This window comes from Firmicutes bacterium HGW-Firmicutes-1 (assembly GCA_002841625.1).
In the GTDB taxonomy this organism is placed as follows: domain Bacteria; phylum Bacillota; class Clostridia; order Lachnospirales; family Vallitaleaceae; genus HGW-1.
Map to the genome: position 1 here is coordinate 1 of PHAG01000001.1, position 456,293 is coordinate 456,293.

Annotated in this window: 378 protein-coding genes, 1 other RNA gene, 2 pseudogenes and 4 riboswitches; of the genes and pseudogenes, 53 read left to right on the forward strand and 328 right to left on the reverse strand. The window is 33.8% G+C overall.

Annotated features, from left to right (window positions below):
* Positions 1–302 precede the first annotated feature (302 nt).
* From CVU84_00005 to crcB, 5 genes are all read right to left on the reverse strand, one after another.
* Entirely contained in the window at positions 303–1,802 is a 1,500-nt protein-coding gene (locus CVU84_00005; protein PKM96138.1) for a DNA mismatch repair protein MutS, read from the reverse strand.
* Positions 1,802–3,334, reverse strand: a complete 1,533-nt coding sequence (locus CVU84_00010; GenBank protein ID PKM96139.1) for a DNA mismatch repair protein MutS — start codon at positions 3,332–3,334, stop codon at positions 1,802–1,804. The genes CVU84_00005 and CVU84_00010 overlap by 1 nt, the downstream gene beginning before the upstream one ends.
* A gap of 304 nt (positions 3,335–3,638) precedes the next feature.
* Complete coding sequence (locus CVU84_00015) at positions 3,639–3,989, reverse strand: hypothetical protein (GenBank protein ID PKM96140.1); 351 nt, start codon at positions 3,987–3,989, stop codon at positions 3,639–3,641.
* Positions 3,990–4,097: 108 nt separating this feature from the next.
* Positions 4,098–4,448: a fluoride efflux transporter CrcB gene (locus CVU84_00020; GenBank protein ID PKM96141.1), complete on the reverse strand. Its 351-nt coding sequence runs from the start codon at positions 4,446–4,448 to the stop codon at positions 4,098–4,100.
* 13 nt (positions 4,449–4,461) lie between these two features.
* A complete protein-coding gene (crcB, locus tag CVU84_00025) occupies positions 4,462–4,869 on the reverse strand; it encodes a fluoride efflux transporter CrcB (GenBank protein PKM96490.1) in 408 nt (135 codons plus the stop codon).
* Positions 4,870–5,270: 401 nt separating this feature from the next.
* Between crcB and CVU84_00030 the strand changes: the two genes are divergently transcribed.
* A complete protein-coding gene (locus CVU84_00030; GenBank protein ID PKM96142.1) occupies positions 5,271–5,696 on the forward strand; it encodes a hypothetical protein in 426 nt (141 codons plus the stop codon).
* Positions 5,697–5,704: 8 nt separating this feature from the next.
* On the opposite strand, the gene CVU84_00035 is transcribed toward CVU84_00030, so the two are convergent.
* The 15 genes from CVU84_00035 to pta form a co-directional block, all read right to left on the reverse strand.
* Entirely contained in the window at positions 5,705–6,163 is a 459-nt protein-coding gene (locus CVU84_00035; protein ID PKM96491.1) for a cysteine methyltransferase, read from the reverse strand.
* Positions 6,164–6,233: 70 nt separating this feature from the next.
* Positions 6,234–7,190 carry a signal recognition particle-docking protein FtsY gene (locus CVU84_00040; protein PKM96143.1) on the reverse strand — a complete coding sequence of 319 codons (957 nt, stop codon included), beginning with the start codon at positions 7,188–7,190 and terminating at the stop codon, positions 6,234–6,236.
* A gap of 13 nt (positions 7,191–7,203) precedes the next feature.
* Entirely contained in the window at positions 7,204–10,779 is a 3,576-nt protein-coding gene (gene smc, locus CVU84_00045; GenBank protein PKM96144.1) for a chromosome segregation protein SMC, read from the reverse strand.
* Between the two features lie 135 nt (positions 10,780–10,914).
* Positions 10,915–11,601, reverse strand: coding sequence for a ribonuclease III (locus CVU84_00050; GenBank protein ID PKM96145.1), 687 nt, complete (start codon positions 11,599–11,601; stop codon positions 10,915–10,917).
* 566 nt (positions 11,602–12,167) lie between these two features.
* Positions 12,168–12,413, reverse strand: coding sequence for an acyl carrier protein (locus tag CVU84_00055; protein PKM96146.1), 246 nt, complete (start codon positions 12,411–12,413; stop codon positions 12,168–12,170).
* 85 nt (positions 12,414–12,498) lie between these two features.
* The gene (locus tag CVU84_00060; protein PKM96147.1) at positions 12,499–13,500 is read right to left on the reverse strand and encodes a phosphate acyltransferase; all 1,002 of its coding nucleotides are present in this window, start codon (positions 13,498–13,500) and stop codon (positions 12,499–12,501) included.
* Positions 13,501–13,651: 151 nt separating this feature from the next.
* The gene (locus tag CVU84_00065; GenBank protein PKM96148.1) at positions 13,652–13,828 is read right to left on the reverse strand and encodes a 50S ribosomal protein L32; all 177 of its coding nucleotides are present in this window, start codon (positions 13,826–13,828) and stop codon (positions 13,652–13,654) included.
* A 6-nt stretch (positions 13,829–13,834) separates the two neighbouring features.
* Positions 13,835–14,371 carry a hypothetical protein gene (locus tag CVU84_00070; protein ID PKM96149.1) on the reverse strand — a complete coding sequence of 179 codons (537 nt, stop codon included), beginning with the start codon at positions 14,369–14,371 and terminating at the stop codon, positions 13,835–13,837.
* A 199-nt stretch (positions 14,372–14,570) separates the two neighbouring features.
* The gene (locus tag CVU84_00075) at positions 14,571–15,494 is read right to left on the reverse strand and encodes a peptide ABC transporter ATP-binding protein (GenBank protein ID PKM96150.1); all 924 of its coding nucleotides are present in this window, start codon (positions 15,492–15,494) and stop codon (positions 14,571–14,573) included.
* On the reverse strand, positions 15,484–16,530 hold the full coding sequence (locus tag CVU84_00080; protein ID PKM96151.1) for a peptide ABC transporter ATP-binding protein: 1,047 nt from the start codon (positions 16,528–16,530) through the stop codon (positions 15,484–15,486). Before CVU84_00080 ends, CVU84_00075 begins: the two co-directional genes overlap by 11 nt.
* A gap of 12 nt (positions 16,531–16,542) precedes the next feature.
* Positions 16,543–17,556 (reverse strand): peptide ABC transporter permease, encoded by a 1,014-nt coding sequence (locus CVU84_00085; protein PKM96152.1) that lies wholly within the window; start codon positions 17,554–17,556, stop codon positions 16,543–16,545.
* On the reverse strand, positions 17,556–18,506 hold the full coding sequence (locus CVU84_00090; protein ID PKM96153.1) for a peptide ABC transporter permease: 951 nt from the start codon (positions 18,504–18,506) through the stop codon (positions 17,556–17,558). Before CVU84_00090 ends, CVU84_00085 begins: the two co-directional genes overlap by 1 nt.
* Positions 18,507–18,687: 181 nt before the next feature.
* On the reverse strand, positions 18,688–20,310 hold the full coding sequence (locus tag CVU84_00095) for a peptide ABC transporter substrate-binding protein (protein ID PKM96154.1): 1,623 nt from the start codon (positions 20,308–20,310) through the stop codon (positions 18,688–18,690).
* Between the two features lie 336 nt (positions 20,311–20,646).
* Positions 20,647–21,843, reverse strand: coding sequence for an acetate kinase (locus CVU84_00100; GenBank protein ID PKM96155.1), 1,197 nt, complete (start codon positions 21,841–21,843; stop codon positions 20,647–20,649).
* A 34-nt stretch (positions 21,844–21,877) separates the two neighbouring features.
* Positions 21,878–22,873 (reverse strand): phosphate acetyltransferase, encoded by a 996-nt coding sequence (gene pta, locus CVU84_00105; protein ID PKM96156.1) that lies wholly within the window; start codon positions 22,871–22,873, stop codon positions 21,878–21,880.
* Between the two features lie 299 nt (positions 22,874–23,172).
* Between pta and CVU84_00110 the strand changes: the two genes are divergently transcribed.
* On the forward strand, positions 23,173–24,408 hold the full coding sequence (locus tag CVU84_00110; GenBank protein ID PKM96157.1) for a nucleotidyltransferase: 1,236 nt from the start codon (positions 23,173–23,175) through the stop codon (positions 24,406–24,408).
* 55 nt (positions 24,409–24,463) lie between these two features.
* Positions 24,464–25,399, forward strand: a complete 936-nt coding sequence (locus CVU84_00115; protein PKM96158.1) for a hypothetical protein — start codon at positions 24,464–24,466, stop codon at positions 25,397–25,399.
* A gap of 425 nt (positions 25,400–25,824) precedes the next feature.
* On the opposite strand, the gene CVU84_00120 is transcribed toward CVU84_00115, so the two are convergent.
* The 31 genes from CVU84_00120 to CVU84_00270 form a co-directional block, all read right to left on the reverse strand.
* Positions 25,825–26,343 (reverse strand): ATPase, encoded by a 519-nt coding sequence (locus CVU84_00120; GenBank protein PKM96159.1) that lies wholly within the window; start codon positions 26,341–26,343, stop codon positions 25,825–25,827.
* Complete coding sequence (locus tag CVU84_00125; GenBank protein PKM96160.1) at positions 26,336–26,869, reverse strand: pantetheine-phosphate adenylyltransferase; 534 nt, start codon at positions 26,867–26,869, stop codon at positions 26,336–26,338. The genes CVU84_00120 and CVU84_00125 overlap by 8 nt, the downstream gene beginning before the upstream one ends.
* 111 nt (positions 26,870–26,980) lie before the next feature.
* Positions 26,981–27,553, reverse strand: coding sequence for a 16S rRNA (guanine(966)-N(2))-methyltransferase RsmD (rsmD, locus tag CVU84_00130; GenBank protein ID PKM96161.1), 573 nt, complete (start codon positions 27,551–27,553; stop codon positions 26,981–26,983).
* Positions 27,554–27,806: 253 nt separating this feature from the next.
* Positions 27,807–28,364 (reverse strand): elongation factor P, encoded by a 558-nt coding sequence (efp, locus tag CVU84_00135; GenBank protein PKM96162.1) that lies wholly within the window; start codon positions 28,362–28,364, stop codon positions 27,807–27,809.
* Positions 28,365–28,522: 158 nt separating this feature from the next.
* Positions 28,523–29,593: a hypothetical protein gene (locus CVU84_00140; protein PKM96163.1), complete on the reverse strand. Its 1,071-nt coding sequence runs from the start codon at positions 29,591–29,593 to the stop codon at positions 28,523–28,525.
* A gap of 9 nt (positions 29,594–29,602) precedes the next feature.
* On the reverse strand, positions 29,603–30,043 hold the full coding sequence (aroQ, locus tag CVU84_00145; GenBank protein ID PKM96164.1) for a type II 3-dehydroquinate dehydratase: 441 nt from the start codon (positions 30,041–30,043) through the stop codon (positions 29,603–29,605).
* A 49-nt stretch (positions 30,044–30,092) separates the two neighbouring features.
* Positions 30,093–30,593, reverse strand: a complete 501-nt coding sequence (locus CVU84_00150; protein ID PKM96165.1) for a shikimate kinase — start codon at positions 30,591–30,593, stop codon at positions 30,093–30,095.
* Positions 30,594–30,615: 22 nt separating this feature from the next.
* The gene (aroE, locus tag CVU84_00155; protein ID PKM96166.1) at positions 30,616–31,482 is read right to left on the reverse strand and encodes a shikimate dehydrogenase; all 867 of its coding nucleotides are present in this window, start codon (positions 31,480–31,482) and stop codon (positions 30,616–30,618) included.
* Entirely contained in the window at positions 31,475–31,984 is a 510-nt protein-coding gene (locus CVU84_00160) for a YqeG family HAD IIIA-type phosphatase (GenBank protein PKM96167.1), read from the reverse strand. Before CVU84_00160 ends, aroE begins: the two co-directional genes overlap by 8 nt.
* Positions 31,985–32,190: 206 nt before the next feature.
* Positions 32,191–32,781 carry a hypothetical protein gene (locus CVU84_00165; protein PKM96168.1) on the reverse strand — a complete coding sequence of 197 codons (591 nt, stop codon included), beginning with the start codon at positions 32,779–32,781 and terminating at the stop codon, positions 32,191–32,193.
* A 1-nt stretch (position 32,782) separates the two neighbouring features.
* The gene (locus CVU84_00170) at positions 32,783–33,292 is read right to left on the reverse strand and encodes a hypothetical protein (protein ID PKM96169.1); all 510 of its coding nucleotides are present in this window, start codon (positions 33,290–33,292) and stop codon (positions 32,783–32,785) included.
* Between the two features lie 18 nt (positions 33,293–33,310).
* Positions 33,311–35,782, reverse strand: a complete 2,472-nt coding sequence (locus CVU84_00175; GenBank protein PKM96170.1) for a hypothetical protein — start codon at positions 35,780–35,782, stop codon at positions 33,311–33,313.
* Positions 35,783–35,796: 14 nt separating this feature from the next.
* On the reverse strand, positions 35,797–36,747 hold the full coding sequence (locus CVU84_00180) for a hypothetical protein (GenBank protein ID PKM96171.1): 951 nt from the start codon (positions 36,745–36,747) through the stop codon (positions 35,797–35,799).
* Between the two features lie 15 nt (positions 36,748–36,762).
* Positions 36,763–37,923: a hypothetical protein gene (locus CVU84_00185; protein PKM96172.1), complete on the reverse strand. Its 1,161-nt coding sequence runs from the start codon at positions 37,921–37,923 to the stop codon at positions 36,763–36,765.
* 12 nt (positions 37,924–37,935) lie between these two features.
* Positions 37,936–39,480 (reverse strand): hypothetical protein, encoded by a 1,545-nt coding sequence (locus CVU84_00190; protein ID PKM96173.1) that lies wholly within the window; start codon positions 39,478–39,480, stop codon positions 37,936–37,938.
* Between the two features lie 25 nt (positions 39,481–39,505).
* Positions 39,506–40,249: a prepilin peptidase gene (locus tag CVU84_00195; GenBank protein ID PKM96174.1), complete on the reverse strand. Its 744-nt coding sequence runs from the start codon at positions 40,247–40,249 to the stop codon at positions 39,506–39,508.
* Entirely contained in the window at positions 40,249–40,773 is a 525-nt protein-coding gene (locus CVU84_00200; GenBank protein ID PKM96175.1) for a hypothetical protein, read from the reverse strand. Before CVU84_00200 ends, CVU84_00195 begins: the two co-directional genes overlap by 1 nt.
* Positions 40,774–40,833: 60 nt before the next feature.
* On the reverse strand, positions 40,834–42,042 hold the full coding sequence (locus CVU84_00205) for a type II secretion system protein F (protein PKM96176.1): 1,209 nt from the start codon (positions 42,040–42,042) through the stop codon (positions 40,834–40,836).
* Between the two features lie 228 nt (positions 42,043–42,270).
* Positions 42,271–42,349: riboswitch (cyclic di-GMP riboswitch) on the reverse strand.
* A 152-nt stretch (positions 42,350–42,501) separates the two neighbouring features.
* The gene (locus tag CVU84_00210) at positions 42,502–43,557 is read right to left on the reverse strand and encodes a type IV pili twitching motility protein PilT (protein PKM96177.1); all 1,056 of its coding nucleotides are present in this window, start codon (positions 43,555–43,557) and stop codon (positions 42,502–42,504) included.
* A gap of 17 nt (positions 43,558–43,574) precedes the next feature.
* Positions 43,575–45,278 carry a type II secretion system protein GspE gene (locus CVU84_00215; GenBank protein PKM96178.1) on the reverse strand — a complete coding sequence of 568 codons (1,704 nt, stop codon included), beginning with the start codon at positions 45,276–45,278 and terminating at the stop codon, positions 43,575–43,577.
* A 317-nt stretch (positions 45,279–45,595) separates the two neighbouring features.
* On the reverse strand, positions 45,596–46,270 hold the full coding sequence (gene sigK, locus CVU84_00220; GenBank protein PKM96179.1) for an RNA polymerase sporulation sigma factor SigK: 675 nt from the start codon (positions 46,268–46,270) through the stop codon (positions 45,596–45,598).
* An 87-nt stretch (positions 46,271–46,357) separates the two neighbouring features.
* A complete protein-coding gene (locus tag CVU84_00225) occupies positions 46,358–47,584 on the reverse strand; it encodes a peptidase U32 (GenBank protein ID PKM96180.1) in 1,227 nt (408 codons plus the stop codon).
* Positions 47,584–48,246 (reverse strand): O-methyltransferase, encoded by a 663-nt coding sequence (locus tag CVU84_00230; protein ID PKM96181.1) that lies wholly within the window; start codon positions 48,244–48,246, stop codon positions 47,584–47,586. Before CVU84_00230 ends, CVU84_00225 begins: the two co-directional genes overlap by 1 nt.
* 85 nt (positions 48,247–48,331) lie before the next feature.
* Positions 48,332–49,411, reverse strand: coding sequence for an endolytic transglycosylase MltG (locus CVU84_00235; protein ID PKM96182.1), 1,080 nt, complete (start codon positions 49,409–49,411; stop codon positions 48,332–48,334).
* Positions 49,412–49,424: 13 nt separating this feature from the next.
* Positions 49,425–49,772: a hypothetical protein gene (locus CVU84_00240; protein PKM96183.1), complete on the reverse strand. Its 348-nt coding sequence runs from the start codon at positions 49,770–49,772 to the stop codon at positions 49,425–49,427.
* Positions 49,773–49,941: 169 nt separating this feature from the next.
* Positions 49,942–51,546 (reverse strand): ribonuclease J, encoded by a 1,605-nt coding sequence (locus CVU84_00245; protein PKM96492.1) that lies wholly within the window; start codon positions 51,544–51,546, stop codon positions 49,942–49,944.
* Positions 51,547–51,645: 99 nt separating this feature from the next.
* The gene (locus CVU84_00250; protein PKM96184.1) at positions 51,646–52,107 is read right to left on the reverse strand and encodes a transcriptional repressor; all 462 of its coding nucleotides are present in this window, start codon (positions 52,105–52,107) and stop codon (positions 51,646–51,648) included.
* A gap of 28 nt (positions 52,108–52,135) precedes the next feature.
* Complete coding sequence (locus CVU84_00255; protein ID PKM96185.1) at positions 52,136–52,408, reverse strand: DUF1292 domain-containing protein; 273 nt, start codon at positions 52,406–52,408, stop codon at positions 52,136–52,138.
* Between the two features lie 48 nt (positions 52,409–52,456).
* The gene (locus tag CVU84_00260; protein ID PKM96186.1) at positions 52,457–52,876 is read right to left on the reverse strand and encodes a Holliday junction resolvase RuvX; all 420 of its coding nucleotides are present in this window, start codon (positions 52,874–52,876) and stop codon (positions 52,457–52,459) included.
* Between the two features lie 177 nt (positions 52,877–53,053).
* A complete protein-coding gene (locus CVU84_00265; protein PKM96187.1) occupies positions 53,054–53,323 on the reverse strand; it encodes a hypothetical protein in 270 nt (89 codons plus the stop codon).
* Positions 53,324–53,424: 101 nt separating this feature from the next.
* Positions 53,425–54,732 carry a tRNA (N(6)-L-threonylcarbamoyladenosine(37)-C(2))-methylthiotransferase MtaB gene (locus CVU84_00270; GenBank protein ID PKM96188.1) on the reverse strand — a complete coding sequence of 436 codons (1,308 nt, stop codon included), beginning with the start codon at positions 54,730–54,732 and terminating at the stop codon, positions 53,425–53,427.
* A 131-nt stretch (positions 54,733–54,863) separates the two neighbouring features.
* Between CVU84_00270 and CVU84_00275 the strand changes: the two genes are divergently transcribed.
* The gene (locus tag CVU84_00275; GenBank protein ID PKM96189.1) at positions 54,864–55,097 is read left to right on the forward strand and encodes a PTS sugar transporter; all 234 of its coding nucleotides are present in this window, start codon (positions 54,864–54,866) and stop codon (positions 55,095–55,097) included.
* Positions 55,098–55,251: 154 nt separating this feature from the next.
* On the opposite strand, the gene CVU84_00280 is transcribed toward CVU84_00275, so the two are convergent.
* The 12 genes from CVU84_00280 to CVU84_00335 all read right to left on the reverse strand — a co-directional run bounded on the left by CVU84_00280 (position 55,252) and on the right by CVU84_00335 (position 69,688).
* Positions 55,252–56,427, reverse strand: coding sequence for a tRNA 4-thiouridine(8) synthase ThiI (locus CVU84_00280; GenBank protein PKM96190.1), 1,176 nt, complete (start codon positions 56,425–56,427; stop codon positions 55,252–55,254).
* A 28-nt stretch (positions 56,428–56,455) separates the two neighbouring features.
* Positions 56,456–57,622, reverse strand: coding sequence for a cysteine desulfurase NifS (locus CVU84_00285; protein PKM96191.1), 1,167 nt, complete (start codon positions 57,620–57,622; stop codon positions 56,456–56,458).
* Positions 57,623–57,788: 166 nt separating this feature from the next.
* Positions 57,789–58,157: a two-component system response regulator gene (locus CVU84_00290; protein PKM96192.1), complete on the reverse strand. Its 369-nt coding sequence runs from the start codon at positions 58,155–58,157 to the stop codon at positions 57,789–57,791.
* Between the two features lie 2 nt (positions 58,158–58,159).
* Entirely contained in the window at positions 58,160–58,900 is a 741-nt protein-coding gene (locus CVU84_00295) for a 16S rRNA (uracil(1498)-N(3))-methyltransferase (protein ID PKM96193.1), read from the reverse strand.
* 4 nt (positions 58,901–58,904) lie between these two features.
* Positions 58,905–59,837 carry a 50S ribosomal protein L11 methyltransferase gene (locus tag CVU84_00300; protein ID PKM96194.1) on the reverse strand — a complete coding sequence of 311 codons (933 nt, stop codon included), beginning with the start codon at positions 59,835–59,837 and terminating at the stop codon, positions 58,905–58,907.
* Positions 59,838–59,853: 16 nt separating this feature from the next.
* Positions 59,854–60,999 (reverse strand): molecular chaperone DnaJ, encoded by a 1,146-nt coding sequence (gene dnaJ / locus CVU84_00305; GenBank protein ID PKM96195.1) that lies wholly within the window; start codon positions 60,997–60,999, stop codon positions 59,854–59,856.
* A gap of 234 nt (positions 61,000–61,233) precedes the next feature.
* On the reverse strand, positions 61,234–63,093 hold the full coding sequence (locus CVU84_00310; protein ID PKM96196.1) for a molecular chaperone DnaK: 1,860 nt from the start codon (positions 63,091–63,093) through the stop codon (positions 61,234–61,236).
* Between the two features lie 48 nt (positions 63,094–63,141).
* Entirely contained in the window at positions 63,142–63,651 is a 510-nt protein-coding gene (gene grpE / locus CVU84_00315) for a nucleotide exchange factor GrpE (GenBank protein ID PKM96493.1), read from the reverse strand.
* A gap of 93 nt (positions 63,652–63,744) precedes the next feature.
* Positions 63,745–64,788, reverse strand: a complete 1,044-nt coding sequence (hrcA, locus tag CVU84_00320) for a heat-inducible transcription repressor HrcA (GenBank protein ID PKM96197.1) — start codon at positions 64,786–64,788, stop codon at positions 63,745–63,747.
* A 137-nt stretch (positions 64,789–64,925) separates the two neighbouring features.
* Positions 64,926–66,125, reverse strand: a complete 1,200-nt coding sequence (locus CVU84_00325; protein ID PKM96198.1) for a coproporphyrinogen III oxidase — start codon at positions 66,123–66,125, stop codon at positions 64,926–64,928.
* 277 nt (positions 66,126–66,402) lie between these two features.
* A complete protein-coding gene (locus CVU84_00330) occupies positions 66,403–68,214 on the reverse strand; it encodes an elongation factor 4 (GenBank protein ID PKM96199.1) in 1,812 nt (603 codons plus the stop codon).
* Between the two features lie 58 nt (positions 68,215–68,272).
* Complete coding sequence (locus tag CVU84_00335; protein PKM96200.1) at positions 68,273–69,688, reverse strand: GntR family transcriptional regulator; 1,416 nt, start codon at positions 69,686–69,688, stop codon at positions 68,273–68,275.
* Between the two features lie 104 nt (positions 69,689–69,792).
* On the opposite strand from CVU84_00335, the gene CVU84_00340 reads away from it, so the two are divergent.
* Complete coding sequence (locus CVU84_00340) at positions 69,793–70,734, forward strand: hypothetical protein (GenBank protein PKM96201.1); 942 nt, start codon at positions 69,793–69,795, stop codon at positions 70,732–70,734.
* 30 nt (positions 70,735–70,764) lie between these two features.
* Here CVU84_00340 and CVU84_00345 read toward each other — a convergent pair whose 3' ends face one another.
* From CVU84_00345 to CVU84_00365, 5 genes are all read right to left on the reverse strand, one after another.
* On the reverse strand, positions 70,765–71,586 hold the full coding sequence (locus CVU84_00345; GenBank protein PKM96202.1) for a hypothetical protein: 822 nt from the start codon (positions 71,584–71,586) through the stop codon (positions 70,765–70,767).
* A gap of 151 nt (positions 71,587–71,737) precedes the next feature.
* On the reverse strand, positions 71,738–72,868 hold the full coding sequence (locus CVU84_00350) for an aminotransferase DegT (protein ID PKM96203.1): 1,131 nt from the start codon (positions 72,866–72,868) through the stop codon (positions 71,738–71,740).
* The gene (locus tag CVU84_00355) at positions 72,852–73,445 is read right to left on the reverse strand and encodes an N-acetyltransferase (protein PKM96494.1); all 594 of its coding nucleotides are present in this window, start codon (positions 73,443–73,445) and stop codon (positions 72,852–72,854) included. Before CVU84_00355 ends, CVU84_00350 begins: the two co-directional genes overlap by 17 nt.
* A gap of 72 nt (positions 73,446–73,517) precedes the next feature.
* On the reverse strand, positions 73,518–74,510 hold the full coding sequence (locus CVU84_00360) for an oxidoreductase (GenBank protein ID PKM96495.1): 993 nt from the start codon (positions 74,508–74,510) through the stop codon (positions 73,518–73,520).
* 43 nt (positions 74,511–74,553) lie between these two features.
* Entirely contained in the window at positions 74,554–78,759 is a 4,206-nt protein-coding gene (locus CVU84_00365; protein PKM96204.1) for a hypothetical protein, read from the reverse strand.
* 272 nt (positions 78,760–79,031) lie between these two features.
* Here CVU84_00365 and CVU84_00370 point away from each other — a divergent pair, with 272 nt between their 5' ends.
* The 3 genes from CVU84_00370 to CVU84_00380 all read left to right on the forward strand — a co-directional run bounded on the left by CVU84_00370 (position 79,032) and on the right by CVU84_00380 (position 80,236).
* Entirely contained in the window at positions 79,032–79,394 is a 363-nt protein-coding gene (locus tag CVU84_00370; protein PKM96205.1) for a hypothetical protein, read from the forward strand.
* Positions 79,395–79,479: 85 nt separating this feature from the next.
* A complete protein-coding gene (locus CVU84_00375; GenBank protein PKM96206.1) occupies positions 79,480–79,866 on the forward strand; it encodes a hypothetical protein in 387 nt (128 codons plus the stop codon).
* Positions 79,820–80,236, forward strand: a complete 417-nt coding sequence (locus CVU84_00380; protein PKM96207.1) for a hypothetical protein — start codon at positions 79,820–79,822, stop codon at positions 80,234–80,236. The genes CVU84_00375 and CVU84_00380 overlap by 47 nt, the downstream gene beginning before the upstream one ends.
* Here CVU84_00380 and CVU84_00385 read toward each other — a convergent pair.
* From CVU84_00385 to CVU84_00430, 10 genes are all read right to left on the reverse strand, one after another.
* Positions 80,233–80,778, reverse strand: a complete 546-nt coding sequence (locus CVU84_00385) for an acetyltransferase (protein ID PKM96208.1) — start codon at positions 80,776–80,778, stop codon at positions 80,233–80,235. The genes CVU84_00380 and CVU84_00385 overlap by 4 nt on opposite strands.
* A gap of 4 nt (positions 80,779–80,782) precedes the next feature.
* Entirely contained in the window at positions 80,783–81,886 is a 1,104-nt protein-coding gene (locus CVU84_00390) for a glutamine--scyllo-inositol aminotransferase (protein PKM96209.1), read from the reverse strand.
* Entirely contained in the window at positions 81,883–82,848 is a 966-nt protein-coding gene (locus CVU84_00395) for an epimerase (protein PKM96210.1), read from the reverse strand. The genes CVU84_00390 and CVU84_00395 overlap by 4 nt, the downstream gene beginning before the upstream one ends.
* A gap of 14 nt (positions 82,849–82,862) precedes the next feature.
* Positions 82,863–83,849, reverse strand: coding sequence for a transferase (locus CVU84_00400; GenBank protein ID PKM96496.1), 987 nt, complete (start codon positions 83,847–83,849; stop codon positions 82,863–82,865).
* 415 nt (positions 83,850–84,264) lie between these two features.
* A complete protein-coding gene (locus CVU84_00405) occupies positions 84,265–85,110 on the reverse strand; it encodes a hypothetical protein (protein PKM96211.1) in 846 nt (281 codons plus the stop codon).
* Positions 85,111–85,567: 457 nt separating this feature from the next.
* Positions 85,568–86,275, reverse strand: coding sequence for a hypothetical protein (locus tag CVU84_00410; protein PKM96212.1), 708 nt, complete (start codon positions 86,273–86,275; stop codon positions 85,568–85,570).
* A gap of 8 nt (positions 86,276–86,283) precedes the next feature.
* Positions 86,284–86,976, reverse strand: coding sequence for an ABC transporter (locus CVU84_00415; GenBank protein ID PKM96213.1), 693 nt, complete (start codon positions 86,974–86,976; stop codon positions 86,284–86,286).
* Entirely contained in the window at positions 86,973–87,827 is an 855-nt protein-coding gene (locus CVU84_00420) for an ATP-binding protein (GenBank protein ID PKM96214.1), read from the reverse strand. The genes CVU84_00415 and CVU84_00420 overlap by 4 nt, the downstream gene beginning before the upstream one ends.
* Positions 87,828–88,189: 362 nt before the next feature.
* Entirely contained in the window at positions 88,190–89,152 is a 963-nt protein-coding gene (locus CVU84_00425) for a stage II sporulation protein P (GenBank protein ID PKM96497.1), read from the reverse strand.
* A gap of 309 nt (positions 89,153–89,461) precedes the next feature.
* On the reverse strand, positions 89,462–90,445 hold the full coding sequence (locus tag CVU84_00430; protein PKM96215.1) for a GPR endopeptidase: 984 nt from the start codon (positions 90,443–90,445) through the stop codon (positions 89,462–89,464).
* Positions 90,446–90,633: 188 nt separating this feature from the next.
* Here CVU84_00430 and CVU84_00435 point away from each other — a divergent pair, with 188 nt between their 5' ends.
* Positions 90,634–90,897 (forward strand): 30S ribosomal protein S20, encoded by a 264-nt coding sequence (locus CVU84_00435; protein ID PKM96216.1) that lies wholly within the window; start codon positions 90,634–90,636, stop codon positions 90,895–90,897.
* A gap of 147 nt (positions 90,898–91,044) precedes the next feature.
* Here the strand turns inward: CVU84_00435 and CVU84_00440 are convergent, their stop codons facing one another.
* The 7 genes from CVU84_00440 to CVU84_00470 all read right to left on the reverse strand — a co-directional run bounded on the left by CVU84_00440 (position 91,045) and on the right by CVU84_00470 (position 98,607).
* Positions 91,045–92,037 carry a DNA polymerase III subunit delta gene (locus tag CVU84_00440; protein ID PKM96217.1) on the reverse strand — a complete coding sequence of 331 codons (993 nt, stop codon included), beginning with the start codon at positions 92,035–92,037 and terminating at the stop codon, positions 91,045–91,047.
* Positions 92,025–94,343 carry a DNA internalization-related competence protein ComEC/Rec2 gene (locus CVU84_00445; protein PKM96218.1) on the reverse strand — a complete coding sequence of 773 codons (2,319 nt, stop codon included), beginning with the start codon at positions 94,341–94,343 and terminating at the stop codon, positions 92,025–92,027. The genes CVU84_00440 and CVU84_00445 overlap by 13 nt, the downstream gene beginning before the upstream one ends.
* Positions 94,344–94,377: 34 nt before the next feature.
* Positions 94,378–95,298: a hypothetical protein gene (locus CVU84_00450; GenBank protein ID PKM96219.1), complete on the reverse strand. Its 921-nt coding sequence runs from the start codon at positions 95,296–95,298 to the stop codon at positions 94,378–94,380.
* Between the two features lie 71 nt (positions 95,299–95,369).
* On the reverse strand, positions 95,370–96,776 hold the full coding sequence (locus CVU84_00455) for a hypothetical protein (protein PKM96220.1): 1,407 nt from the start codon (positions 96,774–96,776) through the stop codon (positions 95,370–95,372).
* Complete coding sequence (locus CVU84_00460; protein PKM96221.1) at positions 96,769–97,464, reverse strand: DNA-binding response regulator; 696 nt, start codon at positions 97,462–97,464, stop codon at positions 96,769–96,771. Before CVU84_00460 ends, CVU84_00455 begins: the two co-directional genes overlap by 8 nt.
* 13 nt (positions 97,465–97,477) lie before the next feature.
* Complete coding sequence (locus CVU84_00465; protein PKM96222.1) at positions 97,478–98,128, reverse strand: hypothetical protein; 651 nt, start codon at positions 98,126–98,128, stop codon at positions 97,478–97,480.
* A 23-nt stretch (positions 98,129–98,151) separates the two neighbouring features.
* Positions 98,152–98,607, reverse strand: coding sequence for a methylglyoxal synthase (locus CVU84_00470; GenBank protein ID PKM96223.1), 456 nt, complete (start codon positions 98,605–98,607; stop codon positions 98,152–98,154).
* Positions 98,608–98,844: 237 nt separating this feature from the next.
* Here CVU84_00470 and CVU84_00475 point away from each other — a divergent pair, with 237 nt between their 5' ends.
* On the forward strand, positions 98,845–100,785 hold the full coding sequence (locus tag CVU84_00475; GenBank protein ID PKM96224.1) for an NAD(+) synthase: 1,941 nt from the start codon (positions 98,845–98,847) through the stop codon (positions 100,783–100,785).
* A gap of 71 nt (positions 100,786–100,856) precedes the next feature.
* Here the strand turns inward: CVU84_00475 and CVU84_00480 are convergent, their stop codons facing one another.
* The 13 genes from CVU84_00480 to CVU84_00540 form a co-directional block, all read right to left on the reverse strand.
* Positions 100,857–102,614, reverse strand: a complete 1,758-nt coding sequence (locus CVU84_00480) for a diguanylate cyclase (protein ID PKM96225.1) — start codon at positions 102,612–102,614, stop codon at positions 100,857–100,859.
* 143 nt (positions 102,615–102,757) lie between these two features.
* Positions 102,758–103,597, reverse strand: coding sequence for a DegV family protein (locus CVU84_00485; protein ID PKM96226.1), 840 nt, complete (start codon positions 103,595–103,597; stop codon positions 102,758–102,760).
* Positions 103,598–103,638: 41 nt separating this feature from the next.
* Positions 103,639–104,061 (reverse strand): acetolactate synthase, encoded by a 423-nt coding sequence (locus CVU84_00490; GenBank protein PKM96227.1) that lies wholly within the window; start codon positions 104,059–104,061, stop codon positions 103,639–103,641.
* Positions 104,062–104,072: 11 nt separating this feature from the next.
* A complete protein-coding gene (locus CVU84_00495) occupies positions 104,073–105,371 on the reverse strand; it encodes a phenylacetate--CoA ligase (protein ID PKM96228.1) in 1,299 nt (432 codons plus the stop codon).
* A 38-nt stretch (positions 105,372–105,409) separates the two neighbouring features.
* Positions 105,410–105,835 carry an amino acid-binding protein gene (locus tag CVU84_00500; protein PKM96498.1) on the reverse strand — a complete coding sequence of 142 codons (426 nt, stop codon included), beginning with the start codon at positions 105,833–105,835 and terminating at the stop codon, positions 105,410–105,412.
* Positions 105,836–105,851: 16 nt separating this feature from the next.
* Positions 105,852–106,427 carry an indolepyruvate oxidoreductase subunit beta gene (locus tag CVU84_00505; protein ID PKM96229.1) on the reverse strand — a complete coding sequence of 192 codons (576 nt, stop codon included), beginning with the start codon at positions 106,425–106,427 and terminating at the stop codon, positions 105,852–105,854.
* The gene (gene iorA, locus CVU84_00510; GenBank protein ID PKM96230.1) at positions 106,417–108,165 is read right to left on the reverse strand and encodes an indolepyruvate ferredoxin oxidoreductase subunit alpha; all 1,749 of its coding nucleotides are present in this window, start codon (positions 108,163–108,165) and stop codon (positions 106,417–106,419) included. The genes CVU84_00505 and iorA overlap by 11 nt, the downstream gene beginning before the upstream one ends.
* Before the next feature lie 30 nt (positions 108,166–108,195).
* Positions 108,196–109,488 (reverse strand): phenylacetate--CoA ligase, encoded by a 1,293-nt coding sequence (locus CVU84_00515; protein ID PKM96231.1) that lies wholly within the window; start codon positions 109,486–109,488, stop codon positions 108,196–108,198.
* Positions 109,489–109,533: 45 nt separating this feature from the next.
* Positions 109,534–110,754, reverse strand: a complete 1,221-nt coding sequence (locus CVU84_00520) for a hypothetical protein (protein PKM96232.1) — start codon at positions 110,752–110,754, stop codon at positions 109,534–109,536.
* Between the two features lie 25 nt (positions 110,755–110,779).
* Positions 110,780–112,006 (reverse strand): hypothetical protein, encoded by a 1,227-nt coding sequence (locus CVU84_00525; GenBank protein ID PKM96233.1) that lies wholly within the window; start codon positions 112,004–112,006, stop codon positions 110,780–110,782.
* The gene (locus tag CVU84_00530) at positions 112,003–113,157 is read right to left on the reverse strand and encodes a hypothetical protein (protein PKM96234.1); all 1,155 of its coding nucleotides are present in this window, start codon (positions 113,155–113,157) and stop codon (positions 112,003–112,005) included. Before CVU84_00530 ends, CVU84_00525 begins: the two co-directional genes overlap by 4 nt.
* Before the next feature lie 9 nt (positions 113,158–113,166).
* A complete protein-coding gene (locus CVU84_00535) occupies positions 113,167–114,030 on the reverse strand; it encodes a patatin family protein (protein ID PKM96235.1) in 864 nt (287 codons plus the stop codon).
* Positions 114,031–114,051: 21 nt separating this feature from the next.
* Positions 114,052–115,326 (reverse strand): 30S ribosomal protein S1, encoded by a 1,275-nt coding sequence (locus CVU84_00540; GenBank protein ID PKM96236.1) that lies wholly within the window; start codon positions 115,324–115,326, stop codon positions 114,052–114,054.
* A 194-nt stretch (positions 115,327–115,520) separates the two neighbouring features.
* Between CVU84_00540 and CVU84_00545 the strand changes: the two genes are divergently transcribed.
* Positions 115,521–115,865, forward strand: a complete 345-nt coding sequence (locus tag CVU84_00545) for a hypothetical protein (protein PKM96237.1) — start codon at positions 115,521–115,523, stop codon at positions 115,863–115,865.
* A 164-nt stretch (positions 115,866–116,029) separates the two neighbouring features.
* On the forward strand, positions 116,030–116,308 hold the full coding sequence (locus tag CVU84_00550) for a hypothetical protein (GenBank protein ID PKM96238.1): 279 nt from the start codon (positions 116,030–116,032) through the stop codon (positions 116,306–116,308).
* Here CVU84_00550 and CVU84_00555 read toward each other — a convergent pair.
* The gene (locus CVU84_00555) at positions 116,305–116,619 is read right to left on the reverse strand and encodes a rhodanese-like domain-containing protein (GenBank protein ID PKM96239.1); all 315 of its coding nucleotides are present in this window, start codon (positions 116,617–116,619) and stop codon (positions 116,305–116,307) included. The two genes, CVU84_00550 and CVU84_00555, sit on opposite strands and share 4 nt — an antisense overlap.
* A 316-nt stretch (positions 116,620–116,935) precedes the next feature.
* On the opposite strand from CVU84_00555, the gene CVU84_00560 reads away from it, so the two are divergent.
* Positions 116,936–117,361, forward strand: coding sequence for a transcriptional regulator (locus tag CVU84_00560; GenBank protein PKM96240.1), 426 nt, complete (start codon positions 116,936–116,938; stop codon positions 117,359–117,361).
* A gap of 30 nt (positions 117,362–117,391) precedes the next feature.
* Here CVU84_00560 and CVU84_00565 read toward each other — a convergent pair whose 3' ends face one another.
* The 8 genes from CVU84_00565 to CVU84_00600 form a co-directional block, all read right to left on the reverse strand.
* A complete protein-coding gene (locus tag CVU84_00565) occupies positions 117,392–118,180 on the reverse strand; it encodes a hypothetical protein (protein PKM96241.1) in 789 nt (262 codons plus the stop codon).
* Positions 118,181–118,185: 5 nt separating this feature from the next.
* Complete coding sequence (locus CVU84_00570) at positions 118,186–120,279, reverse strand: hypothetical protein (GenBank protein PKM96242.1); 2,094 nt, start codon at positions 120,277–120,279, stop codon at positions 118,186–118,188.
* A 112-nt stretch (positions 120,280–120,391) separates the two neighbouring features.
* Entirely contained in the window at positions 120,392–121,504 is a 1,113-nt protein-coding gene (locus tag CVU84_00575) for a sugar ABC transporter ATP-binding protein (protein PKM96243.1), read from the reverse strand.
* A gap of 20 nt (positions 121,505–121,524) precedes the next feature.
* Positions 121,525–122,181, reverse strand: a complete 657-nt coding sequence (gene pgmB, locus CVU84_00580) for a beta-phosphoglucomutase (GenBank protein PKM96244.1) — start codon at positions 122,179–122,181, stop codon at positions 121,525–121,527.
* A 1-nt stretch (position 122,182) separates the two neighbouring features.
* Positions 122,183–124,489: a family 65 glycosyl hydrolase gene (locus CVU84_00585; protein ID PKM96245.1), complete on the reverse strand. Its 2,307-nt coding sequence runs from the start codon at positions 124,487–124,489 to the stop codon at positions 122,183–122,185.
* Between the two features lie 11 nt (positions 124,490–124,500).
* On the reverse strand, positions 124,501–125,325 hold the full coding sequence (locus tag CVU84_00590) for a sugar ABC transporter permease (GenBank protein ID PKM96499.1): 825 nt from the start codon (positions 125,323–125,325) through the stop codon (positions 124,501–124,503).
* A 24-nt stretch (positions 125,326–125,349) separates the two neighbouring features.
* Positions 125,350–126,579, reverse strand: a complete 1,230-nt coding sequence (locus tag CVU84_00595; protein ID PKM96246.1) for an ABC transporter permease — start codon at positions 126,577–126,579, stop codon at positions 125,350–125,352.
* A gap of 69 nt (positions 126,580–126,648) precedes the next feature.
* The gene (locus CVU84_00600; GenBank protein PKM96247.1) at positions 126,649–127,893 is read right to left on the reverse strand and encodes an ABC transporter substrate-binding protein; all 1,245 of its coding nucleotides are present in this window, start codon (positions 127,891–127,893) and stop codon (positions 126,649–126,651) included.
* A 140-nt stretch (positions 127,894–128,033) separates the two neighbouring features.
* Between CVU84_00600 and CVU84_00605 the strand changes: the two genes are divergently transcribed.
* The 5 genes from CVU84_00605 (at position 128,034) to CVU84_00625 (ending at position 133,550) form a co-directional block, all read left to right on the forward strand.
* Positions 128,034–129,248 (forward strand): hypothetical protein, encoded by a 1,215-nt coding sequence (locus CVU84_00605; GenBank protein ID PKM96248.1) that lies wholly within the window; start codon positions 128,034–128,036, stop codon positions 129,246–129,248.
* 80 nt (positions 129,249–129,328) lie between these two features.
* Complete coding sequence (locus tag CVU84_00610) at positions 129,329–130,615, forward strand: hypothetical protein (GenBank protein ID PKM96249.1); 1,287 nt, start codon at positions 129,329–129,331, stop codon at positions 130,613–130,615.
* A gap of 176 nt (positions 130,616–130,791) precedes the next feature.
* Positions 130,792–131,277: a hypothetical protein gene (locus tag CVU84_00615; GenBank protein ID PKM96250.1), complete on the forward strand. Its 486-nt coding sequence runs from the start codon at positions 130,792–130,794 to the stop codon at positions 131,275–131,277.
* Positions 131,278–131,655: 378 nt separating this feature from the next.
* Positions 131,656–132,819, forward strand: coding sequence for a hypothetical protein (locus tag CVU84_00620; protein ID PKM96251.1), 1,164 nt, complete (start codon positions 131,656–131,658; stop codon positions 132,817–132,819).
* 17 nt (positions 132,820–132,836) lie between these two features.
* Entirely contained in the window at positions 132,837–133,550 is a 714-nt protein-coding gene (locus CVU84_00625) for a hypothetical protein (GenBank protein PKM96252.1), read from the forward strand.
* 221 nt (positions 133,551–133,771) lie between these two features.
* Here the strand turns inward: CVU84_00625 and CVU84_00630 are convergent, their stop codons facing one another.
* From CVU84_00630 to sdaAB, 34 genes are all read right to left on the reverse strand, one after another.
* Positions 133,772–133,993, reverse strand: a complete 222-nt coding sequence (locus CVU84_00630) for a hypothetical protein (GenBank protein PKM96253.1) — start codon at positions 133,991–133,993, stop codon at positions 133,772–133,774.
* A gap of 84 nt (positions 133,994–134,077) precedes the next feature.
* Positions 134,078–134,563, reverse strand: a complete 486-nt coding sequence (locus CVU84_00635; protein PKM96254.1) for an acetolactate synthase small subunit — start codon at positions 134,561–134,563, stop codon at positions 134,078–134,080.
* 31 nt (positions 134,564–134,594) lie between these two features.
* The gene (locus CVU84_00640; protein ID PKM96255.1) at positions 134,595–135,491 is read right to left on the reverse strand and encodes a phosphate butyryltransferase; all 897 of its coding nucleotides are present in this window, start codon (positions 135,489–135,491) and stop codon (positions 134,595–134,597) included.
* A 38-nt stretch (positions 135,492–135,529) separates the two neighbouring features.
* The gene (gene buk / locus CVU84_00645; GenBank protein ID PKM96256.1) at positions 135,530–136,600 is read right to left on the reverse strand and encodes a butyrate kinase; all 1,071 of its coding nucleotides are present in this window, start codon (positions 136,598–136,600) and stop codon (positions 135,530–135,532) included.
* Positions 136,601–137,285: 685 nt separating this feature from the next.
* Entirely contained in the window at positions 137,286–137,591 is a 306-nt protein-coding gene (locus CVU84_00650) for a spore coat protein (GenBank protein ID PKM96257.1), read from the reverse strand.
* A complete protein-coding gene (locus tag CVU84_00655) occupies positions 137,584–137,817 on the reverse strand; it encodes a hypothetical protein (protein PKM96258.1) in 234 nt (77 codons plus the stop codon). The genes CVU84_00650 and CVU84_00655 overlap by 8 nt, the downstream gene beginning before the upstream one ends.
* Before the next feature lie 234 nt (positions 137,818–138,051).
* The gene (asd, locus tag CVU84_00660; protein PKM96259.1) at positions 138,052–139,137 is read right to left on the reverse strand and encodes an aspartate-semialdehyde dehydrogenase; all 1,086 of its coding nucleotides are present in this window, start codon (positions 139,135–139,137) and stop codon (positions 138,052–138,054) included.
* A gap of 220 nt (positions 139,138–139,357) precedes the next feature.
* On the reverse strand, positions 139,358–141,157 hold the full coding sequence (gene recQ / locus CVU84_00665; protein PKM96260.1) for a DNA helicase RecQ: 1,800 nt from the start codon (positions 141,155–141,157) through the stop codon (positions 139,358–139,360).
* 24 nt (positions 141,158–141,181) lie between these two features.
* Entirely contained in the window at positions 141,182–142,225 is a 1,044-nt protein-coding gene (locus CVU84_00670; GenBank protein ID PKM96261.1) for a hypothetical protein, read from the reverse strand.
* A gap of 100 nt (positions 142,226–142,325) precedes the next feature.
* Positions 142,326–142,982 carry a histidine phosphatase family protein gene (locus tag CVU84_00675; GenBank protein ID PKM96262.1) on the reverse strand — a complete coding sequence of 219 codons (657 nt, stop codon included), beginning with the start codon at positions 142,980–142,982 and terminating at the stop codon, positions 142,326–142,328.
* Positions 142,983–143,125: 143 nt separating this feature from the next.
* The gene (locus CVU84_00680; protein PKM96263.1) at positions 143,126–143,602 is read right to left on the reverse strand and encodes a hypothetical protein; all 477 of its coding nucleotides are present in this window, start codon (positions 143,600–143,602) and stop codon (positions 143,126–143,128) included.
* A gap of 82 nt (positions 143,603–143,684) precedes the next feature.
* Positions 143,685–144,398, reverse strand: a complete 714-nt coding sequence (locus tag CVU84_00685) for a hypothetical protein (protein PKM96264.1) — start codon at positions 144,396–144,398, stop codon at positions 143,685–143,687.
* A gap of 27 nt (positions 144,399–144,425) precedes the next feature.
* Positions 144,426–145,115, reverse strand: coding sequence for a capsular biosynthesis protein (locus tag CVU84_00690; GenBank protein ID PKM96265.1), 690 nt, complete (start codon positions 145,113–145,115; stop codon positions 144,426–144,428).
* 16 nt (positions 145,116–145,131) lie between these two features.
* Positions 145,132–145,812: a hypothetical protein gene (locus tag CVU84_00695; GenBank protein ID PKM96266.1), complete on the reverse strand. Its 681-nt coding sequence runs from the start codon at positions 145,810–145,812 to the stop codon at positions 145,132–145,134.
* 13 nt (positions 145,813–145,825) lie between these two features.
* Positions 145,826–146,749 (reverse strand): hypothetical protein, encoded by a 924-nt coding sequence (locus tag CVU84_00700; protein PKM96267.1) that lies wholly within the window; start codon positions 146,747–146,749, stop codon positions 145,826–145,828.
* A gap of 137 nt (positions 146,750–146,886) precedes the next feature.
* Complete coding sequence (gene rfbB / locus CVU84_00705) at positions 146,887–147,894, reverse strand: dTDP-glucose 4,6-dehydratase (GenBank protein ID PKM96268.1); 1,008 nt, start codon at positions 147,892–147,894, stop codon at positions 146,887–146,889.
* 40 nt (positions 147,895–147,934) lie between these two features.
* Positions 147,935–148,474 (reverse strand): dTDP-4-dehydrorhamnose 3,5-epimerase, encoded by a 540-nt coding sequence (gene rfbC / locus CVU84_00710; protein ID PKM96500.1) that lies wholly within the window; start codon positions 148,472–148,474, stop codon positions 147,935–147,937.
* Between the two features lie 30 nt (positions 148,475–148,504).
* Entirely contained in the window at positions 148,505–149,404 is a 900-nt protein-coding gene (gene rfbA, locus CVU84_00715) for a glucose-1-phosphate thymidylyltransferase (GenBank protein PKM96269.1), read from the reverse strand.
* A 130-nt stretch (positions 149,405–149,534) separates the two neighbouring features.
* Complete coding sequence (locus tag CVU84_00720; protein PKM96270.1) at positions 149,535–150,821, reverse strand: hypothetical protein; 1,287 nt, start codon at positions 150,819–150,821, stop codon at positions 149,535–149,537.
* Positions 150,822–151,201: 380 nt separating this feature from the next.
* Positions 151,202–152,977, reverse strand: a complete 1,776-nt coding sequence (locus CVU84_00725) for a hypothetical protein (protein PKM96271.1) — start codon at positions 152,975–152,977, stop codon at positions 151,202–151,204.
* Between the two features lie 249 nt (positions 152,978–153,226).
* A complete protein-coding gene (locus CVU84_00730; protein ID PKM96272.1) occupies positions 153,227–155,254 on the reverse strand; it encodes a hypothetical protein in 2,028 nt (675 codons plus the stop codon).
* A 15-nt stretch (positions 155,255–155,269) separates the two neighbouring features.
* A riboswitch (cyclic di-GMP riboswitch) is annotated at positions 155,270–155,345 on the reverse strand.
* A gap of 88 nt (positions 155,346–155,433) precedes the next feature.
* Positions 155,434–155,515: riboswitch (cyclic di-GMP riboswitch) on the reverse strand.
* A 196-nt stretch (positions 155,516–155,711) separates the two neighbouring features.
* Positions 155,712–156,791: a hypothetical protein gene (locus tag CVU84_00735; protein PKM96273.1), complete on the reverse strand. Its 1,080-nt coding sequence runs from the start codon at positions 156,789–156,791 to the stop codon at positions 155,712–155,714.
* A gap of 115 nt (positions 156,792–156,906) precedes the next feature.
* On the reverse strand, positions 156,907–157,953 hold the full coding sequence (locus CVU84_00740) for a hypothetical protein (protein PKM96274.1): 1,047 nt from the start codon (positions 157,951–157,953) through the stop codon (positions 156,907–156,909).
* Positions 157,954–158,116: 163 nt separating this feature from the next.
* Complete coding sequence (gene mviN / locus CVU84_00745; protein ID PKM96275.1) at positions 158,117–159,640, reverse strand: murein biosynthesis integral membrane protein MurJ; 1,524 nt, start codon at positions 159,638–159,640, stop codon at positions 158,117–158,119.
* Positions 159,641–159,785: 145 nt separating this feature from the next.
* Complete coding sequence (locus CVU84_00750) at positions 159,786–160,832, reverse strand: hypothetical protein (protein PKM96276.1); 1,047 nt, start codon at positions 160,830–160,832, stop codon at positions 159,786–159,788.
* 86 nt (positions 160,833–160,918) lie between these two features.
* Positions 160,919–161,965, reverse strand: coding sequence for a hypothetical protein (locus CVU84_00755; GenBank protein ID PKM96277.1), 1,047 nt, complete (start codon positions 161,963–161,965; stop codon positions 160,919–160,921).
* Between the two features lie 75 nt (positions 161,966–162,040).
* A complete protein-coding gene (locus CVU84_00760; protein PKM96278.1) occupies positions 162,041–163,189 on the reverse strand; it encodes a glycosyl transferase in 1,149 nt (382 codons plus the stop codon).
* Positions 163,190–163,263: 74 nt separating this feature from the next.
* Complete coding sequence (locus CVU84_00765; GenBank protein PKM96279.1) at positions 163,264–164,376, reverse strand: glycosyltransferase family 1 protein; 1,113 nt, start codon at positions 164,374–164,376, stop codon at positions 163,264–163,266.
* A gap of 218 nt (positions 164,377–164,594) precedes the next feature.
* The gene (locus CVU84_00770; GenBank protein ID PKM96280.1) at positions 164,595–165,572 is read right to left on the reverse strand and encodes a carbamoyl phosphate synthase; all 978 of its coding nucleotides are present in this window, start codon (positions 165,570–165,572) and stop codon (positions 164,595–164,597) included.
* Between the two features lie 58 nt (positions 165,573–165,630).
* On the reverse strand, positions 165,631–166,305 hold the full coding sequence (locus tag CVU84_00775) for a sugar transferase (protein ID PKM96281.1): 675 nt from the start codon (positions 166,303–166,305) through the stop codon (positions 165,631–165,633).
* Positions 166,302–167,411 carry an aminotransferase DegT gene (locus CVU84_00780; protein ID PKM96282.1) on the reverse strand — a complete coding sequence of 370 codons (1,110 nt, stop codon included), beginning with the start codon at positions 167,409–167,411 and terminating at the stop codon, positions 166,302–166,304. The genes CVU84_00775 and CVU84_00780 overlap by 4 nt, the downstream gene beginning before the upstream one ends.
* 72 nt (positions 167,412–167,483) lie before the next feature.
* A complete protein-coding gene (locus CVU84_00785; protein ID PKM96283.1) occupies positions 167,484–169,394 on the reverse strand; it encodes a nucleoside-diphosphate sugar epimerase in 1,911 nt (636 codons plus the stop codon).
* A gap of 475 nt (positions 169,395–169,869) precedes the next feature.
* A complete protein-coding gene (sdaAA, locus tag CVU84_00790; GenBank protein PKM96284.1) occupies positions 169,870–170,754 on the reverse strand; it encodes an L-serine ammonia-lyase, iron-sulfur-dependent, subunit alpha in 885 nt (294 codons plus the stop codon).
* 16 nt (positions 170,755–170,770) lie between these two features.
* Positions 170,771–171,430 (reverse strand): L-serine ammonia-lyase, iron-sulfur-dependent, subunit beta, encoded by a 660-nt coding sequence (gene sdaAB / locus CVU84_00795; GenBank protein ID PKM96285.1) that lies wholly within the window; start codon positions 171,428–171,430, stop codon positions 170,771–170,773.
* 326 nt (positions 171,431–171,756) lie between these two features.
* Here sdaAB and putP point away from each other — a divergent pair, with 326 nt between their 5' ends.
* Positions 171,757–173,256 carry a sodium/proline symporter PutP gene (gene putP, locus CVU84_00800; GenBank protein PKM96286.1) on the forward strand — a complete coding sequence of 500 codons (1,500 nt, stop codon included), beginning with the start codon at positions 171,757–171,759 and terminating at the stop codon, positions 173,254–173,256.
* Positions 173,257–173,398: 142 nt separating this feature from the next.
* Here putP and CVU84_00805 read toward each other — a convergent pair whose 3' ends face one another.
* The 3 genes from CVU84_00805 to CVU84_00815 all read right to left on the reverse strand — a co-directional run bounded on the left by CVU84_00805 (position 173,399) and on the right by CVU84_00815 (position 175,564).
* Complete coding sequence (locus CVU84_00805; protein ID PKM96287.1) at positions 173,399–173,590, reverse strand: hypothetical protein; 192 nt, start codon at positions 173,588–173,590, stop codon at positions 173,399–173,401.
* Between the two features lie 70 nt (positions 173,591–173,660).
* Positions 173,661–175,070 carry an amidase gene (locus tag CVU84_00810; protein PKM96288.1) on the reverse strand — a complete coding sequence of 470 codons (1,410 nt, stop codon included), beginning with the start codon at positions 175,068–175,070 and terminating at the stop codon, positions 173,661–173,663.
* Between the two features lie 212 nt (positions 175,071–175,282).
* A complete protein-coding gene (locus CVU84_00815) occupies positions 175,283–175,564 on the reverse strand; it encodes a DUF503 domain-containing protein (GenBank protein PKM96289.1) in 282 nt (93 codons plus the stop codon).
* Positions 175,565–175,727: 163 nt separating this feature from the next.
* Here CVU84_00815 and CVU84_00820 point away from each other — a divergent pair, with 163 nt between their 5' ends.
* Both CVU84_00820 and CVU84_00825 read left to right on the forward strand, forming a co-directional pair.
* Complete coding sequence (locus tag CVU84_00820; GenBank protein PKM96290.1) at positions 175,728–175,973, forward strand: hypothetical protein; 246 nt, start codon at positions 175,728–175,730, stop codon at positions 175,971–175,973.
* Between the two features lie 144 nt (positions 175,974–176,117).
* The gene (locus CVU84_00825) at positions 176,118–176,426 is read left to right on the forward strand and encodes a carbohydrate-binding protein (GenBank protein ID PKM96291.1); all 309 of its coding nucleotides are present in this window, start codon (positions 176,118–176,120) and stop codon (positions 176,424–176,426) included.
* Positions 176,427–176,500: 74 nt separating this feature from the next.
* Here the strand turns inward: CVU84_00825 and CVU84_00830 are convergent, their stop codons facing one another.
* Positions 176,501–177,208, reverse strand: coding sequence for a M48 family peptidase (locus tag CVU84_00830; protein PKM96292.1), 708 nt, complete (start codon positions 177,206–177,208; stop codon positions 176,501–176,503).
* A gap of 30 nt (positions 177,209–177,238) precedes the next feature.
* Positions 177,239–178,162, reverse strand: a complete 924-nt coding sequence (locus CVU84_00835; GenBank protein PKM96293.1) for a DegV family protein — start codon at positions 178,160–178,162, stop codon at positions 177,239–177,241.
* A gap of 291 nt (positions 178,163–178,453) precedes the next feature.
* Between CVU84_00835 and CVU84_00840 the strand changes: the two genes are divergently transcribed.
* Positions 178,454–181,120: an ATPase gene (locus tag CVU84_00840; GenBank protein PKM96294.1), complete on the forward strand. Its 2,667-nt coding sequence runs from the start codon at positions 178,454–178,456 to the stop codon at positions 181,118–181,120.
* 60 nt (positions 181,121–181,180) lie between these two features.
* Here CVU84_00840 and CVU84_00845 read toward each other — a convergent pair whose 3' ends face one another.
* The 6 genes from CVU84_00845 to CVU84_00870 form a co-directional block, all read right to left on the reverse strand.
* Entirely contained in the window at positions 181,181–182,980 is a 1,800-nt protein-coding gene (locus tag CVU84_00845) for a hypothetical protein (GenBank protein ID PKM96295.1), read from the reverse strand.
* 59 nt (positions 182,981–183,039) lie between these two features.
* Positions 183,040–184,032, reverse strand: coding sequence for a ribose ABC transporter permease (locus CVU84_00850; GenBank protein PKM96296.1), 993 nt, complete (start codon positions 184,030–184,032; stop codon positions 183,040–183,042).
* A 10-nt stretch (positions 184,033–184,042) separates the two neighbouring features.
* On the reverse strand, positions 184,043–185,017 hold the full coding sequence (locus CVU84_00855; protein ID PKM96297.1) for a hypothetical protein: 975 nt from the start codon (positions 185,015–185,017) through the stop codon (positions 184,043–184,045).
* On the reverse strand, positions 185,014–186,543 hold the full coding sequence (locus tag CVU84_00860; GenBank protein PKM96298.1) for a D-xylose ABC transporter ATP-binding protein: 1,530 nt from the start codon (positions 186,541–186,543) through the stop codon (positions 185,014–185,016). Before CVU84_00860 ends, CVU84_00855 begins: the two co-directional genes overlap by 4 nt.
* Positions 186,544–186,640: 97 nt before the next feature.
* A complete protein-coding gene (locus tag CVU84_00865; GenBank protein ID PKM96299.1) occupies positions 186,641–187,726 on the reverse strand; it encodes a hypothetical protein in 1,086 nt (361 codons plus the stop codon).
* Positions 187,727–187,816: 90 nt separating this feature from the next.
* A complete protein-coding gene (locus CVU84_00870) occupies positions 187,817–188,614 on the reverse strand; it encodes a hypothetical protein (protein ID PKM96300.1) in 798 nt (265 codons plus the stop codon).
* Between the two features lie 319 nt (positions 188,615–188,933).
* Between CVU84_00870 and CVU84_00875 the strand changes: the two genes are divergently transcribed.
* Complete coding sequence (locus tag CVU84_00875; protein ID PKM96301.1) at positions 188,934–189,275, forward strand: transcriptional regulator; 342 nt, start codon at positions 188,934–188,936, stop codon at positions 189,273–189,275.
* A gap of 68 nt (positions 189,276–189,343) precedes the next feature.
* On the opposite strand, the gene CVU84_00880 is transcribed toward CVU84_00875, so the two are convergent.
* The 20 genes from CVU84_00880 to CVU84_00975 form a co-directional block, all read right to left on the reverse strand.
* On the reverse strand, positions 189,344–190,297 hold the full coding sequence (locus CVU84_00880) for a shikimate dehydrogenase (protein ID PKM96302.1): 954 nt from the start codon (positions 190,295–190,297) through the stop codon (positions 189,344–189,346).
* 2 nt (positions 190,298–190,299) lie between these two features.
* The gene (locus CVU84_00885) at positions 190,300–191,262 is read right to left on the reverse strand and encodes a hypothetical protein (GenBank protein ID PKM96303.1); all 963 of its coding nucleotides are present in this window, start codon (positions 191,260–191,262) and stop codon (positions 190,300–190,302) included.
* Positions 191,259–191,915: a bifunctional 2-keto-4-hydroxyglutarate aldolase/2-keto-3-deoxy-6-phosphogluconate aldolase gene (locus tag CVU84_00890; protein ID PKM96304.1), complete on the reverse strand. Its 657-nt coding sequence runs from the start codon at positions 191,913–191,915 to the stop codon at positions 191,259–191,261. Before CVU84_00890 ends, CVU84_00885 begins: the two co-directional genes overlap by 4 nt.
* A gap of 9 nt (positions 191,916–191,924) precedes the next feature.
* On the reverse strand, positions 191,925–192,851 hold the full coding sequence (locus CVU84_00895) for a hydroxyacid dehydrogenase (protein PKM96305.1): 927 nt from the start codon (positions 192,849–192,851) through the stop codon (positions 191,925–191,927).
* 15 nt (positions 192,852–192,866) lie between these two features.
* Positions 192,867–193,433: a glucose-6-phosphate isomerase gene (locus CVU84_00900; protein ID PKM96306.1), complete on the reverse strand. Its 567-nt coding sequence runs from the start codon at positions 193,431–193,433 to the stop codon at positions 192,867–192,869.
* Between the two features lie 25 nt (positions 193,434–193,458).
* A complete protein-coding gene (locus CVU84_00905) occupies positions 193,459–194,514 on the reverse strand; it encodes a galactitol-1-phosphate 5-dehydrogenase (GenBank protein PKM96307.1) in 1,056 nt (351 codons plus the stop codon).
* A 26-nt stretch (positions 194,515–194,540) separates the two neighbouring features.
* Entirely contained in the window at positions 194,541–195,590 is a 1,050-nt protein-coding gene (locus CVU84_00910) for an alcohol dehydrogenase (protein PKM96308.1), read from the reverse strand.
* Positions 195,591–196,082: 492 nt separating this feature from the next.
* The gene (locus CVU84_00915) at positions 196,083–196,862 is read right to left on the reverse strand and encodes a DeoR/GlpR transcriptional regulator (protein PKM96309.1); all 780 of its coding nucleotides are present in this window, start codon (positions 196,860–196,862) and stop codon (positions 196,083–196,085) included.
* Positions 196,863–196,894: 32 nt separating this feature from the next.
* Entirely contained in the window at positions 196,895–197,809 is a 915-nt protein-coding gene (locus CVU84_00920; GenBank protein PKM96310.1) for a MurR/RpiR family transcriptional regulator, read from the reverse strand.
* A gap of 250 nt (positions 197,810–198,059) precedes the next feature.
* Positions 198,060–199,541 carry a glycerol kinase gene (gene glpK / locus CVU84_00925; GenBank protein PKM96501.1) on the reverse strand — a complete coding sequence of 494 codons (1,482 nt, stop codon included), beginning with the start codon at positions 199,539–199,541 and terminating at the stop codon, positions 198,060–198,062.
* 62 nt (positions 199,542–199,603) lie between these two features.
* Positions 199,604–200,416 (reverse strand): short-chain dehydrogenase, encoded by an 813-nt coding sequence (locus tag CVU84_00930; protein PKM96311.1) that lies wholly within the window; start codon positions 200,414–200,416, stop codon positions 199,604–199,606.
* Positions 200,417–200,636: 220 nt separating this feature from the next.
* Positions 200,637–201,272, reverse strand: coding sequence for a flavodoxin family protein (locus CVU84_00935; GenBank protein ID PKM96312.1), 636 nt, complete (start codon positions 201,270–201,272; stop codon positions 200,637–200,639).
* Between the two features lie 166 nt (positions 201,273–201,438).
* Positions 201,439–202,809, reverse strand: coding sequence for an alpha-amylase (locus CVU84_00940; protein ID PKM96313.1), 1,371 nt, complete (start codon positions 202,807–202,809; stop codon positions 201,439–201,441).
* Positions 202,810–202,860: 51 nt separating this feature from the next.
* A complete protein-coding gene (locus tag CVU84_00945; GenBank protein PKM96314.1) occupies positions 202,861–203,427 on the reverse strand; it encodes a TetR/AcrR family transcriptional regulator in 567 nt (188 codons plus the stop codon).
* 125 nt (positions 203,428–203,552) lie between these two features.
* Positions 203,553–203,948 (reverse strand): hypothetical protein, encoded by a 396-nt coding sequence (locus CVU84_00950; protein PKM96315.1) that lies wholly within the window; start codon positions 203,946–203,948, stop codon positions 203,553–203,555.
* Between the two features lie 217 nt (positions 203,949–204,165).
* The gene (locus CVU84_00955) at positions 204,166–204,540 is read right to left on the reverse strand and encodes a hypothetical protein (protein ID PKM96316.1); all 375 of its coding nucleotides are present in this window, start codon (positions 204,538–204,540) and stop codon (positions 204,166–204,168) included.
* A 228-nt stretch (positions 204,541–204,768) separates the two neighbouring features.
* Positions 204,769–205,371 (reverse strand): hypothetical protein, encoded by a 603-nt coding sequence (locus CVU84_00960; protein ID PKM96317.1) that lies wholly within the window; start codon positions 205,369–205,371, stop codon positions 204,769–204,771.
* Between the two features lie 346 nt (positions 205,372–205,717).
* Positions 205,718–205,855 carry a FeoB-associated Cys-rich membrane protein gene (locus CVU84_00965; protein ID PKM96318.1) on the reverse strand — a complete coding sequence of 46 codons (138 nt, stop codon included), beginning with the start codon at positions 205,853–205,855 and terminating at the stop codon, positions 205,718–205,720.
* Complete coding sequence (gene feoB, locus CVU84_00970; protein PKM96319.1) at positions 205,855–207,828, reverse strand: ferrous iron transport protein B; 1,974 nt, start codon at positions 207,826–207,828, stop codon at positions 205,855–205,857. Before feoB ends, CVU84_00965 begins: the two co-directional genes overlap by 1 nt.
* Positions 207,829–208,001: 173 nt before the next feature.
* Complete coding sequence (locus tag CVU84_00975) at positions 208,002–208,217, reverse strand: ferrous iron transport protein A (protein ID PKM96320.1); 216 nt, start codon at positions 208,215–208,217, stop codon at positions 208,002–208,004.
* A 336-nt stretch (positions 208,218–208,553) separates the two neighbouring features.
* Between CVU84_00975 and CVU84_00980 the strand changes: the two genes are divergently transcribed.
* The gene (locus tag CVU84_00980) at positions 208,554–209,228 is read left to right on the forward strand and encodes a hypothetical protein (GenBank protein PKM96321.1); all 675 of its coding nucleotides are present in this window, start codon (positions 208,554–208,556) and stop codon (positions 209,226–209,228) included.
* Between the two features lie 44 nt (positions 209,229–209,272).
* On the opposite strand, the gene CVU84_00985 is transcribed toward CVU84_00980, so the two are convergent.
* Complete coding sequence (locus tag CVU84_00985) at positions 209,273–209,566, reverse strand: DUF2325 domain-containing protein (protein PKM96322.1); 294 nt, start codon at positions 209,564–209,566, stop codon at positions 209,273–209,275.
* 227 nt (positions 209,567–209,793) lie between these two features.
* On the opposite strand from CVU84_00985, the gene sspH reads away from it, so the two are divergent.
* Positions 209,794–209,976, forward strand: coding sequence for an H-type small acid-soluble spore protein (sspH, locus tag CVU84_00990; GenBank protein ID PKM96323.1), 183 nt, complete (start codon positions 209,794–209,796; stop codon positions 209,974–209,976).
* A gap of 62 nt (positions 209,977–210,038) precedes the next feature.
* On the opposite strand, the gene CVU84_00995 is transcribed toward sspH, so the two are convergent.
* The 5 genes from CVU84_00995 to CVU84_01015 all read right to left on the reverse strand — a co-directional run bounded on the left by CVU84_00995 (position 210,039) and on the right by CVU84_01015 (position 215,038).
* Positions 210,039–210,476 carry a hypothetical protein gene (locus tag CVU84_00995; protein ID PKM96324.1) on the reverse strand — a complete coding sequence of 146 codons (438 nt, stop codon included), beginning with the start codon at positions 210,474–210,476 and terminating at the stop codon, positions 210,039–210,041.
* 56 nt (positions 210,477–210,532) lie between these two features.
* A complete protein-coding gene (locus CVU84_01000; GenBank protein ID PKM96325.1) occupies positions 210,533–211,288 on the reverse strand; it encodes a hypothetical protein in 756 nt (251 codons plus the stop codon).
* A gap of 593 nt (positions 211,289–211,881) precedes the next feature.
* The gene (locus CVU84_01005) at positions 211,882–212,910 is read right to left on the reverse strand and encodes a hypothetical protein (GenBank protein PKM96326.1); all 1,029 of its coding nucleotides are present in this window, start codon (positions 212,908–212,910) and stop codon (positions 211,882–211,884) included.
* 381 nt (positions 212,911–213,291) lie between these two features.
* Positions 213,292–214,053 carry a DeoR/GlpR transcriptional regulator gene (locus CVU84_01010; GenBank protein PKM96327.1) on the reverse strand — a complete coding sequence of 254 codons (762 nt, stop codon included), beginning with the start codon at positions 214,051–214,053 and terminating at the stop codon, positions 213,292–213,294.
* 127 nt (positions 214,054–214,180) lie between these two features.
* A complete protein-coding gene (locus tag CVU84_01015; GenBank protein PKM96502.1) occupies positions 214,181–215,038 on the reverse strand; it encodes a hypothetical protein in 858 nt (285 codons plus the stop codon).
* 336 nt (positions 215,039–215,374) lie between these two features.
* Here CVU84_01015 and CVU84_01020 point away from each other — a divergent pair, with 336 nt between their 5' ends.
* From CVU84_01020 to CVU84_01035, 4 genes are read left to right on the forward strand one after another with little or no spacing between them, the layout of a single operon-like run.
* Entirely contained in the window at positions 215,375–217,675 is a 2,301-nt protein-coding gene (locus tag CVU84_01020) for a formate C-acetyltransferase (protein ID PKM96328.1), read from the forward strand.
* Between the two features lie 13 nt (positions 217,676–217,688).
* Positions 217,689–218,510: a [formate-C-acetyltransferase]-activating enzyme gene (locus CVU84_01025; protein ID PKM96329.1), complete on the forward strand. Its 822-nt coding sequence runs from the start codon at positions 217,689–217,691 to the stop codon at positions 218,508–218,510.
* A gap of 32 nt (positions 218,511–218,542) precedes the next feature.
* Positions 218,543–219,409: an NAD(P)-dependent oxidoreductase gene (locus tag CVU84_01030; GenBank protein PKM96330.1), complete on the forward strand. Its 867-nt coding sequence runs from the start codon at positions 218,543–218,545 to the stop codon at positions 219,407–219,409.
* 35 nt (positions 219,410–219,444) lie between these two features.
* Complete coding sequence (locus CVU84_01035; protein ID PKM96331.1) at positions 219,445–220,125, forward strand: fructose-6-phosphate aldolase; 681 nt, start codon at positions 219,445–219,447, stop codon at positions 220,123–220,125.
* A 163-nt stretch (positions 220,126–220,288) separates the two neighbouring features.
* Here the strand turns inward: CVU84_01035 and CVU84_01040 are convergent, their stop codons facing one another.
* From CVU84_01040 to CVU84_01070, 7 genes are all read right to left on the reverse strand, one after another.
* Positions 220,289–220,957, reverse strand: a complete 669-nt coding sequence (locus CVU84_01040; GenBank protein ID PKM96332.1) for a hypothetical protein — start codon at positions 220,955–220,957, stop codon at positions 220,289–220,291.
* Positions 220,958–221,275: 318 nt separating this feature from the next.
* Complete coding sequence (tkt, locus tag CVU84_01045) at positions 221,276–223,270, reverse strand: transketolase (protein ID PKM96333.1); 1,995 nt, start codon at positions 223,268–223,270, stop codon at positions 221,276–221,278.
* Between the two features lie 39 nt (positions 223,271–223,309).
* Positions 223,310–225,778 carry a dehydrogenase gene (locus CVU84_01050; protein ID PKM96334.1) on the reverse strand — a complete coding sequence of 823 codons (2,469 nt, stop codon included), beginning with the start codon at positions 225,776–225,778 and terminating at the stop codon, positions 223,310–223,312.
* Between the two features lie 107 nt (positions 225,779–225,885).
* Positions 225,886–227,247 carry a dihydrolipoyl dehydrogenase gene (lpdA, locus tag CVU84_01055; GenBank protein ID PKM96335.1) on the reverse strand — a complete coding sequence of 454 codons (1,362 nt, stop codon included), beginning with the start codon at positions 227,245–227,247 and terminating at the stop codon, positions 225,886–225,888.
* A 16-nt stretch (positions 227,248–227,263) separates the two neighbouring features.
* Positions 227,264–228,598 (reverse strand): 2-oxo acid dehydrogenase subunit E2, encoded by a 1,335-nt coding sequence (locus tag CVU84_01060; GenBank protein PKM96336.1) that lies wholly within the window; start codon positions 228,596–228,598, stop codon positions 227,264–227,266.
* Positions 228,599–228,633: 35 nt separating this feature from the next.
* Positions 228,634–229,521, reverse strand: coding sequence for a lipoyl synthase (lipA, locus tag CVU84_01065; GenBank protein PKM96337.1), 888 nt, complete (start codon positions 229,519–229,521; stop codon positions 228,634–228,636).
* A complete protein-coding gene (locus tag CVU84_01070) occupies positions 229,518–230,213 on the reverse strand; it encodes an octanoyltransferase (GenBank protein ID PKM96338.1) in 696 nt (231 codons plus the stop codon). Before CVU84_01070 ends, lipA begins: the two co-directional genes overlap by 4 nt.
* 473 nt (positions 230,214–230,686) lie before the next feature.
* Here CVU84_01070 and CVU84_01075 point away from each other — a divergent pair, with 473 nt between their 5' ends.
* Together CVU84_01075 and CVU84_01080 are read left to right on the forward strand one after the other, a co-directional pair.
* Positions 230,687–231,451 (forward strand): DeoR/GlpR transcriptional regulator, encoded by a 765-nt coding sequence (locus tag CVU84_01075; protein PKM96339.1) that lies wholly within the window; start codon positions 230,687–230,689, stop codon positions 231,449–231,451.
* A gap of 21 nt (positions 231,452–231,472) precedes the next feature.
* Positions 231,473–232,723 carry a 6-phosphofructokinase gene (locus CVU84_01080; protein ID PKM96340.1) on the forward strand — a complete coding sequence of 417 codons (1,251 nt, stop codon included), beginning with the start codon at positions 231,473–231,475 and terminating at the stop codon, positions 232,721–232,723.
* Between the two features lie 131 nt (positions 232,724–232,854).
* Here the strand turns inward: CVU84_01080 and CVU84_01085 are convergent, their stop codons facing one another.
* From CVU84_01085 to CVU84_01115, 7 genes are all read right to left on the reverse strand, one after another.
* Positions 232,855–233,193, reverse strand: a complete 339-nt coding sequence (locus CVU84_01085; protein ID PKM96341.1) for an NIPSNAP family protein — start codon at positions 233,191–233,193, stop codon at positions 232,855–232,857.
* Between the two features lie 23 nt (positions 233,194–233,216).
* Positions 233,217–234,944: a methyl-accepting chemotaxis protein gene (locus CVU84_01090; protein PKM96342.1), complete on the reverse strand. Its 1,728-nt coding sequence runs from the start codon at positions 234,942–234,944 to the stop codon at positions 233,217–233,219.
* On the reverse strand, positions 234,941–235,255 hold the full coding sequence (locus CVU84_01095) for a hypothetical protein (protein ID PKM96343.1): 315 nt from the start codon (positions 235,253–235,255) through the stop codon (positions 234,941–234,943). Before CVU84_01095 ends, CVU84_01090 begins: the two co-directional genes overlap by 4 nt.
* Before the next feature lie 54 nt (positions 235,256–235,309).
* Positions 235,310–236,278 (reverse strand): hypothetical protein, encoded by a 969-nt coding sequence (locus CVU84_01100; GenBank protein PKM96344.1) that lies wholly within the window; start codon positions 236,276–236,278, stop codon positions 235,310–235,312.
* A 12-nt stretch (positions 236,279–236,290) separates the two neighbouring features.
* Positions 236,291–237,265: a hypothetical protein gene (locus CVU84_01105; protein ID PKM96345.1), complete on the reverse strand. Its 975-nt coding sequence runs from the start codon at positions 237,263–237,265 to the stop codon at positions 236,291–236,293.
* Positions 237,258–238,766, reverse strand: a complete 1,509-nt coding sequence (locus CVU84_01110; protein PKM96346.1) for a D-xylose ABC transporter ATP-binding protein — start codon at positions 238,764–238,766, stop codon at positions 237,258–237,260. The genes CVU84_01105 and CVU84_01110 overlap by 8 nt, the downstream gene beginning before the upstream one ends.
* Positions 238,767–238,861: 95 nt before the next feature.
* Entirely contained in the window at positions 238,862–239,854 is a 993-nt protein-coding gene (locus CVU84_01115) for a hypothetical protein (protein PKM96347.1), read from the reverse strand.
* Between the two features lie 539 nt (positions 239,855–240,393).
* On the opposite strand from CVU84_01115, the gene CVU84_01120 reads away from it, so the two are divergent.
* The 4 genes from CVU84_01120 to CVU84_01135 all read left to right on the forward strand — a co-directional run bounded on the left by CVU84_01120 (position 240,394) and on the right by CVU84_01135 (position 245,640).
* Positions 240,394–241,155 carry a DeoR family transcriptional regulator gene (locus tag CVU84_01120; GenBank protein ID PKM96348.1) on the forward strand — a complete coding sequence of 254 codons (762 nt, stop codon included), beginning with the start codon at positions 240,394–240,396 and terminating at the stop codon, positions 241,153–241,155.
* Between the two features lie 132 nt (positions 241,156–241,287).
* Complete coding sequence (locus CVU84_01125) at positions 241,288–242,241, forward strand: glycyl-radical enzyme activating protein (protein ID PKM96349.1); 954 nt, start codon at positions 241,288–241,290, stop codon at positions 242,239–242,241.
* A 2-nt stretch (positions 242,242–242,243) separates the two neighbouring features.
* The gene (locus CVU84_01130; protein PKM96350.1) at positions 242,244–244,658 is read left to right on the forward strand and encodes a formate C-acetyltransferase/glycerol dehydratase family glycyl radical enzyme; all 2,415 of its coding nucleotides are present in this window, start codon (positions 242,244–242,246) and stop codon (positions 244,656–244,658) included.
* A gap of 13 nt (positions 244,659–244,671) precedes the next feature.
* Positions 244,672–245,640, forward strand: coding sequence for a hypothetical protein (locus tag CVU84_01135; protein ID PKM96351.1), 969 nt, complete (start codon positions 244,672–244,674; stop codon positions 245,638–245,640).
* Positions 245,641–245,834: 194 nt separating this feature from the next.
* Here the strand turns inward: CVU84_01135 and CVU84_01140 are convergent, their stop codons facing one another.
* The 10 genes from CVU84_01140 to CVU84_01185 all read right to left on the reverse strand — a co-directional run bounded on the left by CVU84_01140 (position 245,835) and on the right by CVU84_01185 (position 255,638).
* Positions 245,835–246,761, reverse strand: coding sequence for a glycine/betaine ABC transporter substrate-binding protein (locus CVU84_01140; GenBank protein ID PKM96352.1), 927 nt, complete (start codon positions 246,759–246,761; stop codon positions 245,835–245,837).
* A 25-nt stretch (positions 246,762–246,786) separates the two neighbouring features.
* Complete coding sequence (locus CVU84_01145) at positions 246,787–247,374, reverse strand: ABC transporter permease (GenBank protein PKM96353.1); 588 nt, start codon at positions 247,372–247,374, stop codon at positions 246,787–246,789.
* A gap of 1 nt (position 247,375) precedes the next feature.
* The gene (locus CVU84_01150) at positions 247,376–248,011 is read right to left on the reverse strand and encodes a choline ABC transporter permease (protein PKM96503.1); all 636 of its coding nucleotides are present in this window, start codon (positions 248,009–248,011) and stop codon (positions 247,376–247,378) included.
* 2 nt (positions 248,012–248,013) lie between these two features.
* Complete coding sequence (locus CVU84_01155; GenBank protein ID PKM96354.1) at positions 248,014–249,135, reverse strand: osmoprotectant; 1,122 nt, start codon at positions 249,133–249,135, stop codon at positions 248,014–248,016.
* Positions 249,136–249,475: 340 nt separating this feature from the next.
* On the reverse strand, positions 249,476–250,099 hold the full coding sequence (locus tag CVU84_01160; protein PKM96355.1) for a GntR family transcriptional regulator: 624 nt from the start codon (positions 250,097–250,099) through the stop codon (positions 249,476–249,478).
* Between the two features lie 39 nt (positions 250,100–250,138).
* Complete coding sequence (locus CVU84_01165) at positions 250,139–251,329, reverse strand: RlmI/RlmK family 23S rRNA methyltransferase (protein ID PKM96356.1); 1,191 nt, start codon at positions 251,327–251,329, stop codon at positions 250,139–250,141.
* Between the two features lie 62 nt (positions 251,330–251,391).
* Positions 251,392–251,958, reverse strand: coding sequence for a hypothetical protein (locus tag CVU84_01170; GenBank protein PKM96357.1), 567 nt, complete (start codon positions 251,956–251,958; stop codon positions 251,392–251,394).
* Between the two features lie 180 nt (positions 251,959–252,138).
* On the reverse strand, positions 252,139–253,698 hold the full coding sequence (locus CVU84_01175) for a peptidoglycan-binding protein (GenBank protein PKM96504.1): 1,560 nt from the start codon (positions 253,696–253,698) through the stop codon (positions 252,139–252,141).
* A 579-nt stretch (positions 253,699–254,277) separates the two neighbouring features.
* Positions 254,278–254,505: a small acid-soluble spore protein Tlp gene (locus CVU84_01180; GenBank protein ID PKM96358.1), complete on the reverse strand. Its 228-nt coding sequence runs from the start codon at positions 254,503–254,505 to the stop codon at positions 254,278–254,280.
* A 251-nt stretch (positions 254,506–254,756) separates the two neighbouring features.
* Entirely contained in the window at positions 254,757–255,638 is an 882-nt protein-coding gene (locus CVU84_01185; GenBank protein ID PKM96359.1) for a diacylglycerol kinase, read from the reverse strand.
* A gap of 342 nt (positions 255,639–255,980) precedes the next feature.
* On the opposite strand from CVU84_01185, the gene katE reads away from it, so the two are divergent.
* Entirely contained in the window at positions 255,981–258,116 is a 2,136-nt protein-coding gene (katE, locus tag CVU84_01190) for a catalase HPII (protein ID PKM96360.1), read from the forward strand.
* Between the two features lie 261 nt (positions 258,117–258,377).
* Here the strand turns inward: katE and CVU84_01195 are convergent, their stop codons facing one another.
* The 27 genes and pseudogenes from CVU84_01195 to CVU84_01325 form a co-directional block, all read right to left on the reverse strand.
* The gene (locus tag CVU84_01195; GenBank protein PKM96361.1) at positions 258,378–259,265 is read right to left on the reverse strand and encodes an alpha/beta hydrolase; all 888 of its coding nucleotides are present in this window, start codon (positions 259,263–259,265) and stop codon (positions 258,378–258,380) included.
* A gap of 265 nt (positions 259,266–259,530) precedes the next feature.
* Positions 259,531–260,811, reverse strand: a complete 1,281-nt coding sequence (locus CVU84_01200) for a hypothetical protein (protein PKM96362.1) — start codon at positions 260,809–260,811, stop codon at positions 259,531–259,533.
* A 620-nt stretch (positions 260,812–261,431) separates the two neighbouring features.
* Complete coding sequence (locus CVU84_01205; GenBank protein ID PKM96363.1) at positions 261,432–262,541, reverse strand: sugar ABC transporter substrate-binding protein; 1,110 nt, start codon at positions 262,539–262,541, stop codon at positions 261,432–261,434.
* Positions 262,542–262,601: 60 nt separating this feature from the next.
* Positions 262,602–263,850 (reverse strand): annotated as a pseudogene (locus tag CVU84_01210) (sugar ABC transporter permease).
* Positions 263,847–265,415, reverse strand: coding sequence for an ABC transporter ATP-binding protein (locus CVU84_01215; protein ID PKM96364.1), 1,569 nt, complete (start codon positions 265,413–265,415; stop codon positions 263,847–263,849). The pseudogene CVU84_01210 and the gene CVU84_01215 overlap by 4 nt, the downstream one beginning before the upstream one ends.
* 2 nt (positions 265,416–265,417) lie before the next feature.
* Positions 265,418–265,600 (reverse strand): annotated as a pseudogene (locus CVU84_01220) (hypothetical protein).
* A gap of 209 nt (positions 265,601–265,809) precedes the next feature.
* A complete protein-coding gene (locus CVU84_01225) occupies positions 265,810–267,528 on the reverse strand; it encodes a recombinase family protein (protein ID PKM96365.1) in 1,719 nt (572 codons plus the stop codon).
* A 440-nt stretch (positions 267,529–267,968) separates the two neighbouring features.
* Positions 267,969–269,201: a hypothetical protein gene (locus CVU84_01230; GenBank protein ID PKM96366.1), complete on the reverse strand. Its 1,233-nt coding sequence runs from the start codon at positions 269,199–269,201 to the stop codon at positions 267,969–267,971.
* 73 nt (positions 269,202–269,274) lie between these two features.
* Positions 269,275–270,315, reverse strand: coding sequence for a 6-aminohexanoate hydrolase (locus CVU84_01235; GenBank protein ID PKM96367.1), 1,041 nt, complete (start codon positions 270,313–270,315; stop codon positions 269,275–269,277).
* On the reverse strand, positions 270,315–272,684 hold the full coding sequence (locus CVU84_01240) for an excinuclease ABC subunit A (GenBank protein ID PKM96368.1): 2,370 nt from the start codon (positions 272,682–272,684) through the stop codon (positions 270,315–270,317). The genes CVU84_01235 and CVU84_01240 overlap by 1 nt, the downstream gene beginning before the upstream one ends.
* Positions 272,685–272,742: 58 nt before the next feature.
* Complete coding sequence (locus tag CVU84_01245; protein ID PKM96369.1) at positions 272,743–273,705, reverse strand: AraC family transcriptional regulator; 963 nt, start codon at positions 273,703–273,705, stop codon at positions 272,743–272,745.
* A 50-nt stretch (positions 273,706–273,755) separates the two neighbouring features.
* The gene (locus CVU84_01250) at positions 273,756–274,781 is read right to left on the reverse strand and encodes a hypothetical protein (protein ID PKM96370.1); all 1,026 of its coding nucleotides are present in this window, start codon (positions 274,779–274,781) and stop codon (positions 273,756–273,758) included.
* Positions 274,782–275,017: 236 nt separating this feature from the next.
* Complete coding sequence (locus tag CVU84_01255; protein PKM96371.1) at positions 275,018–275,479, reverse strand: transcriptional regulator; 462 nt, start codon at positions 275,477–275,479, stop codon at positions 275,018–275,020.
* Positions 275,480–275,495: 16 nt separating this feature from the next.
* A complete protein-coding gene (locus tag CVU84_01260) occupies positions 275,496–276,779 on the reverse strand; it encodes a DNA-binding protein (GenBank protein PKM96505.1) in 1,284 nt (427 codons plus the stop codon).
* 185 nt (positions 276,780–276,964) lie between these two features.
* The gene (locus tag CVU84_01265; protein PKM96372.1) at positions 276,965–278,089 is read right to left on the reverse strand and encodes a hypothetical protein; all 1,125 of its coding nucleotides are present in this window, start codon (positions 278,087–278,089) and stop codon (positions 276,965–276,967) included.
* Between the two features lie 702 nt (positions 278,090–278,791).
* Positions 278,792–279,922 (reverse strand): site-specific integrase, encoded by a 1,131-nt coding sequence (locus tag CVU84_01270; protein ID PKM96373.1) that lies wholly within the window; start codon positions 279,920–279,922, stop codon positions 278,792–278,794.
* A 128-nt stretch (positions 279,923–280,050) separates the two neighbouring features.
* Positions 280,051–280,402: a transfer-messenger RNA gene (ssrA, locus tag CVU84_01275) on the reverse strand.
* A 67-nt stretch (positions 280,403–280,469) separates the two neighbouring features.
* Positions 280,470–280,934, reverse strand: coding sequence for an SsrA-binding protein (locus tag CVU84_01280; protein ID PKM96374.1), 465 nt, complete (start codon positions 280,932–280,934; stop codon positions 280,470–280,472).
* 148 nt (positions 280,935–281,082) lie between these two features.
* A complete protein-coding gene (gene rnr, locus CVU84_01285) occupies positions 281,083–283,233 on the reverse strand; it encodes a ribonuclease R (protein PKM96375.1) in 2,151 nt (716 codons plus the stop codon).
* A 273-nt stretch (positions 283,234–283,506) separates the two neighbouring features.
* Positions 283,507–285,909, reverse strand: coding sequence for a hypothetical protein (locus tag CVU84_01290; protein PKM96376.1), 2,403 nt, complete (start codon positions 285,907–285,909; stop codon positions 283,507–283,509).
* A 14-nt stretch (positions 285,910–285,923) separates the two neighbouring features.
* Complete coding sequence (locus tag CVU84_01295; GenBank protein ID PKM96377.1) at positions 285,924–287,072, reverse strand: hypothetical protein; 1,149 nt, start codon at positions 287,070–287,072, stop codon at positions 285,924–285,926.
* Between the two features lie 527 nt (positions 287,073–287,599).
* Entirely contained in the window at positions 287,600–287,836 is a 237-nt protein-coding gene (secG, locus tag CVU84_01300) for a preprotein translocase subunit SecG (protein PKM96378.1), read from the reverse strand.
* A gap of 80 nt (positions 287,837–287,916) precedes the next feature.
* Complete coding sequence (locus CVU84_01305) at positions 287,917–289,236, reverse strand: phosphopyruvate hydratase (GenBank protein PKM96379.1); 1,320 nt, start codon at positions 289,234–289,236, stop codon at positions 287,917–287,919.
* A gap of 225 nt (positions 289,237–289,461) precedes the next feature.
* Entirely contained in the window at positions 289,462–291,003 is a 1,542-nt protein-coding gene (locus CVU84_01310) for a 2,3-bisphosphoglycerate-independent phosphoglycerate mutase (GenBank protein PKM96380.1), read from the reverse strand.
* A gap of 185 nt (positions 291,004–291,188) precedes the next feature.
* Complete coding sequence (locus CVU84_01315; protein PKM96381.1) at positions 291,189–291,935, reverse strand: triose-phosphate isomerase; 747 nt, start codon at positions 291,933–291,935, stop codon at positions 291,189–291,191.
* Positions 291,936–291,959: 24 nt separating this feature from the next.
* Complete coding sequence (pgk, locus tag CVU84_01320; protein PKM96382.1) at positions 291,960–293,153, reverse strand: phosphoglycerate kinase; 1,194 nt, start codon at positions 293,151–293,153, stop codon at positions 291,960–291,962.
* A 388-nt stretch (positions 293,154–293,541) separates the two neighbouring features.
* Complete coding sequence (locus CVU84_01325) at positions 293,542–295,212, reverse strand: Na/Pi cotransporter (protein PKM96383.1); 1,671 nt, start codon at positions 295,210–295,212, stop codon at positions 293,542–293,544.
* Between the two features lie 194 nt (positions 295,213–295,406).
* Between CVU84_01325 and CVU84_01330 the strand changes: the two genes are divergently transcribed.
* A complete protein-coding gene (locus CVU84_01330) occupies positions 295,407–296,204 on the forward strand; it encodes a histidinol phosphate phosphatase (protein PKM96506.1) in 798 nt (265 codons plus the stop codon).
* A gap of 101 nt (positions 296,205–296,305) precedes the next feature.
* Here the strand turns inward: CVU84_01330 and CVU84_01335 are convergent, their stop codons facing one another.
* Genes CVU84_01335 through CVU84_01350 form a run of 4 tightly spaced genes read right to left on the reverse strand, consistent with a single transcriptional unit; the run spans position 296,306 to position 299,539 of the window.
* Positions 296,306–297,394 (reverse strand): tRNA 2-thiouridine(34) synthase MnmA, encoded by a 1,089-nt coding sequence (locus CVU84_01335; protein ID PKM96384.1) that lies wholly within the window; start codon positions 297,392–297,394, stop codon positions 296,306–296,308.
* Between the two features lie 9 nt (positions 297,395–297,403).
* Positions 297,404–297,838 carry a Fe-S cluster assembly scaffold protein NifU gene (gene nifU / locus CVU84_01340; protein PKM96385.1) on the reverse strand — a complete coding sequence of 145 codons (435 nt, stop codon included), beginning with the start codon at positions 297,836–297,838 and terminating at the stop codon, positions 297,404–297,406.
* A gap of 33 nt (positions 297,839–297,871) precedes the next feature.
* On the reverse strand, positions 297,872–299,056 hold the full coding sequence (gene nifS, locus CVU84_01345) for a cysteine desulfurase NifS (protein ID PKM96386.1): 1,185 nt from the start codon (positions 299,054–299,056) through the stop codon (positions 297,872–297,874).
* A 27-nt stretch (positions 299,057–299,083) separates the two neighbouring features.
* A complete protein-coding gene (locus tag CVU84_01350) occupies positions 299,084–299,539 on the reverse strand; it encodes an Rrf2 family transcriptional regulator (protein PKM96387.1) in 456 nt (151 codons plus the stop codon).
* A 231-nt stretch (positions 299,540–299,770) separates the two neighbouring features.
* On the opposite strand from CVU84_01350, the gene CVU84_01355 reads away from it, so the two are divergent.
* Entirely contained in the window at positions 299,771–300,946 is a 1,176-nt protein-coding gene (locus CVU84_01355; protein PKM96388.1) for a hypothetical protein, read from the forward strand.
* A 300-nt stretch (positions 300,947–301,246) separates the two neighbouring features.
* Here the strand turns inward: CVU84_01355 and CVU84_01360 are convergent, their stop codons facing one another.
* From CVU84_01360 to CVU84_01380, 5 genes are all read right to left on the reverse strand, one after another.
* Entirely contained in the window at positions 301,247–302,356 is a 1,110-nt protein-coding gene (locus CVU84_01360; GenBank protein ID PKM96389.1) for a glucose sorbosone dehydrogenase, read from the reverse strand.
* A 376-nt stretch (positions 302,357–302,732) separates the two neighbouring features.
* On the reverse strand, positions 302,733–303,500 hold the full coding sequence (locus CVU84_01365) for a DUF3307 domain-containing protein (GenBank protein PKM96390.1): 768 nt from the start codon (positions 303,498–303,500) through the stop codon (positions 302,733–302,735).
* A gap of 3 nt (positions 303,501–303,503) precedes the next feature.
* Positions 303,504–304,358 (reverse strand): hypothetical protein, encoded by an 855-nt coding sequence (locus CVU84_01370; protein ID PKM96391.1) that lies wholly within the window; start codon positions 304,356–304,358, stop codon positions 303,504–303,506.
* A gap of 216 nt (positions 304,359–304,574) precedes the next feature.
* Positions 304,575–305,846, reverse strand: a complete 1,272-nt coding sequence (locus CVU84_01375) for an MFS transporter (GenBank protein ID PKM96392.1) — start codon at positions 305,844–305,846, stop codon at positions 304,575–304,577.
* 232 nt (positions 305,847–306,078) lie between these two features.
* Positions 306,079–308,397 carry a chaperone ClpB gene (locus tag CVU84_01380; GenBank protein ID PKM96393.1) on the reverse strand — a complete coding sequence of 773 codons (2,319 nt, stop codon included), beginning with the start codon at positions 308,395–308,397 and terminating at the stop codon, positions 306,079–306,081.
* A 218-nt stretch (positions 308,398–308,615) separates the two neighbouring features.
* Between CVU84_01380 and CVU84_01385 the strand changes: the two genes are divergently transcribed.
* Entirely contained in the window at positions 308,616–309,224 is a 609-nt protein-coding gene (locus CVU84_01385; protein ID PKM96394.1) for a hypothetical protein, read from the forward strand.
* 95 nt (positions 309,225–309,319) lie between these two features.
* On the opposite strand, the gene CVU84_01390 is transcribed toward CVU84_01385, so the two are convergent.
* From CVU84_01390 to CVU84_01410, 5 genes are all read right to left on the reverse strand, one after another.
* On the reverse strand, positions 309,320–310,213 hold the full coding sequence (locus tag CVU84_01390; GenBank protein PKM96395.1) for a hypothetical protein: 894 nt from the start codon (positions 310,211–310,213) through the stop codon (positions 309,320–309,322).
* Positions 310,214–310,294: 81 nt separating this feature from the next.
* Entirely contained in the window at positions 310,295–310,834 is a 540-nt protein-coding gene (locus CVU84_01395) for a hypothetical protein (protein PKM96396.1), read from the reverse strand.
* Between the two features lie 25 nt (positions 310,835–310,859).
* Complete coding sequence (locus CVU84_01400; protein ID PKM96397.1) at positions 310,860–316,487, reverse strand: hypothetical protein; 5,628 nt, start codon at positions 316,485–316,487, stop codon at positions 310,860–310,862.
* A 1-nt stretch (position 316,488) separates the two neighbouring features.
* Complete coding sequence (locus CVU84_01405; protein ID PKM96398.1) at positions 316,489–330,825, reverse strand: hypothetical protein; 14,337 nt, start codon at positions 330,823–330,825, stop codon at positions 316,489–316,491.
* Positions 330,826–330,827: 2 nt separating this feature from the next.
* On the reverse strand, positions 330,828–340,748 hold the full coding sequence (locus CVU84_01410; protein PKM96399.1) for a hypothetical protein: 9,921 nt from the start codon (positions 340,746–340,748) through the stop codon (positions 330,828–330,830).
* Between the two features lie 435 nt (positions 340,749–341,183).
* Here CVU84_01410 and CVU84_01415 point away from each other — a divergent pair, with 435 nt between their 5' ends.
* From CVU84_01415 to CVU84_01430, 4 genes are all read left to right on the forward strand, one after another.
* Positions 341,184–342,224 (forward strand): spermidine/putrescine ABC transporter ATP-binding protein, encoded by a 1,041-nt coding sequence (locus CVU84_01415; protein PKM96400.1) that lies wholly within the window; start codon positions 341,184–341,186, stop codon positions 342,222–342,224.
* 72 nt (positions 342,225–342,296) lie between these two features.
* On the forward strand, positions 342,297–343,055 hold the full coding sequence (locus CVU84_01420; GenBank protein ID PKM96507.1) for an ABC transporter permease: 759 nt from the start codon (positions 342,297–342,299) through the stop codon (positions 343,053–343,055).
* Positions 343,049–343,879 carry a spermidine/putrescine ABC transporter permease gene (locus CVU84_01425; GenBank protein ID PKM96401.1) on the forward strand — a complete coding sequence of 277 codons (831 nt, stop codon included), beginning with the start codon at positions 343,049–343,051 and terminating at the stop codon, positions 343,877–343,879. The genes CVU84_01420 and CVU84_01425 overlap by 7 nt, the downstream gene beginning before the upstream one ends.
* A gap of 19 nt (positions 343,880–343,898) precedes the next feature.
* The gene (locus CVU84_01430; GenBank protein ID PKM96402.1) at positions 343,899–344,957 is read left to right on the forward strand and encodes a spermidine/putrescine ABC transporter substrate-binding protein; all 1,059 of its coding nucleotides are present in this window, start codon (positions 343,899–343,901) and stop codon (positions 344,955–344,957) included.
* A 381-nt stretch (positions 344,958–345,338) separates the two neighbouring features.
* Here CVU84_01430 and lepB read toward each other — a convergent pair whose 3' ends face one another.
* Together lepB and CVU84_01440 are read right to left on the reverse strand one after the other, a co-directional pair.
* A complete protein-coding gene (gene lepB / locus CVU84_01435; GenBank protein PKM96403.1) occupies positions 345,339–345,941 on the reverse strand; it encodes a signal peptidase I in 603 nt (200 codons plus the stop codon).
* Positions 345,942–345,953: 12 nt separating this feature from the next.
* Positions 345,954–346,979: a tRNA preQ1(34) S-adenosylmethionine ribosyltransferase-isomerase QueA gene (locus CVU84_01440; protein ID PKM96404.1), complete on the reverse strand. Its 1,026-nt coding sequence runs from the start codon at positions 346,977–346,979 to the stop codon at positions 345,954–345,956.
* Positions 346,980–347,225: 246 nt separating this feature from the next.
* Here CVU84_01440 and CVU84_01445 point away from each other — a divergent pair, with 246 nt between their 5' ends.
* The gene (locus CVU84_01445) at positions 347,226–348,476 is read left to right on the forward strand and encodes a hypothetical protein (GenBank protein PKM96405.1); all 1,251 of its coding nucleotides are present in this window, start codon (positions 347,226–347,228) and stop codon (positions 348,474–348,476) included.
* 90 nt (positions 348,477–348,566) lie between these two features.
* Here CVU84_01445 and CVU84_01450 read toward each other — a convergent pair whose 3' ends face one another.
* The 6 genes from CVU84_01450 to CVU84_01475 form a co-directional block, all read right to left on the reverse strand.
* Complete coding sequence (locus tag CVU84_01450) at positions 348,567–350,213, reverse strand: hypothetical protein (GenBank protein ID PKM96406.1); 1,647 nt, start codon at positions 350,211–350,213, stop codon at positions 348,567–348,569.
* Between the two features lie 74 nt (positions 350,214–350,287).
* A complete protein-coding gene (locus tag CVU84_01455; protein PKM96407.1) occupies positions 350,288–352,681 on the reverse strand; it encodes a phenylalanine--tRNA ligase subunit beta in 2,394 nt (797 codons plus the stop codon).
* Between the two features lie 12 nt (positions 352,682–352,693).
* Entirely contained in the window at positions 352,694–353,713 is a 1,020-nt protein-coding gene (locus tag CVU84_01460; GenBank protein PKM96408.1) for a phenylalanine--tRNA ligase subunit alpha, read from the reverse strand.
* Between the two features lie 486 nt (positions 353,714–354,199).
* Entirely contained in the window at positions 354,200–356,206 is a 2,007-nt protein-coding gene (locus CVU84_01465; GenBank protein PKM96409.1) for a hypothetical protein, read from the reverse strand.
* A gap of 189 nt (positions 356,207–356,395) precedes the next feature.
* Entirely contained in the window at positions 356,396–357,073 is a 678-nt protein-coding gene (locus CVU84_01470; protein ID PKM96410.1) for a hypothetical protein, read from the reverse strand.
* Complete coding sequence (locus tag CVU84_01475) at positions 357,066–360,080, reverse strand: hypothetical protein (protein PKM96411.1); 3,015 nt, start codon at positions 360,078–360,080, stop codon at positions 357,066–357,068. Before CVU84_01475 ends, CVU84_01470 begins: the two co-directional genes overlap by 8 nt.
* Positions 360,081–360,396: 316 nt before the next feature.
* On the opposite strand from CVU84_01475, the gene CVU84_01480 reads away from it, so the two are divergent.
* Complete coding sequence (locus CVU84_01480; GenBank protein ID PKM96412.1) at positions 360,397–362,517, forward strand: PTS lactose transporter subunit IIC; 2,121 nt, start codon at positions 360,397–360,399, stop codon at positions 362,515–362,517.
* 259 nt (positions 362,518–362,776) lie between these two features.
* On the forward strand, positions 362,777–363,910 hold the full coding sequence (locus CVU84_01485) for an alcohol dehydrogenase (protein ID PKM96413.1): 1,134 nt from the start codon (positions 362,777–362,779) through the stop codon (positions 363,908–363,910).
* An 86-nt stretch (positions 363,911–363,996) separates the two neighbouring features.
* On the opposite strand, the gene CVU84_01490 is transcribed toward CVU84_01485, so the two are convergent.
* Positions 363,997–365,784 carry a bifunctional homocysteine S-methyltransferase/methylenetetrahydrofolate reductase gene (locus CVU84_01490; protein PKM96414.1) on the reverse strand — a complete coding sequence of 596 codons (1,788 nt, stop codon included), beginning with the start codon at positions 365,782–365,784 and terminating at the stop codon, positions 363,997–363,999.
* Positions 365,785–365,805: 21 nt separating this feature from the next.
* On the reverse strand, positions 365,806–367,635 hold the full coding sequence (locus CVU84_01495) for a DNA topoisomerase III (GenBank protein PKM96415.1): 1,830 nt from the start codon (positions 367,633–367,635) through the stop codon (positions 365,806–365,808).
* Positions 367,636–367,772: 137 nt separating this feature from the next.
* On the opposite strand from CVU84_01495, the gene CVU84_01500 reads away from it, so the two are divergent.
* Positions 367,773–368,408 carry a lactate utilization protein gene (locus tag CVU84_01500; GenBank protein PKM96416.1) on the forward strand — a complete coding sequence of 212 codons (636 nt, stop codon included), beginning with the start codon at positions 367,773–367,775 and terminating at the stop codon, positions 368,406–368,408.
* Positions 368,409–368,503: 95 nt separating this feature from the next.
* Here the strand turns inward: CVU84_01500 and CVU84_01505 are convergent, their stop codons facing one another.
* The 14 genes from CVU84_01505 to CVU84_01570 form a co-directional block, all read right to left on the reverse strand.
* Entirely contained in the window at positions 368,504–368,764 is a 261-nt protein-coding gene (locus CVU84_01505; protein ID PKM96417.1) for a hypothetical protein, read from the reverse strand.
* Positions 368,765–368,786: 22 nt separating this feature from the next.
* Complete coding sequence (locus tag CVU84_01510) at positions 368,787–369,464, reverse strand: molybdopterin biosynthesis protein MoeB (protein PKM96508.1); 678 nt, start codon at positions 369,462–369,464, stop codon at positions 368,787–368,789.
* Complete coding sequence (locus tag CVU84_01515) at positions 369,464–369,688, reverse strand: molybdopterin synthase sulfur carrier subunit (GenBank protein PKM96509.1); 225 nt, start codon at positions 369,686–369,688, stop codon at positions 369,464–369,466. The genes CVU84_01510 and CVU84_01515 overlap by 1 nt, the downstream gene beginning before the upstream one ends.
* A gap of 80 nt (positions 369,689–369,768) precedes the next feature.
* Positions 369,769–370,809, reverse strand: coding sequence for a tungsten cofactor oxidoreductase radical SAM maturase (locus tag CVU84_01520; GenBank protein ID PKM96418.1), 1,041 nt, complete (start codon positions 370,807–370,809; stop codon positions 369,769–369,771).
* A 91-nt stretch (positions 370,810–370,900) separates the two neighbouring features.
* Positions 370,901–372,691, reverse strand: coding sequence for an aldehyde ferredoxin oxidoreductase (locus tag CVU84_01525; protein PKM96419.1), 1,791 nt, complete (start codon positions 372,689–372,691; stop codon positions 370,901–370,903).
* Positions 372,692–372,767: 76 nt separating this feature from the next.
* A riboswitch (molybdenum cofactor riboswitch) is annotated at positions 372,768–372,886 on the reverse strand.
* Between the two features lie 102 nt (positions 372,887–372,988).
* The gene (locus CVU84_01530; GenBank protein PKM96420.1) at positions 372,989–373,432 is read right to left on the reverse strand and encodes an MOSC domain-containing protein; all 444 of its coding nucleotides are present in this window, start codon (positions 373,430–373,432) and stop codon (positions 372,989–372,991) included.
* Positions 373,429–373,905 carry a cyclic pyranopterin monophosphate synthase MoaC gene (moaC, locus tag CVU84_01535; protein ID PKM96421.1) on the reverse strand — a complete coding sequence of 159 codons (477 nt, stop codon included), beginning with the start codon at positions 373,903–373,905 and terminating at the stop codon, positions 373,429–373,431. Before moaC ends, CVU84_01530 begins: the two co-directional genes overlap by 4 nt.
* A gap of 16 nt (positions 373,906–373,921) precedes the next feature.
* Entirely contained in the window at positions 373,922–374,878 is a 957-nt protein-coding gene (gene moaA / locus CVU84_01540; protein ID PKM96422.1) for a GTP 3',8-cyclase MoaA, read from the reverse strand.
* 1 nt (position 374,879) lies between these two features.
* The gene (locus CVU84_01545) at positions 374,880–376,820 is read right to left on the reverse strand and encodes a molybdopterin biosynthesis protein (protein ID PKM96423.1); all 1,941 of its coding nucleotides are present in this window, start codon (positions 376,818–376,820) and stop codon (positions 374,880–374,882) included.
* The gene (locus CVU84_01550) at positions 376,821–378,062 is read right to left on the reverse strand and encodes a molybdopterin molybdenumtransferase MoeA (GenBank protein PKM96424.1); all 1,242 of its coding nucleotides are present in this window, start codon (positions 378,060–378,062) and stop codon (positions 376,821–376,823) included. It abuts the gene before it with no gap.
* 54 nt (positions 378,063–378,116) lie between these two features.
* Positions 378,117–378,620, reverse strand: coding sequence for a molybdenum cofactor biosynthesis protein (locus CVU84_01555; GenBank protein PKM96425.1), 504 nt, complete (start codon positions 378,618–378,620; stop codon positions 378,117–378,119).
* Between the two features lie 23 nt (positions 378,621–378,643).
* Positions 378,644–379,297 carry an ABC transporter gene (locus tag CVU84_01560; protein PKM96510.1) on the reverse strand — a complete coding sequence of 218 codons (654 nt, stop codon included), beginning with the start codon at positions 379,295–379,297 and terminating at the stop codon, positions 378,644–378,646.
* A 7-nt stretch (positions 379,298–379,304) separates the two neighbouring features.
* The gene (locus CVU84_01565) at positions 379,305–379,994 is read right to left on the reverse strand and encodes a tungstate transporter permease (protein PKM96426.1); all 690 of its coding nucleotides are present in this window, start codon (positions 379,992–379,994) and stop codon (positions 379,305–379,307) included.
* A gap of 28 nt (positions 379,995–380,022) precedes the next feature.
* Positions 380,023–380,853 (reverse strand): tungsten ABC transporter substrate-binding protein, encoded by an 831-nt coding sequence (locus CVU84_01570; protein PKM96511.1) that lies wholly within the window; start codon positions 380,851–380,853, stop codon positions 380,023–380,025.
* 318 nt (positions 380,854–381,171) lie between these two features.
* Here CVU84_01570 and CVU84_01575 point away from each other — a divergent pair, with 318 nt between their 5' ends.
* Positions 381,172–382,017, forward strand: coding sequence for an AraC family transcriptional regulator (locus CVU84_01575; GenBank protein PKM96427.1), 846 nt, complete (start codon positions 381,172–381,174; stop codon positions 382,015–382,017).
* Positions 382,018–382,110: 93 nt separating this feature from the next.
* Here CVU84_01575 and CVU84_01580 read toward each other — a convergent pair whose 3' ends face one another.
* The 6 genes from CVU84_01580 to CVU84_01605 all read right to left on the reverse strand — a co-directional run bounded on the left by CVU84_01580 (position 382,111) and on the right by CVU84_01605 (position 388,108).
* Positions 382,111–382,554: a GNAT family N-acetyltransferase gene (locus CVU84_01580; GenBank protein ID PKM96428.1), complete on the reverse strand. Its 444-nt coding sequence runs from the start codon at positions 382,552–382,554 to the stop codon at positions 382,111–382,113.
* A 93-nt stretch (positions 382,555–382,647) separates the two neighbouring features.
* A complete protein-coding gene (locus tag CVU84_01585; protein PKM96429.1) occupies positions 382,648–383,880 on the reverse strand; it encodes a serine hydroxymethyltransferase in 1,233 nt (410 codons plus the stop codon).
* 268 nt (positions 383,881–384,148) lie between these two features.
* Positions 384,149–385,906 carry a hypothetical protein gene (locus CVU84_01590; GenBank protein PKM96430.1) on the reverse strand — a complete coding sequence of 586 codons (1,758 nt, stop codon included), beginning with the start codon at positions 385,904–385,906 and terminating at the stop codon, positions 384,149–384,151.
* 559 nt (positions 385,907–386,465) lie between these two features.
* Complete coding sequence (locus tag CVU84_01595; protein ID PKM96431.1) at positions 386,466–387,074, reverse strand: ferredoxin; 609 nt, start codon at positions 387,072–387,074, stop codon at positions 386,466–386,468.
* 18 nt (positions 387,075–387,092) lie between these two features.
* Entirely contained in the window at positions 387,093–387,626 is a 534-nt protein-coding gene (locus tag CVU84_01600) for a permease (GenBank protein ID PKM96432.1), read from the reverse strand.
* Positions 387,623–388,108, reverse strand: coding sequence for a permease (locus CVU84_01605; protein PKM96433.1), 486 nt, complete (start codon positions 388,106–388,108; stop codon positions 387,623–387,625). The genes CVU84_01600 and CVU84_01605 overlap by 4 nt, the downstream gene beginning before the upstream one ends.
* A 307-nt stretch (positions 388,109–388,415) precedes the next feature.
* Here CVU84_01605 and CVU84_01610 point away from each other — a divergent pair, with 307 nt between their 5' ends.
* Entirely contained in the window at positions 388,416–389,564 is a 1,149-nt protein-coding gene (locus CVU84_01610; protein PKM96434.1) for a hypothetical protein, read from the forward strand.
* A gap of 75 nt (positions 389,565–389,639) precedes the next feature.
* Here CVU84_01610 and CVU84_01615 read toward each other — a convergent pair whose 3' ends face one another.
* The 10 genes from CVU84_01615 to CVU84_01660 form a co-directional block, all read right to left on the reverse strand.
* A complete protein-coding gene (locus CVU84_01615) occupies positions 389,640–389,909 on the reverse strand; it encodes a hypothetical protein (GenBank protein ID PKM96435.1) in 270 nt (89 codons plus the stop codon).
* 227 nt (positions 389,910–390,136) lie between these two features.
* Positions 390,137–391,138 carry a hydrogenase expression/formation protein HypE gene (gene hypE, locus CVU84_01620; GenBank protein PKM96436.1) on the reverse strand — a complete coding sequence of 334 codons (1,002 nt, stop codon included), beginning with the start codon at positions 391,136–391,138 and terminating at the stop codon, positions 390,137–390,139.
* The gene (locus CVU84_01625) at positions 391,139–392,209 is read right to left on the reverse strand and encodes a hydrogenase formation protein HypD (GenBank protein ID PKM96437.1); all 1,071 of its coding nucleotides are present in this window, start codon (positions 392,207–392,209) and stop codon (positions 391,139–391,141) included.
* The gene (gene hypC, locus CVU84_01630) at positions 392,166–392,405 is read right to left on the reverse strand and encodes a HypC/HybG/HupF family hydrogenase formation chaperone (protein ID PKM96438.1); all 240 of its coding nucleotides are present in this window, start codon (positions 392,403–392,405) and stop codon (positions 392,166–392,168) included. Before hypC ends, CVU84_01625 begins: the two co-directional genes overlap by 44 nt.
* Entirely contained in the window at positions 392,383–394,674 is a 2,292-nt protein-coding gene (gene hypF, locus CVU84_01635; GenBank protein ID PKM96439.1) for a carbamoyltransferase HypF, read from the reverse strand. Before hypF ends, hypC begins: the two co-directional genes overlap by 23 nt.
* Positions 394,658–394,924: a hypothetical protein gene (locus CVU84_01640; GenBank protein PKM96440.1), complete on the reverse strand. Its 267-nt coding sequence runs from the start codon at positions 394,922–394,924 to the stop codon at positions 394,658–394,660. The genes hypF and CVU84_01640 overlap by 17 nt, the downstream gene beginning before the upstream one ends.
* A 1-nt stretch (position 394,925) precedes the next feature.
* Complete coding sequence (locus tag CVU84_01645) at positions 394,926–395,369, reverse strand: hypothetical protein (protein ID PKM96441.1); 444 nt, start codon at positions 395,367–395,369, stop codon at positions 394,926–394,928.
* Positions 395,370–395,374: 5 nt separating this feature from the next.
* Positions 395,375–396,784: a Ni/Fe hydrogenase gene (locus tag CVU84_01650; protein ID PKM96442.1), complete on the reverse strand. Its 1,410-nt coding sequence runs from the start codon at positions 396,782–396,784 to the stop codon at positions 395,375–395,377.
* A 15-nt stretch (positions 396,785–396,799) separates the two neighbouring features.
* Positions 396,800–397,618 carry a Ni/Fe hydrogenase gene (locus CVU84_01655; protein ID PKM96512.1) on the reverse strand — a complete coding sequence of 273 codons (819 nt, stop codon included), beginning with the start codon at positions 397,616–397,618 and terminating at the stop codon, positions 396,800–396,802.
* 40 nt (positions 397,619–397,658) lie between these two features.
* Positions 397,659–398,111: a hypothetical protein gene (locus CVU84_01660; GenBank protein ID PKM96443.1), complete on the reverse strand. Its 453-nt coding sequence runs from the start codon at positions 398,109–398,111 to the stop codon at positions 397,659–397,661.
* A 182-nt stretch (positions 398,112–398,293) separates the two neighbouring features.
* Here CVU84_01660 and CVU84_01665 point away from each other — a divergent pair, with 182 nt between their 5' ends.
* Both CVU84_01665 and CVU84_01670 read left to right on the forward strand, forming a co-directional pair.
* A complete protein-coding gene (locus tag CVU84_01665) occupies positions 398,294–399,739 on the forward strand; it encodes a hypothetical protein (GenBank protein ID PKM96444.1) in 1,446 nt (481 codons plus the stop codon).
* Positions 399,740–399,818: 79 nt separating this feature from the next.
* The gene (locus tag CVU84_01670; protein PKM96445.1) at positions 399,819–400,541 is read left to right on the forward strand and encodes a hypothetical protein; all 723 of its coding nucleotides are present in this window, start codon (positions 399,819–399,821) and stop codon (positions 400,539–400,541) included.
* 112 nt (positions 400,542–400,653) lie between these two features.
* Here CVU84_01670 and CVU84_01675 read toward each other — a convergent pair whose 3' ends face one another.
* The 12 genes from CVU84_01675 to CVU84_01730 form a co-directional block, all read right to left on the reverse strand.
* Positions 400,654–401,001: a four-helix bundle copper-binding protein gene (locus CVU84_01675; GenBank protein ID PKM96446.1), complete on the reverse strand. Its 348-nt coding sequence runs from the start codon at positions 400,999–401,001 to the stop codon at positions 400,654–400,656.
* 168 nt (positions 401,002–401,169) lie between these two features.
* The gene (gene rbsK, locus CVU84_01680) at positions 401,170–402,096 is read right to left on the reverse strand and encodes a ribokinase (GenBank protein PKM96447.1); all 927 of its coding nucleotides are present in this window, start codon (positions 402,094–402,096) and stop codon (positions 401,170–401,172) included.
* 13 nt (positions 402,097–402,109) lie between these two features.
* Complete coding sequence (locus CVU84_01685; protein ID PKM96448.1) at positions 402,110–403,102, reverse strand: ribose ABC transporter permease; 993 nt, start codon at positions 403,100–403,102, stop codon at positions 402,110–402,112.
* Between the two features lies 1 nt (position 403,103).
* Complete coding sequence (locus tag CVU84_01690) at positions 403,104–404,603, reverse strand: sugar ABC transporter ATP-binding protein (GenBank protein ID PKM96449.1); 1,500 nt, start codon at positions 404,601–404,603, stop codon at positions 403,104–403,106.
* 98 nt (positions 404,604–404,701) lie between these two features.
* Entirely contained in the window at positions 404,702–405,868 is a 1,167-nt protein-coding gene (locus tag CVU84_01695; protein ID PKM96450.1) for an RbsB protein, read from the reverse strand.
* A 321-nt stretch (positions 405,869–406,189) separates the two neighbouring features.
* Positions 406,190–407,311: a hypothetical protein gene (locus CVU84_01700; protein ID PKM96451.1), complete on the reverse strand. Its 1,122-nt coding sequence runs from the start codon at positions 407,309–407,311 to the stop codon at positions 406,190–406,192.
* Positions 407,280–408,188 (reverse strand): ribokinase, encoded by a 909-nt coding sequence (locus CVU84_01705; GenBank protein ID PKM96452.1) that lies wholly within the window; start codon positions 408,186–408,188, stop codon positions 407,280–407,282. Before CVU84_01705 ends, CVU84_01700 begins: the two co-directional genes overlap by 32 nt.
* 197 nt (positions 408,189–408,385) lie before the next feature.
* On the reverse strand, positions 408,386–409,096 hold the full coding sequence (locus CVU84_01710; protein PKM96453.1) for a hypothetical protein: 711 nt from the start codon (positions 409,094–409,096) through the stop codon (positions 408,386–408,388).
* A complete protein-coding gene (locus tag CVU84_01715; GenBank protein PKM96454.1) occupies positions 409,065–409,766 on the reverse strand; it encodes a hypothetical protein in 702 nt (233 codons plus the stop codon). The genes CVU84_01710 and CVU84_01715 overlap by 32 nt, the downstream gene beginning before the upstream one ends.
* A 408-nt stretch (positions 409,767–410,174) precedes the next feature.
* The gene (locus CVU84_01720) at positions 410,175–410,696 is read right to left on the reverse strand and encodes a hypothetical protein (GenBank protein PKM96455.1); all 522 of its coding nucleotides are present in this window, start codon (positions 410,694–410,696) and stop codon (positions 410,175–410,177) included.
* Positions 410,697–410,795: 99 nt separating this feature from the next.
* Complete coding sequence (locus CVU84_01725) at positions 410,796–411,455, reverse strand: hypothetical protein (GenBank protein PKM96456.1); 660 nt, start codon at positions 411,453–411,455, stop codon at positions 410,796–410,798.
* A 330-nt stretch (positions 411,456–411,785) separates the two neighbouring features.
* A complete protein-coding gene (locus tag CVU84_01730) occupies positions 411,786–413,270 on the reverse strand; it encodes a hypothetical protein (GenBank protein PKM96457.1) in 1,485 nt (494 codons plus the stop codon).
* Between the two features lie 547 nt (positions 413,271–413,817).
* Between CVU84_01730 and CVU84_01735 the strand changes: the two genes are divergently transcribed.
* Complete coding sequence (locus tag CVU84_01735) at positions 413,818–415,254, forward strand: hypothetical protein (protein ID PKM96458.1); 1,437 nt, start codon at positions 413,818–413,820, stop codon at positions 415,252–415,254.
* Between the two features lie 86 nt (positions 415,255–415,340).
* Here CVU84_01735 and CVU84_01740 read toward each other — a convergent pair whose 3' ends face one another.
* The 13 genes from CVU84_01740 to CVU84_01800 all read right to left on the reverse strand — a co-directional run bounded on the left by CVU84_01740 (position 415,341) and on the right by CVU84_01800 (position 431,669).
* Positions 415,341–415,757: a hypothetical protein gene (locus CVU84_01740; protein PKM96459.1), complete on the reverse strand. Its 417-nt coding sequence runs from the start codon at positions 415,755–415,757 to the stop codon at positions 415,341–415,343.
* A gap of 29 nt (positions 415,758–415,786) precedes the next feature.
* Positions 415,787–417,580: an aspartate--tRNA ligase gene (locus tag CVU84_01745; GenBank protein ID PKM96460.1), complete on the reverse strand. Its 1,794-nt coding sequence runs from the start codon at positions 417,578–417,580 to the stop codon at positions 415,787–415,789.
* 36 nt (positions 417,581–417,616) lie between these two features.
* The gene (locus tag CVU84_01750; GenBank protein PKM96461.1) at positions 417,617–418,879 is read right to left on the reverse strand and encodes a histidine--tRNA ligase; all 1,263 of its coding nucleotides are present in this window, start codon (positions 418,877–418,879) and stop codon (positions 417,617–417,619) included.
* Between the two features lie 401 nt (positions 418,880–419,280).
* Entirely contained in the window at positions 419,281–420,813 is a 1,533-nt protein-coding gene (gene hemZ / locus CVU84_01755) for a coproporphyrinogen dehydrogenase HemZ (GenBank protein ID PKM96462.1), read from the reverse strand.
* Positions 420,761–421,417 (reverse strand): hypothetical protein, encoded by a 657-nt coding sequence (locus tag CVU84_01760; protein ID PKM96463.1) that lies wholly within the window; start codon positions 421,415–421,417, stop codon positions 420,761–420,763. The genes hemZ and CVU84_01760 overlap by 53 nt, the downstream gene beginning before the upstream one ends.
* A gap of 13 nt (positions 421,418–421,430) precedes the next feature.
* The gene (locus tag CVU84_01765) at positions 421,431–421,880 is read right to left on the reverse strand and encodes a D-tyrosyl-tRNA(Tyr) deacylase (protein PKM96464.1); all 450 of its coding nucleotides are present in this window, start codon (positions 421,878–421,880) and stop codon (positions 421,431–421,433) included.
* A 12-nt stretch (positions 421,881–421,892) separates the two neighbouring features.
* The gene (locus CVU84_01770; protein ID PKM96465.1) at positions 421,893–424,109 is read right to left on the reverse strand and encodes a GTP pyrophosphokinase; all 2,217 of its coding nucleotides are present in this window, start codon (positions 424,107–424,109) and stop codon (positions 421,893–421,895) included.
* Between the two features lie 556 nt (positions 424,110–424,665).
* Positions 424,666–425,178: an adenine phosphoribosyltransferase gene (locus CVU84_01775; GenBank protein ID PKM96466.1), complete on the reverse strand. Its 513-nt coding sequence runs from the start codon at positions 425,176–425,178 to the stop codon at positions 424,666–424,668.
* 38 nt (positions 425,179–425,216) lie between these two features.
* Positions 425,217–427,277 (reverse strand): single-stranded-DNA-specific exonuclease RecJ, encoded by a 2,061-nt coding sequence (gene recJ / locus CVU84_01780; protein ID PKM96467.1) that lies wholly within the window; start codon positions 427,275–427,277, stop codon positions 425,217–425,219.
* A gap of 92 nt (positions 427,278–427,369) precedes the next feature.
* Positions 427,370–429,517, reverse strand: coding sequence for a protein translocase subunit SecDF (locus tag CVU84_01785; protein PKM96468.1), 2,148 nt, complete (start codon positions 429,515–429,517; stop codon positions 427,370–427,372).
* Positions 429,518–429,602: 85 nt separating this feature from the next.
* Entirely contained in the window at positions 429,603–430,970 is a 1,368-nt protein-coding gene (scfB, locus tag CVU84_01790) for a thioether cross-link-forming SCIFF peptide maturase (GenBank protein PKM96469.1), read from the reverse strand.
* A gap of 59 nt (positions 430,971–431,029) precedes the next feature.
* Positions 431,030–431,173: a six-cysteine peptide SCIFF gene (gene scfA / locus CVU84_01795; GenBank protein PKM96513.1), complete on the reverse strand. Its 144-nt coding sequence runs from the start codon at positions 431,171–431,173 to the stop codon at positions 431,030–431,032.
* Positions 431,174–431,282: 109 nt separating this feature from the next.
* Positions 431,283–431,669 (reverse strand): TIGR04086 family membrane protein, encoded by a 387-nt coding sequence (locus tag CVU84_01800; protein PKM96470.1) that lies wholly within the window; start codon positions 431,667–431,669, stop codon positions 431,283–431,285.
* Between CVU84_01800 and CVU84_01805 the strand changes: the two genes are divergently transcribed.
* Positions 431,668–432,606, forward strand: coding sequence for a PHP domain-containing protein (locus CVU84_01805; GenBank protein PKM96471.1), 939 nt, complete (start codon positions 431,668–431,670; stop codon positions 432,604–432,606). The genes CVU84_01800 and CVU84_01805 overlap by 2 nt on opposite strands.
* A 144-nt stretch (positions 432,607–432,750) precedes the next feature.
* Here the strand turns inward: CVU84_01805 and yajC are convergent, their stop codons facing one another.
* The 20 genes from yajC to gatC form a co-directional block, all read right to left on the reverse strand.
* Positions 432,751–433,035 (reverse strand): preprotein translocase subunit YajC, encoded by a 285-nt coding sequence (yajC, locus tag CVU84_01810; protein PKM96514.1) that lies wholly within the window; start codon positions 433,033–433,035, stop codon positions 432,751–432,753.
* Between the two features lie 157 nt (positions 433,036–433,192).
* Entirely contained in the window at positions 433,193–434,455 is a 1,263-nt protein-coding gene (locus CVU84_01815) for a phosphoribosylamine--glycine ligase (GenBank protein ID PKM96472.1), read from the reverse strand.
* 15 nt (positions 434,456–434,470) lie between these two features.
* Positions 434,471–435,100, reverse strand: coding sequence for a phosphoribosylglycinamide formyltransferase (locus tag CVU84_01820; GenBank protein ID PKM96473.1), 630 nt, complete (start codon positions 435,098–435,100; stop codon positions 434,471–434,473).
* A complete protein-coding gene (locus CVU84_01825; GenBank protein ID PKM96474.1) occupies positions 435,094–436,119 on the reverse strand; it encodes a phosphoribosylformylglycinamidine cyclo-ligase in 1,026 nt (341 codons plus the stop codon). The genes CVU84_01820 and CVU84_01825 overlap by 7 nt, the downstream gene beginning before the upstream one ends.
* Positions 436,110–437,513, reverse strand: a complete 1,404-nt coding sequence (locus CVU84_01830; protein PKM96475.1) for an amidophosphoribosyltransferase — start codon at positions 437,511–437,513, stop codon at positions 436,110–436,112. The genes CVU84_01825 and CVU84_01830 overlap by 10 nt, the downstream gene beginning before the upstream one ends.
* Positions 437,514–437,572: 59 nt before the next feature.
* Positions 437,573–438,283 (reverse strand): phosphoribosylaminoimidazolesuccinocarboxamide synthase, encoded by a 711-nt coding sequence (locus tag CVU84_01835; GenBank protein ID PKM96476.1) that lies wholly within the window; start codon positions 438,281–438,283, stop codon positions 437,573–437,575.
* 90 nt (positions 438,284–438,373) lie between these two features.
* Positions 438,374–438,892, reverse strand: a complete 519-nt coding sequence (purE, locus tag CVU84_01840; GenBank protein ID PKM96477.1) for a 5-(carboxyamino)imidazole ribonucleotide mutase — start codon at positions 438,890–438,892, stop codon at positions 438,374–438,376.
* A gap of 12 nt (positions 438,893–438,904) precedes the next feature.
* The gene (gene purK / locus CVU84_01845; GenBank protein PKM96478.1) at positions 438,905–440,080 is read right to left on the reverse strand and encodes a 5-(carboxyamino)imidazole ribonucleotide synthase; all 1,176 of its coding nucleotides are present in this window, start codon (positions 440,078–440,080) and stop codon (positions 438,905–438,907) included.
* A gap of 341 nt (positions 440,081–440,421) precedes the next feature.
* Positions 440,422–441,633: a radical SAM protein gene (locus CVU84_01850; protein ID PKM96515.1), complete on the reverse strand. Its 1,212-nt coding sequence runs from the start codon at positions 441,631–441,633 to the stop codon at positions 440,422–440,424.
* A gap of 95 nt (positions 441,634–441,728) precedes the next feature.
* The gene (locus CVU84_01855) at positions 441,729–442,787 is read right to left on the reverse strand and encodes a hypothetical protein (GenBank protein ID PKM96479.1); all 1,059 of its coding nucleotides are present in this window, start codon (positions 442,785–442,787) and stop codon (positions 441,729–441,731) included.
* The gene (locus CVU84_01860) at positions 442,771–444,102 is read right to left on the reverse strand and encodes a radical SAM protein (GenBank protein PKM96480.1); all 1,332 of its coding nucleotides are present in this window, start codon (positions 444,100–444,102) and stop codon (positions 442,771–442,773) included. The genes CVU84_01855 and CVU84_01860 overlap by 17 nt, the downstream gene beginning before the upstream one ends.
* The gene (locus CVU84_01865) at positions 444,099–445,439 is read right to left on the reverse strand and encodes a B12-binding domain-containing radical SAM protein (GenBank protein PKM96481.1); all 1,341 of its coding nucleotides are present in this window, start codon (positions 445,437–445,439) and stop codon (positions 444,099–444,101) included. Before CVU84_01865 ends, CVU84_01860 begins: the two co-directional genes overlap by 4 nt.
* A complete protein-coding gene (locus tag CVU84_01870; protein ID PKM96482.1) occupies positions 445,436–446,971 on the reverse strand; it encodes a hypothetical protein in 1,536 nt (511 codons plus the stop codon). The genes CVU84_01865 and CVU84_01870 overlap by 4 nt, the downstream gene beginning before the upstream one ends.
* A gap of 3 nt (positions 446,972–446,974) precedes the next feature.
* Positions 446,975–447,679 carry a hypothetical protein gene (locus CVU84_01875; GenBank protein PKM96483.1) on the reverse strand — a complete coding sequence of 235 codons (705 nt, stop codon included), beginning with the start codon at positions 447,677–447,679 and terminating at the stop codon, positions 446,975–446,977.
* Positions 447,676–449,031: a methylase gene (locus CVU84_01880; GenBank protein ID PKM96484.1), complete on the reverse strand. Its 1,356-nt coding sequence runs from the start codon at positions 449,029–449,031 to the stop codon at positions 447,676–447,678. Before CVU84_01880 ends, CVU84_01875 begins: the two co-directional genes overlap by 4 nt.
* A 12-nt stretch (positions 449,032–449,043) precedes the next feature.
* Entirely contained in the window at positions 449,044–450,333 is a 1,290-nt protein-coding gene (locus CVU84_01885; GenBank protein PKM96485.1) for a B12-binding domain-containing radical SAM protein, read from the reverse strand.
* A 418-nt stretch (positions 450,334–450,751) separates the two neighbouring features.
* Entirely contained in the window at positions 450,752–452,809 is a 2,058-nt protein-coding gene (locus CVU84_01890; GenBank protein ID PKM96486.1) for a leucyl aminopeptidase, read from the reverse strand.
* 34 nt (positions 452,810–452,843) lie between these two features.
* Positions 452,844–454,286, reverse strand: coding sequence for an Asp-tRNA(Asn)/Glu-tRNA(Gln) amidotransferase GatCAB subunit B (locus CVU84_01895; protein PKM96487.1), 1,443 nt, complete (start codon positions 454,284–454,286; stop codon positions 452,844–452,846).
* Between the two features lie 16 nt (positions 454,287–454,302).
* Positions 454,303–455,763, reverse strand: a complete 1,461-nt coding sequence (gatA, locus tag CVU84_01900; protein ID PKM96488.1) for an Asp-tRNA(Asn)/Glu-tRNA(Gln) amidotransferase GatCAB subunit A — start codon at positions 455,761–455,763, stop codon at positions 454,303–454,305.
* Positions 455,764–455,787: 24 nt separating this feature from the next.
* Positions 455,788–456,075, reverse strand: a complete 288-nt coding sequence (gatC, locus tag CVU84_01905; protein PKM96489.1) for an Asp-tRNA(Asn)/Glu-tRNA(Gln) amidotransferase GatCAB subunit C — start codon at positions 456,073–456,075, stop codon at positions 455,788–455,790.
* Between the last annotated feature and the right edge of the window lie 218 nt (positions 456,076–456,293).

The window sequence follows — 456,293 nt, forward strand, 5'->3', positions numbered from 1 at the left end:
ACTTATCAGAAAAAATGCTTTTATCGACAGTCAGCGCACCAACTATAACTGGTGCTTATGTTTTGGATTTATTGGGACATTTTCACAAATAATTGACAGAAAAAAATAAAAGGAATTCATATCTATCTAAACAAATACAATTCCATCAATTATAAATTTATTAGTTCCGTTGCCATTTCAATGACTTGTTTTTATTTTCAATCATGACTTCCTTTAATAGTTCTTTATCTTTAGGATATAATTTTAATGGTTTACTATGTATAATTTTCGATCTTACTCCCCTGAATATAAAATGAATCAATTTAATTTTCTGTTCTAAATACCCTGTCATACAAATCTTCTCCATAACTAGTTTTCAAGGGTTCACCTTCGATTGTTTTAAAAGTTCGTCCGCCGTCGGTTTGTCTTTCAGCTCGCAGAAAAATAGCGTTATCCATTTTTCTATCATAAAAACTATGTGCAAAATCATATAAATGAGTAACGAAAAAAACTTTGATATTTTTTTCTAATAATGCAGAAGTTATCTGCCGAGCTATCTCTGAACCTTCTCTTTCGTTTGTAGCAGCAAATGATTCATTAAACAGCAATATCGAATTTGACGTTATCGTATCCACTATATCACTCATTCTACCGAGTTCTTCATCAAGTTTCCCACTTTTCATAGTAACATCTTCTTCACGTCTATAGTGAGTAAAAATGCCCTTACAGATATTAGAACAGTACAACTCTGCTGGTACAAACATACCACATTGCATCATTAGTTGTGATAACCCAATACTTCGCAAAAAAGTCGATTTCCCACCTTGATTGGCACCAGTTATCATAATTAGTTCCTTATCATCTGCATTTAAATCATTACCCACAATTTTTTGTTTCATTGTTAAAGCCAGGCAAACATCGTATAATCCATTAAAGGAATGTACACGTTCATTGGGAGCTACTGGCAATGGAAACGTAATTGGCTCTCCGATTTGAGCAAGTTGTTCATTCAAATTCAAACAACCTACATAAAATGCCAATTCATTTCGTAGCATGTTAAAGAAACTCAGAATATGATCTGTGGATTGGGCGAGTGCATTGGCTACAAGATTAACCCCTCTGTCCCTTAATTCTGACAAAGCCTTGATACCACTTTCATCACGATTACCAATAGAAAAAGAGTACATAGGCGGTTTTGGTGAAAAGACCCGCTTCATCCAACTATGGGATTTGTCTTGTGGCTTGCGTAGTATATAACCGGTACCCTCATTTCCTTTTCCCAATTTAGCACTGATTAAAACTCCTTCGCGAAATTTTAGTTCCCTTAGATGACTTTGTAAACTATTAAGGTATTCATCATCAATTTCCTTTTTTATCATATCAAAGAATGCTGTAAAACCTTCGGACTCAAATTGATTGACAGTTTTGTCAGCAATGCTTTTAAGCTTTTTCAGCATTTCCATGAGCATTTGTAACATTCCAATTGAACTATGGAGTATTGAATTAGGGTAATAGCTAAAAATTCCATAGTAATGCCTTTTCCTAGTATCCGTTGATTCTATCGCTATGTCGTATATGTCTCTTACAACATAAGAATTTTCCAAACAATCCTTAAGAATATTTTGTCTATAAAGTATTGCCTCAAGGTCATTTAAACTTAACAAAGCAACTTTTTTTGCTACTTCGAATAAAAAATCATCACCGAGTGCCATGGCATTAAACAACGTATTTAGTTCTAGGTCTTGTGTCAGTGCTTGTTCATTAGATGGTAATTGCTGCTCCAAATCAAAGTCCTGTTCTTTATACATAAGAAAAGCTTTCATTATTTTATGCGCTCCTTTAAACATTCATATGTAACATGGTGTTTTTTAGCAATTGATATTGCGTAGGAAAGTCCGTCAGCACGACTTCTTACAATTTTATAGGTTCTCACTTCCGGTCTTTCTGGAACTATTGTACTGACCAAACTTACAGTTTTATCACTAAAAGAAGCCAATTCATCTATAAAAGTTACGCAAACACACAGCAAGTCCAATTGCACTATTTTTTCCATTATTCTTTTGCCCAAAAGAATAGCGTCTTTTAATGTTGTAGAAGTAAAAATTTCATTCATTATAATGATACTATTGGGTGTGGCTTGCTTTAAAATATCATAAATTCTGATTAAATCATCTTGTAGTTTTCCATTTAGATTTGTAATGTTTTCCTCTTTTTCGAAATGTGTAAACAGTTTGTCGAACAAGAAGAGTTGCGCTTCTCTACCAGGTACGGCGCAACCTATACTGGCTAGATAATGTAACTGACCAAATGTACGAGCAAAGGTTGTCTTCCCTCCCTGATTAGGTCCAGAAACTACAAATATTCGCTCCTGGTCTTTCAGATAAAAATCATTGTATACAATTGGCAAACTTTGAGTAATGAGTTTATTAGCAAGAGCTAAATCAAATCCTGCATAATTATAAACTTCTTTATTTTCATCAAACATCTGAGGATAACAGAATTTCAATCCCTCCCTTTTGAATTTCGAAATATACTCTAAATAGGCAACATAAAATTGTATTTCCCTATCAAAAATACTCGTGGTTTCATCAAGATAATTGCTATTTTTCTCGCAATAATTATCAAGCCTTAAAAATATATCCGGATACAATTTAGCTACTAGATCAAGTATTCCTGCTTCAACATGGTTCATGCCCGAACGAGGAGAAAACTTAACCTTGTAATCTTTTACCGCACCTAGTTTAAATTTTTCAAAGGTTTGCACCACATCTATACTATAATCAATCTCTTCTTCATATTTTCGAACCTTGATACAAGTTCCTTTTATAAGAATGCAATACTTTACAGTCGATAAATCTGTTCTTAGCTTATTTGTTTCCATCTGAAGTGTAGTAAAATTAATGGATTCAGCATAGTTCCTCATATAGTCACGAAAGGCCAGTAGACCTCGAGATTTTAATTCTGTTAAGCTTAAATCATTTACGAGACAATTTATAGCCTCACAATAAATTTCCACCGCCTCCAAAAACCATCCTTCCTTATGATATTTGTAATTGAGCTTATCTACAATATCAGCATATCGTCGCATTTCTTTTATTTTTTGCGCAAATGATTTAATACTATTAAATAAAGATTCATTTTCAAGATCTCGCATAATTTCTTGGCGATATTTGATTGTTTCAACACTATTCAAGGCAGTGTAAAAAAAAGGTTTCAGATTATATTCTTGTTTCCTATCTGTAATAGCGTTAATAATCTGATCAAGATTTAAATTAACAAAAAAATCAGGTTCTTGAAGAGTTTCGGATATTATTCTGTTTTCATTTTTTTCAAATAGTACGCTGTGGAAAGTCATAGGTATAACAACACCTCTCATTCATATAATATGCTAATAAAATTCAGTCCTAACACTACGCTTACACTGGTCAATGTTACAAAGCTTCCGCATTCGATTAAACCAGCAAACAACTACTACAATAACCTTACACGTCGAAAAAGTCTCCTCTGGAATAGACGCACAAAAAAGCTGACAACATCTACGGTTTTCACGTAGAAGCCATCAGCTGTCATCAGCATTTCGGATTTTCCAAAGGGGAGCTTCATCCCTTTGAAGTAGTATACCATTATTTTTTAATGTCTGCAATAATAAATTGGTCAGTTTAATTCTTAGATTCCATCTGTTCTTTCCCATATTTGATAACATGAACATCTGTCACCATCATCAAACCTTCATTAACCATCTCTTTTGCAACTGAAACTGCTTTTTCAATTCTTTCTGGTATGTCAATTACTTCAACGATAATAGGTAAGCTCAAACTCAAATCCAATATTCTAGTTGAATGCAACCTTCCATTTTGTCCATACCCCTCAATTCCCCTTGTTACTGTGACACCGGCTATACCCATTTCTTTAAATTTTAGTACTAATGCATGGTAAAGATTGTGTCCTTTGTGCCTAGAATCTTCACTAATGTAAATCTTTAAAATTTTGCAATCATCACTTAAATTCATGTTTATCCACCCCTTTATAATAATTAATCAACCTGAAGAAATATCCTCTAGATGTATAGCATAACTAACATCTAATCATAAAAATTTAACGAATGTGGCGATTCAGTATCATTGACTAAATTTTACCCCAAAAACATATCCAATGATACCCAATATTAAACTTCCACCTATATATGTAAAGGCATTTAATTTTTCGTTTTCTTGAAACAAATTAAATCCTTCATACATAAATGTAGAAAAGGTTGTAAAACCTCCTAAAAATCCGTCTGTTAACATTAAAGTTACATTCTGGGTGAGTCTTTGATTGCTTACTATTCCTAGCAAGAACGCTCCCATAATATTTATAATAAAAGTTCCTATTGGAAATGTTGTGTTAGTTTTTTCTGAAATCATCTTACCTAAAGCATATCTAGATACGCTTCCTAACGCACCGCCAATACATATGAATACATATTGCATTTATATCTCCTTCTTATTCTAAATTACCTTTTCTAAGCATTTTGGCAACCGCTTCTCGTGCAAGGATAACACCCAAATATGCAAATGCTAGTCCTAAAAAAGTGGAAATCGTAATATAGGAAATAGCCGAAAAATAATATCCTTCATTGATCAAGCCCACCGTTTCTTTACATAATGATGAAAAGGTTGTATACGCTCCTAAAAACCCTGTTGTGATGCCCATTCTCAAATCGGCATCAAATTCCCAAATCTCAAACGCAATTGTTAGGAATAAAGCTAGTAATAGGCTTCCACTTATATTAATTATTAAAGTATTTAATGGAATGTTTTCTCTGTAACTTATTATATCGTAACCTTTAATTAAAAATCTAAGCAGCGCACCTAAGGCTCCACCTATACCAATATAAAAATACTTACTTATATTAATCATCTCCTAATTCAAAAAAATAATAACCCCAACAAAAACATATAGCCCTTGTAGGAGTCATTAGCAATCAGCACTTAAAGGCGAACTCCATCGCCTAATAACATACATCAAGTATTCTAACATAGCTTTTCAATTATTGCCATATTTATTTTAACCTTTAAAAAATCGTTTTATCAACTAACTAGTTTAAAAAACATTGACAAAGCAAATAATATCGATTAATTTAAATATATAAGTTAATACTCCAAGGTGATGATGTCCACCTTAATTATCTCATTAGAGATTGATGACTTCTGCATAATAGGCAGAGGTTTTTTTATTTATATGAACGAATTGTTGAAAATTTACGAGCTTCTACTTCTAAAGCGGAACTATTAAATCTCAAAGAAGAAGACATGTTCAACGATGACTGTTTTAATCATCTAAATTATAAATTTAAAAATTATGCAAAACAAAGTAAACTTGGCAATAACACAATACTAGCTACGGTATTTCAACCACCAATGGCAAATAAATTTTTCATATTATTCAATAGAATTATTACAACATCCCATGTACATATTTTAACCAATACTGAGCTAGTTATCATTGAAGAAGATAATAAAAAAAATAATAGAAAGGTCAATTATGGAGGAATATGGACATTTATACCCTTAAATAAAATTTCTAAAATAATGTTTCATGAGAATTCTACTGACGGCAAACTGATTCTATCTGTTTTCCAAGCAGATAAATTCCACATTGACTCGATATATTCAATTGAATACAAAGAAAATCTAATGTCTTTTGTAAAAACATTCAATGAAATGCAAAATGAGTAATCATTCCTTTAAAACTTATTTTGAGACTCAATTTGTAAGAGACCTTCTTTTCTCCAAAGGCCACCAGCGTAACCAACCATTTTGTTGTTTGCCCCAATAACTCTATGACAAGGCACTATAATAGCTAGCTTATTTTTATTATTTGCACCACCAACTGCCCTAGAAGCTTTTGGGTTACCGACCTTTTGAGCGATATATCCGTAGGATACTGTTTTACCATAAGGAATTTCTGTGAGAGCTTTCCAGACTGCTATTTGAAAGTCGGTACCTGATAATTTATATTTTACATCAAAAATGTTTCTTTTGCCTTCAAAAAACTCTGAGAACTCGGTCTTAGCTTGTTGAATGATTGGTATATCGCTTTCTTCATAAGTAGAATCATCAACAAAGGAGACGCTAATAAGTGCATCTTCACAAGCTTCAATTTCTATATTCCCCATTGGTGATGATAAATAGCCATAAAACATATTACTTTCATTTAATTTATTAGTTTCATTCAATTGACCTTTCATTCGAGTTCCTCCAATTCAAGATTAATTATACTTCCTCTGTTTCCATTGATTCTGGATCACTAAATAAAGCATTAGCGAAATCTTTTGCATTAAACTTCTGTAGATCATCAATGCCTTCACCTACGCCAATATATTTGACAGGGATGCCTAGCTCTGATTGTATGGCGATCGTTATGCCACCTTTAGCTGTTCCGTCGAGTTTAGTAAGGACAATGCCTGTAATTTCTGTGACTTCTTTAAACAACTTTGCTTGTTGGAGTGCATTTTGACCAGTAGTACTATCAAGTACAAGAAGTACTTCTTTATGTGCTTCTGCATAATCTCTATTAATAATCTTAAAGATTTTTTTAAGTTCATCCATTAGGTTTTTCTTGTTGTGAAGTCGACCTGCTGTATCGCAAATAAGTAGATCTACGTTTCTAGCTTTTGCTGCTTGAACTGCATCATAAACGACTGCACCTGGATCAGAATTTTCTTGTTGTGATATGATTTCTACATTTGCACGATTAGCCCATTCAGCTAATTGATCTATTGCAGCAGCTCTAAAGGTATCGGCTGCAGCAACTATAACTTTTTTCTTGTCTTGTTTGTATTGGTGAGCAAGCTTTCCAATGGTTGTTGTTTTGCCTACACCATTCACCCCAATGACTAAAATAACGGATTTTTTTTGAGTAAAAGCATATGCATCTTCACTAATCGTCATTATTTCTTCTATTTCTTCTTTTAATAAACCTCGAACTTCTGAAGGATCTTTGATTTTTTGTTCTTTCACTTTCACTTTTAAGTCTTCTATAATTTTAACTGAAGTACTGACACCTAAATCTGCAATGATTAGCGCTTCTTCAAGTTCTTCATAGAATTCATCATCAATTTTAGTAAACCCACTAAATACTTGTTCAACAGAATTTATCATATTGGCTTTTGTTTTTGATAGGCCACTTACTAGCTTGCTAAAAAACCCTGATTTTTTCTCTTCTGACATAATATTTCCTTTCTTAATCTTCTATAGAATCTTCCAATAGTTTAACCGATACTTGGGTAGAAATACCCTTCTCTTGCATTGTAATACCATATAGGGAATCAGCTGCTTCCATAGTTCCTCTACGATGTGTAATAATAATAAATTGTGTGTTTTTAGCTAGCTTTTTAAGATAATTAGCAAATCTAGTTACATTTGAATCATCTAAGGCAGCTTCAATTTCATCTAATACGCAAAATGGCGATGGTTTCAAGCTTTGAATAGCAAATAGCAATGCAATTGCTGTAAAAGCCTTTTCTCCACCTGAAAGCAAGTTCATGCTTTGCAATTTCTTTCCTGGTGGTTGAGCAATAAGTTCGATACCTGATTCTAAAATATCTTCACCTACAGCTATTTCAAGCATTGCCTTTCCGCCACCAAATAATTCACGAAATACTTCATTAAATTTAATAGAAATCTCTTTAAATTTCAGTTTAAATTGTTCAATCATTTGTTGATGTAGCTCTTCAATAACCTTTTTAAGCATCTCTTCTGCTCTAAGTAGGTCTTCCTTTTGATCCATAAGGAAGCTGTATCTTTCTGATACTGACTTAAATTCTTCTATTGCATTGACATTAACATCTCCAAGTTCTTTAATGTTTCCTTTGATTTCCATTATCATTTTCTTTAAGTTAGCTACTGAACCTAATTCTTCATCCTTTAAGTACAATGCATTGTTATAGGTTAGCTCATATTCATTCCACATATAATCGATTTGATTTTCTCGTTGGAGTTCATATTTTTCTTTCGTGTTTTGTAGTCTAAGAATATCTTTTTCTAGGAGATTCACTTTTTCATTTTGTTCTTCACGAAGTTTATATAAGTTTTGTTGCTCTTCTAATACTTTTTGCTTGTTTGCTTGACGCACTTCTATTTCTTTTTGTGCCTCTGTGAGCTTGATTTCCAATTCCTTCATTTCCAGCTCAAAGCTAAGGATTGCTTTTTCCTTTTCACTGATATCTTGATTACTTTTTTGAATTTCTTCTTTATTTCGAGAAATTTGATTGTTTATTTCAGACAAATCTCTGCTCATTCTAGTCGTATTTTCTACCGTATTTTCAAGCTGTTGCTTTAGTGCTGAAACTTCAACTCTCATGACTGTAAGCTCTTCAGCAAGTTGATCCTTAAGGTTCTTCTTGTCTTGGATTTCATCAGTTAATTGCTTTACCGAACTTTCATCAGTCGTATTTTCGGCCTGAGTACCATCCAATAAGAGGTCTAATTCTGAAGTGGCTTTTACAATTTGTGCTTCTTGACCATATAATTGATCTAGTTCCATTTTAATTTCTTTTTTCTCTTCATTAAATTGCTCTTGTTCTTTTTCTAACTGTTTAAGTTTTAAAGAAATTTCATTTATTTTCAAATTCACTTCATATTCTTGTTTCGTAATCGCTTCAATATCGTTTTTATCACTTGTATAATCGTCACTTAATAAGATGTATTGCTTTTTTAAATCTTCAAGTTCTTTGCTAAAAATATTGATTTGTTTTTCATAGTTCTCAATATCATTCTTTCTTGATAGAAATTGATTGCTTCCATTTTTATGCGCTCCCCCAGTTAAAGAACCTCCTGGATGAATTAAGTCTCCTGAAAGCGTAACTATTTTCAATGAATAATTATACTTTTTAGCGATTCCAATAGCATGATCAATGTTATCAACTACTAGAACTCGTCCTAATAAATATTCAATAACATTAGAAAAACGTTTTTCACAGTTTACCAATTCTGAAGCATAACCAATAAAGCCAACCTCTTTTTTTGAGAAGGGCCTGTGAAAGACTTCCTTGCTTTTAACACTTACAATCGGTAAGAAAGTTGCTCTACCAAACTTGTTGTTTTTTAAATATTGAATTAAATTTTTTGCTGTTGTTTCATCATCAGTTACTATGTTTTGAACACTGCCGCCTAGTGCAATCTCAATTGCAGTTTCATAAGTTTTATTCACTTCAATTAGATCTGCAACAACCCCCATAACCCCTTTGGCTTCTACAGCACCACTCTTTTTAATCTCCATTATCTTTTTAATACTGTAGCTATAGCCTTCATAGTGATCTGACATCTCACTTAATGCTTTGAATTTTGACTGTGTTGTATGTAATTGTTCGCTTTTCCCTCTAACTAGCTGTTCATATTTTGAGATTTCAATTTCTTTTTTAGCTAAAGTACCTTTTAAATCGTCTTTTTTTAGTGCTAATTTCTGTTGATTAATGAGTGTTATATCTAGTTCATTCTGATAATCATTTACGCCAATTAGCCTTGAATTATGTGTTTCAACAAGATTTTTATCACGTAAATCTAAGGTTGCTTTTCTAGCTTCAACGTTTTCAAGCATCGTATGATATCTTTGAATTTTTGTTTTAACATTGGAAATTTCGTTTAAGCGTTCTATTCTATTCGTACGAATTTGTTCAATCTTAAACTCATCCTCTAATATAATTGCTCCAAACTTTTCAAATTCACCTTGCTTTTCAACTAAGACTGATTCTTTTTCTTTACAACTTGTTTTTATATCATCTAAGCTTTCTAAGTAAGTTGTTTTTTCAACCTGACCACGTTCTTTTTTTGATTCCAGTTCTTCGTTAAGGTTTTGAATACGTTCACAGTTCTTACTTAAGTTAGAAATTTGTTCTTTGACCAGTTCAATGCTACTTTCTTTTTTCTCTTTATCTATTGCAAAATGAGTAGCAATTTCTTTCTTTGCATCTATTTCATTTTCAAGCTTTTCTATGTGATTGGCTAACTTAGAATATTGTTCCTTAATCTTTTCATTACCAGCTCTAAGGTCCTCTATTTGTCCGTTAGAAATATTTTCTTTTTCAGTTATTTCATCAATGCTTTGATTTAGTTTTTCCGATTCATTAATAAAAATATTAACTTCATATTTCTTCAAATGTTCTTTATGCTCTAAATATTGTTTAGCTACAAGTGCTTGATCCTTAAGTGCATCTTGTTGACCATGTAACTCTCTCACAATATCATTTATTCTAACAAGATTTTGTTTTTCTTCTTCAAGGTTTTTTTCAGCAACCATCTTTCTTTTTTTGAACTTAACAATACCAGTTGCTTCATCAAAAAGCTCTCTTCTATCATCCGGTTTTGAAGACAATATTTTGTCTATTTGTCCTTGTCCAATAATTGAATAACCTTCTTTTCCAACTCCTGTATCCATAAATAGCTCATGAACATCCTTCAAACGACATTCTACACCATTAATAGAATATTCACTTTCACCTGAACGATAGACACGTCTAGAAATCGTTACCTCCGAATAATCAATTAACATTTTCATATCATGATTATCAATCGTAAGATCAACTTGACAATAACCTAGTGGTTTTCTTGTTTCCGTTCCGGCAAAAATAACATCTTGCATTTTAGCACCACGAAGAAGCTTAGCGCTCTGTTCACCTAAAACCCATCTAACAGCATCGGCAATATTGCTTTTTCCACTACCGTTAGGGCCAACAATTGCTGTTATGCCTTCATCAAACTTAAAAACCATCTTTTGAGCAAAAGACTTAAAACCATACATATCAATGCTTTTTAAATACATCTATTTATCCTCGCATTTTTCCGCTCTATAAAATGGGCTGACACATGTCAGCTCATTTTACTAAACTTTCGTATTATGACAATATATATTGAACGATCTGTAATTGTATAATTATAAATTGTTCACTATCCATTGCTATGTCAATTTTTTTATTGCATCTGAGGCTGCCTCTTGCTCTGCAGCCTTTTTACTTCTGCCTGAACCTTGACCTATTACCTTATTCTTATGTCTTACAACGACCTCAAATATTTTATTATGATCTGGTCCACTTTCAGTTACAACAACATACTCTAATGGTTTTTCACTTACCTTTTGGATCAATTCTTGTAAATGAGTTTTGCTATCTACAAAAAGCTTTTTCTTTTCAACATCCTTTAAAAGAGTGTTATACACAAATTCTGTAGTTGCTTCAAGACCCCCATCTAAATAGATTGCACCAATCAAAGCTTCAATCGTATCCGACAATACTGATGATCTATTTCTTCCTCCAGAATTTTCTTCACCTTTTCCTAGCATGATGAAATCCCCTAAGTGAATCTCTTTTGAAAATTTCGCTAGCGTTGGTTCGCATACAATGCTCGCCCTAAGTTTAGTTAATTCACCTTCTAACATATCTGGATATTTTATAAAAAGATAATAGCTTGTTACTATTTCTAGAACTGCATCTCCTAAAAATTCTAATCGTTCATTATTCTCTTCTTTTGACATTTTATTCTCATTTGCATAAGAACTATGTACTAGCGCTTGTTCAAGTAATTTAATATTTTCAAATTGATAGCCGATATTGTTTTGAAATTGCTCTAAGTTACACTCAACTAACATATTACTCCCACCTTTATTATATTCTAATAGTCCTACCGTCTTCCATAACATGGAATTTATTATAACATATTTATTTAAAAGCTACAAGGTAACTACAAGAAAATCGGCTATGTTAAATCATAACTTTCATTACTATCTGCCACTTTTCTAAATTCATATGTATACGTTTCATAGTATCAAGAAAATCGGCTGTGATAAATAGAACATTCGTTACCTTTCTGCCGCTTTTCTAATTTCTGATGTATACATTTCATAGAATCAAGAAAATTGGGTGCGTTAAATCATAACTCTCGTTACCTATCTGCGATCTTATGTAAACAAACAACCTGGGCGTTCTTTCGAACGCTCAGGTTGTTGACAATTTAATTAATTATCAATTAACGAAACAGAGATAAAAGCATTTTTTCTTCGAAATTAATACGAAAGGCAGTAAGTGTTCATTTTTCGCCTGACCGGCCGAAGGGTAAGGCCAGAAAAATGAACACTTACTGCCAATAATGTATACACCTATCTGAAAAAATGCTTTTGTCGACAGCCCGAGCGTTCTTTTGAACTCTCTTGTTATATTAATCTTCTATTTCTTCTATTTTACTTTTTAACAATTCAACCGCATTTCCAACAGTTTCAATACCTTTAGCCAAATCCTCATCAGTAATTTCAATTTTAAACTCGTCTTCTAATGCTGAAATAATATCAACTAAATCCAATGAATCAACTCCTAAATCATCGGCAAAACTCATATCCTCACTAATTTTTCCTGAATCATAATTGGCATATTTCGCAATAATTTCTAACAACTTGCTGTTATCCATATTTTTATACCCCTTTCAAATTATTCGCTTTTTTTTGTGTTCAACCTATTATTAACCTTTTTTAACCCATTATATACTCTAAGCATTATAAACTTAATTTTTGCTTGATCTTTTCATTCACTTTCTCTTTATAAAATGTATTACATTGAAGGATTGTGTTCTTCATGGCTTTTGAATCTGAACTACCGTGGGTTTTTACAACAAGTCCATTAAGACCTAATAAAGGTGCTCCTCCATACTCAGCATAATCTAAAGTTTTCATCATTTTCTTCAATGAGCTCTTAATTAAAATCGCGCCAATTTTAGAAACAAATGATGATAATATCGCTTTTTTAATCATACCTAGTAAGGACATTGCAAAACCTTCAGTATATTTTAATATAATGTTGCCAACAAAACCATCACATACTATAACATCAACATTTCCTTTTGAAATATCTCTTGCTTCTATATTACCCACAAAATGAATAGATGGTTCTTCTTTTAATAAGGCAAAGGTTTCTTTTGCAAGATTATTTCCTTTTTCTTCTTCCTCACCTATATTAACAAGAGCAATACTTGGAATTTTTTTATTCATAAAACTTTCATAATAAATAGAACCCATTTGTGCGAATTGAACTAACTGTGAAGGTTTACAATCAACATTTGCACCACAATCAAGTAGCAAGGTAAAACCTTTTTCATTTGGAATAAAGGAAGCCAATGCCGGTCTTTCAATACCTTTAATTCTACCAACAATAATTGTTCCTCCAGCAAGTACTGCACCAGTACTACCAGCTGAAACAAAGGCTTCTGCTTGTTGTTCCTTCACTAATCTTAGTCCTACTACAATGGATGAGTCTTTCTTACGTCTAATTGCCATAACGGGTGACTCGCAATTCTCAATAATCTCATCTGCATTAACAACAACTACTTGTTCCTTGTTATAGTTATGCTTTTTGAGTTCCTCTTTTATTAGCGCTTCTTTTCCAACTAATAAAACCTGTATGTTTTTTTCATGATTAATTGCTTCTATACAACCTGTCACCACAGAATTAGGAGCGTGGTCTCCTCCCATTGCATCAACTGCTACTCGTAGGTAGTTCATGTTTCGCCCCCTTAATGTCTTATACTGATAATATACTAAATTTCTTCTTGTTTTTCAATATATATTTTTTTATTTATTAACTTATTGTTCATATTCCTTCTCATTAAAAATGCGTCACCTTTTGGGGAACGCATTCTTTTCATGTTTATACTTATTCTGTTACGATTACTACTTTATTTTTGTATGTGCCACAAGCTTTACAAACTCTATGGGACATAACAAGTGCTCCACATTTACTACATTTTCCTAAGTTAGGAGCAGTTAGTTTCCAGTTTGCTCTACGGCTGTTTCTTCTTGCTTTGGATACCTTGCGTTTTGGTACTGCCATTTATCTTTACACCTCCTTAAAATTCTCATCATATAAGGCTTTTAATCCCGCAAATCTAAGGTCAATATTGTCATTTTCACAATTACAACTAGCTAAATTTAAGTTTGTCCCACAAGTTTTGCAAATGCCCATACAGTCTTCCTTGCATAGCATCTTCATAGGAAAGTTAACAAATATTTCGTTTAAAGCTAACTTCTCTAAATCTAAATTATAGCCTTCCATAAAAGCTTCTTCATCTTCGACAACCTTATCAATCCTAACTTCTTTAGAAAAATCAGCTTCTAAATGATATTTTGTTGGTTCATTACATCTATCACAATTTAAAATAAGTATTGTTTTGACCAAACCATTTACTAAAATTTCATTATTTGCAACTTTTTCTAATTCAAGATTGATAGAAACATCATCTTGAACTTGGGCTGTTTCGTTACCGAATTGAATATCTTTAATGATAATTGTTTTTTCTATCTTTGCAAATTGCAAATCATTTGTAAAGATATTTGTTAAATTTATTTGCACAACAATCACTCCTTCTGCAAATATATTTTACTGTAAAAACAATAGGTTAAGAAAATCGGTTATATCTTTAACCACAAGTAATTATACAGATATAAAAACTTTTTGTCAACACAAAATCGTCATATTTTATAGATTAACGATGTCACAATTTATACAAAGTACAGATATTAATTCATATTTGTTGATACTCCCATTATAGGAATCTCATTATACCATGTATAAATTACTTATTCCACAATTCTATTTCACTTTTTGTTCCTAATACAAAGTGATTGTTTTGTACTTCAATAAACTCAGCAGCATCATAGTCAATACCTGTCTTATCATAATGTTTTCTTTTTCTATATCTTTCATACATTGGATTGGGATGCGGTATTGCTGATAACAAGGACTTTGTATATGGATGAATAGGATTGTTATATATATCTTCTGCATCACCTAACTCTACTATTCTACCTAAATGCATAACCCCAATTCTATCACTAATGTATTTAACCATAGATAAATCATGGGCAATAAAAATAAAGGTGAGTCCTCTGTCCTTTTGAATCTGTTTCAACAAATTAACAACCTGTGCTTGAATAGATACATCAAGTGCACTAATTGCTTCGTCTGCGATTACAAAGGTTGGTTCAACGATCAAAGCCCTTGCAATTCCAATTCTCTGTCTTTGTCCACCACTGAATTCATGAGGATATCTGTGGGCATGTTCTCTAGACAAACCTACTATTTCAAGCATTTGATACACTTTTTCTTCTCTTTCTTCATCTGATTGATAAAGTTTGTGTATATCTAATCCTTGCGCAATAATATCCATAACTTTTTTCCTAGGATTTAAGGATGCCATAGGATCTTGAAAAATCATTTGCATTTTCGTCCTAAGCATCTTTTCAGTTTCCCTGTCAATGTGTCCTGATATTTTCTTGTTTTCAAAAACCACTTCACCGTTAGTCGGATTATAAAGCCTTATAATACTTCTACCAGTCGTAGATTTTCCAGAACCACTTTCACCAACCAATCCGAAAGTTTCTCCACGATAAATATTAAAGGATATATCATCAACAGCTTTTACAATTCCCTTTTTTCCTAAATTAAAATGTTGTTTTAAATTTTTTACTTCTAATATAATATCTTTATTATTTTCCATCTTTTAATACTCCCTTCTTCATTTCTTCAATTCGTTTAAATAAAGATTGGGGCATTTCGATTTTAGGAGCATCCTCATGTAATAGCCAAGTTGCTGCATAATGAGTATCTGTTATTTTGAAAAACGGTGGCTGCTCTTCTAAATCGATATTAAGAGCAAATTCACTTCTAGCTGCAAATGCATCTCCTTTAGGAGGATATAGCAAATTCGGCGGTGCACCATGAATAGAATACAATTCATTTTCTTTGTCATCCATATCTGGAACAGAAGCCAGTAACCCCCAGGTATAAGGATGTTTTGGCTCATAAAACACTTCGGCTGAATCGCCATATTCAACTATTTTTCCTGCATACATAACTGCAATTCTATCAGCAACATTTGCCACTACCCCTAAGTCATGAGTAATAAATATGATGGATAATCCGATTTTGGATTGTAATTCTTTAATTAGTTCTAATATTTGAGCTTGTATTGTAACATCTAAGGCTGTTGTTGGTTCATCTGCAATCAATACCTTAGGATTACATGCCAATGCAATTGCAATAACGATACGTTGTCTCATACCACCACTTAATTGATGGGGATATTGTTTATATCTCTTTTCTGGGTCAATGATTCCAACAAGCTCAATGAGTTCAACTGCTTTCACTTTTGCGGTTTTTTTATCTAAACCTTGATGCTCAATTAAACTTTCAGAAATTTGATATCCGACCGTCATAGTCGGATTAAGTGAGGTCATTGGATCTTGAAAAATCATAGCAATTTCCTTGCCTCTAATTGCAACCATTTCTTTTTTTGATAGTTTGGTTAAATCCTTGCCTTGATAAATAACCTCGCCATCATCAATCATACCATTTTTAGCTAAAATTCCCATAAGTACCTTCGTTGTTACTGATTTGCCTGATCCACTCTCTCCTACAATAGCTAGGGTTTCACCTTTATACAAATCAAAATCAACACCTCTGATGGCTTTAACAGTACCATTGTGGGTTTTAAAAGAAACATGTAAATTTTTTACTTCTATTATTTTTTCCATAATACACCACCTCTACTGTTGTTTCATTTTAGGATCTAAAGCATCACGCATACCATCAGCTACTAAGTTAAAGCTAACCATTAATATTGCTAACACAACTATTGGTGAAACAATAATGTGTGGATACACCAATATAGACTTATATCCGTCATTAATGAGAACCCCTAAGGATGCCAATGGTGGTTGAAGACCTAAACCTATGAACGCCAAAAAGGATTCATAAAATATCGCACTTGGAATTGAAAACATACTCATTATGATTACTTGTCCAAAAATATTTGGAAGTAAATCTACAACTAATAATGTTGATGTTTTAGCACCTAATGTCTTTGAAGCTAATATAAAATCGAGCTCTTTGAGCTTTAATACTTGTGAACGTACAACACGACTCATTCCAATCCAGCCTGTGATAACCAATGCCAAGGAAATGGAAATGATACCGGGGTTTAACACAATAACAAATAAGGTTACAATAACCAAGTTCGGAATACCGCTTAGCACTTCAATAATACGTTGCATAAAGGTGTCTAGCCTACCGCCAACATATCCCGAAACTAAACCATAGCCCATTCCAATAAACATATCAATAATTACAGCAAGGAAAGCAATGTAAAGCGATACTCTTGTGCCAACCCAAACTCTTGTCCATAAATCTCTGCCTAAAGTATCGGTTCCAAACCAATAATAAACATCCTCTAAGCCTCGTTCTTCATATACATTTATGCCATTTTGCTTACCATCAAATATACCGAGCTTTTCTATACCTTGAATTCTTGCAGGTAGATTAATATGCTCATCGACTTTACTTCTATACGTATGTGCTGTCATTGACGGACCAAAAAATGCAAAAAAAGCAATCATAATGATTAAGAAAATGCCTACTACTGCACCTCTGTTCTGACGAAACCTTAATCTTACATCTTTCCAGAAGCTAATACCTTTATAAACTACATCAGTTTGAAAATCTTCATTATTTAGAATTCTTTCAAAGGATTTTTTGTCGTACTTTTGATCAAGCTGGTTCATTATTCTCCTCCTTTAGCAACACGAATTCTAGGGTCAATTACACCATATATAACATCAATAAATAAAGCCATTATAATATAAAACAAACTATAAAAGAAAGAAATAGCAATAACAACATTAAAATCATTTACACTTATTGCTGTTACCAATAAGTCTCCAATACCTGGTATTCCAAAGATTCTTTCAATAACTAATGAACCTGTCATTAACCCTACAGTTAATGGACCAAGTACGGTTACAACAGGAATTAATGCATTTCTAATAGAATGTCTAAATATAACCTTCTTTGGCGTTAAGCCTTTTGCTTCTGCAAGCATAATATAATCAGAACCTAAAACCTCTACCAGTTCAGTTCTCATAAATCTTGCAACTGTTGCAATTACAAACATAGATAAGGAAATCGTTGGTAATATACTTGATTGTATAGGTTTGTAAATATTATAAGTCATCGGAAATATTGGAAAACCTGCTAGCGTTAGCTTATATCCCAAAAAATAACTCAAACCGAGTGCAAATACATAGGAAGGAATTGATATTCCAATAACAGCAAAAACTGTTGTCATGGTATCCCACTTTGAATTTTTATACACAGCTGCGATAGAAGCTAAAACAACACCAATGAGCGAACCAAAAATTAATGCTTGTAAACCTAACCTCATAGAGATAGGCATTCTACTTTTTAGCATTCTTGAAACAGGAGCATTTTTTTCAATGGTATAGGATACTCCAAAGTCTCCTTTGAAAATGTTTTTTGTATAGATTACAAATCTTTCTGCCATTGGCTTATTCAATCCATACTTTTCATATAATAATTCTTTTTGTTGCTCATTCAATTTTTCATCATTGAAAGGTGATCCTGGCATGAATTCCAATAACAAAAATAACAACGATAAAATTACGAGCATTGTAACTATTGAAATAAGCAATCGTTTACCAATATATTTTAACATTGTTCCAACTCCATGTAGATTTATTTTTTACTAAAAAAGTTCTGCATAAGAAATTTGAAAAGTGTCTAAAAGACATACTTAAACGCCTCAAATGAGGCGTTTTGTATATCTTCCAGTAGCTTATAATTACACTTACAAATCAGTGAGAGATTGACTCCCACTGATTTGATGAATTGTACTATTAATCAGCTATTTTTACATTTTTATAAATGAATGGTACACCAACTGCATGGCTCTCAATACCTGTTACTTTAGGATTAATCAAGAAAGCATAACCACTTTGAAATAATGGAGTAATTGCTCCATCTTCTTCTAAGAAAATACGTTCTGCTTCAATCATTGCATCCCAACGACCTTGAGGATCGCCAGCTAGTTTACCTTTTGATGAATCTTGAACCAATAAATCATAAGCAGCATTTTCATACTTAGGATAGTTCAGTGTTGCACCCGTTAAATAAAGTTCTAAGTAAGTAAGTGGGTCAGCATAATCTGGTCCCCAACGAGTAATCCCTACTTCGAAATCGCCAGCTGTCATAAGTGCCAATCTATTTTTCTTTGGTTGCGCTTTTAAGCTCACTTTAATTCCAGGCAAATTCGTTTCAAGTTCTGCTTGAATAAATTCAGCAGTTTTCTTAACTGTACCATCATCATCAAACAATAATTCTATTTCAATAGTATCACCAAGTTCTGCTTTAGCTTTTGTCCAATATTCTTGCGCTAATGCAACATCATATACGCTATAAGTTCCAGCAGATTCTCTGAAATCTTTACCGTCTGGTCCAGTAGCTAATCCAATTGGAATAATGAAATCTGCTACATTTGAACCATCGTTTAATATTTTATCAACGATTTGTTGTTTGTTGATTGCATGTTGGAATGCTTTTCTAACATTTACATTAGAAAACACTTCTGTTTGATTGTTAGGGCAAACATACCATAAGTAACCAGATTCAATTTGAGTATAAGCTTCAGTCGTTTTGTATTTGTCAACTAGCTCTGCAGCTAATTTAACAACATCTTGATTTCCACTATCATATTCTAAAGTAGCTGTTTGATTATCTTTCATTACTCTATAATCTAAACCTGCAATTGTTACGTTAGCAGCATCATAATAAGCTGCATTTTTGTCAAGTTTAAATCCATAACCTTTTTCCCATGTAGTCATTGTAAAAGGACCATTTGCTAAAAGGTTTTCAGGAGAAGAAGCATAATCAGCACCTTTTTCTGTAACAAACTTTTCATTTAAAGGAAAGAATGTAGAAAATGCTGTTAATGATAAGAAGTAAGGAACTGGTCTGTCTAAGGTAACAACTAAAGTCTTGTCATCTTGAGCAACAACACCTAATTCTTCACCAGGTACTTCGCCAGCAACTACTTTATCAGCATTTAAAATTCCTGCAACTCCACCAATGAAGTTATATTCACTAGCTTGCTCAGGACTAAGTAGACGTCTCCAACTAAATACAAAATCAGCTGCAGTAACAGGATCACCATTACTCCATTTTGCATCATCTCTTAACGTAAATGTATACGTTAATTGATCTTCACTAACTTCATAGCCTTTTGCTATAGCTGGAATAAAATTACCATCTTTATCCACAGTATATAATCCTTCAATTGTCGCAGCAATTACTTCAAAGGATAAACCATCTGTAGCAACATGTTGATCCATAGATGGAAGATCAACCTCTTGTGCTAGTCTTAGATATTTTCCTGCAGTAGTAGGTTCTTCTTTCTTTCCACACCCCGAAAAAGTGCCAACAATCATAACCATTAGCATTAAAAAAACGATTATTTTTTTCATAATATCCTCCTTGTTTTTTTCTTGAACTATCTTAATTCATGAATTCGATTATACGCTATGACACAAATAATGTCAACAAATTTCCAGCTCAAGTTGACGTAATTGATTGGTTTTCCGTCATTTTTCACGAAAATATACTCTTGTAATTTGCACTTCCTAACGTTAAAGCAGTGTTTTGGTGCAACGATGCAGGATTACCTTCAAAGCGCAGGAAAATCTGCTGCACCGCGTTAAATCCCAAATTGCCTTTCTGCGCTTTCCATATATATGCCAAATCTTTCCTACCAAATAAAAAAAGGACGTCTATAAACTATAAGACGCCCTCAGTAAATCGAATTATTCTTGAACTAATTTCAATGTTTCTCTTGCAATCATTAGTTCTTCATTTGTTGGAATTACTAATGATCTTACTTTTGCATTAGGTGATGAAAAATCTCTTTCAGTACTTCTACATTTATTAAGCTCAACATCAACTTCTACACCTAAATATGTTAAATACTTACATACATTTTCTCTCATATCACCATTGTTTTCACCAAGACCAGCAGTAAAGACAACTGCATCTATTCCATTCATGGAAGCTGCATATGATCCAATGTATTTTGCTACTCTGTATTCAAAAACATCCATAGCTAATTTAGCTTGTGCATGTCCATCAGCGATCGCATCTTCAATATCTCTAAAGTCACTTGAATATAAGGATAATCCTAAAATACCTGATTTTTTATTTAATAGGTCAATAACTTGGTCTAAACTAATACCTTCTTTATTCGCAAGGAATTGAATAATTGCTGGATCGATATCACCACTTCTTGTTCCCATTAGTAAGCCTTCAAGAGGAGTGAATCCCATACTTGTATCAATAGATTTACCACCATCAACTGCACAAATACTTGCACCATTTCCAAGGTGACACACAACTATTTTAAGGTCTTCGATATTTTTACCTAAAAACTCAGCAGTTCTGTTTGCAACATACTTGTGAGATGTTCCATGAAAACCGTATCTTCTAAGCTTGTATTTTTTGTAATAGTCATAAGATATACCGTATAAATATGCTTTATCAGGCATTGTTTGATGGAAAGCAGTATCAAATACGCCAACCATTGGTACATTTGGCATTAATTGTTTGAAAATATCAATTCCAATAAGATTTGCTGGATTATGCAATGGTGCAAGCTCACAACACGCTTCTACAGCTTCAATAACCTCATCCGTAATAATATTTGATCCTGAGAAGAATTCACCACCATGAACAATACGATGTCCAATAGCTTTTATTTCATCCATGCTTTTAATTACACCATATTCTGTAGAAACGAGTGCATCTAATACATAGGAAACAGCGTCTTTATGATTGGCCATTGGGCCTTCAATTGTAATTGCTTTCTTTCCCTGTGGTTTATGTTTAATTTTTGAACCTTCAATACCTATTCTGTCACAAATACCCACTGCTAAGACAGTTTCGTTACTCATATCAAGTAATTGATACTTAAGTGATGAACTTCCACAATTAATAACTAAAATATTCAAAATGATGTTCTCCTTTTTTGGTAGCTTATTGTTATTATTTATCTTGTGCTTGAACAGCTGTTATTGCAACAACACCTACAATATCTTCTGCAGTACAACCTCTAGATAAATCGTTTACTGGTTTTGCTATACCTTGTGTAATTGGTCCGTATGCTTCTGCCTTTGCTAATCTTTCCACTATTTTATAACTAATATTACCTGAATCTAAATCAGGGAATACCAATACATTTGCATTTCCTGCAACGGGATTACCTGGTGCTTTTGATGCCCCAACACTTGGAACAATAGCAGCATCTAACTGGAATTCACCATCTAGTTTCACATTAGGGTATGCTTCCTTTGCCAGTTTTGTCGCTGATGTTACTTTATCTACGTCAGCATGCGCTGCACTACCCATTGTAGAATGCGATAACATCGCAACGATTGCTTCTTGACCTACCAATTGTTCGAATGATTTAGCTGAACTTCCAGCAATTGAAGCCAATTCTTCTGCTGTAGGATTTTGAACCAAGCCACAATCTGAAAATACAAAAGTTCCATTTGCTCCAAATTCACAATTAGGAACAACCATAACAAAAAATGAAGATACCAATTTTGTTCCAGGTGCTGTTTTAAGAATTTGTAAGGATGGTCTAAGTACATTTGCAGTTGAATTAACTGCACCTGCAACCATACCATCAGCCATTTCTTCTTTAACCATCATAACACCTAAAAATAATGGATCTTCTGTTAATAGCTTTTCTGCTTGCTCTGCTGTCATACCTTTGCTTTTTCTAAGTTCAACTAAAGCATCAACATATTCGTTCATTTTTTCAAAGGACTTTGGATCAATAAATGTTGCAGCATTTAAATCTAAGCCTTCGCTTACCTTAAGGATTTCGACTTTATTACCAATTAGAATAATATTGGCAATGCCTTCTTCAAGGATTTGATGGGCCGCTTCAACAGTTCTTCTTTCTAGAGATTCTGGAAGAACGATTGTTTGCTTATTTGTTCTTGCTCTGTCTTTTATCGTATTAATAAAGCTCACGATGATACCCCTTTCATTTCTTGTAATAGTTTATATTTAAACAAAATTTCACTTCACGTTTATACAACCACTTCTATTATAATAAACTTGTTCTTTGTATACAATGATTATTTTGCATTTTCTTGTTCTTTTTTTAATACAACTAACTTATGCTGGTCAGAAATTGCTTCGTTTTTATGAAAAACCAGAAACTCCTATGAGTAATTTGTTGCAATTGACATGATATTATTCTATAGTGGATATGAATGGTAGATTTTGTTAAGCAAATCTTACAGATATAACTTTAAAGGGGTATTAAGATGAATGTTGTTGGATTAATTACGGAGTATAATCCTTTTCATAAGGGACATCTTTATCATGTTGAGGAAGCAAAAAAGATCACAGGTTCCGATTATTGTATTGCAGTAATGAGTGGAAACTTTGTTCAAAGAGGAGACCCTGCAGTAGTAAACAAATGGGTGCGGGCTAAAAGCGCTTTGGACAGTGGTATTGATATGGTAATTGAGATTCCCGTACATTACGCAACAGCGAGTGCAGAATTTTTTTCTACTGCTTCTGTTGCTCTTCTTCATAATACTGGAATTGTAAATAGTATTTGTTTTGGAAGTGAAGAAGGAAACCTAGATACACTGGACTCAATTGCTGATTTATTAGCGAACGAACCTGAATCCTATAAGGTATGGTTGGCCCATTATTTGGATAAAGGATTTAATTATCCTACTGCTCGATCGAAAGCTTTGAAAAAGTATTTTCCTCACAACTTTGAAGATGTAATAAACTCACCAAATAACATATTGGGCATTGAATATTTGAAGGCTTTGAAGCGATTAAATTCCAAGATGAGTCCTTTTACAATAAAGCGAGTTGGGGCTGGATATCATGATGAAAGCTCAAGTGCACCTGTAGTATCTGCTACAGCAATAAGAAAACAATTAAAAGCGAATACAGAAGGGTCTGTAGTATTAGAGAGTATGTTGCCTACTAGTTCACTTGTTCATCTAAGAGAAGCTATAGACGGCAATATTGCTCCAATATTTCCCAATGATTTCTTTCCTTTGTTAAAATATAAGCTACTTACTACACATCCTAGCGAGTTGTGTAAGGTTCTTGATATTACTGAGGGTCTTGAAAATAGAATTCTATCAGCAATTTCTCAAGCTAACTCCATCGAAGTGCTTTTAGATATGGTAACTACAAAGAGATATACAAGAACAAAGATTAATAGAGCTTTGATTCACATTCTATTGGATATCGATAAGAAACCCTTTCAAACCTTCAATCACAATGGTTATTCCCAGTATATTAAGGTACTAGGATTCAACAAAAAGGCTCAGCATTTAATGAAACAAATGAAGGACTATGCAACCTTACCTATTATAACAAATGTAAAGGCTTCTTCAATGAGTTTAACATCCTTACAGAAGAAAATGCTAGATGATGAAATAAGAGCTACTAACATTTATAACACAATAGTGCTTAGTAAATTCAATCAAATTGTTAAAAATGATTATACCCAACCTGTTATTTTAACATAGTCAGAATAAATGATATAGACTAAGACTATAATGAAATAAAAAGTGTGTTTATAAAATGACGAAAAAAAATGTAATGATGTATATACTTATTATATTTGCATTAATAGTCCTACTTCGGTTTCCTAATGAAAGCATCGCTGCTGGAAAAGAAGGCTTGTTGCTTTGGTTTAATGTCATCATTCCTACCCTGTTCCCGTTTATGATTCTTTCCTATATAATTCTGCATTCACCAATTATTGATGTGATTAATAAAGTGTTTACTCCATTTTTCAAAGTACTATTTGGAGTGTCTGGAGTTGCGTCTTATGTTCTCATAATGGGTATCTTATCTGGGTATCCTATGGGGGCAATTTTAATCAATGATTTGGTTACCTCTAAAAAACTCTCAGCAAATGAAGGTAGTTATTTATTAACCTTTTGCAACAATCCAAGTCCCATGTTTGTTATTGGATTTGTTGCCTCCGCTCAGCTTTGTAACCCTAAACTTGGATTGCCTTTACTCCTTAGTATCTATTCAGGAAACTTTATAACATCGATGCTTTTCAAAAAATCTTATCCATTGACTTACAGGCCTACCCATGTGGCTCATAAACCAAACATAAATTTATCTTTTACATATATTGATGATTGTATGGCTCAAACAGCTAAAGTACTGCTGAAAGTTGGCGGCTACATCATACTTTTTTCAATTCCGACGTTGCTACTCTCAACTTTACCTATACAACATATTAGCTTTAAATTTCTAATTAGTACCCTTGATCTTACTAATGGTATTCATTTGCTAGTACATTCTTCCTGCAATCAACTATTGAAATATGCACTACTATCTTCTTTATGTGCTTTTGGTTCTTTATCCGTTGTTGGTCAAACTGCAAGCGTATTAAAAAGCTCTGGATTACCAATTAATAGATATTTTTTTTCAAAGATAATAAATGGGTCGATAACTTTTGTTTGTGCAATCATAATATTTGAATTGTATTTGCAAAATTAAACAGTTTAAGATAATACAAATAAGTAGATTTTGTATTTAGAAAGGTTGTTTAATAATATTACTGTTAACTTCTGAAATGAATATTGGCAACGACTATATATGGTCATATGGTCAATACACCAGACTGTCGACAAAAGCATTTTTTCTGATAAGTATATTCATTATTAGGAAGTAAGTGTTCATTTTTCTGGCCTTACCCTTCGGCCGGTCTAGCGAAAAATGAACACTTACTTCCTTTGGTATTAATCTTGAGGAAAAATGCTTTTATCTCTGTTTCGTTAATTGATAATTAATTTCATGGTAAACAACCTAAGGCATTGACTATGTATGGTCAATGCCTTAGGTTGTTTACTATGAAATTTTCACATGCACAGCAGAAAAGTTAGTTCTTATAAGTACAATCCTCAAAGTATATTATGTTGGTATTATCTTTTTTTACCGGTTCTTCGTACTTGTAGTTCTTGACGATTATTTTCTAGGGCTACGAGCTGTCTCTGCATATATTCTTCAAATTTTTCAAAATGTTGATTAGATTGTTGTAGTGTATCCTTAACAGCAACCTCAAGCTGAGCAATTAATTCATCCACATATTCATATGCTCCAAGCTTCATTTCCTTAGCTGTATTTTTCGCCTCGTCCATTACAACTTCTGCCTCAACATAAGCCTTTTGAACAATTTCATGATCATTCACTAATTTTGTTACTCTAAGCTCGGCATCCTTTTCAGCACTATTTGCAGCTTGCGACGCTTCTGACAGAATCTTTTCTCTTTCATCTAGAACTCTTTCTGCTTTTTTTATTTCTTCAGGTAATTTAAGCCTTAAATCAGTCATAAATTCATATATAACCTCAATATCTACCATTAACTTATTTGAAATTGGTACTTTTTTACAAGTATCAAAATAACCTTCCATCTCATCAATTAAATTGAAAATGTTATTCACTTAACTCGCCTCCAATTGCATTTATTTTTCTATCGACTATTTGTTTAAGCTCTTCATTTTTTTTATTTAAGTAATGAACAACTAATGGGGGAACCATCTTACTAGTATCTCCATTATATCTTGCAACCTCTTTAACAATGCTTGAACTTAAAAAGGAATATTCATTTCTAGTAACTAGAAATATTGTTTCAATATTACTATCAAGACTATAATTCGTTTGAGCTAGTTGAATTTCATATTCAAAATCCGAAATCGCTCTAAATCCCCTAATAATAACTGATGCATTCTGCTCTTTAACAAAATCTACTAGCAATCCCGAAAATGATTTAACCTCGATGTTATTTAAATCGAATGTTAATTCTTGGAGAATTTTAACTCGTTCCTCTGTAGAAAATAAGGGACTCTTCTGACTATTGTTTAATACTCCAACTATTAGGTGATCAACTAATTTTGCACCTCTTATTATAATGTCAAGATGCCCATAAGTAGCAGGATCAAAACTACCCGGATAAACGCCTATTCTCATGCCAACACTCCTTCTCATGTAATGATGCGTTTAAATGGCGGAAGCCACTTTTTTGTTGATAAGTAAAGTCTTACTATTGAAATTGGAAAAGCGGCAGAAGTGTAACAAGAATTATAACTCAGCACAGCCGATTTTCTTGATAAACACAAACTTACTAGTCTTAAAAATCTTTTCTTTATATATTACATAATCCTCATACTCTTCCAGGAAATCAAAGGAAGTGTGAGATGAACATTCACAAATAATCAGACCATCTTCTTGAAGTAAACTATAGGAACATAATTCTCTAAGAAGCTTTTCTTCAAAGCCTTTGTTGAAAGGTGGATCAAAAAAAATAATATCTAAGCTTATACCTCGTTCTCTTAACACCTTCAATGCTTGCATAAAATCTAATTTTATGATATCAGCATGATCAAACAATTTCGTATGCTTCAAATTTTGTTCAATACACTTCAAGGCACTTTGAGAATTTTCTACAAAATAAGCTTTTTTTGCTCCTCTACTTAGTGCTTCAATACCAATTGCACCACTACCACTAAATATATCCATAAAAAGGCAGCCTGGTAATCTATGTTGAAGCATATTAAATAGTGTTTCTTTCGTTCTATCAAGCGTTGGCCTTACATCTTGGCCTTCTGGTGCAACAAGACTTAAGCTTCTTGCTGTTCCTGCTATTACTCTCATTACATCATTCCTTCAATTATGCTATTTTTATGCATATATTATATATATTAACCTAAACCGTTGAATTGTCAATGTTTTTTTAGCTTAATAGGCCATTTGCCCTAAAAACAAAATTTCAAATAAAATCAGCTGATAGATATCAAATCCTTAATATCTGCTCTATTCCTCTGTTCCTAGTCAATAACAAAAAGGCAGTTCTTGACATGATTGTTTTCATATTAAGAACTGCCTTATGTATAAATAATACTATTAATTATACTCTAGACAAATATTCACCTGTTCTAGTATCGACCTTAATTTTGTCGTCAATTTCTACAAATAATGGCACATAAACTGTTGCACCTGTTTCAACTATTGCTGGCTTAGTTGCACCTGAGGAAGTATCTCCTTTAAATCCAGGCTCAGTATGTGTAATTACTAGCTCTGCGAAAAGTGGTGGTTCAACTCCAAAAACAGAACCGTTATGTGAAAGGATTTTAACTACATTGTTTTCCTTCACAAACTTAAGTGCGTCACCTAGTTGATCTTCTGTTAAACCAATTTGCTCATATGTTTCAATGTCCATAAAATGGAAAATTTCTCCATCTTTATACAAATACTCCATATCTTTTCTGTCGATGCGAGCTTTTGGCATCTTTTCATTAGGTCTAAAAGTTTTCTCAATAACTGCACCATTTTTTAAATTTCTAATTTTTGTACGAACAAAAGCAGCACCTTTACCTGGTTTTACATGTTGAAATTCTATTACTGTATATATATTTCCTTCATATTCCATGGTAACGCCATTTCTAAATTCACCAGCAGTAATCATAGTAAAATTTCCTCCTTACCCAAAGGGGTATTATAAAATAATTTCACGAATTCGTGAATATCATGCGAAGATCATTATTTGAAAGTTCTCACATATTTTGTCTTATATAGTTTAAATCAAAACGACAATTTTTTCAAGGTTTTTTTATTTCCGATTGTTTAAAGTTCGATTAATGTTTTTTCTGAATGAGTAAAGCTTTCATATCCATTCTCTTTGACACACACAAGATCTTCTATTCTTACTCCACCAAAATCGGGAATATAAATACCCGGTTCAACTGTGACCATCATATTTTGTTGAAGCTTTGTAAAGCCCTTTGGAGCTAATCTTGGATTTTCATGTACATTTAGCCCAAGGCTATGACCTAAACCATGCCCAAAATTCTCTGTATATCCCGCTTCATAAATTATAGTTCTAGCAACACTATCCACTTCTTGGCCAGTAAGCCCAGCTCTTAAAATCTCCAACGCCATTTTTTGAGCCTTTAATACAGTATTGTAAATCTTTTTTTGTTTGTCACTTGCTAACCCCATTACTACTGTTCTTGTCATGTCTGAACAATATCCATCATAAATACAACCAAAATCCATTGTAATAAAATCGCCCTTTTCTATCTTCTTACTTGTTGGCTGTGCATGGCAAAGAGATGAATTCTTCCCTGATGCCACGATTGTATCAAAGGACAATTTTCGCCCACCATTTTTCTTCATAAAATACTCTAATTCTAGAGCAATCTCTATTTCAGAAACACCTACTTTCATGAGAGGCAAAATATGTTCAAAAGCTCCATCTGCAATAAAGGCAGCTTCTTTTATACAAGCCAATTCACCTTCATCTTTAATCATCCTTATTTCTTCAACGATATCAATTGTTTCTATTAACTCCATATTGGGAAGTGCATCCTTCAGAGCTTTATATTGGCTATAAGATACTACTCCTGCCTCAAATCCAATATTTTTTGATCCTTCCTCTAAAATTATATTTTCAAAATTCTTAAGAATCCCCAATGCACTATGATCTAACACATTAAAACCGTGACATTGATTTGCTGCTTGTTCCATGTATCTAAAATCTGTTAATAGAATTTTTTTAGTGCTACTTATATATAAATAACCTGATGAACCAGTAAAGCCTGACAGATATCTTCTGTTCGTATCGTCATGAATAATCATAGCATCTATATTCAGTTGTTTTATCTTTGTTTGCAGTGACTTAATTCTAGTATCCATAATCCTCCATTATTGTGTCAATACTTGCTTGAAGTATTCAAGTGCTTCTATGTAGCCTTTAATGCCTTTTCCATATATTTGTTTCACGCAAACATCTTTTATGACAGAAATTTTTCTAAAATCTTCTCTTACATAAATATTGGAAATGTGCATTTCTATTGTAGGAATCATAATTGATGCAATTGCATCTCTAATTGCATAACTATAATGTGTATAAGCGCCAGGATTTATGATTACACCGTCTACTCCATCGTGATAACATTGCTGGAGTCGGTCTATAATACCACCTTCGCTGTTAGATTGAAATACCTCTACCAAAAGGTCTTCCTTTTTAGCGTAATCTAAAATATAACTCACAACCTCATTATAATTTAATTTACCATAAACACTTTTTTCTCTAATTCCTAAAAAATTTAAATTAGGTCCATTGACAACGACAATTTTTTTCACTTAACTACTCCTTTACCCATTGCTAATTTTCAGTCATCAAACTACATTTTTATAGTAAGGAAATAATTTCATCAACTACATTATCAATACTCTTACCCGTTGTTTGAATAATAATGTTTGCCGCATTTAAATAGCTTGATTCTCTTTCATCAAGTAACTTCACTATCTTTTCCTCAACATTATCTCCCTTTAATAATGGTCTTTTTGTATCGTCTTTTAAGTTTTGAATTATTTGCGTACTGTCAGTATGCAAGAAAACTACAGTTCCAATTTCTTTTAGTAAGATTCTATTTTCTTCCCTTAATACAATCCCACCACCTGTGGAGATGATACTACTTTCCTTGTTCAGTAAATTTTTAAGATACTCCGTCTCTAATTGCCTAAAGTACTCTTCTCCCTTTAGCTCAAAAATCTCTTGTATCGAGGTTCCTTCACCTTTCTCAATTTCTATGTCCATATCCATCCAATTAACCTCAAGTCGTTGAGCTAATATTTTACCAATAGTAGATTTTCCACTGCCCATAAAGCCAATTAAAATAACATTTCGCATTCTATCACCATCACTTTATATTTTATCGGGAATAAATATAATCATTAAAAAGTTTAAAGCATTTTTCAATTATTGGTTGCGGAATAATTACATCATTCCATATTTGAAAGGCTTTAACTGCTTGAAAATACAGCATACTTAAACCATTTAATGACTTAACTCCGTTTTCTCTAGCTAGACTTAAAAACATTGTCTCACTAGGGTTATAAATAGCATCTATGGCCCATTCTAGCTTATTAAAAAATGTTTTATCTACAATCGGGCTTTCGTGTATATTAGGATACATACCTATAGAAGTAGTTTGAATACAAATATGAACTACATCCAATTTTAGCAGGTCTGTATAATCTTGAACGTCTATCTCGATGTCAAAATATTTTTGTATAGATTTTTTCAAAGCATATGCCTTTTCAATGGTACGATTAACCAAGATAAGCTTCTTAGCCTTCTGCTGGGCACAGACTACTGCAACAGCCTTAGAGGCACCTCCTGCACCTAAAATGCACACTTCTTTATCCTCAAAAGATATGCCTTCTCTTTGACAAGACATTAAAAAGCCTTCAGCATCTGTATTATACCCAAATACTTGATCACCTGAATACTTGATTGTATTTACAGCTTCGATAATCTCAGCTTTTTGATCCAAAACATCTATATGTGGTAATACTTCAACTTTATATGGAACAGTAATATTATTTCCTGTTAAGTTCAGTGCCTTCGCACCTTTTATCGCATCTTCTAGTCGTCCATTTTCTACATGAAAGGGTACATATACCATATTAATCCCCATTTGTTCAGCAAACAAATTCTGAATAAAGGGCGACATGGTATGTTCCACAGGGTTACCAATCAAACCTAAAGTTTTCGTCTTACCATCGATATTAATCATTCTTCTTTCCTGCCTTCAAATACATATTGAAAATTATCTTTTCAGTTGAACGCTTGACTTTCGTAATCCACTCTTCCTTCACAGCGATAGGCTTGACTAGGATAGTCTTAACACCTAAACGATTGCCTCCCCATACGTCAGTAAACAATTGGTCACCGATAAAAACACTATTCTTAACTTCCGTGCCCATAAGACTCATTGCTTTTCTGAGGTTTCTTCGCATTGGTTTTAAAGCCTTGGGTACTGCAAAGACCTTCAAACGTTCGTTAAAGCGAAATACTCTTGTTTGGTTATTATTAGAAACCAAACATATTTTAAAGCCTTCGTTTTTTAATTGGGTAAATAAATCTATTATTTCTTGTGTGGGATGAGCAACGTCAAAAGGTACTAAAGTATTGTCAATATCAAACATTAGACCTTTGTAACCTTCATCCTTTAGTTTTTTATATTCTACTTCAAATATCGAATCATAAAATGCTGACGGAAAAAATCTTTCAAACATATTATCACCTTTCTTTCGATGCATTTTGTTTTTATCATAGATGGATTGTTAAGTAAATTACCTGCTTAGTTTTCCATTTGAGTAAAAAACAAATCAAAGTCATTATAACAATTTTGTAATATATATACAATTGTTTTTTTAGTAATTACTAAGTGACCTCAAAGATAATTCAAGTGTAAAAAAAGAAACTGACTTCAATAAGTCAGTTATTTATTTCTGAATTTTGCTTGCGTTTTTACATTAAGGTCGGATCCATCATTAATAAAGCTAAATTCTATTTCTATTGATCTAGCAGTTTCAAAAGATTCGTTACTTGTAGCATTGTTTTTTCCAGGTGTGAACCTCATAGAAATAATATTTATAGCAAATATACCCCGATCTATTGCTGACGATAAATCTGAATTTACAGATGTACTATACCTTATTTGATCATTTGATTTCATGGTAAATATGTGATAAATATAAGTTGGTTGCTCAGTAATATCATATCCTGTTATTTGTTTAAACGCAATAAACTCGTCAACACCATCAACGGCCTGTTCCGTTGTAATAAGTGACAAATCAGTTACACCATTCATATTATGTACACCTGCAGATTCCATTGCTGTTTTAGCCATTTGGTTCAAAGCTGTTTGCCCCTCATACTGTAGATCAATAATATTTTTAGTTTCCTCATAGGTCTTAATATGTATCATAATAAAAGTTGAAATAGCTGATGTAATGATTCCAGCAATAAGTACTGCTAGAAACATTTCAGCTACGGTGAATCCTTGATTAGAACGAATCATTTTATACATACTAATCAATCCTCCCTGTCAACCTAGTTAAAGTAACAGATTCTGTTTCACCTGTTGCAGTACTTGTAAAGGTATAAGTACCTGCTCCATTGTAACCATTTAAGCCGGTAGATACTTCACCAGAACTTGAATCAAACCGAATTGTAATCGTTCCATCAGAGGGTGGAGTTGTACCATCCTCTAATACTACAGACATTGTTATTTTATTGTTCAGCTGTATAGTATTCCATTGAACTATGGTACTATCTGCCGCTATATGATACGTCCTATACGAAGTGATTTCATTTGAAGTAAAATTAATATCTATTCTATAATTACCATCTTTTATTGACATATTTTGATCTCGAATATACCTCAGGTCAGACTTAAATTGACTTGAATAAGAATCCATTCTTGATCCAAATACGATATTAATACCATAAGATGCCATACCTATACCAATAGAAATAATGACGATTACGATCATAATCTCTACAAGGGTAAAACCCTTTTCGTTTTCCATTCTTTCCATTCGTATCGCTCCTAAAGGTTAATTCAATCTCCAAAATTCAAAACCCACTAATTGCTTATAAGTATTATTCATGTTGCTATCCTCTGCATCTGAATCATCCACTTCATCCTCAACAAATTGTATTGGATTACCTATTGCATGGCTATCAAATAATCCTCTAAGACTTGGATTATCTCTGATGAGTTTAGCCATAAACTTAACAGATGCTCTATCGCTATTGTAAAAAGTAGAATTTCCTTTTCTCACAGTAATTGAACCCCCTGCAATAATAGTCCCTGTAAAATGAACATCTCCATCGATTAATACATTGCCCTGTGTTATGATTATGCCTTGGAAGTAACCATTGTTTGTACCGCTAAGAGATACTATATTTTCATATCCATTATTTGTACCCGGGTTATTGCCTACAAGTCGAATATTTCTTTTCACTGTCGAGTTTGGATTAGAAACAAAAATAATTTCCGTCGCTTGTTCTAAAAGTGCAGGATCTTTATGTACATAGCTTGCAGGATATACAATCGGTTTACTATCCGAACCCTCTATTTCCCCATACTCCACTAATTCTTTGATCACATTAAAGCTTCCATCGATCTGTTCAGGCAAGATAATATTTTCAAATTCATCATATAAATATAATGGCTCACTCGTTGGAGAAGATAAATTTGTATAATTCGTTGTATTCCTTAAATAATATAGGAAATCATATTGTACCTTTCCTTGTATCTTTCTAAACCTTTCCAAAATAGGTTGTTCAAATGCTGTGTAATCTGCTTTATTTATCGTACCATCTTTAAGAATTTTTGCACCTAGCACATATTTATAATTGCTAATATCCAGTGTCGTTGGAGTACCAAATTCAAGGTATTCTTTAAACTCCTCTACTTTATTCACTTCCATAAAAAAATTAATCTTGTCAAGAGTGGTATAATATTCCTCAGTGATCGATGGGGGTACCTGAGCGCCCACTGCAAAATAAATACCATTATCTGCTAGTTTTTTGATCGTATTATGATCATCATATTTACTAGCTTCTGAAATGGTCAAAGGTAAGGCATACGCTAAATAGTTTTCTTTTACAGAAACACTCTCACCCGTTTGATATGGCCAATAATTGCCTCCACCTGTTATATCTCCTACTATATCCACATATGCGGTGCCAGGTATCCATACACCACTCTCACTAAATACATTTTTACTGTTCCAAATTTTATCATTACTTAAGGTAGGTGCTGTGCCTGAAATAGAAAGGGTAGCTCCTGTTAATGGTGCATTCACAACAATTGCACTGCTCGTATTATGAGAAGCTCCGCCATCTGAAATGCCATAATAACTCCCATTCAAAATAGAAATACTACTTTGTAAAGCATTTAACTCAAGATCGTCATTTGTATACACATTACCATTGTTGATAGTGATTTGTGAATGATCCGCCCCAGCTTTGGTGATTAAGCTATCGCTATATAACAAACCATGATTAACCGTTAATTGATCTCCAGTACCTGTCGTTTGAATGTTTTTCTGAGTGACCAAATCACCCATAATAGTCACCTTTGCTTCATTAAGCAAGATGCCTTGTAGAACCCCACCAGCATCTTCTGTACCTAAGGCATAAATGTCTCCTTGAATGGATACATCCGTATCTTCATTAAAAATGATATCTTGATTCGATACGAAAGCGTTTTGCCAAATTGGATTGTTTTCCACTTGTATCGTATCTCTAATCGTCGTTACTGGATAGAGCCTTTCAGGGGCTTTCACGATAATATTAGTCGTTATTTCTCTTTCTGTTTTTCCATAAGTAAAAACAGAATGAACGTCAGAGATTGTAAAGGTATCGTTACTTGAAGAGGAAAAATCTATTACAGAACCCGCAGAAATTACGGGAAAACTCCCACTATGTGAAAGACCTAATGTACCTGAACTAATGTCCGTAACAATTGAACTACTGCATAGAGTATCAAAGCTAGTCATGAATTTTTCTTTATAGTTTTTATCTAGCTCTTTCATTAATGCAGTGGTATTTAACACTTTATCTTCATAGATTATCCCTGCAGCGCTATCTTCAATATAGAATTTTACAAATCCAACGCCTTCGCTAATTCCTGAATTCTTGATATATTCAGTTCCTGTCATTGGGTCTTTGAGAACTGCACCATTCCGTACTTCTCCAGGATATATGATTTCAGGATGATCAGGATCTTCTGGAATCAAGGTTTTTTCTAAATGGGCAAGTAGTGCTCTCCTATAAATGTCCGTATCCATTTTAGCAGTTTCCAAAGAATATTCGACCTTCGTACCAACTAAGGCATATACTTCATCAATACCTGATTCAGAATAATAGACCGCTTTCTTACCTCTTTCGTCATTATACTTCATATTAAGATTCATAAATGTCATCGATAACATTGCAGTACCCAACACTGTGAGTACCGCTGACATAATAATTACCATCAATAATGTGGAACCTTTTTGATTAAATATATTCTTCATAGAAAGTCTCCCTTCTAATCATCTATTTTTGTTGATACTACTTCTGTTAATACTTCTTCAATATCATCTTCCTGTGGTGTTTTTTTTATAATTTGGACTTTGATGCTGTAAATTTTACGATTTGCACTAATGGCATCTTGCATATTATAATAAGTTTTAGTAACGCCCAAATGTGACCCTTCGTTATCATTGATAAAGAGATTCACCGTATTTTCAGGTGCTTGATATATAAATAATTCAATATCTGTTGCTGTTTCATTTTGCACATAGATTTTTGTATTATATGCTGGATTTGCAGCTGTAGGAATAGTAGTATCTTTACATTCAATTCTAATCGCATGATAGGTATTATCAAATCCAATTGGCGTACCATCTAATGTATTAAAATTCATAATCGTACTCGAGGAACCATCCTGAATAAATAAATTATCTTCTGTATATGTAATATAAATGATACGAGAAGTCCCTATGGAAGGTCTAAATTCCTCTTCTAAAATTCCGTTATTTGCCATAAACGACCTATTATTGTCTGGGTCCCCATGAAAAGATAAAATCGCATCATATTGATCAAAAATAACGGAGTTGTTTTTATAATCCTCATTGGCAAGATCTGGGTTATCTTTTGAATAAGATATATTCACTCTGTACTTTTCAGGAATGTTTGGGAAACCTGATGGGATTCCTTCATGTGTCTCGATTGTCCTTACTTCTAACCCATCCGTTATAATAGGATCCGTGGCAAAGAAATCCATAAAGTCAACTTCTGATTTTCCTTTTATATTTTCAATACATTGTTGAGCCAATTGGGTTGTTTTCAATTTCTCTCTAGCATCAATTGCATGATTTAGTGATCCAATAAATACCATTGAAATAGGTGCTACAATCATACCTACTATAGCAGTAGCTATGATTGCTTCTATTAAAGAAAACCCATTTATTTGCTTCAATATTTTAAACATTTTCATTTTAATTTTCACCTCTTAGTAAATCACGCTTCCAGAAGTTTTTACTATTTTAAATCTAGGTGACGATGCATCTTCCCCAGAATAGCGAATATTAAATTGCAAATCAGTATTATTCATAATGGTTACATTTGCACCACTTTTATCCTCGGCACCATATCTGGTACTACTCATTACCAGTAAATCAAGGTTTTTTCCTGGATCAAAGGCAATAGCTTCATCTCCTGATTTCGGATACATACTGTTTCCTGCTTGAAGTTTGTAATAATACTTTCCATTTTCTTTATTGACCTCTATTTTAACATCCACAAAATCATTCTTATCTACATATAAAAATGAAGAAGAATTCATGCCAGTTGTTTGACCTAAAGTAATCGTGGTTTGATCAGCTGTAATCGGACTTAACATAATAAAAAAGTCTGAAGTTTCTTCTTGTTGTGTTTTTTCCGTTTGATCAATTGCAAAATTTATACCATATTCACTGAATGGTACAAATACACTTTCTTTACCTATATCAAAAATACCCAATTCAAATTTAGAAGGCAATCGTGTATCATTTTCGCTAAAAATATACTCTAATCCATAAAATGCCAAAGAAAATGAAGATGTAATGGTTCCAGTTGCAGGATCACTCGTTAACTGTAAATTGTTTAGCACAATTCTATTTTTGTTTTCACTACCTAATTCATTGTCATATAAATAAGCCATTAAATCTTTTAGTTGAGAATAAGATAAGGTAGTATTTGTTTGTGTTTCAACTTTTAAGGCGATTTCTTGCTCCGGATTATACGTTTCTTCCTCAGTGGTCTGCCCTTCTACAATAGGATATAAAAGAAATAAGGTTTCCTGTGCACCTAAAGATGCAGAGGGCAATTTTATTCCAATTGTTTTTTCAATATGATCCAGTGTATAAATAACCAACTCTTGGGTCAATTCCGGCAAAATGTTTTCTATAACCTTTACCTTTATTTTGCCTTCTTCTATTCCATTTAGAAATTCTTGTTTTTTAGGTATGTCAATTGATAATTGATTATACGTTGACTCTAAAGTCATTATTTCATTTTCAAGTACTGTTTGTTTCGCATCCATTTTCTTATATGGAATAAAATAAAACAATGCGCACAAAATAATAATCAATACAAATGAGGCTACTTTCACGTTTTTTTCAGATAGATTCATATAAGTACCCTCCTAATATTTACAAGATACAGAGAAGGAAACAAAATTTTTGCTTTCATCCTCCGTATTTGTTTGCGTAATGTTAGGCACATAAACATCTTTAAATCCCATGCCTTTAAGGGTTTCTATAAATTTAGCTACGGTAAGTTTATCTTTTGCAATACAGTTAATTTCAATACTTGTACCTGTATCAGACATTGCTAAGTAAAATACATCTGAAGGCATCTCTTGCTCCATGGTTTCTAATACAGCAACAAAATATTCTGATGTACTCTTAGATACTTCTAATATCTTTTCTCTAAATTCTACTCGTTTCGTAATCTTCTCAAAATCAGTTTTAATTAACTGAACTTCTTGAGCTTCTGCTATATCTTTCTCCAATTGCGCTTTTCTTCGTTCTAATCCAATATTCTTCCCTTGTAACAAAGCAAAAGCCGCTACCAAAGAAACCGCAACCAAAACAACAAGCAATAATGATGTTCTTTTTCTTGATTGAGATTGTACGCCTTGAGCAATTGTTTTTGGTACTAAGTTAATTTCCGAAAAAGCAGAACCTATAACATTTGAAAAGAATAATTCGACATTGTTAAAATTATGATTGCCTTTAGCACTTTTAAAATCGCTAATTCTTTTTGTAGGAATACCAAAGAATTTTTCAATATACTCTTCTATACCATAAATGTTGGCTCCACCGCCAACAATATAAATCGTTTGAATTTTATCTTGATTTCTTGATGTATAATAATCAACAAGTCTTGCTACACCATTTAGAATTTGATTCATTGAAGATGAGACGTCATTACTTAAATATGGATTCTCATCCTGTTCAATATTTAATAATGGTCTTTCTTTACTAATCCTAATCGCCTCTGATTGGTTCACTTCAAAATGGTTCATGATACAGTCTAACAAAAGGCCTGTCCCAAAGGATAGGTTACGATTAAATTTTAACACATCGTCAACCGTAACTGATACCATAGTGCTTTCACTACCCATATCAAGAATCATAGAACTACCTTTAAGCTTTTCTTTCTTAATAAAGTTCGTTAAACTGTTGCCTGCGTAATCAATACCTACTAGTTTTAAATCCATTAAATCCGCTAGATCAACATACTCTTGAACTAAACCTGTTAAAGCTGCGATGATACTTACCTTTAAGGACTTTTCTCCGTCTACTTCAACAGTGTCTGTGACAACATAATCAAGAATATATTCACTTAAATTAACAGGAAAATATTCAGCCGCGTTATTTTCAACTATTGGTCGAAGTTTTTTAGGTTTTAAGTTGGGAAAATCAACTTCTCTGGTTATAATTTTACTACTTGTAATGGTAAAAACAACTCTCTTATTTTTAAACCTTTCTTCTTTTAATACAGCTTTAATAGTGTTGTTTAAAGTAACTTTATCTAGAATAATACCATCATTAATACAGTTAACTGGCGTTGCAATAATTGCAAACTGATTAACCTTGACATTGTCCTTGTTTCTTTTTAAATCCGCAATTTTTATTTGATCATTGCCTATATCAATGATAAGACAATTTTTCGGATAAACCATGAGAGTGCCCCCCTCTTTGCTTAGTTTATAATATGAACGAAAGATACCATGAAATTATTTCTTGTCCAAATAAAGCAGAAACCATAATACCAAAAGTCAAAAAAGGTCCAAATGGTATCATTTGCTCTCTTTTTATAATTTTTAATGCGATCAATGTAAGTCCAATGACTGCCCCAACAACAGATCCTAACATAAGGGCTAGAAGTATTTTTTGCCAGCCTAATAAAAGTCCTGCTACAGCCATTAGCTTAATATCACCACCGCCCATCTTCCCTTGAGTTACTACGGCAATGATGAGAAGTATAATACTTGCTATGAGAAAACCAATCAGATAATTTAACCAATTCTGTATATTAAACACTGTGTTGACGATTGCTAGAACCGCTAACGTGATTACCATACCATTGGGTATAATATAATGCTTATAATCTATCATTGCTATTACCAATAGAATAGAAAATAATGCGCTATAAATTATGGTTTCTTTGCTTAGCCCATAAATAGCGAAAATACCCATATAGGCTGCCCCATTGGACAGCTCTATAATGGGATATTGAATTGAAATCTTTGCTTGACAATAACGACACTTCCCACGAAGAACTAAGTATGTAAATACTGGTACAAGATCATACCACGCAAGCTTATGCGAACAGTTAAAGCAATGAGAAGGAGTGTAAATAATATCTTGTTTTTTGGGTATTCGATAGATGCAAACATTAAGAAAACTTCCTATAAGAATACCTATAAATAAGAAATTAATTATTATCATTATTTGTTTTCATAATCTGTATGAGGGGTTGGATATAATCTTCTTCCTGTTGTTGCAGAACCATCTGCATTATAGCCAGTATCCATGTCTGCAGCACTTCCTACCCAAACTTCAATAGTTCCATCTGCTAAAATTACTAAATAATAATTTGTTTCTGTTATAGAGGTTCCTTGAAAACCGGGAGCTGGCATACCATTTCTAAATTCAGTAAATAAATTTGTAGAAAAAGCTAGCTGAGCATCTGCACCTGCACCTGCAACTGTTAACCCCGTAACATTAAGTGCTGCTCCTCTTAAATAAGTTACACCATTGGATGCTTCATTTTTTGCAAGAATCTGATTTGCAGCATCTGCAATCATCTTAGCTTCTGTAACATCAGTCGTTCTTCTTGAGTTATCTACTGCTTTTAAAATATTTGGTATGGCAACAGCTGCAATAATTGCTAAAATTGCAATAACAATAATTAACTCAATTAATGTAAAACCTTTTTCATTTCTCCATGTTCTTTGTATTAATTTTTTCATATCACATTCTCCTTTAATTATTAATATTTTTGTAATGTTCAAATTTATTTCAACCGTTCTTTAGTATGAGCCTAATTCTCCATACATTCCGAACATTGGTTGCACGATAGATATAACTACAAATCCAACAACTACTGCTAGAAAAACTATAATCATTGGTTCCAACATAGTGGTAAGCTGAGATACAGCTGTGTCTACTTCCCCATCATAAAAATCAGCTACCTTATTTAATATAGGTTCTAACTGCCCAGTATTCTCACCTATCTTAACCATATGGGTAATCATTGGTGGGAAAATATCCATTTCTTCAATGGGCTTCGACAAAGGCACGCCCTTACTCACTTGATCTCTAGCATTTAGAAAGCCTTTCTCTACCTTATAGTTATCGACAACTTTCGAAACAATCTCCAGTGCATCTAATATTGGTAATCCGGATGCAAGTAAGGTACTCATTGTTCTTGAAAAACGTGATGCAACAATTTTAACATTTACCTTTCCAATTAAGGGCATTTTCAACCTCACCCCACTCAAAGCCATTTTTCCATAATCGGTTTTGGAAAAATAAGCGAAGCCTCCTCCTCCAAAAACCACGATTCCAACTAATATGTACCACTTATGTACAACAAAATCACTAATACCAATAAGTGCCTTAGTGGTTGGTGGTAATTCTGCTCCTAAATCTGTAAACATCTGAACAAACGTAGGAATTACGAAGGCTAATAATATAATAACAACTCCAAGTGCAATAATAGAAACTATCATTGGATACATCGTTGCTTTCTTAATGTTCTGCTTCAACTTGTATTCCTTCTCGAAATGCTCGGCCATTCTCTTTAGAGCTATTTCAAGATTACCACTTGCTTCACCTGCCTCTACCATATTGACAAGAATGGAGGGAAAATACTTCGAGTGTTTTCTCATGGAACCAGATAAAGAATCTCCTGCTTCAACATTTGTATAAACATCTGCTATTATTTTCCTAAAAAACTTATTCTCTGTTTGAGATTTAAGTAGATCTAAAGCTTCTAATACGCTAATCCCTGCTGTCAATATAGCTTCGAATTGTTGACAAAAAATTGTAATATCTTTTATCTTAACTGGGTTTCCTATAACAATATCCTTTGTTAGTGCTGTTTCTTCAGTTACACTAATAGGATAATACCCACTGTCTTTCAATATAGCGATTGCGCCATTTTTATCGCCGGCTTCTATTTTACCTTTTTTCGACTTTCCTTCCTTTGTCATTGCAGAATATGTAAAATTTGCCACAATCTTCCCCCCTGTAGCGTTATATGCATCCGTTATGTATGCAAATATGCAAAATCTTCAATAATTTACATTTAATTGACAGCATTTGCACTGCTCACCAAGCAATTATACCACACTTTTTCTTCTAAGCGCAAGCATTAGTAGACTTGTAATATAAGCTAATTTTGCATATTTCGTAACTTTTTACATTATTCTACTTTTAGTGATTTAAAATACAAAAAACTCCCTTTCGGTGGCTAGGCTGCCATTTTAATAAGGCCCTTTAGCTTTGCGTCCCAACCTTTCGATTGGTTTGCCATTATCGTTGAAAGTAATAAAAAAGATACAAGTAATTAATTTATTTGTACCTTTGATTATACACTCTATTATTTTTTGATGCAATACAATTATTGCAATATTTTAAATGAAACTGCCAAAATAGTACTAATTAACTATATTATTACAACAACTGAGTCGATTTTACACCAATCTTCTCTCAATTCCACCAGGATCTGCTGCAAATATAAGGGCTTGCTCTTTTGTTATGTTATCCATTCTCATTAAATCTAATAAGGCATCATCCATAGTTTGCATACCCATTCGTTTATTTGTTTGCATAATCGACAAAATCTGATGTGTTTTTTGCTCACGAATAAGGTTTCTAACCGCTTGATTAATATGTAGAATTTCAAATGCTGCAACCCTACCCTTATTATCCTTAGTTGGAACAAGCTGTTGAGAAACCACTGCTTGAAGCACTGCCGCTAATTGAATTCTTATTTGTTGTTGTTGATGAGGCGGGAAAACGTCTATAACACGGTCTATCGTACTAACAGCTCCAGTAGTATGTAATGTTGACAATACTAGATGGCCTGTTTCAGCTGCAGTTACTGCAATTGAAATCGTTTCAAGGTCTCTCATTTCACCAACTAAAATAACATCTGGGTCTTGTCTTAGGGCAGCTCTAAGTGCATTGGAATAGCTCATCGAGTCAAGGCCCATTTCTCTTTGATTAACAATACTTTTATTATGTGCATGTAAATATTCTATAGGATCTTCTAGTGTAATAACGTGACATTTTCTTGTCTTATTAATTTGTCCAATAAGGGAAGCAAGTGTGGTCGATTTACCACTTCCTGTTGGACCTGTTACTAGAATAAGTCCTCTTTTTTTAGTATACAAATCAATGATAGATGGTGGCAAACCTAATTTTACAGGATCTGGAATTTCAGAATCTACTAGACGTAATGCCGCAGCCACTGAACCTCTTTGTCGAAAAGCATTTACACGAAATCGACCAATAGATGCTATTGAAAAAGAAAAGTCGACTTCACCATATTCATCAAAGTGCTCTTTTTGTTTAGAGCTCATAATAGATTCAACTATAACGCTTGTCATATCTGGCATTAAACGTTCTTGATCTAGATATTGAAGGTCACCATTAATTCTTAGAATGGGCGGCACCCCAACTGTAATATGCAAATCCGATGCTTTTCTATCTTTTGCTTCTCTAAGTAGCTCTTCCATTGATATCATTCTATTTCACTCCCCCTTTATTCATTGCCGTATGCAATTCTTACCATTTCCTCTACAGTGGTTGTCCCATTTAATACAAGTCTAGTTGCATTGCTCTTTAATGTATTTAGACCTTCAGCAAGCGCAATTCTTTTAATATCATCTGCTGTTCCTTCATTATTTATGGATTCTCTAATTTTTTCGGTAATTGGCATAATCTCATATACACCAATACGACCTGAATATCCAGCTTCGTTACAAATATGACAACCTATCTTGCCAAATATCTCAATTGGTTCATCGCTTGAAATCCCTAATATTTTTTTGTCGCTTTCAGATGCAATCATTCGCTTTTTGCATCTTGGACATAGCTTTCTCACAAGTCTTTGAGCAATAACGCCTACAACAGAAGCACCTATTAAGAAAGGTTCAACACCCATGTCAATTAATCTAGTTATAGAGCTAGGTGCATCATTCGTATGCAGAGTACTTACAACAAGATGTCCTGTAATAGAAGCCTTTACAGCTATTTCTGCAGTTTCAGTATCTCTAATCTCACCAATCATAATTACATCAGGATCTTGTCGTAAAATTGATCGAAGTGCCGATGCAAAGGTAAGTCCTGCCTTAGGATTAACGTGAACCTGATTGATACCTTTTATTTGTGACTCTACTGGATCTTCTACCGTTACAATATTTATATCCTCTTTATTAATCTCATTAAGGGATGTATATAGTGTTGTCGATTTACCACTACCAGTTGGACCTGTAACCAAAATAATTCCATATGGATTTGACAATATGCCTTCAAATTTTTCTAAATCATCAGGAAAAAAACCTAATTGAGCTTTCCCTTTATTAAAGCCTTCCTTACTATTTACACGCATAACAACCTTTTCACCATAAACAGTAGGTAAAGAAGAAACACGAACATCATATTCCTTTTTATCTACTACGATTGAGATTCTACCATCTTGTGGTTTTCTCTTTTCAGCTATGTCCATGCCACCGATTATTTTGATTCTCGCAACAATTGCACTGAGTAAAGAGGTATCATATTCATACATCTGCTGCAGTCTACCATCTACTCTAAACCTTACTCTAATGATCTTCTCATAAGGCTCTATGTGAATATCCGAAGCTCTATGTCTTACTGATTGCTCCATCATTGTATTTACTAATTTAACGATTGGGGCGCTTTTAAGCATGTCCCCTTCTATTTCATCTTCATTAATCTCTTTATCTAAGTCTAGTGCGCGCTCTTGCTTAAACTGTTCAGCTGCGAGCATAGCCTTTTGTGACCCATAGTACATTTCTATTGCTCGTAATATATTCACTTCTTCTGCTAGTAGAGGAACAACCTCTTTGCCAGAATAAATTTTTACATCATCAATTGCAAAAATATTAAGAGGGTCTGCCATTGCAACATAAACCTCTGTATCTGTTTGCTTCACAGGAATCAATATGTTTTTTCTTGCCATATCTTCTGTAATTGTTTTTGTAGCATTCGCATCAATCTCATATTCTTCAATGTGAATATAAGGAATCCCCAATTGGTATTCTAATACTTCATTGATACTTTGTTTCGTTACAAAACCCAATTGAATGAGGGCTTCACCAATTCTTGACCCTGTATCTTTTTGTATTTTTAATGCCTCATTTAACTGATCATCCGAGATTATTCCATATTGTACAAGCAAATCACCTAGTCTAAGCTTTTTGTTAAGACCATGCTGTCTCAAACTTTTCACCCTCTTATTATCTTATTGTATTTCATAAAGCAGTGCTTGTCATTATTTTAGGTTTTCATTACGGTTTCGTAACCCATAAACTGACAAAATCAGTCCATGGGTTACAATAAATCACGATGTACCACTCTGTAATTCATATTAAATGGTTCAGCTGCTATTTGTCAAGAGAATTATTTGTTCGCTATCACTCACTGTGTAGCTCTTTCTACTTATTAATGAATTAGAAATATTTAATCGTATGAGCTATCACTCACTGTGTAGCTCTTTCTACTTATTAATGAATTAGAAATATTTAATCGTATGAGCTATCACTCTTGATGAAGCTCATTTTTCAACTTTGCCAATGCTTTTTTTTCAATTCTTGATACATAAGATCTTGAAATTCCTAGCATATGAGCGATTTCTCGTTGCGTTTTTTCTGGCCTATCATTCAAACCATATCTGAGCTCAAGTACTAGCTTTTCGCGTTTTTTCAGGGTACACTTGATTTTATCATATAGATCTTTGATTTTCATCGTTAAATCAACTTGATCGATAATACTTTCATCATGCCCTTCAAAAACATCCATTAAACTAATTTCATTACCTTCCTTATCAACACCGATTGGTTCTTGTAATGAAACTTCTTTAATGAATTTTCTTTCATTCCTAAGCATCATCAATATTTCATTTTCAATGCATCTTGATGCATAAGTTGCTAGTCTTGTTCCTTTATCTACATCATAGGAGTTGATGGCTTTAATGAGGCCAATTGTACCAATTGAAATCAAATCATCCATATCTCTGTTGGGCGTGTTGAACTTTTTAACTACATGTGCTACTAGTCTTAAATTTCTTTCTATTAGCATGTTTTTTGCTTCATTATCACCTTGCTTACATTTAATTAAGCAGTCGGTTTCTTCTTGTGCTTTTAATGGTTTTGGGAAGGTTTGATTCGTAACGTAATAACAACTTGGTCGAATCAAAGAAATAAAATCAAGCAATTAATTTCTCCAAAGATGCACTTATTATATACTATGAATGCAACTTCAAGAATGTGCAAAAACTAATATTAATTTTGCATAACAACTTTATTCTTTTTTTCTTATTATTTCGTCCTTCTCAACTTCAATATTAACTGGGATTTTTAGGATTTGCTTTGGATGAGGTGCTTCTTGTTGAGAATTTCCATCCATATCACTGATAGCTTGAACAGTAATAATGCTATTTCGCCCATCACTCTTCATGATTTCAAGTTCATCACCTACAACAAATTTATTCCTTTGTTCGATAATAGCAATTCCCTCTTCTTTAATATAGTCTAATACCTTGCCAACGTAGGTATAATTTCTAATATACGTGTTTGTATTATATATTTGTTCAGCACCAGCTGGTTTGTCCAAATAAAATCCAGTAGTGAAATTTCTATGGCTACATTTTTTAACTTCTTCTAAATAGTGAGGTAAGTTTCTTTTATACAGTTCTGGGTCTTTTAAATAATCATCTATTGCTTGTCGGTACGCCCTTGTTACCGTAGCTACATAAAGTTGCGTTTTCATTCTACCTTCTATTTTGAAGCTATGAATACCAGACTTCATTAATTCACCAATGTATTCAATCATACATAAATCCTTAGAATTATAAATATAGGTACCCCTTTCATTTTCATATACTGGCATATATTCCCCTGGCCTTGTTTCTTCAACAAGGTTATAGGTCCATCTACAAGGATGTGTACATTCTCCTTTATTGGCATCTCTCTCTGTCATATAGTTGCTCAACAAACATCTTCCAGAATAGGAAATGCACATTGCACCATGTACAAAGGCTTCTAGATCTAAATCCTTAGGAGTTCTTAATCTAATCGTAGTGATTTCCTTAAAAGACAATTCTCTTGCCACAACTACTCTTTTTACACCTTGTTTATGCCAAAAATTCAATGCTGCATAATTTGTATTATTGGCTTGGGTACTTAAGTGAATTTCAATCTCTGGAATTTCAGCTCTTGCTATATCTAAAATACCAGGATCAGCAACAATTAAGCCATCTGGTTTTATTTCTTTTAATTGTCTAAAATATTCCAGAACCCCTTCAAGATCATCATTATGAGCAATAATATTTGCAGTAACATATACCTTTACTCCATTCTCATGGGCATATCTTATGCCCTCTTTCATATCTTCCATTGTAAAGTTTTTAGCTTTTGCACGAAGTCCGAACTCTTCTCCACCGATATATACTGCATCTGCACCATACTTAACCGCAATAATTAAGTTTTCCAAGCTTCCTGCTGGAATTAATAGTTCAGGTTTTTTCATTAGACATCACCTTCTTTAATTTTACAACTGATGGTTGCGCCATCTGCTATTGGTAAAATAACTGTTTTGAGTAATTTATTATGGTTGAGCTCCCATAGGTATTCTCTCATTCTTCCATGAATAGTCCTCTGCCTTCTTGGTATACTCCACCTTGATTTTGCCACATATCCGTCCTGCAGTACATTGTCAGAAACCAATATTCCATCGACCTTTAATAGCTTTAAGCAATAAGGTAAAAACGAAATATATTGTCCTTTAGCTGCATCCATAAATATGAAATCAAATTGTTGATTTAGCGTTGGAAGTATGCTCATCGCATCTCCCTCTAGAATATTGATTATAGATTCTTTACCCGCCGTTTTAATGTATTTATTTGCAACATCAATCATGTCCTTTGACCGTTCAATTGTTGTTATGGTTCCACCGTCATCAAGATATTTACTCATAATCAGAGATGAATAGCCGACTGCGGTACCAACCTCTAATATATGTTTGGGTTTTTTTATTGTGAGTAACACCTCTATTAATTGCTTAACTTCATTTTTAATGATTGGTACACCATTTGTTAATGCCTCTTGTCTTATATGATCAATGAATTGATCCTCATCTTTTTGTATAGCCTGCAAATATTCTCGAATAAATTCATAGGTTATTTCACTCATGATTCACCTTTCAAATGTAAGTAAACTTGATTAAAGCTTGTTAAGGCTAAAGTTTCCTTTAGCCTTAGTTTGTTAATCTATTGTTTTAATATTCTTGTTTATATTGGTTTTTTGCGGCATTATGTCCATCTAAGCTAGTATTAAACTGATGTTCTCCAGTTTCTTCATTGACCAAAACAAAGAACAAATACTCATGCTCCTCCGGATAAAGAGCAGCTATAATGGATGCTTCTCCTGGATTTGCAATTGGCCCAACTGGTAACCCCGTATACATGTAAGTGTTATATGGCGAATCTGTTTCTAAATCCGCATATAACAGCTTATTTTTATTGAAGTCCTTTGGTTTATCCAAAGCAAAAATTACTGTTGAACACATTTCTAATTTCATATCAATATCTAATCGATTATATATTACACCTGCAACAGTTTTTCGTTCAGTGTCTACCTTAACTTCTTTTTCTATAATAGAAGCTATTGTAATGACTTGATCAACTGTTAATCCAAGCTCAGTTGCTCTAGTATAGTATTCTTCTTTAAAAACACGATCAAATTCTTTAAGCATAATACTAATGATATCTGCTGCTGTTGCATCCTTATATACTTCATAAGTATTTGGAAACAAATACCCTTGTAATCTTATGTTTCGATCAGGAATATCCTTAATGAACTTGTAACCAAAGTCTTCTTCACCTATTGCATCCATAAATTCACCTGAATCCACAATACCTTCTGAATCTAATTTATTAGCAATTTGTTCTATTGTGTATCCTTCAGGAATTGTAAACTTTACTACTTCCCTTTTCTCACCATTCGTAAGAAGTGCATTCATAATTTCTTCTTCATCCATGCCTGTATTTAATGAATAAGTTCCAACTTGAAATTTACCATCATTTCCAGCCATTCTTGACATTGCTCTAAAATACAGAACACTACCAATCAATTCTTTTTCTTTTAATATCTTAGCAATATCTTCTGTAGAAGCACCTTTTGGCACAGTAACATCAACATTAACAATTGCACCATTTGAGTCTGGCGAATTGCCCATTATTTCATAGCCTATTTTATATGCATATCTACCACCAAAAAATATAGCAACTATAGCAACTACTAAAACAATAAACTTAACGCCAAGTTTCTTCATGTTTGAAACATACTTTTTTGTCATATTTTCACCCTTTTCATTCTAAGAAGTCAACGTCAAATTCTATTTCTTCTACTAATTGATTGAATATTTTCCATATTAGTTTTGTCATATTTAGTTCATCTTCCATAAATACTTTTACAAGTGAATGGCTTAATAGTTCATCATTCGCATTCTTTAAATTCACTAATTGTTCATAGCTATTGTAATAACCATAATTATGGCCTAATTGAATCTCAAAACAGCTTTTTCTAAACTCATCAAATTGTGCGCTTAAACTAGGCTTCATTTCTAGATTCTTCTTCGATTGTAAAAAACTTACATATATATCTGATTTTTTAATTTGCTCAACAAATTCTGACGTTTGGCTTTGCAAATAATCCATATTATCACCTCGAATAAATACTACCTTATTCTATTATATTTTACAGGATACAAGATGGGAATGCAAGTATCATTTTGCGATCCCATCTTGTTAGTCAATGTTACAAAACCTCCGCTTTGCCACAGTTTCGTAACCGAATGCAAGCTTCGCTTGCACATTGGTTAAACTACTATACTTCCATAATAATTGGTAATATCATTGGGCTTCTTTTTATTTGTTGCCATAAATATTCATTTAACTCTTCTTTGACAACATTTTTCATTTTAGACCAATCGTTTATATTTCTCTTTGTACAATTATTAAGTGATCCTTTTACTATTTCTTTGGCTTCTACCATCAAATCACCAGATTCTCGTACATACACAAAACCTCTTGATACTATATCTGGACCTGCTAATACTTCGCCGGTAATCTTCTTAAGTGTAATAACAACTATAATCAACCCATCTTGTGACAATTTCTGACGATCGCGTAGTACAATATTACCTACGTCTCCAACGCCCAAACCATCTACTAGTATTTGACTAACTGGTACTCGTCCAGTAATTGCTGCGCGATCATTATCTACTTCAAGCACATCGCCTGATGATAAGATGAAAATATTTTCTGGTTTCATTCCCATTTGCTCAGCTAATTCTGCATGCTTTTTGAGATGTCTATATTCACCATGTACTGGAATAAAAAACTTTGGACGCACTAAATTATGAAGGATCTTGAGCTCTTCTTGGCATGCATGTCCTGAAACATGGGCGTAATCAAATATTACGTCAGCACCTTTTCTAAACAATTCATTAATTACTCTAGAAACTGTTTTTTCATTTCCAGGAATAGCTTTCGAGCTTAAGATTACCTTGTCACCCTTTTGTATCTGTATCTTTCTGTGAGTAGATGCTGCAATTCTTGACAATGCAGCCATTGGCTCACCTTGACTTCCTGTAGTAATAATAACAATTTGGCTAGGATCATGATTTATCATTTCTTCTGCAGAAATCATCATACCCTCTGGAACCTTTAAGTACCCAAGCTCCATAGCTGTACTGCAAACATTTACCATGCTTCTGCCTTCAACAACAACTTTTCTATTAAATTTTTCAGCAGAGTTCACTATTTGTTGAACTCTATCAACATTGGAAGCAAAGGTTGTTACTATGATTCTATTTTCTAAGGTTTCCGAGAAAATTTCGTCAAAGGCTTTTCCTACTGAGCTTTCAGACTGCGTATAGCCTTTTCTTTCTGCATTGGTACTGTCTGCCATTAACAACAAAACGCCTTTTTTCCCAAGCTCTGCAAATTTTTGAAGATCAATTGGGGATCCATGAATCGGTGTATAATCAATTTTAAAATCACCACTATGAACTACTACGCCTGCAGGTGTATGAATTGCAAGTGCAAGAGCATCTGATATACTATGGTTTGTCCCTATGCATTCTATTTTTATATTACTACTAAATTCTACTGTATCTCCTGGGGAAACACACTTTCTTGTTGTTGTTTTAAGAATATTATGTTCTTTTAACTTGTTCTCAACAAGTCCAATTGTTAGGCGTGTACCATAAATAGGCACATTTAAATCCTTCAACACATAAGGCAGTGCACCTATGTGATCTTCATGCCCATGAGTTAACATAATACCTCTAACTTTTGCTGCGTTTCGCTTTAAATACGTAATATCTGGTATCACAAGATCAATCCCAAGCATTTCGTCTTCTGGGAAAGCAATACCACAATCTACGACTACGATATCGTCCTCGTACTCAAAAGCTGTTATATTCATACCTATCTGCTCTAAGCCACCTAAAGGTATAATCTTTAATTTTGATTTTTTACCTGACAAAAAAACACCTCCGTTTTTATTCTGTCTGTGTCATTTTCATTACAACACTTCATTTATTGATGAGCTACATTCGCTACATATTCCATAAAACTTTACAACGTGATTGGTCACTTTAAATTGATATTTATCACTACAGGTCTCTTCAATGAGATCCAACAAATCATCTTCAGCTTCAATTACTTTACCACATACTTCACATATCAAATGGTGATGATGATGCTTATGTGCATCCCATTTTCCAATTTCATAGCGAATAAATCCATCGTTTAGATCTAGTTTGTCAATTAGCTTAAGATCATGCAATAGCTGTATCGTTCTATAAACAGTAGCCAGTCCAATTTCTGGGCTTTGTTCTTTTACTTTTAGATATATTTCTTCTGCAGTCATATGCTGACTAGCATTATTTTTCAAGACCTCTAATACACTTTCTCGCTGAGAAGTTATTTTAAAGCCTTTATCTTTCAACATTTGTTTAAATGATTCACTCTTAATAGTTGACATATTCTTCCCCCAGAAAAGTTGTTAGAGATTAATCTTCTTGATCGATTTCAAAATTATCAAGAACGTCCTCAAACAATTCAGTAACAGCATCAAGCTCTTCTTCATCATCTACAATCTCATAAATCACTTCTTCCTCGTCAACTTCAGTTGCTTTAAGAATATATGCTGTCATATCGTCATTTTCTAACTCTTCTTCTTCCACTACCATTAAATAAACTTCTTCGTTATATTCTACACTTCCGATGACAGCAAAAATAACTTCTTCATTCGTTTCATCAAACACAAATTTTATCGTATCCATATTTTCACCTTTCTTAAAGTGCCCTATGCACTTTACCTATAAATTTTATTATTGATTCGCATCAAGATAGCCTTGTAAGATAAATACCGCTGCCATTTTATCAATAACCTTTTTATGTTTTTTCTTGTGAACATCTGCTTCAATTAACAGTCTTTGAGCACCCATAGTACTCAATCTTTCGTCCCAAGTAAGTACATTAATTCCGAATTCTCGCTCTAATCTTCGTTTAAAAACTAAAGTCTTTTCTACACGTTCGCCTTCTGTGTTGTTCATGTTCTTTGGTAATCCTAACACGATTGTATCTATACTATATCCCGTTATGATCTCTTTTAATCTATTGATCGTACTAACCAAATCTTTTTCATTTTTTCGTGTTATCGTTTCAAGTCCCTGCGCTGTCCAACCAAAAGGATCACTTATAGCCACTCCGCATGTTTTACTACCATAATCTAATCCTAGTGTTCTCATTTATACTCCTAACATTGAATAAACCTTTAAAACATAGAAATTTTCCTCGAAATATTTGCTAATGGCTACAAACTTTCATATCCGTTTATTTCACTTTTATCAAAACATATGATGAAAGTTTCTTGTTCTTAGAAAAACTGTAGAACATGATAAATAAATTCTACAGTTAAATGTATTTTATTTCAATCTTGTATTGATATAACACTCTAATATTTCTTGAAGTAATTCATCTCTTTCAATTTTACCAATTAGGGTTCTTGCATTATTATAGCTAGTGATATATGTGGGGTCACCAGATAAAATATAACCTACTATTTGATAAGAGGGGTTATAGCCTTTTTCAGATAGAGCTTCATATACTTTAGCTATGACTTCTCTAACTTCCTTTTCATGTTCGTTTTCTGAATCATTCTTTTTGAAAAACTGTGTATAGTTTATTTTTCCCATCCTCTTCACTTCCTTATTAACTTTGCTTTCATGATACTATCTTAATACATATTACCAAAAATTTCAATGTAATTTTCAATAAAAGTGTTTTAATTCTTACCTTATTCTATTTCACCTTTCAGAAAATCATTAATAACTTCCACAATTTGTACCTCTAACAATCTATTTTCAAGTTTGTCATTCGTCTTATCAACTATAATTTTTGAATAATTTGAAGCATGCCCTATATAGAATTCTTTTCCATTAATCTCTAAAGTATCTTCAAAAATAACTTCAACTATACTTCCAATAAATTGTTTTAAATACTGATCATGCAACTCGTCTCGAACGGTCATCAGCTTTTTACTTCTATCATTCTTCATTTCTTCCTTAATCTGTTGCTTCATAATGGCTGCCTTCGTTCCTTCTCTTGGAGAATACTTGAAAACATGAATATCGGCAAATCCAACTTTCAGTACAAATTCAACTGTTTGTTGAAACTCCTCATCTGTTTCTCCTGGAAATCCAACAATGATATCTGTAGTAATCGCTGGCTTATTATATACCTTCCTTAAATTTAATACAGATTCGTAATATACCTTAGTGTCATAATGCCTATTCATCCTACTTAATATGTCATCGCAACCACTTTGTAAGGATAAATGAAAATGTGGACATATCTTCTTTAGTATGGCCATTTTAGCAATAAAGTCTTCTGTCATTAAAGTTGGCTCTAAGGAACCTAATCTGATTCTATCTAAGCCCTTGATATCATTTAACTCTATTAACAAATCAATTAATTTATAATCTGGTAGTTCTAATCCATAGGAAGCTAAATGAATACCTGTAAGAACGATTTCTTTATAGCCTTTACCAACAAGTTGAGTCACTTCTTTAACCACATTTTCTGGTTTTCGACTTCTTACCCTACCTCTTGTAAATGGAATAATACAATAAGAACAAAATTGATTACATCCATCTTGAATCTTAATATGAGCTCTCTTTTTATCCTCTATTTTACTAATCCACATTTCCTCATAAGGAACATCATGCCTCATATCTTCTATTAGGCTAATCTTTTTATGTTCCCGAATATAGTCTTCTACAACATCAACTACTTGATTCTTTTTCGTATTTCCAATAATCAAATCAATTTCTTCTTTATCTCGCAATTTATTTTCAGCCATTTGAGCATAACACCCCATAGCAACTACAATTGCACTTGGATTTAACGATTTACCCTTAGATAACATCTTTCTTGACTTCTTATCCGCAATATTAGTCACTGTACATGTATTGATGATACAAATATCTGCTGACTCATGAAAATCAACAACTTCGTATCCTCTTTGTTGAAACAATTCCATGATCGCATCTGTCTCATATTGATTCACCTTACAGCCCAATGTGTGAAAACTCACCTTTAGCATAATCTATCCTTTCTATATCCAATATTAACCGCCTTAGAGAATCTCTCTTAACCTACTATTCACTTGACATATGAAATAATAAAGGTTAGTATAAATATAATAATGACAAAACACTAAGGGGGTATGGGTTAATGAAAACAATCAAAGTTTCACTAAATTCCATCGATAAGGTAAAAATATTCGTAAACATCATTGCAAAATACGATTCTGATTTTGATTTAATATCAGGTCGCTATGTAATTGATGCTAAATCTATAATGGGCATTTTCAGCTTAGACTTAAGCAAACCTATCGAATTAACCATTCACGACGATTCAGTCGTTGAAGAAGTTACAGAAGGTTTAAAAAAATACATAGTAGAATAATAACATTTCAAAAAGTCCACTAAAATACTAGTGGATTTTTTATTTACTTTTAAAGTTCTGCATAAGCAATTAGAAAAGCGGCAGATAAATATCTAGACTTTTAAGTCTGCGTATAAATAACAATGTTATTTAACGCTGCGTAGCCGATTTTCTTTTATGCTCTAATACTCATAACCTCTGTATCCTTTATTGCTTTCTCTATCATAACTTCCATCTGCCCTAACCTCTCCTCTGATCTTTCAATAGACTTCAAAGAAGGCTTTGTAACTGGATGCTTTGCTACAAAAACCGTACAACAATCCTCATACGGTAATATTGAGGTTTCATATGTTCCAATTGTCTCGGAAATATTTACGATATCTTGCTTATCGAAAGCTATCAGCGGTCTAAAGACAGGCATAGTACACACATCATCCGTTGTAACTAGACTTTGAAGTGTCTGACTTGCAACTTGTCCTATGCTTTCACCAGTTATAAGTGCAAGCGCATCATTTTTATATGCAATAATTTCAGCTATTTTCATCATTTCACGACGCATAATAATCGTAAGCTGTTCATGAGGGCAATTTTCATAAATGTATAGCTGTATTTCAGTAAAGGGTACAATATGAAGATTGATTTTTCCAGTATAAACAGATACTAGCCTCGCTAATTCAATAACCTTTTCCTTAGCTCTATCAGTTGTATATGGGTGAGAATGGAAATAAACTGCATCAAGCTTTACTCCTCGCTTAGCAATCATCCAACCTGCAACAGGGCTATCAATTCCACCAGAAAGGAGGAGCATCGCTTTTCCGTTGCTGCCTACTGGCATACCACCTAATCCTTTGATGATTTTTGAATAGATATATGTTTTATTCCTTATTTCAATCCATAGCTTAACTTGTGGTTTATGGACATCTACCTTTAAAGTCGGAAAATGATCTAGTACAAATGATCCAACTTCTCTTGCAATCTCCATTGAATTTAAAGGATACGTTTTCATAGCCCTCTTTGCTTCAACCTTAAAAGTGAAGTCAAATTGCTTGTACTCTTCTTCCAAATAAGTAATAGCCATTTCCTTGATATGCTCAAAATCAGATGAGTCTAGGACTATGACTGGGCAAATACCAATTAGTCCAAAAACCTTTTTTAACACATCAACGATATCATCTTCGTCTACATCTTCTAGTGGTTCAACATATATTCTTCCTTGTTCCTTTAACACTTTAAACGATCCAATTTTAGATAATCTACCTTTTATTTGATCAACTAGCGCATTTTCAAATAGATATCTATTTTTACCCTTAATGGCTATTTCTCCATATTTCACTAAGAAGGCTTTTTTCATGTTTTTCTCCTTTGCAATATCTTACAGCTTATTTTCTCACAAATTTTCTTAATACAGGAACTATTTCCATTAGTTGCTTAATACAATAATTAATTTCTTCAACTGTATTGTACATAGAGAAACTAAATCTTACTGAATTATTGACCTCTGCTTCTGTATACCCTAATGATAAAAGTGTCGCACTTGGTTCTGGCTTATTAGAGGAACAAGCTGATCCTGTTGAAATAAATATTCCTTTGCTTTCTAAAGCATGAAGCAGGACTTCACCTTTTACACCTTCAAATCGCATATTGAGGATATGGTGTGCACTATCGTTTCCTTCAATGCCATTTACAAAGGTTCTTTCAATGTTGTTCATAATTCCATCTCTAAGTTGCGCTTTTAACTCTAATAGCTTTTGTGAATTGGTGGTTAAATTGCTGTACATATAATCTGCTGCAACACCTAATCCAGCAATTCCTGCTGTGTTTTCTGTACCTGAACGAATTCCCATTTGATGAGCTCCACCGTACATAAGTGGCTTAATTTTTACTTTTTGACTAATATATAGTACACCTACACCCTTAGAAGCATGTATCTTATGTCCACTAATGCTTAAGCAATCGACTTGCCACTTTTTGGGTTGAAGCCATATTTTCCCAAAGGACTGAACAGCATCAACATGAAAAATTGTATTTGGATTTTTTGCTTTAATAATTTGTCCTATTTTATCTAACGGGGATATCACACCAATTTCGTTATTCACATGCATAATCGAGACAAGTATTGTGTCAGGTCTTATTGCACCTTCTAATACTTCTAAGTTAACTGTTCCGTCTGAATGCACTGGAATGGTTGTCACTTCAAAGCCTTCCTCTTCTAGTTGTTTTGCGGTACGCCCAACGGAAGGGTGTTCATAGCATGAAATAATGATATGCTTTCCACTTCTAATATAAGCTCTAGCTACACCTAAAATTGCTAAGTTGTTTGATTCAGTACCTCCAGAAGTGAAAAATATTTCTTTTTTTTCAACTTTCAACAATCTAGCAAGAATGCTTCTAGCTTCAGTAACTTCCTTTTCTGCCTCTATTCCCATATAATGTAACGAAGATGGATTGCCATAGTGCTCATCCAACACAATACACATTTTTGTAATTACTTCGGTCATAGCTTTTGTTGTTGCTGCATTATCTAAGTATACATTCAATTCCTTCACCTCAAATTTTTGTAGAATTCAAGTGGTATCTTCAATACTGTACCCAATATATCATATGCCTTTTTCTACAAAATGATACTCTATTCATGGTATAGAGAAAGTGTTGCGCATAGAAAAAGGTAGGGATGCCCTACCTTAAGGTCCTATTATATGATCTAAAGTCGATCTACTTTGACATTATATTATCGATAGCTTGTAGTACTCTAGCTTTTTGAAAAGGTTTTACAATAAAATCCTTTGCACCTTTTTTAATTGCATCAACAACCATTGGTTGTTGACCCATTGCAGAACACATAATAACCTTTGAATTTGGACTTTCCTTTAAAATATCAGGAAGTGCTGTAACACCATCCATTTCTGGCATTGTAATATCCAATGTAATAACATCTGGTTTTAATTCCTTCGCTTTCTTAATGGCTTCTATACCATTACTAGCTTCACCAACTACTTCATAACTTTCTTCTTCTAACATTTTTTTTAATACCGTTCTCATAAATACTGCGTCATCAACAATTAACACTCTAATTGCAGCCATAATTACTCCACCTCCAAGTTATACATTAAAATAGACAATACTACCATGCCTGCTGTTTCAGTTCTTAAAATCCTTTTACCCAGAGAAACAATAGAAGCCTCCATGGCCATAAGTCTTTCAATCTCAATTTCATCAAAACCACCTTCTGGTCCAATAAAAATTCCAATGGATCCATGGTTAGCGGCTTGAGAAAAAATTTCTTTCGAACTCTTCATGTCACTAGCCTTCTCATAAGGTACGATTACATTTTCTAACTTTCCCGCGTATTGTAATGCCTCATCGAAACTCATTGCATCAGTTACTGTTGGAATAATAGCACGATGAGATTGTTTTGCTGCAGCAGAAGCGATTCGCTGCCATCTATCATTCTTTTTTTCTTTATTCTGCTGGTTTATTTTTACTATGGACCTTGCCATCACAACCGGAACAATTTCATAAACACCGAGTTCAATACTCTTTTGAATGATAAGTTCCATTTTATCCTGTTTAGGTATTCCCTGAAACAAATATATTTTTGTAGGCAATTCTTGATTTGATTGTTGAACAGATTGTATTTTGCATTTAACGAACTCTTTTTCTAATAAATCTATTATACAACAATATTCTTGCCCTTGTCTATTACTAATTATTATTTCTTCATTCGTAGAAAGTCGCAAAACATTAACAATATGGTTAACATCGGCTCCTTCAATCGTAATATAATTTTCTTCAATTTGGTTGTCTTCTACAAAAAATCGATGCATAAAATCACGCTTTCATCTTGGAGGTTATTGCTACCCATTCTCCATGATTTGTTATTTCAATTATTTCAAAATTCGAACTAATTAGCTTTGATTTCACTTCATCCAATCGGTCTAATATAATTCCAGAAGAAATGAATAAGCCATCATTTTTCAGAACTCTTTTTATATCATCTACCAAAACCAATATAATATCAGCCATAATATTTGCAACTACTAAATCTGCTTTTTCATTTACTTGACTAATTAAATCGCCATGAAAAACGGATATTTGTGCCTCCAAATGATTAAGCTCTACATTTTCCTTACTCACTTTAACCGCTGCTTTATCTAAATCAATAGCAGAAATTTTTCCTGCTCCTAGCCTTGCAGCTACAATGGATAAAATTCCACTTCCACAACCAACATCAATGACACTTACACCTTTTTGTACATATTTCTCTAGCTGTGTAATGCACATTGATGTGGTTTCATGGGTACCACATCCAAAAGCCATACCGGGATCTATTTCTATGACAATGTCGTCTTCCTTTAAATCTAAAAAAGGCTCCCAGGTTGGCTTAATGACTATATGTTCTCCAACTCTAAATGGCTTATAATATTGTTTCCAATTGTTTGCCCAATCTTCTTCTTTCGTTATTGATCTATTGATCGTACCTTCACCAATGTCAACATAGCCTTTTATTTCTTCTAAGTATTCCTCAATAAGCAAGACTTTTTCTTCAATGTTCTCTTCTTCTGAAAAGTAACAGATTACTTTAATTGAGTCAGAGACTACAAGCTTACTGTCAATATAATCTACAATCAGATTTTCTTTTTCGTATTGGCTTAATTTATTATCAACTATTTCAATACCTTTTACACCAATAGAATACAACATATCGGCTATTAGCTCGATTGCATCTTCTTTTGTGTTTATTAGAATGCTATGCCATTCCATTTATGAATCACCTCGTTTATTCAAAAACGTCTTTTACTTTATCGTACCACTTTTTCTTTTTATCGCCTTGTTCATTTGATATAGTCTTAGATATGGCTGCGAATTCCTTCAATAATTCAATCTGTCTATCATTCAGATTTTTAGGCACTTCAATAATAACAGTAACATATTGATCTCCTCTAATCTTAGGATTGCTTAATTTAGGGACACCCTTACCTTTTAATCTAAAACGTGTATTGGTTTGTGTTCCCGCATTCATTTCATACTTAACATTTCCATCAATGGTTGGCACTTCAAGTTCATCACCAAGCGCTGCTTGCGCAAAGGTAATTGGCATTGTATATAGTATGTCAATATCTTGTCTTTCGAAATGTGGATGAGGTTCAATATAAATAGTCAATAAAATATCGCCTCTTGGTCCACCATTTTTACCTGGTTCGCCTTTTCCTTTTAAACGAATACTCTGACCATTGTCAATTCCTTCAGGAATAGATACTGATATCTTTTTAATTCTTCTTACAAAGCCTGAACCTTGACAATCGGTACATTTTTCTTTGATAACCTTGCCAGAGCCTTGGCATTGACCACATGTCTTAACGCTTGATACTGTACCAAATAAAGTTTGTTGATTATATCTTACTTGACCAGCTCCATGACAAGTTGGGCATTGTTCTGGTGAAGTTCCAGACTTTGCTCCTGATCCATGACATGTATCACATGGATCTGATGTTGTTACTTGAATTTCCTTTTCAATTCCAAAAACAGCTTCTTCAAAGGCCAATTTAATATTAGCTCTTAAATTAGCACCTTTTGTTGGCGCATTTGAACTTTGTCTTCTCGAGCCTCCAAAAAAATCGCCAAAGATATCTCCAAAAACATCGCCCATATCTCCAAAATCAAAACCACCTCTAAACCCACCAGCACCAGCTCCGTTGTCAAAGGCTGCATGACCAAATTGATCATACTTAGCTCTTTTTTCCGCATCACTTAATACTTCATAGGCTTCTGTAGCTTCTTTAAATTTATGTTCTGATACATCATCATCTGGATTCGTATCTGGATGATGTTGCTTCGCAAGTTTACGATATGCTTTTTTAATATCTACCTCAGTTGCACCTTTTGAAACTCCCAAGGTTTCGTAATAATCTTTCTTTTCTGCCATAAAATCACCTACCTGTTTTTTTAGAGCAAGAAAGCTCTACTATTTAAAATTCAGCTTTCCCGTGGCCAAAGCCAATATTCATTAATAATATCATTACTACTATACGATATATCCATCTATAATGCAATACTTGCTCTATACTAGAATAGCTTACTAATAGTAGTAACCATGGCAATACGACTGCCAAAGCAGTCGTATTGTTTAAGTTATGTTGTAATATGTTATAGTCTAAACTTACTTTTCTTCTTTAAAATCTACATCAACAAAATCATCTGGACCTTCTGAAGGGCCTTCTGATTGACCATCTGCAGGACCTGCTCCTGCTGATGCATTTGCTGCTTCGTATAGTTTCGCTGAGAAATCTTGTACAATTGTCATTAATGAATCCTTTGCAGCTTTAATTTCTGCAGCTTCTGCGTCAGAAATTGTTTCAGTTTTCACTTTTTCTAGAATATCTTTTAATTTCTTTACTTCAGCTTCAATCTTGCTCTTTTCTTCTTCACTTACTTTATCTCCAAGTTCCGTAATTGTCTTTTCAGTTTGGAATATAAGAGATTCTGCTTCATTTTTAAGGTCAATGGCTTCTTTACGCTTTTTGTCTTCTGCTTCAAAACGCTTTGCTTCGTCTACTGCCTTATTTATTTCTTCATCTGAAAGATTAGTGCTTGCTGTGATTGTAATGTGTTGTTCTTTTCCTGTTCCTAGGTCTTTAGCATGTACATTTACGATACCATTGGCATCAATATCAAAGGATACTTCAATTTGAGGAATTCCTCTTCTTGCTGTAGCAATGCCATCTAATCTAAAGCGTCCTAAGGTTTTATTGTCTCTTGCAAATTCTCTTTCACCTTGAACGATATGAATATCTACTGCTGTTTGATTATCTTCTGCAGTTGAGAACACTTGGCTCTTCTTAGTTGGAATCGTAGTATTTCTTTCAATTAGCTTAGTTGCTACACCACCTAATGTTTCAATTCCAAGTGATAAAGGCGTTACGTCTAATAATAAGATGTCTCCAGATCCCGCATCTCCCGCAAGCTTACCACCTTGAATAGCAGCACCTACAGCTACACATTCATCAGGATTGATACCCTTAAAAGCATCTTTTCCTGTAAGGCTTTTAACTGCATCTTGAACCGCTGGGATTCTAGTTGAACCACCAACCAATAATACTTTATCAAGTTGGGAAGCTGATAAACCAGCATCCTTTAACGCACTTGAAACTGGACCAAGTGTGCTATCAACTAAATCATGTGTCAATTCATCAAATTTCGAACGTGTAAGAGTGATATCTAAATGCTTAGCACCGTCTTGACTAGCAGTGATAAATGGTAGGTTTATATTTGTTGTAGTTGTATTTGATAATTCTTTTTTAGCGTTTTCTGCTGCTTCTTTTAAACGTTGCATTGCCATTTTGTCAGATGTCAAATCAATGCCTTCTTTGTTTTTGAATTCCTTTACTAAGTAATCCATAACACGTTTGTCAAAGTCATCTCCACCAAGTCTATTGTTTCCGCTTGTTGCTAGAACTTCTAATACACCATCACCAATTTCAATAATGGATACATCAAAAGTACCTCCACCTAAATCATATACCATGATCTTTTGTTCATGTTCGTTGTCTAAACCATATGCAAGTGCTGCAGCAGTTGGTTCATTAATGATTCTTTTAACATCTAATCCAGCAATCTTTCCTGCGTCTTTGGTTGCTTGACGTTGGCTATCACTGAAGTAAGCAGGTACAGTAATTACTGCTTCTGTTACGGTTTCTCCAAGGTAACTTTCTGCATCTGCTTTTAGCTTTTGTAGAATCATAGCAGATACTTCTTGTGGTGAATAGTCTTTATCATCAATTTTAACCTTATGATTCGTTCCCATTTCTCTTTTTATAGAGCTAATTGTTTTGTCTGGATTCGTGATAGATTGTCTTTTTGCTGGGTCTCCTACAAGACGGTCTCCATTTTTTGCAAAAGCTACAACTGATGGTGTAGTTCTTGCTCCTTCTGTATTAGCAATAACGATAGGTTTGCCACCTTCCATTACAGATACACATGAGTTTGTTGTTCCTAAGTCAATTCCAATTATTTTAGCCATTTATAATTCCTCCTATAATATGTTAAAACTATCAATTTTTTTGTGATATTAATTTACTACCTTAACCATACTAAATCTAAGTACACGATCCTTGAACATATATCCTTTTTGAAGCACTTCTATAACTTCGTTTTCACCATAATTTTCATCTTCTTCATGTGAAACTGCATGATGCAAATTAGGATCAAATTCCTGATAGAGGGCGTCCATTTCTTCTACACCTAGATCTTTCATTGCCCCTAATAGTTGTTTGTAAATCATTTCAATGCCTTGCACAAAGGAATTTTCTTTTTCTTCTTCTGATGCGATTCCTAATGCTCTCTCGAAATTGTCTATAATTGGCAAGAATTTTTCAAATACTTCCTTGGATCCATTTTCATACATTTGAGATTTTTCTTTTATTGTTCTTTTTCTAAAATTATCATATTCAGCCATAGTACGTTGGAGCTTATCAAGATAGCTCTTAGCAATGTTTCTCTCTGCTTGAAGCTTTGATTCAAAATCCATTTCTGTCTCATCTAATTCTACATCAAGAGCAGTGTCTATCACTTCTTCCATGATTTCATCCTTTACTTCTGTGTCTTCTGTAGTCGTATCATTTGCTGTTTCTTGTTTTAATTCGTCTTCTATCACTGTTTTTCCACCTTTCCTTTAGCTTCCTTTGTCGCCTTTTATAAGTTTTTTCTCCATACTATTGATTAAATATTTTAAAGAAGAAATAGTATTCATATAATCCATCCTTTTAGGTCCGATGATTCCAATTGCACCAACCATCTCTCCACCTATACTATAAGATGTCGTAATAATACTACATTCTTTCATTTCAGCAACTTCAATTTCTTCACCAATCTTAATCTTAATCTTGCCATCTTCATTGCCTGTCATGCTATATAACAGCGTTTTTAAAGCGCCCTTTTCTTCAAAGGTATCAATTAACTCCATTGCTTTCGTAACATCACTAAATTCAGGGAATTTAAGAATATTGGTCGTGCCTGATGTATAAATATCTGTATCGTCTATAGACGCAATTGTTTGACCTACTACATCAAGAACCTTGGTAATAATTTCAAAATTAGTATCTGCATATTTTTGAATACTTTGGATCAAAGGTAGATTAATTTGTTCAAGAGTTAACCCGTATAAATGTTCATTAAGGATAAAGGTTAGCCTGTTGAGAACATTTTGTTCAATGCCTTCTTTAATATCGATCATATAGTTTTTGATGGTATTTCCATCTGTTACTACAACTGCAAGAAGTTTCGTTGGTTCAAGACAAATGAGTTGAATGTTTTTGATTTTACTCTTCTTGTATTGTGGTGTGGAGATCATTGTTGCATAACGGGTTTCCTTCGCAAGCATTTTAACAATATCTTGCAAAAGATTTTCTATACGATCTGCTTTTTGTACTAAATCCTCAAGTAGCGCAATTTTTTTCATCTGTGATTTTTGATTATCCAACAAAATATCTACATATAGTCTATATCCTTTGTCAGAAGGGATTCTTCCAGATGATGTATGAGGTTGCACAATAAAACCAAGCTCTTCTAGGTCAGACATCTCGTTTCGAATCGTCGCTGGGCTAATGCCTAAATCATAATTCTTTGATATCGTCCTAGAACCTACTGGCTCTGCTGTATCAAAATAGCTTGATATAATAGCTTGAAGAATTTTCATTTTTCTATCATTTAATTCCATTTGATCACCACCTTAATCTCAGGAAATCTTTTGTTGTTGTTAGCACTCTCATCGAACGAGTGCTAACGCTTGACAATAAAATATCACTTTGAGGCGACTTTGTCAATAGAATTTCTAAAAATATTTTATTTTTTTGTCTATAAAATGAACTTAGCAAGTACATAATTACTTATGTCTATCCCTTTATTGGTTAGGCTTAGGCGATCCCCCTCCTCAATCAACAAGTCTTGCTTTATTAAGTCAAATACTACTTCACCATATTGTTCTTCAATTTTTTGATTGAATTTATTTAAATAATCTTTTTTACTGATTCCCTCCATTAACCTAAGTCCAAGGAACATAAATTCTTCTTTTTGAGCAATTATTGTTGATGGGGCTTTATTTGATATGATTTCATTCAAGTCCCCTTGAGCATTCATATATTGATCTATATTCCTTGTGTTATCCATTCGTATTTGGTCATAATAGGAAGCTGCACCTAGTCCAATACCAATATACTTCCCTAAAGTCCAATATACTTTATTGTGCTTGCAAGAAAAGCCCTTTTTACTATAGTTTGATATTTCATAATGCTCGTAGCCTTTTTGAGCTAAGCATTCATTCGCATACCAATACATAGTTCTTTCTATTTCTTCATCTGGCAGTTCCCATTTCTTTTGCTGATATTGACTGTAATATGGCGTATCTTCTTCAACTAGCAAACCATACACGGAAATATGTTCAGGATTTAGGATCAGGACTTGCTTCAAAGTTTCTTTCCATTCTCCCAACGTCTGATTTGGCAACCCAAACATTAAGTCAACATTGATATTATCATACCCTATTTCACGAAGCATATTAAAATTCTGGGCAAATTCTTCAAAGGTATGAATCCGCCCTAAGTGTTTGAGTCGTTCATTATCAACTGCTTGTAGACCTAGACTAATTCTATTAATACCAAGTATTTTATAGATTGTACCCTTTTCCCTTGAAATTGTTCCTGGATTACATTCAATCGTTATTTCTGCTGTTGGTTCTAAGTTGAAATTTTCTTTTATTTCCTTCATTATTGATTCAATATATTTTGCTTCAATTACTGATGGTGTACCTCCACCAATGAATATACTCTTGACAATATTGTTTCGTAATAATGAATGATAGCTTCTGATTTCTGCTACCAATGCAGTGATATATTCATCTATTTTATCGTCTTCATGGGCAAATGAAAGAAAGTCACAATAATTACATTTGCTTTTACAGAAAGGGATGTGAATATACAAGCTTACTGGTTCTGTTGTTGGTTCTATTGTTTGTTCTATTGTTTGTTCTATTGTTGGTTCTATTGTTGGTTCTATCAATTGTTTTCACCCCTTCAAAATTCTCAATTAACGATACAGAGATAAAAGCATTTTTTCTTCATGATTAATACGAAAGGCAGTAAGTGTTCATTTTTCGCCCGACCGGCCCAAGGGAAAGGCCAGAAAAATGAACACTTACTGCCAATAAAACGATACACCTATCAGAAAAAATGCTTTTGTCGACAGTCCGAGCTATCTAATCACATGTATTAAATGGCTTAATTAAATTGTCAACAATCTAAGCTATCTGGCACATGTAATTAGATAGCTTAGTCAATTATTCATCCAATTTCAAAACACTCATAAAAGCACTTTGTGGCACATCTACATTACCAACCTGTCTCATTCGCTTCTTTCCTTCTTTTTGTTTCTCAAGAAGTTTTCTCTTTCTCGAAATATCACCACCGTAACATTTTGCAAGTACATCTTTTCTCATCGCTTTCACCGTTTCCCTAGCAATAATCTTATTACCAATTGCTGCTTGAATCGGTATTTCAAATTGATGCCTTGATATTTCTTTTTTGAGCTTTTCAACAATCTTCTTTCCTCTTTCAAAGGACGTATCTCTATGAACAATAAAAGATAAAGCATCCACCAACTCTTTATTAATTAATATATCTAATTTGACAAGGTCAGATTCTTTATAACCAATTAATTCATAATCAAAAGAAGCATATCCTCTTGTTCTTGATTTTAATGCATCAAAAAAATCATAAATGATTTCATTTAAAGGCAGCTCATAACTCAGCTGCGCTCTAGTGGATTCAATATAGTGCATACCTAAGTATTCACCACGTCTTTCCTGACACAAATCCATAATTTGTCCAATGTATTCAGAAGGAACCATAATTTCAGCTTTAACAATTGGTTCTTCCATAGATCTAACTTCTGATAAATCTGGTAAATCTAATGGATTTGATAAATTAATGACTTGTCCATCTGTTTTATTTATTTTATAGATAACACTAGGTGCAGTTGTTACCATATCTAAGTTGTATTCTCTCTCAAGTCTTTCTTGAATTATTTCTAAATGTAATAACCCTAAGAATCCACATCTAAAACCAAACCCTAAGGCAACAGAGGTTTCCGCCTCAAATATAAGTGCTGCATCGTTAAGCTGAAGCTTTTCTAAGCCATCTCTTAAGTCTTGATATTTTGCACCGTCAGCAGGATACATTCCGCAGTATACCATTGGATTCACTTTTTTATAGCCTGGTAATGCTTCACTTGCAGGGTTCTCTAAGTCTGTTATCGTATCTCCAACTTGCGTATCGCGTAGATTTTTAATGCTTGCAGTAATGTAGCCTACCGTTCCTGCAACAAGTTCTTCAGTAGGGATAAACTGTCCAGGACCGAAGTATCCAACCTCCACAACTTCAAAAACCTTTTTTGTTTCCATCATCTTTATCTTTGTACCTTTTCTTACAGTACCTTCTTTTATCCTACAAAAAACGATTACACCTTTATAGGAGTCATATTTAGAATCAAATATAAGCGCTTTCAGAGGGGCGTTACGGTCTTCAACTGGTGCTGGAATATCTGTAACGATTCTTTCTAATACTTCCTCAATATTCAAGCCTTCCTTCGCTGAAATCTGAGGTGCATTCGCGGCTTCAATTCCGATAATATCCTCAATTTCCGCTATAACTCTAACAGGATCTGCACTTGGCAAATCAATTTTATTGATAACTGTCAAAATTTCGAGGTCATGTTCTAGCGCTAAATAAACATTTGCAAGTGTTTGCGCTTCTATTCCTTGTGCCGCATCGACAACTAAAATAGCACCTTCACATGCTGCTAAGGATCTTGAAACCTCATAGTTAAAATCCACATGTCCAGGCGTATCTATTAAATTAAATATATATTCTTCTGAGTTTTTTGCAGTATAAATCAATCGGACTGCTTGCGCTTTGATTGTAATACCTCTTTCTCTTTCGAGATCCATATTATCAAGCACTTGCGCTTGCATTTCTCTTTCAGTTAATAGACCAGTCATTTGAATGATTCGATCTGCTAATGTAGATTTACCGTGATCAATATGGGCAATAATACAGAAATTTCTTATGTGATTTTGGTTGATTTCTGGCACTTAGACTGCCTCCTGTTCTCTTCAATTTCTGTTGCATATTATAGCATAGCCTTGTTATTTAGGCAAGTGAAAAGAATTCTGTTAGAACTTGATATATCCTAGTAATTCCTTCTACAATCTCCTCATCAGATAAATTTCCATAACCAATCATTATCTGCTGACGATATAAGCCTTTTATAATAGCATGTTCTTCTACTGAAGGAACCGCTATACCCTTATTTTTTAATTGCTTAAATAAATTATTATCAAATATTACATCTTTAAAATGAATTACTAGATGAATTCCTGATGTATGTCCAATGATCTTAATTTGATCACCAAAAACCTCCTGTAAGGTTTTTATTACCAACTGGCTCTTATGTTGATACAGTTTGATAGATTTTCTAACATGTTTATCTAAATATCCTTCTCGAATAAATCTTGCCAAAGTCAATTGTTCTAGCACCGGTGAATGAAGGTCTTCTGCATATTTAATAGCTTTTGCACCCTCAATTAAATGCTCAGGCAAAATCATATATCCAATTCTAAGTGCTGGACATAGAATTTTACTAAAGGTACCCACATAGATAACTCTATTCGGGTCAAGACTTTGCATAGATTCAATTGGGTCACCCTCATATCTAAACTCACTATCGTAATCATCCTCAACAATATAAGATGATTTATCACGAGCATAACGAATTAAATCAATCCTTCTTTTGATGGGTAAGACGCTACCCATAGGATACTGATGAGAAGGTGTAGTAAAGATTAAACTTGGTTGCAAATCTGAAGGTAATAAATCTGTTATCATCCCTTTTTCATCTGTTGGTATAGAATGAATCCTCATATTCGTTTTTTCCAAACTTGCGATAATACCATGGCTTAGTGGATCCTCAACAAAAACAAGATTGTTTATCGGATGAAACAATCGCCCTAGCATAGTAAACACTTGAGCTGCTCCAGTAGTAATTAGAACTTGTTCGGGTTGGCATTTCACCCCTCTAACTCTTCTAAGATAATGGGTTAGTTCAAAGCGCAAATCATAACAACCTCTAGGTTCGTGATAGTCTAATTGAATGGAGGGCAAATCTTGACAGATTTTTTTATAAATATCTGCCCATATCTCTTTTGGAAACAAATCAAGATTAGGGACACCTGTTCTAAAATCTATTAGACCTTCCATCGGTTCATGCCTTAAGCCAAGAATGTTTTCTCTTTTAATTTCTGTGGATGCTTTGTAATGTTCAAGAATGATTCCATCAGCCACAAATGTACCTGCACTTTCTCTCGCTTCTACATAACCTTCGGCAATCAATTGATCATAAGCTTCTATAATAACATTTCTAGACAGACCCAGCTCTTTTGATAATTGCCTTGTGGAGGGCAATTTCTCATAAGGCTTAAGAAGCCCTGTAAGGATTTGATTTTTGATTGCTTGGTAAATTTGTCTTATAAGTGTGATTTGACTATTTCTATCTATGGTAAGATACATGATAACCTCCAAAATGTGGTTCTAAATAATTCGCCTAAATGTGGTTCTACACTATACCACTTTCATTTGTTATCATTATACCATAAAAAAAAGGAGCCCACTGTATGAAAAAAACACATTCTGCTTATATCCAACTCTCGTTGGCCATGTTTTTTGCTGGAAGCACTGTTGTCGCTGGTAAATATATGGTAGACATACCCATTTTCATCTCACAAACCATTAGCCTAATGTTTGCCCTAGTGTTCATATTTCCATTAGCAATTATAAAAGAAGGCAAAATAAGTCAATTTAAAATCAAGAAAAAAGATTGGTTCTTATTGTTTTTACAAGGTTTAACGGGAATTTTTATGTTTCGAATTTTTATTTTACTAGGTCTTAGATTAACCAGCGCTATTGAGGGTGGTATTATTATGAGTACAACACCTGCAATTTTAGCACTATGCTCATTCCTATTTTTAAAGGAGAAAATCACAAGAAGAATCCTGCTTGGAATTATGATTAGTGTTTCCGGTATACTACTCCTTAATACGAATGGGATTGTTTCTGGAGTTACCGGCTCATGGTCCGGTATACTTGGCAATTTTTTTGTTTTATTAGCTGTTGTTGGAGAAGTATTGTTTACTATTTTCAGAAAAAAACAATCCTTTGAATCACACCCTTTGACTACAACTGCCTTTGTTATTTTATTTGCTTTTCTATTATTTTTGCCTGTTGGAGCCTATCATAGCCTTGGATTTAACTGGGATTTAATAACACCATCTCAACTAATACCAATGTTTTATTATGGCGCCATCTGTTCTGCACTTGGCTATACGTGTTGGTTCAGTGGTATATCTAAAGTTAAAGTTAATGTTGCTGCAGGCTTTTCAGGAGTAATGCCAATTAGCTCTGTCATTTTATCCGTTATAATCCTTGGCGAAAAAATAACTTGGCAGCATATCATTGGTATGTTGTTAGCACTCCTAGGTATTTATACGATATCCAGTATAAGAAAATCAAAATTGCCTCAGTCGTCGTATTTAAGCAGTCAGCCCACGAGCTCATAATTTAATGTCAAATTTGCTTATATAGAACAATTATCTTAAAAACGGTAATTCTAATTGATCTAATAAGATAGAAGGATTTCTAAGTTTTCGATTTAACAATAAATCACCATGACAATCTGAACCCCCAGAAATGTAAAGTGAGTTAGCTTTACAAAAATCCACATAATAGCCACTGTCTATTGGATTTATATAATAGGGTGAATAACATTCAAAGCCCTGTATTCCAAAGGATACCCATTCTCTTAATTGTTCTAAAGGCATAAAGTCTTGTTTAACATATGCAGGTGGATGAGCTAATATAGCAACAGCACCTGCTTGTCTAATATCTTCTATCACCTGCTCTGGTGAGTCGAATACAAGCTGTAGTTTATAGTTTATCATCAATTGAAAGAAGCTTTGCATATTATTCACTACTTTCTTATCAAGTAAGAAATTCAGAGATGGCCAGCCTCCTCTCGTTAAATCATAACTATATTGTTCAAATTCCTCAAGTGATAATTGAGGATAGTCTTTTTTGACTGTTTCTATTACTGTGTTGTGATAATCTAGTCTTTGCTTATGATTTTTATTAACCCTTGCAACAAGAATTGGATTATTAAGATTAAAATCATAAGTGAGAATATGATATTCCATATTTTGAAAGGATGTAGAAATTTCAACTCCCGAAACACATGTGAGTCCATTGTTTTCAGCTATTATTTGAGCTTCAGCCACATTATCTATTGAATCATGATCTGTAATAGCAAAAGTACTTATGTTAGCTGTTTTAATATGCTCTATCGCCTTTTCTGGGGTCCAAGTGCCATCTGATGCTTGTGTATGAATGTGTAAATCAACGTATTTCTTCATCATGAATTACTACTTCCTCTCTAGTTTATAAATGCTTTTTTTATACCAATCATATCATATCGATAATCTAATTTAGTAAATTATACGTATCATGAATCCTTATATCTTAAAACTATAACCTTCGTTAAAAACAAAGTCAATATATTGTAATCATTTACCCTTTAATATTATCCACAAATAAATTAATAATTTCAGCTATTGTTTCGTTCTCAAGATATGGATGCATTGGCAAACTTAAAATTCTGTTGCTGATATCTTCGGATATTGGAAAATCACCTTTTTTATAGCCTAATTTCCTATTTGCAGCTTGTAAATGAAGTGGCTTACGATAATATATTGCAGTCTGGATACCTTTATCATTTATTTCTCTCATTAATGATTCTCTTACTTCATAGTCCTTTGTAAGCACTGAGTACTGAGCCCAAGCGGAACTATACTCTTCTGGTACTTGAGGCGTCTTAATAAGCTCCTTTAAGCCAGCAGTGTACTTATTTGCCACTTCATTTCTTAGATCGATTTCCGAGTCAAATATAGACAGTTTTGCAAGTAGAATTGCTGCTTGAATCGTATCAAGTCTACCATTTATTCCAATCCTAATATTGTCGTACTTATCTATTCCTTGACCATGAACCCGAATAGACTTTATGGCTTCGTAAAGTAAAGAATCTCTTGTAAATATTGCACCTCCATCTCCGTAACAGCCCAAAGGCTTAGCAGGAAAAAATGATGTTGACGCTGCATCGCCAAAGCTTCCAGCTTTTCTGCCTTTATACCTGCCTCCAAAACCTTGCGCCGCATCTTCAAGAACCCTTATATTATATTTTGCAGCAATAGCCTCAATTTTCTCATAGTCAGCAGGTAATCCGAATAAATCAACTGGAATGACCACTCTTGGTTTCAAGCCGTCTTCTTCAATTATCCTTATGATGGCTTGTTCAAGTAATTCAGGGTCAATATTGTAAGTTTCAGGATTTATATCAACGAAAACTGGTGTAGCCCCTAATAGACTAACAACCTCTGAGGTTGCTATAAATGTAAAAGGTGTTGTGAAAACTGCATCTCCTTTTCCTATTTCCCAAGCTAATAAAGGTAGTAGCAAAGCATCCGTACCACTTGAGCAGGTCACCGCGTAATCTACTCCAACATATTCTGCCAGTTTTCTTTCAAGCTCTAATACCTCGGGTCCCATTATATATTTGCCATGTTCTAAAACCCTGTCAATACTATTGTTAATCTCTGATTTTAGCTTTCGATATTGTATAGACAAATCATTCATCGGTATCATAATTTTCAACCTCACTTAAGCAACCATTCTTTTCGATATAATTTCTACTGCAAATCTTACAGCTCAGTCCATCCTTAAGCTGTTCTCCACACTCACACACCCAACCCTTTCTTTTTGCAGGCACCCCAACCATGAGTGTATAATCAGGCACATCGGAAGCAACGACTGCTCCAGCAGCAATAAGTGCGTGGCGACCTATCGTGTGCCCACATACAATTGTTGCATTTGCTCCAATTGATGCACCTTCCTTTACCAGCGTCTTAAGATATTCCTCTCTGCCCTTTTTAGGATATTTACTCCTAGGAGTTAAATCATTTGTAAACACCATAGATGGACCACAAAATACATAATCTTCTAATTCCACTCCCTCATATACTGAAACATTGTTTTGGATTTTTACATTATTTCCAAGGTGTACATTATTTGAAATATTAACGTTTTGTCCGATCACACAATTTTGTCCGATTTTTACACCTTTTTGAATATGAGAAAAATGCCATATTTTTGTGCCACTTCCAATTTTTACTTCCTCATCTATATAAGCGCTTTCATGAACATAATAATCTTTATTTTGCATCATTTATATGATCTCCTTGATATTTACGGTAGTGATAGGAACTCGCCAGCCACTTCGATATGAGCCCCTAACCTAACACTTTAGGTTAAGTTGTTTTGATACCTCTTCAAGTATTTTTACAACCTCATAACCACTCTGCCCATCCGCAACTGTTATATCTGCGTCAAGGTTTTTAACAAAATACTCTAGCTCATTTTTAAGTGGAGCGGATTTTTCATAATCAATGTGCTCTGTATCAGCTACTCTTACGATAGGAGAAGCGTTTTCCCAATCAATACTTTTATTATAAAAAACAATATTTTGTTCTGCGTTCGAATCCTCAAATACAAGTGTACCTTTATCGCCTACTACAATTAATCTACGCTCCAAAAAAGGATATAGCCAAGAAACAAATATATGTGCTTTCACATTATTAGGGTATGTGAGACTTGCCATAACAACATCATGTATATTCTGTTGTAGAAAACAGCCACCCTCAGCACTCATGCTAATAGGTGTCGTTCCTATTAAATAATTAATAACAGATATATCATGAGGTGCAAATGAATAAAATACATTTTCTTCTGTCCGAACTGTACCCATATTCAAACGTGTTGAGTAAAGATATAAAAGCTTACCAATTTTCCCCTGATCAATTAACTCCTTGATTTTTTTAATTGCTGGATGAAACAAAAGCAAATGCCCTACCATTAGCTTACATTCAAAAACTTGAGATAACCAAATTAATCTATTTGCATCAATCGTTGAAAGAGCAATTGGCTTTTCAATTAAGACATTCTTTTTTTGTTTTAATAATTGACTTCCTATTTCATAATGTGTCTGAGCTGGTGTTGCAATTACATAACCATCATAATTATCCCTTAAAGAGTCTTTTACATTTTGATAACCTTTGACAACGTTATATTGTAATAAACTCTCTGATAAGCGGTTGGGATCATTTTCTACAATTCCAGCTAAATTTCCCATTTCATGTAGTGTTCTTATATGGTTTTGACCCCATCGACCTGCTCCGATAACACAGATTTTTTTATTTTTTAATACATTACACACTATGAATCTCCCCATCACATATTTTATAGTTTTTATAGGTTTTACATTTTTATAGCTTTTATAGCTTTTTATATATTTCAATAAGTTTTAAAATTTCTTTGTCCCTGTCATGATATTTTTCTGCATAACTTCTACCTTGAATACCTAAATTTTTTAGCATATCCCTATTTTCCAGAACGAAGGTTATTTTTTCTTTTATATTATCCGGATTGGCTATAATAATGGGAAGCTCCTTTGGATATTTTTCTCTCATAAAGTCACTTATCCAGCAAATAACTGGTTTTTCTAAAGCCATTGCCTCAACAGATGTTGGTCCATATCTACCTATCAGAAGTTGGTCAATAACCAAGTCCGCTTCTGTGATAACATTTTCCGGTGATATTTCCTGTATAAGCTTAAAGTTTATATCATAAAATATTTTTAATTCATTGATTGCTTCCAGAACGTACTTCGTTCCATATAATTCCGGAGTACTGGAAACATGTACAATGGTAAATAGCTTATTATGATCAACTTCATCTTTAGGTTTGTATTTCTTTAAATCAATGATTAAATTCAGTTGTCTTACATCTTCAAAGTAATCTTTTACGTATTCACGAAGTTCGTAATCGCTAACCAAACAGCACTCAACATATTTAGAGAAGTATTTCATTCTATTTATAATATCAAGTTCCTCTTGAATTGAGGTCATTTTTACATAAGGATTTAATTGTGAAGCCTTTGAATATAACCTTACATCTTGCCCCCAAAAGTGCATCAGTACCTTTTTATTCAATTCCTTTAGAACACTTAAATCCGAATGATCAAGGGTAAGCGATGTAAAGGAATGAAAATGGAAAACATCAAATAATGGAATGAGCTTTAACGCTGCATCTATTGTATGATTTAATTTGTTTTTATCTTTTTCAAAAAAAGTAATATCTATTTCAAAGTCAGATGCTCGATTCGTATAATTAGGTAAGTAATTGAATACCTTTGTGTAAATACCCTTTGCATTTAGGGCTTCTGATAATTTTATTGATCTGCTGGTTAGATCCATAGTGCCATGTAGCACTTTGATTCCCTTATCAACTTTTGTCTCTGGTATTGTTTTATTGATTTCATCTATTAATGATTTCTGTTCATTTTTTCTAGACTCTAAATTCTTTTTCGTACCTGTAGAAAACTCTTTTTTATTAATATCACTATATGAAAAAGCGTTAGCAATTTGACTTACTATTCCACCCATTTCACAATAACTCATTACCGCTTCACTTAAATATTGAATTGCATACTTATGTGCTATTTTCCCTGACATAACAGGCATGATTTTAATGATAAACAATCTTTCTTTCATTTCAAGAAATTGTATTTCATGTAAGTTGATTAGCTTTAAGGAAATGTTAAGATATTTCATAAAAATATGAATTAGCTCTTCGTTGGTTAATAAAGAAGCACCAATAAAGCTATCTGTACGATGCAAAATATGCTGTAAGACTATTTTCATTCTTTTTAATTCAAAAGTATTAGACAGAGTTACAACCTTTATATTTTTTAATTTAGGTATTATTCTTAAGTATATTTTATAAGCACTTTTAAATTCCATTCCATCCATATAATACTTGCTTATCAAATCCAAGCTATCCTCTTCATCCTGCTGCTCTTTATTGTTCATTTTTACTTTCAAAGCTTCAATTAACTCTTGCTTGACTTTTTCTGACACAAGTACTTCCAAGCATTTATCAACTTCTACAATTGAACAATCAAGAAGTTGATCTAATAAAAAATATTTAAATATAAACTCCATTTTCTCATTACCAGTTATTTTAGCATTATAAAACTGTGCAAGTTCTGTATATCTACCTGTATAGAAATATGCGTTAATAATTTCAAAAAGGCAGTTTGTTAAAACTATAATGTCCTCTATCTCATATACCTTTTTCAAACACTCTTCATATCTGCCTAAATAATAATGTGAAATAATCATCATTCTTAAAATGTTATCCTGATTCCCAACTGTATAAAAAGTATACATAACATTGTTAGAAACTTCTAAATTCAAGAAATTTTTATTCATTTCAAGGAATTTATTCATATGTAATAATGCGGTTTCGTACTCCTTCTTAACAAAAGAAATAAACGCTTTATAGTAAATAAAATCAATATAGTCCGGTTGAATTGAAAGTGCCATATGAATGATTGTTTCTGCATCATCATATCGTAAACTTCTTAGGTAAATGATTGCAGCGTTATTATAATACATCAGCATGACGCCTTTGATTAACTTATTTTCTTTAATGAGCCGTATATAGATATCTACTTGCTTTAATGCCTCAGCTAAATTCCCATACATAAAATAACTAGAACTCAATTGACATCTGTAGTAGATGTTTCTTGGAACTTTCTCGAGCATCTTAATGAGCATTGATGCTGTTCTGTTAAATTTTTTCTCTCTAACCTCCTCTGTCATAATATAGCCATAATGAAGTATTACAATATCCATGTTTTTAGTCGGAGAATTGCAAATAGGTTGATTGTGTATAGAACTTGCATAATGAAATTGGCCACTATTTCTGAATATACGTTGTTGTGTGATAACCCCATATTGTGTGCACTCTACATTGGTAAAGCTTTTTACTCTTAACGTAAAGGTATTGTGTTTTTTATGATTCTCTTGTGAAAATTCAGCAATTAGCTTATCGATTTCAGCTTTTTCAAATTCTTCATCTGCATCTACTACAAATAAGTATTCTCCTTCCGCAAAAAGAGTGCTACGATTCCTAGCCTCAGAAAAATTATTGTTCCACGAAAATAAATAGATATTGTTAGTATACTTTCTGGCAATTTCCAAGGTATTGTCATCAGAACCTGTATCAACAATTACGATTTCCGCTAAACCCGAATCCATAAGTGGTTTTAGACTTGATAAGCATCTATCTAAATTCTTTTCTTCATTTTTTGTAATCATGCAAATACTTAAAGTATAGGGATATCTACTATTTTCACATCTTAACTTCTGAATATAAAAATATATGACATTCATTCTTTCTGGATAATAGGTACTGATACTCTTTAAAAGATCAATCGCCATTTCAATCTGTTGATTATTTAACAACTCATTTACTTCATTCATTTTATTTATAAATAAGCTGTCACTTGTATAGTATTCCAAATATTTTTCTGTGTCACAATTGCAATAAAAATTATTGTAACAATCTATATATATATTTAATACCTTTAAAATCTTTTCTTTTTTCAAAGGTTCATCGGATTTATCACTCATATAATCTAGGTATGTCTTTAGAATATAGAGGTATTCTACAAATACTTCTTGGCTAGTAAAGTCATTCATTTTTTCATAATAGCTAATAATGAACTGATAAATATATTCCGCTGCATTCAAGTCATTGTCTAAAAGATGATTCATCAGGGCTTTTTGGATGTTTATATTAAGATAAATCATAAAATCAGGTATAACTTTTTCCATTACAAAGTCTTTTAATAACCAGCAATAGTACACTTCCTTTTCACTCAAGCCTATCTTTGTAATGTGTTTTAATAATGTTTTATGACATATATTTTTATCTTCTCTAAAAATCTTCCCAAATTTCAAATATGTTAAATAATGATTTTTTATGTTTAAATGTAAAAATTGATTATTAAGTTTAACTTGATTTACTGTTTCAATCATGAGCATATTCTTTTCTAATAAAATACAGAATTCAAGTTGAAGGCTGGGTGGAAGCGTTAGAATATAAGCTTCGTACCACAGGGAAATTTCATTATAATAGTTACCTTGCAGAAGCTTTATTAAATTTGTTTCTATATTGAAGTGATTATTAATTAAACTAAAATCCTCCATCGTAATGCCCATGTTTTTATTGAAGCCTCTTATACATCTATTGTAAATTATCACTTCTTCTCTAATAAAAAACAGCGACTCATCTTTACACAGATAGCTTTTTATATTTAAGGTCATATTGTAGAGATCTTCCTTCTCAAGTAATTCAATTATTTCTTGAATCAGTTCTTCATTGAGTTGTAGCCCTTCTTCAATAATCATTATTTTCTGTCCAAGTGATGATGCAAAACAAAAATCTTTAAAATTGCAATCATTTTCAGAATACTTATATATACAATGTCTATATGGAATATCAAGGGAATCTATTTCATTGCTTATGATAATGAGTTCTGGATTTTCATTAAGAAGGAGTTGTTCTAACACTTCAATATAATTCTTAAGCTCCTCCTCATTAGTTCGTATTATGATACTTAGTTCATTCATTACTACCCTCCCAGCATAAAACAACTTATATAGTACTAGTTTATTATCTGACTAATTGCTTTGTTACACACTTCTAATTCAACCATAACCGTACTCCAATAATAACCAATTAATATAAGTCACAAGCTTAACCCAAAAACCATATTATGTATTGAGATATCTTAACTCAATAAGAGATATTTTTGTACAACCCTCATGTCGGTAAAGCGATTTTTATAAAGAATTAGGATATTTTAGCTCAAACATTATTATTTTAAAAAGGAGGTGACATTATGGGACAAATTCAAACTGGTATTGGTATTGCTGATGCAACATTAAATCGTACTGGTAGGGAAACAGGATTTCAAAGTGTACCTTTCCAATTCTCTACAACCACTAATACTACAATATGGGAAACAATAGATTTGACTAACGAGTTAATGGGAACTGTCGTCATTATAGGAACTGATATAGGTACTGGTGCAACAATGGGCGTTTTAATTAATGGTCTTAATACCATTGCAGTAACTGATAATGCAACATTCACAAGATCTGTTGATCAACTCAACAGCATAACTGTTACATATGACTCTGGTGCAGCTGGTGTAGCGTCAACGTTAACGCTTTCTCTTGCAGCAAACAAACTTGAACTTTAGTTGATTAAGTTCTACCAATGATGAATAATCGCTTTACCCTCACAATGGGATTTACCTAATAAAAGTTAAGGGAGGATAGATAATCATGTTTACGACTGACTGTATTATTACTGAAAATCTTGCTGGCAATATCGAGTTAAAGGATAGTCATTATCATATTATTTGGCAAGCAATTAATATAAGTGCTGCGGTTACAATTAAAATACAAAATATATCAGATAACTTTATGAAAATAAGAATGGAAATAGAAAAAGAAAAGTGCACCTTAATAGAAATAGCCCCTCATGAAGAAAGAACTATAACAGTATCAAATGTTCTCCTTATTGAGATACAATTGAGTAATAGATCTGATAATACTATCTGCCCTTATGCTAGTTATCAAATCATTATTCATTACCAGTTAGAACCAACACCCCATAAGAAACATGCCACAAAATTTTCTTGTGGAGATTCTTGTTGGTATTCACTTTAAAAGGAGGTTAATTTATGGGATAAATAAATGTTGTGGTGGAACTGCTAATGCGTCAGCATGTTTTATCGTAAATAGTAAAACATATGGCTTTACAAGCATACCCTTTCAACTAAATAAAACCAGTACCAATACAATATGGGAGGCCATTGGCTTACCAGGCTTGTCAGGAACAGTTGTCATAATTGGTAACATCATAGCAGGAACAACGAGAGTGGCTATTAACGGTCTTCATACAACTCAAATAACAGATAATGAAACCTTTGCAATAAGTTCGAATCCACTATGCTCGGTCGTACTCACTTATACCTCAGCAGAAGGAGAATGCAGTTCATTTACCGCTTCAATAAGTGCCGCAAGATTTGAATATTAATATTCAAATCTTACTTTTTCTTCATCGACGATTACCTTTCCTACAATTCTTATTGGTGTTCCATGTGCAATTGTAAAATCCGGTATATTCATATTTACAAGGCTATTTGCCCCAATTACACAATGATTACCAATAGATACACCTTTTGTTATAATACTCATACCTCCAATATAGCTGTTATTAGCGATGTGTATATCACCTTTTTTAAATTCAGCTTTACCTCCTGTTAATACATATTCAACAGAATCATGTGTAACAATTTGAACACCGCTTGATATATGGCAAAAGTCTCCTATCGTTACAATTCCATTTATACCTTCAATTACAGTAAAAGGTCCAATCCATACGTTAGCACCTACTTTTATATTTCCCATAATGACACTACTATCATAAATTGTTGTATTTTCACCACATTTTAATAATTTAGCCTTTTCCCATCGATCAAATAGTAGTTCATTAGAAGGTAATACACGACTGAATTCCTTAAGCATTTTATTTCTTTTTTCACACAAATATTCTTCTATAGATTGATCAAATTCCATATGATTATTCCCTCATAACTTCAATTAAATTCGAAACAACATATTCGATATCTTCTACCGAAAGGTATGTATGCATTGGTAACGCAAGCCCTTGTTTATATGCATTTATTGAATTTCCAAATGCGCTATAGTTGTAACTATACTTTTCCAAATAATATTGTTGTAAATGAACCGCGTATGCTCCGATATTTGTTTCGATTCCTTTCATTTTTAATGCTTTCATAACTTTATCTCTATTGATACCATTACTAAGAAGAATATGATAAGTTTGATAAACATGCTTGCAATACTCCTTGCAAATCGGTATTTTAACTTCTTCTAAATCACTTAACATTTGAAAATACTTTTCTGCAAGCAATCTTCTTTTAGAAATAATATTCTGTAGTTTTGGAATCTGAGCCTTCCCAATAGCTCCTTGTATATTTGTCATACGATAATTGTAGCCTGGCATAACAAGTACTTTACCCGCTTCAGTATTTAACATTCCGTGATCTCTGAGAAGCCTAAGCTTAATTGCAAGCTTAGTATTATTGGTTACAACCACGCCACCCTCTCCTGTTGTTATGACTTTTCGAGGATGAAAGCTAAAACAACCAACATCCCCTAAAGTACCCGCTTTAACGCCCTTATACTCAGCCCCAAGCGCACATGCAGCATCTTCTATAATCGATAAATGGTATTTTTTTGATAACTCAATAATCTGATCCATATCCGCTACATGACCGAATTCATGAACTGGCATGATTGCTCTCGTTTTTCCAGTAATTAGCTTTTCAATTTTAGAAGTATCAATACAAAATGTATCCTCACATATATCACATAAAACCGTTTTTGCGCCAACTAACTCAACTACGTTTGCAGATGCAGGAAAAGTAAAATCAGGAACAATAACCTCATCCTTAGGACCTATATCTAAGGCATGTAATGCAAGATGTAAAGCTGCTGTTCCGCTACTTAACGCAATTACATGACTTACTTCTAAATATTTTGAAATCAAACTTTCAAATGCCTCTACCCATTCTCCATGGGCAAGCCATTTTGAAGCTAATACAGCCTTTATTTCTTCAAGCTCCTCTTGACCAATTTCTGGATCAGCTAATTTTATCACGACGAAATACTCCTATACCAAGCAATTGTTTTTTCTAATCCTTTTGTTAAGTCAATCTTTGGTTCAAAATCTAATACCTTTCTAGCCCTCTCAATACTTGGTATTCTGAGTTCAACATCCACATAACTTTTAGGTACATATTTTATATTAGATTTAGAATATGCAATACTTTTCACTAGCTGTGCAAGCATCGAAATCGTAATTGTTCCTCGTGGATTTCCTATATTAAAAGAACTCCCAATGGCTTCTTTTTTTTCTAAACAAAGCATTAGTCCACATATAAAATCATCTATATAACACCAAGAGCGTATTTGATCACCATCTCCATGTATTAAGATTTCTTCGTTTTTTATAGCTCTTAAAATGAATTGATGAATTGCTCCTTCTCCTACCTGTCCTGGTCCATAAACATTAAAAGGCCTAATGGATACAACGGGAAAACCGTACTCCTTGTAATAACTATGAGCTAAATGCTCACCTGCTAATTTACTAACTGAATACGTCCATCTAGCTTCTCCAACTGGTTGTAAATTCGTCGTATCTTCTTCGTCTACTCTGAATGCATAGGAACCAAATACTTCAGAGGTTGAAATTTCAATTATCCTGTCTATGTTCTTTGCATTTTCTTTTAGTGCTTCTAGTAAATTATAAGTTCCAATCATATTTACCTTCATCGTTTCTACTGGATTCTTTATAACAGTATCTATTCCTGCGATCGCAGCTAAGTGAACTATAATATTAGGTTTAAACTTGCATAGCACTTCACTTACATGCTCGTAATCGAGTATATCACCTTGAATGAGATTTATATTTGCTTTACTTAGTAAATCTGTATCTTTTATAGAGTTTCTTCTCAAATTATCATATATCACAATATCATTATTTTCACACAACACTGCACATAGTTTAGTTCCGATAAAACCGGCTCCGCCTGTTAAGAAAATTCTTTTACCTCTTATCATACTTACCCCCAAAATTAATCTACTTGATATAACTCTATGAATCTTCTACTTAGTTTATTAATGTCATGATGCTTTTTTGCGTATTTTCTTGACTTCATTCCTATATCACTTAAGCAATCTCTATTATTCAATAAAAATTCTATTTTCTCCTTAATGTTAGTTGGATTAGCCGAAATAATTGGCAATTCTCTTGGGTATTTTTCTTGCATAAAATCACTAATATAGCATACAACAGGTTTGCCAAACGACATATTTTCGATGGAACATAATCCATAAGAGCCTATTAGTATTTGATCAATAATAATATCAGCATTTACATATGTTTTTTTGGCTTCTTCATATGATATTCCTTGAATAAGTTTGAAATCGAAATCATATTTGCTTTGTAACATTTCAATTGCTTGAAGTATATGGATTGTACCTTTTATTTCTGGACTTGTCGGAGCATGAACAATTGTTATTTTTTTATTTTTACTAGGTTCTTCTATTTGGTTAAACTCATTTAGATCTATTGCTTGAGGTATAATGACTAAATTCGAATAATAGTCCTTAACATATTCATATAGTTCATAATCACTCACAATACAAGTATCAATATATTTAGCAAGTTGTTCTAATCGACGCTTAATTGCATCTTCCTTTAAGCATTTTACATTTACAAATGGACTTAACTTAACAGCCTGAGAATATATCCTAACGTCAGATCCCCAATGATGCATGACTACTTTCTTATTAAGTTCTTTAAGCAAGGGTAAGTCCGAACCATCTAATGTTAAACTAGTGCCAAAATGATAATGAAACACGTCAACATCTGCAATTATTCTAGAAGCAAGTAATTTTGTTGCTTCATTTGCTTCAAGAATACTACTGAATGATTTAATATTCATGACCATATCGGATTTATATCCTAAATAATTAGGATAATAATTAATTGCTTTCGCATCCTCACCAACTTTCTTGAGACCTTCAACTATAATATGCATTTGATTGGCAATTTCCATAGTTCCATGAAGAATTCTCAAATAATCCCTTCTTTCCTATTCAGCTATATTCACGTTTTGTTTTAATAATGGCTTTATGTACATCCAGTTATTTAATTGTTGTATGTATCATAAGAACCTGACCTTACTAATATATGCCACCAAATGTAGAACGTGTTTATCACTCATACTACCTATCTACACAACAAAAAAACACCTGAAATTGAATCAGATATTTTAACCGATAATATAAGAAATCCCCCACTTCTTATATTATCGGTGGGGGTTCAAGCCCCACCGATGTCCATGCAAAGCTTACATTCAGTTACGAAACCGTAGCGAATGCGGAGGTATTGTAACTTTGCTAATTTTATTTTACTTATAGTATATGTAACCTCATAAAAACCATCGAACTCTATAATGATTACTCCTGTATTTATAGTTTATTTCTAAATCCTTTTTCTACGGTCAATAACTTTTCGTAATCTACCATTTTACTAATTGTGTTCCTCATTTTCTTTTCTAAAAAATTTGCCATATGATGTTTAAAAGAAGATACTTGAGCTGGAACATACCATTTTGTATCTTTATTAAAAGCATCTTTTTCTTCGTAATATCTTAAATCTGCCTGTAAAATTTGGGGTGCTATTTTACATATCACTCTAAAGACATGAAAAACAAATATTTCTCCAAACTTAGGTTTTAATGTACTAGGTCTAATCATTGCTTTATAAAAGCTATGCGCCGCTTTTTCAAGCTTGGTTCTTCTTTTATCTAGTTCTACTTTGCTCATAGGGAAAGGTAAAATATCCACGTAAACTTTATCTACTACATTGAAACCAGCTGCACTTGCCCAAGTTTCCATTGGAATAAAGACACCCTTTGTTTGCCACTTGGTACAACTAGAAATGAGGAAAGCTCTTTTTCCGAAATACTTAGGTCTATGACAATTATAGGCGACATGATCAAGGAAATTTTTCATAATACCCGTTACACTGAACATGTACCCTGGCGATGCTAAAACTATGGCATCTGCTAGCAATATTTTTTCTTCTATTTCCTTCACTTTTAGGGCATGAGGACATTTGTCTTCACCATAAAAAATACATTGGTGACAACCAATGCAAAAATCTATATGATGATCACTAAGATAAAGATGCTCAAAATCAAATGTTAATTTACCATCCTTCTCAGACTCTTTTTTAAACATCTGTTCGAAATACCTAACTACTTCTACTGTATTTCCAGCCTTTCTTGCCCCGTTAATAACTAATATCTTCATCTATAAATCCTCCCTCGAAATCACGTAAATTATTTACCACCCGCAACTATTTCACTAGTAATCTAATCCTTACTGTGAATCATTCAATACTTAATATAATCTTATCTGAATTGTCATAATCTTTCAATGTTTTTCTGGTTTAATCCGAATTGAACAATACAGAAATTCTCTATACCACCTTTAGAGGACTAGCTTTCAACTTTTGTCTTTACCAAGAAAATCGGCTGTCAGGTTGTTGACTTAATTAATTATCACTTGCGAAACAGAGATAAAAGCATTTTTTCTTCCAGATTAATACAAAGGCAGTAAGTGTTCATTTTTCGCCTGACCGGCCGAAGGGTAAGGCCAGAAAAATGAACACTTACTGCCTTTAATAAGTACACCTATCTGAAAAAATGCTTTTATCGACAGTCCGAATCATACCCATCCTGTTTTTCGTACAATAATCATTGTTTCATTATATTGTTGACTTACGATAATCTCTCCTCAGAATACTCCCTATCCAAAGTAAATGTACAAATAATGCTATTCCAAATACTTGAAGGGATTTTGGATTTTGTATAATCTCAGTTATCCAATAAGTTGGAAAAAGCATAGAAAAATTAGTCAACCATCTTTCATTTAATAGATCTGTCAGGCAAAAAAACAACATAATGTTAAGACCTTTTGCATAAGTTAGTCCCTTTACCTTATCTGTAGCTATTGTAAATATAATCATACCTAATATCATTGAAAATATCCCTAGTAAAACTGACAGCAGAAAAACAACTAATAAGGGAAGCTTGTAAATATCTACAATAAAATAGCCCATAAATGTATAAATTACCGTTGCTACAAAGGCAAAGGATAACCTATTATAAAGATATCCACTTCTTCCAAGTGGCGTTACTGACATCAGCTCTGCTATTTTACCATCTCGCTCATCTAGCATCATAAACCCTGTAACAATACCCAGCATACCTGGTGTCAGTATTAACACCAACGACAATATATACAAATAATAATCCGATAAATCAAAGTCAATATATTCATATAAAAAAGGAATCAAAAAAACGATCATTGCTTTGAAAACCGCAAATATAACTAACGGTAAGCAAAATAATAGTAACATCATAGGTTCTCTTACAAGCTGCTTGAAATCATTTTTTATGTGCTCTATATTCATAATTAGCTTCACCCCCCAAATACAACATACTTATCAAAAACTTTTTCCGTGTACAGCAAAACACAATAATTAATGAAAATCAAATAACTGATTAGAAAAAGCAGTTCCAATCCACCCATTCCTAGGTATGCACCTAACATAAGTCTTAGTGCTGCGACGCTTGGAATAAATGTCAAAAAATAAGTATATTTGAAACCAATAATCGAAAAACAAGGTATAATCAATACCAGCATTATAGGTACCGTCTTCATCAAGTACTGATTAACTGTTTTGCATTTTGCTCCAATCACTATACCACACAACGTAAATAAGGAAGACGTTAGCAGTAAAGCAATTATTAAAATTACCCATTGCACAGAATCAATATAAGTAAGTCGTGTAATCACAACACCAGCAAGAACAGATATGATTGAAAGTGAAATTACTTTTGATAGAACAAATTCACGGGTAGTAAGTGGAGTTACAACTATGGATTGAATGACACCTTGAAGCTTTTCAAGCATAATGATACCACCAACAAAAAACAAACCCAATACTGAAGGATCAGAAAAAACAACAATTGGAACAACAAACTTTAGCCCTGATGGTGGTATCCAAGATAGTGCCACCATATATAAGATGCTTATAACAACATAAATAATATAGAAGCCCTGCTTAAACTGAAAGAGTATATCACTTTTTAATGCATTCAATAGTCTCATAGCAGCTCCCTCCCCGTAAGTTTAATAAATACATCCTCTAAGGTAGCTTCTTGGCTATGAATGGTTTTAATTTCTTTATTCTTCATAATTTCAAAAAAGTCATTATTTTGCCCAATGTTTTGAAGTTCAAAGTGAGACTCTATCAGTTTCCCCGCATCTGCATATTCTAGCTTAAGATTATGTTTTCCATGCTTGAGCATTAACTTTTTGGGCTCATCAATAACAGAGATTTTACCATCCACTATAAAGGCAACTCTATCACATAATTGTTCTGCAACTGTCATATTGTGGGTTGTTAAAAATATCGTCTTTCCACTGGCTTTAAGGCTAACAATCATGTCTTTTATAATCTTCGCATTGACAGGATCAAGTCCTGAGGTTGGCTCATCAAAAAACATCAACTCAGGTTCATGCATGATGGCACGAATAAAATTCAACCGCATCTTCATACCCTTCGAATAGCCTTCAACCTTTTTATCTTTATCAGATAATAGACCCACTTTATCTAAAAGTTGTTGGACATTATCTGTTTTGTTTTTATAATAAGAACGAATTAGTTTCAAATTTTCTTCTGCAGTTAATTTGATGTAGAGATTTGGAAAATCAAATGCAACTCCAATATTTTCATAGAAATCTTTTCCCCAACATCTTCTTTCTTTACCTAACACCTCAACATTACCTTCATACCCTCTTAAAAGTCCAATGATTAATCTCTGAGTCGTTGTTTTACCTGCCCCACTTGGACCTAAAAATCCAAATATTTCGCCTTTTTTTATATCAAAATCAATTTTTTTAATGGCTTCCTTATTTGATTTTGGATAAGTAAAATCAAGCCCTTGAACTGTTATCATGATTTTCCTCCTTAAGAAACGCACCTATTGGTTCTTATTAATTTCATAAAATTACACTTGTTCTTTATTAACAATACCATGGTTACATATTTATATCAATGGTGGTTTAATTCAATTCATAATCTTTTCTAAATTTAATCTATGTAATTTAATGTAATTTAATTTAATTAATTATCAATTAACGAAACAGAGATAAAAGCATTTTTTCTTCTAGATTAATAACAAAGGCAGTAAGTGTTCATTTTTCGCCAGACCGACCGAAGGGTAAGGCCAGAAAAATGAACACTTACTGCCAATAATGAGTACACACCTATCAGAAAAAATGCTTTTGTCGACAGTATGAGCACCAACTTCAACTATAACTATTGCACTACCTGATACAATATCTCTGCTAACGGCTCCATGGCATTTTTAGCTTCCGCAACCGTATTTGTCTGTGCTCCGATCTCTACAAGTAGACTCTTAGGCATAAGATGAAGATTGTATCTATAACCTTTCAAATATATCTTGCGCGTTAATCCAGGATAAATAGCGTTTGCTTGCAAATGCATTTGGAAGCTAAAAGCCATGTTTTCCTTTACATATTTATTTGGCATTGAAGCTAAGCCAGTCATTTTTCCGTCCTTCATAATTCTACTTAGCCCATTAAAAAACATTATTTTAGCAGTTGGCTTACCATTTACTTCAGTTACTAGCTTAACATTATCAGGTATACCATCTCTATGAACATCGATTAAAACTTCAATAGAAGGGTTTTTTTTGATGGCATCTTTTAGTGCTGGTTCTATTTTTTCATATGCTTGACTTCTGTCTAGTTTCCCATCAATAACATCATATTCGCCGTTTAAATGTATAACTTTAATTCCATATTCTTCCTCAAGTATTCTAGTCAACTCATCGCCTACACCAACAATCGTGTCGCTCTTAACTCCAGGCTTACTATCTATAAACGCCTCTTGAGAGTGAGTATGGTATATTAACACTTTAGGGCCGTCCTCTTTCAAATTAATGGATTGATCCGACTGCATAAAATATTTTACATCAAAAAGATTTTTCTCAGCGCTTATATTTGCATCAACGGTATACATTTTGTTCAACATAAAATTAAAATCAGCTAACTGTTCTAATGTATAAGACATTGCTTGTACAGATTCCGTATCATGTAAATCATCTAATGTAAATTTTTCATCTTCAGCATATTCACCTTTGTGTTCGTCCAGATAGGGGTATATTTCGACCATGGAATCACTCGAAATTATTTGAGTGTTGACCATATACGATAGTATGGGAAGATAATGATTCGTAAAAAGTGTAAATTTATTCATTTCTTTTGTAGTCTCATCAATATAGGTCCCACATAAATATTCTAAATTTGGACTAATTGAAAAGGTGGACTTTACAAATAACTCAATGGGTATCTTTTTGAAGGTATCTTCAAAAACATAAGCTATATTCTTGCCCTCGAAACTAATTACTAACTGCCTAGCCAGCAATACTGTGACAACAATTACAATGGTTAAATAAAAATTCAAGACCTTTTTTCCATTTCTGTAAATATGCGATTTTTCCATATAAATTCCTTGCCTTTGTCTAGAGTATTATTACTCTTATTAATATATTAGGCAAACAATTTTTTATGATAACCAACTTCTTATTTCTTCATATTCCATATCAGGATGTAAGGTTCTATTGAGCGCCATAGCAACAATATCACTTATTCTTTCTATAACTTCATCTATTTCTTTTGGTGTTACAAACAGATTACCCACGTAGGGATACAAAATCTCCTTAATTAACTTGTACTTTTCAACATCCGTCATTTGAAACATCGCATCTATGATCTGACCTGAGCCATTTGAACTCTTAACTTGATTGATAAGTTCCTCCATCGTATCATTTACAATGGTAGCTGCATCAACTACAGTGGGAACACCTATCGCAATAACTGGTACCCCTAAGGTCTTCTGTGTTAAACCTTTTCTTCTATTTCCGACACCTGAACCTGGGTGGACTCCTGTATCTGCAATCTGTATAGTTGTATTCACACGATTTGTCCGCCTAGATGCAAGGGCATCAACAGCAATAACAATGTCAGGTTTAATTGTATCTACTACGCCCTTTACGATTTCAACAGTTTCCATACCCGTTTGTCCCATAACTCCTGGTGCAATTGCACTTACTGACTGAATCACATCGTCATTCATACCTTCAAATTCTTGAAATAGATGTCTAGTTACAATTAAGTTAGCAACAACCTTAGGTCCTAACGAGTCAGGAGTGACTCTTTGGTTCCCTAAACCAATTACTAGAATTGTCTTATTTCTCAAATCAACTATCTTCTTCAACTCATTTGCAACTGCTTCAACAATATCTTTCTTTTCATCTGTTGAATTTCTTTTAATACCTTCACATTCTATTGTAATATAATTACCAATAGGCTTATGGATTTGTTTCTCGCCATCCTCATCTAACACTTGAACCTTGGTAATATGCATATTCAATTCATCAAGCTTTTCAGTAATGACCTTAATACCTTTCAACTCTGTTTTAATATCTCCAGCAATCTCTCTTGCCTCAAGCGCCAAGTCGGTTCTGATACTCATTTTCTCTTCTTCCATATAAGTTCACCTCACTTTATAATCTATAAAATAGTATTCTCATTTACGGTTGAAATATTATATTTAAAAAACTTATTGACTTATTAATACATTTCATTTAAAATAAGAGGGTGCGTTTGATAGTTCGAAATAATTAACAGGAATATATTTTCGTTCTACGAAAATAGTAAAGTACGGAGGTGAATCGATTGGCTAATATTAAGTCAGCAAAGAAAAGAATACTAGTAACAGAGACTAAAACTCTTAGAAACAAAGTAATTAAATCAAAAGTTAAGACTGAAACTAAGAAAGTTATTGGTGCTGTTAACACAAGTGATAAAGTTGCAGCTGCAGCTCAATTACTCGTTGCAATTTCTGAAATAGATAAAGCAAAAGCTAAAGGCATTTTTCACAAGAACACAGCTTCTAGAAAAGTAGCTCGTTTAACAAAATTAGTAAATAGCATGGAATAATCAATAAGCCATACCTTAGGGTGTGGCTATTTAATTACAAAAGCCACGATTGCAGATAACCTACAATAGTGGCTTTTGTAATTATGATCTTATTCTATTGTCTTCAAATAGGCTATCAAATTTACATTAGTACCAATTCCACTCGTTTTATGCACTATATTTTATAATCAGCAACTCAATACCAAGAGTAATGTCCATTTTTCCTGTCTTCATCTGAACTTCTGCATCCAAACATTGTTTTAGCGCCTCTTTTAGTTGAACAATCGAAAAGTTTTTTGCTTGCTTCATATTTTTATCAAGTACAAAGGGTGGTAATTTTAGTTTAGAAGCCATTTCTTGACGTTGTGCTCCCTTCTCTAACATGAGCTTTGTCTGCAAAATCAATCTAAATTGTCTAGTTAACATAAATAAAACTCTAGTTGGAGGTTCTCTTAGTACGACTAAATCGTTATAGAGCTTGAGAGCGTGTTGTCTTCTACTTCCTCCCATACAATCTACAAGATCAAATATTCTATTTTCAACGCTCTTTGTACATATTTCATCAATTGTTTGTTTTGAGACAATATCGGACTCTTTATTGTAGGCAACTAATTTATCTAATTCGTTATGAATTGTGGCTAGATCAAATCCAACCGTATGGATAAAATGTTTAGCAACAACTTTTTCTATTTTTTTATTGTGTTTGTTTAGTTGGTCAGCAATATACTGAACCAAATCATCTTCAGATAATCTGTTGAATTCTATCGTTCGACCTAGACTATTTATTTTTTTAAATAATTTCGTTCTTTTGTCTACTTCATTTTCAACAATAAAGAGTACTGTTGTACTTGGCAATGTGCTAAGTGCTTCAATTAACTTTTCTGTTTTTGAAGCATTTTTGGCTTGAAAGAGTTCAAGACTTTTCATAACAACTACTCTTTTTTCACCTAAAAATGGTAACGTATCCATTGCATCAATCATTTTATCAATTTGATTGCCTTGCGCTTCAAAAACATCCAAATTCATAACCCTGTCTGAATCTATCATAACTGAATCAACAGCCTTATCTAAATAAGCATTCAAAATATAATGTTCTTCACCATAAAATAAATAGATACCTTGAATTTGTTTTTCCTTAATTTGTTTTTTCAATTGTTGCATATATACTTAACCTTCCTTTTAGTAAAATATGTTTCCACTAAGTAGGTTTCTCCCTTTGTTGTAATAATGACTGCACCTTCATTTGAGATATGATACTCATCAATACCTAGTAGTTTATAGCGCTTAACGACCTCAACTGCAGGGTGTCCATAGATATTATGCTTTCCATAGCTAAATATTGCAACAGTAGGGTCTACACGCTCAAGAAAGCCATGCGTTGAGGAGGTTTCCGATCCATGATGTGGTACCTTTATGATATCTGCTTCAACTCCCTCATGAGATTGTATTATGTCTTCTTGAGGTTCTTCAATATCACCCGTAAATAAGACGTTAAAATCCTTATATCTAACGTTCAATACAAGTGATTTTTCATTGTTATTCTTGTAATTTGCTTCCGAAATCTTTGGATAAATACATTCAATATGAAAACCTTTATGTTTATATTTATAACCTTCACTAAAGTAATAAACCTCTATTCCCTTGTCATTAGCACAAGTAAGCAATGTCTTAGTTAAATCATCTTGTTCTTGTTCATAGGGCTTTGGTAAAACGATAAAATCTGTTTTAATCTCTTTAATAACCTCAATTATACCATAAATATGATCAAAATCGCTATGGCTAATAAAAATTCCATCAATATGGTTTATCCCTTCTGATTCCAAATATGGTATAAGGACATAAATACCCGTATTATTAGTAGTAGAATTTTTTGATATGCTTAATTTCCCTCCTCCATCAACAATAAATACCTTACTACTATACTGAATAACAGCTGAATCTCCTTGTCCAACATCTAAAAAAGTTGCTTTTAGTCGACCAATTTGGTTTAAGCTCGTCGTTCCAATAAAAATAGTGCATAGGAGAACAATAACTACCATGACTTTTTTCTGCCTTACACAAACAAATACATAGTAGTAAAAAATCATTAAAATACTTGGTTTTCCAATTGTTAATGTATTTAGTGGTAGTTTCATAACCCCTTCACAGCACATTTCAATATATTTAAGGGCAAAATAAACAATCCCTCCAACGATTTCTCCAGCAGGCAACCATATAAACGATACTAATATTGCCAAAATTCCAAAGGCAATTAGAATCGTAGAAACAGGAACTATGAATAGATTCACAATAATTGAATAAATAGATAGTTTATAAAAAAACCATGCTAATATTGGATAAGTAAATAAACTTGCCCCTAGTGTAACAAAGAGCATATTTATAAGCATATTATTGTTTGAATTATATCGGGTATTTAATATCGGAGTTAAAGACAAGATTCCATAAACAGCAGCGAAAGATAGCAAAAAACCAACATCCAACAATTGGTACGGATTAACAACTACAATCATTGTACCTGCAATAAATAATGCCGAAACAGCTTCATAACTTTCGTTAAAAAAAATAGTTAATAACATTAACGTAAGCATAATAGTAGCTCTTAAAGTAGAAGTACTTCCTCCAGTTAAGACGCAATATAACCAAAGTATGACAATACAAATAATCCCACATGTTCTTTGACTCTTTATAAAATTTTTTAATAATTGGAATAATCCCATGCCAATGATTGATACATGGAGCCCTGAAATGGCTAAAAGATGTGAAATGCCTGCTACCTGGTATAGCTCTTTAGTTGAATCATTTAGTATACCCTTTGAACCTAGAAGCATCGTATTCATAATACTCGCTTCGTTACTAGGAAACAATTTATTTACTTGGCTTTCAAGTCTAACTCTAAAGTTATTCAATATCCTGTCTGCATCATACTTACCACGATTTAATAACTTAATGTTTGAAGCGTAAACAGTAAAATATATCTTATCTGCATAATAATACTGCCTTGCATCAAACGCTCCTGGATTGGTTTTCTGTAAAAAGGATTGCATATTACCCATTACTTGAATCCTGTCTCCAACTTTATAAGGTTCAATATTTTTACCGTATATTATTACTTTAATCCCCGTGTTAACTTTGTAGTTGCCTTGAGATATTTTGCTAAGCTTACAAATCATTTTATTACTTTCAAACTCAATTTCTTTAATTTCCGCTGTAGCTTCAATAGGTTTGTTGTAGTCAATGCTCTTATCTATTTTTTGTATCAGGCAATTTACTCTTCCACTGTTAAAATATCCTACTAAACATATCATTGAAAATATAGCTAGGAATTTCCACTGCTGTACCTTTGTCATAAGGCATACACAAACAATGATAGCAAATAATAACATCACAACGTAAAACCAATCAAAATAAATTCGCATTAAGCTACCAGCAGCAAAACATATAAATATTACGATTGCTGGTCTTTTCATCAAGTCCTCTCTCCCCCAGTTCAGACTATGAATTTTATTTTTTTATTAAATCTAGGTTGGTTTGAAACAATACGTTAAAGTCAATATGACCTTTGTATTCCTCTCTGACAGTACCTTCTATCAAAAATTGTACCTTTGTTATTTTATTAAGCTCTGTCAAAGTATTTACAACAGAATAGATCGTCATGGTTTCACCAGTTGAACCACCCGTATGCTTACTTACAAATTCTTCACTAAAATCGACATAACAAACGCCTTCATTTGTGTATACATTTTTAACTTTCGTACCTTCCGGAATGGTTCTTCTTAGATTGTTATCCGCTGGACCTTTGATTAGCAAGTCAAGAACAACCTTTTCAATTTGTTCTTCTGCATTCAGTTTGATTTCATATTCAACAGGAACCAAATACATTCCCTCATCATCTGAAAAGTATAATGTAACGGTCTTTACATTTTGTTCTGAAGCATCCTCTTCAAAGAAGTCAAGCACTACATCACTTTCCTTCATTGCTCCAAGAACCATACCCGAGGAATTTTGATATGGTACACTACCAATATAAAATTCGACCGTTTCGATTTCTTCAAGCATTGCTAGAGATTTAACCAATGAAGATCTGCATATAATTTCTTCAATCGAACTCATTGCTGTGTAGCTTTCATTAAAGCTTAATACCACCTTGTTTTTTTCCATCTTAAAGTTCAGAATTTCTACACTTTTAGGAATTGTGGCGTTCGTACCACTCGTACCCTCTCTGAGTATTTCGATTACATTTGTTATTTTAGTGTTAACTGTTTTATCCTCAAGTGAAACCTTAACAGGAACAAGACCATTCATATTAGAATTTGCTAAATAAACAGTATACGAGCTTTCATTATTTTCTTTATTATTTGATTGACTTGCAACAATTCCTATACCAATCAAACATACAAAAATTATAAAAATAATTTTCTTCATGCAAGCACCTCCTTACTATACTTAATATTATATAGAAATAATATTTCAATTTTATGAACATTCATTTAACTTTAAATTATGTGCTTTAATGGTATCTTCACTATAAACTTAGTTCCCTTTTCTACTTCACTTTCACATCTAATTGTTCCATAATGCATTAATACTGTTTTGCTAACGATTGATAATCCAAGTCCAGTACCACCAGTATCTCTTGCCCTATTTTTATCAATCCGATAAAATCTTTCAAAAATTTTCTCAATGCTATCTTCAGGAATTCCTATTCCCGTGTCTTTAACAACAAGTTCAAATTCTTTATGGTCAGCATTAAGTGAAGTTGTAATTAAACCAAAGTCTTTATTATATTTAATCGCATTTTCTACTAAATTGGTAATTGCTAAAGCCATTTTTGTTTCGTCAATTTCTGCTACTATAGAACGATAGCTTTCAAATATCATTTGAATATTCCGCTTACCTGCAATAGGCTTTAATCGCTTTAAGGTAGCTTCGACTAATTCATTTACATTAACCTTTGAAACGTTAAGCTGGTTATCCTTCTTATCAAGTGTAACTAAAGTTAACAAATCATTGATTATTTTGCTTTCTCTGTCCACTTCAGAATTGATATCCTCTAAGAATTCACGATAAATTTCCTTAGAAACATCCTCTCTTGAAAGGATTGATTCAGCAAGAACCTTCATAGAACTAAGGGGTGTCTTAAGTTCATGTGATACATTTGCAACAAACTGCTGTCTATTTTCTTCAACTTCTAAAAATCTATGGATCATATGATTAAAGGATATAGATATCTCTTCAATCTCATTGTTGCCCCTTACTGTTAGCTTTTCATCAATATGTCCTTCGGTAACACCTTTTATGTATTTTATAAATAATTTAAAGGGTTTGGTTAATAAACCTGAGGTTACATAGCTTAAGATAATAATTAGAATAACAAACCCCAACACAATCAATAATGCAATATTTTTCAAGCTAGAAATTGACGTTGTCAAATTTTCATAAGAACTGGTCACGACAACAACACCTAGTACGGTTTTTGTTTGAGTATCCATAATAGGTGTAACAACCTTACCTAAGTTTTCTTTTTTTAAATAAGAATATTTACCTTCACCATTTAAACCCGTTAAAATACCTTTTGTAACATAAAGTTTACCTGTCTCAATATCATTAGAGTCAAATATAACCATACCGGTCGCATCAATGATTAAAGTTCTACCATCTACTAAAGCATTGATAGTACTTAAATATTCCTTATTGCGATTTTCGTTAAAGTAACCAGTTACAACAAGATTCGTTGCTATCGTATTTGCTTTTCGAAACATACTTGTCTTCATTTCATTTTCATAATCGCTACGAAAAGATGAAATTAGCATATTGCTTAGTACGATTAATGGTACAATGCTTACTACAACGAAAATGATAAATGATTTAAAACGTATACTACCAAAAAGCTTTTTATACATGTTGATAATAATATCCAACGCCCCATTTCGTATGAATATAGGTTGGCTCACTTGGATTTGGTTCAACTTTTTCCCTTAATCTTCTTACATGAACATCAACCGTTCTAACATCACCTGGATAATCGTAACCCCATACAATGTTTAAAAGGTTTTCTCTACTGTAAACTTTATTGGAATGGTTCACAAATAACTCAAGTAAATCAAATTCCTTTGCTGTTAATGATACTTCCAGCTCCTTAACATAAACTCGTCTGCTTTCGCTATTAATCTTAAGATCCCCAGACATTATGATTGGGTTACCCTCTGCACCTTCAGCTGCACCGTATTTTGATCTTCTAAAAATTGCTTTTATTCTTGCCTTAAGCTCGAGTATATTAAAAGGCTTCGTCATATAATCATCTGCGCCGTACTCTAATCCTAATATTTTATCCATATCATCACCCTTTGCAGTGAGCATGATAATGGGAACTACTGAAAACTCTCTTATTTGTTGGCAAACGCTTAATCCATCAATCTTTGGTAGCATGACATCTAGCACGATTAAATCATACTCTTTACCTCTTGCAAGGTTCAATGCTTCTTCGCCATCAAAGGCGCTGTCTACTTCAAAGCCATCTTGCTCAAGACTAAATGTAATGCCCTTAATAATTAATTTTTCGTCGTCAACTACAAGTATTTTCTTGCCCATTCCTTCACCCCTTCTAAATCGTAATTAAGTCTTTTATATTTTCAAACATTGCTTCCTTAATGCCACTTACCTTCTTAATATCTTCAATACTTGAAAATCCACTTCCAGATTCTCTATACTGAATGATACTCAATGCTTTTGATTCACCAATACCTGGCAATGTCATAAGCTGCTCTTTTGATGCGTTGTTAATGTTGATTAATTTAGTAGAACCTTCTATAGCAAAATCACCTTTGATAACTTCATCTTGCGTAGGAAAATAAATCTGTTCTCCATCTCTTGCTACACGGGCTTGATTTACTGCTTCAATTGCAACATCTGGAGTAAGTCCTCCAGCCATTTCAATAATTTCAAAAATCCTAGTTCCTAGTGGAACCTTATAAACGCCTTGATTTTTAACTGCACCACACATCTGAATATAAATATCCTTACTTATCTGGGTTTCTTCAATCTCTGGCTCACCTTGCGGCACTTCTTCAGCTGTAATATTTACATCTTCCTTGTCATTAAAACCAAACAAAGAATAACAAATCCCACATATGATCATTACAGCTATAAAAATAGCATAAACAATTTTTTTGTTACCTCGCATCTCTCTCCTTATCCTTTCCTCTCTCATTAGTATAGTAACGCAGTTTATCTCTATTTTTTTAATTCCCTGCATTTATGAAATGATTCATTTAACTTCTATATGTTGATACTTCTTTTGATTCGTTGTGAATAATCAATTATGTATCTATCATATTCTTGATCTAATAATGGTGATGTAAACATAAAATCTGCACTAGCTTGGTTTGTTGCAATTGGAATATCATATAATACAGCAATTCTAAGAAGTGCCTTTACATCTGGATCATGAGGTTGTGCTTCAAGTGGATCCCAAAAAAATATCAAAAAGTTGATATCATTTTCTATAATTCTAGAACTTATTTGTTGATCACCACCTAGTGGCCCACTTAAAAATGTTCTAACCGGCAATCCTGTTTCTTTTGCAATTAATGCACCTGTAGTACCTGTTCCATATAAAAAATGTGAAGAAAGCACGTCCTTATTCTTTTTAACCCATGCGATTAAATCTTTTTTACAATTATCATGTGCAACCAACGCTATTTGTTTTTGCACTCCCATTTTTCTATCTAACATAATTATGCTCCTTCTGTTTATACATCACATCAATTTTCAACATATTTTTAAAATGATATCCGATGTACATTGAACTTAAATATTTGTCTTCATTACCCTTCTTATTCTACATAATAATTTTTAGAATTACAACATAAATAGATAGATTTGTGTAAATAGTTCGTGAAATCATTGCTGTGCATGATGGTAATGTGATAAAATAAATGTAAAATGAATGCTTGTCTAGGGAGTGATCAAATGACAAATTATGGCTTTATACGTGTAGCTGCTGCTTCACCTGAAATAAAAGTTGGATATTGTTCCTACAATACGAATGAAATTATCCACTTAACAAAACTCGCATTAACTGATAAGGCCTCTCTAATAGTCTTTCCAGAGTTATGTATAACCGGCTACACCTGTGGCGATTTATTCTTTCAACAACAATTAATTTCTGAAGCTCTCAAATCTTTAATTGAGCTTAAAAGTTTTTCGATTGATAAAAAAATATGTATGATTGTTGGCTTACCTGTTAAAGTATTAAATAGCCTTTATAATTGTGCAGCTTTCATTTGCAATGGTAAGATTATAGGATTAGTGCCAAAAAGCTTCATGCCTAATTACAATGAATTCTACGAACATAGATGGTTTGCTTCTGCCAATGATTTATCTGTTCAAGAAATTATAATTGATCGAGAAGTTGTACCAATAGGAGCAGATTTGATTTTTGCTCATAATGAACTTGTAGATTTCAAGTTAGGTATTGAAATATGCGAAGATTTATGGACACCAATACCGCCTAGTACATTCCTAACATTAAATGGTGCTACTCTTATTGCCAATCCTTCAGCAAGCAATGAATTGGTCAGCAAAATCGATTATAGAAAGCAACTTCTCTCAAGTCAATCTGCCAGAACTGTAAGTGGTTATATCTATGCGTCTGCTGGCTTTGGAGAATCTACAACTGATGTTGTCTATGGTGGTCATTGTCTTATATACGAAAACGGAGCTAAACTATTAGAAAACAAGCGTTTTCAACTTAAATCTAATTATATAACCTCTGATATTGATCTTGATAAACTAGCTATGGATCGAATAAGAATGACCACATATAGGGAAAGTTCAACTTGGATGAATAGTGGATACCGACAACTATCCTTTGATATTCCTATTGATGATTTTGAATTAAGTCGAAAAATTGATCCTCATCCCTTTGTTCCAAAAAATAAAAACAAAAGAGATGAACGATGCGAAGAAATATTTTCTATTCAAACCTCTGCCTTAGCCAAGCGCATACGCCATATTGGCTGTAATAAAGTTGTGATTGGAGTTTCTGGTGGTTTAGACTCTACTTTGGCACTTTTGGTATGTGCTAAGACCTTTGATATGCTGAAGTTAGATAAAAAAAATATGATTGGTGTTACAATGCCTGGTTTTGGAACTACAGACAGAACGTATACCAATGCTCTTTTGCTTATTGAAAAACTGGGGGCAACTAAAAAAGAAATACCTATTCAGGAAGCATGTATGCAACATTTTGAAGCAATTGGGCATGATCCTTTGGTCCATGACATTACATATGAAAATGTACAAGCAAGAGAACGCACACAAATTCTTATGGATTTATCCAACAAAGAAGGCGCTATCGTAATCGGTACAGGTGACTTATCTGAATTAGCTCTTGGCTGGGCTACCTATAATGGAGATCATATGTCTATGTACGGCGTAAACGCATCAATTCCTAAAACATTGGTTCGTTATTTGGTTGAATGGGTAGCATCTAAATCCAATGATGACGGTTTACAAAACACATTAAGCGATATATTATTAACCCCAGTTAGCCCTGAACTACTACCTCCTGATCATGATGGTAATATTCAACAAAAAACCGAAGAAGTCATTGGACCCTATGAATTACATGATTTCTTTCTATACAATATGGTGCGTTATGGATATACTCCGATAAAAATATTATTTCTTGCCGAAAAAGCATTTGAAGATATATATACAAAGAAAGTTATTTTGTCTTGGTTAAAAACCTTTTATAAACGATTTTTCTCACAGCAGTTTAAACGTTCCTGCTTGCCGGATGGTCCTAAGGTTGGATCAATTTGCTTATCTCCTAGAGGTGATTGGCGAATGCCAAGTGATGCTGCTGTAGCTTGTTGGCTGAAAGATTTAGATGAAATAAATGCATAATGAAAACAAAAGGTATCTCCTTGGCGCTACAGCTTGCTGTCTCAAGGATATACCTTTTTCATTACATTACATTATTTTATAGTATGAATACTTTCCTTTTCTCTTTTTATAATACACTTTGTATGCCCATCATACCCAGTGTCAAAGGAAGAAATAAAACCATCAATTTTCTGCTGATCTAACGGTTTAGAATATATATATCCTTGAATAGTATCACATTTATTATTGTATAAATAACTCAATTGCTCTTGTGTTTCTACTCCTTCAGCAATAACCTCCAAGCCAAATTGATGTCCTAAGGTAATAATAGCATTTAAAATATGCTCATTCTTAGATTTTTCAACTAAAATATCATCTATGAAAGTTTTATCGATTTTCAAGGTGGAAATTGGCAATTCCTTTAAATAATTTAAGGAAGAATATCCTGTCCCAAAGTCATCAAGTGCAACCTTTATTCCCTTTTCTCTCAATTTATGCAGTTTACTTATTGTTTGATCAAAAGAATGTATTAAAATTGACTCTGTTATTTCTAATTCGAGATACTCTTCGGAAAACTGATAATCCTTTAAGGCATTTTCAACTACTTCAACGAAATTATCCTGCATCCATTGTACCACTGAAATATTAACTGAAATAATATATTTTTTATCACCCATATTTAGTTTCGAACCAAATTCAATGGCTGTTTTCAAAACCCATTCGCCAATTTCAATTATGATTTTAGTTTCTTCTGCAATAGGTATAAATCTATTAGGAGGAACAAATCCCAAGTCTTCATTTACCCACCTAATAAGTGCTTCGAATCCTCTAATTTCGCCTGTATTAAAGTCTACCTGTGGCTGGAAATGCAAAATAAATTCATCGTTAGCCAATGCTAGTTTTAATTTTTCCTCAAACAGAATTTTTTCATCCATATATCGTTTTAAGGATGCTTCAAAAATTGAGTAGGTACCTTTTCCCGCATCCTTTGCTTTATATAAAGCAACATCCGCAAACTTGACCAAATCATTTAAATCCTTTGTGGTTTCTGGGAACATCGAAATCCCAATGCTCATTGAGACTGTTGTCTTAGTTGATATGTGTAGATTTTTCTTAAAATCATCAATGATACTACTAGCAAATTGATGTATAAAAGTCAAATCAGCTTTACCTTCAATGTAGATTGCAAATTCATCTCCACCAATTCGATATAATTTCATATGATCGTTGATTAAACATTGAATCCGTTGTGATATGTTCAGTAGTGTTTTATCTCCATAATCATGACCGTAAATATCATTTACATACTTGAAATTATCAACATCAATGAGTAACAAGACAAAACATTCATCTTCCTTAGCCTCATTAATTTTTTTTGATAAGTCATGATAGAATAATCTCCGATTTGGTAACAACGTTAAGTGATCTTGATATGCCAATTTATAAAGCTTTTCCTTGTATTCTACTAGCACCTTATACTGCACTTGGAGGTCTTGTTTAGATACTTCTAGCTCTTTATATGTTTCGGATAATTCTTCATAGCTATCTATTAGCTTATTTTCTTGCTTATGAATTCTTATAATTAACCTTGAAATAAGGCTATATACTAAAACAGCTGTTACGGCAACATAAAACCAGCCCTTTATAATATTGATTTTGCTCAATAATGCTTGATTACTGACTATTTTACTTAACACAACATCAGAAGATAAAACCCAGACTGCACCAAAAAACAGATAAATAAGCGTAATTCTCAAAGGAGAATATTTATAATTATTCAATTCTTCGTGAATTTTATCTTTTTTATACGTGAGATTAATAGATGTATTTTCATTTTTATAATTATCCATACTTGTCTCCTACAATCATCCATAAGTACCCATAGTCAATAGTATAATCTATATAAAACAACTATATACTATGTCTATAAAGATGATATGTTTAATCTGTGTCTTTATTATGTCTTCACTAAGAACAAGTTAGATGATTTATTTTATTTTTTCACATAGAAGACAGCTAGCACTCCTGGTCCAGCATGAGTTCCTATAATAGCTCCAATTTCTCCGATAATGATTTCTCCATTATAACCAACATCTCTTTTAAGGGCTTCAACCATCTTATCCGCAAAGGGTCTATCTTGGGAGTGACCAACAATAACCAAATCACTTTTTTCATAATCAATCGTATTTTTAATATGATCAACGTAATAAGAGATCACTTTGTTTCGTCCTCTTACTTTTCCAAAAGGGACTGTAAGTGCATCTTCAACCACTAAAACCGGCTTAATATTAAGCACTTCCGCAATCACCGCCTTTGAGGCTTTGATTCTCCCACCCTTTTTTAGATACTTTAGGGTATCTACACAAAAAAGATGTTCAATTCTATTATTTGTATGGAAATTGACCATACCTAAAATTGCTTCTAAGACCTCACCCTTTTCTAACATTTTTCCAATCTTAATTACAATCATTCCTGTTCCTAAACAGAGGGAATTAGAGTCAATCAGAGTAATATCTTCTGTCTCTAAGGCTTCTTTCGCGATACCTGCTGATTGAAAAGTTCCACTTGCATTGGATCCAATGGTAACACAAATTATTTTATTCCCTTGGTCTAGCTCTTTTTTAAATGCATTCATGAAACTTTCAGGTGTTACTTGTGATGTGATCGGTAATGTTTCTGATAATTCAAGCTTATCGTAAAACTCTTTTGGAGTTAGGTCAAAATATTCTTCTTCACTAAATCTTACCGATAAGGGTACGACAGTTATTTTATATTTTTCAATTACTTCTAATGGTAAATCTGCTGAAGAATCGGTGAAAAGTTTGTAGGTCATTTTTTTCCCCTCGGCCCTATCATTTGGGCTTTCCTTGTTTTTTATTTGTATACATCATCTGCTTTTAATAATTCAATATCCTTCTGCGTCAGTACATAGATGGCTTCTTTTGGATCAGAAACCTTCATAATGACCGCTGCTTTACTTTCTAATGCATAGGCATACATGTACTCAATCCCAATATTCGCCTTGGATAAAATTTCTATTGCATCGTGGAGAGCCCCAGGCTTATGTGCAACAGATAAACAAATGACATCTGTTAAGTTAACTGAAAACTCCGCTTCTTTTAGCAGTTTCACGGCTTTCTCACCGTCATTTACGATTAATCTGAGCAAACCATATTCTGATGTATCCGCAACACTTAGGGCTGATATATTAATGTTGTTTTCTCCGAGTACTTTTGTTACTTCTTCTAATCGTCCAGATTTGTTTTCAATAAATATTGTTAATTGCTTAATAATCATATGAATTCTCCTTATATTTTTCGTTTATCAATTACTCTTTTTGCCTTGCCTTCACTTCTTTCAATCGTTTTTGGTTCAACCAAACGAACCTTCACTCCTATACCTAAAGTACTTTGAAGTGCATTCGTTATTTTACTTGTCAATGCTTCAAGCTGTTTGATTTCATCAGAAAAGAACACATCATCTACTTCAACCCAAACCTCTAAGGTATCTAGATTGTTGATTCTATCAACTATTAATAAGTAGTGAGGTTTTGTTTCACTTAAATCAAGCAATACACTTTCTATTTGTGAAGGGAAGATGTTTACGCCACGTATGATTAACATATCATCAGAACGACCTGTACATTTCTTCATTCTTACTGTTGTTCTTCCACATCCGCAAGCATCGTATTCAAGGGTTGTTAAATCTCTGGTTCTATACCTTAAAATTGGAAGAGCTTCTTTAGTAACTGTAGTGAAAACAAGTTCACCCTCTTCTCCTTGCGCAGTATTTAAAAGAGTATCACTGTAAATGGTTTCTGGAATAAAATGATCTTCAAAAATATGCAAGCCGTTTTGCTCCATACACTCAATTGAAACACCTGGTCCAATGATTTCTGAAAGCCCATAAATATCAATCGCCTTAATACCCAGCTTTGCTTCAATTTCTTTTCTCATATTTTCTGTCCAGGGCTCAGCGCCAAAGATACCAACCTTGAGTTTCAAAGATTCTGGTTTAACACCCATTTCTTCCATAGCTTCAGCTAAATAAAGTGCATAGGAAGGTGTTAAAGCAATTGCTGTACTTTCAAAGTCTTGCAATAACTGAATTTGTTTAGCTGTATTTCCTCCTGAAATAGGAATAACTGTTGCTCCGATTCTTTCAGCTCCGTAGTGAACACCTAATCCCCCAGTAAACAAGCCATATCCATATGCAATTTGAATACGATCCTTCTTGCCAACACCAGCAGCACTTAATGATCTAGCCACAACTTCAGACCACATAGAAATATCTCTTCTTGTATACCCAACAACTGTTGGTTTTCCCGTAGTACCAGAAGAAGCATGTATTCTAACAACATCCTCCATTGGTGTAGCAAAAAGACCAAAGGGGTAATTATCTCTTAAATCTTGCTTCGTAGTAAAGGGCAGCTTTGGCAAATCTTCAAGTCCTCGAATATCACCAGGTTCCATCCCTAACTCTTGCATTTTTTTTCGGTAAAATGGTACGTTATAATATATCCTCTCTACCATTTGGCAAAGTCTTTCACTCTGTAACATGGTCATTTGCTCTCTACTCATACATTCAAAATGCTCATTCCAAATCATTGTTTTCCTCCCATCAATAACTTTTACGTATTTTTATTTTACTTGTGTATATCATTTCTATTTGCTACTTTAATTTTGTTATCCCCTAAAATAGAAATTGCTTGATCTAAGTCATTAACCTTCAATATCATGAGTGGGCTCGCATGATTTCTAATCACAAAGGAATAGATGTATTCTATTTGAAGATCTTCTTCTTCAAGTACTGTTAGAATTCCATTTAATGCACCTTTTTCATCCTCTAGCTCCACAGCAATTACATCCGTAAGAACGACTCCATATCCACATTCTTCAAGGGCATCCTTTGCTCTTTCTGGTACGTCTACGATTAACCTCAGTATACCATAATCAGGTGTATCAAACGCAGCTATAGCTCTAATATTAATGTCTTTATCCTTTAACATGCTTGTTACTTCTGCTAAGCTACCTTTTTTATTTTCTATTAAAACAGATAATTGCTTTAAAATCATTTTGGCTCCCCCTTTATACGATTGCATAACCATTTTCAAAAGCTGCAATATTAATATCAATCGTTTTTTGTGGTACTGTACTCTTTATTATTTCTATCCATTTATCCTTAGGAATAGACATATTCTTAGCTAATAAACCTAGTAAAATAGTGTTTGCAACCTTAATATTACCAAGTTCTTTTGCTCTGCTTAAGGCATCAATAGCAATTACATTTTCACATTCTTGTTCCAGCTGTTCTATGATATCTTCTGGATATGTACTTGTTCCAATAATAACTGGCATTGGATCAATCTCTTGTGTGTTCACCAGCATAATTCCATCCTCTTTTAAGAAGTGCTTCCATCTAAGGGCTTCCAGCTTTTCAAAGGAAACAATAATATCTGCTTGACCCACTTCAACTAAAGGAGAATGTACCTTTTCACCATATCTAATATGAGTAACGACACTACCACCTCTTTGAGCCATACCATGTACTTCAGATAATTTAACATCATACCCTAATGACATTGCTAAGTTGCCTAAAATTCTACTTGTTATCAACGTACCTTGACCTCCAACACCTACTACAAGAATATTATTAGTTGTCATGATTTTCACCTACCCTTGAGATTGATCCAAAATTACATACGGATGAACATAAAGTACATCCACAGCAAATGGCATCGTTTATTTGATATACTCCGTTTTTCTTCTGAATTGCTGGACATCCTAACTTCATACACATACCGCATTTTTTACATACCGCTTCATCAATATGGAATGGGATTCTAATTTTTTTCTTATCTAAAAGTTCACAGGCTGAGCTTGCAATAATAACAGAAGGCTCTTCGGCAGCAGTTTCTTCTTTAACAGCCGCTTCAACTTCTTTTAAATTAAATGGATTTACTACTCTGATACGTTTAATTCCCACACTTTTTGTAAGCTCAACCAGATTGAGTACACTTGTTTCTTCACCCTTAAGCGTTAATCCTGTAGAAGGATTATCTTGATGACCCGTCATTCCAGTTGTAGAATTATCTAATATCATAACCGTAGAAATACCTTTATTATATACGATATCTATAAGACCCGTAACACCTGAATGAACAAAGGTTGAATCTCCGATTACTGCAACCCAGTCCTTAACAAATTCTTTTCCTCTTGCCTTTTCCATTCCATGAAGCATACTTATGCTTGCACCCATACACACACATGTATCCATACCTTGTAAAGGTGGCAATGCCCCTAATGTATAACATCCGATATCACCCGATGCATGTTTTTTAAGTTTATTAAGGATGTAATAGATTCCTCTATGAGGACATCCTGGACACATAACGGGTGGTCGTTGAGGTAAACTCTTTGGAGCTGCTAAATGAAGTACTTGATCACCAATTTTTTCACTTATTAAGTTAGCACTATATTCACCTTGAATCGTAAGAATATCCTTACCAATACAAGGAATGCCCCATGATTTCACTTCATCTTCAATGATTGGCTCTAACTCTTCAATAATATATAAAACTTCTACTTTTTTTGCAAAATCTTGAATTAACTTCATAGGCAAAGGATGAACAATTCCAAGTTTTAATACTGATGCCTCCGGTAAGCTTTCTTTTACATATTGATAAGGCACACCACTTGTGATCACACCAATCTTAGTGGACTTCATTTCAATTGTATTTATATCCATTGTATTTGCTGACTCTGCTATATCCTTCATGCGTTTTTCAACAACAATATGCTTTAGTCTTGCCATTCCTGGCATCATAACATTCTTCATAAAGTCCTTTTGATATTCCTTTAATGCAATGTCTTCTCGCTCTTCAAGCGAAACTATACTTTGTGAATGTGAGACTCTCGTTGTCAATCTTACCATTACTGGTGTATCGTATTTTTCACTTAGCTCGAAGGCCTTTTTAACATAATCTTTTGTTTCCTGAGAATCAGCTGGCTCTAACATAGGTATATGCGCCGCCTTAGCATAGTAACGACTATCTTGTTCATTTTGTGAACTATGCATGCCAGGATCATCTGCCACCATAATAACAAGACCGCCGTTAATGCCTGTATATGAAACTGTAAACAATGGATCTGCTGCTACGTTTAGCCCAACATGCTTCATAGAAACAAGCGTTCTTGCTCCTGCAATTGCTGAACCAATAGCAACCTCCATTGCTACTTTTTCGTTTGGACCCCACTGTGCATAAATTTCTTCATAGCCTGCAATGATTTCTGTTATTTCTGTACTTGGTGTACCAGGATAAGCTACTGCAACAGTGACTCCAGCTTCATAAGCGCCTCTAGCTACTGCTTCATTTCCTAGCATGAGTTTTTTATTTATCATTGTATTCATCCCTTCTATATTTTTTTAGTGTTATCTTAAGTCAGTGACCCTTTTTGCTTTTCCTTCATAACGTTTTAGTGTTCTTGGACTTACTAGATTGATTTTTGCATCAAGTCCTAATACTGTTCGTAGCTCATGTCTTATTCTACCGTCTAATTCCTGTAGTTTTTGATAGGAGTCAAGAAGCGAACTATTCATTAGTTCAACATCTATTTCTAAGTAATCTAGGTGACCACTTTTCTTAATCAAAATTTCATAGTGCGGACCAATTTCTGTAAAGTTTAATAGTACCTCTTCGATTTGTGATGGGAAGACATTTACCCCTCTGATAATCAACATATCATCGGTTCTTCCTTCAATCTTCGCCATTCTAACTGTGGTTCTTCCACAGCTGCACGGCTCATACATTAACCTTGTGATATCTTTCGTTCTATATCTAATCAATGGAAGAGCTTCTTTTGTAACAGTAGTTATCACTAGTTCTCCAAGTTCACCTTCAGGTAATACCTTCCCAGTGATTGAGTCGATTATTTCTGGTATAAAGTGATCTTCATTAATATGCATACCCGTTAAGTGTATACATTCACCTGAAACGCCTGGACCAATCAGTTCACTCATACCGTAATTCTCTGTTGCTAACATCCCCCAGGCTTTTTGAATTTCTGATCTCATGGCTTCTGATGAGCCTTCCCCACCAAAGAGACCTAATCTAATATGTAAATCCTTTTTTGGATCAAGACCAATTCTTTCAGCAGTCTCAGCCATATGTAGTGCATAGGAGGGTGTACAAACTAGTATTGTTGTTTCAAAATCCTTCATTAACATTAATTGTTTTTCTGTGTTTCCACTAGACGTTGGCACCACAAGTACTCCTGCTCGTTCTAAACCATAATGCAGACCAAAGGCTCCTGTAAATAAACCATATCCAAAAGCTACTTGAGCTACATCCTCTGAGGTTGCTCCTGCCATTGTTACTAATCTTGCAATAAGCTCACTCCAAGTATCGATATCATTTTGAGTATACCCTACTACGGTTGGTTTACCAGTAGTACCTGATGAAGCATGAATTCTCACCATATCCTTCTTTGGTACAGTGAATAATCCAAAAGGATAGTTTTGTCGCAAATCTTCCTTTACAGTAAAGGGAAGCTTGCTTAAATCTGATAAGGATTTTATTTTTTCAGGATTCATATCTACTTGATTCATTTTATCCCGATAATAAGGTACCTTTTTATAGATTCTTGTTACTGTTTTTTGTAAACGTTCAAGCTGTAACGCTTCCATTTCAGCTCTGCTTAGCGTTTCTTCCTTAGACCAAATCATGCTGATAATCCCCCTATAAATAATTTGTTATCAAGCTAATGTAACTTAGGTAAAATAATTTCTTTTATTTGACCATATGAAAGCTGATAATAATAAAAATATTACAATAGAAATATTAATGTATATTATATATCCACCAATATTAATCAAGCTTTCATTTACGATTACACCCATTAATCGATTCAGTGCTTGATAAGAGGGTGTAAAGAAGGCAATACTTTTGATTATTGGTAGAGATAAATCAATATTGAAGAAGCAGCCACTAATAATACCAATGATTAATATTAAGGCGGCTCCCATAACTACAAAACTAGAAACGTTTCTGAACAGTTTTGTTAACATAATAATTAACGCAGAGAATGATCCAATGAAAAGAATCAATATAATACTATTAAAATAAAGTGTTCTAACAAAACTCTTACTAAAATAGGCGCTAATGGCTGAAAATAACAGCGCAATCGAGGTTGATGAAATAACGATACTTAAATAATCCCCCATAATTATAACACCCTTAGGAGTTTTAGAAATGACTATTTTTTGGATTAAAGTATTCTCCTCATCCTTAACAATACTTGTAGCTGCAAATAAAACAAAAAAACATAAAAAAGATAAAATAATTCCTAGAATCATTTGATGATAAATCAATTGGTTGTTTATGTTTTCATTTGCTAGCTTCATGTCTTCTGAAAAAGAAAAAAATTCAATGTTTACATAGTAGTCTTTTTTTCTGTCTTTTGCGAGTTCTTGTCCATAATCATATGCTGATTTTAGTATTGCTTCTTTATTCGTTTTATCGCCTATCACTTCTTCTAAATAATTAATTGCTGTAATAATACTTATTTCTTCAAGCATTTCTCCAACAAATACATCTCCAATAATTGGAGATAAGTAATTATTTGATAGATAATATAACTCAATTAATTCATCAAAATCACCTTCATATACCATTTCTTCTGCTTCAGCTTTGATCACAAAAAGCGCTTCAATCTCACCCTTTTTTATCTTTTTCGTTCCTTTTTCAAAAGTAGTTTCAATTGGGTTTAATAGTTCATTTTTATGAAGATTACGAATCACTTCTTTTGAAAACTCAGTATTGCTATAATCAACATAACCAATTTTTATCTTTGTACTGTTTTCTGCATCGGAATAAAGGCTGCCAATTAATGCTGCAAAAAGTATCGCAATTACGATTGTAAGCATCCTAATAGCTGTATTTCTATAAATTAGTTTCAGTCTAAGTACAATAATGTTCATTAATCCATTCATATGTCACCTTCTAGGGGATTTTTGGCTAACTACAAACCTTAAAATATCTTTTGCTTGTTATGAATAACATGAACAATGATAAAACGAATAATAGTATTCCAATATAAAATCCTTCTCTTAAATTATAGCCAGATTGAAAATATAATAAGCCTCTAATCATCCAGTAATTAGGTGAAATAATTGCAATTTTCTGTAAAGCCTCCGGCATCATTTGAATAGGAATGATACTACCTCCAATAATTGCATTGATAAAAATAAATATATTGCTCAGTAAAATGACACCCTCTTCTCTTTCTATAAACGCGGTCATAAACATTGCAATAGAAACATCAAACAAAATTGCAACAATTAGAAATACACACATGACAAAAAATGCTTTGCTCATAACCCCACCGGTAAAAGCAGTAAACAGCAATAACCAACCTAGAACTATTGTACTAATAAATAAAGTTGTACCAAGCGCTTTACTGATCATATAGTGAAATAATGATATCTTTGATATTTTCAACCTAACAAAGCACATATCTTCTCTTTCTCTAATGAGATTAATTGCAGCATACACTGCTATATACATTAAAAACATTACGATAATTGCCATGAAATAATAGATAGTTGATACTACAGAAGGAACGTTCACAATTTCTTCATAGCTAAACATACTTGTTCTAGATAATGCGGTAAATATCAAATCATAAGAAATCTGTTCGTTGTAAACAACTAATGTATCCCAATCATAGCCCAAGTCTTCCATCTGATCAAATAATGTAACGATGCCGATCTCTACAGTAGAGATATATTTCTCATAACTCATAATGACATTTTTTATCAATAATGTTTTTAAAGGTTCTTTATGGTTTACTTTAACAAGGATTGGATTATAAGAAAAATTCATTACACTTTTTACAAATCCTTTGGGCATAAGAATTACAGCATCTAATTTTCCTTCCTCAAAGGCTTCATATACTTCCTCAGCCGTACCCTCAGTAACATTTGCAAACTGGGTAAAAGCTTCCGAGCTAGTAAAACCATCCGCAACCATACCTGCGTAGATACTTTCATCTTCAAGAATCAATCCAACCTCTAATGGCTCAATAAAGGATTCTTCAACATTGTTTAATGTAAAAAATAAATAAACAAATAAAAATATACATATTGGTACAACAAAAAGCATGATATTTCTCTTAAATTGACGTATCTGGCCTATATAATTTTTATAAATCATTCTAGCAAATAGACTAGCCGAACTCATCATGGATTCATCTCCTTATCCATTTGCAGCAAATCATATAGTCGATTTTTGTCAATATTAGTCTGTAATGTGTGTTCAATATCCTTAAAAAGAGTACTTAATTCCTCTTTAGTAAGTAACGAAACATTAATTGCATCTGCCATGTCGAACCCTTTTAATTCTACAGCTTCATTAGCCTTTATAACCGTAGTGTTTACATTTAGCTCATACTTAATTGGCATGTCAGTAAAACCCTTTAAGCTACCTCTAAGGATATGTTCCCCTTTCCTAATAACAGATCTTTTATCAATAAACAAAGATGAATCTAATGTTACATCTAAGTAATCGTTAAGGTTCAATTTTTCCAAACTATTTTCATCAAACAAAAAGACCGAATTCATTGTATTCATTGCATATCCAAGCTTTTTATCCAGAAGCATGGTATTTAAAATATCATTTAGGAAGTCTACTAACTCCTGCGCATCAGCATTCATCGTATATTTCTTACAGGCAACTTGGTTTTCATTTATAGTAATTTTTTCTTTGTCTGGTTTCTGACTCAAAGTATTCAAAATAAATGCTTTAGATAAATCTACATATTTTTGTGCTTCAAATGCATAAACATTTTCATAGGCTTTTGTATTGATATTTTCTTTAAGGCTTGATAATAAAATTTTTGCCTGTTCATTGTTTGTACCATACTTATCCAAAAAAACTTCCCAGGTCATGTAAAGAGGTTGAGGATATAAAAGTGGTATATCTAATGCAATTAGCTGATCGTTTGCAAAAACTTGACCTTCAATGGTTGAAATATCTTTAATTCTAATATCAAAAACGAGTTCTATTTCCCTTGTCTGCGCGTTATATCTATGTATTGTATTTACATTGATATCCTTAATAACGTTTAGCATTAATTTTGTTTCTGGATCATTTACTGCCTCTTGATCAAGCTTTGAGAACTCTATCTTATTGGTTGTCTCATATGTGTCTAGGAAAACGGTCTTAACGGTACTGTCAAAAACAATTTCTTCGTTAGATTTACTATCATTCTTCCCAATAGCAACCATAACAGCACATATAACAGCTATAGTTACAATAACAGCAACAACCTTACTTTTTGACTTATGATTAAGTTGGTTTGTTCCATCATTCATAACCTCTTTTTTCGCTGTCATATAGCCTCCTTAGTTATCTAAATAATTTATCAAATCATCATAATGTCGGTTCGCATCATCATAACCTAGCTGATAAAGTTGTTCTAATTTTTTGATATCCTTTTCAGCTCTTTTAATATTTAAATCTTCGCTTGGTGCAATAACATAAGCTAAGCCTTCTTTGCAATACATATCCAAAGCATCTAGTGCATTATTATAATCCTTATATCTATTTTGAAGAGCATTTACTGCTCCCTTACAATCTTTACCCAGTAATAATTTATATAAAGCAACTGCATTTGATTGCTTTTTCCTATATCCATTACATCTAGTTAAAACAACAATGTTTTTTTTATTTCCATCCGAAATGGCTTTTTCAATCGGTATTGAATCAGATAAACCTCCATCTAATAAATCCATACCCCTTAATTTAACAACAGGTGCATAAAGAGGCAAACTGCTTGAGGCTCTGACCATCATATTTAACTCATCATTACTAATTGAATCATGACAATCCAGATACACAGGTTTGCCTGTCTTGCAGTCTGTTGCGACAGCTAATAGCTTTTGTTTTGACTTTCTAAAAGTATCATAATCGTATTTTACAAGTTCATTTGGTATTTGATCAAATATGAAGTCCATATTGAATAATCCTGTACCATCAAATATGCCTTTGTATCTTATATATCTAGGATCTAGTACCATTTCAATCGTTACTTTTTTGTTTCGTCCGTGTTGCTTTGAAACATAAGACATAGCTTGGCATGCTCCTGCAGAAACACCAATTACATAAGACAATTCTAATTCTTTTTCTAAAAAATACTGCATTACTCCGGCGGTATATGCTCCTCTCATACCACCGCCTTCCAGTATTAAACTGCTCTCTTTTCTCATTTGAATTAATCCTTTTCTTTATTAATGAATGTCTTTTAAAAACACCTTGAAAATATCCTCTAAGCTTGTAGTTGCTTCTTCCTTTTGTTGATATTTCTCTAAATCTTCTTGATATTGTTCACCTTCTACTGATTTCATGCTAAGTTGTATTCTCTTTGCTTCTTTATCAATATTGATTATTTTAACTTGCACCTTATCTCCTACAGCGACGACTTCTTGAGGTTTACTTATTCGTTTATCACTCATTTCAGAAATATGAACAAGTCCGTCTATACCATCACCAATTTTTACAAATGCACCGTAGGTAGCTATTCTTTCTACTTCTCCGGTTACTATTTTTCCTACTGTATATTCGATCATTGAATGCTCCCACGGATCTTCTTTAACATCCTTTAAGCCTAATCCAACTTTCCCTGTTTTGGTATCGATGTCGATGATATAAACCTCAACTACATCCCCTTCCTTAACTATCTCTGATGGATGCTTCACTTTCTTCCATGATAAATCTTGAATATGAACCAAACCTTGGACACCACCAATATCAACAAAGGCACCAAAATTAACTACCTTAACTACGGTACCCATAAATTTATCGCCCTTTTTAATCGTATCCATCATAAGACTCTTTTGTATTTCATTCTCTTTAAGCTCTACCTCTTTTCTAGATAGTACAACCTTCTTTTTGTCTTTATCAAAATCTATTACTTTGACTATTAGCTCCTCACCAATGAAACTATTTAAATCCTCTACGTACTTAATTGATAACTGAGAAGCTGGAATAAATGCTCTTGCACCCTTCACATTACAAACCACTCCTCCTTTAACAACTTCCTTAACCTTAACATTCATTTTATCACCACTAATAAATGCCTTTTCTAATTCACCCCAAATTAATATCTCTTCTGCTTTTTTTATAGATAGGAGAATATTTCCTTCTCCGTCGTCTGTTTTAATAATTTCAGCTTTGACTGGATCTCCTTCTTGATACATCTCAGTAATGACTTGTTCTTCAGTTGCCATAGTTTCAGCGACTGGAATGATTCCATCAGAAATATATCCAATATTAACTAAAAGTTCACTATCTGTAACGGTAATGATCGTCCCTTCGACTATATCACCTAAATATAGTTTTTTAAAACCTTTATAAAGTTCATTCTCAAATTCATCCATAGAAGGTATGACCTCTATATCTTCAATTTCCTTTTCACTGTTTTCAATAAGTTCAATTTCATTCTTTTCAATTTGCTCGTTTGGATTTTCATTCATTGTGTTTTCATTGCTTTCATTTTCATTCATAATAACCGCTCCTTAAATTGCATTTTCATGATTTATTTTTTCATCTTCTATCTTAATTATAAATTGTTATCTTATTCTGTTTACTCACGCTTCATTATATCATAACTCTTTTTTCTTTAAAAGTATAGTTGTAACACTTTTGCATGTCTGAACATAAATTATACTAGGACAAGAATAAAAAAGGAGGTATATATATGGCTGACGGATTTATAGGTGATTTTGATACAGTATCATTATGCAGGTATATTGGTCAAACAGTAACAATTTTCACTGCTAGTGGAGGCCTTTCCGGTCATGGTTTTACTGGGATTTTAATCGCTGCAAACGATTGTTTTGTAAAGTTAATATCTAGAATTGGAGCTGCACCTGATTGCCCAGTAGGTAGTACTTGTGGTGTTCCACCAAGAGCAGGTTATGGATATGGTGGATGTGGTCTTGGTTATGATGCAGTTGGTGCTGGATTAGCTTATGGTGGTCTTGGTTCAGTAGTAGTTATTCCTACAGATAAGATTGTTTCATTCGTTCATAATGCAATCTAGTTACGAATATTCCTTTGGGACAAAAGTTTAAAATTTTGTCCCCTTTTTTTGTTGTTCAATTCACACTATTTTCTTGTTTAATACGACTCACCGACTGTCTTTAGAAATCATAAATGACTTGATTACACCATATACTTTATAAAATTCAAGTTTAAGGTACATAAATGGATCAATTATTATCCCTTCTTGAAAAATTATTATATCGCAATATAACAGTATATGTTACAAGCTATCAAAGTATAAAGTTTTCTGGTGTTCTAGTTTTTGTTAACAAATCTAGCATTCGTATTGTATTAAAAAAAAACAACGATCAAGCATCACCCAAAAGACCAATGATTAATTTTAACAAAAAACTCTATCATTCTGAAGGGGCCTTATACTTAGGAGCAATTGTAGAAATTCCTATTGATAAAATTGATGCCGTAGTTCATTATTCTATTTAATTCTTTTCTTCTTCATATTCATCTACAGCCTCCATACCCTTATATAAATTTAAAGTATGAAAACCATATTTCATTAAGGTATTCGCTACGTCTTTACTATTTTTCCCTCTTTGACAAATAAAAATATACGTTTTATTTATATTTAACCTATTAAAAGAATTTATAAGTTCATACTCTGGTACTGATAATGCACCTTGAATATGATTTTTTTCATATTCATATTTAGGTCTGATATCAATGAGTATGTAATTTTTATTACCTTGTAGTTTAAGTAATTCTTTATAGGTTATTTCATAATATGAACCTTTCACCTTACACTCCTCCTTAAAAAATTGGTCCCTTCAATACTTTATACTATTCATGAATGAACTAATAATTTCATTCCTAGTAACAATACTTCTTTTTTTTATTTTTTTTTACTAGGAAAGTTCTGCATATGCAATTGGAAAAGCGGCAGATATGAAACGTGGATATTTAACACTACGTATAAATAACTTTGTTATTTAACGCTGCGTATAAATAACTTTGTTATTTAACGCTGCGCAGCCGATTTTCTTGTAGCAAATATTATGTTATATTGATATAATATTCATAATATGTTGCTTGAAAAGGAGGTGTATTTCATTCATGAAGAATGAAAGAACAGAAGAATTGATCAATGAGATAAAAGATATTTCAAATGTTTATTCCTATATTAGTAAATATAATACTGATTTCCCAAACCTTACCTTTTCTAATTTTGTAGATTTGGTCATTCAGAAAAAACGACTTAAAAAAAGCCAGGTAGTAAAAAATGCTGGCCTACATAGAACCTATGGCTATCAAATCATATCAGGAAAAAAGAAACCCTCTAGAGATAAGGCGCTTACCATTGCTTATGGCTTAGAATTGAGCTTAGAGGAAACACAAAAGCTATTAAATATTGCAGAATTTAATCCACTCTACCCTAAAAACAAACGAGATTCTATCATCATTTTTACATTATGTAATCACTATAACTTAGAAAAAACGAATCTTTTACTTTACGATAACAAAGAAGAGCCTATTTCATAACCATGATCTAGACTCTTTATTTATATTCACCTATTTAATATGTTCATGTCCAAATAAATGCTCAAAGCAATACTCGTGTTGCCCTTCACATTTTGAGCAAACTCTAAACTCTAAATCTGTATCGTCCTCATCTGTACGTCCACAAACCTCGCATTTATGAAGATGATCCTTTTTAATCGTAGAATTTGTTCGATAAGTTTTTTTCCTGACATGTGATTTAGTAGCATTTTTTCTTCCTGATATAATATCCTTTCCAAAGAACACAAAATAATTCAATACTGATATACCAATTGCAATTTTTACAGTTAAACTACCCGTTAAAAAGCTAAAAATAAAGAATGCCCAACTTAGCCAACCTAAATATTTTACCTTAACAGGTAAGACAAAAAACAACGTAAACTGTTGTTCTGGATATAACTTTGCAAAAGCTAAAAATAAGGATAAGCTTAAGTAGTAATTATCCATAGACAACCCTGAGGCAAATGCGCCAATAATGATACCAAGAACCCCTAAAAAATAATAACAATTAAACTTGAAAGTTCCCCATTCATGCTCAAGGGAAGTTCCAATTAAATAATCAATATAAAGTGCAAAAAAAAGAAAAAACGTACTAACTTTAGGTGGAATAAACAAAAAGGTAACAACACGCCATACTTGTCCATGCAATACCAAATTAGGATCAAATACAAGATTATTGATAAACCCTGGGCTAAAATAGCCTAAAATAAGTACTACTACATTTGCAAACACGATATATCCTATCAAATTTCGAATTGCAAATTTACCAAACTTTCTTTCTAGTTTATATAAAAGCTTCATAGCTATCACTCCTCATGAATTATATGATTTACATTATTTCTGCCGCTATTCTTAGCAATATATAAGGCATTATCAGCAATGGCAAAAATTTTTATGTAATCATCCATTTTCTTAACCAAAGTTACTACTCCGATTGTCAAAGTTACTACATCTGCGCATTTAGAAAAATGGTGTTCAATATCCATTTCCACAATACCCTTACGCATTCTTTCCGCAATTTCTTTAGCCTCTGAAGGCTCTTTGTTCATTATAATTACTAAAAACTCATCTCCACCATACCTATAGATAAAGCTTTTTTCTTTGGCACATATTTTATTTAGTACATTACTAACAGCTATTAAACATTGATCTCCTGCTAAATGTCCATAGTTATCATTGTATTCTTTAAAGAAGTCCACGTCAATCATAACAACTGAATAGGGCTTCTTATACTTTTTTGCTCGTTGAATAATCTTACTCGCATTGGTATTTAATGAATATCTATTATAAACCTTTGTTAACCCGTCTTTTTCAGTGAGTTCTTTTAGCTTTCTGTTGGTATCAATTAACGTTTGAGATTTATTACAATTGTTAAATGCAATTGTAATATAAGCTGATAATATTTTTAATATTTCTAAGTCATTTTCTGCATATGTATTTTCATAATAGCTATGAACATCAATTAAGCCTATCGCTTCATTCTCAAATATAAGTGGAGATGACATGACAGAGTTTATTTTTCCCATTCCAATCACAGAATAATCGAGCACCTGCGTACTTGGACTAATCGTTAAAATATCATTATCTATACTTCCTTCAGTTTTTTGTAAAAGGTTTGCAAGATGGTTGTCTTTATTGTCAAAATTATAAGTAAGCTTCTTGCTTTCGTTGTTGTTATTGTAAATAGTATAGTCTAGAACATTCCCTTTATTGATAAAACCTACCCCAAAAGAGTCACATTTAATTAGTTGAAAGATACTTTTATTGATTTTTTCAATGATTTCGTTTTGTTTTAGTGTGGATGTTATTTCTCTTCCAAGCTTTGATAAAACAACAAGATTCTCATTTATATTTGTCAATTCCTTTACTTTAATATCTGTTCTTAAGTACTCATACTTATTTATAATATTTTTCACCTTAATGTTTTTCCAAGTTTCATCATTAACAGTTTTTATATCGTTAAATCTTTTAAAATAACTTAAAGCCCTATCATATTGTTTATTTCTCTCATGAATCTTTGCAAGATATAAGTAAACCTTAAGCTCTGCTTTTAAACTTCTTTCTTTCAGAAGCAAATTACTCGCTTCAGTCAATATTTGTTCTGCTGCCTCATACTGATCACTTTCATAAAGCATAATTCCATATTCTGTCATAGTTTCAAGTAGATTTGGTAGCATTTTCAAGCTAGTGAACTTATATATAGATTTTTCGAAAAAGGCTATTGACTCCTTCAATTCACCTGTTAGGAAGTGATATTTTGCATACACCATGTATGCATAACCAAAATCAAAATCATCACTATTCTCAATAGCTGTATTGATTGCTTTTTTAATAAACATCCCAGCTTCCTTTACCCCACCTTCATTTATATAGCACTCTGCTAAATAACTATAGGCTTTGCTTAAGCTATAAGATACCTCTTTGGAAATACTCAAATCAACAACCTCTTCGAAATACTCAATCGCTATATTGTATTGTTCAAGCTCTTTGTATATGAATCCAATTCTTAGAAGAATGATTTCCTTTTCTTGATTACTAATTTTCAAGCAATTTAAATAGTATTCTAATGCACTTTCAAAATCGTTGACTTCTAATCTTAAATCTCCAAGCTGTTGCAATACTTTTGTATGTATATCTAAATAATGATTTTTATTACAAATGGTTAAACAGCTTTCAAAATATTCATTTGCATCAGAGAAATCCTTCGTTTTATACTTTAACATGCCAAAAAGAAGAGAGCATTTTGCAATGCCTTCTTCATAATTAGTATTCATAGATTTTTCATAAGCTTCTTCAGCTAAAATAGTTGCGTTCATTAAATCAGTTTCAAGTTTTGATTCAAGATATGCTTCTGCCTTTATGCACAAATCACTTATTTCTAACTTTATTTCATTAGGCATGTAACGATCCCCCGTACATGTAAAATTGACGACAATGATTCGGTATCGAGTTAATGTTCATCAATTATTATATCATTTTTCTACATATTATGAAAGCAATATTTTACCACTATCAATTCGTGATTACGAGTTCTGTATCCTTATCGAAAATATGAATTTTATTTAAATCTAGAGCTAAATGAATCGTGTCACCCGGTTTTGCTAAGGAACGCGGATCAACTTTTGCAGTAATCTCGCTGTCTTCCACTGACAAGTATAGAAACACCTCTGCACCTAATAATTCCGTTACATTCACTTTTGTTTCAATTACACTTCCTTTAGAAGCTTCAATAAATATTTCTGTATCGTGAATGTCTTCTGGACGAATGCCCATCACGACTTCTTTATTTATATATTCTCCATTAATCAACGTTTGTGCTTTACCTTCTGGTAATATAATTGATTGAGCTCCAAAAACAAGAGCGATACCTTCAGAAGTTTTTTCCACCTTAGTATTGATAAAATTCATTTGTGGTGATCCAATAAAACCTGCCACGAATTTATTGATTGGTTTTGAATATAAGTTAAGGGGTGTATCGACCTGTTGAATTACTCCATCCTTCATAACAACAATTCTCGTACCTAAAGTCATAGCTTCTGTTTGATCATGTGTTACATAAATGAAAGTGGTTTGAAGTCTGTGGTGTAATTTAGCAAGCTCAATTCTCATTTGAACCCTAAGCTTCGCATCTAGGTTAGAAAGTGGCTCGTCAAATAAAAACACCTTAGGATTTCGAACAATTGCTCGACCAATCGCAACACGTTGTCTTTGACCACCTGATAATTCTTTAGGCTTGCGATCTAATAAACTTTCTATACTTAAAATTTTTGCTACATCATCTACTTGCTTTTTAATTTCTGCCTTTGGTACCTTTCTTAACTTTAAACTAAAGGCCATGTTATCAAACACAGACATATGAGGATACAATGCATAATTTTGGAAAACCATTGCGATGTCTCTATCCTTTGGTTCAATATCGTTTACCATTCTTTCATCAATATATAATTCGCCCTCGGAAATATCTTCAAGTCCAGCTATCATACGTAAGGTAGTTGATTTTCCACAGCCTGATGGTCCAACGAAAATAATAAATTCCTTATCTAATATTTCAAGGTTAAAACCTTCTACTGCTGAAAATCCATTTGGATATCTTTTACAAATGTTTTGCAATGATAAATTTGCCATAATAAAGCCCCCTTTGTAGCTTAAAGAATAATGAGTTTTTCAAAAACACGAAGTAATAAATCAGTAGATTCAACTACTTGGTCTGCTAAGTAAAGTACATCTTTATCTCCGACACCAACAGCATACATGTACCCATCTTTTGCAGCTTGGATGCCGGACGTTGCATCTTCAACTACGATACATCGTTCTGGTTCAATATCAAAATGCATTGCTGCCTTTAGGAAAAGATCAGGTGCAGGCTTACCTAACTTAACTGAATCCGGATTCACAATGTAGTCAAACCACTGAGTAACACCAAGTTTATCAACGATTGTTGGTGCATTTCTTGAAGCACTGCCTAGAGCTATATGAACCCCATTTTCCTTAAGCCATGTTAGTAGATCAATAATACCAGGTAATATATCTTCTGGTGTCATTTGATTAATTAAGCCTAAATAATATTCATTTTTTTCATCTGCTAAGGCATTTTTCGCCTCATTGTTATATACGTTATTTAAATTTTGTGTTGCAAGAATTCTTTCTAAGGAATCAATTCTTCCAACACCTTTCAGTTGTTCATTAAACTCTCTATCAATATCTATACCAATCTTATTGGCTAACTGCTTCCATGCTAGGTAGTGATACTCTGCAGTATCTGTAACCACACCGTCTAAATCAAATATTACAAGCTTATACACTTTAATTATCTCCTCTTACTGTATGAGTCAGTTGCTTAAGCTGAAGGGTTAATTCCTTTTCAATGAAATAACCTTGTTCGTAAATTTTCACTTCTAAAGGTTTGCCTTCAATGCAAATATGAATATGCTCCATGTTTACCTCAATATGAATTACGCGGCCTAGATATTTGATGTTAAACTGATAACCTTCCCATTCATCTGAAAGTATTGGATTGAAGCTAATACCTTCTTCTTTTATTCTTAACCCCGCAAAACCATATACAATGCCCATAAAGCTACCACCCATATTTGCCATATGCAAACCGTCTTTTGTATTATTATGGGTGTTATCAAGGTCAAGTCTCGCTGTTTCCATAAAATATTGATAAGCTTCTTTTTCATATCCTAATTTACACGCCACCATACTACTTACACAATAAGACAATGATGAATCATGGGTAGTAATCTTCTCATAATAATCATAACTATTTTTAATAGTACTTTCTTTAGTATAATCCTCTAGCATTAGATGGGCAAGTATTGTATCTGCTTGTTTTAATACTTGATGACGATAAATTGTTAGTGGATGAAAATTCATAAGCAATGGATATTGTTCTTTTTTTGTTCCACTGAAGTCCCAAACCTTCTTATTTAAAAAAGAGTCGTCTTGGGGATTGATGTCTAATTGTTCATCGTATGGTAAATACATGATATCAGAAATTTCCTTAAATCTTTGAATTTCTAAGACCGCTACATCTAACTTCGTTAACAAATCTGTTGTTGCTACCTCACCAAAGCAATCCATTAATTCTATGTAGATTTTATTTGCCCAATATAAGTTATACTTAGCAATCGTATTTGTGTAATAATTGTTGTTTACAATTGCAGTATACTCATCCGGTCCAGTTACACTATCAATGTAAAAATGTTCACCTTTTTGATGACCCATATCCACCCACAGTCTAGCAGTCTCAAATAAAACCTCGGCACCAAAGTCACGCATAAATTGTATATCGTTTGTAGCTAGATAATAGCTAATAAATGCATAAGCTATGTCACCACTAATATGGTATTGAGCAGTTCCTGCTGGAAAATACCCAGAGCATTCAGTACCACTAATTGTACGCCAAGGAAACAAAGCGCCTCTCTTATGCCCCATAATCATTGCTCTTTCTTTTGCTTGCTCTAAGATGTTATAACGATACATTAATAGATTTTTTGCTATTTCTGGATTTGTTAGAAGAAATACTGGGAAAATCAAAATTTCTGTATCCCAAAAGTAATGTCCTTCATAGCCTTCTCCAGTTAATCCCTTTGCAGAAATATTGCTGTATTTATCTTTGCCTACTGATTGAAGAAGTTGAAAAATATTAAACTGCAAACCTTCTTGAATGCTTTTTTCACCTTTTACATCAATATAGGTTGACTTCCAAAAATCCGCTAAATATTTCGTCTGTTCTTCTATCCAATACTCAAAACTAAATTCTTTAACCTTTGTTAATAGTTCGTTACTTTCTTCTAGTGGGTTTTGATGTCTTAAAGAGTCTGTATAAATTGTATACTTTGTAAAACTTGTTTTTTCATTTAATTTGAACTTATGAACTTCTTCAACTTGCTTTGAGTTTGTAAATTTTACAATTTGACAATCTTCCTTACCTCTAGATCCAATTAAAGTACTTACACAACTGCAGGATAACCCCGAGTGGCTTGTTTTAACTTGGATTGATAAATGATCCTCGATTGATGTACTAACAATGTTTAAAAGCTTCGAATGTCCACTAGCCACTCTTGGATCATCTTTATCCGTGTAATTATACACATCTCCATTTAGATTTGATTTAATCATTACTTCTCCAAGATAGGAAATAGGTTCAATTTCTAAATGGATAACGAATAATTCTAATTGTTTAAATGATACCATCCTTTTGTAGCTAATCTTAAGTGCTTCATTTTTTTGATTGAAATAAGTAAAACTTCTAGTAACATATCCCTTTTTCATATCTAGTGTACGCGTATAATTTGTTATCTTACCTGTTAATGGTGAAACAATTTCTCCATCTTCAAGCTCAATAATCAAACCTTGACTATCAATAATATTTAGTAGCTTTTGCATCGTATCTGGAAATCCATATGCCTTTTCGGCATAAGTGATGTCCACAACATCATGAAAAGCATTTATATATGTTCCACGTATTGTCGGTAATTCATCTAGGTAGCCTTCTTCAAAATTACCTCTAACGCCAAGGTAACCATTTCCAATTGCAAAAATGCTTTCATTGATGATTAATTCATCCTTCAATATTTCGTTTTCTTTAATGTCGTGTTTCATTTAATCACCTACTATTCTTTTAATGCTCCAGAAGTTAAGCCTGAAATAATTTGTCTTTGGAATAGCAATACAATAATTAAGGTTGGAATCGTAACAACTACAGAAGCTGCTGTAACCTGACCCCAGAAAATTTCAAATTGTCCTCTTAAAAATGATATTGCAACGGGTGCTGTATGATAAGATAGGTCTGTATTTAAGGTTAAGGACAGAACATACTCATTCCATACACCAATAAAGGTAATAATTGCTGATGTGAATATACCAGGTAATGCCAACGGTGCAACAATTTTTAATAAAGTCTGAACTGGTGTGGCACCATCAATTTTGGCAGATTCCTCTAAGGTATAAGGGATCTTTTTAAAATGTGTTACTAAAATATAGATGGCAACCGGTAACGAAATCATCGAATATGGAAAGATAATATTATAAGAATTCGTCCATCCTAATGCATTAAACATGTTATAAATTGGTCCCACTACAATCATCTGTGGAAACATCGATACCGCGAGCACTAGAGTTAAAATAAAATTCTTACCCCTAAATTGAAGTCTTGCAAGTGCATAAGCAGCAAAGATTGAGATAACAGTTACATAAATCGTTGTAAGAGATGCTACAATAAAACTATTTCTTATCCCTCTGAGCACATTATTATTAACCAAGGCTCTGTAATGATCTAGTGTAGGATTCTCTGCGATTAGTTTAAGCGCACTTTTTCCCCATATTTCATTTTCTGGTTTAAAGGAAGTAATCAACACCCAGATAAATGGAAATACAATGATGATGAGATAAAAAATAATGAAGATGCTAAATGCTCTTGTTAAGTTTTTATTTGTCATTAATTTTTTCATATAGTCATCCCCCTATTCTCTTGATGAAATATCTACATTTAGCACTTTAATGTAGAAATAACAAATAACAGCTACACATAGGGCAATGATAATGGTTAATGCTGAACCATACCCAAATTTTGTCTGAGCAAACATTGCTTTATAGGCATATATGGAAATGGTTTCTGTTTTACCACCTGGTCCACCGCCTGTAAGTACATAAATTAAGTCAAAGACTCTAAAGGCATCCAAGGTTCTAAAAAGCAATGCAACTAGAATTGACGGTTTTAACATCGGAAGTGTAATTCTAAAAAATTGTTGTAGTTTGTGAGCTCCATCTACTGAAGAAGCTTCGTATACCGAGTTTGGTATTGTTTGTAATCCAGCAAGAAGTAATAACGCCATATACGGTGTTGTTTTCCATACATCTGCAATAATAACTGCTCCCATTGCTGCCGTACTAGTAAGTAATAAGTCTGTTGGCTGTGATATAAGACCAATTTTAGAGAAAATCATAGCAACGACACCACTTGTTCCATTGTATAAGTACAACCATATTAGAGCAGAAACAACTGTTGGAATCGCCCATGGAATTAAGGAAAGACTTCTTATCAGCCCTCTTCCAAACATTGCCTTATTCATTATTAAGGCTAATAAAATACCGCAAACCAGTTCAATACTGATTGAAAAAAACGTAAAAATCAGAGTGTTCAATAACGCAGTTCCAACTCTTGCATCGGTAAATGCTTGCTTATAATTATCAAGTCCAATGAAGTTAGGCTTGATCACTGAGGATGCGTATCCTTCTGTTACAGCTAAAACATCATCTTTTATTGTAAAGCCCTCATCATTAAGTGTGTAAATTTCGTTGATTGCTTTTATTACAGTTTGAGCGAATGCCTCAAATTCAATATTTTCAGCATCAGATAGCTTAACAACTTTTTCTTCACCGTATTTATTTAGAACTTTTTCTTCATATGAGTTAATATCTTGAAGTAGTACGTCTATCTTTTCTTTAGATTCCGTTAAGGTCGCTGTTGATTTCTCGCTATCCAAATAAAAGTTTAAGTACTGGTTTGTTTCTTTAAAGAGCTCAAGATTATATTGATTGCTCATTGATAGCCTAGATTTTGTTTGATCATTCAATTGATAATCAAATAAAGAATATGTGACCGATTGAATTACTGGCCATAGCGAAAAAATGATAACAAAAAACATTGCAGGAAGTATTAAAAAATAAGCGATTTTATTATTTTGCTTCATAGTAATCTCTCCTAAAGATTAAGGTCGCATGCTTACATTGTAAGCATGCAAACCTTAAACATCCATTTACTATTGTAGTGCAGTTTCGATTTCTTTTACTGCATCTTCTAATGTTTTAGATCCTGATAAATAAGCATGTGCTGCTACTTGAATTTTATCTGATACTTCTTGGTAATTTGCTACAACTGGTCTAGCAATTGTTTTAGTTAAAGCTAATTTAAAGCCTTCATTTGATAATAACGTATTTGCAGCAATGATACCTTCATCGGCTAGTAGTGAATTCATACCTGGTAAGCTAGCATTTGTTGATGAATATATTCTTTGTCCGCCGTCACCTGCTAAGAATACAGCAAAATCCTTTGCTCCTTGAAGATTATCAGAGTTTTTATTTAGACCGATTAACCATCCACCAACTGTTCCTCCATTTGGAAGTGGAGCAAGGCCAACTTCTTCAACTACGATTGGAGTATCATCAGCTACTGCCATACCGTACATATAAGGCCAGTTTCTAGCAAATACAGCTTCTTTATTTGTAAATGATGCATGAGTTTCACCTTCTGTATATACTAAAATATCTTCTGGCATTGCACTTGACTCAGTAAAGGCTTTCATTGTTTCTAAGCCACCTTTTACATCAGTCCAGTTCTTTGAGAATTCATTTAAATTACAAATTAAACCTTCATATTGCTTAGATTGGTATACAAAACCGTATTTAGTTCCACCTTGACCAACATATTTTTCTGACATTGCCAATAAATCTTCCCAAGTATATGTACCTGCTTCTAGTTTAGCTGCATCTTCAGGTGATACAACATCTTTTCTATAATATAAGAAACCTAAATCTGGGAAAAATGGTAATGCATAATTTTTACCTTGATATTTTCCTGATGCCATGGAACCCGCATTAAAATCACTAGCCTTCCAGCCTTGATCCATAAGTAGTGTATCTACTGGTTCAAGATAGCCCGCAGCTGCAAATTCGCCAGCCCATACAACATCCATTGCTAGAACATCATATTCCCCTGAACTAGCTGATAAAGAATTCAACAATTGATCATGCATTTGAGCTGAGTCATTTGTCATGTTAGCAAATTCTACGTCATATTGAGGATATTCAACTTCAAAAGCTTCAATAACCTTTTGAATACCACCAACAGGGTCAGCTTGGAAGCCGATTGTAATTGTTGTTTTTGCTACATCTGTAGTTTGAGTGTCTGCAGGTACGTCTTTAACTGCATCATCTTTTTTTGCTCCACATCCCACTACGCTAAACACTAGGATTGAAAGCATTAAAATAGATATTATTTTTTTCATTTTCTTCCCTCCAAAATTGATAAAATATTTAATTGCTACATCTTGCATTATAGACTCATTATCCTTTATAATATATCATATATATTATATTTGTATCAAATATATTATATAATTATTTGTGTTAAGGAAAAGGTGATCAGATGAATGAACTTACTCTTTCAATAAGTGAAAAAATGAATCTATTCTATCAATTTACTCAAGTACCCATCCACTTATTTTCAGATGATGAACATATTTTTTCATATACTCAACCCAGTGTGGATTTCCAAAAACACTTTAATTGGTTTTATGAAATAGTACACGATTCCTTAAAAAATCAAGTTCTTGAAAATCTTTTATATTTATCAAATGACTTGGAAGAAGCTTTTCTGATTACAATTTTACAAATACATGATAAAAACCATTATATCTTATGTGGTCCCTATGTATTGGCACAATCTCATGAAGAATTTATAAACAAGCTTATACTTAAAAGAAAGGTATCTTTGGAAGATAAAGACGAACTCATTCATTATTTTTCTTTTACTAGTTTAGTTGACGAAAAAAGAAATATTTATTACAGACAACTCTTTTGCGAATTATTTGTGAACTTAAGTTCAAATTCATCTGGAAAAGAAAATTCTCTTTCTGAAAAGTTTTATTTACATAGAATTGAAAACAAAGAAAAATGGTATTCACATCCTCCCTACTTCATTGAGCAAAGCCTATTGGTTAAAATAAAAGAAGGTAATGTTGAAGAATCCGAAAAAATTGTACAAAGTCTAAATACTTACCATGATGCAACCTTATCTACCAATTCAATTCGCTCCTTCAAAAATTCTTTAATATGCCGCTGTACCTTATACACTCGAGCAGTAATTGAAGGAGGCGTAGATTCTGAATCTGCCTTTACTTTGTCTGATACCTATATTAATGAAATTGAACATCGTAGCGATATACAAGACTTGTACCATTTGGACATAAAAATGATAAGAGAATTTGTGAAGCTGATTAACACAAAAATCAATAGAATGTATTCGCCTTTGGTACAATCCACAATAAAAATTATATCGACTTCTTTAAATGATAAAATTAGTGTAAAGGAAATTGCGGAACAAATACCTGCCAATGCAAACTATCTTTCTCAAGTATTTAAGAAGGAAGTAGGTACGGCTCTTAGTGTCTATATTAATCAAATTAAGATAGAAGAAGCGAAATACTTTCTTTCTTTCACAAATAGTTCCCTAGCAGATATTTCCAGCTTTTTTCATTTTGCTTCTCAAAGTCACTTTGCTAGTGTCTTTAAAAAGCACGCAAAAATGACTCCTCTAGAATATAGAAAGAACTATAAGAATTCAAGAAATACTTTACAATAAAAATGTTCATAATGTAGGGTCTTTACTTTTACTCCCCAGCTATGGTAAACTACTGTTTAGCATTATAAGGAGTCAATATTATGAAAACAAAAAAGCACTTATTTGGTTTAAACATTTTATTGTTTATTCTAATCATAGCCTTGAACAACCACATGCAAGTTAACGCACAACAAACCAAAAAGATAGACCAATCACCGCCAGATATAACAGCTGAATCTGCAATTTTAATTGATGCAACTACTGGTCAAATTCTATATAGTAAAAATGAAAACTCTCAACAATATCCCGCTAGCATTACTAAACTTATGACTGCTCTACTTGCTATAGAAGCGCTAGACCCAAAGGATACAATAACCTTTTCCAAAAATGCTGTATTTAGCATTGAGTATGGAAGTAGCCATATAGGAATGCAAGAAGATGAAGTTATCACTGTAGATCAGGCTATGCATGGTCTTTTATTAATGTCTGCAAATGAAATCGCAAATGGTTTAGCTGAAAAAACAAGTGGTTCTATTGAAGAATTTTCGAAGGATATGAATAAACGTTTAGAAGAAATTGGCGCATTAAATACTCATTTTGTGAATCCACATGGTCTACATAATGAAGATCACTATACAACTGCTTATGATATGGCTCTAATTACTCGGGAAACGATAAAAAACGAATACTTTTTAAATATAATGAAGGATATAACCTATCAAATTCCTTTAACGAATAAATCGACAGAAATTAGATACCTTGCTCAACAGCATAAAATGATGAATGAAAAAAGAGATGCCTCAATCTATCGAGAGGACGTTATCGCTGGCAAAACCGGGTTTACTAACGAAGCACAACATACGCTTGTAACTGTTGCACAACAAGATGATAGAACCCTTATTGTAGTTTTATTAAAGTCAGAAGCTAAGGACATTTACACGAATACTTCTAAGCTTTTAGATTATGGTTTTGAAAACTATAAAACAGTAAATTTAACTTCAAAAGATTACAAAGAAACGTTTATAATCATTAAAGATAATTTGCAAATTGGAGAGGCTATTGTTACATTAAAAAAACCTTTAAAAGTTTACATCGAAAATTTTCAAGATGAAAGTTCTATCGAATTCAAATCAGAAACTACTCCTCTATCCTACGATATTGAAAAGGGAGATAAGGTTGGTACTGTATCAATTTACAAGGATGGCGAGTTCATTGCTCAAGTTGATGCTGTGGTCCATGATGTAAATATTTCCATACCACTAAAAGCAGTGAAATCTATTGTTACAATTTCTATACCTATACTAATTATTGTGTTTTTGATTACCCTTTTCTTCTTTTACAGCCTTCGTCCAAAAAAACATTATAGTAAATATAAGAATAAGAGATAAAGGGGGATAAAGGGGACAGGCACTTTTATCTCATTTTTATTTCTTAATTGACTCCTGTACATTCATTTCAATACCTATTCACTTTGCCACAAATGGTTTAAACGGAACTTTTTCATATTATCCTTCGTCAAATTAACATGTAACCAAAAACATACCGACTTAAAGGAGCAAACACAATGAAAAAGATAATTATAGCTATTTTGGCATTGGGCCTTATATTATTTTCAGTAAGCTGTACAAATGAAAAACAGATTCCTGAACCTCTGATAGACGAACCTGTAATAGAGGAAAAAAATACTGATACAGTAGATCCAGCTGCTGGTATTATATTAGCAGGCGCCGATGAAGCTAAACAAATTGATATTTCTTCAATTAAATCTATCGAGCTTTTTGATCTTGACAATACTCTAGTAGAAAAAACATTTACAGAGACTGAGGTGGCTACCCTAGGTAATGCTTATAATGAAAGCATGATTGACGATATTTCTTACATCGAAATGCTAGCTGGCTACAGTATGATCATTACCCTCGATACTGATCAAACAATTCATATAACGAGCTACGGAAATGAGAATAATATTGTGGCGACTACTAATGGCACAACTTATCACTTGATATGCCCAGAGATTGGCAAATTATTATTAAGCGGAAGCCCTCAATAAAACACCTCTTATCGTTGCATTACTAGAATCCCTGTATATTTCTCTTCAGGGGTTCTTTATTAATTCAAAGTTTTTTTACTCTAGATGATGCTTTAACATTTTAATCGGTCAGGTTTTCACAGTAGTCTTCGTAAGAGAAAAGTGCCTGTCCCCTTTCTCTTCCCCTTTCTCTTCTCGATAACTTTTACTCGTTAAATATCAGTTGTCAAATAGTTGCAAATACTGTAGAATTAAATATTATAGTGTATTTATATTGGAGTGAAATGAATGCTAAATTGCCTTTTTGCTACTCTATAAATACTAATATTGTGAATCGGGTTTTTTTAGGGTTTTGATTAATTTGTGAGGTAGTTTGATCACAACATAGGAGGTATTTTTATGAAATCGGACCTTTTTATTGCTATAGCTCACAGTATAGAATTAAACTCATTTGACGCAGTTACGGAACTCATTGAAAATTGCGAACTTCAACTTGATTATCGCCACCCTACGGCAGGAATTCTCTATGCAAGTATTGACACTGATCATCAGTTGGTACTTGATAAGATTTATGAAAAGTGGTCAGATTTACAGCTGATTGGTTGCACAACAGACGGAGAATTTTCTTCAGAATGTGAATATGTCGAGGATTCACTCGTTTTGACATTATTTGCCTCAAATGAAATAAAATTTGTTTCAGGTTATATCAATAATACTTCATTAGATATGAAGAATGAATGTAGCGAAGTATTATCTGAGGCCTTGAACAAATTAAAACAACCACCTAAACTATGTATATTGTTTTCTGATGTGCTTAAAACCAATGGTGAAACAGTTATGGAACAGCTCAATATAGTTACTAATGGTAGTCTTCCAATTGTTGGTGGCATATCTGCAGACAGTTGGCGATTTGTTGATGCAAAACAATTTTACAACAACATATCATCATCAAACATATCTCCATTTCTGCTTTTAGCTGGAGAATTCGATTTTTCTTTGGGAATGGATTGTGGCTGGGAACCCATAGGTGAGACGGGAACTATTACAAAATCAGAAGGTAATATTCTTTATGAAATCAATCACAAGCCTGCACTTGAATTTTACAGAAGCATTCTTGGTGAATATACCAAACCTACACTAGAACTACCAATAGCCGTATATGATGATCATGGTGATTTTTGTTTTATGCGCACGACCTTCGAAAATTATGATATTAATAATGGATCTGTTACCTATTTAGGTAATGTTCCCCTTAATTATAAAGTTCGTATTACTATGGTAAATCGCGAGTCGATTTTAGCAGGTACTAAAAGTTCAATCAACCTATCCATTAATACATTTCCATCAAATGCTTTGCCAGTTATAGTATTATGTTTCTCTTGTTCAGCTCGAAGGGTTTTACTTGGTACGCGTACCATTGAGGAGTATCAGCTTGTTCGTAATAATCTTGATGAAAAAGTAAAATTTGTTGGCTTTTATACCTATGGCGAATTTTGTCCAAATTTAAATGAATTAACAAATAAATTCCACAACGAAACCTTTGTGGTTGTATCAATAGGATAATCTAACGGAGGTTCAGCATGGAAAATCATAATATAGATGCTTTGAACAAACAAATATCAATCTTAAAAAAAAGATTAGAACGCTCTGAACAAAGTCGAAAACTTACAGAACAGGCTATGGATCATTATGACTTGGTTTATCGTTCATCTATCCAAAAACTAGATGCACAGAAGAACTTACTAGATATTAAAAATAGCGAATTAGACTTAGTGAGATTAGAGTTGATTGTCAAAAATAAAGAATTAATAGAAGCATCAACTATCGATGGATTAACACGAATATATAACAGGAAAAAAATTTGTGAGCTCTTGGATGAAGCATACCTTATGGCACAGCGTGATGGGATAATACTATCAGTGATAATAATTGATATTGACCATTTCAAATTGGTAAATGATACATTTGGACATCAAGTTGGGGACCAAGTATTATTCGAACTTGCTCAACTGATAAAAGATAGCCTCCATGTTAAAGAGCATATAGGACGATGGGGAGGCGAAGAATTTTTAATGGTTTTACCAAATGCATGTGTAGAAATGGGATATGTACTTGCTGAGAGGATAAGGTTAAGAATATCTCGATATAACTTTCCAATCGCAAAGCATCTCACTTGTAGCTTTGGGATTACTGAATATAAAAAAGATGACAGAATTGAACAACTCATTAAACGAGCGGATATAGCTCTTTATCAGGCTAAAGAATACCGAAATCACTGTTGTGTATTTAAATAGAATGACCAGATTAATGTCTCTGAACTAACCGTAATGCCCTATATGTTATACGCTATCATATAGGGACATTTTTTTATTTTCAAAAGCATGAGAAATAAGTGACTGTCCCGTTTCTCTTTGTTTATTCATCACCTAATATTTGAGCATTATAAAAGAGCCCGTATTAGTGACTCCGGTATCATTTATTTCTTATTCTACAACATATTTATATTTCTAGAGTACTATAACTCCAAACCATTCAATAATTCCTTCAACTTTTTCATTTCCTCAACACTCAAAGTTACTCCCTTACCCATCTTGTCACCTTCTGGTGACCATTCACGAATATCATACTTTGACTCACGTTCATTCCAACTTATTAACCGTAATTCTTTGGTCCATCCTTTTGATGATTCAGATAAGATGCCGAGTTTTTCTTTAATTTCAAACTTAATTTCAGCCATTCATATACCTCCTTGACCATATCATGTGTGTTTATTAGATCAAATTTGAGAGAAAGGTGCCTGTCCCTTTCTCTCCCTTTCTCTCTATTGACGATTAGTACGATCTATGGCAATTGTTCCTGTACGTACAATCTCACGAATTCCAAATGGTCTTAAAAGATCCTCCATGGCTTGAATTTTATCTTCACCTCCACTGATCTCAATTGTCATTGTTCGAATCCCTACATCAACGATCTCAGCTCTGAATATTTCAGCTAGGGTAAGGATGTCCTGCCTCTTAGCCTCAGGAGCTTCAACCATGATCAAAGCCAATTCTCTAAGTACCGATAAGCCTTCTGTAATTTTCTTAACTTTGATTAAGTTTGTGATTTCATTCATTTTAGAAATGACATGATCTAGCGAATCTTCTTCGCCCTCTGTAACGATCGTAATTCTGCTTACTTGACTGTTTTCCGTAGTCCCAACCGCAAGACTATCAATGTTTAATCCAGTTTCGCCAAAAATTGCTGCAACCCTAGATAGTACACCTGCTTGATTTTCAACCCAAATAGAAAAAATTTGTTTTTTCATTCTATGTTCACCTCGTAATTTTTTTAAGGTTCTATCTTAAGGCAAGAGCCAAAATGATAGAATAGTATTTGGTTATGCTGTCATCCGCCCTTGAAGTAACCACAATGGGGACTTTAGCACCTGCCAGTATCGAGCAGGATTTTGATTTATAAAGGAATGCCAATGATTTGATTAAAATATTTCCCGCCTCGATATTAGGGACAATTAAAATATCTGCATCTCCGGCTACCTCACTTTCAATATGCTTATGCAGTGCTGCATCCAAATTGATTGCATTATCCATCGCCAAAGGACCATCTACCCTACAATTTACAATCTGCCCTCTTTGGGCCATCTTGGAAAGAGCAGCGGCATGAATGGTACTTTCGATAGAAGGGTTAACCACTTCAACCGCCGACAAGACTGCTACCTTGGGTCTATCTATATCTAGTTTAAGTCCAATATTTACAGCGTTTTGTATAATTTCAGCCTTTTGCTTGAGATCTGGGTAGATGTTTATGCCAGCATCAGTCACCATCAAAAGTTTTCCATAGGTCTCCACCTCGAATACAGATACGTGGCTGATTACGCCACCCGTTCTTAAGCCATTTTCCTTTGAGAGAACAGCTTTAAGAAGTTCAGAAGTATGTAAATACCCCTTCATCAAAATATCAGCTTCATTGTTATTGATCATATCAACAGCCAATCTTGCGCTTTTCGCATCATCTATTTCTTTCACAATATTCATTTTCGAAATATCCAATCCTATTTCTTCGGCAATTCTGAAAATTTTCTCTTTATCTCCAATCAATATGGGTTCAACATAACCCTTATCGTAGACTTCTTTGATGGAAGAAAGGACGTTATCATCGTGGGCAGCGGCAATTACCACTCTTCCCTTGGGTTTACCGACGATCAGGGTTTCAAGCATATCAAGTTTTCGTATCATTTTATCAATCCCTCCAATCACATTCGTCATGTGATATATTATTCGTACAACTTAACAGCTTCTTCGCCATTTAAAACTCTTAGCCCGCCTTGAGTCAACGCGAGTAATTCATCCTCTCCTGGATATACGAACACAGGAGCAATAAAAGAAACCCTTTCTTTAATCGCGTTGATAATGGATTCATTATATGCAATACCACCTGTTAATAAGATGGCTTCGACTTTGCCTGAAAATACTGTTGCACATTTTCCAATCTCCTGTGCAATTCCATATGCCATAGCATTTTGGATTAATTGTGCTTTTTGATCTCCTTCTGCTGCTGCTTTGCATATTTCCCCTGTGTTGTTAGTTTGAAAGTATGCGACATATCCTCCTTGTCCAGTTAATAACTTGTTCATTTTATCCAGCGTGTAGGTACCACTAAAACACATTTGCATTATATCTCGTACTGGAAGTTTTCCTGAACGTTCAGGTGAGAAGGGTCCCTCACCATCAAGACCATTATTGACTTCTACAACTTTACCTTGTTTATGTGCGCCAACCGTTATGCCCCCACCCATGTGAGCCACAATTAAATTTAGATTGCAGTATTCTTTATTTGAATCCTTAGCATATTTTCTACCGATTGCCTTTTGGTTTAACGCATGAAAAATGCTCCTTCTTCTGATTACAGGAATCCCTGTTATTTTAGCTACCTCATCTAATTCGTCTACACTTACAGGGTCCACGATATAAGCTGGGATGTTTAATGGTTTGGCTATCTCATGTGCAATAATCCCGCCAAGATTTGAAGCATGCTGTCCCTGAACTCCGACTTTAAGATCTTGTAACATTGTATCGTTGACTTGATAGGTTCCGCTCTCAACAGGTTTTAATAATCCACCTCTACCTACTACTGCATCCAATGAATGGATGTCGTAATTCTTCTGTCGTAGAGCATCTAAGACAACCTCTCGTCTAAATTCAAGTTGATCATAGATGCACGCATAAACTCCAATTTCTGTAGAGGAATGTCTCAATGTTTCTTCCAAAATCAGTTCTTCATCTCTATAAACCCCGATTTTGGTGGATGTGGAGCCAGGATTGATCGTCAATATATGATGAGACATGTCATCACCTCCTAGGGTTTGTGTTTTTCAATAAGCTACTTTGTCAAAGCTTTTTCAATCATTTTACTCACTTCATCCATTGTACTATTTTATTTTCATTTTCTCAATACAATAAATGGAAAAACCATAGAATGTATTTGATATTAGTTTAATTTTAAATGATCCCTTTAGACTCATAAATCAACTTTATATGAGGTAAAATTAAAGACAAAGGCTTTTAACAAGCAAACATATAAAAATAAGAAAGGGGGTAAAAGCTCATCCCTTCTACGCTTCATTGGCTATTCATTTACTATTACCGATACTGCCTTTTTTCTGTTGTTACCAACAAATGAACAAAATAATATCCACGCACCTTTCAGCCGTGAATATTATTTTGAATCATCTAATTATAATCTATCTGTTCATCACTTTTATCTATTCTTTTCAATACTTTATATTCAACCTCATACACCCATGCTTCTATAAAAAGAGTTCATAGCTTTTATTGCAATTTTTGTTGGGAATCCAATGGAAACCTTCACTAAAGCATTCTATATAATAATTGATGTTAACATTGTTTATAAATTAAAGAGCTATAAAACCATAAGTTTGTTAAAAAATTATAAGGTGGTAACTCATCAATATTAACTGAATTGTTACCACTTTATATTTGTACTCCCTTACTATACCGCATAAAAATGTATTACTGTAGATCCTCAATTGCCTGTTGTGATTGCTTATAGGATATTTGCAGTTGTTGTTCTGGTGTGGCATAAGGTGAAATCCAATCTTTCTTAACGGATAAATTGATGAGTGCCTCATGTGCCATGACATTTTGTGTGGTATATTCGCTAAAAAGCCTTCTAACTTCGGGTGTTGTAGATGTTAAAGTTGCGTTCAAGTATGCATTTGCAGATGCAGCAGCAGCAGCTAAGCCATTGACAGCAATGGTCTCATCAGCAGATTGATCTGTTACGTTTCCAAATAATGAACCTAAAACATTACTCATAAGTTGAACCTCCTTCATCTTCTTGATGAATAACATTATTTTCAATAATAAACTGCTGAAGTCCTTTAATCCTCATTTCTCCAGCTGTAATACCCGATTTTGCTTGAGCTTTCAGCTGTTCATCAGTAATAACATTGACACCAGCTTTAGCCATTGCTAACCCTGTCGTCTCCATTAGTATTAAATTGCTGATTGATAAAATTTCACTTGACGGTAATTTTTTCATGAATATTCCTCCTTTTATTTCAAAACTTAGTTTTTCCGTGTATAGGCATTAATATTCAATTTATCTTATTAATCAATTAATTATGGATTTTTGTGTAGTGTTACTTATCAGAATAACATTTAACTAATTACTGTGCTTTACATTACAAACCAAGTCAACAAAAATACGACCCCTTCTTCACTTTATAATGAGTCCATAAAGTTCCAAATGAGTCGCTTTCTATTAATCATACACCTATTTACTTGTAATATACCCTTCAGCTACCAACAGCTCTGCAATCAAAACGGCACCACCAGCAGCACCTCTTAACGTATTATGAGACAAACCAACAAACTTATAATCATAAATATGATCTTTTCTCAAGCGTCCAACTGAAATACCCATTCCATTCTCATAATCACGATCTAACTTCGTCTGAGGACGGTTATCTTCTGCCATGTATTTGATAAATTGTTTTGGCGCAGTTGGTAAATTGAGTTCTTGAGGTCGACCAACAAATCCATTCATTAAATCAATCAACTCTTCAATATTCGTTTCCTTTTCAAACTTAATCGAAACCGCTGCCATATGTCCATCCGCTGAAGGTACTCTAATACATTGAGCAGAAATGACTGGTGCAACTGCATCAACAATGATATCGCCATCAACATGCCCCCATACTTTAAGTGGTTCTTGCTCGCTCTTTTGTTCTTCTCCACCGATATAAGGAATTACATTATCAACCATTTCTGGCCAAGTATCAAAGGTTTTACCTGCTCCAGATATCGCTTGATATGTGCAAATAACAGCTTCCTTTAATCCAAGCTTCTTCCAAGCATTCAGAACTGGAACATAGCTTTGTATTGAACAATTAGGTTTAACAGCAATAAAGCCTCTGTTTGTTCCTAATCTTTTTCTCTGAGCTTCAATTATTTTAATATGTTCGTTATTTACCTCTGGAATAACCATTGGTACATCTTTCGTTCCTCTATGAGCTGAATTGTTTGATACAACTGGAATCTCAGCTTTAGCATAAGCTTCTTCAAGTTCTTTGGTTGCTTGTTTATCCATATCAATTGCACAAAATACAAAGTCAACTTCAGCTGCAATATCATTGATAGCTATAGCGTCTTGTACCATCATATTTCCAATAAATTTTGGAATCTCAATATTTTGAGCCCATCTATCCCCTACTGCTTCATAATAAGTTTTTCCAGCTGATCTTGGGCTAGCTGCTAAGCAAACAACATCAAACCATGGATGATTATAGAGTAATGTAATGAATTTCTGACCTACCATACCTGTTGCTCCAATAATACCAACCCTTAATTTTTTGTCCATTTCTTTTTCCTCAATTCTTATAATTTTATTATTTATTGTTCAAATGTTTTCTCTAGAAAGACATTTGTTTTCTATTGGCGTATTTTATCATGTTTGAAAACAAAAATCAAGCACTTTATTTATTTTTTTATTCTTATTCAGATTATATCATATCATGATTGATTAATTAATCCTCTTATTTTACCATATCATTGCTCACACTTCTAGCTTAAATAACCAACTACAGGCTCAAAGGCATTATATTTTCATACCCTTCTTCAATCATATACCCTTGTATAATGTCAATAAACAATGCACCGTATTTTTCGTATTTAACCTCTCCTACTCCATTAATTTTCAGCATTGCTGCTTTATAAGTAGGCAAAAATTGGCACATCTCTCGTAAGGATTTATCGGGGAAAACAGTATATGGTGGCAGTCCTGCTTCACTAGCCAATCTTCTTCTCAATTCTCTTAAGCGTTCAAACAATTTATCGGCAGGAGCAATTTCTCTAACCTTTAATTGATTATGAATTACCTGAACGTCTTTTTTAATGACTGCTCGTCCAAGATGAGTGACACATAAAATTGGATATTCGTCTGTGGATTGTATCAAATAACCATCAGCAATTAAACGACTAATAAAGTCTTTAATATCAGATAGGCTCCAAGTTTTCAGTAACCCATAAGTAGATAGTTGTTCAAAACGATTTTGTTTTACCTTTTTATTATTAGAACCCTTTAGTACCTCTGCTACTGTCGCAACGCCGAAGCGTTCCTTCATACGAAGCACACAGGAAATCACTTTCATTGCATCAATCGTTACATCTTCCTTAATGATCTCATCTGAACAGTTACTGCATTTTCCACAGTGATCAGGATACTCTTCTCCAAAATAATGAAGTATATGCTTTCTAAGGCAAGTAGTGATATGGCAGTAATGCGTCATCTGTTGTAGCTTTTCGTAACGATGGGACAAGTATGTAGAGTCTTTTTCCTCCAATTGATCAATAAGATACCGTCTCACTTGTACATCCTGAGGACTAAAAAGCAAAATACACTCTGACATTTCGCCATCACGACCTGCACGGCCTGCTTCTTGGTAATAAGCCTCAATATTTTCCGGCATATTGTAATGAATAATGTATCTAACATTAGATTTATCTATTCCCATGCCAAAAGCATTGGTAGCAACAATTATACTTGCTCTATCATATAGAAATTGTTCCTGTTGAGTTTTACGTTGATTCATTGTGAGACCTGCATGATATACGGCTGCTTTCACACCTTTTTTAATTAGAAGCTCATAGACATTTTCTGTCTCTTTGCGAGTTGAACAATAAATAATTCCAGACTCAGTTATATTCTTAGTAACATACTCTAAAACAAACTGCTTCTTGTTGACTCCCTTTAAGACATAATATTGAAGATTGTTACGGTCATAACCGTATAAAAAAAGCTTGGGATCTTTAAGCTTGATTTGAAGGATGATATCCTCTTTAACATGAGGTGTTGCTGTTGCTGTAAAAGCAGAGACGATGGGTTTGATTGGTATTTTACAAATGAATTCATGAATTGTTAAATATGCACTTCTAAAATCATGCCCCCATTGCGATACGCAATGTGCTTCATCAATTGCAATATGAGATATCTTACACCGATGTACAATGTCCATCATCAAAGGTGAATCCAACCGTTCAGGCGCTACATAAACCAGCTTATATTTCCCCTTAATGATATCTGTAACTCTCTTGTTTAATTCCGTAGCACTTACTGTGCTATTAATCAAGGTAGCTGGTATTCCCATATCAACCAAACTATCAACTTGATCCTTCATTAACGAAATAAGTGGTGATATTACCAAGGTGATTCCTTCAAAAATCAACCCAGGTATTTGATAGCAGATCGACTTACCACCACCTGTTGGCATAATCACCAAACAGTCCTTACCCTCTAGTATTGCACTAATTACATCTTCTTGACCTTCTCTAAAGCTTTCATAGCCATAGATTTTCTTTAATAATTCTCTAGCTTGTTTCATTTTCTCCCCTTCTTTAATTTTTCTTTATTTATGATCTTTTATTTCTTGGCTCTCAACTCTATTTCTTCCGTTCTTTTTAGCTTGATACATTGCTTCATCCGCTCGTTTAATAATAGAATCAGATGTATCTTCTTTTATATAAGTTGCAACACCAACGCTTACCGTAATTTGATGAACACCTTTAAATACGTTGTTTTGTACTGCAACTCTAATTCTTTCAGCAGTTTCATTCGCGTCATATAGATTTGTCTCTGGAAGAATTACGATAAACTCTTCGCCTCCAAATCTTACTAATATATCATATGTTCTAATACAGTTATGGACAACTAATGCTAATTCTTTGAGAATATGATCCCCCTTTTCGTGGCCATACTTATCATTTATACGTTTGAAGTTATCTATATCCAGCATAAGGATAGAAAAGCTACCTTTATCTCTATATGCTTTGTTAATTTCATTATTTATATATTCATTAAAATAATGTCTATTATAAGTTTTTGTTAATTGATCATGAACTGCAAAAACCTCTAGCTTATCTTTTATGTATATTTTTACATAGTAAATAATTAAAAAGACAATTAATAGATTTATAATAGAACCTAAAATGAAACTCTTATAATACTTAAGCTTAAGCTCTGATTCAAACTGGGCTTGCGTAACAACATTATTAGAAACATCCCATATTTTTTCACTCTTTAAATACAGGTCTTGTCTATATTCTTCATTTGGCTCAATTCTATATAATCGAATAATATCCTTAATATTTTCCCATTCACTGTGCATTGCGACAAATAATTTTTTAGAATTATTAGTTTGTATTATATCATCATTAAAGGCATATTCAGCAAAAATATTATCAACATTGGTAATCAAATCATCCTTTTCAATACCTATTATTTCATTTTTTATGATCCTTTGCATTGAACCTCTAATAATTCCTAGATGATTAATATCAGATGCATCATTTTTAAAGCTGTTTGCTATGTAAAACCTCGAAATCATGTCAATAATAGCTACTGTAGATATGAGTATCAATAACAAAAACAAATAATTTGATCTCTTATTCATGTCAAGAATGCCTCCGAAAAATCGTGTAATGTAATGAGTGTCTCAATAATCATTTTAGCATAATTTACACGCTTCAACAATAAAAATCGTTTACAACTTATTACTTCTCAAGCTCTTCTTCTGCAAACCATCCCCGCTTTAGTTGCTCCTTATAATGACTAATATCACCTATTGAATTGATTCGAATGTCATCATTCTCGTAGCTTAAAGTAGATAAGCTGGTTGGGAAAATATGAGAACCCTCCCATAGTCTTGAGATTTCTCCATTTGTTTCAATTGCATTCAATAAAGCTTTTATTACAACCGCATGAGCTACGATCAATATATTTTTATTCTTATAATGTACAAGCACATTATTTAAAAAGAATGTTACTCTCTCATTTAATTGAAGGAAACTTTCACCATCAATAGGTACATATTTCTCTGGTTCATTCCAAAAAGAATGATATTCGACTGGAAAATCTTTTTCTACTACTTCTGATATACAGCCTTCCCAGCAACCTAGGTTAATTTCCTTCAACTCATCAACTGTTATGACTTCAAGCTTCCTGTTTGCTATTAAAACTTCCGACGTTTGTATCGCTCTTCCGAGTGGACTTGAAAGTACAACATCAATCTGTTCATCTTTCAATTTATCAAATAACCATTCGGCTTGCTTCATTCCAAGCTCGGACAAGGGGGAGTTATTATGCCCTTGCATTCTTCTTTCTGTATTCCATATTGTTTCACCGTGTCTGGTTAAAAATATCTTGCCCATATTGCCTCCTTGAAGTTGACTTGCTATTTGTACTAAACCAATATATTTATATGTCTATATATTTTTATAATTTTCAGGATTTAATGATGCACAAAAAAACGACCAAAGTGCCGTTTATTTGACTTAGGGATTATATTAATGTTCTATTTTTTGAAATCATCAACCTTATTTTCGTTCAATAAAATCTGTTTAAAATACACCATAAAAACCCCACCTATAATGATTCCTATCAGGACTCCAAAACTATCTATCATTATATCAAAAAGCGAACTGGTTCTTCCACCAGAACTTCTTTGAAAATATTCATCAATAAAAGCTAATGATACACCTACTATACTACTTATTAAAAGGGTTAGTAAAACTCTTCTTAAGAAATAACTACAACATACTATTAACAAAATAGTTAAAATTAAATATTCTGTAAAATGCGCAAGTTTTCTAATAACAAAATTTATATCTTCTGCATTGTAACTATTATTACCTTGAGCATCCAGGAATATCTCTATCTTATTAGCTATTCTATTTGATATTCCATTGGATTGGTTCCCACTTTGAGAAGAAAACACGAGAATTGTTGCTAATGTAATTATTAACATAATAAAGGGTAAATATTTTTTCAATTTTGCACTCCTAAGTTATAAACCTTCTTAATTTCCTTCGAGAGAATTAAAGGCAATAATATTTTGGTAAGATATTCTTTACTTATATAATAGTTCCGCCAAGTACTATTTTTTCTGGGTTGCTCAGAAATACGTTATCAGCTATCTCTCTCCCAATCTTTTTGCTAACCATATTATATGCATCCATTAGGATTGGCCTTCTATTACTTATATTATGCGCATCAGATGATACAAAGCTTATTGTATGATCCTTTAATCTTTTAAGCAACCACCGTTTTAACCATATTTTTGACTTATTAAGGATACTAACATTAATCTGCATATAGCAGCCCATTTCTTTAAGTTCAATGATTTTATTTAAATCATCTTTAGTACCAATGAGCCTTTCACAATGAGCTATAATTGGTATATAACCACTTATTATAATATCAAACAACATCTTTTTTACCATTTGAAGCGGTGAATTGTAGCTCAATTCAATTAGAACATATTGACTTCCTCCTAAAGTTTTGCATTTTCCACCCACTAAAGCTTCCAGTAGATATTCATCTAAATATGCCTCATTACCAAGATAAAATTTCAGATCACTTTTATCTTCTTTAAATTTATCTACTATTTCTTGAAATCGCTTTTCCATTGACTCAATATCATAAATATAATATTTATTATAATGTGGTGTAGCTATCATCGAACGAATACCATCGTTATAAGCCATATTAATCATCAATTCTGAATCTTCTATGGTTTTTGCGCCATCATCTAGTCCATATATTATATGGCTATGTATATCCATCATAATTTTACTCCGATAAACTTTAGTTTATTATTTTGTTTTTATAATATTTTTTCCTTTTTCGCCATAATATTTCCCTTTTTGCTTTATGGTCATTTTTGTTATTGTTACACCAACAATATTTGCACCCACTTTATCTAACGCTTTTTTTGCATTAACCACAACACTCTTTTTTGTTTTATTTGCTGCAACAACCAATATTACTCCATCTACTAATTGAGAAATTATAGATGCATCAGTAACATATAGAACTGGTGGCGCATCAAGCAAAATAATGTCGTATATATTACTTGCTGTATTAATCAAATTCTTAAATTTTTCAGAACCTAATAATTCTGCTGGGGCAGGTGGCTTTAATCCGGCACACAATATGTCTAATCCCTTTATTTCCATAGGTTGCTGTACAACCTCAGATAAAAGCATATTTGTAGATAACAGCCCTGTTAGCCCTGGTGTTTGCTTTAGTCCAAAAATGTTATGTATATTTGCGCATCTTAGGTCACAGTCTATAAGTAATACTTTTTTTCCAACCTGTGCGAGTGAAATGGCCAGGTTACAAGTAGATGTTGATTTTCCTTCCCCCACAGTAGCACTAGTAGTCATAAATATTTTATACTTCCCGTCAATATTTATATAGTTAAGATTTGTTCGAAACATTTTATAACACTCAGATATATAGGAATTAGGTTTTTTGATTGTAACTAATCCATCGTTGTTCATAATATACTCCTCTCATTTAAAATTTGGGAATGGTACCAATTACTGGTAATCCAATCAATTTTTCAATGTCTTCCTCTTTTTTTATAGTATTATTTAATAGAAGTTGAATAAAAAGAAATAATAATCCCATCATAAAACCAACTATACCTGCAATCAAAGTATACATTATTTTGTTTGGACTAATAGGTTCCATTGGAATAATTGCCATATCAATAATTCTAATGCTTTCAACATCAACTATCTCAGCTGCAACTATAGTTAATTGTTTAGCTAATTCATTTGAAATATTTGCTGCAAGTACTGGGTCCGTATTCTTGAACCCGACAGTGAAAAACCTCGAATCTTCAATTGTATTAACAAATAAACTCTCTCTAAACTCTTCCAAAGTCATCTGAAGTTTAAAATTTTGTATGACTTCTTCTACCACTAAACGAGTTCCTACAATTTGCTTATAATCAACTACTAGTTTATTCTTAACTTCAAACTCTGACAATGATATACCTAATTCTCCAATATTGTTTTTCTCTTTACCAATAAATAGAGTGGTTTCAGCCTCATATACTGGTTGTATGTATTCTACATTAATAAAAAGTGTTAAACTAGCACTTATAGCACTAAACAACATTAATATCCACCATTTGTTTAATATAAAATTTATAATTTCAACTAAATCCATTTCTTTATATTGATCGTCCATTAATATCCCACCTTTATTGATTTAATAATTCTTGTATTTCAGTTAAATCCTGTTCATCATATTCCCCATAATAAATCCCATTAATCATTCTTGAACTTGTCTTCAAAGTTCTTTCATAAATCTCCAATTCATCTTTACTTTCCAATAACGTTAAGTAATTAATCATCTCTAATAGTTCCATATTTGTAACCATATTTCCATACGCTTTATCTAGAACGGGGATTACGTTTTCTATATCCTCATTTTTGATGGTATGAGCCAAGGATTTCACTACTTCTTGCTGTCTATTTATTCTTCCAAAATCTCCATCTGAGTCACTTCTATATCTTACATAGAACAATGCATCTTCTCCATTTAGTATATGTTCTCCTTTAGGTACTTGTACTTGACCGTTGTAACCAAAATCTTTTACTGCATTAACAGTTACACCCTCAAAATCATCCACTATCATTATAAAATCTTCAAAACTAAATTTCAGATAATAGTCAATTGATATATCAAATAAATTCTCAAGAGTTTTTTGCGATAATTCCGGTCCCCCAAAAGCAAAAGCATGATTTATTTTATCTAATTTCATGCCTGGTATTTCAACTCTAGTATCTCGGGGAATAGAAATTAGTATAGCTTTATTGGTTACAGGATAATATTTAATAACCATTATTATATCGCTACGAGAAGTCTCCGTGTCTCTTTCATCAGTTCCTAATATTGAAACTGTAATATTTTTCTTATTCAATCTGTCAATAAGCTCTTTATTATTGTACTCTAATTTTTCGACAATTGACTCGTCTGATTTTACAACATTTGGTACCTCTTGGCTTTTTTTTATCTCTGTTTTAGAAGATGAAGAAAACAATAAATTCCAAATTAAATATAAAAGGCTTATTGCCATAATAATTCCCAATATTGCTTTAAGCTTTTTATTTTGATTTTTCATAGAGTATACCTTTCACTTTCTATTTTATGATTTAAATATCTTATACCCACATTAAATAGGTTCCATTTTTTCAATATACTATACTCCCTAAAAGTATACCATAAAACATTTTTTTTGCAAAGTTAGCTTGAAATATTTTATTTATGGACTTCTTTCAAAAAAATCGGTTTATACCAATCAATGGTCTCCACCATTCCATTTTCAAAGGAATAAATGGGTTCCCATTTTATCTCATTTCTAATTTTTGTATTGTCAATGGCATATCTGCGATCATGCCCTAGTCGATCTTGAATATATTCAATCAAAGTGTCGTTCTTTCCCAATATTTCCAAAATCAGCTTAATAATTTCTATGTTTTGTTTCTCTTGAATGCCCCCAATATTATAAACCTCACCTATGCACCCCATTTGCATAACTTGGTCTATGGCTCTACAATGATCCACTACATGAATCCAATCTCTAATCTGTAAGCCATCCCCATAAACAGGTAGTTTTTCCATCTGCAAGGCTTTTTTTATCATCAAAGGTATCAGTTTTTCTGGGTATTGTCTCGGACCATAATTATTTGAACACCGCGTTATGATTGCTGGAAAATGATAAGTATTATGATACGCCTGTACCAATAAGTCTCCACTCGCTTTACTTGCTGAGTAAGGACTGTTAGGTGACAATGGGGTTAATTCAGTAAATAAACCCTCTTTACCTAAAGCACCATAAACCTCATCTGTCGATATTTGAATATATTTTACTCCTTCTTTATAAACAGGATATCCTTGTTCATCTGTCCCTTCTTCCCAGCTTCTTTTGCTAACATCTAACAATACTCCAGTACCTAAAACATTTGTTCTGATAAAAACATCAGGATCATCAATGCTCCTGTCCACATGTGTTTCAGCAGCAAAATTTACAACATAATGGATTTCATTGCTATTAAAAATTTCCCACAAATGCTCTCTATCAATAATATCTCCTTGAATAAATTTATAGTTATCAAAAGATTTGGCTTCATTCAAATTTTCAAGATTACCTGCATATGTAAGCTTATCAAAATTTATTATAAAATACTCAGGATATTTATTTAATATGTAAGTTATAAAAGTACTTCCAATAAAACCTGCTCCACCAGTAACTAATATTGTTTTCATCTCTTCTCTCCTAAACCGTATATAGATTAATATCTCTTTATCACTTTAAATTGTTAAGTTTATTATCTTTTTCAGATAATAAAACTTCTGAAATACTGTTTATCGGCCAATTTATACCTATTTTAGGATCATCCCACATGACACCACTTTCGTCTTCTGGATAATAATCATTATCAACCATATATAAAAATTCTGCTTCTTCAGATAAAACCAAAAATCCATGTGCAAATCCTCTAGGAATATATAGTTGTTTTTTATTTTGTTCCGAAAGCACTAGTCCAAACCATTTGCCATACGTTGTTGATCCCTCACGCACATCAACAGCCACGTCAAATATTTCTCCTCTCATTACCTTAACCAATTTTGCTTGAGGATAGTTTTTCTGATAGTGTAATCCTCTTAACACACCTTGTTTTGATCGCGAAACGTTAATCTGACGGATTTGCATATCGATACCCGCCTTTTTAAATGTGTCATAGTGAAACCCTTCCATAAAAGAACCTCTTGAGTCCTCAAATACTTGAGGTTCAATCATAATAACACCCTCTAAATCTGTCTCTGTAAATACGAAGTTGCCAATTTTATTCACTTGATATCTCCTTATCATTTTCTAGATAACTGTGTTACCTGCGAAAGTATTATTGAAATCCTCAGATATCATCTTTAAATAATCACCATATTGGGTATTTGAAAATCCATCTGCAAGTATTGTTAATTGCTCTCTGGAAATAAAACCTTTTCTATAGGCAATCTCTTCGATGCATGCCACATAAAAACCCTGTCTTTTTTGTATAGTTGCTACATAATTTGAAGCATCTAATAAACTTTCATGAGTACCCGTATCAAGCCACGCCAAACCTCTACCAAGTAATTTAACACTTAGTTCTCCGCTTTTCAAATATGCTAGATTTACGTCTGTAATCTCCAATTCACCTCTCTGAGAGGGATGAAGCTCTTTTGCAATTTCTACAACTCTATTATCATAAAAATAGAGCCCAGGTACGGCAAAATGCGACTTTGGTACTGTCGGTTTTTCACATATTGAAATAGCTTTTCCATTTTCATCAAATTCGATAACTCCATACGCAGTAGGGTCTTGGAAATAATATCCGAATATAATACTGCCATTTTTTAACTGTGCACACTCTTCAAGTAATTTAGAAAATCCCTGACCATAAAAGATATTGTCACCTAAAATTAGTGCAACGGCTTCATTTCCGATAAAGGTTTCCCCTAGAATAAAGGCTTCTGCTATACCACTCGGCTTTTGCTGCTCAATGTATGAAAGATTAATGCCTAGATGTTCACCCGAGCCTAGTAAATTTTTGTATAGTCCTAAATCCCTTGGTGTTGAAATAATTAGTATTTCACTTATGCCTGCAAGCATTAAAGTTGAAAGTGGGTAATAAATCATTGGTTTGTCAAAAACAGGTAATAATTGTTTAGAAATCGCTTTCGTAATCGGATATAATCGTGATCCGGATCCTCCCGCAAGTATAATACCTTTCATGTCACTTTCCTCCAATATATATGATTAATCTAGTATAAAACCTCTTGTTTCATATACAAATCCAGTGCCTCAGTATAGCTACCTCAAACAATGAATTTTATATGTTGCGAATTAAGACAAATCGTCCACCTTATCTTTTGTATTGTGTACTTAACAATGTCCATAAAATTGATTGCTCATTAAACTCAACATCCTTTAATGTAATCAACTCATCTTTTTGAATGTCTTTTTTTAGTATACAACCTGTAGCCAATGAAACCGGCAAGTAATTTCTCACAGATACCTCTTTGATATCTTCTAATAAACCATAGTAAGTATAACCTCCTATTTCATCCAGTGTATCTCCAGCCTTTAAATCCTTCTTTGCATAAACTAATACATCACATTTTTTCTCTTTTAATGGTTTAATGACGGAGGATTTAAATACAACATTTTTTGCTATTCCCATAAGCATTTCAAAGGCACATAGATGATACGGCTTGTAAAACAAATAATATGGACCATTACCCATTTTATAGTATTTCAAATCACTTACTAGTGCTTTGTTCGTAGTATACCCTATAACAAAAACACCTCCGGTAGGTTCAACATTTCTAACAATCTCTATAACGCCCTTTTTTGATAAAATACCACCATCTTCTTTAAGGCGAATAAGCTCTGTTACGGTATCTAATGAACCCTCAGGGCTATTCATGCCAGGAACATCTGGCACTAAACCTAGGGCATTTGCGGTAATACCCATTTCAATATTCATTTTCGTACCATCTGCAAAGGATGATAGCTTTATTGGATTTTGTTGATACAGATCTGCCCATTTTTGAACGGAAGTAGGATTAGCATAGCGATTGATATAATTTTTAAACTTCCCGACAGCAATAATATCCAAGGCAGTCATTTTAACATAGCTATATAGATTTCGAATTTCTCCTGGCTCATCACCTGAAAATCCTGAATACACCACATTATGTTGATCTGCTAGATTTGAGAAGAAGTGCCCTAAACAAATATCTATTTCTGGACTTGCCACTATATTACAATGATGCTTAATGGTTTCATAGGCAATTTCTGCACCATAAGCCGCATCACCTGTTAAATCTGCAACAATGTCAATATTTGCTTCAAACGCAAGTTGATAATTTTTGATTGCTGCAATCTCACCATTCTTTCTTGCCTGATTAACATCTTCTGGAGAATTGCATATTCTGATTTTATATATGCGTTCACAGTTGTCTAAACACCGATATAACTTGTCAATATCCCTATATACGACAACCGCTGGGAAAAAAAATTCTCTTTCCATTCTCGACATTTCAATAATTAATCCTTGAGCAATAAAACCGATTCCTACCACACACACCCTAATTGGTCCAGTAGCTTCAGTATACGATTCCAAAGATTCCTGTAAATAAGTGTACATTTTTATTCCCCCATTTTTTTATCAATTGTATAATTCCTCTATTATTTTAAACCCATCTTACCTGGTTGTCAACTATATATCAATATTCTATTTTATATTTTACTTTTATACCTTGAGTGCATGCTTTATATTTATTTATTATTCGATTAAATAATATGATTTGTAAATGTGTCAAGTTCAGAAAATCGTTTGCTACTTTTAAGTATATTTAAACAATTGAACAACAATAATAGCATTATGAATCATTACACATCACCTTTTTGTACAGTATAACAAGCAAAAACACTTGGCTTTCCTTAGATACAAAAAAATCCAATTTAGTTATACTCGCCTTAACTAAATTGGATTTTTTATATTTTTTGGACATAAATTAAGTAAAACTAATATTTTTTTACTATCTTCGATGTTATAAATGATCCTGTTTTATTATCATTGTATTTATTTGCAACTGAATTGAATTTGTGATTAGGTGCCACATAAATAAAGTGCGTAGTTATGTTGCTCGGAGAAGTAACGGAATTTTTTTCAATAATCATATTATCACTACCTCCACCATAAAAAATGATTGCAAAGCCTTCTTTTGATTTCTTAGAAACTACACCACAATCTTCAAAAGTGTTTTTTGTAATCGTTACACTGCTGGCATTGTTAATTAGTAATCCAGCACCATCTTCAGTATGACCTAGTTTTACAAAGGAATTACCTACCACATTCACATCAAGCACCTTTTTACCACCAAGACCTAAGCCTAAACCACTATTGCAATTTTGCAACAAATTCTCTTGGATATTTAATCCTCTAATGCCTTGCGCTTGTATAGGAGCAAAGCAATTTTTAATTGTATTCTTCAAGATATTAATGTTTAGCTTCGGAATAGAATCATTCATAACTTCATATGCCTGTGTTAAATGAATACCAATATATGCACCATCAATAACATTTCCTTCTATTACTATGCCTTCTGTAGGTCCCAATAACATTGTACTTAGATAATTAGGGTTATAATATACAATACCTATTGTTCCTATATCATTAAAATAATTGTTTTTAATAGTAATGTCTTTAATAATTGTCCACTCAATACTATTTTTATGGTTAGGTTCAATACAAATTGCTCCTGGCATATCGCTTCTACTAATACGCTTAAATTTATTATTTTCTATAAGTATGTCTGAGCCATCAAGTATACTTATGCCATTTCTATTGTCCTTATTAATCCCATCAAACTGCGAATTTCTAATTGTTACATTTGAAACATGTCTTTCTTTCTTAGACTCTACTCCAATAAAAATACCATCACCTCGAAAACCTTCAAACATAACCGTGTCTACTAATATATTAGAACATGAGTTTAATGAGAGTAAGTGCACCCATTCACTGAATCCTTCAGAATCAACAGTACCTTGTAGTTTAAGATTTTTTATTTCAACATTTTGAATGCTTCCTACTAATTTTTTATTACCATTTGGTTGATTTGTATCAATTCCACCTTGATTTATACCTAAAAGTGATTGAAACTTATGTTCTTCTACTTTTTGTTGAAGTACAGAGTTCCACCCATCTCCTATGATCGAAATATTAGACTTTAATTTAATATTATTGCAAAGATAATTACCTTTAGGGATATAAACTATGCCTCCCTCATCTCCTAAAAAATCGATAGCATCTTGAATAGATTTTGTATCATCAGTAATGCCATCACCCTTAGCACCAAACGCTACTATATTTACTTTATTTCGTTCGGATAAATCTGATGCCCCCAGGGCTACAGCACGATATTTTTTATCAATACTAATAAATGGTGATTCAATTTTAGCAACATTAGCAACATTAGCAACATTAGCAACATTAGCAACATCAGCAACAATAACAGGTGAAATGTTGTTTGTTATAGAATCAATTTCACTATCTGCACCAGAATTTTCTATGATTCCTTCATAGGTTCCCGAATCATCTATACTGTTATTGATTTCTTTATCATCTATTTTATAAAGAATAGTTGATTCCGATACTTCCATAACTGGAATTTCTTCGCTTGTATTAATTTCTGTAGAAGATGAGGAAAACATTATAATGAGATACAAAAAGCTAAATGAAATAATAATTCCCAATATTACTTTTTTATTTTTATTTTGGTTTTTCATAATTAATTCCATCACCGTCTCTTTCTTTTATATTCTAGTAAAAGAGTATCACAATACATTTTTTTTTTCAACATATAAAACAAAATGTTTGTAGAATGAAATACAAATGAAATATAAATGAAATATAAGTTAAGTTTATTCAAATGAATAATCGACATTTTCTAATAATAATTACTCTTTTTTAACAAATAAAAACAACCCCGAATATGTTTCATTTGCATAACACGGGATTGTTTTTATTATTCTACAATTCTTGAGTTTTTATAATTTTACGATTTTAGATGAACTAAAACCACCTGTAATATTACCGCTGTATGTATTCGTAGTTGCATTAAAAGTATGATTAGAAGCTACGTAGATAAAGCTTGTGGTTATATTATTTGGGGATGTTACTGTATTTTTCGTAAAAATTATGTTATCGGTAGTTCCACCATAAAATATGATAGCAAACCCTTCTTTGTACTTAGTAGATACCACTCCACAATCTTCAAACTTGTTGTTTTCAATTGTTATCCTGCTTGCAGTTCCAATAAATAATCCAGCAGCATCCTCTGTAGAACCGAGTCTTACAAAAGAATTGCCATTTACATTTACATCAAGTACTTTTTTACCACCTAGGCCTAAGCCTAAACCGCTATTACAATTTTCAAATAAGTTTCCTCGAATACTTAATCCTCTAATACCTTGAGCTTGAACAGGTGCTAAACAATTTTTAATTGAATTGTTTACTATATTAATGTTTAGTTTAGGAACTGAATCATTCATTGTTTCATAAATCTGCGATAAATAAATCCCAACATATGCTCCATCAATAACATTGCCTTCGATAGTTATTCCATCCGTAGATCCTTTAAGCATTTCACTTTGGTTATTAGGATTGAAATATACAATAGCTATTGCTCCAATATCTTTAAATGAATTATTTTTTATAGTAATATTTTTAAGAATTGTCCATTTGATACTTTCATTATGATTAGGTTCAATATCAATTGCTCCTGGCATATCCTTTCTAGTAGTATGCTCAAACGAATTGTTTTCTATAAGTATGTTTGAACCATCGAGTATACTAATACCATTTCTGTTATCTTTATTAATCCCATTAAATTGCGAATTTCTAACGTTCACATCTGAAACATGTCTTTCTACCCTTGACTCCACACCTATAAATATACCATCACCACGATAACCTTCGAATTTTACTGTATCGACTAATATATTAGAACATGAATTAAGTGTAAGTAAGTGTACCCATTCACTGAATCCGTCAGAATCAACTGTACCTTTTAACTTAATATTTTTAATTATAACATTATTAATACTTCCTAACAAATCGTTGTTACCTTCTGGTTTAAGCGTTCCAGCTCCACCTGAATTTATACCTAAAAGCGATTGGTATCCAGTTAATCCTGATTTTTGTTGAATTATAGATTCCCAACCATCTCCCATTATTGTAACATTAGACTTTAATTTAATATTATTAGCGATAAAGATACCTTTTGGAAAAAATATTACGCCTCCATTTTCACCTAAAGAATCAATCGCATTCTGTATAGATTTTGTATCATCGGTGAATCCATCTCCTTTAGCTCCGAAACTTACTACATTTATGTATTCAGATGGTAATTGTACATCAATACTAATTTCAGGTTGAGGCTCGTCAATAACTACTGGTTCGTTAATGACTACTGGTTCGTTATTGACTACTGGTTCGTTATTGACTACTGGTTCGTTATTGACTACATTTTCTTCTTGATCTATTATCGTATTTACTGGTTCACTCTCACTAACTATTACTGGTTCATTAGATACTTCTTTAGTTAATAATTGTGCATTATATGCCAACTGATTGGCTTTTAATTGTTCATTATATGCTAATTTATTAACTATTAATTGTTCGTTGTATATTGTTTTATTTAACTCAAGTTGTTTTTGATAATTTAGCTTGTTACTTGCTAACTGATTTGTATAAACTATCTTATTACTATTTATCTGTGAGGCATTAGCTCCAATATTAGCTAATTTTAGTTCTTCACTTGCTAATACATTCGCTTGTCTATAATCATTATTTGCTAACGCATTTGCTAATCTTAGTACTTCGTTTGTTGCTGCATTCGCTTTTTTATATTCTTCAAGAGCTGTCAAGTTTGCTACTTTTAGTTGTTCTGTTGTCAACACCCCATATTCTACAACTGTTGTTTCAGCCGCAATACTTGTATTTACAAATATTGAAGACTGAATGATACCTGCTAATAATAATACTGATAGTGCAAACGCTACTATTTTTTTCATAATTATTCCTCCATTTTAGGAAACTGGCTGCCATTTTACAGGCCCTGTAGTTTTGCGTCTTAGCTTTTCAGCTAATTTGCCTTTTGCATTTGAAGTACAATTAATTAAAATCTAATTTTTTGCACTTTTAGTTTCTTATTAAGTTTGTACCCACATTTTTAGCAACATAAAAACTCCCCTTTGGGAACCGGCTGCCACCTATAATATAGAAGGCCCTTGGCTTTGCGTCCTATTCTTTCGAATAGTTTGCCTTTATCAGTAGAAGTTCAATAAATAATCTAAAAAGTATATTCTGTAATGCTATTATGTTTAAATTAAATTCACTAATTTTAACCCCATTAAAAATATATAAAGATATACCTATTAATGTTTGTACACTAATATTATCACCTTTAACCAATAATTGCAACCCTATTTTATAGGAATATAGTCCTGTTTTATGTGTCCACTTACATAATTAAATAGAAAATATCCATTGATATGGTACTGTTTGATTATTATTAAAATGAAATAAAAAGATTAACCAAATAACAATCAGAATAATTAAAATCAAATAACTAATTACAACTAATTTCATTGAATTCAATATCCTTATGTAATAGGGTATTACAAATGTAAAAGCTGAAAAAAATACAATACTTGCTCGTAATGAAATTGTTGCAAATACTCCTCTACTGGCAAATTGTATAATAAACCCAATTACTAAGAGCATATAATAAAATACAAATCTATGGTCATGCTTTTTAATGAAGCTATACAAAAAAATTCCTGGTAATATATAGGGTAAGTTTGATATATCCATCATAAGATGCCCCTGTGATTCAGCTACTGCGTTGTCCAAATAAACTCCATACATATATAAAACAGGAAAAATATTAATGAGTTTCAATAAGATTAAATCAGCATAAAGTACCAGGAGCATAATAATCCCCCAAAGTAGAAACTGTAAGGATAACCTTGTTTTTTTCTCAACTATAAAATACATAAAATATACGGGTATAAAGAACAAAGCTGTAGTATGAATACTAGCAGAAAATAAAACACAAATCATAAATTTTATAATCTTTTTCTTAAAGACATATTTAGTGCTAAATAGTAGTATTGCAACGGCTAATAATTGTCTTACATTATTAAATGAAGCTTGATAATTAACCAACATATAAACAAACATACCTATTCCTACGCTTAGTTTGTCTTTATGTTCATATAGTGCTAAATAAACAAATAATATAGTTAGTAACGAAACTACAAAAAAACCAACCTGTGCATTTCCACCTAACAAAGATATTGCTTTATTAAGCAAATTATATCCTATTTCGATTCTATTTTCAATATTATTCTTGCTTTGCTCAAAGGTTATTACATAATTATAATAATCAGTACCAATACCATATCTTACACCAGAAAAAAAAGCTGGAACAATTAACATTAATAACGCAAAATAAGCTTTTATAAATTTATTTTTTATTTTCACTGTACATTCTGCAAGTATACTAGTTGTTAAAATAATTCCACCGTATAATATAATTGATCCCACTTAAGTCTCCTTATTAACAATATATTTTACAAATATGTTGTTTCATAATATTTATGTATTTAAATGACACTTTTGATACCCATAAAATTTTTCTAACCTATTCTCAAGTTAATTGCTAGTTTTTCTTTGATGTCACAAGCATAAATCTCATCCATTCTATTATCGAAGTAATCAAGTATAATCTTTTTGATAAGAGAAAAAAAACAATATCTGTATGTAATTTGTTAGATTTATTCTTAATTAATTGTGTTGATCTCGATGTTATACCCTGTCTTATCCAATGATAATAAATTTCCTCATTCAACATTTCTTTAATTTTCGACCGCAAGAATGCAATTCGATTGTTGTAACTATAACAATTAAATACTGTAGTTGAAAATCCCCTAAATACAATCAATGGTAATACTTTTTTCATATCCTCAAGGATTCCATTGGTTGTTGCCAAATCTATAACTTCTTTCATCGCAATCGCATATGTACTGATTTGGCTCTCTGAATATTTATGTGTAATGGATGATTCATTTGCGAAGTAGTAATACAAGCTCTCATTTATAAAGGATATTTTCGGCATAAACGTTAATAATTTTAAATTCAGAATCATATCTTCACCTAAAGGTAGTCGAACTGAGTTGCAATCGTAATTGAGAATCATTTCCGACTTAAAAAGTTTATTACATAGGGAAGCTCCTTCATATTCAAAGAAGTATTTATAGCTTTCTTCACTTATATTATCTGAAGTTATTTTAACTATAAATTCTGACCCAGATACATTACTTACTATTTTATCTAAACTGTATGCTTTCATAATGCTACACATTACGATATCTGAACCTTCGCTCGCAGCATGATTATATAATGTTTCTAGCATGTCCGGTGCAATCCAATCATCTGAATCTACAAAGGAAATGTATTTACCCCTAGCTAGCTTTATTCCGGCGTTTCTAGCCGCTGCTTGTCCTTGATTTTTTTGATTTAAGCCTATGATTCTTTTGTCTTTAATTTTATATTCATCAATGATCTTCAAAGAGTTATCCGTAGAACCATCATTTATTAAAATGATTTCTAAATCGGATAAACTTTGATTACAAACTGAATCAAGACATCGACTCAAATACTTTTCAACATTATAGATCGGTATGATAACAGTAATTTTAGGTTTCATTCTTTCTTTCTCCTTTCCGCAAGGTGCACCTATTGAATTTTTATGATCCTAGGTTTTCCTTACTTAATACGCAGTACTATATGCCCATATATAAAATTGCATCCAATTCATAAGGATACTATTGGTGACTTCAGTTTTTTTATGTTAAACCTATTTTTTTATGTTAAACATGTTTTTTTCTTGTCTTACCCCTTATCTGTATAATAATCTCTTCAATTTCAGGCACTTTCATTGCAAGAATTATGGCTCCGTACAAAAGCACCCCAATAGCAATTGCAATAAACAATCCTAAAGTATGACCAACACCACTAATAAGTCTATGGTAACTGAAATAAGATCCTGCTCCCATTATAACCGAGGCTATTAATATTTTTATTGACGACATTAATATTTTTTTTATACCAAGCTGTCCTGTTTTTTTCCTTAGGCTCCTAATTAAAAGTACCGAACATATCACTGCAGATATACTTGTTGCTAACGCAAGCCCTGAAATTCCCATAACTTGAGATAAAACAATATTTAGTATGATATTAATGACTACCGTCAACACCCCGTTATACATGGGAGTTTTGGTGTCCTGTAATGCATAAAAAGTCCTTGATAAAACCTCCTGCACCCCGAATGCCACCATGCCGATTGAATAAAAAAACAACGCTCCTGTCGTCAACACCACCGCCCTTTCGTCAAAAGCACCTTGACCGAACATCATCTGCACTATTGGTCTAGCAAACACCATCGTACCAACTGTTGCAGGTAAAATCAATAACATAATCGCATTAATTGATTTTGCAACCACGATCTTTAATTCGTCGTCTCTTCCTTCAGACGCCATCTGCGAAATTTTAGGATAAATCACCACTACGATTGAGTAAACAAACATACCCTGCACAAAACCATTCAGTTTTGCTGCATAACTCAACGCCGATATTCCACCAACCACAACTGATGAGGCCAATGTACGATCCACCAATGTATTTATTTGATTAACAGACGTTCCAATAATCACAGGCATTGCCAGTACAAGCATTGTCTTAATGTGTTCATCCTTGATTGATATCACCGCTCTATGACGATAACCCAATTTATATACCGATGGAAGTACAAATAACAATTGAAGAAAACTCGACAACATCGTTCCCCATATTAGAACACTTGAATTAGTTTTATGACTAATCACAATTGCAGCAATCACTGCAAAATTTAATGGAAAGCCAACGAGTGCAGGAATAACAAACCGATCTTTTACTTGAAGAAACGCCATCAAAATAGCCAGCGCACCTGAAGCTAACACACCGATGACGTTCAATCTTGTAAATACTATTGCAAGTTCAAGTGTCTCTCCTTCAAATCCAACTGCAAAGATCTTAACCAACGGAGTTGTGAATAAAAATACGATTAAAATAAGCACCCCAGATAACAAAATGCTCATATTGATTAGGTTACTCGTAAAATAATTGGCTGCTTTTTCACCGTCATCATTCTTTATTCTACCGTACATTGGTATAAATGTATTTGTAATTGCTGTAAATAAAAAGGAAAAGAGCGTTGCCGAAATTGTAATTGCTATCAAATACACGTCTGTTAGCTCTGATGCGCCGTAATAGTAAGATAGCGCCACTTCTCTCATAAAACCAAACACTTTCGAGATGATGGTAATAATCATGATGACCAATGCTGCTTTTCTCATCAGTAAACTCCCTTATTAATTTGTTTCTTATCGTTATTAAATATATAACACAAGATTATTAACGAATCACTTTTGCATAATATTCAAATTAGCAAATATGTATACCGTAGTCAATGAAATACCTTTTTGATTAGTTTAGCGCTGGTTAACGACATTGCTTTCTCGATATTCTTACAACAATACTATAGTATCCCATCAGGTAAATACCTAACCCATATTTCATTGCAAATAAAACAAGTTTTTTCCTTATCTTATATCCACTTGTGTTTATGCCATTTAAAATTTCATGCAACTTATCATTTCTACATAGTTCATTGATTACTCTTGTTTTTTCCCAAACGCTCTTATGATTGTCCTTATGCACTTCATTCGTTATAGAAGTAATAAACATATTAACATATCTAATATTTAATTTGTTTTGAACTATACCTACTATATTCTCATTTATTAATATTTTCATTGTAGCATCAAATACTTGTAGGTGCATCTTTAGTATATCTTTTTTATACAATGAAGAAAGTGAATTCAAGTTATTGACATAGTGATAATAAAACCCTCTATTGACACTAACTATATCACTTTTCGAGAATGCTTCAATACAAAATACGAAATCTTCCATTAAATGAATATCTTCTCTAAACATTAAATTGTATTTATCGAATAATTCTTTTTTAACAATTAATCTCCATACACTCGCCATTATATTTTCTGATTTGCTGTTCAAATCTGAAGTTGATATCATATTAATAATAATATTGTAAATAATCTCCTCACCTTGTAGCAAGTTCTGCTCAATACCCAGCGCAATAGGTATCGATTTATTATTAGTATCGACTTTATAGTTACACATACATATATCTGCTTGAATTTCACTCATTTGTTGATACATATTTTCATACATTTCAAGCTCTATCCAATCATCAGAATCTACAAAGCCTATATATTCTCCTGTTGCAACCTCAAGTCCAGCATTTCTAGCAGAAGATGACCCACCATTTGGTTTATCAATTACTATTATACGGTGATCTTGTTTTGCATACTTTCGGCAGACAGATAGACTATGATCAGTAGAACCATCATTAACTAATATTATTTGTATTTCCTGTAATGTTTGATTTATAATGCTATTAATACATTTTTCCAAGTATTTAGATGTATTATAAACTGGTACTACGATGCTCACTTTTGCCATAATTTAAGTCTCCTTAAATGAATAGCTTGTGGATTGTGGGTGTGGAGATTATAACAAATATTGTTTTTAATTGATTTAGCTAAAAACTAACGGCATTGCTTTCTCGAAACCCTAACAATAAAACTATAGTATGCGAACAAGTAAATACTTATAACATATTTCACAGCAAAAATCACTAGCTTTTTCCTTAAAGTATAACCCCTTGTATCTATACACTTTAAGATTTCTTGCAATTTCTCATCACGACATAGTTTATCAATCACTCTGATTTTTTCACTTATGCTCTTATGATTATCCTTATGTACTTCATTTGTTATTGCAGAAATAAACATATTCGCATATCTTATACCTAATTTGTTTTCTATTAAATCAATTTTGTTTTCTTGAGTAAATATTTTCACTAAAGCATCAAACGTCTTTTTTTGTATGCCTAGCATATCTTCTTTATATGTTGCAGAGAATGAATTTACATAATTCACATAGTGGTAGTAGCATCCTTTATCAATACTAACTCGATTTGTTTTCAAAAATGCTTCCATACAAAATACAAGATCATCCATTATAAGAATATCCCCATGAAACCTGATATTATTTTTTTCAATAAATTCTTTTTTCACAATTAATCTCCATACACAAGCCATGATATTCTTTGAATTACTGTCTAGATTTTCAGTTGATACCATATTCAATATAATACTATGAAAAATTGCATCATCTTGCAGTAAATCCTCATCTATGTCCAAATATATAGGTATAGATTTATCCATAACATCAGATTTATAGTTACACATACATATATCTGTTTGGGCTTGTTTAACTTGCTGGTACATATTTTCATACATATCAGTTTCAATCCAATCATCCTGGTCAACAAAACCGATATATTCTCCTGCAGCATTCTCTATCCCAGTATTTCTACCAGAAGCTAATCCTCCATTAGATTTATCTATTACTATAATACGCTTATCTTGTTTTGCATACTCTTGACAAATAGACAAACTATCATCTGTGGAACCATCATTAACTAAAATAATTTGTATGTCTTGTAATGTTTGATTTAAAATACTTTCAATGCTTTTTTTCAAATAATTACTTCCATTATAAACAGACATAATAATACTTACTTTTTCCACATCAATTATCTCCCCTAATTGTTTTTTTCCCGTAGATTGCTACTTCTAAACTTGTACAAATTTCAATTTCTTTCATTAATGATTTGCATTTTCAAATATTTCTTTATAAAAAAGGTCTCTCCTTTGATCTAAAATAGCCTTATCAAAGTCCTTTGCACGTTTAAAGCTGGCAATTGCTCTGTCTATTAGATTGCCATTTATCATATTAATCATAACTCTTCCTAAATCATCCGTATTTTTTCTTTTAAAAATAAAATTCTTTTCAATTAATTCAGGAATTCCCCCTACATTTGTTCCTATAACCGGACAAGCCCTACTAAGAGCCTCTACAATTGAACGTGGCAAACCTTCAGTATCACTTGGTTGTATATATATATCAATCAAATCCAACCATTCAAAGATATCCTGATGTTTCAAACTCCCTTTAAATATAACATGATCTATGATACCTAATTTTTGAGCTAGTCTCCTTAATTTTTCATCACTTCCACCACCAACTAGTTGGTACTCTAAATTATATCCTTTCTTAATTAACTTGGCCATAGCCTCTAAAACATACCTTTGCCCTTTATATTTAACATATACCGCGCCTATTGTACCAAGTATAATCTTATGATCTTTTTCCATATTTTTAATTTTATGTATTCTTTTTTCTAATATCATATTATCAATTTGGCCTAAATCAACATCTGAACATCCAATGAATTTTCCTCGGGTAGGGTATCTTTTTTGCAAAAAGCTTTCCGTTACATAAATAGTATTTGATGCTCTTAATAGTAGCAATCGTAATTTCAAAAAATAATACGGAGCAATTATCTTGCCTTTCCAACTATGATTCCATAGTGAGCCTAATACACAGCCTACCATCTCAACTATAATAATTTTATTAGATTTTCTTGCATACTTTTCAACAAACCTACCCATTGTACTTGGCAAACGTATAATAACAACATCTGAAGAATCTATTAACTGTTGTATTCTTTTTTTAGTTTCGGAATAAAATAATTCATTGTAATTATTAATACCCTCAAACACAATTCTATCATCAAGAATCGGTGTCAGTGTATTTTTTACATCGTCCTTAGTAGTACTTCTTGATAAAAAAGTAATTCTATCAAAATATTTAAAATATCTTTCAAAAACTCCAATAGAATATGAAGCATCAAAATAATATATACCTTCACTATTTATTACTCTAATGTCATGTGCAAATAATAATTTCATTAAATATTACCTCCAACATGCTTAATATTTAAATATTAATTTTTTATACAAAATACAAGGATTGACATCGCAATTTATAAATACTCATTATAGATTACAGCCATTTCTTTTATCGTGTTTTCAATTGAATATTTTTTAATAATTTCTATATTGTTATTTGCAAATCTCATTCTATCTATAGGTGAATCATATAATTTCAGTATAGCGTCACAAAAGTCTTGTGTGTTCTCTATGCCAATAATATATCCATTTTCATTATTTTTAACTAAATCTCTATTTCCTCTGCAATCTGTTACAATCATAGGTAGTCCTGTTGCAATTCCTTCCATTACATTAACTGGCAAACCTTCTTGCCGCGAAGAAGATACTGCTACATCTGATAGCATCATAAGATCTACTATATCATTTCTCTTACCCAATAAGAATACATATTCTTCTAATCCTAATTTAATAATCTGATCCTTATATTGGTCGTAAAAACATCCTTCTCCTGCAAGCAATAATTTTATACCAGCTATGTTTTCCTTTACGCAACTAATTGCATTAATTAGTAGATCTTGGTGTTTTCTATAACTAAGCTCTCCCGCAAATGTTAAAATGAAATCGCTTTTTTTATATCCGTAATGTTTTCTTAATTGATCTTTTTTTTCTGTTGTTTGTGGTTTGTAGACAGTCAAATCAACCCCTATACCATTCACAAATCGTGTATTGTTTTTCGCTAAATGATTGCGGGATATATTATAATCCTCATCATTCATTGTAATAATACAGTCTGTATATCGTGCCATAAGCTTTTCAATTGGATAGTACAATAACCAATTAATAATTGGCGCACCTTTAAAAAAGTGAAATCCATGCGCTGTATACATTACTTTTGCACCTTTTTTTCTTACTCTTCTTGCAGCTAATCGAGTAATAAAACTAGCCATTGGTGTATGACAATGAATTAATTTATAATCATTCTCTTCAATAATCTTCTTCAACTGTTTATAGGCCAATATATTGGTAAATTTAAATGGTGATCGTTCAAATTGAATATTATGTTTCATATGAACATAAGGAATCTTACCGTTACCATTACTTGCTGTATGCACTTCATATCCTTGATCATTAAACCATTTTATATAAGGAATATGAAATCCTATTAGATGTCCATCTATTGATGCTGTAAAAAGAATTTTTTCCATTTATCATTCCTGCCTTTGTATATAGCTCATTAAGGGAAATTATCATTTAAAAATTTCCCAAATTATTATTTTATCTTTTATATATCTTACGTTTTATGCATTTCATCTATTGCAACCACAACCAACAAAGTCAGACTTATGTAATTGGCATTTGCTTTAGACATAAAAATATATAATATGTCTCTACAAGCTCTTCTACAAAAGCCAGTATCCGTTTTTTACTTAGCCAAATCTTTCTTTCTTTTAATAACAATACTATCATACATCATCATCAGTATATCTTCTTCATAATCTCCAAATTTGGGCTCATTTTCTATACCTTTTAAATTATTAATTATCAGCTTAATAAAATCTACACCACAACCATAAGCATGTAAGTACGCGCCACCAAACCTCGGATTAATTTCTGAGATAAAGTATTCACCGTCTCTGTAAAAGAAGTCAATATCTATCGGTCCATTAAATTTAAATTTTGATATGATTTCTTCCACTAGACGAAATAACTTCTCATCCTTAAATGAAATTGTCTTATTGGCTCCACCAATCTTTGTTTCTAATTTTTTCTTAGCAAATATGCTAACAGGCTTTTTACTTATAGTATCAATGTATACATCAACATCTAAGTCGATACCATCCATGAATTCTTGAATAATAAGATTTTGTTCCTTATCGCAAATCGTTCTTAGTTGTTCATACGATTCAATTTTTCTTGCTCCCTCACTGCCGCTACCCGTACGAGGTTTTATAAATACTGGCAATTGACATTTACCATTTTCAAAGTCTTCTTTAAAACAATTGAAAGTGTTATAGGTTTTAATAGTATTGATATTGTTTTTATATAAAAACTCATACATCTCGTATTTGTCAAAACACAATTTTGCAGTGTCAACAAATGGCGCTAAGACCTCTACTCCAATTTCTTTAAAAATCTCTCTATTTTTTGCTAACAACTCTATTTCTAGATCAATGAATGTTGTTATTGCGTCTATATTCTCATTTTTACAAATATCTATTATTATCGAAATATAGTTTTCATCTGTTATTCTAGGAACTACATATTGTTTATCCGCAAAATATAATGCAGGTGCGTTATTGCTACAATCAGTTGCAATAATGCTAGAATTAGCATCTAATGAATTCTTAAAATATTTAATCAACTCTCCTCTTCTTCCTACACTACAAAATAAAAAATTCATTTAAAACCCTCCATGTTTATTTATTACTTAACCTTTACTACGAGAATTAACTAACTTTTCAGTTAATTATATCACTCTCTTCCTTATTATTAGTGCCTTCAAATCTCTCCATCATTTCCTCTCCTGACTTGTTAATTCCATCTTTCACAAGAACCTGCTTTAGTGTCAGTAGTATTATCTTCAAATCACCTATAAAACTGATTGTATCCAAATATTGAATATCAAGGCTAAATTTTTCTTCCCAACTAATTTTATTTCTACCATTTACTTGCGCCAATCCTGATAAACCAGGTCTTACCTCATGACGACGTCTTTGCTGACTATTGTAAAGTGATAAGTATTCAATTAATAATGGCCTTGGTCCCACAAAAGCCATATCACCCTTTAAAATATTGAACAGTTCTGGTAATTCATCAAGAGATGTGCTTCTTAATAGATTCCCAAAGCTTGTTAAACGTTCCTCAGCTGATACTAGTTCTCCATTTTCATCACGTTTATCAGTCATTGTCCTAAATTTATAAAGTGTAAAATGTTTTTCATCAATCCCAGGCCGTTTCTGTTTAAATATCACCGGAGTTCCCATTTTCACTCTTACCAACACAGCCACAACTAGAAAAAGAGGAAAAAAGATGATAATTGCTAATAATGACAAAATAAAGTCCATTGGCCTCTTGATATATCTTCTATAAATGCCTCCATTGGAAGTCCTATTATTTTCAATTTTCATTTTCATCTCCACAAGCTCTTTATTATCGTTACTATCCTATTTAAATCACTATCTGTCATTTTCGTATCACTTGGCAAACAAATACTATTTTCAAATATTTTCTCTGACACACCATTACCTATGAAGTCATATTCTTCAAAGAAAGGCTGCATGTGAATGGGTTTCCATATTGGCCTAGACTCAATATTTTCTATTTCCAAAGCCTCTATAATATCTAAAGGTCTAACTTTTCCACTTAAAGTCATACAGCTTAGCCAATAGTTCGGTTGATTCCATTCATTTTCTGGCATCATCTCAACACCTTCTAGAATACCTAACTCCTGCTTATAAAACATAAATATTTCTCTTTTTCTCTTTACCCGCTGATCTAAAACCTTAAGCTGTCCTCTTCCAATGCCAGCAATAACATTGCTCATTCTATAGTTATACCCAAGCTCTGAATGCTGATAGTGCCTAGCTTGATCTCTGCTCTGAGTTGCCCAAAACCTCACTTTTTCAATTCTTTCCTCATTATTAGATACAAGCATCCCGCCACCAGAAGTTGTGATGATTTTGTTACCGTTAAACGAAAAAATACCATAATCACCAAATGTTCCCATATGTTTACCCTTATATAAAGAGCCTAATGATTCAGCTGCATCCTCGATCAGTTGCACATTATGCTCCTTACAAATTTTCACAATTCTATCCATATCTGCTGATAAACCATATAGATGTACGACCATTACTGCTTTCGGCGTATATTTCTTAAACGCCTCTTCAAGCGCAACTGGACTCATATTCCATGTTTCATAATCGCTATCGATAAAAACGGGTACTGCATTTTGATATATGATTGGATTAATTGTTGCGGCGAAAGTAAGAGACGGACAAAACACTATATCTCCAGCTCCCACTCCAGCAGCTTTTAATGCAAGATGGATTGCAGCAGTACCTGTAGTTAATGCGGCACCGTATCCAATTCCTACATATTTTGCTAACTCTTTTTCAAATTCATTTACATTTTTTCCAAGTGGTGCAATCCAGTTGGTATCAAATGCCTCCTGAATATATTGCATTTCATAACCTTCATCACTCATATGCGGTGATGAGAGATATATTTTATTTTCCATCTAATTTTTTCCTATCCTATTTTTTTCTTGAAAATATACCACTACTAAATTTATCTACTTTCATTTTATAAATTAATGGTTTTTAACCTTGTAAGGTTTTAGATTCTCATCTGAAATATTCAACACCTTTTCAATTTCTATTTCAGATTCAGATACATATGTATAAGTTGGTACGAGTCGCTTAATATACTCCTTTAATTCCTCGATATCTAACTTCGCCAGTTCTTCTTTCAATTGTATAAAAGATTTTTTCAATAATGCATAAGCAAAATCGCCTGAACTCCCAATAAATATTTTCGGATATTTAGTATTTTCTAAGCCTTCTTCTTCCATTAACAATTCTTCAAATAACTTTTCACCAGGTCTAAGTCCTGTAACCTCAATTTGAATGTCCTTATGTGGCTCTAATCCAGATAACTTAATCAAATCAATGGCAAGATCAAAAATTTTGACAGGTTCTCCCATATCAAGAACAAATATTTCTCCTCCATTGGCTATAGCACCTGCTTGAATTACAAGCTGAGAAGCTTCTGGTATGGTCATAAAATAACGAATTATCTCCATATGGGTAATGGTTACCGGTCCACCTTCACTAATTTGTTTCTTAAATAAAGGAATAACTGATCCATTACTACCTAGTACATTCCCGAATCTAACAGCTACGAATTTAGTCTTACTTGACTTCGCTAACCCTTGAATAACCATTTCACACATTCTTTTACTGGCACCCATCACATTAGTTGGATTCACAGCTTTATCAGTAGAAATAAGAACAAAACGTTCAACATTATATTCATGGGCTGCTTCTGCTACGTTCATCGTACCAAAAACATTATTCTTAATTGCTTCTTTTGGAGAATCTTCCATAAGTGGTACATGCTTATGTGCTGCCGCATGAAAAATAACATTTGGTCTATTACTTTTTATTATATCAAATATTGTATCACGTTCCCGTACAGATGCTATAAGAACATCTAGGTTAAGTTGATTTCCATATTGAGTTGAAAGCTCTTTTTGTATTTCATATGCATTGTTTTCGTATATATCTAAGATTATAAGCTTTTTAGGATTAAACTTAGCTATTTGTCGGCATAATTCTGACCCAATAGATCCTCCTCCTCCTGTAACCATGATAACTTTTCCTTCTAAATAAGAAGCTATCTCATGGACATTAAGATCAACTGGATCTCTTCCTAATAAGTCTTCAATTTCAACATCTCTAATTTTACTCATTGAAACTTTTCCGTCAATAATTTCTGTAATACCCGGTACAATTCTAACTTTTGCATCGCATCGTTTAGATTCTTCTAGAATCTCTTTCAAGTCTGACTTTGACGCTGTTGGAACAGCAACAATAATTTCATTAACACCATATCTCTTTGATACACTATAGATATCATGTCTATTTCCAACCACCTTAATTCCAGCAATAGTTTTTCCTAATTTTTGCTTATCATCATCTATATAACCAACAACTTGTCCATAAGTGTGCGGGTGATTTTTGATTTCATTTGCTACAAGACTAGCTGTCGATCCACATCCAATAATAAGTACATTTTTATCGTACTTATGTCGCCATATTGTTTGATTATGCTTAATCCTTCTAACAAACCTATAACTAAATCGCAAACCTCCAACTAGCATTATTTCTACCATTACAGATATAATATATATTCCAGGGTAAACGTTGAAGCCCATAAATATCATGTAAATTATCGAAAAAAAGTTGGCTGAAATAACTGCTCCAAGCACTTTCATTAATTCTTCAATTGAAGCATACTCCCATAAACTATCATATAGAGAAAATTGATAATAGAAAAAGATTTTTAACAACAAAATAATTATAATAATATGCTCATATTCCCGCATTAAATTACTAGGTATTTGACCTTCAAAATGCATATACATTGAGAATAGAAAAGCAAAGTTTATAATAAATATATCAATTAAAACCAAGTACATCATTTTCATTTTTATTTTCATTTTAATTACCTCCCAGTAAATCATCTGATTCAACTTTGAACAATGTTATTTATGCTTGTCTTATTTTCAAACATGTTCATTTTTATATAAATCCTATAATAAAATTCCATCTCATTGGGGATTTTAGCATAAAAAATAAACATATTTTCTTATGCCTCAAAGTCAATTCATTTATGTAGTTCATAATTATTTATATTTACCTCAAAAATATAAATCTTATGAATGGAGATTCCATTACTCAAAAGCTTGAGTCTACTATAAATATTTACTATCTTTTCTTTATATAATTTAAATCTGTATACTTATATTATATCTAGAAAGCTAATTTGTCAACATTTTTTGCGTAAATTTCCCCATTATTCTAATATTATTTTGTAAAAATAAGTCAATTCAAATCCCCTTTATTCTATCAATATCCGATTAAGGAATATAAATTTAGTATTTATACTCTTTTTCATATTTGCTTTGCAACATTCTAGCTCTCTTTTCCATAAATTCGTTTACATATCCTCTTTGCAGTAGGCGTAGCGGCTAGTCCACCTTCTGCCGTTTCTTTTAGGGAATATGACATTAAATCCCCTACTTTTTTCATAGCAAGAATTACTTCATCACATGGTATGGTGCTTTCTATGCCTGCTAACACCATTTCTGCTGCTACAAATGCATTGGCAACACCTGCTGCATTTCTTTTATTACACGGCACTTCAACCAATCCAGCTACTGGATCACACACCAATCCCAAAATATTTTTTAGTGCAATGGCACATGCATGAGCGACCATTTCTGGGGTTCCTCCTGCTAATTCAACAAGTGCTCCGGCAGCCATAGCTGATGCACTGCCACATTCTGCCTGACAGCCACCTTCTGCACCAGAAATGCTAGCATTATGCGCAATTACGATTCCAATTGCAGAAGCTGTAAAAAGAGCCATTACTATTTTTTCTTCCTCAATATTCTTTTCCTCAGCCATAGTGAATAATGCAGCTGGGAGGATACCACAGGCTCCAGCGGTAGGAGCCGCAACAATTCTACCCATGCAAGAATTAAGCTCTGCTACTGCCAATGCTCGTGCCAATGACATGCCAAAAGCATTCCCTAATAGACTTTTACCACTGTCGACATATTGTTTCATCTTGAAGGCCGAACCACCACTCATACCACTTGCAGATTTTAGATCTGGATTTAACCCCTCAGCTACTGATTGCTTCATAACCTCCAAACTATTTAACATGATCTTATATAAATCATCAGTAGATTTTTCTAATTCTTCTGCTTGTTGGTTTATTACTAACTCAGATATATTTTTATTAGAAGCCATTGCTTTATCTACAAGTTCTTGTATAGAATCGTATTTAATCATTCGTAAACCCTCTCCCTTATAATCGTTTTAACATTGTTGAACTTATGACATTGGGAAGCTTGGATATTTGTTCATTAAGACTTTCATTTTCTGCACCATCAATTTCTATTGCCATTACCGCTAAGCCACCACGTTCTTCACGACTTAACCGAAAATTTCCAATATTTACACCATTTTCCGCTACAAAACTTGTTACGGCTGCAATCGTACCTGGCGTATCTTTGTGCACTACAATCAATGTAGTGTTTTGACAGGATAGTTCAACTTCTAACCCATTAATGTTATTGATAGTGATATTTCCACCCCCAACAGATGCCCCTCTTACCGTAACAAGCTTGCCGCTTTTACCCGTCAAACGAATGAGTGCTGTATTTGGATGTGCTTTATCAAAAACAGTTTCTTCAAAGCTGATTTTAATACCTTCTTCTGCTGCTAATTCTAAGCTATGTCTAATTCTTATGTCATCCGGTAGCATGTCCATAATTCCACCTACCAATGCTTTATCAGTACCATGACCACGATAAGTTTTCGCAAAAGAACCGTGTAACAGAATATGAGCTTCAGCTACCTCTTCGTTTAAAAGCGTTCTTGCAACTTTACCAATCCTTACTGCACCAGCAGTATGTGAGCTAGATGGGCCAATCATGATGGGTCCAACAATATCAAACACGTTCATAAGATCTGCTCCTTTGTTTGAAGTTGTGTGTTAAGGTGACTTCAAATTACTTTTGAATTCATTTTACTACTAAAAGATTTACTTTACAAACTATAAATTAAAGTTATTTCTTTCGTTTAAAATAGCTTAAAAATAATAGACCTAGTACTAGGCAAACAGTTTTTATGGATAAAATGACCATTTCCTGTTCGTTTTTTATTTCTATTAGCATGTATTAATGAAATTTCATGATGATTGGCTAAACTTTTCATATAAATACAATTAGTCATTGTTACCTTGACTTTATTCATGTATAATAAAAAAAAATTAAAGAGAGAGGTTACACGATGGATTCAGTAAATATTACGAAGCTGATAGTCTTAAGTATCTATTTACTATGCATGATTGGTGTTGGTGTTATTACTTATAGAAAGACAAGCAATTTTTCAGACTATGTTTTAGGTGGTAGGAAATTGGGAAGTTGGACAACTGCCTTATCAGCACAGGCTTCTGATATGAGCGGCTGGTTATTATTAGGTCTTCCAGGAGCTGCTTATATTGGTGGTATTGAAGCAATGTGGATAGCAATTGGTTTGGCTCTTGGTACATACGTGAATTGGAAAGTTGTAGCGACGAGATTACGTAAATATACTGAGGTGGCTAAAAACTCACTCACCCTTTCGGATTTCTTTGAAAATCGTTTCAGAGATGATACTAGAATTTTACGTGTTGTTTCTGCGATTGTTGTTATTGTATTTTTTTCTATTTATACATCCGCTCAATTTGCTGCTGGTGCAAAATTATTCGAATTGCTCATGGGTATCCCTTATGTGGTTGCCTTAATCCTTGGAGCCTTCGTAATCGTACTTTATACTTTTCTCGGTGGATTTATGGCGGTTTCCACAACAGATGTTATTCAAGGTACTTTAATGTTTATTGCACTTATTATAGTTCCCTTTGTTGCTGTTGCAGAGCTTGGTGGTTTTGGTGCAACCTTTACGGCTCTTCAAGAGGTTGATACAAATTACTTAAATATTTTTAAGGCTACTGGAACCACCAGCAATATATCCCTTATTGCCATCATCTCAAGCTTAGCATGGGGACTTGGATATTTTGGTCAACCTCATATTTTAGTGAGATTTATGGCAGCAAAATCTTCAGATCACATCAAAAAAGCCCGACTTATTGCAATGATATGGGTACTGATTACACTTATAGCTGCTGTTTTTGTTGGAATGGTTGGTAGAATTTATTTTGCTGGTACAACAATGCCAGATCCTGAAAAAGTTTTCATGCACATGGTAGATGGAATGTTTATACCTATTATATCTGGACTTTTTTTATCAGCAATTCTTGCAGCAAGCATGAGTACTGCTGACTCACAATTACTGGTAACAGCTTCCTCTCTATCAGAAGATTTCTACAAACAGTTCTTTAGAAAAAATGCTAAAGATAAAGAATTAATCTGGGTTGGTAGAATAGCTGTAGCTCTCGTTTCTGTAATTGCGGTTATTATAGCAATTAATCCTAACAGCTCTGTTTTCGGCTTGGTTGCGAATGCATGGGCAGGCTTTGGCGCTGCATTTGGACCAGTTATTCTCCTTTGTCTTTTCTGGAAGAGAATGAATAAGTGGGGGGCAATGGCAGGTATGATTTCTGGTACGGTAACAGTTATCTTATGGATTACAATAGCTAAAAATATGACTGGTAGTATTTGGCAAATTTATGAAATTGTTCCAGCTTTTATAGTTGCAGTTATTTCGATTATCGTAGTTTCATTGATTACCAAAGCACCATCGAAAGAAATTATAGATGAATTTGAAAGCATTGAATTAACACAAATATAATAGTTCCGAATAAAATAAAGGCTCTTTAATTATGGCAAAAGCACTTATTGATGTTAACACTTTACACCTGCACTGCAGATTAGTTATCTGTTTGTGCACAATGTAAATGTTAATATGATAAGTGCTTTTATTTTGATGTAAATCAGAAAACCTCTTTCACCCTACCAACAATACCACCCTCTAGCATTACCTTAATGCCACGTGGGTGATTGGGAGAATTGGTCAGTATTCGTTGAACAATACCTTCTGTCAATTTTCCTGAGTTTTGATCTTGTTTTTGTACAACTTTTACTTTAACACCTTGTTTTACATTTACTCGCTTAGTTCCATCCATGATTTTTACGCTCCTAACTATTTTATATCAGCCCTAGTATATAACATTTTCTGTTAAAGTACAAACAGTTTTATGAACTTGATCTTGGATAGCGATATTGTTGATGCTTTTCGAAGGTATTGGCATATCCTAATAATTTATCTTCCGTAAAACTCTTTCCCGTCAATGTAATTCCCACTGGCTCATTTTCTTTTGCATACCCCCCTGGCAATGTTACTGATGGATAACCTGCTTTCGCCGCAATCCCAACTCCTTCTGAACCCACAAAAAGAAGGGCATCCAAATTGCTTTGATCAATTACAGCTTCAAGTTCTTTACCATATTTTATACTATCACTAAGCGCTTGCTGATACTTTTCCTCATAATCCTTTTGAAGAGCTAAACACCTTTCAAATATTGTCTGCCCATAGGGTGCTCTTACTTGTGTATTTTCATTGTTAAATTGTACAATTTCTTCTAGTGTTTTTACAGGCGCTATTTCACCTAAGCTCTCAAAATACTTCTTTAATGCTATAGGAAATTCATAAAACAAAACATCCTTGTTTATATTGTGAGGACTGTTGTTAATTTTAACTTCTATAACTGTTGCACCTAATTCTTCAAATTTAGCAACTGCTTTATAAAACATTTCAAGCTTTTCAGTTTTTACATTTTTTATAAACTCACCTTGAGGCAGCCCTAATTTAACACCAATTAAAGAAGCACCTTCTAAGGAATGCAAATAATTTGGCAATGAATGCTTCAATTGGGTTGAAGCGTCCCAATGATCTTCACCTTTCATAATATCAAGAACGATTGCCGCGTCTATTATATTTCTACTCATAGGGCCAGGTACATCTTGCGTCCAGGATATTGGAATAATGCCATATCTACTAGCAACACCAACGGTTGGTTTTACTCCAATAATTCCATTGCAGCTCGCCGGATCTATAATGGATCCAGATGTTTCAGTTCCAATAGCTACAGTACAAAAATCCATGGCTATTGCAACACCCGAACCCGAACTCGAACCTCCAACATCAAAATTACCATACGGATTTTTCACTTGCCCACCTAAAGTACTAAAGCCAGCAGGCATATGATCTGTGATAATATTAGCAAACTCCGTTAAATTCGTTTTTCCAATAATAATAGCACCCGCTTCTTTAAGCTTTTTAACAATGGTAGCATCATAATTTGCATAAAGATTTTCAAGGATTAGAGCACCAGCTGTTGTCCTTAGCTTCCCATCAAAATCAGCATTAATATTATCTTTTAATAAAATTGGAATCCCATGAAGCAAGCTTCTTCTCCCTCTTTCTCTTCTTTCTTCATCTAATTCAAGTGCTATACTCAAAGCATCTGAATTAATTTCAAAAACGCTGTTATATAAATGATCATATTGATGAATACGATCAATATAATATTGTGTTAGCTTTGTTGCTGACAACGTTCCTATTTGCATCTGCTCTTGTAGTTCTAATATATTAAAGTCTTTCATATTTACAAACTAAGCTCCTATTCATATTGGTTAGGTTCATTTATAGTTTGTTTCATCCTTTATATTTTAATTCCTTGATTTTTAATATATTCAATGTTACAAAACCTCCGCATTCGCTACGGTTTCGTAACCGAATGAAAGCTTTGCTTGCACATCTGTGGGGGCTTGAATCCCCTCCGATGTTGGAATTAGTTTTTCATATATTAATTTATTTATCCTTGTATCTCTTCAACCCCATGTATTTCAATCTCATACTGCTCTTCAATATCCTTCATTACAAGGTCCAATATTTGTCGACACAATAACCTATTATTTCCAACTACACCTATTCCAATAACTCCTTGATTTATCATATCATTTTTTTCAATTTCAGAAATACTGATATTATGCTTCCCTCTCATTCTGTTAATCATACTTTTTATAACACTTCTTTTATCCTTTAAAGATTGTGCATCAAATATTTTAAAAGAAACCTTAATCCCAAGTAACACCATTTATATCATCTCCTTGCCCTAATAATCTTCAATTAATGAACAACTATATCCATTTTACTCCAGTACAGCAATATTGGAAAGGCATATGGTATGATTTGCTTGTATGGAGTAATGAAAAAGCTGGCCATACTAATAATATCCATCATAACGAAAGGAGCTAAACATGAAAAATTTTGTAGATGAATCCAAACTAACACGCGCTATGAAAAATTATATAGATGAAAACAAACTGAAAAGAGTACCGACTGGGACTATTTTTGGCTATAGAGACGTCGTATCTGATGTTTTAGATACCGCCAGACATTCTAAATATGGTGAAATATTCAAGAACCAAGTAGAAGAGGGTTTGATTAAAGATGTAGCGATCGAAAAAGAAACTGACGCTAGAATGCTATACAGAAAGTTATGATTAACGTACTCATTCGCTAGATAAAAATTTTTTGAGAATAAATATTTCGCTCTCGGAGATAATAAAAACATAGCAATACTCGCAAATACAATATTGTTAAAAAACAACCTAAACGTCTAAAAAAACCAAAAGGAGAAACTCAATATGTACAATTTATATGTTGATAATGGTGTTATAATAAAACCAAACGTAATAGCTAAGGGCGACAGTACTACAGTTATATACAATGGTCTTCTTTACAACTCTGGAGCAGATGATGTTTATCTTCATGCTGGTTATGGAAACACATGGGATAATTCGAAAGATATAAAAATGACAAAAACCTATGATGGTTTCGAGGCAAGTGTTCCTGTTATAGGCAATCAACCCTTAAATATTGCTTTTAAAGATAGTGCTAATAACTGGGATAATAACTGCACAAGAAATTATACCTTTGAAGTTCAAGATAAATAATTTAAAATGAATAACCCTCCTAATAAATTTTAATAGGAGGGTTTTATTATATGTTACAAAACCTACGCATTCAGTTAAACAGTCATTTTCCAACTTGATTTCGCTAACCAGTCTTGTCGTTGTTCATAATCAGGAAGTATTTTACCGACCAGTCTCCAAAAAGATCGATCATGATTCAGATGTATCATATGACACATTTCATGAACAACTACGTAATCAATTACTTCCAGTGGTGCCATCGCCAACTTCCAATTAAAAGTCAACTGTAGTTTAGAATCGCAAGTTCCCCAGGTACGAATGCTATTATAAATTTGAATAGAACGTGGCTTTGTTTTGAAGCTGCTTTGATAAGCTCGAATACGGCCTTCTACTAAGGCCTTACACTGCTGATAATAAAACCGTTTTAGTGCCTGCTTGATTTTTTCATCTTCATGTTGTTTCACATATATAAATAACTTCTCTGTTTCTAATACGACATAATCTTGCTTGATTTCATGATCTTCTACGATCTGTATGGGATAGGTTTTTCCTAAAAAAAGAAAGGTTTCACCATGGTCATAAATTTTGTCCTTTTTTCCATCTGTTCGGTCTTTCATTTCTTGCGTCTTTTGCAGAATCCAATCCCACTTACTCTCCAATAATTTAAGCACACTTTCTTCAGAAGTCTCTTTTGGAACCCGAACTTCTATGTGTCCATAAATATCTATATAGATACCTGTTGTTTTACGTTTCTTATAAGTTAAATTAAAATCTATGGTCTCACCTAAAAACATATGTGTCATTATAATCTCCTCACTCGTCCCCTGCTTCTCTCATTTATGAATTCGATGCATAATGATTTCCTTCACATGATGAATGAAGTCCTCATGGGCTTTTTCAACGAAAAACATTGAGAGTCCACCCAATCCAACATGAGTACCAACTGCTACTCCCATCTGCATAATGAATATATCCCCTTTGAATCCTGTTTCAGTTATAAATTTCGCTTTGAGATTCTCTGCTTTATGCATATCCGATGTATAACCAATGATCACAAAATTTGTTTGATCATAATCAACCCGCTTTATAAATTCTTCAATATAATAATTTAATACCTGCTTATATCCTCGTTTTTTTGCAATGATAGCACCTTTTGTATTTTTCATTGACATAATAGGTTTAATGCTTAACATTTTACCAATCATTGCGCTTGTATTAGAAAGCCTTCCACTGCGAATTAAATTGTCTAAATCATCTACTGATAAATAATGCTTGATTCGATATTTTATTGCCTGACAGTACTCAATGAGTTGTTCAAAGGTATAACCTTTATCACGAAGCATGGCACATTTCATAATAAGCCATCCACTTCCGTGACTCATAGCCACTGAATCAATGACTTCGTACCGTATTTTTGATTCAGGATATTTTTCATAATAGAGATCTTTGGCTAATACTGCACCCTGATAAGATCCACTCGTTCCACTTGACATACAAATACATAACACCACTTCATATCCTTGCTCATCTGCTTCTCGAATACAAGTAATAAATGATTCTGGGCTGGGCATAGATGTAGTAGGAGGATTTTTGTAGGTTGCTAACTTGTTGTAAAATTCATCTGTTTCAATATCCATTCGATCTCTAAATTCTTGCCCATCAATCGTAACGATCAATGGTGCGATACTAATCTCATATTGTTCTAATATTTCTATGGATAAATCACAGGTAGAATCAGCCATTAATTTGATTTTCATTTGCACTCCCATCGTTGATAGTGAATTTAACATATTTTTATAATAATTATTATACATATTGATTGCCTAGTATATTGCTTGTATATTTTACCATCTGTACTGACACCTTTCAACCTTTTTCGCGTCTATGCTACATATATTAAAGGTTGACAAATAATAGCAACTTCGATAAAATGATTAATTAGCATATTAATCTAATATAATAAAAAGTTCTCACTTATTTTGTATAAATATAGCATATAAGATAAACAATGAAAAATAATGAATAAAAAAAATAAATGAGGTGTTTATATGTGGTTTTCAAAAACCCAAGAGGAAGTATTGAAAGAATTTGATATAAACCGTTTAACTGGACTTACTGGTGAGGAAGCCCAATTAAGGCTCGAAAAGTATGGCGAAAATAAGCTAAAAAGCAAACCTAAAAAAAGTTTGTTTTCCTTATTCTTTTCACAACTGAAAGATATGCTAATTTATGTTCTATTAGGAGCTTCTGTAATCACCATATTCATTGGCGAATATGTAGATGCAGTCATTATTTTATTGGTTGTTGTTTTAAATGCAGTAATTGGAGTTTTCCAAGAATATAAGGCCGGAAAGGCAATTGAGGCACTTCAGCAGATGACTTCTCCGAAAGCTCTTGTACGACGAGATGGAGAAGTGAAAGAAATTAATTCTGAAGAAATCGTTCCAGGTGATATCATTATATTAGATTCAGGTAGATTTATACCGGCAGATTTACGATTAATAGAAAGTGCGAATCTACAAATTGAAGAATCTGCTCTTACAGGTGAATCTGTTCCTTCTGATAAGAATGCAAAAGACCTTTTTAAAGATCTTAAAATATCAATCGGTGATAAGACAAACATGGCTTTCATGTCTACCCTCGTTACTTACGGTAGAGGGGAAGGTGTTGTTGTTGCAACTGCTATGGACACAGAAATTGGTAAGATTGCATCGATTCTCGATGAAGATAATGAAGAAATGACCCCACTTCAAAAAAGGCTCGATGAACTTGGTAGAATACTTGGATTTATAGCAATTGGTATTTGTGTTGTTATATTCATTATTGCCTTAATCCAAAAAAGAGATTTATTTGATATGTTCCTAACCGCGATTAGCTTGGCTGTTGCAGCTATTCCTGAAGGTCTCGCTGCTATAGTTGCAATTGTATTGGCACTCGGTGTTACTAGAATGTCTAAAATTAATGCCATAATAAAGAAGCTTCCAGCAGTAGAGACCCTTGGATCAGTTAATATTATTTGTTCAGACAAAACTGGTACTCTTACGCAAAATAAGATGACTGTTGTAAAGCACTATACACTAAACAACTTAAAAGAAGTACCGGGGGGAGATACAAAGCTTCAACCCAATAACGATGAAGCAAGATTAATCGAGTCCTTTGTTTTATGCTCAGATGCTACCTATGAAAATGGCCAAGGCACTGGTGACCCAACTGAAATTGCATTGGTAGTATTAGGTGTTAAATATAACCTTACAGGAACAGACCTAAATGCTAAGAACAATAGAGTTTCTGAAAAACCATTTGATTCTGATAGGAAGTTAATGTCAACCTTAAATGTAGAAGGAACTGGTTATCGTGTTCATACCAAAGGCGCAATTGACAATTTGTTGAATATTTCTACTAATGTTTTGTTAGATGGTAAGCTAGTTCCATTAACTGATGATATCAAAGCAAATTATTTGAAAATAACTGAAGACATGTCAAATAATGCTTTAAGGGTTCTTGGTGTAGCATTTAAGGATACTAATAGCGTGATAGAACCAGATGAAATGGAAAAAGATCTAACAATAATTGGAATCGTCGGTATGATTGACCCCCCAAGGCTTGAAGTAAAATCCTCTATTATCGAAGCAAAGGCTGCTGGTATTACAGCTATCATGATTACCGGTGATCACAAGAATACCGCAGTTGCAATTGCAAAAGAACTAGGAATCGCAGATTCCATTGAGCAGAGTTTAACAGGTGCTGAAATTGATGAAATACCCGACGAAGAATTTTCAAATAAAATCAATCATTATAGAGTGTTTGCGAGAGTATCTCCTGAGCATAAGGTTAAGATCGTAAAAGCCTTTAAAGCACAAGGAAATATAGTTTCTATGACTGGAGATGGTGTAAATGATGCCCCTTCCTTGAAATTTGCTGATATCGGTGTTGCAATGGGTATAACTGGTACCGACGTTTCAAAAGGTGCAAGTGACATGATACTAACAGATGACAACTTCACAACCATCGTGCGTGCTATCGAAGAAGGTAGAAATATTTATAATAATATTAAGAAAGCGGTTATATTCCTGTTATCCTGTAACCTTGGAGAAGTAGTTGCGATTTTTACGTCAATTCTCTTCTTCTGGCCAATACCCTTATTACCAACACAGATTCTTTGGATAAATCTAATTACTGATACCTTACCAGCAATAGCACTTGGTGTAGATCCTGGTGATAAGGATGTTATGAAGAAGAAACCAAGAGACCCTAAAGAAAGCTTCTTTGCAAGAGGCGCAGGCGCTAGAGCAATTATTGGTGGTACGTTAATAGGTACATTAACCTTACTAGCCTTTTACTTTGGACTAAATGAATTTGGATACAGCCTTGGATCAAAAAACATTCCTGAAGATGTATTAACCTATGCTAGAACAATGGCCTTCGTTGTACTTGCTGCTTCTCAATTATTCTATTCATTGACAATGCGAAACTCAACTAAGTCGATCTTTCAAGTTGGATTATTTACGAATAAATATTTAATTGGTGCGATTATTGTAGGTTTTATTCTTCAGTTTGGAGTTATATCAATTCCTTTCTTAGCAAATGCATTTAAAGTGCATAATTTAGGCTTACGAGATTGGGGCTTAACGATACTTTTTGCTCTGATTCCCTTGATTGTGAATGAAATCATTAAAGTATTTATGAGAGCTAGAAAGACAACTAATCTTGATTAATTTTCAACTTTGAAACACAAAGGCCTCCTAATGCAATCTTGCTTAAGGGGGCCTTTGTAATTATAACTTAAATGCTTTTACAATAATATCCATTTCAGCTGCTAAGTTATTCAATAGACTAGCTTCTGAAGTTAATTCTTCTAAGCTGGCTAATTGTTGCTGTACTGAGGCTGAAATACTTTCACTCGAAGCTTCATTTTCTTGTACTATTTTTTCATTTTTCCCAATATTTTCATCAACAGCTTCCATTTTGATGATTAAGTCTTTTAAATCTTTTGCATTATTTCTAACATCATTATCCACAATTATATTGGCTTCTTTGATAATTCCAAAATACTTTTGGGTCTTTTCTGCAATAACATTACCTTCGTTTATTTTTTGGACATTTTCTAACATTTGCAAGCCCATTTCTCTTAGTGATTGTTCAAATGTTTTTATTATATTTCCAATACTCTTTGCAAATACATCTGAGTCTGTTGCTAATTTCCTGATCTCTTCTGCTACTACAGCAAATCCTCTGCCTGCCTCACCTGCTCTAGCAGCTTCAATTGTGGCATTTAAAGATAATAGATTTGTCTGAGCTGAGATATTAGAGATAGAAGCTAATATTGAATGCATCTTTTCAGAACTTTTATTCAATTCTTCAACCGTGATGACTGTTTTACCAATCGTATTGGTAATCACATGCATTTGACCTACAAACTCATTGATATATGTAGTTCCATCATTCGCTAATTCTACTGATTTGTTAGCACTATCTAATATTTTTTGGTCATTTGAATCTATTTGAGATGTAATTTTATAGATATCTCTAATATTATCCATAATGTCCTTGATAGCATTGCTTTGAAGCTTGATTCCATTCACCATATTAATAATTTCGACCGATATCTCTTCTCCAGCTTTACTATTTTCTTCTGAAATGCTTGCTAGCTGTGAAGAAGAACTATGTACACTATTGCTCACTTCATTAATCATTGTCATGCTTCGTCTTATATTTCCAATCATCGTGTTAAACGCCTTTGCTAAATCGTTTATTTCATCATTCGATTTAACATATAATTCATTCACATTCAGATTCCCTTCAGCAATTAAAATGGCATTATTACGAACTTCTCTTAATGGTTTAGATATACCATTTACTATTTTCAACAAAACAATAATTGATACAAGAGAAACAAAAATAAGTATGCTACTATTTACCAAAACCATTGTATGAAAACCTTTATTGATCTCTTGCTTAAGTATGCTTACCTCTTCAAGCTGCAATAGTATGAACTTTTGCATATCAATCGTCGCATACTCACCTATTCTTTTCGAACCATCTTTCATTTCAATAGCTTTACTCATGTTCTTATCATTGAAATATGTCTCTGTCTCAACAACATTTTCTATTAAGGTATCCATTAATCTTTTTACAGCATCTAACGAAGATAATTTTTTAATATTATTCGTATAGGATTCTAATTCGTTCAAAGTACTTTCAACCTCATTTATATATTCATTATATAGAAAGCCCTCTTCCTTATAACTGTAAATGAGATAATTCGTTAATTCTTCATCAATCTTAACTAGATTTGTTATGATCGAATAGGACATATCAATTTCAGTTAGTACTTGATTGTATTTTACATTGATACTCATACTGTTCATGATCGATATGCCGTTTACAATACCTAAAGTTAGAATAATTACAATTACCATGGTGATTATTTTAACCTTTACCCCTATTTTCACCTTAACACGGGTATCATTCTTTGTGTTATGTTTTGCTTTATTCTTTGTGCTATTTTTTGCTTTATTCTTTGTGCTATGTTTTATGATATTTTTTGTGTTATTCTTTGCATTATTTTTACTCATGTTGAAACCTCCAATGGCTGTAATTGCAAAGTTAATTTTCAATTACCAAATAGGTATACTTATATCTTACCTAACTCTCTTTGTTTTCGCAAAAATAAATAACCATCGGAAGCTACAACAATAACCAAAATTGCACCAATGACTACACTTTGCCATTGTGGTTTTACCTCAAATAAATTAAAGCAATTGGTAAGTAGTGTCGTGAACAATACACCGAAGAAAGCACCAACTACAGAACCTTTTCCCCCTGCAAGGCTACCACCACCAATGATACAACTGATGATAATACTCATATGCATGCCTTGTCCCATATATCTATTAGCCATCTCATATCTAGCAGTTGCGAGAATTCCAGCAAGAGCAGACAAGGTACCACTTAAGATATAGGTCGCAATTTTAATTCTATCAACATTGAAGCCCATCTGTTTAGCAGCTTCCCTGTCACCACCAATATAATACAAGCGTCTGCCAGCTGGAGTGTATTTTAGAAACAACTGGAATGCTACTAGTAGAAATAACATAATCCAAAACATATGGTAGATCCCTAAAAACTTTCCGGTACCTAAGTTAATAAAGCTTTGAGAAAAATTCCTAAAACCTTCTCGGCCTTTTCCAACTAAAAGAATTTCTGAAACGCCTCTAACCATATACATCGTACCGATTGTAGCAATTAATGGATTGATTCCGATTTTTGCAACCAATAATCCATTTAATAGTCCGATTGCTGAACCTACAAATATCCCTGCTAAAATTGAAAGAAAAACAGATTGGCCATTTGTCAATAATGCTGCTGTAACCACTCCAGATATGCTCATGATCGAACCAACTGATAAATCAAAGTTTCCAGTAATAAGCAAGGCCATCATTCCAATAGCGATAATTACATTTGGAGCAATAGCAGTTTGCAAGGAATCTAAGTTATTGACATCCAAAAAAATCGGGCTCAATACACCCAACACGATAATAAGAATAAAACATAAAACAAATGCTACAAATTCACTTCTTTTATATACGTTCAACAAATTTTTCCACTTCATCTTAATAACCTCCATTCGTCCAATCTTATACTCTTTTATTCAATCGTGTATCCACAAATACCGCTACTATCAAAATAAACCCAACAATGACTTGTTGTATAAATGGATCAATTTTAAAAATAATCATACCATTAAATACAACAGCTAAAAAGATAAGCCCAAATACCGATTTCATGATACTACCTTTACCACCAAAAAGACTTGCACCACCTAGTACGGCTGCTGTAATCATAAGAAATTCTAAATTTTCGCCGGTTGTAACATCTGAATGCATGATTCTTGATGTTGCAAGAATTCCTCCTATAGCTGCTGTAAAGCTGGAAATTCCAAAAGTAATAATTTTTATCCTGTTAGATTTAATCCCATAAATTCTTGCTGTTTCAAGATTAGCTCCGACATAATACATTTTTTTAAAGATTGTAGATCTGCTTAGCAATATTTCTAAAGTAATCACACTTATAATCATAAAAAGAATGGTCCAGTGAACTTTTCCTACCTGAAATTTAATCAATGCTCGATAGCTTGCTGGGAAAAAATAACCTTGTAACTCGCGTATGTAAAGCCAATTGATCCCTTTGATTAAAGATAACATCCCAATAGTAACCATCATTGAGTTCACTCTAAATTTGGTTACTATGAAACCAGAGATGACGCCAAACAATGAACAGACTAATAAAGTAATGATCAAACTTAATGCAAAAGGCAAACCATTCATCATCAACATACCTAGTACTGTACCACTTAATCCATAAACAGCTCCCACTGACATATCAAGCTCACCCATGATCATTAAGTATGTAAATCCAATGATTGCAAAAAACTGTATGGATACTCCAAACAATATAGAATAAATATTGCTAAATTGTAGAAATGTGCTTGTTGTAATACTTAAGAAAATAACCAATACTAAAGTTAATAAAGCTATCGTGATTGTACCTAAGTCCATTTTAGTAAATAAATTAACTCTTTTATGATTCAATATTCCAATATTTTTCATCATACCACTCGCTCCTTTATTACTTCACCTACTGCTGCAAGAGCCATAATATTTTGTTCTTGTATTTCATTTCTCATCAATTCACCAACAATCTTCTTATTGCGCATAATAATAATTCTATCAACTAAACTAATTAATTCTGGAAGTTCTGAACTAAATACAATTACACCAACTCCACTATTCGCAATTTCTTGAAGGTGCATATGAATTTCCGTTTTGGCACCAACATCTATACCTCTTGTTGGCTCATTCACGATAAGACACTCGGGTTCTGTACCTAAGCATATAGATAGCATCAGTTTTTGCTGATTTCCCCCACTCAAAGAAGAAGGTACTGCAAGTACAGACGAAATGACGATTGAGAATTTTTCAATATATTTATTGGTGTATTCTTTAATCGCTTGTTGATTTAAAAATGACAGTTTGGATAATTTCTTAAGTACTGGAAGCGACATATTTTCAGTTGCTGGCATTTTTAATAATAGCCCAGCATTTTTACGATTTCCATTCAAATACAAAATTTTTCTATCAATTAAATCTATAGGGGTATACTTACTGATAGTCTCACCTTTAAAATGCAAGGTTCCTTTATCTTTGCTTTCTAAGCCAAATATCATACGTGATACATCCTCTGTACCCGATCCCTCTAAACCAAAAAATCCAATAATTTCACCTTTATGTAACGTAAAGCTAATATCTGTAGCTGAGTGTTTCTTACATAAATTTTCTACCTTCAATAGAATTTCATTATGATTTTCCTCAATATAATTCTTCTTCATATAAATACTATCTTGTAAATTTCGACCAACCATTTTACTTACTAACACATTCTCATCAAGATTCTTATCATTTTCTAAGGTGCAAATATATTCACCATCTCGAAGTACTGTTACTCTATCACTTATATCTAGTATTTCATTGATTCTATGAGAGATATAAATAATGGTTAGTCCATCGTCTCTTAACTTCTTTAAGGTTTGCATCAATCTTTCTGCCTCTTTATTGTTTAAACTCGAGGTTGGTTCATCTAATACAATAATTTTATTCTCAAGACTAATTGCTCTCAATATCTCTACCATTTGTTGTTCAGCTACTGTTAATGAATCCATTTTACTACTTGGATTCAAGTTTAATTTCAAGATATCCTGACACCTATTCGTCTCCATGTACAATCTCTTTTTATCTATTCCTCCAAATCTATTTCTAAAGTTACAATCAGGAAAGATATTTTCAGCTACAGACATATTTTCAAAAATTGCCAGTTCTTGATGAACCATAGATATACCAAGTTTATGTGCATGTTTGGGAGAGAAAAACGCAATTTTTTCGCCCTCAAGGTATATATTCCCACTATCAGGTGCTTGTTCACCTGCAATAATCCTCATCAAAGTACTTTTTCCAGCACCATTTTCTCCGAGTACGGTATGGATTTCACCTTTTCTAATATCAAAAGAAACACCTCTTAAAGCTTGAACAACCTCATAATTTTTACAAACATTTTCAATCACTAAAAAATTATTATTTGTCATTATTTATCCACCTATTATCCTTTTCATTGAATTAAAGATAAAAAGAAAATGAAAAGAAGGCTGAACACTCCTACAGCCTTCTTGATTTTATTACTCTCTAATTGTAAAGCTCTTTTCCTTTAGGAAATTCTGGAAGATTCTCATATAAAAACTCTTCTACATTCTGTTGATTTATAACTACCGTATGTTCATATATCGTTTCTGGCACAATGTTAATTCCAGCCGCTTTATTGTCTCTTGAAACCGGTACATTTGATAATCCAATTGTTTGATCGTTATATGCTTCTAATAGTAAAATTGCCATATAAGAGTCAGTAGCTGTCTTGTTGATAATTGTTGATCTAATCAATCCTTTTTGGATATATTCAATTGTTCCAACTTCTCTATCATGAACGACTACTGCTACATTTTTCGGATCTATCTTAAGTTCTTCCATTGCAATACCGATACCTGTTCCTGAACTTGAATCAAGTCCTACAATTGCTGTTAAATCTTCATAATTGTTAAATGCTGACTTTGCAGCTTCTATAGCAGTTTCTGTATTTGCTTTGTCATCTACCTTACTTAATAATTCCCATTTAGTCCCTTTTAAGCCATCCATCAAACCTCTAAATTTATCATCCGTGTTTGACGCACCCCAATTTCCTAAAGCCACTAACTTACCTGTATCACCTGCTTGATTAATGAGTTCCTTTGCAGTATCAATCCCACATTGATAATTATCTAATCCTATGTATGTCATTACACCTGAATCTGGTACATTTGACGTAGTTGCAATAACTGGAATTCCATCAGCCATAGCTCTTTGAATAGCTGGTACTTGAGCAGAATCCCACAGCATTGTTATAATTCCATCAGGTTTTTTAGCAATTGCTTGTTCCATTGCTTCAGAAGTAGCTTTGCTATCGAACCCATCAGGTCCCATTCTTACTATTTCCACATCAAACATTTCTGCAGCATATTCAAATCCCTTATGTGCATCAATTAAATAAGGATGACCTTGAAAACCAGCTACAAAGTAATAAACTCTTTTTTCTTTCACTGCTGTAGAATCCCCCGCCTTTGAATCCGATGAAGTCACTGCAGTTTCTTTGTCGTTTTTACACCCTGTAAAGGTTAGTGAAAAGAATACAACTAATAACGTAAATGCGATCATTTTTTGAAATAAATTTGATTTTTTCATTTCTTCCTCCTTAAATTTTTTAATCTATCAAAACATATAGTTTTATATGATTTGACTGGTTTCATTTTCCTTACCTTATTCAATGATGCACTAAATATGTTTAATAATACCTGCATCCATTAAGATATTACTTCCGTTGATTCCATCATTAGCAGCTGTAAAAATAACAGTCATTGCAACTTCTTCCGGAGTTAAAAATCTTTGAAGTAATGATGGTGAATCAGTCCCATTCGCAAAATATTCTACTTTTGCTTCTTCTAAAGTCAAACCATCTCTTTTCGCAATTGTTTCAAGATAATCTTTTACCCCAGGCGTCATCGTTGCTGATGGTAAAATACTGTTTACAGTAACCTTGGTTCCCTTAGTCATTTCCGCTAATGACTTAGTTAATGATAAACCTGCCGCTTTAGAAGCTGAATAATGGGCCATATCCTTATTCGCTCTAATACCAGCTTCACTACCAATATTAATTATTTTCCCAGAATTTCGTTTCAACATATTTGGTAGTAATAACCTTGCTAATCTTACGATACTAAGTACATTGACACTATATATATTCATCCAAATTTCATCTGTTAGCTCTGCGAAAGGAACAACCCCGTAGATTCCAACATTATTAACAAGAATATCAATATCACCGTCTTTGATAGATTCCATGTAAAGTAGCTCTGCTCCATCTAATGTTCCTACATCTGCTGCAATTCCTTTGACTACTGTTTGAGGATATTTTTTTTGCATTTCACTTACAGCTTTTTCTACCTTTTCTTTTGAACGACTATTGATAATTACGTTTGATCCTTCTTTTAGAAAAGCCTCTACTATTGCAAGCCCAATACCATCTGTTGAACCAGTCACTACCACCTTTTTACCTTTTAGATCCGTTTCCATATTACAACCTCCATTTGAATTCCAACTTATTTTTTTACTGAGTTGCTTTCTTGAAATTCTATTTTATATATGATACATAAAATAGTATTTTATTCTATACCCTTATTATATATTATACCTAACTTTAGTCAAGTACTTACTTATTTGTTAGGTAACTAACCTTTAGGTTAGAATTCTATTCAACAATGTTTTTCAAAAACACCAAGTATTCTTTTATGTGAATCTTTAACATATTTATTTTCATCCTATTAATATTACGGTATACTGTGCTATAATTGCTATAACTGTAAACCATTGTCTCGTTAGGAAGGTGTAATATATGATTGAATATAATTCACATAAATATGTATGTCACTTAGATTTAGGTATTGATTTCATACGTGGCAAATGGAAAGCCGTCATTTTATGCCATTTAAATGATGGTCCAAAAAGATTTTTGGAACTTCAAAGAATAACTGTTGGTGTAAGTCAAAAGGTACTAAATGAGACATTAAAACAATTAGAGCAAGATGGGCTGATTAAAAAAATTATTTTCCCTGAAGTACCACCAAGAGTAGAATTTCAATTAACCAAAATGGGCAATGACCTCTTCCCTATATTAGATTCACTTCAAAAATGGTCAGAAGCATATTTTTCACATATTAGCCATATTGCTAAATAATTTTTAATCAATATAAAAGAGCCATTTCAAATAATGATTTGGCTCTTTTACAATAATTGATTCTTAATCTATCCTCTCATTTCATATGCAATCTTCTCACAATGTTTGAGAATATCTCCAGTAATATTAACATCAAACACTTCAGCAATTACTTGTGTCCATCCATGAATAAAGTAAATCCATCCATCTTCAACATACAATTGCTTTTGCGCATTCTGTTTCTGAGCTTGATACATAAAAATTAAATCACCACGATAATTTAACTCCCAAACTAAACTATGATGAGGAAAAACAACTTGATCACTTAGAGGTGATCCCGGTCTATCTTTGCCCAATCCTGTGGCATTAATAACCAATGAATAAGGTTTGATTCGACTTAGTAATCTATCATTGTCTTCCGGAGTAACCCCTTGTACAAATTCAAAAACCACTTTATCATGAATACCTTTAAGCTTTTCTTCTGCCTCTTTTAGTCTTGGAAGGCTTCTGTTTGCAATAACTATTTTCGTTGGAACATCATCCCCAAATTTTGCTTGAGTTAAATGTGAACTTATAGCCAAAGCACTACCACCAGCACCCATTATGAAAACCTCTCCATTATTTTTAGACCAAAATCCTTTGGGTATAAATGCTTCCAATGCTAATCCACTGGAAATTGGATCTTTTGCATGTCCACGTAGTTGGTCACCTCTTTTAGAAATACAAGACAACTCTCTAAACCTTATTGCATGAGAATCGAGATAATCAAACATATCTTCACATGCTTCAAATAAATCCAGTTTATGCGTTGTTACCAAAGCTCCTAATGATAACTCATCATTTTTAATGAAACTTACTACATGACGGTAGTCTTCTTTCTCTGCATGAATATCAATATCTATGCCTTTAATGATTGCATTATTTAATCCTAAGGCTTCTTTTGCCCATCTTGGAAAAACTGTCATAATCGAAGACTTCAATGTTGTTACACCAATAAAATAAAACGTTGGTTGTGTTGCTTTTGCTGGTAAAATTACACTCATCATTATTCTCCTTCTGATTTAATACTTAGTGCATTTTGTGGATTGTATCTTACAAATTGTTTTATTGTTTCTTCATTTATCCCATTCTCTTTTAAAATATCACTGAATTCTAACAGTATAAAGCTTAGTCCAACCTTGCCACCATACGACTTCATTCTAGCTCTGGTAGTATCAAGCCCTAGCAATATCTGTTTGTCATAGCCTAATTCACATAAATCTCCCAACCATTTAGCTTCTGCTTCATTGCTGTGATACTTATAGCGTGCAATTGTATCACATTGTAGATAAACACCTTGCTTTAAGGCATTGATTGCATATTGCTTATGATCAATACAGCGATCCATATGTGCTAATATGATATGATTTGCTTTTACACCACAGTCTTTTAAATAGGAAATCAATTCATCTGCTGTTTCTGCGTTTTCAATATGACATTGGATTGGGGTACCTGTTTTAATGGAAACTTCTGCTGCCGCAGATAATAGTTTCTCATACCTGCTATCTATTCCCTTTTCATCAATAGCCGTCTTAATCATTCCTGCTCTACTTGTAGTTTGAAGTGATGAAAACTCAACTTCAGAATTTTCATACATACCCGTATTGATTTCACTTAACATTAACTCAGCAAAACCGCTTTTTGATATATTATGTATCCAATGATTCTTTCCATAGAAAATCAATTTATGAAAGCCTGTTGATGCAATGATATGAACACCTGTCGCTTGAGAAAGCCTTTCCAGTTTCTTACTATCTCTACCACATCCTACCGGTTGTGCATCAACAATCCAGTTTCCTCCATTATTATGATAATCTCTTACTTCTTCATAGGTTTTATCATAACTATCAATACATAATAGAGGGTTAATCAACTTAGATTGTCTACTAAGGATAAATAAATGTTCATGGCATTGGCAATAATCAAGGCAATTAGCTTCCAGATCACCTAATACAGTTCGTATAATCATTTCAACTTTAAAGCTCCTCTTGCTTCTTTTATCCTTTCAATAAATAGCTTAGCCGTCTTAGTAATCTCTTCATAATTTCCTGTTTTTGCTCCAGCTGTTAAACTACTTCCTGCACCACATGCTACTACGCCTGCTTCTATCCAATCTTTAATATTATCTACTTCAACACCACCCGTTGGCATCATTTTAACCTGCGGCATTGGTCCTTTTACGGATTTTATAAATTGCACACCAAGAATATCCCCAGGAAATGCTTTAATAATATCTGCTCCATATTCCATCGCTTCAACAATTTCTTTCATCGTCATACATCCTGGCATATATGGAACTCTATATCTATTACATAATTTGGCAGTCTCTTTATTAAAACTTGAGCTAACGATATATTGGGCACCACTTAAAATAGCAATTCTTGCAGTTTCAGGATCCAATACTGTGCCAGCACCTAAAATAATTTCATCTTCCGTATAGGTTTTAGAAAGTTCAGCAATAATTTCACTAGCTCCTGGAACTGTGTAAGTGATTTCTATTGCAGCCACACCACCATCTATACAAGCTTTTGTAATTTTTTTAGCTTGATCTGCGGAGTCCGCTCTTACTACCGCTACCAATCCTACTTCTGAAATTCTTTGAATAACTCTTTCCTTATCCATTTTCTCTCCTTAAGCTAATGCTTTAATCAAGTTTTGCGCAGCCATCAAGCTCATATTATCAATAGCTTCATTTGAAGAAGCTGCACAATGTGCTCCAACTATCAAATTATCAAGTTCCATTAACATTAGATTCTTTGGTGGTTCCGTTTCAAATACATCCACACCTGCTGCCATGATTTTATGATTTTTCAAAGCATCGTAAAGCGCATCTTCATTTACAATACCTCCACGTGCAGTATTAACAAGGATAGTTGTTTTTTTCATCATTTCAAATTCTTTATAATCAATCATATGATGTGTATCCTCATTAAGCGGTAAATGTATGGATATAAAATCTGCAGTTTTATATATAGTCTCTAAATCTGTATACTTCACATGATTCGCTTTCGCATAATCATCATCTTTAAATAAATCAAAAGCCAAGACATTCATATCAAAACCCAACGCTCTTTTTGCAACACCTTTACCAATTGCACCAAGTCCTATGATTCCAATGATTTTATTGTTCATCTCAGAGGTCTTTATTTTTTTCCAATTACCCTTTCTGCACTCTTTATCAATAAAGGTAATCTTTCTTGTCAAATCTAGCATTAAACCAAATGCATAATCTGCAACTGCATCAGAGTTTGCTCCAACAGTCCTTAAAACTGGTATATCCAGCTGCTTGGCATAATCAATATCAATGTTATCTAATCCCACACCATATCTTGATATGACTTTCAGCTTTTCTGCAGCTTGAATAATCTCTTTGTCAAATGGGTCAACACCAAGAATAACACCATCTACATCTTTGATTAATTCTTTCATTTCTTCTTTTGACATAATTCTATCATAAGGATTATTTAACAATTCATAGCCCTTATCAAGAAGCATTTGCCTTGCTACTTCACTGCTCTGGCTAAAAGAGCGAGGTGTTATCAGTATTTTATACGCCATAATAACGCTCCTTTACTATGCTTTCCACTTAGGATTATCTATGATTTCAGGTTTACCATCTTTTTCAACAATGAGCTTTCTAAAGCCTTTTGACTCAATTGTTCCATAATCATGACCCGCATCAGCTCTAAAACAAAAAAATGTAACCAATGGTGTTTTTCCTGAATTAATGCTTCTATGTGCCCATCTTGCTGGAACATACACTGCTTTACCAGCTTCTAATTTGTCTGCCTGCCATTCACCCTCAGGTGTTTCCATAAGCATATATCCTTCACCACTAATACAGTAATATACCTCTGCAGTTTCTAGAATTGTGTGAAAGTGACCTTTGGTCATAAAGTATTCATTGCCTACTTTACCCGGATATGTAATACTTGTTCCATATAATAGATCTTCTTTTACTTCCTCAAAGCCCATTTCGGTAAAGTCATAAATCTTCGGATCTTTATCTTTCAAAATATTCTCAAAGGCCTTTTCATCCGCAAACATACCCTTCATGTTTGATAAGTACCTTTCTGTTACCTTTTCATTCGTACCTCCTGTCTTTAAATCAAAACTTGAAACAAATGGTTTTTTAATCATTGCTTTCATCCTCCTATAAAATAATTTAATTGTTCACGAAAATAATCTTATTAAATTCTATTGCCCTCTCGCCGAGTTTTTCAAATACCTTTGGGGCCTCTGATAAGTTGAATTTATGAGTTATTAGTTGACTAACCTTTAGTTTTCCTGCAGAAATATAATCTAATGTAGCTCTCCATTCAACTCCTGGAAAAGGCGCTGAATAGCTATTCCAGGATCCGAACACTTGAACTTCACCTCTTACAATTCTTTCAAAGGTTTTAGGAGGTAGTACAATATCTTTATGTGCTGTTCCAAGAAATAAAATACGACCTAAATCCCTAGTAGTTCTAAAAGCCTGCTCTTGCGTAATATTCGACCCTGCTGTTTCAATCGTTACATTTGCACCTTTTCCAGTAGTAATTTCTTTAATAGCTTCTACTGGATCACCTAAGAGTGAATTGATACAAATGTCTGCACCAATCGCAATCGCTTCCTCGAGCTTTTTATCTAAGATATCCACGGCAATAACCTTTGTCGCTCCCATTATTTTAGAGAATTGAATCGCAAGTTGACCTATTGGCCCGCAACCTAATACAACAACCGTATCACCTGGGTTTATTTTTACATTAATCATGCCGTGAAGCGTTACTGCTGCGGGCTCTACCAATGCGCCTTCTTCCGTTGATACATTGTAAGGCAATTTAAGAATATTCTTCTCTGGAGCAACAACATATTCTGCAAACGCTCCATCTCTCCTAGAGCCGATAAAATCATAGCTTTCGCATTGACCATAATGCCCTTTCACACAAGCTTCACAAACCATACAAGGTAGCATTGGAGCTACAACTACTTTATCACCAAGTTTAATCTCTTTTACACCTTCTCCTACTGATTCAACCGTTCCACTGAACTCATGACCCGGTATGGTTGGAAAAGTATATGTACCTGTATGAAGTACTCTGCTAATATCTGATCCACATATACCTACTTCGTGGACTTTAATAAGCACATCATCACTGTTTTTCACTTCTGGTTTTTCTACTTCTTCATATCTCAAGTCACCTGGTGCATAGAGCACTGCTGCTTTCATTTTGGACATATTTTTCACCTCAAATATCTTTATGATTATTCATTCACTATCAACGCTTTTAACCCTTCACCACTGGCCGCATATTCAAATGCAGCATTGCATTCATCTATTGTAAATTTCTTGGTCACTATTGGTTTTAAATCCATTCTGTCAGATGCAGCAATATAAATGGAATGAACTACATCTTGCAAACTTGATCCAGTTGTACCTAAAACAATTAGCTCCTTATAGTGAATCAAATTGGTATTTAAAGTCACTTCTTCTTTTCCTTTAGGCATACCACCAAAGAAGCTAATTCTTCCATGGACTGCTGCAATTTCTAATGCTAATTGTTGTATCGCTGGTACGCTATTGGCTGTAATAACAACATCTGCGCCTAAGCCCTTCGTTTCTTTGTTCATTACTTCTTTTAAGTCTGTTTTCATTGAATTAACTAAGAGATCTGCTACACCCATCGCTTCAACCTCTGCAAGTCTGCTATCAATAATATCAACCATTATAATCTTTGTTGCTCCAGCAATTTTATTGATCATAGCGTGAAGAACACCAATTGGTCCTGCACCAATAATAACTACTGTATCCCCTGGTTTTGTGTTCAGTGCTTTATAACTGTTATAGCAACATGATAAAGGTTCACATAAAGCTGCTTCATCATATGATAAATTTTCCGGGATAAGCATCACATTTCCAACCTTTATAGCATGTCCAGGCACTTTCATATACTCTGCGAATCCACCATCCCAACTAATTCCAAAAGCCTCATAGTTTGCACAAAGCTGATTAAATCCTTGTTTACACATTTCACATTTACCACATCCAACATTTGGTGGAATAACAACCCTTTGTCCAATTGTGTAGTCTTTGACATCAGATCCTACTTCAACTATTTCACCTGAAATTTCATGACCAAGAATCCTTTTTACTCCCTTTGGAATTTTAAAATGCCCAAATTTATAAATTCGAATATCTGTACCGCATATCGCACAGGCTTTCACTTTAATCAAAATTTCATCTTTGCTAATTTTAGGTTTTTCAATTTCCTCAGGACGTATATCACCTATTCCATAATAAACAGCTGCTTTCATAATAATTCTCCTCTGTAAATCAATTTACATGTTGCTTAACTTTCAACAGCAGTATCAAGTTGTTGATTGTTAAGCGTTTACTGTCATTTGTTTTCATTATATATCGTTGACTGTTATTTGTCAAGCGTTTGTAATCGTTTAACATCGTATTGTTGTTGTTTTCTGTCACTTCGCTTCTTATAAACAAAAAAGGACATCTCTCGATGTCTCAGGTTGTTGATAATTTATTTATCAATGAACGAAACAGAGATAAAAGCATTTTTTCTTCTAGATAAATACGAAAGGCAGTAAGTGTTCATTTTTCGCCTGACCGGCCGAAGGGTAAGGCCAGAAAAATGAACACTTACTGCCAATAATGAAAACACCTATCAGAAAAAATGCTTTTATCGACAGTCTCAAACAGCTATCAATATCTCTAAACTTTCACATAGTAAAAAAAATCGCAACCTTACAGGCTACGACTTATTCTATATTTCAATTTGATGACTCATTCTATTTGCTTACTTCTAAATCAACACCAGCATCGGCAAATTTCGAAATACTTTCATTACCAAGCATTTCGTCAGTAATAATCAAATCACATTCTAAAACCTCAGAAAACTTAGCAAAGGATGATTTACCGAACTTCGTGCTATCACACAATACAATAACCTCATCACTAATACGAATTATTTCTTTTTTTATCGTAGCTAACTCCAAGTTAGGTGTCGACAATCCCTTTGATACACTAATTCCATTTGCGCCAAGGAAAGCTCTATCTGCATTCAGATCTTTTATTGAGCTAATCGCTAATGGGCCGATAACACAGTGAAAATGTCTTCTCAACTGCCCGCCTAAAAAAATTACTATAGCATCCGAATTTTCATCTAGATAATTTGCAATCTTAAAATCATACGTTATGACAGTTAAGTTTTTTTTGGTTGGTAAGAGTTTAGCTAGCTCATAGGTTGTACTACCCGTATCTAAAATAATAACATCATCATCTTGAACATAATCGATTGCTTTCGAAGCAATTTGCTTCTTCATGTCAATATTTTCAATCTCTTTTTCATATGAGTTTGGTTCATAGATCATTTTTTTATTACTAATTGCTCCTCCATGCGTTCTTTTCAAAAGCCCGATTGTCTCTAATTCCCGAAGATCACTACGCATCGTTGCTGGAGAGACTGAAAAATGATCACAGAGGTCTGCAACGGTTTTTTTCATTTCTTTATTCAATAGCTCAACTATAAGTTGCTTTCGTTCATCCACGAATATTTTTTCATTTGCCATATCATTTAATCCTTTCGCATTTTATAGCAATTCTATCTTGTATCCTTTAAGGCCTTATAGGTTTTATCTAAATACTCTAATGTACTTTCAAATTTTTCACTGGCATAACAAGCATACAATAAATCAACTATTAAGATTTGTGCTGTTTTGGATGTAGTTGCTTCCCAATATAGTGCTGAGCCTTCATCTGATGTCTTCGTAGATGTAAATAAAGAAACATCTGCATAATTAGTAATAGGTGACTCTTCGAAAGATGTGATTGCAATAGTTGGCGTATTGTTGAATTTAGCAACTTTAAGCGAATTAACAACGGATTTGGTTCTACCAGAATTACTAATTCCTATAACAACATCCCTTTCAGTACTAATCGCTGAACACATCAATTGTATACTCTCATCACTAATTAAAATGCACTTTTTACCTGCTCTAGTAAATCTCATAACACCCTCCATTGCAGCAATGGATGATGAACCCATACAAGTAAAAATAATCGTATCCGCATTTTTTATTAAAGAAACCGCCTTGTCAATTTCTGATAAATTCACTCTTTCTTTTGTTTCTTTAAGGGTTTGAATATTTCGTTGAATAACCTTCTCAAATATAATTTCACTTGTATCAGTTTTCATAATATCTTCATAAATATAGCTTTGCTCTGAACTATCATTTTTATTGTTTTTATCACTTGATGTAAGTATTTCAACAAGCGCAAATTTGAAATCTCGATAACTTTTGTAATTTAACTCCTTAACAAAACGTGTTATTGTCGATTCAGCGACTTGACATTCAGTTGAAAGCTCCTTAGTAGTTAATAGTTTGCTCTCATTGGGATGTTTAAGAACATATTCTCCGATTCTTTTTAGCGCTGGATTAAAATATGGCATTTGCCTATATATTCGTACTAATACGCTATCTTCCTCTACGTTTTTAACGTTATTAACCTTCTTCATGCCCACACCTCAATTTATTTGTAGTATATATATTGTATTATTGCATAATTATATTGTTATTTCAATACTTCATATGGAATAAACGCATCGTTATTGTCGTATTTATTAGAATCTTTAAACAAAAAACCAACTGCTATAAAATACGGGGAATAAATATGTAATCATAAGAAAGATAACGCTTCCTTAGATTAAACTAAAGTAAGCGTTATCTTAAGTTACCTATCACAATAAACTACATACAATTCATAAACTAATGTTCAATCCAATTAGTCGTTCTATCAACTGCTCTTTTCCAACCAGCATATAACACTTCTCTGCCTTCTTCATCAAGATTTGGTTCGAACTTTTTGTCAAGCTCGAAAGAACATATCAAATCATTTTTATCTTTCCAAAAACCAGTTGCTAGTCCAGCTAAGAAAGCAGCACCTCTTGCAGTCGATTCAATAATTTTAGGCCTTATCACTGTTACGTTCAATATATCTGCTTGAAACTCCATCAAAAAGTCGTTAACACATGCTCCTCCATCAACTTTTAATTCAACTGTTGGGATTCCTGAATCCTTTTCCATCGAATCGATAACGTCACGAATCTGATATGCAATTGATTCAAGTGTAGCTCTAATAATGTGGTTTTTGTTCGCTCCTCTTGTCAATCCTAAGATTGCTCCTCTTGCATATTGATCCCAATAAGGTGCTGAGAGACCTGTAAAAGCTGGAACTACATAAACACCATTCGTGTCTTTCACTTTTCTAGCACAAATTTCCGAATCTTTTGCATTATCAATTAGTTGCATTTCATCTCGTAGCCATTGAACTGATGATCCTACCGTATACAACAAACCTTCTAAAGCATAATCTATTTTTTTGTCAATTCCCCATGCTATCGTAGTTAATAAACCTGATTTTGACTCGATTGGCTCACTTCCAGTATTCATTACCAATGAGCCCCCAGTGCCATATGTTGCTTTTGTCATACCTGCTTCGAAACAGGTTTGACCAAATAATGCACTTTGCTGATCACCAATTAAAGCAGCAACAGGTATAGAAGCATTAAAAAACGACTCTTTATTGGTCATGCTATAGACTTCACTCGATGACTTCACCTGTGGTAACATGGATTTCGGGATATCTAATGCACTAAGCATTTTTTCATCCCATTCAAGTGTGTTTATGTTAAAGAGTAATGTTCGTGAAGCATTAGAATAATCCGTAACATGTGTACTTCCACCTGTTAACTTCCAAGTAATCCAAGTATCGATTGTACCAAAAATCACATCACCTAATTCTGCTTTTTCTCTGACACCTTCAACATGATCAAGTATCCACTTGATCTTTGTACCAGAGAAATAAGCATCAATGAGTAGACCCGTGTTTTTCTTAACATACTCATCCAATTTCATTTCTTTTAGTTCTTCACAAATTCCTGTCGTTCTTCTATCTTGCCAAACGATAGCATTCATCACTGGCTTGCCAGTTTTTTTATTCCAAACTACTGTAGTTTCTCTTTGATTGGTTATCCCTATTGCTTCAACATCATTTATAGATGCTCCTATATTCTTAAGCGCATTTTCAACAGTAGATAATTGTGCATTCCATATTTCTATTGGATCATGCTCAACCCAACCTGGTTTAGGGTATATTTGCTCGAAATCTTCATATGCCATTGATGAAATATTCCCACTTTTATCAAAGAGTATGGTTCTCACTCCAGTTGTACCACAATCAAAAGCCATAATATATTTTCCCAAAACCTTACCTCCAATACAAATTAGTGATTAAATTATACAGAATTTATTTATACTTCCATACCGTATCTATGTATTTTGTGAGTAGGATATAATGAAACTGTTGGAATTGTAACATCCGGTGTTCTTGTTGCTACATAAAGTGTAATTTCTGCAACGTTCTCAACGTCTATACAACTTGAATGAATACCTTCTTTAAGCTCTTTTTCATCTAACCAACCTTCAACATAGGCGGGAAGATCTCCATCATATATTCCTGAATCAATTACTTGTGTCATTGGCGTTTTTACATGAGAAGGATTAATAACAGTAACTCCTATGTTTTTATCTTTTCCTTCAAGTAATATATTCTTACTTAATCCTAACATCCCATGCTTAGAAGCTCGATATGGACTATGTCCTGGGCAAGATGCTACTTTTGTTGAAGATGAACCCATATTTATTAATCTTCCACCTGTTTTTTGCTTTTCCATAATTCTGAATGCTTCTCTACAACATAAGAATACACCTGTTAAATTTGGACCAAGCGTCTTGTTCCACTCTTCTAAAGTTGTTAAACTGATAGGTGGTGATAACGAATCTCTTCCAGCACTATTTACTAACAAGTCAAGTTTACCCCATTTATCCATTGCCAACTTGAAAAAATTAATAACTTGTTGCTCATCTGATACATCTGCATTTGCATAAAAGCAGGTTCCGTTATCTGCTATAATTTCTGCTGCAACTCTTTCTAGATTCACTTGATCAATATCGACTAATAGCACTTTAGCTCCATTCTTTGCAAATATTTTTGCTACTGCTTCACCAATACCTGAAGCCCCTCCAGTTACAATTGCTACTTTATCATTTAATCTTTTTTCCATTATACATATTCCTTCCTTTTAAGTTATTGATGTAAGGTTATCACATACATAAAGTATAACATTTCATTTTATTTTGTCAATATAAAATCGTATTTAATTTTATTATGTTTGAATCTATACCTATTGGATTATTTAATCAAGAACAAGGGAAAGTGAAAAGGAAGGGAAAAGGGGACAGGCACTTTCCTCTTATGAAAACAACAAAATGAAATAAACTACCTTAACGTATAAAGTTTGTAAACGACTTTTTCTCTCTTCCTGGCTCTTTCACAGAGCTCTTTCCATGCTCGATTAGTTGCATAGCCCATACCATATTTTTACCAAGCACGCGAAGGGTTTGAATCCCCTCTTCATCTTGTAATATATCTTCAGATTTTGTTCCGAAGAAAATATTCCAATAGTTTGATGTAGGTATCAACATCTCAGAATAGCTAATATAATTGTTAAGCTGATGAAACGTTGGAACTCCACCCGCTCGTCGTGCAACAACAACCGCAACTCCTACTTTATGTCTTAACATTCCATTATTAACACTAGTAACGTAAAACGCTCTATCCAAAAAGGCTTTCATAGTTGCACCAATTGAGGAATAATGTACTGGTGAACCTAAAATTACTCCATCTGATTTTTTCATTTTTTGAATCCATTCATTCACATCATCATCAGATTGAATACATCTTTCATTGTTGTTTTTCGCACATTGACCACATGCAACACATCCTCTGATTACTTTATTCCCTACATGGATGATTTCCATTTCAATGCCTTCTTTCTCTAACTCTTGACCTAATATACGAATAGCTTGATAAGTATTACCTTCTTTATTCGGACTTCCATTAAATGCGATAACTTTCATTTCTTTTCCTCCACATGATATTAATTGAATTCAAACTTAACCTTTATATTTACAAGCAAAGTTGATTCAATAAACAGCATAAAGCAAAGATGACCAACAAACAAGTATGCACTTTTTTGTTAGTCATCTTACTTTTTAGTATTGATACCTTTAATCTAAAAGGTTATCACTTCACAACCTTCAAAATTCTTGCCCAACTTGGATAAACTGCATCAATATGGCACTTCCCATTTTGAATAGGAAACACTTCTCCATCGTTTAAAATATCAACTACCTTTGTCCCACTAACAGGTATATCCAAACATAGTTCAACTGCTGCCTTATTGGCATTTACAATTACTATAATACATTCCTCATCTGTCATTCTAGCAAAACCAAACTGCTCATGTTCAACTAAAATTTGTTTATACCTGCCATATTTCAAGGCATTTGACTCTTTTCTAATTGTTGCAAATTTTCTAATAGCTTTTACCAAATCTTTATTTGAACTATGATTCGAAACGTCCAACAAATCAAGTTTGGGTCGTAAACACTCATCAGAATCATTTGACTTGACTCCAGAAATCCCCCACTCACTTCCGTAGTAAATGGAAGGTATCCCCGGCATAGTAAATAACAACGCATAGAGAGTGTATAAATGTGATGCACAATTTAGTGTACTAGCTATCCTATTTACATCATGATTGTCTGCAAAGGAATATAGAGCCTTTCCCTTATACAACCCATTTGTCTCATTAAATTGTCTGTTTAATGAGTATGCAATTTCGAAAAAATTCAAATCATTATGGCTGGAATATAAGCCTTTATAACATTCATAGTTTGTAACTGAATCCAGTACATCTTCCGTTATCCACTTTCTGTAATCACCATCCCCGTTCACTACTTCTCCCATAAGCCAAAAATCAGGTTTAAGACGATTACAAAATGTATTTAATTCTTTTAGAAATTCAAGATCTAAGCAATCAGCACAGTCAAGCCTTATTCCATCAATATCAAATTCTTCTACCCAAGTTTTTACTACATCGAATAAATAGCCTTTTACTTCATTGCTTTCTAGATTAAGTCTTACTAAGTTATGGCATCCATTCCACGAATCATAACAAAAATGATCACCATAAGGGCTTATTCCACTAAAATTAAGATTCTTAAACCAGTTGCAATACTTAGAACTCGAACCATTCTCAATTACATCCTTAAAAGCCCAGAATTCTCTTCCAACGTGATTGAATACACCGTCGAGTACCACTCTTATGTCATTATTATGAAGTAGCTTACATAAGTCTGAAAAATCTTTATTTGTCCCTATTCTTCTATCAATTAACTTATAATCAACAGTATCATATCCATGAGATAAGGATTCAAAAACAGGACCAAAATAAATTGCATTTACACTAAGAGATTTCATATGCTCAACCCAAGCCTTTGTCATCTCCAGTAATGAAGTCGTTTCCGACATATTATTATTCATGCTAGGTGCTCCACAAAATCCTAAGGGATAAATATGATAAAATATTGCCTCTTCTGCCCATGTAAACATAAATTGCCTCCTTGTACATACCGTTAGGTATAGTAGCGATCAAAAAAAATATTAGGAATAAATTCCATGCATAAATTGATGAACCAATTTAAATACAACTTCATTATTCAGTTCCGTATCTCCAGAAAAACACATTTGAATATAAGTATTAATCAACCCGAGTAGACTTAATGCATACGGCTTATGTCTACCTCTCATATTGCCGTGATCATTAACAGCTAATATGAAAAGTTGTTCTATAATATCAAGTTGCGTTTGAACAAATGGATATACCGCCTTAAATGCTTCATTTTCTACTGGAGAGTACATCATTGTTATATTCATACAATAAAACTTCTTATTCATATTGGAAAATGAAATATAGGAAGTTACAAGCTTGTGTAATGTAAGTGGTAAATCCCCTTCATACTTTGCGGCCTCTTTTATTGATAGTTCAAGCTTATTATAGTTTTCTTTGAGTATTGTTTGCAAAAGACCTCCTTTACTTCCAAAATAATGGTAAAGGGTAGGCTTAGTAATGCCTGCTTTAGTAGCAATTTCCTGTACTCCTATTGCATCAAACCCATGTCTAGCAAACAAATCAAGAGCGACTTCCATTATATGCATTCTATTATCCATAAAAACCTCCTTACTAGTAAGTGTCTTCATTATACCGTACGGTATAGATGTTTGTCAAGACGAAAAAATATTTTGATCAATTAGATTTTCTAATCATCAAAATACTTTATAACTTCTATATATTTTTATCTATCTGCTATGAGTATTTCATTCCATTTGTCACGCTCTAATTTATCCTGACTAACGTTTTTTATGAGAACGCTATCTCCTAATTTCTTTATTTTTGATCTAGAAATACCCGCCATCTTTATTACTTCACGATTCTTTGTAGTTGATGTTCCTCTTATTTGCTCATTAAGTGCTTCATCATTAATTACAATCGTAATCTCCTGATCTTTATATTTTTCCAGCTCCTTCAAAACTTTAATCAAAGCTATTTGGCTAACAACCAAAGGCTTTCTATATTTTTCAAATACACACGCTTTGTTTATCAACTTGTCATCTTCAAAAATTGCATAGCGAATTTCGATATCTTCATCTTCATGAAACATAGTAATACCTACTAAATATGCTGTAATCATTATTGACCTCCTGAATTATATTTATGATTAGAATTCATCCGAACTCTATATTATTATTAGAATTTACCCTTTGGTCTATTATATCCTAATATGTATTAGAAAGAAAGCATATATGACTCACTGACCTTACCCTTAAGTTTATTCAAGAAAAACCCACCAACTTCGACTTTAATCGAAATTGATGGGTTTGAACATTTTATTAAGCTTCGTTTACTTATTAATTACCCATATCCACTTCAATTTTATAAGAATGATCTGCTTGCTTACGCCAAATGGTCATGTACCTGCCCGTTTCTTTTACCTTGGCACCAGCTTCGTCACGAAAGTGTCGAATATATTGCCCATAGGTATAGCCTAAATCTCCAGCATCAGAAATACCACCACTCTCTGGTGACCAGAGGAGCGTAGACCCTTTCTGCATGAAAAAGGCTTTCATGGTCGCATAAACGCTTGGTTCACCCACAATATTTTCACCTAGCTTCACTAACATGGCACCATTCATAGCAAAATGTTTGCCCCATGCTGCTGCACCTAGTTTACTTACTTCTTCACAAAAGGCACGATCAAGTTCTATCAATTCATCTACAGTCATCATCATAACCTCCTTTATAAAGAGTATATCATTTTTAGGCATTTGTCAATGTTACAAAACCTTCGCATTCGCTACGGTTTCGTAACCGAATGCAAGCTTCGCTTGCACATCGGTGGGGGCTTGAATCCCCTCCGATGTTGGAATTAGTTCACCCACTTCTGAAGTGGGGGAACTAATTCCATTCGGTTAAACAAGCCTTCTTCATTTTAGTAGTGCATAGGAATTGATCTATTTATTGAAAATATTAAATGGTTTTCCTACTGGTAAGAACTTTTTATTGAAATGTGCATTCAGTACTGCCGCTGCAGAGCCATAAAATGCGATCAAAGAAATGATAAGTTCTGAATATGCTGCTAATTTATGTCCAAAAGCTGGTGCAATATCTAAAGTACTAAGTGATAATCCTACAAATAGTAGATCAATGAATACGAAGATAAAGAATAGAACTTTATGAACCTCCATAGCTCCTATTGTCATAAAAATACTAAAGATCAAATAACCTACAAAAGCAAATCCCAATTGTTTGATATCAGCTTGTTTGGCTAGTTTTTCTCCTAGCACTCCTGCTTGAATAAGCCAAGTAAGTGCCACTGCAAACCAAAAAAATGCATATGCACCAAATGCAGTTGCTCCAAATACATTGTTTTTCTTAGCATCTTGAATTGATGCATAGAGCTGAGCAAAAGCTCCTAAAAATATTGCCCAAGGAATAATGAGTGCTGTTCCATCAGTTAACCCAAGTTTTTGTGAAGAAGCTACCAAAGTAACCATAGCTAGTCCAAACAATCCTAAAGCTGTTGGATCAGCAACAACAATTTTACGTTCATTCATTCATAATGCCTCCGTGTTGTGTATTGTGCACTACTATTCTAAGTCAACGCTTTGCTATAAATCAACTTCATTGAATAAAGAATTTAAAAATGCAACCTGAGTATCTTAACACATGTAATATATTCTTAGCAACTATTTTCAGCAAATCAGTATAAATAAATTGATATAGTATAAGGTGAAACCCATTACTAAAAAGGGGTCCACCTTATAATTTTTTATATCTACTTATCTACATACTCATGTTCTTCTTTTATTGTATCATATCAATTACATATATTCCCAGTTGGCAATCAACACTGCCACCTTCTTTGACTCTCGTTACAATTGTAAGTTTAATTCATTTGACTTATTTGTGGCAGCTGTCTTTAACACCACAACCACTACATCCTCCACATTTACCTTCTTTTAAATCTTTCTTTGTATTTTTAAATGCCCACAATAAAATAATTCCAAATACTAACCCAACTATAATTGTAGCTTCCATTAAAATTCAACTCCTAATTCTATTATTTCATTTGTTAGATTTCTTTTTTTATCTGCACGATTGATCGTAAATACAACCAATCCAATTAATCCCGCTAAAACAAATATTGCTGGCACAAATCCTGGTGCAGTAGTACCATATACGATCAACGTTCCAACTTGAGTAATAATAAGTGCCAGTGAATACCCTACCCCTAGCTGGAATGCTAAGCATCTAAACAACCATTTTTTTGATCCTAATTCCGAATTCATCGCACCAATCGCCGCAAAGCAAGGAGGTGTAAATAAATTAAACGCTAAGAATGCATAAGCAGTAACCGGATTAAACAATGATGTTAATGCACCACCTGGCATATGTAAAGCTTCTTCTGAGGTAACCGCAAGTATAACTGCAAAGGTAGCTACAACATTTTCTTTTGCAATAAATCCGGTTATTGTTGCTGCAGCAAGTTGCCATCCTAAAAATCCTAGGGGAATTAACAACGGAGCAATTAGTGAACCAACAGAGGCTAAAATACTTGAATTTTGATTTTCAACTGGTTTTAAATTCCACCCGTAGGCTTGCATAAACCATACTAATGTATTCATAACTAAGATAATCGTTGTTGCTTTGTAAATAAATCTTTTTGCCTTATCCAGCATTTGAATGAATGCATGTTTAAGACTAGGTATTTTATATTCAGGAAGTTCCATAATAAATTGGGAGGCACTTTCCCAAACATATAAGCGTTTCAGCAATAACCCTCCAATAATAATCATCAAAATTGCAATTGCATACATACTAGGCCCAACCCAGCTCGTATTTGGGAAAAATACTACAGAAAATAGTGCAATTATTGGAAGTTTAGCTCCACATGGTACGAAAGGAGCAAGCATAGTAGTCGTTCTTCTTTCATTCATATCTTCAATTGTTCTTGTTGCCATAACTCCTGGAATTGAACACCCTGATCCAATAATCATAGGAATGATTGATTTCCCTGACAAACCGATTTTCTTAAAATATCTATCCATTATAACTGCTACTCTTGACATATATCCACTATCTTCAAGTAAGGCTAAGCAAAAGAATAAAACCATGATCAGTGGCAAAAACCCAATAACTGCGCCAACTCCTCCTAATGCTCCATCTACAATTAAAGCTTGTAACAGCGGATTAACACCAATGCTTTCGAAAAAGCCATTTGCAGCACTCGGAATTACCTCACCAAATAGTGTATCATTAAAGTATCCTGATAAAAATCCTCCAAGTCCTTCAATCGAGAACGAATATACTGCCCACATAATGAGCAAGAAAATTGGCAATCCTAAAAATTTATGAGCTACTATCCTATCCAGCTTATCCGAAAAATTAACCTTACTTCCATCTCTTGTCTTAATGATACACTCGTTAAATATTTTATTTACAAATAGTTGTCTTGCTTTGTCATTATCTTCAACTTCCTGCCCTTGAAATTTAGGAGCAATTTGTTTTTGCTTTTCACTTCCTAACTTCACAGCCTTGTTGATCAGTTCTTCAAAGCCTTTGTTCGTAGTTGCAATGGTTGTAACTACCGGACATCCAAGAAGACGACTTAGGGCAACTTCATCAACACGATCGCCTCTTTTAGTTGAAATATCACCCTTGTTTAGTGCTATTACAACTGGTATTCCAAGCTCCAATAATTGTGTTGTAAAAAATAGACTTCGACTAATATTTGCACCATCTACAATGTTAATAATAACATCTGGTTTTTCCTCAACAACAAAATCTCTTGTAATTACTTCTTCTCCCGTGAAAGGAGAAATAGAATATGCTCCTGGAAGATCTACTACTCTTATATCCAATCCCTTTACAATATACTTACTCTTAAGACTTGCTTCCTTTTTTTCTACTGTAACTCCTGGCCAGTTTCCTACATACTCAGTTTTTCCTGTAATCCCATTAAAAAGAGTTGTCTTACCAGAATTAGGATTACCTGCTAATGCTATTTTCATGAATTCCTCCTTGTATATCAATAATATTGACATTCATTCTCAATTATAGTTTATAAGAAAAGCGCTTATTCAACGCGTTTCGAGTAGAAATGGAATGCTTAATCTATAAAAGATTAGTTTCCTAATATATAAATTTCTGGTTTTCACTAGCTTAATAACATAATTTATCGTCGTTAATCTTCTAATACGATGGACTTAGCCATTCCTTCATCAATTGCGTAACGGCTATCTTTAATATTCACGATATAATTACCTGCAAGAATAGAAATCAATGTGATTTCTTCTCCTTCACAACATCCTAAGCTAAAAAGAAATTTTATCATCTTCTCTTTTCCTTCTACTCTTTTAATGTAAAAGGTTTTACCAATCTTAGCTTTTGTTAACAACATATATTCACCTGTCTTTTATATGGATTAAGCTCGTCTTAATGATATCGATTATCATTACCATATATAAAGTACCATATAAGTCTATCTCTGTCAATATTATTGTTCTAATTTGTCAAATTGTTAACAATTCATTTCCATTTAGACACATTAAATATCTCATCAACTTAAAAACAACATAACTCTTATATCCATCCCTCCTCAATACTTTAGACCTAATCATTACTTTTTGCGATATTGATATTCATTTTCATTTACATTTGTTGTTTATTATACTATAATACAAGTATAAAGTCGTTAACATAGGTTAATTTTCGAATCATTAGGAGGCTTTTTTTTATGGATATTTTTAGACAACTGCAAAAATCTCCTCTGCTATTGGGGAAATCTTATGAGGAAATGAAAACTCTTTTTTCTTCTTTTACTTATTCAATTAATACTTATAAACAAACTGAAATAATTTTTAATCCGTCGATGCCTTTAGATAAACTTGGAATTATTCTTCAAGGCTCTATCTCACTTCATAAAATTCTAAGTTCTGGTGAATCTATCTTTATCTCCAAAAAAACTGTTGGAGAGGCCTTAGGCATAGAATGTATATATGCTACTACTGAATTTTATCCTTATACTTTTATCTCAAACGAAAAAACCATTATTATTTTGATGCATCGAAATGATTTTTCAAACTTATTAGCAAAAGATACTCAGCTTATGATAAATTTCATGAAGTCGATGTACTGTGAAAATTGTTCTTTGAACAAAAAAATCGACATCTTATGTCAACCAACAATTAAAAGTAAAATTGTTCATTACCTGCTTACTGAATATGCGGATTCTGGTAAAGAAGAAATATTACTACCCTTTTCTAAAAAAACATGGGCTGAATGTTTAAATGTTCAACCACCTTCCTTATCAAGAACTTTAACGGAACTACAAACAGAAGGGCTCATTTCAACAAACAAAAGAATCGTATACCTAAAAGATATAGATTCTTTATACCAGCTTTTATATTAGTGATTTTTTGATATTTTATTGAACGTCACAAGCTTTAATGATTGCTAACAAGTTGCTAAGTTTCCTAGCTCCATTACTGATTCGCTAACAGCAGCAATGCTACTGTTGTGATTTTTAACCACTGGTATGTTTCTCTTCTTCGCTTCCTTCAGAGCAGTCAATACCATTTTATGGGCGACTGTATTAGTCAAAAGCAATATTCCATCAGCACTTCCAAGTCGTTTAGAAAACTCGCTAGGCATATGCGTATAAACCTTTGCTTTAAAACCATTGTTATTACATATATCTATGTATTCTCTATGCATTCTGTCATGTCCACCAACAATAACCATCGTCATTAGTAAAACCTCCTATATATTAAAAATAATGTTTATTTTGAGAATCATTCTCATATTTATTGTATTATATACATTCCTCAACTAGAATGCATTAACATTTGTTAATTAATCGAATTTATTTAAACAAAAATCTGTTATATAATAAGTAAAGTCACTATCTTATTGAATATTTATCTAATCCAAAGTAAATACTAGGATTGGTTAAATTAGATAAGGAGATTACAACTATGGATAAAAAAAGAGCAAAGGAAATTGCTTCTTCATTAGATATGGCTAATGTAACTTATAATGATACACAGATCTATATTGAAACTGTAAACGAAAACAAAGGAACTGCCAGTATCCATTTTCTTACTCAACCCGAGAAATCACAAGAAGTATCACTATCCAGCTTAGAAGAGCATCGTTAGTATGAATTAAGTAAAATTTACTGCAATAAAATACCTCAGTTCATATGAACTGAGGTATTTTATCAATTTTTACTACCGCCTTCACCAATAACAATCTTTTTAGTAAAATAAGTCTTTCTAATGTCTTTAACACTTTCTTCCCAAGCATCGATACCGATACGTTTCATCATACAAAGGTTATAGAGTTTTATGTTCTGTGGAAAACGATCTGCACCATCGGCTAATGGCATTAAGTATTCGCAGGGAAAAGTATCACATTGGAAACAATAGTCTACCCCTTTGGCTTTAACACAGTCCAATGTTTTGCAGTTTTTTCCTTCAATTTTAAGAAGTAAACAGATGTTATCATCTTTACAACCTAAACATTTGATTTCTTCTTTTGGTGTTTTTGTAACTGCTGACAATCGAGTTTGTATTGCGTCTGTAACATTTTCTTCGTAAATCTCGCAATTATGGCAATCAATACCACATGGTGCTATAATTTTTTTGTTTGACATCATTAAATTCCTCCTCTTTTATGATCTACATATCTTAGACCCACAGATCAATAAAAAGGTTACAAAACTTCTGTTAATTTTTTTAAATTTTTGATAAAGTCATCTCTATCACATTTTGCTTCTACCGTATATAGATAATCAATTTTTTTTAATAATGATAAGTTCTTGAAGTACTCTTGCTTAAGTAACTCCGTTTTGGGTTGCATATAGCCGGATGGTATAGGCAGATGATTGTCTTTCATAAATTTAATCCAAAGATGACATTTACACGGTTTTTCTGGATCTATTAAACTACAACGCATCTCAAATAATGATTTAAGATGTTTACGAGCTCTAAATAATGTGACTTTAACATTGTCTGCAGAAATGTCCATTATTTCTCCAATTTCTTGATTCTTCAAATCTAGACAGGTTTTTAACAGAAAACAAATACGTTGATTTTTAGGCATGCATTTTAGAAAGGCTTGTAAACACTTCTCTCTCATTTCATCCATGATTAAGGCATCATCAAATTCTGGTATATAATGAATGTCCTCAAAAAATGTGCGCTCACTCATACCTAGGTCTTCAGTTATTCGAATTAATGGTAGTTTATCTATTTTTTCAAAGAAACGATAGCATTCATTTGTAATGATGCGATATAACCAAGTCAATAATTTTGAGTTTTCTTGAAATTGATCAATTTTTGTACATGCACGTAAAATTGCATTTTGCAATACATCTTCAGTATCGTGATGATTGCCAATCATGCGAAATGCGTATGCATATAGTTTATTATAAGATTGATTAACTATGTCCTCTAATTGATTAATCATATTTAAATCACCACCTATTAATTAATAAACATCTTTCTGGAGGCACAATATTTCTACGCCTCATTGAACACCTCTGCTCAACATTTTATTTTATCTAGATTTATTATACACCTCTAACAATTGGATTTCTAGAGATAATTCATATTGCTTTTCAAATATATTCGAATATAAACATAATGCATTTAAATAATTATGTTTACATTCGAATATGTTTGTTATCATCTCATAACACAAAAACCCACACACGGCCATTTCTAGTTGTAGTGGATTTTCTTACTTCTCGAATTATAACAAGTCCATCAGATTGATCAGGTCTAACGTCTTAACAATTTTCTTATCATATATTGATACAACGAATATGCCCAAAAAACAAATATGATGAAACAATTTGCGATAGCAAATTTAGTATCCATAACCAGTTTATCTGAGTATTAGAATACTGGAATTAGAAAGAGTAGTATTGAAGCTGTAATAAACTTACTAAGATCTTTACTAAACTTGTTGCGAAACAAAGTAATTTTAACAAGTAAACCTATTACTATAACCTACAAAAATATATCACTCATTTGATTTCACTCTTTCGAATTTTATTCTTATTTGAGTTTACTGATTACTTCTTGACATTTTAATCCATCCGTAAAATCAGCGCCAATCGTATCCTTCATTCCATTCAATTTATTTGCAAAGTCTATAATTGCAGCAGTATGACAATTTTGAAAGAAGCCTAGTGAATTTCTTTCCTTAGGATAAAAACGCATTGATGGATGCTTCTCTGGCACTGCTTTATAAAGTGTTGAACCCGTATTAAAGTCGTGGATTTGGATAATATATGGATTTGTCAAATCCAACTTCATGCTTCCCGTAGTTCCAAATAGGATCATTTGGTCTGTTTGTATTTCCTCTGCAAATACTCTAGATGCTTCAACACTTCCCAGTGTACCATTATCAAGCAGGATTTCTCCTCGAGTTATTTCATCTACCTCACTTCTATCTTTGAAATGAATTCTAGATTGATACTGTATTTCTTTGATGTTTCCTAATGTATAATGAATGAGATCTATTAAATGAGAACCTAAATCTAATAAAGCGCCTCCTCCAGAGGTCTTTAACGTTCTCCAAGTTCCTTGTTTTTCTTTGTTTAAATAACTATTGTGATATGTCTTTATTTTAAAATCAATGATTGATCCAATCGTCTTTTTTTCTAATTCTTCTTTTAACAATGCTATTGCAGGTAAAAATCGATATATAAAAGCTACTCCATTTATTACATTGTTTTCATGAACCAATTTGTTCATTTTTTCAGCATCTAATAAGGTTGATGCCAAAGGTTTTTCACAATAGATTGGCTTCCCATAAGCTATCGCTTGCTCAACAATATCTACGTGAGATTCATTCGGTGTACAAATACTGATAAAATCAAGGTTTGGATCTTCTAATACTGTTTGAAGATTCGTTACATTTGTAATACCAGGCACACTTATTTCTATTGGCTTTCTTGTTACAATATAGGAAAGATTTAACGAATAGGGGAGATTATGCCTAAGGTTTGCGTCATATGCAGCAAGCGCATGATTTCGCGCTATACCTCCAAAACCAATGATTGCATAATTAATTGAATTCATAATAGCTCCTCTCAAAATAAGTCATAGTATATTATATCGCATTTTAATTATTTTTTAAAGAATCATCAACCCCAAATGGGATTGATGATTCTGTATATAGATCAAAGTTTAGTTTTATTGCCACATCAATGTGGAAATTTTAATTTTAAAACATGAAAAGGATGCTTCCATATGGAATCACCCCCTTAATTCATTCGCTACGGTTTCGTAACCAGCTGCAAGCTTTGCTTGCACATCAGTAGTGGCTTAGCCACCACTGATTTACGGATACTCAACCTCCGCATTCGCTACGGTTTCGTAACCAGCTGCAAGCTTTGCTTGCACATCAGTAGTGGCTTAGCCACCACTGATGCTGAAATAAGCTTCGCTTATTTCAGCTGGTTATACCAACTTTACATCAAATTGTTCTAATAAATATACTACCTTTGGATCTGGCATTTCATCTACGACAATGGTATCAAAATCATAGATCTCAGCAAATTTATACACACCATCCGAATAAAATTTCTTTGATCCTATGACTAAGTAAGTCTTCTTACTAGCATTCATAATGGCACGCTTGGTGTTTCCATCCTCCACCAAAAAAGTTGTAATACTATGGTCTGCAACATCAACACCACAGCTTCCAATAAACGCTCTGTCAACTTTATATTTTGAGATATACTCGATTGTAGATGACCCAATAAATCCACTCAACTCTTTATGTAGAACACCCCCTATACCAATCACATCAACATGAGGGCATTGGGATAAAATTTGAATTACATCGATCATATTAGATATAACCGTCATTCTCTTTCTACCTTGAGCAATATATTCTGCTACAATTATATTTGTAGTAGCTATGTCTAAAAATATAGTCTCTCTTTCCTCTATAATATCATACACCTTTTCAGCTATTCGCTGTTTTGATTCAACATCCAAATTTTTCCTACTAACTATAGTCCTATTCAAACTAGCTTCTCTTGATAAAACAGCCCCACCATAAGTTCGTTTTATTAACCCATTTTTCTCTAGTGTTTTCAAATCCTTACGAATACAATCTTCCGTTACATCAAATTTTATACTAAGGTCTTTTACGATAATTTTTCCGTTTATATTTAATAGACTTATAATTTCTTGCAATCTTTCTTCAACAAACAAGATTAACCCTCCATTTATACTTATTATTTCTTATTTTTTCTTATTTTTTCTCATTATATCTCATTTAGCATCTTTTTTCAAGCAACCATCAATTGAAAACAATAAAGTTGGTGCAATCTATTATATCTTAAAGATATTTATTTATAGCATAAGCTACACCGTCTTCTAAATTGCTCAAAGTGATATCGTCCGCAATTTCCTTTACCTTCTCATATGCATTACCCATAGCGATACCGAGACCTGCATACTCGATCATATGTAAGTCATTTCCTGAATCTCCTATGCAGATAATTTCTTCTCTCGGGATATTATATAGCTTTGCAACTTCTTTTACACCGACCGCTTTATTACACTTTTTATTTAGAATTTCTAAGCAAAACGATAATGGTCTCACAACCGTATGATTATTCATTATTTCCTCTGGAAAACGCCATAATTCACCCAATAAGTCTTTATTAAAATTATCTTTTGACCTAATATGCATTTCCTCAAGATGAATAGTAGGAAAGTATTCCCGCATCTGATCCATAATCTCTACAGATTCATTGATTAGATTCACTTTATACACCTCCCTATCCGGGTTCAGTTGATGAAAATCAACCTTTTCTAAAGGAACAAAATTAGCAACAGCATCATACCTACTAAATAAATTGTCTCTATGAATTAGAATGCTTTCTTTTGTATATGCACTCATATCAAGATTGAAATCTTCACACATTGTATGTATTTTAATTAAGTCTTCATGTTTAATTCGTATTCCATGAAGAACTTGACGTGTCAGGTTATCTAGTGCAAGGGCTCCACTACAAGCGATTGAATAATTCTTCTCTTTAATCAAATCAAGTTCTGAAAGATAAGGAAGGATTCCTTCAAAAGAACGACCAGTAGCAAGTACCACTTTTATTCCTTTCTTAATCGCTTTTTTAACAGCTTTTAGATTCTCTTTGGAAATCTCTTGCCTCTCATTTAACAATGTTCCATCCATATCCAATACTAGCATTCGGTACATTCTTATTCTCCTTTAATGTTGATCTATTCATGTTTAGTCATCAACTATAGTCTGCTTTTTCTAAACCCAGCTCAAAACCATACTGTTACTTTACAATTAAAATCATGAAACCGCAACTATTATTCCTAATATTTGTTGATTTTTCCATTATAAAAGCATTCCTATCTAAAATTAAAAATTGTTGTTGCAATCTTGTCAATATCATCATATAATAATACCAAGTAATAATCAACAATAATAATCAATACGAATCAATAATTTTCAATCTTGTTATCGTATTGAAATAAAATATCTAAAAAGGAGGAAGATTGCGTGAGTATTTCAAGAATTGAAGCTTTGAAAAAACAACTTTTTGAAAGCCCTAGAGAAGTATCTTTAGAAAGAGCACTACTTTATACGCAGAGCCATAAACAAACAGAGAATGAGCCAATTATCATAAGACGTGCTAAGGCTACAGCTCATATATTGGATCATGTTAATATCTCAATACGTGAAGGTGAACTTATCGCAGGTAACAGAACTATCAAACCAAGAAGCGGCATCATTTCTCCAGAAATGTCCCCTTACTGGATCTATAAGGAAATAGACTCCATTGCCACTAGACCCCAAGATAATTTCATTTTTAGGGATGAAGATAAGAAAACATTTTCCGAATTATTGTATCCATATTGGAAAGGACGCTCCTTAAAAGATTATATTAGTGATAAGCTAACCTATGAAGTAAAAGCATCTACCAGTTTAAAGATTGTTACACTGAATCAAACCGACAAAGGACAAGGCCACATTATTCCTGATTTCGAAAATATATTAAAAAAAGGATTAGGAACAATTGTTGAAGAGATAAAAGGATGCCTAGAAAAAGAACAAAGTAATCATTTTTATCAAGCTGCTATCATAGTTCACGAGGCTACACAGCGTCACATTTCAAGATATGCTACCTTAGCTAGGTTAGAAGCATCTAATGCTATTGATGAGGAAAGAAAAGCCGAATTACTTACCCTCGCTGAAATATCAGAAAAAATCACTACCAAGTCTCCTGATACTTTTTATGAAGCCTGTCAATTAGTTTGGTATGTCTGCATAGCTCTACAATATGAATCCAATGCCAGCTCTATTTCCTTAGGACAATTTGACAAATATATGTATCCTTATTTTAAAAACGATCTACTCCGCAATGTTCCATTGGATGAACTAAAAGAGATTCTTAAGTGCCTTTGGATTAAGACAAATGATGTAGTTCTTATTCGAAGTGAAAATAGCGCAAAATATTTTGCAGGTTTTCCAACTGGTTATACCATAACTCTCGGTGGGCTAACTGTAAATGGACGCTGCGCAGTGAATGACTTATCCTACCTTGCATTGGAAACATACCAAGATATCCGTCTACCTCAACCCAATCTCGGTGTTAGACTAAACGAATTGATCCCAAGAGACTTTTTGCTTAAGACAGCAGAAACGATTCGATTAGGTACTGGTATTCCTCAAATATTCAATGACGAGGTTGTTGTACCTGCCTTTTTAAACAGAGGTGTAAGTCTTGAAGATGCAAGAGATTATTCCGTTGTGGGTTGTGTTGAATTAACGATTCCCGGAAAAACTTATGGATTACACGATATCGCTCTATTCAATCTCTTAAAAGTTATGGAAGTGAGCTTAAAAGAATTAGAAGATGTTCCAAACATAGATTTTGATCAAATTATTGAATTCATGAAGAAAAAAATCGAGTATCACGTGCAATTGATGGTGAAAGGAAGTAACCTAGTTGATGTCGGACAAAGAGAATATGCCCCTGTACCTCTACTATCTAGTATCATTGACAACTGCTTAGAAAAAGGCTTAGACATTACAGAAGGCGGCGCCAAATACAACTTCTCTGGTGTTCAAGGTATTGGCATTGCAAATCTAAGCGATTCTCTCCATGCACTAAAAAAGATTGTTTTCGAAGAAAAAAGACTTACCTTCAAGGAATTAATTGTAGCCTTAGATAGTAATTTTGAGGGAGAAGAAAATCGTTTATTACAAGCAAGGCTCATTAACAAATACGACAAATATGGAAATGATATTGATGAAGTTGATTATATCAGCTCAGATTTATTACGCCATTATTCAAAGGTTGTAGAAAAATATAGTACCCCGAGAGGAGGCCACTTCACTCCTGGCTCTTATACTGTTTCTGCACATATCCCTCTTGGCGAAGCTGTAGGCGCTACACCGGATGGTCGAAATGCAGCTGAACAATTAGCAGATGGTGGACTTTCACCAATGGTAGGAAGAGATTCTCATGGCCCTACTGCTGCCCTAAAAAGTGTAAGTAAATTAGATGGTTATTTATTAAGCAACGGAAGCTTGCTTAACGTGAAGTTCAGCCCTAGTACCCTAGCAAAGGATGACGGTTTACATAAACTAGCTGATTTCTTACTTGCTTTTATGAAGCTTAAAATACTCCATGTTCAGTTTAATGTGGTTAACGCAAAAACCTTAAAGGAAGCTCAGGAAAACCCAATAAAATATAGTGGTCTAGTCGTTAGAGTTGCTGGGTATAGTGCTTTTTTCAGTGATTTAAGCATACAGATTCAAAATGATATCATCGAAAGAACCGAACATGAGTTATAGGGAGGTGCATACTATGAAAGGACTAATCTTCAATATTCAAAGATATTCTCTACATGATGGAAGTGGCGTGAGAACAATCATTTTCTTTAAAGGTTGTCCCTTATGTTGTCCCTGGTGTTCAAATCCAGAATCACAAAGCTTTGAAATAGAAGAAGTTCGTATGCCTGCAAAGTGTTTACATTGCAAGACTTGTTCCTTCAACGTGGAAGAGTGCCCTTCCGGAGCTATGGTACGTTTCGGTACTTTTATGACAATAAAGGAAGTTATTGATGTCGTACTTAAAGACATGGTTTTTTATCGAACAACTGGTGGTGGTGTCACTCTATCTGGTGGTGAAGTTCTTTCTCAATCTGAATTTGCGATTGAATTATTAAAAGAACTAAAAAAACTTGGAATCCATACGGCACTTGAAACCTCTGGTCAAGGCAGCACCAATGCATTGCTATCAATGGCAAACTATTTGGACGTTGTCCTATATGATTTGAAAATTATGGATAATAAGTTCGCTAAAGATATCCTAAATTCCGATACTTCTCTTATAGAAGCTAACCTAAGGGCATTGATAAAAGCAGGTAAAAAAGTCATTCCAAGAATACCTTTGGTTCCAGGTTTTACTATGACGAAAGCTAATATTAATTCTATAACAGACCTTGTTCTACTCTTAGATCTTAAAGAAGTACACTTACTACCCCTCCACCATTATGGTTCCAATAAATATGAAGCTTTAAATATACCTTATCAAGCAAAAGATATTGAAGTTCCTACAGAACAAAACATCCTTAATATTAAAGCTTATCTTGAGCTCAAGAAATTAAAGGTTACTATCGGTGGTTAATCATCTAAATTAAAGTAAAAGGAGTTTAAAAAATGAAAAAAATATTATTAACAGGTGGATTAGGTTTCTTTTGTACTCGTTTTACAGAAAAATATCATCATACCTTTCAAATTTTATCAACCGATAAGGATGATTTAGATATTATTAACGAACAAAGTGTATTAGAAGCTTTTAAAGTGTTTAAACCAGACTACGTTATACATGCTGCCGCAATTGCAGATACTGATTTTTGTAACAAACACTCCGAACTTGCTTACAAAATCAATGTAACTGGTGCAATCAATGTAGCAAAAGCTTGTAAAGCAACCGGCGCTAAAATGGTTTTCATCAGTTCCGAGCAAATCTTCAATGGTAATGAAGAATCTGGGCCATATAGTGAAGATGACACCCCAGTACCAAATACCGTTTACGGAGAAAACAAATTGGAAGCAGAGGGTCTATTAAAAAATATATTAGATGATTTATGGATACTACGCTTCACTTGGTTATTTGGATTTCCAGAAAGAAACTGTGGTATTAACCCTAATATTTTATGGAATACTTTAACATTGGCTTTGCAAGGAGAAAAAACAAAGATTACTACAAACGAATATCGTGGTTTAACCTATGTACATGAGTTAATCGATCAATTTGAAAAAGTTTTCGAATTACCTTTTGATACATACCACGTTGGCAGTCATAACAATTTAAGTCGCTATGATATAACTGCTCATATCTTGAAGGAACTTGGATTAGAGAACCGTATAGATGCACTTATTGAAAAAGATACGGATAAGTACAGTGATCATCCTAGAGATGCAAGACTTTGTACTGATAAAATTAGACAATTTGGTTTCCATTTTTCAGATACTACTGACTCAATAACACAATGTTTGAAGGAATTTCGTTTTAATATATAAACCAAATTCTGGATGTGATAAAAAGGAGAATACCTATGTTATATTTATTAGATACTGCTAATCTATCTGAAATAAGAAAGGCTTATGATTTATACCCTATGGATGGTGTTACTACCAATCCTACAATCATTGCAAAAGAACAAGTAAAATTTATTGATCATTTAAAAGAAATTCGTTCTATTATTGGGACAGAATCTATGCTACATGTTCAAGTCTTAGGTAGTACAGCTGAAACAATGATTGAAGAAGCTCTATACCTTCAAGAACAATTGGGAGGAAATTTATATATAAAAATTCCTGCTACTACACAAGGTATTAAAGCTATGAAAACTCTAAATAAAAAAGGTTTTAAACTAACAGCTACTGCTATTTTCACGGCTCAACAAGCATTGATGGCAGCTAAAGCTGGTGCTGATTTCGTTGCTCCATATGTAAATCGAATTGATAACATAAGCGGAAGTGGTGTTTCTGTTGTAGAAGATATCGTTCATCTATTCAATACCTTTGGCATTGATACAAAAGTATTGGCTGCTTCCTTTAAAAATGTCCAACTAGTGCATAATTCTTTATTGGTTGGTGCACATTCCATTACAGTAAATATGGAAACCTTTGATATGTTAATCGAACACCCTTTAACTGATTGGAGCGTTGATCAATTCGTTAAAGATTGGGAGCAAGTATACGGCCGCGGAAAAACTGTTTTAGATATTATTTAGCACAATACAGGAGGATAAATGATGAAAGGTATTGGTGCATCACTTGGAATAGTCATAGGTAAAATTCTTCTGATCGAAAATGAAAAAATGGTGATTGAAAAACAAATCGTTTAACTACGCAAAAAAGTCCACATTAACAATATGTAGACTTTTTTGGTGATATTTAGTTGTTTTTAATTTTTGATATTTTAGCATGTCCTGTACAATCATCCGTATTCCATGATTGTGATTGGAACGCAAAGAAAATACTTACCCAATGATCTTTAGATGGAAAGTGAAGTAAAATGCAACCATCCTGCCATACACCATCATCATCTTTCCAATTCCTAGTATTTCCTTGGTTCATATGAACATCATGCATACCTATTGATGGCTGAAAACCAAAGATGCGATCTGGTTTGCAATAGTCATTTGACTTCCATTTCGAGCCAAATACGTACATATCAGAATCCTCACTTATAATTGCTTGATTCATATAGTACGATAACTTTTCATTTAAATCATTATCAGGTCCTGGTCGATCACTAACAATCTTTTTCATATTCTCTCTAGAAAATCCAAGCTCTCCTCTTATGTAATCTATTGAAATTCCTTGACTAGCGAAAAACCCATAGGGTAAGTCACTCATTTTTGATATTATACGGTGTTGAAAGTCTTCATTGGTATAAAATAGCAATTCTGATGGCGGAATTTCTGATTTAATATTTATGGATATTCTATATTGCTCATTTCCTGATTTAACATGAATATTGTAATGTGGTCGATCAGGACCCCTCTCTTCTTTTATATTGATTACCTTGCATTTTAAAAGTCCGTACGATTGTAAACTCATGTCATCTTACCTCCTAGTAAGGTTTTCTTACCAATGCATTTACGTCTATATCTACAGTTTAAATTATTTTACGACAAATTTCAATCTAATATATAAGGTAATCATTAAAAGAGGTATTGAAACGGCTTAATCATTACATTAGTAACTTCAATTTAAACTCTGAATGCTGTGTAAAATTTGTTGTTGAATAGGTGAACTTTCTTATTCAACAACAAAAGTAGGAAGTGAGCAAATTAATTACTCACTTCCTACTATATATAAAAGGTGGTCTTCTTAATTAATAAAACCAAAAGTCTCTTTAACTGGTTATTCATATTTCTACAAATTCATCAATTCTTCTGCTTCTTTGATAATATTTTCTACCGTTAAACCCACGTACTCATAAACCTTTTCAGCCGGACCTGATGCTCCAAAGGTATCAATTCCAACAGCTTTGTCAACATATCTATGCCAGCCATGAGTCGAACCTGCTTCTACAGACATTTTCTTAATTGAAGAAGGCAATATTTCTTTTTTATAAGCCAAATCTTGGTCTTCAAATAACTTCCAGGAAGGCATACTAACAACCCTAGTTGGAATACCTTTTTCTTCAAGACTTGTCGCAGCTTTATATATTAGTTCAACTTCTGAACCTGTCCCAACTAATATAAGCTTTGGTGCACTACTTGCTTCCTTCACAATATAAGCACCTTTATACAAGCCTTCACCACTGTTGTCATATTGCATCAAATTTTGTCTTGATAAAATAAGCGCTGTAGGAGTCGTTTTGCTCGTCTGTGCGATATGCCATGCAGCAGCTGTTTCTTTATAATCAGCTGGTCTTATTACATTGAAATTAGGTATTGAGCGAAGTGTGATTAAATGCTCAATTGGTTGATGGGTTGGGCCATCTTCACCAACCCCTATGCTATCATGTGTCATAATATAAGTTACTGGCAGGTTCATGATTGCCGCCATTCGCATTGCTGGTTTCATATAGTCACAAAACACAAAGAATCCAGCCACATACGGCTTCAATGCACCATGTAAGGCAATACCGTTCGCGATAGCCGTCATAGCATGCTCTCTAACACCAAAATGTAGATTGGAACCAGAGTGATCTTCTGCTGTAAAATGTCCTCTTCCATCCATAATTGTTTTTGTAGATGGTGATAAGTCTGCGGATCCACCTATTAAATTAGGCATTACTCCTGCGATTTTATTTAATACTTCTTGTGATGAAATCCTAGTAGCTTTTGCTCCTTCATAGTTCCAATAATCTTCAATATTTAAGATGTCTTTCGCATAGTCATTATCAATCCATTTCATTAATTCAAAGGATAACTCAGGAAACTGTTTAGAATATTCTTTGAAAGTCTTATTCCATAAGTGTTCTTCATACGACAACTTAGCTACAATTGACCTCATGTTATCTTGTACTTCTTCTGGCACGCAAAATTCTTCTTCTATATAGTTTAAAAATTTCTTAGTCTCTTCAAGGTTCGCTTTTCCTAAAGGTTCACCATGGGCACCCGACGTCCCTTGCTTCGCTATGCAACCATACCCAATCGTAGTTGTCACCTTAATAAGTGTCGGTTTGTTTTTTTCTTCTTTAGCCTTTATAATTGCTTCTTCAATTGCTAGTATGTCATTTCCATCAGTAATTTCAATCACTTGCCAGCCATAGGCTTCATATCTCTTTGAAACATTCTCTCTAAAAGCAATATCTGTACTTCCTTCTATTGAAATAGAATTTGAATCATACAAAACAATAAGTTTACCTAGTCTAAGCGTTCCAGCTAAGGATGCTGCTTCTGCAGAGATACCTTCCATTAAGCATCCATCACCGCATAAAGAAAACGTATAGTGATCAATTACCTTAAACTCTGTTTTATTAAACTTCTCTGCCAAATAAGCCTCTGAAAGTGCCATCCCTACCGCTGATGAAATACCCTGACCAAGAGGACCTGTTGTCATTTCAACCCCTACAGTATGACCAAACTCTGGATGTCCTGGCGTTTTGCTTCCTAATTGTCTAAACTCTTTTATATCCTCCATTGTTAAACCATAGTCAAATAAATGCAATAGCGAATATAGTAGCATTGATCCATGTCCGGCTGATAAAATAAAGCGATCTCTATCAAACCAATTTGGATTCTTTGGATTGTGTTTCATTTGTTTAGACCATAAGGTATAGGCCATTGGAGCCGCTCCCATGGGCAATCCAGGATGCCCTGAATTTGCCTTTTGAATAGCCTCCGCTGAAATGATTCTAATCGTATTAATTGTATTGGTTTCAACATCGAACTTATTGATTATTTCTTCGGTTTTCATAAAATCCTCCATAAGCTTATGTAAGCTAATCCTTCAAATTTAGATTCCCAGTTTATTTCTTCTAATCATTTCTTGATCGGTAAAATTATTTTGCCCTACATAGCCCTTAAGTGGAAGAATCTTTTCATGAATAGCATCCATAATCCAATCAACTTGAGGGAAGAAGCTTCTTTCTAATTCATAAGCTGGTGTAATCCAGTTCTTAGCACCAACTACCACAGGAGGTGCATCTAAATAGTCAAAGGTAAGTTCGTTGATGGTTTGAGCCATTTCTTTTAGAATAGAACCTCTATCACATGCATCACTTACCAATACTACTCTACCTGTTTTCTTAACTGATTCCACCACTTTTTCATAATTAAATGGAACAATACTTCTAGCATCAATAATTTCTACTGATAAACCAAATTCTTTTTCTAATTTTTCTGCCGCTTCAATGGCAGTATATAAAGTAGCACCAATTGTAAGAATTGTAATATCTTTGCCTGTTCTCTTAATATCTGGTTCACCTAATGGTATTTCATAATAACCTGTTGGAACTCCATCTTCGTTAAAAATCTCACCAATATCATATAGTCTTTGGCTTTCAAGGAAAATCACTGGGTCTGTTCCAGCTAAAGCCGCATTCATCAAACCTTTTGCATCATAAGGGGTTACTGGAAATACAACCTTCAAGCCTGGGATATGACTAACCAATGCTGACCAATCTTGTGAATGCTGCGCACCGTACTTTGATCCAACGGATACTCTTACAACAACGGGCATCTTAACTAGACCAGCACTCATTGCTTGCCATTTTGCAATCTGATTAAAGATTTCATCCCCTGCTCTACCAAGGAAATCACAGTACATCAATTCAATAAGAACACGTCCCCCACACATACCATACCCTGCGGCTGAACCTGCAATCGCACCTTCTGAAATAGAAGAGTTGAATAAACGATGGTAAGGCAATGCTTCTGTAAGCCCTCTATAAACTGCGAAAGCGCCTCCCCAATCACGATTTTCTTCACCATAGGCTATAAAGGTAGGATCTTCATAGAATTTATGAATCACTGCTTCGAAAATAGCATCTCTATAGGCAAATATCTTATTTTTTGGAACTGGCTTTCCATTTTGAAAAGCAGTTCTAATTTTTTTACTATTACGGATAATTTGTTCATTTTCTTCTATTGGCGTCAAAACATCACAAGCTCTATCTTCCATTTTTGGCATGTTCGTGTTTGAGAACATATATTTTGAGATAGAATCAGGTTCTTTCTTCATATCCATGATTGGAGATACCTTATCATCAATAGCAAGCTTAAAAGCACTCGTAACCAGTTCTTTTACATTTGCAAGGATTTCATCAAATTGAACGTCCTTACATATATTTGCTTTGACCAGGTTCAATCTGTATTCAATTAAGGAATCGTTTCTCATCCACTCTTCAACTTCTTCTTTTGAACGATAACTTGATGCATCTGATGGGGAATGCCCAGTGAATCGATATGTCACGATATCAAGTAATACTGGACCGTTCTTTTCTTCAAGTATTTGTTTCTTTCTTTTAATCGCATCAATGACTGCCAATGGATTGTACCCATCGATTCTTTCAGAATGCATTTGTTCAGGATTAACGCCTGCTCCAAGACGAGCCAAGAATTCATAACCCATCGTTTCACCATTCGTTTGACCACCCATACCATACTGGTTGTTAAAGATGTTAACAATGAGCTTAAGTCCACCCTGCATTTCACCTTCCCATAATTTCTTATATTGATCCATAGTAGCAAGGCAAATACCTTCCCAAACTGGACCACAGCCTATCGACGCATCACCGATATTGGCAATAACAATTCCTTTTTTCCTATTCACTTTCTTAAATAAAGCCGCTCCAACTGATATATCAACTGAACCACCCACGATAGCATTATTCGGATAAATACCAAATGGCAAGAAAAAGGCATGCATAGAACCACCAAGGCCTTTTTGAAAGCCTGTTCTTCTTGCGAAAATTTCTGCAAGTGTTCCATAAATAAGAAAATCTATAGCCATTTCCTTTACGGTATCATACTTTTTATTTTGCGTGATAATTTTTACAATTTCACCTTCAAAGAAGTTTTCCATAACTTCTAATAACTCTTGGTCCTCAAGTTTTTGAATCGCAGATAACCCTTTTGCTAAGATCTCACCATGACTTCTGTGAGAACCAAAAATGAAATCATCTCTGTCTAATAAATATGCTTGACCTACACTTGATGCTTCTTGTCCAATGGATAAATGAGCAGGTCCAGGATGATTATACGCAATTTCATTGTATTCCCCCGTTGTCTTAACCAAATTTAGCATGTTTTCAAATTCACGAATAATAGCCATATCTCTAAAAATTCTTACAAAATCGTCATTTGAAAAATTCTCTTTTTCTTGATCAATTGTTTTGTCATATTGATTCACTGGAATATCCTTAAATTGAATAAATGATTTAGCCCTTATAACCGCAGGGTCAACGTATTGTGATTTTGGCATGATTCTTTATTATCCTTTCAAAATTAAATTTAATATAGTTTCAAATTGGGTTATATAAGTTGTTCTTTCTTATAGAAAATATAGCGTCTGCATGCTTTCACTATCCACTAAATTTCAAATAGTGCTTCTCTTATAACTTCGCATACCGTTGGATGAGGAAAAACCAGTTCCTTAATGTCCTCAACTCTAAGTTCTGTTTCAACCATTAAGCCTGCTCCGTAAATCATTTCAGAAACATAGCTGCCAATCATATGTACACCTACAATACGATTGTATTTTTGATCAACAATGACCTTAATCAACCCATCGCCTTTTTCATTCTCAGCAACATACCTACCACTATAAATCATTGGAAGCTTAATTGTTTTCACCTCAATGCCTTTTTCCTTAGCAGTTTCTTCAGTTTCTCCAACGGAAGCCACTTCTGGATAGGTGTATATCACTGCTGGAATAGCTGTATATCGCATTCTATCTTTTTTACCTAAAATATGATTGATACAAACTTCTGCTTCTCTATAGGCTGTATGTGCTAACATCGACTTTCCATTCACATCTCCCACTGCATAGACACCAGATATATTTGTTCTTCCTACTTCATCCGTTGGTATTGCACTTCTAATGGTTTCAACTCCAATTTTTTCAAGTCCAATTCCATCCGTGAAAGCTCTTCTACCAATACTTAATAACACTTTATCTGCAACCAATTGATTTACTTTTCCTTGTTTTTCATAAGAGACTGTTGCATGATCTATAGCCGTTACTTTAGCTTCTAATTCAAATAGAATGCCTTTTTTCTCTAAAGATTTTTTCAGTACCCCAGAAATTTCTTGATCTGTTGGTCCTGCTATATGATCAAGCATTTCAATGACTGTTACCTTACTACCTGCACAACTATAGTAATAAGCCATTTCTAGACCAATAACACCACCACCAACGATGGCTAATTTTTCAGGAACTTCTGTTAAATCGAGAATTTCTCTATTTGTTAGTGTATACCCATTTTCTATCGATTGTTTTAAGCCAGGAATGCCTGGAACAACAGGAATGGATCCAGTTGCAATCAGTAGTTGTTTCCCAACATATTTTTGTGAAGCGGCCTCTATAACAATTCCTTCGCTATTTCGCTCTAAAATGGTTGCTTCTGCCTGAATGACTGTCACTTTATTCTTTTTCATCTTTGCTTTTATACCACTAACGAGATTTTCTACAACTTTTGCTTTTCTTTCAATTACTTTTTTGTGGTCAAGTCGAACTCCCTCTATAAAAACTCCGTAATCACTCCCATGCATAGCATAGTCATATATTTTGGCAGAATTAAGCAATGCTTTAGATGGAATACATCCTTCATTTAAACAAACACCACCAAGATTTCTTTTTTCAATTAGTAAGGTTTTCAAACCTGCATGACCTGCTCTTTCAGCAGCTATATACCCTGCTGGTCCACCGCCAATAACAATTAAATCAAACATTGAATTTTCACCTCTCTTATTTCATTAATAACATCGTAAAACTCTCAAGTGCATTTGTTAGGGCTTTTAAGAATCTTGCAGCTGGTGCTCCATCGATTGCTCTATGATCAAAAGTTAAGGATAAGCCCATGGCTGGATAAGTTGATATCACACCATTTTCTTCTCTAACTCTCGTAATGATTGTATTAACACCTAAGATACCTGTTTGTGGCGGATTAATGACTGGTGTGAAAGACTCAACACCTAATGTACCAAGATTAGTGATTGTAAAGCTTGCTCCGGTCAAATAATCAGGACTAATAGACCCTTGCTTACTCTTTTCTGCCAAATCTTTCACTTCTACAGACATTTGAACAAGTGATTTTTGATCTGCATTGAATAATGTAGGCACTAATAATCCTCTATCTGTATCCACTGCGATACCAAGATGTACATTTTCAAAATATTTCATTGTATCATCAACAAAATGTGCATTTAACAGCTCATAGTCTTTTAATACTCTTGATACAGCAAATAAAATCATGTCATTGAGTGTTATATTATACTCAAATTTATCTTTCTTAAGTTTCTTTCTAATTTCCATAAGCTCAGTTGCATCAAAAGATGTATTTAGTGTCAACTGTGCTGTTGTCGCTAAGGATGCATGCATTGCTTTCGCGATGAATTTGCGTACATTAGAGATTTTTTCTTCTCTATACCCAGTGGTCTTTGGTACTGGTGCATTGGACCTAGAGGTATTGATTGTTTCATTGATTACTTGACTTCCAAGGTCTCCAACTGTTGTTCTTCCACCTATACCACTTCCCGTAGCAGGTAGTACTTGTCCACTCGCTAATGCTGCAGAAGTAGCAAATACACCTTGTTCCTTCAACTTGAGAATATCTCTTTCAATCACTCTATCATTTGGCCCAGTAGCTTGCGCTCTTTGGTAATCGATGCTAAGCTTACTCGCTAGATTCTTAGCTCTAGGTGAAATTTTATTTGTATAAGAAGTCTTTATTTCCTCTTGATCTAGGAAAACTTCTTTGGTTTCACTCGCTACAACTTCAGGGTGTACAATCTCTTCTTTCGTATCTTCTATATTTGTTGATACAAATGCTGAAATATCTTCTCCTTGGTTTCCAATCAAACAAACATTTTTTAAACAAGGTACATCATCGTCTTCTTGAAACAAAAGTACTAAAACAGTGCCCCCTACAGATGACTCTTCTTCAAAAGAAGCCTTATCTGTTTCATAAGTGAATAGAACATCTCCTTCTTTCACTTGATCACCTACTGCTTTGTGCCACTTTGTTATAATACAGCTTTCAACGGATTGACCTTGTCTTGGCATAATAATTGCTGTTGCCATAGTATCCTCCTTTAAATAATTGATAATTTTCTATTTCAAACAATTTCATCAGTTAAATTTGAAATCGTCTTACTTATATTGGTACTTTTCATCGCATCATCCGCATGATATGAACTTCTTACTAATGGACCTGAGGCTACGTGTAAAAACCCCATTTTAAGTGCATGTTTTTTGATTTCTTCAAATTCATTCGGATGTACGTAGCGTTCAATTGGATAATGCTGTTTCGTCGGTGCAAGATACTGACCCACTGTCAACAAATCACATTCCACACTTCTCAAATCCCTTAAGACTTGTATAATTTGATCAAAACTCTCGCCAAGACCTAACATCATTCCTGATTTTGTATAAATGTTATCTCCTCTTTTTTTGACAAAAGACAGGACTTCTAAGGATCTTTTATAATTGGCTTGTGGTCTAACTCTACTGTAAAGACTTTCCACTGTTTCTATATTATGAGCTATTATAGCAGGCATGGCATTCATCACAGTTTCCAGTGCAGAAGGTTTCCCCTTTAAATCAGGAATCAAAACTTCGATACTAGTTTCCTGATTTAATTCCTTGATTGCTTTAATTGTATTTGCAAAATGACCTGCTCCACCATCCTCCAAATCGTCTCTTGTTACTGAAGTAACCACTACATGACTTAGATTCAATTTCTTCACTGCAACAGCAACGGATAAGACTTCATTTTCATCAATACTGCTAGGTATGCCCTCTGCTACATTACAAAAAGTACATCCCCTTGTACAGGTAGCACCAAGAATCATAAAAGTCGCTGTTCTTCTGCCAAAACATTCAACCATATTTGGACAAGCAGCTTCTTGACACACTGTATTCAGTTTTAAATCAGCAAGCATTTGCATGACTTCGTCTCTTTCCTTAAGTGAACTTCCCCTAATCTTAAGCCATTCCGGTTTCATACGCTTTCCTTTCCTAATGAGATTAACAAGGTTTTTAAATCTTCCTCATAAGACGTAACATGAAATACAGTTTCAAATTGTTGAACGATTAAATTCATTAAATATTCTATATCATTGGGCTTGCCCGTTAATTTTTCAATTGAAGTAACACCTTTGTCTTGAAGTCCGCAGGGTACAATCCACTTAAAGTGGTCCAAGCAGGTATTCACATTAAAAGCGAATCCATGCATAGTCACCCATTTATTCACCGCTATCCCAATGGCTGTGATCTTGTCTTGTTCAACAAATACACCCGTGTACTTTCCATCCTCAGTATGCGCAATCATATTAAAATTCAGGTCTATGATATGAAGGAAAATGCTTTGAATTTTTTGGATGAAGCTTCTAATATCTTTATCATAGTTTTTCAAATTCATAATTAGATAGCCTACTATCTGACCTGGTCCATGATATGTTACATCTCCACCTCTATTACATTCAACGATTTTCACTCCCTGTTCCATTAACAATTGTTGATCTAGTAAAATGTTAGAAACATCTCCTCGAGTGCCAAGCGTAATAACAGGTTTGTGCTCTAACAATAAAAGTGTATCCTCACATTTGCCTTCAATTCTTTGTTGTTGGAGTTCGTATTGAATTTCTAAAGCTTCCTCATAGTCAATCAATCCCATTTTCACAATTCTTAGCTTCATAATTTCATTTCCTCCTCAATCAAGGGCCTTGGATAGCTTTTCAATTCAGATGGAACACCCTTTGGTTATATAATATCACATTAATGTTAATTTGTCACACTTAATGTTATATATTTTCAAAACTTTTTATGATAACAATGAATCAATTTTTTTCAAGGAATTCCAGATGATTTTTTCAATGTTTATAGTTACTTATACTAAAGATAAAAAGCTTGATTAACCTATAATTCATTTCAACAAATCGGATCTTTATAACACAAATAACTACTCTACCCAACAATTATGTTCGGAATAAATGTTATATGTTATCATTGAAGTGTTATTTTTAGGTCATAGCTAACAGAAAGCATTTGCAATTAGCAACTAAATCATGCTATACTATAGCCATCTGATCGCTTACACGATTAAAATGTCTGAAAATGTGAAAATAGAATGTTTAGCACTAAAAGTATTTCTTTCAAGGAGGTTTTCCTATGTCAGGTAATAGAATAAAAATCATTACTGATCTTTTAGATGAAACAGGTTCTGTTTCGCTCAACGAATTAAGTAAAGTTTTCCCCGATGTATCCGTTATGACTCTCCGACGTGATTTAATCCAACTCGAAAACGATGGCTTTGTTATAAGGACTCATGGCGGAGCTGTTAAAACCAATAAATCACCTGAGTTTCTCGGAGAAGAAAGCGCTTATCAAGCTAGAGAAAACGAACACAAAGAAGCAAAAAGAGCAATCGCCAAGAAAGCTCTACCTTATGTAGAAACTGGAAGATCGATATTTTTCGATTCAGGTTCGACCATTATGAACTTAACGAATCTTTTGCCCGATGAAACCTTTTCCATTATTACAAGCGGTGTTAACATTGCAGAAGCCCTATTAAAAAAGCAAAACCCATCCGTTATTGTATTAGGTGGTTTTGCTAATAAACATACATTTTCCATGTCCGGACCATTGTCAGCAACAATACTTGATACGCTCAATATTGATATTGCTTTTATGTCAGCATCTGGTTTTTCATTCGATAATAATTTTACAGTATCAAATATATATGAAGCTGATCTAAAGAAAAAAGTAATAACAAAAGCAAAAAAAGTCGTTATCCTTATGGATACAAGTAAAATCAATAAGGTTTTACCCTATACCTTTGCAGCTCTTAATGAAGTAGATATTTTAATTACTGAAGGTAATATTCCTTTAGAAATAAAAAATTCCATTCAAGCAGCCGGGGTAACATTAATATAATCATTATTTATTTTAAAGGAGATTTCTATGTCTAACTGTATTATTGCTCAATCTGGAGGACCTACTTCTGTAATCAACGCATCTTTAGCTGGTGTTATCGAAGCAGCCATCAAGTCCTCAAAAATAGAAAAAGTTTTTGGTTCAATTAATGGTATTGAAGGCATTTTCAAAAATCAAATCATTGATTTAGGGAGCTTGTTTTCTGATTGTCCCAACGACTTAGATACTCTCAGAAAAACACCTGCTATGTATCTTGGTTCATGTCGTTTCAAATTACCCGAATATGATAAAGCTCCCGAAATATATGACAATCTATTTCAAGCTTTCAATAAGCTTAACATTACTTATTTTTTCTATATCGGTGGAAACGATTCTATGGATACTGTACTAAAGCTATCTCAACACGCTACGAGAATCGAATCACCCATACGTTTTATTGGGATTCCAAAAACAATTGATAACGATTTACCTGGTACTGATCACACGCCTGGCTATGGGTCAGCAGCAAAATTCATTGCAACAACGATTTTAGAAATTGCTCATGATACCTATATTTATGATTTGCAAAGTGTTACAATCGTTGAAATAATGGGTAGAAATGCCGGATGGTTAACCGCTGCTTCCGCGCTAGCTCGCACCGCTTATAGCAATGCTCCTGACTTAATCTATTTACCTGAAGTTTCATTTTCAAAGGATTTGTTCATACAAGATATTAAGCAACTTCAAAAAACAAAAAATCATATTATTATTGCTGTATCAGAAGGTATTAAGGATAGCAAAGGTCAATATATCGCTGCTTCTGAGGCTAGTAGTAAAACAGATCAATTTGGTCACGCTCAATTAAGTGGCGTTGCCAAAACACTAGAAGCCATTGTTTCAAATGAAATTGGATGCAAGGTTCGCTCTATAGAAATCAGCACACTTCAGAGAAGTGCTATGCATCTTGCATCGTCAACTGATTTGGATGAGGCTGTATTAGTTGGTAGAACTGCCGTTAAAAAAGCAGAAGAAAATCAGACAGGTATTATGATGACAATTGTACGAACTAGCGATTCACCTTATACAGTTGAAATCAACTCTGACTTAATTGAAAATGTTGCCAATAAAGAAAAATGTGTTCCCCTTGAATGGATTACAGAATCAAAAAATGATGTGAGTTCTGAATTAATTGATTATGTCTTTCCCCTAATTTTAGGTGAACCTTCACTCTCTTACAAAAATGGTATACCGAATTTCTTAAGCATTAAAAATTCACCTAAGTATATGATTTAACCCCGAATAAATACATCTTAATAACCATTATAAATTAAACAATAAGACACGGAAAATCCACTCAAGACAATTGAGTGGATTTTTGATAATTATATTTACTTATACATATTCCTACATCGTTTTTTTCAAAATTATATTCTCTTATTTTTTGGTATAAATGGAGAGTATGGTACTCGGTTCATAAAAGAAGACTCGATTTTTTCAACAATAGGTCCATCTAACTCCGAAAGATCTCTAACTTCAATCCACTCAGGATCGTTTACAAATGTGTCAAAATTCTTATTCCTAGATTCCATATCCTTATGTTCTATTACATAATAAATTTTATCCTTACCTTCAGCATCCTCCCAGAAATCAATAATTTTTAGTTCATGCTTTAAAAATAAGTCTACTGTATGATTACTAAATCTCTTATGGATTGCATCTAATCTATTAGGGTACATATAGTATATCCTTAATTCGTATATCATTTATTTTCCATCCTTTCTCTGATTTAAATGTTAATCTTAAATTGTCCAACCATCATTTGTAAGTCGACTGCCATTTCCGAAAGTATACTTACAGAGGCTGAAATCTCCTCAAGTCCCGCTGACTGCTCTTGAACTGATGCAGCAACATGCTCGCTTTCTTCTGAGGATTCCCTTGCTACTTCAGTGATTAAATAACTCATTTCTTCCACTTCTTTTATTCTTTCAACCATTTTTTCAATTTCCATAGAAATTTCTTTTACATGTATATCAACTTCTTTGCTTGTATTCACAATCTCACTGAAAGTATCTCTGGCGTCATTGGCCATTTGCGTACCCTCTTTCACTTCTTTCACTCCTACTAGCATGCTGCCTGCGAGTTCTTCGGAACTATTTTGAATATCTCTTAACATTTCGGTGATTTCCTTTGTGGCATTCGAAGATCCTTCCGCCAATTTTCTAATCTCATCTGCAACTACTGCAAAGCCTTTTCCATGCGTTCCTGCTCTAGCGGCTTCAATTGCAGCGTTCAAAGCAAGTAAATTTGTCTGAGATGCCATATTAGAAATCGTATCAAGCACCTTCTTAATTTCAGAAGATTTTTCTTTAAGATCCTCGGATACCGATTGTGTAGCCACTATTTTTTCTTCAATCACTTCTATTTGATTCAGTAACGCTACCATTTTATCATTTCCAACATTGGCAGCATTTGTTGCCTTCTCCGAGGATAACAACACCTTATTCGTATCTTCATAAACCTTTTTGTTTCCTTCATATAAATTAGTAGCTATTTTAAAGGTTTTTTCTGACTGTTCCCTCTGGTTTACCGCTCCTTCACTAATATGTATGATTGATACGGCAATTTGTTCGACAGCTTTGGAGTTTTCCTCTGCATTAGACTTTAAAAATTCAGCGGAATTGGCTACATTATTACTATTTTCACTAATTTTCCCAATAATAGTTCGTAAATTTTGTCCCATCTTATTAAAAGCATTCGCTAGGATGGATAAGTCATCCTTTGAATGAACTTGTATTTCTTCAACTTGCAAATTTCCATCGGCTATTTCCTGTGCATATCGAGCAAGTTTTGTAATCATTCCTGTTATTCTATTCGTTAGTAGAACAGCTCCAAAAATACTTAGTCCTCCAACTAATAGAATTAACCCGAAAATTATTTTTCCTGTCATCTCAGCAGCCTTATTCAGCCTCATTTTTTCTATAGAATTGTAGTCCAATTCATTTCGAATCAATTCTTGAAGATTACTTTGCATATATCCAAAAATTTGTGTAGCATTTTTCTTACTTATCAAAAGCTCAGTTGAATTCTTATTATCGATATGTTCAAGGGACTTCTCAACATTTTCACGATATGAAATGAATAGTTTTTCAGTTGCCTCGAAGAAAGATATACCATTCTTATTATTGATATACTTTTTGAGTTCAAGCATTTTATCTTCGTTCATTTTCAATAAGTCCATGACAGCTTTTTTATCCTCAGGCGTTTTGCTTATTGTATAAGTAGCAATTCCTTTTCCTCCTTGAAGGACTTGATCGCCATCCTTAATTATGCTATTTGCAATTATAGCAGATTCTACCATACCATCCATTTGTTGTAAGCTAGATTGTTGTTTAGAATAAGTTATAAGACTAATCGAGCCCATAACAATGACGATCACAGTAAATCCCATAATTAATTTAGCCTTTAGCGAAATACTAATCCTCATTAAATTATTAAAAGAATTTTCCTTTTTCATGATCTAGAACCTCCTAATAATAGATTTTCTTGTTCCTTATCTTCGGATTTACTAGGTTGTACACCCCTGAGGTAGTATTCATTTATAATGTATTGCAGTTGTTTATCTGCGCCTCGATAATCTAAAACAAGATTTTTTAGAATGGAAATGCAAATTACTATTAACTTATATTTATTGTAAGGGAGGCGAGTAATCCTTTCACTCACTTCCCTTACAATTTTCCACATCTTTATCTTGCTTTGCTTTTTGCTTTTTGCTTTTTGCTTTTTGCTTTTTGCTATGGTTATACCTTCCAAGAAATCGTTTGTCATCTATTTCAGTTTCATTTTAGCCTTTATTAGATACGTTTCATTCAAAGTATACTGTTATACAGCCTCACGTCTACGTTTTCTGCCAAAACAATCAAGACAGATGATGCCAGCAATCACGATTCCTTGACATATGATTTGAATATAGGAATCGATGCCCAACATGTTCATGCCGTTTTGCAGTACACCGAATACAAGTAAACCAATCGCGGACTGCGGTACACTACCAATGCCGCCTGCGAACGAGGTTCCACCTACCACAACACCACAGTTAACCACAAGTGCAGTGGTATCACCGTATGTTGATGATCCAGAGTTTAGCATAGATGAAAGCATAACGCCACCCAGTGCTGCAACAACACTACAAAGCACAAAAGTAGCCATTTTAATACGAAGTACATTGATACCGGAATACTTCGCTACCTCATAATCCCCACCGATTGCATAGCAATTCCTACCAAATGAAGTATAACGCAAAATCCAGTGAATAATTAAGAACACAATAATCATCACGATAACAAGATGAGGGATTGTATTAAATAATTTGCCGTTTGCGATCTTCAAAAAATCAGGGTTTGTACAAGGGATTGGATGCGCATCAGTTATCATCTGTGCAGTTCCCGTGAGTAGCATGCCCATACCCAAGGTAATGATAAAGGGCTCAGTCTTCTGATATACAGTTAAATATCCGTTTATAGTTCCTACAACAGCACCGACAAGCAATGCACACAATATGGCAATCCAAATAGGCGCATTATTATTCATCAGCTTAATTGCCACTATCCCCGAAACTACCATAACTCCACCGATGGACAAATCTACCCCTCCGGCGACAAGAACTACAGTAACGCCGAACGCAAGGATCATAAGTATAGACGACGAATTCATTAGATCGAATAAATTGTAGGATGTATAAAAGTTTGTTTTATTAAAAAGCATAATCACTAGCATCGCAATAAGAGCAAAAAAAGCTTTCTGCTTTGTTGCGATTTTAAGAAGCTTTTTGCCAGTATTAAAATTATTCATTCAGGTTTCCTCCTAAAGTTGCTTGCGGTTATCAAGCCAGATGGCAAGAATTAAAATCGCGCCTTTCGCTATGTATTGCATATAAACTGAAACACCCAGCAGATTCAAGCAGTTGGACATGAGTATTACCAACAAAGTACCCAACACAGTACGCAATACGCTTCCTTTTCCACCTACCAGAGTTGTACCGCCGACAACTACCGCAAGTATAGCGTTTGTCTCATAACCTTTACCGATGACCGGCGATGCCGTAGTCACGCGTGAAAAAAGTACAATTGCACCAAGAGCAGTCATGAAACCGGAAATCGTATAAATAAATGAGATGCTACGATTGATAGGTATACCAGCCAGTCTCGCAGCAGTTTTATTTCCACCAGTCAAACAAATGGCACGCCCCATATATGTCTTGTTTTGAAATATGTAGAGCACTAAAAGAATACCAAGAAATATAATGAAGGAGACGGATACGAATCCAACATTTCCTGAGCCAATTGCTTTAAAAATAGATGTATCTGCCTCGAGCCAGCTCATATGCATCGTTGATCCTCCACTTAAAATCAGTGCCAAACCACCGTATACAACACTCATTCCGAAGGTAATAAAAAGCGCCTCAGCCTGGGTCATTGCACCACTAATCAGTACCAATAAACTGTTAAAATATCCACAAAAGGCACCAAAACACAAGCCTATAATAAGTGCAGGTATCTGTCCAAGTGGTTCGATCAAGGAAATGGTCACCACAGCTATAAGAGAAAGCATGCCCGCCACCGACAAGTCGATAAAACCTCCAATGATTACGAACGTCATACCGAGAGCAACCATAATCAACGGTCCAAACTGGCGCATGACATTGGTCATATTTTGAATTGAAAGAAATTTTGGCTCTAAGATTGCAGTAATCAATATCAGTATCCCAATCGCAACCAATACCAGATAATCTTTGAATATAGTCTGAATAATTGTTTTTAAGTTCATTTGCTCACTCATGATTAAGTACCTCCCCACTTAGTCCAAGAGCCTTCTCCATGATCTGGTCTGGTGTATAATTTTGGGGTTCAAATTCACCCGTTATATGCCCGTCGTAGATGGTCAGTACTCGGTTACTCATATTCAGTACCTCTGGAAGCTCAGAAGATATCAATATAACGGATCCTCCGCTTTCTGCAATCTGCTTCATCAAAAGATAAATCTCATATTTGGCGCCAACATCTATACCCCTTGTAGGCTCATCCATAATAAGGATACGCGGATTAATTTCTAGCCATCGTCCCACGATGCATTTCTGCTGGTTTCCACCCGAAAGACTTCTGACCTTAGTCTTGATAGATGGAGTCTTAATTCCAAGGGATTTCACATGCCGTTCGGCTATGCCCTTTTCGATCGATTTTTTCAAAAAGCCAAACTTAGTCATCTTGTCAAAACTTGCCATGGAGATGTTGGCTTCAACTGAGAAAGGAAGCACAAGACCTTGCAGCTTTCGATCCTCTGGAACCAGCGCTATACCGGCCTTCTTTGCGTCTTTGGGCTTTTTGATTTTAACAAGCTTTCCGTCAATTAGGATTTCGTGGCCCTTTACCTTGTCCGCACCGAATATTGCCCTAACAATCTCGGTTCTTCCAGCGCCTACGAGTCCAACAAATCCTAAAATCTCACCTTTTTTTAGTTCAAAGGATATATCGTGCAATTTATGAGTATTGAGTGATCGAACCTCCAATAGTGTTTCGCCTACGCAATTCGGACGCTCGGGATATTCGTTTTCAATTGTACGGCCAACCATCTTCGCAATCATTTCGCTTCGTGTGAACTGCGCAGTAGCCTTAGTATCTATCACATTCCCGTCACGCATAATAGTCACTACGTCACAGAAATCAAATATTTCGTCAAGTTTATGACTGATATAGATAATGGTAATACCTTGAGCCTTAAGATGGTGTATGATCTCAACCAATTCCTTCATTTCGTCAGCAGTCAAACTACTACTTGGCTCATCCATGATAATGAGCTTGGATTCAAATGACAATGCTTTGGTGATCTCTACCATTTGCTTTTCCGAAACACTCAGTTCATTTACCAACTTGTGAGTGTCGATGTTGCATCCGATACTTGTGAGCAGTTCCTTCGCCTTTGCATGAGTGCCCTTCATACCATGCATCTCACGAAATCGACCAAGAAAAATGTTTTCGCCGACGCTCATCGTATTTACAAGATTTAATTCTTGATATATAATACTCAGTCCACTTTTCATTGACTGAATGGGAGTTGCATTTTTAATGGTCTCACCGTCGAAAGTGATAGTGCCCGATTCCTTTTGATGTACTCCGGACAATATTTTCATAAGCGTCGATTTACCAGCGCCGTTTTCTCCAACGATACCATGTACAATCCCACGCCCGAAGTCAATGGAGACCTGATCCAGTGCCTTGACTCCCGGAAAGGATTTACTCACATCTTTGATGCTAAGAATAACTTCCTGTTTCATATTTTCCATTTGAGTTAACCTCTTTCAAATATAATTTTATTAGCAAAGCTCGTTTCGGCTCAGCACCGAAACGAGCTTTATTACAAAATTTTATATTACCACTTTTACCACTCAGGAGCTGTAAATGTATCGATATTGCTTAAGTCAACGATATCTAGTGGAATGAAGTTTTGTGGCTCAACTGTTTCGCCATCAATAACTTTTCTAGCCAACTCGAGTGATTTTTGGCTCATAGTTGTGAAGTTTTGCATGATAGTAACACTTTGATCGCCTGCTTTTACTTGATCAAAACCAGCTCTACATCCGTCAACTCCTACTATGAATACATTTTCCATACCTGCAGCTTTTATAGCCTCGATGATACCAGTAGCACCGTTATCCCAATGACAGAATACGCCTTGAATATCATCACCGTTCTTAACGATCATATCTTCCATAATAGCCATTGCTTCGGAAGTGGACCATGTATTCGTTGCTTTGTAGTCAATAACTTCAATATTGGAGCCTTTAATCGCATTGTTAAAACCGTCATGACGTTTGATTTGAGCGTCATGGCCTGATTGTCCACCGATCTCAACAATTTTTGCGCCGTCTGGGAACTTATTTAAGAATGCTTGTGCTGATGCTTCACCTGCCATGTTGTCATTTACGCCTACGAAGAAATCACGCGCGTCTGTTTTACCTTCTGGTAAGTCAGAAGAAAACATTCCTACGACTATGCCCGCTTCCTTTGCTTCTGTTAAAGCTGGAATGATAGCATTGATATCGTTAGGGTTAACAAAGATCGCTTTTACACCTTGTGCTATGGCGTTTTTAACTGCTTGGGTCTCAGCCTGAGCATCGCCCTTGGCGTCAAGAATAACCACATCGAAGTTGTAATCTTTTGCATATTGTTGAAACTGTTTTGACGCAAAAGCTTGTGACTCGTTAGCCATGTCGGCAACGATAAAGGCAATTTTTTGTAATTCTGAGGTTGACTCTACATTGTCTGTAGCATCAGTTTCAGTAGCAGATTCTTTTGGTGCGGTTTTACCACATCCTACCAAACCTACAACTAGGAAAGCTGTCAAAAACATAGCGATAATTTTTTTGTTCATTTCTAAATCCTCCACTTTTTTTAAGATTTTGAATTCACAGATTTATCTTCAGGCTAAAGTTTGATGTAGTTTAGCCATAGATACAAATTATTAACTGATCAAAGAACAAAAGCCTTGAAAATATGTTGTTAGAAACTATTCTTGTTATGTATATTGATTGTTTCTTTTATATGAAGCTATTTATCGTTTCGTATTCCAGCTCATTTACTTCTGAATTACTTGTCTGGACTAATTATATATCACATATTTGCAAATTGCAATACTAAAATGCGTTATTTGTAAATATTTATCTTTCATATGAAAGTTATAAACATTGCTTTGTAACTAGGTAAAAAAATTTAAATAGCACTTAAACCTTTTAGAAATAGCATTATTCAGCCTTTTATCTAGGATCACCAAGCAAAAATACATGTTTTTCTACGTAAGTGTATTGCGTTTTATTTGAAACTATAATATAATTATGTGAATATCTTTCAATAATTCGAATGTATTTTTAATTAGCCTTGGTCTATTTATCAGACATTTTGATTAAATCTTATATGGTTGGGGATGATTTTTTGAACGAAAGACAACTCGCAATATTAAATATGGTTTCTAATGCTCCCAAAATCAACGTATCTAGCTTATCCAAAGAACTCGGTGTATCTCAGGTAACCATCAGACAAGACCTCAGAACCCTTGAGAACAACGGGATGTTAAAGCGGTTTCACGGAGGGGCAATGCCTGTTTCTGATGATGACATGATGAAAAGGCTATCATTTAATTTCGAAGTAAAAACCGCAATCGCACAGGAAGCTGCTTCACTTGTAAGTAACGGTGAAACTGTTTTAATTGAATCAGGCTCAACAAATGTACTTTTGGCGGTTGAACTAGCAAAGAAGAATAACATTACAATAATAACCAACTCGGCCTTTATTAGTAGGTATATCAGCGGCATAAACAACATCAAGATCATATTGCTTGGTGGCGACTACCAACACGAGTCAGAAGTATTGGTCGGCCCCCTTACTAGGAAATGCTTAAAGGAATTTCATGTCGATAAGGTTTTTATTGGAGTTGACGGTTTCAGCCCAAGTACAGGTTTCACTTGCGTTAACCTTATGAGAGCAGAAGTTGCCCATGCGATGGCCGAACAAGCCGACAAGGTAATCGTAGTTACTGATTCATCCAAGTTTAACATGCTTGGTGTCGCTAGCCAGCTTCAAGCCGAAGATGTGGACATAGTAATAACTGATACCAATATTTCTGCGAAGGATTTAGAAATATTAAAGAGTTTCGATATCGAAGTTAGATCTGTTTAATTTTAAAAGAAACAAAAGAGAAAACGGAAGCCCCATAGGCATCCGTTTTTCTTTTGTTTCTTTTTACTTGCAAACACGAGTTCGAAGACCTTCTATTTTCACTTGAAGTTTGGTTGACTTTCATTTGAATCTATGATAAATTATTATTATATCAAATATATTTTCTATCATAAATCGAACACGGGGAATAAAAAAATGATTTTTAACATCCAAAGGTTTTCAACACACGATGGTAAAGGAATAAGAACAAACATTTTTTTCAAGGGTTGTCCACTAAGATGCAAATGGTGTAATAATCCAGAAAGCCAGAATTTACAAACAGAGATTTTTTTCACTCCAAGCAAGTGCATCCTTTGTCTTGAGTGTGTCAAACTTTCGAAGAACAATGAATTTTCCTTGGAAAACGAGAAAATCACAATCAACAGGGATTCAATAAATTCCCCGGTGATTTTCAAGGATATTTGTCCATCAAAGGCAATTGAAATTATTGGAAACGAAACTGCCCTCGAAAAAATATTAGAAGAAGTTTTAAAAGACCTTCCTTTTTACAATAACAGTGACGGCGGTGTAACAGTAACAGGAGGAGAAGCTTTCCTTCAGCCCGATCTTCTTGAAGATATCACAAAAGCACTAAAGAAACTCAATATAAATATTTCCGCTGAAACCTGTCTTGATGTACCTTGGAATAACATCAAAAGATCTGCCGGAAATATAGATGTTTTTTTGGCTGACTTAAAGCACATCGATCCTTTAAAGTTTAAGGAATTTACAGACGGAGATTTGGACCAAGTATTGTCAAACTTCAGAGAACTGGAACGATTAGGATCAGTTGTAATCGTTAGAATTCCAGTAATTAATGGATTTAATGCTACCGAAGACGAAATGCATTCCATCCTAGATTTTGCAGCAGGATTAACAAATGTATCTGAAGTTCATCTTCTTCCCTATCACAGTCTTGGCACCGGTAAGTACACTTTATTAGGAAGGAATTATGATCTACATAATGCTTCAGTTGATGAAGGTTTCATGAACAATTTTATTGATTATGCAAAAAAATTAGGACTTAACGCAAATATAGGAGGTTAATCATGATAAATACAGAAAACAATCCAGTTTATTCTGACAGAATAAAAAAATTGAGGGACCGGGTCCTCGATACCAAACCTTCAGTTTGCACAGAAAGAGCCCACTTTTATACTAAAATGTATAAAAAATATGAGGCAATGCCAGTTCCCGTAAAACGTGCTCTTGCACTTGAAGAAACGTTAAAAAATATGAGCATTTATATTGATGAAGGAGAACTCATAGTAGGAAATCACTCCTCGATGCTAAACGGGGCACCCTTCTTTCCTGAATATGCTGTCGAATGGATGCTCAAAGAGCTTGATGAGTTTAATAAAAGACCAGGTGATGCCTTCTATCTTACAGAAAAAACAAAAGAAGAAATAAGAAACATTTGTCCTTTTTGGGAAGGTAGAACAACTTTAGATAAGGGATATGCATTGATGCCTGAGGAATATAAAGAAGTCCACAGCACAGGAATTATCCGCGCTGAAGGTAATTTAACTTCAGGAGATGCACATATAGCCGTTAATAACGAAAAAATACTAGCCCTTGGATTAAATGGATATCTTGACAAAGTATCTCTTTACAGAAATAACCTTGAATTAACTGACTACACTGATCTAAAGAAGGAACAGTTTTATAAATCTTTAACAATAGCTTTACAAGCGCTTCAAGCGTTCATTAAACGATTCGAAAACCTTTCATTTGAGCTCAGTAAAACAGAATCGGATTCAAAAAGAAAACTGGAGTTACTTAAAATCAGCGAAAACTGCAGTTACATATCCGAAAAGCCACCAAAAGACTTTTATCAGGCTCTTCAACTCGTTTATTTTGTACAACTAGTACTTCAGATTGAAAGCAACGGCCATTCTGTTTCATTCGGCAGAATGGATCAATACTTATATAAATTCTACAAAAAAGATATAGATGCTAGTTCAATCACGAAAGCATTTGCAACGGAACTTTTAGAAAGTACCTGGGTTAAACTAATGTCTATTAAAAAAATTCGCTCCTGGTCTCATACAAAATTTTCCGCAGGAGGACCGTTATATCAAAATGTAACAATCGGCGGTCAAACTACAAGTGGAGAGGATGCAGTAAATGAATTGAGTATTATTATTTTAAGATCTGTTGGAAATACAAAGTTAACTCAGCCTAACCTCTCAGTCAGATTTCACAAAAATTTAAGCCAAGACTTCATGCTTGAATGTATGAAGATCATCGAAAAAGGTTTTGGAATGCCAGCATTCAATAATGACGAAATAGTAATACCCCAATTAATAAAGCTTGGTGTTGAAAAAGATGATGCTTATAATTATTCAGCTATTGGCTGCATAGAGGTAGCCGTTCCTGGAAAATGGGGTTACCGATGTACCGGAATGAGCTTCCTCAACTTTATGAGAGTTTTCATGGCTTCAATTAATGACGGTGTTGATAATATGTCCGGAAAAGTTTTTCGCAAAGGCAAAGGAAAACTGAATGATTTTAAATCCTTTGAAGAATTAATGGATGCCTGGAAGTATCAAATAGAATATTATGCCAAAGCAACCGTTGCCATCGATACTGCTGTTGATACTGTTCTCGAGGAAAATGTACCAGATATACTCTGCTCCACCTTCGTAGACGACTGCATTAGCACAGGTAAATTCATTAAAGAAGGCGGCAGTAAATATGATTTCATTTCAGGATTACAGGTTGGAATAGCCAACCTTGGCAATTCACTTGCCGCAATCAAAAAACTTGTTTTTGAAGAAAAAAGAATATCAAGCTCCGAGTTAACAGATGCCCTTGAAAATAACTTCGAAGGCATACAAGGCGAAAAAATAAGGCAAATACTGCTTAATTACGCACCTAAATTTGGTAATGACGATAACTACGTGGATTTGCTAATAAAAGATGCGTACATGGACTTCATCAACGAATTAGAAAAATACCATACGACAAGATATAGAAGAGGACCGATTGGATGTAAGTATTATGCCGGAACCTCAAGCATTTCCTCAAATGTTCCTTCGGGTGCAGTGGTCAAAGCAACTCCTGATGGTAGAAAGGCATTTACACCTCTAGCTGAGGGTAGCTCTCCTTCATCTGGAACAGATGTTTTAGGTCCAACAGCAGTGTTTAATTCTATCTCAAAATTACCAGTAGAAAAGATTCTTGGTGGTATTTTGTTAAATCAAAAACTGAATCCACAGTCATTAAAAAGCGAAAGTGATAAAAATAAGCTGATTTCAATGTTGAGAACATTTTTTACAGATTTAAAAGGTTGGCATGTCCAGTACAATATCGTTTCAAGAGAGACCCTTTTAGATGCTCAAAAAAATCCCGAACAATACAGGGATCTCATTATCAGGGTAGCTGGTTATTCTGCCTTTTTCAATACACTGTCTCCCGATACTCAGGATGACATAATAGCAAGAACCGAACATTCATTATAAAAGGAGATTATTTATGGAAAAGCTTCTCTGTGGAGTAGATTTAGGTGGTACCAAGCTTTCAGCAGGATTAGTTACTTTAGACGGAACAATTGTCGACGAGATATGCACCTATGACCATACTCAAAAAGATAGTGATGGTATTGTAATGGATATTGTGGCATTGGTAAATTCTCTTTTGGAAAAGAACTCACTTACAGAAGACAACCTACTTGGATTGGGCGTTGGCTTCGCTGGACACGTCAGATATAAGGATGGAACTACCATTACCACAAGCAATCTGACTGCTGGCTTCAAAAACTATCCTTTCAAAGCAAATATTCAAAAACACTTTAATACTATAAAAGTTTTTGTTGATAATGATGCCAACGCACAAACCTTCGCGGAATACAAGTATGGAGCTGGCAAAGGATATGAAGATATGATCTTTATGACCATAAGCACAGGGATTGGCGCTGGAATCATAAGTAACGGAAAACTCCTTCGCGGAATCACAGGTACTGCAGGAGAGGTTGGGCATACAATTATAAGACCAGAATCTGATCGAAAATGCGGCTGTGGCAATTATGGTTGCCTAATGACTCAAGCTTGTGGACTTTTTCTAGCTGACATCGCAATTGATAAAATCAATGTAGGAATAAAAAGCAGCCTTGGAATAACCATAGAAAATGCCCACGAAAAAATAAATGGCGTTACCGTAAAAACGGGCCTCGATGAAGGAGATGAACTCTCCAAAGCGATCGTATTTGAAAGTGCTGATTCCATTGCCATAGCGTTGTATAACCTTTTTCAATTATACAATCCACCGATCATAGTATTAGGCGGAGGACTTGTTAACTGGGGCTCCCTCTATATTGACCGGATTCGCGAAAAATTTCACTTACTCGCAAAAGATATGCTTATTGATGAGATTAAAATTGAGTATACAGCAATTGGAAAAAACGCTGGTATCATTGGCGCAGCTTCCCTTCCATTGGAGGCTTAAGGACTTTAAAACGATTTTTGCTCACCTATAGCTTAATACCACCATTTTCTTCTATCTAACCCTCCCTGTTGGATATATTTATATACGCTACAACTTAAAAGACTGAATTCAGCTTTTCACCGAACTCAGTCTTTTTTGTTTATTTATCATCCGTTACCAATAACTATGCATTCTTTTCAAAATAACCTTTACGCTTACTTAGATAGACCTTGTTCAACTAAGAATGCTTTCGCAACATCATAAGGCTTTAAACCTTCTGCATCTACGGCATAGTTCATTTCAATCATAGTTTCATTATCAACTACCCCTTCTAAACTCACTAATAATTCTTTAAGGTTTGGAGCTGTATCTGCAAATTCATCAAACAATGTAGTTCTGGTTAAAAACGAACCATAGTATTGAGGAAAGAAGGAAAGATCATCTTTCAAGATAAGTAAATTGGATTTTTTGTTTAAGCCATCTGTTGAGTAAACCATAGTTACATCGATATTACCACTGTCCATTGCTGCATATTTTAGCCCAATATCAATAGAACTACTGTCTTTCCATTCAATTCCATAGTGCTTATTAAATGGATTGAATCTCATTGTACCCTCTTCATCAAAAAATTCATGCTCTGCACCAAATATCAAATTTTCAGTAAATGGTTTTAGTTCACTTATTGTGCTTATATTCTTTTCTTTAGCAAATCCTTTGTCAAGGGCTAAAGCATATGTATTTTCGAAGCCAAATTTACTAATTAATATAAGTCCCTTTTCTTCAATACCTTTTACATTTGTCCACTCAAATAAATCTTCACCTTCTGGTACATCACTTGGATCATGTCCTAAAATAGTGGTTAAAAGCGTTCCGTCATAACTTACATAAAGATCAACCTCTTCAGATGTTAGCGCATTTGCTGCTGCTACAGTATTCATGGAGTCATGAAATGTTACGGTTAAATCAGTATTTTCTTCGATCAAGATTCCTGCCATCTGCATTAAAATATCAATCTCAGAAAATTGTCCTTCTAATAAAACAATTTCTGTGTTTTTCTTTCCACCTCCACTACAACCCGAAAGTGCTCCAATCAATATTGCTGAAATGAATAGTAAAGAAAGTTTGTTTTTAAATTTAAACATTTTATTCTCCTTTTTTATTTAAATTTTATCTTGCTTTTAAACCTTTTTCTATGTGCCCCAAACCAAAATCAAAGACTACCGCCATTACCATAAGTGTTAATGTAGCCTGAATTAATGTCGTCATATCTTGTATTAATATAGCTCTGCTAATTGTTGATCCTAGTCCTCCTCCTCCCACTACTGCTCCAAATACTGCTGTACCTATGGAAGTTACTACTGCAATCCGAACCCCCGTAAAGACGATAGGAAAGGATAAGGGAAACTCAACTTTAAAAAGTCGCTGTAACTTAGTCATACCCATACCTTTTGCTGCTTCTTTAATACCTTCGTCGATATTATTCAATCCACTATAGGTATTCCTCACAATTGGAAGCAAAGAATACAACACAATTCCAATAATAACTGTGGTACTTGTGGCCCCAAAGAAAAGCATTATTAAGCCGAGTAAGGCAAGAACTGGTATTGTCTGCATGATGTCAACGCTCCATAAAATAACTGATCGGGTAGGTTTGAACATATAAGCGATCGCCCCAAGTATGAGACCTAATATAGTCGTAAATATGCACGCTACGCCTACTAAATATAAGTGTTGCAATACAAATCTCATTTCCATGTTATGTCCTCCCTTTCAGACCTCTTGGCGTAATTTTACTTTGAATGAAGTCAATAAGCAAACCTAAAATAATAGCAATCACAGCTGCTGGAAGCGCCCCACCAATGATTAAAACATTGTTATTTGTATCAATTCCTCTATAGATGAATTCTCCCAAACCACCAAGACCTATCATCGCAGCCAATACTGCCCAGCTTACTGTATATATCGTAGACATCCTAAGGCCACTGATGATGGCACTCATAGCAAGTGGAATTTCAACTTTGAATAGAATTTGCATATTGCTCATACCACATCCACGTGCAGCCTCCTTTAAGCTTTCATCCACGCTAAGTATGCCCGTGTAGGTATTTTTTAAAATCGGAAAAATCGCATAAATGGATAGTGCAATGATAACAGTTATTGGCTTCATCCCTATAAATATAAAAAGCACACCAATAAAAACCAAACCCGGAATCGTCTGAAAAACTCCAATTATAGGAATGACTATCTTTGATATCTTAGGAAATCTGGATAGTACTATTCCAAGTATTAATGCTATTATAAATCCAATGGCCACTGAAACAAAAACATATTGAAGATGTACTATGATAGCATGAACTAATTTATCTCCATATTTTTCTAAAAAGCTTATAATGCTCAAATTATCCCCCCCCAAACTACACTTGCTAAGGCTTTCGTTATGCTACTTCCAGTTATTATACCCGCAACTGAGTCATTTTCATCTAATACGACGAGATAATCGGACTTGGTTTCAATCAATCTATCAAAAGCATGTTTCGCATTGGTGGTAATCATAACAGTTTCAATATTGCTATCCACAATCGTAGATACCATCTCACCAGGCTTACCATGTGCCCTTATATTTTCAATAGTCACTACACCTTTGAATCTATCGTTGGAATCCACAACAACTGCTGAATTCAACTCTCTCTGCTTCATGAGGGAAATACATTCAAGCGTTTTTTTGGTCTCTAGTACAATTAATACTTTTTTCTTCATAACATCAGCACAAGTCAAATCATTATCATTTGAAGAAGAAGTGATTTTCCCTAAAAAGTTACTAATGATTGGATCTGCTGGATTGTTAAGCATCTCTTCTGGTGCAGCTACTTGCAATATTTTACCTTTGGACATAAATACAATCTTATCAGCCATATTAACCGCTTCATCCATATCATGTGTCACAAATATAATGGTTTTATGTAATTTCTTTTGTAGTAACTTCAGTTCATCTTGTAGGTTTTCTCTTGTAATGGGATCAAGCGCACCAAAAGGTTCATCCATTAATATAATAGGTGGTTCCCCTGCAAGTGCTCTTAGAACACCAACACGCTGTTGTTGCCCCCCACTTAATTCATTTGGATATTTATGCGCATTTTCTTCATATGGCATATTCACAAGTTCTAACAGTTCACGTACCCTTTGATTACATCTCTCTTTGCTCCACTTTAACAATTTAGGCACAACAGATATGTTCTCTTCAATGGTCATGTTAGGGAAAAGACCTATTTGTTGAATAACATAACCAATTTCTCTACGAAGCTCAACTGCATCGATATTCATAATGTTTTTATCATCAATGAAAATAGTACCTTCATCCATTTTGATTAATTTATTTATTAATTTTAGCGTTGTAGTTTTACCACAACCAGAAGGTCCAATGAGTACAACAAACTCTCCATCGTTAATTGTTAAGTTTAGGTTATCAATAACTTTTACATTATTGTACTTTTTACTAACATTCTCGTAAACAATCATGTATTTCTCCTCTCTATGTATGAAATCATTTGGTAATCTTGAATCAGAAAATTTATTTGTCAAGGTTCCCAAAAATCAATTTTTATGTTTTTCAAAAATAACTGACAACTTAATTTTAACATCAAGTTGTCACATTGTAAACCACAACATTAAAATTACCAACTAAAAAACCAATTAATTGTACTTCATTTTTTTCCATTCTTCGTATCATAATCAAGCATGCTTGCTTATGATAACTTTTCTTGCAAACAAAAAAAGCACCTGCAATTGAGATGCTTTACAAATAAGCCATAAATTTTGTTATTTTCCGTCTTGTTATTATACCTGCCATTTTGCATTATTAATTATTGAGGTACCCAATAATACGTTCGTATGCATTCTCATCTCCAATAAATATAAAAATATCTCCTTCTGTAAATAGCGCATATGGACCGGGAGAAAGTATAATCTGCCCCTCTCTTCTAATGGCTATAATCGTAGCTCCCGTATTCTGCCAAAAATTTACTTCTGCAATAGTCTTTTCTAAGAGCTTACACGAATTACCAATGCCAATTTCAATTGGTGAAAAGGGATTCGTATTCTTAAATCTTTCAGAAAAATCTATTAGTTTGTTGATTTTTAATTCTAAATCTTCATTCATTTTTCTTTTATTTTGAATTATGGTTAAAATATCCTTCTTGATATAATTCAAGGAATCTATGTTTTTAAATTTTTCTATAAATTTATATGCATCGTTTCTTGATTTCACAACTATTCCGCTTCCTTGATATACCTCAACGATAAATACATCCTCTAACAATATAATTGCTCTGCGTATAGTTTCTGGCGAAACATTATATTGACTTGCTAACGTTGATCTCCCATGAATCTTTGATCCGACTGCAAATTCCCCATTCGCTATTCTATTTGCTATATCAATTGCTATTTGTTGATATAAAGGTTTTATGATTTGTTCCTCTGGCATCTTAATCCTCCGTCTATAAATTTTACATTTTTTCCTAGCTTATTTCTTAATAAAAACAACCTTTAGATAATTACCTTCTTTAAATTCTTTTATCCCTCTAAAATCTTCTGGCAAGGAAAATTCTTCCACTATCTCATACTTCTCATTTATTTCTTTAAAAGCTTTATCAATAAACACCTTAAACATATCTATATCGAAATTACTACAATTTGTGGAAGCAATCATAATACCATTGTCCTCTGTTATTTCTATAGCTTCCTTCAACAAACCAACATAATCCTTTGTCACACTGAAAGTATGCTTTTTAGATCTGGCAAAACTTGGAGGATCAAGAATAACGATATCAAACTTTAGATTTTTCTTAATAGCATATTTAAAATAATGAAATACATCTTCAACAATGATATCCTGAGCTTCACAATCAATTCCGTTTATAATAAAATTCTCTCTCGTCTTACTTAAACTTCTATTCGCAAGATCGACACTCGTCGTCTTATACGCGCCCCCTAGTGCTGCAAATACCGAAAAAGCTCCAGTATACGAAAATGTATTTAAAACACTTTTTCCTTTTGCATATTTATCTCTAAGTTTCTTCCTTACCTCTCTTTGATCTAAAAACACGCCAACCATTGGCCCATCATTTAAATAGATTGAAAATTTTACACCATTTTCTTTCACTATAATTGGAAATTCCGCTCTTTTTCCACTAACAAAATCATCTTCCTCAATATATTTTCCCTCATCATCAAATCTTTTTTTCTGGTAAACCGCTTTATATTCAACCAATTTATAAAGTGAATTTAAAATGTCATCTTTAAACTCATAGATTCCCTTACTATACCAATTAATCAAGTAATAGCCATCGAAATAATCGATTGTTAAGCCGCCTATTCCATCACCTTCCCCATTAAATACCCTAAAAGCAGTAGTATCAGTATCATTATAATATCTTTTTCGTCTATCTATTGCCGACTTAATCCTATTCTCAAAAAAAATTTGATCTATCTTTTCGTTTTCTTCTCTACTTAAAATCCATCCTGCTCCCTTATTCTGTTTTCCATAATACCCTTTTCCAATAAATTTCTTGTTTTCAGCGAAGAGATTAACAAGTGTTCCTTCTTCCCCAACTTTCTCAAAGTCAATGATTGCTTCTTTTGATATTAAGGGGTATCCCATTTTATACTTTTTTATATGCTTAGATTTTATATTTAAATCGACTTCATTTTTCATTCGTATCATCCTGCCTTTTTAATTATCTGATATGATAAATTTGATGATTATCTGCTATACTCTTACTCCTTATAATGATAGAGAATTTTACTTTTTTGTAATCGCTGATAGTGTTTTATCTTATGGCCAAGCGCATTCACTTGAAAAAACCAAATAGAAAATATTTCCCATATAGCAACCCACGCACCAATAAATAAGCCCTCTGAAATAATACGATCAAATAGTGGGTCTAGAATTATTTTATTTGAAAATACCGTTGAAATCAATAATAATGTACCGATAATAAAAAACAATACGGTACTTCTCATCAATCGATAACGTTCTGACTGGGTTTGACGAATCTTATATCCAAAATAATTATGAATCCCCTCAATGCTCCTTGTCTCCCGTTTCACATCATATAAATGCATCAACAGGAAAAAATCAACTATAAACTCTCGCTTCTTCGGAATCTCATATGAACAAGACATCAGGTACTCAAGCAAATCCTCATCTAAATCCCGATTCACAAAAGGTGAGTAATCCCAATCACTATATACATCCCGATAGTCATTGAGTTGAATATCAATATGATATATCTTTTTATTCTCATCATAACGATAGATAGTTTTTAGTATCTTTTCCTTCATTTCCTCACCTTTGCTTTTACTTATTGTCATTATTGAGATTATTATAGTCTATATTGGCCAATTGTCAATAGATTTCTATTTATCTCTAATCATTATAAGGCATTTTCAAATGTAATAATTAGGTAATAGGGATGATTTTTGTAGTTTAATTAACATTCATCTTTACTCTTCAAAAAATAATTAATAACAAATAACAGGAGTCCCAGTATCAATATTATCGTAAATTACATTTACTACATCGTAGGAACAATTTATACAACCATGAGACCCATCTGTCTCATAAATATTTCCTCCAAACTTACTTCTCCAATTTGCATCATGCATTCCTATACCTCCGTTAAAAGGCATCCAAAAGGTAACCGGAGCTGCGTAATCTGGACCTCTTAATACAACATTCTTTGCTTTTCTTTTTAATGTGTATACGCCTACCGGTGTTGCATGACCGCTACTTACATTGCCCGTAACAATATTCCCTTCTACAAGAAGCGCGTCACTTTTATAAAACCATATATGCTGCTTGGTCAAACTTATTTCTACATAGGTATTGCCGATATCACAGTATGAGGGTTCCAGTATAGTAGTTGATCCTTTTTTAATAGTTGAAATCAAATTTTGCATTTCTATATCTTTATGAATAGAGTTTGCAAAATCACCTCCATCGATTTGTATTGCTTCACCTGAAGATGTTTTAATGTTTCTTGTCCTTCCGATCGTATTGTATTTTTCTGATAATACATCTATATACTCTTCCACTTTCCTCTCATTGATTGCAACATCAAAATTTTCATCAACTATTAGCCATTTATTTATTATGGAACCGTCTAAAACTTCTTTACTGTTTCCGAAAGTATAGATAATTGTTGAAGATGCGTACTGATTAAGGATATTTTTAACCTCTATTGTCTTTTGTGACTTATAATTATACTTCGGCTCTATGTAGCACCTGATTAATTCCAAATCAAGCTCTACTTCCGCCTTAGATAATGTATCCGACAAATGAGCATATAATTTCGATTGATCTACCTTGTTTCCAGAGATTTCATCTACAATTACATAATAGCCATCTACGTATTGAAAACTGGGATTTCTAGGTTCGATAATATTTCTGCTATCAAGGCAAGAGAGCTTATCTATTCGTTCCTTTAATAGTAGCTCATCATATGTAACTCTTACGGTCATTTCGTAATCATTTTTATTGAAATATGCTAAAATCCAGTTAAAAGGATTTTGATTTTGCCAATCTTTAAGTTCATTAAACTCAAGCAAATTATACTTCAAACCTACCTCAGTGGCTTTTATTTGTTCGCTTTTTCCTCCTCGCTCTTTAAGGTTTAAACTATAATTCTCAAGCTCTGATATCATTAGAATTTTTACATTCTTTACCGATTTCCCTGAAACATTTATTCCATTAATTTCAGAGCCAAAATAAAAATGATTCATGAAAAATACTGTCATAACAAAATAGATGCCGAGTAAAATGCAAAGAGTAATTATGATGTGTAGAACAAATTTCTTGTAGTTTTTTAATGGTTTATCTTCTGGTTTTTGTTCTTGTTCTTCCTGCTCTTGTTCTTCTCGTTCTTCTTGTTCTTCTTGTTTTTCTTGTTTTTCTTGTTTTTCTTGTTTTTCTTGTTCTTCTTGTTTTTCTTGTTCTTCTTGCTGTTCTTGCTGTTCTTGCTGTTCTTGCTGTTCTTCTTGTTCTGCTGATTTCTCCACTTCATTTTCTAATAGACTTTCCATTTGCTCTTCTGTCAGATTTTTCACTTCATTCTCTATTGGATTGTTCACGCCCTTTTCCATTTGATTACCTGTTGTGGTTCCCACTTCCTTTTCCATAATACCATCCTTTAATACTAGCAAATTTATAATTAGTGCCACTTTTAGAGATAAGTTTATCAACATTAATAAAGACAATAAAGTCTACTGTCAATTTTATGTGGTAGCATTCATATTTAAAACGATTATCTCAGATTATGATTTAGAATTAGTTATCACAATTTAGACTAATAAAAAAAGAGCAGCAATTTTATTTTTAAACTGCTAGTCTTTTTATCGAGATTAGTTTGGGATAAATATAACAATTATGTAAACCTGTTTCAAAACATGATATTACTTCTAATTTAGGTTGGCTTTTTCTGTTTATATGAATCTAACTAAACATAGGTGTTCTATATGTTTCCGAACAAAAACTACTTTAGATATCTAACTAACTTGCAATTTAACAATAAAAACCACAAACTCAGAAATTATTTAACTGTTTTTGTGGTTTTATATTTTCTAAAAACGAATCCCTAAATGATAGCTTGTAGGGTACATAATTTACTTATAACCATCCTTTTTGTCCATAGCTTCATCTTTAATTTCTTCTCTCATACCATTGAGAGCACCTTCTCTACGTTCATTTCTCGCTTTTAATGTTTCTATCGTTTTCTCATCATCTGTTTCATCAATCATATCTTCTGCTCTATGAATATTCTCTAAAGTCATATCTATATTGTATTGAATTCTTTCTACATTATCACTTCTATCGTCTTTATTGTGTTTCATCGTTCTTGTCTCCTTTATATGAATAGTTTTTGGTGAGCTTATGTTAAACGCCTACGTCTTATCTTTTGTATATCTATTGCTTTTATTCATCTATCATTAAAATCTCCTAACTATATTTATATTTATCTTCCTCACTAATTTCTTAATAAAAATAAGCTTAACATATTATCTTTCTATATAGAAAAGCACCCCATTTGGGATGCTAATAAATTTTACAATATAGGATATGTATTAAGTCAAACTAACTAATGTTATGGAACCAATATTTGCAATGCCTTTTCCTCAATTTGTACAGAAATGTTATCACTCCAAATAATTTCACCATCAATATTAATTGGCATGGCTTGTTCACTTTTAACCATTAACTTTTTTCCCCTACAAACTGATACTTCGTCAAGAGATTCATGCTTTCCATTAATAAATCTAGGAAGTAAAATCAAAGCTTTCATCCTTGATACTTTAGCAATTATACCAAAATCCAATTCACCATCATCTAATAAAGCTTTAGGTGCCGGTTGCATACCACCACCATAATAACGTCCATTTGCCATAGTGATAAATAGAATACGTTTCTTCATAATGCTTTGATTATCAACACTAATGAAAACCGAATAATCTTTTAGTCGAATGAGATTCCTAAAAATACTGATAAGATAAGAAAATTCACCACTTACCATAGGAATTCGTTTATATTTTTCTGCTTGATGTACAACTAATGCATCAAATCCGATTGATGCGATATTAGTATAATATCTATCGTTGATCTTTCCCAAATCAATCACTTTCAATTTTTGTTTTTGATATCGCTTAAGTATTTCAACAGGATCCTTTATATTCGTTATTCCCTTTATAAAATCATTGCCGGATCCACAGGGAACAGCAGCTACTATTGTTTCGCTATAGTACTTTGACTGAAGCACTCCATTAATGATTTCATTTAATGTCCCGTCACCACCAAGAGAATAAATAATCGTATGCTGTCTCGCATAAGTTTTAGCAAGCTCCGTTGCATGTCCTTTATAACTGGTCACTAAAATCAAAGGATTATTATAAGTTTCTTGAATATAATCTTTTAGATTAATCCCCTTTTTCTTACCTGCTTCAGGATTAATAATAAATACATGTCTTTTCATTTTTATCTCTTTTCTATTTTTTTATGATATTTATTTGAGTAAAGTTCATTCTTGTGGTTAACAATATATTCTTAACAACAATTAAATATAAAATTTCATATTTATTTCTATATAGCAGTTTTAATTATTATCAACAATTTTACCATTAACAAGCAAAAAAATCCACCTCATTCAAATTTATTAATGTGTATTATTGATGAAATAATAGTATACAATTTTCCGACTGAGGAATACTTAAATATAATTACATTATTAAAAGATTAGAATGGTCTAATGATTATTAACATTATTTATTAATCTAATAGACTGCGCATTCGATATTCTAAATCTGAAGGAGGTATCATGGATTCAATTCAAAAAAGCAACGCTCCTATAACAGAGCAAAGTAAAGAGGATCAATTAGCTATTTTTCGAGTAAACCATGCCGAAAACAAACTTACTACGAATCAAGCTATCTGTGTATCTAATACAACCGATTCACTAAAGGCTGGTAACCGAGGCCCAACTCTTATGGAGGACTTCCACTTTAGAGAAAAGCTTACTCACTTTGACCACGAAAGAATTCCAGAACGAGTAGTTCATGCCCGTGGCTTTGGTGCTCACGGTTATTTTCAAGTTTATGAACCTATGAAGGAGTTTACAAAAGCAATATTTCTCCAAGATCCATCCGTAAAAACACCAGTCTTTGTACGTTTTTCTACTGTAGTTGGATCACGAGGTTCAGCAGATACTGTAAGAGACGCACGAGGATTTGCTACTAAGTTTTATACTGAGGATGGAAACTACGATCTCGTAGCTAATAATATTCCCGTATTTTTCATTCAAGACGCAATTAAGTTTCCAGATGTTGTACACGCTCTTAAACCTGAGCCACACAATGAAATACCACAGGCCTCTGCTGCTCACGATACTTTTTGGGACTTTGTAGTGAATAACACAGAAACTGCACATATGATTATGTGGCTGCTTTCAGATAGGGCTATTCCAAGAAGCTTTAGAATGATGGAAGGCTTTGGAGTGAACACCTTTAGATTCGTTAACGATCAGGGCAAAGCTAGTTTTATTAAATTTCATTGGAAGCCTGCTCTTGGGGTTCATTCTCTCGTTTGGGATGAGGCGCAAAAATTAGCAGGTAAGGATCCAGATTATCATCGAAGAGATATATGGGAAGCTATAAATATGGGCGAGTTCCCTGAATATGAATTTGGTGTTCAGCTGATAGATGAAGCGGAAGAGTTCAAATTTGATTTCGATATTCTAGATCCTACTAAAATATGGCCTGAAGAACTTATTCCAGTAAAGATAATTGGTAAAATGACGCTAAATAGAAACGTAGATAATTTCTTTGCAGAGACTGAGCAGGTTGCCTTTCATCCAGGTCATGTAGTGCCAGGAATAGACTTTAGCAATGATCCTTTGTTACAAGGTCGTCTATTTTCCTACTTAGATACACAACTTATCCGGCTGGGTGGACCCAACTTTCATGAAATACCGATAAATCGTTCTGTGGTACCTGTCCATAACAATCAGCGTGACGGTTACCACAGAATGACTATAGACCAAGGGACTGTTAGTTATTTTCCTAATTCTATGCAAAATAACACTCCTACCCCTGTTCCAAGTTCTCAAGGTGGCTATGAACATTATGCTGAAAAAGTTGAAGGATCTAAGGTTCGTGAGCGCAATCAAAGCTTTGCTAACCATTTTAGTCAAGCAACGCTTTTCTGGAATAGTATGTCCGAGATAGAGAAACAACATATTATTGAAGCATTCCACTTTGAGGTTGGAAGTGTTATGGATAAGGAGATTAAGCAGAAAGTTGTAGATATGTTTAATAATGTAGATGGACAACTAGCAACTCAAATAGCTTTAGGGATAGGTGCCGTATCGCCACAAACTCCAAAACCTACTGAGAGCACTACTATTTCATCAGCATTAAGCCAAGCTAACACAAAAAAAGATGCCCGAACAAGAAAGATAGCTATTTTAGCAGACAATGGATTTAACTACGAAGAGCTTACTCAAGTAATGGATACTCTTAAAAATGCTAGCGTACACACAGAAATAATAAGTAAGAATTTAGGCATGATAGTAAGTTCTGACGGAAAGCAATTAGAAGTTGGTAAAAACTTTGTTACCACCGGTTCTATAAAATATGACGGAGTCTATATAGCCGGAGGAAAGCAAAGTGTAGATAGCCTGGTCCAGCAAGGTGATGCTATACACTTTGTAAATGAAGCCTTTAAACATGCTAAGACAATAGGGGCTTCCTGTGAAGGAGTAGATCTATTAATGTCCACAGCTGTAAAGAATGTAACAATGGCCAGTCTAGAACAGTCAGAGATAGTTAATGAATTAGGCATAATTACTATACGAAATGCTGTTAATATGAGCGATTTCAGTAACCAATATATATCAACCCTTGCTCAGCATAGACACTGGGATCGTCAGAATCAAAAAGAAATGGTACCAGCTTGATGAGTACACTATACGCAAAGCATTGTTACAATGATAATATTTTCATTCATTCTACTATTAACTTTCAAAAAATTACACCACATTAGGTTTTCTTAATGTGGTGTTTTTAACTACTGTTTAATAAAATTTTGTTTATTATATATCTATAATTCACATTTTAATCTTATTTTATATTCAATACCAATCATTGCCGTTTTAGGTACAAAGGGGACGATTCTATTTGTTTTACCTGTATTTTTAACAACCTGATAATCCCTTTATTTAGGCTTTCAAATACTGTTTTATATATTCTGTAATTTCCTTGAGGGACTTTTTCCCTTCTGGGGTAAGCTTAGGAAATATAGTAAAAACATGGAACATACCCTTCCATAACTTTAAGTTTACTTGTACTCCATCTTTTCTAGCCTTTTCTGCTAAATTTAATGAGTCGTCAAGCAATACCTCATCGTCACTTGTATGTATAAGTATAGGAGGAAATCCATTGAAATTTCCATACCTTGGAGAAATCAAAGGATTTTTTGTATCCTGGCCTCTTGTATAGGCCTCCACCAATGATATTTGATCTTCCAAAATCACCATTGGGTCTTTTTTCGCGTTGGTTTTATAGCTCTTGGCAGTTAGGGTAAGATCCGTTAACGGAGAAAAAAGAGCAAGCGCCGCTGGTAAAGCATCTCCTTTGTCTCTTAATGCTAATGTCAAAGCTAAGCATAATCCTCCTCCCGCAGAATCTCCCACAAGAATAATATTTTTAGAAGCTATTCCTTCAGATAAAAGGCTTTGGTATACTGAAATTGCATCCTCCAATGCTGCAGGAAATGGGTTTTCAGGAGCTAACCTATATTCCACATATAGTGTTCTAATACCCGTCTCCTTAGCTAAAATACTAGTAAACTGCCTGTAAGTAGTTATGGATCCTACACAATAACCCCCACCATGTAAAAACACAATGACTTTGCCTTTAGGTGCGTTCTCTAAAAAAAACCACTCTCCTGTTACACCACCTAACTGCACCTGTTGTAATTTAACATTCTTTGCTAATGAATATTTTCTGCTTAATTCATCAGTTTTTTTTCTTCTTAAGTTAAAATCTTTATCCCTTGGTATTACTTTCTTCATGATTTTTTTTACTATCCAAGCTTGTATACTCATTTAATCCCTCCATCTTCCTAATGATATTTATATAACTTATTATACCATATCATACAAATACCCTTTATCAAATAATATATTCGTCAAAGGATACTCGCCTTCTGTATTCGCATTCGAAAGTACAACCTAAACGATAATGTTTATATTGTATCCAAAAGATTCATTATGGGCTTCATCAATAATCTTAGTTAAATACTCTTCAATAGTAATTTTCATAACTCTCTATTCATTATTGCGTCATAAAGAAAGCCACCCTAACTCTACATTAAATAGTTACCCCATTTACATTTGCATGCTCATTTTCATCCATTGGTATGATAATGCATCTCCTTCCGTCAATGATTTGTGATTTAATCTGTGATATTTTCTCGGGTTTTACCCGAAGAAACACATCATAATTTGATTTAGTGCCTGCTGAATTAGGCTCAATATCAATCGGAGTATCTTCAATATCATTTGCTTCGAATGTGTTAATGCTCATTGTCTTTTCTAGCTTCTCTTCCAATCGTTCTACCTGTTCGGCTAAGGTCTTTTCCACTTTCCTTTTTTTGTTTTCAGCCAATACTTTTTTATCAATGAGATGATCGATTACTGGCAGGTCATCTCCAAAATTTTCAGCAAAGTCAAGATCAATTTTCTTAGTAATTTCTTCAGGCAAACCACTTTCCATCAAAATCTCCCGAACCGTTTCTTTAGTCAATTTCGCTGATCCTTCGAACGAATCCGTACAGGCAGTCTGCTCCTCTGCAAATTGAATTAAGCTTTCCTGGATATCACCAAAGACCATACTGCTTTTTTCAGTATCATTTACAGCCTTATTAATAATTGTTTGGAAGATGTTCTTTTGTTTAGAAGCAGTAGGTTTTACTTGGCATCCTAATACCAGCTCCATCAATTCGTTATGAGGTTCTGTTGTATTCTTCGTATAAAACATAACCGAATGGATATCCGTGCTGCGATCAGTAAATGCCGGAAATATAAAGGCTGTTTCAGGTGCGCCTACAACCCAGTCTCTGGTACGTGCACCTATTCTGTTTTCATCCTCCAAATATCCAAGCCCCGGTTTTGTAAGGTCCACAGGACATATGGCAACTATTAAATACTCATAGACCTCTTCTGATTCATCCAACTTTTGGTTATCGCTTGTTTTTGTCATGACATCATAAGCATCATGAAATGCTACAATTAGATAGTTCCCCACATATTCATAGCTATCAATGATGAGTTGATAAAATGCATCTAGAAGCCCTGCATCTTTCAATTTGCTTTCTTTAATTCCCAATAAAAAACGCTGTTTGCCGCCTTCTTTTTCTTCCTCAGGGAGAAATGGCAGTTCAAGCAAATTGTTACCAATGGTTCCTGATAATGTTTTTTTAGCAATATCTAAATACTTGAAAAATTCTACATCTTCCAAACTTAGAAATGTTTTATTAAAATTGACTAGAATTTCTTTATGCCCATTGACATAGCATCCACTCATTTTAGTGAATGTACCTTCATTCTTATTTAATCGTCTTCTTAACTCAAGTACATCTTTTTTGTTCATACCCACCTTACCTCCGATTATGCATGATTATCTAGTTTTCTATTATATAGCAAATCAGAGATAAAGCAAAGAAGTAATCATCCATTGCATATAAATTACATTTCGTCAGCATCGTAACGGGCTCCACACCATATATAAAATTACTTTTAGAGTTAACACAACTATATATATTTGCATTAAGTCAAAAGAATTTAAACCCTATGGCTTTGGTTTTTATTGTTTTAGCGTATTTTACCACCATATGAATCCCTTTGTCTTCACTATCTAACGCATCCTTTATAATGAAATACATATCCTCACCGGAACCCTTCATAATGAAATACCTAAAGGTATCAAAGACGTCTGAATTGTATGACACCAATAGAATTAGGATTATACCTTGTCAAATGTTACAAAACCTCCACATTCGCTACGGTTTTGTAACCGAATGCAAGCTAACGCTTGCACATAGGTGGGGGCTTGAACCCCCACTTATAGAAGCGGGGGACTTCTTCCCTTCGGTTAAATATTGCTGAATAACAAAAGTGCCAATGATGGTATTGACACTTTTGAAAGAATTTTTAATTATTTCCACTCTCTTTGACAGGGAGCAGTTCATGAATATAGGTTCTTAGGGTTTCCTACTTTAGTAGCTCTAAGCGGCCTGGGTCATTAGCAAATGCATCTTTTGCATTTTCCTTAGTGACAACAAGTGGAGGAAGTGCGTAGATGCCTACTTCCTTCTTGCCATTGTTCACGTCTGTGTCAAATGCAGGCATACCGTTTCCTGCTTGCAGCGATTTGATGATCTCAATCGTTTTGCTTACTAACGTGTCTGTTGGCTTAGCTATAGTTGAATACTGTCTGCCTTCCCAAATCCACTTAACTGTTTCGTTCTCGGCGTCGAGGCCCGAAGTCACAGGAAGCTCTTGACCAGCCTGCTCAGATGCGGTAATGCACGCACGAGCGATGCCGTCGTTAGGGCAGAGAACACCATCGATTTCCTTATCTGAGTAGAAGCCGGAAAGAAGGGAGTCCATACGAGCTTGAGCTTTAGAATTGTCCCAGTCCAAAGTAGCACACTGAGTAAACTCGTTTTGGCCTGATACTACAACTATAGTACCGTCGTCAATCTTAGGCTGGAGCACTGACATGGCACCCTTGAAGAAGTTGGGAGCGTTGGGGTCTGCAGGGCCGCCGCCGAACAACTCGATGTTGTAAGGACCCGCTCCCTTTTTAGCAGCCAATCCATCTAGCAAAGCCTGCCCTTGAAGTTCGCCGGTCTTGATGCTGTCGAACTGCACTACGCCGTCAATAGCGGTAGTGTTCTCAATGAGGCGATCATAGCCGATGATGAAGATGCCAGCCGCAGCTGCTTCTTCTAGAACCGCACCAAGCTGGGAACCGTCCACAGGACCTACAACGATTACCTTGGCACCATTTTGAATCATCGACTCAATCTGCTGTTGTTGCGTGGTAACCTTGTTGTCTGCGTGCTGGACGATTGCTTCAAAGCCTGCAACCTTCAATTTGCTTTTGAACATCTCATCCGCTTCTGCCCAGTTCTGAGTTCCGAGCCAAGGCAGTGCAACGCCGATGACTGCGTCTTCGGCAAACCCATCGCCGTCTGTAGCAGGTGTCTCAGCTGTTTCGCTGGTTTGTGGTACGTTGGTTTGAGGTGCGCGACCGCAACCCTGTACCATTACCATGATAAGCATTATTACGAGGAATAACGATATTGATTTCTTCATTTTACTATTCCCTCCTGTTTTAAGTCCATCGACTAATATGTAAACCCAGCCATGAGTTTATTAGGAACTACAGTTGGCAGGGTTACCTTCATTAGGTTTACTTTCTTTTTCCCGGAAATATCCTTCCTATGATGGATAGGCGACCCTGCTGCTTGTTGAAAACATCGAAACCAACTGCCGCAAGCAACACAAAGCCCTTAATAACCTGTGTGCGGTCAGCACCAACACCCATGAGCATCAGCCCAGAGTTGAGAACAGTCATCACCAGTCCTCCAACCATCGTAGCAATAACGGTTCCGACACCACCTGAAACAGCCGCCCCACCGATAAATACCGACGCGATGGCGTCCAATTCCCATCCGATGCCATCCGACGGGCCAGCCGCAGTTGAGCGGCCCACAAACATGATTCCGGCTAAAGCCGCAAGCATGGACATATTGAGCATGGTCAAAAAATATGTTCTCTGGACATTTACACCAGACAATGCGGCCGCACTTTTATTGCCTCCGACAGCGTAGATGTAGCGTCCAAATCTAGTCCGCTGTGTGATGATGTGGTAGATAATGACCAAAACCACAAGAATCAGACCCGGTACGGGGAAGGATGTGCCAGGGCGCCCTGTGCCGAAAATCCATGTTATGTACCCAATGACGATGCCGATCAAGCCAATCCGAACCACCACCGGCCAAAGCTCCTCTGTTTTTTCGGACCGTTTTGCCAAACGATTGTACTTGCGCAGTTGCGTAAAGGCGAACGCGGCGACTGCGATTATTCCCAGCAGTAGCGTCGAGTTGTTCATCCCTGTAAAAGCTGGCCCCCACTCGGGCAAATATCCCGCACCGAACACTTTGAGTTCCACCGGCGCCGGCACCGAGATCGACTTTGAAATCCAGATAACGCCGCCACGGAAAATCATCATGCCGCCCAAAGTTGTAATAAATCCTGGAATATTGAGCTTGGCCAGCCAGAACCCCTGCCACGCTCCGATCGTAGCGCCGACTGCAAGGCTGAGGAGTACTCCGAGCCACCACGGCAATCCCAAATCCCGCACCCCAATAGCCATTACCATTCCTGAGAAACCAGCCACCGAACCGACGGATAAATCGATTTGTCCGATTACGATGACCATCAACATTCCAATCGCCAGTACCATTACATACGCATTACCGGATATCAGGTTTTGGAAGTTAGAGGAAGTAATCATTTTCCCCTTCGAAGTAATATTAAAGATAATGGTAAGTGCCACTAAGGCAATTACCATGGTGTAATCCCGTAGTCCGCCACCTAGTATTTTGTTAAAATATTTCATAACGACTTTTCATCCTTTCTTGCTTTAGATTCTGACCCAGAGGTGTTTGTCATCATTTTCATGAGTATTTCCTGCTTGGCCTCATGGCGGTCTATCACGCCCGTTATGTTTCCCTCAAAAATGGTATAAATTTTGTCTGATATACCAAGTAGCTCGGGCAACTCGGAGGAAATGATTATGACTGCTTTCCCCTGATCTGCAAGTTCATGAATTAGGCGATAAATTTCGTACTTGGCGCCAACATCAATCCCACGGGTGGGCTCGTCAAGAATCAGAACATCCGGCTCTGTAAACATCCACTTGCCCAAAACAACCTTTTGCTGGTTCCCTCCGGACAAGGTGGCCACTCCGTGGTCAACGCTTTGCGTCTTGACATTTAAGGAACGGCGGTACTCTTCGGCAACCTGAAATTCCTGTTCCATATCAAGGAGCCCCCCGCGTAAAATTGCCCTTAGATTTGCCGACACAGTGGTTTTGCGGATGCTGTCTAACAAATTGAGCCCCAAGTTCTTGCGATCCTCGGGCACATAAGCGATGCCCTGACGGATTGCGGAGGCAACCGATGTGACGCGTATCTCTTTGCCCTTGACTTTGATAGAGCCTCCAAGGTGGACGCCGTAGTTTCGCCCAAAGATAGACCGCATCAGCTCAGTTCTTCCCGCACCCATAAGACCGGCGAAGCCGACGATCTCTCCGGCTCTGACAAAGAAACTGGAGTTCTTACATACCAGCCGCCCCGGATTATTGGGGTCTTCTACACGCCAATCGGTCACCTCGAAGATGACCTCGCCGAGTTTAGATTCATGAGCGGGATAGCGGTTTTCAATGGAGCGTCCTACCATAGCGCGGATGATGCGGTCCTCATCGACGTGTCCCGCTTCAACGGAGTAGGTTTCGACAGTGCGTCCGTCGCGGATGACTGTGACAGCATCTGCTATTGCCGCTATCTCGTTGAGCTTGTGCGAAATCATGATACAGGTGATGTCCCTGTCTTTTAAGCCGTGCATGAGCTCGAGCAAGTTCGCGGAGTCGGCCTCATTGAGTGCGGAGGTCGGCTCATCGAGAATTAGTAACTTAACGTTTTTGGAAAGTGCCTTCGCGATTTCCACCAGTTGCTGCTGGCCTACGCCCATGTGCTTAATCAAGGTGTTGGGATCAATACTCAACCCTACCCTCTCAAGCAGCTCTACCGTCCGTTTCCGTTCGGCGTCCCAGTCAATCAACCCATACTTCATGATCTCGTTTCCCAAAAAGATGTTTTCAGTAATGGATAGCTCTGGAATCATTGCCAGCTCTTGGTGAATAATAACTATGCCAGCACTTTCCGATTCTTTGATGTCCTTGAATACCATTTCACGGCCCATATAGATAATCTTTCCTTCATAGGAGCCGTGAGGATAAACACCAGAAAGAACCTTCATCAAAGTTGATTTCCCCGCACCATTCTCGCCGCAAATTGCGAGAATGGTGCCTCGATGTACCTCCAGCGACACATCGTCGAGCGCACGCACGCCCGGAAAAAGTTTGGTGATACCTTGCATCTGTAGTATTAAAGGATGTTCCATAATCACACTCCCCATACGCTTGCACTTTGCAAGCAAATATTATTGCGATTCTCCGCAAAATTCAACTGTTTAAGTCCTGCAATCACGCCCTCGTGATCATTTTCCAACGTAACATTTCGTGCCTGTCTTTTTATCTCTGCCGACGCATTGCCCATTGCAATGCAGGTGCCAGTAGCGAGCAACATATACTTTTTGCCTTCTATGGTATAAAAGATTCCTTCTTAGATTTTGCTTTACTTGGTTTAGATTGTATAGCATTGCAGCATAGCATTCTAGTGCTTAATGTCATTCTTCCATGGTGACAATTGTCATAAATGAAACGAAGAGGCTCCTAATTAGGAGCCCCTTCGTTTCTATACATTTCTTCTTTATGCACTGTTTATCTAAGCGCTAATTATGGGGTACAAAAAAGCTGCAAAACACAGTTATTTACCTGTATTTGCAGCTTTTTACGGCTGGAGGTGAAGCTGTACCGCTTCGAGCCGCGTAAAACGACTTCGCTTGGTTCACCAACACAATCGTTAGGACTTGTTGTATCTGCTAAGGTACCTGAACTCCTGTTAAGTAAGATTTCGTAACAGGAATGGACCATATCTGGATGAAGCCTGTATAATACAATAGCCTCATCTCTGTATATCACTACTTTTTCAACATAGAGCTCAATCAATTTTTTACAACTTCTTAAGTCAGAGGCCTCAAATAGCTGTTTTACTATCTTAAATGAATCCTTTATCATATCTTCTGTAACTTCTTTCAAGTTATTGTTATTGCATAGCCTTTGATACTCTGCTTCTGATTGAATTTTTAGATGTTCAAGTTCTGTGAGTTTATTTGCTAACGCCTCAGATGAAACCTTTGATGCTAGGATTAATAAATTATCGATTTCTTTCGAGAATTGAATAATATTTTCTTTAAGATCTTCTCTCCTCTTGACTAGTTCAGCATTTTTACCCAGTTGATAATTTCCATAGACCTTAACAAGTTGAGAAATAAATGCCTCATCATAAACGATTTCTGCTAGTTTTCTAAGCGCTATTTTTTCAATATATTCTCTTCTCACTTCTTTATTCACGCACATGTGCTTGTTTTTTCTTACACTACACCTATACGCTACTTGAAGGGATTTACTTCTTCCAGCATACCTAGAATGTCCAATAAAAGCGCCATGACATTCTCCACAAATTATTTTTCCACTTAAGACATAAATGTGTTTAGGAATCTTACGAGAATCGCCACGTACACGCTTCTTGATTATTTCTTGAGCAAGTTGGAAAGTTTCTTTTGATATTATAGGTGGAACTACACCTTCAACTTTGATGATTTCACTTTCGTCTTTAGAACCACCATGTCGGATTCCATCAACATCTTTCGCTGCAGACTTATTGAAAATATATAAACCAATATATTTTTCATTTCTAATAATGCCACTTAATGAACCATGGGCGAAGTGTTTTCCATTTTTTGTCCTGTAATTTCGCAAATTTAATTCATCTATTACCGCACCGTAGCCTTTACCTTGTGTGTATAAATTAAATATCAGTTTTACCACTTCTGCTTCTTTTGGATTAATCACTAACATCTTTGTTTGAGGGTTTACATCATACCCCAGCGGCGGGTGTCCGCCTGTATGTTGGCCCTTCAAGGCATTTTCTTTCATACCCTTGTGAACTTCCCTTGCAAGGTTTTTAGAGTAGTATTCTGCCATAGCTTCCAAAATCGATTCTAAAATCAAACTTTCTGGGCTTTCATCATCTAAGTACTCTAAGACACTGATGAGCGAAACGCCATGACGTTTGAGTTCCATACGATAACCAATACTGTCTTGCCGATTCCTAGCAAAACGATCAAGTTTATGAACCAATACCAAATCAAAGATTTCTTCTTTAGAATCTGCAATCATTTGTAAGAATTGTGGCCGATTATCTGTAGTTGCAGATTTTGCTTTATCAATATATTCATTCACAACAATCAAATTGTTTTTATTGGCATAATCTTTGATTGCCCTTAGTTGGGCTTCAATAGATTCCTCTCTCTGATTATCTGAACTAAATCGCGCATAAATCACTGCACGAACTACTTGTTTTTTTAATCGAATTTTTTCTATAATATTCATTGTGCCATCTCCTTTAAATTTATGAGATAGCCTCCAAAAATCTCTATTCACTTATCAAGGTGCAGTAAATATCATTTTAATGTTACTTCCCTTTTTACTCGGAAGTATTGTATCTATCAAAAGTCATGGCAAATTATCTATACCATAACATTTTTATGCTTAAAATCATCATCTAATATGGATAACCTTTCTATAGTTATTTTCAAAAACTTTATTCTCCAAATTATTAATAACCATATTTAAGAAACCGTCATGGCGTTTTTCATTTTTATATATAATTCATGTTCTAATTCATCTTTACATTTCCATAATAATAATGTTATTAGAGTACAGCTTATTTCTCGTACCAATGGTGCGAGAATTTGATTTTTTAAATAGTATACAAAGAAATTACACATTATGCAAATAGAGCTTTAGCTTGAAGTATGATATTTTCTAAATCAATTTTCTTTATTTGGCATACCTCTGTTCTCAATAATTCCAATTAATTCATTTCCTAACTCTTCATTTATAATCCTAATTATCGATTCTTCATTACGATTTTCACCTAATATATCAACCCCACCATACCATATTAGCTCATGATCGATTATCATAAATTTATGACTATGCCGCTCTTGCTGTATCACATTAATGCCAATTTCTTCATATTCTTTAATAAATTGATTAATGAAATCTCTTTGCTTTTCTGGGTACTCTTCGAGTCTTTTAGTCAACACTACGATACGAAGACCGCTGTGGTACTTAGCTGTTAACAATTCCTTAACTAATTCTACTTTGTTTTTTTGAATATGAGGACTAGATATTATAATCATCTTTTTTGATTCCCCAATATCTTTTATTATTTGACTAAAGTAATCAGTTGAACTATATATGACTTCTCCTGTACTATTGTCTTTGTTATTACTTTTAATGTTATAACCTACAGCTCGGTATTCATTAAGTCTTTTTTGATACATTCTCTCTAATACGCCTATATGAACATCAATATAATCATAAATTTGTACTTCTTCTTTGCCAATGTAGTTTCTATGAAGCCTTCCAGCATATTGAGCTATTGTGCCCTTCCATGATATTGGCATTGCCATGAATAAAGTATCTTGTCTTGCTTCATCAAATCCTTCACCAATTAATTTGCCTGTGGCAACAATTACAAACGTATCTGTGTTTTTATGATTCTTAATTTTTTCCATAGACGCTTTTCGTTCTTTTGAACTCATCCTACCTGAAAGTTCAATAACTTCAAAGTCTTTGTCTTTCATCATTTCTAAAAGCAAATCAATATGTGTTGTTCTTTCTGTAAGGACTATCGGATTTCTTCCAGCAAGTACAGCTCCCTCTATATCTTTTACTATTAAATTATTTCTAGATTTATTTTCACAAAGGTGTTTATAAACATCACTAATATGCCATTCACTTTCATTTTGATATAAAGGTATTCTGAACGAAGTAAATCGTGGAATTATGTAATGATCAAACGTTCTTTTTAGTGCCTCTTTTTTTGCATCTACTTTAAATCTAATTGGCCCACACTGCATAAAAATTATCGGATGTTGTCCATCTTTACGAATAGGTGTGGCTGATAATCCATAAACAAATTTAGAATGTGCTGAGCTAAGAATTCTATTAAAGTTGCTAGCAGAGACATGATGACATTCATCAGCCGGTGTCAAGTAAAAACTAAAAAAAGATCAATAAACGAATACCGCGTTTATCAATCTTTTTTGAATTAACATTTTATCCAACTCAATCACTAACAGCCCCTAGAATATGTTTCTCAATCAAAGGCCATCTATCTTTTGGGTTATTTATTATCTCTGATGCAATTGCAATCACAATATCCTTCTCCGGAATACAACAAATAACATTTCCGCCAGCTCCGAGTGCCGAGAATGAAAACAAATTATTATCATCCTTTAACCACCATAAATAGCCATAATGATTACTATTCATACTAATCGACTCCAAAATCCATTCTCTCGAAATAACTTGTTTTTGCTCCCACATTCCTTGGTTTAAATAGAGAAATCCAAAGCGTGCCATGTCTCTAGGTGAGAGTGTCAGTCCGAATCCTCCTGCTGTTATTCCTTGTGGATCTTTAGTCCAACCTTTAATATCCTTCCCAAACACAGCCTCAAGGCTAAACGATTTCATCTCATAATCAGGGATTTCCTTCATCCCCAATATTCTAAACAACTCTTTATTGGCATACTCGAGCATACTTTTTCCAGTTGCTTTTGTAATGATGGCTGAAAGCAAATGCGTACCTGCAGTATAATACTGAAATTGACCCAGTTGACCCTTTTGACCCAATAGATTTAGGGAATACGTAACCCAGTCCTTTTGTCTTCTGAGTCGATCTAATGGCTCATGACTTCGAGAATCCCCTTCTTTCCATGAAAATGGAAAGGGTGCTGTCATAGTAAGTAGGTGTTTTATGGTCACTGCCTTCTTCAAAAAATCCTCATCTGATACTTGATATTCTGGAAAATACTCCAGTACCTTTTGATCGACACTTTTTATATACCCTTGATCAATAGCAATCCCCGCAAGAGCAGATACAACACTCTTGGTTACCGAAGCCACATGATGAACATCAGACTCTTTATAACCATTGTAATAATTCTCATAAGTAATACTGCCATTTTTCACAATGACGATGCCATTGATATTCTTATATTGAGACTTGATGTAACTGTCAAGTTCGCTTAATTTTTCAATGTTCATACTAACGTCTTGTGGTGATACAAAGTTCCATTCACAGGTCGGCCAATAACTTCTAATCACTATAAATACCTCCCTGTCATAGAATTCGGATTATCCTTAAGCGTTAAAGGTGCCCCCGATGCGATTAAATAACCGCCATCTTCCCCTCCACTTGGTCCAAGTTCAATAATCCAATCACAGACTTTAAGTAGATCCGGATCGTGTTCCACAACAACCACAGAGTTCCCTTTTTTAACAAGTTCATCGAGTAACGCTATAAGCTTTGCAGTGTCATACAAACTAAGCCCTGTAGTAGGTTCATCTAATACATACAACACATTCCCTCTTCGTTTTTTACCGATTTCCTTAGCAAGCTTGATTCTTTGAGCTTCTCCGCCGCTTAGTGTGGGTGTTGGTTGACCTAATTTAATATAGCCCATTCCGATGCGCTTCATTACATTCAGAACCGAAAGAATGCCTTGTTGGTCTTTAAAAAACTTAACAGCTTCAGAAACCGTCATTTCAAGAATGTCATAAATACTTTTATCTCTAACCCTAACTTTTAATACCTCTTCGTTATACCGTTTTCCATGGCACTCTCTGCAGGTCTTGTTGATTTTAAGATTACCCCCAAGCCAAATTGTTTCTTGTCCACTGCCACCACAAACAGAACAAGCACCTTTAGAATTGAATGAGAAATGTCCTGTTGCAAAATTCCTTTCTTTCGCTATGGGTTGTTCTGCAAAAAGCTTACGAATCTTATCCCATATTCCGATGTAGGTTGCAGGATTTGAATTCATTTTTCTTCCTATAGGTGCTTGTGAGATTTCAGCATAACCTGAAATAGTTTCGATGCCTTCAAGCTTTTCTGCAATCGTTTCAACACTATCAATTTCTTCACTTTCATCTATCTGATCTTCATCATTTTCTAGGTCGGCACCACCTGATTTACCTAAAAAAGAGGCTTTCAATAACGGAATCAATGTATCAGAAATAAGTGAACTTTTACCACTTCCAGATAACCCAGCAACACCCACTAAACACCCCATTGGAATAGAAACAGTAAGATCTTTTAGGTTATTTGTCCTAGCGTTTTTAATTGTAAGCCCAGGTTGATTGATTACATCAATTAGTATCTGCTCTCTTACTGGCATTCCTTCATCAGAAAGATATCTTCCTGTTATAGAGTTCTGACACGCTAGTAAACCTTTTAAATCTCCCTGGTAGACTACTTCTCCACCTAAGTCCCCAGCTTTAGGACCAATATCTATGACATAATCAGCGAGTTCAATGGTGTTTCTATCATGCTCTACAACAATAACTGTATTCACTAAATCCCTTAACGCCTTCATGGATGCAAGTATGCCTTCTTTTTCAGCTTCGTGAAGCCCTGCTGTTGGTTCGTCAAGAACATAAATAAGTGAGTCCAGTTTTGAATCTAAATGCAAGGTTAAAAAAAGTCTTTGAATCTCCCCGCCACTTAGACTTGGCATTTCTCTGTAAAGTGTTAAATAACCCAGTCTCACCTTAATCAAGCTACTCTCTTTTTCTAGTAGTTCCTTAATGATATTATCCCCAAATTTCGAAAAGGTTTCTCTATTCTTCAAATCTTCAAGAAATCTTTCCAGTTCTGTAATGGTCATTTTACCCAGCTCGCCGATATGCTTGCCACCAATAAAGACACTTCGTGCCTCTTCACCAATTCTAAAACCATGGCACTCTGAACATATTGTCTTGCCGTAAAAATGACTAACATCTTCAACTTTCCTATAAAGATGACCCTCAAAGATTCTTGTCAGACAATAACTAAGCTTATCTGAATTACCACCAACATTGTGACCATAAATAACTTCAGACTTTAATTCATCGGATAGTAACATAAATGGTGAATCCATGTATGACCCGTAATTCCTATCTAAAAGTCTTTCATAACCTGGAGTTAAACCAGCTTTCACGAACACCTCTCTAAGGGTTACACAATCATCTGGTACCAATTTTTCTAAATGAATCTTATTGTAGAATCCACGCCCAGAACACTTAATACACATGCCATTCGGTGAGTTGTGTGAGAAGTAACTCGGTGGAAGACGCTCCTCTGAGTTACTATCTTTTCCCTCTCCAGAATAAAGCAAGCATAAAAGGTTCAAAATACCTGTCTTTGACCCTACTGTTGAACGCGGATTACTCTGTCTGATAATGCTCTGCTGAACTGCAATAGTTGGACCTAATCCGGATATGCTATCATATTTGTCTTCATCATCAATTCCTGATAATATTCCCAAGGATTTTAAGTATTGGCTACGACCTTCTTCAAAGATGATGTCGAACATAAGGCTGGATTTACCTGATCCGCTAACACCTGTTGCCACTATTAATTTGTTTTTGGGAATTGATATATCAATATTCTTGAGGTTGTGAATCCTCGCACCCTTAACTGTAATATTTTGCATATGATTACCTTCCATTCATATAAACAAATTTGTATTTCTTTTGTGGATTACAGCGACCTTACAATGGCTTAACAGGCACATAAATATCAACAATGCTTTTATGCTCAGGATGTTCGTTAGGATTATTCATGTACACTTCAAAACATGGGCGTTCATCCGGTTGGTATCCACTTTCTGGCAGCCATTCACCCCATATAAAATCCCATGCCGATTTAAACTCATTTGCACCGATCATAAAATGTGCAACAGCATATTTTCCTCCTGGGATTACCATTTTACCAATTTCTCCGTCTACTTTAGTATGCTCCGGTACAGTGACGCAAAGACTGGTTCTAAGCTTTATATCGTCTGTTATATCGGGATTATCATGATAAAGAGAAAGAATTTTTGTTTCTGGAAACTGTATTAAGTCTCGAATTTCTGCCCACCTAACAAGCCGTAAGAGAGTGTTTTGAAATACTTCTAATTCACCATTAAATGTGCCAATAATGCGAATATAAGCAACTGCCATTTCATTACTGTTTTTCACTTCAATACTAAGTGGCCGTACTTTAGGCACATATGTTTTTCTTCCCATATTCTCCACAATACTATTATAGGCTAATGGATCTAAAGAATCTTTGCGCCGCTTGCTATCTGTTTTACATTTCTTGCTTTCTAAAAGACTCTTATCTTTCCGGAGTTCACTTGCACTAAAACCGAAGTGCATTTGAAAAGCTCTTGAGAAAGAAGATTGATTTTCAAACCCACATATAGAAGCAATTTGACCAATTGGGTATTTTGAATTTGATACTAGGATGAGTGCGGCCTTTTCAAGACGAATTCTCTGAATATACTTGGACAAAGGTTCTCCAATAATTGTGCTAAATATCCTGTGGAAATGATAGCTGGAAAAATTCGCCACATTCGAAAGTACATCCAGTGATAAGTCGTCACCCATATTTGAATCAATATAGTCCAATACTTTATTAATCCTATATATATATTCATTATTCAAATTATTATTTTTGATACTTCCCATTCATTCTTCCTCTTTCATTTGTTTGTAAGCAAACACTGGAATCATTATTACTACAATAATTCAATATCAATCTGGCGTTCAAATATGTTTATTTTTTTAATGATGCAATCAAGATCTTCAGCATCATGATCAGTATTATTTTGATTTTTCAAGTCTTCAACAACTTGCTTCAGCTTATTTATTTTATCACGAACCTGTTTTAATAACTTCTCATGATAAAACAGTTCATTTAATTCACTTTCTGTATCTTTGATTTTTGCGTCAATTAAATCTAAATCTTTTCGTATGCTTTCACCGTCATAATCATTGCTTTCCATATAGACATCATAAACAAGTTCTCGATTGAGTATCAAGCTCTCGATTTCATTTTGTAAAAAAACAATCTGAACCTTGAAATTATAACCCTTGTCATACTTTGCTGGCTCATTCTCCAAGACTAAAATCTGATTTTCTACTTCTCGCACTAACGCATTAGTGATCCTATCTACTCGCCAGCTTTTCAAGCTGCAGGCACCCTTTGTTTCACTATATTTAGGGCAAACATAATAAATACTTGATCCCCAAACCTGCTTTTTCATTTTCCGCCCACAGTCTCCACAATATAATAACCTGTCAAATTTACTTGCCTGACTTATGTTTACTATGTCATTGTTCCTTATTAAATTAGTGTCTGTTTTTAACCGTTTATCTTTTTTTGCTTCAATAACTCTCTGTACCTTTTCAAAAGTTTCTATATCAACAATCGCTTCATGATGATTATCTATGGTAATCCAATCTTGTTGATTTCTTTTGATAAATGGCTTCATACCACCAAGTGTATTTTCAGTTTTCCCCATTTCAAGAGCACCTGTGTAAAAACGATTATTGATAATCCGGCTAACTGCTTTAACTGTCCAGTCATTGCCCCCAGGTGATTTGATATCAGCGTGATTAAGTTCCCCTGCGATTTTATAATAACTGTCTCCTGCAAGAACCAGCTCAAATACTTTTTTGACTACTTCGGCCTTTTCAGGATCAGTAACATAAATTGTTCGACCTTCAACAACTAGCTTTTCGTATCCATAAGGTGACCTCACTGCAACGTATTCTCCTAAAATCTGTTTTTGCTTAACAACACTCTTTACCTTTTTAGAAATGTCTAGAGAATTTTTTCAACATATAAAAAACTACTTTGATTATACCATACAGGTAAAATAGAAAGTAGTTTTTTGGGAATTATCTTACTGTCATGTGACTCGCTTGTGTCAAGAGAACTTATAAAATAAATTACTTGCAGCAAAAAGTGCAATGGATTATATATACATGTTAACACCTATTTTATTGGCACAACAATCTGTGTAAGAAGTTCATCTGCTGGGCGGTTTTCATCATTTAGGTAATAATTAAATATCCCCCCTTGCTGTTCATGACCATGCTCTGATATCCATTGTATAATTTCCATCATCAATGGGTCAGTATCATTATATGACCCTAAGAAGATACCTGACACCGCTTTCTGGACAGGAATTGTATATCCCACAATATCACCTTCTCCTTTCACTGGTTTAGCTACAGGAAAGCCCATTTCTACATCAAGATTTTCAAGATCAGCATTATGATAACATACAAATGGACCACCAGAGAGTAAAAACTCATTTTTATTTGCATACTCCATAATTTTCCTATATGCTAATTCAGCATTTCTTGGATAATCATCAAAATGAATGATAGTTCGGATAGACAAGACATGTTGTTTTGGTAGCTCATATAAATCAATCTTGGAAATTATCGACATATTCATTACCTCCCTATTATTTCTTTTTTATCCCTCTTCGAATAGCAATGCATTGCTTTACATCTTCGAGTACCGCTTCATCTATTACATTGATCATGAGCCATTTCTGACCCATACCCGTTTTTGTATTATGATACAACTGCTGTAGATACTCCGTGAAAATAGGAAGTAACAATTCGGTCTCCATTCGTTCACGTTCCCCAATAACAACGAGGGCAATATAGTATCCTTCCATTGGATATAGGGTACACAAGGTACGTCCTGCCTTTTTATACTTCACATTCCATCCAAACTGCATGGAACACTTGCTAAACTCCAACACTGGTTTGCTCTGATATTCCATCTCTACATATTTGCAAAGTTTATCCCACAAAGGACTGTTTACATAATTACCGATTGAATCCAGGGATGGTGTCTTTGATCCATTTGTTATATCACAGGTTTCCCGGATTCTCATGTCTCTTTGAGATGAATTTAGTGGTAGCCATATTTCCATATAGCATGCGTCTGGATCAGTATTATAGTACAATTCTGCTGTAAAATCTCCACAAACCAGACTGTGTTTCCTCATCCATTTATTCATAAATGAGGACGCTTTGAAAATCGCAGAACCAGTCAATTCATTAAAATTTTCCGCTTCAAAGCAGCAAATAATATATTCACCACACGGAAGTGTATATGACACATATTCCTCTATACTTACATTTCCTATAACTTCAGCTCCTGCAAAGTAGGTACAGCAACCTTCTCTGGCGTCACCCATATATATAGCACCAAACTCATTGCCGTTTGGTAGCAAATGTGGAATAGTCGTTTTTAGATGGTGAAAATTATCCCATATTACACCAGTCGTAGCGATGCCTGTGGCTTTACCTTCTGTCAGTTCTGTAATTGGCACTTCACCTGCAATTCCAATAAATTTGCGTGTCACATTCAATTTTCTGCGAGTTACTTCTATCACAATACCATCAGAAATCAACGGCACATTTTCGTCAACTATGACATGATTCAATAGCAAGTCCGGCTTGATAAATTGACTTAATATAACAGGACGACTACGATATTCCTCAGGTGTAATGCCGTAAACCTCTTTAAAAGAGCGGGTAAAGCTAGAATGATCAGAAAATCCAAAATCAAGTGCCACATCAATGATACGCTTATCTTTGTTCTTAAGAACTTCCGATGCATTAGCTAGTCTTCGTAATTTTACATATTCATTTACTGGTTTCTTCACCAAACGTTTAAATAAGCGCTGAAAATAGTACGGCGATAATGATGCAACACGTGAAAGGGTTTCCATTTTAATCTCTTCAGACAATCTATCTTCAATATAATTGATGGCGTTTTGTATCGCTTCCCATGCGTACACTGTAACACCTCCTTTAATATAATGTAACTCAAAATAAGTCTATCTGCTTGTCTTCTGATGCTCTTTTTACATTAATTATTTCGCAACATAGAAAATTGCCATAAAATTATATCCACTTAAGCTTTTTCAATATAAAAACTACTTTGATTATACCATGGCGGCAAAATCGAAAGTAGTTTTTTGGTAAATATCTTACTGTCATGTGACTCAACAATGATCATCCCATAACTATTGATAAGTTCTTTAATATTTTTATTTTTATCAAACATTGATTGCATAATTGCAATATCAACTATACCATTTATTCTCTTTATTCCTCCACCTAATTGTCCAATAACTTGATTATTCTTTTTTCTTCCATGTTTTTTTTGCTCTACTGCAACTGATGTTTCATCAATGATTAAAAACTCTTCTAATCTTTCTACCCATTGCTCAGCTAATTGTTTAGTATGAACTAATACTAGGGTAGTTATCTTCTTCTCCGCTATTAACCTCGCACCTAAAACAGTCTTCCCAAATCCCGTTGTAGCCGATAACACCCCATTTGAATGTGCATTCATAGCGAGGAATGCCTGATCTTGTCCTTCTCTTAATTCACCTTTAAATGAAACTTCAATTTTTCCACCTTCATATCGACAATCTATCAAATTACAGTTTACTGACAGTCCACTGAGAAGCTCAATAAGTTGACTTTCTAGTCCTCTGGGAAGTGTTATATTTTCATCATCCTCTTCATATGCAATTACAATTCTAGGTGTACCATAGGTCGACATTCTCATGGCTTGCATAGAAAAAAACTCTGGATTGGAGTAAGACGCCAATCTTCTTATTATATTAATCCCTTTAGCTGATAATCCTGCTTTATTAATAATTAGTCCTCTGGATAGCACTATATTCATACTGTCTGGAAAATCTTCTTTAGTTGCTAAAATACTATGACTTTCATATATTTCATTTCGAGTACTTTTCTTATCTAAACTAACGTTATCTTTTTCAACTCTATTATTTTTTATGAACTGAAAAACAAATTGATCTGCAATTTTTTCTACACTTCCAAGGTAAGCCCATTGATCCGCTATCTCGTTAAATTCTTTATCTATAAAAATGGTATTATGCTCTTTTCTTGCATTTTTTTGTAACGGTAAAGCGATCAAGTTACCAAAACCATCTTTTTGCAAAAAATCCTGTGATGGAAATAAACGATCATATGAATCGAATTGTATTCGTGCACTCTTACTCATTGCTATATCTAAAATAGCAAAACCAAATTTCCTTGCAATTTGCGCTTTAATATCTGTATTAAAGAAAAACCATAAATGGCATCCATTACCTGATCTAGTATGAAGAAGTCCTTGAAATTGCAGATATTATTGGATACAAAATTGAATGGGTGGAAAAAGATAAAACTTAATTTGTTTTAATTAATGTTTATAATACACATATATATTTGTTTTGTCAATGGTATTATTCTTTTTTATTTATTTTTTTTATATTATATTACTTTTTGGCAAGGTGTTATTATAAGACATATTAAAAACAATAAGGCGTCGATATAAACTATATTATATACTTTAGTCCACCCAAATAAGAGCCATCTAAAATAGGCTCTTTTGCTTTACCCCTATCCACAATACGTCTACAGGCTCTCAGGACACATATGTAAGTACTTGAATACTATATGTGGCAATTTATATGTTTATAAAATAAGCCTATGTATAAACGTCTTTAAATGGGCTGAATTTGGAAATATTGTCGATATGGGATAATTGTAGGGTAAATGTTGTTTGAAGGTAAATAGATGGATTATAGGTGATTTCGCTAAGTAAATAGATGTAAAAAATACACATACCCTATTACGTCCGATAATACAAAAAGACAAATACCTTTTTGATAAAGATACTTGTCTTATAGTGTTATCATATTGTTTTTTATATGTGTTATTTTTACTTCATAGCGTCTGAAACTTTATTTATTGCATTTGTATGAGTCTGATCAAACATATGCATGTAAATTCCACTTGTTGTTGCCGTAGTACTATGCCCGAGAGCCTTAGAAATATCAAATAACGAAATACCTTGTAAATTTGCGATACTTGTAAAAGTGTGTCTAAGATCATGTAATCTTATTGGTGGTAATTGATTGGTATCTATTATTCGTTTAAATAAATGACTAATGTAATTTGGTCTAGTTGGTTTACCATCTTCATCACAAACTACAAAATTTTGATCCAAATAATTTCCTTCTAAAAAAACTTTTTCACTTTCTTGTGTTTGTTTAATTAATTTAAGCAAATCCAATATATCATCTGGCGCATGCAATGTCCTATATGACGATGTATTTTTAGTTTCCTTCTCGATATTCTTAGATCCAGCCTGAGTACGTGCTTTATTAATAACTATAATTTTATCATCAAATTTAACAGCTTCCCATTTCAAACCACATATTTCTTCTCGCCTAAGTCCAAGTATACCAGCTAATCTTATAACTATTTCCAGCTTATCACCTTCTACAATTGAGATAAGTTTCTTAAGTTGCTCGACAGTATAAAAGTTCATCTCGTTTTTTTTCGTTTTAATTGGTTCAATTTTATCAAGTGGATTTTTAAGAAGCTTGTCCTCATTTACTGCTTGCATTAAGATGCTTTTCAATAAATCCTGATGTTTTCTAACCGTATTTTTGGATAAACCTTCTTCAGTGATTTTAACATTAAAATATTGGTTAACGATTGTTGTATCTATCTCCTGTAGTTTATATTCTTTAAAGTAAGGCTTAAAGTGTTTGTTAATTATGTTGGTATATCCATAAAGCGTTGTCTCTTCCACTTTATACTTTTTAACACCTAACCAATAATCAAACCAACCGTTACACATTTGCGAAGATGGTTTAACCATGTTCCCTTTATTCTTATCTGCTTCATGTTGCGATAACGCTGCTCTAGCTTCTTTTTTAGTGTAGAACGTTTTTGTGTTTTTTACTCTTTTACCAGATGCATCTTTACCAAAATTAAATGTAACATAGAAGAGATCCTTCACATCATCATAAGCAATATTATTTTCAATTTTTGTTCTTGCCATATTATCAATCCTCCTATCAAAATGTCTACCTGTTACTGATAGGATAACATATGGCAATAAAAATGTCTACCAAAATGTCTACCTTGGTCATTTTTAGTACAAAAAAACCGCTATTTCAGCGGTAATTTTAGTGGAGGTGAGGGGAATTGAACCCCTGTCCGAAGACCCTTCCGATAGATTTTCTCCCATTAGAGTCGGTGTTTTGTCATTCCCTCGAAAAGACGCCCATCGACAGGCTTAGTTTCTTGGTAGCTTCATTTAATCTTTTTTTATCTCAAAGCTTTGATAAAAAAGTGCCTCGCATTAGTTGATGCCTAATTGCCTAGCCGCGAGTGGCGAGGGTTAGACAGCTGCCATTAGGCAGCGAATTGTAAATTATTTTCTGCGTTTAAGTTTAATTTTCCAGTTTTTAACGCAGGCCCGGAGTCTGCGAATGGCTTATCTAAATTCAGTCGTCCCCGTCGAAACCAGTACACCCCCGTAATATAACGGCTACGCAAAGTCGTTATTATTTTACTAACGGGCTAGTTATTGAATACTGAGGATACTACAAGTTTTTAATCTTAAAATCTCTCTCTGTATCTCTACGTTGATCTTTTTTTGCTATGTCGTCACGTTTATCGTAGTTCTTCTTGCCTTTTGCAATTCCAATTTCAATCTTCATCAAGCTTCCTTTTAAGTAAACCTTTAAAGGCACCAAGGTATAGCCGTCTCTTTCAGTTGCTCCTCTTAATTTGTTAATTTCCATTCGATGAAGTAGCAACTTTCTAGTTCTAACTGGATCTTTGTTGAAAATATTACCTTTTTCATATGGTGTAATGTTCATGTTTAAGATCATGACCTCATTGTTTAAGACTCTTACAAAGCTTTCTTTAATGCTACATTTCCCCATTCTAAGGGATTTGACCTCTGTTCCTGCTAGAACAACGCCAGCTTCATAAATTTCTTCTACAAAATAATCGTGATATGCTTTTTTGTTTTGAGCGATAAGCTTATATCCTTCTGTTTTCATGATCTACCCCACATAGTTTGAACTGCAAAGACAATTATAACATAACGACAATGTTTTTCAAGTACTATTTATTTCATAGCTTTACATTTATTCTCTATTTCATAGTATTTTTACTTTTCGCATTTAAATCAAGAAGATAAAGATAGTATTATGCTTTTACCTCATCATCCTCATCACTTAACTCGAAATCAATCGTCCTTTGGGCTTTATCAGCTCCTACAACTACTATCTTCACTACATCTCCAATTCTATAGATCTTGCTGGTTCTTTCACCAATATAGCAATGATGATCTTTATCATGATTATAATAATCATCGGTCATTGAACTTACATGAATCAAGCCTTCTACTGTGTTTTCTAATTCAATAAATAGTCCAAATGAAGTTACGCTAGAAATAACCCCATCAAAGGTTTGTCCAATTTTATCTTGCATATATTCAACTTTTTTAAGCTTTTCTGTTTCTCTTTCTGCTTCCTCTGCTCTTCTTTCATTTTCCGAACACTGCTTTGCAATTTTTTCTAGTATACTTTCATAATGTTCTGCCCTACCATCACTCATTCTTCCGTTGATTACATCCTTAATAATTCTGTGAATTTGCAAATCAGGATATCTTCTTATTGGAGAGGTAAAATGGCAATAATACTTTGCAGCTAAACCATAATGACCATCATTCGTAACTGTATACATCGCTTTTTTCATTGATCTTAGTGTCAATCTACTAATGATCGTTTCTTCCTTGCTTCCTTCAACATCGATCAATAGTTTTTGCAATTCTTTTGGATGCACTTGTTCTTTACCTTTGATATGGTAACCAAAATTATAAATAAATGCAGCTAGGTTACTGATTTTAGCAGGGTCTGGTTCTTCATGCGTACGATATACAAAAGGCATTTGTTGCCAGAAGAAGCTTTCTGCTATTGTTTCATTTGCAAGCAACATAAACTCTTCAATAATTTTAGTCGCAACATTTCTATCATAAGGTTTAATATCTATTGGTACACCTTTTTCATCCATAATGATTTTTGCTTCTGGAAAGTCAAAATCTATAGAACCACGCTCTTTTCTCTTCGCACGTAATATTCTAGCCAACTCTTCCATATTGTTAAACATATCAAGCAATTCTGAATATTCAGCTATAACCTCTTCATCATGATCTTCCAGAATCTTCTTCACATTTGTATAGGTCATTCTTCTATCTACATGAATAACTGTTTCAGCTGCCTTGTAGCTCAATACATTGCCTTTTAAACCAATTTCCATGATACAGCTAAGGGCAAGCCTATCTTCACCTTGATTTAAGGAGCAGATGCCATTAGAAAGCTTTCTTGGTAACATTGGAATAACTCTATCAACAAGATATACACTAGTCCCTCTTTTGATCGCTTCTTGATCTAGCGGTGAGCCTTCTGTTACATAATGAGTAACATCTGCAATATGAACACCAAGAGTATAACCAGTATCAGTTTTCTCTATTGTAATTGCATCATCTAAATCCTTTGCATCCTCACCATCAATCGTTACTGTTTGCAAATCTCTAATATCTAATCTGTTTTTTAATTCTTCTTCTTTAATCTCTTGCAATACCCCTTCTGCTTGTTGTTTTACAGCTTCAGGAAACACAGAAGGAATTTCCAAATCTCTAACAATTGCCAGAATATCTGTCTCTGGATCAGTAATATTTCCAATGATTTCTGTTATTTCACCCTCTGGTTTTTTGTCGTCATCACCCCATGAGGTTATTTTAACAACTACTTTGTCTCCATTTACTGCGTTAAATTCACTTGATTTCGGAATAAAAATATCTTTGTTAATTTTTTTGTTATCTGCAATAACAAAGCCAAAGTTCCTGCTTTTTTGATAAGTCCCGATAACCTCGCTCTTGCCTCTGCTAAGAATTTCGACAACTTCCCCTTCTTTCCGTCTCCCTTGTTCTGCGGCTTTTACAAGCTTAATTGCAACTTGGTCTCCGTGAAAGGCACCATTGGTATATTTACCAGGGATGAAGATGTCTTCAGTTTCTCCTTCAATTTCAACAAAACCAAAACCTTTCGGATTGGCAATAAACTTCCCAACAATCATCATTACGCTTTGAGGGCGTACATATTTACCTTTTTTAGTTTTGATTACCTTACCTTCTTTGATAAGATCGTTTAATACATCCTCAAGTGTCTCTCTATCCTCAGCCTTAATTTGTAACATTGTAGCAATTTCTTTAATCTTCATAGGCTTATATTCTTCATCTTTGATTAAATCAAATACAAGTTTTTTTCTTTCATCTAATTTTTCTACTGTTTTCATACGATCACCTTCTTACTAATTATTGTGTTATTGGTCTTATATACTTGAGGATCGCCTTTGCAATCAACTTGTTCTGGTCAAAAGCAATTCACCTCTATACTTATATTGTCTCAATTATATCATAAATCATTCTTAAAACACAGTTATTCATTCCCGATAGGTTCAAAAGACTGTGGCTTTCTAATTATTTGCGCAGAACTTATTCAAAAAATACCCTGCTTACTCAATAATAAGCAGGGTAGCTAACTTCAATTATTATTTAATTAATATCTCTTATAGTAATTCCGGCAGGCTTTCAATGATATTGTTAATAATGATGACTTTAACACTCTTATTACCTGCTTCATCTTTTGCATAAACCGCGTAATACCCATTATGATCTACTATAAATTTTTCATGCTTATATTCTGTATTTCCTAAATTAGTTGCAAAAGCTGGTATTGCCACAATCTCTGATTGGGACATATCATTAAGTAGTTCAATAGGATTTCCAGCTTCGCTTGAAAAATCGGCTATAGTTGCGGTAGTCACCCCAGGATCAAGCTCATAATAAAGAGTTTCAACAATTTTTGAGCCAGTACCATTGGATTCCACAAATATTGTCAAGGTATCATTACCCTCACTTTTTACAATAAAGCCTCTATAAAAGCTAGGTGTAATAATTGGTGCTATGTCGTCCAATGATAAATTTTTAGTAAAATATAGTGTTCCACTATTCCCAGAATTAGTTGCAGTAGCTTTGAGGATATTTGAGCCCTCTTTTAATGTAACATTTGTTTTATATAGTCCGCCTTCAGTAAACCTTTTTTCTTCTACACGTACTCCATTTACAAATAATTCTTTAATTTCTGAATTTAATTGTGTTTTAATCACCAACTCTGCTTGTAGCTTACTTTGTAAAGAGTCTAATTTTACAATAGGAACTGTCTCGATGTTGATTTTATTGAATACATTGGTTGCTCGAACCTTAAGATAATCACCTGTTAATTGTGCAGAAGTAAGATTAAAGGTATTGATACCTTCCTTTCCATCCACCAATGTAGAAATAACAACATCATTCATATTCAATACTTCAATCTTTGAATCTTCATTAATGTCAACTTTAAGTGTATAGTTTAATAAGTTGCTTTCGCTGTTTGATAAATCAGCGATTATTTCTGGTGGCAAATTATCATATACCTTTATGTTTACTGGCGTAAATGGTTTGACTTTAATGCTATTATTGATATCCATGTATCGAATGAACGATGAATTATTAGCACCTAAAACATAGTCTCCTACCTTTTTCGCTTTTAATGTAACCGCAAATTCCTGTGGACTCGCTTGAAAAAAAGTACCAGCTGCATTCAAATTATAATTTACACTACCAAATTCGCCTTTAATCACATTATTTGTAACCGTCATATTAGTTGGTTTTAAAACTATTTCAAAATCACTTGGAATAGTCTCTTCAAAGTATATATTCTTAATTGATATGTCACTACTAATTTGCTCACCTAACTGAGCATAAATGTCAGAAAGTGCATTTCCAGACATAGCATTTTTGTAATTACCACCCGCAGCAATTGCGATATCATTTAATTTATTACCAGCATCGCTATCCGCAAAGGCTACAAAATAGCTATCCAACTCCATAGTTGTTGCTTTCATTAAGTCCCCAACTGCTTTACCATAGTTTAATGAAGTATCATTAGGGTCGCTGCTTCCTGTACCACCTAGTCTTATTGAATTACCATTATCAAATAGATAATAGGATTCATTACTACTTTTAGTTCCACTACCATCTGTATCGTAATAGGAGTAGTAAGTTGGCACGCCATCTGTCAAGAAAATAAAATACTTATCAGCAGCTGTATTTCCAGATTCTAATAGCTTAAATCCTTTATACATTCCTTTACCAATGTTTGTACCTCCATTTGCATCTAAATCATTAATTGTATCAACTAAAAAAGTATAATTTGAAGAATTATTAACTGGTAAAAGCGACTTACTATTGTAAGATTTTATTGAAGTATCGCTGTTATACTCGACAATTCCTACGCTAATATTAGGCTTGCCTTGTAATTGAGCTAATAAATCTATTGCAGATGCTTTTGCTAATGTAAGCCTCGAAGGTGCTGGTGTATTAATCCATAATCTTTGATAATATGTATATGTATAATAGTGATATTTATAGTATTTGGTACCCCACCAGTAATGTGTATAATAATCGTATGGTTGTCCTGATGAAACTTGTATACTAACTCTTTCATCATAAGCATCATTTACAGTAACTTCCGCTTTCAACTCTTTTTTATATGCAGAATTATTTGCGATATATTGAGCTTTACTAATTTCAAAATACTCACCCCAATAACCAGAACTGGAAATGGCATTGCCATTTACATCATATTTCATACTACCTGATGTATCAATAACTAGAACAATTTCTTTCTGCTTTTGATAACTTTCAGGCGGTATATTAGCGGCTGGTATATCTTGTGGTTGGAATTTATAGTTTACAGTGAAAGTATCATTTATTAGAACTTGAGTCTTATTATCTAGAATAGATTTATTCATAAATATAGGAGCTTCATAGTTAATCGTTTGAGCGACAGCATTCGAATTTATATTAAAACTTAAAATGCAAATAAATACAAGTGCATAGCTAATGATTCGATTTCTAACTTTATGCATTATATATTCCTCCTTTAATTCAATTTTTCATAATATTTAACAATATATGAATTATCTACTTCAATATCATCTGTTCTCATTAATATATTATATCTATCAGCTATATCTTCATCTTTGTTCGTTTTATTCAAATTAAGAGCTGTAATACCTTCTTGCACACTATCAAGAACAACGTCATTTTGATTGATCGTCATTAACAATTCAGTATAAATCTGTGTTGCACGAGCACTTACCGCTCCGATTGAATAGAGATCTAAACCAATTCCATCGTCATATTTTACAAGATAGATCACTGTCCCATCATCAACGACTATTACCGAAGATTTATTAGTGATGTCTATAATGGATGCATCATTCACTGCATCAAGTCCAAGGATTTCTGTTGCTGTCTTATCCGTAAATTGTCTGGCAAAATACGTCAAGTCAAAAACATCACCTGCTTCATTAATCGTACTAATTTTTGTAGTGTTTTGATCAATTGTTATGGTGCCAAATACTACATCACTTATTACCTTTTCAACTTTTGCTAGTCTATATACTAATAAAATGGATTCTTCTCGAGTTGCAGTTCCTAAAGGTTTTAGTATATCAAGACCTTTTTTGTCTTTTCCAACACCCTTAATAATATTGTTTGCGTAACAATATTTAACTGAATCCATTGCCCATGAACTAATTGATAAGGAATCTGAACATTTGATATTGCCATTAATCGTTGTGTTTTTATCAAAATCTATTTTCTTGAGAAGCTTTACAATAAGCGTCGCAACCTCTTCTCTTGAAATGTTTGCATTTGGTTTAAATAATCCGTTGCCATATCCATCTATAACACCTGCATGATAAGCTTTTAGTATTTCTTTTTCATAAGAATGTCCAATAATATCATCAAATACATATTCTTGTTTTATTGTCACGTCAATTCCACTCTTGTCTAATATGTCTAATGCCAAAAGCACATACTCGTATCGCTTAATTGGTGTTTGATAATCGCTTCTAAGAACCTCGTGAACCAAATCGTTAGTTATTGCTTCTTTAACTTCAATCTCTGCCCAAGAGTTTGGTTTGGATTGAGCCCCCAAGATGTTAACAGATGCAATTATTGTTAAAATGACTGCTATCGCGAAAAAAGAACGTAATTTTTTACTCATTTTGACCTCCTTATACATTTTGGATAATGACGATTTTTTATCTATATGTCAGTAGTACCACTCATCGAAATTTACAACCTCCTTATTTTTTTATGAAGTTGCCCCATGTAATCATTTATTGCTTTTAAAAAATGGTCGGAATTATTCTATAATAATACTATTATACCACTTCTTGTTGTTATAAGTCAATTTATGTACTTGAAACTTGTTACCTATATTCAATGGGTACATTGAATGAATTTAACATATTTATAACTGAATTGCAGGTAAATATGATCAAGTTTTGAAACATTATTAGAACAAAGCTCTTGTCAGCGCGTTGCATAATAATTTATGCTATCTACCGCTTTGTTCTATGCTTCGTGGAAAGTAGAACTTTCCTACTGGATAACAAAAATGGGCTGCCCGCTTGGCAACCCATTTTTAATAGGCTAGGATTGACCTAGCCTATTAAATATAACACACTCTTAGCTTTCACTACGAGTTCATAACTACTGAACGAAAGCTTGTTACCCAATTAAAATAGGGTTAACGAACTTCATAGGTTAAATTAAATTTAATGCTACAGATAAGATCATAAACAAAACAGCTATTGCAACCGTTGCTTTGTGAAGTCCACCTTCCATAGAACGTGCTTTGTTTTTACCCCAATAGGATTCTCCTGCACCACCAATAACCCCTGATAATCCAGTAACTTTACCTTGTTGTAACAGTACGATACCTACTAGAGCTACACAATCTAAAAAATAAACTATTTTCAAAATAAATTCTAATGTTTCCACGACTACACCTCCTAATCAACTTTTTTATTTTAGCACAAAATGTAATTAGAATCAAGCCAAAGTTTTGATTGATCAGTTTTTTACACTTTTTTAATATTAAACCATGAATGAATACCTAAATAACTAGCGGCATCTTCCAGTTCTTCTTCAATTCTAAGCAGTTGATTATATTTAGCTACACGATCCGAACGACAAGGCGCGCCTGTTTTAATCTGACCTGCATTGGCAGCAACTGCAATGTCTGCAATTGTAGCATCTTCTGTTTCTCCTGATCTATGAGAGATAACAGCTGCATACCCTGCTCTATTTGCCATCTGAATTGCATCAAAAGTTTCAGAAATCGTTCCTATTTGATTTACTTTTATCAAAATAGAGTTCGCAATACCTTTATCTATACCTTTTTTCAATCTTGTTGTATTTGTAACGAATAAATCATCGCCTACTATTTGAATTCTACTACCAAGTCTCTCTGTCAACAATTTCCAACCTTCCCAATCTTCTTCATCCAGTCCGTCTTCAATAGATATGATTGGGAATTTATCGCATAGTGAAGCATAATAATCAATCATCTCTTCACTTGTTCTAGTTACTTCTTTTCCTAGCATTTTACTTTCTCCAGGAAAATGATATTTCTTTGTTTCAGCATTATATAATTCGCTGGCTGCAGGATCAAGTGCAATACGAATATCATCTTTTGGCTTATATCCTGCCTGTACAACCGCGTCAAGAATCATTTGAATTGCTTCTTCTGATGATGATAAATTAGGTGCAAAACCACCCTCATCTCCAATGCTCGTTGACAAACCTTTATCGTGCAATACTTTTTTTAAACTATGATAAATTTCCGCACACATTCTAAGTGCATCCTTAAAGCTTTTAGCACCTACTGGCATAATCATAAATTCTTGCAAATCTATTGTATTATCAGCATGCTCCCCACCATTTAATATATTCATCATTGGAGTAGGCATAACATGCGCATTAAATCCACCTAAATACTTATATAATGGCAACCCTAACGTAGTTGCTGCTGCTTTAGCCACAGCCATCGAAACACCTAATATTGCATTTGCACCCAACTTAGACTTATTAGCTGTTCCATCTAAATCTATCATTTCCATATCAATCGCTCTCTGATCTAATACATTAACTCCGATTAAATGCTGAGCTAAAATGTTATTAACATTCTCAACAACCTTTTCTACTCCCTTACCCATATATCGTTTTCCACCATCACGTAACTCTATAGCTTCAAACGCACCAGTAGAAGCTCCTGATGGTACCGCTGCTCTGCCAATATATTTATCATCGACTGTAACCTCCACCTCAACAGTTGGGTTACCCCTCGAATCCAATATTTCTCTCGCAAAAATATCCGTAATCTCATAGTATCTTTTCATATTAATTCTCCTTTCAACATATATCTTGTATAGTATGTCTGTCAACCTATATTCATATTCCAATTGACATATTTTCATCTTATCCCTTACTTAAGAAAATTGCAAGGTCCTTTTTACCATTCTTCCTCAAAAATTTTCAATCAAAAAAAAAAGAGCTGTCCCCACTCGAATATAATATCCGCTCAGAAACAGCCCCCCAAGGTAAACTACCCTACTATTCATTTTTTATTTTTGAAGCAACGACTTTCCTGTCATTTCTTCTGGTTTCTCAATTCCCATCATATCTAAAAGTGTAGGTGCAATATCCGCAAGCTTTCCACCTTCTCTTAACGTAACACCTTTCTTATGATTGAATAAAATAAATGGAACTGGATTTATCGTATGAGCTGTAAATGGATCACGTGTTTCATAATCAATTAGTTGCTCCGCATTTCCATGATCTGCGCACAAGAACATTTGTCCATCCACATCCAGCAATGCCTTCATCGCATCACCAACGCATTCATCTACAACTTCTATAGCTTCGACAGCGGCTTTTTCTATTCCTGTATGACCAACCATATCTGGATTAGCAAAATTCACTATAATTAAATCATAAGACTTTGATTCAATAGCTTGAACCAATTCATCTCTTACTTTAAATGCACTCATTTCTGGCTGCAAATCATAAGTAGCAACTTTTGGAGAAGAAACCAAAATTCTTGTTTCACCCTCATTTGGAACTTCTACACCACCATTGAAGAAGAAAGTAACATGCGCATACTTTTCCGTTTCTGCTAATCGGAGCTGTTTAATTCCTTTTGAACCCAAATATTCGCCTAATGTATTTGATAGTGCGTCTTTTGTAAATGCTATAATTGTATTTGAAATTGTCATATCGTATTCTGTGAAACATACAAAACTTAAAGGCATATATCCTTTTTCTCTTTCAAACCCCTTAAATTCCTCATCACAAAATACTCTTGTCAATTCTCTTGCTCTGTCTGGTCTAAAATTATAGAAAATGACTGAATCGCCTGAAGTAATCGTTGCAGTAATTTTTCCCTCAGTTAATACAACCGTAGGAAGAACAAATTCATCATTTGAATCAGTATCATATGATTGTTGAACAGCTGCAATAGCACTAATTGCTTGATTACCTTGTCCTAGCACCATAGCATCATAAGCTAACTTCACACGATCCCAACGATTATCTCTATCCATCGCATAGTAACGTCCCATAACTGTAGCAATTTTACCTACGCCAATTTCTCTAATTTTTTCTTCCAATTCTTCTACAAATTGCTTTCCTGATGTTGGAGCTGTATCACGTCCATCTAAAAAGCAATGTACAAATACATCTTCTACCTCATATTTTTTTGCTAATTTAAGAAGTGCATATAGATGCGTATTATGGCTATGTACACCACCATCGGATAATAATCCAAACAAATGTAATGCACTGTTGTTTTCTTTGCAAGCTTTAATAGCTTTCAAAAAACCTTCATTGTCAAAAAAAGTTCCATCATCAATTTCTTTTGTTACTCTAGTGAGCTCTTGGTAAACAACTCTACCTGCTCCAATATTTAAATGGCCTACTTCTGAGTTACCCATTTGTCCATGTGGTAAGCCCACATCTAGTCCACTTGCATGGCCTTGAACAAAAGGATGATTCGCCATGAGATCATCTATGTTTGGTTTTTTAGCATGCGCAATCGCATTTCCTTCACTTTTTTCATTTAAACCAAATCCATCTAATATCATCAAAACTGTTGGTTTTTTATTCATTTAAAATAACTCCTTTCTATACCTCAATAAATGTCATTATATCATAAAGTTTTTATGATTACATTATGTTTTTTGTCCTGCAATACTTAATTACAGGCGTACCGATTGGTACGCCTGTAATTTCAATTCTATAATTAGTAAACAATGCTCTTCTTTCGATTAACTACGAATACTATTTACGCAAATTATTTAAAGCAAACTACTTTTCCAAAATCCTCTGTTATGCTAGCTCCACCAACAAGTCCACCATCGATGTTTGGCATTGCAAAAAGCTCTGCTGCATTTTTAGGACCAACGCTACCGCCATATTGAACTCTTACAGCCTCAGCAACTTCTTTCCCATATAACTCTTCAACAACTGTTCTAATTGCTGCACATACTTCTTCAGCTTGCTCAGAAGTCGCAGTTCTACCTGTTCCAATAGCCCAGATTGGTTCGTAAGCAATAACAACCTTCTTCGCATCTTCAGTTGTTACATCTTTCATACCAATTTTGATTTGAAGTCTTACAAGATCAATTGTAATTCCTTGATCTCTTTGCTCTAATGTTTCACCACAGCAAAGAATTGGTACTAAGTTATGCTCTAAAGCTTTCAGTACTTTTTTGTTCGCTGTTTCGTTCGTTTCAGCAAAGTATTCTCTTCTTTCTGAGTGACCAATTACTACATATTCTATTCCGATTTCGGTAAGCATATTAGCTGCAATTTCACCAGTATATGCTCCCTTTTCTTCAAAATGCATGTTTTGAGCGCCAATTTTAATATTACTTCCTTTTGCAGCCTCAAGAGCTGGAATTAAAGAAATAGCTGGTACACAAAAAACCACTTCTGCATCATCATTTTTGACCAAAGGTTTTAAAGTATTGATTAATTCAATTGCTTCCTTCGTCGTTTTATTCATCTTCCAATTACCTGCAATTACCATTTTACGCATCTTTGTATCCTCCAATTATTCCTATTATTTATCGTTAGCAGCTACTACACCTGGTAGTTCTTTACCTTCTAAAAATTCAAGTGAAGCGCCTCCACCAGTTGAAATATGAGTCATTTTATCACCAAAGCCTAGTTGGTTAACTGCTGCAGCTGAATCTCCACCACCAATGATCGTTGTTGCATCTGCTTCAGCTAAAGCTTTCGCAACTGCAATTGTACCATTCGCAAAGTTTGGAAACTCAAATACGCCCATAGGTCCGTTCCACACAACAGTTTTTGCATCTTTGATTGCATCAGCATAAATGACTCTAGTTTTTTCTCCAATGTCAAAGCCTGACCAATCTGCTTCCATACCATCAACAGCAACTTCTTTGAATGGTGTATCATTTTTGAATTCTTGAGCAACTATGTGATCTACTGGCAATAAGAAATTAACGCCTTTTTCTTTTGCTTTTTCAACCATTTCTAACGCATAGTCTAATTTATCTTCTTCAAGTAAAGATTTACCAATTTCATACCCTTGCGCTTTTAAGAAAGTGTAAGCCATTCCGCCACCAATGATTAATGTATCAACCTTATCTAAGAGGTTGTTAATTACATTGATTTTATCAGATACTTTAGCTCCACCAAGAATAGCTACAAAAGGTCTAACTGGTTTATTTACTGCATTTCCTAGGAAGTCAATTTCTTTTTGCATTAAATATCCAACAGCACTTTCTTCAACATATTTGGTTACACCAACGTTAGAACAATGTGCACGATGAGCTGTTCCAAATGCATCATTTACGAAAACATCACAAAGGCTAGCCAATTCTTGACTAAATGCTTCACCATTCTTAGTTTCTTCAACACGATAACGAGTATTTTCTAATAATACAACATCGCCATCCTTCATTTCTGCAACAGCTTTTTTTGCATGATCTCCAACAACATTATCGTCAGGTGCAAAAACAACCTCTTTTTTCAATAACTCTGTTAATTTTTTAGCAACCGGTGCTAAAGAAAGAGCAGGTTTTGGTTCACCTTTTGGTTTTCCAAGGTGTGAACATAAAATAACTTTTGCGCCTTCTGAAATCAACTTGTTGATTGTTGGTAAAGCCGCTGTTAATCTGTTAACATCTGTAATAGCACCATCGATAAGTGGCACATTAAAATCACATCTAACCAATACTCTTTTTCCTGCTACCTTTAGATCTTCTACTGATTTTTTATTTAACATATTTATAGCTCCCTTCTTTTACTTGACTTTATTATGATAAAAAGCTTAATCCTTACAAGACCAAACCTCTTATTGAACATGATTAAAATCATATTTTAGAAATTACCTTCATCACTGATTATACCAATTATTTCTAAAAGTTCAAGCCTTTTTTTGAAATTGATGGTCTATCATTTTGTAATTACCAACCAATAAAATCGGCTTCGCAGCGTTAAATAACATTGTTATTTATACGCCGAGTTAAAACTCTCGTTACCTATATGCCGCTTTTCCAATTGTTTATGCAGAACTTTCCCTAGTAACTTAAAAAGCCCCCTAATAATTTAGAGGACTTTTATTTAGTTCCTGTTATAAAACCTCCGCATTCGCTATGGTTTCAAACAAATTTTTATAGAGCTTCATCTTTTACATAATAAGCTATATTCAGAGCATGGTCAGATATTCTTTCAAGGTTACTAATTGTATCCAAGAATACAACACCTGTTGTCGAATCGCATAAATTACCAGCAAGTCTTCGTATATGCTTTTCTCTTAATTCTTCTTCTAACGTATCCACTAACTCTTCATTCTGCTCAACTTTTTTGACTAAATCCGCATTATCAGATTTTCTAGCTTCAATTGCTAACTCAACTGTCTCAAGCGTTCTTTGGTAAATTTCTTTAATTTCTAGCTCTGCAGACTCCGACATTGTTAAATTGTTGACCAAGTAATATTTTGCTAACTCGCCAATATTCTCCGCATGATCCCCTATTCTCTCGATGTCATTTACTGTATAAAATAGATTCGTAATGACCAAATGTTGGTGTTCATTAAGAGATACATTGCTTATTTTCACCAAGTAATCTGTTATCAACTTGTCTAATTTATTTATATCTTTTTCTATTTTTAGCACTCTCTCAAATTTTTCTTCGTCTTTTTCTAATAAGGACTCCATGGCAAGCTTCGTATTTACAATTGCCAATTCACCCATATGCACTACTTCTTTAATTGCATTTTCCACTGCAAAGCTTGGTGTTTCTAAAATACGTTCATCTAAATGACGTAATGCAATCGCATCTTCACCTTCTTCAAAAACATCCACACCCTTTACAATCTTACCAGATAATGTAACCAATCTATCTGCAAATCCAAAAAGTAGAACTGTATTTGAAATATTAAATATAGAATGAAATATACTAATTTGGGTTGCAGTTATTAATCGTTTTCCAATCTCTACATTAATAAATTTGAAAAAGATAATACATATCACTGCAAATACGACTGTACCGATTACATTAAAGAGTAAATGAATAACCGCTGCTCTTTTTGCGTTTTTATTTGCTCCAATACTAGATAATATTGCAGTTACACATGTACCGATATTTTGGCCTAAAATAATATATACCGCAGCATTCCAAGGCACAAGTCTTTGTATTGCAATCATTTGTAAAATACCAACCGAAGCTGAACTACTTTGAATAATTGCTGTTACAGCTGCACCAGCTAATACTCCAAATAATGGATTCTTACCCAATATTCTAAAAGCATCTTGAAAGGCTTTTAACTCTCTAAATGGAGCAATAGAGTCACTCATCATCTCAAGTCCTATAAATAACAATCCAAATCCAACAATGATTTCTGCAACTTGTTTCTTACTTTTGCTTTTTGCAAGAAAAAGAATCATTGAACCAACACCAATCGCCAGTGGGGCAACTTGCGCTGGTTTAAACACTGCAAACCAATCTGAACTTGAAACAATCCAGGACGTTACTGTTGTCCCAATGTTAGCTCCCATAATTACGCCAACTGCTTGAGATAAGTTCAACAATCCAGCATTAACAAAACCTACAACCATAACTGTACAGGCCGAACTACTTTGTATAATCGCTGTAACTCCAGTACCAACCAAAACACCTAATACTCTGTTATTTGTAAGTACGCCTAATAGATTTTTCATTTTATTGCCAGCTGCTTTTTGCAGGCCTTCTGCCATAATATTCATACCATATATGAACATTCCAAAACCACCAATAAACATGAACCCAACAAAGATTAAATCGAGTGTCGAGTAACCTTCCATATTGTAATCCTCCTAAAATGTCAAATCAATGTCAAATCAATGTTAAGCTATGTAAACACCAATCCTATATTAACATAAAATCATATTTTGTCCAAGCACAAATTGTTTGATTATAGATTTTTTTGTTTTACTCCGACTTGAAATATGATAAAATGGCTTTAACATCAATTAAAATAGAGGTATCCACTATGATAATAAGCGATTTTCATGTACATAGTTCTTTTTCTGGCGATAGCAAAACTGAGATGGAAGTGATCATAAAGCATGCTATAGATAAAAAAATCCAAAATCTGTGCTTTACTGAACACCATGACTTAGATTTACAAAATAATGACACTTCATTTCAACTAGATTTCCAAACTTACTATGATACTTTTTTAAAATTAAAAGATCAATACTCAAATGCGATTGGTTTGTTACTTGGAATTGAACTTGGAATTCAACCACATTTATATTCCGAATTATCTAAAATAGCAAAAAATCACCCTTACGACTTTATACTCTGTTCTAGTCATGTTGCTAAAGGTATTGATCCATATTTCCCGGAATATTTTGTTGGTAAGACTAAGGAAGTAGCATATTCAGAATACTTCGAAACGATACTAACCTGCGTCAAAAATTTTTCTGATTATGATGTTTATGCACATTTGGATTATGTAATTCGATATGGCCCTTACGAAGACAAACATTATAAAATCAAAGATTACCAAGACCTCATAGATGAAATACTCAAAACAATCATTCACAAGAATAAGGGCATTGAAATAAATACTGCTGGTTTTAAATATAACTTAGGTGATTCACATCCATCCTCCGAGGTGATTAAACGCTACAGGGAACTTGGCGGAGAAATTATTACCGTCGGCTCAGATGCACACCACCCCAACCAACTATGTAATTATTTTGATCTTGCTCATAATATATTATTAGATGCAGGCTTTAAATATTATACGATTTTTGAAGGAAGGAAACCAGAATTCATTAAATTATAAGATAACGATGTCATAAAAGGATGCACTCCTAGTAAATACCATTATTAGGAGTGCATCTAAGAAATTTCATCATTGTATGATTTTGTTTATTTACATTCTACTTAAGTACAATCTCTAATGATCGTACCTCCGCCAACAACCAAGTCTCCATCGTAAAATACGATCGCTTGTCCTGGCGTTACAGCTCTTTGTGGCTGTTCAAAGATACATTCTATTTTATCTTCTGCTACCATTTTGATTAAACATTTGGCTGGTTGATGACTATATCTTATTTTCGCTTCTAACTCTACTTCACCTTCAATACTTTCAATTGACATAAAGTTCAAGTTATTCGCTAGAAGCCTCTTTGAAAAGACATCCTCATTTTCTCCAATAACAACTTCATTTGTTTCGGGTCTAATTTCTACTACAAATCCTGGTTTACCCAAGTTTAAGCCTAAACCCTTCCTTTGACCTACAGTGTAATGGATGATTCCATTGTGCTGACCAATTACTTTTCCATCAGTTGTTATAAAATTACCTGGTTCAAATTTTTTTCCAGTATACTCTTCTAGAAATCTTCCATAATTATTATCTGGAATAAAACAGATTTCTTGACTATCAGGCTTATTCGCAATACGTAAGTTTATTTTTTCTGCAAGGATCCTTACTTCTTCTTTCGTATAAGCACCAACAGGCATTAACGTTCTTTTTAGTTGTTCTTGTGTTAAATTATACAAAGCATAGGTCTGATCCTTCGCAAGCGTTGCTGATTTCTTCAAGGCATATCTGCCATTCTCAAGCTTAACAATTTGAGCATAATGTCCAGTAGCAATATAATCCGCACCAATGCTTAGGCTTCTTTGAAGGAGCGACTCCCACTTCACATAACGATTACATGCTATACATGGATTTGGAGTTCTACCTTCGATGTATTCATTTACAAAATATTCTATTACGTGCTCTGAAAATTCTTTTTTAAAGTTCATAACATAATATGGGATACTAAGGGCATTTGCAACACGTCTAGCATCATCAACAGCAGAGAGTCCACAACAACCACCATTTTCTTCTACTGCTTCTTGATCCTCATCTTGCCATATTTGCATTGTGACTCCAACAACATCATAACCTTGTTCTTTCAGTAAATAAGCTGCAACAGATGAGTCTACCCCACCTGACATACCGACTACAACCTTATTTTTGTTCATTTCATCACCTTATTCTTCTTCTTCAAGCTCATGGTCATGATCTTCTTCTTTAGGTTCTTTAAGTCCTTCAATTACAATATCGTTCTTCTTTGCATAATCCCATAATGCTGCTTGTAACGCTTCTTCCGCTAACAAAGAACAATGAACCTTAACCTTTGGCAATCCATCTAATGCTTCCATAACAGCTTTATTCGTTACATGTAAAGCTTCTTGAACAGTCTTGCCTTTAACCAACTCTGTAGCCATACTGCTTGTTGCGATTGCTGCTCCACAGCCAAAAGTTTTAAATTTTACATCTTCAACAATACCGTTTTCAATTTTCAAATAAATGCGCATAATATCACCACATTTTGCATTTCCAACAGTACCTACACCATCTGCATTTTCTATTTCGCCCATATTTCTTGGATTTGAAAAGTGATCCATTACCTTTTCAGTATACATAATAACACCTCTTATTTTCTTTTGTAGTAGTATTTATTGGTTACTCATCATAAAATCATCGTATAAAGGAGACATTTCTCTGAGTCTAGTAACAATTCCTTGTAAAACTTCAATCAAGTAATCAACTTCTTCAAGCGTGCTTTTTTCACCAAAAGTTATTCTTAGAGAACCATGCGCAATCTCATGAGGTAATCCAATACCTAGTAACACGTGAGATGGATCTAATGCTCCCGAAGTACAAGCTGAACCACTTGAGGCACTAATTCCTTTCATATCTAACATAATCAATAACGCTTCGCCCTCAATAAATTGAAAGCTGAAATTAACATTATTAGGTAATCTATTTACTTTATGACCATTTAATCTCGTATAAGGTACTTTTTCCAATACCTCCTTGATCAAATAATCCCTGAGTTTTGCTTGCCTTATACTTTCTTCTTCCATATGAGCTGTTGCCAACTCAATAGCTTTACCAAGTCCCACTATGCCAGGAACGTTTTCTGTACCTGCTCTTCGTCCTTTTTCCTGTGCTCCACCATGAATGAAAGCTTTTAACTTAATGCCTTTTTTAACATATAGTGCACCAGTCCCTTTTGGACCGTATAATTTATGTCCACTCATAGATAGAAGATCAATATTCATTGCATGAACATCAATTGGAAGATGTCCTACTGCTTGTACTGCATCTGTATGAAAAATAACACCTTTTTCTTTTGCAATCTTTCCAATCTCTTCAATTGGTTGTACTGTACCGATTTCATTATTTGCAAACATAATCGTGATTAGAATCGTATTATCCTTAATTGCATTTCTAAGATCTTCTAAGTTAATTTGGCCATACTGATCAACTGGTAAATAAGTGATCTCATAGCCATACTTCGCTAAATATTCACATGTATGAAGTACTGCATGATGTTCTATAGTCGTTGTTATAATGTGATTGCCTTTTGCTTTATAACTTTCTGCAATACCCTTAATAGCCCAATTATCAGCTTCTGTTCCGCCACTTGTAAAAAATATTTCTTTTTCATCTGCCCCAATGGCAATTGCAACCTGGTCTCTTGCAACATCTATAGCATTCTTATTTCCAACAGCAAAATTATAAATGCTAGAAGGGTTTCCGAAGCTTTCCGTAAAATATGGCAGCATGGTATCAAGTACTTCTTTTTTTGTTGATGTTGTTGCTGCATGATCAAAATATATCGTTTTTTTATCCATTGGAACGTCAACCTCCTTGATGATTCGTTAAGATTTAATTATTTGTTTAGAGGGATTACAAGCATCAATACGTTCCTGTTCATGTACCAAATCCTCTAAAGAGATGTTATCTACTACCTCATTAATACTATCGCTAATTCTTTTCCATACATACTTTGTAACGCAAAGTTCTGCTTCGCTACATTGCACATCTTCGTTAACCGTAATACAATCAACGGGGTTTAAATCTCCTTCTAATGCCCTTAGAATATCTCCTACTGAAATATCTGCTGGCTCTTTGGTTAGGGAATACCCACCCTGTGCACCTCTACAGCTCTTTACAAAACCATTTTTCTTAAGAATTGCTATAATCTGTTCTAAATAATTCTCAGAAATGTTCTGTCTTTCTGAAATAATCTTAATCGATAGCTGGTTTTCTTTAGAATTTATTGCTAAATCTATCATTGCTCTTAGTCCATATCTACCTTTTGTTGAAAGTTTCATATACCAATTCTCACCTCTTCAATTCCTACTAAAAGAGTAGGATTTATTTTAGATTATCATTTTTTTAAAAAATTGTCAATACATTAATAAATAATTTTATTCCCTATTATATTCCTATTCAAGTCAATTATTTTGGACAGATGATAAATAACTGGTAACATGGTTACCATAATGGTAAAATAAACAAAACATGAAGTAGCATAGTAATGCAAATGAAAGGCAGGAAAATATATGACAAAAAAAATTATAATTATAGGAAACGGCGCCTCAGGAAATGCAGCTGCCGAGGAAATTCTAGCACAAAACGATAAACATAATATCACCATGATTACAAATGAAGCAACGCCCCTCTATTATCGTCCTATGCTCTCTGAATATATTAGTGAAGAAGATATACCAAAGCGTTTTTATATGCACACTTTTGATTGGTATAAAGACAATAATATCAATTTAATGATAGATACAAAGGTAAATAGTATTACTCCTGACCAGCAAATAGTCACTCTGTCAAATGGTGAGCTACTACATTATGATGCTTTGATTATTTGCACCGGTAGCTTTAACTTTATACCTCCAATGCCTGGGGCAGATAAAAAAAATGTTGTAAGCTTGAAAACTCTAGATGATGCAAACCAAATCAAAGAAATGGCTCAAAAAGCAAAAAAAGCCGTTATATTCGGCGGCGGACTACTTGGACTAGAATTGGGTTGGCAACTTAGAAAGTTAGATATTGAAGTAACTGTTTTGGAAATGATGGATCGATTACTTCCTAGACAATTGGATACGGAAGCTTCTGAGTTATTTGAAGAAAAAGTTGCTAAGACCGGGATAAAAGTCTTGAAGAATGTAGAGACAAAAGGCATTTTGGGCGATACATACGTCAGTGGCATCGAACTCGTTAGCGGTGAAGTCTTGGATGCAGATTTGGTTCTATTTTCTATAGGGGTTCGCGCAGATGTTTCATTGGCACAAGAAGCCGGTATCAACATAGATCGCGGAATTATCGTAGATGATTTTATGAGAACTAATTTTGATAACATTTATGCAGCCGGAGACTGTGCACAGCATAACAAAGTAAATTACTCCATTTGGCCAGAGGCTGTTGCTCAGGGGAAAATAGCTGGGCTAAATGCCTCTGATATTCAATCAGTTTACGAACCTGTTGTTCCTTTCAATGTTTATCACGGTATGAATATAAAATTATTCTCTCTTGGAGACGTTGGTGGCAACCCTACGCTTCATTATGATATGCATCGTGTCAAAATTGACGAAGATTTCGAAAAGTATTTTTTTGTGGACAATGTCATCACAGGAGGAATACTATTCGGAAATATCTCCAAGTCGACTAAGTTAAAAAAAGCTATTGCAAGTAAAATGTCTAAAGAAGATTTTCTTAAATTAATTTAATTTGTTGATGATAAGGCTGTCGACAAAAGCATTTTTTCTGATAGGTGTATTCATTATTGGCAGTAAGTGTTCATTTTTCTGGCCTTACCCTTCGGCCGGTCAGGCGAAAAATGAACACTTACTGCCTTTATATTAATCTTGAAGAAAAAATGCTTTTATCTCTGTTTCGTTAATTGATAATTAAGTCAATGTTACAAAACCTCCGCTTTCGCTACGGTTTCGTAACCGAATGCAAGCTGAGAATGGTACTAGGTGCTTTGATTTTCGTTTTTATTCCACGGTTTTATTTAGAAACTTGTTTTAGCTGTCGACTTTTGGAATGAGCTTGATAATTTTATCATCTGATCTATCTGGAACTCCTCTGCCATCCATATTACTTGTTGTTATATAAATTGATCCATCTTTTGCTTGAATAACCTCACGCAAACGTCCATATTCATTCCTCAACCATGACTCTACATTTTGTACTTCTGTTCCTTTTTCATTCAATGAGATAGTAAGTAGTTGTTCACCACGCAAAGCAGCAACAAGTAATTTTTCTTTCCATGGTCCTTGATTTGAGAAGGTAATACCAGACGGTGCCCAGGTATCTTCTCCGCTATGGATCAAAGGCTTTTGTATCTCAATTTGACTAGAGTCTTCATCCCCTTGAACGAGAGGCCAACCATAATTGGCTCCTGGTTGTATAATGTTGATCTCATCATGTGCTGTCTGTCCATGCTCTGATGCGTATAAGATATTTTCTTGATTCCACGTTAATCCTTGGGGGTTTCGATGACCTAAGCTATAAACCGGTGAATTAGGGAATGGATTATCTTCAGGGATTCCTCCGTCTAATTCAATTCGCAGTATTTTTCCAGCTGTACTTGTTGGATCTTGTGCCAATGCAGAATTTCCTGCATCGCCAGTTGTTATGTACAATCTCTGGTCTGGTCCTATCTTTAGCCTTCCTCCATTGTGAATTCGTCCACCAGGTATTTTATCCAGAAGTACTCGGTCAATGTAAGCTTTATTATTTTGTTCAACCAATCGGACTATACGGTTATAGATTTGAAACCCTTCTCTATATGAATGCATAACATACATATAATGATTTTGCGAATAGTTCGGGTCAAGCGCAATACCCATCAAACCACCTTCGCCTTGACTCACAAAAGGTGTGACAAATGTGATAAGTGGTTGTGGATTTAGTTTACCCTCCTCAATCAATCTAATTGCCCCAGACCGCTCAGTAAAATACACTTTACCTTCATCGCTTATTGCTATCGCCCACGGTATATTTAGATTTTCTACCATAACTTTAATTTCATAAGGAAATTCACTTGATGTGACTATATTGACTTTGACATTCACTGCATTACGCCCACGCAATATCAGATTAGACAATACAGTGTAAATGATTATGTTCATACCATTGTCCCCCAAACTCAAATAAATACATCATTGAATACACACTTTAATCATATTATGAGATATCTATTTTAATGATATGAAATAAGTTTAATCACAATCAAATATCATTACTGATACAGTTCTGAAGAGGGAATACAAGCTCAATGAATACTTAATAATAGAATGCATCTCTATTTGTCCAAGGATGCATTTTCCATTTATATTTCCACATTCTTTAATAAAGTACTGCGTACCTAGTAAATCCTAGTGTTTACAATCGTTTCAACAGTTACCAAGTCTCCACGTAGGTGGTGTAGTATTTTGAACAGATTCATCGGCACCGTTATACAACTTAGACGAATTGCATTTCAATAACGCAATCAAAACTAATTGCTTATTTGATTAATAAAAAATTACCTATTGTGATGCAGAATAATGAAATAGCAACGCTCATAAGTGTTCCTAATAGGTATTTCTCTGCAAAATTTTTATCTTCTAATTGTTTAAACCTTGCCAAACTTTTCGCAGCTAAAACAAATCCAATTGCTCCCAATTGTGCATTTAATCCAAGCGTTAGAATTATTATTCTTTCAAGAATTCCTATGAGATATCCACTGCTAATTAATTCTTCTTTCTTATCGGTATCTGTATCATTCTGAATTGAGAAAAACACAAAAACCTTCTTGATAAAAACAGCTGTTGGCGACAAGCAAATTATGTATAAGAGTATGTAAATAAGAATATTATAAACCTGCTTCCATTCGAGGTGCTTACTCAAAATATTCTTAATTGCATCTCCAATGATACTAAGGTCATTAATAAAGTGACTACACACCATAATTACCAAGATATGCAATATTTGATCAGTGATAAAAATTACAAAATCTTTCGATTTATGATCTGCTTTCTTTTTTCTCATTTTTTTTAGAATTTTGATCCGACCATAGTCTATAACTGCATGAATCACTACAATAGCACTAAAAATCAAGGCAATACTTCCAGTGGGACCAAAGCATAATAAAGGTAATAAAATTACTCCTGAATAAATAGCGCAATGTAAAAAGAAATACTTAATATCATTCATCTTTTTATGAGCAATTCTAGAACTTTGAAACACAAAATCTCCAAGCAAATGAGCTATTAATAATAATAAAATCTCCATAAATCACCTCTGATAATTTCTATAAATGAAAATAATTGTTGTTAAATCAATATTCCTAATTGACAAAATATTTGCACTCTTTATTATGTTATCAATGTTCTGCCTAGTTGTATTAGTAATATTTGAGATTTTTGTCGATATCCCCTTCTTAATAGTTGATTCAAGAAACATTTTCTCCTCATAAATGTTTTCTGAAAATATTTGAATAGGGTCATTTCCAATTGAAGCATTGTAAACATTCTTAAATACATCATTTTTACCCTTAGTAGACAAATAATAATTTATATGCCCCTTATCTTGAAGTAAATTTAAAATCTCTTGCAATCCATCCAATTCCATTACGTTTGCATCAAAAAACGGATTAGTTAATTCTACCAATAGGGAGACCTCATTTTGATATACACTTTGCTTTCGAGATAACAAAAAAGAGGAATTCAATAATGTATTAATATAAAAGTCATTATCACTATTTGAGTTCAATAAAACATTCCATCCAACTGTGTTATGTGCTTGCGAAATTGCTTCTCTTGCATTATGATATGCCGATCCATCCTGTTCCGAAGATGTTCCATTAATGATTTTTACATCCCATTCCCCAACTCCTATACCGCAACGTATTTGAAGTGGAGCTAGAATCATTTTAAGCAAACGATAATACATAACAGCAGAACTAGGATTTTTGAATAGACCCTGAACTTCGTCACCAGCGCTGAAAATAATGTCAAAAGTCAGAGATGGTCTAAAAATTTTGTTCAAAACATCTAGGCTCTGCTTTATGAAAAATTGTACTTCTTCTCTATTTTCTTTAGAAAGTTTTTTCGAATTTACTATATCTACCATAAAAGCGGTGTATCTCATTAAAATCACCTCCAAACTATATTATAGCACCCAAAAATAAAAACGCAACCTATTTTGATTGCTTTTTAAAAATGCAATAAAAACAGATTGCGTTACTAATATGATCATATATAGATTCTGCAAGCTTTACAATCCAAATGGTAGAAGAAGCCAAATACCCCTATTCTCCTGTTGCTTTAAATTGAAATTAACCATATATATAAATTAGTCCTCTATTTATATTCCCATAGTTTCAACTGAATCTGTCATCCTAGTTGAAATCAGGAATAAAATCAAGCCAATCACCAATAGTGGAATGATTGCAACCATGCCAAATCTGGGATTACCCGTAGTTTGAGTAGCAACCCCTACTAAGATAGGGCCAAGAATTGCTGCAAACTTACCAAATATATTATAAAATCCAAAAAATTCATTTGAACTGTTTTTAGGAATGATCTTGCCAAAATAAGATCTACTAATGGACTGTATACCACCAAGTGTCATACCTACAAGAATAGCCAAGATCCACATGTCAACAGCAGTTTGAATTGTAGCACCGATAAAGCAAACAATGATATAAACCACAATACCTACGGATATCATGATAGTCGTTCCAAGTTTTTTCGTTAGCCATCCATACAAAATTGCAAATGGAAAAGCTAAAAATTGTATGAGGAGCACTATTTCGATTAATAAGACTTCGTCAACAATATTAAGTGCCATACCAATCGGAATAGACGCTGTAATAATTGTATCAACTGCATCAATATAGAAAAAATAAGCTATTAAGAACACAAATACCTTTTTATAGCTTTTTATATTCTTAAAGGTTTTATGTAAGCGTGAAAAAGTATGCGCAATCGGTTTTTCAACGTTTTCAATATAGTAGTTTTGTTTCACGTTCTTAATCAATGGTATGGAAAACAAGGACCACCATATTATGGTAATGAAAAATGCTATAGAAATTGCAATGTTTTCTTTTAATTCTATGATATTAAAATGTGCTAAAACATAAAACGCAAATCCTGCAATGAAAGGTACTGTACTCCCAATGTACCCCAACGCATATCCCCAGGATGATACTTGATCCATTTTTTCCTCGGTAGTTACGTCTATCAAAAAGGCATCATAAAATACATTGGCGCCTGCATAACCAACTGTTGCAAAAATATAAGTTACAAAAACAACTTTCCAGCTTAGATTAGGAATACACAGCAAGAAACCTCCTACAATACCTATTGTTAGAAAGAATATAAACATTTTCTTCTTCTTTCCTTTATAATCTCCATAAGTTCCAAGTATGGGTGCCAATAATGCTACTATAATTGAGTAAATGGATTTTGCATATTGAGTATATGCTGTTGCTACAGAATTTGATAATCCATCCTCAATAGCTAAATTCATAAATAGTATTGGAAACAAAACGGTTAATACCGTTAGGGTGTATGCAGAATTGGCAACATCATAAAGTATCCAACTGCGTTCCTCTTTTGTAAAGTGTTTTAACATATAGCCTCCTCCTAATCGTCATATTTCAATTGTACATAAAAAACTTTCAAAAAGATAGTGTGTTTATTTTAGACTAAGACACATTAAGAACACAACTAAAACATATGCATAACACATTACGATAATATAATTATATTAACAAGTTAATAGAAAATACAATTTAATCCCCTCTCATTATAGCCAAAAAAGGAGAAACATCATGTTTCTCCTTTTTTCTGTCTATATATTAGTTTTAACTCACTTGAAAAATCATTTTACCATCTTCTAAATCTACCTTTATTTCATTTCCAGCTTTCACTTCACCTTTAATGAACTTTTCAGCAATTTCATCTTCAATGTATCTTTGAATCGTTCGACGAAGTGGTCTTGCACCAAACTTAATATCATAGCCCATTTCTAGAATATAATCCTTGGCTTTTTCAGAAACGATTAAAGTGATTGCTTTTTCCTTTGCATCTATGGAAAGCTCCTTAATCATTAGCTCAACAATTTGTCTTAATTCAATCTTATCTAATTCTGTAAATACAATTGTCTCATCAACTCTATTGAGAAATTCTGGCCTAAATACTTGTTTTAATGCTTCTTTTGTTTTTTCAGCCATAGAATCATATCCTGTCTTTCCAAAACCAATCCCATTTCCTTTGGTATTGGTTCCTGCATTTGACGTCATAATAATAACTGTATTTTCAAAATTAACAGTTCTTCCTTGACTATCAGTCAATCTACCGTCTTCAAGAATTTGAAGAAGCAAATTAAAAATATCTGGATGCGCCTTTTCAATCTCATCTAGCAAAATAACTGAGTAAGGTTTTCTTCTCACCTTTTCTGTTAATTGACCTGCTTGTTCATACCCAATATACCCAGGCGGAGCTCCAATAAGCTTAGAAACTGTATGCTTTTCCATAAACTCTGACATATCAAATCTAATGATTGCTTCCTCACTATTGAAAATTTCTGCTGCGAGTGCTTTGGTAAGCTCTGTTTTTCCAACACCTGTAGGTCCAACAAATATAAAGGATGCTGGTTTTTTCTTTTTCTTGAATCCAGAACGATTTCTTCTAATTGTTTTAGACAATCTGATTACAGCTTCATCTTGACCAATTACCCTTTTATGAAGTCGGTCCTCAAGATGCATAAGCTTATAAGCTTCATCCTCTGAAATACTTTGTACTGGAATTTTAGTCCAAGCTTCTATCACATAAGCAATATCATCAATTGTAATCTCAACATTTTTGCATTGATTTTCAATAGATAGAATTTTATCTGTAAGTCTTAGTTCCTTTACTCTACAATCTGCCGCTTTTTCATAATCATCGTTCGCTGCAGCTTCTTCTTTTTCCAAAACCACTTCCTTGAGCTCTTCTTTCAATGCTTCTAGCTCAACTAGCCCTTTGTTTTTCAAATTGGCTCTTGAACCAGCTTCATCAATGACGTCAATCGCTTTATCCGGCAAAAATCTATCACTAATAAATCTCTCAGACATTTTCACTGCGCACTCAATAACCTCATCAGATATAGTTACCTTATGATAATCTTCATAGTAATCCTTGATACCCTTTAATATTTCTATAGAATCTTCAATTGAAGGTTCGTCTACAATAATCGGTTGGAATCTTCGCTCTAATGCTGCATCTTTCTCAATATGCTTTCTATATTCCTCTAGGGTTGTAGCACCTATAATCTGAACTTCACCTCTAGCTAATGATGGCTTCAATATATTAGCTGCATTCATTGATCCACCTTCAGCATCACCAGCCCCAACAATATTGTGAACTTCATCAATAACCAGAATGATATTACCTTCTTCTGTTGCTTCTTTAATAATCGCCTTCATACGAGCTTCAAATTGTCCTCTAAACTGTGTTCCTGCTACGATTGCAGCTAAATCCAATAAATAAATTTCTGTATTTAATAGCTTTGCTGGAACTTGTTTTTCAACAATTCGCACTGCAAGACCTTCAGCTATTGCAGTCTTACCAACACCAGGTTCTCCAATAAGAACAGGGTTGTTTTTAGATCTTCTGTTTAAAATTTGAATTGCTCTGTCAATTTCTCTATGTCTACCAATAATTCTATCCACCGCATTGTTTTTTGCTTTTTCCGTCAAATTGATACCATATGTATCTAGGTTTTTTCTTTTTTTCTTCTTATTGATTGTTTTTGTTTTTGTTTTGGTTTTAGATTTTAGTGTACTTAAATCGTCATCATCCTCTTCAACCTCTTCTTGCTCACTATTTGAAGCAGGTGAATGGGACCCAAACATACCACTTAACAAACTTGAAAATGGATTCTTATTCTCACTATTGTTTTCTTCATAGATTGCATCTGATAACTCTTCCATATCTATATCTTCAAATAATGTACTCATTTGTTCATTTATATTATTAAAATCTTCAGGTGTCATTCCACTTTGTTCTATAATTTGTTCAAGTGGCGCAATTCCTTGCTTTTGTGCACATGGTAAGCATAAGCCTATTCTATTTTGTTTTCCATCAACGATTTTTGTTACATAAATCATTGCTGTATTGATATTACATGCTGAACATTTCATTTTATCACTCCTAATTACTAATCTATATGTCATGTTCTAACTAATTTATCACATTTATGTTTATAAGTCTATAAGCTAAGAAAATTATAATGATATGTTAATGGTTTGTTCATCTTTCTTAATTTATTAATGTATTATCCAAATATTGCCGATATACATATAAACAATCGTATAACCACACACAACGGATTAAAATGATTTTCAAGGAGGAAAAAATTATGTCTAATATTAATCAAGTATCTAATTTACAATCGACTATAGCGACTTCAATATCTGTCAAAACATCTGAAACGGTTAGAGAAGAAGTCCAATTAAACACGAATACTTCAACAGAGGATGTTATTTATAATGTTAAAAGTGATGAAAGCGCAAATCCAAAAAACTTCAAAGTAGACATGGAAAAAGTAAAGAACATGAAAGAAGAAACAGATAAAAGAATGGTTGACCTATTAACAAAATCAATTACCAAAGGTCATCTCAAACAATTAGGCGGCTTACGTGGTGTATTAGAGAAAATCCTTAGCGGTGAAAAAATTGAAGGACTAGACATTGAAATAACTGATGAGACAATCCAAAAGGCTAAAGAGGATATTGCTCCCGGTGGTTATTGGAGTCCCGAAAAAACTTCTGACAGATTCTTAGAATTTGCCAAAGCTTTATCCGGTGATGATCCATCAAAAGCAAATATGCTTCTTGATGCATTTAAAAAAGGTTATAAAGAAGCGGAAAAAATATGGGGTGGCGAACTTCCCGAGATTTCCAAAAAGACGTATGAATTGACGCTAGAAAAATTTGAAGCCTGGTCAAATACAGGGGACTCTGAATAGCATTCGACATAAAAGGAAAAAGAGAAACTTTGATGTTTCTCTTTTTTGGTTGCAAGCTTATTTCAATTTTCCATTCAAATATTAAGACGATTCATTCAATTCGAATCCATAGCTACCGCTGTTTCATTCCTAACCAAAACTTTTGGTATATCTAGTTCATCAACATAGTCATTCATAATCGATACATCTCCATATCCATGATTACTATTGATAAATTTTGCTGTTTTATAGTTAATAGATTCGAAGTCATAGGTTATTTTTATTCTACCCTTTGTTCTAACAAATTTCTCTTTAAAAGAAAGATTAAGTATGTTCTTTTTAACGATTACTTTAGGATACAAGATCTTTAACATTTTATAACAATGATAATAATTCATTTGCATGGAAAACCTATGATCTGTCCCAAAGGAAAAATCATCTATCAGCTTCTCCTTTTTTTTAATTTTCAAGGTTTCTAAATCAAATATAATTTTTTCAACCTTTCCTTCCGCTTTACCGATATCATTGTCTGTTATAAATGGTGAGCAGGTTCCATAGCTCATATATTCAGGTAAAACTTGTGCTTTTTTCAAGAAACCTGAGCCCTTCAAATTCAAAATTTCTTTAAGCCTAATTGTATTAATAAAACATCCTGTTTCAGGTACAACAACCGCATAAAGAGTATGATCTACAGAATATTCAAAGTATAGTGCTTTGATTACATTTAAGGGATCCCAGGATTCTAATAAGTCAGCTTTCTCAAAACAAGTATCTGTTTCGTAAGGATGCGAGATAATGCGATAATTAAGTCCTTTAGAACTGAAATATTCATCTATATAAGCAATACCATATTTCTTAAGGAATAATTTATTAAAATCCTCTTCTGAAAGCTTGAACTCATTCGCTAGACTATTTGCTTTATTTCCGTTTATAGATGGATCTTTATTTAAAATATCTATTTTATCATCCGAAAACTCTTTTGCATTCTTATCAATTATGTAAACACTCATCCCTTTACCTCCAAAAAAAGAATTTCGTTCATTTCCCTCATTTAAGAGGAATGAATTCCATTGTTCATTATATACCTGTATTCATTCTGGATTTTCTACTAGTTTTTCTACCGGCTTTTCTACTGACTGGTCAATTGGACCACCATTTAAGAATATTCGGAAGAATAGTATTAATCCACCCGTAAAAAAAATACCACCTAACAGCGACACTTGCATCCATTCAAATGTTTCTTGTTTCTGACTTGCAAAGGCTATCGTATAATAACAAAATGCATAATTATTAAATATCATTGGAAGTACTTCGCCTAAAGAAATAAGCAAAAAAACGATTACAAATACAGGAACCATGTACATATAGTATATCCCTGTACCTCCAACGAGGTAGTTAATTGATTTTAGGGCTATAGCTCCTAAAAGTATCCCTGAAATACTTCCAGTAAAAATATTCTTCAGTTGATTTGTTTTCCATCCACCTACTGTAAAGAGTACAAAAGGTATAAAAGCTGGCCATGTACTAGAATATTGAAGCAATCCAAGTAAATATAAAGTTACACAAACCCATACACTTGCAATGAATGCAGCTATAACAGTACCTTTTTCAATTTTCAACTTCTTTTTCATAATCAAAGCTCCTTTTTTGATTAAATCATTTTTTTATATTTAGGTTTAAATCAATGTCTTTTGCCAAGCGTTCAACAACTCCTTCTGGCGGATTAAATTCTAAGTCTGCTAGTGCCTGTGTTCTTGTTATCTCCCCTTTTCTAACAAGACTAGCATATTCCTCGTGGTACATTGTATGTTGCATTCTTTGTAAATCCATATAAGTATTGAGCCATACCATATCACAATTCGTAGTACGACCTGGATACGAAGTCTTCATTTGACGCCAATCAAACATTTCCTCACATTTCTTTCTCAAAATCACTTTATCCGTTTTGTTAAATTTAAATATATAAAAAGGTATTACAAGGATTTTATTTTTATCGACTGGAGTGTCAAGATCTTCTCTTGCTAAATATACTTTCTGTTTACTCATTGGTTTTTGACGCTCCATAAATTCATCAAAAAAAGCTTCATCTTCTTGGAATTCTTCAATCATTTCCTCCCAAAATTCCAATGCTGTTTCTTTATTTGCCATCATCGTAGCTTGTCCTTTTGAGTAACCATTGATAATTAAAGGAATGTCATATCTGTCAGCAATTTCTACTGCATTGGCATATAATATGCCCCCACAAACAAAGCAACTACTTAATCCTTTTACCTTTGATTGATTTGTATGTTTCCATAATTTCTTCATAAAAGGAGTATCGTGTTGTTTAATAATTAAGTCAACTTCTAATGCCTTACATAGCTTTTTAACATTATTTGTCGCTGTTTCATCTTCATATCCATGATCATTATGAAATCCTAAGGCCTTGAGTTTATACTTTTTAACAATTTCTATTAAAGCTACACTGCTATCAACACCACCACTCAAAGGAACCAATACGTCATATTTATTTCCTAATTTTTTATATTTCTCTAAACTTCTTAGGAGCTCCTCCTCATCTGCAAAATCTTTTGAATCATCGATGATTACAGAATGATAGTCTTTGCAATAATTGCACGTACCCTCTTCACTTATTTCAATTTTAGGAAAGGTATTTGGTAAAATACACTTTTTACAGGTTGTTATATCCTTTGTAGCTTTATCCCATAGAGCATTTATTTTACAAGTAAACTCTTCTTGTATGATTTCAATAAATGCTTGAATCGTCTCTTGCTTAAACAAATTTTTACTATAGGTTAGCATGATGTGTAGCTGACCTTCTACGATTACAATATTAAAATGAAGAATATAAGGTAGTTGATTTAATTTCCCGGAGGATAAATGGAGATTATCTACTTCAAATGTTCTATCTCCTGTTTGATGATCTAGATCACCTAGATAGTTATACCCGATTTGCGGAATAGGCAACTTATCAAAACCTTCATGTTTTTTTATATATTTTAAAATACCATAATGAAAGCCATTATTAGGAACCTTCTTTATTTGATTTTTTACTTCATTTATTCTCCTTAAGGGCCCTTCACTCTTTTCATCTAACGTAATTTGTAATGGATACATTGAAGTAAACCAACCTACTGTTCTTGTCAAATCAATGGAAGGATCTATTTCTTCCCGACCATGTCCTTCAAAATCAATGAGTAATCTATTATGACCCGTCCATTTGTACAAAGCTTCTGATATACATGTTAAAATAAACTCATGCCCATTAACAGCATATTCTAATGGAATGCTCTTTAATATCTTCTCAGATTCGTTCCTATTTAATGATAAAATAGAATCTACTCTTGATTCTTCTGTATTTGATAAGATTGAATCTGAATAGTCGAAGGGTATCAAAGGTATATCCTTCATTGCTTCTAAATTCCAATACTGAATATCCGCTTCAAAGTCATTGGCTCTCGCGTAAGTTTCTAAAGCATTGCTCCAGGCTCTAAAGGATGTTGTTTTACTTGGCAAATATAAATCCTTTCCTGTCTCTAATAATTCATAATATAAATTTAAATCTTCAATGATAATACCAAAAGAAACAAAATCGGTAATAAGGTGATGCATATAGATTGCAAGCGTTCCTTTATAATCATCCTGTATAAAATAACTTCCTTTTATCAACGGCGTTTGTGATATATAAAGTTCCATTTGTTTTTCAGAAATGATTTCCGCAACCTTTTCATCCTGTAAGCTTGTCTCTACTCCGGATAAATCATGAATCGTTAACATTCGATATTCTTTTTTTTCTTCAATTGTTTGAATCCATTTTGAATCTTTTTTCGTATAATAAGCTCTCAATTGATCATGATGATTTATAACGGCATTAAGTGCCTTTTCTAAATGGTTGATATGAATCAACCTATTCGTTTTGAGTAAAACATATTGATTAAAATGGGAAAAATCTTTAAAATGATCAAAAAACCAAGTTTGCGCTGGTGTTAACCCTATATCTCCTGTGTAATCCTTTTCTTCTTTGGCATCCTTTTCTTCTTTGGTATCCTTTTCTTCTTTGGATTCCTTTTCCGCTTTAGAATCAGTTCCTGCTGTGGAATTCTGAATAGCATTGGATTTTTGAATATGCTTTGCTAACTCTTCAATTGTGGGATGTTGTAATAAATCACTCGTTTTACATCCCAATCCCATTTTTCTTAATCTTTGGATGGCTTGAATGGCCAGCAAAGAGTTTCCACCCAAATTGAAGAAGTTATCATGAATACCGATTTCCTCTTTGGTTTTTAAAACCCCTGCCCATATTTCGCTCAAATCTTTTTCAAGTTGATTTCTTGGAGCTTTATATAGCTCACTAGTTTCTACTTCAATAGATTTATTTTGCAGAGATTTTCTATCAATTTTCCCATTTTGATTAAGCGGCATTTGGTCTAATTGAATGAATTTTGTTGGAATCATATAGCAAGGCATTTTTTCCGATAACTCTTTTCTTATTTCCTCTGCCAGAAGCTCCCTACTAGATACATAGTAACAGCAAAGATATTTTTCACTGTTTTGATCTTCTTTAATAACAACTACAGCCTCTTTTATTGTGTTTGTTTTCATTACATATTCTTCGATTTCACCACATTCTATTCGATAACCATTTATCTTAACTTGTTGATCCACTCTACCAATAAATTCAATAATACCATCTCTTCTTTTTCTAACAAGATCACCTGTTTTATATATTCTTTCCCCATTCACGTAGGGATTTTCTATGAATTTTTCTGTTGTTAAGCTCTCTCTATTTAGATACCCCCTACAAACGCCCTCTCCACCTATGTACAATTCACCAATCACACAATCAGGAACCAATCGCTTGTTTTGGTCAAATATATAGAGTTTCACGTTATCTGATGGAACACCAATTGGTACTGCTTTGTCTTTATCCTTTTCTTTATCATAAGCATATATCATACAACCTACAACTGTTTCCGTAGGACCATATTCATTGTATTGAATAACCTTATGGCTGAATTTCTTGTCAATTTCTTCTGCTACTTTTCTTTCAAACTCTTCTCCTCCAACAATAAAGGCTTTTAGTCTTTTTGCAGAAATACCTTCATTTATTAAAGCTTTCAGATGAGAAGGAGTTAGCTTTATGATGTCTACCTTATCTTCCAAAAGTATTTTGTCCAAACAAAAGTCATCATCCCCATACACTTCAATCGTATTACCAGATAATAAAGGAGTGAATATAGAGGTTACTGTTAGATCAAAGGAAATTGAAGAATAGAACGGAAATGTTAATCCTGTTTTATTCTCATCTCCATAATGGTTTATCGCCCAAGATATATAATTAACAACCCCTTTATGCTCTATCATAGCTCCCTTTGGTTTTCCTGTAGAACCAGATGTATAAATAATATAAGCCAAATCATTTGGATGATTTATTAAATTAAGGTTATCTTCGTTATGTTCATAATCAATGCTATCCTCTAGATATATTTTTACACCTTTGAAATAATCAACTGATTTTATTTCTCTTTGAGTAAGTAAGATATCCGTTCCACTATCTTCAAGTATGAGTTTTAATCTTTCATCCGGATACTTAGGATCTATAGGTAAATATGCTCCACCCGCTTTTAATACAGCAAGCATTCCTATAATACATTCAATAGAACGATTGGCCATAATCCCAACAATGTAATCCTTTCCAACACCATCAATTCTTAACCGCCTAGCCAGTTGATTCGCTTTCTTATTTAGCTCATCATACGATATGCTTTTACCTTCACAAGAGATTGCTATTTCACTTGGAATTTGTTTAACCTTTTCCTCAAACAATTCATGAATGCATTTGTTATAAGGATGATCTACTTGTGTTTGGTTATATAATGTAAGCTGTTCATATTTTTCTTCATCTGATAATAATGGAAGATCCGAAATAGGCATATTGATATCCGCAACAATTCCTTCTAGCAAAACATTAAAATGTTTTGACATTTTCTGAATTGTTTCTTCATGAAAAAGATCAGTATTATAGTTAAACTTTCCATGTAAATAATCACCCGTATCCTCTAAGGTAAGGATCATGTCAAATTGCCCTTCTTGCTGTGGAAGTGGATATGCCTCAAAGGAAACACCCTTTGACGCATGCCTTTGATTTCCGTTAAAATTTAAGTATTCAAATGTAACCTGAAATACAGGTGAGCGGCTTGGATCACGTTTTAATCTTAACTTATCAACCAACAAAACAAATGGATAATCCTGATGCTTTAAAGCGTCTGTTATTGTTGTTCTAACTTCTTGTAGTAATTCTTTAAAAGATTTATCATCATGAAACTGAACTCTTATTGCTACCATATTAACCAGATAACCAACAATCTGATCAAAGTTTGGCTGCGATCTTCCGCTAACTGGTATTCCCACAATAATATCATCTTGCCCAGAATAACGATGAAGAAATAATTGTAGTACCGCCTGCAACATTACAAATAGCGTTACCCCTTCCTCTACTGCACATTTTTTTAATGCTTTTGTCATCTCTTTATTTATTGTAAAAGGTATAGATGATCCGTTATATGTTTGAACAGGTGGTCTTGGTTTATCAATCGGCAAACTTAATGTGGATAATTCACCTTGCAGTTTGTCTTTCCAAAACGCCCAGTGTTCCTCATTCATCGTACTTTCTACGGTCTTCTTTTGCTTGTTAACGAAATCTATATACTGTATCTCTCCTAGTGATGATAATGTGTTGTCACCACTCACTTCACCTTTATATAATTCCCAAAGCTCTTCGTTCATCAATAATAGCGTATGAAAGTCAGATATAATATGATGTGCACATATTAAAAGGATATCATGATCTTCTTTACAAAAAAGATGTACTCTAAATAGAGGTCCTTTTTCTAAATCAAAGGGCTGTCTATGGGTTTTTAATGCAGTATCGTATAATTGCTCTTCACTAAGATCTGCAACATCTAATTCTTTAAAATATACTTGTTGATAACCATGTACAGTCTGCACTGGTTCTCCATCCCTATCAGAAAAAGTAGTTCTTAGTGAGTGATGTCTATTCACTAGTTTTTGAAAGGATCTCCTCAATGCCTTTATGTCTAACTTAGACTTAATCTTAAGTGGAAATGCAAGGTTGTATGCTATGCTATCAGGAGCTTCTTTAAATAAATACCATAATGCCTGCTGACCATAAGCTAGTGAGTACTCAAAAGTTGACTCAGATGCTTTTTGCAATAATAATTGTCTTAAAATTTCACGGTTATCAATTGATATTTCTGGTTTCATATTATATACCTTCCTTTATTTGATCTAATAAATTGGTTACCTCTTCATCTGTTAAGTGTTCAACATCTAGTAAAAGCTTAACTGCTACTTCAGCCTCTAGCTTTTCACTCTCTTCCTTCATACTACTATCCTCAGTAACGATCCTACTTGTCTTAAATAATGCTAAATCAGCATCCTTTAATAATCTTTCTACATCCTCCTCTGAAATCATGTCAACATTCGTTAATAGTTGCGCCGCATCTTCTGGCTTTATTTTCATAAAGTCGTTTGATAGGTAGTAATCTTCTTTATGATTGATTGGTTCTTTTATATGATTGATTGGTTCTTTTAAATTATTGACTGGTTCTTTATTAATCTTGTTTGATTCTTTATTAATCTTGATTGGTTCTTTATTAACCTTGATTGGTTCTTTATCAATCTTTATTAGTTCTTTACCAATAGATTCTTTATTACCAATAATCTCTTTTTCAATATTTGTAGACTCTTCAATATTATTTTCAATAGAATATATGAATTCATCTATACCAAACAATTCTGAGAGTTGGTCTCGATATAATTCAAGAAAATATTGAGTTAACTCAGTAATCGTTCTGTATTCAAATAAAAGTGTTTTTGGTAATTGTCCAAAGCTTTTTTCTAATTCATTGGTAAATTGCATAATCATAACTGAATCGACACCGTATTTCTCTATTGGAACATCTACTTCAATTCGCTCTATTGGGAGTTTAATTTCCTTTGACATCAACTCCATTAAATAGAATCTCGTTCTTTCTTCAATAACTTCTTCAATTGATGAATGGTTATGACTTTCCGTACTCTCAATTAAGATGTTCCCTGTCTTATCTATACTACCGAATTGAGTTGTAACCTCACCCTTAAATGTTTCGCTCTTAAATGACTCACTTTCTACTATTCTGGAAACTTCTAATAATTTATCAATCTCTTTGTCAACATTTAATTGTGATGTTTGCCTCGTGATACTTGGATAACTTTTTTCAATTGTACCCGGTACCCAATATCTTTCCTTGGCAAATGGATACGTAGGTAAAGAAATTTTCTGTGGCAATTTATCTCGATACATATGTTTCCAATTTAAGTCAACACCACTGACCCAAAGTTCTGCAAGCATCTCAAGTTCATTATTTTGCATTAAGTCTTTTATGAATTCCTTTCCTTTTTGAACATTTAACAATTTCTCAATTGTTTGTTGAATATGTTTTTTGTTTCCAATATAGATGTTTTCTTGATTGCTTTTGCCTCTAAGATACTCTGTAACTTGTTTTATAGCCTCTGGAATAGTATAAGCAATCACTGCCAAGCGTTCATCTAATGCTTCTCTACCAACTTGTAATGTATAGGAAATGCTTTCTAAACTTGGTGTTATGGTTTTATGCTCAAGCAAATTGCTTAAGGATTTTATAAGACGAAAGGCATACTCCCTCAATCTATTCGTATTGCTTGCTGATAATATTAAAATATATGGTTTTTGTTCCTCTTTTCGATCTGGGTATGCATTTTGAACATATTCTTCAATAATCATATGGGCATTTGCTCCCCCTGCACCAAATGCACTGATACCAGCCCTTCTTGGAATTTTTCTTCCCTCAATATCAGGTTGTTTCCATTCTTCAAATTTACTTTGAACAAAGAAAGGTGATGTACTAAAGTTAATATTTGGATTTAATACTTGCGAATGAATTGATGGAACAAGTTCTTTATATTTCATTTGCAACAATACTTTTGTTAATCCTGCTATACCTGCTGCTGATTCAAGATGTCCGACATTGGATTTTACCGATCCAATAGAACAATATTGTTTATCCTTAGAATTTCCAAAGGCTTTCATTAATCCCGATATTTCCACTGGATCTCCTAAGGATGTTCCTGTGCCATGGGCCTCAATATAGCTTATAGACCTCGGTTCAATACCCGCTCTTTTTATTGCCTTATCAATTAAGGTACCTTGTGCATTCGGATTTGGAATTGTATACCCGTTCGTTTTTCCTCCGTGATTTATACTACTACCTTTTATCACACCATAAATTAAATCTTTGTCTTCTATCGCTTTATGTAATGGTTTTAAGATCACTGCACCTACACCTTCACCAGGAACATAACCGTCCCCACCTTCTCCAAAGCTTCTACATTTACCATCCGTAGATACAAACCTACCTTGGCTTAAACCAATATATTTATTTGGATGTATTGATAAATTCACACCACCTGCAATTACGATGTCGCTATCACCACTACGTATACTTTCACATGCAAGATGAATTGCTGTAATAGAGGAAGAGCACATCGTGTCAATAGCTATACTTGGCCCGCTTAGGTTTAAACAATAGGATACTCGATTTGCTATAGATGCAAACGATGAGTTTAGTGCCATTATATTTCCTTTTATAGATTCTTCTACTCCATACATCTGGTAATGTCCATTCATAACACCTACAAATACGCCTACACAACTTTGGCTCAATACTTCTTTTGTATACCCGGCATCTTCAACTGCATTCCAGGCGGTTTCTAAAAACAACCTTTCCTGAGGATCCATAAGCTCTGCTTCTTTTGGTGAAATGTTGAAAAATAGTGGATCAAACATATCTACATCCTCTAGGAATCCACCCCATTTGGTATAACATTTTCCCTTTTTATTTTTATCTGGATCGAAGTATTGGGAATGATCCCATCTATCAAAAGGTATTTCTGTTATACAGTCTTTTCCATTTTTCATATTATCCCAAAATTCTTCAAGATTTTTTGCCATAGGATATCTGCCACTTAAGCCTATAATTGCTATATCTTTATTTACCCCTTCTTTTTGGGCGATTTCCGTATGCTGAAATCTAGGCTTCTGAATCGTAAGTTCCTTTCTTTCCATAAACGATTCTTTTTTTTGTATTTGATTCTTTTCTATTGCAATACCTATTTTTTCAATTAATCTTTCCTTGTGATGATTCATAAAATAATTTGTCAATTCCTCGATGCTTTTATATTCAAATAGCAATGTTTTAGGTAGTTCACCAAAGTTGTTTTCAAATTCTTTATTTAAGCTCATGATCATTACAGAATCTATTCCATAAATTTCAAATGGTTGAGCTGAAATGATCTTAGCAACTGGCAATTTTATTTCGTTTGATAATAATTCTTTAAAGAATATTTCTGACTTTTTAAATAATAGTTCGTCTTGTCTACTAGATAAATTAGTATTACTAAGGTTTTCTATGGTGTGACTATTTTTTTCTGCTTCAAGCATACTTTTAATCCTAGTTTTATCGCCAGAGAGGACAAGCATATTTACGACTCCAAGCTTCAATCCATCTTGAAGTGCTTTCATGCCACTTTCAAGGTCCATTGGTGTTAGGCCCATTTGATCTTCCATGCTCTTTTCTATAGCTTTATCAACCTTCATTCCACCATCTTTCCACAATGGCCAATTAATTGATAACGTGATGCCCGATCGTTTACCAAAAGCTTTGAGCTTGTCTCTTTTTTTACAATAATAATCTGTAAAACTATTTCCAAAAGCGTAATCACACTGTCCCACATTACCTAGCTTTCCTGCTGCAGATGAATATACAACAAAGAAATCTAGATTTTCATTTTTAGTTGCTTGATCTAAGAATAGCGTTCCGTAAACTTTAGGGGCCAATACAGCTTCCATTTCCTCTTTAGTCTTCTTAAACAAAAAGGCATCTCTTAATATTCCCGCACTATGTATTACCCCATTAATTTCTAAATAGTGTTTTTTCGCTTCTGATATAAGCTTTTCAACTTCATTCTTTTTAGAAACGTCCGCTTTCACATAAACTACTTCTGCACCAAGTTCCCTAAGCCTTTGAAGTTCTTGTTCTTTTATATCATTCAATTCTGATCTTCCACTTAGGACTAACTTTGCATGAAACTCTTTTGCTAGAAACTGTGCTGTAATGATTCCAAGTCCTCCTGTGCCTCCTGTTATAATGTATACTCCTTTATTCTTAAAATTCATCAATTTCTTATTCTCACTAGGAGGATCTAACTCTTCAAATTCTTTTACATATCTTTCATTATTTTTATACAGCACTTCTACACCATCGTCTATTTGCGCTTCTTCTAATGCAATATGAAAAAGATCGGATTCTGATGGGGAAACAACTTCTACGCACTTGCATTTCATGTTTGGATTTTCAATAGATATTGTCTTAAACAGTCCACTTAACCCTGCATTTTGGGGTTGGCTTTCTTGCTCATTGGATTCATAGCAATAGATTAGTTTTATTATCTTTGTTAGTTTTTGTTCCATCAATGCTTGCAAAAGATATAAAACAGAATAAGCGCCTTTATCCAACTGTTCTTCTATGTTTCCTCCATCGTTAAATTCTTCTTTATTCCACATATGTATGATGTTATCTGGTATACATCCTTGTTCTTTTAATTTTACTGCCAGCTCTCTATAATGATCTTTATTTTGTGGATCGATTTCATATGTAGAATTGTCTAATTCATGAAAATCTTCACCTGGTAGGACTTTTATTAATTTTCCTTCCAATTCCTTCATACTATTATTTGCTATTTCATTAGATAGAACTAATATTGTACTACCCTTTTTATTCTTGTTAGGGTCATCTTTTGAAGCCATTTTCCAGTGATCTGTAAAATAAATGGTTTTATTTCTATTACTAGTGATAGGTAGTAAGGATCTAAGCATTAGATTGTTTATCTTTACAAGCTTCGCACCTGACATGTCCGTTATGCTAATATCATATTTTTTAATGCCACTTTTTGCATAGCCCTCTACTAAAACAACATGTACATAACACTCATCTTTCATAGTGTTTATTAGCTCTATTTCTTCTATAGAAAAAGGTACGTATAACGCTTCTTCATCATCAGTGGTTTTTTTTGTTATTCCAATCACCGCTTGTAATGCTCCATCTATGATTGAAGGATGAAGTGTAAATTGATTAAAGTCATTTATTAATTTATTTGGCAGCTTCAGGTGCACTAAGGCTTCCGTTTCTCCTGAAAATACATCTATAATTGTTCTAAATCCATCTCCATAAGCAAATCCTTTTTCTTCAAAAAACTTGTAGCAATCATCACCTGAAACATATCCACAACCATTTTTTACTTCTTCAATATTGACCATATCACTATTTTCTCTACGATAATCCCAAGCTTCAAATTCCAAATCACCTCTAGCATGAAGCCTTCTACTATTGTCTTCTGCGATACTCGTAACTTCATATTCTACTAAATCTCCCTGAGGATACAGATAAATGTTTACTAATTCAGGCTGGTCTTTTACAACGATTGGTTGAGTCCACATGATATTTTTGATCTTACATACTTTTGAATTTCCTGCAATTTCTCCAGCTGCATGGGCCATTTCCAAATAAGCCGCTCCTGGTAATATTTTTTGATTTGAAATCACATGATCTTTTAAATAGAACTCCTCACCTGTAAAAGTAGTAGTAAATTTCTGTTCTCTTAGATTTGAAGTGTTAGCTTCTAACAAAGGGTGTAATCTATGGAGAATTGTAGTTTCTTTTTTCCTTGTTTTCCTGCTCTCAGGGACCCAGTAATGTTCTTTTGCAAATGGATAGGTAGGTAATGATATTCTATTTAAAAAATGACCTTTATATAAACTTCTCCAATCAATTTCAACACCCGAAACCCATAGTTGGGCTAATTTATTAAACTCTTTGTCCTTTATGATTATCTTTATAAATTCTTCAGCTGCCCTGCCTTCAGTTAGAATAGAATTAGCCACACCAAATACACTACCTGTGTATAGTCCATCAATGTCTTTTTTTCCTTCTAGATATTGCATTAGCTTTTGTCTTAACGCTTCTTTATCAGGGACTATAAGGGCTAATCTCTCATCCATTGCTTCACGACCAACCTGCAATGTATACGCCATTTCCATTATATTTATTACGTCTGATTCTTCAACAGGATTATCTGCTTTCAGTATATCTATTAGATCTTTCACATAAACTTTGAGGCTATCCATATTTTTAGCTGATAAGAGAATTAATTGCGGTTCATTTCCTAGACCTTCTGTATTATATTCTATAGTATCAACTTCCTCTAATATGATATGTGCATTTGATCCACCCGCACCAAAGGAGCTTATACCAGCTCTTCTAGGTTGTTTTTTAGTATCAATTTCAGGACATTTCCATTCTTCAAGTTTATGTTGCACCCAAAATGGTGTCTCGTTAAAATTGATATTTGAATTCAATGTATCTGAATGAATAGAAGGTACCAATTGTTTGTATTTCATCTGTAATAATATTTTTGTAATACCTGCAATACCCGCCGCTGATTCGAGATGTCCGATATTAGATTTTGCTGATCCTATTGAACAGAACTGTTTATCCTTCGTATATTCACCAAAAGCCTTTACCAAACCAGTAATCTCGATTGGATCCCCCAATGATGTACCTGTCCCATGTGCTTCAATATAACTTATAGACCTAGGATCTACACCAGATTTATTGATTGCTTCAGATATGACAGCTTTTTGTGCCTTTGGGTTAGGTACCGTATAGCCGTTGGTTTTTCCTCCATGATTTACACTACTACCTTTTATGATTGCGTAAATATGATCTCCATCTTCTTTTGCTTGTTTAAGTGGTTTTAACAGTATTGCACCTACGCCTTCTCCTGGAACATATCCATCTCCACCTTCTCCAAAGCTTCTACATTTCCCATCACTGGATACAAACCTTCCCTGACTCAAGGCAATATACTTATTCGGATGTATTGATACATTTACGCCCCCTGCTATAGCCAGTTGATTTTCTCCTCTATGTATACTTTCGCAAGCTAAATGCACAGATGTAAGGGATGAGGAACACATTGTATCTACTGCTAAACTGGTTCCAGTTAAATTAAGGCAATAAGATACCCGATTGGCTATGGAAGCATAGGAAGAGGATTCTTCAGCACCATATAACTGATAGTGTCCATACATGACACCAACATATACACCTACTTTATACTCGCTTAAGTCTGTCTTTGTATACCCTGCATCTTCCACTGTCTGCCATGCCGTTTCAAGAAATAGCCGCTCCTGTGGATCCATAAGCTCTGCTTCCTTTGGAGATATTTTGAAAAACAAAGGATCAAATTTATCAACATCATTGATAAAGCCACCCCACTTACTGTAGCTCTTACCTTTTAAGTCTTTGTTAGAGTCAAAGTCTTCTTTATAATCCCATCGATCTAAAGGTATTTCTGTGATACAATCTCTTCCTTCTGTGAGATTGTTCCAGAACTCCTTAACATTATTAGCCATAGGATATCTTCCACTTAAGCCTATAATTGCGATATCATCCTGTACCTGTACAGATGAGGTTAATGGATCAATTTTATGAAAGCGGGACTTACTCATCAACAATCCTTGGTTTTTTATCCCTGGTTCTGATTTAAATTGAGTGCTTACATCTGATTTAGGTTGCGTGTTTAAATTTAGTTTCTCGATTAATTTAGTTTTATGGTTTTCTATAAAATAAGATGTAAGCTCCGATATATTTTGATATTCAAATAATAGGGTCTTTGTAAGCTCACCAAAATATTCCTCAAGCTCTCTGTTTAAGCTAACGATCATAACTGAATCTATTCCATATTCTTCAAAGACTTTCTTTGAGTCAATTTTATTTGATGGTATTTTCGTTTCTTTAGACAGAATATCTTTTAAATATTCTTCTGTTTTCTTTATTAATAATTCATTCTTATTTTCATCTATTTGGTTTGCCGTACCTTCTTGTTGTATTGTCATACTTTCTTGTTGTATTGTCTTCACTTCTTGTCTTATCATCTTAAGTTCTTGATTCGTTTTTTCATCACTTGTTAGACCTAGCATTCTTTCAATTTTTTCTTCATCTCCAGCCAATACCGTTAATCTCACTTGCGAAGAATTTAACCCTTGTTCAAAAACCCTTATTCCATCGTCAGTATTTAATGGCAATAACCCAAGCTTCTCTTCCATCCATTTCATGGAGGATTCCTCCATTGTCATACCGCCTTCTTTCCACAACGGCCAGTTAATAGATAAGGTTTTACCTGTTCTTACACCTTGTTGTTTTAAACTTTCTCTCCTATCACAATAGTGGTCCATAAAGCTATTCGCATAAGCATAATCACACTGCCCAACATTTCCTAGAATTGAAGAAGTAGAAGAAAAAACCGCAAAGAAATCTAGAGGTTCATCCTTTGTCTCTTCATCTAGCCATATGATGCCGTAAACTTTTGGATCTAGTACCTCATTCATTTCGTCCTTCGTTTTTCTAAGTAATAAAGAATCATGATTGATACCTGCACTGTGAATAATTCCATTAATATTTCCAAATTTTTCTTTTGTATGCTGGATAATATTATGGACATCAGCTCGTACTGAAACATCACCAATTATATATTCTATTTCTGCACCTAATTTTTTAAGAGCTTTAATTTTTTCTTTCTTGTATTCATTTAATTCAGATCTACCCGTTAATATAATTTTTGCTTTTGTTTGTTGAGCAAGATGATGAGCAAATATGAAACCTAGTCCACCTGTTCCTCCTGTTATAATATAAACACCATTCTCGATCGGCGAACTATACTGTCCCAATTCTTGGTCAGTTATCTTACTGATTGATCTGATATACCGCTCTTTTTTGTCATACCAAATATCGATGCTTTTATGATGAAGTTCCTCTCTTAATTCATCTAAGAGAATTTCTTCTACTAGTTCAGTACTAGTTCTGATACCCATTGTCTTAATTTCTATTTGAGGATTTTCTAACTTCACGGTTTTTGCAAATCCACTTATCGCAGCATATGAAGGCTCCTCTCCATGATCCTGTAAATACATATAAAGAACTTTTATTTTGCCCTTAACTTTTTGTTTCATAATGACAGCGGTTAAGTTAAACAAAGAATAAATACCTTTATTAAGCTGATTACTGATAGATTTTTCCTTGCTATCATATTTTTCTTTACTCCAATTGTGAATGATCATATTAGGTTTCACATTCTTATTTATGAGTACGCTTAATAATTGAGTGTAGTCTTCTTGATTATTTGTTCTAATTTCATAAATATCATTATCTAATTCTGCATATTTTTTACCTGGTTTTATTAGTATTACTTGTTTTATTGTTTTTCTTAAATGATTGCAAATAGTATCATCAGTATCAAACATGATTAGATTTTCAATATCGTTTTCTTGCATGTTTCCATTTAAATTGGATCTTTCCCATTGACTGCTATATTTTAGTATTGAGGAGTTCTTTCGTACTTTCACTCCACCATTAGCCGTCACTGCCCTTAATACCAAGCCATTCATCTTGACTAATATTTTACCTGCTTCATCAGTTAAAACCATGTCAAATTTTTTAATCGTACTATTTTCATTTGCGTTATTATTTTTAACATATATGATACATTTTCTTGTTAACGGGCATAGTATTTCTACTTCTTCTAAAGAAAAAGGTAGATATGGTTTGCCTAATTTCATTTCCTTTTCTAATATTCCAATAATCGACTGTAGTGCTCCATCCATGATTGATGGGTGTAATACATAGTCTTGAAAGCTTCCCGCTACTATTTGAGGGAGCTCCAACTTACCTAGTGCTTCTTCCTCATTACAATTTATTTCCATTACAGATTGAAGCCCTTCGCCATAGTTTAATCCATTTGTACGAAACAATTGATAAATTTCTTCATAGTCAAACTTTTTAGAACATCGTTTTTCAATGAAATCTATGTCTATATATTCTTCTGTTTCTTCATCGTCATTCTCATATTCAAGGAGACCATAGCCATAAGTTAAAGGTTCGCCATTTTCTTGGCCTACTACTTCATAGGCCACATTATTTTCTTTGGGATATAGGCTTATTTGTATTTCTTTATGTATTTCCTCTATGGAAATAGGTCTTGCCCATACGATGTTTCTCAGCTTTTTGACTTTGCTTTTTCCAGCCATTTTTCCTGCAGCCCTTGCCATCTCAATATAGGCAACCCCTGGCAATATCTTTTGTCCTGATACGATATGGTCTTTCAAATAAAATTCTTCCCCAGTAAATAGAGTCGTATATTTCTGCTCTTCAAGGTCCGACGTATTTTTATCTATGAATGGATGGAGTTTTGTTTCCTTGTTATACTCTTTATTCAAACTAGAGGATTCATTTTCTGGTTCTGGTATCCAATACCTCTCTTTAACAAACGGATATTCTGGTAGGGAAATAGGTTTTAGTTTTCGTCCTTCATATAAATTCCTCCATTCTATTTCCAATCCATTTGCCCATAGCTGAGCAAGCTTCAACATATCTTTATCTTCAATTGTTTTATTGATAAATTCCTTACCTATTTCTCCTTCAAAAATGAGAGTATCCTTTCTTTCTCTAGTGTTATTCCTAATAAGATTTTCAATGCCCTTTTTACCTTTAACAAAACGATCTAACTTGTTCTTTAATTCATCCACATTTGAAACTACAAGAGCAAGACGTTGTTCCATTCCTTCTCTACCGATTTGCAACGTGTAGGCTAGTTCTTCCATGTTTATTTTTACATATGAAATCATTTTTTCATCCTTAGTTATATCTTTGTTATAATAACTAGAAATGACTTCTTCATACGTTGTACATAGGTGTTTCGCTAATAAGTCTATGGATGAATATTCGTTCATTAAAGTTAAATAAATATTCAAATTATATCTTTCGTTTATTTTATAGACCAAATTAGATATATTTGTAGGGTCTAAGCCATAATCTGTAATGCTTTCACTAATATCTATCTCATCCCTATTTATATTTATGATTGACGATACCATTTCGATTAAATCGTCTACTAATTTACCTTGTGCTGATATCATTCTATCTGTCTCAGATACAACCTGGCTTTTTGATAGGACTTTTTTATTTAAATATTCCAACATTGTTTTTGCATATTTTATAAGCTGCTCATCATTTTTTGCTGACAATATAAAAACATGTGGTTGTGATATTGATTCAATGATTGATTCGTTTGATGTTTCATCTTGATATTCTTCAATTATGATATGTGCGTTTGAACCGCCTGCGCCAAAGGAGCTTATTCCCGCTCTTCTAGGATAGCTTCTTCCATTTACGATTGGGCATAACCATTCTTCCAATTCATGCTGTACATAAAATGGAGTATCTTTAAAATGAATATTCGGATTGAGCACCTCCGAGTGAATAGACGGTACAAGTTGCTTATGCTTCATTTGAAGGAGTACCTTTGTTACTGCTGCTACTCCTGCTGCAGATTCAAGATGCCCAATCACAGATTTTGCGGACCCTATGGAGCAAAATTGTTTATCTTTTGTGTGTTCACCAAACGCTTTTACTAGCCCACTGATTTCTATCGGATCTCCTAAGGAGGTACCTGTACCATGTGCCTCAACATAGCTTATTGTTCGAGGATCTATACCTGATTTTTTGATTGATTCCGCTATTAAGTCACCTTGCGCCTTTGGATTAGGTACTGAATATCCATTGGTTCTTCCTCCATGGTTTAAACTACTTCCTTTAATGATTCCATAGATTCTATCTCCATCTTCTTTTGCTTGCTCCAGTGATTTTAATAGAACTGCCCCTATCCCTTCCCCTGGAACATACCCATCTCCACCTTCACCAAAACTCCTGCACTTACCATCGCTTGCAGCAAATTTCCCTTGGCTGAGCAATATGTACTTACTAGGATGTATGGTTAAGTTTACGCCACCAGCTAATGCCATTTCGCTTTGTCCAAGCCTAATACTGTCACAGGCCAAATGTATTGAAGTCAACGATGAGGAACACATCGTATCCACCGCCATGCTTGGTCCATTTAAGTTTAGTAGGTAGGATACTCTATTGGCTATCGTTGCATAGGAAGAGTTTAGTGCGATTACATTCCCTTTTAAAGATTCTTCGGCACCATAAAATTGGTAATATCCGTACATTACTCCTACAAAAACGCCTACTTTTTTATCGCTTAAGCTTCTTCGAGTGTACCCGCCGTCCTCAAGCGTATGCCAAGCAGTTTCTAAAAACAAACGCTCCTGAGGATCCATAAGCTCTGCTTCTTTAGGTGATATATTGAAAAACAATGGATCAAATTTATCTACATCCTTTATAAATCCTCCCCACTTACTGTAGCTTGTTCCTTTCTTGTTTTTATCCGGATCAAAATACTGTTTGTAGTCCCATCTGTCTGAAGGTATTTCTGTAATACAGTCTTTACCTACTTTCAAATTAGACCAAAATTCATCCAGGTTTTCAGCCATGGGATATCTTCCACTAACACCGATGATCGCTATATCCTGTGTATTGGTTTTCTGATACTCTGAATACATTGTTTGAGGTGGAGTTTCAATAAATCGTGTTTTTCTAGCCTCAGTAACTGGCACCTCAAGCTTAATGGGTAGAGGTCTATTGTTAATATTTAGTTTCTCTAGCAATCTACTGAAATGATTTTGTATAAAATAGTTTGCTAACTCTCTTACGTTTCGATATTCGAATAATAGCGTTTTTGGTAAATCATCAAAAGCTTTTTCTAATTCTTTGTTAAGGTTCATAATGATAACTGAGTCGATTCCATAGTTTTCAAAGGTTTCTTCTGCCTGAATTTTAGTTTCAGACATCTCAATTTCTTTAGCAAGCATTTGTTTGAAATATTGTTCCGCTTTCTTTTGAATCTCTTTTTTATCCTTTTCGTCTAATTTTTTCATTGCTTCACTTTGAACTGTTTCTCTTTGAACTGTTTCTCTTTGAACAGTTTCTCTTTTAGCTGCTTCTGTTTTCTGATTGTTTTTTCTTGATTTTAATGTGTTCTGTACATCAAGTATTTTTTCTTTATTACCTTCAAACACCATTATTTGAGTCATTTCTTTGGGAAGTTGAAGTGCTATTTCAAAAGCTTTTATACCTCTATCACTACTCATAGGTATTAAGCCAAAGTCTTTTAAGAGCCTCTCTTTGGTATCAAAATCTACTTCCATACCTCCATCCTTCCACAACGGCCAGGCAATTGAAATTACTTTACGATAATCTTCTTTCATTACTTGAACATAGTGATCCATAAAACTATTCGCATAGGCATAATCACCTTGTCCTAAATTACCGGTTACGCCTGATAAAGAAGAAAATACAGTGAAAAAATCCAGATCTTCATTTTTTAAAATCTCTGATAAATTCATAAGCCCAAAAACTTTTGGAGCTAAAACCTCCTCCAGCTCTTTTATATTTTTTTTCAAGACAAAGGAATCTCTTATTACTCCAGCACTATGAATAACTCCATTGATTTCTTCATAATGAGATTTGATATTTTTCAGTAGATCTTCAACCTGATTTTTATTGGATACATCTGATTTGATATACCTTACGTCAGCACCCAAATCTTTTAGCCTTTGAATAGACCTTTTTCCCTTCGAATTGAGTTCTGATCTTCCCGTTAGGATCAACTTAACACCCTTATGTTTTGCTAGATATTCAGCAAAAATAAGACCTATGCCACCACAACCTCCAGTTATTAAATAAACACCATTCTCTTTTATTTTTACTTTTGACTTAATCAATTTATTTGAATCTAATAGTGCTAGCTCTTTTACAAATCTATCGCTGTTTTCATATTTTATTTCAGTGTTTTTCTCTTGATTTATTTCCAATTCTTGTAGTACCACATCTGACTTTTTAGTATGCTCATCAATTTGTACTGTTCTACAAATGAAATTTGAATTTTCTATAGTAACAGTCTTCAAAAATCCGCTTATTGCCTGATTATGTGGTTGAGCTTCTCCCTTTATAGCTGGGTAATAGTAATATAGCTTAAGGCTCTTTTCCAGCTTTTGTTTCATAAGAGATTGTACTAAATTGAAAACAGAATATAGGCCAACATCGAGTTGTCTTCTAATCTCTTCATGATTAGGAACAGACCTCTCTGACCACATATGTATAACAGTATCAGGCATAGAATTTTTTTCCTTAAGTTCCTTTATTAGCCTAATATAATCCTCTACAAGGTTTTTTCTAATTGTATAGATCTGATCGCCCATATTGTCATATTGTTCACCTGGTTTTACTAGAATGATATTTCCATCTTTTTTACTATTTATTTTTTTTAAAATATTGTAAATATTTTCATTTGTATCAAAAACCAGAATACATTCTGCAAGTTTTTCATTTCCAATGTTCATTTCTGATTTTGATTTTTCCCACTTATACTCGAAGTAAACGCTTTCACTTTCAAGATTGGCTGGTTTGTTATCATCAAGTTGTTTATAACGCAAAAGCCCTTCTTCGGGTGTGATCTTACCTAAATGAATCATTTCAAAAAGATCTTTTTGATTGATTTGTTTGTTCATAATTACCTCCTTATAATACTCTCCACTTTTTTTATATCTATGTTTCCTTGAGCTAGTTTCTTAAATATCTCTAAAATTCTACCATCACCATTCATATGAATACTCTCTTCTTTTCTCGCTTTTGTTGTGAAGGATTTTATTTTAATGAGTACCTCTCCTAGCTCATTTAGAATTTTAATATTAAATTTTTTCAAGCTTGAGTCATGTATTGTATCATCTTCTAATTCCACGTAGGAATAACATTTTTCAACAATGGGTTTTATCATTTCTATCTCGCCTAGCATAAACGGTAAATATAAGCTTGAGGTATCATCCTTCATGATGTCCATTAATGAAATTACAGGGTGCAAAGCACCATCTACGATAGTCGGATGAAGTAAATAGTCATTGAATTCTGATTTAAGGCCTTCGGGTAGTTCCAAATAAGCAAGCGCTTCCCTACTGTTCTTATAAATTTCCTTCACAGGTTGGAATGCTGCTCCATAATGAAATCCAATGGAACCAAGCTTTGTATAATACTCATCTTTTTTTATCTCTACCGGACATCGATTCTTGATTGCATCGAGATTGATTGATTCCTCGGAAGAATCTATTTCCTCCGTCTCATAATGTACAATCCCTTGTGCATGTACGATTCTTTTATTGTCCTGATCTTGTGAAGTGATTTCATACTCTGCACAATGTTCACTAGGGTATAAACTAATATGAATATCTTCAGGATTTTCTTTTACTGAGATTGGCTTTAACCAAACAGTATCTTTTATAGATTTGACCTTCCTTTCTCCTGATATTTCCCCTGCTTTTCTTGCCATTTCTAGACAAGCAACACCTGGAAATAATTTTTCTCCTCCAATAATATGGTCTGATAAATAGAATTCACTACCTAGAAGCTGTGTTGTGAATTTTTGTTCCTTAAAATTAGATATATTGCAATCTAATAACGGATGAATTTTGCTGGTTTGATTTTGTACTGTATGCTCATCTTGTGAGATCCAATATCTTTCAAGTGCAAAAGGATACGTTGGTAAAGGTAATCGATTGGGCTTGAAACCTTTATATAATAAATTCCAATCTATCTCTATACCTATAACCCACAAAGCAGCTAATCGCTCTAGCTCGTTCTCATATAGTAAAGTATTGATAAACGCCTGACCTGCTTTTCCATCTACAAGTAATTTAGCTTTATTCTTATCTTTTTTTATGTTATTTTGATGAATAAAAGAAGTATCTTCTTGATTATAAAAAGCTGTTAACTTTCTCTTTAATTCGTCTTTAGTTGCAATAACCAAGGCCAATCGTTCTTCCATAGCATCTCTTCCAACTTGTAAGGTATAGGCCATGTCCCTCATAGATATCTGATCCGCTTTTTCTAGAAAATCACAAAACTCCTTCGCATATACTTTTAATCGTTCAGAATTTTTAGCTGAAAGAATAATCATGTATTCTATTTCTGGATATCGTTGGTGATCTTCTATATTTTTATATTCCTCCAAGATCACGTGAGAATTTGAACCTCCTGCACCAAAAGAACTTACCGCTGCTCTTCTAGGGTATTCAACTTCTACTCCATGTTCCAAAATTGTCGGTTTCATCCACTCTGAAAGTTCTCGTTGAACATAAAATGGTGATGCATTAAAATCAATATTTGGGTTCAATTGTTCTGTATGAATTGATGGTACTAACATTTTATATTTCATTTGGAGCAATATCTTCGTTAACCCTGCAATACCAGCTGCAGATTCTAGATGACCAATATTCGATTTAGAAGATCCAATTGCACAAAATTGGTTATCCCCAGTAAACTCTCCAAAGGCTTTCGCTAATCCATTCATCTCAATTGGATCGCCTAATGCTGTTCCCGTTCCATGGGCTTCCATATAACTGATGGTTCTAGGATTTATGTTAGCCTTCTGTAAAGCTTTTACTACTAGATCAGCCTGAGCATTGGGATTTGGAACTGTATATCCATTCGTTTTACCGCCATGATTTATTGAAGTTCCCTTTATGACTGCATAAATATGATCTCCATCTTCTTGTGCTTGCTTAAGGGATTTCACGAGTACTGCCCCTACACCTTCTCCTGGGACATATCCGTCTCCCCCTACCCCAAAGGCTTTGCAACGTCCATTGCTTGAAGCAAATCTTCCTTGGCTTAAGTAAAGGTACTTATTTGGATGTAATGAAACATTAACACCTCCTGCCAACGCCATACTACATTCTCCTGTACGAATACTCTCACATGCCATATGTAACGCGGTAAGTGAGGAGGCACACATGGTATCTATAGCAATGCTAGGTCCGTGTAAATTATAAATATAGGATACTCTGTTTGCTACAGATGCATAAACGGAACTTGAAGAAATTGGCCTACCTTTTACCGTTTCCTCAACGCCATATAGTTGGTACTCTCCCCATGTAACTCCTGCAAAAACACCCACTGGAGTACCTTCTATTTTTTCTCTACTATAGCCCGCATCCTCAAAGGTATGCCAAGCACATTGTAAAAATAGTCGTTCTTGAGGATCCATTATTTTAGCTTCTTTAGGGGATATATTAAAGAACAATGGATCAAACTTATCAACATGGTCTAAGAATGCTCCCCATTTGCTATAGATCTTTCCTTCCTTGCCTTTTTCTGGGTCAAAATAAATACGGTAATCCCACCTTTCTAGAGGGATTTCGGTAACGCTATCTCTACCAGCTTTTAGATTTTCCCAAAATGCTTCTAAATTATTAGCTTCAGGATATTGTCCACTCACTCCAATAATGGCAAAATCCGTATGTTCATTACTACTCTTTTCTATTTGAATTTTAGGTTCACATATTGGTCCATTTATTGATACACTGATAGCTTTATTTATTGGTCCACTTATAGCTACGCTTCTAGTTTGTTGCAGAGTAGTCAAACTGTTTTCTATGAACGAATTATTCTGCATAGCTTGTTTAGGGGCTAATCCCAATAGATCTATAAGCAAATCTCTGTAATGATCTACAAGGAATTCTGCCAACCTATCTATGGTTTGATATTCGAAAAACAGAGTTTTTGATAATGAACCAAAGAATTTTTCAAGTTGACTCGTTAAGCTCATAATCATGATGGAATCTATTCCATATATTTCTAAGCCTTCACTAGAATCAATATTTTCTACAGGTACCTTGGTTTCTTCTGAAAGCAGTTTTTTAAGAAAAACCTCTGAAGCATGAAGTAATTGCTCTTCCCCTACTGTAGCATTCGTAGCTTCATCATTTCTTAATAAAGCTTCCGTTGTTACATGACATTTCAAGCTATTATATTCAAAAGCAGCTAATCCTTTTTCTTCTTGTCCTTGAATAACTACTAAATTAGGATATCCCAAGGCTAGTCCGTCTAAAAGTGCCTGAATACCATATTCGGTTTCTAATGGAATCATACCGATTGTAGTTTTTAAATTGGCAATTGACCAATCACTTAACCTCATTCCACCTTCTTCCCAAAATGGCCAAGCAATCGCTAACGAGAGGCCTTTTCTCATTCCATTGCTCGTTAATTTCTGTCTGTTTGAGGCATAATGATCCATAAATGAATTGGCAGTTGCATAGTCACAATACCCAACACTTCCCATCGCTGCAGAAAGTGAAGAGAAAAATACGAAGAAATCCAAATTTTCATCTTTCGTAGCTTCATCTAATTGTATTGATCCTTTCACTTTTGACGCAAAAACTTCTTTTATATCTTCCTTTTTTTTATTTAGGATGAACTCGCTTTTAAGTACACCCGCACTGTGAAAGACGCCATTGATTTCATGAAACCTTGCTTTTGCCTGAACAATTAGGTTATTGACATCCTCGGCATTTGAAATATCTGCTTTTATATACATGACTTTCGAACCTAGTGCTTCCAATTTCCGAATCAATTCACTCCTCTTCGTATCTAATTCTGATCGTCCTGTAAGGACTAAACTTGCCTTTAGATTTCTTGCTAAGTATTCTGAGAAAATGAATCCTAACCCACCTAAACCGCCAGTAATTAAATAAACACCCTGCTCTCTAAGTATTTTCTTTTCATTTAAATCTTCAACAATTTCAACCTTATTATATACCTTGATAAATCTCTTTCCATCTCTATAATTAATTTCCACATTCTTATCCTGATTGTTAAGCTCTTTTATCAATTGAACTATTAGCCAATCTGACTTCATTCCTAAATGATCCGTATCATGAACATCAATTGTCTTGTATTTAAACTTAGGGTTTTCCTGGGTAATTGTTTTGGCAAAAGAACTCATCGCACCATGCTCGGGCTTTGAAAGCTGGTCTGTACTGGAATAAACATATAATAATGTTATATCTTGTTTAGACATTTTCTTCATAAATGCCTGACTCAAATAAAGCATTGCATTAAAATTCGCTTCAAGTTGTTTATCCATAGGTTGTCCTACTAAATCGACATGCTGATCCCATTTACAGATAATTTTATTGGGCAATTCTGTATACTGCTCTATAAGTAATAGGTAATCCTCTTTTTTCAAAAAATCTATCTCGTAGGTTCCATCCTCATTCCTTCTATAGTCTTTACCTTGCTTAACTAGGATTACTGGAAAATCCTTTCCATATTTTTCTTTAAAAGTATGATAGAGTTCCTCATTCGTATCAAATAACAGAAGATTTCCAGCTAACTTCACATCCTCTTGAAGTATTTCAGCTTCGATAAAACTGTAATTATAATACGTAATCTTCTTATCATCTTGTTCCTCTAAATTGTTGATATTCTGATGACTTTCTGTTTGCTGCAAACCATTCCCTACTTGAATAGCTGAAACATCTTTTGCTGCGCATGCATTGCAATCTGCGAGCAGCTGAAGGCTATCATGATGAGTTAATTTTGAATTCATATCCATATCTGGTATCCAATACTTTTCTCCATCAAAAGTATAGCCAGGCAAAGAGACTCGCCCAGGATTTTCGTCATGAAGAATATTCCATTTAATCTCAACACCTAAAATCCAAAGTTGGGCTAATTTATGTAGCTTACCCTCATTCATCATCATTTGAATAAATTCATCTGAATCGTCCTGATAAAGGTTCTTAACAATTGTACTAGTTGCTTTGATATTACCTCTATATATATTTTTTTCATTTTTCTGTCCATCCATAAATAGTTTCAACTGATCCACTAATTCTTTGAAATTAGAAACAAAAAATGCCACTCTTTCTTCCATTGCCATGCGACCTACTTGGAGTGTATAAGCAATCTGAGCAAGTGTGATGGTTTTATTGCCATCCATCACTTCAAATTCAGAAACCATATTTTTTTCAAGAAATTCTACGAAATGAGTTGCCAGCATTCTAAGCTTTTTCTCATTCTTTGAAGATAAAATAATAAGTTGTGGAGAATCAATTTTTTTATTTCTTATCTCATCCATATATTCTTCAACAATAATATGTGAATTAGAACCTCCTGCTCCAAAGGAACTAATACCTGCTCTTCTCGGATAAGTCGTCTCTACTCCATCCTCATGTAAAATTGGTCTTAACCATTTATCTGCCTTCTGTTGCACAATAAATGGCGAATGATCAAAAGGTATTTTCGAATTTATCTCAGCAGAATATAAGGATGGAACAAAGGTTTCATATTTCATCTGTAATAAAATTTTTATCATCCCTGATAGTGCTGCTGCCGATTCTGAATGTCCAAAATTAGCTTTCAAAGAACCTAATGAACAATATTGAACTTCCAATTGATCAGTATACTTCTTACCGCTCTCTTTAAAAGCCATCGTTAGACCTCTAATCTCAATTGGATCTCCAAGTGAAGTTCCTGTTCCATGGGCCTCAATATAACTAATTGTCCTAGGATTTACTTTTGCTTGTAACAAAGTCTTCGAAATGAGTTCTGCTTGAGCTTTCGGGTTAGGCACAGTAAAACCATTCGTCTTACCTCCTGAATTAATCGCACTCCCTCTAATGACCCCGTATATGTTGTCCTTATCTTTTCTGGCATCACTAAGGCGTTTTAATAAAACCGCTCCAACGCCTTCACCAAAAACCGTGCCATTAGCCCCTTCTCCAAAAGGCCTACAAATTCCGTCTGGGGAATGAAAATGTATTTGAGCATATTGAATCCATCTACTAGGATGAATAAACAAATTAATACCACCTACAACAGCAGTATTGCATTCTCCGCGTCTTAGACTTTCATAAGCCAAATGAACCGCTGTACCAGAACCAGAACAAGCCGTATTTATCGATAAGCTTGGTCCATTAAAATCAAAGCAATAAGAAACCCTATTTGGAATCTGATAAAAATCAGTATCTCTGTAGGAGCTGATTCCTTTTAAGGAAGCTTCGTCAACAAGTGTTCCATAGTCACTAGCTACTACAGCCGCAAATACGCCTGTATTTCTGTCAATGGTATCTGCCGTATATCCTGCATCTTCAAATAGTCCCCATACAACTTGGAGGAATAATCTTTGTTGCGGGTCCATTAACTCCGCCTCTTTTGGCGAAATATTAAAGAAACTCGGTTCAAATTTATCAATATGATCGATGAATGCTCCCCATTTACTATAGGTTTTATCTGGTTTATCACCAGTAGGATCAAATATGAAATCTAGATTCCAACGTTCTTTAGGAATTTCCCTAATACAAGATTGACCATTTACTAAAACATTCCAAAACTCTGTTACTGTATTTGAGTTAGGAAATAATCCATTCATACCAATAATCGCAACATCCTCATCCTTATCTGAACGAATTGAATCATCATAGTTCTCTTCCAATTTAGCAGTATTATTTTCCACATGAATAGGAGTTATATTAGGATCCACTCTTAAGGACGGATATTTAATTTCTAGCATTTCTCTATAATTCTCAATTAAATAATGAGCGATACTTTTTAAATTTCGATGTTCAAATAATAATGTTGATGGTATGTCTACATATTCATTTCCTAAGCTTACCATGATGTCCATGATCTTAAAGGAATCAATACTGTATTGTTCAAGCTCATCATCCCCGTTTAATGCATCATATGGTACGCTTAGATGCTTGGAAAACAGCAGCATCATCTCATCTAACACTTGTTGAAACAGTGTATTGGATGCCATTATTTTGATAGGATCATTTGCTAGATTTTTATCGCATTTAGTAATAATAGGCTGATCTTCTAATTGCCTTATCTCCTTTGCTATTGAGTATATATCAGAAAAGACATTATAAATTCTTTCTAATTGGTTTTCTTTTTCTCTTGTAGAAATAGACAAAGTATGTACACTTGGCTTAGCTGTAGCATTTATATTGCAAGTGGTATATTTTTCCGAACTAAAACTTATTATAGATAAATCTTCTGCAGATACTAAATAGGTTGTTACTGAATCCTCATCAACTATTTTATATGTGCTTATTACTTCCTCTAAGAATAGTTTAGCTGGTTGATTTTTAGCCGTTTTATTTAATCTAAGCTCTACTTTTTCCAAATTTCTTTCCTTTGCGAATTTACCTAGCCTAGCAACCATTTCATATTCAATACCACGGCCTAAAACTCTACAACTAAGTAAAAATGAATCAACTATGAGACGTTCCTTCTCTTCTTTCATAATCATTACGCCAACCAATCCATATGAACCAAATTTATCTTCAACTTCTACAGTGAAACATTCATATCCTTCATGATTGATTATTTGGTTGATTTCATTTGGCTTGCGCCTAATAGATGTAAAGTTAAATTGATTTGTTCTTTCTGTTAGTTGCGCTACTCTTGATACATTTTCATTTATCATAGAATTTATTTGAACTTTAATGTTTAGGCTCTTTATAAAGTCATTATAATCATTACTACTTTCTTCTAGTTGAGTCCTTTCAACATTTGCTTTATATAACTGTGTCCTAATTTTATCTTCATCTGTAACTGCATATTGATCTAATATCCAAAAATGATTGAGTAATTTAACTTGGTCTTTCGTTTCTTCTGGCCATCTAATCGTTAGCACTTCTGAACAATTAGCTCTAACTTCAGCACATTCCACTGGATTATCATCAATAAAGACAAAACTATCTAAGCCTAAATTGAGAGTTTGGGCTAAGTGTTTTATATTTTCCGATTTTGATTTCCAGTTGATTTTGCTATCTGTGATATACTTTCGCTTTAAAGGCATGGATTTTTTTTCATCAAAAACTTTCCAGACATCCTCTTCTACATTTTTGCTGCATAAGCATAACAGTTTTCCTTGCTGCGTCTGTTTCACTAAATATTTTTGCAATTCACGATAAGCGCCTTTGACGGTTACACCCTTCGATCCAACTTCTCCACAAACACCTTCCCATAAGGTATTGTCACAATCTAATACAATTACTTTATAAGGCTTGTTTTTTAATTGATAAAATCGCCTATTAATAAGTGTTCCAAGCATATGATAATATTCTATAGTAAAAGGAACATGTCCCATTTTATCTCTCGCTGGATCAAATATTTCTTTGATACTGTATTGTTTTGTATATTGGTTTGCGTTTAACACACCGATTGAATTCATATCTTTCAATGCCATTACCAATCGATTTTCCAATTCATCAAATATGGAATTCATTTCCGTAGAATTTTTATCAGATGTTGCAAAGGGACATAAAAGTAAGAGTGTAAAAGCATTGGATCTTTTACAATAGGACTGTAACGCAGAAATCAAATTCTCTAAAGTTGCATTTAAAAAGTACCTATCTTCTTTCGTAATGTTTAATTCTTCATATTCCGTATTCTCATGACTGTCCTTAACTTCTCGAAAACGAAGCCAATCTCCAAATCTTAATAAGATTACATTCATTCCTGCTGTGTTATTAGAAAATATACTATTTGGATTTAAAAGCTCTTGGAATACTTGATTGTATTGTGCAAATTCTATATGAAGAGAAAAATTCAATTCCTTTTCCCAGAAGTTCATGCACGCTAATAAGGGCTCACTTGTAAAAGTAGAGGCAATTACAATTGTATCTCTACTTTTATCAGCAAACCCTGATTGATCTAATATATTTTCTTTTCTAACACAAACATTTAATTCGCCCTGAGATAGTAATTGTCCAGAGCTATAAATTTTAATATTTATTCTAAGTATTCCAAAGCTTTTATCATAAGAAATAGATGAAGCACTATATTCTAATTTATTAGAATCATAATTTTCCATTTCATGAAAGTTCATGTTTAGTTTTATACAAAGTGATCTTCTGCCTGGAAGAATCATACCCGCGATATAGCTACACATCATGAACGAGTCAATGTGTATAGGTTTTACAACACTATCTGATGTAATAAATCGCTTTTTTAATTTTTCAACATAAATTTGATTTGTAGAATAGTAGCCAGTTTTTATAACTCCCTTTTGAAGCTCTTCTTCGCAATAATCTAAAGATACTTCTTGCAAAGAATCTAAATAGCTTGAATGAAGGCTCAAATCATATTTATCTGCGTTCTTATTATGTTTAATGACAGTTTCCATATCCGTATAATGGGTTGTCAAACTCATAAAAGCTTTTTCTTCGTCAAAGACTTCTATTAATTCATCCCTATCATCCAACTTTTTGTTAAGAAAATACTCTTTGTCAGTATACATTGGATTTACGAATTTTATTTCAGCCCGATCTAATTTCATATTGGGTTTCTCTTTAACCTTACCTAGGCAAGCTAAGGCACCTAAAAAACCAAATAACAAACGTTGGCTATAAGTAGTTTTATTTGCATATGTTTCATCCATATGTAAAGGACTACTATCATGACTAGCTAATGAAAAATTTTCAAGATCCTCATTTGAAAAATACAGATTACCTCTTTGTGTTTTTACTCCTTTGTTATTCCCCATCACTTTAACTCCTTTATTTATATTGAGATATAGTAGTGTAATAACTATCCCTATAAATATTGGCGTTTTTCTATATGCATTATATAATATCTTATTACCCATAATGTGTCAATAAATTTTTCCGTAAATCGATTTATTTTACATAATATTTATATAATAACTTTAAATTACAATTTTAGACAATGTTTTTTAAGTTAATTATAAATATGATGTGTATTTTATCTTAAATTGTCATCCTGAAACGCAAGATAATTATGGTATTTTATAATTATAGTCTATATTTATTATAATTATTTAGGGTAATATAACTACTGAATACCCAAAAAAACTTAATATGTAAGTGTAACTCCAATTAGATGCGGTTATTATTCAAGATTCCCCTACTGGTTTTACTTGACATTTTGTGAAAACGTTATATAATTTATTTCAGAGAATTGCATATTTATTCGTTATTTTTTTTTGCAATTAATCCTTATAAAATTCGGATTTCCTTACATATAATTATGAATGGATCGGGAAAACATGGAGGCAGATTACATGATAGAATATTTGATTCAGTTAAACAATATCAGCAAATCATATGAAAATCATGTGGTTCTTGATCACCTAAATCTTTCTATACGAAAAAATGAATTCTTAACGCTTCTTGGTCCAAGTGGATGCGGAAAAACGACTACCCTTAGAATGATTGGCGGATTTGAAATGCCTGATTCTGGAAATATTATTTTTGACAATATAGATATCACAAAAATCCCACCTTATAAACGAAATATAAATACGGTTTTTCAAAAATATGCCCTTTTTCAACATTTGAATATTTATGAAAATGTTGCTTTTGGTTTAAGAATACAGAAAATGAGCGAAGCAAAAATCAGAGAAAAAGTATCCTCTACCTTAAAGTTAGTTAATTTAGATGGCTTTGAAAAACGTGATATCAGCTCTTTAAGTGGTGGTCAGCAACAACGTGTTGCCATTGCACGTGCAGTCGTAAATGAGCCCGAAGTTCTATTATTAGATGAACCCCTTGGAGCTCTTGACTTAAAGTTAAGAAAAGAAATGCAAATCGAATTAAAAAAATGGCAACAAGAATTAGGCATTACCTTTGTTTATGTTACTCACGACCAAGAAGAAGCATTGGCTATGTCAGATACTGTCGTAGTACTCAACAATGGGATCATACAGCAAATGGGCATTCCAGAGCATATTTATAATGAACCTTCCAATGCCTTTGTTGCTGATTTTATAGGAGAAAGTAATATTATAGATGGTATTATGAAAAAAGACTATGTTGTACAATTCTTAAATACTGATTTCCAGTGTACTGACTTAGGCTTCAAGGCAGACGAAATCGTTGATGTTGTCATTCGTCCAGAAGATGTTGAGATTGTAAATCCAGAAAATGCTATGATTATTGGTAAAGTTACCTCCGTCATCTTTAAAGGTGTCCATTTTGAAATGACAATCACAACTGGTGATTTTACTTGGCTAGTACAAAGTACATTGCAACACCCTGTCGGCTCGGAGGTTGGCATAAGAGTGATTCCTTTTAACATCCATGTCATGAAAAAGGTGGTGTAAACTTTGAAAAGAAAATATTTTGCATCGCCCTATGTATTTTGGATTATTATTTTTACGATTATCCCTTTAGCAATGATCCTTTATTATGGAATAACAATTAAAAATATTGATGGAAGTATCGCTCTATCCTTTAGCAATCTTAAAAAGGTTTTTGAACCCGTGTATCTAAAGGCCATGACACGTTCAATGATATATGCTGGATCTAGTACAATCATATGTCTTATACTAGCTTATCCACTTGCACTTATTTTATCTAAAAACAACTCAAGTAAGTCCTCCATACTTTTTCTATTTATTCTTCCAATGTGGATGAACTTTTTACTTAGAACTTATGCTTGGATGTCCTTACTTGAAACAAATAATGGCTTTTTAAATACCTTATTAAAATATATCCACTTACCAACTATTCAAATTATGAATACTAAATACGCAATCATATTAGGTATGGTATACAACTTCTTACCTTTTATGGTTTTACCGATCTATAATGTATTGGTTAAGATTGATAAATCTGTTTTAGAAGCAGCAAGTGACTTAGGTGCCAATAGCTTACTTCGTTTTAGAAAAGTAATATTGCCCTTAAGCATTCCTGGCATCGTAAGCGGAATATCTATGGTATTTATGCCTGCAGTTACATCCTTTGTTATTCCCAACCTTTTAGGCGGTGGAAAAATCAACCTAATCGGTAATCTTATTGAACAACAATTTATGCAATCCTATAATTGGTACTTTGGTTCTTCCCTCTCATTAATACTAATGATCATTATTCTAATTAGCATGTCTATTGTATCAAAATTTGAAAGTGAGGATAAGGGGGTTGCATTATGGTAATAAAGCTACTTAAACTCGGTCATTATATCTTTGAAAAGTTATATGTCATACTGATCTTCATTTTTCTATATGCTCCAATCATTACTCTGATTGTATTTTCATTTAATGATTCTAAATCAAGAGCAAAATGGACTGGATTTACTTTTAAATGGTATGAAACAATGTTTAATGATCCAATTATTATGTCTTCTTTGTATTATACTTTGATCATTGCCTTGCTATCGGCAATCATAGCAACCGTAATTGGTACCTTTGCAGCCATTGGTATTTTTTCAATGAAAACTACATATAAAAAGACAATAATGAACTTTACATACCTACCAGTATTAAACCCAGATATCGTAACAGGTATAGCACTTATGTTATTTTTCATAGCCATTGGGCTAAAAACTGGTTTAAGGCTTGGCTTTACTACTATGCTCCTAGCCCATATAACCTTCTGCATTCCATATGTAATATTGTGTGTAATGCCAAAATTAAAGCAGTTAAATAATAGCGTATATGAAGCAGCCATTGATCTTGGAGCAACTCCGTTGCAGGCTTTATACAAAGTTATTTTACCTGAAATTTCACCTGGCGTTATTACTGGAATGCTACTAGCCTTTACTTTGTCACTAGATGATTTTGTAATTAGCTATTTTACAACAGGAAATGGAGTTTCAAATTTATCTATTACCATCTATTCTATGACTAGACGTGGTGTGAAACCGGAAATAAATGCTCTATCAACTATTATGTTTTTAGCAGTGTTGATCTTATTACTCATTGTAAATGGTCGAATGAGCAAGAATAATAAATCAACAAAGCAAATACAATCCTACTAAAGTTTCAGGAGGCTATAAAATGAAAAAAATCATTGTAATACTTCTAATTATTTGTCAATCTTTCTTAATGTTAACAGGATGTAATCAAAACGCATCATCAAACGATGCTTCAAATGTTACAATAAATGTCTACAACTGGGGAGACTATATTGCTCCCAATGTGATAGAAAAATTCACACAACAAACAGGTATTGAAGTAATCTACGAAACATTTGATACCAATGAATCAATGTATACAAAGCTAAAATCAGGTGCAGTTAACTATGATGTACTATTCCCTTCTGACTATATGATTCAAAAGCTAATAAGCGAGGACTTGTTGTATCCTCTAAACAAAAATAATCTTCCAAATTATTCATATATTGAAGATAATTTTAGAAACTTAGCCTTTGATGTAGGCAACGTATATTCCATACCATATACATGGGGTACTGTTGGGATCTTATATAATACAACGATGGTCGATGAGCCAGTTGACAGCTGGGATATTTTATGGAATGAAAAATATGCAAATTCAATCATAATGCAAAATAGTGTTAGAGATACGTTTGGAATTGCTTTGAAAAAGCTAGGATATTCTATAAATACAATCAACAAAGAAGAAGTAGAACAAGCTAAAGAGCTTCTTATTCAACAAAAGCCATTGGTATCTGCTTATGTAATCGATGAAGTTAAGGATAAAATGATTGGAAATGAAGCCGCACTTGCTGTAATTTATTCAGGCGAAGCCCAATATACATATTCACAAAACTCTGACCTAGCATATGTAGTTCCTAAGGAAGGTAGCAATGTATGGGTAGATGCAATGTGTATCCCTAATTCCTCCAAACACAAAGAGGCTGCAGAAAAATTTATCAATTATTTGTGTGAATCAGATATCGCTTATTTAAATGCTAGTTACATATACTATGGTTCACCCCATTCTGGAGCAAAAGAAATGTTGGCCCCTGAAATACTTGAAAATCAAGCACTTTATCCATCACAAGAAATCATTGATAGATGTGAAGTATATATTGATCTAGGAACTGAAATGAATCAATTTTATGATGAGAAATGGACTGAACTAAAAGGTGAGTAAGTACTACCAAGTAAAAGCCTAACTAATCAAGATCTGCATCTATGCTAGAACAAAGCGCTTGTCAGCACGTTACATAATAATTTATGCTATCTAACACTTTGTTCTATGCTTCGTGGAAAGTAGAACTTTCCTACTGGAGAACAAAGCGCTTGTCACACGTTACATAATAATTTATGATATCTAACGCTTTGTTCTATGCTTCGTGGAAAGTAGAACTTTCCTACTGGAGAACAAAGCGCTTGTCAGCACGTTACCATAATAATTTATGATATCTAACGCTTTATTCTATGCTTCGTGGAAAGTAGAACTTTCCTACTGGAGAAAAATAAAAGGATGGTATATTGCCTTAGCAATAACCATCCTTTTAATATGAGATTCTTATTATTCTAAAACTCCAATCTTATTCAGTGGATAAATTCTAAAAACTGCAATTCCTTCGATCTGCTTTAAATCTACACAACCAAATTCTCTGCTATCCATGCTTACCGCACGATTATCCCCTAATACAAAAACCTGTCCAGGTTGAACTGTAAATGGCACTTCCATACCCTTCGCATCTGTTTCACTCGTAACATAGGGTTCAACTAGCGCTACATCATTCACAAATACTTTGCCTTCTTTTATATCAATCATATCACCTGGAAGACCAATAACACGTTTCACGAGTCTGTTTTCAAATTCTACCTTTCGAAACTTGTTATACAAATCAACATACAATCTTTCTATTTTACCAAAAAATGAATTATTGACTTCTACACCTTCAAGCAACACTACTATTTCCCCAATCTTAGGTTCATGAAAAAGCAATGATATCTTTTCTATTAGGATTGCATCATTTTCAATTAGAGTCTGTTCCATAGATTTCTGTTGAACCTGTGAGAAGGTAAACACTTGCGTGCTTATAAGTGTAGCTATTACAATTGCTATTACAATGACCTTTACATAGTCAAGTATTTCTTTAAATATTTTATTTTTATTGTTCATTCATACTTCTCCTTATTTTATAAACATGGCATCACCAAAACTAAAAAAACGATACTGCTCATGAATAGCTTCGTTATAAGCTTTTAGAATAAATTCTCTATCTGCAAAAGCGCTAACAAGCATCATTAGGGTCGATTCAGGCAAGTGAAAATTGGTAATAAGTGCATCTACTACTTTAAATCTATAGCCAGGATAAATAAAAATATCAGTATTACCCTTTTTTTCTTCAACAAAACCTTCTTCATTACTGACTGATTCTAATACCCTTGAACTAGTAGTACCAACTGCAATTATCTTTCCACCTTTTCTTTTCGTGTCATTGATAATTTGCGCTTGATCAAAATCAATCCAAAAATACTCAGAATGCATAGTATGTTCTAAAATATTATTCACCTTAACTGGACGAAAAGTTCCAAGACCTACGTGTAATGTAACATAAGCTATCTTTATGCCTTTAGCCAATATTTTACCCATTAATTCGGCAGTGAAATGCAAACCTGCTGTGGGGGCAGCTGATGATCCCTTATGCTTTGAATAAACGGTCTGATAGCGTTCTTTATCTTGCAGTTGCTTCGTAATATATGGTGGTAAAGGCATTTCACCTAAAGCATCTAATACCTCCTCAAAAATACCATCATATTCAAACTGAACGATACGATTTCCGCCTTCAATAATCTCTAGTACTGTAGCTCTTAATAAGCCATTGCCAAAAATAAATTGATCATGTACCTTGGCTTTTTTACCAGGCCTAACCATTACCTCCCATTGATCATTTTGTAATCTCTTAAGAAGTAGGAATTCCATTTTAGCTTGTGTATTTAACTTCTCACCCATTAGTCTTGCTGGAATAACTCTTGTATTATTAAGAACAAGACAATCACCCTCATTTAAATATTCAACAATATCTTTAAAAATCTTATGTTCTATGGTTTTGTTGTTTCTATCTAAAACAAGTAGCCTTGAATCTGATCTTTCTTGCAAAGGCTCTTGTGCAATGAGCTCTTCTGGTAATTCAAAAGTAAAATCGCTTAAATTCATTTGATACTCCTTGTAAGTATGTACATATTAAAGGTATTAAATCGCTTTAAATTATAAATAATAAAGAGGATGAAGTCAACAACTATTTATCATATCCTCATACATATATTTTAAATAATGAAAAATGACACCTTTTCATAACATAAATTGTATTTTTAACAAAAATATATGTACAAATCCCTAAATTGTGTTAAAATAAGAATGGGAGCTGTATTGCAAAATAATTATAATACGGAGATGAACTAAATGTACAATATTTCAAACTTACTTCATGGCGACAAACTTAACAACGAATATTTAGAAGACATCAGTAAAACCCTCTATTATTCAACTGGCATTTCTGTTAATGTGCTAAACGAATCTAATCATTCAATTTACAGTTTTGGTGGCAACACCTCTATTTTAGATTCATTTGATGATGTACTTTATGGTTTAACAAACCATATATACAAAATTCAAGCACGCGCAATTAATGGAATCAGCACCTTCACTACCATTTACGGCTTCTCATTTATTACTGCAATTATAGCTAATGAGAATAACTATTATGGAGCAATCTTACTTGGTCCAGTGCTTACCGAGCAACCAAGTGAACGTATCATCAATGAGATTTTAAAAAGAAACAATTTACCTCTTTCAAAAAGATCCATCGTCGAAAATGCTATAAAGAAAATCTCAGTCATTAACAATGCAAGAAATTATTATGTATGCAAATTGTTAAATAGCATTTTATCTGCTACTCCATTATTGGACCAAGATAGCTTTGGAGTTAATCTTAAGGCTGAAGAGATAAATGATGATTATATTTTTGAAAATACCACTGAGGTAGCAAATTATAACTATGGTCTTGAAAGACTATTTATGAGCAAAGTATCCTCTGGTGATATCGAAACAGTTAAAAACTTATTCAAAGATCAAATCAAAACACTTTATTTTACGAATCTAGGAACCGAAAGTCTAAGACCCGTAAAAAATAATGGGATTGTATTTAGCACTTTACTTGCAAGAGCTGCAATTACCGGTGGTGTTGAACCTGATATTGCATTGTCTCATGCAGATCTATATACGAAAAAAATTGAAGATATATATAGATATAATGAGCTTATCAGTGTAATCGAACAAATGGTACTTCAATTTACAGACTTTGTATTACAAACTTCAGAAGTAAACCATGTAAGCGTTGTTAAAAAGGTATCTAAATATATTCATAGTCACTTGTCTGAACAAATTAGACTTAATGATGTTGCAGAATATGTCGATTTATCTCCAAATTATTTCTCTTCATTATTTAAGAGAGAAATGGGAATTGCATTTGCAGATTATGTAAATGAAATCAGAATCAAAGAAAGCCAATTCTTACTTGAAACTACTGATTACTCAATCGTAGATATTGCAGTTGCTGTAGGTTTTAACAATCAAAACTACTTTACTACAATTTTCAGAAAGCATACTGGCACTACACCAAAACAATTTAGAATGAAATCTTCAATTAAATAATAGTACCTTTTATAAAAATCAAAACTAGCTAAAATAGCTAGTTTTTTTATTTAGTATAGGTAATATTATAGTTTCTGTATTGTAATTATATTACTTCACCATTGCACCTGTAAAATAATACTCTATGATCTGTTTATAGGTAAAACCCTCTTGTGCCATACCTTTCGCACCTGATTGGCTCATTCCTACACCATGCCCATTGCCTTGTCCTACAAAAATAAATGTATCACTTTGACCTGAAACGGTTGGCAAACTATTAATATTATCTTCAGAAAAAATAATGAGTTGATTGTTACTCATATTAAGTTGGTTCGTTTCCATTTCACCATTAATCGTATATGCTTGTTGATAGCTTCCCGCTTTGGTACTTCCAGAACCAATCGCATTGAAGGTTTCAGGGGGCATATCTGTGCTTTTTATTAATGTGAATTTTCTACTCTTTAGGCCTAACCAGGTACGCATCGTTTCTTTAGGTATATCATGACTACCTGTTGTGCCAATAATTTTCAAGCTCATTGCTCTTCCTGCACTTGAATAGGAAATTACTTGAACATCCACTATCTTACCGATGTTAACCTTGTTTTTAGTTAACGCGGCTTCTATTTCAGTTGCTGAGATAGCTTGTAACCAAGGTTGTTTCTCTGGTTCCGTTTCGTATAAGTCGGGTTTACCTTTAAGATATGCAACTGTTCCACTCCAAACATTTTGACTATCTTCAGTATGTCCTCCGCTTGTTGAAAAGAAATATGCCGGAATTACTTTATTATCATAATATACTGCTTGATTATTGGTCTCATTTACAGCTACATTACAAGCAACTGTTTCTCCTGTTAATCCTTTATAAACCTGTGAAGTTACCGTATCACAAATCATATATGCTTCTTTTGGATATTTATTCGTATAATATGTATTATAAATAGCAAAGCTTCTTGCAGCTACTGCTTGCGCCTTAAGAGATTCCTTAGGCCATGAGCTCACTATTTCTGATGGTACAACACCATACAAATATTCTTCTAATCCAATTATATTTATCGCTGTAACGCCCTTTTTATTGTAACGACCAACTTCCATAGTCCCTCTATAACTTCTCTTCCCTAAGTTGATTGCTGCAATTCCCTTCGTTAAATCATTTGTAGTAAAAGAAGACTGTATATAGGAATTTTCAATTACAACTTCGTTTTCTGCGCCTATTTTTAACAAGGTTCGAAGTCCATTATCTGCAACTACTTCATAAGTTTGGCCTAAATTTGACTGTAGTATATTTTTTACAGCTGTTGCTTCAACTTCAGTAGCCGCATCACCTATGTAAACTTTCCATATTCCTATTGAAGCATTTCCGGAATAAGCCTTATGCCCTTGATCTTTAAGCGCCTTTACTATAGCATCACATTCATCGTAGGTTTTATAAAACTGTTCAGAAATCAAGAAGAACCCCGTTGCTGGCACAACACTAAAGCCTGTCGTTGAAGTAAAGGTTTGTTCAGTTTGAGGGTTTCCATCTATTTCATATCCTAATATTAAACTAGAATTCGTTATATTAATCGTATCTACTGTTTCATACAGTTCCTTTAAACCAACTCTTATTTTTTTGTTATAGTTTAAAGTGGAATCAGATGATGCTGTTGCTCCACTCATAAAACTCAAACACAAAATGATTGCTAAAGCAATATAACTATAGTTCCGGAAAATAGGCTTTGTTAAGTTTAATTTTTGCTTATTGATAACTTTCTTACTCATTAAAAAACCCCCTTCATATATCTATCTACATTATAAGGGGGTTGGTGTCAAAAATCCAGTTAAATTGTTAATATTTATTGTCTTAACTTAGCACCTAAGTCAAATTCCAGTCCATTGACAACCTTACTCATTACTTTATTGATTTCTTTTTCACTTAATGTATGATCATTTGCCCTAAAGACTAAGGAATACGCAATGGATTTATAGCCTTCTTCTATTTGTGAACCCTTGTAAACATCAAACAGTTTATAATTTTCAAGTATTTTCCCACAGCGTTGCTTAAGGATGTTTTCGATATCTTGAACAATCACTTCATCCTTTACCAAAAATGCAATGTCTCTATTCACTGCAGGATATTTTGCAATTTGTTGATAGGAATGATCTAGATTTGCATTCTTTACAATCAAAGCCATATCAACTACTGCAATATAGGCTCTTTCACCTATTTCATATTGATCTGCAACAGAAGGATGAACCTCTCCGATATATCCTAATTCCTTGCTGCCATTTATTAATATCCCCGCTCTACGTCCTGGATGTAAAAATGGAACTTCAATTTTAGGATCATAGGAAATCTTATCAATAAATCCTAGCTTTTCAATCAGCGTTTCAATAACCCCTTTTGCATCATAAAAATCACAACAACCATACATACCAATCGTAAGCTTTAATTGCTCTTTTGGTAACTCTACAAGTGGTAAGCTTTTAGGCAAATAAATTGTACCTAGCTCATACAATTTTGCTGCTTCATTTCTTCTATTAAAATTTGTAGCAAGTGCATTTAGGATCCCGTTCACTGTAGTCGTTCTCATATTACTAAAATCTTCCCCTAACGGATTAGAAATAGCGACAGTATTTCTGAGTTCATGACCTTCTGGGATGTTTAATTTATTGAATACCTTAGGACTTTCGAAAGAATAAGTCATTGCTTCACTTAGTCCACAATCCTCCATAACGATATGCGTTATATCTTCTATTTTTTGCTTGAAGCTCTTCTTACCAACAGTTGGAGTTCCAGTTGCAAGTGTAACTGGTATTTTGTCATATCCATATAACCTTGCAACCTCTTCAGCTAAATCAGCTTCATGGCTTAAATCTGGTCTAAAGGTAGGTACTGTTACAGTTTTAGCTTCTTGATTAACGATAAACTCTAATCTCTTAAAGCTATCCACTATATCAGCTTCTGAAATATCAGTCCCAAGGAGTCTGTTAATATTATCAGCGTTATAAGTGATCGTCATAGGTAATCTTTTTAATGGATAAACATCAATGATGCCTTCAACTACTTTTCCTGCTCCAAGCATTGCGACTAATTGGCAAGCTCTGTTCGTTGCTGCTTCCACATTATTAGGATCCAAATATTTTTCATACTTCGTCGAGGCATCTGTCCTTATACCTAATTTTTTCGAAGTTAATCTTATACTTGTTCCTTCAAAGTTTGCAGCTTCAAATAAAATAGTAGTTGTCTTTTCTGTTATTTTTGTGTTGTTTCCACCAATCACCCCAGCAACAGCTATGGGTTTTTTTGCATCTGCAATAACGAGCATGGAAGTATCAAGTGTTCGTTCTTCATTGTCTAGAGTTATTATTTTTTCCCCATCTTTAGCTGTTCTGACAATAATTTTTTTGTCTTCTAAAGTCTCTACATCAAAAGCATGCATCGGTTGACCCATTTCAATCATTATGAAGTTCGTAATATCTACGATATTGTTAATTGGTCTAACACCTGCTGCTCTTAGTTTCTGTTGTAACCATCTTGGAGATGGCTGAATTTTAACATCTTGAACGATCTTACCAATATATCGAGGACATAGCTTTTCATTTTCAATCGTTACAGTAGCATAATCCCCTGGATTTCCTTTCACTTCTTCATAAATCATCTCAGGATATTTAAATTCTTTATGAAAGGTTGCTGCCGCTTCTCTTGCAAGTCCTAAAACGCTAAAACAATCTGGTCTATTGGAAGTCACTTCATATTCTACAACAATATCATCTAATCCAAATATTTTCTTTACATCCATACCAAGCTCATAGGGTTGATCAAAAATAAATATTCCATGCTCTGGTGCATCTGGATACTCTTCTTTTGTAAAGCCTAACTCTTCGATGGAACAAAGCATTCCATTAGACTCCACTCCTCTAAGCTTACCATTTTTTATTTTCATACCTCCTGGAAGGGAAGCTCCATTAATAGCAACTGGGATATAATCGTTCACATTAATATTATTGGCACCTGTTACAATTTGAATAACCTCGCTACCTACGTCTACTTGTGTAATCACTAATTTATCTGCATCAGGATGTTGTTTGATTTCAAGAATTTTACCAACCACAACCAAATCAATATCCTCACCAAGCTTTTCATAGCCTTCAACCTTAGAGCCTGACATCGTCATTGCATCTGTAAAGGTTACAATATCACAATCTATATCAACATAATCTGTTAACCACTTCATTGGAACATTCATCAGTATACCTCCTTAAAATTGTTTTAAAAACCTAATGTCATTTTCATAAAAGAGTCTCAAGTCCTCTATACCGTATCTAAGCATAGTAATACGTTCAAGTCCCATTCCAAAGGCAAAGCCACTATATATCGTTGAATCAATACCTGACATTTCTAACACCTTAGGATGTACCATCCCGCAGCCTAGTACTTCAATCCAACCTGATCCTTTACATACGCGACAACCTTCTCCACCACACATAACACAAGAAACATCCATTTCTGCACTTGGTTCTGTAAAAGGGAAATAATGGGGTCTAAATTTAACCTTCACCTTTTCACCATATAATTCTCTTGCAAATTCCGCTAAAGCACCTTTTAGGTCCGCCATTGTTACTCCCTTATCAATTACAAGTCCTTCAACTTGATGAAATACAGGAGAATGGGTTGCATCTACTTCATCAGAACGATAAACCCTACCTGGTGCAATAATTCTGATTGGCGGCTTATTGTTTTCCATAACTCTTACTTGAACAGGAGATGTTGCTGTACGAAGCATGATGTCTTTATTGATATAAAAAGTATCTTGTTCGTCTCTAGCTGCATGGTTTTCTGGAATATTAAGTGCCTCAAAATTATAATAATCATTTTCAATTTCAGGTCCTTCTGCAATAGAATAGCCCATACCTATAAAAATATTTTTCAAGTCATCTAAAACAACATTCATCGGATGTCTATGTCCAATACTAGCTCTTTTTGCTGGCATAGTTACATCAATAAACTCAGTTTTTAGTTGATGCTCTCTGGCAGATCCACTTAAAGCCGTCTTAGCTTTTTCAAGTTCTTCCTCAATAAGTTCTCTAACCTCATTTGCTAATTTACCAATATGAGGTCTCTCTTCATCAGTTAAATCCTTCATACCTCTTAAAACACTTGTAAGCTCACCTTTCTTACCTAAAAAAGCAACACGGATTTCGTCAAGCTTTTTAAGATCTGTAACTTCTGAAATATTCTTTATTGCACCATCTTTTATTTCTTGCAATTTAGCTATCATTATAGTACTCCTTCCTTTTTTCAATCTATCTTATAATTGGAATTGTCCGTTTGAAGCTATCTTTCTAAACAATAAAAAAGCTCCATCCCACAAAGGGACCGAACTGTTCGGTGGTACCACCCTAATTTCTATGATTTATCACAGACACTTAGTTTGCTTAACGTGCAGCTTCCGTCATAACTTACTAAAGGTTCAGTCATGCAGCTCTCGTGGGAAATTCAATAAACGAATGAACTTAAAAGTGCTTTCAGCCAAGGGCACCTTCTCTCTATAAGAATACGAATATCTACTGTACACGGTCATAGCTTTTATATTATCTTTTATATTTTATCATATAATCCGTTGATGTCAAGGGTTAAAAACAAATTCGGATGTGTAATTACAACATTACTCTATTCTATATTATAGTTATGGTTGACAAAGCAAAACCACCTTTATAAGGTGGTTTTGGCTATTATAAATATGAAATGATTATCTAGTATATTATCAAATCTTAAATTGATTAATCGTTTTAGTAAGTTCATTAGCAAGTGCATGTAAATCTTCAACCGCTTCAGAAATTTTAGTAATTGCATAGGATTGTTCTTGAACTGTAGCATTCACTTCCTCAGATGCCGCCGCTGTCTCCTGTGAAACAGCTGAAATATTTGTGATAACATCTACCATTTCAACTCTATGATGATCTAATTGTACAATAGAGTTATTTAAGGTTGCAATCTTCTCGGTGATACCTTCAATTGAGCTTGAAATATCTGATAGGGATTGATCAACCTCAAGAACAACTTCCGCTTGATCGTTCCCGATTTTCGTAACGCTATCCATCATGGAAACCGTATCATCGGTATTCTTTACAATGTTAGAGACGATTGTATTAATTTCTGTAGCAGCATGATTAGATGCCTCCGCTAGCTTTCTTATTTCATCTGCTACAACCGCAAACCCCTTACCATGTTCTCCTGCTCTAGCAGCTTCTATGGATGCATTTAATGCAAGTAGATTCGTTTGAGCTGCAATGGTTGTAATGGTTTCAAGGAAGTAGATAATCTCTTTAATCTTTTCAGCTAATGAAAATATCGAATCTGCAATTTTCGTATTAGATTGTTGGTTTGTTTTATTTTTGTTTTTAAGATTACCTACGGTATGAACACCCTTTTCTTTTGATTGAGTGACTATTCCAATATACTCCGTAATTTCATCTTGGTTCGCATTCAGCACTGTTAACTGATCAGATATTTCAGTGATGAAAAGAGAACCTCTTTCAGCCTGTTCAGCTTCTTCACCAGCACTTCTAGCAATCTCATCTGATGCAAGTGCAATTTCCTTAATAGCCTCTCCTGCAATTTTAGATGATACATTTAAATTTTCTGATGCCACCAACACTTTTTTGGAAGCAGAATTGATATTGTTAATTAAAATCCCTAATTGCTCTACCATTAAATTAAAGGATTTTGCTAAGTCTCCAATCTCATCGCTTCTACTAACATTTGTTCTAATAGAGAAATCTCCTGTTTTTACCTTTGTCATATCTTCTAGTAATGATTTTATTGGTCTAGAGATAGAATTAGCTAAAATTACAGATATAAATACTCCAAGTGCTAGGGATATTACACCTAAAATCAATATATTTTTTAAGATGGCAAGAGCATAATCATTTACCTCAGAGTAATATATCGATCCGCCTAGTTTCCAGCCATTTTTATCTACTGTATTAAATACTAGGATTTTCTTTTCTTCCTTAGTATTGTCTTTTTTACCTGTTTTTTCTTTATATGTATATGTCATTGAACCCGTATCTTCACTTGTTATTTTTTTGAGCACTGATTCCACTGGAATAGGTTTATCTAATAGTGTTTCATCCGGATGTGCTATAACATTGCCAATACTAGTCGTTAAGAATAAATATCCATTTTCACCAATTTGAGTCTTAGCAAGCTCTTCAGATAATGTAGTTAGTGTAAAATCTATCCCAACTACCCCTAGGAGTTTTCCATCTGTATCGTACACAGGTGTTGCAACTGTTACAACAATAAGTCCTGTTGATGCATCTGGATATGGATCGGTCCAAATTGTTGCTTTTTTTTCCTTAGCTTGTTTGTACCAATCTCTTGAAGTTGGATCATACCCTTCTGGCAAATCATCCTCTGGATACATGATCATCTGTTTATCTTCAATCCCAATATAAATATATAACAAATCTGCATGTGCATTTTTAAAAGCTTCTAAATCTTTTAAAACCATTGAATGATCAGTACTTCCGCTTTTAATATGGTTCATAATTGATTGAGAACCAGCATAATATTGGGTACTGCTTTCATACTCATTTAAGAAATATGTAATTGCCTGCTCTGATTTGTCAATTATTTGACTCCCTTGATTAATATATAAATCCTTAACACTTCTATTTGCTGTTAAGTAGGACCCAAATCCGATCACAAAAAGAGATACCGCAATTGAAAAGAAAAACATTAACAGTAATTTCATCTTAAGTGTCAATATTCTCAACTCCTTTAATTGAATTATGAAATAATTCCGTGCTAAAATATAATAATATTATACATTATTCTCAATAATAATACAATAGTTTTAATATTTGATGCTATTGTCAGAATTAAACAAATTCAATCCCATTGCCTCCCTTGTTGTATTGTAGTATATGAACAAATCAGTTCCTTAAAATGGATGTCATTCCTGTTCATTATTATGAAGATTGCCTCCCCAGTCTCCTCCTACTTGCTTTACTCTTTCGGAAAGCTGTTCAATATACTTAAGCACCTGATTTCCTAGATGCTCTATATTCCCAATATCGATAACCATACGAAGTGGTTTTACTTGCATAAGTCCTTGCATTACAAGGTCAAGTGAGGTAATATCACGCTCTTTCATTACTCTACTAAAATGTATAATAAAAGTTCCGTTATTATTTTCAACATGAAATGCTGGTTGCTTATCATTTGAAGTTGAAGTTTTAACAGTATTGGGTTTTGGAGATGTACGTCCTTTCTCACTCAAAACCTGATTAACTATTTTAAGTAGACTTTTTGTTTCAACTGGCTTAAGAACATAATGTTTAGCTCCTCGATTGATAGCTTCAAACAACATTTGCTTCTGATTAAGTGCACTAATCATAATGATCCTAGCCTCTGGATCAATTTCAATGATTTGAGTAACTGCGTCCACACCATTCATAATTGGCATTGAAATATCCATAGTTACTATATCTGGTTGCAACTCTTTATATAAGACTGTTGCTTGTTTTCCATCACTTGCCTTCCCTACAATTTCATGACCGGCCTCAAGAAAAATATACTCAATATTATTTCTCATAACCATTGAATCATCGACTATCAATACCTTAGCCATTGATTACCCCTCCTATTGATTCATAGATCTCATCTTCATCAAAATCAAGTAAAATTCCCACACTAAGCTTATGATTGTTGCATGTCAATGAATATATCTTATTTTGTAACTGCGTATGCTTTAAATAACCACCTTTATTCCTAAGAACCAATGGTATCCCAATCGTAAAAAGACAATTTGTCTCTTGATACTTTACAAGTGCATTCCCAATGATTGTATTAACCACTTCGCCACTAGCATCATCTATATAGCTTTCCTTTTTTTCTAAAATGATATCTCCCAATATCAAGTACTTTAACAAGCTAATAACACTATTTTCATTCGTACTAAATAAAATGATACCATTTATAGTACCTTTAATACTAATAAATACAGTAATCTCATTTAGCTGAATGATGCTCTCCGATATCATTTGTTCAGACTCAAAGCTTAAACCTACATTCTCAGAAAGATGTTCTTTCGTTGTCATCACAACTGCTTCAATAAAAGCTTCTGCCGATATTTCGTCAACTTCTTCACTTGTTATTTTTTTAGGTAGCGTAAGTGTAAACACAGTTCCTTCCTCTATGCCGTTTTTGATTTCAATCAAACCACCAATCTCCTCTACACTTGCCTTGACCGCTTTTAGCCCAATACCTCTACCAGATAAATTAGTAGCACTATCTCTAGTTGTCATATGAGGAATAAAAACAAGAATCTTTTTCTGTTCTTCACTCATAGAATCAAGCTCATCTTTAGTAATAAGCCCTTTTTCAAGTGCCTTCATTTCCATGAATTTTACGTCTATACCTCTTCCATCATCTGAAATAATGATATTAAAGTTTTCACCACAGTCTTGAATCACACAAGATATTTTTCCGAAAATATCTTTTCCTTTTTCTAAACGTATATCTTCTGCTTCGATTCCATGGTCAACACAATTCCTGAAAATATGTACAAGTGATTTTACAACTTCATGATAATCCATTCTATCTACAAAAACCTCGTCTCCAGTTATTTCAAATGACTTTATGTTTTTACCCCAACGTTCACTCAATTTTATGGTGTACTCTGGGTAATTGCTCAATAACTCATGGAGGGATTGATATCTCAAATCTTTAATCATTGCTAATATCGTTTTAGCTTCTTTATAATTTACGGTAGTTCTTATTTTTTCTTCAATTTTTATAAGCTTTTCATTCTCAATATGAAAGAGTTCTCCTTCTTTAAAAAAGTCTTTTCCAGTGAAGGATTCAATAATATCCAAGTCTTCCTGTAACCATAAATATAATTTGTCCCCATTAATAACCTCTAGGATATTTGCTTCTTCCATTTTATACAATTGATCCTCTAATTGATTAAGTTTATCAACTAGATTAAGCATATAATATTGGCTAAAACTACCTTTAAATGTATGAATCTGCCTTAATAAACCTTCAACCTGTGTATTTGGAATTTGACGAAAACTTTGTTTGAAAAACTTTTTATATCCTTTTATTAATGAAATAAAATCGTCTCTGCCCAAAATTGCTTTTACAACCATTTTTAATGTTTTTCTCTCTTCGTCCATTCGCTTTTCTAAAAGCTTTTTATCAGTTATATCTGTTATAATCACCATAATGAAGTTCTCTATTTTTTCATCTTTAGCCATTTTATAACTTATGCTAACACTTTTATCTCCAATATTCATTTCCTCAGGTAATAAAGGCATATACAACTCTCTCATATCCTCTTCACAATAAAAAATTTTCAATAACAACTCATTCGTAAAATTTTGCATTTCAATATCATCTGGATAAAGCAATTCAGAGAAACTTTTATTATAAACCTTTCCTCCAAAAATTCTTTCACATTCCAAGCTATATTCACCTTGAATCATCAAGTCATTTTTCAATGTTAAGATGCCTTCACCAACATGATCAAATACATTTCTTAACTTCAATACCTTCAAGTTTAGTTGTTTATGAGCATGTTGAATCAACTCTTCATTTTTTTTGCGGCTTGTTATATCATGAAAAACCAGTATTGCCCCTATTCGCTCACCATAGTCATTTTCTACAGCTACTCCCGAACAAAGACATGGGGTTTTTTCATTGTTACTATTTATCAACTCTAATTCATATCCATTCATGTAACCTTTTTCTAGTAGTTCAATGACAAATTCATTGTTCTTTTGAAAATGATTGATTACTTTACTTGCAGACTCCCCAATTATTTGGTGATCAAATAAACCAGTTATATCCATTGTAGCCTTATTCACTTCACCTATTATAAAATCATTATTCATAATGATGACAGGATCCTTCATTGTATTCAACACATATTCTGCTGCTATTTCTTGCGTTAAATTCATAAGCTTATACTTGCTAATTGCATACCAAATACCGGCCATTACAATTGTACAAAGCAATACTCCTAATGGTAATATTTCAAAGCCAAGTAATGGTAATAACGTATCTGTAATCCCTCCAAGAATTAATGTCGTCAAGGTAGTAATGATGATGATTTCTGCTTGTCTTTTTTCTCTTACAGATTCTGTGCGTCTTCTCCATAAAGTTAATAGCATTAGCCCTAAAAGAACATAACTCACATAATGAATATCAAAGGCCACTGACCACTTTGTACGATTGGTATTCAAAAACACCCAGCCCATTGTTGTCTTTACCAATTCACCTTCTGTATTTTTCAAAAACTGCACGAAGAAAAGTGTTGAAGGGATATATAGCAATGGGAAGTAGCGATAATACTTTTTGATCCAGTGATTATTTGTAATAGAGGTTATAAACAAGAGCATTGAACCATAAAAAAAACACCATCCTAAACTGGAGATAGTTCGCCATAACAAGGCTGGCCGATAATCGTTAGCAGATACCATAAAGGTATATCCTAGACTCCAAAAACTTAGATTGATACACATAATAAGAAACATAATATTAATAATTGATTTTTTATTAAGTAGAAAAACATAAATACCACTAAACATGTAGAAAATAAATCCAGTAAAATAGCATAAAGACCATAGGTTCATAAATACGCCCTCAACTCTACATTGTTTTTTTGGAATAACACTACCCCAACAAAAAATTGGGGCTACATATTTCTTAATTATACAAAATTTGACTCCATTTTACAAGACACTTAATACTACGTTTGGTATTGTTCAAGTAAAAACAACCTTTATCTTAAAACTTAAAATAATTTGACAATATATTACATCACCTATACCTTTCAGTAACTTTAATATGTTATAATAATAATCACCTATATCATTTTAGTATCGTTAAATGGGATTCATTTGAATAAGAATCCTAGCACAGTAATCATAACAGACTGGAGATTACCACATGTATTTGGCAAATAAAATTATACATATATCAGACAAAATAAATAAAAACATTTTAATTAAGTCTATTAGAAGCGGCCTAATTTTAATAATCCCGCTGATTATTGCAGGATCTATCTCGTTAATTTTCAACAACCTTCCGATTGCTCCCTATCAAAATTTTATGAATGATCTCTTTGGTTCTACATGGAAAATGGTCGGTGATTTAATCTGGAACTTAACATTTGGTATCATGGGCCTTGCCCTATCTATTACCGTAAGCTTCTCCTTTGTATCACATTATTCTTCTGAAAAGAACGTTCAATTGAATCCAATTATTGTCGCACTTGCCTCAATGATATCTTTTCTGATCATTACGAATACAACCATGACAGGTTTAAACACAAATCAAGTTGGTGTTACCGGAGTGTTTATGGCATTACTGATCTCCCTTACTTCAAGTACTATCTTTGTAAAAGTACATAAATTATCTAAAATTAGACTAAAATCCTTTTATATAGATAATGATTCAAATTTACAACTAGCACTCACTTCCATCCTTCCATTTTCGTTCACTTTATTTGTTTTTGTACTGTTGAGGTATAGCCTAACTTATTTTGGCATCCAAGATATTAATAGTTTACTTACTCATTTGGCAGTTGGAGGCTTTGAGAATATTGATAATCCATTTTTTTCTGGCCTATTGTTCGTTATACTTCATCAAGTATTCTGGTTTTTTGGTATTCATGGAGGAAATGTTCTTTATTCCATATCAGACAATATATATATGGCCGCCGTACATCAAAACATCAATACTCTTGTGCTAAATCAAGAACCCATTCACATCCTAACAAAGCCCTTCTTAGATGTTTTTGTATTTATTGGAGGTGCCGGCTCTACATTATGTTTATTATTTGCCATTTTCATAGTTGCTAAAAAGTCTACTACTGCTAAAATGGCAAAACTATCCTTATTACCTGCCTTATTTAATATTAATGAAATTATCTTTTTTGGTTTACCTATTGTGTTAAACCCAGTGTTTTTAATCCCTTATATATTTGTACCAATATTACTTTATAAAATAGCTTATTTAGCTACAGCTATTGGCTTAGTTCCTCTAACAATTGCTGAGGTCAACTGGACCACACCAATCTTATTAGGAGGGTTAACAGCTACAGGATCATGGCGAGGTATACTCTTACAACTCGTAAACTTATCGGTTGGCGTAGCTATCTATATTCCTTTTGTCAAAATGTTTGAAATTCAAAAAGATAGAACAATCAAAGCATCCTACGAAAAACTATTAGCGGTTATTTTAAACAACTACAATTCATCTCATAAAGTTTTATCACGATTTGATGATATCGGGAATATTGCAAATGTATTAATTTATGAAATAAAAGATGCTCTTAAAAACAATACTTTATATCTTGAATATCAACCACAAGTGAATGATCAAGGTATTGTTACAGGTGTAGAGGTGCTTCTGAGGTGGAATCATTATCGATATGGAAAGGTACCCCCTCAACTGATTATTGTACTTTCAGAAGAATCAGGCCTCATCCATGAGTTAGGTCGATGGATTATTGCAAAATCTTGTTCTCAATTGGCAGAATGGAAAAACCAATCAAACGTTAATATAGAGATGTGTATCAATATTTCACCTGAACAATTAAACGATGAAAAGATGTTAATGATTTTAAAGGATTCTATTAAAAAGTATAATATCAATCCGCAACAAATCGAGCTTGAAATCACAGAATCTGCTCCATTAAAAACTGATCATACAACTCATCAATTCATGGCAAACTTAAAGGATTTAGGAGTAAAAATTGCTATGGATGATTTCGGTATGGGTTATACCTCTATGTTGTTTATGCGTAACTTTAAGGTCGACACCATCAAATTAGATGGTTCCCTTACGAAGGATGTTGTTAAAGATAAAAATTGTCAGGAAATTATATCTTCTATGGTTCATTTAGCCAATTCTTTGAATGTAAAGGTCATTGCTGAATATGTTGAAACAAAAGAACAGCAAGCTATCTTGAAGAAGCTTGGCTGTCTCAATTATCAAGGCTATTTATTTAGTAAGCCCGTTTTACCTAATCAAATAATTGAATACTTGAATTCTCAACACGACTAAGAGGTGCATTATAAAAAATATACCAAAAACAAACAGTCTCATTTCCTATATCTTGTATCGTATGACAAGATATAGGAAATGAGACTGTTCAAATTCAAAAAGATCGTCTCGTCAGCTTATATACCTATCTCATCTTCGAAATTTCAATAGTTTATCCCCCGAAGGACAAATTTTTACAACGATAAGTAGATATATATGCTAACACTATAATACTATATAGTCTATATTATAGAATAACGATTACTAAAGGGGTGAACCAATGGATTTTACGATATATACTAAAGTGTTTTTTGGTGAAAATGCATTAGATGCATTAAGGGTGTTAAAGATTAAGAAGGTATTCGTAGTCACGGATCCATTTATGGTACAATCTGGTGCTATAAATAATTTAACTATTATTTTAGATGATATGAAAGTGCCTTACACAATATTCGATGATATTGTCCCCGACCCCCCTATTGAAAAAGTTGCAAAAGGTGTAAATGCATTTTTACAGGCTGATCCTGATACTGTTATCGGATTAGGCGGCGGCTCAGCTATTGATGCAGCAAAGGCAATTTCTGAATTTGCTTTAAAGATTAGTGGTAAAAGTAAAAACCTTTGTATTGCTATTCCAACGACAAGTGGTACAGGCTCTGAGGTTACTTCATTTGCAGTCATTTCTGATAAACAAAATAATATTAAATATCCTCTTGTTAGTGATAGTCTACTTCCTGATATAGCTATATTAGACCCAAAGCTGGTTATTACTGTTCCAAAAATTGTTACAGCTGACACAGGTATGGACGTCTTGACACATGCAATGGAAGCTTATGTGTCTACCAAGTGCAATGACTTTAGTGATGCCTTAGCAGAAAAAGCAGTAAGATTAGTTTGCGAAAATCTTCTAGATGCATATACTGAAGGAGACAATTTAAAAGCTCGAGAAAAAATACATAATGCCTCCTGTATAGCAGGGATGGCCTTCAATAATACTTCATTAGGGCTCAACCACGGTTTAGCTCATGCCTTAGGTGCACAATTCAAAATTGCACATGGAAGAATAAACTCTATTCTCCTGCCACATATTATAAAATATAATGCAAATATAAAAGGTAATTATAATGAAACCTACAACGAGGCTGCAATTAAATATGCAAACGTTGCTAAGATGCTAAACTTTCCTTCTTCAAATATTGGTGAAGCAATTAATAGTTTAACAAAAGCAATCATAAAACTGCAAAAAGATATGAAAATGCCAATTTCTCTCAGAGAACAAGGAATCCTTAAATCTGATTTGGATAAATTCAAAGAAGAAATTGCCAAGAATGCGCTGCAAGATGCAACCACTAAAACCAATCCAAGAGTTCCAACTCTTGAGGAGATCATCCAAATCCTTGAGGATATATATTAAAAGTAACTACTATAAAAATTGCTAATTCCATTTTTCACTTATAAACGAAAAGGGAGGTGCTGCACAATTTGTGTAGCACCTCCCTTTTAATGAAGTCGTTTTAAAATTTTTCCTATCATCGTTGCTCTATTGAAGGGTGTCATAAGGTATAATCCATCAACCACTGGCGTCATGGCCTTACCAAGCTCTACCGAAATATGAATACCGACTTCTTCTGCTTCTTCCCTTGACATCTTTGTGTTAAACATATTTATTACAACATCTGGAATATTCATCCCAGCAAATTCATTATTTATAAATTGTGCATTTTTATAACTTACTAAGGGTAGTATTCCACCCAATATTTTAATTCCTGTTTTTTCTTTTATTAACCTTAACTTTTGAATATCTTGCTCAGTATAAATAGGTTGTGTGAGTAAGTATTTAGCTCCTGCCTCTTTCTTTTGAAGCACCTTTTCAATTATTTTATCTAAATTAGCACCCTTTGGATTGAGCGCACCACCATATATAAATACATCCTCATTCGTGAGCTCTTCATTCATTTCCTTTACAAGTGACATCAACTTGACAGAGTTCATATTGAATACACTTTTAATCTCATTTCTCAATATATCTGGTAAGGGATCCCCCGTAACCAGTAAATAATTTCTTATGCCTTCAACATAAGCGGCCGATATTACAGATTTCAATGCAATGACATTTTTATCTCTGCAGCACACATGAGGCATTACATCAATTCCAACTTCTCGATATATTTTTGTTGCCATCATTAAGGAATCCAACCTCATCTTCCCAAGTGGGGAATCAGCAATTGTTAATATATCCACTCCTTCTGCTTTTAAAATATGAGCCGCTTCCATCAATTTCGAAATATCGTATCCAAATGGTGGGTCAATTTCTACGGCTACCACAAATTCACCTCTATCTAACTTTTCCCAAAAAGGATTTTCTTTTTTCTGAGAAACGATACGCAAAGATTCTATACTGTTTTTCTTCCTATGAGCTTCTATCTCAAATGTCTCTAAATAATTAGATATTTGCTGTATATGAGCAGGTGTTGTACCGCAACAACCCCCAACTATTTTAACTCCAAGCTTACATATATCAATTATTTTTTCTGCAAAATAATCCGAATTATCCATATATAAGGTTCTATCATAGATTTTTTCTGGATAGCCTGCATTTGGTACTGCAGCATAGATGTTCTTCTCTAAATCAATATTTTTATAAAGATTATAAAGATGTCCTGCACCAACCCCACAATTAAATCCAAAAGCAGTTAAGCCATTCAGATTCGTTAATTCTTCAATCATTCGTTTATAACCAATGCCTTTTTTTGAATATCCATGTAAATTTATTGTAAATAAGGCAATAATCTCAGCATCTTTATTTTTGTCTAAGATATATGGAACAAACTTTTTAATATAATCTGTCTGTGAGAACGTTTCAAAAACAAAGGCTTTCGCACCTAAGTTCAAAAAAACATCAATTATTCTATAATACTCACCCATGATTTCTGTTTCAGAGCTTTCACTGGTCTCGGTAATGGGTCCTATTGAACAAGCGACAAACACGTCTTGATTCAAGGCACAAGCAGTTGCAATATCATAGCCTTTTTGAAGCACTTTGTTTACTTCTTGAACCGAACAAGCCATATCATAGCGATTTGCTGAAAAAGTATTCGTACGGATAAGCTTTGCTCCTGCACCAATATAGGCATTGTGAATGTTCGTTATAGCTTCAGGTTTTTCAAGATTTGCCTTTTCACTCAGATGATTGTAATCATTCTCTTGACTCGCATAATAGGTACCCATTGCACCATCAATTAATAATATATTTTTTTCAATATATGCTTTAATAGAGTTGTTTTTCATGTGATTCTTCCTTTTTGGGATTTAAGCTTTTTTACCTTTATAATTCTTTTTATGATCTTCAAATACAACAGTTCCTTTGTTTACTTCAGAACTCTTAACTAAATAAACAACAAACCTTTTAATACTGTTCATGAATTTTTCTGATTCCATCTCACCTTGACTGATTTTATGAAGTGCTTTCTCCCATTTTCCTGTTGTCTCAGCAGATTTAAGCTCTTCCGGAATAATGGCAATTAAGTTTATACCTTTTTGAGTCGGAAATAATGCTTTTCCCTTTCTTCCTATGTATTCTACTTGAATGAGCCTTTCAATAATGCCTGCTCTAGTCGCCGGCGTTCCAAAGCCAGATTCCTTCAAATGCTCTTTTAAGGATTCGTCTTCAATATATCTACCCGCATTTTCCATAGCACTAAGAAGCGTTCCTTCTGTATAAGGCTTTGGTGGGGATGTTTGCTTCTTCAATACTTCAGTATCTTCAACGGTTCGTTTATCACCTTTCTGTAATGGAGGTAAAATCTGTTCCTTATCATCCTTGTTTGCAATGTAAAGGCTTTTCCATCCTTTTTGTGTTATAATTTTACCCTTTGTGACAAAGGTGTCTTTACCTACACCAACAATCGCTTCTGTTGTTTCAAACAAAAAATCATCATAAAATACAGCAATAAATCTTTTAACAACCAATTGATAAATATTCAATTCTTCTTTCGTTAAGCTATTTATTTTAGGTGTAACATCCGTTGGAATGATCGCATGATGATCTGTTACCTTGCTGTTATCTATAATACGTTTTGAAAACTTAAGTTCGCCTTTTGCTAGGACTGGCTCTATCGCCTTATTATATGGAGGGATGTTTAATTGATCCATTGTTTGTTTTACTTTTGGCTTCATATCATCGCTTAAATACCTACTATCAGTTCTTGGGTATGTAATAAGCTTTCTTTTTTCATATAACCCTTGCGCAATTGACAATACCTCTTGGGCTGTATACCCATAATTCTTATTTCCATCTCTTTGTAATTCTGTTAAATCATAAAGCAATGGTGGCATTTCCTTTTTCTTACTCTTAGTGACCTTTTTAACAGTTCCTTCTTGGCCTTTTACTCTATCTGATATCTCAATTGCCTTTTCTTCCTGAAAAATCTTTGTTTCTGAAGGCTTTTCATCGAACCAAATACCATTGAAATCACTAAAGTTAGCAGATACTTCAAAATAGTCCTTAGGAACAAATGCATCCAATTCCTTTTGCCTTTGTACAATGAGTGCTAAGGTTGGCGTTTGTACACGTCCAATGCTAAGCAAAATATTGTTTTTTGTAGTATATGCCCTTGTTGCATTAATCCCTACTAACCAATCTGCTTCTGAACGACATTTCGCTGATTGATAAAGAGCGTTATAAGCTGCTCCATCCTTAAGCTTTTCAAAGCCTTCTAGGATGGCTTTATCTGTCATACTTGAAATCCATAACCTCGTAAAGGCTTTGTTACATTTTGTATAACTATATATATATCTAAAGATCAATTCACCTTCTCTTCCACTATCTGTTGCACAAATAAGGGAATCCACATCTTTTCTGTGAACCAAAGTGTTAATAATCTTTAATTGTTTAACAGTTTTTTCGTAGGGTTTTATTTTTATTTCATTCGGAAGTATGGGGAGAGATTGATACTGCCATTTCTTAAGCTTTTCATCATAGTCTTCTGGCTCATACAACGTTACTAGGTGCCCTATAGCCCAAGTAATGATATAATCTATGCCTTCAATAAAACCATCACCCTTTTGGACGCATTTCAATACCTTGGCGATGTCTCTTGCTACTGAAGGTTTTTCAGCAATAATTAATTGTTTACCCATAGTTTTTCTCCTTTTTATAAGAAGCTTTGTTAGATTATAGCACAAAGAAGCCAATTGAACAAATAGTATTAATATATTTACTTACTATGCTTTTGCTTATATAATAGGAGTTAGAATCGTTTTGAAAGGGGATTATTATGACACCAAAAGATCATTTTTATCAAATACAAGCAGAAAGCATTATTAAAAAGCTTGAGCAAAGAAATATGGCCGGTTATTATTGTAAAACATCTGAAGAAGCAAAGAACTTAGCACTCGACCTAATGAAAAGCCCTTCCGTAATTTCTTGGGGAGGTTCTCAAACTATAACAGAAATTGGCTTGTTAGATGAACTAAAAAATCATAATTACACACTTATAGACAGAAGGCAAGCCAACTCACCAGAAGAAGTTAGAGAAGCTTATCTGAAAGCCTTTGAAGCTGATTATTATTTAATGAGTTCAAATGCAATCACCTTAGACGGCGAACTCATCAATATAGATGGGAATGGCAATCGAGTAGCCGCCTTAATCTACGGTCCAAGAAACGTCATCATAATCGCTGGTATGAATAAAATCGTTTCTAACGAAGAGACGGCTGTTGCACGTGTAAGAAATTTCGCAACTCCACCAAATGCACTACGTTTAAACCAAGACACACCATGTTCAAAAACAGGTAAATGTCATGATTGTACACATGAACAATGTTTATGTTGTCAAATTGTTACTACTAGATTCTCTAGAGTCTCTAAACGAATCAAGGTTATCCTTGTGGGGGAAACACTAGGATTTTAAAAAATCATAAAGGGATATCTCAAAATAGATTTTCATCTACCGAGAGATATCCCTTTTTAGATTTATAATATGCCCAGTTAAAGACCTACTCAAGCTCATCCGCCTGCAGTCAAGAACCGTAAACGAAAGCTATAAATAACACTTTCAAGGCTCTTTTCCCCCTTAAAGATAACAATAGTAGAAGGTATAAGAAGCGACCCAATTGAGACAAACGATTCCTCTCTTACTTCCGCACTCCAATGTTCTCCAACAAAAGTTGATAAATTACATTCTATATGCTCCAAGCCCATAAAGTAATCAATAATTTCTTGCCTTCTCATGCCTCTCATTTCCAGTAGCCTCTCTTCAGTCTCCATCCATTTGCTCCTTATAAATCAGCTATAAATCAATAACTTCATATTCTTGTTCCAACAAATTTATAAATAGCAATTTATTCCTCAACAATTCCCCCCGATGTAATAGAACTTTAATCACTTCACTCACTTGTATTGAACTAGCTAAAGCTGGTGTAAAGGAAGGATTGCCAAGTAACTTTTCTTTTCCTTTTGGTGTATTGTTTTTATAAATCTTATTTAATGTTCTATCACCTGGAAATATTGTTGATACTTGTCCATACCAACCTGCAATTGCACCGTATACAAAAGGAGTTTTTAACTTTTCCGCGATGTCTTGCACCAAAAACCTTGTATGGATTTGATCTAAGGCATCTACAATAACATGATGCTCTCTTAATAATTCTTCTGCATTATCCACCGTTAAAAATTCATTAATAGGTTTCACTAAAATTTCCGGATTGACTAGTGCCATACGTTTTTTTGCAATGACTGCTTTGCTATATCCTATAGTATCTGTATCAGATAGAATTTGTCTGTTTAAGTTGGTTTCATCAAACACATCACCATCTATGGCAGTAATTGTACCCACTCCAATTCTTCCTAACATTTCAATTACATAACCACCAAGACCTCCACAGCCGATTACACATACCTTTGAAGCTTTCAGTACTTCATTCTCTTCTTCACTTATAGTTGACCTATTTCTTGTATAACGCATAATCAACCTCCTCCTACCGGTGGGAATATTGATACAACATCTGAACCTATTAGCTTCGTATTGATCTGTCCATCTCTACCATTGATTAATAAGATTGCAACATCTTCTACTGGAATTTGAAGCCTTTCAATGATATCAAGGGGGCTCACACCTTCTTCTAATTCTATGAACATTTCTTTGCCACGGCCTTCCCGTAGTGTAGCAAATAATCTAACTTTTATTTGCATATAATCACCTCTCAATGAATTCACTTTATAGATTCCATTTCCTTTACAAAGAGTCAATACTACAAAACCTCCGTATTCGGTTAAACACAATATATAATCTTCCTCGACCATAGGCAATCAGCACAGGAGGGTGTGACACCATAACAATCTGCAGTTGTAGAACGCACCATATCACATCCATCTACTAATTCACAATCTATACAAGAAGGATAATGATTGTTATATACAGTGGATCTAAAGGATTCATAAGCTGAATTTTCCCAAATTTCTCGCAAGGATTCTTCTTTAATATTCCCAAACGTATGCGCTAATATTTCTTTTTTTCTGCCAAATACTACCTCCGAACCGTCATGTGCCAAGCGATAACAAGGAGTTACATCACCGGTTGCAGTAATCACGAGTGTATGATCTTCAATAAACCTACATCTTCTATCCGTTTTTAGTTGATAAGCTGGAAATTTTACTTCCAATCCACTTCTAAAAGCATAGTTTCTTACACCTTGGAAAAGTTCCTGTATTTCAGTATTTTCGTACAGTTTGTAAAGAACCAACTGGCTATCTTCCATGCTTGTCGGAAGAATATTTGAGAATATCACCTGTGATGCTTGGATAGATTCAGCGATATCAATAATTTCATATACTTGGTCTTTATTGCTTGTTGAAAGCACCATCTGTACTGAAATAGCAGGTGTTTTACGGCCTCTTGTTTTCTTATATTCATTTAATGCCTTCATATTGTTAATAATCTCATCTAATGGAAACTGACGAATTGAGAAGAAAGTATCATGGTTCCCGTCTATTGATATCACTAGATGGTCAACTGTGTCAACAATAGTCTCCAACATTTTAGGGTGCATAATTGTTCCATTCGTTGTTAAGGTTAAATACTTATCCTTTAATGCATACATAACCCTCTCTACTTCTTCAGCGTAGGTTGGTTCACCTATTCCACCAAGGACTACTTCTTTTATAGAAGACGTTTCATTTATTTCTTTAAGGCATTTTTCCAATACTTCTCCAGGCATATCACTCGTCTCGTAATCCCATGCATTTCTATAACACATGGTACAATTTAAATTACATTTATTGGTAAGCTCTAAGTAAACTTTTTCAATGGACATTTCAATCCTCCGCTTTTCAAATTACTTATGCAGAACATTCATTGTAAATGAAAGGGCTTCTTACGAAGCCCCTATTTGATAGATACCTAACTTATACTCCTAATAAGGTCTTTCTTTCTTGTGTAGGGATACCATCGCTACCCCAACCACGAAGTGAATAATATTCTGGCAATAATTCTGATAATCTTGCAACATTTCCCTCTGAAGGACCTGCTACGATAGGATCTTTTAATAACCTACTAGGTAATGTGTCTTGTGACGAATCAATACCTGCAGATAAATTATAAAGTCTTTCAATGTTCCAAATTCTTTCTCCTGCCATTAATACATCTTCAACGGTCCAATCTGTTCCAATAACCGCATTGATCATTGCTGCATAATCTCCTCCACCCATTGCAAAGGAAGTAAATAAACACAAACCAGATGCATCAATAAATGCAGTAAGATCTTGGAATATTTTTACCCATGTTGCTTTTCCTTCAAGCGTAAAACGGTCTAATTTTTCTGGTAAACCAAGGATTTCCGGAGAAATCATGTAGCCTCTAACGTGACAACCACCACGATTAGATGTTGCATATTGTAAACCTTGACCCTGAATACCTCTTGGATCATATGCAGGAAGCTCTTGTTTTTTTACTGACATGGATAACTCTGGAACACCATAGCTGTCTGTTAATCTATAGGAACCATCCGCCATTTTATCACCGAAGCCTTCTCTCAAGCCCATACGTTTCGTCCATTCTACGACTGCATCGGCATTGCCAAATTCTAAAGAAAGTCCGTCTAAATCTTCATCCTTAATATAACCCTTTTGATACAATTCCATTGCTGCTGCAATCGTTGCACCTGTTGAAATTGTGTCTAGACCCATTTCATTACACCAGTAGTTGGCTTTGATAACAGCGCCCATATCTGATACTCCACAATCTCCACCAAATGCCCAAATAGTTTCATATTCTGGGCCACCGCCTTCAATATCATCTACTTTACAATAACGTCCACATGCAATTGGACATCTATAACATGGATCTTTTTTCACTAAGTATTTTTCTGCTAAGGTTTCTCCACTAATTTCTTCCGCCTGTGCAAATTGAGAGGTTTGGAAATTATTCGTAGGGAAAACACCATTTTCGTTAATAATATTTACAAGTACTGCCGTTCCGTATGTAGGTAATCCTTGGCCTGTTACACCATTTTCTTTGATTTTTAGCGTACATTCTTTAACAACTTGTTTCAATGTTTCTTCTTGTGCAACAGTAACCTTTCCTGTACCTCTCACTACAATCGCTTTGAGGTTTTTTGAACCCATTACTGCACCAACACCAGAACGTCCTGCTGCTCTAGAATAATCATTCATAATGGAAGCCATTTTTGATAATTTCTCGCCTGCAGGTCCAATTGTTAAAATTCTAGATTTTTCAGGAGTTTCACCTTTTAAAATGTCCGTAGTTTCTGAAACCACCTTACCCCACAAATGACCAGCATTTCTTATTTCAATTTTATCGTCTTCAATCATTACATAAACTGGTTTATCTGACTTGCCTTCAACAATAATGAGATCATAACCTGCAAACTTTAGCTCTGGTCCCCAATATCCACCTGAGTTAGAGGATGCAATCGTTCCTGTTAGAGGGCCTTTGGTTACTACCATATATCTGCCTCCTGTTGGAGTTGGCGTACCCGTTAGTGGACCTGTTACAAATAATATTTTGTTTTCTGCGCTTAAAGCATCAATGTCTGGCGATACTTCGTCTGCGTAAATTTTTGTACCAAGTCCTCTACCCCCAATGTACTTCTTAGCTAGTGCTTCATCTAAAGCCTCAACCTTAGAAATACCTGTAGATAAGTCAATTCTTAAAATCTTTCCTTGATAACCGAACATAAAAATAGCCTCCTTTCAATTTGGGCGCAATAATCCTTATAGGTTATTGCAGTTAAGTAGTTTTAAAAATAAATGATTCATATTTATTTCCAATCCTTTCCAAATTCGGGAGGCAGTACAGTTTCCTGTAAAACCCATAGGTTAATGTTCATGGTCATTGACTTTAGAACGATTAACTCGGATATGGTATTCAGTTGTTTATAGTCTATATTTTATCATATTTTCAAGGTTCCTTCAATGATTTCAATACTAGAAAGTATTTTGTGTTCTAATTTTGACGCTTTCATTATCACTGATTTATAAGGAATAAATCGAATCCCCAACCTTAATTTCACCACTTTGGATTACTCTAGTAAAAACGCCTTCCTTAGGCATAATGCATTGACCTACCTGTACTTTTATTGCACAACCACTATGACATTCTTTTCCAATTTGAGAAATTTCTTGGATCGTATTTCCAATTTGCAACCTTGTTCCTACCTCGAGTTCATGAAGTATCAAGCCTTCAGTTGTTATATTCTCAGCAAATTTACCGCTACATAGTCCTTCAATACCAATTCTAGTCATTTTATCTATACTTTCCTGTGCCAATAAGCTTACTTGTCTGTGCCATTTTCCAGCATGTGCATCTCCAACTAGACCATGATCCTCTTGAAAATATCCTTCTGGAATTGACTCCTTAATAACACCCTTTTCTTTACTAATGTTGACTGCAATTACTTTTCCTACAACTTTACTCATTTAAAACCCTCCTTGAGATAGTCTCCTGATTTTCCACCTGTTTTTTTCATAAGCTTAATATCACCAATGATCATTTCTTTGTCAATTGCTTTACACATATCGTATATCGTTAATGCGGCAACGGAAACTGCGGTTAAGGCTTCCATTTCAACCCCTGTTTTGCCGGTGGTTTTGACTTCTGCCTCTATGAGAATATGATTGTGTCCAATTGTAAAATGTAGATCAACTCCTGTAAGCATTAAAGGATGACACATAGGAATTACTTCACTTGTTTTTTTCGCTCCCATAATACCTGCAACTTGAGAAACACAAAGAACATCTCCCTTTTTGATACGTTCATTTTTAATTGCTGCAATCGTATCTGGATGCATATGTATTGTGCCGTAAGCTACTGCAATTCTTGTCGTATCCTCTTTATCTGTTACTTCAACCATATAAGCTCTTCCATCATTATTAAAATGAGTAAATGACATATTCACTACCTCCAATTTATCCACCAACTTGAACCATATTTCTTGAAATGAAATTGCCTTGTTCAATAGAATGCTCTAGTGGTTTTTGTGAAATCGAATACTTTATGAGTTCTTTTAAGGAGCCGTTTTCCCTTAAAATAGTACGTAGATCAAATTCTTCATTTGAATGAAGACAATACTTCAATTGACCTTCTGAGGTTAACCTGATTCGATTACAGGTGTCGCAAAACTTGCAGGATATTGGACTGATTAAACCAACTCTACCTTTTCCACCTGGCAAGGAGTAATATACTGCTGGTGAACCATAATCTGAAGATGTAATCTTCATCAAGCTAGGTACTTTTTCTAATACGTACTCATTTGACAAGAAATTTTCTAAGGACCAGGTTGCTACTTCACCAATAGGCATGAGTTCAATGAATCGAACATCAATAGCTTCATCTTTCGTTAATGCTACGAAGCGCTCAACTTCATTCTCATTAAAGCCACCAATTAATACTACATTCAACTTTATTGGAGTTAATCCAACTTGTTTAGCCATTTCAATACCCTCGAGGACATCTTGTAATTTACCACCTCGAGTCATCATTGCATATTTTTTTGCATCTAAGGAATCTAAGCTAATGTTTACACGTGTTAGCCCAGCTTCCTTTAACCTTTTAGCCATTTCTTTTAAATGTATGCCATTCGTTGTTAATGCCAAATCAGTAATTTTAGAATGACGACTTATTTTCTCAATGAGTGAAATAATTCCTTTTCTAACAAGAGGTTCTCCTCCTGTTATACGCACTTTGTTTACGCCCAAGTCTACAAAGGTGGATACGATTTCGTCAATTTCTTCCAAGGTCAAAATAGAGTCATGATTCAGCTTATCAATTCCAGCTTCCGGCATACAGTATTTACATCTCAAATTGCATCTATCTGTAATGGATAATCTCAAATAATTAACTTCTCTTCCAAAAGAATCTTTCATATTAATTACCCACCTCCAATACTACGCCAGGATTATATAAATCATAACCTCCAATTAAGGCTAAATTGTCTTTAAAGCTGTTTGACTGCAATAGATCTATAAAGCTTATAACCCGATTGTCATTAAGATATTCTATTGGCACCAAAAAGTCATATTCTTCATATCCAACTGGAATAAAATCTAACTCCATAGCTTGTGCACTCGATAATACTCCCAATCCAGTATCAGCCCCGCCAGATTTAACCGTTACTGCTACAGTCATATGAGTAGTCATTTCTCTGTTATAGCCGTTTATTTTAGCAGAATCTAATTGTAGGTTTTTAAGCTTATAATCAAGAAGCTGTCTTGTTCCAGACCCTCGTTGTCGATTCACATAGGTTACGTCTTCCCGTATTAAGTCTTCAAAGCTTTGAATATTTTTAGGATTCCCTTTTACAACCATAAGTCCTTGAAGTCTTTTTACTCCTTTGATCATAGCCATTGATTTAGGAGGAAAATATTTCTTGATATAAGAAGTGTTATACTCCCCTGTCTCTTCATCAATTAAATGTATCGGTGATATGTGGCATTCTCCTCGTTTCATAGACATAATGCCCCCCATACTACCTACATGTCCAGAAGTAATTGGCATTTTGTCAGCAATTAAATCTAGAATCAAATCATGACTACCAATCAACACCAATCTATTCATTATTTTATCTAAAGATTTTAACAATGAAATTTGAACTTTTTGTCCTCCTTCAATCCCTTCTGACCTACGTGGAATGGATAGCACTCCATCTGCTCGAACCAAACTCATCGTCGCACCAGCACCTCTATTTAAAGGAGTTGCGATCAGTCTCCCTTTGACTTCTCCAAGCGTCACTCTTACAAGTTCTTGGTGTTTAAAAGAAGATACGACTCTTTGAGATAAAATTGCTTCAATATTTTTTGTTTCGCTTTTTTTACTTGAATACATCTCAAGAATAGGTTTTACAAAGGTGTCAAAGGCAAAATATGCCGACACCGGATAGCCTGGAATTCCGATTACGCCTTTACCATCTATCATTCCTAAAATAGTTGGTTTCCCTGGCTTAAGCGCAACTCCGTGTACAACTACAGTACCTAGTTCACGAATAATATCTACTGTAAAGTCTTTAGATCCAGCAGATGAACCTGCATTTATAATTAATAAATCATTTTCATTTATACCCTGCTTTATAGCTTCTTTTAAAATCTGTCTATTATCTATTGCTGGCGTATATATTTTTGGCAAGCCTCCTAATTCAGTGACCAAACCTTCAAATACCTTGGAATTTGAATCAATAATTTTACCATACTGAAGCTCACTCATATTTTGTACAACTTCTGTCCCAGTTGGTAAAATACCAACCTTTGTTCTTGAATAAACCGTTAATTCATCAATACCACCGCACAAAAGTGCCCCAAGGTCTACTGGTCTGATTGTATGATTCGAAGGGATCAACATCTCACCTTGAACGATGTCCTCACCAACTGGTCTAACATGTTGCCAAGGATATGCAGGAGCAATAATTTGAATAACTCCTGTGTCAATTTCCGCAATATCTTCAATCATGATTACACTATCCCTATTTTCTGGCATTGGGTTTCCTGTATTAATATAGTTAAAATGAATTCCCTCTTGAAGCGATTTAGGTGTCTTTTCAGAAGCACCATAAGTATCGGCTGCAATTACTGCTATACCATCCATAGCTGAACAATGGAAATTTGGTGATGATATTTTAGCAAATACTGCTTCAGAGGTTGTTCTAAATAACACATCATGAATAGATAACTTTTCTGTATTAAACGTAGCTGGTAGCGCCTCTGTATATAAATGAATTGCCTCTTCTACTGGCAAATTAGATATATATATATTTCTTGATTGTTGGTCTAACTTTATAATATCTTTATCTTTATCATTTTCATTTTCACAACACATTTATAACTCCACCTCCTGTAGCAAGTAAACATCAACTTGCTCGCCTTTCATCAAGCCTTCCTGATTGTCAGAAATTCGTATATATCCAGAAGCTCTAGTAAGCAATGACATCATTCCTGATTTACCGTATAGAGGAATCGCATTCCATTCGTGATCATTCCTAATTAATTGAACCATTTGATAGGTTTCTTTTCCTGGAGAAGAATGCACATTACTATCTAGGGTTGCCCTGACATGAAATGTGTTGGTTACTCTTTTTAAGATTTTTTGCATATACCTTTTTACGAAAATATGAAATACCATTAAAGCTGCTGCTGGGTGACCTGGTAGTCCAAATACAAGTTTAGCGTCAATTTGGCCAATAATAGTCGGTTTTCCAGGTTTGATTGAAATTCCGTGAACGAGTACCCGTCCACCATCAAAGGACTCAATTACTTGTTTTGTATAATCTCTTGTACCTACCGAGCTTCCTCCTGAAATTAAAACGATATCAGCTTGCTCCATTGCTTGACTAAGTTCATCTTGTAATTTCCTAAAATCATCTCTGACGATAACTTTTTTTATTACTTCTCCACCTAATTGTAGAATGAGTGCATTCAAAGCATAACCATTGACTTCTCTAATTTGTCCTAGCTTTTGGGTTTCATTGTAATCAATAATCTCATCACCTGTTGAAAGAATGGCAAATTTGGGTTTGTTATAAACTTGTACTTTGTAGGTACCAGTTGCAGCAAATAATCCAATGTCATAGGCTGATAGTTTTTTGCCTTTTGGGGCAATCATATCACCTTCTTGTAAATCATCTCCGATTAGTGTAATATTTTCTCCTGGTGCAATCGGCTTTTGAATTAATATTGTTTGTTCATCTAGTTTCTGTACGTATTCAATCATTACCATACCGTCTGCACCACGGGGTACCATACCACCAGTAGGGACATAGACTGCTTGACCCTTTTGAAGACACAAATCAGTACTTTCTCCCATATTCACTTCTGATACACATAGCAAAAAGCTAGGCATTGCATCTGATGCTCCCATAACATCTTGGCAAATAACAGCATAACCATCCACTGTTGATCGATTGAACTCTGGCAAATTAACTCTTGCATAGTAATCCGTAACAGTAATTCTATCTACGGCATTGATTAAATCAACCTCTTCTGTACCAATGATATAGGTTTCAGATAATCTATCTATTATTAAATTGACTTCTTTTACAGTTAGTACATTGAAAAACTCCATAATATCGTCTCTTTTCTTGCTTAAATTTTTGGTCTAAATACTAGTTCAAGTGACTTATTTATTCCCAATTGGTTCCCCACATTCCGAGGTATCTCCAACAAGTATTTGCAAACCATGATAGAGCGGTTCAAGTATAAAAGATAAGGATTCATTAACAGCTTTAGGGCTACCTGGCAAATTTACAATAAGCGTATTTCCTCTAATACCCGAAACACCTCTTGAAAGCATACCTTTTGGTGTAATTTGTAAGCTATTATATCTGATAGCTTCTGAAATCCCAGGTACTTGCTTAATGATTGCTTTTAATGTTGCCTCTGGTGTAACATCTCTTTTACTAAAACCCGTTCCTCCAGTTGTTAAAATCAAATTAATGTTTAATTCATCAGCCATATAGATCATTTCGTTACATAATGCCTCTTCTTCATCTGGTAGCATAACATATCTTTTTATCAAATATCCATTTTCACTCATCATAGTTTCTATCAGTTTTCCACTGATATCTTCTCTTTCTCCACGAGACCCTTTATCACTTGCTGTTATAATTCCAACCGAATACATAAGGCCCCTCCTTTTTGTTTTTATTATACAAGTATATGTTTTTCACCTTTTTTTACTTCAATTTCGCCTTTATTCATAAAAATGACTTCATCACATAGCCTTCTAGCTTGGCTCATATTATGTGTAATCATGATTGTAGTCCCTTTTTTTTCGTTGTTTCTTTTTAAGATCACTTTTTCTATTAATTTCATGGAATTAGGATCAATATTTGCAGTTGGTTCATCCAATAGAAGAAGCTGAGGTTCAAAAATTAATGCTCTGGCTAACGCAACCTTTTGGGCTTCTCCACCTGATAGGCTTGTAGCAAGTTGATCTCTTAAATCAAATAGCTGCAATTCCATCATGATTTCGTTCACTTTGCTTTCAATTGTTTTTTTAGATTGCTTTCTTATTTTTAATGGGTATGCAATATTATTGAATACAGATGTTTTTAACAGATAATGCCGTTGACTCATAAAAGTGATCAGTTTAGATATTTGCTCATTCAAAATACATCTATTGTAGTAAATTTCGCCAGAGGTATTTTGTTCGATCCCTGAAATAATTCGGAGTAAAGTGCTCTTTCCGGCGCCATTGGGTCCAATGATTCCATAAAGTTTATTGCTTTCAAATAAAAGAGACTCAATATTCAAGACTGTTCGTTCTTCGTAAACTTTGCTCAAGCCTTTTATGTTTATTTCCATATTAATCTCCTACCACATATTTGTATAATATAGAATTCACTATAAATGAAATAATAAGTAATACAATTCCCATAGCAATAGACATTGAGTAGTTTCCCATACTGTTATTCATGGCGATAAACGTAGTCATAACTCGTGTATGACCAAGTATATTACCACCTACAAGCATGACTGCACCAACTTCTGAAATTGCTCTTCCAAACCCAGTAACAACAGCTATCAGTATCGTAATTCTCATTTCCTTTATCAAAAGGATTAAGGTATCCCATCTGTTACCACCAAGAGTCTTACATATTTGTCTTATTTCTGGACCTTGCTCTTTGGCATGATTAAAAATGATTCCTGTAATGATTGGTGTTACCAATAAAGTTTGTGCAATTATCATTGCGGTTGGTGTAAACAACAAACCAAATTGTCCTAATGGGCCTCTTCTTGAAATAAGAACTGCTACAACAAGTCCTACCACAACAGGCGGCAAACTCATAAAGGTATACAGAAATCTTGTGAATACTTTTTTAAACCTAAATTTCTTTATTGCTAAAAAAAGTCCTACTGGAGTTCCTATAATGGAAGCAATCATTGTTGAAGTAAAGGATACAAAGATGGATAGGGATATAATTAAATATATCTCTCGATCAAAGGATAAAAGAAGTTTAAATGCTTCTTTTAAGCCATCCATTATATATCCCATATCCTTCACCTCCATTGACCATATTTATTTATTGCGCATTCGGTATGAACAAAGATTGTCCAAATTCTTCTTTGCCAAACTCACCAATTAGTGTTTGTGTCTTGTCTGATAATATCCAATCAACAAATGCCTTTGCGCCTTCACTGTTAATTTCTGCATTCTTACTGGGATCAACTGCCATTACTCCGTACTGATTCAGGAGCTTTTTGTCACTCTCTACGACTATTTTCAAATCTAATGTGTCCTTCATCGTAAGGTAAGTCGCTCTGTCAGTTAAAGTATATCCCAGTTTTTCATTTGTCATTTGGATAACATCACCCATGCCTTTTCCGGCTGAAAGATACCAATCCCCTTGAGGCTCTATTCCTGCTTCTTTCCAAATACCTTTTTCTTTTTTATCGGTTCCAGAATCATCACCTCTAGAAACAAAAGTATAATTTCCATCTCTCAATAAAGTAAACGCTGCTACAACATCTCCCTTGGCTTTATCTATGATGCCTGCTGGGTCATTGTTGGGTCCTATAATAATAAAATCATTGTACATAACATCGAATCTTTCAGCTGCATGTCCAGCTTTTACGAACTCTTCCTCACTACTTTTTGCATGCACCAATAAGACATCCGCTTCTCCATCTACGCCCATCTGAATTGCTTTTCCTGTACCAACAGCAATAACCTTAGCTTCTATTCCTGTTTCTTCTTTAAATTTAGGCAGAATATAATCTAGCAATCCACTATCTTGTGTACTTGTAGTTGTTGCTAATAGTATACTTTCATTTTCTTCAACTACTTTTGTTGTGTTATTATTTGTGCATCCAGCAAATATCGGTAAAATCAAACTACCAATGATTAGAGCCATAATCACATTTTTCTTCGATGTCACAAAAAACGCCTCCCTAGGTTCTCACTTGTAACCTAACTCAAGCAATGCGCTTAGACGCCCCAACCTATGAGGTAGGGACTTCTTTAGTTAGGTTGAAAATAATTATTATTAGTACTTGTACTCTATTCACTAATTATACAGAGTTCATACCAATAAAAACTAGCTTATAATTTAAAAAAATACGCTAAAATCAACAAATACTTCTGTCAAATTCTTCAACTATATTGATAAACCTTCCAACGTATGTTAGTATTAAATTAATCATTTAATCAACTTAAATATATTTATGAAAGGATGCTTAAGATGATTCACAATTTTGATCGTAGTTTAGAAAAACATAACAATTATGAAACAGAGTATCTTAAAATACTCTATTATGATTTGTCCAAAGACTATAAGGAAATCTATAAATCCTATCAATATAATAGACTCTGTACAATTGCAAATGGTACAAAACACGTCAAAATTAATAATGGTGTTGAATTTGATTACAACAGTTCCGAATTCATACTTCTTCCTCCTAACTCTAGTGTACAAATGGAGATTAAAGAAGACACGATTGCAGTGGTGTATGAAATCAGCGATAAGCTTATTGAGGATACTAGAAACCATATTCAAATCAAGTTTGAAGCTGATGCCATCGATGCTAAAAATAGTATTGTCAAAGAAAAATTCAATGAATGTATTAAGGCACCGCTTAAAAGAATAAATGAGTATTGTTCAAGCAATGACGCAAACAAAACCTTTTTAATAGACTTATGCTCTCAAGAGCTTACCTATAATTTAATTAAGAATTTTTTGATTACCCCTAATCCAAACAATAAGTATTTTGATCCCGTAGATTATACTGTTAAATTTTTAAATGAAAATATATATGAACCAGTTACTATTAACGAAATTGCTGCTTACCTTAATATGTCTGCTTCAAATTTAACCTCTTGCTTCAAAAAGAGGACAAACATGACACCAAAAGAATATCAGAATCTACTTAAATTGAAAACTTCAAAGGAAGCCCTCAAACATAAGAATGTTACTGAAGTGTGTTATGATTTAGGCTTTGAAAATGTTTCTTATTTTATTAAATTATTTAAAAATTACTATGGAGAAACTCCAAAACAATTTGCTATGAAAATAAATTAAACTATTTAACAATAAAAAATCATATTATCTTCTAATATTTGTATTGGCAGATAATATATTTTTTATTGCCACATCAATTGTGGCATAACTAACTCATCTTAATCGCTTTTCCATTTTATAATGTGGTATTGTTTTTTCGATAAACATTTCTCCAATTTTAACATATCCCAGTTTTACATAAAAACCAACCGCTTCCGCTCTTGCATGTAAAACAATTTTTTTATAGCCTAATTCCTTAGAAAAATCCTCGGAATATAAAACTAATTTTCTACCAACGTTTTGTCCTCTATAGCTTTGGTCAACTGCCACTTGCCTCATTTTAATCTGTTCCTCGTTGATTTCAGTTAAAACAAGCGTTCCTATCATTTCGTCTTCATGATATGCACATAGATGTATACTTCTACTATCTGCAGTTAAATTATCCTCGTAAATACTCAGTCCTAACGGCTTCCTTAATACTTCATTTCTAATCTCCAAGGCTTTTTCATATTCCTTAGAAGAACAATCAATTTCTTTAATTCGTATATTATCTAACATAATGCATACACTCCTTTATTGAAATTTATAAAGGCATCCTATAAAAGATGCCTTTCTGATTAATATTAAAGAATTATGATGTCAATGTTGGAATTAGTATAGTGGGTATTTATCTACCAATTCTTTCACCATCGCCGCAGCTTTTTCTTTGTTATTTTCAAAGTCGGAAATTGCTAGATAAATAATCTCTGCAATAACCTCCATATCATTTTCTTTCATACCTCTTGTAGTGACAGCAGGAGTCCCTAATCTAATCCCACTAGTAACAAATGGGCTTTGTGGATCATAAGGTATCGTATTTTTATTACAGGTAACACCTATTTCATCTAAATGCTTTTCAGCCACTTTACCAGTAATATTCATGTTTTGCAAATCAACCAGCATTAAATGATTGTCCGTTCCACCAGAAACCAAATTGAAGCCTCTAGCTGTTAATGCTTTTGCAAGTGCAGCTGCATTTACAACAATTTGCTTTTGATAAACCTTAAATTCATCTGTCATTACTTCAGCAAAGTTTACTGCCTTTGCTCCAATAACATGCATAAGTGGTCCACCTTGAATACCTGGGAAAATACCTTTGTCAATTGCTTGCGCATATTCTGCTTTACAAAGAATCATTCCACCTCTTGGTCCACGTAAAGTTTTATGAGTAGTTGTAGTAATAAAATCCGCATAAGGTACTGGACTTGGATGCATGCCAGTAGCTACTAACCCAGCGATATGAGCCATATCAACCATAAGTAATGCTCCGACCTCGTCCGCAATTTCTCTAAATTTCTTAAAATCTAATGTTCTTGGATATGCACTTGCTCCAGCAATTATTAATTTAGGTTTGCTTTCCTTTGCAAGCTTCATTACCTCATCATAGTCTATAAATCCACTCTTATCTACTCCATAAGGTACAATGTTAAAATATTTACCTGACATATTTACTGGACTACCATGCGTTAGGTGACCCCCATGAGAAAGGTTCATACCCAAAATAGTATCACCCGGTTGTAATACAGCAAAATACACTGCAAAATTTGCTTGAGACCCTGAGTGTGGCTGAACATTTGCATGATCTGCTCCAAAAATTGCTTTGGCACGTTCTCTAGCAAGATTTTCTACAACATCTACATATTCACAACCACCATAATATCTCTTCCCTGGATATCCTTCTGCATATTTATTCGTAAGCGGACTTCCCATTGCTGCCATAACCGCTTCCGATACAAAGTTTTCTGATGCAATTAATTCAATATTGCTTTTTTGTCTACTTAATTCTTTTTCCATAGCATTTGCTAGTTCTAAGTCTACTTTTTTGACTTCATCAAATGAGTACATTATACATCCTCCGTTTTTGTTATTAACCATTCATGAATACATAGCATCTATTCATACATAGGAAAATCGGTTTTAATATAATATATTCACAACGCCATTTCTATGTATTTATACAGAACTTTTTAGTTAATAAATAATTTCAATTTTATGCTAGGTGTATTATAACATAAGATATTCAAATTGTCTCCGTATTTACGCCATATTTTTTATATTTCATCCTTATCTGCAAAAAAACAAGTCGATTCTTAGAAAGTAATCAGCATTACCATCAAAATATATGTAACTCCTCACTTTCTTCCTCCATCTTAACGGGAATACATATTGAGAAAGAAGTATATTTATTTGGAACACTATCACAATCTATACTACCCATAAGTTTTTGAGTAATCATATTATACACAATATTCAACCCCAAACCTGTACCACCATTTGCTTTATTTGTAGTATAGAATGGTTCGAAAATATTACCTAAATCTTCTGGCAAAATACCTTTGCCATGATCAGTATAAATCAAATTCACTTTATCAGCTTCGGTTGAAAACGCAATATCAATTACAACCTCGTCCTTTAGTTCATACCCATGTATGACAGTATTCATTAAAAGATTCGTTAGTATTTGTGAAATAGCACCAGGATATGAAGTAATGATTAGATCACTTGGTCCATTGATATTAACTTTATGCTTATATTTTTTCAATTCATGCTTTAGACTTAATAAAATCGTCTTAATATAATCCTTCAGGTTAAACGTATCGAGTCTAGATTTCGTTTGATTTACTGCGACCAGCTTAAAGCTTGAAATCAAATCCGTAGCTCTAAATAAATTATGTTCAATAATTTCGCTTGTTTCAATTACAGTATCGACAAACGCCATCAATTCTTGTTTAGAAATATTACCTTCATCTAATCTTTCAAATAGTTTATCACATTCTAACTTCATATAAGAAATGGAAGTGATACTTACACCTACTGGAGTATTGATTTCATGGGCAACTCCTGCAACGAGATTTGCCAAAGATGCAAGTTTTTCTGCTTCAACTAATTTTTCTTGAGTTTTTGTTAAATTTTTAATTGTATTTTCAAGTTCCTTATTTATTATTTTTAATTTCCTGTTCCAGCTTAAAATGATTGCTACAAACATCAGACTAATTGATACTACAATAATAGTAATTCCAATCATCTTCTCGGAGATAATTGGTTGGATTTCACTTTTTAACCATTGTTTTTCTATTTCTTCTCTTTCTGACTTTGGCATACTCATAATTGCTTTGTTAATAATATCTTTCAAAGGTTCGTAGTCCTTCCTAACTGCAAATCTTATTTCATTTTCAGAAGAAACCTTAGTCTCTTGCAGCACTTTAATATTTGTATAACCAAATTTGTCAATATAATAGGAAGCTTGAGCAAATTCTGTAACAAAGGCATCAATTTTACCAAAGGAAAGCAATTGTAGCCCTTCATTTATATCTTTAACTTCAATCAATTCTATACCTGGATACTTTACCTCCAAAAATTCTTGAATTGCAAAGTCCTTAATAACACCGGTTCGAATATTTTGAAGTTCGCTTTCATTAATATTGGGAAACTTTGAATTCACTAATATAATGTTATGAATACTAATATAAGGATCTGTAAAAGCAAGATACTCTATCCTATCTTCAGTAATTAGAATACCACATAGCATATCAATTTCTTTATGTCTAATGGCTGTTAACATTTCATCCCACTTCGAATAATATATCTCTTGAAACTCGATTCCTGAATATTTTTCGACCCATTCTATATAATCGGGAGAAACTCCTTTAAATACCCTATCTTCATAAAATTCAATAGGTGCATAATTAGGGTCATGGGCAATCTTAACAATAGGATGATTTTCAATCCATGTTCTTTCTGATTCATTTAATTTCAATGATTTATGGGATTGGTAGTTAAGAGAATAAAGTATACCTAAGGCTGAAAGTAAAATGAATAATAAAAATATGACTAAATTCTTATTAAATAATTTCTTCAAGTTTTTATTCACCTACTCTTTGAATTGAATTTAAAATCACTAGTTTATTGATAATTTTCAAATAGATACTTGTTAATAGTCTATTATTCAAAATATTATGCGTAGAAAGTGTCGTTATATGACAATGGTAACACCAGTTTTACAAAAAATCAAGTAATATTCTTTTTCTCTATAAATTTTCTCTTATATAGTCAAATCAACATCATTGTAATGCTTCAAACTGTCGACAAAAACATTTTTTCTGGTAGGTGTATTCATTATTGGTTAAATTGTCAACCTGCAGCATTAGTATAATGCCTATATTTGACAAATATGAGGATGGTCAAATGTTATAGGTAAATAAAAGTTTACAACGCCAAATATATCTATTTCCACGAAATCAAGCACAAACGATATTGCCATTAAAAATTCATTTAAATTAAAACGCATCTTAGTACCTCTTTTTTATAAAAGTTATAATTTTAAAGTCATAAAATTATAGTTTAAATGAGAACGAAAATCAGTTTTTGCTAGCTGAATAAATAAAATTAGACACCTCAATAATTGAAATGTCTAATTTTTCATCAAAATATTATTTCTTTTTTTTATACTTCTTGTCCATAGCTAAATAAAATAGTTGTAAATTTCTAGGTAAGACATACTCTTGTACCTCCTGATTATCTTTGATATTTCCATAGACCATTTTTAAAATGGACTCAATAATCATCGCTTTTGGTGGTACATCATATTCATCACCATCATAGGACCATGTACGGCAATCTACATCATTACCACATAAATCACCACAAGAAGTGCAATTATTTTCTTTAACCTCCATTTGAATATCCCGCCCATTAACCCGTATCGTTGGAGAGCTTAGGAACTTATATTGTTTTGCTAGATCTGCTGTGTTCACATTAACTTTGTTCGTGATTACTTCCACACCAGTTAACTTAAGAACATTTTCCACTTCCTTAAGTGCTTCATCTAAACTAGTATCGGTTCCCTGACAGCGTTCACATGTACTTAAATCAAGATATAAAAAATCAATCGTAATCCTTCTTTTGTTACCATTGTTTATTGGAGTATCCGTACAGCAATTACTATCACCCACACATTCATCTTGACTACTTAAATCAGTTGCACCGCAGTCACTACAACAAGAACATCCTTCTACTTCTTTTAATTCATCATTTTCCATTATTCTAACTCCTTTTATTTACATATTTTCAGCCTTTTCATACAACTTTTTCATTTCATCTTTAGAAATCAATGCTGACATAATATATGCGATAATAATAATTCCTGGAATATCTATCAATAGCCTTGTGATTGCAAACTTACTTCCCAACGCAGATACTTCAAATAAAAACATAGGTATTTTCGTGGTTGACCAAGCTCCAATAAATATTAATATATTGCTAAACTTAACACCTTTTTTCATAAAAACCGTTGCTACTGGAAAGGCTCCATACAGTGGACCTGCCGCTGCTGATCCAATTGCTATTGAGAGAATGATTCCCTTCACGCCTGAATTTTCACCCATATATTTTATCATAGTATCCTTGGGAACCCAAATGTCCAACAAACCCAGCAAAACAAAAACAGGTGGAATCACTAAGATCATTTCTTTCAAACTATATGCTGTAATTTGCAATGATTTTAGTCCCAGCTCATAATTAAAAATTGTAAGGATTCCTATTCCAATGAGCGTACCAATAAAAAACCGATATCTTTTAAATTTATTTTTCATAATCCACCAACCACCTTCCCTATAATTAGTGCAACTATAAATGAAAAAACAAAAGCAAAAGCATTTCGCATGATGGTTGTTTTCTTATTAAACACCTTCATTTCAACTGGCATTGTTACAACACCTACCATCATTAGGGAAGATACAAAAGCACCAATTTGCATATATCCTGCCCCATTGTCAAGGAGCAACGCAGCCGTTGGAAAGGCCACAAAGCCTGGTATTAATGTAATTGCTCCAATTACTGAAGAAATGAGCACACCAAGCCAACCGGAATTATCTCCAATAAGCTTCGATATAACCGCTGGATTCAATACTGCTAGCAAAAATCCTACTAGCATGATAATACCTAACAATTCCGGCAAAATATTTTCAAAAGCCTTCCAAGCCTTTTTTAAAGCCATTTTTGTTTTACTTTTATCTTTATAAAACGAAAATAATAGAAGTACAATCGTTATTGAGTAAAAGAGATAATTACTCATAATAACCTCCTTATAAATGGGTTAATATTCCCCAATTGGTATATGTGGATATTATACTTATACATTTGTTATTTGTCAACTTATTTCCAAAATCTCTCAACGGAGAATTGTATTACAACTATTTTAATTAACTGTTTTTTGTTAATTATAACCCGTTTAGATTAGAGTAGTGTGTTCTATGTGCAAAACTGTTCCCTTTTTACATAAATGTTACTTCTTTTTATTTACATTGTCGAACAATATGATATAATGGTAAATAAATACTGAATGTGTCAAAACTTACTAAATCATACTTGGGAGGTAAAAAATGAGCGTTGAATGGGGACCAATAGCAATAATTGCAATTTGTTTTACAGTAATCGTAATTGTACTTACTTTTAAGAATGAAATAAGAAGATCAATTCGTAATAATTCAGCTAAAAAAAATGCCGAACCTATTATCGAAACCGCGAAAGAAGTCTATGCCGCTGATGAAAACTACATAAATCAAGATCTTCAAGATGAGGTAGCTTTATGTTTAGATGAAATGGACAACAAAATATGGTTAAATTCTTTTAACAAAAAGGAATATGCTACTTCTTTATTAGAATTAGAAACGCACATTGCAACTTTGGAAGACGCTTATGAGATTATGAAGTATAAGGTACTATCAGCATATGTTACCTCAATGATAGATTTTGATCATTCAATTGAAATGTTTATGGAACTGATTGATTTATATCCAGTTGAATGTGAAGTTTATGTTTGGTTTTCACAAATATATTCTTCAAGAAAGTTATTTATTCAGGCAATCACTATTATAGATGCTGGACTAGATAATATTTCTAAGAATCCAACACTTGTTTTATTAAAAGCAGAATTTCTAGGGGAAATGGGCAATCATCAAGAAGGAATTGATTGTATTCAAAGCTCAATAGATAAAAAAACCTACAACTCAATTATTTATTTTACACTAGCAAAACTATACAAAGCACAAGATGATAACGAACAACAACTATATACCTATATCAAAGGCTTCCAATTGAATAAACTGAATGATGATCACTTACTAGATTTTGCCACTGAGTTAGCAGCAGCTGGAAAATCTAAAGAAAGTCTTTATATTCTAAAAATTCTAGAGAAAAAAAATCCAAAAGATTTCAATGTTATCTGTCTTATCGGAAATGCATATTTCAAATTAGGACTTTATGACTCAGCTTTAATTGCATATACTGAAGCAGATAAATTATGTGATGGCAAGCAAGAATGGATAAAAGCAAATATTGGGAACATCTACCATAATATTGGATTTTATAGTTCAGCTACCGATCATCTTAAGAAAGCCGTTAAGCTTTCACCTGAATATGAGTTTGCACTAGAGAGATTAACGAATGCTGTAGAAGCAAAAAACAAGGAAGTAAACGTTCAAAAAGAACTATTAAAGAAAGCACAAGAATTTTTCCTTCAAAGGGTATAAAAAATAACAAAGGGGCCTCGGTTTCATGTAAACCGGGGCCCTTTTTGTTATTGCAAAAGCAATCGTTATATCAAATTATGAGAATCTAAAAGGGTTTTTTCTTTTATGATCATGATCATTGTCTCTTTCTTCTTCCGCAGCTTCTGTTGGGGTTGGATCTTCAACTGGATCAAAGTCACATGGATCGATCGTTTTTGGTCTAGCACAGACTTCTAAAGGTTGAATACTTTGTTCTAACAAGTCACCTTCTACGAATTCTTTACATAGATCAGCAGCTTCTTCAATTGCAATACATTTAGGTGGTACGCATAGTCCAGTATGTATTTCGAAAAGACAAAGCAACAATCTATTCAGCTTTTTTATACCCCAAACAATTGATTACTATTTCATTAAATAACTGTGCGTATTTTTCTTTATTCTCTTCTGTTAGTTCATCAAAATTATAACATTCATCTGTATCTCTGATGGTTACAAAGGATTTTACTGTCCATGAATCTTTTCCTATTGTAATATTCAACTGCATCACCTCGGCTTATTTTATTGAATGATTCTTTCTTTTATAATTTATTTTTTCAACATATCCTTGGTAACATAGGTGCTTCTAACATATAAATCATTCTTTTACCACCAATTCTTGTTTTCATAAATACCAAACCTTCATCATTTTTCGTTATCTTTCCAATGAGTTTTGCTTCTCTTCCCGTATCTGCCGCTCTGATCTTCCTGACAATATTCTCTCCTCTTCCTTCTTGAACAACCAAAAGAATTCTACCTTCACAAGCCAGATATAATGGATCAAACCCCAGTAACTTAGCAATCCCATTTACTTCATTAGATATAGGGATATTTTCTTCAATCAGTTCAATGCCCACTTTATTTTTTTGTGCAATTTCATTTAATACGGATGCAATTCCACCTCGAGTGGGGTCCTTCATTAATTTAATAACCTCAAAAGAATCTTCAATTCTCTTGATCATGGGAAATACAGGAGCACAGTCGCTTTTAATATTTCCATCAATATTCAGATCATAGCGGTCTAAAGCAATGGCTGCACCATGTTCTCCAATGCCCCCAGTAATGATAACCTCGTCTCCTGGCTGAATTAACTTTTCACTATAGTCATTAATTATTGATCCAATACCCGATGTATTAATAAAAATTTCATCTGCACTCCCCCTCTCAACTACCTTTGTATCTCCTGTTACAATTTTAACCCCCTGTGAAACACAAGTTTCCTCTATCGATTTTACAATCTTTTTCAACATTTCTATATCAAAACCTTCTTCAATTATCATTGCCAGGCTCATATAAAGAGGTTTTGCTCCTGATACTGCAAGATCATTTAATGTCCCGCAAACAGCCAGCTTGCCAATGTTTCCCCCCTTAAAAAAAATTGGTTTCACTACAAAACTATCTGTTGTATATGCAATCTTTTGAAAAGGTAGTTCAAGAACTGCTGAATCCTTTCCTTGTTCCTCCAGTGGGGTCTTTAAAACATCGTAAAACATGTCTTTTATTAATTGATTCGTATACTTTCCACCATCTCCATGTTTTACATGAACTTTATCTGACAATTAAACTCCTCCTCCATAAGAATAATAGTTGAAACAAGCACCTTCTCTTGAAACCATACAAGGTCCCCTTGGTGTTAGAGGTGTACATTCATTTTTAAAATATGGGCACTCATTAGGCCACTTTCTTCCTAATAGGATATCACTACACTGACATAATGTTTTTTCTACTTTATTTTTTATAGCCATTGAAAAAGCTCTTACTGCATCGAACTCTTCATATTCGTTCTTTAATTTGAACCCCGAATTTGGAACTATACCAATACCTCTCCATTCTGAATCTTCATAAGTAAATACTTCCAATAACAAATCATTTGCATATTTATTTCCCTCGCTTCTTACACATCTCCTATATAAATTCTCTAATTTTAGAGGGTATTCTTTTTTTATCTGCTTTACCAAGCAATAAATACCCATAACAATATCCTCCGCTCCAAATCCACAAACAACAGCTGGCACCTCATACTCTTCTACAATAAAGTTAAAGTATTGGGCTCCTTTTATTGCTGCAACATGTCCTGGGCAAATAATACCATGTGGTTTATTCTTCGGATCTTTTAAAATATACCGTAGTATAGGTTCCATTCGTTTTAAGGCAATATAAAAAAATAAATTTTGAACGTTCTTTTGCTTTGCTGTTTTAATAGTAGCTGCAATTAATGGTGCTGTAGTCTCAAAGCCGATTCCCAAAAAAACAATTTTCTCCTCTTTATAACTCTCGGCTAGAGCGATGGCCTCCATAGGTGAATATACAATTTTTACCTTCTTACCTTTTTCCTTTACATGACTAAAGGTTTCTTCCTTTCCAGGTACTCGCATCATATCTCCAAAAGTTACCAATAAGACATCCTCTTTATAAATAAGATCAATTATACCGTCAATATCCTGTTCATCAGTTACACAAACAGGACAACCCGGACCTGATAATAATCTTAACTTCGGATTAAATACCGTTGAGATTCCGTGCTGCATAATTGCCTGTGTATGGGTGCCGCAAACTTCCATAATACGTATGTCAATTGTGATATCTCTATTGATCTCTTGAATGATTTTCTGCAAAATTGAGATATTCATTATACTGTTCCTCCAAAAATGTATAATATGCTTTCTGAATCTTTTCAATAGCAAATCCAGCATGGATTAAAACGTAGTCTCCTATGATTAGCTCCTCTATTAATTGAATATTAATAATATGACTTATTCCCATGGTTTCTGCTGTAGCATTAACCTCATCTATTGTTACAATTTTACCTGGAATTGCTAAACACATTGAATGCCTCCCCCAATAATTGAGCCTGTGCCACTGCCACCTGACCAACTGAAATACCACTGTCATTGATAGGTATTTGCTCATTATGAAATACGCGAAACCCCTCTTCTTGTAATTTCGAAGTTATTTTCTCAAGTAAATATGCGTTTTCAAATACACCACCACTGATTACCACATCCTGAATATTATATTTTTCAGCAGTACTACAAACGCCTGCAATTGTAAATTCAATAAGCGTATTATGAAATTTAGTAGCTATCACCGAAATTGAAATGTCATTTTTTAAATCTTCAATGATTCCTAATAAAATAAATTCATATTTAATTTGAAAGCAAGGCTCTTTAACATCAATTTCAAAGTAATATGCTTCATCTATGTTTTTAACTATCGTAGCTTCTAATTCAATAGCTCCTTGAGCATCATAAGTAATCTCCAATCGCATTCCAATTAATGCTGCTACACAATCAAATAATCTTCCAATGCTAGAGGTTTTATAACAATTTAGATTTGCATCTAATGCCTTTTGAATTTGTTGGATCACATATTCATCTATACCCTTGATTACCCTAGAGGCATCAATTCCTATACTCCACAAAAAACCTACAGCACTTCGCCAAATTTCTTTAATTACCAATGCGCCTCCTTGAAGTGTTGCATATTGAAGATGTCCTACCCGTTTTAATTTACCTCTTGTACCTATGAAAAATTCCCCTCCCCATATAGTATCATCAAGACCATACCCTGTTCCATCATAAATCACACCTATTACAGCTTCATTTAATTTGTGTTCAACCATACAACTAACCATATGGGCATGGTGATGCTGTACTGAAATTTGCTGGACAGTATGCGCTATAGCATATTTCGTGGTCGTATAATCCGGATGATAATCATGTGCGATTACAGTAGGCGAAAATTGAAGAATCTTTTCAAAATGTTGTATCTGATCCTTATATAAAAGATAGGTATCCATCTCCTCTAAGTCTCCAATATATGGACTTGTATGAATATAACCATTTTGAAAAATAGAGAAGGTATTTTTCTGTTCTGCTCCCACTCCCAATATGTTATGTTGAATTCCATCATCTACTCCCTTAAAAAATCGGGGCGCATATCCTCTTGCTAATCTACTTACTTTCTCTTTATGATTGACTATTTTCACAACAGAATCGTCAATGGGTACATAGATATCTCGGTTATGCATCAGAAAATAATCTGCAATGTTATTCAAGTTATGTATTGCATCTTGATTGGTATAACAAATAGGGTTTTGATTACTATTCCCACTGGTCATAACGATGTAAGAAATGTCTTCTTCAAACAATAAAAAATGCAAAGGAGTATATGGAAGCATCACACCAATTTCATTTAATCGAGGTGCTACTTCGGCGCATAAAATATTAGCTTTCATTTTATTTAGTAACACGATTGGCTTTCGACTACCTTTGATTATGTTTTCTTCTTCAATCGTAACATCACATATTTGTTTTATGGCATTTATATCTTTTGCCATGATTGCAAATGGTTTATGAGGTCTATGTTTACGTTCCCTTAACTTCTCAATTGCCATTTGATTCAAAGCATCACAGCATAAATGAAATCCCCCTAGTCCCTTGATCGCAATAATATGACCCTTCCGAATTAATTCCACCGTTTTTTTAATCGTATGATTGCTAGGAAATTCTATTCCATCACCATCACATAAGAAAAGTTCTGGTCCACAATGAATACAACAGTTTGGTTGGGCGTGAAATCGTCTACTTGTAGGATCTTCATACTCCTTTGTACAACTTAAACACATTGTAAATTGTTGCATCGTAGTAAACTTTCGATCATAAGGTAACTCTTCTAGAATAGAATATCTTGGTCCACAGGATGTACAATTGGTAAAAGCATAATGATAACGATTTGATGTATTGTCTTTTATTTCTTCAATACATTTATCACATATGGCTGCATCTACTGGAAGAAATTTTTTAGCTGTACGGTTATGACTGCTGATTTTGATTGTAAAGTTAGTATGATTTTTCACAACTCCTTTTTGAATCTTAACTTCTTGGATTTGTGCAAGTGGAGGGGGATTTCTAAACAAAATAAGTATAAAAGATTTTATTAGATCTTTTATTCCCTCTATATGTATATGTACGGATCCCCCTTCATTTTTCACCCAACCATATAGCCCATATCTTTCTGCTTGTTGATATATAAAAGGCCGAAAACCCACACCTTGTACAACGCCATAAACCTGTAGTTCATATGCTCGTTTCAAACGATTCTCCCTCTACCTGATTAATGATCGCGGTTAACCTTTCTGGGTTGTTATATTCTACTTCAACCTTTGTCCATTGTCCTATCAAAGGGTTATTTGTTTCCTTTAAGCAATGATACAGAGTTTCTTCATTCACGTGACTATCTTCATATACGCTGACATTCATCTTCGTTAACTTTTTAATTTCAATTTTTTCACAAATAGCAAAAACTTCTTTTTTGATATTCTCAAACAAAAAAGTATCATGCATCTTATCCTTCCTCCAAAATATCTTTAATTAGATTTTTAACTTCTTCTAAGATACTGCAAAATTTTGATTGTAACTCTATGCTTAAATCAATTCCAAAACCAATTTCACCCGCTTCAATACCAATAAAATACCCCTTATTCTTTTTCCCATATCTATATAAAAGATCTATCAAACTAATGTCATGTTGTGAATACGATTTATAATTTGATTTAATCGAGCTTAATTCTCGATTTGTTATAGTACCCGGTGCAAGGTCAAATAAGGTTGCATCTATAATAACTAAAAAATCCTCATCTCTAATTTGATTTAAACAGGTTTCAACATCGGTTTCTCCTATCATAATCTCTATATCATATTCTTCCATGTAATCCTTTAATCCCTCAGCAACCAATACACCAATTCCGTCATCTGTCATAATTCTATTTCCAATCCCTATCACTTTCATTTGTTCTATACAACCCTCACTTTGTTAGACTTAATTCCTGAATGAATTACATGTGTAGCACAGGAAACACAAGGGTCAAAGGAACGCACAATCCTTCCAATTTCTACTGGTGAATTCACATCTTCAAGCTCGGTTCCAATTAATGCTTGTTCAACCACTCCTTTTTCACCTTTTGAGTCCATTGGAGATAAATTCCAAGAACTAGGTGTAATAATTTCGTAATGAAATATCCTTTGATCTTCGATTGCTATCCAATGTGCTAATGCCCCTCGGGTTGTATCAATGAAACCTACTCGATCTGTATACTTAGGAATTTCATATACTCTTTGATTGCTGGGTATCAGTTGTATTCGTTCTAATAATCCTTCTAAAATTCGAATAATCTTTCCAGCTTCGAGAACTCTTGCTATGGTCCTATTCATTGTTGATAAACCTTCTCTATACAACCCACTAAGCCACATTCTTGCAAGTGGACCTACTTCCATGGGACTTCCAGTATATCTTGGTGCCTTAATCCATGAATAAGCTCCCTCTTTCATTCGGTCATCTTTGGTGATTTCATCCCTTGGCACCATTGTTTCATCATTCCCTTGATACCAGGCATAACGGATGCTTTCAGTAATATTTTCACTGCCAAACATATTTATCTGATTATTTATTTGCAGTTTAGGTTGTAAGTAAGTGATTTCAGGTTCTTTATAGGTATCATAACATCCATAACTCATTAAATTGCCATAACCTCTACCATTATGAAAATAATCTGGATAATATTTAGAAATTTGATATACAGATTCTACCATAATTGTTTCGACAAAACTTTTTAGTTTCGCTAATAAAGACCTTACTTCAATCCATTTAGATGTATCCATATTTACCGTGACGCCACCTACGAAGATCCCATGATTATGAGGTGCTTTTCCGCCCAATACAGCAAGCATTTTGTGAGCCAGTCTTCCATACTCAAGAGCATCTATGTAGTTTTTTGCTAATCTCTGATTAACCTTCGGTGGTAGTCGAAAATCTTGATGCGATTCCTCTAGTAATGGTGGAATATCCGGACCTTGAACAAAATCAGGTAGTGTGTATTGAAAAAAGTGCCGTATATGATTTTGCAAAAATTCACAACCATGAATAAAATCTCGAATCATTCTATCGTTTTCAGAAGGTGTTATTTTCAAAGCATTTTCTAACGCTAAGGTTGAACACATGCTGTGAGCTGTGGAACAAATACCACAAATCCTTTGGGTAAAATAAATAGCATCTAAGGGTGGTCTTCCTTTTAACATTTGTTCAAAACCCCTAAACATCATTCCACTACTTTTGGCATCCACCACTTTATGATTTTCCACTTCTACTTCAATCTCCAAAAATCCACTTATTCTTGTAACTGGGTTGATGATAATCTTCTTCCCCATTCTTCCTCTCCTTCTTTAATATCGTATAAATGGTTCCATACCATCTGGGAAACCTTTGTGTGCACAACCAATACACGGGGTATTGTCTCCTATCGGCCAATTGTCAGTATCATTCCATCTTCGTATCGGACAATCTGCTTTTGTAATAGGTCCCCTACATCCTAGCTTAAACATGCATTCCAATTCCCCTAACTTTGTAGCAAAAATGTGCTGATCGAAATAGGACCTTCTTGGGCAGTGATCATGTATGGTAACATTGTAAAAAATAATTGGTCTACCTTCTTCATCAAGCTCTGGAATACCAAACGAGATTAGATGCGCAATCGTTCCCATAATCCACTCCGGATGACCTGGACATCCTGGTAACTGAATCACTTCTTTATTTAGAAAATTAACAACACTCATGCATTGAGAGGGATTTGGGCTTGCAGCCGAAATTCCCCCATAGCTTGCACAGGTGCCTACTGCTAAAATGTATTTTGCTTTTTCTCCTGCTCTTTTTACTGCTTCCATTCCCGTTATATAATTACCTTTATAACTTCCAATTACATTATACAGTCCTTCATTTTTAGTAGAAATAGCACCTTCCACAATAAGTATAAAATCTGTTTCTAAAGTTTTTAGAAACTGTTCATATGCCCTTTCACCTTCAGCAGCCATCAAACTGTTGCTATATTGAAACCGAACCATATGTGTGATTAAATATAGAAAATCAGGATTATTGCCATTTAGTAAGGATATGATGTTTCCTGAACAACCATTCGTCTCCAACCAAATCAGATTCATTTTTTTATAGGGATGTTTATTCATATCTTCAACTGCTACTACCATCATTTGCTTAGCTATACTTTGCTTCGAATCATTAATTGGACATTTATTCACCTTTCTTTAACACCCCAACAATCGGTAATTTTTCTAATATTTGTTGTGTATCATGACAACTATTAAAACTACTGGTCAAGTCTTTTCCTCCTAACAAACTAAAATGAGATCCTCCACCCCATGTAGCCTCTAAACTGACATCATAAATAACATCACTCACAGCAACATACGTAGGTTTTCCATTACTGCCATCATATTGTGCCAGTTCATCCAATGTAAATTCTTGCTGTTGTTGCTTAACCTTCACTTCTCTCAAATCATTTCTATTTGTATTTTGTGAAATATGATAAAGAAATTGATCTAATCGATATAACTCATCATAAATCAAATCTTCCAAATACATTTTATGTAATATATCTAATGCCATCATCTGTTGGTGCCTGTAATATTTAATCCTATTTTTAATATCTTGAATTTCTAAATGATCATTATTATTAATGCTCATCTTTCATTCTCCTTCTCTAAAGCTTATATATTTATATGATTGAACCATTTATTCTATGAAAACACAGTATAAAATCTCTGCATGGGTTTAAACCTGAATACAAATTTTAATGCTAACATGGCATGTGCATTATTTATAAATCATAATAGTAGGTATACCACAAACACAAAGGTTGTCATTATATGCAAACAGCCGCACTGTATATTAGAGTTTCAACAGATGACCAAGTTGAATATAGTCCTGATGCACAGAAAAAATCATTGTTAAAATATGCCGATGATAATCATTTATTTGTAGATGAACAATATATCTTTGTAGATGAAGGTCTTTCTGGAAGACAAGCCGAAAAACGTCCAGCATTTATGCATATGATTGCTACAGCTAAGAAAAGGCCAAGACCTTTTGATGTAATTCTTGTTCACAAATTTGATCGGTTTGCTCGTAACCGTGAAGATAGTGTTGTGTATAAATCCCTACTTCGTAAAGATTGTAATGTTAAGGTTATTAGTATTACAGAGACCCTAGAAGATGACAAATTCTCAATTATTTTAGAGTCTATGCTAGAAGCAATGGCTGAATATTATAGCTTGAATTTATCTGATGAAGTTAAAAAAGGGATGTTTGAGAAAGCCAGCCGTGGTGAGCATATTGGTAATCTTCCTTTTGGATATATATTAAAAGATAAAAATCTACTACCCCATCCAACCGAGTTTCCTGCTGTTCAGAAAATATTCGAAATGTTTGTTTCGGGTTCGTCATTATTAGAAATTGCTAGATATTTGAATACTCATGATATTAAGACAAAAAACGGAAAACTCTGGACTAAACAGCCATTACGTTACTTGCTACGAAATCATGTATATATGGGATATACTAGATATAACTACAGAGCTCCTAAAACAAATATCATTAACCCTAAATCCGCATGGATCCTAATTAAATCAGCTCATAAACCAGCTATAACTGATGATATTTTTGAAAAGGCACAAACAATCCTCAAAAACAATTATGTAATGAATCGAACTGACACTCATTCCGATCAAGTAAAATCTTGGATGCAAAAGCTTGTTACCTGCAAACATTGTGGTTCTACTCTTCGAATTCTGCATGTAAATCGTAAGGGAGTTAGATATAATTATTTCAGATGTGATAAAGCGTATCAAGGTGGCTGCAACATGAACAATACCTATTCCGCAATTAAGTTAAATGCCATTATTCTTGAGAAACTTAATGTAGATTTGCGCATTGATCACATCAATATCACGATGATCAAATCTTCTAATGATATAAACGAACTCAATATACTTAACAAAAAATTGGCTAAATTAAAACGACAAAACGAATTAATCTATAAGTCGTATATTGGAGAAATAGATTCATTAGAAGAATACAAAAAAAACAAAGATAATATTTTACAAGAAGAAGCTGAAATATTTGCACTTATTGAAAAAGCGTCTAAAAACAAGAATGCAGAAATTCTTAAAACAATTCAAATTGAAAATTTCAAAGCACTCCTTACACATGAGAACGTTACTGAAAACGATAAGCACAAAGCCGCACGGAAATTTATCGAAAAAATCGAAGTTGATTTGTTTAAAAAAAATATCAATCTCTATTATTATATATAGTTTTGAACGACATAATTTACTACAATAACTACTATCTACTTTGGATAAACTGTATTAGATAAACTAAGGAGGCGCTCTTATGTATCAGATTATTATTAATTCTATTTTTAGAGCTACCATTGCTTACCTTCTACTGTTAGGTGTTACTAGATTGATGGGGAGAAAAGGTCTCTCTCAGATGACTTTTTTTGATTTTTCAGTAATTATAACGTTAGGGTCAGTAACTGCTAACCTTTCAATGGGACCCAATAGTACAACCGCATCTGCTGTAACTTCTCTTTTAACACTTGGCGCCCTTGCTATCCTAACAGGATACTTGCATATAAAAAATATTTGGATCAGTAAGTTAACCAATAGCGAGCCTGTGACTGCTATAGAAAATGGAAGAATAATTGATAAGAACTTAAAAAAAGTACGCTTTACTATGAGTGAACTAACTAGTCTTTTGAGACAAAAGAATGTATTTAATTATGCTGACGTAGAGTTTGCTATTATCGAAAATGATGGGCACCTGTCTGTTTTACCAAAATCTCAAAAAGCACCATTAACACCTTCAGACTTAAATTTATCTACGACTTATAAAGGCTTGACAAAGGACTTGGTTATGGATGGAAAAGTTCTTTGTGAAAATTTAAAATCTGTCAAATTGGATGAAACATGGCTAAATGCTCAATTATCGAATCAAGGAATTGATAGCATAGAGCAAATTTTTTATGCTGGACTTGATTCCTCTGGAAACCTATACGTATCTACCAAACAGCCGCAAGCCCAAGAATATCATGGGAAATATGGAATTGAATAAATCTGAATATTATGTTCTTTTTACAATGCTAGAGTAAGCATTTAGCGGCATGCACATGCTTACTCTATTTGTTTATATTTAAAGACGTCCTATTGACCTCTTTAAAATATAATTACATAGCAATCATTTTTTTGCATTCCTCTGCACACATACGGCAAATTTCTGCACATTTTTGACAATGAGCATCCTTAAACATAGTACATTCTTGTGCACACTTTTCACATATCTTAGCACATAATCCGCAATGATCTTTGGAAAATTGACCACTCATTGACATCATTGCTACTGACATTTGGCACATCATGGCACATTCAACTAACACACTTACGCAATTTTTTCTTGCATTTAAATCTGGTTCGTTTAAACAAGCAGTAAAACACTCATAGCATGCCTGCGTACACTTCGCACAAGCATCTATACATGCTTGCATCTTATCTGTTGCATTTGTTACAATACCCATATTGGCCTCCTTTATTAAACAACTTTTCAACAAACATATTATTTGTTAATAGCTCTTTTTTTATTCTTGTTGTTGTACTTGCTTAGATTGCATATATGTAAATATACTGTAACATATAAAAAACACGACTAAATAGTATATTTAATCGCGTTTTTTATTGACTCTTTATTATATTGCATCTACTTCTTTTCTTTTAGGAATTGAATCTTGAGCGCCTGGTTTCATAACCGTTAGAGACGCTACTTTGGCAGCAAACTCTAATGCATCAGGTACCTCAGCTCCTTCTAACAGTCTTACAATAAATGCACCCGTAAAACTATCACCGGCACATGTAGTATCTACTGCTTTAACTTTAAATGCAGTCTGAAAGTATACCTTTTTACCATCGCTATAATAAGCTCCATTAGCTCCTACTGTGCATATAACTTGAGCAACACCTTTATCATGTAAAATATTAGCTGCTTTGATAAAACTCTCTTTATCTAATACTTCTATCCCCGTTAAATGCTTCATTTCACTTTCATTTGGATTTAATATGTCTACAAGCGCTAATAATTCATCTGAAATACCTTCTGGGGGTATTGGTGCAGGATTTAGTACATTTAATATATTATACTTTTTCCCCAACAACATAAATTCCTTTACAGTTTCTAATGAAATTTCTAATTGTGTTAAAAGCACACAGGCTCCTGAGATTAATTCCTCACTCTCTTTCACTAGCTCAGGTGAAACCACCATATTAGCAGAAGGTATCACAACTATATTATTTTCACCGCTATCTTCGATCATGATATGAGCGGTACCAGTTGTTTGGTCAACTCTTTTTACTGTTTCAGCGTTAACACCCTTCTCTTTTAATGCTTCATAAATTTCGTCACCATACATATCTTTACCAAGACAACCAATCATATAGGTAGTTACTCCAAGATTTGTAAGGGCTACTGCCTGATTTCCACCTTTTCCACCTATACTTGTTGAAAAGTCATAACCTAGAATTGTTTCACCATGAGCAGGTATGCGTGGTCCCCTACATACAAAATCCATGTTTAGACTGCCACAAACAACAACATATTCCACTTTATCATCTCCTGACATTTGTAATTATATATTATAGGCCGGCTACTCCTTGCGTATCAGAAAGCCCCTTTTTCTTAAATATTTTAGTAAAATTATCTTGTATAACTTCAATATATGCTGCAATAATAATTACAACACCAGTTGCAACATACTGCCAAAAGGTTGCTACGTTTGATACAATAAGACCATTTCTAAGGCCTGCAAATAGTATAGCACCAAGTAATGTACCAATGATTGTACCTCTCCCCCCAGCCATACTCGTACCTCCAATTGCAATAGCTGCAATTGCATTCAATTCATAGCCCTGTCCTGTTGTTGGATCTCCAGTACCAAGTCGAGCAACTTGTATCATTGCTGCTATTCCTGTTCCGATCATCGCAATCGCATAAATTTTAACTTTCACAGAACTAATTTTAATACCTGAAAGTCTAGCTGCTTCTTCGTTACCTCCGATTGCATATATATATGTCCCTAGTTTGAGTTTGGACATTATGACATACATAAAAAAAGCAAACGCTATAAATAATATTGTCGATGTATCTATTATGTTTAAAAAATCTCCATTTATTAAGCCCCGATATCCAATAGGAACATTGAGAACTGGATATCCATCAGATAACAAGTATGCTAAACCTCGATAAACGGACATTGTCCCCAAGGTAGCAATAAATGGTTGTAGTTTTAAATTTGAGACCAACAAGCCATTGAATAAACCTAAAGTAATGCTTATGATTAATGCGAGGAAAATTGCAATGATTGGCGACATTCCACCTACTGCAGCTTTAGAGATCAGAACACATATAAGAGCAAGTGCAGATCCAACTGAAAGATCTATTCCTCCTGATATAATAACAGCAGTCATTCCAAGTGCCATTAAACCATATATAATGGATTGCTCAAAAATATCTTTCATATTATCAGCTGATAAATATATAGGCTCTTTTATTCCAAAAACAACTCCCATAATAGCAATCGCAATCACAATGCTAAGCTCTCGCGAATTTCGTTTAATAAACTTCTTCATTCTAATTCCCTCCTATTGCATCTGATAATATGCCTTTTTCTGAGAAATCACTTTTATCAAGTTCTCCAACCATTCTACCTTCATTCATTACTATAATTTTATCACTCATCCCCATAACTTCAGTTAACTCAGAGGAAACTAATATAATTGACTTTCCTTTTTCAATCATATCTTCCATTAATTTATATATTTCAGTTTTTGCACCTACATCAATTCCTTTAGTTGGTTCATCTAAGATGATAATTTCCGCATCAGTTGAAAGCCACTTTGCCAATATAACCTTTTGTGCATTACCGCCTGAGAGATTGTTTGTATAAAAATCCGGATCATTCGGATAAAGACCCACATAACTTCCTTGATGAACTGAATTTTCATTTTTGAGCTTCTTGCTTACTATCCCTCGTTCCATATATTTAGATAAAGATGCCAGAGCTATATTATTTGAATTACTAAATTCTTTAATAAACCCTTCCTCTTTACGATTTTCTGAAACAAACGCAAAACCATTTCCAATAGCTTCATTCGGGGTTTTGTTGTTTATCAGTTCATTACCACGATAAATCTTTCCTTCGAACCTTTTGTCTGCTCCAAATATTGTTCGCATAACTTCAGTTCTCTGAGCTCCAACTAACCCAAAAAAGCCTAGTATTTCAGATTGCTTTAAATCAAAGCTAATATTCTGAAAAGTTTCACCTGATAAATTTTCGACCTTAAGCACTGTTTTATCTTGCTTTACACAACTTGGTTTCGTACGTTTCGCAAACATAGATACGTCTCGACCCACCATGCTTTTGATTAACTCTTCTTTACTTGTTTCTTTCATTTCATATGTATTGATATATTTTCCATCTCTTAATATTGTTGCTCTATCACAAATTTTTAACACTTCATCTAATTTATGACTTATATACAAAATTGTGATACCTTGATTATTTAAATCTCGCATGATATCAAACAAAATATCTACTTCATTGTTACTTAAAGATGCTGTTGGTTCATCAAAAGAAATGATTTTAGCATTTGTCCTAAGTGCCCTAGCAATTTGCAACATTTGCTTATGACCCGCACTTAAAGGTCCGATCTTATCCATTGCTGAAAAATTACATTTTAGTCGTTTCAATATTTCATTTGTTTCCTTTATCATTTCTTTCTTTTTTGCAAACCCAAAACTGCTTAATTCCGATCCTAACATAAGGTTTTGCATGACCGTTAATTCAGATACAACATTTATTTCCTGATGTACTTTGCAAATTCCAGCTACTATTCCATCATGAATGCTATGAAATTTTGTAATTTTACCGTCTATATAAATATTACCATTGGAAGGCTGATGAACACCGTGCAATAAATTTAACAAAGTTGATTTTCCTGCACCATTCTCACCCATGATTGCGTGAATTTCACCTTTTTTGATTCCAAAGGAAACATCATTCACAGCTCTTTGTCCAGCAAAAGTCTTGGTTATATTTTCAAACCTAATATAGTTATCATTATGATTCATTTTGGCTACCACCCCTGCTTAATCATTCATTCATAAATGCAATTTATATTTGAGATTACGACTGGCTTAGCCGTAATCTCAAATATTAGTTATTTAATTTACTCTTCGAACTTAGGTCCATCCCATCCAACTGAATTCATAATTTCTAAAGCATCTGTTGATACATTCTTACTGTCAACAACAACTTGAGGTGAATAGATAACTTTTGGCACATCTTGACCCATAAGTTTTCTAATTAACATTTCTGTAGAAATTTGAGCCATATAATATGGGAAAGAGTCAACAGTAGCAGTAAGTTCACCATTTGCAATAGAATCTTTTGCTTCTGATGTTCCATCAGTTCCAACAATAACTATTGATCCAATCTTATCAACTGCTCGAACGGCTTCTAACGCACCCATTGCCATCGTATCATTGTTTGCATATACACCTTTTAAGTTTGGATATTGTTTTAACCAAATATCCATAGTGTCTTTTGCTTTCATACGATCCCAGTCTGCATTTTGAACTGCAACTACCTTAACATCAGGATTGTTGTCTTCAAACCACTTCTTAAATCCTTCAGTTCTTGTGATTGCTGGTGATGCCTTAGGTAAACCTTGTATAATTGCAACTTCCCCTTTACCTCCAATAGCTTCATTGATATATTCTGCTGCAAGTTGTCCTGCTTGATAATGCCAAGCTCCAACTGTGCTTTCAACTTGTGGCATAAATGCGTCCATAGAAACAACCATTTCAATACCTTTTTCATTTGCTTCTTCAGCTCCTGGAACTAAGTTACCTGCTGAAATTGCTGAAACCAATATTCCATCATAAGATTTGTTGATCATGTCACTAAATACTGCAAGTTGTCCTTGCTCGTCAGTTTCACCTTGTGCAGCTCTAACATCAATTTTGATATCATAACCCATATCTTGAAGTTGAGAAACAACGTGTTCTGCACCTTCTTTTTGCATTCTCCAAAATTCATTTTCAAATGCTTTACATACATAACCAAGTTGTAATGCTTTATCAGGCTTAGGTATTGGTCCTAATTTTGCAATCGCGTCTCCATAAGTCATAGCTCCATCATAAAAATCATATCCTTGTTCAGCAACATCTGCCGCTGGTAAGGCATCTACTGACTTTTCTGTTTCTCCTTGTTCAACATTTGCTTCTTCTACTTTATCCCCTGTAGTTGTTTCACTTTTTGTACACCCCGCAAAAACTGTTACAAGTAACATCATTGCCATAAAAATAGATAGTATTTTTTTCATAAGATCCATATCCTCCTCTTAGTTTGGGTTTTGTGAAAAACTATTTTCGTTTTCAAACAACCCCTTGATTGAATTGATTTATGTCAAACTCTTGTTTACACAGCAGAAACAAGATGAACGACCCAGTTTGATTGCTCAAAGTAATTTTAACAAGTCTAACACTTCAAAACAATGTTACCAATGACATAATATAATCAAGAAATAATTGTTTTTTTTGTTATATCAGTTCCTACATACAAGATTGCCTTTTAATGAAAAAGAGATTCAAACAAAAAAAGTAGAACTCCATCGAATTCCACTTTAATCATTATATGAGGTTCAAATATTCACTTAATCTCTTAGATAGTAGAAAGTTAAAGCTGTATATAATTTAAATAATTGTTTCAAATCTCTTGGGTTATAACCTGTTTTATCTCTAATTTTGTTCAGTCTATATTGCAAAGTATTTTTGTGAATGAATAATAACTTACTCGTTTGATTTATTGAACCATTGTTATTCATATATACTTCCAAAAGCTCACTAATTTCATCCATTTCTTTACGAGATAAATTGCCAAATATATTCTTAATAAAGCTATTGCTTATTTGAGGCGTAATGCCAAAAAAAACCAGTTCCAAAGCATAATCTTCAAAATCAAAAATCCCATCTGAGGACTTAATTGCAGGTATTTGTAATAACTTTAAGGATTGATAATATGCCATTTTCACATCACCCACATATACAATTCTATTCGATATTCCAATTGTTATGGGTGTAAATAATTTTTTATCAAGGTAGTCTTTAATTGTTTTCAGTCTTTTTTTAATACTTAATGTTTCATCATCAGATAAAAGAATAATGATATTCGTTTCATATATGCCTACTAAATCATTTGACTTCAAGCAACTTTCTATACAATCTACAATATCCTCATATGTCATAAGTCTTTTATCCGAATATGGAATCTCAACAATAGATAAGACCTTAAAGGACTCGATGTCATATCCTAATAATTTGGCTTTAGAAGCTACAGAATGATGATCTATTGTATCTGAAAACAATTCATTCATTAAAAATCGATTATTTTCTCTGCTTTTGATTTTACGCTCATAATGAATAGATTCTCTTAATAGAATTTCTGTAACTTTAACTATAATTTCTCCATATTGACTTACATTTTCGAAATCACCTGACAATCCAATTATGGCAACTAACTCGTCATCAAGGTTAACAGGTATAACGATACACTTATGATTCAAATTTTCTTCATTCACGACTAGGATTTTGTTGTCTCTTACAACAGCTTTCCCATACTGTATGTATTTATCATCTATAATCACTTTATTACTGGCTAAAGCGAGCCCATCTGAGTCTAAGATAAATATATCGTTGTAGATTAGTCCTTTTAAATTATTAACGATATTAATCGCTTGTCCTTGATTAATCTTCATAAAAATCGTTTCCTTTTTCAATAAAAGAAAGTACTTCCTCTAATGCAGGAATAGAATTGGATGCACCCATTTTTGTTGCCGTTAATGCTGCGGCTCTAGAGCTTAAATCAAGAATCATTGTCATGTCATTATACTTAGTTATGCCCGCTACAAAATAGCCAACAAAGGCATCACCTATTGCTGTAGTATCCACTTCATCCACTTTATAGGCCAAATATTTATATTCTTTGCTATCTTTTGAATAGTAAATGCCACCTTTACACCCTAAAGTCAGTAATAAATTAATCCCTTTTTGTCTTAGAATTTCTATAGCCTCATTTAAATTGTTTGTTCTGGCACATTGATAAAGCTCGGATTCATTCACAATCAAAGTATCAATTTTTGATAAATCATATTCTAATATCTTTGCATTTGCTGGTGCTGGATTCAAAATAATGACTAACCCTTTTTCATAGGCAACATCAATTATATAACCAACATTATTGATTTCATTTTGTAGTAGTAACACATCACCTGCTTGAAATTCTTTAAGTACTTTGTCGATAAATTCAATATCATTGTTATGATTACTACCGCCATGAACAATAATTGTATGCTCCGCATTATCTGCCACCTGAATAACAGCATGCCCCGTTTTGCAACTACTTCTTTTAATAAAATCAGTATTTATACCATGCTCTAGTAGTGTATACATAAGAATTTCACCATTCATTCCGATATTTCCTGCATGATAAACTTCTGACACTCCTGCTTTACTTAAAGCCACGCTTTGGTTAAGCCCTTTTCCACCAGAAAACACTTTATATCCTTTGCTATCAATCGTGTTACCCGATAATACCAATCGGTCTACTCGATAGACATTGTCAATATTCAATGAGCCAAAATTTATTATTTTCATATTTTCTCCATATACCTCTATATTTCTTCTGTTAGATTTCCAAACAAAACGGTGTCTACTCTGCAAAACAGTATTCACATGTTCTACTGAATTCTATTTTAGTTTGTTAAGCAATGGATATCAATGTTACGAGTAACAATGTTTTAGACACAAACAACGATTTCGTTTGTTGTATCAGTGCTCATAATAGGTTTTATTTATGAAATCCAATTCTCTTTACTTTGTCTTTTTATGATACATAGTCCAGCGTGTTTAATCTTGTATTGTACGAAGTAAACAGATTTCAAGTAAATCGATAAGCCAACTGCCATAACTCCAGACATTAAATCTAAGTCAATCACTTTAGCTAATACTTGAGAAGCAATACCTTGGCGTAAGTCATTATTTCTATCAGGGCATTCTACAAATCCTAAGAAATTAATACTTGGTTTCCATTTGCCACAGATTTCTACATAGGATACGCCGTATGGTGCATAAAGCTCTACAGTAACTGATGAAGGATTTGTATCTTCATCGAAAGATGGTGCATCTGAATCTGGTAAATATTCAGCTGAAAAACATCTTTCTCCTAATACTCTACAATTAGGATCTAAGAATTTAGCAATAAATTTAACGCATAATCTTGCAAGTCTAACTCTTACACAGTTTGGTCTTCTGGCAATCGTTTCTACCTTTGAACCTTCTTCCTTATCTAAATTAAAATCGATATCGATAACCTTTAATTCAACAGCTGTAGCTGTAGGAAAATCATCAATAATTTCATCAGGAATAGTAATTTCTCTACAAAGATTTATACCACATTCGTCGAAAACTACGGGTGCAATAATTGGTAAGAATTTAGGTTCACCGAGGGGTAAACGGGGCAAATGTACCTTTCTATTTAAAATGTTTCTTATAGTTCCATGCAACCGAATCTCTCGTAATTTCTTTACCATGTGAGGGTAAAAATATTTTACATTTAGTTTTATGTAATCTTTCCCAGGTTACTTTGAGTAAATCCGCTCTATTTGCAAACGGAGGATAAATATTTCCGTTTATTTTTCGTACCATCGTATCCCCAACAATAGCAATATTATTCTCAACTATAATGCTAATAGATCCTTCTGTATGACCTGGTGTACTAATAATAAAAGCATCTATACCAAATTCCTTTAGACTGAATTTATCATTTATTCTCAATGCAGACTGACACGCTTCAAATCTTTGAAAAGTAATTTCTCTTCTTCCCAAAAAATCTGTTGATACTTTAGTCAATTTTGTTGTCCCCTTAGGTATACTACAAAAACCTTGCTCTAAATAATAGGATTCTTTTTCTGAAACTATAACAGGGCAATGAAACTGTTTTCTCAATTGTTCCACATTTGCAACATGGTCCGTATGAACATGTGTAAGAACGATTGCATTTAGCTTAGGTATTTTTAGCAAAGATAAACTTTTAAGCAGAATTCTTTTTTCCATTTTAATACTAGTATCAACGAGAACATGGTTGTCCCCATTACTGATTATATAACAATTACACCTTAAGCACTTCAATCGATGTATTTTATTTTGCTTCGTATTTGTAATCCAAGACTTCATTAGATATTCCCCTCGTGTTTTGTTTGCGAAAAGACATTATCAATTCATTTACTTACCATTCTTAGCAATATAAATATCTAGTGCTTTAATTCCTCTAAATGCAAGTTTAATAAATAATATAGTACAAAATAAACCAATTCCGAAAAATACAATATAGAATAAATACATGATTATTATTAATGTGCTTGTTCCACCTGAATTGCTCATTATTTCCATATTTTCTCCTTTCCATTATCTTTTTCTTTTAATAAAGTCATTCCGTTTGTATTATTTATGAAACTCTTCACTATTTGATAATGTTCAGTATCTTGATAATCTATTTTAACATACTTATACTCAATAATGTAGATTGTAGCGTTAGGATATGACATTTTAAGGAATATGACATACTACATCCTTTCAACTAACTTAATCCTTGCCATCTAAGATAGTATCAATTATTTTCCATGAAATTTTCTGATCCTCATCAATTGTAAACTCGTAAATTCCATATCCTTGTATATGTCCATCCTCAAACCTTGCGTAAACCCATTTATCATTTAAAATATATATATTGAAAAAATTCATTGTTCCACCTAAAGTTCCATCATAAGGAATGAGTTCTAGGTGTAATAATAAATCCTTTAATATTATATTAATGTCATTGATTCCTTTCTTTTTTAGCCCCTCGATTGAAGCTCCGTCAATGGTAGTAAGCTCTTCCATTTTATGGATCAATTCTAATTTTTCTTCCTGCAATCTGATATTATCTTGCTTTAAGACACTAATCTCACTATTTGCACTATCAATATTCTTCAAAAACGCTGCTTCATTATCCTTAAAAGTTTGAGTTAATGAATTAACTTCTTCCTTTTTAACGAGTATTAATAATAATATCGTTATGCTATAAATTATTAGTGTTATGAATACGAAAATGTGTGTTTTCTTCATACTTCCTCCCTGACTTCATTCGTTACTATGTTATCGTATCCCATCTTTAGATGCTTAGAATCTTGTTTTAGTTGATCTTTTTCATTTGGAACAAAACATTTATATATACCAGTTTTCATATATAAGTGTAGTAAATGCAAGGAAATTACTAATAATGTGTGCAGTAGTTGTTATTTTAATTGACTTCGTCTTGTATGCAATCCAACCCCAAAGCCATCCCATAAAAGTTGCCCCACCAACTAAGGCTATGAAACCTCCTTGATAATTTATTCCCCTGGCTAAAAATAGTCCAATGTGCCAAACCCCAAAAAATATTGCTGGGAATATATACGCAAAAAAAATCTTGTCTTTGAAAATCTTATTAAACACACCTCGCCAAAACAATTCCTCAATTGTTCCATTTATAAGTGCGCAAAATAAAGAAACAAACAAAATCTGAATGGTTGTTTGGGGTGCTACTTTAATAAATGCAACAAAGAAAATTGCTATACAAGGTATAAATGCTATAAAATAATGGATAAATTTTGTTACAGTTGTCACGTCTGATTTCATCGAATAAATTGATTTCAATCCATTTACCCCACCAGAAACATATAAGGAAATTGGTATACAAAATACAAACCAATAAACACAAAAAGCTGCAATGTACCCAATAGTTTTCCCAAATGTTATTGTTAAGGCTGGAACTAAATATATCATTGTTCCACATAATAACGGAGTCGAACACAGCAAAACAATCTGATTCTTGCTTAAACCCATAATTTCAAAACTCCTTTATTTTTCAAATTGTATATACTGTCACCTATGATTTTTTTAGGAGCATTCGTTTTGCCTAATTACACTAAAAAGTATCCTTCTTCAATCATAATCCATTACTTATCTCTTTATATATCTTATATTATCTTCAATTCAAATTCAACTTTTTTTATATTTAAGTATAAAATTAGAATAAATCAAGATTTATTATTTACAATTTACCTTCAGAAAAAATTGGCTACATCTGATTGTAACGATATCCAGTTGCAGTTTTTTTAATCGCTAAATTGTCTATTAGAATAAAGCTGATACACTTTAAATGCATCAGCCCTCCTATTCTTCTTCAGATAAATAATACTCAATCTCGAAGGAATCATTTCTTAAATCTAATACAATTTGTTTGATAAATGACTTTAACACTTTACTCTTTTTCTCAATTGTATATTCACCATTTACAACATCAGTAATTCGTCCCAGGCTATTAAAAATTACTTCCATGTGTGCTTTATCCTTGTACATATTGTCTACACTTATATGCGCCATTAGTACCTCTTTTTCTTTTAAAAATGTCTTTTTACTCTCCTTGTATTCTTCCAAGCTATCTACACCATTTAAATAAGCTTGCTTAACTTGGTTAAATTTATATTCAATATTTTTTAACTGTTGCTTATAAAAAAGGAGGTCATCATCATTATTCGTCCTCTCTACATCCGTCACTAACAGTTCAACATTGTCTAAATCACGTTCAACTTGCTCTAGGATAGCTTTTTCTATCATATCCGCCCTAATACTCGCTTTCATGAAGCAACCCCCTTCTTTCGCCTTCCTGCAACGAAAATAAGCAAGTTCCCCACTCTTTGTATAAACCATTCTACCACCACATGATTGACAAATGATTAGCCCAGATAAGAAGTGTTTATAGGAACCACTAGGATTGGAGTTTTTACGATTGTGCTCTAGAAGGAATTCAACTCTCATCCGAGCCTTTTCAAATTCTTGCTCAGTCAAAAGAGGTTCAAAGTCTCCCTTAGCTAGTATCCAGTTTGCTGAAGCTCTAATACTACCGTTCTTCTCCTTTTTATTCCACAGTAAATAGCCTTTATAGGTTGGGTTCGTTAAAATATATTTTATCGTTTTACTTTGAAATTGCATGCCATTTTTAGTTTTGATCCCCATTTCATTGAGGTAATTTGCAATGTGGAGATATGTGAATTCTTTGTTGATGAACTTATCAAAGATGATCTTAACAATGTTTGCTTCCTCTTGGTTAATGACCAGTTTATTATCCTTGATGTCATATCCAAATGGTGGCCGGGATTGAACACCTCCTCTAGAAGCTTTTTCGCACATTCCCTTTTTGACTTCCTCAGATAAATTAATGGAATAGTACTCTGAAAATGCATCTAGTATGCTCTCAATAATTATCCCTATCTTATCATCTTCAATCGGCTCCGTAATGGATATTACCTTGATACCGCAATCACGTTTTAACAGAGATTTGAAGATGATTGCATCTTCTCTATTTCTAGCAAATCGATTAAACTTGTGAATGAGTATCACATCAAAAGGTTTTGGCTTTCTTTTGGCATCTTTAATCATCTTATTGAAACCAATTCTTTTACCAGTTGATCTACCAGAAATACCTTCATCCGCATAAATATATTCATCTAATAGAATCATATTATTCTTATTTACGTACTCTTTGATCTGTTTTAATTGTGCATCAGGTGAAAACTCTGTTTGATCTGCAGTACTGACTCGAATATATGCTGCAGCTCTTTGTTTCAACGCGATCTCTCCCTGCACATTATTTTTCAATTATCTGGATTACTTTTTTTCCTATAGCTCGAGCTATTGTTTTTTTAGTGTTAATTTCAAATTGCCTATGTTCATTATATGTCAATTCCGAAAGACTAACGAGCTTACAATTGTTTATTATTTTTGATGAGCCAATCACAAATATCACCCCCTATATCTTATATGATTAGGCGATTTGTCCTGATTACAATTACTTATGATTGCCCCACTTTACCCTAGGTTCACCGAGGGGTGGACATACGCAAGCATCTTCTATTGGTGATATCGGTCTTGGATTACATCTTTCACATTCGCCACCAACTGGTCGTTGCATTATTTTCCCATCACCTTTATGAAAACAAATTTTGCAATCACTCACTTTTAATTTCCTCCTTAAAAAAGATTTCAATATATTTTATGTGCTAAAAAAGCTTAGTGTTACATGTTCTCACAATAAAAATGGACAATAATAAACTTAAAAGTTCTCTTAAAAAAAGGAACTTTTTATTAGCAGCAACATATAATGGTAATAATAGCATAAAGGTAATACCGAAAGGATTGATGCACTATGGCCTATCTCCTACTTAACAATGATGAAAATATATTGATTAACAAGGTTGGAGAAAGTATATATTGGAGAAGCTATCCACAAAAAAACTCACAAAAAACTAGCATTCTTGGGAAGAGTGTTTACCCTGATTATTGTGCAAGCATTGATGACAGTAACAAAATACATCTAATATATAAAACATCTCAAAACAGCATTGTTCATCTATTTGGTAAGGATTCAAGTTATACTTCAACTACTCTTCTTGAGGATTCTGATAACAGCTATAAAATTACCAATCTACAACTAGTTTCTGATAATAGAAGTTATTTATTTTATGCTGCATTAAATCCATATGAAAATACCACTGACTTAATTTTTCATAACTTTGAGGAAGGTGCAAATACTGCTCCACAATCACTTTTAGAATTGCCCAGTCTCAATGCAAAATATCAATGCTCCATCCATGACGGAGTAATTTATTTGCTTTGTTGTATTACGAATAACAATACCTATGAGTTAAATCTATACGCTTATAATATACTTACAAACAATTGGGAAAACTATGAAACTCTAGTGGTTTCTGAATATCCAATTACTGACTTTTGTTACATCACTCAAAAAGATAATATTCATATTACCTATGTTGTAGAAAAATATGGTCACTCAACTCTTTATTATGGTCAAAGAAAAAATGTTGAATTTATTTCTGTAGAAATTACTGCCATAGGCCAAAAAATCAAGCCTGTTATTTTTATTTACAATGATATTATATGGATTAATTACTTAACATCTCAGATACTATATTCAGCTTTCTCTAACGATGGAGGTCGTACATTTTCACAACCAATACGTTGCACCTTACAGAATAATACTATAACAAACATATATCTGTATGGTTTTCATAACACAAGCTTACTCGGAAATATCTTTTTAGGATATATAGATCATCAACCAAATATAGCTGTATTATCTCAAATTGATTTAGATCATATTTTATTTTATTCAACTACAAATTCTGAATTAAGAGAAATGCTAAAAGGTTCCTTGACCCCTTCAAGACCCATTGAACAAGACAACAATAAAGTAGAAAAGTTACAACAAGAAGTATATAACCTAAAAGAGCTCCAAAAAAGTATCACTGAACAATACAATCAATTGGCCTCTTTCGCTAAGGAGGTTCAATATGAAGGTAAGAAATGGCGTAAAAAATATCAAAGATTATCTAAGGAAATGAAAGATATAAAAGAAGATAAGCCCTTCAATATCACAGATCATAAGCTTAAAGAAATAAAGTCAGCAGATATAAAAGCCTCCGAACTAAAAGCTCCTGAATTTGACTCCCTAGAGTTAGAACCCAAAGAGTTGAATATTTCTGATATTAGAACACCGGAATCAAAGACCACAGAATTCATAAATTTAGATTCAAATATCACGAACAACAAAAACATAGATTAAACAAGATATCCCTTTCTATTCCAAATAAAAAACGGAGCTGCTCTCAATATAGAATTACTTCTTTTATTGAGATAGCTCCGTTTCTCTTATTCTGCTTTATCTGTATGAATGATTTCTTCTGCAATAGGTCTGTACTTTCCATTATTAAATCGTTTTTCATTAAGCTTAATGGTTAAAAAAGCCAATGTAATAAATGAAAACCCAACAATGATCGATCCTATTTCTGTTCTAAATATTAAATATCCAATCAATAAACCAAGTATCAATGCAATCAGCGGAATTGTATAAACAATAAATACAGCCCTCAAAAAGTTGCTTTGTTCAAGAGATATATTTACCCAATCTCCTACACTTGCTTCGCACAGATTTTCTGCTTCAATAAACATATCTTTTGATTCTAATCCTGCTACACATGCTTTACACTTTGCACATGCGTCTTGTCTTTCTAATCTAACAACAACTAGATTCTCTTTTATTTCAATAACTTGCCCTGATTCTGCCATAATATCACCTCGTTAGCATACCATTAGTGCTATATTTCAAGCTTATCGATTTTGATACATAATTCCTCAAGCTGTTTATTTTCTACGTTACCTGGTGCTTCTGTCATTGGGCATGAAGCATCCTTAATTTTAGGGAATGCAATTACGTCTCGAATACTATCTGAACCCGTCATAAGCATAACAATACGATCAAGGCCGAAAGCTAATCCACCATGAGGTGGTACTCCATATTTAAAAGCATTCAGTAAAAATCCAAATCTATCATAGGATTCTTCTTTCGTAAATCCAAGTGCTGCAAACATACGCTCTTGAACTTCTCTTTGGTGGATTCTAATACTACCTCCACCAATCTCATTCCCATTAAGTACTATGTCATAAGCCTTTGCTCTAACTCTAGCAGGATCACTTTCAAGATACTGAAGATCTTCTTCTAAAGGCATTGTGAAAGGATGATGCATAGCAACAAATCGTTTTTGCTCAGCACTCCATTCTAATAGTGGAAACTGGGTAACCCAAACAAACTTGAATTCATCTTTCTTTCGTAGTTCTAATTTGTCAGCAATTTCTAATCTTAAATTTCCTAAAGTATTATATACTACTGAATTCTTATCAGCACAAAATAGAATTAAGTCTCCTGGCTTGCCGTCTACGGTAGTAATGATTTTTTGAACCTCTTCTTCACTTAAAAACTTCGTAATCGCTGACTTCAATTCCCCTTCTTCAGTAATTGCAATCCAAGCCAAACCTTTTGCACCACAATTTACTGCAAATTCACCAAGAGCATCAATTTGTCTTCTCGGAAAGTTACCACAACCCTTAGCATTAATGGCACGTACGCTACCACCGTTTGCAACTGCTCCAGTAAATACTTGGAATCCACAATCAGCTACAACAGCTGATAGATCAACAATCTCCATTCCAAATCTAGTATCAGGCTTATCTGAACCAAATCTATCCATTGCTTCTTGATAAGTAAGACGTTCTATTGGTAGTGGAACTTCAACATTTAGAACCTCTTTAAATATATCAGACAACAATCTTTCATTTACCTCCATGATATCCTCTTCATCAACAAAAGATAATTCCATATCTATTTGAGTGAATTCAGGTTGTCTATCAGATCTTAAATCTTCATCTCTAAAGCATTTTGCAATTTGGATATAACGATCGTATCCTGACAGCATTAACAATTGCTTAAAAATCTGAGGAGATTGTGGCAATGCATAAAATTGACCAGGATGTACACGACTTGGTACTAAGTAATCTCTTGCACCTTCTGGTGTGCTTTTTGTAAGCATCGGCGTTTCTATTTCAATAAAACCTTCAACATTCATAAAATTTCTAGTTATATTTGCAACTTGGTGACGCATCATTAAGTTTCTTTGAAGATCAGGTCTTCTTAAATCTAAATAACGATATTTCAATCTTAATTCTTCTCTAACTTGACTATTTTCTTCTATTTGGAAAGGTGGCGTTTCTGCTTCAGATAAGATACGTAAATCATTCGCTCTAACCTCAATTGTTCCTGTTATAAGGTTTGTGTTCTCCGTTTCATCTGTACGTTTCTCAACAATACCTTCTAATGCAATCACATACTCACTTCTAATTTGTTCTGCCTTTTTAAAGCCTTCTTCTCCAATTGAACTTTGGTCAAAAACAACCTGCAGGATTCCAGTACGATCACGAAGATCCACAAAAATCAATCCACCTAAGTCTCTTCTTTTTTGAACCCATCCCATTACAGTTACTTTTTCATCTATACACTTTTCACTTACCTCTGTACAACGATGCGTTCTTTTTAAATCTTGCATTGATTCACTCATTATAAATCCTCCATTAAGCCTTATTCATATTAGGTTCTAGTTTTTCATAGAATTCATATAGTTCGTAATTTCATCAAGTGATATTTGAATTTGTTCACTATTTTGCATATTTTTTAATAAAGCATTGTTCTGCGTTAGCTCATTTTCACCTAGAATGATTGAATATCTAGCGCCTATTTTATTCGCATATTTCATTTGAGCCTTTACACTTCTACCTAACAAATCCATTTCTGCATTGATATTGTTTTTTCTTAAGGTATTGACCAAATTGGCTGCCTTTCGTGTTGCCCCAGCTCCCATTGTACCAATATATAAATCTACAGATTTTTCATACTGTATCTTTCCATTCGAAGCTTCGATTGTCAGTAAAAGTCTTTCAATACCAGCACCAAATCCAACCGCTGGTGTAGGAGAACCTCCACATTCTTCAATAAGACTGTTATATCTTCCACCACCACAGACAGTTCCTTGAGCTCCAATTTCCTGAGATATAAATTCAAAAACGGTTCTAGTATAATAGTCTAGACCTCTTACAATCCAAGGGTTAACCGTATATTTTATTTCCATAGCATCCAATAAGGCTAATAGCTCATTAAAATGCGCTTTACATTCTTCGCCTAAGTGATCTAGCATTAAAGGAGCATCTTTGATGACAACCTTACAGCTCTCGTTTTTACAATCAAGAATACGAAGTGGATTTTTTTCTAATCTCTCCTTACATGTAGGACATAAGTTATCCTTATTATTGGTTAAAAACACCTTTAACAATTCGTTATATTTTGCTCTACATTCTGGTCCACCTAAGCTATTCAGATTAAGCTCCACATTTTTTATATTAAGGCGTTCGAGCATTTGTGCTCCAAGTGCAATAACCTCTGCATCAGCAGTAGCATGATCAGAACCAAATAACTCTACACCAAATTGATGAAATTGTCTCATACGACCCGCTTGTGGCTTTTCATATCTAAATGCAGGTGTAAGATAAAATAGCTTTGTAGGTTGCGTATCTGCATAAAGGTTTCTTTCAAGATAAGCTCTAACTACACCAGCTGTTCCCTCTGGTTTTAATGAAATACTTCTATCTCCTTTATCCGTAAAAGTATACATTTCTTTTTGAACGATATCTGTTGTTTCACCTACACCTCTACTAAATAACTCCGTATGTTCAAAAATAGGTGTCCTTATTTCATGAAAAGAAAAATCCTTACATAAACTGCGCATTGTGCTTTCAAGCATTTGCCATGCAGTCATATAATCACCAAAAATATCATTTGTGCCTCTTGGTGCTTGTGTTAGCATTGTTAATTCCTCCTTCTTGTACATCAAAAAACTATAGTTTATATAAAAAACAAATTGAATGTCAATTTTTACTTAGTAAACAAAAAAAAAGCCTATCCATTACCAAAAAAAATCAAATGGTAAGGGACGAGACATATTCCCGCGGTGCCACCCTAATTATAACAAATTGTTATCAGCTAAATCTTTTAACGGTGATGAGCCGAATCAGCCTACTAATTACTTTTCAGCCAATCACTCCAAAGTGTTTTTCAGTTAATTCTTGATAAGAAGTTCACAGCCTAGACTTCTCTCTCTGAAACAAGTTAAGAACCTACTTTTCTTTGTCATTGATTTATCTATTATTCTTTAGATTATTTTATGCATAAAACAAGCTTTTGTCAAGACAAATTTGAATAATCAATTTAAATACCCCTTTTTCTATCAATCATTTCATCAATTCTTGATATATATCCTGCCACATCTTTGGTATTTTCTATTCGGTTGATTATTTTGCCATCTTGTGTAACAATTTTTGTAATCCCACCAACTCCTAAAGCGATAATGTTGGTTTTTTCTTCTATGATTTCGACATTGTAAATACATTCATGTTCTCTTTTTGCATACCCTACATTTTCAAAATTTCCTACCATATGTTTTTGTCTATATAAATAATATGGCTCAAGACCCATTTCTAAAGCGCCTTGTGAAGTAATAGAAATCATCTCTTCAATACTTTCTGAAGATGCATAGGAATATTTTTCTTCATGATCACTTAATGCAGAGCCTCTTTTGATAGCCATAGTATGCACAGTTAAATTGTTAGGCGCCATTTTTTTGATCTGTTCGATTGTATTTCTAACATCCTCTGGGGTTTCGTCTGGTAGCCCTACAATCAGATCCATATTAATTGTTTTAAAACCTATTTCCTTTGCCATTTCATATGTGTTAATAATATCCTCTGGCGTATGTTTTCTACCTATTAAATCTAAAGTTTTTTGATTCATAGTCTGAGGGTTAATTGAAATTCTATCTACTCCGTACCTCTTTAAAAGCAATAGTTTCTCTCTTGTAATCGTATCTGGGCGACCTGCTTCAACGGTATATTCTTCGATTTGTTCTAAAGGAAATGCATCTTTAACTGCTTCAAGGAGCACTTCAAGGGTCGCTTCATCTAATGAAGTAGGGGTGCCACCACCAATGTAAATTGATCTAATTTGATTTAATTGTCCTTTTAATAATTCATCCGAGATAAATGAAATTTCCTTTTTTAGTGCAGTTATATAGTCCATAATATGACTTTGCCATTTATCTATTGGAAATGATGTGAAGGAACAATACAAACACTTTGTTGGGCAAAACGGAATCCCAATATATAGATTGATTTCATTCGGCTTATTTTTACTGAGGATTGCATGTTCTTTGTCTGAGATTTTCAGCATAAGCTGAATTTTTTCATCTGATAGCTTATAATCCTTATTTAAAATTTCAACAATTTTATTCGTATCATTTCTATATAACTTTCTTAAATTAAAGACTAACTTTGTTGGTCGAATACCCGTTAGTATGCCCCAAGGCTGTTCTTTACCTGTGATGAAATAAGTTACATTACTGATTAATAGCTTCATAAGCTTTTTTTGTTCTTTTCTCTTTTCAACACGATCTGTGATAGCTCCAATAAATTGAATTTGTTCTTTACTAGCATCACTATTGTATTTAAGCTGCCCCTCTGAATAATAGGATACACTTAAAAAATCGTCCTCTATTTGAATGTCAAAATCAAAAGAACGATTGGTTAAAGTCGTAAATGATATTACTTCATTTGGGAAGCAAACCTTAAAAAATGTTTTAACTTCATAAATGAAGTCTTCTCGATTCATTTGCACTACCATATTTATCACCTTATTACAAAAATGGATTAGATTCTTTTTCAACAATGATTTTTGTTTTATAACCATGTCCTGGGTATACAACTGTATGATCAGGAAGTACAAGAAGTTTCTCTTCTATGTTGTTGGCTAACATTTTTGCACTTGTATTATTAAGATCCGTTCTACCAATAGCCCCAGCCATCAATGTATCTCCAGTTACCAAAAAGTCATATGAATCATTATAAAAACACACACTATTTGAAGTATGTCCTGGTACTACGATACACTTAAACTCAAGTCCTTCACCAAAATCTAAAATATCACCATCGTCAATATAGGAGTCCGCATGTGCAACTATACTACGACCAAAAAATATCAAAGATAAATTTTCCTTTTCATTTTTCATCATATTTGCTTCATCCTTATGCGCATATACAGGCACATTAAAATGCTGTCTAATGAAATCTACCTCACCTATATGATCAAAGTGACCATGTGTAATCAAGATTGCTTTTAGATTAACATCAGATTCCGCAATTTCTTCAAGAATGATACCTGAGTCAGCTGCCGGATCAATTAGAACTGCATCTTTTCCCCCTTCATTAATAACTAAATAGGTATTTGTTTGAAGTACACCTGTTACGATTGTTTTTATCTCCATAGTATTCTCCTTTACCACACTACTAACCATCTTTATAGCTCGATTAAAACCGCTTATCACTATCGATTAATAGTGTTACCGGTCCATCATTAAGTAATGAAACCTTCATGTCTGCTTGAAATTCACCAAATTGCACCTTTGGAAAACAAGATCGCACAGTTTCACAAAACGTTTGAAATAATATTCTAGCATCATTTGGCTTCGCAGCATTTGAATAACTTGGTCTTCTTCCATTCCTGCAATCTCCATACAAAGTAAAGTTAGGAATTACAAGCAATTCTCCATTAATATCCTGAATAGATAAATTCATCTTATCCTCTAAATCTTCAAATATCCTTAAATTGATTAGCTTATCTAATACAAATAAAAATTCTTTTTCGCTATCACCTGCTTGAAACCCCACAAGAGCTACTATACCCTTCCCAATATTTGCTATTAATTTACCATCAACAACTACTTGACCCATTGATACCCTTTGAACAACACTTCTCATTATGAGGTTCTCCTAGTTATTTGGTCTGATAATTTCTGCGACACCTTCTAAATTACGAACTTTCTTAATAATTTTATTTAGTTGCTCAACACCGTTGATTTCCATCGTGATATTAAACACTGCTTTTCCACCATTATCTGATCTTGCATTAAGTGATTTAACCGGAACATTTTCTTCTGTTAATATTTTAGAAATATCAACCAAAAGACCTACTCTATCGCTACCAATAATTTGTATTTCAGTTTGATATAATATATTGGTTGTAGATTTACCTGGAACCTGCCATTCAGACTCTATCAAACGATTCCGTTCATCTTGTGATAGGTTGATCATATTAACACAATCTGTTCTATGGATAGAAACACCTCTACCTCTAGTAATGAATCCGACAATTTCATCTCCCGGAACCGGACTACAGCACCTAGAAAACCTTACTGCTAAATCCTCAACACCTTTAACCATAATACCACTCTTTGATTTTCTTTCAGTCGGAGTAATTGATTTATCCTTAACCTGTTTGATGATTTGTTCATCTGTAAGCTCTTTATGTCCTAACAGCTTGTTTTGCTCTTCAAGTAATCGATTGAGAACTTGGCCTTCCTTTAAGCCTCCATAACCAATCGATGCATATACAGATTCCCAATTTTTGAAACCATATTTTCTCTGAACACTTTCCATCCATTCATTTTTCATTAGCTCATTCAGGTTCGTATTCTTGGACTTTGCATACTTTTCGAGCATTTCCTTGCCTCGAAGAACATTTTCTTCTTTTAATTCTTTTCTATACCATTGATTGATTTTACTCTTTGCTTGGGAACTTCTTACAATTTTCAGCCAGTCTCTACTTGGTCCCCTAGAGTTTTGAGAGGTTATTACCTCAATTCTATCGCCATTTTTAATTTTATAGTCAAAAGTAACAATTTTTCCGTTAACTCTAGCACCTACCATTTTATTACCTACTGCACTATGAATATGATAAGCAAAGTCAATCGGTGTACTTCCTGTAGGTAAGTCAATTACATCTCCCGTTGGGGTAAATGCATATACTTGATCAGCAAAAACATCTAAGTCTGTTTTTAACGCATCCAAGAATTCTTTGTTATCTGACATATCACGTTGCCATTCCAAAATATGGCGTAGCCAGTTTAGTTTTTGTTCAGCACTTTCTTCTGTTACTCCTGAAGACTTACCTTCTTTATATTTCCAATGCGCTGCTATACCATATTCTGAAACCTTATGCATTTCCTTTGTCCTAATTTGCATTTCAAAGGGTTCACCTTCAGGTCCAATCAAGGTAGTATGTAGTGATTGATAATTATTTGGCTTTGGCATAGCTATATAATCTTTAAATCTTCCTGGAATTGGCTTGAAAAGCTCATGAATAACTCCTAATACACCATAACAATCCTTTACATTATCTACAATGACACGAACAGCAAATAGATCAAAGATTTGATCTAAGGTTTTCTTCTGACCTACCATTTTCTTGTAGATACTAAAGAAGTGTTTTGGTCTACCATCCACTTCAGCTACGATACCAACTTGCTTGAGTTGTTCCTCAAGTTCAGATTTAATTTGTTCTACATATCTAATTCTGTCATCACGTTTACGATCTATTTTTTCAACTAAATCATAATAGGCCTCAGGTTGTAAATACCTAAAGGATAAGTCCTCTAATTCAACCTTTATTTTAGAAATCCCTAGTCTATGCGCAAGTGGAGCATAAATATTCAAAGTTTCCTTTGCTTTCTCTTTTTGTTTTTCTTCAGGCATAAATTTTAAGGTTCTCATATTATGTAGTCTGTCTGCTAATTTAATCAAAATAACGCGAATATCTTTTGCCATAGCAAGAAACATTTTTCTGTAATTTTCAGCTTGAATTTCTTCTTTATCTGTTGAATAAGATATTTGCCCAAGCTTTGTAACGCCTTCAACCAAAAGAGCAACCTCTTTGTTAAATTCTCTTTCTATGTCTTCACTCGTATAATGTGTATCCTCTATTACATCATGAAGAATTCCAGCAGTGATAGACTCTTTGTCTAATTCTAGATCAGCAAGAATTGAAGCCACAGCAAGAGGATGAACAATGTAGGGTTCACCTGATTTTCTAATTTGAGTTTCATGGGCAGATTTAGCTAAACTATAAGCTTTTTCAACCATTTCGAAATTCTCTGCTGGATGATATTTTTTAATTTTTATGATGAGATCTTCGTAAATTTTGTCAGGCATAATTCACCACTTCTTTAGAATTTGTAATAGATATGTTGATTAAATGCTTTCTTAGCGTTTTAGTATATTATAGTGATTTTCATGTCAAAATGCAAGCAAAGAAAATCGGCTATGATAAATATAACTTTTCGTCACTTTTCTTGCCGCTTTTCCAATTACTTATGCCGCACATTTCATTACAAAAAGAAAATCGGCTATGATAAATATAACTTTTCGTCACTTTTCTTGCCGCTTTTCTAATTACTTATGCCGCACATTTCATTACAAAAAGAAAATCGGCTATGATAAATATAACTTTTCCTCACTTTTCTTGCCGCTTTTCTAATTACTTATGCCACACATTTCATTACAAAAAGAAAATCGGCTATGATAAATATAACTTTTCCTCACTTTTCTTGCCGCTTTTCTAATTACTTATGCCGCACATTTCATTACAAAAAGAAAATCGGCTATGATAAATATAACTTTTGTTACTCTAGTTGCCGCTTTTCTAATTTTTTATACCGCATATTATAATTAAAGAACGAATTCTTAGAAGTCGTCCTTTAAAATAGGGTTAATATTTTATAATTGCATCAATTGGATAATCACCAAGAATATTTCTTCCATTTAAGAATTCAAGCTCTATAAGGTATACAAGCTTTACTACCACACCACCTAATTCTTCAATAAGTTCAATAATAGCCTTTGATGTCCCACCCGTAGCTAAAAGATCATCAACGATAACTACTTTATCGCCAGGTTGAATGGCATCAACATGGATTTCAATTACTGCAGTACCATATTCTAGATCGTATTCTTTACTTTTAGTAGCATATGGAAGCTTACCAACTTTTCTAATCGGTATAAAGCCCTTGTTCATATTGTATGCAACTGGAACTCCGAAAATAAATCCTCTAGATTCAGGTCCGATTACATAATCAAAATCAACATCCTTTAATGATGCTTGCATTAGATCTACAGAGGTTCTCAGTCCATCTTTATCTCTTAAAACTGTTGTTATGTCTTTAAAAACAATTCCTTCTTTTGGAAAGTCTTGTACATCACGAATCAATGATTTTATATCCATAGCATCCTCCGTACTTGAAGTTTATGTTTCATATGTATTTATTTTGGGTCAGCCCACTTATTATACAACTTTGATGACTTTAATTCAACTTTTTTCCCATTAAATATTTGAAATGCAACTTCGAAACAGTCAATCTGATAGTCTATAAGCTCTAGTTCTTTAAAAACCTCTAAACAAATTAAATATTTAAGCAAGGATTCTGGGTTAGCGCCATCATTTATTGGCACTAATTTTAATATTGAAACCTTATTTATACCTTTCGCTGATAGATTATGAAAATACCTAAATGTTTTTTCATAGTCTTCTCTTTTTGGTATAACCGTTTGATGATCAATAACTTTGAGCTCATCTAATCTTGATAATTTATGTATAGCATCACTTATCTCCACCTCAAAAGCCTGTATTAGCCTAATATCTTTAATAATCAGCTGTGGTGTCTTCTTTTGTTGCCATTCATTTATATTTAATACACCTACGATATCTATAGGATAATTAAGGCTTAATTTCTCATGAAAATGAGAACAATTAAAGCCAATAGCTGGCAAAACATTTTCTTCATGAATAAGCTCTAGCTTAACATGATTATTTCCTTGTCCTATTAACTTAATCTCTTTGATTAATCCAGAAATAATAAATTTAGGTTCTTCATTACCCATTCCATATGGTTCAAATGCACTGATTTTCTCAACAAATGGCAAATCAACTTCATTTAACTTCAGATAAAAATCCGCTTTAATCTTTGGGACGAGTGTCGTTTCATCCATTTCTTGATTTGCATAAGCATTTAAACGATCAGATAATTCATTTATATTTTCTTCCTTTAATGACATCCCCGCTGCCATTTCATGCCCACCGAATTTTACAAACAATTCCTTACAACTACTTAAGGCCTCAAAAACATTAAACCCTTCAACACTTCTAGCAGAGCCAGAGGCTATACCATCCTCAATCGTTAATAATATCGTAGGACGATAATACTTCTCAACAAGTCTAGATGCAACAATACCAATTACTCCATGAGCCCATCCATGAGAAGCAATAACCAAAACTTTTTCATCCTCAATATTTTTTCGGGCTTCAATCATAGATAATGCTTGTTCTAGAATGTCCTGTTCCATCTTTTGTCTTCTAATATTTTCACCATTAAGCTCCTCTGCAATTTGCTGAGCAAGTAAAATGTCATCCGTAGTAAATAACTCAACCCCTCTTTTGGCATCACCAAGCCTTCCTGCTGCATTCAGTCTAGGCCCTATTTGAAAACCAATCATACCCGCTGTCATCTTATCTGATTTCATACCCGCAACATCCATCAATGCTTTTAATCCCAAATTCCAGCTGTTAGTCATTGTTTTAAATGCCAATTGTACAATCAATCTATTTTCATCTTGTAATGGAACGATATCTGCAACAGTACCAATCGCTACTATTTCTAAGTACTTCCAAATAATATTCTCTACTTGCAATTCTTTGCTGATACCTTGCAATAGTTTAAAGGTAACTCCAACACCTGCTAGCAATTCAAAGGGATATGTACAATCTGTTCTCTTAGGGTTTAATACAGCAATGGCTTCGGGAAGTTTTTCTTGACATTCATGATGATCTGTAATAATGATATCTAGACCACGCTCCCTGCAATACTGAACTTCATTTACAGCAGTAATTCCAGTATCTACAGTTATAACCAGCTGAGATCCTCTATCCATTAAACCTTGAAGTGCATTATTATTTAATCCATAACCTTCCTGTATTCTATCTGGAATGTAATAATCAACAAAACATCCTATTTCTTTTAAAAATAAGAATAGTATAGAAGTGCTCGTAATTCCATCAACGTCGTAATCACCATATATTGTAATTTGCTCTTTATTTTCCCTTGCTCTAATAATCCGATTTACAGCAATTTCCATATCCTTCATTAAAAATGGATTGTAGAATTTTTCTTTGCTTGGATTCATATAGAGTTCTATCTTATCCTTTTGTACCAAACCTCTTCCTACTAAAACAGCTGCTAATACCTCTGGCAAATCATTTTCCATAGCTACTTGTTTAATGAGTTTAGGATCTGTTTGTTTAACCTTCCAGATTTTTTTGCTAATCATGATTACACCTCTTAGTTATTGTCTTGTTGATTTAGCACTAAAAGCCCTCAGCTTTTGCTGAAGGCTTAAATTGGCTGATAATTTTATTAACTTTATGCCGATTTAGTAGTTTTTTCTTCCTTCATTTTGAGCAAATACCATATTGGACTTGCTACAAAAATTGAAGAATATGCTCCACTTATTGTTCCAACTAATAGTGGGAACGTGAATTGTCTCATCGCTTCTACACCTAAAATATTTAAGACTAATGTAACGATAAATACCGTTAATGAAGTATTAATTGATCTTGAGAAAGTTTGACTAACACTTAAATCAACAACACCCTGGTAATCTCCACGTTTCATATGCTTTTGGTTTTCTCTAATACGGTCAAATACAACAATTGTATCATTAATTGAATAACCAATAATGGTTAATATCGCAGCTATGAACGCATTGTTAATCGGTATATTGAAAACCAGATAAACAGTAATCATTACCATAACATCATGTACTAATGCAATAATTGAACTTATTCCAAATTTATAATCTTTAAATCTAATCGTAATATATATGAGGATAAATATTGTTGAAAGAATAATTGCAATGAGGGCATCTCTCTTCATCTCATTACTTACAGTTGCACTTATGGTTTGGCTTTCAATACTTGATGTATCTATACCAAACTTAGCAACCAAGCTTTCTTCAAGCTTTATCCTTTGCTCCGTTGATAAATTAGATGTTTTTATAATAACTTGATCCTTGCCTTCAACATTTTGAAATTGAGGAGTAGAAACTCCAGTGGCCTCTACGACCAATTCCAGTAAATCACTTTCTACCTCTTCATAAGTATTATAATGCTTACCAACAGATACTAAAGTGGAGGTTCCTCCAGCAAATTCAATATCTTTATTAAAGATTTCTCCTTGTGTTGATAAATTCACTGGAATTTTAATCAAACCAATTGCAATAACGGCGATAGATATTGCAAACCAAAGTTTTCTCTTTGCAATAATAGGTAGTATTCTACCTTCATGTGCTACACCATATAATTTCTTATTCGTAATTCCAATAGCTACAAATAAATTAAGAATAATTCTTGTAACTACAAATGCTGTGAACATAGAAATTACAATACCTAGTGCTAATGTTACTGCAAAACCTTTGATTGTACCTGTACCCATTACAAAGAGTATAATAGCAACGATAAAAGTTGTAATATTACCATCTAGAATTGCTGACATAGCTTTTTTAAAGCCAGCATTTACAGATGCTCTCAAGGTCTTTTCCATTGCTAATTCTTCTCGAATTCTTGCAAATATAATAACATTGGCATCAACAGCCATACCTACCGACAAAATAAGACCAGCAATACCCGGCAAAGTTAAGGTTATATCTCCAATACTAATAATGATGATTAAAAGTGCTGAATAAAAAGCTAACCCGATATTAGCAGCAAGACCAGGTATTCTATAATAGATTATCATAAATACGAAAATAAGCACGATTCCAATAATACCAGCTTTCACACTTGTACTAATAGCATCTTGTCCCATTTTTGCTCCTACTACATTAGATCTTAGTTCTTGTAGCTCAAGAGGTAATGCACCAATTCTAATAGTTGAGGCTAAATCCCCAGCAGATTCAATACTACCCATTCCAGAAATAGTAGCAATTCCATCTGTAATTGCAGTACTAACCGTTGGTTTTAATATAGATGTATCATTATAATAAATTTCAATTATTTTATTTATATTAGCAGCAGTTCCTTCCGCAAATTTCTTAGTGCCCGCTTCATTTAGCTCTAATCTTACATTAAAGCGACTTGTCAAGCTACCTGCATCTTCAAAAACTGATGCATCCTTAACATCTTCACCGGAAATAACCACATTACCTGCTTCATCTTTAAATTCAAGCTTCCCTGGTTTTCCTAACTCAGCAAGTACTTGATTTGCATCCTTAGCACCTGGGATATCAACGTTAATTCTTTTATTTCCTTCTTTATAAACCTCTGCTTCTGTATATCCTTTTTCATCCAATCTTTTAGCTAATTTATAAATAGTATCGCTAACTTCTTGACTTGTTACTTCTTCTTTTACTGTTGTGTAAGTAATACTTACCCCGCCTTCTAAATCCAGTCCTAAATTAATATCCCTTGCTCCTGCTCTATGGTTTACGCCTACACCTATGTATGCGATATATACAGCTGCTGAGATTACTAGCATCATAAGGACAAGGCCTAAAATACTTTTTCCCTTCATTGGAATAAATCCTCCTTAAATATGTTTTCTATAGACTCACTAAAATTATAAATATTATGCATACAATAGTCAAGTTTTTTTACGATTACATCGAAACCAGTGATGATTCTTTAGCCTTTAAGTAAATAGCACACTCCACTCTCTTCTTCTCAAGCTCACATGCCACCCTGTAAACCTCATGAATATCTCCAAAGAAATTATATGCATTGGCATTACAACCACCACCACAGTAGAACTTTGCCCAGCAAATTGTACAAGCTTCTTTCGAAAATAAATTACAGGCTTTGAATTCAGCTTGAATGTCTATCCTCTTCACTCCTTCAAAAACTGACCCCATTTTTTTATCTTCTATTCCAACGAATTGATGACATGGGTATAAATCTCCCTCAGGTGTAACTGCCAAATATTCAGATCCAGCTCCGCAACCGGTCATCCTTTTAGATACACAAGGACCTTGCTGTAAATCAATCATAAAGTGGAAAAAGTTAAATTCTTTCCCTTCCTCTTTGTATTCAAGAATTTTCTCAGTTAGATACTCATACTGCTCATATATCGTTGCTAAATCTTCATCCTTTAACGCATATACCCTATCATCTTTTGCGACAACAGGTTCTACTGATATTTGTTTAAATCCTAAATCTGCTAAATGAAGTACATCCTTTGCAAAATCCAAATTATTATGGGTGAAAGTTCCTCTTACATAATAATTTTTTTGATTTCTACTTTCAGCTACTTGAAGTAATCTTGGTAAGATTATGTCATAGCTACCTTTACCATTAGGAGTAGGTCTCATACGATCATGAACTTCTTTTCTACCATCTATACTCAGTACAACATTGTACATGTTTTCATTAATATAGTTAATAATTTCGTCAGTTAACAATACTCCATTCGTTGTAATTGTAAAGCGAAAGTTTTTTTCATATTGCGTTTCTTTGGCTTTTGCATACTCAACGATACCTTTAACCACATCAAAGTTCATCAAAGGCTCTCCACCAAAAAAATCAATCTCAAGATTCTTCCTGCTTCCAGAATTTTCCAGAAGAAAATCTACCGACTTCTTACCAACCTCTAAACTCATCATTGAACGTTCTCCATGATACTCACCTTCCTCAGCAAAGCAATAGCCACAGGCAAGGTTACAATCATGCGCAATGTGTAGGCACAAGGCTTTCACAACAGTTTCCCGATGTTTAAAAGAATCTACTACACTATGATAACGATTACTTGTAAAAAGTTGTTTTTCTTGTATCAACTCATTCACTTCTTCAAACGCCTCATCTATGGCCTCCTCTAAGTATACATGTGCTATGCTTTGAGAAATTTCCAATAAGGATTGTCCCATTTCTAATTTTTCAATAATATCGTATAACATATCGTCTACAATATGTACAGCTCCACTATTAATATCTAACACGATATTTAAATCATTCATTTTATATTGATGAATCAAAATACTACGCCCTTTCTACCGAATAAGATAAGCAGCGACTTATGTCACTGCTTTAAGTATTAATTACTATTTTCACAAGTTTGATTGCCTACAGTACATGAAGTTTTACAAGCAGATTGGCATGAAGTTTGACATTCTCCACATCCGCCCTTTTTCAAGCTACTGTTAAGTACCGCTCCCGTTAATGTTTTTACGTGTTTCATTGAGCTTTCTCCTTTCAAACCATATTTAACTAACATATTATACCATAAGGTTCCATAGAATAAAAGCATTATTTAAGCAATTCTAAGAGCGATTGCTCTTGAATCTCCCTTACCCCAGCATACCCCCAAGTGTCCCACTTCCAACACAAATAAAAAACATTGTAATTGCATCGTTAGCTAATTTAATGTTTTTTTGCATAAAAGAAGAAATGATTACAAGAATAAGAAAATACAATAGTCCAATTAAAGCTCCATATATAAATCTTTTCTCTTTAAATGCTTTCCCAGCTAAAATTCCTCCAATAAATGTACAAGCTACCATGATGATGATGATCCCCAGATTGATTTGGTTGTCGCCTAAATCCATTTTAAACATTAAAAATGCCAATAAAAATAGCAAGAGACCTGTAAGTATGTACATAAACAAAATGATTTTTGTCATATTATAAGTAATTTTCTTCAAGTGTAGGCCATGGCTTTTTATTGTATCACGCATGAAAATCCCCCTATTGATATTTGATATAGTATTATATTATGGTATAATAGGTTTTATGAAAAAAAAGGAGTTGTATAAAATGCGCTATATAGATTTACACACACATACTACTGCATCAGATGGAACTTATACTCCTAGTGCTTTAGTTGATTATGCACTAACCAAGGGTTTAGCTGCGATTGCGATTACTGACCACGATACCATTGATGGTATACCCCCAGCAAGAAACCACTTAGGCATAAATAAAGATTTAGAAATCATTTCTGGTATTGAATTTTCTACAAATTCTCCTTACCTAAAAAGTGATATTCATATACTTGGTTTGTATATAAATGAAATGGATCCACATTTTACAAGTGCTCTATTAGACATTGTAAAATCTAGAAATGAACGAAACTTAAGAATGGTTGAAAAGCTTTGTGATATGGGACTTAAACTAACGATAGAAGATGTTATTAGAAATTCATCTAATGGGATTATTACTCGTGCTCATTTTGGAAGAGCTCTTTTGCAAAAGGGTTATATCAAAAACCTGAATGATGCATTTACAAAATATATAGGGACAGGATGCCCAGCCTTTATACCAAGGCATAAGCTAACTCCAGAAAAAGCTATAAAAATGATCAATGATTGTGGTGGCATTGCCGTTCTTGCACATCCTACTTTATATCATTTAAATTTAAGAGAATTAGACTGCTTAATTCAAGAGCTAGCCAAACAAGGCTTAAAAGGAATTGAAGGTTTGTATTCTCTATATAATAAGTCAGAAATCAATTACCTTCAAGACTTTGCAAACCAGTATAACCTCTTGATTACTGGTGGTTCAGATTTCCACGGAACAAATAAAGCCGGAATAGACTTAGGTGTTGGTCGTGGACAGTTGAAAATTCCTTATGAATTGCTCGAACCAATTAAGCTGGAATGCAAAAGATTATAAGAACAAAGCGCTTGTCAGCGCGTTACGTAATAATTTATGTTATCTCACGCTTTGTTCTATTCTTCGTGGAAAGTAGAACTTTCCTACTGGATAAGAAAAAAAACCTCTCACTTTACTAATTTCAAGTGAGAGGGTTTGTCATTTTTATTCTTCAGTTTTAGCTATTGATAAATCTGGTTCAGCAACGGACATTACTGTACTTCTTTGTACTGGTACTCGTACGCCCTTGTTCATTCCAAATTCAACAATCAATATATCATTAACAGTATCAACTACTTTACCGTAAAGTCCACCTGATGTTAAAACAGATTGTCCAATTTCGATTTCGTTTTGCATTCTGCTAATTTCTTTTTGTTTCTTACGTTGTGGTCTAATAAGAACAAACCACATAAAGGCAATGAAACCTCCATATATTAAAAACATCATCATTGAGCTGCCTGGCGCTTTAGCTGCAGGGTCTGCTGCTAATAAAAAAAATAAATTACTCATTGGGTTCCTCCTAAGCTAAATATTATTGCTAATGATACTTCTTGAAATTCTACTTTACACGTAATAAAGAGTCTTGTCAACTATTTTAAGGTAAAATCTACCTTTTAATACCTATATCTGTTCTATATTGTTTATTTAAAAAGTCAATCTCATTGACAGCTTTATATGCGTTTTCTCTTGCTTCATCCATATTCTTACCTTTGGCGGTAATACCTAACACTCTTCCACCATTTGTTACATATTTACCTTCTTTCATAGCCGTTCCAGCATGAAATATATAAATGCCATCTTCCTCTTTTTGTTGATCAAGTCCAGTAATTTCATAACCTTTTTCATATTCCACGGGATACCCGCCTGAAGCTAATACAACACAGACTGTACTATTATCATCCCATTCTAAAGTAAGCTCATCTAATCTTCCATCAATAGCTGCCTCAAATACATCAACTAAATCTGTTTTCAACCTAGTCAATACCACCTGCGCTTCTGGATCACCAAAACGAGCATTGTACTCTAAAACCCTTGGTCCGCTAGGTGTTAGCATAAGACCAAAAAATATAATACCTGTAAAAGGTCGCCCTTCTAATTTCATTGCCTTTAAAGAAGGTACAAAAAGCTTTTCATAACATTCCTCTGCAAGCTCTTCGGTATAAAATCTACTAGGTGAAAAGGTTCCCATCCCACCTGTGTTTAATCCTTCATCATTGTCAAAGGCTCTTTTATGGTCTTGAGCACTTACCATAGGTATCAGGTTTTCCCCATCACAGAAAGTTAGAACAGATACTTCCGGACCTGTCATAAATTCTTCAACTACCATTTTACTGCCTGCAGCACCAAACTTCTTATCGACCATGATTTCATCTACACCTACAAGAGCTTCTTCAACAGATTGACATATAAGCACTCCTTTACCAAGTGCTAATCCATCTGCTTTTAGAACAACAGGGTACTCACACCCTTTTAAATATTCCTTTGCTATCAATGCCTCTTCAAAAACCTCATATCCGGCTGTTGGAATGTTATACTTCTTCATTAAGTCTTTAGCAAATACTTTGCTACCCTCTAGAATTGCTGCATTTTGTCTTGGCCCAAATACTCTTAGACCTCTCTCTTCAAATTTATCAACAATACCAAGAATAAGTGGATCATCCATTCCAATAATGGTTAAATCTATTTCATGATCCTTTGCCCAGTCAGCAATTTTTGTAACCTCAGTTGCTGGAATAGGAACACATTGCGCAAGCTCAGAGATTCCGGCATTACCTGGGGCACAAAATATTTTATCAACTCTTTCACTCTTCGCTAATTTCCAAATGATTGCGTGTTCCCGTCCTCCACTACCAACTACTAATACCTTCAACTTATTCCCACCTTTCTATATTGAATCAATGATTACATGACCATCTATTATTTTTATTTTGTTTAATGCGATAAGGCCAATTGCCTCAGGTAAGAGCTTCCATTCCGCTTCTTCCATAACTCGCTTTTGTAAAATCTCAGCTGTATCATCTTGCAAAACAGGCACAGCCTTCTGTAATACGATAGGTCCCGTATCTGTTCCTTCATCAACAAAATGAACTGTTGCCCCTGTTAACTTAACACCTCTATGTAATACTGCTTCATGTACCTTTAAGCCATAATATCCGTCACCACAAAAGGCAGGAATTAAAGATGGGTGGATATTAAGTATTTTATTAGGAAAGGCTTTGATAAACTCTTCACTAAGAACGACTAAATATCCTGCTAATACTACTAAATCCACTTCTTTTTCAAGGAAATAAGCTTTCAATGCATCATTAAAAGCTTCTCTATTTTCAAAGTCAATAGGTCTAATACAGCAAGCTTCAATACCTTGCAGTCTTGCTCTCTCAAGTCCATATGCCTTTTGTCTATTGCTCACTACAGCTACTATTTTAGTATTGGTAAGAGATCCGTTTTCTATGGCATCTAAAATTGCTTGTAAATTCGTTCCTCCACCTGACACTAATATACCTACTCTTAACATAGTTCTACTCCTGCTGCTCCTTTTTTAACTGTACCAATTACATATGCTTTTTCTCCCATTTCTGCTAAGCACTGGATAGCTTTTTGCGCATCCTCAGCAGTCATTGCAATTACCATACCTATGCCCATATTGAAAGTATTATACATATCCTTTAGTTCAATATCTGCGAGTTGTTGCATTAAGTTGAAAATTGGAAGCACAGGCCAAGAGCCTAAATTTATCTGTGCACTATATCCCTCTTTAAACATTCTTGGAATATTTTCAATGAAACCACCACCCGTAATGTGACTGATAGCTTTCATTGAAACACACTCTTTTAACGCTTGAATCGCTTTTACATATATTTTAGTTGGCTTAATTAATTGCTCGCCTACTGTTGTGCCAAGATCTTCGACATATACTGAAAGCTTTTCAACCGTTGGTTCAAATAATTTTCTAACCAAGGAATACCCATTGCTATGGATACCTGTGGAAGGTAGTCCAACTAGCACATCCCCTTCTATTACCTTTGATCCATCAATGATTTCTTTTTTATCAACGATTCCCACCGCAAATCCCGCTAAATCGTATTCATCAACTGAGTAGAAGCCTGGCATCTCTGCTGTTTCTCCACCAATAAGCGCCGCTCCAGATTGTCTACAACCTTCAGCTATACCTCCAACGATTGTTGCGATCTTTTCAGGTACATTCTTGCCACAAGCAATATAGTCTAAGAAAAATAACGGTTCAGCTCCTGAACAAACGATATCATTTACGCACATTGCTACACAATCTATACCTATTGTGTCATGCTTATCTAATACAAATGCAATCTTAAGCTTGGTACCAACTCCATCCGTACCTGACACTAAAATTGGTTCCTCCATTTTATGCTTTGCTAATGAAAACAAGCCACCAAATCCGCCTATATCTGTAACCACTGAATCTGTGAAAGTAGTTTTTACATGTTCCTTCATAAGCTCTACTGATTTGTACCCTGCTTCAACATCTACTCCTGCCGCCTTATAATTTATTGACATGGTTTTGCCTCCTGATCCTCAATTTGCATTGGATAATTACCCTTAAAGCATGCCGTACAAAAATCACATTTTGTACCTCTGCAAGTTTCTAATAAACCTTCAACACTTATATAACCTAAACTGTCCGCACAAATCATTTCTCTTATTTCATCAACTTGATGGGTGCTAGCTATTAATTTCTTACGTTCCGGAGTATCAATCCCAAAATAGCAGGAATACTTCACTGGAGGTGAACTAATTCTAACATGCACCTCTTTTGCTCCAGCCTGCTTCAATATATTGACTATATGTCGACTTGTTGTACCTCTTACAATCGAATCATCAATCATTACTACTCTTTTTCCTTCAACTAAACTTCTTATTGGATTTAGCTTAAGGCTAACTCCCATTTCTCTCATACCTTGATTTGGCTGAATAAAAGTTCTTCCAACATAACGATTTTTCATAAACCCACTTACATATGGAATTCCTGCTTCTTGAGCGTAACCATGTGCTGCTCCTATTCCTGAATCAGGTACTGCTACAACTACATCAGCTTCTACTGGATGTTCTTTTGCTAGGGTTTGTCCTGCTTTAAAGCGGGTATCAAAAACCTCAACGCCTTCCATAATACTATCTGGTCTTGCAAAATAAACATATTCAAAAATGCACATTGCAGATTTTTCAGGAGTGTCAATTTTCATTGTTCTAAGTCCATCAGAATCACAGATTATGATTTCCCCTGGTTCTACATCTCTAATAAATTCTACCCCTAATGCATCAAAGGAACAGGATTCAGATGAGAAAACATAGGAATCTTCTTTTTTACCAATCACTAGGGGTCTCATTCCAAGTGGATCTCTCGCAGCGATAAGCTTATGTGGCGTCATCACCAATAAGGAGTATGCCCCTTTAATAGTACCCATTACTTCTACCAGCGCATCTTCAATTGAATTGTATTTTATTCTACTTCTTGATAGTAATGCTGCAATAACTTCTGAGTCTGTAGTTGTTTGAAAGATCGTCCCTAGATTCTCAAGTTCAGTTCTTATTTTATTGGCATTGATTAAGTTACCATTATGGGCTAAGGCCATATGTCCCTTTGTATATTTCAGCACGAGTGGTTGTGCATTTTCGGCCAGGCTATCACCTGCAGTTGAGTACCTGACATGTCCAATACCAGTATGTCCTTTTAAATGATCGAGTATATAGTCATCGAATATTTCTGACACCATACCCATTTCCTTCCTATACAATATCGTTCCACCGTTATTTACTGCAATACCAGCACTTTCTTGCCCTCTATGTTGTAAGGAAAATAGTCCATAATAAGTCATTCTAGCTGTATCAAAATCATTCATATTGTATACACCAAAAATGCCACACTCTTCCTTTAATTTATCATCGTTCCACATTTTACTTCCTCCAATTTGTTCTTCACTAGGAAAAGTTCTGCATAATCAATACTTATCTATTATTCCCCTAAAAGTCTTTTTAATATTTCAAGATATGCACCTTCTACATTTCCTAAATCTCTACGAAAACGGTCTTTATCTAACTTTTCTTTGGTAACTGAATCCCAGAATCTACATGTATCAGGTGATATTTCATCTGCTAAAATAATTTCTCCACTTTTGGTTCTACCAAATTCTATTTTAAAATCAATTAATTCAATGTTTGCTTTCGATAAATACTTTGTTAATACTTCATTGATTTGAAAAGAATAGGATGCTATCGTTTCAATTTCATCTTGAGTCGCAAGCCCTAACGCATATATATGATAATGATTTATCATAGGATCACCAAGCTCATCATTTTTATAACAAAACTCGAGTACTGTTTTTTTCAACTTAGTACCTTCTTCTAATCCAAGTCGTTTGCTTAGACTTCCTGCTACAATATTTCTTACGATCACTTCTATTGGTATAATTTCAACTTTTCTTACAATCGTTTCACGATCACTAATTTCTTCTACTAAATGAGTCGGAATGTCTTTGGCTTCTAAGACCTTCATCAAATGGTTTGATACTCGATTGTTGATACTACCCTTTTCATTAATAGTACCTTTTTTCAAACCATTAAAAGCTGTTGCATCATCTTTATAATCTACTACAAGCAATTCGCTATCATTTGTTGTCCATACCTTTTTTGCTTTTCCTTCATACAGTAATGACACTTTATCCATCTTGCTGTACCTCCAATTATTTTTTGATCATTCTCTTCAGATAATCTCAACCATTCATTTCTTACCGCTTACTATGTAAACACTCTTATATTATAAACCCTTATTCAAATAGTGTTCATAACCTAATTTTTCGAGTGTAGTTGCTTTTTCCTCTACCATTTCCTTTAGCTCTTCTTTATAACGAACTATCTTGCTCGATATTTCCGCATTAAAGCTTCCAATTATTTGAGCTGCAAGTATGCCTGCATTCTTAGCACCATTAATTGCCATAGTTGCAACTGGAATACCTGGCGGCATTTGAACGATTGAGTATAGAGAATCAATACCATTTAAAGTTTGTGTCTTAATAGGAACACCAATAACGGGAACCGGTGTAATTGATGCTACCATACCCGGTAAATGAGCTGCACCGCCAGCACCAGCAATAAGAACCTTTAATTGTCTATCTTTTGCTTTTTTTGAATAGTCAAATAATCTATCAGGTGTTCTATGTGCTGAAACAATCGTTAATTCATATTCGATTCCAAAATAATCTAACATTTTTGCAGCCTCTTGCATAACTGGCAAATCTGAATCACTACCCATAATAATACCTACTTCAATCGCCATACGAACCTCCAATCAATCGTTGATGTTTCCTTCATGCTCTGCAATTATTTTAATAATCGCTTTTGCCTGGCTAGCTTCACTTCTTGCTTTTTCAACTGTTGAAGCACAAACTGTGAGATGTCCCATTTTTCTACCGGGTTTCACTTCTTGCTTACCATAAATATGAACCTTAACATTTGGAAGCTTAAATACTTCCTCTAAACCTTCAACTAAAGTGCTGCCTTCAGCTTCCTCTTCTCCAAGAAGGTTTCTCATAACTGTTGGACATCTAAGAGAAACGTCACCAAAAGGTAACCCAGTTATCGCTCTAATATGTTGTTCAAACTGACTTGTAAGACAACCTTCTATTGTGTAATGACCTGAATTATGAGGTCTTGGAGCTACTTCATTGATAAATATTTCTTCATTTGTCGTTACAAACATCTCAACACAAAACATACCAACTCCATGGAAAATCTCCATAACATCATATGCTAACTCCATGGCTTTTCGGGTACACTCTGAAGAGATGGACGCTGGAACAATCGTTTCATCTAATATACTATTCCTATGTATATTCTGACCAACTGGATAAATAACGATATCACCCTCTATACCTCTACATGCTAGGACTGAGATTTCCATCATAAACGGTACAAATTTTTCTACCATTAATGGAACTGCACCTCCACCTAAGGCACTATAAGCTTCCGCAATCATCGCCTCATTTTGGATAATTACATTGCCCTTACCATCATAACCTCCAGTACAGGACTTTAACATAATAGGATATGAATAGTGACTTCCCATGATCTTAATATCATTTTCATCATTTACTTTTTCAAATTCTGGGACAGGAATGTTTTTTTCATGTAATAAAGATTTTTGAGTGAATTTATTTTGAATGGTTGCTAGACTCGACACAGTTGGATAGACAATATGACCATCCTTTTCGATTTTTTCCAAAGCAGAAATACTAATATGTTCAAATTCATAAGTAATAACGTCTGACTTTTCAGCCAGCTTTTTAATAGCCTCTTCATCATCAAAGGCCGCAACGATATGTTCGTCTGACAAGCTATGAGAAGGGCAGTTTAAGGTTGGATCTAATGTTATAACATAAAACCCTAATTTTTTAGCATCTAAAATCATCATTTTACCTAACTGACCGCCACCAATAATTCCGATTTTCTTCTTTAGACAATTCATATGCGTTTCCTCACCTCAAGACAGAACGGTGTAAATAGATTGTTTCATATTTATTATTATACACCTCTTAATTGTTTTTTCCATATACTATTTTTACTAATTTGTAAAATCTATAGTTAAAACCTATATTAGATATTTTACAAACAATCCGGATAATAGTCAATGGTTTTTCCGAACATTATTTGACAAAATTAAAATAATATTCGGAAATTGTTTTGTGCATATTTTATTATAAAGCAATTTGTATTGATAATTGACTGATATAAATGGAAAAAGGATGCTCTTTTTACCACTTGTGTGGGTTTGAAGTCGCTAATGGTAAAATTGAAGAAAAAGTTAATTTAGATATTTAAAAACTTAAATCCAAGGTTCGTAGTTAATAAAACCAATCTTACTTGTAGATCTTTATTGGATGAATGAAAAAAACGATATCCGATATTTTTGAAGCTATAGGTTTTTTTCCATGTTTCTTGATAGATTTCTTCTAACCTTTCTGGAGACATATGCTTTGGCGAAAAAACAGCACAATGTTGACTGTATCTTGACCAATCTTTGGTAATAATTCTTCCTGCATCATCCATTTCTTTATAAAGCTGTGATCCAGGCGTTGGTGTTAAAATGGCAAAGCGCGTAAGATCCAGCTTTAAATATCGAACTTTTTCAGGGATAGATAGAAGAGACGCCTCAGTATCTCCATCAAAGCCTAGCACAAAGCACCCATTCACCGCTATATTGTAAGCATGAAATCGTTCAATAACCTCTTTATACTGCTCCACCTTAGAAAATTGTTTACCCACTCCCTTTAAGGACTCTTCACTGATTGACTCTAGGCCAATTAATACCCCTTTACAACCACTTTTTTTAGCTAAAGCCAACAGCTCGTCATCATACGCCACCTCAGCTGTGGCATTGGTTACCCATTTAATCTTAAGCTTCGTCAGCTCGTTCATCAACTCCATGGCATATGCTTTTGGAGCAAAAAAGTTTGGATCATAAAATATGAGGGACTTTGACTTGAGACTTATGATCTCATCAATAACACTTTGAACTGGACGTGGGTTACTTCTCCACATTTTTGCAATAGAACAGAATTTACAACGATTGATGCAGCCTCTGTCTGCAATTACTGTAGGAAATTTAACATACTTTTTTTTACTAATAGCCGCTCTTGCTGGTATAGGTATATCGGCAGCATCATATTCTTGACAGTATCTTTTTTGGGGAGTACCTTTCTTAAAATCTCTCAGAAACTGAGGAAAGGAGCTTTCGGCCGCACCAATGACTATCGTATCTGCATGTAACGCAACTTCATCTGGTAAATTGGATGTATGATAACCGCCACAAACAATGTATGCACCTCTTTTTCTGAAAGCCTCTGCATGTTCATATGCACGAAGACTAGAGGAGGTATCAAAGGATATGCCCACCAAATCATATTTTCTCTGATCATAGTTTACTTTTTGAGACATCTCATCGCATATATCCACTGTAGCATTCATGTCTTCAGGTATGAGCGCTACCAAAGATGCGAGCGTCATAGATCTATAGGCAATCATCGATGAAAAAAACCCTCTATAACTTCTTTCACGCGCATTCCAAGCATGTATTAATAGTATCCGCATCCTTTTAAATCCCCTTTTCCATTTTTTTATAATAGTCCTACATCCATATGTAAGCTTTCCTTCTCTAATGGTGCAAGGGACTCTTCCCAGTTCACCTCATAAAATTTACTTTGATATTTAATATGTTTTAATTCTTGAAAAAGGGTGGTGACGTAATGATTTTTAAATAGCCCTATCATTAAGAAATCATAGCCTTGCTCTTTTTCTGCAATTTTTTGAATAAAATAAGAAGCTATCTCAACATTATTGTCCTTCACACAAAGCATGTGATAATTGGCATAGTTAGCAACTTGATTGCATTTTGGAAGATTGGGGTAACCAAACCATGTCAGTGGAAAACCCTGTAAATACTTATAGATACCCTTATAGGCCGTTACGATATATTGCTTATGCGCTTGTTGATTCCACAACACACAAGCTGCCAAAATTTCTCCAGTCTCGTCCTGTAAGGTATAGATTGCATCCTCTGGAAATGCCTTCAGACATAAATCAGAAGGGAAAAGGGACCACTTTTTGGTATTGTTTTCATAAAACGCTTCAAGCTTTTCTGTATACCCGCATTCCAGCTTGTATATCTTGTCAGCTATATACTTACCTGTCTTAAAGCAATAAACAGTATATAAGCCTTTAAAATGATAACTCGGCATGTTTTTACGCTTCTTTTCAAGCATTTTTTGAACTGAGATATTCTCAATTAAAATGGTGGTGTAATAATAGTCTACCAGATGCTTCGTGTGTTCATAAATAAACTGGTAAACCCTCGCTATATAGGGTATTTTTTTGCGGTATTCAGGTAATATTTTCAAACTCGTCAAATAACCTACCCGCTTAATTTCGCCGTGAACATATGCCTCACGCATCACACAGCATCCTACAGCACAAAGTATATCTGCCACATGATCGTGTATAACAAGCAACATCACCTGATCTCCTTCTTGTAAAAAAGACAGATATGGGTTGGGTCGTCTGGTATACATCACGGATATATTACCGTCAAATTCTTCACATTCATAGATTTTAAGAATCTGCTCTGAATCATCTACTGATGCTAAGCGGAGCTCTAATTGATCATTTAGGTAGCTCATCCAAATTCCTCCCGATTGGAACATTCATTTTTTCGTCTATTTCCTCTCCCAAGCGCAAATTCATTGCCCAAAAAAGGGACCAAATAAGTGGACTTGAATGTCTCATGCTCTGAAGTCCTCTCCTTAGGACGGTAGGTAGATTTGAAAAAGCCTTTCGTGTATCTCGACACAGGCTACTTGTCTCATGGGCTGTCAGATTTTTCGGCTCAAACGCCAATTCACCGTAATGATAATTCGGCTCCAACCACCACTTATCATAAAGCAAACGTCCCTCAGCTTTTAGGCGATCATAAAGAGGTGTCCCAGGAAAAGGCAGCAAGTGATTAAAAGCCGCGGTATAAAAACGATGCTTCCTAGCAAATTCCAATGTTTTTTCAAAGGTTTTCTCTCCATCCCCATCATAACCAAGTACAAAGGTGGCATAAATACCAATTCCTGCAGCATGGATACGCTTGATGAGCTCATCCCTCTCACTACTTGTCGCGTTAAAGGCCTTATTCATTTGTTTTAAGCTTTGCTCCTCGACGGATTCAAAGCCAATGAGAATCAACTCACAACCACTTTTTTTCATAGCACGAAGAAGCTCAGGATTTTTTGCCATACTTAAGGTACCCTGACCAGCCCACTTAATTTTAAGGGGTTCCATTTTTTCAAATAACGCCATAGCGTTTTTAGGATCTGCAACTAAGTTATCATCCACCAAAAAATGGTATTTATATTTACTTTGCCTTATTTCTGCAAGGATACTTTCATGACTGCGTTTATAATATGTACCGTGATAATAACTCGAAATGGCACAAAACTCACAGCTATGACAACATCCTCTACCTGTTTCTATCAATGTAATGGGAAGGTATTTTTTATCCTTGAATAAGCTACGGTCAGGTAATACATCAGTATAGGCCACACCTCCCTGATAAATTCTCTCAAGTTGTTTGTGCTCATAATCCTGTAAAAGACCTTGCCAAACGGCCTCTGCATTCCCTACCACAATACTATCTGCATGTTCAAGTGCTTCCTCTGGACAAAGGGTTACATGATAGCCACCCATTAGGACCGTAACGCCTCTTGCTTTATAAGCTTTTGCAATTTCATAGCTTCTCCTTGCTGTATAGGTTTCCACACAAATCACAACCACATCTGTTGGCTCTTCATAAGGGATCAGTTCTAAACGGTCATCATAAAACCTAGTTTCAATATGTACTGGTGTAAGTGCCTTCAACACAGCGATAGTGAGTGGCTCCATTTTCCACGTGCCAATATACTTTTTGCCTGATTTTTTTCCAATTGCAGGAAGAATAAAGGTTAGCCTCATTTTTTCGCCTCCGGTATATCACTATTATCCGTCATCATTTCACGTGTAAAGTGTTTGAATTTATTGGCATAGCCTCTGTACCCAAAAATATTTGTTGATAATGCAATGAAAGGACTATGGGTAAAAGGGGCTAATCTTTTAAAAATCGAACTAAAGGAATAGGTCTCTCTCCAAGCCCATTCTATCCCCTCTTCTAATTCATCCTTCGTCATTTTAAGTGGGACAAATACACAGTGCTCCACATCATACAGGGCCCAATCTCTTTCGATGATACGGTTTTGTGCCTCAAGTTGATCATACAGCACTGTTTTCGGAAAAGGTGTTAAAATTGAATATCTGGGTAAATCAATTTTCGTTTTTATGACCATTTCAACCGTTCGTTCAAAAACAGTATTGTCCTCGTCATCACCACCAAACGCAAAACAGCCTTGAACCAATATACCTGCATGGTGAAGCTTCTTCATCAGCTCACCGTATTCCATCACCTTATTAACGCCCTTTTGAATAAACTTTTGTGAAGACTGACTAATGGATTCAAAACCAATGAGTAGTCCCCTACAACCGCTTTTACTAAAAATAGATATAAGCTCATCATCAATTCCCACAGAGGAAGTAACTAGACCAAACCATATTTTTTTAAGAGGAATCATGGCGGTAAATAATTCAATGGCATAAGCACGATCCGCAATCAAATTAACGTCTGGGAAAAGTATTTCCTTGGAATGGAGTGCTTCAATTTCTGAGATGACCTCACAAACGGGTCTTTTATAAACAGTTTTTCCGAATGCTGCTGGATATGCACAAAAAGTACAGGGTAGCGAACACCCTCTAACAGCTTCCACGCTATTCATAGTGATATAACGTTTTTTATTAAGTAAATCCCGTCTTGGTATCACACGGTTATCAATGGAAAAATCCAAGTTTTGAACATATCTTGGCTTGAGGCATTCGTTTTTGTAATCCATCAGCATTTGAGGAAACGTCTGTTCAGCAAAACCAGTCATGACCACATCTGCATGCTGAGCCGCTTCCTCAGGTAGCATGGTTGCATGTACGCCACCTATGACCACAGTTTTCCCGATCGATCTATAATAATCTGCATAGCGATAGCACCTAGAAGCCGTACCTGTTATAACAGTAATGCATATTAAATCTGCATCACTATCCAGCGGTATTGTGCCCGCTGTTTCATCATAAATGACAACCTCCGCCATAAGCTCTTCTGGCACCAGTGCTGCCAAGGTTGTAAGGGTTAACGGTGCGTAGTGAAGTGATTTTCCAAAACTGCCATTATATCGATGCATGGCACCTGCTGGCGCTAAAAGTGCTATTTTCATATATACTCTCCTTTAAATGATTGATCTAGTCCACTAAACAAACAGAGCAATGTCGGTTTAACATCTCCCAACCTCAGCCCATTGGCTACACATGCTTTCAGATATTCCTGCTCTGGGTGCCCTGAAAGTTTAAAAATCCTTAGCGGTTTTAGCTGACCTAGTTTTCTGCAATAATCATAATGAAAATTATCTCTTAAGGCTTCATCAACACCAATTGGTATGTGTTCAGCTTTAATATAAAGCACGTAGTGGTCAAGCTCAGGGGCTATCATGTAAAAATCCGCCACTACTATAAGCTTGTGAAGTGTCTCTTGAATAAAACCTTCACTCAGCTTTTCTCCAAATAAATCACATACTTTATCTGCTTTTCCTATGAACTTGAGCAAAGGAATACCGTTTTTCATGTCAACCACACGGACCTTATCATTCAGCTGATACCGATATAACCCGCCAGATGTAGTTAAAATCACTTTATAGTCTTGATTAACGCTTAATTCATGGGCCAAAGCAATGACATTGTCATGAACTGATTGAAACTCGAAAAAGTGGGAAAACACACTTAGTCTTGCTCCAACCTCATGTGCAAACGGAAAGGATACAAACCCTTCTGTCGCCAAAAGTCCTTTTGGTTGAATCGTCGCTTGAGGAAAGAGCTGTTCAAGTTTTTTTGCATAAACCTCTGCATTCCCATCGCTCCAACAGCTAATGACTTTAAGATTTTTCCAAAGCTTATAAAAATCTTGATCCCTTAGTACTTGACTGATATACTTCGCTCTTTTTTTATCCTTTTGGTATATTGTTTTTGTTAGCTTTTCTTCATTTTGTGCCATATACTCTAAAAGCAAAATTAAGTAGGTGGGATTCCAAATGGAAATCAATGTCAAGCACTTGCAGCTTAGCAGGTGAAAGGCCGTCTCAAAATAAAAGGCATCCATGTTAGGCAGCTTTGCTACTTTGGCAGGAACTGCAAAGACACTGTTAATGATCCTTCTTTCTAGCCTGCCAAAATAAGCACTATCTTCTTCAAATCCAATGGGTATACCACTTTTTGTGTATTGCTGTTGGGTGGTCGCTGGTGTTATTGACCAATAGCTCTTGCCCCATTTGACCCCTTTATAACTTGTGTAAAGATTATATACCCAAGGCTTAATCCCCTTTTGATACTCCTTCTTAAGCGATTGATTATAAGGGATAAGCTTTGAAGCAGAGGTTGAACCACTGGTAATCTCAAGTAAAAGTGTGGGTTCAATAAATAAATCGTTCTCACCCTCCTCTTGCAGGCGCGTGATGGCATTCACATAATCCTCATAATTTGTTAATGGAAGCTTCTTTTGAAATTGCGCTACATTTTCAATTTGATTAAATTGAAATTTTTCTCCGTAGGCTGAGTCTTGATTTCGTTTAAGAATGTCCATCAACAACTCGTTCTGTATCTCTTGGACTGCTTTATGTCCCACGTATCGTTTATATTCTTTTTTATATAACCAGCAACAAATGCTATTCATGATATAACAATAAAGTCTCACAAGCACCTCTTATTCCTCCATAAACATTCGTCTGGTAGTATTATGTAAATTATCAAGCTCTAATCGTGCCAGACAAACCAAATCTTGTCCATGAATGTAGTTTGGATTCGCATTTATAAAAAACTGAATATTTTTATCCTTAAGCTGCTTTGGGGTAATATCTGCCACACCCTCCTTAAGCTTATCCTTTTCCCCTCTATACTCAATGACACCTGTTTTTTCATTGTATTCTCCAGGGTACTTAAGCTGTCCAAAAGCATCTATAATCTGCTTTTCATAGTCAGGTGTCTGATCCTGATAATTTGGATAAAAGGTTTTATAAAACAGAGGAAGCATTTTATAGGTTTTATACCCTTTTGAAATTAAAAACCAATAAAATTCAGAAAACTGCTTACCATATTCGATAAAGCTCTGTGCAAATGTTCTGTACAGTGCCATGCTCCCCCAATAATCCTTGTGAATAATGGTATCACCAGAAAAAACACCATGAATCTCTTTGCCCTTGAGGGAAAAGGAAATCAATTTTTGGGTTGAGAAGCCTTGAATCTTCCCAGCTTCATCCTTAAGTAAAATACAATAGTCCTTCTCACTAAGATCACGGGTGAAATTGTCGTAAAGCATATGATCATAAAAGGTATTCATAAGAGTAAACATCGTTTTTATACACGTTTCTGTAAGTTTTTCTATTTCAATCATCTCACCATAAACTATCATATTGAGTCACCTTTCATTTTCTCTTCAGTTCCTAGAATCATTCCCTGTTTTTTATAAACCTCTTTTCTAAACAATGGGTTATAAGCATAATAAGTCATTAACCTAAAGGGTGAGCGCATATTCGTTTTAAAGTCCAATGAACGATAAAAAATGGACCATTTACTATTGAATTTTTTCCTGCACTCGAAACCTATTTCTGTTAACGCCTCACGCGTTATATGGAGTGGAATGATTGGTGCATGATTAAATCTGAAATCATCATGTAGCCACCATTTTCCATCAAAATGCAATCGATTATCCTTCTCAAGTTGTCTGAATAGGGGTGTATTGGGATAGGGCATTAGTATATTAAAGGCTGCAAAAGCAAACTTATTCTTCAAAGCAAATTGATAAATGTCCCTTATACTCTCCGGAGTATCATCGTCATGTCCAATGGTAAATGCAGCCCATGTCTGATGTCCAAAGCGACGCAATATCTTAATCTGTTCTTTATATCCGTCAAAATCAGAGCCAAGGTTACCTGTTTTATTCATTTTCTCAAGAGTATCCCTTTTGATAGACTCAAAACCAATGACATTACCCATACAACCACTCTTCATCATTAAGCGCATCAATTCTAAATCCTGAGTCATATCAATGCTGGCTTGACTTACCCATTTGATCTTAAGGGGAATAAGTGCTTTAAATAATGCTTTGGCTTTATCTTGATCAGCTACAATGTTGTCATCCACAAAAAAGATAAATTTGAGCTTTTGCGTTTTGATTTCATAAACGATATCTTCTATAGGTCGACAATATTGTTTTTGCTTAAAGAACACGCTCGATGCGCAAAAATGACACCCATTGGTACAGCCTCTACTAAACTGCATAAGAGAAATGGGTAAGTAACCCTTTCCCTTAAAAATATCCCTTCTAGGTATGATGCCTTGTTGAGGCACTAAAAAAGTTCCCTCATAAATTTTTTTTAATTGATTGTTTTTAAAATCTTCCAAAAACTCCATCCAAACGGTTTCCGCATCCCCTATGATGACGGTATCTGCATATAATAGGACTTCCTCTGAAATTAATGTAGGGTGCATGCCACCCATAACCACAGGTATATGTCTTTCTTTAAACTGCTTGGCAATCTCATATGCCCTTTTCGCTGTAAAAGTCTCAACTGTAATTGCAACTAAATCCGTTTCTTGATTATATGGAATCTCCTCCATACGATCATCATAAAAACTTATGTCAAACTCCCTAGGTGTTAATGCCGCCAAAATACCAATCTGTAAGGGCTCCATACGACCTTCATCCACATAAGCCCCCTCCATCATACGTCCCATATTGGGTTTGATAAAAGTAATTCGCAAATTCTCCCCTCCTTATAGCAGTCTACCTTGTTTTTGAATGATCTCACGTCTATTGATAAAATTTGCTGCTAAAAATATTGCCAAATGCTCCCTATTGGCGTGGCCGTAAAGACCGCGCTTAAAGATATTTGAATAGGTATTAAAGCTACTTCTAATTCTATAACAGCCCTCTTTGAGCTGTTGTGGCGTCATTTGCTTGGGAATAAACATTGCATCCCCATATTGATAATTAGGGTCAAGCCACCATTTATCGTGAATGAGCCTTCCCTCTGCTTTAAACCTATCATAGAGCTTGGTACCAACCATAGGCATCAGGGGATTAAAGTTTGCCAATATCATCTGGCTTTTCAGTGCAAATTCCAAGCAAGTGTCAAAGGTATCCACTGTATCCATGTCATAGCCCAGTATAAAAGTGCCATAGATCATCAAGCCATAGCTTTGTAATTTTTTGATGACTTCGTCATAGTTAATATGGGCTATATTAACCGCTTTTTTCATCTGCTTCAAATTATCATCGTTTAGAGTTTCAAAACCAATTAGAACACAAATGCATCCACTTTGAACCATAAGTTGAAGTAGTTCATCATCAGCAGCGATATCAATGCTAATTTGGCATACCCATTTCATTTTTAGCGGAATGAGTGCCTTAAGGAAGGCAATGGTATGATTACGATCTATAAATAAGTTATCATCTACAAAAAACACAAATTTTGCTTTTTTTCTAATGATTTCATCCACCACATATCCTATGTCTCTATACCGAATACTACTACCATAAAAGGCACTTATACAGCAAAATTCACAAGAAAATTTGCAGCCTCTGCTATATTGGACGGGTGTTATTTTACTGTATTTCTTTCCAAGAAATATAGATTCATCAAAAAAAACGTTAGAAATATCAGGTTTTTCATGAGCTTCATAAATGCTTTTAAGCATTCCTTTTTCAAGATCGTTCAGTACGTTAAGCCATGTATTTTCTGCATCCCCTAAAATAACACTATCTGCATATTCCAAAACCTCTTGGGGCATAAAGGTAGGATGATATCCTCCTAAAACAACTTTTATATTTTGCATTTTATAAAGTGCGGCCAATTGATAGGCTCGCCTTGCTGTAAACGTTCCTGTAGAAATAGCCACCAAATCACAATCCAGATTTTTGGGTACTGCTTCAATTCGATCGTCATAAAATTCTATGGTATGGTGCTTTGGAGTCAACCCTGCTAATATAGCAAAGGCCAAAGGCTCCATAGCATCCGTTGAACGTGCGCCCGTTATCCCCACTTGTATAAAAACTATTTTCACAGATTATATCCTCCCCATAATATCAAGGCACTTTTTTAAAAAGCCCTGACATATTTTAAACTTTTTGTATATATCTTTAGAGATTACTCTTGTCTATGTTACAAAACCTCCGCATTCCATTCGGTTAAACTTTATTCTAACATATTTCAGCATTTATTGACAATACGGATTAACCAAGTGCCATTCATATCCCTACCAGGCTCACGTTCTTGTAACCTAAAATAAAGGCAGCCCTCGAAAAATCAATTTCGCAGCTACCTTTATCTAACAAACTATACAATATTTACTCAATTACCTTGTGAAGCAAACAATCAATCGCTACTTACTCACAAACAGTGTTTATAAGCGTTTTAGCAAAACCTCCGTCTCCACGTCTCCACATGTAATACATTTCACGTAAAAGAGCATTCCCTTTCGTTTATTCATTATGAAAAGCTTCATTTAGTAATTGGGTACCCGGTAGAACGAATCTGCCATCCTGTAAAATAACAATCTTTTCATTTTTCTTAGTAATAACCTCAATTAATTCAAGTTCATCATAAGGAATCGTAACGTCGGTATGCTTATAGGTGTATGCTTGACTAATATCAGTTTTTCTCTTTAATGATTTCTCATTGTCTCTTGCTATTATTTCTTTACCATCAGAGTTGCATACGAATTGATCTTCACTCCAAGAAAAGCAAGTATCTCCAATTGCAAAATGAGGGCCTGTTTTTTCAGCGATCAGAATCGGCAATACATGATTAATATTATATTTTTTAGCCATGACGTACGCAATGGTGTTTGTTCCAATTGCAAATTCACCTAATGGTAAGGTTTTGTGTGGATGAAGTAAATTTTCATGTATAAATTTTTTGTTTTCTTCTTCATTATCAAAATTTGAACAAGTATACGCATCAATCATTCCATCTTTAAAGGTCATTTCAAAATTTTCATATTTTAAATCATTTAAATAAACTTGTGAAACATGAATGATTCCATTTGTACCTGTTAATAACGGAGATGTGAAAACTTCTCCAACGGGTATATTAACATCTGCTGTACAATTTTCAAAGTTAGTTTCCTTTTCAGGATTGGTTAATGGATGTAGCTTAACTAAAATATCCGTTTTGTTTTCACCTTTCCCTACAACATGAACAAAGTCACCTAAGTCAAGTGTATCAATCATAATTTTATGAATCCTGTCGTAAACATCATTATCCAATGTATTTACTTTGATTATTTCATCAAAAATTTCCTCGTATCGATCACCAATTTCAGGTACTGGATAAGTTATAATAACAAAGCTAGTTGCACTACTTGGTAAATATTTTTTGAAATTTTTATTTATATTTGTAGTATGGGCATTTTTCAATTCTGTTTGTTCATCATTATAAGAAATGCTGTCACTCTTACTCTTTGGCGTAAACGGCTCTTCTCCAAAGGATTCCTGAACAGCAGGTCCAGCCATAACCTTAAGTAAATCTTTGTGTTTTTCTAAGCTATTCGCATATGACTTTTCATAAGCATCGGTATATTCTTTGCAATAGTACAACGCTTCATCAAATCTATGGTCATAACTATATTGATGACTAGGCTTTGTGGAAATCAACCTAGGTCTTGCTGCCGTAAATGGATCTGTGTAAACTAGAGGCTTCAAATCCAACTTTGCAAAATTATCAGCGGCTTTTCTAATCACTCGTTCAAAGCCTATCGGATAAGCTAAATTAATTGACCTTTTTTCAGAAAGAGGCATTTCTTTATTTCCATTCAAATACCCTCTCTCAAAGCCCTCCGTAAAAACATTAGCCATCTTATTGATTTTTTCCTCTGACAGACTATTCATATACAGGGCTGTCTTAATTTCATTCTCACCAATATACATTCCATACTTAAATAAATATCTTAAGTCTGTTAGCTCAGATTCCATCAGAATTTTCGAATAGCAATTATACAAAGGATCAAACTTTCTCAAAATGCTTGCCTCAACCTTTAAATCCATATCCTCCATTGCTTCTGCATAGATTAACTGCTTAATTTGCTTTGCATCTTCCTTTGAAATAGCTTCATACACTTGAATGAATAGCTCATTGGTAAGTACGATCGGGGCTAATTGATTTTCAATAACCAGAGGAATATAGTTCATGATTTTTGTATATAAGCAGCAAAGACTTTGTCCAATTTCTTTTCCAAATAGCTGTACACATATTTCCGGATTCGCATAACTATCTTCATAAGCCGTACCTAGTACATGCTTGTATAACTGTTGATTAACTGCTTTCAGTTCCTCAAAAGTTGTATTTTCAAAATAATCATCACACAAATCCTGACTAAGTTTATCCATGAAATATATATAGTTACATGCACTATTAAAGTAGGAATAGTAATCTCCTTTACTACTCGTTTCCACCTCAATTTTATTAATTTTTTCTAAACTATTAAGATATCTGTCTTCATATTCTTTGTTAATACTATTAAAATAATTAAATCTTCTCATAAAATCCCACCTTTCCTTTTCTATATATTTATAATTACATCATTGCTTCAAGCATTTCTTTCAATATAGCTGTTACAGCTTGCGGATTTGCTTTCCCTTTTGTCATCTTCATCATCTGACCCATAAGAGTATTTAAAGCAGCACCTTTTCCACTTAAGTAATCCTCAACAGGCTTTGGATTGTTAGCAATGACTTCACTTGCCATTTTTTTAAGTTCAACATCATCACTAATTTGCTTTAAGCCTTTTTCTTCCACTATTTTTTCTGGTCTTTCTCCAGTTTCCCACATCTGAGCAAAAACCGTCTTAGCAATACTAATACTAATCGTTCCATCCTCTATTAGGTTAACCAATTCCGCTAATAATTGTGCGTCAAAGGGAACGATTGCTTGTTCTTTTTCTTCCTCTGTCAATCTTTGAAATATATCAGATATAATCCAGTTTGCAAGTGATTTTTTGTTACTACACGTACTACCAGCATTTTCAAAAAATTCAGCCATTCGTCTAGATGCCACAATTAAATCTGCATCGTAATTACTTAACCCAAAATCCTTTAAATATCTCGCTTTTCTTGAATCTGGCATTTCTGGTAGAGATTTTTTTATTTCTTCAATTGTTTCCTCGGTAGTTACAATTGGCATCAAATCTGGCTCAGGAAAATATCTATAATCATGGGCTTCTTCCTTACTACGCATAGAAACAGTTACGCCCTTTCCTTCATCCCATCTTCTCGTTTCTTGAACAATTGTACCGCCCTCTTCTATTACTTTTATTTGTCTTTTTGCTTCATATTCAACTGCTTTAACAATAAAGCCAAAAGAGTTCATATTTTTCATTTCTGTTCTTGTACCTAACTCTTTTGCACCTATTTTTCTAATAGAAAGGTTTACATCACATCTTAGAGAACCTTCATTCATCTTACAATCAGATACATCAGCATATAGAAGTATTGTTCTAAGTTTTTCAAGATATGCTTTTACCTCTGCAGCAGATCTTAAATCAGGTTCAGAAACAATTTCAATAAGTGGTACTCCGCATCTATTGTAATCAACCAAAGAGCCTTCTCCTGAGTCATGAATTAATTTGCCAGCATCTTCTTCTATATGAATTCTTGTAATACCAATGTCTTTTTTGATACCCTCAACGTCTATTTCTACCTTTCCTTCATAGCAAAGTGGTAAGTCAAATTGAGAAACTTGATACGCCTTAGGTAAGTCTGGATAGAAATAATTCTTTCTATCTTGTTTACTAAATTGATTTATTTTACAATTGGTTGCAAGACCAGCTCTAATAGCATATTCAACAACCTTACCATTTAATACTGGAAGTGTTCCTGGCATCCCCGTACATATCGGGCAGCAATGGGTATTTGGCTCACCGCCAAATTCAGTTGTACAATCGCAAAATATTTTTGTATGTGTTTTAAGTTCAGAGTGAACTTCTAATCCCAGTACTATTTCATAATCTTTGTAACTCACATCATTCACCTCTTTCTTAAAGGATTGGTTTTTTATTGATTAATGTACGATTTTTTTCATATGCATGAGCTACTTTTATGATTGTGCTTTCTGCAAAAGCTTTTCCAATAAGTTGAATCCCAATTGGGAGTCCCTTCGAGTCAAAACCTGAATTAATTGATAGAGCTGGTACACCAGCAATATTAATTGGCACAGTACATATATCATCCATATACATCTCAACAGGATTATTGATTTTTTCTCCTAATTTAAAGGCAGTTGTTGGTCCAGTAGGAGTTAAAATGATATCAAAATTCTGAAAGGTTTGATCAAATTGGTTTTTAATAAGGGTTCTTACTTGTTGTGCTTTTTTATAATAAGCATCGTAATAGCCTGAGCTTAGAGCATAGGTTCCAAGAAGAATTCTACGCTTGACCTCAGCACCAAAGCCTTCATCTCTTGTTTCTTTATATAGTTCTAACAAATTATCGTATTTCGCTGCCCTGTGACCATATTTTACTCCATCAAAACGAGCTAAGTTAGAGGATGCTTCCGCCGAAGAAATCATATAGTAAGCAGGAAGAGCATATTTAGTCATATCTAAGCTTACTTCTTCAATGATTGCACCTAATTTCTCTAATTCTTTTGCAGCATTTAATGTACTTTCTCTAACTTCCGCTTGAATACCTTCTCCAAAAAATTCTTTTGGAAGAGCAATTCTCATTCCTCTAATGTCTTGATTTAGACTTTTAGAATAATCTGGATGTTCAATTTTTGCTGAGCTAGAATCAAGTGGATCATATCCACAAATTAGATTCAGTGCAAGTGCCATATCTTCTACATCTTTTGTTAAGGGACCGATTTGATCTAATGATGAAGCAAATGCAACTAAGCCATATCTAGATACTGCCCCATAAGTTGGCTTCATTCCTACGATTCCACAATAATGTGCAGGTTGTCTGATAGAACCGCCAGTATCTGAACCAAGTGAAAAAGGAGTTTGGTCTGCAGCTACACTAGCCGCGGAACCACCAGAACTACCCCCTGGTACGCGTTCCAAATCCCAAGGATTTTTTGTTCTTTTATAATGAGAGTTTTCAGTTGATGATCCCATGGCAAACTCGTCCATGTTTAATTTCCCGAGTAGGATCATCCCTTCATCTTGAATTTTCTGGGTTACTGTTGCATTATAGGGTGGTATAAAATTATCAAGAATTTTAGAGGCACAGGTGGTTTTAATCCCTTTTGTACAAATATTATCCTTAATCGCTATTGGTATTCCAGCAAGCTTTGGAAGCGTAATACCCTTCATTCGTTTTTCATCAATTTCACGAGCAGCTATGATTGCTTCTTCACCGCTTATTGTTAAAAATGCGTCTACTTTATCTTCTACCTGTTGAATTCTATCTAAAAAAGTCTTAGTGATTTCTTCACTACTGACTTGCTTTTGACTAAGTAATTCAACTAGTTCATGGGCTGTTTTTTCAAATAAAGCCATAATTATTTCCTCCTTAAAACTTATTTACTCAACAATTTTTGGAACACTGAAACATCCTCTTTCTTGGCTAGGCGCATTTGAAAGTAATTGCTCTCTGTCCATTGAAGGTTTGATTTTATCATCTCTAAAAACATTATTTATTGGGATAACATGTGCGGTTGGAATGACTTCAGTGATATCTAACTCATTCATTTGATCGACAAAGGCTATGATGGATTCCATATCTTTTGTCATGTGTTCTTTTTCACTTTCGGTAAGATTTAATCTTGCTAGATTTGCTACGTGGGTGACTTGTTCTTTGGTTATCTTCAAAAGAGTTCCTCCTTGTATATGCTAATACGGTTATGCCATATATTTCCGACATTATTAAAGTACATTTTAACATAACAATAAAGTTTGTACAATAATAAGAATTAAATGTGATTGGGTTGTCTGAACCATTTATGATAATGTCCTAGTATATCATTTGTGATTATGTCCCGTTTGATAAATCTATAGTATGATATAACCTCATCATAAAATTAGACAGG

What these genes read in the sequence shown, in the direction of transcription:
- CVU84_00005 (PKM96138.1), bottom strand. Translation starts at nt 1,802, where the DNA reads ATGAAAGCTTTTCTTATGTATAAAGAACAGGACTTTGATTTGGAGCAG.
- CVU84_00010 (PKM96139.1), bottom strand. Translation starts at nt 3,334, where the DNA reads ATGACTTTCCACAGCGTACTATTTGAAAAAAATGAAAACAGAATAATA.
- CVU84_00015 (PKM96140.1), bottom strand. Translation starts at nt 3,989, where the DNA reads ATGAATTTAAGTGATGATTGCAAAATTTTAAAGATTTACATTAGTGAA.
- CVU84_00020 (PKM96141.1), bottom strand. Translation starts at nt 4,448, where the DNA reads ATGCAATATGTATTCATATGTATTGGCGGTGCGTTAGGAAGCGTATCT.
- CVU84_00030 (PKM96142.1), top strand. Translation starts at nt 5,271, where the DNA reads ATGTTCAACGATGACTGTTTTAATCATCTAAATTATAAATTTAAAAAT.
- CVU84_00035 (PKM96491.1), bottom strand. Translation starts at nt 6,163, where the DNA reads ATGTTTTATGGCTATTTATCATCACCAATGGGGAATATAGAAATTGAA.
- CVU84_00040 (PKM96143.1), bottom strand. Translation starts at nt 7,190, where the DNA reads ATGTCAGAAGAGAAAAAATCAGGGTTTTTTAGCAAGCTAGTAAGTGGC.
- smc (PKM96144.1), bottom strand. Translation starts at nt 10,779, where the DNA reads ATGTATTTAAAAAGCATTGATATGTATGGTTTTAAGTCTTTTGCTCAA.
- CVU84_00050 (PKM96145.1), bottom strand. Translation starts at nt 11,601, where the DNA reads ATGTTAGTTGAGTGTAACTTAGAGCAATTTCAAAACAATATCGGCTAT.
- CVU84_00055 (PKM96146.1), bottom strand. Translation starts at nt 12,413, where the DNA reads ATGGATAACAGCAAGTTGTTAGAAATTATTGCGAAATATGCCAATTAT.
- CVU84_00060 (PKM96147.1), bottom strand. Translation starts at nt 13,500, where the DNA reads ATGAACTACCTACGAGTAGCAGTTGATGCAATGGGAGGAGACCACGCT.
- CVU84_00065 (PKM96148.1), bottom strand. Translation starts at nt 13,828, where the DNA reads ATGGCAGTACCAAAACGCAAGGTATCCAAAGCAAGAAGAAACAGCCGT.
- CVU84_00075 (PKM96150.1), bottom strand. Translation starts at nt 15,494, where the DNA reads ATGGAAAATAATAAAGATATTATATTAGAAGTAAAAAATTTAAAACAA.
- CVU84_00080 (PKM96151.1), bottom strand. Translation starts at nt 16,530, where the DNA reads ATGGAAAAAATAATAGAAGTAAAAAATTTACATGTTTCTTTTAAAACC.
- CVU84_00085 (PKM96152.1), bottom strand. Translation starts at nt 17,556, where the DNA reads ATGAACCAGCTTGATCAAAAGTACGACAAAAAATCCTTTGAAAGAATT.
- CVU84_00090 (PKM96153.1), bottom strand. Translation starts at nt 18,506, where the DNA reads ATGTTAAAATATATTGGTAAACGATTGCTTATTTCAATAGTTACAATG.
- CVU84_00095 (PKM96154.1), bottom strand. Translation starts at nt 20,310, where the DNA reads ATGAAAAAAATAATCGTTTTTTTAATGCTAATGGTTATGATTGTTGGC.
- CVU84_00110 (PKM96157.1), top strand. Translation starts at nt 23,173, where the DNA reads ATGAATGTTGTTGGATTAATTACGGAGTATAATCCTTTTCATAAGGGA.
- CVU84_00115 (PKM96158.1), top strand. Translation starts at nt 24,464, where the DNA reads ATGACGAAAAAAAATGTAATGATGTATATACTTATTATATTTGCATTA.
- CVU84_00125 (PKM96160.1), bottom strand. Translation starts at nt 26,869, where the DNA reads ATGAGAATAGGCGTTTATCCGGGTAGTTTTGATCCTGCTACTTATGGG.
- rsmD (PKM96161.1), bottom strand. Translation starts at nt 27,553, where the DNA reads ATGAGAGTAATAGCAGGAACAGCAAGAAGCTTAAGTCTTGTTGCACCA.
- efp (PKM96162.1), bottom strand. Translation starts at nt 28,364, where the DNA reads ATGATTACTGCTGGTGAATTTAGAAATGGCGTTACCATGGAATATGAA.
- CVU84_00140 (PKM96163.1), bottom strand. Translation starts at nt 29,593, where the DNA reads ATGGATACTAGAATTAAGTCACTGCAAACAAAGATAAAACAACTGAAT.
- CVU84_00150 (PKM96165.1), bottom strand. Translation starts at nt 30,593, where the DNA reads ATGCGAAATGTTATTTTAATTGGCTTTATGGGCAGTGGAAAATCTACT.
- aroE (PKM96166.1), bottom strand. Translation starts at nt 31,482, where the DNA reads ATGATTAATATCGATGGTAAGACGAAAACTTTAGGTTTGATTGGTAAC.
- CVU84_00160 (PKM96167.1), bottom strand. Translation starts at nt 31,984, where the DNA reads ATGTTTGAAAGATTTTTTCCGTCAGCATTTTATGATTCGATATTTGAA.
- CVU84_00165 (PKM96168.1), bottom strand. Translation starts at nt 32,781, where the DNA reads ATGTATAAAATGATTCGTTCTAATCAAGGATTCACCGTAGCTGAAATG.
- CVU84_00170 (PKM96169.1), bottom strand. Translation starts at nt 33,292, where the DNA reads ATGGAAAGAATGGAAAACGAAAAGGGTTTTACCCTTGTAGAGATTATG.
- CVU84_00175 (PKM96170.1), bottom strand. Translation starts at nt 35,782, where the DNA reads ATGAAGAATATATTTAATCAAAAAGGTTCCACATTATTGATGGTAATT.
- CVU84_00180 (PKM96171.1), bottom strand. Translation starts at nt 36,747, where the DNA reads ATGAAAATGTTTAAAATATTGAAGCAAATAAATGGGTTTTCTTTAATA.
- CVU84_00185 (PKM96172.1), bottom strand. Translation starts at nt 37,923, where the DNA reads ATGAATCTATCTGAAAAAAACGTGAAAGTAGCCTCATTTGTATTGATT.
- CVU84_00190 (PKM96173.1), bottom strand. Translation starts at nt 39,480, where the DNA reads ATGGTTTATCCGAAAAATTGTCTTATCATTGATATAGGCAATGATCAA.
- CVU84_00195 (PKM96174.1), bottom strand. Translation starts at nt 40,249, where the DNA reads ATGATAATAATTAATTTCTTATTTATAGGTATTCTTATAGGAAGTTTT.
- CVU84_00200 (PKM96175.1), bottom strand. Translation starts at nt 40,773, where the DNA reads ATGAAAAAATTAATACAAAGAACATGGAGAAATGAAAAAGGTTTTACA.
- CVU84_00210 (PKM96177.1), bottom strand. Translation starts at nt 43,557, where the DNA reads ATGATATCAATGGAAGAGCTACTTAGAGAAGCAAAAGATAGAAAAGCA.
- CVU84_00225 (PKM96180.1), bottom strand. Translation starts at nt 47,584, where the DNA reads ATGAAAAAACCTGAACTATTAATTCCAGCAGGAAGCTTGGAAAACTTA.
- CVU84_00230 (PKM96181.1), bottom strand. Translation starts at nt 48,246, where the DNA reads ATGAGTGAAATAACCTATGAATTTATTCGAGAATATTTGCAGGCTATA.
- CVU84_00235 (PKM96182.1), bottom strand. Translation starts at nt 49,411, where the DNA reads ATGACAAAAAAGTATGTTTCAAACATGAAGAAACTTGGCGTTAAGTTT.
- CVU84_00240 (PKM96183.1), bottom strand. Translation starts at nt 49,772, where the DNA reads ATGGATTATTTGCAAAGCCAAACGTCAGAATTTGTTGAGCAAATTAAA.
- CVU84_00245 (PKM96492.1), bottom strand. Translation starts at nt 51,546, where the DNA reads ATGAATATAACAGCTTTTGAGTACGAGGACGATATCGTAGTCGTAGAT.
- CVU84_00250 (PKM96184.1), bottom strand. Translation starts at nt 52,107, where the DNA reads ATGTCAACTATTAAGAGTGAATCATTTAAACAAATGTTGAAAGATAAA.
- CVU84_00255 (PKM96185.1), bottom strand. Translation starts at nt 52,408, where the DNA reads ATGGATACGATAAAATTTGTGTTTGATGAAACGAATGAAGAAGTTATT.
- CVU84_00260 (PKM96186.1), bottom strand. Translation starts at nt 52,876, where the DNA reads ATGAGAACACTAGGATTAGATTATGGTAGTAAAACATGCGGAGTGGCT.
- CVU84_00265 (PKM96187.1), bottom strand. Translation starts at nt 53,323, where the DNA reads ATGGGAAAAATAAACTATACACAGTTTTTCAAAAAGAATGATTCAGAA.
- CVU84_00270 (PKM96188.1), bottom strand. Translation starts at nt 54,732, where the DNA reads ATGCTAAAGGTGAGTTTTCACACATTGGGCTGTAAGGTGAATCAATAT.
- CVU84_00275 (PKM96189.1), top strand. Translation starts at nt 54,864, where the DNA reads ATGAAAACAATCAAAGTTTCACTAAATTCCATCGATAAGGTAAAAATA.
- CVU84_00280 (PKM96190.1), bottom strand. Translation starts at nt 56,427, where the DNA reads ATGAAAAAAGCCTTCTTAGTGAAATATGGAGAAATAGCCATTAAGGGT.
- CVU84_00290 (PKM96192.1), bottom strand. Translation starts at nt 58,157, where the DNA reads ATGGCTGCAATTAGAGTGTTAATTGTTGATGACGCAGTATTTATGAGA.
- CVU84_00295 (PKM96193.1), bottom strand. Translation starts at nt 58,900, where the DNA reads ATGCATCGATTTTTTGTAGAAGACAACCAAATTGAAGAAAATTATATT.
- CVU84_00300 (PKM96194.1), bottom strand. Translation starts at nt 59,837, where the DNA reads ATGGAATGGCATAGCATTCTAATAAACACAAAAGAAGATGCAATCGAG.
- dnaJ (PKM96195.1), bottom strand. Translation starts at nt 60,999, where the DNA reads ATGGCAGAAAAGAAAGATTATTACGAAACCTTGGGAGTTTCAAAAGGT.
- CVU84_00310 (PKM96196.1), bottom strand. Translation starts at nt 63,093, where the DNA reads ATGGCTAAAATAATTGGAATTGACTTAGGAACAACAAACTCATGTGTA.
- grpE (PKM96493.1), bottom strand. Translation starts at nt 63,651, where the DNA reads ATGGAAGAAGTGATAGACACTGCTCTTGATGTAGAATTAGATGAGACA.
- hrcA (PKM96197.1), bottom strand. Translation starts at nt 64,788, where the DNA reads ATGGAATTAAATGATAGAAAAATGAAAATTCTTCAAGCTATTATATCA.
- CVU84_00335 (PKM96200.1), bottom strand. Translation starts at nt 69,688, where the DNA reads ATGTATCTTACCATAGATAGAAATAGTCAAATCACACTTATAAGACAA.
- CVU84_00340 (PKM96201.1), top strand. Translation starts at nt 69,793, where the DNA reads ATGAAAAAAACACATTCTGCTTATATCCAACTCTCGTTGGCCATGTTT.
- CVU84_00345 (PKM96202.1), bottom strand. Translation starts at nt 71,586, where the DNA reads ATGATGAAGAAATACGTTGATTTACACATTCATACACAAGCATCAGAT.
- CVU84_00350 (PKM96203.1), bottom strand. Translation starts at nt 72,868, where the DNA reads ATGATACCGATGAATGATTTGTCTATACAATATCGAAAGCTAAAATCA.
- CVU84_00355 (PKM96494.1), bottom strand. Translation starts at nt 73,445, where the DNA reads ATGCAAAATAAAGATTATTATGTTCATGAAAGCGCTTATATAGATGAG.
- CVU84_00360 (PKM96495.1), bottom strand. Translation starts at nt 74,510, where the DNA reads ATGGGGAGATTCATAGTGTGTAATGTATTAAAAAATAAAAAAATCTGT.
- CVU84_00365 (PKM96204.1), bottom strand. Translation starts at nt 78,759, where the DNA reads ATGAATGAACTAAGTATCATAATACGAACTAATGAGGAGGAGCTTAAG.
- CVU84_00370 (PKM96205.1), top strand. Translation starts at nt 79,032, where the DNA reads ATGGGACAAATTCAAACTGGTATTGGTATTGCTGATGCAACATTAAAT.
- CVU84_00375 (PKM96206.1), top strand. Translation starts at nt 79,480, where the DNA reads ATGTTTACGACTGACTGTATTATTACTGAAAATCTTGCTGGCAATATC.
- CVU84_00380 (PKM96207.1), top strand. Translation starts at nt 79,820, where the DNA reads ATGCCACAAAATTTTCTTGTGGAGATTCTTGTTGGTATTCACTTTAAA.
- CVU84_00385 (PKM96208.1), bottom strand. Translation starts at nt 80,778, where the DNA reads ATGGAATTTGATCAATCTATAGAAGAATATTTGTGTGAAAAAAGAAAT.
- CVU84_00395 (PKM96210.1), bottom strand. Translation starts at nt 82,848, where the DNA reads ATGATAAGAGGTAAAAGAATTTTCTTAACAGGCGGAGCCGGTTTTATC.
- CVU84_00400 (PKM96496.1), bottom strand. Translation starts at nt 83,849, where the DNA reads ATGGAAATTGCCAATCAAATGCATATTATAGTTGAAGGTCTCAAGAAA.
- CVU84_00405 (PKM96211.1), bottom strand. Translation starts at nt 85,110, where the DNA reads ATGAAGATATTAGTTATTAACGGGGCAAGAAAGGCTGGAAATACAGTA.
- CVU84_00410 (PKM96212.1), bottom strand. Translation starts at nt 86,275, where the DNA reads ATGAATATAGAGCACATAAAAAATGATTTCAAGCAGCTTGTAAGAGAA.
- CVU84_00415 (PKM96213.1), bottom strand. Translation starts at nt 86,976, where the DNA reads ATGAGACTATTGAATGCATTAAAAAGTGATATACTCTTTCAGTTTAAG.
- CVU84_00420 (PKM96214.1), bottom strand. Translation starts at nt 87,827, where the DNA reads ATGATAACAGTTCAAGGGCTTGATTTTACTTATCCAAAATCAAATAAG.
- CVU84_00425 (PKM96497.1), bottom strand. Translation starts at nt 89,152, where the DNA reads ATGAATAAATTTACACTTTTTACGAATCATTATCTTCCCATACTATCG.
- CVU84_00430 (PKM96215.1), bottom strand. Translation starts at nt 90,445, where the DNA reads ATGGAAGAAGAGAAAATGAGTATCAGAACCGACTTGGCGCTTGAGGCA.
- CVU84_00440 (PKM96217.1), bottom strand. Translation starts at nt 92,037, where the DNA reads ATGCAACAATTGAAAAAACAAATTAAGGAAAAACAAATTCAAGGTATC.
- CVU84_00445 (PKM96218.1), bottom strand. Translation starts at nt 94,343, where the DNA reads ATGAAAAGACCAGCAATCGTAATATTTATATGTTTTGCTGCTGGTAGC.
- CVU84_00450 (PKM96219.1), bottom strand. Translation starts at nt 95,298, where the DNA reads ATGAAGAAAATTATTTTTATAATTTTTGTATGTTTGATTGGTATAGGA.
- CVU84_00455 (PKM96220.1), bottom strand. Translation starts at nt 96,776, where the DNA reads ATGTATAAAAAGCTTTTTGGTAGTATACGTTTTAAATCATTTATCATT.
- CVU84_00460 (PKM96221.1), bottom strand. Translation starts at nt 97,464, where the DNA reads ATGGGCAAGAAAATACTTGTAGTTGACGACGAAAAATTAATTATTAAG.
- CVU84_00465 (PKM96222.1), bottom strand. Translation starts at nt 98,128, where the DNA reads ATGCAGGGAATTAAAAAAATAGAGATAAACTGCGTTACTATACTAATG.
- CVU84_00470 (PKM96223.1), bottom strand. Translation starts at nt 98,607, where the DNA reads ATGTTAGATAGAAAAATGGGAGTGCAAAAACAAATAGCGTTGGTTGCA.
- CVU84_00475 (PKM96224.1), top strand. Translation starts at nt 98,845, where the DNA reads ATGACAAATTATGGCTTTATACGTGTAGCTGCTGCTTCACCTGAAATA.
- CVU84_00480 (PKM96225.1), bottom strand. Translation starts at nt 102,614, where the DNA reads ATGGATAATTATAAAAATGAAAATACATCTATTAATCTCACGTATAAA.
- CVU84_00485 (PKM96226.1), bottom strand. Translation starts at nt 103,597, where the DNA reads ATGACCTACAAACTTTTCACCGATTCTTCAGCAGATTTACCATTAGAA.
- CVU84_00490 (PKM96227.1), bottom strand. Translation starts at nt 104,061, where the DNA reads ATGATTATTAAGCAATTAACAATATTTATTGAAAACAAATCTGGACGA.
- CVU84_00495 (PKM96228.1), bottom strand. Translation starts at nt 105,371, where the DNA reads ATGATTTGGAATGAGCATTTTGAATGTATGAGTAGAGAGCAAATGACC.
- CVU84_00505 (PKM96229.1), bottom strand. Translation starts at nt 106,427, where the DNA reads ATGACAACTAATAATATTCTTGTAGTAGGTGTTGGAGGTCAAGGTACG.
- iorA (PKM96230.1), bottom strand. Translation starts at nt 108,165, where the DNA reads ATGATAAATAAAAAACTCATGCTAGGAAATGAAGCAGTAGCTAGAGGC.
- CVU84_00515 (PKM96231.1), bottom strand. Translation starts at nt 109,488, where the DNA reads ATGATTTGGTCTAAGGAAGAAACGCTAAGCAGAGCTGAAATGGAAGCG.
- CVU84_00520 (PKM96232.1), bottom strand. Translation starts at nt 110,754, where the DNA reads ATGAATGGATTAATGAACATTATTGTACTTAGACTGAAACTAATTTAT.
- CVU84_00525 (PKM96233.1), bottom strand. Translation starts at nt 112,006, where the DNA reads ATGATGAGTTCGGCTAGTCTATTTGCTAGAATGATTTATAAAAATTAT.
- CVU84_00530 (PKM96234.1), bottom strand. Translation starts at nt 113,157, where the DNA reads ATGACAGCGAAAAAAGAGGTTATGAATGATGGAACAAACCAACTTAAT.
- CVU84_00535 (PKM96235.1), bottom strand. Translation starts at nt 114,030, where the DNA reads ATGAGAAAAGAGAGCAGTTTAATACTGGAAGGCGGTGGTATGAGAGGA.
- CVU84_00540 (PKM96236.1), bottom strand. Translation starts at nt 115,326, where the DNA reads ATGAATGAAAATGAAAGCAATGAAAACACAATGAATGAAAATCCAAAC.
- CVU84_00545 (PKM96237.1), top strand. Translation starts at nt 115,521, where the DNA reads ATGGCTGACGGATTTATAGGTGATTTTGATACAGTATCATTATGCAGG.
- CVU84_00550 (PKM96238.1), top strand. Translation starts at nt 116,030, where the DNA reads ATGGATCAATTATTATCCCTTCTTGAAAAATTATTATATCGCAATATA.
- CVU84_00560 (PKM96240.1), top strand. Translation starts at nt 116,936, where the DNA reads ATGAAGAATGAAAGAACAGAAGAATTGATCAATGAGATAAAAGATATT.
- CVU84_00565 (PKM96241.1), bottom strand. Translation starts at nt 118,180, where the DNA reads ATGAAGCTTTTATATAAACTAGAAAGAAAGTTTGGTAAATTTGCAATT.
- CVU84_00570 (PKM96242.1), bottom strand. Translation starts at nt 120,279, where the DNA reads ATGCCTAATGAAATAAAGTTAGAAATAAGTGATTTGTGCATAAAGGCA.
- CVU84_00575 (PKM96243.1), bottom strand. Translation starts at nt 121,504, where the DNA reads ATGGCAAATTTATCATTGCAAAACATTTGTAAAAGATATCCAAATGGA.
- CVU84_00585 (PKM96245.1), bottom strand. Translation starts at nt 124,489, where the DNA reads ATGAAACACGACATTAAAGAAAACGAAATATTGAAGGATGAATTAATC.
- CVU84_00590 (PKM96499.1), bottom strand. Translation starts at nt 125,325, where the DNA reads ATGACAAATAAAAACTTAACAAGAGCATTTAGCATCTTCATTATTTTT.
- CVU84_00595 (PKM96246.1), bottom strand. Translation starts at nt 126,579, where the DNA reads ATGAAGCAAAATAATAAAATCGCTTATTTTTTAATACTTCCTGCAATG.
- CVU84_00600 (PKM96247.1), bottom strand. Translation starts at nt 127,893, where the DNA reads ATGAAAAAAATAATATCTATTTTAATGCTTTCAATCCTAGTGTTTAGC.
- CVU84_00605 (PKM96248.1), top strand. Translation starts at nt 128,034, where the DNA reads ATGAATGAACTTACTCTTTCAATAAGTGAAAAAATGAATCTATTCTAT.
- CVU84_00610 (PKM96249.1), top strand. Translation starts at nt 129,329, where the DNA reads ATGAAAACAAAAAAGCACTTATTTGGTTTAAACATTTTATTGTTTATT.
- CVU84_00615 (PKM96250.1), top strand. Translation starts at nt 130,792, where the DNA reads ATGAAAAAGATAATTATAGCTATTTTGGCATTGGGCCTTATATTATTT.
- CVU84_00620 (PKM96251.1), top strand. Translation starts at nt 131,656, where the DNA reads ATGAAATCGGACCTTTTTATTGCTATAGCTCACAGTATAGAATTAAAC.
- CVU84_00625 (PKM96252.1), top strand. Translation starts at nt 132,837, where the DNA reads ATGGAAAATCATAATATAGATGCTTTGAACAAACAAATATCAATCTTA.
- CVU84_00630 (PKM96253.1), bottom strand. Translation starts at nt 133,993, where the DNA reads ATGGCTGAAATTAAGTTTGAAATTAAAGAAAAACTCGGCATCTTATCT.
- CVU84_00635 (PKM96254.1), bottom strand. Translation starts at nt 134,563, where the DNA reads ATGAAAAAACAAATTTTTTCTATTTGGGTTGAAAATCAAGCAGGTGTA.
- CVU84_00640 (PKM96255.1), bottom strand. Translation starts at nt 135,491, where the DNA reads ATGATACGAAAACTTGATATGCTTGAAACCCTGATCGTCGGTAAACCC.
- buk (PKM96256.1), bottom strand. Translation starts at nt 136,600, where the DNA reads ATGTCTCATCATATATTGACGATCAATCCTGGCTCCACATCCACCAAA.
- CVU84_00650 (PKM96257.1), bottom strand. Translation starts at nt 137,591, where the DNA reads ATGAGTAATGTTTTAGGTTCATTATTTGGAAACGTAACAGATCAATCT.
- CVU84_00655 (PKM96258.1), bottom strand. Translation starts at nt 137,817, where the DNA reads ATGAAAAAATTACCGTCAAGTGAAATTTTATCAATCAGCAATTTAATA.
- asd (PKM96259.1), bottom strand. Translation starts at nt 139,137, where the DNA reads ATGGACAAAAAATTAAGGGTTGGTATTATTGGAGCAACAGGTATGGTA.
- recQ (PKM96260.1), bottom strand. Translation starts at nt 141,157, where the DNA reads ATGAAACAAGCTAGAGAATTATTAAAGAAAATCTATGGCTATGAAAGC.
- CVU84_00670 (PKM96261.1), bottom strand. Translation starts at nt 142,225, where the DNA reads ATGAATAAGAGATCAAATTATTTGTTTTTGTTATTGATACTCATATCT.
- CVU84_00675 (PKM96262.1), bottom strand. Translation starts at nt 142,982, where the DNA reads ATGGGCAAGATATTTTTAACCAGACACGGTGAAACAATATGGAATACA.
- CVU84_00685 (PKM96264.1), bottom strand. Translation starts at nt 144,398, where the DNA reads ATGATGGATATACATAGCCATATAATATATGGACTAGATGATGGCGCA.
- CVU84_00690 (PKM96265.1), bottom strand. Translation starts at nt 145,115, where the DNA reads ATGAACAACGATGGATTAGTTACAATCAAAAAACCTAATTCCTATATA.
- CVU84_00695 (PKM96266.1), bottom strand. Translation starts at nt 145,812, where the DNA reads ATGGACGATCAATATAAAGAAATGGATTTAGTTGAAATTATAAATTTT.
- CVU84_00700 (PKM96267.1), bottom strand. Translation starts at nt 146,749, where the DNA reads ATGAAAAATCAAAATAAAAAGCTTAAAGCAATATTGGGAATTATTATG.
- rfbB (PKM96268.1), bottom strand. Translation starts at nt 147,894, where the DNA reads ATGAAAACAATATTAGTTACTGGTGGAGCAGGTTTTATTGGAAGTACT.
- rfbA (PKM96269.1), bottom strand. Translation starts at nt 149,404, where the DNA reads ATGAAAGGTATTATACTTGCGGGAGGATCCGGATCACGATTATATCCG.
- CVU84_00720 (PKM96270.1), bottom strand. Translation starts at nt 150,821, where the DNA reads ATGTACACTTATTTACAGGAATCTTTGGAATCGTATACTGAAGCTACT.
- CVU84_00725 (PKM96271.1), bottom strand. Translation starts at nt 152,977, where the DNA reads ATGGAATTAATTATGAAAAACCAAAATAAAAATAAAAAAGTAATATTG.
- CVU84_00730 (PKM96272.1), bottom strand. Translation starts at nt 155,254, where the DNA reads ATGAAAAAAATAGTAGCGTTTGCACTATCAGTATTATTATTAGCAGGT.
- CVU84_00740 (PKM96274.1), bottom strand. Translation starts at nt 157,953, where the DNA reads ATGAAACCTAAAATTACTGTTATCATACCGATCTATAATGTTGAAAAG.
- mviN (PKM96275.1), bottom strand. Translation starts at nt 159,640, where the DNA reads ATGAGAAAAGCAGCATTGGTCATCATGATTATTACCATCATCTCGAAA.
- CVU84_00750 (PKM96276.1), bottom strand. Translation starts at nt 160,832, where the DNA reads ATGGCAAAAGTGAGCATCGTAGTACCAGTTTATAATACATCTAAATAC.
- CVU84_00760 (PKM96278.1), bottom strand. Translation starts at nt 163,189, where the DNA reads ATGAAATTATTATTTGCACATGACATTAGAGTAATAAATAGTGAAGGT.
- CVU84_00765 (PKM96279.1), bottom strand. Translation starts at nt 164,376, where the DNA reads ATGGAAAAAATTCTTTTTACAGCATCAATAGATGGACATCTAATAGGA.
- CVU84_00770 (PKM96280.1), bottom strand. Translation starts at nt 165,572, where the DNA reads ATGAATTTTTTATTTTGTAGTGTAGGAAGAAGAGGAGAGTTGATTAAA.
- CVU84_00775 (PKM96281.1), bottom strand. Translation starts at nt 166,305, where the DNA reads ATGAAAATGAAAATTGAAAATAATAGGACTTCCAATGGAGGCATTTAT.
- CVU84_00780 (PKM96282.1), bottom strand. Translation starts at nt 167,411, where the DNA reads ATGGAAAATAAAATATATCTCTCATCACCGCATATGAGTGATGAAGGT.
- CVU84_00785 (PKM96283.1), bottom strand. Translation starts at nt 169,394, where the DNA reads ATGAAAATAAAAATGAAAATGATGTACTTGGTTTTAATTGATATATTT.
- sdaAA (PKM96284.1), bottom strand. Translation starts at nt 170,754, where the DNA reads ATGATTAAATACGATTCTATACAAGAACTTGTAGATAAAGCAATGGCT.
- sdaAB (PKM96285.1), bottom strand. Translation starts at nt 171,430, where the DNA reads ATGAACGTGTTTGATATTGTTGGACCCATCATGATTGGCCCATCTAGC.
- putP (PKM96286.1), top strand. Translation starts at nt 171,757, where the DNA reads ATGGATTCAGTAAATATTACGAAGCTGATAGTCTTAAGTATCTATTTA.
- CVU84_00805 (PKM96287.1), bottom strand. Translation starts at nt 173,590, where the DNA reads ATGGATGGAACTAAGCGAGTAAATGTAAAACAAGGTGTTAAAGTAAAA.
- CVU84_00810 (PKM96288.1), bottom strand. Translation starts at nt 175,070, where the DNA reads ATGAAAGACTTTAATATATTAGAACTACAAGAGCAGATGCAAATAGGA.
- CVU84_00815 (PKM96289.1), bottom strand. Translation starts at nt 175,564, where the DNA reads ATGGTGTTACTTGGGATTAAGGTTTCTTTTAAAATATTTGATGCACAA.
- CVU84_00820 (PKM96290.1), top strand. Translation starts at nt 175,728, where the DNA reads ATGAAAAATTTTGTAGATGAATCCAAACTAACACGCGCTATGAAAAAT.
- CVU84_00825 (PKM96291.1), top strand. Translation starts at nt 176,118, where the DNA reads ATGTACAATTTATATGTTGATAATGGTGTTATAATAAAACCAAACGTA.
- CVU84_00830 (PKM96292.1), bottom strand. Translation starts at nt 177,208, where the DNA reads ATGACACATATGTTTTTAGGTGAGACCATAGATTTTAATTTAACTTAT.
- CVU84_00835 (PKM96293.1), bottom strand. Translation starts at nt 178,162, where the DNA reads ATGAAAATCAAATTAATGGCTGATTCTACCTGTGATTTATCCATAGAA.
- CVU84_00840 (PKM96294.1), top strand. Translation starts at nt 178,454, where the DNA reads ATGTGGTTTTCAAAAACCCAAGAGGAAGTATTGAAAGAATTTGATATA.
- CVU84_00845 (PKM96295.1), bottom strand. Translation starts at nt 182,980, where the DNA reads ATGAGTAAAAATAATGCAAAGAATAACACAAAAAATATCATAAAACAT.
- CVU84_00850 (PKM96296.1), bottom strand. Translation starts at nt 184,032, where the DNA reads ATGGAGGTTATTAAGATGAAGTGGAAAAATTTGTTGAACGTATATAAA.
- CVU84_00855 (PKM96297.1), bottom strand. Translation starts at nt 185,017, where the DNA reads ATGATGAAAAATATTGGAATATTGAATCATAAAAGAGTTAATTTATTT.
- CVU84_00860 (PKM96298.1), bottom strand. Translation starts at nt 186,543, where the DNA reads ATGACAAATAATAATTTTTTAGTGATTGAAAATGTTTGTAAAAATTAT.
- CVU84_00865 (PKM96299.1), bottom strand. Translation starts at nt 187,726, where the DNA reads ATGAAAAAATCAAATTTATTTCAAAAAATGATCGCATTTACGTTATTA.
- CVU84_00870 (PKM96300.1), bottom strand. Translation starts at nt 188,614, where the DNA reads ATGGAAACGGATCTAAAAGGTAAAAAGGTGGTAGTGACTGGTTCAACA.
- CVU84_00875 (PKM96301.1), top strand. Translation starts at nt 188,934, where the DNA reads ATGATTGAATATAATTCACATAAATATGTATGTCACTTAGATTTAGGT.
- CVU84_00880 (PKM96302.1), bottom strand. Translation starts at nt 190,297, where the DNA reads ATGAGTGTAATTTTACCAGCAAAAGCAACACAACCAACGTTTTATTTT.
- CVU84_00885 (PKM96303.1), bottom strand. Translation starts at nt 191,262, where the DNA reads ATGATTATACGAACTGTATTAGGTGATCTGGAAGCTAATTGCCTTGAT.
- CVU84_00890 (PKM96304.1), bottom strand. Translation starts at nt 191,915, where the DNA reads ATGGATAAGGAAAGAGTTATTCAAAGAATTTCAGAAGTAGGATTGGTA.
- CVU84_00895 (PKM96305.1), bottom strand. Translation starts at nt 192,851, where the DNA reads ATGGCGTATAAAATACTGATAACACCTCGCTCTTTTAGCCAGAGCAGT.
- CVU84_00900 (PKM96306.1), bottom strand. Translation starts at nt 193,433, where the DNA reads ATGATTAAAAAACCATTTGTTTCAAGTTTTGATTTAAAGACAGGAGGT.
- CVU84_00905 (PKM96307.1), bottom strand. Translation starts at nt 194,514, where the DNA reads ATGTCCAAAATGAAAGCAGCAGTGCTCTATGCACCAGGTGACTTGAGA.
- CVU84_00910 (PKM96308.1), bottom strand. Translation starts at nt 195,590, where the DNA reads ATGAAAGCAGCTGTTTATTATGGAATAGGTGATATACGTCCTGAGGAA.
- CVU84_00915 (PKM96309.1), bottom strand. Translation starts at nt 196,862, where the DNA reads ATGGCAAATGAAAAAATATTCGTGGATGAACGAAAGCAACTTATAGTT.
- CVU84_00920 (PKM96310.1), bottom strand. Translation starts at nt 197,809, where the DNA reads ATGAAGAAGGTTAATAACGTTAAAAACGTAGAGGAAGATAGCGTATTA.
- glpK (PKM96501.1), bottom strand. Translation starts at nt 199,541, where the DNA reads ATGGCTTTTGATTGTGGTACAACTGGAGTGAGAACCATACTCTTTGAT.
- CVU84_00930 (PKM96311.1), bottom strand. Translation starts at nt 200,416, where the DNA reads ATGGAAAAAAGATTAAATGATAAAGTAGCAATTGTAACTGGAGGGGCT.
- CVU84_00935 (PKM96312.1), bottom strand. Translation starts at nt 201,272, where the DNA reads ATGAAAGTTATCGCATTTAATGGAAGTCCGAATAAAGAAGGTAATACT.
- CVU84_00940 (PKM96313.1), bottom strand. Translation starts at nt 202,809, where the DNA reads ATGTTTACATGGGCAGAAGAGGCAATATTTTATCATATTTATCCCTTA.
- CVU84_00945 (PKM96314.1), bottom strand. Translation starts at nt 203,427, where the DNA reads ATGGATAATAGAATGCATATAATGGAAGTCGCTCTTGATTTGTTTGCT.
- CVU84_00950 (PKM96315.1), bottom strand. Translation starts at nt 203,948, where the DNA reads ATGATTACAGCATATTTAGTAGGTATTACTATGTTTCATGAAGATGAA.
- CVU84_00955 (PKM96316.1), bottom strand. Translation starts at nt 204,540, where the DNA reads ATGACTGTAGATGAATTGATAGAACTTGATCGTGCCTTTTGTGAAGAA.
- CVU84_00960 (PKM96317.1), bottom strand. Translation starts at nt 205,371, where the DNA reads ATGAATGAACGTAAAATTGTTGTTGCTGATCCAACAGCTTTAGGATTG.
- CVU84_00965 (PKM96318.1), bottom strand. Translation starts at nt 205,855, where the DNA reads ATGGAAGCTACAATTATAGTTGGGTTAGTATTTGGAATTATTTTATTG.
- feoB (PKM96319.1), bottom strand. Translation starts at nt 207,828, where the DNA reads ATGAAAATAGCATTAGCAGGTAATCCTAATTCTGGTAAGACAACTCTT.
- CVU84_00975 (PKM96320.1), bottom strand. Translation starts at nt 208,217, where the DNA reads ATGTTGTTAACAAAAGCTAAGATTGGTAAAACCTTTTACATTAAAAGA.
- CVU84_00980 (PKM96321.1), top strand. Translation starts at nt 208,554, where the DNA reads ATGGATATTTTTAGACAACTGCAAAAATCTCCTCTGCTATTGGGGAAA.
- CVU84_00985 (PKM96322.1), bottom strand. Translation starts at nt 209,566, where the DNA reads ATGACGATGGTTATTGTTGGTGGACATGACAGAATGCATAGAGAATAC.
- sspH (PKM96323.1), top strand. Translation starts at nt 209,794, where the DNA reads ATGGATAAAAAAAGAGCAAAGGAAATTGCTTCTTCATTAGATATGGCT.
- CVU84_00995 (PKM96324.1), bottom strand. Translation starts at nt 210,476, where the DNA reads ATGATGTCAAACAAAAAAATTATAGCACCATGTGGTATTGATTGCCAT.
- CVU84_01000 (PKM96325.1), bottom strand. Translation starts at nt 211,288, where the DNA reads ATGATTAATCAATTAGAGGACATAGTTAATCAATCTTATAATAAACTA.
- CVU84_01005 (PKM96326.1), bottom strand. Translation starts at nt 212,910, where the DNA reads ATGAATTCAATTAATTATGCAATCATTGGTTTTGGAGGTATAGCGCGA.
- CVU84_01015 (PKM96502.1), bottom strand. Translation starts at nt 215,038, where the DNA reads ATGGATGGAACATTGTTAAATGAGAGGCAAGAGATTTCCAAAGAGAAT.
- CVU84_01025 (PKM96329.1), top strand. Translation starts at nt 217,689, where the DNA reads ATGAAAGGACTAATCTTCAATATTCAAAGATATTCTCTACATGATGGA.
- CVU84_01030 (PKM96330.1), top strand. Translation starts at nt 218,543, where the DNA reads ATGAAAAAAATATTATTAACAGGTGGATTAGGTTTCTTTTGTACTCGT.
- CVU84_01035 (PKM96331.1), top strand. Translation starts at nt 219,445, where the DNA reads ATGTTATATTTATTAGATACTGCTAATCTATCTGAAATAAGAAAGGCT.
- CVU84_01040 (PKM96332.1), bottom strand. Translation starts at nt 220,957, where the DNA reads ATGAGTTTACAATCGTACGGACTTTTAAAATGCAAGGTAATCAATATA.
- tkt (PKM96333.1), bottom strand. Translation starts at nt 223,270, where the DNA reads ATGAAAACCGAAGAAATAATCAATAAGTTCGATGTTGAAACCAATACA.
- CVU84_01050 (PKM96334.1), bottom strand. Translation starts at nt 225,778, where the DNA reads ATGCCAAAATCACAATACGTTGACCCTGCGGTTATAAGGGCTAAATCA.
- lpdA (PKM96335.1), bottom strand. Translation starts at nt 227,247, where the DNA reads ATGTTTGATTTAATTGTTATTGGCGGTGGACCAGCAGGGTATATAGCT.
- CVU84_01060 (PKM96336.1), bottom strand. Translation starts at nt 228,598, where the DNA reads ATGGCAACAGCAATTATTATGCCAAGACAAGGTCAATCCGTTGAAAGC.
- lipA (PKM96337.1), bottom strand. Translation starts at nt 229,521, where the DNA reads ATGAAACCGGAATGGCTTAAGATTAGGGGAAGTTCACTTAAGGAAAGA.
- CVU84_01070 (PKM96338.1), bottom strand. Translation starts at nt 230,213, where the DNA reads ATGAAGCTAAGAATTGTGAAAATGGGATTGATTGACTATGAGGAAGCT.
- CVU84_01075 (PKM96339.1), top strand. Translation starts at nt 230,687, where the DNA reads ATGTCAGGTAATAGAATAAAAATCATTACTGATCTTTTAGATGAAACA.
- CVU84_01085 (PKM96341.1), bottom strand. Translation starts at nt 233,193, where the DNA reads ATGATATACGAATTAAGGATATACTATATGTACCCTAATAGATTAGAT.
- CVU84_01090 (PKM96342.1), bottom strand. Translation starts at nt 234,944, where the DNA reads ATGAAAAAGGAAAATTCTTTTAATAATTTAATGAGGATTAGTATTTCG.
- CVU84_01095 (PKM96343.1), bottom strand. Translation starts at nt 235,255, where the DNA reads ATGACAAACGATTTCTTGGAAGGTATAACCATAGCAAAAAGCAAAAAG.
- CVU84_01100 (PKM96344.1), bottom strand. Translation starts at nt 236,278, where the DNA reads ATGAATAATTTTAATACTGGCAAAAAGCTTCTTAAAATCGCAACAAAG.
- CVU84_01105 (PKM96345.1), bottom strand. Translation starts at nt 237,265, where the DNA reads ATGAGTGAGCAAATGAACTTAAAAACAATTATTCAGACTATATTCAAA.
- CVU84_01110 (PKM96346.1), bottom strand. Translation starts at nt 238,766, where the DNA reads ATGGAAAATATGAAACAGGAAGTTATTCTTAGCATCAAAGATGTGAGT.
- CVU84_01115 (PKM96347.1), bottom strand. Translation starts at nt 239,854, where the DNA reads ATGAACAAAAAAATTATCGCTATGTTTTTGACAGCTTTCCTAGTTGTA.
- CVU84_01120 (PKM96348.1), top strand. Translation starts at nt 240,394, where the DNA reads ATGGTTGGGGATGATTTTTTGAACGAAAGACAACTCGCAATATTAAAT.
- CVU84_01125 (PKM96349.1), top strand. Translation starts at nt 241,288, where the DNA reads ATGATAAATTATTATTATATCAAATATATTTTCTATCATAAATCGAAC.
- CVU84_01130 (PKM96350.1), top strand. Translation starts at nt 242,244, where the DNA reads ATGATAAATACAGAAAACAATCCAGTTTATTCTGACAGAATAAAAAAA.
- CVU84_01135 (PKM96351.1), top strand. Translation starts at nt 244,672, where the DNA reads ATGGAAAAGCTTCTCTGTGGAGTAGATTTAGGTGGTACCAAGCTTTCA.
- CVU84_01140 (PKM96352.1), bottom strand. Translation starts at nt 246,761, where the DNA reads ATGTTTAAATTTAAAAACAAACTTTCTTTACTATTCATTTCAGCAATA.
- CVU84_01145 (PKM96353.1), bottom strand. Translation starts at nt 247,374, where the DNA reads ATGGAAATGAGATTTGTATTGCAACACTTATATTTAGTAGGCGTAGCG.
- CVU84_01155 (PKM96354.1), bottom strand. Translation starts at nt 249,135, where the DNA reads ATGATTGTTTACGAGAATGTTAGTAAAAAGTACAATAATGTAAAAGTT.
- CVU84_01160 (PKM96355.1), bottom strand. Translation starts at nt 250,099, where the DNA reads ATGCCAGAGGAACAAATCATAAAACCTTTATATCAACAAATAGCAATT.
- CVU84_01165 (PKM96356.1), bottom strand. Translation starts at nt 251,329, where the DNA reads ATGAAAAATGAAGTCGATTTAAATATAAAATCTAAGCATATAAAAAAG.
- CVU84_01170 (PKM96357.1), bottom strand. Translation starts at nt 251,958, where the DNA reads ATGAAGGAAAAGATACTAAAAACTATCTATCGTTATGATGAGAATAAA.
- CVU84_01175 (PKM96504.1), bottom strand. Translation starts at nt 253,698, where the DNA reads ATGGAAAGTCTATTAGAAAATGAAGTGGAGAAATCAGCAGAACAAGAA.
- CVU84_01180 (PKM96358.1), bottom strand. Translation starts at nt 254,505, where the DNA reads ATGAAACACAATAAAGACGATAGAAGTGATAATGTAGAAAGAATTCAA.
- CVU84_01185 (PKM96359.1), bottom strand. Translation starts at nt 255,638, where the DNA reads ATGAAAAGACATGTATTTATTATTAATCCTGAAGCAGGTAAGAAAAAG.
- katE (PKM96360.1), top strand. Translation starts at nt 255,981, where the DNA reads ATGGATTCAATTCAAAAAAGCAACGCTCCTATAACAGAGCAAAGTAAA.
- CVU84_01195 (PKM96361.1), bottom strand. Translation starts at nt 259,265, where the DNA reads ATGAGTATACAAGCTTGGATAGTAAAAAAAATCATGAAGAAAGTAATA.
- CVU84_01200 (PKM96362.1), bottom strand. Translation starts at nt 260,811, where the DNA reads ATGAACAAAAAAGATGTACTTGAGTTAAGAAGACGATTAAATAAGAAT.
- CVU84_01205 (PKM96363.1), bottom strand. Translation starts at nt 262,541, where the DNA reads ATGAAGAAATCAATATCGTTATTCCTCGTAATAATGCTTATCATGGTA.
- CVU84_01215 (PKM96364.1), bottom strand. Translation starts at nt 265,415, where the DNA reads ATGGAACATCCTTTAATACTACAGATGCAAGGTATCACCAAACTTTTT.
- CVU84_01225 (PKM96365.1), bottom strand. Translation starts at nt 267,528, where the DNA reads ATGAATATTATAGAAAAAATTCGATTAAAAAAACAAGTAGTTCGTGCA.
- CVU84_01240 (PKM96368.1), bottom strand. Translation starts at nt 272,684, where the DNA reads ATGCAAAATATTACAGTTAAGGGTGCGAGGATTCACAACCTCAAGAAT.
- CVU84_01245 (PKM96369.1), bottom strand. Translation starts at nt 273,705, where the DNA reads ATGGGAAGTATCAAAAATAATAATTTGAATAATGAATATATATATAGG.
- CVU84_01255 (PKM96371.1), bottom strand. Translation starts at nt 275,479, where the DNA reads ATGTCGATAATTTCCAAGATTGATTTATATGAGCTACCAAAACAACAT.
- CVU84_01260 (PKM96505.1), bottom strand. Translation starts at nt 276,779, where the DNA reads ATGGAAACCCTTTCACGTGTTGCATCATTATCGCCGTACTATTTTCAG.
- CVU84_01265 (PKM96372.1), bottom strand. Translation starts at nt 278,089, where the DNA reads ATGAGTAAGAGTGCACGAATACAATTCGATTCATATGATCGTTTATTT.
- CVU84_01270 (PKM96373.1), bottom strand. Translation starts at nt 279,922, where the DNA reads ATGGCAAGAACAAAAATTGAAAATAATATTGCTTATGATGATGTGAAG.
- CVU84_01280 (PKM96374.1), bottom strand. Translation starts at nt 280,934, where the DNA reads ATGAAAACAGAAGGATATAAGCTTATCGCTCAAAACAAAAAAGCATAT.
- rnr (PKM96375.1), bottom strand. Translation starts at nt 283,233, where the DNA reads ATGAAAACAGTAGAAAAATTAGATGAAAGAAAAAAACTTGTATTTGAT.
- CVU84_01290 (PKM96376.1), bottom strand. Translation starts at nt 285,909, where the DNA reads ATGCATAAAGTTAGAAATCGAATCATTAGCTATGCACTTGTATTTATT.
- CVU84_01295 (PKM96377.1), bottom strand. Translation starts at nt 287,072, where the DNA reads ATGTATAAGGAGGTCAAAATGAGTAAAAAATTACGTTCTTTTTTCGCG.
- CVU84_01305 (PKM96379.1), bottom strand. Translation starts at nt 289,236, where the DNA reads ATGAAAAGATACTATGAGATTACGGATATTTTTGCGAGAGAAATATTG.
- CVU84_01310 (PKM96380.1), bottom strand. Translation starts at nt 291,003, where the DNA reads ATGAATAAAAAACCAACAGTTTTGATGATATTAGATGGATTTGGTTTA.
- CVU84_01315 (PKM96381.1), bottom strand. Translation starts at nt 291,935, where the DNA reads ATGCGTAAAATGGTAATTGCAGGTAATTGGAAGATGAATAAAACGACG.
- pgk (PKM96382.1), bottom strand. Translation starts at nt 293,153, where the DNA reads ATGTTAAATAAAAAATCAGTAGAAGATCTAAAGGTAGCAGGAAAAAGA.
- CVU84_01325 (PKM96383.1), bottom strand. Translation starts at nt 295,212, where the DNA reads ATGGAAGGTTACTCGACACTCGATTTAATCTTTGTTGGGTTCATGTTT.
- CVU84_01335 (PKM96384.1), bottom strand. Translation starts at nt 297,394, where the DNA reads ATGAACAAAAATAAGGTTGTAGTCGGTATGTCAGGTGGGGTAGACTCA.
- nifU (PKM96385.1), bottom strand. Translation starts at nt 297,838, where the DNA reads ATGTATACTGAAAAGGTAATGGATCACTTTTCAAATCCAAGAAATATG.
- nifS (PKM96386.1), bottom strand. Translation starts at nt 299,056, where the DNA reads ATGGATAAAAAAACGATATATTTTGATCATGCAGCAACAACATCAACA.
- CVU84_01350 (PKM96387.1), bottom strand. Translation starts at nt 299,539, where the DNA reads ATGAAACTTTCAACAAAAGGTAGATATGGACTAAGAGCAATGATAGAT.
- CVU84_01355 (PKM96388.1), top strand. Translation starts at nt 299,771, where the DNA reads ATGACAAAAAAAATTATAATTATAGGAAACGGCGCCTCAGGAAATGCA.
- CVU84_01360 (PKM96389.1), bottom strand. Translation starts at nt 302,356, where the DNA reads ATGAACATAATCATTTACACTGTATTGTCTAATCTGATATTGCGTGGG.
- CVU84_01365 (PKM96390.1), bottom strand. Translation starts at nt 303,500, where the DNA reads ATGGAGATTTTATTATTATTAATAGCTCATTTGCTTGGAGATTTTGTG.
- CVU84_01370 (PKM96391.1), bottom strand. Translation starts at nt 304,358, where the DNA reads ATGAGATACACCGCTTTTATGGTAGATATAGTAAATTCGAAAAAACTT.
- CVU84_01375 (PKM96392.1), bottom strand. Translation starts at nt 305,846, where the DNA reads ATGTTAAAACACTTTACAAAAGAGGAACGCAGTTGGATACTTTATGAT.
- CVU84_01380 (PKM96393.1), bottom strand. Translation starts at nt 308,397, where the DNA reads ATGAAATGTTCAGCATGTAATATCAATACAGCAATGATTTATGTAACA.
- CVU84_01385 (PKM96394.1), top strand. Translation starts at nt 308,616, where the DNA reads ATGTCTAATATTAATCAAGTATCTAATTTACAATCGACTATAGCGACT.
- CVU84_01390 (PKM96395.1), bottom strand. Translation starts at nt 310,213, where the DNA reads ATGAGTGTTTACATAATTGATAAGAATGCAAAAGAGTTTTCGGATGAT.
- CVU84_01395 (PKM96396.1), bottom strand. Translation starts at nt 310,834, where the DNA reads ATGAAAAAGAAGTTGAAAATTGAAAAAGGTACTGTTATAGCTGCATTC.
- CVU84_01400 (PKM96397.1), bottom strand. Translation starts at nt 316,487, where the DNA reads ATGAAACCAGAAATATCAATTGATAACCGTGAAATTTTAAGACAATTA.
- CVU84_01405 (PKM96398.1), bottom strand. Translation starts at nt 330,825, where the DNA reads ATGAACAAACAAATCAATCAAAAAGATCTTTTTGAAATGATTCATTTA.
- CVU84_01410 (PKM96399.1), bottom strand. Translation starts at nt 340,748, where the DNA reads ATGGGTAATAAGATATTATATAATGCATATAGAAAAACGCCAATATTT.
- CVU84_01415 (PKM96400.1), top strand. Translation starts at nt 341,184, where the DNA reads ATGATAGAATATTTGATTCAGTTAAACAATATCAGCAAATCATATGAA.
- CVU84_01420 (PKM96507.1), top strand. Translation starts at nt 342,297, where the DNA reads ATGATCCTTTATTATGGAATAACAATTAAAAATATTGATGGAAGTATC.
- CVU84_01425 (PKM96401.1), top strand. Translation starts at nt 343,049, where the DNA reads ATGGTAATAAAGCTACTTAAACTCGGTCATTATATCTTTGAAAAGTTA.
- CVU84_01430 (PKM96402.1), top strand. Translation starts at nt 343,899, where the DNA reads ATGAAAAAAATCATTGTAATACTTCTAATTATTTGTCAATCTTTCTTA.
- lepB (PKM96403.1), bottom strand. Translation starts at nt 345,941, where the DNA reads ATGAACAATAAAAATAAAATATTTAAAGAAATACTTGACTATGTAAAG.
- CVU84_01440 (PKM96404.1), bottom strand. Translation starts at nt 346,979, where the DNA reads ATGAATTTAAGCGATTTTACTTTTGAATTACCAGAAGAGCTCATTGCA.
- CVU84_01445 (PKM96405.1), top strand. Translation starts at nt 347,226, where the DNA reads ATGTACAATATTTCAAACTTACTTCATGGCGACAAACTTAACAACGAA.
- CVU84_01450 (PKM96406.1), bottom strand. Translation starts at nt 350,213, where the DNA reads ATGAGTAAGAAAGTTATCAATAAGCAAAAATTAAACTTAACAAAGCCT.
- CVU84_01455 (PKM96407.1), bottom strand. Translation starts at nt 352,681, where the DNA reads ATGAATGTTCCAATGAAGTGGTTAACAGATTATGTTGATATAGATTGT.
- CVU84_01460 (PKM96408.1), bottom strand. Translation starts at nt 353,713, where the DNA reads ATGATAGCTAAATTGCAAGAAATAAAAGATGGTGCAATAAAGAATATT.
- CVU84_01470 (PKM96410.1), bottom strand. Translation starts at nt 357,073, where the DNA reads ATGGCTAAGGTATTGATAGTCGATGATTCAATGGTTATGAGAAATAAT.
- CVU84_01475 (PKM96411.1), bottom strand. Translation starts at nt 360,080, where the DNA reads ATGAACCTATGGTCTTTATGCTATTTTACTGGATTTATTTTCTACATG.
- CVU84_01480 (PKM96412.1), top strand. Translation starts at nt 360,397, where the DNA reads ATGTATTTGGCAAATAAAATTATACATATATCAGACAAAATAAATAAA.
- CVU84_01485 (PKM96413.1), top strand. Translation starts at nt 362,777, where the DNA reads ATGGATTTTACGATATATACTAAAGTGTTTTTTGGTGAAAATGCATTA.
- CVU84_01490 (PKM96414.1), bottom strand. Translation starts at nt 365,784, where the DNA reads ATGAAAAACAACTCTATTAAAGCATATATTGAAAAAAATATATTATTA.
- CVU84_01495 (PKM96415.1), bottom strand. Translation starts at nt 367,635, where the DNA reads ATGGGTAAACAATTAATTATTGCTGAAAAACCTTCAGTAGCAAGAGAC.
- CVU84_01500 (PKM96416.1), top strand. Translation starts at nt 367,773, where the DNA reads ATGACACCAAAAGATCATTTTTATCAAATACAAGCAGAAAGCATTATT.
- CVU84_01505 (PKM96417.1), bottom strand. Translation starts at nt 368,764, where the DNA reads ATGGAGACTGAAGAGAGGCTACTGGAAATGAGAGGCATGAGAAGGCAA.
- CVU84_01515 (PKM96509.1), bottom strand. Translation starts at nt 369,688, where the DNA reads ATGCAAATAAAAGTTAGATTATTTGCTACACTACGGGAAGGCCGTGGC.
- CVU84_01520 (PKM96418.1), bottom strand. Translation starts at nt 370,809, where the DNA reads ATGTCCATTGAAAAAGTTTACTTAGAGCTTACCAATAAATGTAATTTA.
- CVU84_01525 (PKM96419.1), bottom strand. Translation starts at nt 372,691, where the DNA reads ATGTTCGGTTATCAAGGAAAGATTTTAAGAATTGACTTATCTACAGGT.
- CVU84_01530 (PKM96420.1), bottom strand. Translation starts at nt 373,432, where the DNA reads ATGAGTAAAGTTGTAGGAAAAGTAATTGCAGTCAACATTAGTAAAGAA.
- moaC (PKM96421.1), bottom strand. Translation starts at nt 373,905, where the DNA reads ATGTCATTTACTCATTTTAATAATGATGGAAGAGCTTATATGGTTGAA.
- moaA (PKM96422.1), bottom strand. Translation starts at nt 374,878, where the DNA reads ATGAAAGATTCTTTTGGAAGAGAAGTTAATTATTTGAGATTATCCATT.
- CVU84_01545 (PKM96423.1), bottom strand. Translation starts at nt 376,820, where the DNA reads ATGTGTTGTGAAAATGAAAATGATAAAGATAAAGATATTATAAAGTTA.
- CVU84_01550 (PKM96424.1), bottom strand. Translation starts at nt 378,062, where the DNA reads ATGGAGTTTTTCAATGTACTAACTGTAAAAGAAGTCAATTTAATAATA.
- CVU84_01555 (PKM96425.1), bottom strand. Translation starts at nt 378,620, where the DNA reads ATGTATTCGGTTGGAATTATAACAGCAAGTGATAAAGGGTCTCGTGGA.
- CVU84_01565 (PKM96426.1), bottom strand. Translation starts at nt 379,994, where the DNA reads ATGGGATATATAATGGATGGCTTAAAAGAAGCATTTAAACTTCTTTTA.
- CVU84_01570 (PKM96511.1), bottom strand. Translation starts at nt 380,853, where the DNA reads ATGGCTCTAATCATTGGTAGTTTGATTTTACCGATATTTGCTGGATGC.
- CVU84_01575 (PKM96427.1), top strand. Translation starts at nt 381,172, where the DNA reads ATGCTTAAGATGATTCACAATTTTGATCGTAGTTTAGAAAAACATAAC.
- CVU84_01580 (PKM96428.1), bottom strand. Translation starts at nt 382,554, where the DNA reads ATGTTAGATAATATACGAATTAAAGAAATTGATTGTTCTTCTAAGGAA.
- CVU84_01585 (PKM96429.1), bottom strand. Translation starts at nt 383,880, where the DNA reads ATGTACTCATTTGATGAAGTCAAAAAAGTAGACTTAGAACTAGCAAAT.
- CVU84_01595 (PKM96431.1), bottom strand. Translation starts at nt 387,074, where the DNA reads ATGGAAAATGATGAATTAAAAGAAGTAGAAGGATGTTCTTGTTGTAGT.
- CVU84_01600 (PKM96432.1), bottom strand. Translation starts at nt 387,626, where the DNA reads ATGAAAAATAAATTTAAAAGATATCGGTTTTTTATTGGTACGCTCATT.
- CVU84_01605 (PKM96433.1), bottom strand. Translation starts at nt 388,108, where the DNA reads ATGAGTAATTATCTCTTTTACTCAATAACGATTGTACTTCTATTATTT.
- CVU84_01610 (PKM96434.1), top strand. Translation starts at nt 388,416, where the DNA reads ATGAGCGTTGAATGGGGACCAATAGCAATAATTGCAATTTGTTTTACA.
- CVU84_01625 (PKM96437.1), bottom strand. Translation starts at nt 392,209, where the DNA reads ATGAATATCTCAATTTTGCAGAAAATCATTCAAGAGATCAATAGAGAT.
- hypC (PKM96438.1), bottom strand. Translation starts at nt 392,405, where the DNA reads ATGTGTTTAGCAATTCCAGGTAAAATTGTAACAATAGATGAGGTTAAT.
- CVU84_01640 (PKM96440.1), bottom strand. Translation starts at nt 394,924, where the DNA reads ATGCATGATACTTTTTTGTTTGAGAATATCAAAAAAGAAGTTTTTGCT.
- CVU84_01645 (PKM96441.1), bottom strand. Translation starts at nt 395,369, where the DNA reads ATGAAAGTGATAGGGATTGGAAATAGAATTATGACAGATGACGGAATT.
- CVU84_01650 (PKM96442.1), bottom strand. Translation starts at nt 396,784, where the DNA reads ATGGGGAAGAAGATTATCATCAACCCAGTTACAAGAATAAGTGGATTT.
- CVU84_01655 (PKM96512.1), bottom strand. Translation starts at nt 397,618, where the DNA reads ATGATGGTAGTAGCAGTTGAAGATATGAATAAACATCCCTATAAAAAA.
- CVU84_01660 (PKM96443.1), bottom strand. Translation starts at nt 398,111, where the DNA reads ATGAGCATTAATAATAATGATCATTTAGAAATTCAAGATATTAAAAAT.
- CVU84_01665 (PKM96444.1), top strand. Translation starts at nt 398,294, where the DNA reads ATGCAAACAGCCGCACTGTATATTAGAGTTTCAACAGATGACCAAGTT.
- CVU84_01670 (PKM96445.1), top strand. Translation starts at nt 399,819, where the DNA reads ATGTATCAGATTATTATTAATTCTATTTTTAGAGCTACCATTGCTTAC.
- CVU84_01675 (PKM96446.1), bottom strand. Translation starts at nt 401,001, where the DNA reads ATGGGTATTGTAACAAATGCAACAGATAAGATGCAAGCATGTATAGAT.
- rbsK (PKM96447.1), bottom strand. Translation starts at nt 402,096, where the DNA reads ATGTCAGGAGATGATAAAGTGGAATATGTTGTTGTTTGTGGCAGTCTA.
- CVU84_01685 (PKM96448.1), bottom strand. Translation starts at nt 403,102, where the DNA reads ATGAAGAAGTTTATTAAACGAAATTCGCGAGAGCTTAGCATTGTGATT.
- CVU84_01690 (PKM96449.1), bottom strand. Translation starts at nt 404,603, where the DNA reads ATGAATCATAATGATAACTATATTAGGTTTGAAAATATAACCAAGACT.
- CVU84_01695 (PKM96450.1), bottom strand. Translation starts at nt 405,868, where the DNA reads ATGGATCTTATGAAAAAAATACTATCTATTTTTATGGCAATGATGTTA.
- CVU84_01705 (PKM96452.1), bottom strand. Translation starts at nt 408,188, where the DNA reads ATGAAAATAATAAATTTTGGCTCATTGAATATTGACAATGTCTATCGA.
- CVU84_01715 (PKM96454.1), bottom strand. Translation starts at nt 409,766, where the DNA reads ATGAAGTCTTGGATTACAAATACGAAGCAAAATAAAATACATCGATTG.
- CVU84_01720 (PKM96455.1), bottom strand. Translation starts at nt 410,696, where the DNA reads ATGAAGAAAACACACATTTTCGTATTCATAACACTAATAATTTATAGC.
- CVU84_01725 (PKM96456.1), bottom strand. Translation starts at nt 411,455, where the DNA reads ATGGGTTTAAGCAAGAATCAGATTGTTTTGCTGTGTTCGACTCCGTTA.
- CVU84_01735 (PKM96458.1), top strand. Translation starts at nt 413,818, where the DNA reads ATGGCCTATCTCCTACTTAACAATGATGAAAATATATTGATTAACAAG.
- CVU84_01740 (PKM96459.1), bottom strand. Translation starts at nt 415,757, where the DNA reads ATGGCAGAATCAGGGCAAGTTATTGAAATAAAAGAGAATCTAGTTGTT.
- CVU84_01745 (PKM96460.1), bottom strand. Translation starts at nt 417,580, where the DNA reads ATGAGTGAATCAATGCAAGATTTAAAAAGAACGCATCGTTGTACAGAG.
- CVU84_01750 (PKM96461.1), bottom strand. Translation starts at nt 418,879, where the DNA reads ATGCTAACACAAGCACCAAGAGGCACAAATGATATTTTTGGTGATTAT.
- hemZ (PKM96462.1), bottom strand. Translation starts at nt 420,813, where the DNA reads ATGGTTATAAAACAAAAATCATTGTTGAAAAAGAATCTAATCCATTTT.
- CVU84_01760 (PKM96463.1), bottom strand. Translation starts at nt 421,417, where the DNA reads ATGGTTAGTAGTGTGGTAAAGGAGAATACTATGGAGATAAAAACAATC.
- CVU84_01765 (PKM96464.1), bottom strand. Translation starts at nt 421,880, where the DNA reads ATGAGAAGTGTTGTTCAAAGGGTATCAATGGGTCAAGTAGTTGTTGAT.
- CVU84_01770 (PKM96465.1), bottom strand. Translation starts at nt 424,109, where the DNA reads ATGCCTGACAAAATTTACGAAGATCTCATCATAAAAATTAAAAAATAT.
- CVU84_01775 (PKM96466.1), bottom strand. Translation starts at nt 425,178, where the DNA reads ATGGATATAAAATCATTGATTCGTGATGTACAAGACTTTCCAAAAGAA.
- recJ (PKM96467.1), bottom strand. Translation starts at nt 427,277, where the DNA reads ATGATTAGCAAAAAAATCTGGAAGGTTAAACAAACAGATCCTAAACTC.
- CVU84_01785 (PKM96468.1), bottom strand. Translation starts at nt 429,517, where the DNA reads ATGAAGGGAAAAAGTATTTTAGGCCTTGTCCTTATGATGCTAGTAATC.
- scfA (PKM96513.1), bottom strand. Translation starts at nt 431,173, where the DNA reads ATGAAACACGTAAAAACATTAACGGGAGCGGTACTTAACAGTAGCTTG.
- CVU84_01805 (PKM96471.1), top strand. Translation starts at nt 431,668, where the DNA reads ATGAAAATCCCCCTATTGATATTTGATATAGTATTATATTATGGTATA.
- CVU84_01800 (PKM96470.1), bottom strand. Translation starts at nt 431,669, where the DNA reads ATGCGTGATACAATAAAAAGCCATGGCCTACACTTGAAGAAAATTACT.
- yajC (PKM96514.1), bottom strand. Translation starts at nt 433,035, where the DNA reads ATGATGATGTTTTTAATATATGGAGGTTTCATTGCCTTTATGTGGTTT.
- CVU84_01820 (PKM96473.1), bottom strand. Translation starts at nt 435,100, where the DNA reads ATGTTAAGAGTAGGTATATTAGTGTCAGGTGGAGGAACGAATTTACAA.
- CVU84_01825 (PKM96474.1), bottom strand. Translation starts at nt 436,119, where the DNA reads ATGTCAATAAATTATAAGGCGGCAGGAGTAGATGTTGAAGCAGGGTAC.
- CVU84_01830 (PKM96475.1), bottom strand. Translation starts at nt 437,513, where the DNA reads ATGTGGAACGATGATAAATTAAAGGAAGAGTGTGGCATTTTTGGTGTA.
- CVU84_01835 (PKM96476.1), bottom strand. Translation starts at nt 438,283, where the DNA reads ATGGATAAAGTGTCATTACTGTATGAAGGAAAAGCAAAAAAGGTATGG.
- purE (PKM96477.1), bottom strand. Translation starts at nt 438,892, where the DNA reads ATGGCGATTGAAGTAGGTATTATTATGGGTAGTGATTCAGATTTGCCA.
- purK (PKM96478.1), bottom strand. Translation starts at nt 440,080, where the DNA reads ATGAATTGTCTAAAGAAGAAAATCGGAATTATTGGTGGCGGTCAGTTA.
- CVU84_01855 (PKM96479.1), bottom strand. Translation starts at nt 442,787, where the DNA reads ATGAGCTACCTAAATGATCAATTAGAGCTCCGCTTAGCATCAGTAGAT.
- CVU84_01860 (PKM96480.1), bottom strand. Translation starts at nt 444,102, where the DNA reads ATGAGGCTAACCTTTATTCTTCCTGCAATTGGAAAAAAATCAGGCAAA.
- CVU84_01865 (PKM96481.1), bottom strand. Translation starts at nt 445,439, where the DNA reads ATGAAAATAGCACTTTTAGCGCCAGCAGGTGCCATGCATCGATATAAT.
- CVU84_01875 (PKM96483.1), bottom strand. Translation starts at nt 447,679, where the DNA reads ATGATAGTTTATGGTGAGATGATTGAAATAGAAAAACTTACAGAAACG.
- CVU84_01890 (PKM96486.1), bottom strand. Translation starts at nt 452,809, where the DNA reads ATGAGAAGATTTAATTATTTTAATAGTATTAACAAAGAATATGAAGAC.
- gatA (PKM96488.1), bottom strand. Translation starts at nt 455,763, where the DNA reads ATGGCTTTATTTGAAAAAACAGCCCATGAACTAGTTGAATTACTTAGT.